Genomic DNA, 371,990 nt, shown 5'->3' with positions numbered 1-371,990 from the left:
TTCTTCCGCACCCATTGGCAGAAGGTCGATCCTTTCACCGTCCAACTCGTATCCCACGCATAGCGACAGTTCTCTCAACCCGTCCAGAACATCCAGCTTGGTGATGCAGAGCCCTGAAAGACCATTGACCTGCGCGCTACGCTTGAGGAGTGCGGCATCAAACCAACCGCAGCGACGGCTGCGCCCTGTCGTCACCCCTTTTTCGGCGCCCACTGTACTCATGTGATAACCCGGTGTTCCAGGCGTTTCCCAGTCCAGCTCGGTCGGGAAAGGCCCCCCCCCCACACGCGTGCAATATGCCTTGGTGATCCCCAAGATGTAGTGCAGATGCCCCGGGCCAACACCTGACCCCGCTGCCGCATTACCCGCCACACAGTTACTGGACGTGACATAGGGATAGGTGCCATGGTCCACATCGAGCAACGTGCCCTGGGCCCCCTCAAACAGCAGATTTGCGCCCGCGGCATGCGCTTCGTTCAGTTCACGCGAGACATCTGCCATCATGGGCTTGAGCATCTCGGCATGCCGCATGGCCTCATCAAAGACCGGTTCAAATTGCACTTGCCCGCCCGTGATGTAGGGCTTGAGTGCATCGCCAAACTGAAAATTGGCCGAACCCAAGAAGGTGCTGAGGACATGGTTGTGCAACGCCAGCAATTCGCGCAGCTTGGCGGCAAAGCGTTCTGGATACTTGAGGTCTTGTACGCGCAGGGCACGGCGAGCGATCTTGTCCTCGTAGGCCGGTCCGATACCACGGCCAGTGGTACCAATCTTCTCGGCGCCACCGTGTTCACGCGCCGCTTCACGCGCCACATCAAGCGCCGCATGGAACGGCAGGATCAATGGACAAGCTTCGCTGACACGCAGACGCGAGCGCACTTCGACGCCCGCTTTTTCGAGTCCCTCGATCTCCTCAAACAATTTGCCCGCCGAGAGAACGACGCCGTTGCCGATGTAGCACTTGACACCCGGGCGCATGATCCCGCTAGGGATCAAGTGCAGCGCCGTCTTGACGCCGTTGATGACCAACGTGTGACCAGCGTTGTGCCCGCCCTGAAAACGCACCACCCCCTGGGCGCTCTCAGTCAGCCAATCAACCAGTTTGCCTTTGCCTTCATCGCCCCACTGGGTGCCAACCACGACAACGTTACGACCCTTGCTTGCTTTCATGTCAAACCCGATTCAAATGCTGAAGAAACTCAAATCGCCTTTACGACCCAGTTGCCATCCACCAGGACAAGCTCCCGATCGCAGTGGAATTCGTCCACTTCGCTGCCGTGCCCCGGCAGCACACACACCACGGTTTCGCCCTGACGACGCAACGTAGCAATGGCAGCACTGAGCGCACCACCATCGCCCCAGGGCGCCCGGATGGCCGCACGCAAGGACGGAGCCGACACCACACCCACCAGTTGCTTCACGTCCAAGCTAAAGCCTGCGGCTGGCCTGTTACGGCCGAAGACCGCGCCGACCTCGTCATAGCGGCCGCCTCGCACCAGCGCATCACTGGCGCCCTGCGCATAAATCGCAAAACGCGCTCCGCTGTAATAGGCATAACCCCGCAGATCTGCCAGATCAAATGTGACCCGCACACCGTCCATTCGTGCCGCAATCGCCCTCAAATCCGATAGCGCCTCGCGCGCACCAGGAAAGGGTTTCAACAAGTTTTCGGCCTCATTCAGCACTGTTGCATCGCCATACAGCTGCAACAGTGCCAACAACCCTTCCCGCGATGCAGACGGGAAATCGCGTGTCAACGACGCCAGTTCGCTGGCATCTTTGGCAGCAAGCGCTCCGTGGACTTGGGCGAGCTGATGCATACCGACAGGAAGTCCTGCAAGGAGACTGCGCACGATACGGACGTCGGCCAGATCTACGCTCACCTCCTGTGCGTGGGCACTGCGCAAGCACTCCAACGACAGCAACACTGCTTCGATATCCGCCTCGATACCTGGATGACCGTAGATCTCGGCTCCAAACTGCAAGGGCTCCCGTGTGGCGTGCGGACGATCGGGACGCGTGTGCAGTACTGGGCCGCAATAGCATAGACGCGCCACCCCCTGCCGGTTGAGCAGGTGCGCATCAATGCGTGCGACCTGTTGGGTCGTATCGGCCCTCAAGCCGAGAGATCGACCCGAGAGTTGGTCCACCAATTTGAACGTTTGGAGGTCCAGCGCCTCGCCAGTGCCCGTCAACAGTGATTCCAGATGCTCCAGCAAAGGAGGCATCACCAACTCATAACCGTAACTGCGTGCCGTATCGAGCAGTCCGCGACGAAGTTCTTCAATGTGCCGCGCCTCGGAAGGCAAGACATCGGCAATATGATCCGGCAGGACCCAGGCAGACATGGGATGGGGCAGGCTGTTAAAACGTTGATTCTACCGGCATGGATAAGCCCCACCCCGGGACCGAAATCGGCCAGGCTACGTGAGCAGCAGAATGGCGCCGCCAGCGATCAGCCCCAGCAGCGCGCAAAAGCGAATCTGGCCGTCACGCAATTGCAAAAGCTGCGTGAACATGCGGCGCCAAGCACCAGGTGACACGAAGGGCAGCAGCCCTTCGATGACCAGCACCCAACCCAACGCGATCCAGAACCCGTTCATGGAGGCCGATCACCGCCATCAGTCGCTCATCAGCGACGGGGGCCTGCAGATGCATTGCCCGTCCCGCCTCTGAATACCTTGAAAAATTCAGAGTTCGCCGGATCCAGCACCATGACATCGCCCTTGCGGTTGAAGCTCGCCTTGTAAGCTTCGAGGCTCCGGTAGAACTGTGCAAATTGAGGATCACGGCCGAATGCCTCCGCATACAGACGCGCAGCTTCCGCATCACCCTCGCCCTTGATCTTCTGGGCGTCGCGGTAGGCATTGGCAATGGTGATCTCGCGCTGCCGGTCTGCGTCTGCGCGAATCTTCTCCCCCTCCGCCGCGCCCGTGGAGCGCAGTTCATTCGCAACGCGCTTGCGTTCCGCTTCCATGCGTCGATAGACGGACTCCGTGATCGCTTCTACGTAGTCGACCCGCGTGATGCGCACGTCCACGACATCGACACCCCAAGGCTTGGAGCCACGCACAGCTTCCAGCACTTCACGTTTCACGTCGGACATCAGCGCATCGCGCTTGAGCGACAGCAGCTCCTTGACGGTGCGACGGTTGACTTCTTCCTGAAATGCATTGCGGACCACCCGATTGAGCTGCAGTGCACCTGCGTTCTCGTCCAGTCCCACATTGCGGATGTACTCGGATGGGTCGGTAATGCGCCAGCGCACATACCAATCGATCACCACGCGCTGCTTCTCGGCTGTCAGCATCGACTCGGTGTCTGAACTGTCCAGCGTGAGCAGACGCTTGTCGATGTAGCGAACGTTTTGGAAAGGTGGAGGTAGCTTGAAATTCAAGCCTGGTTCCGTGATGACTTCCTTGATCTGCCCCAACGCGTACACCACGCCAAACTGGCGTTGGTCGACGACGAACACCATCGAGCTGAGCAATGCCAGCAACAGCAGAACTGTCGATGCGATAAATCCGATTCTGTTCACACGGCTCTCCTATCGGGACTCACGTTCGCGCGAACGGTTGGCATCACGCAACCGAGAATCGCCGGGAAATTGAGAGGTCGCGGCAGGAGGGACTGTCGCTGGCGGCGTATCGGTCGCCGCAGCCGCCGAAGTCTGCTGTGAAACGCTCTGCATGATCTTGTCCAACGGCAGGTACAGCAAGTTGGATCCTTGCCGCGACTCCACCAGTACCTTGGTCACATTGCCGTAAATCTGCTGCATGCTCTCCAGATACATGCGGTCTCGCGTCACCTGCGGCGCCTTCTGGTATTCAGCAAGGACGGCGCTGAAGCGCTGTGTGTCACCCTGCGCCTGCGCCACGATGCGCGCCTTGTAGGCTGCCGCCTCCTCGATCAAGCGGGACGCCGTACCCGTGGCACGCGGAACCACATCATTGGCATAAGCCTGGGCTTCGTTCTTAGCGCGCTCCCGCTCCTGGCCCGCCTTGAGCACGTCATCAAAAGCCGCCTGTACTTGCTCAGGAGGGCGCACCCCCCCTTGCTGCAGGTTGATGCCAACGACTTCCACGCCGACCTTGTATCGGTCCAAGATGGTCTGCATCAGGTTGCGCACGCGCGGAGCAATCTGGTCCCGCTCTTCCGCCAAGGCGGTATCCATGCGCATTTTGCCCACGACTTCGCGCACCGCCGTCTCTGCCGCCTGAACCACGGCTTCGGCCGGGTTGCGGCTCTCGAACAGCCACGCACGCGCGTCATTCAAACGATATTGCACTGCGAACTTGATTTCGACGATGTTCTCGTCTTCGGTCAGCATGGCGGACTCACGCAGTCCCGTGCTCTTGATGACGCTATCCCGCCCCACATCAGCGGACCGGATCTGGGTCACGAACACCAGTTCATGGCGCTGAATGGGGTAAGGCAGACGCCAATTGAAGCCGGCGTTGACCGTGCTCTTGTACTTGCCGAACTGGGTGATCACCGCTTGCTGGCCTTCTTGCACGATGAAAAAGCCAGTGCCCAGCCAGATCAGCACCGCTATGGCGGCGATCAATCCCACGCCAACTCCCGCGTTCTTCATGTCTGGCTGGAAACCACCATTGCCGCCACCAGAAGCGGGGCCACGCGACCCGCCGCCGCCAAACAACCCACCCAGCTTGCGGTTCAGATCACGCCACAACTCATCCAGGTCCGGTGGCTGTCCCGAAGGATTCTGGTCACGTCCACGTGGACGCTGTGAGTTATCCGGAGAAGGGCGCTCCGAATCAGGGCGCTGTCCACCCTCGCCCTTATCGTCCCCACGGCCCCAACGAGGATCGTTGAGATTGAACATTCCCCGAATACGCTCAGGCAGCACGGCCCAGCGAGAGGCCCGGTTAAGAAGGTTCATGCGCGAATTCTCGTACTCTCAATAGCAATAGAACACCAGCATTGTGCCCAATCAGTCCCACTCGCCCTTCAATTCAGCCGCCGTCTCAGGGGGCATGCCTGACGAAAGTGACTTCTGAACCATGTCTGCCAATAGCTGCCGCAAGTCAGCCACCCCTTCGCCAAGGCCGGCACTGACAAAAATCCGCGGTACAGGCCGCCCATCCAGTTCATAGGTATCTTGCCGCACGTTAGGACGCACTTCGGGCGTGAGGGCATCCAATTTGTTGAATACCAAGAGTTGTGGAATATCGGCGGCGCCAATCTCACCAAGAACCAGTTGCACCTGTGCAATCTGCTCGGGAAAGGCGGGGTTGGCGGCATCGACCACATGCAGGAGCAGATCCGCGTCCACGGCCTCCTGCAACGTGGCCTGAAACGCATCCACCAGCCCGTGCGGCAGATCACGAATGAAGCCCACGGTATCGGACAGGGACACCGAACCCGCGGCTTCGCCCAAATAAAGATGACGCGTGGTGGTGTCCAGCGTGGCGAACAACTGGTCCGCTGCGTAGGCTCGCGCCTTCACCAGTGCATTGAACAGCGTGGATTTGCCCGCGTTCGTGTAGCCCACCAGCGAGATATTGAATGTATCGCGCCGCTGCCGCTGCCGCCGCTGGGTCGCCCGTTGGCGCTTGACCTTGCCCAGGCGCTCCCGCGTGCGCTTAATGGCTTCGCTGATCATGCGACGGTCGAGCTCAATTTGTGTTTCGCCCGGTCCGCCCCGTGTGCCAATCCCCCCGCGTTGACGCTCCAAGTGCGACCAGCGCCGCACAAGTCGAGTGCTCAAGTACTGCAAACGCGCCAACTCCACCTGCAGCTTGCCCTCGTGGCTGCGGGCGCGCTGGGCAAAGATCTCCAGAATGAGCAGCGTGCGATCATTGACGGGCAACTCCAGGCTTCGCTCCAGATTCCGCTGCTGCGCCGGACTCAGCGCCTGGTCGAACAGCACCTCCTTCGCGCCATGCATCTGCGCCAGAGTGCGGATCTCATCGGCTTTGCCGCTACCCACGAACAGCGCCGCATCAGGCGTCTTTCGCTTGCACGTCAGCCGCGCGACAGGATTCAAGCCTGCAGTCTGGGCCAATAAGCTAAGCTCTTCGAGTTCGGCATCGAAATGGGGCAAACCAAAATCCACGCCTACCAATAGAACAGGCGTGGATTTCGTGTCAGGAGAAGAATGGGAACTCAAGGCTGCGTGCCCTGGGATGCGCAATGCTTGCGCCGTGGCGCAGCCTTGAACTGCCGCAGGGGCTTATTGGTTGTCCCCGTCGGCGGCGGGTTCCGCAGTCGAGAAGTTGACGGCACGACCAGGCACAATCGTGGAAATGGCGTGCTTGTACACCATCTGCGTCACGGTATTGCGCAGCAGCACGACGTATTGATCGAAGGATTCGATTTGACCCTGCAGTTTGATGCCGTTCACCAAATAAATCGAAACCGGCACATGCTCCCGACGCAAGGCGTTCAGGAAGGGGTCTTGAAGAAGCTGACCTTTATTGCTCACGATATTCTCCGTGTTCAAAAATGTTGTTGTAAACCAGCACCTTACCACAGCCAGACGGCCATACGCCGTCCAGGGGCTCAGGAGTTCTGCTTGTCCGTATAAGGATTGCTGGAGGTTTTCATTTCGATACGCAGCGGCGTACCGACGAGGTCAAATTCTTTGCGAAAACGCGCCTCAAGAAAGCGCTTGTAGGCGTCCGTTACATGCTCCAGCGAATTCCCGTGGATCACGATCACCGGCGGATTCATGCCGCCCTGGTGCGCATAGCGCATCTTGGGCCGGAACATACCCGAGCGCTTGGGGCTTTGGAACTGCACCGCCTCCTGCAGCAGGCGCGTCAACACCGGCGTAGGCATCTTGCGGTTGGCAGACTTGTACGCCTGGATGATGGATGACCACAGCGGCCCAATGCCCTGCCGTTTCTTCGCGGAGATGAAGTGCAACGGCGCGAACTTTAGAAACGACAGACGCGTTTCGATGGAACGCTCCAGCTGCTGCCGGCCATAGTCGTCCACCGCATCCCATTTGTTCACTGCGATCACCACGGCGCGACCACTCTCCAGGATGTAGCCGGCAATATGTGCGTCCTGGTCCGTCACTCCCTGCGTGGCGTCCAGCAGCAGCAGCACGACATTGGCTGACTCGATGGCCTGCAGGGTCTTCACGACCGAGAATTTCTCGATCGCTTCAAACACCTTGCCTTTGCGTCGCAGGCCCGCCGTGTCGATCAATTCGAACTTCTGGCCGTTGCGCTCGAAAGGCACCGATATGGCATCGCGCGTGGTGCCGGGCATGTCGAAAGCCACCAAACGCTCTTCACCCAGCCATGTATTGATCAGTGTCGACTTGCCCACGTTGGGGCGCCCTGCCACTGCAAGACGGATGACATTCTTCTCGGCCGCCGCATCCTCCTCCTCAATCTCGGGCAACGCGAGCGGCTTCAGCGCGAGATCCACCAGGCTGCGCACACCCTGGCCGTGCGCCGCCGATACGGGGTGCACCTCTCCCAGGCCCAACTCATAGAACTCGGCCAGATGCATGCTGTCCTGCATGCCTTCGGCCTTGTTGCCTGCCAACACGCAGGGTTTGCCCAGGCGGCGAAGGTAGTTGGCAATGTCGTGGTCCTGGGCGGACAGTCCGCCGCGTACGTCCACGACAAAAACCACGACATCGGCCTCCGCCACGGCCTGCTGGGTCTGCCTGGCCATCTCGCGGTAGATGCCGCTGGAGGCGTCGGGCTCGAACCCCCCGGTATCGATGACGATGTACTCGTGCTTGCCCTGTCTCCCATTGCCATAGTGGCGATCACGTGTGAGGCCGGCAAAGTCGGCCACGATCGCATCGCGCGACTTGGTCAAACGGTTGAACAAGGTGGACTTGCCCACATTGGGCCGCCCCACCAAAGCGATGACAGGCTTCATCCTGTGTCCTATATCCCTATCAGTCCGGACGGAAGCCGTAGACGCCGCCCTTGCGCGTCACCACCACCAAGGTGTCGCCCGCCACCGCCGGGGCCGCCGCAATGGCCGAGCCATCGGTCGTCAGGCGGTTGAGCGGTGCGGCGTCCTCACGGGACAGCAGGTGCACCAGCCCTGTATCGTCACCCACTACCACTGAACGCCCCAGCACCAAGGGCGCTGTGAGCTTGCGGAACTGCAACCTGTCCGATGTCCAGGCGCGGGACCCATCAGTGCGTCGCCATGCAATCACTGTTCCGTTGCTTTCCGTTCCGAACAGCATGGTGTCATCCCCGTGGATGCCCACGCCGCCGCTGGCGGGCTGCGTCCACGAAACCGCCCCCCGGGATGCATCGATACAGCCCACCGAGGCCTGAAAAGCCCGCGCGCACAGGCTGTCGCCCACACGGCTCGTACGGCCAACGATCTCCACCAGCCGCTCGACGTCATTGGTGCCGCGCGGGCTGGCCAAGGGCGCCTCCCAGCGCACCACGCCGTTGTCGGGATTGAAGCCGACCAGACGGCCGGACAGCCCCGCGACCAGGGTGTCACCCACGGCCATCAGCACACCGCCCTGGCGCAGGACCAGGGGCTCACCCGGCCGCTGCTGGCTCCAGAGCCGGTAGCCAGTCGCCGCGTCGAAGGCGGAAATGGAGCGATCCGCCGCCAGCACGAAGATGCGCTTGCCCGCGACCAACGGCGCCGTATAAGCCTGGGCGGGCAACGGCTTGCGCCAGATCTCCCGACCGCCGTCCAGTGCGATAACTTGGTTGCCCTTCGACACCACCGCCGTCCAGCGCCCATCACTTCCCACGCCCGAGGCAAGCGGCTGGTTGAGGCGCGTGCGCCATACGTCGCCCCCCGTGCGTGCATCGATGGCCGCCACATCGCCATTGGCAGAGGCCACCGTCACCACGCTGCCCTCCACGTGCATGTCGAGCTCAAGGCCTTCTTGCGTCCCAATCTGGGACACCCACGCCTGACGCACTCCCAGCACAGGGACGTTGGGGCCGAGCTCCGCCGGCTTCGGCTTCGGCGTGCCGCCCCACAACGAGCACCCTCCCATCACCAGCAGGCTCACCAGCAAAGAGGCGCCGGTCAGCGCCCTCATGGCATGACTACGTGCCTGTCTCATTGCACGCCCCCCGATGTAGCGGAGGCTACCGTCTCCACCTGTGCACCCAAAGCGTTGAGCTTGGCTTCCACCAGGCGGCGGTATTCCACACGCTCGTCAAAAGCCTGGTAGGCGCGGCGGTACTCGGCGATGGCTTCCGGCTTCTTGTCCTGCAACGCGAACACATCACCCTTGCGATCCGCGACCGTAGCGGCAAACTCTGCGGGGAATTTCCCCGACAACTGCGCCGAGGCCTCGTCGTAGGCCTTTTGCTCGATCAGGACGCTGGCCAGGCGCAGCCGGGCCAAGGCCTGGTAACCCTCATCAGACGCTTTCTCGGCCACCCAAGCCAACGTACTTTTGGCGGCGTCCCACTTGCCAGCGTCGGCCAGCGCTTTGGCGGCCAGAAGGCCTGCCTGCCCCGCCTGCGCGGTGCCGCCGTAACTCGACTTCAGGTCGCCCACGGCTTGCTCCACGCGCGCAAGGTCACCCGCCTGCACGGCCATTTCCACGGCCTCGGCCAGTGCCGTCGCCTGCTGGGCCTGCCGGCCCTGCCACAGCCGGTAGCCGTTCCAGGCGGCAAGCCCCCCCATGATGACAATCAACACCCAGGTGATGGGCGTGCCCCACGTGTTCCAGAAGTGCTTGATCTGCTCAAGCTGTTCTTGTTCTTGAAGGTCGAAGTTGTTGGCCATGTTGTGGTTCCGTTCAGCGCGAGGATTGTAGGGTGGCCGCCCATTCGGCCAGCGCCGCCAGCGGGCGCTCCGCCTGCTCGCCGCTATCCCGCAGCGGCTTGACGGTCACGGCCCCGCGGGCCAATTCGTCGGCGCCGAAGACCAGTGCATAGCGTGCGCCGCTGGCGTCCGCCTTCTTGAACTGGGATTTCATGCTGCCCATGCCCTCGCCTGCGGCGGTGGGGCTGTGCATCTGCACCGACACCCCCTGCGCACGCAGCCGCTGCAAGGCAGCCATGACCACCGGCAGGGCAGACGCGTCGGGCACTACGGCATAGGCATCGGCAGCTGGTCGGGCCACTTGCGTCTCCTGCTCCTTGAGCAACTCCAGCACGCGCTCCACCCCCAGCGCCCAGCCCACGGCCGGAGCGAACTTGCCGCCGATCTGCTCGATCAGGTAGTCGTAACGGCCACCACCACAGATCGTGCCCTGCGAACCCAGTTGGTCCGTCACGAACTCGAATACCGTGAGGTTGTAATAGTCCATCCCGCGGACCAGGCGGGGGTTGAGGCTCCAGGCCACGCCGTTGGCATCCAGGATCGCCTTGACGGTCTCGAAATGCTGCAGCGACGCCTCGCCTAGAAAGTCGATGAGCCGCGGGGCGCCTTCCACCAGCGCCTGCATCGCGGGGTTCTTGGTGTCGAGAATGCGCAGCGGATTGCTGTGCAGGCGGCGGCGCGCATCCTCGTCGAGCACATCCATGTGCTGCTCCAGGTATGCGATCAGCGCCGCGCGGTGGGCGCGGCGCTCGTCGGGCTGCCCCAGGCTGTTCAATTCCAGCCGCACGTTCTCCAGCCCCAGTTCCGCCCACAGCGCATGCGCCAGCAGAATGATCTCGGCATCGGCTTCCGCGCCGGGAAAGCCCAGCGCCTCGGCACCGATCTGGTGGAACTGGCGGTAGCGGCCGCGCTGTGGCCGTTCATGCCGGAACATGGGCCCCATGTAGTACAGGCGCTTGCCGCCGTCGTAGAGCATGGAATGCTCTACCACCGCACGCACCACCCCCGCCGTTGCCTCGGGGCGCAGCGTCAGCTGTTCACCGTTGAGCCGGTCCTCGAAGGAGTACATCTCCTTCTCGACGATGTCGGTGACTTCGCCCAGACCGCGCACGAACAGCGGCGTAGGCTCGACGATGGGCGTGCGGATGTTGCGATAAGCGTAGCGCGCCATGAGGGTGCGCACCTTGTCCTCCAGCCATTCCCAGCGCGCCGAATCGGGCGGAAGAATGTCGTTCATGCCCTTGATGGCAACCAGCTTCTGCATCTTGTTCTATTGTTTGTGATTTTGAATCAAATCAGCCTCTAGCGCTTATCCATCAAGCGCTATAAGCTATAATATTTATAGCAAACTTGCGCACACTTCACTGTGTGCCTGCGCCGTTGCCGAAACGCCGGGCAATGTAGCCTTCAACGATATCCTGGAACTCTCGCGCGATGCCCTCGCCCCGCAGGGTCATGGCCTTTTCGCCGTCGATGAACACCGGGGCGGCGGGCGCCTCGCCCGTGCCGGGAAGGCTGATGCCGATGTCGGCATGTTTGCTCTCGCCCGGGCCGTTGACGATGCAGCCCATCACGGCCACCTTGAGTTTTTCCACGCCGGGATAGCGCAGCCGCCATACGGGCATCTGCGCACGCAGGTAATCGTCGATCTGCTTGGCCAGCTCCTGGAATGTGGTGCTGGTGGTACGGCCGCAGCCCGGGCAAGCAGTCACGCTGGGCACGAACGCGCGCAGCCCCAGCGATTGGAGGATCTCGGAGGCCACCACCACCTCCTGGGTGCGCGCCTCGCCGGGCTGCGGAGTCAGCGACACACGGATAGTGTCGCCAATGCCTTCCTGCAGCAGGATCGAAAGCGCGGTGGTCGACGCCACGATACCCTTGGTACCCATGCCCGCCTCGGTCAGACCCAGGTGCAGCGCATAGTCGCAGCGGCGCGCGAGTTCGCGGTACACCGAGATCAGATCCTGCACACCGCTGACCTTGCACGAAAGGATGATCTGGTCGCCGCTCAGGCCCAATTCCTCGGCACGTTTCGCCGATTCGATGGCGGAGGTGATCAGCGCCTCGTACATGACCTGGCGCGCATCCCACGGCTGGGCGCGGCGGCTGTTCGCATCCATCAGCTCGGCCAGCAACTCCTGGTCCAGGCTGCCCCAGTTCACGCCGATGCGCACGGCCTTGTCCCAGCGCACCGCGGCCTCGATCATCTGGCCGAACTGCTTGTCCTTCTTGTCGCCCTTGCCCACGTTGCCCGGGTTGATGCGGTACTTGGACAATGCCTGTGCGCAGTCGGGAAATTCCGTCAGCAGGCGGTGGCCGTTGTAGTGAAAGTCGCCCACCAGCGGCACCGTCTCGCCCATGCGGTCCAGCTGCTCACGGATGTAGGGCACGGCCGCTGCGGCCTCCGGCGTGTTCACCGTGATGCGAACGAACTCAGAGCCCGCTTGCGCCAGTTCCTTGATCTGGATGGCCGTGCCGATCGCATCCACCGTGTCGGTGTTGGTCATGGACTGCACCCGCACCGGTGCGCCGCCACCCACCGTGACCACCCGGCTGCCCCAGACGATGCGTGCCTGCCGCGAGCGGCGTGCCTGGGGCTGTGCCATAGCGATCGGTGCGGCTGTGCCGGAGATATTCATTTACTTCACCTCGAAACGCGCAACGTTCTCGCGCGCAATCGCATTCAGATCCATGGGCTGGCCGCGCACAACCACCTCCGTGGCATCCGCCTTGCCAATGACGACCGACCAGGGAGGGCTGCCCGCCGCGGAAACACTCTCGCCCGCAGCCAGGATCTTCTGCAGCACTACGCCGCCCGCGGCGTTGCGCACCTGGATCCAGGATTCTCCCCGGGCGCGAATGACCAGCACGCCCGAAGCCTCGGTGCCCTTGGCGTCAACTCCGGCCTCGTTGGTCCCGCCTTGGGATGGGGCCGGCTCCACCGCCGCAGCGGGGGCCGATGCGGCGAGGGCCGCTGAGGCCACCGCAGCAGAAGATGGCTCTGCCCGCACAGTGGCCTGTCCCCCTGAGGCAACGGACTCTGAGGGCACCGCAGCAGTCACCGGGTCCAGTTGCGTGGCTTCGAGCGCGCGCTGTGGCGGTGTTACCGCCTCCGGACTGCTGGCGACCGGCAAACTGTCGTTGCCCTTCGGGAGAAAGGCGATGGCCACCGCGGCGGCCAACAGCGCGGCAACCGTCACGCCCATCATGCGCGATCTGGGTCGCTCCAGCGTTCCCCCCTTGATGAACCGGTGACCAGGGTCTTTGAACGACGCGTTGAGTCCCTTGTCCACCACAAGCTGCACGGGGCCGCTCTGGGGCAGCAATGCGAGCACCGGCGCAGCATCGGCCTTCAAGGTCCGGCAGACGCCCGACGCCAACGCCCGCATGAAGACGGCGTCGGGAAATGCGTCGTATTGGTCCGCTTCCAGCGCATGCAGTTTGTTCGCGGGCACCTTCAGCGTTCCGGCCAGCACATCAACATGGACCCCTGCAGATTCGCGCAGTTGCCTCAGCAACTGCCCCGCGGTAACGCCGCCCGCCGGTTCAGTTCCGTGATCCTGCATCCGATGATCAATCCCCCCAGCGGCGCCCATGGGCTCACTCATCGAAGGCCCCTCGTTCGAATGCCAGGGTTTCTTTTGCGTTGGGGAAGCGCTTGCGCAATTGATCACCCAACTGGCGCATGGCCACGAACTCCTTGAGCACGCGTTCGATCTTCACGCCCAACCACAGAGACTCGGCATTGGCATACTCGCCATTGTTCACGCGACGGACATAAAACTGCGCCCGCTTGGCCTCGCCCCGCGCAAACAGCACGGCCGCCAAGTGGTACCCCACCGCCGGGTTGCCCGCATCAATCTCATAGGCCTGCTTCAGCGCTTGTTCGGCCTCTGCAAGACGCCCCGCCCGCTGGTAGCACAGGCCCTGGGACATCAGCGTCTTGCTGCGTGCCTTGTAACTCGGCACGGCAAGCGCCCGCTCGAACATCTGATTGGCGACGTCGTACTGCTGGCGCTGGCACTGCAGCCAGCCATAGTTGTGCATGATGTCTGGATCGGAAGGCTTCATGCCTTGGGCGCGCTTGAGGCTGTCTTCCGCGAGCGCCAGGTCGCCCATATTCATGTATATCAAGCCGCGAAGGTGGTAGGCGTCGGCATACGTGGGATCGGTCGTGATCGCCTGCCGCACCTCCTCCATGGCCACGGTGGTCTGCCCCATTTGCAGGTAGTTCGCAGCCAGCTCCAGCCGGATACGTGCACGGCGACGCACGTCGGCTTCGCCGCCGCCGGACGCGGATTCCGCCACGGCACCATTGGCATCGGACGCCCCTTGGTGGGCACAACCGGCAAGGCCCGAGACGACAACGGCAATGCCGATCGCCGCCATCGCCTGCCACCCGCCATGATTGATCCGCCACTTCGCCATGAAAGCCTCCCGTAATTGTTGCGCCACGCCGTCAGATGACCGGCTTGATCTCGATGGTCCTGAGCTTGGCCATGCGTTCATTGACCCGTGTTCGGTCCTTCACATCGCCAGCCAGTTGTCCGCATGCCGCATCAATATCGTCACCGCGCGTCTTGCGAACGGTCGTGACGATACCCGCGTCACTCAACAATTGTGCGAAAGCCGTCACAGCCGCCGGGGGAGATCGGCGCAGACCGGAAGCCGGGAACGGGTTGAAGGGGATGAGATTGAACTTGCACGACACCCCGCCGTCGGCCGCCTTGCGGCCCACCAGGTCAATCAACTGTCGCGCATGCTCTGGCTGATCGTTCACGCCTTCCAGCATGCAGTATTCAAAAGTGATGAAGTCCCGCGGTGCGTGGTCCAAGTAACGCCGACACGCCGCCAGGAGTTCATGCAGCGGGTACTTGCGGTTCAGGGGAACGAGGTTGTCGCGCAACACGTCATTGGGAGCATGCAGCGAAACAGCGAGCGCCACAGGACAATCCTGCGCCAGGCGGTCCATCATGGGCACGACGCCTGAGGTAGACACGGTTACGCGACGCCGCGACAAGCCGTAACCATGGTCATCGAGCATGACACGCAGCGCAGGCACCAGTGCAGCATAGTTCTGCAGCGGCTCGCCCATTCCCATCATCACCACGTTGGAAATCACGCGTTCGCCGTCACCGCGGCGCTGCCGTAGTGCGTGCTCGGCATACCAGAGCTGGGCCAGGATTTCGCCAGTAGTGAGATTACGGCTGAACCCCTGGTGACCGGTGGAGCAAAAACGGCAGCCTACGGCGCATCCAGCCTGCGAGGAGATGCACAAGGTGCCGCGATCGTCCTCAGGAATAAAGACTGTCTCCACGGCGTTGCCGTCACCCACGTCGAACAGCCACTTCACCGTGCCGTCCGCAGAGACATGTTCGCTGATGGCTTGCAGCCCTGCCACATGGGCGCAGCCCCTGAGCTTCTCGCGCAACGATTTCGCCAGGTCGCTCATCTGGTCAAAATCGCTGGCACCGCGCTGGTGGATCCAGCGAAACAGTTGCGTGGCCCGAAAACGTTTTTCTCCCAGCCGCTCGCAAAAAGCAGCCAGGCCGTCCAGGTCAAAATCCAGAAGGTTCGTGGTCATAACGTTCACGGATGTCCACGCCCACATAGCGCATCCGCGCGGGGGCGGCCAAACCAGGACCGCCCGGCACGCGGAGCCACTGCATTAGCGCGAGTAGATGTTCAGGCCAGGGAAGAAGAAGGCCACTTCCACCTGGGCGGTTTCGGCAGCGTCGGAGCCGTGCACCGCATTGGCGTCGATGCTGTCCGCGAAGTCGGCGCGGATCGTGCCGGGCGCCGCCTTCTTGGGGTCGGTCGCGCCCATGAGTTCGCGGTTCTTCAGGACGGCGTTCTCACCCTCCAGGGCCTGCACCATCACGGGGCCGGAAATCATGAAGTCCACCAGATCCTTGAAGAAGGGGCGCTCCTTGTGCACTGCGTAGAACTGCTCGGCTTCGGCGCGCGACAGGTGGATCATGCGCGCAGCGACAATCTTCAGGCCCGCGGCTTCAAAGCGCGCATAGATCTGACCGATCACGTTCTTGGCAACTGCGTCCGGCTTGATGATGGAAAGGGTGCGTTCGATAGCCATGTTGATTTTCCTAGTGAGGTGTTGCGGTATTTTTGCCCTGAAGGCAAACCATCAATTTTAGCTTTACGCCAATCCCCTAACGGCCGCCGCGGCGCGGCCCGTTGTTGCGTTGCTGTTGGCGATGGCGCGAGAAACTGTCGGCCCCGATATAGCCAAGCGACGTCTTCATCGGGTCCGGCTGGGCATTCGGTGAGGGCGATCGCCCCGCACGCCCCCCTGTCTTGTCACGCCCACTGCCAGATGCCTTGCCGGGCCCCGCGGATCGACGATCGCCTTTGCGGCCGCCCCTGCCCTGGCCACTAGTGGGGCGCGCACCACCACCATCCAGCGTTGCCCCTGCCGCCTGCATCAGGGCACGAATGTCGCGCTCATCAAGCTCCAGCCACGCCCCGCGCTTGAGCCCGCGCGGCAGCATCATGGCCCCATAGCGAATCCGAATCAGCCGGCTCACCGCATGTCCTACCGCCTCGAACATACGGCGGACCTCGCGGTTACGGCCTTCAGAGATGGTGACCCGGTACCAACAGTTGGCGCCCTCGCCGCCGCCGTCTTCCACGGAGCCAAAGGAAGCCATGCCATCCTCCAGCGGCACGCCTTCCAGCAAGCGCTGCTTTTCCTCGGTGCTCAACGCACCCAGCACGCGGGCCGCATATTCACGCTCCAGCCCGAAGCGGGGGTGCATCAACTTGTTCGCAAGCTCCCCCGAACTGGTAAATAGCAACAAACCTTCGGTATTCAGGTCCAGACGCCCGACGGATTGCCATTTGCCCTGCTGCAGCCGGGGTAGTTTGCGAAACACCGTGGGGCGGTTTTGCGGATCGTCATGCGTAACCACTTCGCCCACCGGCTTGTGGTATGCAATCACGCGTACCGGCGGTGGTGCAATACGGAAGCGGATGGGTTTGCCGTTGACCTTTATCTGGTCCCCAAACTGCACGCGCTGTCCGATATGGGCCGGCTCGTTGTTGACGGAAATACGCCCTTCCAGGATGAGCTGCTCCATTTCCAGCCGAGACCCCATGCCCGCCTGGGCAAGCACCTTGTGAAGTTTGGGGGTTTCTGGCTGGGGAAGCAGCACCCGCTTGGCGGGGGCGAGCTCGGCGTTGGCTTCATCCTCGTCGAACTGACCCGACACCACGTCGGCAAACTGATAGCCATCGCCCTTCGGCGCGCGCTTGGCGGCATGGCCGCTGGGCTGTCGTGGCACCTCAACAGCTGCGCCTTGCTCATGCACTTCTTGCATCTTCACGTCCGATTGGGCACCGTCAGCGCTCAGTTGCGGCACTGCCACATTCTCCTGAAGCGCGCCTTCCGCAGACTTGCGCTTGCGGGGCCCGCGCGGCGCAGCAGCCTCCGATGCGGGCAAAGGCGAGTGACCCGCCATGGAGTCCGGATCCTTGTGAGATTCATCATTCATATGTCAATGTCCCGTGGCCCCTCTTCGGCACCACTGTGTGTCGCGCCCACTACCAGATCAGGGGCATCTTCAATATCTACTTCGTCTACGGCCGGCACCTGCACGCCGTCCTCAGGTACCCCTGCAGTGTCTTCGCTCTGCGGTGCCCCCTGAATGGCGCCCAGCGCTTCAAACATGCTGACCTGCACGCCGGGGTCTTCGAGCGTAGGCAGTTGATCCAGTGATTGCAGTCCTAAATCGTCCAGGAACTGCCGTGTGGTAGCAAACAACGCAGGCCGGCCCACTGTCTCGCGGTGGCCAATGACCTCCACCCAGCCGCGGTCCTCCAGTTGTTTGATGATGAGGCTGTTGACCGTCACCCCACGGATGTCTTCGATGTCCCCGCGGGTCACGGGCTGCCGGTACGCAATGATGGCCAGCGTCTCCAGCGTCGCTCGCGTGTAGCGGGGCGGCTTTTCAGGATGCAGCCGGTCCAGAAATTCACGCATCTCGGGCCGGCTCTGGAAACGCCAACCTGTGGCCACTTGTACCAACTCCACCCCTCGCAAGGCCCAGTCCTGCTGCAGTTCCAGCAGCAGCATCTTTACTGTATCGGAACCCAGCGCGTCATCGAACAATGTCCGCAAGTCACGGATCGATACAGGCTGCGGGGCACAGATCAACGCGGTTTCAAGAACCCGTTTGGCGTCCACCGAATTCATGGTCCAACAGTCCCTGGAAAGGCAGCCTCGCATCAAACGGGAGGCTGCGCCTTGGGTTGGAGATATTGCGGCGCAGAAAGCAGAGCGTGGCAATGCGCCTTCACGGGGCCGGTAGCTCGTGCTGACCGGCGGTTCACGGCAGAACAGCCGTCAGGGGCGATTGTAGCGCAGCCCCCAAAAATCCAGCGCCTGCGTCATGTCTTCCGGCAGCGGCGCGTGGAACTCCAGGGGAGCGCCAGTGACCGGGTGTACAAACGCCAGCCGGAATGCATGCAGCGCCTGTCGATGCATGGGCCCGGCCATCGCGCCGCCGTACAGTACATCTGCCACCAAGGGATGACGTATGGATGCCATATGCACGCGGATCTGGTGCGTTCGCCCCGTGTGCAGCGTGCAACGCACGAGGCACACCTCCTCGTTGGCATCTATCAGGTCGAAATCGGTGCGGGCTTCCTTGCCTGGATGCTGTGCTAAATCGACCACCGCCATCCGCAGGCGATTGCGCGGGTCACGACCGATCGGGGCATGCACCGATCGATGTGCGGCCCCCGTCCAGCCACCCCACCCCAGCGCCACATACTGGCGGCTGACCTCGCGCGCAGCGATCATGCGGACGAGTGCATCCATGGCCGACCGGCTGCGCGCAACGACCATGAGGCCACTGGTGTCCTTGTCCAGTCGATGGACGATGCCCGCACGCGGCACCTGCATCGCCTGCGCATCCCGGCCAAGCAAGGCGTTCAGCAACGTGCCGCTCCAATTGCCGGGCGCGGGATGCACCACCAGCCCCGCAGGCTTGTGAATCACGAGGATGTGCTCATCCTCATACACCACATCCAATGGCCATTGCTCGGGCCGAAAAGCCTGGCTCTGCTGCGTAGGGCGCATCTCGACCGCTATGCGGTCCCCGGCCTTGACCCTCGACGCGGGCTTCTGTACCTCCCGCCCATTCAGGCGTACGCAGCCCTGGAGCAGCAACTGCTGCAGATAACTGCGGGAAAACTCTGGGACCAGTTCCGCGAGTGCCTTGTCCAGCCGCTGAGCATGCTGCTCGGCGCCCACGACGACCTCCCGCAGTTCCGCCTCAAACTCGTCCGCCTGACTCCCACCTGTCTCTGCTGGATCAGCATCCTCCAGCCAGGACGCCTCTCCCATGGAAGCCGGCGCGCTCAACGGGAGGGGAGGTACCGGGCGGGGTCCACGGGCTTGCCCTGGCGCCGGATTTCGAAATGCAGTTTCACACGATCCGCGTCGGTGCTTCCCATCTCGGCAATCTTCTGGCCGCGGCGCACGTTCTGGTCTTCCTTCACCAGCAGCGTCTGGTTGTGCGCATAGGCCGTGAGATAAGTGTTGTTGTGTTTCAAGATCACCAGGTTGCCATAGCCGCGAAGCCCAGCACCGGCGTACACCACACGCCCATCGGCAGCGGCGAGCACCGGATCGCCTGCCTTGCCGCCGATGTCGTAGCCCTTGTTACGCACCTCGTCGAATCCCGCCAACAGGCTGCCCGACGAGGGCCAGATGAAGTTGACGTCATCCGTTGCAGCGGTAGCGGCCGGCGCGGTAGCCACCGCCGGCGCGCTGGGTGCCGCTGCCGGCGCCACCGCGGCCGGTGTAGACGCCGCCGATGCCGACGGCTTGGGTGCACTCGCAGCCGATGCTGCAGCCAAGGGCGAAGACGTGACGGGGCGGGTGACCACACCGGTGTCAGATGCCACCGCAGTCGCCGCAGCCGCAGCCGGGGGCACCACACGCAGCACCTGGCCCACCTCGATCAGGTTGGCGTTTTCCAGATTGTTCCAGCGCGCGATGTCTTTCCAACTTTGCCCGTTTTCCAGGCCAATGCGAATCAGCGTGTCGCCTGGCTTCACGGTGTAGTAGCCAGGCTTGCCCGCGTTTTCAGCACCAGGCAAGGGCTTGACCTCAGGCACGGCCCCGGCGGGCCCCGTCGTGCCGCTGCTCGCGGCAAAGGTGCCGCGATCTTCCACGGGAGCCCTGTTGATCGGGGTGCTGCACCCCGCCAGCAAACCGCCAGCCAGCACGGCAACTCCCCAAACCACAAGACTACGCGATACCAACATAAGCAAATCCTTCAGGCGATCCCCGATTTTAGGGGGACGAAATGCACGGCTTCCAGAATGCCCTGCTTCAAGCCTTGCGCAGTTTTATCAACGACCAGCAGCATCTGCTGGCCGTCGGCGCCCGCCAGTGGGGCGACCAGCCGGCCACCCACGGCAAGTTGCTCGCACCACGCGGCGGGAAGGCTATCGCCCCCCGCCGCGGCAATGATGCCCGCATAGGGCGCGCCGCTGGGGTAACCCAACATTCCGTCGCCCAGGATCAGGTGCACATTGGCCAGGCGCAGCGGGCGCAAGTGGTCTCGCGCCTTTTCATGCAACGCGCGCAAGCGTTCAACGGTATACACCTCGCGCGAGACGCGCGACAGCACCGCTGCCTGATAGCCGCAGCCAGTGCCGATCTCCAGCACCCGGCCCATTCCATTTCCGCGCGCGCACTCGGCCCCTAGCAACAATTCGATCATGCGTGCTACCACGCTGGGTTTGGAAATGGTCTGACCCAGTCCGATGGGCAGACTGGTGTCCTCATAGGCTTGGTTGGCCAAGGCGGTGTCGACAAAACGATGCCGCTCAATCATTCCCATGGCCTGAAGAACCGCCCCCGCCGAGATACCCGAGGCTGCGAGTCGCTGCACCATGCGTGCGCGCACGGCAGCGGAGTCCAGCCCTACGCCGTGCGGCGTGGGCGGCTGCACCTCGCGGCGCGCGCCTACCGGTGGCGCCGCGGTGGGTGCACCGGGTTGGCGCCAGTCGATCCGCGCAGGAAAACCTGGACGCCGCTGCATCAAGCCACCTCGCCGGACGCCTGCGCTGGTACGAGACGGGCCACCGTCTGCGCCCAATACCCCAGTCCGTCGTAATCGGTCAGGTCCACCTTCAATGGCGTGACGGATACATGGCCGTGCGCCGTGGCATGAAAATCGGTGCCCTCCGCCGCGTCCTTGGCGGCGCCAGCGCCACCGATCCAGTACATCAGTTCCCCACGCGGGCTCTGCTGCTCAATGACACGCTCTGCCGCATGGCGCCGGCCCAGGCGGCACATGCGCAAGGGCCGCAATGCGTCATACGGCATATTGGGAATGTTGACATTCAACAGCCAGGGGGCTTCGCCGACCAGGTTTTGGCGATCCATCTGCTGAACGATCTCGCGCGCCTTGCGCGCAGCCGACTCGATCTCGCCCCACCCCTTGTCCACCTGCGAAAAGGCGATGGACGGGATCCCAAAAAGATAGCCTTCCATCGCAGCACCCACCGTGCCGGAATAAATTGTGTCGTCGCCCATGTTGGCACCGTTGTTGATGCCGGAGACCACCAGATCGGGCCGGTAACCCAGCAGGCCCGTCAGCGCAATGTGCACACAATCGGCGGGCGTGCCATTGACATAGCGAAAGCCGTTGTGCGCGGTTTGCACATACAACGGCGAATGCAGCGTCAGGGCGTTCGACTTCGCGCTATTGTTGTGTTCGGGAGCCACCACTTCCACATCAGCAATGGTCTTAAGGGCGTCATGCAGCGCCACGATGCCAGGCGCCTGGTAGCCGTCGTCGTTGGAGATGAGGATTTTCATGGTCTGGAAGGCAGAACGGCTGGCATTGTAGGAGCGCGCACACACGCTGTCGCTGGTCACGCAAGGGACAACCCAGCCTCCGAGGCGGCCCCTATGATGCCCGCCCAACAGATTCGTAGCGACCAAGGAGACATTCATGCACGCCTGGCTCTGCACCAACCCCACCGGCGTCGAGGCCCTGGCCTGGACAGAACTGCCCGACCCGGCTCCCAAGGCGGGCGAGGTCCTCGTCGAGATCCGCGCGGCAAGCCTGAATTTTCCCGACCTGCTGATAGTGCAGAACAAGTACCAGATCAAACCACCCCTGCCTTTCGTGCCCGGCTCGGAGTTCGCGGGCGTCGTGCAGGCCGTGGGCGACGGCGTCACCCATCTGCAGGTGGGTCAAAACGTGGCCTGCCTCAGCGGCACGGGTGGCTTCGCCACGCACACCATCGCCCCGGCCGCACGCTGTATACCCCTGCCGGACGGCTTTGGCCATGTGGATGCGGCGGCATTCATCATGACCTATGCAACCTCCTACCACGCCCTGCTGGACCGGGGCCAGCTCCAGGCAGGCGAAACCGTGCTGGTGCTGGGCGCGGCCGGCGGCGTGGGCACTGCCGCGATTCAGATCGCCAAGGCCAAGGGAGCGCGCGTGATCGCAGCCGCCTCCACGGACGAAAAATGCGACGTGTGCCTGAAGCTGGGCGCCGATGCCGTGATCAATTACAGCGTGGAGGACCTGCGCGACGCCGCCAAGTCACTGACCGACGGGCGGGGACCGGACGTCATCTACGACCCGGTGGGCGGCGCACTGGCAGAGCCCGCATTTCGCTCCATCGCCTGGCGAGGCCGCTATCTGGTGGTCGGCTTCGCATCGGGCCCCATCCCTTCATTGCCGTTGAATCTGCCACTGCTCAAGGGTGCTTCTGTCGTCGGCGTGTTCTGGGGCGAATTCGCCAAGCGCGAGCCCCAGGCCAATGCTTCGATGATGGGCACCCTGCTCCAGTGGTATGCGCAGGGCAAGATCAGGCCCGCCATCGACCGAACCATGCCCATGTCACAGCTACCCGCCGCGTTTGCCCACATGGGCGCACGTGCGGTGATCGGCAAACTGGTTCTGGTCAACTGACACGATTTACACATGGCTTGACCCGGCCTGCTATCCAAGCGGGCTGCACTCTGTCACACTTTTGGCTGTTTGCATCTTCCTGCGTCCCTGCAGATGGCCTCCGCCAAATCCCCTTCTGAAATTGCCCGCGAGACGCTCAAGCTACTCGCCACGCGCCGGCTTCCTCCCACGCCCGACCACTACCAGGCCCTCTATGACGAAGTGGCCGGCACCACCAGCGCGCCGGCGTTTCCCAGCGCCCAGCTGCGGCAGATCTCGCGGGTGATCCCCGGCCAGACCCCGGCGCAGAAGCGGTTGCTGGGCCTGTTGGAAACCGCCATCACCCAGCAGGACTGGGGCGTTTTGCAAAACGTGTTGGTGGGATACGCCAACCTGGGACTCTCGCCCGTGGCTGCGCCCGAGCCCGCGAGCACCCGGATTGACCACCTGCCGCTGACACTGGCGCAGAATCTGGCGCGGCTGGTGGACAACACCCTGCCGGCGCTGGGCGAGGACGATGCCCGCGTGCATGAGCTGGCTGCGCAATTGAGCACCTTCCTGCGCGAGCCCGACCCACCCGTCTCCACCGCCGAGCTGATGCTCGGCAACTTCAGCTACCGCCTGTCTTTCGCGGCGGAAGACCAGGCCGCCATCCGGCTGAGCTTGCTCAGCCTGCTGCGCCTGGTGTTCGAGAACATTGCCGCCCTGAGCATGGACGACGAGTGGCTGCACGGCCAGGCCGAGGCGCTGCTTGCGGCCTCCACCCCGCCGCTCACGCTGCGCCGGCTGGACGACGTGCAGCGACGCCTCAAGGACGTCATCTTCAAGCAGACTGAGGCCAAGGAACGCACCGTTCACGCCCAGATGCAGATGCGCGAACTGCTGGCCACATTCATCGAGCGCCTGGCGCAGATGGATGAATCCAGCAGCGCCTACAACACCAAGATGGAGGATTGCGCCGAGCGCATCAGCCAGGCCACGCAACTGCAGGACATCATGCCGCTGCTGGAAGAAGTCATGGCCGCCACGCGCGCCATGGCGCTGAGCAGCCGGGTGACGCGCGGCGAACTGCAGGAACTACGCGAGCGCACCGAGGCCAAGCACGCCGAAATCGACCACCTGCGCCAGGAGCTGGACCGCGCGAGCGCCCAGGCGCGCCACGACCCGTTGACGGGCTCGCTCAACCGCAAGGGCTTTGCCGAGGCCATGGAGCGCGAGATCGCGCGTGCGCGCCGCCAGGACGCGCCGCTGTGCGTGGCGCTGCTGGACGTGGACAACTTCAAGTCCATCAATGACCGCCTGGGCCACACCGCCGGCGACGCGGCACTGGTGCATCTGGCGCAGGTCACCCGCGAGGTGATGCGACCGCAGGACCAGTTGGCGCGCTATGGCGGCGAGGAATTCGTCATCATCCTGCCCGACACCGAACTGGCGGAAGGCGTGAAGGCCATGGAGCGCCTGCAACGCGAGCTGACCACGCGCTACTTCCTCAAAGACCAGGAGCGGGTGCTCATCACCTTCAGCGCCGGTGTGGCCCAAGTGGAGGGCGAACAAGGCAGCGCCGACGCAATCCGCCGCGCCGACCAGGGCATGTACCTGGCCAAGCGCACCGGCAAAAACCGCGTGGTTGCTGCCTGACGCCTGGCCCCCTTGTGCGATGTCCCGTGCACCCGCCTTCGCTTGACATCTCGCGCCGCACACTGCTGCGTCAGGCCGCCTGGGCCGGCATGGCCACGCAACTGCCCCGCTGGGCCTGGGCCCAGGCCGCCGTGCGGCACGACCCCTTTGGCCTGGGTGTGGCCAGTGGCGACCCAGTACACGACGGCGTGGTCCTCTGGACCCGCGTGCTTCCGCCCGCGGACCTGGCCGGCGCCCACGCACCCTGGGCCGGCACCCTGACCGTACGCTGGGAACTGGCCGACGACGCGCAGTTTCGCCACATCGTGCAGCAAGGCACGGCGATGGCGCTGCCTGAACTGGGCCACAGCGTGCATGTGGAGGTGGCCGGCCTGCGCCCCGACCGCTGGTACCACTACCGCTTCATGCTGGGTGACGCCACCAGCCCCGTCGGCCGCACCCGCACCGCACCCGCACCGGATGCGCTGCCCGGGCGCCTGCGGCTGGTGTTCGCGTCCTGCCAGCGGTGGGAGCATGGCCATTACGCGGCCTGGCGGCATGCCTGCGCGGACCAGCCCGACCTGGTGCTGTTCCTGGGCGACTACATCTACGAATATCCCAGCCCGCAGGACGCCACGGGCCTGGCCCGCGTGCACGCGCTGCGCCTGCCTCGCAACCTGCAGGACTACCGTGACCGCTACGCCCTGCACAAGAGCGACCCCGCGCTGCAGGCTGCGCACGCCTGCGCCCCGTGGGCGGTGACCTGGGACGACCACGAGGTACAGAACGATTACGCCGCTGGCCAGGGCCGGGGCGAGCGCGCCGAATGGCTGCCGCTGCGCAGCGCCGCGTGGCAAGCCTTCTATGAACACATGCCGCTGCGCGCATCCACGCTGGCCGGCTCCGGCTTCCATCAATTGCAGATCCACCGCCGCCTGCACTGGGGGCGCCTGGCGCGGCTGCACATGCTGGACACACGCCAGTACCGCGACCTGCAGGCCTGCCGCACGCCGGGCAAGGGCGCGACCGGCGCGGTGCGGCCCGACGCCTGCCCCGAAATCCTGGACAGCCACCGCAGCTTCCTCGGCTGGGAACAGGAGCAGTGGCTACACGCGGGCCTGGCAGCCGATGCGCGCAACCAAGCTACGCGCTGGAGCGTACTGGCGCAGCAGACCCTGTTCTCGCCACGCCGCTATCCCTCGGGCCTACAGTCCACCGACAGCTGGGACGGCTACCCCGCCGCACGCGACCGCCTGCTGCAGGCGCTGGCACAGCACCCGCCTCGCAACACGGTGCTGCTGGGCGGAGACATCCACCAGAACTATGTTTGCAACGTGATGGCGCCACACGGGCCGCATGCCCACGGTGCGCCGCGCATCCTGGCCAGCGAGTTCTGCGGCACCTCGATCTCCTCGCGCGCCGGCACCACGCAGGAGAAGGTGGATGCCATCGCCCGCCACAACCCCCATGTACTGCTGGCCCGCTGTGAGGAGCGCGGCTACGGCCTGTGCGACATCACGCCCACGCGCTGGACCACCACGCTGCGCGCCCTGCGCGACCCGCTGGATGCCGGCAGCGCCGCGTACACTCTGGCCCGATTCGTGGTGGAAGACGGCCGCCCCGGCCCGCAGCCGGCCTAGGGCCCGCACCAATCCTGGCGCGTCGCGCGCCTTGCCACTTTCGTTCGCACCCAAGGAACACGCACGCAGATGACCGGGAAACCCGCGCCCACCCCGCGCCCCGACGAGGCCGACTTCTCGAACCACACGCCGATGATGGCGCAGTACCTGGCCCTGAAGGCGCAGCACCCCGACACGCTGCTGCTGTACCGCATGGGCGACTTCTACGAGCTTTTCTACGCCGATGCCGAGAAGGCCGCTCGCCTGCTGGACATCACACTCACCCAACGCGGCCAGTCGGCCGGCCAGCCGGTGACCATGGCGGGCGTGCCCTTCCATGCGCTGGAGAACTACCTGGGCCGCCTCATCAAGATGGGCGAGTCGGTCGCCATTGCCGAGCAGGTGGGCGAAGTGGGCGCCGCCAAGGGCCCCGTGGAGCGCAAGGTGGTGCGTGTGGTCACCCCCGGCACGCTCACCGATAGCGAACTGTTGTCCGACAAGAGCGAGTCCATGCTGCTGGCCGTGCACCAGGGCGCGCGTGCGCGCTGCGGCCTGGCGTGGCTCTCCGTCACCCAGGGTGTGGTGCAGCTGGCCGAATGTGCACAGGCCGACGTGGGCACCTGGCTCGCACGCATTGCCCCCAGCGAGGTGATCTACAGCGCGGGCATCACCCAGCGCTTTGAAGAACAACTGACCCAGTTGCGCCAGGGCGGCGTGTTCACCTGCCCCATGAGCCTGCGGCCCGACTGGCAGTTCGATGGTGCCCTGGGCGAGCGCAAGCTGCTGGAACACCTCGGCGCGGCCAGCCTGCAGGCCTGGAATGCCGAGGCCCTGCCCCACGCCCATGCCGCCGCCGCCGCGCTGCTGCAGTACGCCGAGCACACGCAAGGCCGCGCACTCACCCATGTGCACGGCGTGCGCGTACAGCAAAGCGACGAGCTGATCCACCTGCCCCTGGCCACGCGGCGCAACCTGGAGCTGGTGAAGACCCTGCGCGGCGAGGACGCGCCCACGCTGTTCTCGCTGCTGGACACCTGCATGACCGGCATGGGCAGCCGCCTGCTCAAGACCTGGCTGCTGGAGCCGCGCCGCGACCGCAGCGACGCGCGCCAGCGCCTGGCGGCCACGGCCGCGCTGCGCGGCGCCGGCAGCGGCCAGGGCCCGTGGCAGCTCCTGCGCAGCGAACTGCGCGGCGTGAGCGACGTGGAGCGCATCACCGCGCGCATCGCGCTGCGCCAGGTGCGCCCGCGCGAGCTGGTGGCGCTGTGCAAGACGCTACAAAAAGCAGAGCTGCTCGCGCTCAACAGTCAAGCGCCAGAGCCGTTTTTGGCCCAAATCTTCAGCCACCTGCAGCCCCCCGTCGACTGCGCGGCGCTGCTGCGTGCCGCCATCCTGGAGGAACCCGCCGCCCTGGTGCGCGACGGCGGCGTGATCGCGCCGGGCTTCGATGCCGAGCTGGACGAGCTGCGCGGCATCCAGAACAACTGCGACGACTTCCTGCTCGATCTGGAGACGCGCGAGAAGGCACGCACCGGCATCCCCAACCTGCGTGTGCAGTTCAACAAGGTGCATGGCTTCTACATCGAGGTCACCAGCAGCCACGCTGACAAGGTGCCCGAGGACTACCGCCGCCGCCAGACACTGAAGAACGCCGAGCGCTTCATCACGCCCGAGCTGAAGACCTTCGAGGACAAGGCACTGTCGGCCCAGGAACGCGGCCTCGCACGCGAGAAGTGGCTGTACGAGCAGGTGCTGGACCAGCTGCAGCCGCATGTGCCCCAGCTCACGCGGCTGGCGCAGGCGCTGGCCACGCTGGACGTGCTGTGCACGCTGGCCGAGCGCTCGCTCACGCTCAACTGGTGCGCACCGCAATTCGTCAACGAGCCCTGCATCGACATCGAGGCGGGCCGCCACCCCGTGGTGGAGGCCCGGCTGGCCGAAACATCAAGCGGCGCCTTCATCCCCAACCACACGCGCCTGCACGCCAACGCGCGCATGCAGATCATCACCGGCCCCAACATGGGCGGTAAGTCCACCTACATGCGGCAGGTCGCCCTGATCGTGCTGCTGGCGAGCATGGGCAGCCACGTGCCGGCCGCGGCCTGCCGGCTGGGTCCCATCGACGCGATCCACACCCGCATCGGCGCGGCCGACGATCTGGCCAATGCCCAGTCCACCTTCATGTTGGAGATGACCGAGGCGGCGCAGATCCTGCACGCCGCCACGCCGCACAGCCTGGTGCTGATGGACGAGATCGGCCGCGGCACCAGCACCTTCGACGGGTTGGCGCTGGCCAGCGGCATCGCCACCCATCTGCATGACAAGACCCGCGCGTTCACGCTGTTCGCCACGCATTACTTCGAGCTGACCGAACTGGCGGCGCGCCACCCGCACGCGGTGAACGTGCACGTGGGCGCCACCGAGTCCGGCCACGATATCGTCTTCCTGCACGAGATCCAGCCTGGCCCCGCCAGCCGCAGCTACGGCATCCAGGTGGCGAAGCTGGCGGGGGTGCCCGCCGCCGTGCTGCACCACGCGCGCCACACGCTCGCCGCACTGGAAGAACGCGCGGGCGAGGATGAGCTGCAGGTGGACCTGTTCGCTCCGCCGCCCGCGCCCGAGGTGGCGACCGTGAGCCCCGTGGAGTCCGCCCTGGCGCAGATCCACCCGGACCAGCTGTCGCCCCGCGAGGCGCTGGACGCGCTCTACCAGCTCAAGCGGCTGAGCACGCCCGGTTTTGAATAAAATAAGGCTCTATCGCTTACCAGTAAAGCGCTAGCAGCTATGTTTATGGTAGCAAACAAAACCTCATGAGCATGCCCGCCCTGCGCCCGCCGCAGCGCCGCAGCCGCGACACGGCCGCCCGGCAAAGCGCCCTACACTCGCCCTCTTCGCCTTCACTGCCCATCCCATGACGTACTGCGTCGCCATCAAGCTCAACGCCGGCCTGGTGTTCCTGTCCGACTCGCGCACCAACGCCGGGCTGGACCAGATCAGTTCCTTTCGCAAGATGATGGTCTACGAGCAGGCTGGTGACCGCTTCATGGTGCTGCTGTCGGCCGGCAACCTGAGCATCTCGCAGTCGGTGCGCGAAATCCTGCAGGTCGAGCAGATCCAGGAGCCCGGCGACAGCACGCCCATCACGCTGTGGAACGCCACCAGCATGTTCGACGTGGCGCGCGTGCTGGGCGCGGCGGTGCGTCGCGTGTACGAGCGCGACGGCGCCGCACTGCAGCGCGCGGGGGTGGACTTCAACGTCTCCCTGCTGCTGGGCGGCCAAATCAAGGGCGAGGGCATGCGCCTGTTCCAGGTGTATTCGGCAGGCAACTTCATCGAGGCCACGGCCGAGACGCCGTACTTCCAGGTGGGCGAGTCCAAGTACGGCAAGCCCGTGCTGGACCGCGTGATCACGCCCCACACGCCGCTGAGCGAGGCGGCCAAGTGCGCGCTGGTGTCCATGGACAGCACGCTCAAGTCCAACCTCTCGGTCGGCCTGCCGCTGGACCTCGTGGTGTACGAGGAGGGGCGCCTCGCCACCGACAAGATCGTGTGCATCGACGAGCACAACCCCTACTTCCGCATGCTGCACGACAGCTGGGGCGAGAAGCTGCGCCAGGTGTTCGACAGCATCGAGGACCCGGCATGGAACGGCGGCGTGACCGAAGTGCCCATCCGCGTGGAGCCCCTGCGCAGCCGGCCCATCAAGAAGATCACCACACCGCGCGACAAGCTCGTGTGAACCGTTCCATGGCCTGCATCGTTTTCTCCCACGCCAACAGTTTCCCCGCCGGCACCTACCGCGTGCTGTTCGATGAACTGCGCGAGCGCGGCTTTCGCGTCAGCGCCATCGAACGCTATGGCCATGACGAGAAATACCCCGTCAGCAACAACTGGCCCCACCTGGTGCAGCACCTGGCGGACTTTGCCGCCGAGCAGCAGCAACGCAGCGGCGAACAGGCCTTCCTGGTGGGCCATTCGCTCGGGGGCTTCCTGAGCGTGATGGCTGCAGCGCGCCACCCCGAGCTGGCACGGGGCGTGGTGCTGATCGACTCGCCCCTCATCGGCGGCTGGCGCGCCAGTGCCCTGGGGGTGGCCAAGCAGACGCAAGTGGTGGGCGCCGTCTCGCCCGGACGCGTGAGCCGCGCGCGGCGCAACAGCTGGGCCAGCACTGAAGAGGCGCTGGAGCACTTTCGCCGCAAGAAGGCCTTCGCCCACTGGGACCCGCGCGTGCTGCGGGACTACGTGACACACGGCCTGCAGGACCAGGACGGCAAGCGCGTGCTGGCCTTTGACCGCGCGGTGGAAACCCAGATCTACAACACCCTGCCCCACAACCTGGCCCGGCTGCTGCACGCGCATCCGCTGCGCTGCCCGGCCGCCTTCATCGGCGGGCGCGATTCCGCCGAGATGCGCCAGGTGGGCATGGCGATGACCCAGCGCATCACCCAGGGCCGCGTGACGATGCTGGACGGCAGTCACCTCTTTCCCATGGAGCAGCCCCGCGCCACGGCCGCGGCGATCGAAGCCGCGCTGCTGAACCTGGCCCACATCGCGGATTCCTGACACGCGCAGTCCGCAACAGCCCGCGGCAGCCCGCGGCGACTTGCCCTCTATCCGCTCACACCGCAGTCGTTACGCGGTGATACATTTGAACCTCCTGCGGAGGGTGCGATGCGGCTTTTGCTGTTGCTCTGGTGCGGAATCTTGCCTGGCGGCGTGCGGCTGCGCGCGGTGCTGGGCGGAATGCTGTGCCTGCTCGGCGCGCTGCACCCCGGCCCGGCACAGGCCTGCAGAGCCACGGTGCTGGAGCCGGGCAGAGGCCCGGTGGATCTGTGGGCCCACCTGTGCATGCGCTCTGACCCCACGCTGGCACGCACGGTGCAGGAGATGCTGGCCACGCCCACGGCGTTCGCGGCACCTGCGACGCGCGGCGGTTCACTGGGCGTGCGCCCGGATGCCGTGTGGCTGAAGGCGACACTGGTCCCCCAGGCGCGCGCAGGGCCCTGGGTTATCAATGTGGACTTCCCGCTGCTGAACGAACTCGACGTCTATCTGGTGGCGGACGGCGAGGTGCTGCAGCATCACGCCCTGGGCAACCTGCAGCAGCCCAGCCCCCACGCGCTGGATTGGCGCACCCCCGCGGTGGTTCTGGCGCTGGAGCACGAACGCACTTACGAGCTGCTGGTGCGCGTGCGCACGCTGGGCGGAATGATTGTCCCGCTGCGCATCGGCACCTGGCGAGACATGGCTGCGCCCATGCTGCGCGAGCAGATGCTGCAGGGCCTGTTCGTGGGCCTGGCGCTGTGCCTGTTCATCTACGGTCTGCTGCAGGCCGTTGCGCTACGAGAAAAGGTGTTCGCCTACTACGCGCTGCTGGTGCTGGGCAGCGCGGGGTTTTCCATCCACTTCTTTGGCATCGGCAGCCTGTTCATCTGGGGGCACCACCCCTGGATGCAGCAGCACGCCGGCCCGCTGTTCGTCTGCATTGCGGTGATCGGCGCCTTCCTGTTCATGGGGCACTCGCTGGCGCGCGACAACCGGCCCGGTCGATTTCTGCGCACCATGCAGGGAGGAGCCGCGCTGTCCGTCCTGCTCTGCGCCGCGTTCCTGTCAAACGTTTTGAACACGCCCGCGACCCTCGCCACGCTGGCACTTCTGGGGCCGCTGCCGGCGTTGGTCAGCCTGCCCGTGGCCGCGCGGCGCATGCACGAGAACGACCCCGTGGGGCACACGCTGCTGCTCGCATGGCCGGCCTATATCGGCACTGCCGTCGCGCTCGCTCTGCTGGTGCATGGGGTGCTCCCCGCCCGGTTCTGGCCCATGCACCTCTTCCAGATCGCAGCCGTGGTCAACATGCTGCTGTTCATGCGCATGCTGGGCCTGCGCCACGCACGCCTGCGTGACGCAGTGCAAGACGCCAGCCGGGAGCGCGACGCGCTCATGTCGCTGGCCCGCACCGACCCCCTCACCGGCCTGCCCAACCGGCGCGGCCTGGACGCAGCCCTGGGCGCCGCGCTGCCCCACGCACAAGCCGACCGGCTGCTGGCCGTATTTATGCTGGACCTGGACGGCTTCAAACCCGTCAACGATCAGCATGGGCACGCCGTGGGCGACCGGCTGCTGGTGGCCGTGGCGCAGCGGCTGCGCGCCCAGTTGCGCCACGCCGACCTGATCGCACGGGTGGGCGGGGACGAATTCGTCGTCATGGCGCAGCAGCTGCCCAGCGTGATGCAGGCGCACGATCTCGGGATCGCACTGCTGGAATCCTTCCTGAAGCCGTTTTACGTGCAGGGCGTCGAGATCCGCGTGGGGTTGACGATCGGCTACGCACTCGCGCCCGACGACGCCTGCGACGCCTGCACCCTCATCCGCCTGGCGGACGCCGCCATGTACAGCGGCAAGCAGCAGGGCAAGTTCTGCGTGCGCCGCAACAAGGGCGACCTGGCGCTGGCGTCGTCCTGACGCGGCTATTCGGCCCAGGTCACCAGGCCGCTCCATGCCGTGACCAGCACCACCAGGCCAAACGCGATGCGATACCAGGCGAACGGCACGAAGCTGTGCGAGCTGATGTAGCGCAGCAGCCAGCGCACGCACAGCCAGGCGCTGATGAACGAAAACACCAGTCCCACGGCAAACAGCGGAATGTCGGCCGCCGACAGCAGCGCGCGCTCCTTGTAGAGGCTGTAGACGCCTGCGCCGATCAGCGTGGGGATGGCGAGAAAGAACGAATAGTCGGTGGCCGCCTTGCGCGACAGCCCCAGCAGCATGCCGCCGATGATGGTGGCACCGCTGCGGCTGGTGCCGGGCACCATGGCCAGGCACTGCACCAGGCCAACCTTCAGCGCGTCCAGCGGCGTCATGTCGTCCACGGCATGGATGCGCACGGCGGCCTGCTGGCGCCGCTCGGCCCAGAGGATGACGAAGCCGCCCAGGATGAAGGTGCTAGCCACCACCACCGGCGTGAACAGATGCGCCTTGATGGCCTTGCCCAGCAACAGACCCAGCAGCACGGCCGGAAGAAAGCCGATCAGCACGTTTAAGGCGAAACGACGCGCCTGCCGCTCGGTGGGCAGCGCCACCAGCGTCGCGCGGATGCGCTGCCAATAGACCAGAATGACCGCGAAAATGGCGCCGGTCTGGATGGCGATGTCGAAGACCTTGGCCTTGGCATCGTCAAACCCGAGCAGCGACCCGGCCAGGATCAGGTGGCCGGTGGAAGAGATGGGGAGGAATTCGGTCAGCCCTTCGACCACGCCCATGATGGCGGCCTTGAGCAGCAAGAGAGTGTCCACGCAAGCGTCCTGACAGCGAAAAAGCAAAGCGCGGATTATCAGCCCCGTGCGGCGTGACACGGGTGTCACGCCCTGTGTCCTGCCGGGCCATACGCCAGAACGGCTCCGCTCGCGCCCGCCAGGCAACCGCCCGCGCCACGCGGCTGCCGTTCGTCGCAATGCACTGTTTGGTGGGCCCCCTCTCCTTGCACAGTACGGCAACGGGGTGCAGTACCCCGTCTGGAGACGCGCCATGCATCACTCTCTTCATTCCCCGAACCACCCGGATACCCTCGACCGCCTGGCCCGGCGGCGCGCGGGTGCCAAGCTGGGCTGGCTGTTGCACGCGGGCGTCTACCTCACCGTTCAGCTGGCGCTGGCGGGCCTGGCGCTGATGCAGGGGCGGACTTGGACGCCCTACCCCGCTCTCGGTTGGGGTCTGGGCCTGCTGCTGCATGGGGCGGTCGTGTGGCTGGCCCTGCCCGGAGCCCACTGGCGCGAAGCGCTTGTCGCACGCGAGCGGGCGGCGCTGGCACGCGAGCGCAGCGGCCACAACGACTCGGCACCGCAATGACGGGCCGGCCCTGCAGCACAATGGCTCGTACCCCGCCTGTTCCATGAGCGTCAACCACCCCATCGCCTTCCTCTGCCGGCTGCTGACCACGGCGGCGTTCTGCTGCCTGGTGGCGCTGGGCGTCACACTGGCGAGATCCACGCCCTGGGATGCGAACCTGGTGTATTCGCTCACCATCGGCCTGGTGAGCTGGTTCACGGTGGACCTGGGGCGCATGGCGCTCACACGCCACAGCGCCATTCCGTGGCCGCGGCGGCCATGGGGAGCGGTACTCATCTTTGCGGGCACGGCCATGGGCTTTGTCTCCGGCTCGGTGGTGGGACACCTGTACAACGGCGGCGCACTGGGCGACCTGGCCTGGCTGCGCGGGCACGAGGCCGTGTCCACCCTGGTCGTCACCATCGCTGCCAGCGCATCCATCTCGTTTTTCTTCCACAGCCGTGGCAAGGCGCGCTTTCTGCAGGCGCGCGTGGCCCAGGTACAGCGTGACGCGGCCGAGGCACGCCTGAAGCTGCTGGAAACGCAGCTGGAGCCGCACATGATGTTCAACACCCTGGCCAACCTGCGCGTGCTGGTGGCCACGGATCCGCCGCGCGCCGAGGAGATGCTGGACCACTTCATCGCCTACCTGCGCGCCACCCTGGGCGCATCGCGCGCCGCGCTGCACCCACTGGCCGACGAGTTCGCGCGGCTGCAGGACTACCTGGCCCTCATGGCCGTGCGCATGGGCCCGCGCCTGGACTACACCCTGGAACTGCCCGAGGCTTTGCGCAACGTGCCCGTCCCGCCCCTGCTGCTGCAGCCGCTGGTAGAGAACGCCATCCGCCACGGCCTGGAGCCACAGGTGCAGGGTGGGCACATCCACGTACAGGCCGCGCTGCTGCAGGGCGGCACCCCGGCGGCGCGCGTGCAGCTGGCCGTGCGTGACACCGGCGCGGGCCTGCACGACACACCACCCACGGGCACCGCGGGCACGACCACCGCGCGCTTTGGCCTGCAGCAGGTGCGCGAGCGCCTCGCCACTCTGTACGGCGACGCTGGCACTCTCGAATTGATAGCTGCTAGCGCACAGGGCACGGCCTGCATCATCACTTTTCCCTTGAAGCACCATGCACTCGACGTTCCCCCGAGCCCTGATTGCCGAGGATGAGCCGCTGCTGGCCGCGGCCCTGCGCCATGAGCTGCAGCAAGCCTGGCCCGCGCTGGAGGTCGCTGCGAGCGTGGGCGACGGTCTGAGCGCCGTGCGTGAGGCGCTGGCGCTGCGCCCCGACGTACTGCTGCTGGACATCCGCATGCCCGGCCAGAGCGGCCTGGAGGCGGCAGCAGAGCTGGCCGATGCCTGGCCCGATTCCGCAGCCTTTCCCGCGCTGGTCTTCGTCACCGCCTACGACCAATACGCCGTACAGGCCTTTGAAGCCCAGGCGGTGGGCTACCTCCTCAAACCCGTGCAGCCCGCGCGGCTGCGCCAGACGGTGCAGCGGCTGCAGCAACTGCTGGCACAGCGCGGCGCCCCTGGCGCGCTGCCGGCGCTGGAGCAAGCGCTGACCCAGTTGCGCGCTTTGGCGCAGGCCCCAGGGCTGGGCGGATCGGTGCGGCCCCCAGCGGGCGGCGGCGCGCCACTGCGCATGATCCAGGCCAGCAGCGGCACGCAGATCCACCTCGTGCCTGTGCAGGAGGTCGTGTACTTTGAGGCGGCCGACAAGTACGTGCGTGTGCTCACCGCCGAGCGTGAATACCTGATCCGCACGCCACTCAAGGAACTGGCCGGGCAGCTCGATCCGGCCGACTTCTGGCAGGTGCACCGGGGCACGCTGGTGCGTGCCGCCGCCATCGCCAGTGCCGTGCGCGACGAAGCGGGCCGGATGCATCTGCAGCTGCGGGGCCGGCCTGAGCGGCTGGCGGTGAGCCGGCTGTATGCGCCGCTGTTCAAGGCCATGTAAGCGCGGGCCGGTGCGCACGCGCCTGCACGCGCGCCGCGTCCGGTGTAGCCTCGGGCCCCATGCCCAACGCCCCCTCCGCCGCGCCGCTTCCACCCGCCCCCATCGCCATGGCGCCGCGCGCCGCCCTGCTGATGCTGGTGGCGCTGACCTCGGGCTTCGCGTTGAGCTCGGCCTTTCGCACCGTGGCCGCCATCATGGCCGCGCCGCTGCAGGCGGACTTCGGGCTGTCGCCGCAAGCGCTGGGGGTGTTCGCGGGCACCTTCCATTTCGCCTTTGGCGCCATGCAACTCTTCATGGGCATCGGCATCGACCTGTATGGCGTGCGCCGCACGATCCTGGCGGCGTTTCCGCTGTGTATCGCGGGGGCGCTGCTGTCGGCGCTGGCGCCGGGCTACGGCGCGCTGCTGCTGGGCCAGGCGCTGATCGGCGTGGGCTGCGCGCCGGCCTTCCTGGTGTGCACGGTGTTCATTGCACGGCATTTCGCGCCGCAGCGCTTCGCGGCGATGTCGGGCATGGCGATGGCGCTGGGTACGCTGGGCATGCTGTTCACCGGCACGCCGCTGGCCTGGCTGGTGCAGCAGTGGTCCTGGCGCGCGGGCTTCGTGGTGCTGGCGGCGCTGGCGCTGGCGGCTTGGCTGTGGATCTGGCGCAGCGTGCATGAGCCCGTCGCCGCGCCGGCGCAGCAGGAGGCCCCGCGCGAGTCCGTGCGCGAGGCGGTGCTGCGCTTCGCCGCGCTGTTCACCGTGCCGCACACCTGGGGCATCGTGGTGCTGGGCGCGGTGACCTATGCGGCGCTCATCTCCCTGCGCGGCCTGTGGCTGGGGCCCATGCTGATCGAGCGCCACGGTTTCTCGCTGGTGCAAAGCGGCAACGTGGCGCTGGCCCTGTCGGTGGTGGCGCTGTGCGGGCCGATGCTGTTCGGCCGCATCGACCCCGGCCCCGCCCGGCGCCGCCGCTGGATCGTGACCTGCACCCTGGCCATGGCGGTCCTGTTCGCGGCCATGGTGCTGCCGCACTCCGCCCTGCTGGACGTGGCCTGCATGCTGGCCGTGGGGCTGCTGTCGGGCTTCATCGTGCTGCAGTACGCAGACGTGCGCGCGGCCTACCCGGCGGCGCTCACCGGGCGGGCCATGGCGGTGTTCACCATGGCCATGTTCCTGGGTGTGGCGGCCATGCAGTGGCTCACGGGGCTGGTGGCGTCCCTTGCCAAGCGCGGGGGGACGGACCCTTACCTGGCAGTGATGGCCAGCATCGCCGTGCTGCTCGCGTTGGCGGCGCTGGCGTTTCGGCTGCTGCCGCATCCGCCGCAGGGTGAAAGATAGCAGTCAAATCTGCCGCTATCGCTTACGGTACAAGCGCAAACAGCTATTAATTAAATAGCATCAGGTGCGAACTGCCCCAGCGCACGTTCATAGCGAGCTGGCGCTGGAGCCGTCGCCCCGGTAGAGCCAGGGCACGTCCAGCAGCCGCTCTCCCAGCAGCCGCAACGCCGTGTCGCGCCCCCAGCGCACGAGGCCCGTGGCATGGAAGATGCGCCCGTTGCGCCGCGAGCGCTCCTGCACGCGCGCGTTGCGCTGCCAGCGGTTGAGCGCGTAACGGCGCAGGCGCAGCGGTACTTCCAGGTCGTGCATGGCCAGGGCGCGCTGCAGCTCGGCCGCGTCCTCGATGGCCATGCCGGCGCCTTGCGCCAGGTAGGGCCGCATGGGGTGCGCCGCGTCGCCCAGCAACGCCACCAAGCCCTGCGCCATCTCTTGCGGGCCGGCGACGGGCGGGCGGTCCAGCAGCGGCCACAGGCGCCAGCCGCTGCCCGCCTGCGGCACGGCGCGAATCAAGTCCTGCAGCGGCGTGCAGGTGTGGGCCAGCGCGGCCTCCAGATCGGCCGCGTTGGCGCCATGGTCCCAGGAATCGAGGTCGGCCGGCGGCTGCCCGTGGCGGATGGCCACCACGTTCAGCAATTCGCCACGGCGCAGCGGGTACTGCACCACGTGCAGGCGCGGCCCCAGCCAGGCGGTCACCTGCTGGCTGCGCAGCGCCTGGGGCAGCGCGTCCTGGCGCACCACGGCGCGGTAGGCCAGGTGGCCGGAGACTCGCGTGGGCGTCTCACCCAGCAAACGCATGCGCGTGCCGCTGCGCAGGCCGTCGGCGCCGATGAGCGCATCGCCTTCGATCAGCAGATCTTGCGCACCGCCCTCGCTGTCGCTTCCCGGGCCGTGGCGCGTTACGCGCACGGTGACCACGCCACCGTCTTGCGCATGGTGCACGATGGAATGGCCCAGGTTCAGGTGCACACCAGTGCGCTCGCGCAATGCATCGAGCAGCAGGCCGTGCAGGTCCGCACGGTGGATGGTGGCGTAGGCGGCGCCGTAGCGCTCGATGGCGGTGTTGCCCAGGCGCAGCGCCGCCAACTCAGCGCCGGTGAGCGCACTGCGCACCTGCAGACGCTCGGGGAAGGCGGCCACGGCCTGCAGCGCGCTCTGCAGGCCCCAGGCCTGCAGCCGGCGCACCACGTTCGGGCCGATCTGCACGCCGGCGCCCAACTCGGTGAACTCCGCGGCACGCTCGAAGAGGCGCACTTCCCACCCGGCACGCGAGCTACCCAGGGCGGCAGCCAATCCTCCGATGCCACCGCCTGCGATTAAGACTTGTTTCTGCATGGACCGATTGTCCGCCCACCGGCAGCCACCCTGCTATCAGCGGTGCACCAGGCATGGCGCAATCCCACGGCGCGCAGACCAGATCGCACCGCCTGGGGCCGCAGCATCGCGTCCTAAGAGATGGAATCACGCACTCAGCAACTGTCGCAGTACATACGGCAGGATGCCGCCCGCACGGTAATAGTCCACCTCGATGGGTGTATCGATGCGCAGGGTGACGGCCACTTCCTGGCAGGAACCATCCGCACGGCGGATGACCAGGCGCGCCTCGCTTTGCGGTGTGAGCGCGGGGTCTGGAATCACGTCGATCACCTCGTCGCCTTGCAGGCCCAGGCTCTGCCACGAGTCGTTGCCGCGCAGCTGCAGCGGCAGCACCCCCATGCCCACGAGGTTGGAGCGGTGGATGCGCTCGAAGCTGCGCGCCACCACCGCCTTGATGCCCAGCAACTGGGTGCCCTTGGCCGCCCAGTCCCGGCTGGAGCCGGTACCGTATTCCTCCCCCGCGAAGATCACCGTGGGCGTCTTGTTGGCGATGTAGTGCATCGCGGCGTCGAAGATGAACATCTTCTGGCCCTGCATCGGTCCCTCGCCCTGAAAGATGGTGACGCCCCCCTCCTCGCGCGAGCCGTCGGCCAGCGGCGGGATCATGAGGTTCTTGATGCGCACGTTGGCAAAGGTGCCGCGCATCATCACTTCGTGGTTGCCGCGGCGCGCGCCGTAGCTGTTGAAGTCGGGCTTGGCCACCCCGTGCTGCAGCAGCCACTGGCCGGCGGGAGAGGTTTCCTTGATGGAGCCTGCGGGAGAGATGTGGTCCGTGGTGATGGAGTCACCGAACAGCGCCATGATGCGGGCACCCATCACGGATTCCGAGGTTTTTTGGCCTGCAGCGCCCTGTTTACCATCGCTGGCAGCTACTGAATCGAGAGCAAAATCCGCAAAGAATGGCGGCTCCGCGATGTAGGTGCTGCTGGGCCACACATAGACGTCTCCGTCCACCCCGCGGATCTTGTTCCACAGGGCTCCGGGGTCGGTCTTGACCTTGGCGTAGTTCTCCTTGAAGGCCTTGCCGTTCATGGCGTACTTCATGAGCGCATGGATCTCGTCGCTGCTGGGCCAGATGTCGCCCAAGTACACGTCGCGCCCGCCCTTGCCCTTGCCGACCGGTTCGGTCATGAGGTCCTTGAGCACCGTGCCCGCGATCGCATAGGCCACCACCAGCGGCGGGCTGGCCAGGAAGTTGGCTTTGAGGTTGGGGTGGATGCGCGCCTCGAAATTGCGGTTGCCCGACAACACCGCGGCACACACCAGGTCATTGCTGGTGATGACCTCATTGAGCTCGGGCGCCAAATCGCCCGCATTGCCGATGCAGGTCGTGCAGCCATATCCCACCAGGGCAAAGCCCAGCTTTTCCAGATAGGGCAGCAGCCCGGTCTGCGTGAGGTATTCGGTCACGATGCGCGAGCCCGGCGCCAGCGAGGTCTTGATGTGCGGCGCGACCCGCAACCCTGCCTCCACCGCTTTCTTGGCCAGCAGGCCCGCAGCCAGCAGTACGCTGGGGTTGGAGGTGTTGGTACAGCTGGTGATCGCCGCGATCAGCACGTCGCCGTTGCCGATGGTCGGGTCCGCCCCCTTGGCGGGCAAATGGATCGCCGCGTCTTCGTGCTGCACCTCCAGGCGCGGCTTGTTCTGCTCCATCTCGACCAGGAAACGCGGCGCCCCTTCGGGTACGGGTTTTTCGCTGGGGGCCCCCTCGGTCACGGGCGCCATGCGCCGGTGGATATGGTGGCGCGTGTGCAGCAGCTCAGCGGGCTGGTTGAAACCCGACTCGGCCACCGGTTTGCTGAACAGCTCGGCAAACTGGCGGCACACGTTGCCCAGTTCGATGCGGTCCTGCGGGCGCTTGGGGCCGGCCAGGCTGGGGGTGACATCCCCCAGATCCAGGCGCACCACCTGCGAGTAGTCGATCTCCCCCGCGCGCGGCACACCGAACAAGCCCTGTGCGCGAAAGTACGCTTCGAACGCATCGATCTCCGCCTTGGTGCGCCCCGTGCCGCGGAAGTAGTCGATGGTCTTCTCGTCCACCGGGAAGAAACCCATGGTGGCCCCATATTCCGGTGCCATGTTGCCGATGGTGGCGCGGTCGGGCAGCGCCAGGGTCCGCGTGCCTTCTCCAAAGAACTCCACGAACTTGCCCACCACTTTCTCGCGGCGCAGGATCTCGGTCACGGTGAGCACGAGGTCGGTGGCGGTGACACCCTCGCGCAATTGGCCCGAGAGTTCGAAGCCCACCACGTCGGGCGTGAGAAAGTACACCGGCTGGCCCAGCATGGCGGCCTCGGCCTCGATGCCGCCCACGCCCCAGCCCACGACGCCAATGCCGTTGATCATGGTGGTGTGGCTGTCGGTGCCCACCAGCGTGTCGGGGTAGTACACGCCGTCGTTGCCCTTGTGCACGCCGGGTGCGAGGTATTCCAGGTTCACCTGGTGCACGATGCCAAAGCCCGGAGGCACCACACCAAAAGTGCTGAAGGCCTGCATGCCCCACTTCATGAACTCATAGCGCTCGCGGTTACGCTGGAATTCCAGCTTCATGTTCAGGTCGAGGGCCTTCTTCGTGCCGTAGTAGTCCACCATGATGGAGTGGTCCACTACCAGGTCCACAGGCACCAGCGGTTCGATCTTGCGGGGGTTGTGGCCCAGGCGCTGGGCCACGCTGCGCATCGCGGCCAAATCGACCAGCAGCGGCACGCCCGTGAAATCCTGCAGCACGACGCGCGACACCACGAACGGAATCTCGTCCTTGCGCGGCGCATTGGGCGCCCAGCGCGCCAACTGCTCCACATGCTCTGCAGTGATGCGGCGGCCATCGCAATTGCGCAGTACGGATTCCAGCACGATGCGCAGGGACACGGGCAGCCGGTTCACCCCCGGAAACTGGCGCGCCAGCGCAGGCAGCGAATAGAACTTGCCGCTCTTTCCCGCTGCCGTGGCAAACGTAGCGAGCGTGGAAGCAAAAGCGTGAGCGGGGTTGCGGGAGGCTGCCATACAAGAACTCCTGTGGGTAACGACAGCGCCCATTTTGGCAGCGCCGCACTGCAGAGCCAACGCATCGCGAAATACCTTGACCCCACGCTGGGGCAATCGGGTTTAAATGAATACGCGTCCTGCGGTCGCCGCGCGGCCAGAAAGCACCGGTACACCGCTCCTGCACCGTATCCGTTAATCGGTGCGTGGGCCACTTTGCCGAGTGTCTGACATCAGCGGGGGCCTTTGACGCGCCCACCATATTGCCGCGTTGCCGCGCACCGCACCACGAATACTGCACCCCTCATAAGCGACAAAACCCGCCAAGGCCACGCCCCAGCGGGTTCTTCAAATCATACGCAAAACAGCGGTTAGGTCGGCCCGGAGAATTGCGCCGAGCCGCGCCGCCACGTGGTGTTCAAATAGCGAACTTCTCGCGGTCTTCGTTTTGAATCCATTTCGGTGCCTTGCCGCGGCCCGTCCAGGTCTGGCCCGTGGCGGGGTCGCGGTATTTGGGCGCGACCTTGGTTCCACTGGTTGCAGAAACGCGGCCCGTGCGGCCTGCAGGGAACACGTCCTGCTGCGTCAGGCCATATTCCGCCACCAGTTCACGCACCTGCGAGATAGCAGCCGTCAATTCACGGCGTCGCGCCTCGGTGATTTGCTGCTCAAGGGCTTCACGCTGTTTCAACAGTTCTTTGTAGCTGACGGTCATGGAGGTATGGAGCGTTAAGGATTAATGGGCACGCGGATTATAAAGTCCCAAACCCAATCCCGTTAAAAGTTCATGGCAATTGGCCGCATAAAAAAGCAACGAACAACCCCAGCCCGGATCACTACCTCCCATCGACACCCTCAAGGAACCTTTTCTCGCGCAGGTGCACAAATGCATCCGTATCATTGCTTGCACCAAAATGGTGATTTGATTCAACTAGTTACTAACGCCTCTTGTTTGTGCAGCACTTTGCCAGCGTCGCATAGCCCTGCAAATAACCACTGATTCCACCCAGTTGGCGCGCACAATCGCCGCTTCTCCTGACTCTTTTCTAAGAATATGGCTCTATATTGTGTGGGCGACATCCAGGGTTGCGACGACGCCTTTGAACGCCTGCTCGCCACCATTGGTTTCTCGCCCAGCCGGGACACGTTGTACGTGCTGGGTGATCTGGTGAACCGCGGCCCGCACTCCGCCGCGGTGCTGCGCCGATGCATCACCCTCGGGGACAGCGTGCGGCCCCTACTGGGCAACCATGATTTGCACCTGCTCGCTGCCGCCTACGGCACGCGCCGACCGTCGCGGCGCGACACGCTGCAGGACATCCTGCTGGCGCCGGATCGGGACGAGATGCTCGAATGGCTGAGGCACCAGCCGCTGGCGCGGCGTGTGCACCATGGCGGCGGCGACCTGCTGATGGTGCATGCCGGCGTGTTGCCACAATGGACGGCAGAGGAGACGTTGGCATATGCCGGCGAAGTCGAAGCCGTCCTGCAAAGCCGGGAGTTCGCCGGTTTTCTGCAGCAGATGTACGGGAATTCTCCCGACCTGTGGAGCCCGGAACTTCAGGGAACGGACCGCCTGCGCGTGATCGTGAATGCGCTCACGCGCATGCGCTTTTGCTCACCCGAGGGCCGTATGGATTTCGAGAGCACCGAAAGCGCCTCCGAGGCGCCTCCAGGGCTGGTGCCGTGGTTTGACGCACCCGGACGTCGCACGCTGAACACACTGATCGCCTTTGGCCACTGGTCCACGTTGGGCTGGCTGGACCGGGCGGACGTCCTCGGGCTGGACACCGGGTGCGTGTGGGGCGGCTGTCTGAGCGCGGTGCGTTTCGGCACGACACTGGCCGACCGCGAGCGCTGCCACGTGGAATGCCCGCAGGCGCAAATGCCCGGCGCCTAGGCACGCTATCAACAATATAGCTTGGAGCGCTTGCTGTTCCGTCAGTTGAGCCGCAAATCGCCAAAAGCTTTCTTCGCGGCGCCGCTGGCCCGCGAAGAAAGCGTTTTCATCCTGCGCGCGCCGGCACTGGCCGCAGCGCGGCGAGCATTCCAGGGGAACTCCAGGGCGTGCCATCAGCGCTCGCCACGAGGGCTTCGACATGTGCGTGGTCCGCATGCCATGCAGGTGCGGCCGCAGCCCCTTGCACCATCAGCGCCGTGCCCCAGCCGTTGACGTCTTCAACACGCTCGGCCATGAGCGCCACGCCAGACACACCTTCCGTAGGCCAACCCGTGCGGGGGTTGAGCACATGGTGCAGGCGGCGTCCTGCACGCAGGAAGCCCCGCTCGTAGTCGCCGGACGATGCCACCACGCCGCGCCCTTGCAGTTCCAGTACGCCCAGCAGCTGCGCCGGAGCGGAGGGATTGCGCACGCCCACACGCCAGGGACGGTCGTGCTGCCGGCCCATGACCAGGACATCGCCACCGCCGTTGGCCAGCGCATCCGTGACGCCAGCGCGCTCCAGCACTTGCAAGCCCGCCTGCAAAATAGGTAGCTTCGCCACGCCGCCCAGATCCAACCCCATGCCCGGCCGCGCAAGGTAGGCCGTTCCTGCGCGCTCGTCCAGCACGAGGTGGCGCGCGTTCACCAAACGCAGCGCCTGAGCGATCTCCTCAGGTGCCGGCGCGGCTTCGTGGCCGGGCTCAAAATGCCAGCCCCGCAGTGCACCGACGGTGGGATCAAAGGCGCCAGCACTTTCTTGGTGCAGGCGACGCGCCGTGCGCAGCACCTGCATCACTTCCGGGGCCACGTGCACGGCATGCCGGCCGGCGGCCGCGCCGAGCCGCGCCACGTCGCTGCCCTCCCGGTAACGGCTCATGAGCGCCTCCAGGCGCTCCATTTCCGCGAATGCGTGCAGCATCGCCTGCTGCACAGCGCCGGCATCGCGGCCATTGCCAACGGCAGCCGCGATGTCCACGCGTGTGCCCATGAGGGTACGGCTCGCGCGCACCAGGGGCTGCGCGCCCTCCACCATGCCAGCCAAAGCCTGGCGCGGGTGGAGGTACGCCAGCGCGCCCAGCAACGGCAGCGCAAGGGCGAAGCGCCGCCGCGTCCACCGGTTGCCTACCGCCGGCATGCACCGATCTGAATTCATCGCGAGCCCCTCCGGTCCTTACATCGACTGGTCAGCCATGAAATCCACGGCGGCCTTCACTTCATCGTCGCTCAGCGAAGCCGCGCCGCCGCGCGCGGGCATCATGCCCTTGCTGCCGGTGAAGCCTTCGATGGCGTGCTTGTAGAGCGTGTCCTTGCCCTGGGCAATACGCGGCGCCCAATCGGCCTTATCGCCAGGCTTGGGAGCCCCTGCAACGCCGGCCGCATGGCACATCGCGCAGGTTTTGCCGTACACGCTCTTACCGACGGTGTTCTCCGCCGTCGCGGGGGCGGCGGCAGGTGCTTGAGCGGCTGGCGCGGGAGCAGGGGTAGGCGCGGGAGCCGGTGCTTGCGCAGCGGGTGCAGGAGCAGGCGCGGGCGCCGGAGCGTCGTTTTTGCCACAGGCGGCGAGCAGCAGGGTTGCGGCGGCCAGCGCCATCGTGAGAGATGTCTTTTTCATGAAAGCCTTTCTTGTTGACGTCCAAAACCAAAAGGGCATCTTAGCCTGCGCCCCATGCAACGAGCCTGCCCTTCAATGGGTCGTCAGTTTGGTAGTTTCCAGAATCATTCATTTGATGTAAATCAACATCGAAAGAAACATTCAAAGTGAACATTTAGGCACTGTCACCACAGAGGTGGCTTCCAACACGCGCCGTTAGAGCCCATACTTCCGCCATGGATAAACTCCGCTCCCTGAACCTCCTACGCTGGTGGGCAGTGGCGTGGTTCGTCCTTGGTTTTGGGGCGGCACTGGCCTCCCCCCTCATTCAGCCGCGCACCATGGAACTCGTCTGTTCCAGTGCCAGCGGCGCCACCTTGGTGGTTCACCATGCCGGTAGCAATGCCGTGCTCGACACCCTGGGCATGGACTGCTCGCTGTGCCTGCCCAGCATGGAACCGCCGCAGCCCGCCGTACTGACCGTGCCGGGCTGGCCCATCACCCATTCCGTACCCCTGCCACCGCCTCGTGTGGTGGCCGTTGCCCCCACGGCCGCGCCACCACCTGCGCGCGCGCCCCCATTTTCCGCTTGCACTACCTGAAAGAGGACATCATGAGCGACAAGAGAGAGAGCCTGAACCCTGAAACCGTCGGCATGGGACGCCGCCGGTTCATCAATACCGCTGCTTTGGCGGGACTGACCGTGGGCGTTGCCGCGTGCAACGACAAGCCCGCGGCCGCCCCTGCAGCATCCGGCACCCCTGCGCCGGCACCCGCCCCCGCTGCCGCCCACGCCGGCGCCAACGTGCACCTCAAGCCCGGTGAGCTCGATACCTACTACGGTCTTTGGAGCGGCGGCCACAACGGCGACGTTCGCGTGCTGGGCCTGCCCTCCGGTCGTGAACTTCTGCGCATTCCCTGCTTCGTGCCTGACGCACTCGTGGGCTGGGGCATCACCAACGAATCCAAGGCCGTGATGGGCACCAAGCCCGACGGCAGCCTGCGTTACACCGTGGCGGACACCCACCACTTGCACGGCTCGTACAAGGACGGCAACTACGACGGCCGTTACGCCTGGGTCAACGATAAGATCAACAGCCGCATCGCCCGCATCCGTCTGGACTACTTCATCTGCGACAAGATCACCGAGCTGCCCAACGTGCAGGGCTTCCACGGCATCTTCCCCGACAAGCGCGATCCGGTCGATCCCAACATCAACTACACCACGCGCGTGTTCTGCGGCGCTGAATTCGGCATTCCCCTGCCCAACGACGGCAAGGATGTGAACGCCACCGAGAAGTACCGCTCGATGTTCACCTGCGTGGACGCCGAGACCATGGAAGTGCGCTGGCAGGTCCTGATCGACGGCAACTGCGACCTGACGGCCACGTCGTTCGACGGCAAGCTGGCAGCGACCAACCAGTACAACACCGAGAACGGCGTGCACTACGAAGACATGATGTCGGCCGAGCGCGACGCCTGCCTGTTCTTCAACATTGCCCGCATCGAAGAAGCCGTGAAGGCCGGCAAGTTCAAGACCTACGGTTCGTCCAAGGTGCCCGTGGTGGACGGCACCCGCGAAGCCAACAAAGATGCCAAGACCGCTCTCACCGCCTATGTGAGCGTGCCCAAGAACCCCCACGGCGTGAACGCCAGCCCCGACCAGAAGTACTTCATCTGCGCCGGCAAGCTCTCGCCGACCGTCACCGTGATCGAGCTGGCCAAGGTGCTCGACTGGTTCGACGGCAAGAGCGAGAAGCTCGACGACGCCATCGTTGCCGAGGTCGAAGTGGGTCTGGGCCCGCTGCACACCGCCTTCGACGGCCGCGGCAACGCCTACACCACGCTGTTCCTGGACAGCCAGATCGTCAAGTGGAACATCGACAAGGCCATCGCCTTCCACAAGGGTGACAAGAACGCCACCTACGTCGTGGACCGCCTGGACGTGCACTACCAGCCTGGGCACGTCAATGCCACGCACTCCGAGACCGTGGCCGCGGACGGCAAGTTCCTCTCCGTGGGTTGCAAGTTCTCCAAGGACCGTTTCCTGCCTGTGGGCCCCTTCCACTCCGAGAACGAGCAGCTGATCGACATCTCGGGCGACAAGATGGTGCTGCTGGCCGACCACCCGGTGCGCGGCGAGCCCCACGACTTCATCATCTTCAAGCGTGACATCGTGAAGCCCAAGCAGGTCTACGACCTGGACGAGTTCCCGCTGGCCGTCAAGGACGCCAAGGAATCCGGCGTCTTCCGCAACGGCAAGAAGGTCACGGTGAAGCTCACGTCGCAGGCCCCTGCCTTCAGCCTGCGTGAATTCACCGTCAAGAAGGGCGATGAAGTCACGCTGATCCTCACGAACCTCGACAAGATCGAAGATTTGACGCACGGCTTCGCGGTGCCCAAGTACAACATCCAGTTCGTGATCAACCCGTTGGAGACGAAGTCGGTGACCTTTATCGCCGACAAGCCCGGTGTGTTCTGGGCTTACTGCTCCACGTTCTGCCATGCGCTGCACCTGGAAATGCGCACGCGCATGATCGTCGAAGCCTGATGACGCGCAACCCTCCTGGGCCTGGCCTGGGAGGGTTGTAAGTCAAATTGGCTTCTTTCGCAGACGCAGCAAGCGGCGCCTGCTATTAGTTGGATAGTGCAATGTTTTCCCTAGGTTCACGGTTAGCCGCTTTCTGTCTTGCTCTGGTCCTCGCCGCCCCGCTTTGGGTGCCGCGGGCGCACGCAGGAGCCTACGAGGCGGAACTGCCTGCGAACCTGGCCACCACGCCCGACATGTGCGCGCTGCTGCCGTGCACCGAAGTATTTCCGGGCGCTACGCATTTTTCGCCGCGCAAGGGCCAGCCGCCCTATGTCGAGGCGTATGACAACGACTCGGCCCAGAAGAAGCTTCTGGGCTACGTCATGCTGTCGACCGACATCACCGACACGCCCGCCTACTCGGGCAAGCCGGTGGTCACACTCATCGGTATGGACACGCAGGGCCGCTTCGTCGGCATGAAGGTGCTCAAGCACTCCGAGCCCATCCTGCTGCTGGGCATCCCGGAGTCGGCACTCATCAATTTCAACAACCAGTACATCGGCAAGTCGGTCACCGACACCATCGAAGTCGGCCCTTCCCGCCCCGATGAGAACGTCATCGGCGTCGACGCCATCTCCGGCGCCACCGTCACCGTGGTGGCTCAGAACCAGGTGGTCATGGCCTCGGGCTCGGCCGTGGCACGCCAGACCGGCATCATTGCTCCCACGGTGCGCGAGCAGCCGCGCTTTGTCACCACCGGACAAACCTACGATTGGGCCCAACTCGTCAAGATGGGCGCGGTGCAGCAATTGCTGGTCAAGCCCGAACAGGTGGGCCTGCCGCGCGGCCCCGAGCCCTTCATCGAAATGTGGTTCGGTGACCTGAACCAGCCCGACGTAGGCCGCAGCCTGCTGGGCAAGAACAGCTTCGAAAGCCTGCGTTCACGCCTCAAGGAAGGCGAGAGCGCCATTTTCGTCATCAAGACCGGCGGGCAGGAGTCCTTCAAGGGATCAGGTTTCGTACGCGGCGGCATTTTTGACCGTGTGCAGGTCAAGCAAGGTGCCGACTCCTTCACCTTCCGCGACCTGGACTCCCTTAATCTGTACGGCCTGGAGGCCGCCGGCGCACCCCGCTACACCGAGTCGTCCATCTTCATCATCCGCTCGCAGGCCTTTTCTGCGGCCTATCCGTGGAAATTCGCCTTCCTGGGTAACCGGGTCGATCGGGCCACAGGCCATCGCAGCTTTGCCGTCTTCGAGTCCAAGTACTGGTTGCCGGCAGATCTGCTCGAAGGCGGCCGCCCCAAGGTGCAAGAACCCGATGCCCCCTGGGTACGCATCTGGAAATCGCAGGCCCTGCCCATCAGCCTGTTCGCCCTGCTGCTGATTGCAGTCACCGTGGTGTACGCCTTCCGCGAAAGGCTCACCCGCCTGTCCACGCACAAGAACAAGTGGCCGGTCAATGGCTTCAAGTACACCTTCTGGGCCATCAGCATCTTCTGGATCGGCTTTGGCTACATGGCCCAGCCGTCCATCACCCAGGTGCTGACCTGGTTCCACTCCGTCCTGTTCCAGTGGACCTGGTCGCTGTTCCTGTCCGATCCGTTCATCTTCCTGTTCTGGATCTTCATCATCGTGACCGTCTTCCTGTTCGGGCGCGGGCTGTTCTGCGGCTGGATGTGTCCGTTCGGCTCGCTGCAGGAGGCGATCTTCAAGATCGCCAAGGCCCTCGGGCTGAAGCGCTTCCAGACCAAGCTGCCGCAAAAGTGGCACGACCGTCTCAAGTGGCTCAAGTACGCTGTCTTCTTTGTCTTGCTCGCGGTGTCGATGTTCTCCATGGGCCTGGCCGAAAAGCTGGCCGAGGTCGAACCCTTCAAGACCACGTTCCTGGTCGGCGTGATGAACCGGGCATGGCCCTATGGCCTGTTCGTCGCCGCCATCCTTGGCGTGTCGATCTTCATCGAGCGCCCCTACTGCAAGTACATCTGCCCGCTGGGCGCCTCGCTGGCCATGCCCAGCACCTTCCGCTGGTTCGGGTTGAAGCGCAAGCAGGACTGCAACAGCTGCAAGGCCTGCGCGGTGGGTTGCGGCGCACAGGCCATCGACGCCGACGGGCGCATCGACCACCGGGAATGCCTGCATTGCCTGGATTGCATGATCCTGTACACCGACACCAAGGGCTGCCCGCCTCTGGCCAAGGAGCGCAAGCGCCGCGAGAAGGACGGCTTGGAGATGACGCCTATCGGCAAGAATGGCTACTTCATCCCCATCTACCCCGCCACCGTGCAGGACCAGATATCGGCCAAGGCCGCCCAGGGCCCCGATCCGCGCATGCCCACCGAACCCACGCTGCCCGCGCACAAGCGCAACGTAGGCTTCATGAGCTGGCTGTTGCTGGAACTGCGCGACCATCTCTGGCCCTGGAGCGCCGAAGGCTGGCGCAGCCAGCGCGCGCTGCAGATCGCCGGGCTGTCGCTGGCGGTGGCGGCCACCATCGCCTGGATCATGGCGGCCATGGGCCACCTCTCGTCGGGCGCCATCATCGGCTGGTGGTTCGGCTGGAGCGTGTACGAAGTGCTGATTCGCCTGTCGGGCCGCCGTTACGTCAAGGACGGCCCGTGGTGGCGCGACAATTACCGCGTTGCAGGTGTAATGGACATGATGAGCTACGTAGGATTCAAGAACCTGATGATCGGTGCTGCGCTGTTCCTGGTGCTGCAGGCGCTGGGACTGTTCACCCCATGAAGGGCGGTGTCACTCACTTAATGCTGGCCTTGGCGATGACCCTCGCCGGGGCCTGCCAGGCAGCCACCCTCCATGTGCGAGCGGGCGACGATCTGACCGCCGCCGTGCGCAAAGCCAAGGCAGGCGATGTGCTGGAGATTGCACGGGGCACGTACCGCGCCAATCTGGTGATCGACAAGCCCCTCACGTTGCGCGGCGTGGACCGCCCCACCATCAGCGGCGGCAACCAGGGCGACACCATCCGCGTCACCGCACCGGACGTGGTGATCGAGGGCCTGATCGTGCGCGACTCGGGTGACGACCTCAAGGATCAGAACGCCGGCATCTACCTCTACCCTGGCGCCCACCGTGCCGTCGTACGCCGCTGCGACCTCACCTACAACCTTTTCGGCCTGTGGATCGAGAAGGCCAATGACGTGCTCATCGAGCACAACGTCATCACCGGCAAGCGTGAATACTCCTCACCGCAGCGTGGCAACGGCGTGCAGCTGTACAACACCAAAGGCGCAAAGATCCTGAACAACAACATCAGCTTCGTGCGCGACGCGCTCTACGTGGACGTCTCGCACCATGCGCTGTTCAAGGGCAATCAGCTGCATCACAGCCGCTACGGCACGCACTACATGAACTCCTACTACAACCTGTGGGAGGACAACGACACCTACTACAACCGTGGCGGCTTGGCCCTGATGGAAGTGCGCGAGCAGACCGTGCGCAACAACCGCGCCTGGGGCAACTCCGACCACGGCATCATGCTGCGCACGCTGCAGGATTCGGTGATCGAAGGCAACGTCGTGGCCGGCAACAGCCGGGGCTTCTTCATCTACGACGTGGAGTACATCAAGCTCAACAACAACCTGGTGGTGGACAACACCGTCGGCGTGCACCTGGCCGCGGGCTCGAAGAACAACGAAGTCGAAGGCAACGACTTCATCTCCAACCGCGAGCAGGTACGCTACGTGGGTGCGCGCGACGAGCGCTGGGGCGCCAAGAGCGGCAACCACTGGAGCAACTACCTGGGCTGGGACCGCGATGGCGACGGTGTCGGCGATGTGCCCTACGAGGCCAACGACATGGTGGACCGCCTGACCTGGCGCCACCCTAGCGTCAAGCTGCTGCTGGCCAGCCCGGCCGTGCAGGCCCTGCGCCTGGTGGGCCGGCAGTTCCCTGTGCTGCGCGTGCCATCGGTCGTGGACCCGAAGCCGCGCATGCAGCCCAGCAATCAACAATGGAGTGAATGGCGTGGCAAGCATTTCCCCGGCCAGTGACAACGTGGCCATCTCGCTGCGCGGCGTCAGCAAGCACTACGGCGCGCTGCACGCCGTGGACGGCGTGGACCTGGACATCCCCAAGGGCGAGATCTTCGGCCTGATCGGACACAACGGCGCAGGCAAGAGCACGCTGTTCAAGATGATGCTGGGGCTGGTGAAGCCCACGCAGGGCACGCTTTTGATCGCGGGCGCCCAGGTGGGTGGGCGGGGATTCCGCGCCGCCCGCCGCCAACTGGGCTACCTGCCCGAGAACGTGGTGCTCTACGACAACCTGGACGGGTTGGAGACGCTGCGCTTTTTCGCGCGGCTGAAATCCGCCCCGCTGGCGCAGTGCGCGGACATTCTGGAGCGCGTGGGCCTGGCACACGCCGGCAAGCGCCCGGTGCGCGAGTATTCCAAGGGCATGCGCCAGCGCCTGGGCTTCGCGCAGGCATTGCTGGGCAGCCCGCGCGTGTTGTTCCTGGACGAACCCACCAACGGCCTGGACCCGCAGGCGATCCGCGACTTCTACGCCACGCTGCGGGGCCTGCAGGCCGAGGGCGTGACCATGGTCATCACCTCGCACATCCTCGCCGAACTGCAAGAACGCGTGGACCGGCTCGCCATTCTCTCGGCGGGCCGCATCCAGGCGCTGGGCAGCGTGCAGCAGCTGCGCGAGCAAACCCGCATGCCGCTGTCGTTCGAACTGGACATCGCACCCGCCGACCGGCCCGCCGCCGCACAGGCGCTGGAGCAAGCGACGGGCATCGTCCCCGAGCACACGCCCGAAGGCTTGCGCCTGCACTGCCCGCGCGAGCAGAAGATGGCCGTGCTGGCCGCCCTCGCGCCACTGGGTGCGCGCGTGCGCGACCTCAAGCTGCTGGAGCCCTCGCTCGAAGACGTGTTCTTCGGCTTCGCCGACTGACACCCTGCCCACGACGCCCCATGGAACTGACCCAGATCTTCACCATCGCCGCCAAAGAATTCCGCGATCGCATGCGCAATCGCTGGGTGCTTGCGGTGGCCCTCGTCTTCACCGTGTTCTCACTCGTCATCGCCTACTTCGGCGGCGCGCAGCAGGGCACGGTGGGCTTTCGCTCCATCGAGTTCACCATCGCCAGCCTCGTCAGCCTGGTCATCTACCTCATCCCGCTGATTGCGCTGTTGCTGGGGTTCGATGCCATCGTGGGCGAGCGCGAGCGCGGCTCACTCGATCTGCTGCTGGCCCTGCCCATCACCCGGCTGGAATTGCTGCTGGGCAAGTACCTGGGCTTGGCGGCTGCGCTGGCGCTCTCCACCCTGGCGGGCTTCGGGCTGGTGGCGGTGCTGCTGTGGCGTCACATGAGCGCCAATGCCCTGTTCCACTACGGCGGCTTCATGATCAGCTCGGTATTGCTGGGCCTCGCATTCCTGAGCCTGGCAGTGATGCTATCGGTGCTGGCACGCGACCGCACGCGCGCCTCGGGTCTGGCCATTGCTACCTGGTTCTTCTTCGTGCTGGTGTTCGATTTGCTGCTGCTGGGCCTGCTGGTAGCCACGGGCGGGCAGTTCGCGGGCGATGCGTTCGCCTGGCTGCTGCTGCTGAACCCGGCCGACGTGTTCCGCATCCTCAACGTGTTCTCGCTCGAAGACGTGCGCACGCTCTACGGGCTCGCCAGCGTCGTTCCCTCGTCGCTGGGTAGCCCCGCAATCATGGGTGGCGTGATGCTGGCGTGGATCGCCCTGCCGCTCGCCATCGCCAACTGGAGATTCAAGCCATGACCTGTTCCTGCATCACCCGTCGCCGTGCACTGGGCATGGCCGCCTTCACGGCGCTGGCCACCAGCAGCCTGCTGGCTGGCTGCGGCGACAAGGCAGCCGAACAGCAGTCCCTTGCGCCCGTGGAGATCGACCGTTCCACAAGTTGCGAGCTCGACGGCATGCTGCTTGCAGATTACCCCGGCCCCAAGGCGCAGATCCACTACGCCGGCCAGGAAAAGCCCTCCTTCTTCTGCGACACCATCGAGCTGTTCAACACCCTGCTTGCCGGCGAACAAGTGCGTGCAGTGCGCGCCGTGTACGTGCAGGACATGGGCAAGGCCGACTGGAACGAACCCAAAGGCCACTGGATCGACGCCAAGACCGCCGTCTACGTGCTGGGCAGCAAGCGGCATGGCTCCATGGGCCCCACCATCGCCAGCTTCGCGCAGGAGGCCGATGCAGCCAAGTTCGCCGGTGAACATGGCGGCAAGGTGCTGCGCTTTGCGGACATAAAGCTCGACATGGTGGACCTGAGCGGCGGTGCGCTGCACGACACCCGCATGTAACAGCCCTTGCACCATGTCTGCATCCACCCTGAGTCCTCCGCCGCACCAGCCACGCCGCAGGCGCATGCTGGTTGCGGGCACGCTGGCGTTTGCAGCCGCGGCGGGCGGGCTCTGGGGCGTGCCGAGCCTGCGCAGCGCGCTGCGGCCCCAGCCGGCTCCCGCCCTGGAGCCGGACGTCTGCATCGTCGCACCCCCGACGCCGTACGACCCCGCGTCAGGCCTGCCGCCCACGGCAGCGCGCCCCATTCCGGTGGATGCGCGTTGCCCCGTGTGCGGCATGTTCCCCGCCCGTTCGCCCGACTGGGCGGCGCAGGTCATCTTTCGCAATGGCGACGCACAGTTTTTCGACTCGCCCCTGTCGTTGTTCATGTACCTGCAGGACGTGGTCCGCTACAGCCCCGGCCGCAATGCACGGGACATCATGGCGCACTACGTCACCGACACCGCGCGCCCTGCGGCCGCGGGCGGCGCCCGCTGGACGGACGCGCTGTCTGCCTATTACGTGCACGGCTCGTCGGCGCGGGGGCCGATGCGCGCCGGCAATCTGCCCGCGTTCTCGACACGGGAGGCCGCACAGGCCTTTGCCGCACAGCGCGGCGGCACAGTGCTCGCCTTTGGCGCCGTAGATGCCCCCTTGATCGCGCAGTTGGCGGGCCCTGGCGGGCACAATCACCCCTAGCATTCGCTATTAAAAACATAGCTATCAGCGCTTATCCCGCAAGCGCTAGAGGCATTTTTTATTGAAAAGGCCGCTGAACGGCGGCCTGTGTTTTCAGTGGGTTGATGGCTCGGCCGTAGAGGCCTGCGGTGCCTTGAACAAGGCGGGTAATTTGCGCTTGGGCTTGATGTTGGCGGAGATGCCGCCACGCGCGGGCGATGCCTTGGGGGCCACCTCCCAGCTCGCAGACGCACCGGCCGAGGTGCTGGCCTCGTAGGGCTTGTCGAAGAACGGATCGCGAGACGCCGCAGGCGCGGAGCGGTACGCGCTGCGCTCGCGGCTGCGGGGGGCGGCTGGAGCGCCCTCGCCCGAATCGTCGCCGCCCCAGGCGCGGCGGCCGTCGTTGTAGCGGCCCCGCGGACGATCTTCCTGCAATTCCAGCGGTTCCAGCTCGATCTTCTTCTTGATGAGCTTCTCGATATCCGCCACCAGGCGGGTATCGCTGCTGGCCGCCAGCGTGACGGCCAGACCCGATGCGCCGGCGCGGCCCGTACGGCCGATGCGGTGCACATAGTCCTCTGCATTGAAGGGCACGTCGTAGTTGAACACCGCGGGCACGTCCTTGATGTCCAAGCCCCGCGCCGCCACGTCGGTGCAGACCAGCAGGTCCACCTCGCCGCTCTTGAAGGCATCCAGCGCCTTCAGTCGCTCGTCCTGGCTCTTGTCGCCATGCAACGCGGCGGTCTTGAGACCGTCGCGCTCCAGGCTGCGGGCCAGGCGCGCGCAGCCCAGCTTGCTGTTCACGAAGATGAAGGCCTGCTTGAGGCCGCGCTCGTTCAGCACATGGCGGATGGCGCGGCGCTTGTCGTCGCCGTCTACCGCGAAGAAGCGCTGCTCCACGGTGGAGGCGGTCTCGTTGGGGCGCGCGACCTCGATGGTGATCGGGTCCTGCAGATAGCTGCCGGCCAGGCGCTTGATCTCGGGCGAGAAGGTGGCGGAGAACAGCAGCGTGGTGCGCTGCTTGGGCAGGTAGGAAAGGATGCGCTGCAGGTCGGGCAGGAAGCCAATGTCCAGCATGCGGTCGGCCTCGTCCAGCACCACGTACTCGACCTGATTGAGTACCGCGTTCTTGGCCTCGATATGGTCCAGCAGACGGCCGGGCGTGGCCACCAGCACCTCGACGCCCTTTTTCAGCTCGATGGTCTGCGGCTTCATGTCCATGCCGCCAAACACCACCGTGCTGCGTAGCTTGGTGTACTTGGCGTACAGCGCGATCTGCTGCGCCACCTGGTCCGCCAGCTCGCGCGTGGGCAGCAACACGAGCGCGCGCACAGGGTGGCGCGCGGGAGAGGCTGAACTGTTCTCGTGCTTGAGCAGGCGCTGCAGCAACGGCAGCGAAAAAGCCGCCGTCTTGCCGGTGCCGGTTTGCGCCGCACCCATCACGTCCTTGCCGGTCAGCACGACAGGGATCGCCTGCGCCTGGATCGGCGTCATGTTCTCGTAGCCCATCTCGGCTACGGCGCGCTTGAGCGGCTCGGCCAGCGCAAGAGTGGAATAGGGTTGTGTCATGAAGCCGCTATTGTCGCATTGCAGCAGCGGCGAAGGCCAACCAGGCCGTCGACGGCCTGTACCGGGGCGTCTCCTGCTTGGCGCGAAAACGACGGCTTAGCGCGCGTTCACGGTGTCAAAGCGACTGTGCGTTGAAAGTGTTGCAGCCTTGCACACTGCCGGTCTTGAACCCCTGCGTGAACCACCGCACGCGCTGCGCGCTGGAGCCGTGGGTGAATGCATCGGGCCGCACGGTGCCGGTCTGCTGGCGCTGCAGCGCGTCGTCACCGATCTGCTCGGCGGCGTTCACCGCGGACTCGATGTCGCCTTGCTCCAGCCAGTTCTTGGCCTGTTGCGAATGGTGGGCCCAAATGCCGGCGTAACAGTCGGCCTGCAGTTCCAGCCGAACCGACAGCGCGTTCTGTTCGCGCTGGCTCACGCGCCCGCGCATGCCGTCCACCTTGCCGGTGGTGCCCAGCAGGGTCTGCACATGGTGGCCGACCTCGTGCGCGATCACGTAGGCGCGGGCAAATTCGCCTGGCGCACCCAGCTGGCGGCTCATGGTGTCGAAGAAATCCATGTCCAGGTACACCTTTTGGTCCCCGGGGCAGTAAAACGGTCCCATCGCGCTCTGCCCCGTGCCACAGGCCGTGGGCGTGGCGCCGCGGTAGAGCACCAACTTGGGCTGGCGGTACTGCGCCCCACCCTGCTGGAACACCTGCGCCCACACATCCTCCGTGGACGCCAGGACGGTGGAGACGAAGGCGGCCTCACGGTCGCCCTGCGGCGGACGCTGGGCCGGCCCCTGTTGGACCTGCGGCGCGCCCCCGCCCGACAGTACGCCGATGGTGGTCAGCGGGTTGATGCCAAACACACCCCAGCCGATGAGCGCCACAACGATGGTGCCAATGCCGATCGAGCGTCCGCCGATGAAGCCGCCCCCGCCGCCGCTGCGCCGGTCTTCCACGTTGTCCGATTCGCGATTGCCTTCCCATCTCATGGGTGATCTCCTGCGTGCACGACGCACCAGCCGCCGATGTTACGCCCGCGGCGGCACCCTCGGGATTTCGCGCCGCGCACTACTGCGCTGCCAGCAACATGTCCTGCGACGGGCGCGGCTGCAGCGTGTGGTTGACGTACTTCGCCATCCGTTCGTGGGCTTGGTGCGTGTGGCGTTCCACCACCGCCTGCAGCACCCACAACTGCGCAAGGATGACGATGGCGGCACCCAGCCACATCCAGAGGCTGGGCATCGACGCAGACTTCACGGGCGGATCCCATGGCCGGGGCGCAGCGGGGGAGGCGGGATCATGGATGGGGCGGGACATGCAGTACTCCTGAAACACTGCAGCCATCCTAGGCAGCGCCACGCAGCCGTACCACCGGCGCAGGGCCAGCCTGCGTGTAGGACGGCGGCAAGCGCCGGCGCAGGCGCCGGCGCGCACCCCACGGTCCAGGCCGCGGTCCTTCTGGCAGGTCCTTCAGGCCTTGGGCAGCGTCACCCCGTGCTGGCCCTGGTATTTGCCGTTGCGGTCCTTGTAGCTCACGGCACATTCCTCGTCACCCTGGAAGAAAAGCACCTGCGCGCAGCCCTCGCCCGCGTAGATCTTGGCGGGCAGCGGCGTAGTGTTGGAGAACTCCAGCGTCACGTAGCCTTCCCACTCGGGCTCGAACGGCGTGACGTTGACGATGATGCCGCAGCGCGCATAGGTGCTCTTGCCCAGGCAGACGGTGAGCACGTCGCGCGGGATGCGGAAGTACTCCACGGTGCGCGCGAGCGCGAAGCTGTTGGGCGGGATGATGCAGTAGTCGCCCTCGAAGTCCACGAAGCTCTTTTCGTCGAAGTTCTTCGGGTCCACCACGGTGCTGTGGATGTTGGTAAAGACCTTGAATTCACGCGCGCAGCGGATGTCGTAGCCGTAGCTGCTGGTGCCGTAGCTGATGATCTTGCGCCCGTCTTGCTGCCGGATCTGGCCGGGCTCGAACGGCTCGATCATGCCGTGCTGCTCGGCCATGCGGCGGATCCATTTGTCGCTCTTGATGCTCATGGGGTACTCCTGGCGCGTATTCTAGGCGAATGAAAGCTACTTAAATGATAGCTGCTGACGCTTGATACATAAGCGTCAGAGGCAAATATTTCATGCAATGACAGTGCGCTCGATCAAACGGTCGTCGCCGAGCACGATCATCGCGAACAGCAGTTCGTCCAGGTGGGCGGCGCCCGCCGTGCGCCGCGCCAGCAGCGGGGTCGCCGCAGGATTCAGTACCACGAAGTCGGCTTCGCAACCCGGCTGCAGGTTGCCCACCACGCCATCCAACCCCAACGCCCGCGCGGCGCCGGCGGTATGCAGCCACCACAGCCGTTGCGGCGCCAGGCTCAGTCCCGTCTTGGTCTGCCCCTCCCGGCCTACGTAGTACGCGGCCAGCATCGTGTGGAAAGGGCTGAAGCTGGTGCCGCCGCCCACGTCGCTGGCCAAGCCGTAGCCGAAGCCCATGCGGTCCGCGCCCGCAAAGTCAAACTGGCCACTGCCCAGGAACAGGTTGCTCGTGGGGCACACGGCAGCCACCGCGCCGCTCTCGCGCATGGCGGCGCGGTCCTCGTCGTCGAAATGGATGCAATGCGCGTACACCGCGCGCACACGCAGCAGGCCGACACGGGCATACACATCCAGGTAGCTCCGCGTGCCGGGGAACAGCTCCTGCGCCCAGCGGATCTCCTGCTGGTTCTCCGCCACATGGGACTGCACCCATACGTCGGGGTAGCGCGCGGCCAGAGCACCCGCGCCGCTCAGCTGCTGCGGCGTGCTGGTGGGGGCAAAACGCGGCGTGATCGCATAGCCCAGCCGCCCCTTGCCGTGCCAGCGCTGGATGAGCGCTTCGGTGTCGATGAGGGATTGCTCGGTCGCGTCGCGCACGCCGTCGGGCGAGTGGCGGTCTTGCAGCACCTTGCCGGCAATCAGGCGCAGCCGCCGCGCCTGTGCCTGCGCCATCAGCGCATCCACCGAGCCCGGATGCGAGGTGGCGAAGGTGAGCGCCGTGGTCACGCCGTTGCGCTGCAGCTCATCCAGGAAAAAGCCCGCCACCCCCGCGGCGTAGCCGGCATCGGCGAATCGCGACTCGTGCGGGAAGGTGTAGTTCTCCAGCCAGGGCAGCAGGCCTTCGGCGGGCGAGCCGATCACGTCTAGCTGCGGGTAGTGCACATGCATGTCCACGAAGCCCGGTGCAATGATGCGGCCGGGCCAGTGGGTCACCGGCTGCGAGGCCTGAGGAAGATAGAGGGGCGCCAGCGCGCGCCACGCGCCGGCGGCGTGCACGCGCTGCACGCCCTGGTCATCGGGCGCGGTGGCCAACAGGCCGTCTTCTTCGTACAGGGCCGTGCCGTCATCGGCAAAGCGCAGGAGCGCAGATCGGTAAAGGTGCATGGCCCCGGATGATGCCCGCAATACCGGGGGGCGTCAGGGCGCGATGCTGGCGCCGTTTTCGTACCAGCGTTTGAAGGTTTCGCGCTCTTCGTCGGACAGTGCGCCCGGGTTGCCAAATGGCATCTTGCGCAGCTGCACCACCTGTTGGTAGATCTGCTGCGCGTGGCTCTTCACGTCCTGCGGGGTGTCGAACTTCACGTTCTTCTGCGCGATGGTGTTGGCGCTGTGGCACACCACGCAGTGTTTTTGTATGACGGCGTGCAGTTGTTCGTAGCCTGCGGCGGCCGGCGCGGCGGCGGACACGGCCGGCGCAGCCGGCTTGAGCCATACCACCACGCCCACCAGCACCACCACGCCCACGGCCGCATAGGGCCAGGGATGGCCGTTGCGGCCCAGCTTGTAGCCGTGGCGCATCACGAAAAACTGGCGAATGGCCGCGCCCGCGAACATCATGAGGATCAGTACCAGCCAGTTCTGCCCATGGTTGTAGAGCCAGCCGTAGTGGTTGGAGAGCATGGCGAACAGCACCGGCAGCGTGAAGTACGTGTTGTGCACGCTGCGCTGCTTGCCGCGCTTGCCATGCACCGGGTCCACCGGCTGGCCGGCCTTCAGTGCCGCCACCACCTTGCGCTGGCCGGGAATGATCCAGAAGAACACGTTGGCGCTCATCGAAGTGGCGAGCATCGCGCCCATCAGCAGGAAAGCCGCCTGGCCGGGGAAGATGCGGCAGGCCAGCCACGCGGCGATGCACACCAGGACCAGCACCAGCGTCCCCACGATGGCATCGCCGTTGGCCTTTTGGCCGAACACGCGGCAGATGCCGTCGTACAGCAGCCAGAACACCACCAGAAAGGCCAGTGCCGCCGCGATGGCCATGGCGGGCGACATGAGCGGGTCGGCCGGATGCACCAGGTAGATGCCCGCGTTCCACAGATACGAAACCGTGAGCAGCGCAAAGCCGCTGAGCCAGGTGGTGTAGCTCTCCCAGAAGAACCAGTGCAGATGGTCCGGCAGCTTCGGGGGCGCCACGTTGAACTTGACCGGGTGGTAGAAGCCCCCGCCGTGCACAGCCCAAAGCTCGCCGTTCACGCCCTGGCGCTTCAGGTCCTCGTCGACCGGCGGCGTGAGGCTGCTGTCCAGAAAGACGAAGTAGAACGAGGAGCCCACCCAGGCGATGGCAGTGATGACGTGCAGCCAGCGCAGCAGCAGATTGGCCCAGTCGAGGAAGTAGCTTTCCATCGTGTTTCAACCTTGGCGGCCCGGCGGGCCGCCTGCAAGCTGCTCACCACTGCGGGCGCTCTGAGCAGAAAAAGAGGGGCCGCGCACCGTGGCAGGAAGCTGCCGGGGCACCGCTGCGACCCGTTTTGTGAACAGGAAGTGTATGCACTTTTCTGGCAACGGCCGCTGAAATGGCTCAGGGATTGTCCCTAACCCTGCAGGATGTAATCCGGATGCTGGGCGCATACGTTGTCCACCGCGCTGAGCGTGCCCGACAGGTGCTCGCGCAACGCCTCCTGGGCCGCGGGAGCGTTCTGCCGGTCAATGGCGTCGAGGATGGCCCGATGCTGGCGCATGATGACGCCCGTCTTGCCTGCGGTGGGCAGGTGCAGGCGGCGCAAGCGATCCACATGGCCGGAGTAGCGGCGCACCAGCGCCCACAGGCCCATGACGCCGGCCGCCTCATACATCAGGCGGTGAAAGCCATGGTCCGCTCCCAGAAAGTCGTCATAGCGCTGCGCGGCGGCCAGCGATTCCTGCAGTGCGCACTGCGCCTGCAGTTGCACCACCAGGCCGGGGGGCGGCTGCAGCGCCAGCGTGCGCACGATCTCCAGCTCGATGGAGCGGCGCAGGAAGTGCGCTTCGCGCGCGGCCGCCACGTCGATGCGGCTGACCAGCGTGGCGTGCTGGGGAAAGACTTCCACCAGGCCCTCCTCTTCCAGGCGCAGCAGCGCCTCGCGGATGGGCGTCTGGCTCACGCCGAATTGCCCGGCCAGGTCGCTGCGCACCAGCATCGCGCCGGGCACCAGCTCCAGCGTCAGAATGGCCTCGCGCAGGCTTTCGAAGACCTGCGGGGCGGCCAGGCGCGAACGGTCAAGGCGGAACTTGGTCAGTATGGGCATACGTGGATTCTCGCATTCGTGCACTAATATATTAGTGTTCCAATATTTCAAATGGCGCGCCTTCACGGCCGTGCCCGCCTCTCCCTCTGTCCACACACTTCCCAAGGATTCCCATGTCTGCTTCCTCCCCCCACGGCCTGCTCATCAACGGCGAATGGGTTTCCACGTCCCAGGCCGCACCCAACACCAATCCCAGCAACCTGGCCGATGTGGTGGGCGAATACGCCCAGGGCGACGCCTCGCACGTGGACGCCGCCGTGGCGGCCGCCACCGCTGCCTTCCCCGCATGGAGCACGTCGGGCATCCAGGCGCGCCACGATGCGCTGGACAAGATCGGCAATGAAATCCTCGCGCGGCGCGAGGAGCTGGGCGCACTGCTGGCGCGCGAGGAAGGCAAGACCCGCGCAGAAGGCATCGGCGAAGTCGCCCGCGCCGGGCAGATCTTCAAGTTTTTCGCCGGCGAATGCCTGCGCCTGGCGGGCGAGACCGTGCCCTCGGTGCGCCCCGGCATCGGCGTGGAGGTCACGCGCGAGCCCATCGGCGTCGTGGGTCTGATCACGCCGTGGAACTTCCCCATTGCCATCCCCGCCTGGAAGATCGCGCCGGCCCTGGCGTTCGGCAACTGCGTGGTGTTGAAGCCCGCCGACCTGGTGCCCGGCAGTGCGTGGGCGCTGGCCGAGATCATCCACCGCTCGGGCATCCCCGCCGGCGTGTTCAACCTGGTGATGGGCCGCGGGCGCGTGATCGGCGAGGCGCTGGTGCAGCACCCCGGCGTGGCCGCCATCAGCTTCACCGGATCGGTCGGCGTGGGCCGCGGCATCGCCCAGGCGTGCGTGCAGAACGGCAAGAAGGTGCAGCTGGAGATGGGCGGCAAGAATCCGCAGGTGGTGCTGGACGATGCCGACCTCGCGCAGGCAGTGGAGCTGTCCGCACAGAGCGCGTTCTATTCCACGGGCCAGCGCTGCACGGCGTCCAGCCGCCTGATCGTCACCCAGGGCATCTACCCGAAGTTCATCGAGGCGCTGCAGGCACGCATGGCGAAAATCAAAGTGGGCGATGCGCTGGCCACGGGCACTGACGTGGGCCCTGTGGTGAGCCAGGCGCAGCTGGAGCAAGACCTGTCGTACGTAGAGATCGCCAAGGCCGAGGGCGGCGTGCTGGCGGCCGGCGGCCTGCGCGTGGCCTGCCACACGGGCAGCGGCAACGAAGGCTTCTTCATGGCGCCCGCGCTGTTCGTGGACACGGCGCCGGCGATGCGCATCAACCGCGAAGAGGTGTTCGGCCCCGTGGCCAGCGTGATCCGCGTGCGCGACTACGACGAAGCCCTGGCCGTGGCGAATGACACCGAATTCGGCCTGTCCGCCGGCATTGCCACCACCAGCCTGAAATACGCCACGCACTTCAAACGCCATGCACAGGCGGGCATGGTGATGGTGAACCTGCCCACGGCCGGGGTGGACTACCACGTGCCCTTCGGCGGGCGCAAGGGCTCCAGCTACGGCCCGCGGGAACAAGGCCGTTATGCGCAGGAGTTCTTCACGACGGTGAAGACGGCCTATACGCTGGCGTGACCCACGCAACTCCTGTATTAATAGCTGCTGGCGCTCGCTCCATAAGCGCCAGCAGCCATTTTTATACGCAATCTCAGGCCAGCCGCTGCAGCAACTGCGCGGCCACGGCCACGGCGATCACCTCGGGCTGCTTGCCGGCGATTCCGGGCACGCCGATCGGGCAGGTCACCTGCGCCAGCTCGGTATCCGAGAACCCCCGCGCCGCCAGCCGGTGCCGGAAGGTGGCCCACTTGGTGCGGCTGCCGATCAGGCCGATGAACGGCAGATCGCCGCGCGCCCGCTGCCGTGCGAGGCACGCCGCCACGATGTCCAGATCCTCCGCGTGGCTGAAGCTCATGATGAGCACGAAGGACTGCGGTGCCACACCCGGCACGGCCGCCTGTACCGGGTCGGACTGCTCACAGACCACGGACGCGCCGTCCCCCTGCGGCGGGAACACGCCATCGCGGCTGTCGATCCAGTGCAGCGCAAACGGCAGCGGCGCCAGCACCCGCGCCAGCGCATGCCCCACATGGCCGCCGCCGAAAAGCGCCACCGGCTGCAGCCGCGGCGCCAGACGTTGGCGCAAGGCCGGCGCGTCAGCAGCCCCCACGCATTCAAACCGCAGCTGCACCACGCCGCCGCAGCACTGCCCCAGGCTGGGGCCCAGCGCATGTCGCACGCGCGGCATGCGCGAAGGGTTGCCAGCCAGGTGCTCCGCCAGGCGTTCACGCGCTTCGCGCAGCGCCTGCAGTTCCAGATGGCCGCCACCGATGGTGCCGACGAAGTCGTCGCCCACCGCGAACACCGCCAGCCATGCCCCGGCTTCCCGCGGCGCCGAGCCTTGGGTAGACTCCACCGTCACCAGGCAGGCGGGTGCGGTCTTGATACGCTCCAGCAGGCAGTCCAATGCCTTCACTCGCTGATTCCTCCAGCTTGATTCATGCGCGCCACCGCCTCGGTCGTGGCCGCGGTACAGCATAGCGACAAACACCATGCCACAGCTGCCTTCTGCCCCGTCCTCTTCGGCCCAGCGTGCATCCCGTGCGCGCCGAACGTGGTGGCTGCCCGCCGGGGTGATGGCATTGGTCGCGGCGATCGTCTCGGCCTGCAAGTCGGGGCCCGAGGCGCCCTCCGCCCAGGACTCGCGCCTACCGGGCAGCGACGCGCGCGTCACCGGTCCGGTGCCGGCCGCCCAGGGCTCGGCACGCGCGTCCTCCGCGGCCACCCCGCGCGCCTACCGGCAGGATGCCGCCAGCCACATTTATGGCCTGAATGCAGCGCGCATCTACAAGGGCAAGCTACCGCCGCTGCTGCACGCCATTGGCGTGCTGGAGGTGGACATCGACCGCGCGGGCCGCGTGACTTCGCTGCGCTGGATGCGTGCGCCCCGCCATGCGCCCGACGTGGTGGCCGAGATCGAACGCACGGTGCGCGCGGCAGCGCCCTTCCCCGTGCCCACGCGCATGGCGCGCGTGACCTACACCGACACCTGGCTGTGGGACAAGTCCGGGAATTTTCAGCTCGACACGCTGACCGAGGGCCAGCTCTAAGACGCCGCCGCACAGGCCTCTGCGATGGCGCGCGCCCTGGTTTGCAAGGCGCGAAGCGCAGCAATAGCCGTAGCGACTGCGGGCATCTGCACCGCCGCAGCCCGCCCAAAGCAGGCATGCGCGACTCGCAAGGAATTAGCTCCGCCTTGCCCTGCGCCGCGCGGCACACAGCGCGGGCTTGCAGCATCAGGACCCGCGGTAGGTGGAATAGCTCCAGGGGCTGACCAGCAGCGGCACGTGGTAATGCTGGTCGGCGTGGGCGATGCCGAAGTCCAGGCTCACGCGGTCCAGGAATGAGGGCTCGGGCAGCATCACGCCTTTCGCCTTGAAATACGCCCCCACATCAAACGTCAGCCGGTAGGTGCCGGTGCGCAGGCTGGCGTTGTCGAACAGCGGCGCATCGGTGCGCCCATCGGGGTTGAGCACCAGGCGCTTGACCAGCGTGGCCTGGTCACCCTGCGTGGCATACAGCGCCACCACCATGCCCGCCGCGGGGCAACCGTGCATGGTGTCAAGAACGTGGGTGCTGAGGCCCATGGTGAAGTCTCCTGCAATGGCAAGCCGCGGCCCGCCGATGGTGATGAGGAATCCGCTGGCGAATGGGCAGGCAAGTGATACGCTCCCCGTCCCTACGAACAAAGTGTATACAACTTTTGTACGCGATAAACGCCACGTCCTTTGGTGCGCCATCCAGGACAGTTCCCGCGCGGATCGCCTGATGGGGAACAGCCGGCAGGCCGCGCGCACTCAGACAGGGCGCGCCCGCGCCAGCAGATCAAAAAAGTGAGCTGCCAGCGCCTGATAGAAGCCGCATTCAGATGCATTCGTATCTGAAATCCAGCAACAGCAGGCGCGGCAAGCTACAAAACAAGTAGCGCGCGGAAGTCGTTCACATTGGTGTGCGTGGGCCCCGTGACGACCAGATCGCCCAGCCGCTCGAAGTAGCCGTAGGCGTCGTTGCGGTCTAGATGGTCGCCGATGCGTGCGCCCTGCGCCGCCGCGCGCGCCAGCGTGTCGGGTGCCACGCGTGCGCCGGCGTTGTCTTCCACGCCGTCGATGCCGTCGGTATCGGCCGCCAGCGCCCACACCCCTTCCTGCCCCTGCAGCGCCTGCGCCAGGCCCATGCAGAACTCGCCCGCGCGGCCGCCGCGCCCCTTCGGCGCGCCCGGGGCGCGCGGGCGCACGGTGACGGTGGTCTCGCCGCCCGAAAGAATCACGCACGGCCGCGAAAACGGCTGGCCGTGGCGCGCCACCGCACGCGCCAGCGCGGCGTGCACCTTGCCCACCTCGCGCGACTCGCCCTCCATCTCGTCGGACAGGATGTACGCCGCCACCCCCGCCGCGCGCGCCGCATCCGCCGCTGCCTGCAGCGACTGCTGGGGCGTCGCGATCATGTGCACCGCATGGCCGGCAAAGCGGACATCGCCGAGCTTGGGGGTTTCCAGTGCACCGGCCTGCAGCGCTGTGTGCACGGCGGCGGGAATGTCGATGCGGTAGCGCGCCAGGATGTCCAGCGCGTCAGCGCAGGTGCTGGCGTCGGGGACCGTGGGGCCGCTGGCGATCACGGAAGGGTCGTCCCCCGGCACATCGCTGATGGTCAGCGTGACGACGCGCGCCGGCGCGCAGGCTGCCGCCAGGCGACCGCCCTTGATGCGCGAGAGGTGCTTGCGCACGCAGTTCATCTCGCCGATGGCCGCGCCGCTTTCCAGCAGTGCGCGGTTGATGCGTTGCTTCTCCTCCAGCGTGATGCCTTCGGCCGGCAGCGTGAGCAGCGCCGAGCCACCGCCCGAGATGAGACACAGCACCAGGTCGTCTTCGGTCAGCCCTCGGGTCAGCGCCAGGATGCGCTCGGCCGCGGCCAGGCCCGCCGCGTCGGGCACGGGGTGCGCGGCCTCGACGACTTCCAGGCGCTGCGCCAACCCCTCGGGCCGCGGCGGTATGTGGCCGTAGCGCGTGACCACCAGCCCCGACAGCGGTGCATCCTGCGGCCACAGCGCCTCCAGCGCCTGCGCCATGGAGGCACCCGCCTTGCCCGCGCCCAGCACCACGGTGCGCCCCTTGGGTGGCGGCGGCAGATGCTGCGCCATGCTGTGCAAGGGCTGGGCGCGCTGCACCGCCACGCGGTAGAGGTGCAGCAGGAAGGCTTGAGGGTCTCGCAAGGGGTCTGGGGCTGTCATGGTCATGGGTCGTTGTCTCCGCCGCGCATTATCCAAAGCACGCGGCCGGCACAAGCCCTACCGTCCATCCAGCGAAACCTTGGCTTCCTTGACCAGTCGCGCAAAGCGCGCCGTATCGTCCTTGATCTGACGCGCCATCTGCTCGGGCGTGTTGGCGATGGGATCTGCGCCGATGTCGTCCATCTTCTTACGGAACTCGGGCGACTGGATGATCTTCACCATGTCGGCGTTCAGCCGCGCCACGATGTCCTTGGGCGTGCCCGCTGGCGCCAGCATGCCGAACCACGTCCCCATGTCGAAGCCCGGGAGGCCCGCCTCCTCCAGCGTGGGCACGTCGGGCAGTGCCACCGAGCGCTTGGCCGTGGTCACGGCCAGCGCGCGCAGCTTGCCGGCCTTGATGTGCGGCAGCACCGGCGTGACGGTGTCGAACGACATGCTGATCTGCCCGCCCAGCAGGTCGGTGGTCAGCGGGCCGCTGCCCTTGTAGGGCACGTGCAGCAGCTGCACGCCGCCCATGCCTTCGAATTGCGCGCCGATCAGGTGTTGTCCCGTGCCCGTGCCGTTAGAGCCGTAGGTGAGCTTGCCGGGCTGCGCCTTGGCCTGTGCCAGCAGTTCCTGCACCGTCTTGGCAGGTACCTGCGGATTCACCACCAGCACATTGGGCACCAGGGCCACGGTAGTGATGGGAGCGAAGTCCTTTTCAAAGTCGTAGCCCAGCTTGCGGTACACGCTGGTGGCGATGGTGTGGTGCACAGCACCCATGAGCAGCGTGTAGCCGTCCGCCTTGGCCTTGGCCACATAGTCAGCGCCCAGCGTGGCGCCGGCGCCGGGCTTGTTCTCCACCACCACGGGCTGGCCTAGGGTTTTGGAGAGCTCCTGCCCCAGCGCCCGTGCCAGCACGTCGGTAGTTCCGCCCGCGGGGAACGGCACGATGATGCTCACGCTGCGGCTGGGCCAGGTCTGGGCCCAGGCGCCGGGCAACGCGAGCGCCGCGGCGGCGGCCAAAGCACCCAGCAGGGCGCGTTTGCGAAGGTTCCTCATCTCTTGTCTCCTGTGTTGTCGTGATGAAAACGCATGGGCGGTGCGTGCCGCCCACCGGCTCAGGCCAGCGCTGCCTGCTGTCCCACCGGCTGCGCCAGTTGGGCGCACACCGCATCGGTGACCTGCTGCGTGGTGGCCTGGCCGCCCAGGTCGCCCGTGTGCAGCGCAGGGTTGGCGGTGACATGCTCCACGGCACGCATCAGGCGCTGCGCGGCGGCGTGTTCGCCCAGGTGCTCCAGCAGCATCACGCAGCTCCAGAACGTGCCCACCGGGTTGGCCAGGCCCTTGCCCATGATGTCGAAGGCCGAGCCGTGGATGGGCTCAAACATACTGGGGTAGCGGCGCTCGGGATCGATGTTGCCGGTGGGCGCTATCCCCAGGCTGCCCGCCAGCGCGGCGGCCAGGTCGCTCAGGATGTCGGCATGCAGGTTGGTGGCGACGATGGTGTCCAGCGATGCGGGGCGGTTCACCATGCGCGCGGTCGCCGCGTCCACCAGTTCCTTGTCCCACCGCACATCGGGAAATTCGCGGCTGATCTGCACCGCGATTTCGTCCCACATCACCATGGCGTGGCGCTGGGCGTTGCTCTTGGTGACCACCGTGAGCAGCTTACGCGGACGCGACTGCGCCAGTTTGAACGCAAAGCGCATGATGCGCTCCACACCGGCGCGGGTCATCATGCTCACGTCGGTCGCGGCCTCCAGCGGATGGCCCTGGTGCACACGGCCGCCCACGCCGGCGTATTCGCCTTCGGAGTTTTCACGCACGATGACCCAGTCCAGGTCCTGGGGCGCGCAACGCTTGAGCGGCGCATCGATGCCCGGCAGGATGCGCGTGGGGCGCACGTTGGCGTACTGGTCGAACCCCTGGCAGATCTTCAGGCGTAAGCCCCACAGCGTGATGTGATCGGGGATATGCGGGTCGCCGGCCGAGCCGAACAGGATGGCGTCCTTGTCCCTGAGCGCCTGCAGGCCGTCGGCCGGCATCATCTCGCCGTGCGCGCGATGCCAGTCTCCGCCCCAGCCATAGCTGGTGAACGCAAAGCCCAGGCCCGGCTGGGATGCCGCTAATGCCTCCAGCACGGCCTGGCCGGCGGGGATTACCTCCTTGCCGATGCCGTCGCCGGGGATGCAGGCAATGCGATAGGTCTTGCTCATGGAAATGCTCGCTCCTCAAATCAGAAGGCCGCGCAACATGCGTGGCATGGCCCTGAATCTAGCGATGCCATGCCCACATATCACCGCGTTAAAGTGATGCCATTGTTTACTTTCATTCAACAATGAGCACCCCCTCCACCGCCCCGTCAGAGATGGCTTTCTTCAGCCTGCTGGCGCGCTGGGCCAGCCTGTCGGCCACCGCGCGAGAGCTGGGCATCAGCACGGCGGCGGCCAGCAAGCGCCTGGCGCAGATGGAATCGCGCCTGGGCGTGCAGCTGGTCAGCCGCACCACGCGGCGACTGCACCTGACGGCCGAGGGCAATACCTACCTGCGGCACGCGCGCCGCATCCTGGCGGAGATCGACGCCATGGAGCAACTGGTGAGCGACATGCAGGCCGAGCCCCAGGGCCTGCTGCGTGTGAACGCCACCCTGGGCTTCGGGCGCAGCCACATCGCGCCACTGGTGCCTGCCTTCGTGCGCCGCCATCCGCAGATCCAACTGCAGCTGCAGTTGTCGGTGCAGCCACCGCCGCTGGCGGACGATGGGTTCGACGTGTGCATCCGCTTCGGCGAGCCGCCCGATGCGCGCGTGATTGCGCGGCGCCTCGCCCCAAATCGGCGGCTGCTGTGCGCCGCACCCGCCTACCTGGCGCGCCGCGGAACGCCCACGCGGCCGGCTGAGCTGCCGCAACACGACTGCATCGACATCCGCCAGGGCGACGACGCCCACGGCGTGTGGCGCTTCAACGGCCACCGCAAGCAGGAGACGGTGCGGCTGCGCAACCACCTGAGCACCAACGACGGCGAGATTGCTGTGAACTGGGCACTGGCGGGCATGGGGATCGTCATGCGCGCGGAATGGGACATCGCTCGCTACCTGCGCAGCGGGAGGCTGGTGCAGGTGCTGCGGGACTACGACACGCCGCCGGCGGACATCCACGCCGTGTACCCGCAGCGGCATGCAGCCACCGCGCGGGTCAAGGCCTTCGTTGATTTCGTGGCCCAGCACTTCAACGGCAGCGCACCAGGCATTTAACAGTCCACAGAAACTGTATACAAAAATTGTCTTTCACGACTATGATGGCCGCATGGAAACCTCCACCACCGGCTTCATCGTCGAAAGCCTCACGCGCGCCATCGTCGAGCACCGCCTGTTGCCCGGCACCAAGCTGGCCGAGCAGAAGCTCGCCGACCATTTCGGCGTGTCGCGCACGCTGGTGCGCCAGGCGCTGTTCCAGCTGTCGCAGAACCGCCTGATCCGTCTGGAGCCCGCGCGCGGCGCCTTCGTGGCCGCGCCCTCGGTCCAGGAAGCGCGCCAGGTGTTCGCCGTGCGCCGCATGCTGGAGGCCGAGATGGTGCGTGCCTTCCTGGCGCAGAGCACGCCCGCGAAAATCCGCGCGCTGAAGGCCCATGTGGCGGCCGAGAAGAAGGCCATGGAGGGCAACGACGTGGGCCAGCGCACCGAGCTGCTGGGCGACTTCCACGTGCGCATGGCCGAACTCATGGGCAACGACGTGCTGGCCCAGTTGCTGGGCGAGCTGATCTCGCGCTGCGCCCTCATCACGCTGATGTACCAGTCCACCACCGCCGCCGAGCATTCGCACGAGGAGCACGCCGCCATCGTCGCGGCACTGGCCGCGGGCGACGCGGCGCAGGCCGTGCAGCTGATGCAGCAGCACCTGGACAACGTGGAGGCGGGCCTGACCTTCGACCGCGACCTGCCGACCAACGACCTTTCGATGGCCCTTTCCTCCGTATCGCCATGACCTACGACACGACGGCGCCCTACCCCCGCGACCTGATCGGCTACGGCCGCACACCCCCGCACCCGCACTGGCCTGGCAACGCCCGCGTGGCCGTGCAGTTCGTGCTGAACTACGAGGAGGGCGGCGAGAACTGCGTGCTCCACGGCGACCCCGCCAGCGAGCAGTTCCTGTCCGAGATGTTCAACCCGGCCGCCTACCCCGAGCGCCACATGAGCATGGAAGGCATCTACGAATACGGCGCGCGCGCCGGCGTGTGGCGCATCCTGCGCGAGTTCGAAAGGCGCGGCCTGCCGCTCACGGTGTTCGGCGTGGCCACCGCGCTGCAGCGCCACCGCGAGGTGGCCCAGGCCTTCGCCGAGCTGGGGCACGAGGTGGCCTGCCACGGCCTGAAGTGGATCCACTACCAGAACGTGCCCGAGGAGGTGGAGCGCGCCCACATGGCGCAGTGCCTGGAGATCTTCGACACGCTCTACGGCCACGGCGGCGACCACGGCCTGGGCTGGTACACCGGGCGCGACAGCCCCCGCACCCACCGCCTGGTGGCCGATGACGGGCGCTTTGCCTATGACAGCGACTACTACGGCGACGACCTGCCGTTCTGGATGAAGGTGGCCAAGAGCGACGGCAGCGCGCACCACCAGCTCGTCGTGCCCTATACGCTGGACGTGAACGACATGCGCTTTGCGCTGCCGCAGGGCTACTCGCACGCCGACCCATTCTTTCAGTACCTGAAGGACACGTTCGATGCGCTCTACGCCGAGGGCGACCCGGCCGGCGACAACGCGCCCAAGATGATGAGCATCGGCATGCACTGCCGCCTGCTCGGCCGTCCCGGCCGCATCACGGCGCTGCAGCGCTTCCTGGACCACATCCAACACCACGACCACGTCTGGGTGTGCCGCCGCATCGACCTCGCGCGCCACTGGGCGCAGCGCTTTCCCGCACCCGCCATTTAAGCCAAATCGGGCTGTAACGCTTATCCAACAAGCGCGAGCAGCTATTTTTTCGATAGTAGTAGGAGCCACGATGGCCTGGACCCTGGAACAACTCAACGCCGCCTCCCCCGCCGAGGCCCTGCAGATGCTCGACGGCCTGTACGAGCATTCGCCCTGGATCGCCGAGGCGGCGCTGCAGCAGCGCCCCTTCCGCTCGCTGGCGCAGCTCAAGTACGCCATGGTGCAGGTGCTGAACGGCGCCGGCCTGGAAAGGCTGTTGGAGCTGATCCGCGCCCACCCCGAGCTGGCGGGCAAGGCCATGGTGGCGCAGGCGCTGACGACCGAGTCCACGAACGAGCAAAGCCAGGCGGGCCTGACCCACTGCACGCCCGAGGAGTTCGCGCGCATCCAGCAACTGAATGCCGACTACAACGCCCGCTTCGGCTTTCCCTTCATCCTGGCGGTGCGCGGGCCGCGCGGCACGGGACTGTCGAGGCAGGAGATCATCGCCACGTTCGCACGTCGCCTGTCCAACCACCCCGACTTCGAGCGCGCCGAGGCACTGCGCAACATCCACCGCATTGCCGAGATCCGCCTGAACGACAAGTTCGGCGCCGAGCCGGTGCTGGGCAACGACGTCTGGGACTGGCACGAGCGCCTGGCCCAGCACAGCGACCCGGGCTATGCCGAGAAAGGCCAGCTCACCGTCACCTACCTCACCGATGCGCACCGCGCCTGCGCCCAGCGCATCAGCCACTGGATGCGCGACTGCGGCTTTGACGAGGTCGAGATCGACGCCGTGGGGAACGTGGTCGGCCGCTACAAGCCGGCCACACCCGACGGCAAGTATTTGATGACCGGCAGCCACTACGACACCGTGCGCAACGGCGGCAAGTACGACGGGCGTCTGGGCATCTTCGTGCCCATGGCCTGCGTGCGCGAGCTGCACCGCCAGGCCAGGCGCCTGCCGTTCGGCATCGAAGTGGTGGCGTTTGCCGAAGAGGAAGGCCAGCGCTACAAGGCCACCTTCCTGGGCTCGGGCGCGCTCATCGGCGACTTCCGCAACGAATGGCTGGACCAGAAGGACGCCGACGGCATCACCATGCGCGAGGCCATGCAGCACGCCGGTCTGTGCATTGGCGACATCCCGAAGCTGCGGCGCGATGCTGCCCGCTACCTGGGCTTCATCGAGGTGCACATCGAGCAGGGCCCGGTGCTCAACGAGCTGGACATCCCGCTGGGCGTGGTCACATCCATCAACGGCGGCGTGCGCTACGTCTGCGAGATGCTGGGCATGGCCAGCCACGCGGGCACCACGCCCATGGACCGCCGCCGCGACGCCGCCCTGGGCGTGGCCGAGCTCGCGCTGTACATGGAGCAGCGCGCCGCGCGCGATGGCGACAGCGTGGCCACCATCGGCATGCTGCAGGTGCCAGGCGGCTCCATCAACGTGGTGCCGGGCAAGTGCAGTTTCAGCCTGGACATGCGCGCGCCCACCGATGCGCAGCGCGATGCCATGGTGGCCGACGTGCTGGCCCAGCTGGAGGAAATCGCCCAACGCCGCGGCCTGCAGTACCGGGCCGAGCTGGCCATGAAGGTCGCCGCAGCCCCCAGCGCCCCCGCCTGGCAGCACCGCTGGGAGAAGGCCGTCGACGCCCTGGGCGTCCCCGTCTACCGCATGCCCAGCGGCGCCGGCCATGACGCCATGAAACTGCACGAAATCATGGCGCAGGCCATGCTGTTCGTGCGCGGCCTGCACGGCGGCATCAGCCACAACCCGCTGGAATCCAGCACCGCCGATGACATCCAGTTGGCGGTGGATGCCTTCAGCCATGTGCTGGAGCAGTTGGCCGCCGAATAACCCATCCATGGAACGCTCCGCCATGAACCAAGACCGCCAAGCCACCTACGCCGCACTGGATGCGTGGATCGACCAGCACTTCGACGAGCAGGTGCGCTTTCTGCAAGCACTGGTGCAGGTGCCCACCGACACGCCGCCCGGCAACAATGCACCGCATGCCGAGCGCACCGCTGAACTGATCCAGGCCTTCGGCTTCGAGGCCGAGAAGCACGCCGTTCCCGCGCAGGAGGTCAAGGATTACGGCATGGAGTCCATCACCAACCTGATCGTGCGCCGACCCTACGGACCCACAGGTTCGGGCCGCACCATCGCCCTCAACGCCCACGGCGACGTGGTGCCGCCCGGCGAAGGCTGGACCAGGGACCCGTACGGCGCCCAGATCGAAGACGGCGCCATGTATGGCCGCGCCACCGCGGTGAGCAAGAGCGACTTCTCCACCTTCACCTTCGCCGTGCGCGCGCTGGAGGCGGTGGCCAAGCCCACGCAGGGCGCGATCGAGCTGCACTTCACCTACGACGAGGAGTTCGGCGGCCTGCTCGGCCCCGGCTGGCTGCTGGCGCAGGGGCTGACCCGGCCCGATCTGATGATCGCCGCGGGCTTCAGCTACGAGGTGGTCACCGCGCACAACGGCTGCCTGCAGATGGAGGTCACCGTGCAGGGCAAGATGGCCCATGCCGCGGTGCCGCACACGGGCGTGGACGCACTGCAGGGCGCGGTGGCCATCATGAACGCGCTGTATGTCGAGAATGTGCAGTACCGGCAGGTGACGTCGAAGGTGCCGGGCATCCAGCACCCGTACCTGAACATCGGCCGCATCGAGGGTGGCACCAACACCAACGTGGTGCCCGGCAAGGTGGTGCTGAAGCTCGACCGCCGCATGATCCCGGAGGAGAACCCCGCCGAGGTCGAGGCGCGCATCCGCGCCGTGATCACCCAGGCGGTGGAAGGCTTCAATACCGAGCGCGGCTACGGGAGCGCAGACGCCCTACGCGTGGACATCAAACGCCTGCTGCTGGCCAACGCCATGACGCCGCTGCCCGGCAATCAGCCGCTGGTGGAGGCCATCCAGCAACACGGCGAGGCAGTCTTTGGCGAGAAGCCTCCCGCCGTGGGCACGCCGCTGTACACCGATGTGCGCCTTTATGTGGAGCGCGGCATCCCCGGCGTGATTTACGGCGCGGGCCCGCGCACGGTGCTTGAATCGCACGCCAAACGCGCCGACGAGCGCGTCGTGCTGCAAGACCTGCGCCGCGCCACCAAGGTCATAGCGCGCAGCCTGGCAGACCTGATGGCCTGACGCACAGCCGCACCAATGCTCCAGCCCGGCCCATGCCGGGCTTTTTTACGCCCTGCGCCGATCCCATCGCGCCGATTGGGGGCGAGCACCCGCCGGGCGTAGCTGCGCCGTTGTCTGCCGACACCGCCGCGGCAATCAGCAAGGGCAAACCCCTAGCAATTCGACCTTGATCGGGGTCGCCTTACGACAGGCAATTCCCCATACTTTGTATACAATTTTTGTATGGATTGCCGTGCGCAATGGCAGCCCTGTCCGGCACGGCAGAAGCCCCTTGAACAGCAAGCCAGGATTCCAAGGAACACCCATGTCCACGAACGTTCATCCGGTTGACGAAAAACTGCCCTGGGGCCGCGCAGCCACGCTGGGTCTGCAACATGTGCTGGTGATGTACGCAGGCGCGGTGGCGGTGCCGCTCATCGTGGGGCGCGCGCTCAACCTGCCGCCCGAGCAGGTAGCGCACCTGATCTCTGCCGACCTCTTCGTCTGCGGGCTGGTCACGCTCATCCAGGCCTGGGGTGCCACGCAGTGGTTCGGCATCAAGCTGCCGGTGATGATGGGCGTGACCTTCGCGGCCGTGGCGCCCATGGTGTCCATGGCGCAAGCCACGGGCGGTCAGGCGGGCGCGGGGCTGATCTTTGGCGCGGTGATCGGGGCGGGCGTGGTCTCGATGCTCATCGCGCCGGTGATCAGCGGCCTGCTGCGGTTCTTTCCGCCGGTGGTCACGGGCACCATCATCGCGGTGATCGGCATCAGCCTGATGCGCGTGGGCATCAACTGGATCTTCGGCAACCCCGTGGGGCCCACGGCCCCGGCCGTTCCCAACCCGGAGCACCTCAAATGGCTGGCCGAGGCCCAGGCCGCCGCCGGCGCGCCCGGCTCCTCGCTGCCGCCAGTGCCCAAGGGCTTCGCCGTGGTGCCCACGCTGCCCAACCCGCGCTATGCCGACCTGACAGGCGTGGGCATCTCGGGCGTCGTCCTGCTCACCATCTTGCTGGTGGCGCGCTTTGGCAAGGGCTTCTGGGCCAACATTTCGGTGCTGCTGGGCATCATCGTGGGCGGGGTGGTCACTGCGTCCATGGGGCTGATGGACTTTCACAAGGTGGCCCAGGCACAGTGGTTCGACATGGTGCTGCCATTCGAGATCGCGCTGCCGGTGTTCGACCCCATCCTGATCCTGACCATGACGCTGGTGATGATCGTCGTGATGATCGAGTCCACCGGCATGTTCCTGGCCCTGGGCGAGATGACGGGGCGCGAGATCTCGCGCGACGATCTCACGCGCGGCCTGCGCACCGACGGCCTGGGCACGCTGATCGGCGGCCTCTTCAACACCTTCCCCTACACCAGCTTCTCGCAGAACGTGGGGCTGGTGGCCGTCACCGGCGTCAAGAGCCGCTGGGTGTGCGTGGCCGGCGGCATGATCCTGATCGTGCTGGGCGTGCTGCCCAAGATGGCGGCGCTGATCGAGTCGCTGCCCACCGTGGTGCTGGGCGGCGCGGGGCTGGTGATGTTCGGCATGGTGGCGGCCACGGGCATCCGCATCCTGTCGAACGTGGACTTTCAGAAGAACCGTAACAACGCGATGATCGTTGCGGTGTCCATCGGGGTGGGCATGATCCCGCTGATCGCACCCAACTTCCGCCAGTGGATGCCCCATGCCATCCATCCGCTGATCGAATCCGGTATTCTGCTGGCCTCGATCACTGCCGTGGTCCTGAACATCTTCTTCAATGGAGCCAGCCGCGACACCTCTGCGGCCGTGCTCGCCGCCCGGCAGGCCGACGCCCACTGAACGTCGCCCTGCCCCGCGCCTTCCACCCGAAGGATCGCGCCCCGCGTGCCGTATGGCGCACGGGGCGCGGAAGGTTTGTTGTCGTCCACGCAGGCTGCCGTGCAGGCCCTCTGTTTGCGTCAGCATGCAGTAAGCTTGTCCGGCCCGTGTTGGCCTGTTTTTTCGTGCACCGCACCATTCGTATTTCGTATGACCCAGCCCCTGTCTGCCGCTGAAGCGGCACTGCGCGAAGCCGCGCTCGAATACCACCGCAACATGACGCGCGGCAAGATCGCCGTCACGCCCACCAAGCCCCTGTCCAACCAGCGCGACCTGTCGCTGGCCTACTCGCCTGGCGTGGCCTATCCCTGCCTGGACATCCAGGCCGACCCGACCAAGGCGTTCGACTACACCTCGCGCGGCAACCTGGTCGGTGTGATCACCAACGGCACGGCCGTGCTGGGCCTGGGTGACATTGGCCCGCTGGCCGGCAAGCCGGTGATGGAGGGCAAGGGGTGCCTGTTCAAGAAGTTCGCCGGCGTGGACGTGTTCGACATCGAACTGGACGCACGCGACCCCGACAAGATCATCGAGATCGTGGCAGCACTCGAGCCCACCTTGGGCGGCATCAACCTCGAAGACATCAAGGCGCCCGAGTGCTTCTACATCGAGCGCGAGCTGTCCAAGCGCATGAACATTCCGGTGTTCCACGACGATCAGCATGGCACGGCCATCATCTCCAGCGCCGCGCTGCTCAATGGCCTGGAACTGGTGGGCAAGCAGATCGACCAGGTCAAGGTCGCCGTCTCGGGCGCGGGTGCCGCCGCCATTGCCTGCGTGGGCGTGATGGTGGGCCTGGGCGTGAAGGTGGAGAACATCTTCATGTGCGACTCCAAGGGCGTGATCTACGAAGGTCGCCCCGGCGGCTTCGATGAATCCAAGGCACGCTACGCACAGAAGACCGATGCACGCACGCTGGCCGACGCAGTCAACGGCGCCGACGTATTCCTGGGCTGCTCGGCCCCCGGCGTGCTCACGGCCGAGATGGTCAAGACCATGGCGGACAAGCCCATCATCCTGGCGCTGGCCAACCCCGAGCCCGAGATCCGCCCCGAACTGGCCAAGGCCGTGCGCCCGGACTGCATCATCGCCACCGGCCGCTCGGACTACCCCAACCAGGTCAACAACGTCCTGTGCTTCCCCTACATCTTCCGCGGCGCGCTGGACTGCGGCGCCACCAAGATCACCGAGGCCATGAAGCTCGCCTGCGTGCGCCAGATCGCCGCGCTGGCCAAGGAAAACATCAGCGAGGAAGTGGCTGCCGCCTATGCCGGCCAGGAGCTGACCTTCGGCCCCGATTACCTGATCCCCACGCCGTTCGATTCGCGCCTGATCCTCAAGATCGCCCCCGCCGTGGCGCAGGCAGCGCTGGAGTCGGGCGTGGCCAGCCGTCCCATCGAGGACATGGAGGCGTACAAGGAGAGCCTGTCGCGCTTCGTGTACCAGACCGGCATCCTGATGCGCCCGGTGATCAACGCCGCCAAGACGCTGCCCAACGCGCAAAAACGCGTGGCCTATGCGGACGGCGAGGACGAGCGTGCGCTGCGCGCCGCGCAGTTTGCGATCGACGACCGTATCGCCCACCCGATTCTCATCGGACGCCCGGCGGTGATCGCCGCACGCATCGCCAAGGCCGGCCTGCGCATGCAGCCGGGCAAGGACGTGGAGATCTGCGACCCCTCGGACGACCCGCGTTTCCGCCAGTACTGGGAGGCCTACCACCAGCTCATGAAGCGTGACGGCGCCACGCCCGAGGTGGCCAAGGCGGCCGTGCGCCGCTCCAACACCATCATCGCCGCGCTGATGGTGAAGCTGGGCGATGCCGACGCAATGATCTGCGGCCTGGTGGGTACCTACGAGACGCACCTGGAACGCATCCACAGCATCCTGGGCCATGCACCCGGCGTGCAGCAATACGCGGCGCTGAACGCGCTGATGACGACCAACAACGGCACGCTGTTCATCGCCGACACCTACGTCAACGAAGACCCTACGGCAGAGCAGCTGGCCGACATCGCCTGGTCCTCGGTGCAGGAAGTGCAGCGCTTTGGCATTCCGCCGAAGGTGGCGTTCCTGTCGCACTCCAGCTTCGGCTCGTCCAAGCGCGCCTCGGCACGCAAGATGCGCGCAGCGCGCGACCTGTTCGTGGCCCGCCATCCCGAGATCGAATGCGATGGCGAGCTGCATGGCGACGCCGCGCTGGAGCCCAAGATCCGCAACAACTACCTGCCGGACTCCACGCTCACCGGCTCGGCCAACCTGCTGATCTGCCCGAACATCGACTCGGCCAACATCCTCTACAACGTGCTCAAGACCACCACCAGCGGCGGTGTCACCGTGGGCCCGATTCTCATGGGAACCTCGGCCACGGCGTACATCCTCACGCCCGCAGCCACCGTACGCCGTGTGTTGAACATGACCGCACTGGCCGTCGCCAGCAGCGCCGCGCGCCGCAAGTAAGCGCAGCGCACAGCAGGGCCGCCCCCCAGACCATGGTGCGCGGCCCTTATTTTTCAACAAATCATTTGAATTCAAATGATTTGCTAGAATAACAAAATGACTGCTGCCTCACCGTCCGATGCCGCCCGCCCCGCCAACCCCAAGCGCCTGCTGGGCGTGCGGCTCGTGGGCCTGGGCCGGCGTTGGCGCAAGACACTGGACGCACAACTGGCCGCCGAAGGCCTGAGCGACGCCGTCTGGACGCCGCTGGTGCACCTGCACCGCCTGGGCGACGGCATCTCGCAGACCGAGCTGGCAGCCGCCGTGGGGCTGGATGGCTCCAGCCTGGTACGGCTGCTGGACGCATTGGCTGCCCAGGGACTGGTCGAGCGCCAGGCGCACGCGAGCGACCGCCGCATCAAGCTCGTGCGCCTCACTGCCGCTGGCAAGCGCACGGCCAACGGCATCCGCAAGCGCCTTGCCGCCATCGAGGATGAGTTGCTGGCCGATCTGGACGAGGCCACCGCCCGCACCCTGCTGCAGGCCTTCGAGCAGATCGAAGCGCGCATTGCCAGCGCCCAGCACGAGGACTGATGCCATGGCGTTGCCAACCCGCCCTCTCCTTCCCAGCTCCCACGGCCACGCTCTGCGCCAGGCGTTGGCATCCGCGCGGCTGCGGGAGAGCCTGTCGCTGCAGCGCCCCGCCTCGTTGCGCAACGCCACGATTGCCGGCGCGCAGGTGGCGTTGGCGGTGATCCTGGTTGCCGGGCTGCTGCATGCCTCGCCCTGGGCCCAGGTGGCGGGCTTCGGCGGCCTGGGCGCTCTGGCGGCACTGTTCGGGCGCTTCGCGCCGCTGGCCCGCCGCCGCGGCGTCGTCCTCAAGGCCGGGGCGCTGCTGGTCATGCCCGTGGCGCTGCTGTCGCTGCTGGCCTGGTCGGGGCTGGGACCGGTAGCCATGCTGCTGGCCCTGTCGGGCATGGCAGGGCTGCTGGCATCGCTGGCCCACCGCATGCAGATGGGCGCCGGGAGCGGTGATTTTCATTTTCGCGGCCAGCGCCGCGATCAGTCCGGTTGACAGCGCGCTGGCACTGGCCGGGCGCACCGGCGCCACCGCCCTGGGCGTGGCCGCCGCCTGGCTGTTGTGCCTGCTGACCGACCGCCTGCGCGACCTGGAAGTAGCACCGCCGGCCGCAACACCCGTCCAGGCAACGGCGGGGGCACGTGCCCCGAAGCCCCTCACGCCGGGTTACGCACCCGTGCAGTCGGCACGCGTGGCGCTGTGCGCCGCGCTGGCCGCCCTGCTGGCACACGCCGCGGGCTGGGCGCACCCGGCCTGGGCGTCGATTGGCGCGGTGGCCGTGCTGCAAGGTGCGCACCTGCCGGGCACGGTGCACCGCGGCTGGCAGCGCACGCTGGGCACCGTGGTGGGCGCTGGCATCGCCTGGGCGATCCTCTCGTCCGAGCCATCGTTCTGGACGCTGCTGCTGGCCGTGGCCGTGCTGCAGGTGCTGACCGAGGCGGTGATCGGGTTCAACTACGCACTGGGCCAGATTTTCGTGACGCCGATGGCTCTGCTGATGACGAACATGGCGCACCATGGCGAAGCGGCGGAAATGGCACTGTCACGCATCTTCGATACCACCCTGGGCGCGGCGGTAGGGATTGTGTTGGCGCTGGTGCTGTCGTCGCTGGACGAGAGGGTGTACCTTGCGCGCCACCATGGCCGCGCGCAGTGACTTAAGGTAAAAAAGGCCCCTAGCGCCCGTCAAACAAGCGCCAGCAGCTTCTTTTTTGATAGCAAAACAACAGATCAGCGAGCCCGTGTCCGCCGCTCGCAGGCCAGCGCCGCTGTGAACACAGCCAGGCCGCCCAGGCCCAGCAGCGCCCCCACCCAGCCGGTGGAAGTCCAGCCGCCGCCCGCTGCGATGGCCACACCGCCCAGCCAGGCCCCCAGCGCATTCGCAGCGTTGAAGGCCGAATGGTTGAGCGCGGCCGCCAGGGTCTGCGCATCGCCCGCCACGTCCATCAGACGGATCTGCAGCGCGGGACCGATGGCCACCACCGTACCCAGCAGGAAGACGGACAGCGCCGCCGTCAGCGGGTGGTGCGCCGCCGCGACGAACACCACCATCACCGCCACCGACCACCAAAGCAGCTTGCCCACGGTGGGCATCAGTGCGCGGTCCGCCATGCGCGAGCCCACCAGGTTGCCCGCCACCATGCCCAGGCCAAACAGCGACAGCGTGAACGGCACCAGCGCCGCCGGCATGCCGGCCACTTCCAGCAGCGTGGGCTTGATGTAGCTGAACACCGCGAACATGCCGCCGAAGCCGATGGCGCCGATGCCCAGCGTGAACCACACCTGGCCCCGCGCCAGCGCGCCCAGTTCGCGCCAGGGGCTGGCGCCCTGCGGCGCGGGCATGTCGGGCACCCAGCGCCGCACCATGAACACCGCCGCCAGCGCGATGGCCCCCACAAACACGAAGGCCGCACGCCAGCCCAGCAGACTGCCCAGCGCCGCCGCGATGGGCACGCCCACCAGCGTCGCGCTGGTCAGCCCCAGCATCACCCAGCCCACGGCCCGGGCGCGCTGGCCCGGCCGTGACAGTGCCGCGGCCACCAGCGCCGCGACGCCGAAGTAGGTGCCGTGCGGCAGGCCGCTGACCAGCCGCAGCAGCCCCAGCGACGCATAACCTGGCGCCAGCGCCGACGCAAAGTTGCCCAGGGCGTAGACCGCCATCAGCGCCATGAGCAGCGCCCGCCGGCCCCAGTGCGCCGCCAGCACGGCCAGCACCGGCGCGCCCACCACCACGCCCAGCGCGTAGGCGCTGATCACGTGCCCGGCCTGCGGAATGCTCACCCCCAGGTCGAGCGCCACCTCGGGCAGCAGGCCCATGATGACGAATTCGCCGGTGCCGATGGCAAAGCCCCCCACGCCCATGGCCAGCACGGCGCGCACCAGCGTGCGCTCGTCCGCGGGGCTGGCGGCATCGGCATCGGCGGCGGGTGTGACAGTGCTGGAAGTGGGCGTGGCAGAAACAGTCATGGAAAGATCGAAAACCAGGGTTAACCCCAGGGCGCGCGACCATAGCACGCACGACCCTTCCCCGCCGGCGCACGGGCTTGGGGCGGCTGCACGTACGCGATACAGGTGCTACGCTGCGGCGCAATGCCATCACAGGGCCGACCATGAACGCTGATTCCGCTTTTCAGGAGATCGCCCGCACCGTACAGGTGCTGGCCTTTGACACCTTTGGCACGGTGGTGGACTGGCACGGCAGCATCGTGCGCGAAATGCAGCAGCACCACCCCCGCGTGGACGCAGACGCCTTCGCCCGCGCCTGGCGCGCGGGCTACCAGCCAGCGATGGCGCGGGTGATGAGCGGCGCGCAGGGCTGGACGCTGATCGACGCCCTGCACCGCCAGATCCTCGACGAAATCCTGCCGCGCTTTGGCCTGGCGCACCTGGGCGAGGAAGAGCGCGTGCACCTGAACCGCGTGTGGCACCGGCTCTCCCCGTGGCCCGACTGCGTGGCGGGGCTGACGCGGCTCAAACGCCGCTACACCATCACCACCCTGTCCAACGGCAACATCGGGTTGCTCACCCACATGGCCAAGCGCGCCGGCCTGCCCTGGGACTGCATCCTGAGCGCCGAGGTCTTTCGCGCCTACAAGCCCGATCCCGCCACCTACCTGGGCGTGGCCCGCGTGTTCGAGCTGCCACCGCAGCAGGTGATGCTGGTGGCCGCCCACCACGACGATCTGGCGGGCGCGCGCGCCTGCGGCCTGCGCACGGCTTATATCGAGCGACCGCTGGAGTTCGGTGCGGGCCACGCCAAGGACGTCTCACCACGCCCAGGCAACGACCTGCACGCCCGCGACCTGCTGGACTTGGCGGACCAGTTGGGGGCGTAAAGGCCGTTTTGCGTGCGCAATGAAAAAAGGGCTGGCACCTGACGGCACCAGCCCTTGAGGCAGGAGGACGGACCTGGACAGCCGGGCCCGTGTTTTTGCCGGCTTACTGCTTGACGGCTTCGATCTGCGCCACGATGCGCACGTTCTTGGGGAAGCCGTACTGCACGCCGTAATCCACGCCGAAGGCCGTGCGGTCGATCGTGGTCTCGAAGTCGCCGCCGCACACTTCACGCTTGAGCATCGGGCTGTCGTAGCAGGCGAACTGGTTGGCCTTCAGGGTGACGGGCTGCGTCTTGCCCTTGATGGTCAGGTTGCCCGACACGGCCGTGAGCTTGTCGCCCTCGAAGGTGAACTTGTCGCCCACGAACTTGGCGGTGGGGAATTTGGCGGCGTCAAAGATGTCCGCACTCTGCAGGTGCTTGTCGAACGACGCGGTACCGGTATTGACGGAGTCGATGTGCAGCGTCAGCTCCACCTTGCCGGTCTTGCCGGCCTTGTCGAACTGCACGGTGCCTTCCTTCTTGTCGAAGCGGCCGCGGTTCACGCTGGCGCCAAAGTGGCTGATCTCGAACGTGGCGAAAGTGTGCGTGGGGTCCACGGCGTACGTGGCGGGCTGGGCGTGCACGGCACCCGCGGTCAGGGCAGCGGCGGCAGCGATGGTCAGGAAGGTGGAACGCATGTCGGTTTCTCCGTAGTAGAGGTTGGTGATTAAAAAGGGGAAGCGTTAAAGCTTGGGCACGCCGGTCAGGGCCAGCTTGAACTTGACCTGCACCTCGTCGGCCACCATGGACGTGTCGGCCCATTCGTTCTCGCCGATCTTGAACGCCAGGCGCTTGATGGCGAAGCTGCCCGCCGCGGTGGTGATGGCGCCGCTTTGGGTCAGGGTGACGGGCACCACGACGTCATGCGCCGCGCCCTTGATGCTGAGCTTGCCGGCCACTTCGTATTTGCCTGCGCCCACGGCCTTGATGGCGCTGGACTGGAACGTGGCCTGCGGGAACTTGGGCACGTTGAACCACACGGGCTTGGGCAACTCGGCATCGGTTTCCTTCACGCCCAGCGTGGCACTGCCGGTATCCACCGTGAACGCCACCTTGCTGGTGGCGGGCTTGGCGGGGTCGAAAGCGACCTGGGCATCAAACTTCTTGAAGCGACCCTCGACGGGCACGCCCATCTGCTTGCTCACGAAGACGATCTCGCTCTGCTCGGGCACGAGCTTTTGCTGCGCGAAGGCGCTGCCTGCGGCCAGCAGCGCGGCGCCGGCCAGTGCCATGCCAGCAAGACGGGGAAGGGACGACTGCATCATGGTGAATGCTCCATTCATGGATCAGGACAGGAAGAGAAACGGGCTCAGCCACGCGCCGGCAGCATGCGGCCTACCAGGCCGTCACGGTCGATAAGCTGGTGCTTGACTGCTGCCGCCACGTGCAGCACGACCAGGGCGGTCAAGGCGTAGGCGCTGATGGCGTGCAGGGGCTTGATGGCCTCCGCCAGGGCAGGACTGACCGGCACAAAGTCAGGCAGCGGCACCAGGCCGAGAAAAACGATGGGAAAGCCCGCGGCCGAGCTGTAGGCCCAACCCACCAGCGGCACGATGAGGAACAGCGCATACATCAGGTAATGCACGCCATGATGCGCGGCCTGCTGCCAGCGCGGCATGGCTGCCAGCACCGCCGCAGGCAATGCGGGCGGACGGTGGGTCAGGCGCCACAGCAGCCGCAGCACCGACAGCGCCAGGATGGCCACGCCCGCCCACTTGTGCCAGTTGTAGAGCTTCAGGCGCTGGGGCGAAAACGGCAGCCCCGTCATGTACCAGCCGACACAAATCACGGCCACGATGGACAGGCCCATGATCCAGTGCAGGGCGATGGCGGTGGCGCCGTAGCGCGCGGGCCGTGGTGCGGAAGCGGTGGTCATACGGAATGGTGGCGGTAGAGGAACAGTGCGCGGCGATTGCGCGGATGCAACCCGCGGCAGAGACGGCGCTCTGGTGAAGTGACGCAGTCTAGAGTGCGCTCCGTGCGGTAAGTTTCAACCGTATTGATGTTTCGATTCAAAATTTATGAACGACAGCGGTTAACCACGTTGGACAGGGGCCCTCGCGCACCCGCGTGCGCAGCAGGGCATGTCATGATTCGCGCATTGGCCTTCGCCACCTTTGCGTTCGCCGTCGCCGCACTTTCACCGCATCCCCATGACTCCTCCCTCCACTTCCGTCGTCTACGGCACCGAAGACGTGCTGGTCTCGCTGTGCAACTCCGTGACCCGTGTGCTGACGGTCGCCACCCAGGGCCCCGTGCACTACTCAGGCATGGTGCAGCGCATCACCAAGACCTGCCTGAAGCCGGACATTGGCTGCTTCGTGCTGTTCGACGGCGGCTTCTCGGGGCTGGTGATCATCAATTTCTCGGCCGCCGCAGCCATGGAAATCTACGAGCGCTACATGCTCAGCATGGGCATGTCGGCGCAGGAACTGGCCAGTTCTTTCACCTCTGACGAAGTCAGCAACGTCATGGGCGAACTGATGAACCAGGTGGTGGGTGACTTCACCGGCAAGGTGCGCCGCGAACTGCAGACCCACATCACGCAGAACCAGCCCAAGATGCTGGTGCTGAACCAACAGGTGGTGCTGAGCGTGGACGCCAACCTCGACCAGCCCGAGGCCCGCCGCGTGACCTTCTACACGGGCAGCAACAACATCTTCTATCTGGAACTGGCGATCGACCGCACACAGTTCATCAAGCTCTACGACTTCGAACCCCAGGACGCGCCCGACCCCGACGCACTCATGGCGCAGGCGGCAGCACCCGCGCCAGCGGCAGCCCCTGCCAGCGCAGCGGATGCCGACACCGAGGCGCTGCTCCGGTCACTCGGCATGTAGCATCATTTTGCTATTGAAAATATAGCTGTTAGCGCTTATCCGTAAAGCGCTAACAGCCAATTTCATTCATAGTCCGCCCGCGTCCTACGACAAAGGAGGCCTGGTGCCGACGGCGCGCCTGCACACGCCTTCTAGGCTGGAAGCCATTTCCACAGCGGAGTGCCGCCATGCCCCAACGCACCTGGAGCGCCAAACGCGAGCGCCAATACGAGCACATCAAGGACAGCCTGCTGGAGCGCGGCGAAAAGCGGGACACCGCCGAAGAAATCGCCGCACGCACCGTAAACAAGGAACGTGCCCAGCACGGCGAGGCCAAGCAGGCCGATCCCCACACACTGCAGGACACGCCTGCCCCGGTACGCGGAGGCCAGCGGTCGCACCAGGGCCCGCAAGGCCGCACGCGCGAGCAACTCTACGAGGACGCCCGCCGAAGGGGCATCCCCGGGCGTTCCAAGATGAACAAAGCCCAGTTGGCGGCTGCGCTAAAGCGCTGACTACGAGCCCCTACAGGGCCACACCACAAGCACCGCGCCACCCCGCCACCCGCTTACAATAGGCGGCTTCGCGGAGACTTGGGTGAGTGGTTTAAACCAGCAGTCTTGAAAACTGCCGACGGGCAACCGTCCGTGAGTTCGAATCTCACAGTCTCCGCCACCGCCAGAAAAATCAGCGCCTCGCGAGGGCGCTTTTTTTTATGTCCATTCGGGGGCGGATGAAGCGGGTTTTCCAGGTTCACATACCAACCCGTGATGGGACAACTGCCTGTAGCCCTGCATTCACAACATGGTGCGCAATGACTCGCCGGTAGCGCCTCCAGCAGCTTCAGGGGCGCGTGTGCCGAGTGACATGGTTCGCGTGCGCCTGGAACCACTTCTTTCATAGCCGGTGCGTGGTGCCCCTCCCGAAACACAACGGCCCCAAGACCGTTGCGCACCACATCTATGCCGCTGCAAAAAGCAACGCCAATGCGAGTACGGTACCGCCAACATAGGTGCCCAGCGCCCCCACGGCACGGAAAGGGTTGGGACGCGCCAACGTGGCAGAAGCCAACACGCCCATCACCAACAGATAGCGCGACGCGGTCACGCCCACCATCACCCAGCTGACCCATTCCGCCGAACTCCGCTGACCCAGCAGGTAGATCAGAAGCGCCAGCATGGCTGCATATTCGTAAGCGTCCGGCAAACCCAGGCCTACCGAGGCCGGTGATCAGGCGTCGGCGGGTTTCCAGCGGTGTGGCAGGAGCTCGACGATGCGGCTGGCCTTGTGCGTGGGCAGTCGCGTGAGCACGTCCTTGAGGTAGGCATACGGGTCGTGCCCGTTCATACGGGCCGACTGGATCAGGCTCATGACGGCGGCCGCTCGCTGGCCCGCACGCAGGCTGCCGGCAAACAGCCAGTTGTTACGACCGATGGCAATGGGCCGGATCTGGTTCTCGATCCAGTTGTTGTCGACCGGCAGTTGTCCGTCATCCACGAATCGGGTCAGCGCATCCCAGCGCCGCAGGCTGTAGTCCAGCGCCTTGGCGGTTGCTGATCCGTCGGGCACCTGGCGCCGTTGCAGCGTCATCCACTCGTTAAGAGCGTCCAGGATCGGCCGGGTCTGCTGCTGCCGAACGGCTTGCCGTTGCTCGGTGTCCAGCTCTTTGACGTCCCGCTCGATCTCATAGACCCGGGCGAACTGCTGCAGGGCGAACTCGGCGATCTGGCTCTGGTTGGCCGCGTGCAGGTCGAAGAACTTGCGCCGGGCATGGGCCAGACAGCCCACCTCGGTCACGCCGCTGGCGATCAAGGCCTTGTAGCCGCTGAAGTCGTCGCAGGTCAGGCAGCCCTTCCAGGCCTTGTCGGTGCCGTGGCCCAGGAAGCGCCGGGCGTGTTCGCCCGAGCGGGATTCGCAGAAGTCGTAGACCACAGCCTTGATGCTCTCGAAGGCCCCCGGCGCATAGGCCCAGAGGTAGGCGCGGTGCGTCTTGCCATCGCCGGGCTTGAGCATGGCCACCGGCGTCTCATCGGCGTGTAGCACCCGGTGGCTGAGGATCTCGGTCTTCAGGGCATCGACCAGCGGCTGCAGCCGCACCCCGCAGGTGCCCACCCACTGCGCCAGGGTCGAGCGAGGGATGGCCAGGCCAGCGCGGCCGAAGATCGCCTCCTGCCGGTACAGCGGCAGGTGATCGGCGTACTTGCCCACCAGCACCTGGGCCAGCAGGCCGGTGGTGGGGATACCTTTGTCGATGACGTGCGCCTCGACCGGCGCTTGTTGAATGGTCTCGCACCGGGCGCAGGCCCACTTGCCGCGGATGTGGCGCTCGACACTGAAGACGCCGGGCACATAGTCCAGCTTCTCGGCCACGTCCTCGCCCACGCGTTTCATCTGGCAGCCACACGCGCACGTGGTGGACGTGGGTTCGTGGCGGATCTCGCGGCGTGGCAGGTGCGCCGGCAAGGGCATCCGCTTGGCCTGTCTCTTCTCGGGGGTGGCCGGTGCTTGCGTCTGCGCCAGCGCGTCGATCTCGCTGGCCACGGCCGCCAGGTCCGCTTCGATCTCGTCGTCGAGCAGGCTCTTCTGCTCAGGGCTGAAGCGCTCTGATTGGGCGGCGAACTTCATGCGCTTCAAGAGCGCGTTCTCGTGCGTGAGCTTGTCGATGAGGGTCTGCTTGAAGGCAAGCTCCTGGTCCTTGGCAGCAGCGGCTTGCAGCATGGACAGCAGCGCCGAGCGCAATTGCTCGGGACTCAGACTATCCAGGGATTGCGGCTCTACGACCATGGGCATGACTGTGCCAGCGCCGGTAACGCCACGCCATTGGCACATGCACCGATTGGCAGGCCGCATGTCAGCGATCAGATTCAGAGCACGGTGATGAGGCCACCATCGCCCAGGCGCTGCCAAGGCAACCCGAGCACCAGAGCGTCGAACTGCGAGCGGCTGAGCGTGGTGGTCAACGCACCGTCACGCGGCCAGACGAACTTGCCGCTGTTCAGGCGCCGCGCCGCCAGCCACACCCCAATGCCGTCGTGCACCAACACCTTCATGCGGCTGGCTCTCCGGTTGGCAAACAGGTAGGCGTGATGCGGACGCGCAGCACCGAAGACGGCCACCACACGGGCCAGCGCGGTGTCTGTGCCGGCACGCATGTCCAGCGGCTCGGTAGCCAGCCACAGGGCGTCGATGCGGATCACTTGAGCAGGTCCCGCATCCAGGCCGCGCAGTGCTCGGCCGCGCAGACCGGCCAGGTCAGCGAGATGCTGGTAGCGCCACGGCGCAACTCGATGCGGATGTCTGGGGCCGGCGCACAGCTGGGCGCAGGCAGCGTCACCGGCACGAAGGTGGGAACTTGCATATCTGTGCTGGGGGCATGGGCCAGTCGGCGCCATTTGTGCACGACGTTGGCGTTGATGCCGTGCGAGAGCGCCACGCTGGCCACCGATGCACCGGGCTGGGCGCACTCGGCCAGGATCTGCTGCTTGAGCTCGGCGCTGTGGCGCCGACGGGTCTTGTTCTGGGCTTCGGTCATGGTGTCCACCTATCTGGTTTGGTGGACACCATCGTTGCCGCTTACGCCGCCGCCCTCAAGGGTGGGATGACCGTGCGCTTACGCATATTCGGCAGTGTTGCCGTGGGCACGCACCGCCATCAACGCCACCGGTCGCCGGGCACCCCCAGTCGCCGTCATAGACCACCGGTGCCAGCGGCACGCGGCCGCGCTCGCGCTGCAGACAGAGGTTCTGGACGGCGCTGGCGGTGCGCGCCAACGGCGCGATAAAAGGCCGCGCGTTCGGCGGCGGTGTGGGCGAGGGGGCCGTTATGGCGTCTCGTTCAACCAATCGCGCTGCGCGGAAGTATCTTCCAACGCCAGCAGCGCACGCTTGCGCGGCAGGCCGCCGCCAAAGCCGGTCAAGCTGCCGTTGCTGCCGATCACCCGGTGGCAGGGCACGACGATGGAGACCTTGTTCTGCCCGTTGGCCGCAGCGACGGCGCGCGTGGCCGTGGGCTGGTCGATGGTCCGCGCCTGCTGTGCATAGCTGCGCGTCTCGCCGTAAGGGATGGCCAGCAGCGCCTGCCACGCGGCGATCTGGAATGGCGTGCCCACCAGGTCCAGCGGCACACCGAACACGCGGCGGCGGCGCCCGAAGTATTCCGCCAACTCACTGGCCAGCAGCACGGTGACCGCATTGCCCTTCTCCCGCAGGACCTCACCGCGAGCAGCCTGCACCTGGGCCAACTCACGCTCCACACCCGGCTGCCCCACGAACTCCAGCAGACACAGCCCCCGGTCTGAAGCCACGGCCAGCATCTCGCCCAAGGGAGTAGGCACGGTCTGCGCATACAGCATGGCGCGGCGCCCCCTCAGTCCTCGATGCCGCGCTGCGCGGGAATGCCCGCCTGGAACGCATGCTTGATGAGCTTCATCTCCGTCACCGTGTCGGCGATGGCGATGATTTCCTCGGGGCAGCGGCGGCCCGTCAGGCACACGTGCACATCCTTGGGCCGCGCCGCCAGGGTGTCCAGCACCTCCTGCAGTGGCAGCCAGCCATAGATCAGGGGATAGGTGATTTCGTCGAGCACAACGAGGAAGTTCTCGCCCGACAGGATGGCCGCACGGGCCTTGGCCCAGCCGTCGCGCGCCAGTTGGGCGGAGTGGTCCAAGTCCTTGCTCTTCCAGCTGAAGCCGTCCCCCAGGCCTTCGATGGACAAGCCGATCTGCTCGAACATGCGGTGCTCGCCAAAGCGGGCGCTGGGCACCTTCATGAACTGGAAGACCTTCACGGCCTTGCCCCGGCCATGCGCGCGCAGCGCCAGGCCGAAGGCCGCCGTGCTCTTGCCCTTACCGTCGCCGGTGTTGACGATGACCAGGCCCCGGCGCTCGCCTTCGGCCTTGTCGTAGCGTTTCTCGGTGGGGGGAGTTTCAATCTGCATGCAATGCCTCAAGAAGAAGTTTTGGGAAATCAAGCCGTCACGTGAAACGATGGAGCACGCCGCGCCTGGAAGGCCGCATGTGGCGCACCAACTGCAGCGCCAGCTCCTCCATCGAGAGGCCGGGTGGCACGCGCAGAACGGTAATGCGGCAGGCGCCAGCGCTGCCAAGCTTGCATGCGCATGGCGCCGCGCATCCACAGGGCACGGAGAAAGGCCAGCGCCACCCGCACGGGTACAGGCCACAGCAGCACCTGCGCGACCTGGGCAAAACCGGCGTCCAAATTCATGCGTTCACACTCCATGCCCTCTGCGGCCGGCCGCCGGCCGCAAGGGGTTCAAGGGGAAAGGGGCGCAGCGCGTTCACCGCTCCATGCGGGGCAGCGCCATCCACAGGCCGTCGATCTCGCGCACCTGGATGCGCCGCTCGAACACCTGCTCCAGCGCGGCGTGCGTGGCCGTGCTCTGGCATGGCCCGTGGTGCACCACGCCGCCGGCAGCCATGATGAGCATGTCGTCGGCCTGCAGCGCGATGGATACCTCGTGCAGCACGCTGACCACGGTACCGCCCTGCCCCACCAGGTCGCGCACGGTGTGCAGCCAATCGGTCTGGTGCGGCGGGTCCAGGTTGGCCAGGGGTTCGTCCATGAGCAGCACGGGTGCCTGCACGGCCAGCGCGCGCGCCAGCAGCACGCGCTGGCGCTCGCCTCCCGACAGTTCCGACAGCGGACGGTCGCGCCAGTCCCACGCCTGAGTGGTGTGCAGCGCCTGCTGCACGGCGGCATGGTCGGCATCGCTGGCCGGCGCCATCCAGGCACGGTGCGGCAGGCGGCCGAGCATGGCCACGTCGTAGGCGGGCAGGTCTTCGGCGGCGGACTCGTTCTGGCCCAGCCAGGCCAGTTGGCGGGCGCGCTCGCGCGGGGGAATGTCGGCCAGCGCGCGGCCCAGCAACTGCACCCGCCCTTGCACACGCGCATGGCGCAGCAGGCCTGCCAGCACCTTGAGCAGCGTGGACTTGCCCGCACCATTGGGGCCGACCACGCTGGTCCAGCGGCCAGCGGGCAGGTCCAGGTCAATGCCGCGCAAGATAGAGGCATTTGCGATGCTGGCGCTTATCTGGCGTGCGCTAACAGCTATGTTCTTCATAGCGAGCTTCCCAACACCCGGCGGTGCATGAGCCACAGCAGGTAGCTGCCGCCCAGCGCGGCGGTGAGCACGCCCACGGGCAGTTCCTGCGGCGCCACCACCCAACGCGCCAGGATGTCGGCGGCCAGCAGCAGCACCGCGCCCATCAGGCTGGACAGCCACACATGCCACTGGTGGGTGACGCGCGCGATCGAGCGCACGAGGTGCGGCGCCGCCAGCCCGACGAAGGCAATCAGCCCAGTGTGCGCCACGGCCGTGCCGGTGGCCAGGGCCAGCGCCAGCACCAGCCCCGCGCGCATGGGCACGATGGGCAGGCCCAGGCTGGCGGCCGTGGCTTCGCCCAGCATCAGCCCGTCCAGCAGGCGCGACAACGCCCAGGCCGTGGCGGCGCACAGCAGCCAGCCGCCAGCCATGATGGCGCAGGCCTGCCAGCCCACGAAGGCCGAGCTGCCCATGGTGAAGACCTGCATCGGCTCCAGAATGGCGGGCTGCGCCACCTGGATCAGGTCGCGCGCAGCGCCAAGCACCACGCCCACGATTACGCCCGCCAGCAGCAGGCGCAGCGTGTGTTGCACACCACGGGCCAACACCAGCGTCAGCAGCACGGCGCCCGCAGCACCCGCGAAGGCCAAGCCCGTCACGCCCAGTCGCGCCAGCCAGCTCGCCGTGCTGGGCGACACACCCAGAACGGCCATGGCCACGGCGCCGCCCAGCGCCGCGCCCGACGCACTGCCCAGCAGGTACGGGTCGGCCAGCGGGTTGCGAAAGAGCCCCTGGGCAATGGCGCCCGCCAGTCCCAGCAGCGCGCCGGCCAGCCATGCGCCCAGCGTGCGCGGCAGGCGGATGTCCCACACGATCTGCTGCGCCAGCGGGTCGCCGCGCAGGTTCAGCAGGCTGCCAAAGCCCGTGCTGCCGACGCTGGCGCCGAGCAGCAGCAGCGCCACGCTGGCGGCCAGCAGCCACAGGCCCAGCCAGCGCGCGCGGCGGCCGCTGGCGTCGGGGTGCAAGGAGGTGGCATAGGTTGCTGGCATGGCGGTGGTCGCCACCATGGTAGAGGGCTGCGGGAGGCGCGCGCTCATTCGTACTTCTCCGCCAGGCAGCGGGCCATGATGCGCGCGGCCTCGGCCATGCGCGGGCCGGGGCGCACCACCACGTCTGACAGTTCGGGCCCGAAGTCGCACACGCGGCCCGCCTTGACCGCGGCCAGGTGGTTCCACCCCGGGTATTGGGTCATGGGTTGCATGCTGCGGTTGGCCACCATCAGTACGTCGGGCTGTGCGCGCAGGACGAACTCGGGATTGAGACGCGGAAAGGGCCCCAGCTCGGGCGGGACCACGTTGCGCGCGCCCAGGCGCACCAGCGTCTCGCTGATGAACGAACTGGCCCCCGCCGCATAGGGGCCGCGGCTGACCTCGAAGAACACCCGCGCCCCGCGCGCGCGCTGCGGCAGCGACTGCGCGGCGGCTTGCACGGCGGCATCGATCACGCGCCACACGCGCTCCGCGCCGTGCTCCGGCGGAACGGCCAGCAGTTCACCCAGCACCCCCAGCACGCGGCGCACGTCCGCATGGGTCTTGTGGTCCAGCGCCAGCACCTTCACGCCCAGCGCCTCCAGCCGGTCGCTGACGCGGCTGCTGACGGACAGCAGTACCACGTCCGGGCGCAGCGCGACGATGGCCTCGATGTTCGGGTCCAGTCCGCCGCCCACCTGGGGCAGGCGCCGCACGGACGCGGGCCAGTTGGAGTAGCGGTCCACCCCCACCAGGCGCTCACAGCGCTGCAGCTCGCACACGCTCTCGGTCAGCGACGGCAGCAGGCTCACGATGCGCTGGGGCGGCTGGTCGAACCGCAGCGCGCGGCCCCGGTCGTCGGTGATGGTTACCGCGTGGGCGCTGGGCAAGGCCAGCAGCAGACCCAGCATCCAGCCGGCGGCAGCAAGCTGGCGGCGCCAGCGAAGAGGCATCATGGTACGTCCTTCAGGGTAAGCGGCAGGCCCGCCGCCATCAGCGTGACGCGCTGGCAGGCTGCCGCCGCGCGCTGGTTCAGGGCGCCCAGCGCGTCCACGAAGGCGCGCACTTCGCGCCCCAGGGGGATCACGCCCAGGCCGATCTCGTTGCCCACCAGCACCACGGGGCCGGGCGCGTGCGTCAACGCTTCAAAAAAGTGAGCTGCCTGCGCTTGCCAGTCGGGCGCTAGAGGCTGTTTTTGCTCTACATCTTGGGGGTCGGCCGGCATGAGCCAGTTGGTGAGCCACAGGGTGAGGCAGTCCACGACGATCAGGGTCTGTGGGGTGCTGTGGCACGCCAGGGCGTGGGCCAGATCGCGCGGCTCTTCCACGGTCTGCAGGCCGGGCACACGCTCGGCACGCTCGCGCTGGTGGCGGGCAATGCGCGCACGCATCTCGTCGTCCCACGGCTGGCCGGTGGCCAGCAGCAACGCGCGGTGTGCCGGCGCGGCCTGCAGCCACTGGCGCGCCAGCAGTTCGGCGCGGCGCGACTTGCCGCTCTTTTGTCCACCCAGGATGAGTTCACTGCGGGCGATGGTCTGCGGCGCCGCGTTCATGGCCCCGCCTCCGCGCCCAGCAAGGCTGCGGTCGCCTGCGGGCTGGATGCAAACCATGCGTGAAAGTAACTCGCGTGGATGCTGCCGTGGCGGTACACGGCTTCACCGCCGTCCGGTGCCCCTGCGTGATCGGGACGCTGGGCGCGTGCGCACACGGCGGCCGGGCTGTCGGTGATCGAGTAGTGAAAGGTGTGGCCGCGCAACTCATGCGTACCCATGCGCAGCGCGCGCGGCCCCAGCGCGGCCAGGCGCCGCTGCATGGTGGCTTGACCCGGCAGCAGCCCCCACAGGGGCACGCGGCGCCCGTCGGCCAGGGTGATGGACTCCAGCAGCGCCATCATGCCGCCGCACTCCGCCCACACGGGCCGACCCGCCGTCACGTGCGCCTGCAGGCTATCGCGCATGGCCGTATTGGCGGCCAGCGCATCGGCGTGCAGCTCGGGGTAGCCGCCGGGCAGCCACAGCGCGTCGCAGGCCGGCAGCGCAGCATCGCGCAGCGGCGAAAAGCGCACCACGCGCGCGCCCAGCTGCTGCAGGGTGTCGATATTGGCTTCGTAGATGAAGCAGAAAGCCTCATCCGCCGCCACGGCCACAGTGCGGCCCGCCAGCAGCGGCGTGATGGTGGCACGGCCCACGGGCGTGCCGCCGAAGTCCACCGCCCAGCGCTGCAGGTCCGCGGCGGACATGCGGCCCAGGGGCGTGCCGGCCAGCGCATCGGCCACGGCGTCCAGCCGCTGCAGGGCATCGGGCAGTTCGTGCGCTGCCACCAGTCCCAAGTGCCGCTCGGGCAGAAGGCCACCAGGCTCCCTCCCGCCCGCAGCGTCACCCACGACCCGTGGCAGCGCACCCAGCCAGTCCGCAGCGTCGGCCAAGCCGTCCCGCAGCATCTGCGCATGGCGGTCGCCCGCCACGCGGTTGGCCAAGACACCGGCCCATGGCAGGCCCGCACGGTAGTACCGCAGCCCATGCACGATGGCGCCCAGCGTGCCCCCCATGGCAGAGGCATCCACCACCGCAAGCACCGGTATGCCAAAGCGCTGCGCCAGGTCGCCCACGCTGTGTTCGCCGTCGAACAACCCCATCACCCCTTCGATGAGCAGCAGGTCTGCTTCGGCCGCCGCGGCGCGCAGGCGCTGCGCGCAATCTGCCGCACCGGTCATCCACAGATCGAGCTGGTGCACGGGGGCGCCGCTGGCCAATTGGTGCCAGTGCGGGTCCAGGAAGTCGGGCCCACACTTGAACACCCGCACGCGCCGGCCTTGGCGTGTATGCAGGCGCGCCAAAGCGGCTGTGACGGTGGTCTTGCCCTGCCCAGAGGCGGGCGCGGCGATGACCAGGGCGGGACAGCGGCTCATGGTGTGGCAGTCGGTGATGGCGTTACTGCGGCGCCCACTTCAGGCCCACGTAGAACGTGCGGCCGCCGGTGGCGTAGGTGCGCGCCAACTGGTAGTCCTTGTCGGCCAGGTTGTCGACGCGGGCCAGCAGCGTCACGTCGCGCGCCACGCGCTTGCTGGTGTAGAGGTTGAGCGTGGTGTAGCCGCCCAGTACGTTGGTGTTGGCCGCGTTGTCGTACCGGCGCGCGGATGCGTAGAGTTCTGCCCCCAGCGTCCAGCCTGCCACCAGGGTGTCGGCAGCCAGCGTGGCGTAGCGCTTGGCACGGCGCGCCAGCAGTTTGCCGCTGTCCAGGTCACGCGGGTTCTGCCAGTCGATGGAGCCATGCAGCGACACGCCCGCGATGCGGTGTGCGGCCGACAGCGTCACGCCCTTGTACTCGGCGCGGCCCACGTTCTCGTAGCAGCCGAAGCTGGAATCACAGCGGCCCGCGGCGCCGAAATTGATGAGGTTGCTGACGCGGTTGCGGTACGCCACGACACCCACGCTGCTCTCTCCTTGCGTCCACCGCGCGCCCAGCTCCACGTTGCGCCCCTTCTCGGGCTGCAGGTCGGGCGCGCCGTATTCGCTGAAGCGGTGGTAGAGCGTGGGTGCACGGAAGGACGTGCCGGCCGCTGCGGTGACGCGCCACTGCGGCGTAATGGCGTAGCCATAGGACAGGCTGCCCGTGCTTTTGCCGCCGAACTCGCTGTCGTCGTCATAGCGCAGGTTGGCCTGCAGCGTATGGGCGCCCTGGTTCAGGCCATAGCCCAGCGCGAGCGCGTTCTGTGAGCGGTCACGCTGGAGGTCGCCCACGAACTCGGTGGCGGGGTTGTGCAACTCGTCCTCGCGGCGCTCCAGCGCGGCTGTGAACAGATGCGCGCCCAGGCGCCACTCGTTTTGCAGCAGGTAATTGTGCAGCGTGGTCTCGGTCATGTAGAAGTTGGGCCGGGTGCTGTATTCACTCTGCCCCTGCGTGACCTGCAAGCGCGTGCTGTACACGTCGCTCCACTTGGCCAGCCATGCCAGGCTGGCCGTGCGCAATTGGTGGTGATTGCGGTCGTCGGCCGTTTTGCTGCCGTCGTACTGCGAGTTGAGGTTGCTGGCCAGCAGCGTGCCCTCCAGGCGATGGGTCGTGTCCAACTGCACGCCCAGTCGGGCATTGGCAGAGGTGCGGCGGTAGCCGTCTTCGTCCGGGTTGTAGGCGGAGCCTACGCGGGCACTGAAGCCATCGGCGCGCTCATGCGACAGCCCCAGCGCATAGTCCACCTGCTCGGTGCCACCACTCACGCCGGCCTGCACCGTCCGCGTGCCCTGGTTGCCCAGGCCCACGCCCACGTAGGGCGCCGGCGCACCCTCGCCCTTTTTGGTGAAGAGCTGGATCACGCCTCCCATGGCATCCGAGCCGTATACAGCAGCCGCTGGCCCGCGCACGACCTCGATGCGGTCGATCTGCGACAACGGGATTTGCTCCCACACCACGCCGCCGGTGGATTGCGAGTCCAGGCGCACGCCGTCCAGGTACACGGCGGTAAAGCGCGACTCCGCGCCGCGCAGGTAGACGCTGCCATTGCTGCCCTGGCCGCCATTGCGCGTGATCTGCACGCCTGGCAGGCGCGAGATCACGTCAATGACGCCTACCGCGCCGCTGGCTTCGATAGTTTCACGGTCGATGACGGACACATCGGACACGATGTCGGCCAGCGGCCGGGCCACGCGGGTTGCCGTGATGACGGTTTCACGCAGTTGGGGTTCTGTGGCTGCCTGGGCCAGCAGGGTCTGGGACACGGCGGGGAAAGCGGCGGCCAGCGCCAGCGGCAGCACGGCGACGCGCGCGTGCACGGAAAGCGCACTCAAGCGCACATTGAACGGACGGGTGTTTGTCATGTGGGGCAAACAGAGAGATCGCCACGGCCGACCTCCCCGTCGGCACCTGGGCATAACGGCCCAGGTTTCACAAAAGGAAACGCGGAGCCACCTCGTTGGCCGGTATCCGGGCTGGCGGAACGCTCTGCATCGCCTTCCCAAACGCTTGTTCAAGGCGCTCAGTGGCTTGTCAATGAAGAGGGAGCCGAGGTACGGCTCATCCGCTGACCGTTGCGGGGGCAGCGCAGGCACAGGACGCACTCCATGGCGGAGGGCCCCTCCCTGCTTCCCGTTGAACTGCGGCATGTGAACCACGCCGCTAGCACCAACTGCGCAATTTTACGATGGTTCGCACGCCGATCCCTACAATCGGCAGCGTATGGCCTCCCCCTCTTCCATCGACCAGATCGCCGAGCGCGTTGAGCGGCTGCTGCTGCGCCATGCCGAGTTGCAGCGCACCAATGCCCTGTTGGCGCAACAGGTCGCGGCGCTCACCCAGGAGCGCGATTCCCTCCAATCCCGCCTGCAGGCGGCCCGTGCCCGCGTGAACGCATTGCTGGACCGCCTGCCTGCCGAGCCCGAACTCCCCGGCACTGCCGAGACGAAAGACGCGCCATGAAGCAGATCGAGGTACAGATCCTCCAGCAAAGCTATCTCCTGGCCTGCCCGGACGGCCAGGAGTCGCGCCTGCTGGAGGCGGTCGAGCGCGTGGATACCGCCATGACGCGCATCCGTGACGCGGGCAAAGTACGCGCGCGTGAGCGCATCGCCGTGCTGGCGGCCCTCAACCTGGCTTTCGAGATCGCCGACCGCGAAGCCGCCGATTTGGCAGCCGCCTCAGCCCCTGCGCGCATCGCCCCCACCCCGGTCGCGCCGCACGTGCACGACAGCGATGAGCGCGTGCAGCAGTTGCTCCTGCGCCTGGACGAGGCGCTGGGCGAGGATGGGCGCCTCCTATAACCATTACGGTAAAAGCCTGGCCCCTGGCTGCACACGGGCGGCCCACTACAATGAACATGTCTGCGGTGCTGCCGGGCTTTATATTTCCTTGAACCAATGCTCATTGAGCACGGGCTTGGTACATCGCCCGGTGAGCGTGATCATCTCGCGTCAGATGAACCCAACGCCTGGCTGCCCTCGCCCACCTGAACCCCCGGTTCAGGATGCCGGTCCGGTGGCATTCGCAGACACCTTTTCTCCGGTAATCTCTTGCGCCCTCGCTCCGGGTGAGTGCCAGCGACCTCAATACCTGCTCAGAAAATCCGGCGCTCCGCGGCCAGCGCGCGCAACCCACCCATCTGCAAGGCACAGAGCAGACCTTGGTAGTCGTCGCACCGATGGTAAATATCCTGGCGTGGTTCGGGCGTTTCCCAGTCCTTCGGCAATCACGCCGACACGCAGCGCGCCCTCATACGCACGATGGCGCATCCAGTAAGGCAGCGATGCGTAGCTGGATTTCTCCACGTCGATGAGAACAGACTCGTCACTTCCGCTGGTATAGATCTGACAGCGATACGTCACGCCTGAGCGCCTCGGTTTGCGCCATTCGCTTGCCACGGCATGCTTCGCGGAGTCGCTGTGGTTCCACAAAACGCTGTTTTCAGGGCACGCACCACGGCGCCGGCTGCCCATGGACAACCTCCATCCACAGCGCCCATGCACCCAGGGAAAAAAGCACACCACCTGCCAGCCGAGACCCCCACGCCCCACCCTTCACGCCGATCCAAGCGCGAATGCGGCCAAATGTCCACGGCCCCAACACCAGCCATACACCACTTCCCACGCCAAACAGGACCATGCACAAGGCTCCGCGGAGCACGCTTCCGCTGAGAGCGGCAGTCAACAGTGCGGTGTACAGAAGGCCGCATGGCAGGAGCGCCCAGGCCACACCCGCGGTCAGCAGCCCGCCAGGCCGAGAGACCAAGGGCTTGACCTTCGCCCAGGCAGCACGCCCCGCCCGCTCAACCCACAGGGGCTGCTGCGCTTGCACCACCATCATCCCTCCCCACGCGAGGATGAGCACGTGCATCAGCGTCCAAAGGGGGCGCAATGCCGAGGTGCTTTGCCCCAGCCACGCGAGTTGCTCCATGGCCAGCGCAACCACCGCCCCTGCGGCGCCGTAGCCAATCAGGCGCCCCACGTGAAACTGCGCTACCCGTTGGAGGATTCCGCGGCGGGACGCCCATTGAATGGTGTGGGTGGCGTCCGGCGTGCCACCCAGCCCCGTAAGCGCCGCGCAGGGAACAGAACACATCGCCAAACAGTGTGCCCCTCCCATCAGCCCCATCAGGAAGGCCGTCGTGGCCATCGCCCACAGCATGGGTCAAATAATCCGGGAAAAGCGAGCGCGGTTGCGGTCAGCCTGTAGATACTTGTCGAACACCATGGCCACGCCCCGCACGAAATACCACCCCATGGGCGTGACTTCAACGCCCTCATCACTGATTTTCACCAAGCCCTGAGCCGCCATTTCTTGCAGTTGCTGTAATTCCGCATCGAAATAACTGCGGAAATCAATCAGCCAGGACTGTTCCAACGGCTCAAACAGCAATTCACCTTGGCACATCAACGCCATGATGACTGCGCGGCGCACCAAGTCGTCCTTGGTCAACGCCAGCCCGCGCACCACAGGCAAATGCCCCTGGTTAATGCAGTCGTAATACTCGTCCAGCGTTTTCACATTTTGGCTGTAAGTAGCGCCCACGCGCCCGATGGCAGAAACGCCCAGACCAATCAGGTCGCAATCGGGCTGCGTGCTATAGCCTTGGAAATTGCGGTGCAGCCTGCCTTGCCGCTTGGCCACCGCCAGCGCATCGTCAGGCAGCGCAAAATGGTCCATGCCCACGTAGACGTAGCCGGCTTCCTGGAACACATCAAGTGACCGGGCCAGCATGGACACCTTGGCCGAAGCCATGGGCAACTCGGCCGTGATGATGCGTCGCTGCGACTTGAAGCGTTCTGGCAAGTGAGCGTACGCATACAGCGCGATCCGGTCTGGCCGCAGCTCGGCTACCTGCTCCAAGGTGCGATCAAACGACTCCGGTGTCTGGCGCGGCAGCCCGTAGATCAAATCCACGTTCACCGATTCAAACCCGAGCTTCCGAGCCGCATCGACCAACGCGAACACCTTTTCGGCAGGCTGAATGCGGTGCACGGCCTTTTGTACTTCAGGGTCGAAATCCTGCACGCCAAAGCTCAGGCGATTGAAACCCAGCTCCGCCAACAATCCCAGCCGCGCTTCATCCACGGTCCGGGGGTCCACTTCTATGGAGTACTCCCCCCCCGGAACGAGGACGAAACTACGCCTCAGCATGCCCATCAGTTCGCGCAAACCGTCATCCGTCAGAAAAGTAGGCGTGCCTCCGCCGAAATGCAGCTGGCTCACATGCTGACCCACACCGCAGTGCGCCGTATGCAGGTCGATCTCACGACTGAGGTAACGCAAGTAGACCTCTGCCCGCTCTGGATGCCGGGTAATGATCTTGTTACACGCGCAGTAATAGCACAGCGATTCACAAAATGGGATGTGGACATAAAGCGACAAAGGCATCGCCTTGGCTACCGACCCCACGCGACGCTGCTGCAGCGCAAGGATGTATTCCCGCTCGCCAAAGGCCTCGACAAAACGATCAGCAGTCGGATAAGAGGTGTAGCGCGGCCCTGGAACGTCAAAGCGACGCAGGAGCTCTGTTGTAACAACGGTCATGACGGGATTCCTTGCACTTTCATATCACTGTGCCGTAGAGTCCCCCATGAGTCCTTGACGTTGATCAAGCGCCCATAAGGTCCTTGTGGCGACAATTTGACTTCGGCTCAAAGTCGTCCAACGGCCTACGGCATTCCATGTCTCCCAGCCGTTCAGAGGTAAGCTCAAGCCATGAACAGGGTTCCCATGCATACGAATCTCCAGACCATCAAAGTTGCCTGCTCAAACTGCAATCTGCGTGAGCTGTGCATGCCCGTGGGTCTGGACGACCAGCAACTCAAGCGCATCGATGACATTGTTGCTGTACGACGCAAGATCAAGCGTGGCGGCACGCTTTTCCGGAACGGTGAACCCTTCACATCCCTTTTTGCCATCCGCACCGGATTCTTCAAGACCTGTGTCGCCACCGAAGACGGTCGCGACCAAGTGACGGGTTTTCAAATGGCGGGCGAGATCATCGGCCTGGATGGCATCGTGAGCGACCGTCACACTTGCGATGCGGTAGCGCTTGAAGACGCCGAAGTATGCGTCATGCCTTTCGATCGTATTGAAGAGTTGTCGCGCGAAGTAACGGCACTACAGCACCATGTGCACAAGATCATGAGCCGCGAGATTGTTCGCGAGCATGGGGTCATGCTGTTGCTGGGGAGTATGCGTGCCGAGGAACGCCTTGCCGCATTCCTGTTGAATCTCGTACAACGCTTGCATGCCCGGGGTTTCTCACAATCCGAATTGGTGCTGCGCATGACACGCGAAGAGATCGGCAGCTACCTGGGATTGAAACTGGAAACCGTCAGCCGCACGTTTTCCAAGTTCGTGGAAGAAGGTATTGTGGAAGTAAAACAGCGCCATGTGCGCATCGTCGATACCGATGCGCTGAAGCGCATTGTCAACAGCCAGCAAGCCTGCCATTAAGCCTCGGTTTTTTGTTCATTCATAACTGATCGGCGGAAAGATCAGGAAACGTATTTGGCGCAATCAGCCGGCCGCGCCCCTTTGGGCACGGGGCAGCGATTCAACTCAAAGGGCGAGAGTGACAACAGCGTAGTCAATGCGCTGGAAGCCATGAGTACGAACCAGAACGTGAAGAAGGCGATGGTATACACACCTTCGCGCGAGAGATGCAGGGGTTGATCAAACCACTGCAGCGCTTCTGGATCCACGAAGGCGAACACCACCATTTCCATGACGCCCGCCATCAAAAAGGCCGGCCACGCGATCCACATCAATCGTTGCATCCACATTCGCCCATCTCCTAGCAGGTGTAGTTGACAGCCTAGCATCTGTTCTCCGGCATGCAAAGAGGACTCGCCCTGCCGGTCAACGCGGTTGATCCTCCAGCGGCGTAGCTGCATGGTTGCGCCCCTTCATGGCAGGCGTCATGTCGCCTCCAGACTCCTTCAGGGTCTCGTTGATGTTCAATCCCCGTTGGTAATAGTCTTCCGCGATGACGGGGTCGGGTTGGCTCACGGCCAGCCACAGGGTCACGAAGCCCGCAATGATGACAATCACCGGCCCCGCGATGACAAGCCAGACATGGCCAAACGTCCACCAAGGCTTTCCTGCGTCTTCCAGATTCATGGGGGAATTACTCGACATCTATACCAACTCCTCGCTCATTTATGAGCACAGCTTGTTCATTTGCATTCCACGACCGCCTTCAGCGAGGTACAAGGAACACGGATTTCTCTGCCACTTGGGCTTTATCACCCTGCGCTTGAATATCGAAATACACCGTATGCGATCCAGGAGATGCTGAGCCATACGGAATTTGAAGACGGACAACCACCCATCGCGATTCCGCCGGTCCAATGTCAATTGCGGTCTCGGACGCCACTTCCAGCCCTTCCATACCGTGGGCGCTGATGGTGTAGCGCTGCGCCCCCTCCGTGGCGTTCATGATCTGCAGCCGGTAGATATTTTCCAGCTTGCCTCCCGCCACGATGCGCGAGAGCGCAGCGCGGTCGCGCACGATGTCCACCTTCAACGGGGTGCGTACCACCAAGCTGGCCAGCATGCCGATGCACAACACCACCAGCACCGCTGAATAGAACAACACCCGGGGTCGCAGCACGCGTTTGAGCATTTGCGATTGGGTCCAGTGGTTCTTGACGCCGTTCTGCGTTGAAAAGCGAATAAGCCCGCGCGGATACTTCATCTTATCCATCACGGTATTGCAAGCGTCCACGCAGAGACCGCAACCAATGCATTCATATTGCAGTCCGTTGCGAATATCGATACCCGTTGGGCAGACCTGGACACACAGCGTGCAATCGATGCAGTCACCCAGTCCCGCAGCTTTGTGGTCTACCGTCTTGTTACGGGGCCCGCGAGGCTCGCCGCGCTCAGGATCGTAAGAGACGACCAGCGTGTCCCTGTCGAACATTGCGCTTTGGAAACGCGCATAAGGGCACATGTATTTGCATACCTGCTCGCGCAGGAATCCTGCGTTGCCGTACGTGGCCAACCCATAGAAGATCACCCAGAATATCTGCCACCCTCCTTGCAGGGCCAGCAGCTCTCCCCCCAGCTCGCGAATCGGAACGAAATAGCCCACGAAGGTGAAGCCGGTCCAGAACGCGACCGCAATCCAAATGGCTTGCTTGACAGTTTTTTTCCAGATCTTCTCAAATGTCCACGGACCATTGTCCAGGCGCATACGGGCACTGCGGTCGCCTTCGACTTTGTGCTCGATCCACATGAACATTTCCGTGTATACGGTCTGGGGACAGGAGAAGCCGCACCACAGGCGTCCCGCCACTGCGGTAAACAGAAAAAGCGACAGCGCGGAAATAATCAGCAAACCCGTCAGATAAATGAAGTCCTGCGGGTAAAGCACCAAACCAAAAATATAGAAACGGCGTGTTCCGAGGTCAAAGAGCACCATTTGGCGCTGGCCCCACTCCAGCCATGGCAGGCCATAGAAAACCAGCTGTGTCAGAAACACCATCGCCCAACGCCAACGTGCGAACACTCCACTTATCGAGCGTGGATAGATTTTCTTTTGCGCCTCATAGAGCGAAATGACCTCGGTCTGCGAACTTTCGGCCCCCACTGGCGTGATAGGAATCACCTTACGGGGCTGACCTTCGGCTGGCTTCATGGTGGAATCTCAAAAAGGAAGTGCAACTTCCAAAACGCAAAACGGCCGGCGCCCCTCGACGGGGAGCCGGCCGCACAGGGAGCATCAGCGCGGGGCGCCGGCCTTATTGGACAAACCCCAGACGTATGCCGTCAACACCTTGATCTGTGCATCGGTCAACTTGCCCGTTTGGGCAGGCATCTCGTTGGTCTTGCCATTGTTGATCATAGCGGTGATGGCAGCTTCGCCCCAGCCATGCAGCCAGATGTCATCCGTCAGATTAGGGGCACCCAGGGCCACATTGCCCTTGCCGTCCATCCCGTGGCATGCAGCGCACGCAGTGAACTTCGACTTGCCCAGAGACGCCTTCAGGGAGTCATGCGGGCTTCCCGACAGGCTCAGGACATAGTGGGCGAGGTTGCGCACATCTTCCGGCGAGCCCACGGCGGCCGCCATGGGAGGCATGACGCCAATGCGCCCATCGTGGATGGTCTTCTGGATCTGATCAGGCGCACCGCCGTGCAGCCAGTCACCGTCGGCCAGGTTGGGGAAGCCCTTGCTGCCGCGGGCATCGGAACCATGACACTGCGCGCAGTTGTTCATGAACAGACGCTCACCAATTGCCATGGCCGCTGTGTCGGCCGCCATCTCTTGGGGCTGCATGGCCTCGAACCGCGCATACAGGGGCTGCAACTCTGCGTTAGCCTTGTCCACTTCGGCTTGGTACTCGCCCAGCTGCGTCCAGCCCAACTTACCCTTAAAGGTCCCCAATCCGGGATAGGCAGCCAGATAGCCAGCACCGAATACCAGCGTGATGATGAACAGCCACATCCACCAACGGGGCATGGGGTTGTTCATTTCCGTCAGGTCTTCGTCCCAGACGTGACCGGTGGTGTTGTCGGCCGTAGCCTCGACCTTCTTGCGGGACGTGATCCACAGCAGCAAGCCGCAGGCCACGATACCGATGATGGTGATTCCGGCCACGTAGAAGGACCAGAAGTTACTCGTGAAATCGCTCATGGGTTATCTCTTTTCTTGTGGAGACTTCTTCAGTCCTCGGCGAAGGGCAACTGTGCTGCCTCCTCGAACCGGGCCCGGTTGCGGCGCATGAAGGCCCAGAACCAGATGCCCACGAAACACGCCAGCGACGCCAGCGTGGCCACGATACGCATGGTGGTGATGTCCATGACCAGCTCCTCGATTACTTGAGCGCACGGCCCAAAACCTGGAGATAGGCCACCACGGCATCCATCTCTGTCTTGCCCTTGACCTGCTCGGCGGCGCTGGCGATCTCCTCATCCGTATACGGGACGCCGACTGTGCGCAATGCCTTCATGCGAGGAGCGACAACGGAAGGATCGATCTGGTTCTTTTCCAGCCAGGGGTAGGCGGGCATATTGGATTCGGGCACCACGTCGCGCGGATTGTTCAGGTGAATGCGATGCCATTCATCGCTGTACTTTCCACCCACGCGATGCAGGTCGGGCCCAGTGCGCTTGCTACCCCATTGGAAGGGATGGTCGTAGACGAACTCGCCAGCCACCGAGTAGTGGCCATAACGCAGGGTTTCCGCACGGAACGGACGGATCATCTGCGAGTGGCAGTTGTAGCAACCCTCGCGCAGGTAGATATCGCGTCCGATCAGTTGCACTGCCGTGTAAGGCTTCACGCCTTGAACGGCCTCAGTCGTCGATTTTTGAAAGAACAGAGGAACGATTTCCACCAGGCCGCCGACGGCCACAACCAGCAAGATCAGCACGATCATCAGGAAGTTGCTGGTTTCGACCTTCTCGTGCGTGAAGCCGGTGGATGCTTTGTTATGCGTATTGGACATGTAGTTGACCCTCCGAACTTCAGGCGTGAGCGGGTTTCACGGCGGGAATGGCTACCTTGACGGAGCGTCCGGAGATCGCCGTCACCCAGACGTTCCATGCCATCACCAACATACCGCCGAGGTACAGCAGACCGCCAAAGAAGCGGATCGCGTAGAACGGATAGGTCGCCTTGACGCCTTCCACGAAGGTATAGGTCAGCGTGCCGTCGGGGTTCACTGCGCGCCACATCAGACCTTGCATCACGCCAGCAATCCACATGGCGGCGATGTACAGCACGATGCCGATGGTGGCCATCCAGAAGTGCAGTTCAATTGCCTTGATGGAGTGCATCTTCTCCTTGCCGAACAGGCGAGGCACCAGGTAATACAGCGAACCCATGGTGATCAGACCCACCCAGCCCAGCGCGCCTGCGTGCACGTGCCCCACAGTCCAGTCGGTGTAGTGCGAGAGCGCGTTGACGGTCTTGATGGACATCATCGGTCCTTCGAACGTGGACATGCCGTAGAACGACAGCGACACGATCAGGAAGCGCAGGATGGGATCGTCACGCAGCTTGTGCCAGGCACCGGACAGCGTCATGATCCCGTTGATCATGCCGCCCCAGCTGGGCGCCAGCAAGATCAGCGAGAACACCATGCCCACGGATTGCGTCCAGTCAGGCAGCGCGGTGTAGTGCAGGTGGTGCGGACCCGCCCACATGTACGTGAAGATCAGCGCCCAGAAGTGGACGATGGAGAGGCGGTAGCTGTACACCGGACGGCCAGCCTGCTTCGGGATGAAGTAATACATCATGCCCAGGAAGCCGGTCGTGAGGTAGAAGCCCACGGCGTTGTGGCCGTACCACCACTGCACCATGGCGTCCTGCACGCCTGCGTAGGCGGAGTAGCTCTTCATGAAGCCCGCCGGAATGGCCGCACTGTTGACGATGTGCAGCAGCGCCACGGCGATGATGAACGCACCGAAGAACCAGTTGGCCACGTAAATGTGCTTCACCTTGCGCTGGCCGATCGTTCCGAAGAACACCACCGCATAAGAGACCCACACGGCAGCGATCAGGATGTCGATCGGCCATTCCAGCTCGGCATATTCCTTGCCGGAGGTATAGCCCAGCGGCAGGCTGATGGCCGCCGCTACGATGACCAGTTGCCAGCCCCAAAAAGTGAACGCCGCCAACTTGGGCAGAAACAGCCCCGCCTGGCAAGTGCGCTGCACCACGTAATAGCTGGTGGCGAACAGGCCGCAGCCGCCGAATGCGAAGATCACGGCATTGGTGTGCAGCGGACGCAGCCGGCCATAGCTCAGCCATGGAATGCCGAAGTTGAGTTCAGGCCAGGTCAGCTGGGCGGCGATGAACACGCCTACCAGCATGCCGACCACCCCCCATACGACAGCCATGATAGAAAACTGGCGTACTACGGTGTCGTCGTAGTGCGCAACTCTTGTTTGTGAAGAATCCATCGGGCACCTCTAGTATTTGCAGTAAAAAGTTTTAACCAGGCTCGCAGTAGGCCTATTGACGAACATCAACCGTCCCTCAGAATGCGCTCCCCCTCCTGATCGACGTTCTCAAATTGGCCACGGTAGACGGCCCACCACAGTCCCGCCAGTACAAACAGCACCAGTACGACGGAGAGCGGAATCAACAAATACAGGATGTCCATATCAGACGACCTCCAAGGGCGTGCTCACGGCACGTGGGGCACCAGCGCAGTCGTCGGAACTCTCGTGGCTGATCGGGTCCGGCAGGCGCGCCAGGCGGGCCGCGTTGAGCACGACGAGCAGTGAACTCAGCGCCATGCCCAGGCCCGCGAGCCAAGCCGGCATGTAGCCCGCAATCGCCAGGGGCACACACAGCGCGTTGTATGCAGCCGCCCACCACAGGTTCTGGCGGACGATGCGCAATGTGCGCCGCGCCAGCCAGAGCGCCTGCGCAACAAGGGCGAGATTTTCGCCCATAACCACGAAGTCGGACCGAGACTGGGCCAGGGGCACGGCGCGGCCGAACGCAAACGAGACATGCGCACCGGCCAACACGGGGCCGTCGTTGAGCCCGTCGCCCACCATCGCCACGTGGTGTCCTTGCGCCTGCAACGTCTGCAGATGCGCGAGCTTGTCCTGCGGGGTGCAGTCTCCCCGGGCCTGGCCGATGCCCGCCTGGGCAGCCACCCGTTGCACGGACTCGGCCCGGTCGCCGGACAGCAGCTCGACCGCCACGCCTTCGGCGCGTAGCCCGCGCACGGCCGTCGCGACCTCGGGGCGCAGTTGTTCGCTCAGCACGAACCGCGCGATTTCCACCGCCGCGCCTTCGCATTCCATCGACAGCACGACCTGCGGCCCCGCATCGCCGCCCACGGCAGGCACGCGGGCATGGGCCGCAGAGCCCAGGCGCAGAATCGTTTCCTGTGCGTGCGATGGTGACGATGCACGGGCCACCAGGCCTGCTCCCGGCAGCTCCTGCACGGCATGGACCGTCCAGCCCGCGGGCGCCGCCGCGGCAGACTGCGCGGCCGATGCCAGCGCGCGCGAGGCGGGATGCAGTGAATGCGCCGCCAGCGCCGAAGCCAGCGCCAGCGCCTCGCCCTCGCCCCAGCCGGCCCCTGGCGCCACATGTACGGCATGCAGCGCAAGCCCATCGCGGGTCAGCGTGCCCGTCTTGTCGAAGACCACCGTATCCACCGCGGCCAGCGCCTCCAGCCCTTGCAGGTTGCGCACCAGCACGCCCCTCCGCGCCAAGGTACCCGCAGCCGTCAGCATGGCCACCGGCGTGGCCAGAGACAGCGCGCAGGGGCACGTAACGATGAGCACCGCCACCGCCACCATCAGGGCGTGGCTGGGGTCGCTCGGCCACCACCACACTGCCGCCAGACCCGCGGCCAACAACACCGCCACCAGGAAAGGCCGGGCCACCCGGTCCGCCAGCTGCGCCAGGCGGGGCTTTTGCAAAGACGCGCTCTCCATCAATGCCACGATCTGCCCAAAGCGCGTCTCACTGCCCAGTGCCAAAACCTCCACCGTGACCGGTGCGCGCAGGTTGTAGCTGCCCGCCGTCACGCGGCTGCCTTCGGGTCGGTCCACGGGCGTGGATTCACCGGTGAGCAGCGCCTCGTCGGCCTGGGTACCGCCTGAAAGGATGCGGCCATCCGCGGGAAAGGCCTCCCCCGGCAACACGCGCACCACGTCGCCGGCCTGCAGACGGCGCGTGGCCACGCGCGTGAAGCTACCGTCTTCCGCCCGCCGCTCCACGCTGTCGGGCAACCGGTTCATCACGGCTTCCAGCGCCCCTGCCGTGCGATCGCGCAGGCGCAACTCCAGCCAGCGGCCCGTGAGCAGGAAAAAGACGAACATGGTCAGCGAGTCGTAGTAGACCTCGCGGCCAAAGGGGCCGGTCGGATCGAACGTGCCCGCCATGCTGACCACGAAGGTGATGAGCATGCCCAGCGCCACGGGCAGATCCATGCTGACCCGCCGCTGCCGGATATCGCGCAGCGCGCTGGAGAAGAAAGGCCCGCAGGCGAACAGCACCACCGGCAGGCTGATGACCCAGGAGGCCCAGCGCAGCAGTTGTTCCATTTCCATGGTCAGGTCGCCGGGCATGGCTTGGTAGGCAGGCCATGCGTACATCATGACCTGCATCATGCAAAAACCCGCCACCAGCCAGCGCCACAGCGCCTTGCGGTTCTCGCGCTGGCGCTGCTCCCGCGCCAGCGCATCCAGGGCAGGCAGCGCGCGGTAACCGGCCTTCTGGACCGCGCCCATCCACTGCGACGGGCGCACTCGTCGCGGGTCCCATACCACGCGTGCGCGGCGGGTGGCGGCGCTCACGTCCGCTTCCGCCACGCCGGGCACACGCCGCAGGGCTTCCTCGATGGTCAGGGCGCAGGCGGCGCAGTGCATTCCGTCGAGCACCACATGCGACTCCCACGGACCCGCCTGGGCATCCGCACCTGCGGGGGTAGATGTGCAGGGCTTGCCAAAGGCCGACCATTCCTGGGGGTCATCAAGCAGCGCGACCTCATCCGGTGCAGCCGTGGAGAGGGGCGACGCCCACGGGTCGGCATCAGGATTTGACATAGCCTCAAGACTATTCGGATTGCGCGAAGGACTCATTGACTTGAATCAAGACATGGACCACGAACTATCCTATGCTTTTACCGTTCTTAACGAAATGAGGAGCTGCACATGTACAAACGCATCCTGATCGCCACCGACGGTTCCCCCCTGTCGCAAAAGGCCGTGGAAAGCGGGCTCTCGCTGGCGGGGCTCACAGGTGCGTCGGTGGTCGCCCTGAAGGTCGTCCCCCGGTATCCGCGCAGCTATTTCGAAGGTGGCCTGCCCGTGGACGCCGCGGACATCAAGCGCATCGAGAAGCAGTGGGCGGATGCGGCCCAGGAACTGGTGGACAAGGTCAAGGTGCAGGGCACCGACGAAGGCGTGACCGTGAAGACCGTGGTCGCCAAGTCCGACCTGATCGCCGAAGCCGTGATCGCCGCCGCCAAGAAGCACAAGTGCGACCTGATCGTGATGGCCTCGCACGGCCGCAAGGGCATCAAGCGCCTGCTGCTGGGCAGCGAGACGCAGCACGTGCTGACGCACTCGCACATTCCGGTGCTGGTGCTGCGCTAAGCATCAAATCAGGCTCTAGCGCCCTACCATCAAGCGCTAGCAGCTATCATCTAAATAGCAAAGGGCGGCCCAGGCCGCCTTTTTGTATTGCAATGCCGCGCCGGCTCAGGCGAACAGCCCCTTGTACTGGTCGCGCAGCAGGTTCTTTTGCACCTTGCCCATGGTGTTGCGCGGCAATTCGGTGGTGACGAAGCAGCGCTTGGGAATCTTGAAGTTGGCCAGTTGGCTCTTGAGCGATGCGATGACCGCATCGCCATCCACCTTTGCACCGGGCTTGGGGATGACCACCACCACACCCACTTCGCCGAAGTCCGGGTGCGGCACGCCGACCACGGCGCTCTCGGCCACGCCGGGCATCTCGTTGATGTAGCCCTCGATCTCGGCCGGGTAGACGTTGTAGCCACCGCTGATGATCAGGTCCTTGCTGCGGCCCACGATGCTGACATAGCCACGCTCATCCACCTTGCCGACGTCGCCGGTCTTGAACCAGCCGTCGGCGCTGAACTCTTCCTTGGTCTTCTCGGGCATGCGCCAGTAGCCCTTGAACACGTTGGGGCCCTTGACCTGGATGTTGCCGATCTCGCCCACGGGCACCGGCTTGCCGGCATCGTCCACCACGCGCAGGCCCACGCCAGGCAACGGAAAGCCCACGGTGGAGCCGCGGCGCTCCGCCTGCCCGCCATGGCGCGCGTCGGCCGCGTAGGGATTGCTGGTGAGCATGATGGTCTCACTCATGCCGTAGCGCTCCAGGATGGTGTGGCCCGTGCGGTCCTGCCATTCCTTGAAAGTCTCGATGAGCAGCGGCGCCGAGCCCGCGATGAACAGCCGCATGTGGCTGGCCGCGGCCTGGGTCAGCGCCGGCTCGGCCAGCATGCGCACGTAGAGCGTGGGCACGCCCATGAACACCGTGGCGCGCGGCATGGCGGCGATCACCGCCTTGGGGTCGAACTTCGCCATCCAGATCATCTTGCTGCCATTGATCAGCGCACCATGGATGGCCACGAACAGGCCGTGCACGTGGAAGATGGGCAGCGCGTGGATCAGCACGTCGCCGGGCTTCCAGCCCCAGTAGTCCTTGAGCACCTGGGCATTGGACAGCAGGTTGCCATGCGTGAGCATCGCGCCCTTGCTGCGTCCCGTGGTGCCGCTGGTGTAGAGGATGGCAGCCAGGTCGTCAGCCTTGCGCGGGACGGCGCGGTGCTCGTCGCCGAAGTGCGCGGCGCGCTCCAGCAGGCTGCCGGTGCGGTCGTCGCCCAGCGTGAACACATGTTGCGTGCCGGCGGTAAAGGCGATCTTCGACACCCAGCCGAAGTTGCCCGGCGTGCAGACCACCACGGCCGGCTCGGCATTGCCGATGAAGTACTCGATCTCTGCGCTCTGGTAGGCGGTGTTCAGCGGCAGGAACACGTAGCCGGCGCGCAGCGTGGCCAGGTACAGCAGCATGGCCTCGACCGACTTTTCCACCTGCACGGCGATGCGGCTCCCCTCGGGCAGCTTCAGCGATGCCAGCAGGTTGGCGATGCGGGCGCTGGCGCGGTCCAGGTCGCGCCAGGTGTAGAGCAGCGGCGCACCCGCGGCCGAGGCGGCCTCGACGGCGGTCTGGTCCAGGTCAGCAGGAAAGGCGGCGCGCAGCGCGGAAAACAGGTTCTGGGAGGAGGAGCTCATGGTGGTGCACACACAAAGGATTCAGAAAACGGGAGCGCGCTTGGCCAGGAAGGCGTTGATACCCTCGCGGTGTTCGGCGCTGTCGGCATAGGCGTAGGGGTCGGCCAGTGCGTTATTTGCTATCAAATCAGAAGCTGCTTGCGCTTGCTGGTCGGGCGCTAGCGGCACATTCTTCCGTATAGCGCGCAAGGTCTGCTTGTTGAGCCGGGCCGCACCGGGCGCCAAGGCTGCGATGCGCAGCGCCGTGCCCAGGGCTTGCGCATCCAGCTGCTCGGTGTCGACCACGCGGCTCAGAAAGCCCCGCTGCGCCATCTCGGCGGCGCTGAAGGTGGCCGCCTCCAACAGCATCTGGCGCGCCGTCACGTCGCCCACGGCGCCCGCCACCAAGGCAGCCTCGCGCGGCGCCATCGGAAAGCCCAGCTTGGCGATGGGCGCGCCGAAACGCGCGCCGGCAGCGGCAATGCGGATGTCGCAGCAGCTGGCGATCTCCACGCCCGCGCCCATGCAGGCGCCTGCGATGCGCGCGACGATGGGTACGTCGCAGTCCAGCATGGCCGCCAGCCCGCCCCAGACATCGCTCTCGTGGAAGTCGCGCAGCTGCGCGGGGTCGAAGCGAAAGGCGGGGTACTCGGAAATATCCCCCCCCGCACAGAACGCCTCCCCTGCCCCCTCGATGAGCACGCAGCGCACGCCATCGCTGCGCTGGATGTCCTGGAACACCGTGCGCAACTGGCGCCACATGGCGCGCGACATGGCGTTGAGCCGGCCCTCGTGGCGCAGCGTCACGCGCACCACGCCGCGGCCGGCGGCCTCTCCTGCGGCCATGGCCGCGACAACTTCACCTGGCATGCGATCGGACTCTCTTCGTGGGGGTGGAGGCGGCGCCACTGGAGGGGCGCCGCAGTGGGGGGCTACATCACTCCAGCTTGGCGCCCGAGGCCTTCACCACCTGCGCCCAGCGCTTGATCTCGCTGCTGACCATCTTGGCGAAGTCCGCCTGCGACAGCGTGCCGAACTCCGCGCCGTTGCCGGCCCAGATGGCCTTGAGCTCCTCGGCCTGGCCGAGCTTGCGGATCTCCTCGACGATGCGCGCCTGCAGATCGGCCGGCGTGCCCTTGGGCGCCCACAGGCCATACCAGGTGGACACGGTGTAGTCCGGCAGGCCCACCTCTGCCGCGCAGGGCACGTCGGGGAAGGCCGGGTTGCGCTTGGAGCCCGACACCATCAGCGCCTTGATGCGCCCGCCCTTGATGTGCGAGGCCGACGAGCCCAGGCCGTCGAACAGCATGTCCACGTTGCCGCCGATCAGGTCCTGCAGCGCAGGGCCCGCGCCGCGATAGGGGATGTGGGTGATGAAAGTCCCCGTCTGCAGCTTGAACAGCTCGCCCGCCAGGTGGTGCGAGGTGCCCGAGCCGGCCGACGCATAGTTCAGCTTGGCGGGGTTGGCCTTCACGAAGTCCATGAACTGCTTCATGTTGGTGGCCGTCACGTTGCGCGGGTTCACCACCAGCACCTGCGGCACGTTGGCCACCAAGGCCAGCGGCACGAAGTCCTTTTCCAGGTCGTAGTCCAGCTTGGGGTACATGGACGGTGCAATCACATGGTGCACGCCACCCATGAACAGGTTGTAGCCATCGGCTGGCGCCTTGGCCGCCACGCTGGCACCCACGGTGCCGCCCGCGCCGCCGCGGTTGTCGATCACCAGCGTCTTGCCCGTGGATTTGGCAAACTGCGCAGCCAATGGGCGCGCAAAGGCATCCGTGCCGCCGCCCGCGGGGAACGGCACCACCATGTTGACCGGCTTGGTCGGCCAGCCGCTGGCGCCTTGCGCCCAGGCACCGCCCGTGGCCAGCGCCAGGCCCGCAGCGCCGGCTGCGCGCAGCATGTCACGGCGTTGCAGCGTGGCGGTGGCGATCTGGCTCAAGTTCTCTCTCTCTCGCATGGCGTTGTCTCCTGTCTTTCTGTTGTGAAAAGGGTGGGTTGGCAGGTGCTCAGGCGCGGCGCGCCCGCTCGGCCAAGGCCGCCGAGGGCAGCTGGGCGCGAGCATACAAGGCCCGCCGCGCCCGCTGGCGCCGAGGCAGCGCGCCGTCAGTCACGGCACAGGCTGTCGATATCGCCCGACACGGGCACGCGCCCCTGCGCAAGCAGGCCGTGGTGCTTGTCGATGCGCTTGAGGTCATACAGGTAGTTGACCATCAGCCCGAAGGACTGCTTGAGCCCCTTGGCCGACGGGTCACCCGCCCAGTTCAACCGCTCCACGCGCGCGCCATTGCCCAGGTGAAAGCGCGCCACCGGGTCCACCGGCTTGCCGTCGTGCAGCTCGCGTCCCAGGTAGCGCGCCGCGCACTGCATGAGCAGCTGGCGCACGGGTGACTTGGGCGGCAGCTCCAGCGCCTTGTCGGCCGCGGCCAGCACATGCGCGGCCTGCGGCGGCTCGAAGCCCACGGCGCGGCCCAGTTCGGCCAGGCGCTTCTCGTCGAGCTGCTCCAGCTGCGCGGCGCAGTTCTTGGACAGCCAGGAACGAAAGCCCGGGATCGGCGAGAGCGTGGCGAAGGTGCGCAGGCGCGGGAATTCCTGCGTGAGCGTCTCGGCCACGTGCTTGATGAGCGAATCGCCGAAGCTCACGCCGCGCAGCCCCGTCTGCGTGCTGCTGATCGAGTAGAAGATCGCCGTGGTGGCACGCTGGATGTCGGCGGCCTCGGCGGCCTCGTCCAGCAGCGGGGTGATGCTGGACGAAATCTCGTTGACCAGCGCCACCTCCACGAAGATCAGCGGCTCATTGGGCAGGCGGGGGTGAAAGAACCCGTAGCAGCGGCGGTCGCTGTCCAGTCGGTTCTTCAGGTCCGCCCAGCTGCGGATGTCGTGCACCGCCTCGTACTTGATGAGCTTTTCGATCAGTGAGGCGGGCGAATCCCACGACAGGCGCCTCAGTTCGAGGAACGCCACATCGAACCAGGTGGAGAACAATTGCTCCAGCTCCGCGTCCAGCGGCAGCAGGCGCTTGTCGCTCTTGAGCAGGGGCAGCAGCTCGGCGCGCAAGTCCACGAGGAAGCGCATGCCTGCCGGAAACACCGCAAAGCGCTGCAGCAGCCGTGTACGCGGCGACACCATGGCGCGGCGCAGGTGGGCTTCGGCCTGGGGCGCATCGTCGGTGCCGGCGGCGGCCTCGTAGCGCTGCTGGGCCGATTTGAAACGCGTGGCATCGGGCGCGAACTGCTCGCACATCAGCAACCACAGGTCGCGCCGCTCTTCGGGCGTGGCCTCGGCGTACCACGCGGCAATGGCCTGCGCGCGGCGCCCGCCTTCGATCTCGCTCACGCGCGGGGCCACCACTTCCTGCAGGTCGGTCAGCAACCGGCGCAGCACGCGGGGCGACAGCGCCTCGCCGCTCCTGCGCAGCGTGGCCTGCAGGCGCTCGTGCGTGGAGCGTTCGGCCGCAGGCTTGGGCGACGCGGCGCTTGCGCCGTCCTTGTCCTTGTTCTTGCTGGCGGCTTTGCTGTCTGCGGACCGCAGGCGGTCCACGTTGCGCGAGATCCAGGTGGAGGCGGCGTTCATGGTGTGATCCGTGAGGGGTGGTTGCGTGCAAGCTCGCGCAGCGCGTCGCGCTGCGCCAGAAGGTGGTTGCGCATGGCCTGCTCGGCCGCGGCGGCGTCGCCCTTTTGGAGTGCGGCGAACACCTGCCGGTGCTCCGACAGGCTCTGCTGCAGCCGGCCGGGCACCTGCAACGTCTGGTGCCGCGCCAGGCGCAGGATCTTGCGCAGGTCGCCGATCACCTGGGCCAGCCAGCGGTTGTCCGCCAGGGTGATGAAGGCCTCGTGGATGGCGTAGTTGGCTTCGTAGTATTCGGTGATGCGCCCCGCCTCGGCATGGTCCTGCAGGCGCTGGTGCAGCACCTGCAGCGCGTCGATGTCGGCGGGGCCTGCGTGCTCGGTGGCCTCATAGGCCGCACGGCCCTCCAGCAGCGCGATCACGGGGAAGATCTCCTGCAGATCGCGCTCCGTGATCTCGGCCACGAAGCAGCCGCGGCGCGGCTCATGGCGCAGCAGCCCTTCCGCCACCAGCACCTTGAGCGCCTCGCGCAGCGGCGTACGCGACACGGCCAGCCGCTCGCACAGCGCGGCCTCGTCCACGAAGCTGCCCGGCGCCAGTTCGCCCGCAAAGATCTGCTGACGCAGCATCTCGGCGGCCTGGTGGTGCAGGGAATTGGCAGGCGGACGGCGCATGGTGAATGGGCGGCAGGCGTTATGACGTCACGAATGGCACACAAGTGGTCGCGAAACTGCATCATTTCGCGTAATTTTCAATAATTATGAAAGCATGCCAAGCCGCCGGGATGGGGACTATCCCTAGCGGAGCATATTGACGCAACGCGGCAACACTCCGCCACCGCGCCGCCCGCAAGGAACAATCAAAAATGAGAGCTGCCAGCGCTTGCTGGACAAGCGCTGGCGCCTTCTTTTATGCAAATCCCTCAGGAGCGTCCTGCCGCTGCGCCCAGACCCACATCGCCACCCCGGCCGCCACCATCGGGATGCACAGCCACTGCCCCATGCTCATGCCCAGCGACAGCAGGCCCAGGAAGCTGTCGGGCTCGCGGAAATACTCGGCCGTGAAACGCAGCACGCCATAGCCCACGAGGAACGCCGCCGCTACCTCGCCACGCTTGCGTGGCTGACGGGCGTACAGCCACAGCAGCACGAACAGCAGCAGGCCTTCGAGCAGGAACTGGTAGATCTGCGACGGATGGCGCGGCAGCATGGAGCCGCTTTGCGGGAACACCATGCCCCAGGGCAGATCCTGCGGCGCGAAGCGCCCCCACAGTTCGCCGTTGATGAAGTTGCCGATGCGCCCGGCCGCCAACCCCGTGGGCACGCAGGGCGCTACGAAATCGGCCACCTGCAGCCAGGGCCTGCGGCGCGAATGCGCAAACCACAGCATGGAACCGATCACGCCCAGCAACCCGCCGTGAAAGCTCATGCCGCCCTGCCACACGTAGAAGATCTCCAGCGGGTGGCTCAGGTAGTAGCCCGGCTTGTAGAACAGGCAGTACCCCAGCCGCCCGCCCACCACCACGCCCAGCACGCCCAGGAACAGGATGTCCTCCACGTCCTTGCGCGACCACGCCTGGTCGCCACGCAGGGATGCGTAGGGCTGGTGGCTCAGGCGGCGCATGCCCAGGAACATGAACAGCGCAAAACCGGCCAGATAGGTCAGGCCGTACCAGTGGATGGACAAAGGCCCGACCTGCAGGGCCACGGGGTCGATTTGGGGGTACATCAGCATGGCGGGCATTGTGCCGCAGGGCCGTGACACGCCCGCGCCCGTCCAACGCTGCCAGGATGAGAATGCGCCTGCGTACGGCCCGCATCCAGGGCGCCCGCGCCCGGGAATTGACGGCCGCCATTGAACCGGCGCGCAAGGCGCCGGATACTCACGCCATCACCACCCCCACGAGAACAACAACATGCAAGGCCACCCGGAAGTCATCGACTGCCTCAAGGATCTGCTGCGCGGCGAGCTGGCCGCGCGTGACCAGTACTTCATCCACTCCCGCCAGTACGAGGACCAGGGCCTCACCCGCCTGTACGAGCGCATGGGTCACGAGATGGAGGAGGAAACCCAGCATGCCGACGCCATCCTGCGCCGCATCCTGATGCTGGGCGGGCGCCCCGATATGCGCCCGCACGACTTCACGCCCGGCGAGTCCGCGCAGGAGATGCTGCGCAAGGACCTGGACACCGAATACACCGTGCAGGCCCGCTTGAAGGCCGCGATGGCCCTGTGCGAATCCCACCGCGACTACGTGAGCCGCGACATGCTGCTGGCCCAGTTGCGCGACACCGAGGAAGACCACGCCTACTGGCTGGAAAAGCAGCTCGGCCTGATCGAGAAGATCGGCCTGCCCAACTACCTGCAGACCCAGGCGGGCGGCCCTTCGGGCTCGTGAGGCTGCGGCGCTCTCAGGCGCCGGCCGGCACGTTGACCATGGTGGCCTGCATCAACGCCACCACCTTGTAGTCGGGCCCGTCGCCCGTGTACGCGCGCACTTCGCCGGTGCACACGGTGAGCATGCGCCCGGCGTTTTGCACCTTGCCCACGGCCAGGAAGCGCGTCCCCATGGCGGGCCGCATGAAGTTGGTCTTGAATTCGGCCGTGACGATCTCGCAGCCGGGGGGCGAGCGGGTCAGCGCCGCGTAGCCGCAGGCGCTGTCCACGATGCTGGTGATGGCCCCGGCGTGCACGAAGCCCTGCTGCTGCGACAGGTGGGTGGAAAACGGCATCTCGATATGCACCTCACCCTCCACCACCAGCGCCAGCCGGGCGCCGAGGGTGGCCATCAAACCTTGTGCCGCGAAGCTGGCTGCGATGCGTTGCTGGAACTCGTTCATGGGCGATGGCATTCCGTTGCTACAACAAAAAGAGCTGTTGGCGCTGGCCGTACGGACATTTGAAGCTCAAATGCCCCTCTAAATTGCTTCCATCCAGCGCGAGCAGCTCATAAATCAGGAGCGCACGCCCGGCATGGGCGTGCACCGCACCACGTCAGTCCAGCAGCGACACGTCGCGCACCGCGCCCTTGTCGGCCGACGTCACGAGCTTGGCATAGGCCTTGAGCGCGGCCGAGACCTTGCGCGGACGTGGCTGGGCGGGCTTCCAGCCCTTGGCGTCCTGCTCGGCGCGGCGCTGGGCCAACTCCTCGTCGCTCACCAGTACGTTGATGGTGCGGTTGGGAATGTCGATGCGGATGCGGTCGCCGTCGCGCACCAGGCCGATCGCGCCGCCGGCTGCCGCCTCGGGCGAGCAGTGGCCGATGGACAGGCCCGAGGTGCCGCCCGAGAAGCGCCCGTCGGTCAGCAGCGCGCAGGCCTTGCCCAGGCCCTTGGATTTGATGTAGCTCGTGGGGTAGAGCATTTCCTGCATGCCGGGGCCGCCCTTGGGGCCCTCGTAGCGCACCACCACCACGTCGCCGGCCTTCACTTTGTCGGCCAGGATGTTCTCCACCGCCTCGTCCTGGCTTTCGACCACATGCGCCGGGCCTTCGAAGACCAGGATGGATTCATGAACGCCCGCGGTCTTGACCACGCAGCCGTCCTTGGCGATGTTGCCGGTGAGCACCGCCAGGCCGCCTTCCTTGCTGAAGGCGTGCTCCGCGGAGCGGATACAGCCCGCGGCGCGGTCCAGGTCCAGGCTGGGCCAGCGCACGCTCTGGCTGAAGGCGACCTGCGTGGGCACGCCGCCGGGGCCGGCCTTGTAGAACGTCTGGACGGCTTCGTCCTGCGTGCGCGTCACATCCCACTGCGCCAGCGCCTCGCCCAGTGTGGGTGCGTGGATGGTGGGCACGTCGGTGTGCAGCTTGCCCGCACGCTCCAGCTCGCCCAGGATGGCGAAGATGCCGCCGGCGCGGTGCACGTCCTCGATGTGGTACTTGTCGGTGTTGGGTGCCACCTTGCACAGCTGCGGCACGCTGCGCGACAGGCGGTCGATGTCGGCCATGCTGAAGTCGATGCCGGCCTCCTGCGCGATCGCCAGCAGGTGCAGGATGGTATTGGTGGAGCCGCCCATGGCGATGTCCAGCGTCATCGCGTTCTCGAAGGCCTTGAAGCCGACCGAGCGCGGCAGGATGCGCTCGTCGCCCTGTTCGTAGTGCTGGCGCGCCAGCTCCACGATGCGCCGGCCCGCGCGCTTGAACAGCTGCTCGCGGTCGGCGTGCGTGGCCACCACGGTGCCGTTGCCGGGCAGGGACAGGCCCAGCGCCTCGGTCAGGCAGTTCATGGAGTTGGCGGTGAACATGCCCGAGCAGGAGCCGCAGGTGGGGCAGGCATTGCGCTCGGCCTCGGCCAGGTCGGCGTCGCTCACCTTGTCGTCGGCGGCCATCACCATGGCGTCGATCAGGTCCAGCTTCTTGATCTGGATGGTGCTGGTGCCGGGCACGGTCTGCTGCACCTTGCCGGCCTCCATGGGGCCGCCGGAGACGAAGATCACCGGAATGTTCAGCCGCATGGCGGCCATGAGCATGCCGGGGGTGATCTTGTCGCAGTTGCTGATGCAGACCATGGCGTCGGCACAGTGCGCGTTCACCATGTATTCCACGCTGTCGGCAATGATGTCGCGGCTGGGCAGCGAATACAGCATGCCGTCGTGGCCCATGGCGATGCCGTCATCCACGGCGATGGTGTTGAATTCCTTGGCCACGCCGCCGGCGGCCTCGATCTCGCGCGCCACGAGCTGGCCCAGGTCTTTCAGATGCACATGGCCGGGCACGAACTGGGTGAACGAGTTGACCACCGCGATGATGGGCTTGGAGAAATCGGCGTCTTTCATGCCGGTGGCGCGCCACAGGGAGCGGGCCCCTGCCATGTTGCGGCCGGCGGTGGAGGTCTTGGAACGGTATGCGGGCATCGTGGTTGCGGGAGATGAGTGGCTCAGGAAAGTCGATGGGCCCGTGCGCTTGGGGGCCTGCGCGCGCCGCAGCGGAAACCTCTTGAGCCCCGCCCTAGGCAAAACCGTTTGATTATGTCGTAGCCCCGGTACCCACGTTGGCGCCCTGGCCCCGCATTCACCCGCATGGACAGCCGCTGCGGCGGCGTCCACACTCGGCCGTCTCGCCACCGCAGAAGCAGGACCCGCCATGACCGACCCGCTGCCGCTGAACCGCCGCTCCGCCCACATCACGCAGGGCAAGGCGCGCGCGCCCAACCGCTCCATGTTCTACGGCATGGGCTACCAGGAGGGCGACTTCGCCAAGCCCATGGTGGGCGTGGCCAACGGGCACAGCACCATCACGCCCTGCAACAGCGGCCTGCAACGCCTGGCCGACGCGGCCATCGCAGGCATCGAGGAAGCGGGCGGCAACGCCCAGGTCTTCGGCACGCCCACCATCAGCGACGGCATGGCCATGGGTACCGAGGGCATGAAGTACAGCCTGGTGAGCCGCGAGGTGATTGCCGACTGCGTCGAGACCTGCGTGCAGGGCCAGTGGATGGACGGCGTGGTCGTGATCGGCGGCTGCGACAAGAACATGCCCGGCGGCCTGATGGGCATGCTGCGCGCCAACGTGCCGGCCATCTACGTGTATGGCGGCACCATCCTGCCGGGCCGCTGGCAGGGGCAAGACCTGAACATCGTGAGTGTGTTCGAGGCCGTGGGCCAGAACGCGGCAGGCAGGATGACCGACCAGGAACTCAAGGACATCGAGCAGCACGCCATCCCGGGCACGGGCTCGTGCGGCGGCATGTACACGGCCAACACCATGTCCTCGGCCTTCGAGGCGCTGGGCATGAGCCTGCCCTACTCCTCCACCATGGCCAATCCGCACGACGAGAAAATGAACTCGGCCCGCGAATCCGCCCGGGTGCTGATCGAGGCCATCCGCAAGGACTTGAAGCCACGCGACATCGTCACGCGCAAAGCCATCGAGAACGCCGTGGCCGTGATCATGGCCACGGGCGGCTCCACCAACGCGGTGCTGCACTTCCTGGCGATCGCGCACGCGGCGGGTGTGGAGTGGTCCATCGACGACTTCGAGCGCATGCGCAAGAAGGTCCCCGTGATCTGCGACCTCAAGCCCAGCGGCCGGTACCTTGCCGTCGACCTGCACCGCGCGGGCGGCATTCCCCAGGTGATGAAGGTGCTGCTGAATGCCGGCCTGTTGCACGGCGACTGCATGACCATCACCGGCAAAACCATCGCCGAAACCCTGGCCGACGTACCCGACGCTCCACGGCCGGACCAGGACGTGATTCGCCCGATCGACAAGGCGCTGTACCGCGAGGGGCACCTCGCCATCCTCAAGGGCAACCTGAGTCCCGAAGGCGCCGTGGCCAAGATCACCGGGCTGAAGAACCCCGTCATCACCGGGCCCGCGCGTGTGTTCGACGACGAGCAGTCGGCGCTGCAGGCCATCCTGGACGGCAGGATCGTCGCGGGCGACGTGATGGTGTTGCGCTACCTCGGCCCCAAGGGTGGCCCGGGCATGCCGGAGATGCTGGCCCCCACGGGCGCGCTGATCGGTGCGGGCCTGGGCGAGAGCGTGGGCTTGATCACCGACGGGCGCTTCTCGGGCGGCACCTGGGGCATGGTGGTGGGCCACGTCGCGCCCGAGGCGGCTGCGGGGGGCACTATTGCGCTGGTGCATGAGGGCGACACGATCACCATCGACGCCCACCAACTGCTGCTGCAGCTGCACGTGGACGACGCCACGCTGGCACAGCGCCGCGCCGCCTGGCAGCCACCCACGCCGCGCTACATGCGGGGCGTGCAGGCCAAGTTTGCCTTCAACGCCTCCAGCGCCAGCAAGGGTGCGGTGCTGGATGACTTTTCATGAAAAATGCCGCAAACGCTTATCCAATAAGCGCCAGCAGCTATCAAAACAGGATCATTGCTGCGCCATCACCGCCCAAGAAAAACCCGCAGGGCGCGTGCACCGCTGCGGGTTGTCTGGACAGGGAAGAAGCCCTCAGCGCGGTCGGCGCGGACCCATGCCCATGGATTCCTTCTGTTTGTTGATGCGGTCCTTGCGGCGCTGGTCCATCTTTTCCATGGCCTTGCGCTTGGTGTAGCCGGTGGCATCCGCCCAGGCCCACCAGGCCGCAGCTACCGCAAAAGGAGACAACACCCACCACCATGACCAATTCGCCACAGGGCCGATCTCCAGATATTTGAGAAGTATCAACAAGATGCCTAAAAGCAGCGCATACATGGTCACATCCTTTGGTGCCGCGCGAGCTTTGGCCTGGAGCCCGTCAACGGCGAACACTACAATCCCATTGAAGGCTAAATGTACCCCAACCCTAGAGGAAACCCCGCGATGAAGCGCACACTGATCACCCTCGCCATGACGCTGTCGGTTGCAGCCCCTGCATTCGCCGACCAGGCCCTGGCAACCTCCAAGAACTGCATGGCTTGCCACGCCGTGGACAAGAAGCTGGTGGGCCCGTCCTACAAGGACGTTGCCGCCAAATACGCGGGCCAAGCAGGCGCCGCAGACAAGCTGGCCGAGAAGATCATGAAGGGAAGTTCCGGCGTGTGGGGCCCCGTGCCCATGCCCGCCAACGCCCAGGTGAACGCCGCCGACGCCAAGAAGCTGGCGACATGGGTCCTGTCGCTCAAGTAATCCAGAGGGGAAAGCGCCTTCGCGGCGCGCCCTGCAAAAAGGCCGCAGCGCTCACGCCCTGCGGCCTTTTTTATGGCGCAAGGGCCGTCAGAGCCTGAGTTCCGGCTCCGTGCGCACCGGCGGCACGGGCTGCACGGCTTTCGGCTCGCCCCGGCGGTGCAATTGGTCTTCCAACTGTCCCACGTAGGCGGCAGTGATGTTGTCCGATTCCTGCGCCCGCGCGCTCAGGCGCGCCTCCAGCGCGTCCAGGCGCGCCATCAGGGCGTCGTAGCCCGTGCGGTGCTGGGTTTCCAGGAACTGGCGCAGCTCCGTGAAACGCGATGCCTCCGCCCGGTCGGCCAGTTCGCGCTGCGCCGCCATCTCCTTGCCATGGCGGCGCGTCTCCATGAGCACGGAGCCCTGCAGCGTCAGCACATAGGCCAAGAAAAAGGCCCCCAGCAGGACGGTCAGCCCCAGCATGATGAGCCCCAGGGGCGCCTGCACCGTGGCCACGCCCAATGAAACGACGGTAGGCACCGAGAGCGTCGCCCAATTGAGTGCTGCCAACGCACCGATGGCCACGACGATCAATAAAAGGATGAGGGTTTTGAGCTTCATGCAAGGGACTCCTGATGGCCAGCTGGACCGCTATCTGTTTTCAACCCACGGGATGTGCGGCCAATGCGCGGGTTGTACCCCATGGCGGCATGCCCGTCATGGCCCAACCCGGTATTTGCGCCCTGCTCCTACAACGCCAGGGTTCAAAGCTGCTTCGCCCGAAATGAAAAAGCCGCCTGGCAAGAAGCGGCTTGGGTCTGCAAAGTCTGGACGCCGACGCCTCGCGGCACCCCTTCACCCGCTGGGCTGGGCCCACGGATGCGGGTTTTGCCGGCACTCCACATCTGCTGCGCAGATAGGAGTGCGTCCAACCCCGCAAGCGCTGCGCGCCGGCGCCTTGCGGCGCCTCCTGCATCAGTTGGACTGCGCCAACTGATCCAATGTTTTTGCCAGCACATCACATCTGCTGCGCAGATATGAGTGCCGTCCAACCCCGCAAGCGCTGCGCGCCGACGCCTTGCGGCGCCTCCTGCATCAGTTGGACTGCGCCAACTGATCCAATGTTTTTGCCAGCACATCACATCTGCTGCGCAGATATGAGTGCCGTCCAACCCCGCAAGCGCTGCGCGCCGGCGCCTTGCGGCGCCTCCTGCATCAGTTGGACTGCGCCAACTGATCCAGGATTGCGGGGTTTTCCAGGGTGCTGGTGTCCTGGGTGATGGGTTCGCCCTTGGCGATCGAGCGCAGCAGGCGGCGCATGATCTTGCCGCTGCGGGTCTTGGGCAGGTTGTCACCGAAGCGGATGTCCTTGGGCTTGGCGATGGGGCCGATCTCCTTGGCGACCCAGTTGCGCAGTTCGGTGGCGATCTGCTTGGCCTCCTCGCCCGTGGGGCGCGAGCGCTTGAGCACCACGAAGGCGCAAATCGCCTCGCCCGTCAGGTCGTCGGGACGGCCCACCACGGCGGCCTCAGCCACGAGGTCCGTCTTGGCGACCAGGGCGGACTCGATCTCCATCGTGCCCATGCGGTGGCCCGACACGTTCAGCACGTCGTCGATGCGGCCCGTGATGCGGAAGTAGCCACGGTCGGCACTGCGCACGGCGCCGTCGCCGGCCAGGTAGGTGGTGCCCCCCAGCTCTTCGGGGAAGTAGCTTTTCTTGAAGCGCTCGGGGTCGCCCCAGATGGTGCGGATCATCGAGGGCCAGGGCCGCTTGATCACGAGCATGCCGCCCGCGCCGTTGGGCAGGTCTTTGCCGGTTTCATCGACGATGGCAGCCTGGATGCCCGGCAGCGGCAAGGTGCACGAACCCGGCACGAGCGGTGTAGCACCCGGCAGCGGGGTGATGACGTGGCCGCCGTTTTCGGTCTGCCAGAACGTGTCCACGATGGGGCAGCGCTCGCCGCCCACATGGCGGTAGTACCACATCCAGGCCTCGGGGTTGATGGGCTCGCCCACGCTGCCCAGGATGCGCAGGCTCGACAGATCCCAGTTCTTGGGGTGCACGCTCTCGTCGGAGTCGGCCGCCTTGATGAGCGAGCGGATGGCGGTGGGCGCCGTGTAGAACACCGTGACCTTGTGGCGCTCGATCATCTGCCAGAAGCGCCCGGCGTTGGGGTACGTGGGCACGCCCTCGAACACCACCTGCGTGGCACCCGCAGCCAGCGGGCCGTAGGCCACGTAGGTGTGGCCCGTGATCCAGCCGATATCGGCCGTGCACCAGAACACGTCGTCGGGGCGAATGTCGAAGGTCCACTCCATCGTCACCTTGGCCCACAGCAGGTAGCCGCCGGTGCTGTGCTGCACGCCCTTGGGCTTGCCCGTGGAGCCGCTGGTGTAGAGGATGAACAGCGGATGCTCCGCGCCCACGGGCGTGGGTGGGCATTCGGTGCTCTGCCCGGCCAGGATCTCGGAGAAGGTCTTGTCACGCCCCGCCACCATGTCGCAGGCCGTGGCCGTGCGCTGGTATACGAAGACATTCTTGATGCTGTCGCAGCCGCCCATGGACAGACCCTCGTCCACGATGGCCTTCAGGGGCAGTTCCTTGCCGCCGCGCAATTGGTAGTTGGCCGTGATCACCGCCACGGCACCCGCATCGATGATGCGCTCGTTCAGCGCCTTGGCAGAGAAACCGCCGAACACCACGCTGTGCGTGGCGCCGATGCGCGCGCAGGCCTGCATGGCCACCACGCCTTCCACGCCCATCGGCATGTAGATGAGCACGCGGTCGCCCTGCTGCACGCCGTGCGCCTTCAGGGCATTGGCGAACTGGCTCACGCGCTCCAGCAGTTGCCGGTAAGTGACCTGGGTGACGGTGCCGTCGTCGGCCTCGAAGAGGATGGCGGCCTTGTTCTCGACCGGCGTGCCCATGTGCTTGTCCAGGCAGTTGGCACTGGCGTTGAGCTCGCCGTCGGCAAACCACTGGTAGAACGGCGCCTTGGACTCGTCCAGCGTCTGCGTGAACGGCTTGGTCCATTGCAGGTGCTCGCGCGCCAGGCGCGCCCAGAAGCCCTCGGGATCCTTGTTGGCTTCGGCGCACAGGGCCTCGTAGCCGGCCATGCCCGACACGCGGGCCGCCTTCACCACGCTATCGGCAGGCGGGAAGACGCGGTTCTCCACCAATACGGATTCGATGGCATTGGACGATGCACTCATGGGTTTGTCTCCTGAAGCTAAGAATTTTGGGTGGTACTTTCAGCCCTGGTACTTACAGGCCACTGACGGAGCGCCACAGCATACGGCAGCGCTCCAGCGCCATGCCCTGGCATGCGTGAAATGCCTGACGGTGGCATGTCTTCGGGGCGAAACGGGCTGCCCCTAAAATCGCGCGCCTCACCTTCCCGACGCATTTCCCGTCACCATGACTTCCCCTTCCCCCCATTCCGCCCACATGGCAAACGCCCCGCTGCGCCCCCTGCCTGCCCTGATCTTTGCCAGCCGCTGGCTGCAACTGCCGCTGTACCTGGGCCTGATCGCCGCCCAGGGCGTCTATGTCTGGCATTTCCTGCTGGAACTGTGGCACCTGGTGGAAGCGGCTTTCGGCCACGAGGCCGCGCTGCAGGCGCTCATCACCAGCATCGGCTACAAGCCGGACACGCCCGTCACCTCGCTCAACGAGACGGTGATCATGCTGGTGGTGCTGGCGCTGATCGATGTGGTGATGATCTCCAACCTGCTCATCATGGTGATCGTCGGGGGCTACGAGACCTTCGTGAGCCGCCTTGGCCTGGACCGCCACCCCGACCAGCCCGAGTGGCTGGGCCATGTGAACGCCTCGGTGCTCAAGGTGAAGCTAGGCCTGTCGATCATCGGCATCAGTTCGATCCACCTGCTCAAGACCTTCATCAACGCCGCCAACTACAGCGAGAAGGTGCTGATGTGGCAGACCATCATCCACGTCACTTTCCTGTTCAGCGCGCTGGCCATCGCACTCACCGACCGGCTGCTGCACACTTCCGAGGACAAGCACTGAGGCATGCGGCCGGGCACCCGGCCAATCGCCCGCAAACCCATGGAACGCCCGCGCTCCATGGGTTTTTTGCTTGAAAAGCCCTCTAGCGCCCATGCAGCAAGCGCGAGCAGCTATTAATTTTGCAGCAACCGGCGAGCCCGCCGTCCGTCCACGCGCGAAATAGCACAAATCAAAAAACCCGTTTTTTGACTAAAAAACACCGAATAACTATACTTTCACGGTGTTTTACAACCTGCCACGCAGGTAATTCGCTCTTTGTGGCTGCGTTGCCCGAGAGCGCCCCGTGCCAACGCGCCTCCCACTGCTGGCGGCCCTGGCACACAGGCCGAAGTATTCGCCCCTGATGCCCCAGGGTGCCCTGCCGCCAATGCGCGGCGCACGGCATCCGCGTGACTGCGCAAGTCCTCAGCCAGACCTCTTGCGCCGCGCACCCAGGCCCTTGCGCACCGTTCGCGTGCCATTCGGGCCGATCTGGTCACTTTTCGTGTCCGCCCTCTTCCCGGCCCTGCAGGCCGCGCCCGTCGATTGGCGACGCGCGTGCCCTCGCGGGGACGCCGCATCGGGGTCGTGTGTCGCTTTGGCCTTTGCGTTCCTGCCGCCATTGGTGCGGCAGGGGCCCGTTCAACCCGTCACAACCGAGGAAGGACCCACACGGTGGCCAAGCAAATCATCATCGACCATGTCTTCAAGGTCTTCGGCGACACGCCGCAGGAAGCGCTGCGCCTGGTGCAGCAGGGCCTGAGCAAGCAGCAGATCCTGGAGCGCACGGGCCATTCCATCGGCGTGTTCGATGCCAGCTTCACCATCGAGGCCGGCGAAATCTTCGTCGTCATGGGCCTATCGGGCTCGGGCAAGTCCACGCTGGTGCGCATGCTCAACCGCCTGATCGAGCCCACCAGCGGCCGCATCCTGGTGGACGGCCAAGACATCAACCGTCTGGGCGACCGCGAGTTGCGCGCGCTGCGGCGCAAGGACATCAGCATGGTGTTCCAGTCGTTCGCCCTGATGCCGCACATGACGGTGCTGGACAACGCCGCCTTCGGGCTGGAACTCGCCGGAGTGGACCGTGCCGAGCGCCAGCAGGCAGCGCAGGAGGCCCTGCAGCAGGTGGGCCTGGGCGCCTGGGGCGCCAGCTACCCCGACGAACTCTCGGGCGGCATGCAGCAACGCGTGGGGCTGGCGCGCGCGCTGGCCGCGGACCCATCCATCCTGCTCATGGACGAGGCGTTCTCCGCGCTGGACCCCATCATCCGCACCGAGATGCAAAGCGAGCTGCTGCGCCTGCAGCAGATCAAGCGCCGCACCATCGTCTTCATCTCGCACGACCTGGACGAGGCCATGCGCATCGGCGACCGCATCGCCATCATGAAGGACGGCCACGTGGTGCAGGTGGGCACGCCCGACGAGATCCTGCGCGCGCCTGCCAACGACTACGTGCGCAGCTTCGTGCGCGGCGTGGACGCTGCGGCGGTGTTCAAGGCGGCCGACATCGCGCGCCAGGCGCTCACCGTGGTGTCCGAGCACGACGACCGCGGCTGCCGCGCGGCACTGCGCCTGCTGGAGGACTCGGACCGCGACCACGCCTACGTGCTCAACAGCCGCAAGCGCCTGCTGGGCGTGGTGTCGTCGCAGTCGCTGCGCGAAGCGCTGCACGGCCGCCAGGGCGCGCTGGGCCTGCACCACGCCTTCTTACCCAATGCCCAGCCGCTGGATGCCTCCACGCCGGTGGCGGACCTGTTCGGCCCCATGAGCAGTGCGCCCTGCCCGCTGCCGGTGGTGGACGAGGACGGCATCTACCAGGGCGTGATCAGCCGCACCACACTGATGAAGTTCCTGGACCGCGACACGCCGCCCGTGCCGCCGCCGCAGGCGGAGGTGCCACCCATCCAGCTCAACCCCCACTTCCCGGCGCAAGCCAGCACGCCGGTGGCAGCGCCCCGCTAAGAACAACCCAAGGAGAGGACACGCATGAACGACACAACGCAAGAGACCGCCGCCATCGACGATCCCTGGGCACCCGCGGACGCCGCGCCCGCTCAGGCGCAAGCACAAGCCAGCGACCCCTGGGCCGGCGACACGGCGCTGCAACCGGCGGATGCCGACCCGTGGGGCGCCGGCGGCGCAGCCGGCACCGATGCCGCGGCCGGCGCGGACTGGCTTGACGCCGCGGCGGCGCCGATGCCCGAGCCCGACGCCGGCCTGGCCGGCCTGTGGCAGCAGATCGCCACGGACGGCCTGCCCGTGCAGGGCTGGATCAACGAGGGCCTGCATTGGGTGGTGGAGAACTTCCGCCCGTTCTTCCAGGCGGTGCGCGCGCCCATCGACGCCACGCTCACCGGCGTGACCGACCTGCTGCTGGCCGTGCCCGCGCCCGCGCTCATCGCGCTGGTCACGCTGCTGGCCTGGCAGTTCGCCGGCCGCGGCCTGGCCGTGGGCGCGGCGCTGTCGCTGGGGCTGGTGGCGCTCTTGGGCATCTGGCCCGACGCCATGGTGACGCTGGCGCTGGTGCTCACATCGCTGTTGTTCTGCGTCGTCATCGGCCTGCCCATGGGCATCGTGCTGGCGGCCAGCGAACGCGCACAGCGCTGGACGCGCCCGCTGCTGGACGCCATGCAGACCACGCCCGCCTTCGTGTACCTGGTGCCGGTGGTGATGCTGTTCGGCATCGGCAACGTGCCGGGCGTGATCGTGACCATCGTGTTCGCGCTGCCGCCGTTGGTCCGCCTGACCAACCTGGGCCTGCGCCAGGTGCGCCCTGATCTGATCGAGGCCAGCCGCGCCTATGGCGCTTCGCCCCTGCAATTGCTGTGGAAGGTGCAGCTGCCGCTGGCCATGCCCTCGATCATGGCCGGCATCAACCAGGCGCTGATGCTGTCGCTGTCGATGGTGGTCATCGCCTCGATGATCGCCGTGGGCGGCCTGGGCCAGATGGTGCTGCGCGGCATCGGCCGGCTGGACATGGGCCTGGCCACCGTGGGCGGCCTGGGGATCGTGCTGCTGGCCATCGTGCTGGACCGCCTCACCCAGGCCATGGGCCAGCCGCGGCGCGCCAGTGCGCGCTGGTGGCACACCGGCCCCGCGGGCCTGGTGCTGCGCGCCGTGCGCGGCAAGCCCGCAGCGCCCGCGTCGCAAGCCGCCCCGCTTGCCACCCCCCGCAACTCCGCGGCCTGACACCACTCCCGTTCACCACCAGAAAGGAAACCCCGGATGACTCTTCTGTCGCTGACCTCTCCCACACACACTGCACGTTTCGGCGCATGCGCCGCCCTCGCCCGCCGCCTGCGCGCGCCGTTGGCCGCGGTTGCCGCGGGTCTGGGCCTGGCGCTGGGCGCCACCGCTGCGCTGGCCCAGCCCACCGCCCTGCCCGGCAAGGGCGTGAAGGTGCTGCCTCTCAAGAGCTCGATCGCCGAGGAGACCTTCCAGACACTGCTGGTCATGAAGGGCCTGGAAAAACTCGGCTACGACGTGCAGCCCATCCAGGAGGTGGAGTACCCCACGGCCCACATCGCCATCGGCAATGGCGACGCCACGTTCATGGCCGACCACTGGAACCCGCTGCATGCCGACTATTACAAGAACGCCGGCGGCGACGCGAAGCTCTACCGGCGCGGCACCTACTCGGGCAACGCGGCGCAGGGTTACCTGATCGACAAGAAGACCGCCGACGCGCATGGCATCACCAACGTCGAGCAGCTCAAGGACCCGAAAATTGCCCAGCTGTTCGACACCAACGGCGACGGCAAGGCCGACCTGACGGGCTGCACGCCCGGCTGGGGCTGCGAGGCCATGATCGAGCACCACCTGGACGCCTACGGCCTGCGCAACACCGTCACGCACCAGCAGGGCACCTACTCCGCGCTGATCGCCGACACCATCACGCGCTACCGCGCGGGCAAGCCCGTCCTGTACTACACCTGGACGCCCTATTGGGTGAGCAACGAGCTCAAGCCCGGCAAGGACGTGGTCTGGCTGGAAGTGCCCTTTTCCTCCCTGCCCGGTGAGCAAAAAGGCCTGGACACGCGCCTGCCCAACGGCAAGAACTACGGCTTCGTGGTGAACCAGCAGCAGATCGTGGCCAACAAGGCCTGGGCCGAGGCCAACCCCGCCGCCGCCAAGCTGTTCGAAGTGATGCAGCTGCCCGTGGCCGACATCAACGCCCAGAACCACCTGATGAGCCGGGGCCAGAACAAGGCCGCCGACATCGAACGCCATGTGAACGGCTGGATCAAGGCACACCAGAAGACCTTTGACGGCTGGGTGCAGCAGGCGCTGGCCGCGGCCCGCTGACGGGTGCTTTTGCAACAATTTGCATAAAAACAGGAGACAACGCCCGTCCCTCATGCGCGAACAGCTATCTTTTAAGTAGCACCAGAATCGGGCGGGGCGGGCTTTCGCCCCGCCCATGCCTGCGGGCGAGGCGTTGCCATTGGTTGCATTTGGCGCGCTTCGTGCCACCGCGGCCAGGCCCCGGGGGTGGCCCGGCCATGCCATCCTCGGCGGTTCACCACGGTCAAGCGGCTCCCCACTTCATGCAACTTCCGCGTCTCACCCTCCAAGGCAAGGCCTTTGCGGCCCTGTCGGCGCTGCTGGTCGTGATGCTGGTGCTGTTCGTGGGCTTCTCGCTGCTGGGGCTGCAGCGGGGGCTGGGCCCCTACGTGGCCGAGGTGGAGTTGGCGCGCATGGACTGGCTGGTGTTCCGCCTGCAGGCCGCGTATGAACAGCAGGGCGGCTGGCAGACACTGCGCGAGCAGCCCGGCCTGTGGCGCGAGCTGCGCCGCCCGCGCAACGTCCAGATGCCGACCTTCGGACCCGCTCCCGTGCCTGCGCCCGAGCCCCTGTTGCTACCCCAGGTCACGTCCGGCACGGCCCCGCCACCGGTGGATGCGCTGTCGCGCCGCCTGGGCGTGGTGGATGGGCAGGGCCGCGTGGTGGCCGGCGCCGCACCCGTGCCCGGCGGTGCGCGGACCGCGCTGCGCGACGGCGAGGGGCGCCTGATCGGCCACCTGGTGCTGGCGCCGCTTGACGGGCTGGAGCGCGATGCGGACCGCGCATTTCTGTCCAAGCAGCTCGGTTTCGTGGTGTGGAGCGGCGTGACGGGCCTGGCGCTGGCACTGCTGCTGTCCTGGTGGCTGGCGCGGCGCTGGCTGCGCCCCATCGACACGCTGGTGACCGGCGCGCAGGCCATTGCGGCAGGCGAGCTGCACACCCGCGTGCCCGAACAGGCCGACAGCGAGGAATTCACCCGCCTGATCCACACCTTCAACGCCATGGCGGAGCAGCTTGCGAGCGTCGAGGCCTCGCGCCGCCAGTGGATCGGGGACACCGCGCATGAACTGCGCACGCCGCTGGCCGCGATGCGCGCCGAGATCGAGGCCGTGCAGGACGGCGTGCGCCCGTTCGACGAGAAGACCGCGCGCCGCCTGCACCGCCAGGTGATGCGGTTGATCCAGCTCGTGGGCGATCTGCGCGCCAGCGTGGACATGGCAGGCGACCAGCCCCCGCCCGTCATGAGCGCCGTGCAGCCGCTCGCGCTGCTGCGCGAGGCCATGGCCGGCATGCAGTCGCGCTTCGACCAGACGGGTGTCGCCCTGCAGGCCGCGCCAGACCTGGCCACGCTCGCCAAGCAGCCGCTGCAGGTACACGGCAACGCACAGCAGTTGCACCGCGTGTTCCTGAACCTGCTGGAAAACAGCCTGCGCTACACCGACCCCGGCGGGCAGCTGCAGGTGTCGGCCTGCGTGCTGCGCAATGGCGGCTCGCCGCGCCTCACGCTGCGCCTGGACGACACGGCGCCCGGCGTGGCGCCGCACGAGCTGCCGCACCTGTTTGAGCGCCTGTACCGTGCCGAGGCCTCGCGCCGCCGCGCCTCGGGCGACCTGGGCGGCTCGGGCCTGGGCCTGGCCATCTGCCGCACCATCGTGCAGGCGCACGGCGGCCAGATCGAAGCCAGCGCCTCGCCTCTGGGCGGCCTGCGCATCACCCTCACGCTGCCTCTACTGGAGAACCCCTCGCCATGACCACGCCCGCACGCATCCTCGTCGTGGAGGACGAGCAGGACATTGCCGACGTGCTGCTGGACTACCTGCGCCACGCGGGCTACGCCCCGGAGCACGCGGCTGACGGCCGCACGGCCCTGCAGGCCCTGACCGCCCCCCAGCCGCCGGACCTGACGCTGCTGGACGTCATGCTGCCCGGCATCGACGGGCTGGAGGTGCTGCGCCAGGCGCGCCGCCACACCGACAACCCCATCGTGGTGATCACTGCCCGCGTGGAAGAGGTGGACCGCCTCATCGGCCTGGAACTGGGCGCGGACGACTACATCTGCAAGCCCTTCTCGCCGCGCGAGGTGGTGGCGCGCGTGAAGGCCGTGCTGCGCCGGCGCGCACCGCTGGCCCAGGCCGCCGCGCAGGCGGAGCTGGCCTACGGCGCGCTGGTGCTGGACGAGGCCCAGCTGCAAGCCACGCTGCACGGTACCCTCGTGGCGCTGACACCGCGCGAATGGCATCTGCTGCGCACCCTGCTGGCACACCCGCGCAGCGTGCTGTCGCGCGCCCAGTTGCTGCAGCACGCCTACCCGGACTCGCCGCAGGAGCCCAACGAGCGCGCCGTGGACAGCCACATCAAGAATCTGCGCCGCAAGCTGCGCAGCGCCGACCCCGCCGGGCACGACTGGATACGCTCGGTCTATGGCGTGGGCTTTGCCTTCGACCCACCCGCGGCGCCTCAGGACGCTCAGGACTGAGCTAGCTCCTTTTTTAATAGCTGTTTGCGCTTACCACAAGCGCCTTTAGGGCACTTTTTGCTTTAAACGCACCCGGGCAGCCACAGCGGCCTACGCCGGGTGGGGACAAGGGTTTGTTACCGAGCGTGACGGCGCCTAGAATGCCGCAGCCTCTGTTCCCGCGCCCGGCGCCCTCACCGACGAACCACCATGCCCGCTCCCCTGCGCTTTTGTGCCGACGTGTCGCTGCAACGTCCCCTGTTGTCGGCGCGCGAGCGCGAGGCCCTGGACCGCAGCCCCTGGTTCTCCACCCTCTCGCCCTCGCTGCGGCACGACATCTTCCGCCTGGGCCATGTGACGCGCCACGCACACGGCGACCTGATCGTCGAGCAGGGCCGTCCCATCCGCGAATGGTTCACCTGCGCCAGTGGCGCGCTGCGCTTTCAACGCACCACGCCCTCCGGCAAGCTGGTCACGCTGGCCTATGTGGAGCCCGGAATCTGGGTGGGTGAGGCCGAGGTGCTCTACGGCCGTCCCTGCACCTACGACGCGCATGCCCATGGCCCCACCACGCTGTTGAGCGTGCCCGAACCCACCTTCCGCACGCTGCTGCAGGAGCATCCCTCGTTCGGCGAGGCGCTGCTCACGCTGCAGGCATGGAGCATGCGGTCGCTGTACTGCATGATGGAAGACATGGCCACGCTGCCGCTGCGCGCGCGCCTGGCCAAGCAATTGCTACAGCTGCTGCAGCGCTTCGGCCCGCAGCGCACCGAGCCGGGCGAGAGCGTGCCGCTGGGCCTGTCGCTGGCGCAAGACGAGCTGGCCTGCCTGCTCGGCGGCTCGCGCCAGCGCGTGAACGTGGAATTGAAATGGCTGGAACGCGAGGGCCTGATCAGCGTGCGCCCCCGCGGCATCGAGATCCTGGACGCCACCGGCCTGCAGACGCTGGTGGACCAGGCCGCCGCGGATGGCCGAGGCGACGAGTAAGGCGCTCCCCTCTCGCGGCGCACGCCCCCGCGCTCGCCGAATCTCTAGCGTCCCACCATCCGGGCGGGCACCACCCACTCATCGAACTGCGCGGGCGTCACGTGGCCCAGCGCCAGCGCGGCCTCGCGCAGCGTGCTGCCTTCCTTGTGCGCCTTCTTGGCAATCGCCGCGGCCTTGTCGTAGCCGATGTGCGGGTTGAGCGCCGTCACTAGCATCAGCGAGCGCTCCACCAGCTCCGCGATGCGCGCGCGGTTGGGCTCTATCCCCACGGCGCAGTGCTCGTTGAAGCTCACCATGCCATCGGCCAGCAACCGCACGCTCTGCAGGAAGTTGTGCGCCACCAGCGGGCGGAACACGTTCAGCTCGAAGTTGCCACTGGCCCCGCCGATGTTGATGGCCACATCGTTGCCCAGCACCTGGGCGCACAGCATGGTCAGCGCCTCGCACTGCGTGGGGTTCACTTTGCCGGGCATGATGGACGAGCCGGGCTCGTTCTCAGGGATGGTGATCTCGCCGATGCCGCTGCGCGGGCCGCTGGCCAGCCACCGCACGTCGTTGGCGATCTTCGTGAGGCTGGCCGCCAGCGTCTTCAGCGCGCCGTGGGCATGCACCAGCGCGTCCTGCGATGCGAGCGATTCGAACTTGTTGGGCGAGGTCACGAAGGGCTGGCCGGTGAACTGGGCCAGCTCCTGCGCCACACGTTCGGCGTAGCCCTCGGGCGCATTCAGGCCCGTGCCCACGGCCGTCCCGCCCAGGGCCAGTTCATGCAGGTGCGGCAGCGCCGCGCGCACGTGGCGCTCCCCATGGGCAAGCTGCGCCACCCAGCCCGAGATTTCCTGCCCCAGCGTGAGCGGCGTCGCATCCTGCAGATGGGTGCGGCCGATCTTCACGATGTCGTCGAACGCCTCGGCCTTGGCCTGCAGGGTGGCGCGCAGCTCCTCCATGGCGGGCAACAGCCGGTGCACCAGCGCCTGCACCGCGGCCACATGCGTGGCGGTGGGGAACACGTCGTTGCTGGACTGGCTCTTGTTCACGTCATCGTTGGGATGTACGAGCCGTGCCTCGCCGCGCTCGCCGCCCAACAGCTCGCTGGCGCGGTTGGCCAGCACCTCGTTGACGTTCATGTTGGTCTGGGTGCCCGAGCCGGTCTGCCAGACCACCAGCGGGAACTCGTCGTCGTGCTCGCCCAGCAGCACCTCGTCGGCCGCGGCGACGATGGCGCGCGTCTTGTCCGCGCCCAGCAGCCCCAGCGCGTGGTTGACCCGGGCCGACGCGCGCTTGACCTGCGCCAGCGCGCGGATGAGTTCCTGCGGCTGTCGTTCACCCGAGATGGCGAAGTTCTGCAGCGAGCGCTGCGTCTGCGCGCCCCAGAGCCTGTCGGCCGGCACCTCGATGGGGCCGAAGGTGTCGCGTTCGATACGGGTGCTGGAAGTCATGCAAAGGCCTTTCTGATCCGGGAAGGAGCAACGGGTGCGATTTCACCGCAAATGGCCGCACGGCCACTGAAAGCCCCTGCCGCCACGCCGGGCGGATGGGCGGGCGGGACTTTTACCCTTGCTTTTGCCCTTGCATCAGGCTCGTGCAAGGTGCAGGGCGATAATCGCGGGCGTCCGTTTCACAAGAATCCTCCCCCACATGACCACGACCATCCGGTACAACGACCTTGTGGAGTCCGTAGCTGCCGCGCTGCAGTACATCTCCTACTACCACCCCGCCGACTATATCCAGCACCTGGCCCGCGCCTACGAGCGCGAGCAGAGCCCCGCGGCCAAGGATGCGATGGCGCAGATCCTCACCAACAGCAAGATGAGCGCCACGGGCCACCGCCCGATCTGCCAGGACACGGGCATCGTGAACGTGTTCCTGAAGGTGGGCATGGGCGTGCGCTTCGAGGGCTTCGCCGCCGACCAGAGCCTGGAGGACGCCATCAACGAAGGCGTGCGCCGCGGCTACAACCACCCCGACAACACGCTGCGCGCCTCGGTCGTCGCCGACCCGCAGTTCGCTCGCAAGAACACCAAGGACAACACACCCGCCGTCATCAGCGTGCAGATCGTGCCCGGCGACACGCTGGACGTGACCGTGGCCGCCAAGGGCGGCGGCAGCGAGAACAAGTCCAAGATGGTCATGATGAACCCCAGCGACAACCTGGTGGACTGGGTGCTCAAGACCGTGCCCACCATGGGCGCCGGCTGGTGCCCGCCGGGCATGCTGGGCATCGGCATCGGTGGCACGGCGGAAAAGGCCGTGCTGCTGGCCAAGGAAAGCCTGATGGAAGACTTGGACATGTACGAGCTGCTGGCCAAGAGCCAGCGCGGCGAGAAGCTGGACCAGGTCGAAGAGCTGCGCCTGGAGCTGTACGAGAAGGTCAACGCCCTCGGCATCGGCGCTCAGGGCCTGGGCGGCCTGGCCACCGTGCTGGACGTGAAGATCAAGATGTACCCCACGCACGCGGCCAGCAAACCCGTGGCCATGATCCCCAACTGCGCGGCCACGCGCCACGCGCACTTCGTGATGGACGGCTCCGGCCCCGTCTACATGGACCCGCCGAGCCTGGACCTGTGGCCCAAAGTGGACTGGGCGCCCAACACCGAGACCAGCAAGCGCGTGGACCTCAACACCCTTACCAAGGAAGAGGTCGCGAGCTGGAAGCCTGGCCAGACGCTGCTGCTGAACGGCAAGATGCTCACCGGCCGCGACGCCGCGCACAAACGCATCCAGGACATGCTGGCCAAGGGTGAGAAGCTGCCCGTGGACTTCACCAACCGCGTGATCTACTACGTGGGCCCCGTGGACCCGGTGAAGGACGAGGCCGTGGGCCCCGCCGGCCCCACCACCGCCACGCGCATGGACAAGTTCACCGACATGATGCTGGAGCAGACCGGCCTGATCGCCATGATCGGCAAGGCCGAGCGCGGCCCGGTCGCCATCGAGTCCATCAAGAACCACAAAAGCGCCTACCTGATGGCCGTGGGCGGCGCCGCCTACCTGGTCAGCAAGGCCATCAAGAACGCCAAGGTGGTGGGCTTTGCGGACCTGGGCATGGAAGCGATCTATGAGTTCGACGTGGTGGACATGCCCGTCACCGTGGCCGTGGACGCGGGCGGCACCAGCGCCCACATCACCGGCCCGGCCGAGTGGCAAAAGAAAATCGCCGCGGGCGAATACAAGGTCGTGCCCATGGTCGCCGCCTGACGGCCTCGCGATGTGAACCGTCCGTGAAAAAAACCGCCCTCGGGCGGTTTTTGTTTTTCCAACGGATAAAGGGCCAGCGCGGCAGGGAACCCCGCTGCCGCCTTGCACTCCCATCTGCATCTCTTCACCGCCTCAGGAGCACCATGACCGCAGAAGAAATCCGCGCCACCCTCACCTTATGCCTGATGGCCTCGTACGCCGACGGCGAGAAGCACGACCGCGAGCGTGAGCAGATCCGCGAGGTCGCGCAAGGCCTTGCGGGCGACGCGCAAATCAACCTGCCCGGCCTGTACCAGGACGTGCTGCTGCGCCGCGTGCAGCTACCAGAAGTGTTGGGCCGCCTGGCCTCTCCCGAGTCGCGCCAGCTGGCCTATGAGATGGCCGTGTGCGTGTGCGAAGCCGACGGCCACACCAGCGCCAAGGAAGACGCCTTCCTGGCCCAGGTGCGCCAGGCCTGGGGTCTGGGGGGCGCGCATACCACAGGGGGATTCGATGCCCAGGCCCAGGCCGTGGCCGACGCCCCTTTGCAAGCGCCTCTGCAAACGCCATTGGACGCATCCACTGCGCCTGCGACACCGGCCCCCCACCCCGCCGCTGCGGACGCGCTGCCCACCACCGCCGCGCAGCGCCGCCCCGGCAGCCTGCCGCCCGCCGAGATGGACCGCAAGATCCTGCAGGCGTCGATCATGAACGGCGCCATCGAACTGCTGCCCGAGAACCTGTCCACCCTGGCGATCATCCCGTTGCAAATGCGGCTGGTCTACCAGATCGGCCAGAGCTACGGCTATGAGCTGGACCGCGGGCACATCAAGGACTTCCTCGCGACGCTGGGCGTGGGGCTCACCTCGCAGTACCTGGAGCAGGCAGGCCGCAAGCTGCTCAGCGGCCTGCTGGGCAAGGCCGGCAAGGGCCTGCTGGGCGGCCTGGGGCGCCAGGCGGTGAGCAGCGGCATGAGCTTTGCGGCCACCTATGCGCTGGGGCATGTGGCCAACCAGTACTATGCGGGCGGGCGCACCCTGTCCACCGATATGCTCAAGGACGCCTACCAGCACGTGATGCAGGACGGCCAGCAATTGCAGGCGCGCTACCTGCCGCAGATGCAGGCGACCGCGCGCCAGCTCGACACGGCCAAGATCCTCTCCATGGTGCGCGGCGGCTGAGAGGCAAGTTGCCGCGCCGAACGCGTGTTTTGCTACCTTTTCAGGAGCATCTAGCGCTTGACTGGCAAGCGCTAGAGCCAATTTCTATATAGATGCAGCCCCGCGGCGGCGCTTGGCCCACAGCCCGCCGAACTGGTTGATCACCATGCCCGCCAGCACGCCCATCGTGCCCATCCATTGCCAGGCCGTGGGGCGCTCGCCCAGCAGCAGCATGGCCGACAGCAGTCCCACCACCGGCACCAGCAGCGACAGCGGCGCCACGGTGCTGGCGGCGTAGCGCTGCAGCAGGCGCGTCCACAGGCCATAGCCCAGCAGGGTGGACAACAGCGCCAGATAGGCCACCACGCCCAACTCGCGCCCGCCCAGGCCACGCAACTGCTGCACCACGGCCTCCATGCCGTCCACCACGCAGGCCAACAGCAACAGCGGCACGATGGGGAACACGCTGCTCCAGACGATGAAGGACACGGGCTCGTACGGCCCCTGGCGCGCCGCCACGCGCGTGAGCAGGTTGGAGCCGGCCCACATGGCCGCGGCCCCCACGGTGAGCAGGAAGCCCGCCAGGGTCATGCCGGAGGCGCCGTCGCCGTGCGCCGCGCCGATGAACACCAGCCCGCCGATGGCGATGCACAGGCCCAGCCACTGCCAGCGGTGCGGCGTCTCGCCCAACAAGGCTGCCGCCATGAGCATGGTGATGAATGCCTGCGTCTGCAGCACCACCGAGGACATGCCCGCCGGCATGCCCAGCTGCATGCCGGTGAACAGCAGGCCGAACTGTCCCACACCCTGCACCAAGCCATAGGCCGCCATCACGCCCCAGGACAGGTGCCGCGGCGGGCGCACGAATAGCAGGAACGGCAGCGACGCCGCCAGGAAGCGCAGCGCGCACAGCACCAGCGGCGACAGCGTGGCCAGGCCCCACTTCATGACGACGAAGTTCAGCCCCCAGACCACAACCACCACCAGCGCCTTGGCCCAGTCGGCCCGCGACAGCGACGTGCTCATGCGCGGACTGCCAGCGTGGCGCGGCTCAACTGCCCGCCACCTTCATGCGGTTGATGAGGATGGAGCCCACCGTCTTGGCGCCATAGGTGTAGGCGTCGGCACCCACGGCCTCGATGCCGCGCAGCATGTCTTTGAGGTTGCCGGCGATGGTGATCTCGTGCACCGGATAAGCGATGCGGCCGTTCTCCACCCAGAAGCCGCTGGCGCCGCGCGAGTAGTCGCCCGTCACGTAGTTCACGCCCTGGCCCATGAGCTCGATCACGAACAGGCCCGTGCCCAGCTTTTGCAGCATGGCGTCCAGGTCGTCGCCGGGCTTCGTAAGGCGCGAAGACAGCACCAGGTTGTGCGAGCCGCCGGCGTTACCCGTGGTCGGCATGCCGAGCTTGCGCGCCGAATAGGTGCTGAGGAAATAGCCCTGCACGCGGCCCGCCTCCACCACCTGGCGCGGCGCCACGCGCACGCCCTCATCGTCGAACGGCGAGCTGCCCTTGCCGCCCAGGATGAACGGGTCCTCGGCCACGTCGATGTGCTTGGCGAACACCTGCTTGCCCAGCGAATCGACGAGGAAGCTGCTCTTGCGGTACAGCGCGCCGCCGCTCACGGCCTGCACGAAGCCGCCCAGCAGGCCGGCGGCCAGGGGCGATTCGAACAGCACCGGGCATTCGGTGGTGGGGATCTTGCGGCTGCCCAGGCGGCTCAACGCGCGCTGGGCGGCGTAGCGGCCCACGGCCTCGGGCGCGGCCAGTTCGCGCGCGTCGCGCATGGAGCTGTACCAGGCGTCGCGCTGCATCTCGGCATTGCGCCCCGGCAGCGAGGCGATGGGCGCCACCGAGATGCTGTGGCGCGAACTGGCGTAGCCGCCGCGAAAGCCGCGTGTGTGGGCGCTGAAGAAATGGCTCTGCTGCGCCGACACGCCCGCGCCTTCGCTGTTGGTGATGCGTTTGTGGGTCTTGAAGGCGGCGGCCTCGCACTCCAGCGCGAGAAGCGCGGCCTCTTCGCTGGTGATGGCCCAGGGGTGGAACAGTTGCAGGTCGCGGTGCGTTTCCTGTGGCGCGATGTCGGCCGCGTCGGGCAGGCCGGCCACCGGGTCCTCGGCGGTGAAGCGGGCGATGTCGTAGGCCGCCTGCACCGTGCGCTCCACGGCGGCCAGTGAGAAGTCGGACGTACTCGCATTGCCACGGCGGTGGCCCACGTACACCGTCACGCCCAGCGACTTGTCGCGGTTGCGCTCCACCGTCTCCAGCTCGCCCTTGCGTACGTTCACCGACAGGCCGCAGCCTTCCGAGGCGTCCGCCCCCGCGTCGGTAGCACCCAACTTCTTGGCATGGGCCAGGGCATGGTCCACCAGGCCTTCAAAGAACTCTCGGGTATAGCTGAAGCCGCTGTCGGGCTGGGAAGAAGTGCCGCTGGCGGCGCGGTTGCTGGATGTATTCATAGCGGCGGCTATGATACTTGCCGACCCGCGCCGCCGCGCGGCAGGCGCCATTGCCGCTGCGCCGCGCAGGGCCTGTTTCCGCCCCCAGCACACCCATGTCACGCAAACCCAAAAAAGGCTATTTTGTGAAGGGCCATTTCGTTGCCGAAGGCAGCGAGATGGACCTGCAGCTCAAGGCCGAACTCAAAGGCACCGACGGTGCCACCAAGACCGACCTCAAGCGCGAGATGGAGGCGCTGCAGGACCTGGGCTCCGAGCTGCTCACGCTGCGCAGCGACCTGTTCGCGCGCCTGGACCTGCCCGAAAAGCTCCAGGATGCATTGGCCGAGGCCCGCCGCATCACCAACTTCGAGGGCAAGCGCCGGCAGATGCAGTTCGTGGGCAAGCTCATGCGCAAGCTGGAAGAAGACACCGTAGCGGCCATCCACGCCGCGCTGGACGAGCAGCGCAACGGCTCCGCCGCCGAGAAGCTGGCCCTGCACCAGGCCGAGCACTGGCGCGACCGCCTCATTGCGGACGACAATGCGCTGGCAGCATGGCTGGAGCAGTTTCCGCGCACGGACACGCAACAGATCCGCGCGCTGATTCGCCAGGCGCGCAAGGATGCGCCGTCCGACCATGAGGCCCGGGTGGCCCAGTCGCAGGGCGAGGCCCCGCGCAAGGGGCGTGCCTACCGCGAACTGTTCCAACTGGTGCGCCACCAGATGACCGAAGCGGCCGCCCTGGCCGTGCATGAGGAGCGCGAAGACGATGCCTGACACCCACAAAGCCCCGTCCTACGAGCCGGTCAAGATCGGCATCGTCTCCATCAGCGACCGCGCCAGCAGCGGCACGTACGAAGACAAGGGCCTGCCCGCCCTGCACGACTGGCTCAAGCGCGCGCTGCACAACCCGATTGCTTTCGAGCCGCGCCTGATTCCCGACGAGAAAGAGCGCATCAGCGCCACGCTGGTCGAACTGGTGGACGCTGGTTGCAGCCTGGTGCTGACCACCGGCGGCACCGGCCCCGCGCTGCGCGACGTGACGCCCGAGGCCACGCTGGCCGTGGCCGACAAGGAGATGCCGGGCTTTGGCGAGCAGATGCGCCAGATCTCGCTGACGTTCGTGCCCACGGCCATCCTGTCGCGCCAGGTGGCGGTGATTCGCGGCCAGAGCCTCATCATCAACCTGCCGGGCCAGCCCAAGGCGATTGCCGAGACGCTGGAGGGCCTCAAGGACGACAGCGGCGCACAGCGCGTGACGGGCATCTTCGCCGCCGTGCCCTACTGCATCGACCTGATCGGCGGTCCCTACCTGGAGACACGCCCCGAGGTCTGCAAGGCCTTCCGCCCCAAGACCGCCGTGCGCCCCCAGCGCTGAGCGCGCCGCCCCGCCACGGGGCCGTGCCATGCTGCCCACCGATCGTCCTGCCGCGCCTTCGCGCCCCCGCGGAGGCAACACGTTCCTGGCCGGCCTGGCCATCGCCGGCCTGCTGGTTCCCGAGGCGCTGGCGTACGCCGCCATCGCCGGCGTACCGCCGGCCCATGCGCTGGTGGCGGCGCTCGTCGGGCTGCTCGTCTATCCGTTCATCGGCACCAGCCGCTTCGCCACGCTCTCGGCCACGTCGTCGGCCGCGGCGATCTTCGCGTCCGTCGTGGCGGCGGAAGGCACGGGCGGCGCGTTCGCGCTGGTCGGTGTCACCGGCGGACTGTTCATCGTGGCGGCGCTCGCGCGCGCCGACTTCCTGGCGGCGTTCGTCTCGCGCCCCGTGCTGCGCGGCTTTGCGTGGGCGCTCGCGGTCACCATCGTCGTCAAGCAACTGCCCGGCCTCACGGGCGTTCCGGCCCAGGGCACGCACACGCCCGGCCTGCTGTGGGACTGGCTGGGCAGGCTCGGCAACGCACAGGGTCTGACGGCGGCGCTGGGCTGCGGCGCGCTGGCTCTGTGGCTGGCGCTACAGCGCGCCCAGGCGCGGCATGCCTGGGTGCAGCCCTCGGTGCTGGTGCTGGCGCTGGGCATCGCGCTGTCCGCGGCGCTGCCTTTGGCGGCACACGGCGTGGTGCTAGTGGGGCCTGTCACGCTGCAGGGGCTGCAGTGGGGCTGGCCGCGGCTGGACTGGGACCACTGGGTGCGCGCCGCCCAGGTGGCGCCAGCGCTGATGATGATCCTGTTCGCCGAGTCGTGGGGGTCGGCCCGCTCCCTGGCCCTGCAAGCGGGCGACCGCGTGCACGCGCGGCGCGAGATGCTGGCCCTGGGCGCCGCCAACATCGGCAGCAGCCTGCTGCAGGGCCTGCCCGTGGGCGCAGGCTTCTCGGCTTCGTCGGCCAACTACGAGGCTGGGGGGCACAGCCGCTGGACGGGCCTCGTCGCCGCAGCGGCGATTGCGTTGGCGCTGGGATTGGCGCAAGGCGCACTGGCGCTTGTGCCGCTGCCGGTGCTGTGTGCGGTGGTGATCGGCATCCTGTCGCACAAACTGGGCCCGCGCCCCTTGTGGGCCACGCTGCGCTGGAATGGCGACGCCTGGATGGCATTGGCCGCCGCGGCAGGGGTGTTGGTGCTGGGCGTGCTGTTCGGCATGCTGCTCGCGGTGGGGCTTTCGCTGCTGCTGGCGCTGCGCCGCTTTGCGCAGCCGGCCGCCAGCGAGCTGGGCCGCCTGCCGGGCACGCATGATTTCGTCGCGCTCAAGCTGCACCCGCAGGCGCAGCGCACGTCGGGCGTGCTGGTGCTGCGGCCGGACGAACCGCTGTTCTTTGCCAATGCCGAGGCCATGGCGCACATCGTGGCCACGCACGCAGGAGCCCAGGGCGTGCGCGCCGTGGTGCTGAGCGTGGAGTCCAGCGACGACATGGACGTGACCACGCTGGAGGCCCTGCAGGAGTTGCAGGCCCATCTGGCGCGCCGGGGACTGGCGCTGCTGCTCGCGCGCATCAAGGACCACCCGCGTGCCGCGCTTCAGCGCGCCGGGCTCACGCATATTCCGCTTTTCTGGAGCGTGGACGACGCCGTGGGCGCGGCACAGGGCATGGCCATACCCGAGCAGTCCACTCAACCGTAGCCCCGCCGCCGCGTACCCGGCGTAATGTGGCGGCTTCACCCCGCAAAGGAGCCCCGCATGACCGCCATGATGAAAGCCGCTGTCTTCGTCGAAAAAGGCCGCATCGAACTGGCCGACAAGCCCATTCCCGACGTGGGGCCCAACGACGCGCTGGTGCGCATCACCACCACCACCATCTGCGGCACTGACGTGCACATCCTCAAGGGTGAATATCCGGTGGCCAAGGGCCTGACCGTGGGCCATGAGCCCGTGGGTGTGATCGAGAAACTGGGCAGCGCCGTGCAGGGCTACCAGGAAGGCCAGCGCGTGATCGCCGGCGCCATCTGCCCCAACTTCAACAGCTACGCGGCGCAGGACGGTTATCCCAGCCAGGACGGCAGCTACCTGGTGCCGCGTGGTCTGTGCGGCTGCCACGGCTACAAGGCCACGGCCGGCTGGCGCTTTGGCAATCTGATCGACGGCACCCAGGCCGAGTACGTGCTGGTGCCCGATGCCCAGGCCAACCTGGCGCCCATTCCCGACGGGCTGACCGACGAGCAGGTGCTGATGTGCCCGGACATCATGTCCACCGGCTTCAAGGGCGCGGAGAACGCCAACATCAAGATCGGCGACACCGTGGTGGTGTTCGCACAAGGCCCCATCGGCCTGTGCGCCACCGCCGGCGCACGGCTGCTGGGTGCCACCACCATCATCGCCGTGGACGGCAACGACGACCGCCTGGCGGTTGCGAAGAAGATGGGCGCCGACGTGACGCTGAACTTCCGCAACGTGGATGTGGTGGAGGAGGTGATGAAGCTCACCGGCGGCAAGGGCGCCGACGGCTCCATCGAGGCCCTGGGCACGCAGGCCACGTTCGCCCAGGCCATGAAGGTGCTCAAGCCCGGCGGCACGCTGTCCAGCCTGGGGGTGTACTCGGAAGATCTGTCGATCCCGCTGGCGCAGTTCGCTGCGGGCCTGGGCGACCATACCATCCGCACCGCGCTGTGCCCCGGCGGCAAGGAGCGCATGCGCCGCCTGATGAACGTGATCGCCGCCAACCGCCTGGACCTGGGGCTGCTGGTGACGCACCAGCGCAAGCTGGACGACATCGTGGAGGCCTACGACCTGTTTGCGCACCAGCGCGACGGGGTGCTCAAGATCGCCATCAAGCCTCACTGAGGCGAGCCAACGCCCATCAAGGGAAAATAGGCCGCTAGCGCTTATATATCAAGCGCTGGTAGCTATTGAATTAGGAGCGTTCATCCAACAAAAGGCCCCGGCAGCCCTTCCTCGGGCTCAGAAACCGCGCATCTCGCCCCACTCGCCCCAGGGAGCGCGCGAGGAGCGCAGGGTATTGATGGGCGCCGCCGCATCCTCATAGCCCAGCGCCACGCCAAAGGCCACGCGGTACGGCTCGGGCAGTCCCAGCTGCTGCTGCAGCGTGCCGGCATAGCGGCGCCAGAAGCCCTGGGCGCAGGTGGCCAGCCCATGCTGCACCGCCAGCAGCATCAGCGACTGCAGGTAGATCCCCAGATCAGCCCATTGCGGCTGACCCATGCGCTCGTCCACGCACACAAAAATGCCCACGGGCGCGCCAAACAGCTCGGCATTCTTGGCCAGCTGCTGCAGGCGCCCGGCCTTGTCCTCGCGCGGAATGCCGATGCTGCGGTACAGGTCTTCGCCGTTGGCGAAGCGGCGTGTGCGGTAGGGCTCCCATAGGCCCGGCGGGTAGGACTGGTTGTCCGGTCCTTCCTCGGGTTGCGCCTGGGCGACGACCCCCAACAACTCCTGCAGCGGCGCGCCCGTGAGGGCCACCACGCGCCAGGGCTGCAGATTGCCGCCGGAGGCCGCCTGTGCGGCTTCTTGAAGAATCGTCTGCACCGTCGCCGCGGGGGGCGCGTCGGGCAGGAAGGCGCGCACCGAGCGGCGCGCACGCAGGGCCTGGGTGACTTCCATGGATTATTTACTTGCCAATGATGTCGTTGAGCTTGGCCGCCTGGAATTGCTCGCAGCGCACGGCCTCGTCGGGTACGCAGCCGCCGCTTTGCGGGGTGGACCTGGAGAGCTTTTCAATGGCCTGCCACAGCAGTGCGATCTGGTGCTCCTGCGTGGCGGCAGAATTGATCAGGCCGCGCATGGCCTGGGTCAGCGGGTCGTCCTGCAGGGAGGTCACGCCGTAGGCGCTGAACTTGGCCTCCTCGGGCTTGTGCGGCTCGGTCACATCGGCGCTCTGGCCTTCCTTGGACGGAATGATGCGCGCGGGGATGCCCACGGCCGTCGCACCCGCCGGCACCGGCTTGATGACCACGGCGTTGCTGCCGATCTTGGCCCCATCGCCCACCTCGAAGCCGCCCAGCACCTTGGCGCCCGCGCTCACCACCACGTTCTTGCCCAGCGTGGGATGGCGCTTGGTGCCCTTGTAGAGCGAGGTTCCGCCCAGCGTCACGCCCTGGTAGATGGTGCAGCCGTCGCCGATCTCGGCGGTCTCACCCACCACCACCCCCATGGCGTGGTCGAAGAAAACCCGCTCGCCGATCTTGGCGCCCGGGTGGATCTCGATGCCCGTGAACCAGCGCGCAAAGTGCGAGATGAAGCGCCCCAGCCACTTGAAGCCGTTCGTCCAGCACCAGTGAGCCGGCCGGTGCAGCCAGATGGCGTGCAGGCCGGGATAGCAGGTAATGACCTCCCAGGTGCTGCGCGCAGCCGGGTCGCGTTCGAGGATGCACTGGACGTCAGATCGCAGGCGGGCAAGCATGAAGGGCAATGGTGTAACGAGAAGCTTGGCAGTCTAGCGGTTTGCCTGCGTGGCCTGCAGCATGGATTTGGCGACACCGCGCAGGATGTGGATTTCCTCCTGCGTGAGTTGCGCGCGGTTGAAAAGCTGGTTCAAGCGCGGCATGAGCTTCTTGGGCGCGGCCGGGTCCAGAAAGCCGATGCCCGTGAGCGCCTGCTCCCAGTGCGCCAGCATGCCGGCCACCTGCGCGGCGTCCGCGCGCTCGCCCTGAGGGGCGGACTCCTGCACCGCAAAGCCCTCCCCACGGGTGGCAAGGGCCTGCCGCCATTCATAGGCGATGACCTGTACCGCCGCGCCCAGGTTGAGCGAGCCGAACTGCGGATTGGTGGGAATGCTCAGCGCCACATGGCAGCGGTACACATCCTCATTGGCCATGCCAAAACGCTCGGAGCCGAACAGGAATGCCACGCCGGATTCCGGCGACGGTTTTCTAGCCAAATCAGCCCCTGGCGCTTTGCCATCAAGCGCTGACAGCTCATTATTCAATAGCATCTCGAAATGCTGGCGCGGCGTGCGCGTGGGCGGGCCGAAGTCGCGCGGCGTCATCGCCGTGGCACACAGGTGGCTCACGCCCTCCAGCGCCTCGTCCAGCGTGGCGACGATGCGGGCATGGGCCAGCACGTCCAGCGCGCCGCTGGCCCGCTGGATGGTCTCCTCCTTGCGCAGCACGTTGGGCCAGCGCGGTGCGACCAGCACCAGGTCATCGAAACCCATGGTCTTCATGGCGCGGGCCGTGGCGCCCACGTTGCCGGCGTGGCTGGTCTGGATCAGGATGAAGCGGGTTCTCATGGCGCGAAGTGACTCGGGAGCAAGCCTGCCATTGTCGCCGCTGCTGCAAAGCGCCCGAAGGCCCGCGCGTGCAAGCCCGGAGGGTGATGGGTAAAATGCCCGTTTTGCGCCCGCATCGCCGGCTGCGCGCCCCGCGGCCACCAGCCGCCCCGCTCCTTCGTCACAATCCAATGTCGTCCAATCTGCACCCCATGCTCAACGTGGCCATCAAGGCCGCTCGCGCCGCCGGCGCCATCATCAACCGCGCGGCCCTTGACGTGGAGGCCGTGCGTATTTCGCAAAAGCAGATCAACGACTTCGTGACCGAGGTGGACCATGCCGCCGAGCAGGCCATCATCGAGACGCTGCTCACCGCCTACCCCGGCCACGGCATCCTGGCCGAGGAATCGGGTTCGGAGCACGGCTCCAAGCATTCCGAGTACGTCTGGATCATCGACCCGCTGGACGGCACCACCAATTTCATCCACGGCTTTCCCGTGTACTGCGTGAGCATCGCCCTGGCCGTGCGCGGCAAGGTCGAGCAGGCCGTGGTGTACGACCCCTCGCGCAACGACCTTTTCACCGCCACGCGCGGGCGCGGCGCCTTCCTGAACGAGCGCCGCATCCGCGTGAGCAAGCGCACGCGCCTGGGCGAATGCCTGATCTCCACGGGCTTCCCTTTCCGCCCCGGCGACAACTTCAAGCAATACCTGAACATGATGGCCGAGGTGATGCCCCGCACCGCGGGCCTGCGCCGCCCCGGCGCTGCCGCGCTGGACCTGGCCTATGTGGCCGCCGGCTACACGGACGGCTTCTTCGAGAGCGGCCTGTCGATCTGGGACGTGGCCGCGGGCGGTCTGCTGGTGACCGAGGCCGGCGGTTTGGTGGGCAACTTCACGGGCGAGGCCGACTACATGGAGCAGCGCGAATGCCTGGCCGGCGCGCCACGCATCTATGGCCAGCTGGTGACTCTGCTGGGCAAATACAGCAAGTTCGCCAGCGCGGGCGACAAGGCCGCAGTGCGCCAGGCCGCCGAGGTCACGGAAGTCGCTGGCGTGGCCGACGACGAGGCGGCCGCGCAGTCGCCAGACGACGCCACGCCCACCGCACCGGACAGCGCCGCGGAGGACACCCAGACCCGGCCCACGGCAGCGCCGTAATCCTCACACTCATAAAACAATAGCTGCCCGCGCTTGCTGCAAGCGCCATGGCAGCTATTTTTATTTGAACTGCTGCAGCACTTCAATGGGGATCGGGGTAGCGCTGTGCGATGCCGCGGAAGTCGTCGGCCAGTTCCACGAACGCATCCACCATGTCCGGGTCGAAGTGCGTGCCCCGCCCCTTGAGGATGATGGTGCAGGCCTGTTCGTGGGAGAACGCCGGCTTGTACACGCGCTTGCTGATGAGTGCGTCATACACGTCGGCCACGGCCATCAGGCGCGCAGACACGGGAATGGCGTCGCCCTTGAGGCCTTCGGGGTAGCCCGATCCGTCCCACTTCTCCTGGTGGCTGTACGCGATCTCCTTGGACACGCTGAGGAAGGCCACGCGCATGCCCAGGCGCTGCTCGGCATCCTCGATGGCCTTGCGCCCCAGCGTGGTGTGGGTCTTCATGATCTCGAACTCCTCCACCGTGAGCTTGCCCGGCTTGAGCAGGATGCTGTCGGGGATGCCGATCTTGCCGATGTCGTGCAGCGGCGCCGACTTGTACAGCAGGTCGATCATGCGGTCGTTCAAGGCCGCCTCGAAGCGCGGGTGGTGGCGCAGACGCTCAGCCAGGGCCTTGACGTACAGCTGCGTGCGGCGGATGTGGTTGCCGGTTTCGTTGTCGCGCGTCTCGGCCAGAGAAGTCATCGCCATGATGGTCACGTCCTGGATCGCCTGCACCTCCAGCGTGCGCATCGCCACCTCGCGCTCCAGGTAGGCGCTCTTGTCGCGCAGGAAGTCGGCCGTGGCCTTGAGCGCCAGGTGCGTGGCCACGCGCGCCAGCAGGATGGAGGGGCTGATGGGCTTGGTGATGTAGTCCACCGCCCCCAGCGCCAGGCCTTCGCGCTCGTCGTCGGGATCGGAGCGCGCGGTGAGAAAGATCACCGGAATGTGACGCGTGGCCTCGTTGGCCTTGAGGCGCCGGCAGACCTCGTAGCCGTCGATGCCGGGCATCATGATGTCCAGCAGCAGCAGGTCGGGCGGAGCGTCGGACTGCGCGATTACCAGGGCCTTCTCACCGCTGGCCGCCACCTTGACGCGGTAATGCCCCTGCAGCAGTCCGGCCATGAGCGTCAGGTTGTCGGGCGTGTCGTCCACTACCAGCACGGTGGCGATGGGCTTGTCGACCAGGCGGTCCGGGGCGGCGTTCACGTAGCGTTGCTGATCCATGGGAAGTCCTGCCAAAGAGTTGGTGGGATGGGGCGTCATTCCGCCGGGGCCGCCGGGCATGCCTCCAGCCGCCGCAGCGCGTCGTCATAGGCGAAGCTGCGCACGCTGCGCTCCAGCGCATCGAAGTCCGCACCCAGCAAGGCGGCCAGCCCAGCCGCGTTGCGCTGGAGGTAGTCGCCTGCGGCCGGGTCGTCCGCGCGCAGCAGCGTACGCAGCCCGCGCAGCAGCTGGGCGGGCGTCTGCGGCGGCACGGTGGCCTCGCGAGCGCCCGCGCCCGGGGCCTGCCGGGTCCAGGCACCCAACGCCTGCAGCAAAGGCGCCATATGCTCTGCCAGGGCCGCCAGCAGGGGCTGGAGCGTTTCTGCCGGCGCCTGAGAGCGCAGCGCCTGCTCCAGTGCCTGCGCATGCCGCGACACCGGCTGCGCACCGAGGTTGGCGGCCACCGAGCGCAGCGTGTGCGCGGTGCGCTCGGCCAGTGCCCAGTCCTCCGCCTGTATGGCCGCCTGCAGGTTCTGGACGACGTCACTCTGGCTCAGCGCGAAGCGCTGCAACAGTTCGGCGTACAGCCCCGGCTTACCCGAAGCCCGCTTCAGGCCCAGCGCGGTATCCAGGCCCGGCACGCCCTGTGGCAGGGCAGGCGCGAATGCAGATGCCAGCGGCGCGTTCGCCGGGGGTGCGGGCGAGTGCGATGCCGCCTCGGGGCGCGGCGACAGCCAGCGCACCAGCGTGGCCCACAGCACGTCGGGGTCGATGGGCTTGGGCACGTGGTCGTTCATGCCCGCGGCAAAGCAGCGCTCCCGGTCGGCCTGCATGGCATTGGCAGTCATGGCGATGATCGGCAGGCCGGCATGGCGCGGGTCGGCACGCAGTTGCCGCGTGGCCGTTTCGCCATCCATCACGGGCATCTGCATGTCCATAAGCACCACGTCGTACCGGCGCCGGTCGATGCATGCGATGGCCTCCTGGCCGTTGGACGCCACATCCACGTGCATGCCGGCATCGCGCAGCAGCTCCTGCGCCACGATCTGGTTGAGCTCGTTGTCTTCCACCAGCAGCACCACCGCGCCGCGCAGCACGGCGGGTGCGGCGCCGGACGCAGACCGCGGCAGCGGATGCACGTCCCACGCCTGGGCCAGCGGCTGCATGAGCGTGTCGAACAGCACCGACGCGCTCACCGGCTTGACGAGCACGTTGTCGATCCCCGCGCTGCGCGCTGCGTCCATCACCTCGTCGCGCCCGTGCGCCGTAACCATCAGCATCTGCGGGATATGCGCAAGGCCCAGCCCGCGAATGCGGCGCGCCAACTCGATCCCGTCCATCCCCGGCATGTGCCAATCCAGCAGCAGCAGGCCGTAGGGGCGCTGCTCGGCCACCGCGTCGCGCAGTGCCTGCAGCGCCTGCACGCCCGAGTGCACCTGCGTGGCCTGCAGGCCCATGGTCTGCAGCATGTCCACCAGCACCTGGGCGGCGGTGTGGTTGTCGTCCACCACCAGCACCCGGCAGCCGCGCCAATCGCTGCGCAGCAGCGCGCGGGGCAGGGGCTCGCCACGCTCCAGCGGCACGGTCACCCAAAAGGCCGAGCCATGCCCCAGCTCGCTGCGCACGCCTACCTCACCGCCCATCAACTCGGCCAGGCTCTTGCTAATGGCCAGGCCCAAGCCGGTGCCACCGTATCGGCGCGTGGTAGACGTGTCCGCCTGTTCAAAGCTCTGGAACAAGCGCTGCATCTGCTGCGGCGCGATGCCGATGCCCGTGTCGCGCACCTCGAAGCGCAGCCATACGCGCGCGCCCTCGTTGCGCTCCAGCCGCACCAGCAGATGGATTTCTCCTTGCTCGGTGAACTTAACGGCGTTATTGGCAAAGTTGATGAGGATCTGCCCCAGGCGCAACGCGTCGCCCACCAAGTGCTGCGGCACGTCGGGGGCCACGTCCAGCACCAGCTCCAGCCCCTTGGCCGCCGCCTTGAAGCCCACCACGTCGGCCACGCCTTCCAGCATACGGTCCAGCGCGAAGGGGCTGCGCTCCACCACGAGCTTGCCGGCCTCGATCTTGGAGAAGTCCAGGATGTCGTTGATCACGCCCAGCAGATGTTGGCCCGCCTGCTGCATGCGCACCACGTAGCCGCTTTGGCGCGCATCCAGCCCCGACTTCAGGGCCAGGTGCGACATGCCGATGATCGCGTTAAGCGGCGTGCGGATCTCATGGCTCATGTTGGCCAGGAAACGCGACTTGAGCGCCGCCGTCTCCTCGGCCAGTTCCTTGGCGCGGCGCAGTTCCACTTCGGCGCGCTGGCGGTCGGAGACGTCCACGAAGGTGCCGATGACTCCGCCCGCCGAGCCGTCCGGGCGGTTGAACCCATGCAGCCAGAACATCGTGTGGTGCACCAGTCCATCGGCATACGGCATGGCCACCTCGCGGTGCACGGACTGCGCGCCCCGCAGCGCGGCCTCGGTATCCGCGTGCAGGCGTTCGCGCTCCAGCATGGGCAGGAACTCCAGGTCCAGCACCGTCTTGCCGATGAAGTCTTCCGTATGGATGTCGAAGGCCTGGACATAGGCCCGGTTGAAACCCAGGTAGCGCCCCTGCGCGTCTTTGTAGAAGAGCGGTACCGGAATGGCATCGATCAGCGCCTGCTGGAAGGCGAGCTGCTCGGCCACGCGCGCCTCCAACATCTTCTGGTCATGCACATCCACCTGCACGCCGATGATGCGCGCGGCCTGTCCTGCTTCGTCGCGCACCACGCGCGCGGTACACAGGATCCAGCGCGTACTGCCATCGGCGCGCACGATGCGCCAGGAATCGCGCAGACGGCCGCCGCCCTGGCCGGCCTGTGCCTGCGCCAGCAGGCCTTGCACGCGCGCACGGTCTTCGGGATGGATCACATCCACCCACGCCTGGAACGGCCTCTCTGCGGCATGCCCGTCCTTTTGCGCCGGCAGCGACGCCGCGCCATACAGCTGCTCCAGCTGGGGCGACCACACCATGCGCTGCGTCAGCAGGTTGTAGTCGAACACGCCGATGTGCCCCGCCTCCTGCGCCAGCTCCAGCCGCGCGTTGGCTTCGCGCGTGGCAGCCTCGGCGCGCTGCGCCTCGGTCACGTCCTCGATCACCCACAGCGATGCGATCTGCACGCCCTCCATCTTCAGCCCGCGGCCCGCCATGCGCGCCGTGAACGACGTGCCGTCCGGACGCCGCAGCACGGCCTGCTCGCGCACCGAGCCACCGGCCAGAAGCATGGGAACGGTCCGTGCGGTGAAGGCGCCGTAGCCGGCCTCGCCTCCGAACAGCTCCTGTACCGGGGTTCCCGCCAGGGCCTCGTCCGAGGAGCGCAGCAGTTCCGCCAGGGCGCGGTTGAACTGCCGTATCTGCCCGTCGCAGACGAGCACGATGGGCGGCGCGTTGTCAAAAAGCGCTGTCTGTTGTTCCAGCAGTTCGCTCAGGTGGCGCTCACGCCGCTCCAGCTCTTGCGCGGCCTCGATGCGTGCGGTCACGTCCTGCAGCAGCCCCACGATCGCGATGCGCCGGCCCTTGGCGTCGAACACCGGCGACAGCGTAGCTTCCTCGTGGTACAGGGTGCCGTCCCGGCGCCGGTTCACGAAGCGTCCGCGCCAGGAATGGCCGGCCAGCAACCGGCTCCACATGTCCCGGTAAGTACCGGCGGGCGTGTGTTCGCTGGCGGCTATCGATGGCTTGCGCCCGCGCACTTCACCCAGCGTGTAGCCGGTGTTGCGTTCGTACTGGGGATTGACCCACGCGATCACCCCTTCCGCATCGGTGATGACGATGGAAATGGGGCTGTTCTCCAGTGCCGCGCCCAGCACGGAAAAGCGCTGCATGCTCTCCGCCAGGCGGCGCCGGTTGCGCAGCGCGTCCAGCGCCATGGCACCCACGAGCGCGAAGAGCGCGAACGCGCCCCCTCCCACCATCCAGCGCAACCCCATGGGCATGATGGCACTCATGTCGTCCAGCAACACCAGCTGCCAGGGGCCCGCAGGGTCCTCCCAGTCCACGGCGCGGCGGCCCACGGCATAGCGCACGCCGTCGATCAGCGCTTCGCGGGAGTCGATGGAAAACGGCAGGGCCGACACCAGCCCGTTGTCGAAACGGCTGCCAAACTGGCGCGTGCTGCGCACCGCGTCGATGCGTTCCTGCGTCAGGGGCGCGGTCATCGCGTAGAGCCACTCCGGACGGGTGGAAGAGAACACCACGCCCTGCGGCGACATCAGCAGCACGGGATGCCCCGCCCGCGTGAGCAGGCGGTCGAAATGGGAGAACCCCACCTTGACGGCAACCACACCGATGATGGGACTGGACGGGGTATCGCTCTCATACAGCGGCGCTGCGTAATAGAGGCCGCGCTCCTGCGACGTGCCGCCCAGGGCGGCATATACGGACGCATTGCCCTGCAAGGCCTGCTGAAAATAGGGCCGATGTCCCAGCTGCGCACCGGTCGTGCGGTTACCAGCGGTGTCATGCGCTACCACCGTGCCGTCGCGCGCGATCACGTAGGCGCCATCCACCATGAAGCGGCCGCGGATGACGCCCAGGCGCGCCAGCACCGGCGGCGCATCGTAGGGCAGAAAGCCCTGCGCGGCAGCCTTGAGTGACGGCTCGCTCAAGCCAAGCAAGGTAACCATCCCCAGCAGCGGGCCGTTGCTGCTCTCGCCCAGCAGCGTCTGCTCCATGCCTTCCAGCAGCTGATTGCGTTCGTGTTGGCGCTGTTCCGAGCGCACCAGCGCGACCGCTTCCACTGCCAGCCAGGCACCCAGCGCCGCCAGCACGAGCACCCATAGGGCGCCCCGCAACCACCGGCCCTGTGGGTCGCGCAGCGAATCGCGCAGAACAGCCAGCCGTTCCTTGCGCTCAGGCATGGCCGTCATGCCTGCCAAGGGGCCGAGCGACCAGCCACACGTCGGGGGAGCTTTTCAAGGAAACCTTCATCAGCCCCGTGCTTCGGGGGTCGGTGCAAGATGCGTCACAGACGCGTGGCGCGCCGTGATCCAGTGGGTGCGCGGAGTATGTCAAAACGTAACCATTTTCGCCATCCTGCATGACACTTATCCACCACCTGCCAACAGCAGCGTACCAGCATGTAACAGCGGGAGCGTGTAACCTTCCTGCCCAGTACGATGGCCCGGATCACGCCACCACCAAGGAGACCCCGATGCGACCGTACCTGCGCGCCCAACGTATGACCGCCTCTGTCGTCGCTGCCCTCGCGGTGGTGACGCTGGCGGCCTGCTCAAGCCCCCCCGCCGCATTCCACTACCAGGTGCCGCAACAGCCCGAGGGCTCTTCCGGCTACACGGAGAAGCCCGGCTGGGCTACCGAGCGCTTCGCGGTGGCAGCCGCCAATCCGCTGGCCACCGACGCCGGCTACCAGGTGCTGAAGGCAGGCGGCTCGGCGCTGGATGCGGCCATCGCGGTACAGATGGTGCTTACCCTCGTGGAACCGCAGTCCAGTGGCATCGGCGGCGGCGCGTTCCTGCTGCACGCGGCTGGCAGCAAGGTCGAGGCCTACGACGGGCGCGAGACCGCCCCCGCGGCCGCCACGGAGAACCTGTTCATTGGCGCCAATGGCAAGCCCATGGCCTTCCATGACGCTGTGGTGGGCGGGCGCTCGGTCGGCGTGCCGGGTACGGTGCGCATGCTGGAGCAGGCCCACAAGGAACACGGCAAGCTTGCCTGGGCCACACTGTTCGAGCCCGCCATCCAGTTGGCGGAACAGGGCTTCAAGGTCAGTGCGCGCCTGCACACCTTGCTGGCCAATGAGAAGTTCCTCGCGCAGGACCCGGTGGCGCGCGCCTATTTCTTCGATGCCGCCGGCCAACCCTGGCCCGTGGGGCACACGCTCAAGAATCCTGAGCTGGCGAGCGTGCTGCGTGCCATTGCCAGGAACGGCTCCAAGGCGCTGCTTGAAGGGGAAGTGGCCCAGGCCATCGTGGCCAAGGTTCAGGGCCACGCAGGCAATCCCGGCGGGCTCAGCCTGGCCGACTTGGCAGGCTACCAGCCCAAGAAACGGGAGGCCCTGTGCTCCGACTATCAGATTGGCGCAAAGGCGTATCGCGTCTGCGGCTTTCCGCCGCCCAGTTCCGGCGCCATTGCCGTGGCGCAGATCCTGGGCATCCTGAAGAACACCGATGCCACGACCATGCCGTTGCAGGAGGGCCCCCAAGGTTCCGCCGACCCGCTGGGCCCGCTGCCCACGGCCGACTGGCTCTATCTGTACAACGAAGCCGCCCGCCTGGCCTTCGCCGACCGCGCGCAATACGTGGCCGACCCCGATTTCGTGCGCCCCCCTGCCGGCAGCTGGATGAGCCTGCTGGACCCGGCCTACCTCGCCAGCCGCGCACGCCTCATCCAGCCGCAGAGCATGAAGGTGGCCCAGCCCGGAACCCCCGGCGGGGCGCAGACCAGCATGGCGCCCATGCCCGACCAGCCAGAGTACGGCACCAGCCACATCAGCGTCGTCGATGCCCGGGGCAATGCCGTCGCCATGACCACCACCATCGAAGACCAGTTCGGCTCCCGCCAGATGGTCAGCACCAGCAGCGCGCGCAGCGGGGGCTTCCTACTCAACAACGAACTGACCGACTTCAGCTTTGCGCCGAGCGACGCCCAGGGCCGCCCCATCGCCAACCGCGTCGAGCCGGGCAAGCGCCCCCGCTCGTCCATGGCGCCCACACTGGTGTTTGACAAGGCGTCCGGGCGCTTGCTGATGAGCGGAGGCAGCCCGGGCGGCGCGCTCATCATCCACTACACCGCCAAGACGATCTACGGGATCTTCAACTGGGGCCTGACGCCGCAGCAGGCGATCAATCTGCCCAACTTCGGCAACCTCAACGGCCCCACCCTGCTGGAGGAAAAGCGCTTCACCTCCACCACGATCGACAACCTGCGCGCACGCGGCGCGGAAGTGCGCGAGATGAACATGACCAGCGGCCTGCAGGCCATTACGCGCAGCGAAGTGCATGGCAAACCCATGTGGCTCGGCGGAGCGGACCCGCGGCGCGAAGGCGTGGTCATGGGCGACTGAAAGCCCCGATCCCCTCCTGGCGACGCACGGGCGATGCGTCGCCCTTCGTGCGGCAGCGCGTGGACCGCCTGCGCTATTGCGTGCGCCGTTTTCTCCCATTTTCATAGCAGCGCAACGCCCCTCCCCCTGCGGGGGCAGGCTAAACCCTTTACCTGGCGAGGCTGCGTGACTTCGTAGAATGTCACCTTTGTAAGAACGTGTGCGCGGCGCCGCCGACCGTGCCCTGCCTACCGACGGCAGCGTCAGCGTTCTGCAAATCGATCTGGCCCATGCCCCACCCCGCGTGCGGACAGACACGCGCACCCAGCCATCTTCTTGGAGACACCATGCAGGCTTTACTTTCACTGTCGCGGGCCATCGACAGGCTCAACGCGTTCGTGGGCAAGTATTCAATCTGGCTCATCTTCGCATCCACTTTCATCAGTGCCGCCAACGCCATCGTGCGCAAGGCGTTCGACACGAGTTCCAACGCCTTTCTGGAAGTGCAGTGGTACCTGTTCGCATGGTCTTTCCTGATCGCCGCCGGCTGGACGCTGCTCAACCGCGAGCACGTGCGCATCGACGTGGTCAACAGCCGCTTGCCCAAGAAGGTGCAGGTGTGGATCGACATCGTGGGCTTTGCGCTCTTTCTCACCCCGCTGTGCATCACCATCCTGTACCTGAGCGTGCCGGTCGTGATCCAGATGTACCAGTCGGGTGAAGTGTCCGGCAATCCTGGCGGCCTGATCCGCTGGCCCGTATGGGTGGCGATTCCCGTCGGTATCACGCTGCTGATGCTGCAGGGCTGGTCCGAACTCATCAAGCGCATCGCTTTCCTGCGTGGCCAGGGGCCCGATCCCATGGGCAAGCTCAGCGACAAGAGCGCTGAAGAAGAACTGGCCGAGGCGCTGCGCGCCGAAGCTGAGAGAAAGCAGGAGCAGGCCCTGTCCGCCGCTCCCGCCGCGCAACGCTGATCTGCCCCAGGAAAGCATTTCATGGAATTCATCACAAGCAATTACGCCCCCGTCATGTTCGGGGGCCTGATCATCTTCCTGCTGCTGGGCTTCCCCGTGGCGTTCAGCCTGGGCGCCTGCGGCCTGCTGTTCGGCTTCCTGGGGATCGAGTTGGGGGTCTTTCCTTCGTCCGTGATGGCCTGGCTGCCGCAGCGCCTGATCGGCATCATGGCCAACGACACGCTGCTGGCGGTGCCCTTCTTCACGCTCATGGGCCTGATCATGGAGCGCAGTGGTATGGCTGAGGACCTGCTCGACACGGTGGGCCAGGTGTTCGGCCCTTTGCGCGGCGGCCTGGCGCTGGCGGTGGTTTTCGTGGGCGCGCTGCTGGCGGCCACCACCGGTGTGGTGGCGGCCTCGGTGATCTCCATGGGCCTGATCTCGCTGCCCATCATGCTGCGCTACGGCTACGACCGGCGGCTCGCCAGCGGTGTGATTGCCGCATCCGGCACCCTGGCCCAGATCATTCCCCCATCACTGGTGCTGATCCTGATGGCCGACCAGCTCGGCCGCAGCGTGGGCGAGATGTACAAGGGCGCATTCGTGCCCGCCTTCATCCTCGTCGGCCTCTACGTGCTGTGGGTGGTCATCCTGGCCATCTTCAAGCCCCAGTCCGTACCCGCCCTGCCACCCGAGGCGCGCATCTACCGTGAAGACAATGGCAGCTCCGGCTATGCCTCGCTGGCCGTCGTGATGGGCATCTCCACGGCAGCATCGATCTTCCTGGCCGCTCACATGGCCGACGTGCATACGTGGTGGACAGGCACCGAGGTGCTGGACGTGCCGACCGATGAGAAGGTCGTCACCGCCATGTGCGGCGGCACCTTCATCGCGTTCGTCATCGCGAGCATCAACCGCGTGCTCAAGCTGGGCATGCTCTCCCGTCTGGCCGAGCGCGTGACCTTCGTGCTGATTCCGCCACTGCTGCTGATCTTCCTGGTGCTGGGCACCATCTTCCTGGGCATTGCCACACCGACCGAAGGCGGCGCCATGGGTGCCATGGCGGCGCTGGTCATGGGCTTCGCGCGCCGGCGCCTGGACATGCCCCTGCTCAAGCAGGCGCTGGGCGCCACTACGCGCCTGGCCAGCTTTGTGATGTTCATCATGATCGGCGCCACCACGTTCAGCCTGGTGTTCCAGGCGGCAGACGGCCCGAAGTGGGTGGAGCACCTGCTGGCCAGCCTGCCCGGCGGACAGGTGGGCTTCCTGATCGTGGTGAACCTCATGATCTTCTTTCTGGCTTTCTTCCTGGACTACTTCGAGCTGTCCTTCATCGTGGTGCCGCTGCTGGGACCCGTCGCCGACAAGATGGGCATCGATCTGATCTGGTTCGGCGTGCTGCTGGCGATGAACATGCAGACCTCGTTCATGCACCCGCCTTTCGGCTTCGCGCTGTTCTTCCTGCGCTCGGTGGCCCCGGACAAGCCCTACATCGACCGGGTAACGCACAAGGCCATCCAGCCCGTGACCACCATGCAGATCTACAAGGGCGCCATTCCCTTCGTTCTGATCCAGCTGATCATGGTGAGCCTGCTCATCGCCTTCCCGTCCCTCGTGACGGGCAGCCTGGACAAAAAGGTGGAAGTGAACATGGAAGCGGTGGGCGCGCAAATGATGGATGCGCTCCAGGATGCGGAGAGCTACGGTGCGCCAGGCAACGACCCGTTCGCATCGCAGCCCGCTCCAGACGCCGAGCAGGCACCGGCACCGGCACCGGAGGGCGAGTTGGCGCCCCCTGCCGACGGCGGCTACGGCTCGGACGACCCAGCCAAGGCGCTGCAGGACGCCATGGGCTCGGGCAGCAAGTAAGCCGTCTCACCCCCACTAAAAGCCCCGGTACGCCGGGGCTTTTTTTATTTTGCGCGGGCAACAAAAAAGCCGCAGGGAACTGCGGCCTCGTTGGATTGGTCGCAAGCCGCCGCCGCAAGGGCAGCAGCCCGCCACGCGATCAGATCTTCACGCTGTTCATGTACTGGTTGAACGGGAACTCCGAGAAGCGGTTCCACAGGATCTGGTCACGCTGGAAGGCGCGCATGTCCTGGTGGATCTTCTTGAACTCGGGCGACTTGGCCTCGTGCTCGGCAAACACTTCCATCGACGCCTTGAAGCCGGCGTCCATGATCGCCTTGGGGAACGCCTTGAGCTGCGTCTTGTTGGCCACCAGGTTCTTGATGGCGCGCGGATTGAACACCTGGTACTTGGCGGTCATGTCGGCAGCGGCCACGCGGGTGGCTGCGTCCAGGATCGCCTTGTGCTCGGGCGACAGGGCGTTGTACTTCTTGATGTTGATGAAGAACTCCAGGTCAGCGGAGCCTTCCCACCAGCCGGGATAGTAGTAGTACGGCGCCACCTTGTTGAAGCCCAGCTTTTCATCGTCGTACGGGCCAACGAACTCCACGGCGTCCAGCGTGCCCTTCTCGAGCGCCTGGTACACGTCACCGGCGGGCATGTTCTGCGCCACCACGCCCAGCTTGGCCATGGCCTCGCCGAACACGCCGCCGCCCAGGCGCATCTTCAGGCCCTTGAGGTCAGCGACGGTCTTGATTTCCTTGCGGTACCAGCCGCCCATCTGGGTGGTGGTGTTGCCGGCGCTGGCGGTCTTGAAGTTGTACTTCTCGAAGAAGGCATCCAGGTACTTGCGGCCGTTGCCGTGGTCCTTCCAGGCTGCCATCTGCAGCGTGGTCAGACCGAAGGGCACGGCGCAGCTGAAGGCGAACACGGGGTCCTTGCCGGTGAAGTAGTAGGCGGCCGTCTGGGCCATATCGATGGTGTCGCCCTGCAGCGCATCCACCACGCCAAACGCGGGCATCAGCTCGCCGGCGGGGTGCACGGAGATCTCGAACTTGCCGCCCGACATCGCCTTGACGGCCTGGGACAATTTTTCTGCACTGCCAAAGATCGTGTCCAGCGACTTGGGGAAGCTGGAGGCAAGGCGCCAGCGAACGGCGGCCTGGGCATGCACTGCGGGTGCAACCCCGGCTGCGAGTACGCCAGCCAAACCGGCCTGCTTGATGATTGAGCGACGATCCATGGACAAATTCTCCGAAATGATGAAGCAAACAAACAGTAACGCGGTTGAGTGTACGCGCCGCTGAATCCCGCCGATGAGCGGAGGTAAATTGTAAAAACGTGGGTTGCCGGCCCCGTTGCGGGTTTCCCCTGAAAAATCCGCGAATGGCGCGTATTACTCGGCCGGGCAAGGAGCAGCGCAGGCCTCCGCGATGGGCTGCACAGGCGCCGCGACGCATCCCAGCGGCACGCTGCCGCGGGGTGACTGCATTGTTGTGAAGGGAAGGAAAGCGCGTCAGGCCGCTGCCAGCGCCTGCTCGCCCGGCAATGCGCCGAAGCGCTCGGTGATGGAGCGCTGCATGCCAGCGGCGTCCAGCCCCTGCAGGGCCAGCAGCTTGGCCGGGTCGCCATGCTCGATGAACGCGTCGGGCAGGCCCAGTTGCAGCAAGGGGCGCTGCACGCCTGCGGCGGCCAGCGCCTCGGCCACGGCACTGCCGGCGCCGCCCATGATGCAGCCCTCCTCGACGGTGACCAGCGCATCGTGCTCCGCTGCCACCTGAAGCAGCAGCTGCGTATCCAGCGGCTTGGCCCAGCGCATGTTGACCACCGTGGCGTCCAGCGCCTCGGCCGCCTGCAGCGCCGGGTACAGCAGCGTGCCGAAAGCCAGGATGGCCATGCGCCGGCCCTTGCGGCGCACCTCGCCCTTGCCGAAGGGCAGCCCCTCCAGATCGGGCAGCGGCGCCACGCCCACGCCCGCGCCGCGCGGGTAGCGCACGGCCACAGGGTGGTCTTGCTCGTAGGCGGTGGTGAGCAGTTGGCGGCATTCGCGCTCGTCGGCCGGGCAGGCCATGCTCATGTTGGGAATGCAGCGCACGAAGGCGATGTCATACGCTCCGGCGTGCGTGGCGCCGTCCGCACCCACCAGGCCCGCACGGTCCAGGGCAAACACCACGGGCAGGTTCTGCAGCGCCACGTCGTGGATAAGCTGGTCATAGGCGCGCTGCAGGAAGGTCGAGTAGATCGCAACCACCGGCTTCGCCCCCTCGCACGCCATACCGGCGGCAAAGGTCACGGCGTGCTGCTCGGCGATGCCCACGTCGTAGTAGCGCTCGGGAAAGCGCTGGTGGAACTCCACCATGCCCGACCCCTCGCGCATGGCGGGCGTGATGCCCACCAGGCGCTCGTCCTTCTCGGCCATGTCGCACAGCCACTGGCCAAAGACCTGCGTGAAGGTCTGCTTGGGCGGCGTGGCCGGTTTCACCAGGCCCACACGCGGGTCGAACTTGCCCGGGCCGTGGTAGGCCACCGGGTCGGCCTCGGCCAGCTTGTAGCCCTGGCCCTTCTTGGTGACTACGTGCAGGAACTGCGGGCCCTTGAGACCGCGGATGTTTTCCAGCGTAGGAATCAGCGAGTCCAGGTCGTGCCCATCAATGGGGCCGATGTAGTTGAAGCCGAACTTCTCGAACAGGGTGGCCGGCACCACCATGCCCTTGGCTTGCTGCTCCAGGCGCTTGGCCAGCTCCAGCAGCGGTGGCGCGTTCTTGAGCACGCTCTTGCCCACGTCGCGTGCCTTGGCGTAGAACTGTCCGCTCATGAGCTGCGCCAGGTAGCGGTTCAGTGCACCCACGGGCGGGCTGATGCTCATGTCGTTGTCGTTCAGGATGACCAGCAGGTTGGCGTCGGCCACGCCGGCGTTATTCAGCGCCTCGAAGGCCATGCCGGCGGTCATGGCGCCGTCGCCGATGATGGCTACACAGCGGCGTTCGTCGCCGCGCTGCTTGGCCGCCAGCGCCATGCCCAGCGCCGCGGAGATGCTGGTGGACGAGTGCGCGGTGCCAAAGGTGTCGTATTCGCTCTCGGCGCGCTGCGGAAAGCCCGACAGGCCGCCCAGCTGGCGCAGCGAGGGCATGCGGTCGCGCCGCCCGGTCAGGATTTTGTGCGGGTAAGTCTGGTGGCCCACGTCCCACACCAGCCGGTCGCGCGGCGTGTCGAACACGGCGTGCAGCGCCACGGTCAGCTCCACCGTGCCCAGGTTGGACGACAGATGCCCGCCGGTCTTGGACACGCTCTCCAGCACGAAGGCGCGCAGCTCCGTAGCCAGCGCCTTGAGCTCGGCACGGGGCAGCCGGCGCAGGTCGGCGGGATCGTTCACGCGCTCAAGCAGCGGATAGTTCGTCGTGGACATATGCTATGTTTTTAGTAGCTGTTAGCGCTTGATGAACAAGCGCTAGAGGCCAATTTGATTCATAAAAAGACACCAGCCCCGCCATGCGCAGCCTTGCCCATCATCAATGCGAACGGCGCACCACCATGTCGGCCAACGCCGCCAACGCCCGCGTGTCGGTCAGGCCGCTGGCGGCCAACGCCGCCAGTGCCTGCGCGCGCAGGGCTTCGGCATGCGCGCGCGCGGCCTCCAGCCCCATCAGCGAGACATAGGTCGGCTTGTCGCACGCGGCGTCCTTGCCGGCGGTCTTGCCCAGTGTGGCGGAGTCCTGGGTCACGTCCAGCACGTCGTCCACCACCTGGAAGGCCAGCCCCATGGCTGCGCCGTAGTCGCTCAGCGCGCGCAGCGTGCCCTCCGGGGTCTGGCCGCAGACCGCGCCCATCACCACGCTGGCCTGCAGCAGCGCGCCCGTCTTCAGGCGGTGCATCTGACGCAACTGGTCTTCAGACAACTGCAGGCCCACGCTGGCCAGGTCGATGGCCTGCCCGCCGGCCATGCCGTCGGCGCCTGCGGCGCGGGCCAGCTCACGGCACAGCCGCGCCTGCATGGCCGGCGGTACCCCATCCTCGGGCGTGAGCAGCTCAAATGCCAGCGCCTGCAGTGCGTCGCCCGCCAGCAGTGCACGCGCTTCGCCAAAGGGCACATGCACCGTGGGCTTGCCGCGGCGCATCACATCGTTGTCCATGCAGGGCATGTCGTCATGCACCAGCGAATAGGCGTGGATCAGCTCCACCGCGCAGGCGGCGCGCAGGGCGGCCTGCGCGTTTCCACCGACGGCCTCGCAAGCGGCCAGCACCAGCAGCGGGCGCAGGCGCTTGCCGCCATCCAGCACGGCATAGCGCATGGCCTCGCCCAGGCCTGCGGGCGCATCGGGGCACACCCAGTGGGACAGGGCGTCCTCGACCCGCGCAAGCTGCGCGCGCATCCAGCCATCGAAATCGAACACAGGTACGGCGGACATGGCGGGCGTCACTCCTGCGTCCATGGCTGCAGCGTGCCTTCGTCCAGCACCTTGATCTGGTCCTGCACCGCGTCCAGGCGCGCGCGGCAGAAGTTCAGCAACACCGCGCCCCGCTGGTAGCCCGCCAGCATCTGGTCCAGCGGCAGCTGGCCCGACTCGATGCGGCCCACGAGCTGCTCAAGCTCTTCCAGTGCGGCTTCGTAGCTGACGGGATCGGGCTGGGTGGATGAAGGGGCGGCGGGGGCCTTGGCCATGGAGACGCAGCGCCAAGGGCGCAAGTGGAAACGGCCAATTTTAGGCGCAGGGCCCCGCGCCTGCCCGGCGAAGGCCGCGGGGATGCCCCCGCGGCCGGCGGGAGATCGCCGCCCCGGACGCCGCACGCGGCTTGCTAGGCGCGCGCAATACACGTACACCCGCCGCGGAAATAACCCCACCACCTATAATCCCATTCCTTCACCACGAACCGGCTAAGGAGTACTTCCCTGGGCCGGTTTCGTTTTTTCTATAGCCCCGTGCGCACGCGCACCCTCCCTGTGGGGAGTCTTTAGGTCAGGTCACCCATGTCTGATTTAAGTCTTCAACTGCAGCAGGCCGCAAGCCAACTACCAGTTTCCAGCTATTTCGACGAAGCGCTGCTGCAGCGCGAACTGGAGACGATCTTCCAGCGAGGGCCCCGCTACGTGGGGCACCAACTCGCCGTCCCCGAGGTGGGCGACTACTTCGCGCTGCCCCAGGAAAAGGAGGGCCGCGCCCTCGTGCGCAATGCCCAGGGGCAGGTGGAGCTGATCTCCAACGTCTGCCGGCACCGCCAGGCAGTGATGCTCAAGGGCCGCGGCAACCTGCAGGCCCAAGGCAAGGGCCATGCGGGCGGCAACATCGTCTGCCCGATTCACCGCTGGACGTATTCCACCAGCGGCGAGCTGTTGGGCGCGCCGCATTTCGCGCACGACCCCTGCCTGAATCTCAACAACTACAAGCTGCGCGAATGGAACGGCCTGCTGTTCGAGGACAACGGTCGCGACATCGCCGCCGACCTGGCCGGCATGGGCACGCAGCGTGAGCTGTCGTTCGAGGGCTATGCGCTCGACCATGTGGAACTGCACGAGTGCAACTACAACTGGAAGACCTTCATCGAGGTCTACCTGGAGGACTACCACGTGGGTCCGTTCCATCCGGGCCTGGGCAACTTCGTCACCTGTGACGACCTGAAGTGGGAGTTCCAGAAGGAATACTCCGTGCAAACCGTGGGGGTGGCCTCCACGTTCGGCAAGCCGGGCTCCGACGTGTACAAGAAGTGGCACGAGGTGCTGCTGAAGTACCGCGAGGGCAAGATGCCCGAGCGCGGCGCGATCTGGCTTACCTACTACCCGCACATCATGGTGGAGTGGTATCCGCACGTACTTACCGTCAGTACGCTGCACCCGATCGGTGTGGACAAGACGCTGAACATGGTGGAGTTCTACTATCCCGAGGAAATCGTCGCCTTCGAGCGCGAGTTCGTCGAGGCGCAGCGTGCGGCCTACATGGAAACCTGCATCGAGGACGACGAGATCGCCGAGCGCATGGACGCGGGCCGCAAGGCCCTGATGGAACGCGGCGACAACGAGGTCGGCCCCTACCAGAGCCCCATGGAGGACGGCATGCAGCACTTCCACGAGTGGTACCGCGGTCGCATGGGTGCCGCCGTGTCCCGCGGCTAAGGCCCCACACCGCCGCCCCACGCTACCATTACAATAGCTGCCAGCGCTTGATACACAAGCGCTGGCAGCTATTTTTATTCATACCCATAGGTTTTCCATGCAAGCGCTCTGGATGGTGTTGGCGGCGTTCCTGTTCGCAAGCATGGGGGTCTGCGTGAAGATGGCCTCGGCCTACTTCAACGCGGCCGAGCTGGTCTGCTACCGCGGCTTCATCGGCATGGCCATCCTCTGGGCGCTGGCACGCTCGCAAAAGGTGGCGCTGGCCACACGCTACCCCGGCATGCACGCCTGGCGCAGCCTGATCGGCGTGACTTCGCTGGGCGCGTGGTTCTACGCCATCGCCTACCTGCCCCTGCCCACGGCGATGACGCTCAACTACATGAGCAGCGTGTGGATCGCCGCCTTCCTGATCGGCGGCGCGCTGCTCGCCTGGCGCCCCTCCAGCGCGCAGCCGCGCCCGCCGTTGCAAGTGACCCTGGTGCTGACCGTGCTGGTCGGGTTCGCGGGCGTGGTCATGATGCTGCGCCCCAGCATCGACGACAACCAGGCCTTCGCGGGCCTGGTGGGCCTGTGCTCGGGCCTGACCGCCGCGTTCGCCTACATGCAGGTGGTGGCGCTGTCGCGCCTGGGCGAGCCCGAGACGCGCACCGTGTTCTATTTCGCCGTGGGCTCGGCCGTAGCCGGCGGCGCGGCCATGCTGGTCACGGGCATGTCCGACTGGCCCGGGTGGCCCGCGCTGTGGCTGCTGCCGCTGGGCCTGCTGGCCGCGGGCGGGCAGTTGTGCATGACACGTGCCTACTCGCGCGCCCTCACCGCCCGCGGCACGCTGGTGGTGGCCAACCTGCAGTACTCGGGCATCGTGTTCGCCAGCATCTACGGCGTGGCGCTGTTCGGCGACCAGTTGCCACTCATCGGCTGGGCGGGCATGGCGCTCATCGTGGGCAGCGGCATCACGGCCACCGTACTGCGTGCCCGGGCCGCGCCGGACACGCCTGCCGAAGAACACTGACGCGCTGGCGCGCCCAACGCCACGACAATGGGGCCTGATCGATACGCACAGAGCCCGACCATGCACTACACCACGCTGATCTCCGTTCCTGAACTGCAGTCCCTCCTGCACAGCGGCCAGCCGCTGATGGTGTTCGACTGCAGCTTCGACCTCACCCAACCCACCCTGGGCGCCAGCCAATACCGCGAGGCGCACATCCCCGGCGCCTTCCACGCCGACCTGGACAAGCACCTGAGCGCCCGCCATGGTGCCCCCGGCGCGGGCGGCACGGTCGTGGCCTCGGCGGCGGACGAGCCCGCATCGGGCGGGCGCCACCCGCTGCCCAACCGCGAGCGATTTGCGACCTGGCTCTCGGACATCGGCTTTGCCAATGACATGCAGGCCGTGGTGTACGACCGCAACGGCGCCAACTACTGCGGCCGCCTGTGGTGGATGCTCAAGTGGGCGGGGCATGATGCCGTGGCCGTGCTCGACGGCGGGCTGCAGGCCTGGCAGGCCGCCGGCGGCGCGGTGGCCAGCGGCGACGAGCCGGCGCGTTTCCAGTCGCACTTTCGGCTGCAGGCGCCGCTGCGCCGGCTGGTGAGCGCGCAGGAGGTGCTGGCGCAACTGGGTCAGCCCGGCCAGACGGTGGTCGACGCGCGCGCCACACCGCGCTACCGGGGCGAGGTGGAGCCGCTGGATCCCGTGGCGGGCCACATCCCCGGCGCACTCAACCGCCCCTTCGGCCTGAACCTGGGAACGGACGGCCACTTCAAGAGCCCGGAGCAGCTGCGTGCCGAGTTCACCAACCTGCTGGATGGCCGCGACCCCGCCACCGTCGTCCATCAATGCGGCAGCGGCGTGAGTGCCCTGCCCAACCTGCTGGCCATGGAAATCGCGGGCCTGGGTCCCACGGCCCTGTTTGCCGGCAGCTGGAGCGAGTGGTGCAGCGACCCCGGCCGGCCGGTTGAGCGCGGCTGACGCTCACGCGGACGCTTCCGCAACGTTACAGCCCGTTTTGCGGTGCACGGCCAAGCCGGCGCCGTGCATGGGCCTGCCTGTGGTGCCCGCGCAGCGGCACCTGTCGCGCGCACGCATCGCAACGGCGGACGGCCTTCACGTGCGCAGGCATTTCTCACCTATACTTAAATGCGAATCGTTCTCATGACATATCTTAAGTAACCCGTGATCCGCACCTGCTCCGCCTTGACGTTGCGCCTCGACGCCGCCCCGCCCCTGTTCAACGGCGAGGCCTCGGCCGCCGTGCGGCCGTCCCGCTCCCTCGCGGCACAGGAGGGAGTCCGATGAGGCCCACGCAACCGTTGTGGCGCTACCGGCTCGCCGTGGCCTCGCGCACACTGGCCGCGGTGGCGGGAGGCTACGCGCTCACGGCGGCCTTCACGGCTGCGGCCGCGCTGGCCCTGGCACAACGCAGCACCCGCGTGGACGCCGTGCTGGCCGCCACCTTGCTGGCGTGGCTGGTCTATGCGTTGGCCATCGCCTGGGTTTTCTTTGCGCGCACGGCCTGGCAGGCCTGGGGCGGCGTGCTGGGCCCTGCGATGCTGCTGGGGCTGGCCGCCCAGGTGCCGCAATGGCTGGCGGGTGCCGCATGAGCCCGCCCGCCGATGCATCCCGCGCCCCCGCACGCGAGGGCTTTCGCCAGGCCATGGCCTGGCTGCACACCTGGGCGGGGCTGCTGCTGGGCTGGCTGCTGTTTGCCATCTTCGTGACGGGCACGCTGTCGTATTTCAAGCCCGAGTTCAACCACTGGATGCGCCCCGAACTCCAGGCCTTGCCGCCCGCCAGGGCAGATGACGCGGCAGCCGTCGCCGAGCGCGCCCTGGCCGCCCTGCGGCAGCACGCACCGCAGGCCACCCAGTGGATCATGCGCCTGCCCGACGAGCGCCAGCCCGAGGTGTCGCTGCTGTGGCACGCGTGGCCGCGCGAGCGCTTCCAGACCCTGCTGGTGCACCCCGCCACCGGCGACATCCTCACGCCACGGGCCACGGCGGGGGGAGACTTCTTCTACCGCTTCCATTTCGAGTTGCGCACTGCGCACCAGGGCCGATGGGTGCAGCAAGGGCGCTGGATCGTGGGCGTGGCCACGCTGCTGATGTTCGTGGCGCTGCTCACCGGCGTGGTCACGCACCGGCGCATCTTCAAGGACTTCTTCACCTTTCGCCCCGCCAAGGGCGGCCAGCGTGCATGGCTGGATGCGCACAACGTCAGCGGCGTGCTGGCGCTGCCGTTCTACCTGGTGATCACCTTCAGCGGACTCATGATCTTTCACTCGCTGTACCTGCCGGCGGGCATTGCCGCCGTGTATCCCGGCGCACGCGGCACCGACACGGCCAGCTACTTCGCAGAACTGCAGGGGGACGCCCCGCGCAGCGCGGGCACCGCCCAGGCAGGTCCGCCCGCGCCCCTGCCACCGCTGGCCGTGGCCGCTGCCATGCAGCAGGCCCAGACCCACTGGCAGGGAGGGCGCGTGCAGCGCCTGCGCGCGCAGCGCGACCCCGGCGGCGATGTGCGCCTGGAGGTCACGCGCCATGACGGCGACCGCCTGCAGTACGGTCCCGAACGCCTGTGGTTCGATGGCGCCAGTGGCCAGTTGCTGCACGAAGCCGCCCCCGCCGGCGCGGCACGGCAGACCTATGGCGTGCTCTACGGCCTGCACCTTGCACGGTTCGCAGGTCCCGGCCTGCGCTGGGCCCTGTTCGGCTTCGGCGTGCTGGGCAGCCTGATGATCGCCACCGGCCTGGTGCTGTGGACTGTCAAACGCCAAGCGCAGGCACGGCGTCCCCATGCCGGGCAGCCCCAGCGCCTGCCCTTCGGCGAGCGGCTGGTGTCCACCCTCAACCTGGCGGCGCTGGCCGGCCTGCCGCTGGCTTTGGCGGTCTACCTCGCTGCCAACCGGCTGCTGCCCCTGCACTGGGCGGCGCGGGCCGATGCGGAGCTGGCCTGTTTCTTCAGCGCATGGGCGCTAGCGCTGCTGCTCGCGGCCGTCTCGCCGGGCCGGCGCGGCTGGTGCGCCCTGCTGGCACTGGCCGGGTCGCTCTGGGTGCTGCTGCCGCTGTTGAACGCAGCCACCACGCACGCGCACCTGGGCGTCAGCCTGCCAGCCCGCGACTGGGTTTTGGCAGGCATGGACCTGGCATTCCTCGCCACCGGCGCGTTGCTGCTGGCGCTGGCCTACCGGCTGCGGCCGCTGCGAGCGCCCGCCAGCGCAAGGCCCCCAGCGGCCGTGCCGGCACACCTAACGGCCGCGCGCGGCCACCGCGTGGGAGCCTGAGATGACGGAACTGTTGTTGTGCCTGGCCGGCTGGTGCGCCATGGCCCTGGGCATGGATCGGCACCACGAGGACGCGCTGCGCCGATCCGCCACCGCGCCCACGCTGCAGCGCCTGCGCGGCGCGGGCTGGGTACTGCTGGCAGCGGCCCTGGCCCATGCCGTGGGACGGCCGGCCCCGACCGTGCCCATGGGCCTGGTGTGGTGGAGCGTAGCCCTCTCGCTGGCAGCGCTGGCCGCCACGGCGCTGGCCACCTGGCGGCCACGCTGGCTGCCCACCGCCGGCGTGGCGGCCTTGCTGGCCGCGCTGTTCGTAGGGGCCGCGGCCACGGGCTGCGCCGGCGCCGGGCCGGGCTGAGCCCGCATGGCCCGCATCGCGGGCCGGTGTGCCGACGCACACGCACTTCTTTCAGAGCCACCCACGCCAGCCGCCCCGGCTGGCGCAGGCAGCCAGCGTTATCCACAAGGCGCCCCGGGGCGCACTTGCGAGAGCCTTCATGCGCCCGCCTGTATTTCACATAAAAACCTGCCACAGCGCTTACCCGTAAAGCGCTGGCAGCTATTCATTCAATAGCAAACGCCATTCCGCGCATACATCCATCCATTCACAGGAGAACACGCCCATGTCCCTCATCCCTCGACACCCCCTCGCGCGGCTGGCCGGTGCGCTGCTGCTGGCCGGCGGCGCTGCGCAGGCCCACCAGGTCTGGCTGGAGCAGGCACCGAACGAGACGCGCCTGCACTTCGGTGAATACGCCGATAACCTGCGCGAGACCTCGCCGGGCCTGTTGGATAAATTCACCGCAGTGCCTGTGCTACGCCAGGCCGGAGCGCGGTCGACCGAAGGCCGCCGCACGCCCACGGCCTTCGTCTATGCGCCGCAAAGCGCTGCGGACACGCTCTGGGCGGAAGCCCCGTACCCGCTCATCGACCGCAGCAAGACGCAGCGTCCGCCGCTGCTGTGGCGCCCCGCGGCGCGCTGGGTGTCCAGCCTGGCGCAGCCGGTGGACGCCGCCGCGCCCCTGGACCTCGTGCCCACGGGGCAGGACGGCACGCTGCGCGTGGTGTTCCAGGGCGCCCCGCTGCCCAAGGCCAAGGTGACGCTGGTGGCGCCCTCCGGCTGGTCGCGCGAGGCCACCACCGGCGAAGACGGCACGGTGCGCTTTGCCCTGCCATGGCAGGGCCAGTACGTGGCCGAGGTCCAGCACACCGACAAGACCCCCGGCGAGCACCTGGGCCAGCCCTATGGCGAAGCGAGCTACGTGACCACGCTGAGCTTCGTGCAGACGCACGGCGCCATATCGCCCGCCCTGCCCGCCCTGCCCGCACCGACCGCCAAGGCGCGCTGAGCGGTGTCCCGCCCCTTGCATCCCCTACCGCCATGAAACCTCCCCTTGTTCCCCGCCCGCGGCGCACGGCCGTGGCCCTGGCCGCGCAGGCCGCGCTGTGGCTGCTGTGCGGCAGCGCGATCGCGCAGACCGCCGAGGCCCCGCCGGGCGCGCCGGCGGCAACCGCCACCCCCACCCTGCGCCAGGTAGACGTGGTCGACTCCACGGCGGGCGCCGCCGCCACGCCCGCGCGCCGCGCGCAAAGCAGCTCGCGCCTGGGCCTGCCAGTGCTGGAGACGCCGCGCGCCGTGAGCGTGATCGACAGCGCGCTGCTGGAGCAGCAGTTGGCCACCACGGAGCGCGACGTGCTGCGCAACGCGGCCGGCGTGTCCTCGCGCAGCGAGTACGCAGGCTCGTACTCGCAGTTCGCGATCCGCGGGTTGTGGGCCAACAACACCTACAACTACCTGCGCGACGGTGCCAAGTTCGTGCACCTGCTCGACCCACCGCTGTTCAACATCGAACGCGTCGAGGTCATCAAGGGCCCGGCCGCGCTGGAGTTCGGCCAGGTGGCGCCGGGCGGCCTCGTCAACTACGTGAGCAAGCGGCCCCAGGCCGATCCGCTGCGCAGCGTGAAGATCGGCGCAGGCAGCCACGGCTGGCGCAATGCCGAATTCGACCTCACCGGCCCCCTGAATGCCGACGGCACGCTGCGCTACCGGCTGGACGGCAGCGCGAGCCGCGGCGGCAGCTTCGTGGACGGCAACACACCGCGCAAGCAGGGTCTGGCCGGCAGCCTGGAATGGCAGCTCACGCCGGACACGCGCTGGCGCGCACAGGCCGAGTACCAAAGCCTGGAAGGCGTATCCACCGTGGGGCTGGCGGTGCCCGACCCGCAGAACCCGCGCAGCGCGGACGTGCTCCCGGTGGGCACCTTCTATGGCGAGCCCTGGCTGCGCACCGACGGGCACCTGCGCTTTTATTCCACGGAGCTGCAGCACCGCTTCACCGACAGCCTTGAAGGGCGGGTGCACCTGTCGCGCAACGAGACCTTTCGCAACGTGAACATGGTCTACCCCATCGGCCCGGTGACGGGCGGCCAGGTGGCGCGCAGCTACTGGCTGGCACCGGGGCAGAACTACACGTCGGACACCGCGCTGGCCGAACTGCGCGCACAAGTGCGGACGGGTCCCGTGCGCCACACGCTGCTCGCCGGGCTGGATTGGCGTGCCATCGAGGGCGTGTACGGTGCGCGTGGCACGGGCAACCTGGGTGCAGTGGACCTGTACCAGCCCGTGACGGGCCTGGTGCCGCCCGCGGCTTCCGGCGGCAGCGCCGCCGTGGCCTCGGACACGCGCAACACGGGCCTGTTCGTGCAGGACCGGCTCGCCCTGGGCGACTTCAGCCTGCTGCTGGGCCTGCGCCACGACCGGCTCAAGGACGCTTACACCAAGCCCGCCACGGATCTGAGCAAGACCCAGCCCAGCGCCGCGCTGAGCTGGCAGCCCCTGCCCGCCAGCATGTTCTATGTGAGCCATGCGCGCTCGTTCCAGGCGAACTCGGGCACGCTGCTGTGGGGCGACCGCGCGGCACCGCCTTCCGAGGGCAAGCAGTTGGAGGTGGGCTGGAAGCAGGAATGGCTGGGCCAGCGCCTGCTCACCACCGTGTCGGCCTTCGCGCTGGAACTGACCAACGCACCGGCCAACGACCCCGAGCACCCCGGCTACTCGGTGCTGACAGGCCGCCAGCGCATCAAGGGGCTGGAAGTGGAGGCCCAAGGCCGCATCACCCCGGGCTGGAGCGTCACCGCGCAGGCCACCTTCCTCGACCCCAAGGTGCTGGCCGACACCGTGCCCGGCGCCAACGTGGGCCACCGCGTCGCCCTCGCCCCGCGGCGCACCGCCTCGCTGTGGACCCAGTACCGCCTGCCCCGGGTGCCCGGCCTGTGGGTCGGCGGCGGGCTGGTCCACCAGGGCGACAAGTTCACCGCCAACGACAACCGGTGGCGCCTGCCCGGCTACACCGTGGTGGACCTCGCGCTGGGCTACCAGTTCGGCGGCGGCGTGCGACTGCAAGCCAACCTGAAGAACGCCGCCAACCGGCGCTACTACGTGGACGCATCCACCACGGCCGCGGGCTTTGCGGCCGTCACACCGGGCGAGCCGCGCTCGCTCTACGTCACGCTGGACTACACGTTCTGAACCCCTCAATTTCTATCAAAACACGCTGCAGCGTCCGTCCATCCTGCGCAACCAGCTTCACTATTCATAGCACCATGATCTTTCGCACTTCCCCCGCCACGCGCACTGCCGCCGCACAGGCCGCCGTGGCGCTGCTGTGCGGCGCCGCCGCGCATGCCCAGACCACCGAAGCCGCCCTGCCCGCGGTCACCATCAGCGCCGACCCGGCGCAGCAAAGCGCCACCGAACCGGTACGGGGCTTCGTGGCCCGCCGCGCGCTGTCGGCCACCAAGACCGACACTCCGCTCATCGAGACACCCCAGGCCATCAGCGTGGTCACGCGCGACCAAATGGAAGCCCAGGGGGTACAGACGCTGCGCGAGACCACGCGCTACAGCGCGGGCATCGTATCGAGCTACTTCGACAGCCGCGTGGACAGTTTCAAGGCGCGCGGCGGCGATGTGACGCAGTACCTGGACGGCCTGCTGCGCACCTATGGCACGTACAACAATGTCAAGGCAGAGCCCTACACGCTGGAGCGCGTGGAATTCCTGCGCGGCCCCTCTTCGGTGCTCTACGGCCAGGGCAGCGTGGGCGGCGTACTCAACCTCACGTCCAAGCGTCCGCTGGCCGAGCGCCAGCGCGAGGTGCAGGTGCAGGTAGGCAGCCATGCGCGCAAGCAGATCGCCGCCGACCTGACCGGCCCGCTGGATGCCGAGGGCCGGTGGCTCTATCGCCTGGTGGCCGTGGGCCGCGACAGCGGCACGCAGGTGGACCACGTGGACGATGACCGCGTGGTGTTCGCGCCATCGCTCACCTGGCGGCCGAGCGCGGACACCTCGCTCACGCTGCAGGCGCACTACCAGAAGGACCAAAGCGGCTCGCTGATCGGCTTCTTCCCCTGGCAGGGCACGCGGCTGCCGAGTGCCTACGGGCGTATTCCCACCAACACCTTCATCAGCGAACCGGGCTGGGACGCCTACGACACCGAGAACGCCTCCTGGGGCTACCTCTTCAGCCACCGCCTGAACGGCGACTGGACGCTGCGCCAGAACCTGCGCCGCACCGTGAGCGACGTGGACTACCGCACGCTCTACACCAGCTTCGCCGCCAATGCCGCCAGCGGCCGACCCGCGCGTCCGGTGTTCGACGCCAATGGTCGCACCGTGCTGCGCGACGCCGCCTGGCAACGCAACGCCAGCCGCCTGCTGCTCATCGACACGCAGCTGGAAGGCCACCTGCGCGCGGGCGCGGTAGAGCACACGCTGCTGGTCGGCGTGGACGGTCAGCGCAACCACACCAGCCAGTCCAGTTGGCGCGCCGTGGCGCCCGCCATCGACGTATATGCACCGGTGTACGGCAACTTCACCCCGCCCAGCAGCGCCGCCCTGACGGCCCTGCCCGACGTGACGCAGCGCCAGCTGGGCCTGTACCTGCAGGACCAGATGCGCTGGGGTGCGTGGACCGCCACGCTGGGCCTGCGCCATGACCGCGCCAAGACCGACACCGAAGGCCGCCCCGCCGCGGCGGTGGACGACAAGGCCTGGACCAAGCGCCTGGGCCTGACCTACCAGGCAGGCGGGGGCTGGGCACCGTATGTGGGCTATTCAGAGTCGTTCCAACCGCTGGGAGGCGTCAACGTGTACGGCACGCCCTACAAACCCCAGCGCGGCCAGCAGTGGGAAGCCGGCGTGAAGTGGATGCCCGAAGGGCGCGGCATCTCGGCCTTTGCGGCGCTCTACCACCTGCGCGAGAAGAACCGCAAGACCACCGATCCGAGCAACCCGCTCAACAGCCTGCAGATCGGCGAGGTCACCATCAAGGGTCTCGAAGCCGAGATGACCGCCAGCCTGGCGCGCCATTGGGACTGGACGCTGGGCTATGCCTATGCCGACGCCACCATCAGCCGCAGCAACGCGGGCGACCAGGGCCAGCGCGTGGCGGGCGTGCCGCGGCATACGGCGTCCAGCTGGCTCATGCACCGCTTCGCGGCCCAGGGCCGCGGCGGCTGGACGGTGGGCGCCGGCGTGCGCTACACCGGATCGCAGTGGACCGGCACCCCGGCCATCGACACCCCGTCGGTGCTGCTGGCCGATGCCATGGTGGCCTACGACGCGGGCGATTGGCGCCTGGCGCTGAACATCAACAACCTGACGGACAAGGTCAACATCACCCAGTGCCTGGCGCGCGGCGACTGCTTCTACGGCGAGCGCCGCAACGTGCTGCTGACGGGCACCTACCGCTTCTGAGCGCGGTGTAAAAAAAGCCCCGGCAGGCCGGGGCTGGTGGTGCTGAAGGGCGGCGTCAGACGTGGGTGATGGAGATCGCGCGCGTGTTCAGGCAGGCCTCCAGCGCCTCAGGGCCGCCCTCGGAACCGTAGCCCGAATCCTTGATGCCGCCAAACGGCAGCTCGGCCGAGGGCGTCGCGGGCTGGTTGATCCACAGCATGCCCACCTCGACGCGCTGGCTCAGCAGGTGGGCATTCTTGAGCGAGCGCGTGAACGCGTAGCCCGCCAGGCCGTAGGCGAGGCGGTTGGCCTCGGCGATGGCCGCTTCGAGCTGCGTGAAACCCTGCACGGCCGCGACGGGTCCGAAGGGTTCCTCGTTGAAGATGCGTGCATGGGTGGGTACGTTGTCGAGCACCGTGGGCGCAAAGAAGTTGCCCACCTCGCCCAGCCGCTCGCCACCCGTGCGCACCGTGGCGCCCTGCTGCACGGCATCGCCCAGCAGGTCGGCCATGGCCGCCACGCGGCGCGGGTTGGCCAGCGGGCCCATCTGCGTGCCCTCGGCCAGGCCGTCACCCACCTTCAGGCCTTGGGCATGGCGCGTGAGCGCGGCCACGAAGTCGGCGCGCACGCTCTCGTGCACCAAAAAGCGCGTGGGCGAGATGCAGACCTGCCCCGCGTTGCGGAACTTGGCGCCGCCCGAGGCCTTGACCGCCAGTTCGATGTCCGCGTCCTCGCAGACGATCACAGGGGCGTGGCCGCCCAACTCCATGGTCACACGCTTCATGTGCTGTCCCGCCAGCCCCGCCAGTTGCTTGCCCACGGGGGTGGAGCCGGTGAACGTGACTTTGCGCACGATGGGGTGCGGGATCAGGTAGTTGGAGATCTCGGCCGGGTTGCCGTACACCAGGCCCACCGCACCGGCAGGCACGCCGGCATCGGCAAACGCACGAATCAACTCGGCCGGGCTGGCGGGCGTCTCCTCGGGCGCCTTGACCAGCACCGCGCAGCCCGCGGCCAGCGCCGCGCCCAGTTTGCGCACCACCTGGTTGATGGGGAAGTTCCAGGGCGTGAACGCGGCCACCACCCCCACCGGGTCCTTCACCACCATCTGGCGCACGGCCAGGTTGCGCGACGGCACGATGCGGCCGTACACGCGCATGCCCTCATCGGCAAACCACTCGATGATGTCGGCAGCGGCCATGGCCTCGACACGCGCCTCGGCCCGCGGCTTGCCCTGCTCCTGCGTGAGGATGGCGGCAATGGCGTCGGCGCGCTCGCGCATCAGCGCCGCCGCCCGGCGCATGGTCTTGGCGCGCTCGATGGCGGGCGTGTCGCGCCACGCCTCGAAGCCTTTTTGCGCAGCCGCCAGCGCGCGGTCCAGGTCGGCAATGCCCGCATGCGCCACCCGCCCGATTTCCTGGCCCGTGGCCGGGTTGTGCACGGCGATGGTCTTGCCGCTCTCGGCGTCCTGCCATTGGCCGGCGATGAAAAGGCGCGTGTCGGGATAGGTCATGCAGTGGGCTCCTGGTGTCATGTCAAGAAAAAACGGGCGCCAGGCGCAGGGGCAAGACCCGCGCCGGCCGCAACCGGTCACTATAGAGTGCAACGCCCCGCGGCGCAGTCGCGTGGGCGCGAATCCCTACGCGCTCAGCTGGTGGTATCCCAACCCCCGCCCAGCGCGCGTACCAAGCCCACCGTGGCCACGTACTGCGCTGTGCGCACCTGCAGCGCCTGCCGGCGGTTGCGCAGCTCGCTGCGGCGCGCATCCAGCAACTCCAATTGGCTCACCAGACCGTTGCGGTAGCGCGAATCGGACAGCTGCGTAGCGCGCGCGGCGGACTGCACGGCGCGGTCCTGTGCCTGCGCCTGGTCGGCCAGCAGGCGCAGCGCGCTGAGCTGGTCTTCCACCTCGCGAAAGGCCGTGAGCACCTGGCCGCGGTGGGCGGCGAGCGCCCCTTCCAGCCGGGCGCGCGCACCCTCCTCCTGGGCGGCGCGCTGGCCGCCATCGAAGAGCGGCAGCGACAGCAGCATGCCAATGCCCCAGGAACGCGCCGACCACTTGAACAGATCGCCCAGCTCGGGCGATGCAAAGCCCGCACTGCCCGTGAGTGCCAGCGCGGGAAACCACGCCGCCTGCGCCACGCCCACGCGTGCCTGCGCCGCCAGCACCGCGGCCTGGGCCGCAGACACGTCGGGCCTGCGCGCCAGGACCGTGCTGGGCACGCCGGGCGGAATCACCGGCAGCGCGGCCTCGACCGCCGCCGGTGGCAGCGAGAAGCCCGTGGCCACGTCGCCCACCAGCACGGCCAATGCATGCCGCAGCTGCGCCTGCTGGCGCTCCAGCGCCAGTGCCTCGGATTCGGTGGCCGCCACCTCCGTCTGCACGCGCGCCACGTCCAGCTCCGCCACGTCGCCCGCCTGGTAGCGGCGCTGCGTGAGGTACAGAGTGCCGCGGTAGGCTTCCAGACTCTCATCCACCAGCGCGCGCTCCGCCTGCAGCGCACGCAATTGCAAATAGGTCTGCGCTACGTCGGCCTGCACCATCAGCCGCGTGCTCTGCAGCAGCGCGGCGCGGGCCTGGGCGTCCAGCCGCGCCGCATCGCTGGCGCGCGCCAGCCGGCCGAACAGATCCAGCTCGTAGGACACGCCCAGCCCCGCCGTTGCGAGCGTGGCAGGCTGCGTGCCATTGGTGGTGGTCACACCGGCCTGGCGTGAGACGCCAGCGTTGGCGCGCACCTGGGGTGCGCGCTCTGCATCTGCCGAGCGCAGCAGCGCGCGCGCCTCGGCCAGGCGGGCCGCAGCCTCCTGCACGCTGGTATTGGCCTGACCAGCGCGTTCGACCAGATCGCTCAGCACCGGATCCTGAAAACCCAGCCACCAGGCGCCGCGGGGCTGTGCCTCCGCCGGCGGCGCGGTCGTCCAGGCCGGTGCACCCTCCGTCGCCGCTGCGCTGAAGGCGGCGGGCACGGCAACGCCCGCGTGTTCCGGCTGCGGCGCCAGCGGCGCGCCCATGCAGCCTGCCAGCACCAGGGCCGCGGCCAGCGGCGCCAGTCGCGCGGGGAAAGCAAGGGAAAGCATCGTCATGGGGAATTCCTTTTTCATTCGTGCTGCCCGCGCGGCGCGGCCGGCAGGGGACGCGCCGCGCCGCCGGCGCCGGTCTCTTCGATCAATGGCGCGGTATGGCTACCGTGCTGCTGCAGCGGGCGGTTACCGGCCATGCGGCGCAGCGCCACGTAGAACACGGGGGTGAGGAAGAGACCGAAGGCCGTCACCCCGATCATTCCGGCGAACACCGCCACGCCCATCGCGCTGCGCATCTCGGAACCCGCACCGGTGGACAGCACCAGGGGCAACACCCCCATCACGAAGGCCAGCGAGGTCATCAGGATGGGCCGCAGCCGCAGGCGGCTGGCCTCGATGGCGGCCTGCACCGGCGTGCGGCCGGAAAACTCCAGCTCGCGCGCAAACTCCACGATCAGGATGGCGTTCTTGGCCGACAGTCCCACCAGCACGATGAGCCCGATCTGCGTGAACACGTTGTTGTCCCCGCCGCTGAGCCAAACGCCCGTCATGGCGGCCAACAGGCCCATGGGCACGATCAGGATGATGGCGATCGGCAGCGTGAGGCTCTCGTACTGCGCGGCCAGCACCAGGAACACCAGCAGGATGGCGATGGGGAACACCAACACCGCGGAGTTGCCGGCCAGGATCTCCTGGTAGGTCAGTTCGGTCCATTCGAAGGAGATGCCCTGGGGCAGCGTCTCGGCGGCGATGCGCTCCACCGCCGCCCGCGCCTGGCCCGACGAGTAGCCGGGCGCCGGCCCGCCGTTCACGTCGGCCGACAAGAAGCCGTTGTAGCGCATGGCACGCTCGGGGCCGAAGCTGGGCTCGATCCTCATCAGCGCCGACAGCGGCACCATCTCGCCCGTCGTGGAGCGTACCTTCAGCAGCGCCACGTCTTCTGCGCGGGCACGGAAGGCCGCGTCGGCCTGCACGCGCACGCTGTAGGTGCGGCCGAACTGGTTGAAGTCATTGGCATACAGGCTGCCCAGGTAGATCTGCAGCGTATCGAAGATGTCCGTGACCGGCACGCCCAGCTGGCGTGCCTTGGTGCGGTCGATGGCGGCATAGAGCTGCGGCACGTTGACCTGCCAGCTCGTGAACAGGCCCGTCAGCTCGGGCGTCTGGTATGCCTTGGCCATGAAGGCTTTCACGGCCGCGTCCATGGCCTCGTAGCCCAGCGACGCACGGTCCTCGATCTGCAGCTTGAACCCGCCCGTGGTGCCCAGCCCCGCCACCGGCGGCGGCGGGAACATGGCGATGAACGCATCCTGGATGCCGCCGAATGCCTGGTTCAGCTGCCCGGCCACCGCCCCACCGCTCTGGTCGGCGCGCGTGCGCTCGGCGAAGGGCTTGAGCGTGGCGAACACGATGCCCGCGTTGGAGCTGTTGGTGAAGCCGTTGATCGACAGGCCCGGAAACGCGATGGCGTCTTCCACGTTGGGGTTCTTCTTCATGATTTCACCCATGCGGCGAATCACGTCGTCGGTACGGTCCAGCGTGGCGCCGTCGGGCAGCTGCGCAAAGCCGATCAGGTACTGTTTGTCCTGCGCCGGCACAAAGCCGCCCGGTACGGCCTTGAACAGGCCCCAGGTGACGCCCACCAGGGCCAGGTAAATGGCCAGCATCAGCGCCTTGCGCCCCACCACGCGGCGCACGCCGCCGCTGTAGGCCTGCGAGCCCCGGTGGAACACGTGGTTGAAGCGGCGGAAGAAACCGCCGAACGCACGGTCCATGCCGCGCGTGAGCGCATCCTTGGGCTCGTGGTGGCCCTTGAGCAGCAGCGCGCTCAACGCTGGCGACAGGGTGAGCGAATTGATCGCCGAGATCACCGTGGAGATGGCGATGGTCACCGCGAACTGGCGGTAGAACTGCCCGGTCAGGCCGCTGATGAACGCCAGCGGCACGAACACCGCCACCAGCACCAGCGCGATGGCGATGATGGGCCCGCTCACTTCGCGCATGGCGCGGTAGGTGGCCTCGCGCGGCGTCAGGCCCGCCTCGATGTTGCGCTCCACGTTCTCCACCACCACGATGGCGTCGTCCACCACGATGCCGATGGCCAACACCAGTCCGAACAGGCTCAAGGCGTTGATCGAGACGCCCAGCAGGTGCAGCACGGCGAACGTCCCCACTACCGACACCGGCACGGCCAGCAGCGGAATGATGGAGGCGCGCCAGGTCTGCAAGAACAGGATCACCACGATCACCACCAGCGCCACGGCTTCCAGCAGCGTCTGGATGACGGATTTGATCGACGCCCGCACGAACTGCGTGGGGTCGTAGGCGATGCGGAACTCCACGCCCTCGGGCATGTTCTTTTGCAGCTCTGCCATGGTGGCGCGCACGTTGGTGGAAATGTCCAGCGCGTTGGACCCCGGCGCCTGGAACACGCCCATGCCCACGGCCGGGTCGTTGTTGAGCAGCGAGCGCAGCGCGTAGTCGGCCGCGCCCAGCTCCAGCCGGGCCACGTCGCGCAGACGGGTCACCGCGCCATCCTCGCCGGTCTTGACGATGATGTCGCCGAACTCTTCCTCGGTCGTGAGGCGCCCCTGCGCGTTGATGGACAGCTGCAGGTCCACGCCCGGCAGGCCCGGCGATGCGCCCACCACGCCGGCCGCGGCCTGCACGTTCTGACCGCGGATGGCGGCCACCACATCACTGGCCGAGAGGCCGCGCTGCGCGACCTTCTGCGGGTCGAGCCACACGCGCATGGAGTAGTCGCCGCCGCCAAAGATCTGCACCTGCCCCACGCCCTGGATGCGCGCGAGGCGGTCCTTCACATTGAGCACGGCGTAGTTGCGCAGATAGTCGATGTCGTAGCGGCCGTTGGGCGAGACCATGTGCACGACCATCGTCAGGTCGGGTGCGCTCTTGACCGTGGTCAGCCCCAAGCGGCGCACCTCCTCCGGCAGCCGCGGCTCGGCCTGCGAGACGCGGTTCTGCACCAGTTGCTGCGCCTTATCCGGGTCGGTGCCCAGGGCAAAGGTCACGGTGAGCGTCATCACGCCGTCGGTCGTGGCCTGGCTGCCCATGTAGAGCATGCCCTCCACGCCGTTGATGGATTCCTCCAGCGGCATGGCCACGGTCTCGGCGATCACCTTGGGGTTGGCGCCAGGGTAGGTGGCGCGCACCACCACGGAGGGCGGCGCGACCTCGGGGTATTCCGAGATCGGCAGCGCGCGCAGCGCGATCAGCCCGGCAAGAAAGATGAGCACCGACAGTACGCCCGCGAAGATCGGGCGGTCGATGAAGAAGCGGGACAGGTTCATGGTGAAGGTCCTTCGTTGCGCCGCCCCCTCAGGCAGCGGGCTGCTTGGGCGTGGCGCGCGCCTGCGCGCCGTTGCCGTCCAGTTCGGCCTTGGCGGCCATGGGCACCTCCTGCGGCGCCACCTGCACGCCGGGGCGCACGCGCTGCAGGCCATTCACGACAATGCGCTCGCCAGCCTTGAGGCCCGAGGTGACGACGCGCAGCCCATCCACGTGCACCCCCAGGTGCACTTCGCGGTATTCGGCCTTGTCGCCCTCGCCCGCCACCATCACGAACTTCTTGTTCTGGTCCGTGCCCACGGCGCGCTCGTTGATGAGCACGGCCGAGGAGCGGTGCGCCTGGCCCATGCGGATGCGTGCGAACTGGCCCGGCATGAGCGTGCCGTCGGCGTTGTCGAACACCGCGCGCACGCGCACCGTGCCGCTGCGGGCGTCCACCTGGTTGTCGATGAGTTGCAGGTGCCCCACGTGCGGCGTGCCACCCGTGGTGCCCGTGCCCATCTGCACCGGTATGCGGTCCACCGCGGCACGTGCGTTGCCACTGGAGCGCGTGCTGGTGCGCAGGTCTTCCAGCGCACGCGCAACCACCTGCTCGTCAGTGTCGAAGCTCGCATAGATCGGGCTCACCGAGACCAGCGTGGTAAGCACCGGCGCGCCGGCCCCCGCCGCCACCAAGTTGCCCACCGTGACCTCGATGCGGCCCACCCGCCCCGCGACGGGCGCGCGCACCTGCGTGTAGCCCAAGTTCAGCCGCGCGGTCTGCAGCGCCGCCTGGGCCGCGCGCAGGTTGGCCTCGGCCTCGCGCTGGGCGTTGGCACGCTCGTCGTGCTCGCGCTGGGCAATGGCGCGCTCTTCCCACAGGCGCGTGGCGCGCTCCATCTCGCTGCGGGTGTAGGACACGCGGGCCTGCGCGGCGACGACCTGTGCCTCCGCACGGTCCACCTCGGCCGCGTAGGGCGCAGGGTCCACGGTGAAGAGCAGGTCGCCCTGCTTCACCAGTGCGCCCTCGCGGAAATGCACCGCCTGCACGGCGCCCGCCACACGGGGGCGAATGTCCACGCGCTGCACGGCTTCCAGCCGGCCGGAGAACTCGTCCCACAGCGCAATGTCCTGCTGCAGCACGGCCGCCACAGAGACCGGCATGGCCTGCGGGGCCGTGCCAGCGGCGGGCGCCTCGGCATGCGAACTTTGCAGGCCCAGCACGGTTCCCCCGGCTACGGCCACGGCAAGGGACACGCCGGCGGCGGTCCACCAGCGGCGACGGGACGACGAGAAAAATGGTGAATTCATGGTGATTCCTCCAGGCCTTTCGGCAATCAACGACAGGCCGCTCGCAGTGCGCGGCGGCAGATTCAGGCAAGGCTTTCTCCTCCGGCACGCAAAGCCGGAACAGCAGGGGCAGCGGGAACGCCGGGTTGGCGCTGGAGCGGGCTCGGCGCGCGAAAACTCACCGCGGGTGAGGATCAGGCGCCTCGCCCCTCCCTAAAGCCCGTACAGGGGCTGGATCCCAAGGCTCAGCTCGATGCCGGACATCGCGTGGCCTCAAAGAAAAGCCGGAACTGCTCCTGCACCTGCACCGCGCAGGGGCAGGGATTCGTTCCGGGTTGCAGCAGGGCGTCGGGCCACTGCGCCGCCTGGGTGAAGACATGCCGCTTGACCGCAAGCCCCGCCGCTTCCAGGCGCGCGGCGTAGGCCAGCGCCTCGTCGCGCAGGGGGTCGGTGTCGCCCACCAGCACCAGCGTGGGCGGGAGCCCCGCCAGCCGCTGCGCGGTACCGGGCACGGCGTAGGGATGCTCGGCATCGCGCGCGCAGCGGAAAAACTTCAGCCAGCCATCGGCCCACTTGCACGCCGTGGCTTCGCCCGTGGCGGCGCGCAGCGACGGAGTACCCACGCAGGGGTCCAGCATGGGCGACAGCAGGATCTGGCCGGCCAGCGGTGGGTGCGACTGGTCGCGCGCCATCATGCTGATGCCCGCCGCCAGGTTGCCACCCGCCTCCTCGCCCGCCAGATACACGAGCGCACCCGGCCCCGCCAGGCGCGAGCGGTGCTTGAACGCCCACTTGAGCACGGCGTAGCCGGTCTCCAGCGGCTGGGGAAACGGATGCGCCGGTGCCAGCGGGTACGCCACCGACACCACCCGCGCGCCCGCGGCCTCCAGCAGCCCACCCACCGTGCAACCGTTGTCGAGGTCACCCGACACGAATGCGCCACCATGGAAATGCACCACCAGCGGCGACGTCTCGCCAGCTTTCTTGCGTCCGTACATGCGCACGGCCACCTGCTGCTCCGTGGCCACCTCAATGGTGGTGTCGGTGCAGAGGGAGGGCGATGAAGGACGGGTGCTCTGGATCATGGTTGGGTTGGCCGGCAAGTCCGGTTGATGGGAAATGTAGCGAGGCGGGCAGTGCCGATAAATGGTGCATCTTTCACCGCACTGTTTCCCAATGCCGAACAATCGGCGCGCACGGTGCGTGTGAAAATCCGTCGGCCTCACAAGGGACAAGAGAAGGAGAAGCACATGGACCAGATACAGGCCATGCGCATATTCGCGCGGGTGGTCGAAGCTGGCACCTTCACGCGCGCCGCCGATTCACTGCAGCTGCCCAAGGGCACCGTGACCAAGCACGTCCAGGCGCTGGAGGAGCGCCTGCGCGTGAAGCTGCTCAACCGCACCACGCGCCGCGTCACCGTGACGGCCGACGGCGCCGCGTTCTACGACCGCACCGTGCGCCTGTTGGCCGACTTCGACGACATCGAAGCCAGCATGAGCCAGGCGCGCGCCAACCCGCGCGGACGTCTGCGCGTGGACGTGGGATCGTCGGTGGCGCGGCTGCTCATCGTGCCAAACCTGGCGCAGTTCCAGGAGCGCTACCCCGACATCCAGATCGACCTGGGCGTCAGCGACCGCACCGTGGACCTCATCGGCGACAACGTCGACTGTGTGATCCGCGGCGGCGAGCTGGCCGACCAGTCCCTGGTGGCGCGGCGCATCGGCAACCTGGAATTCATCACCGTGGCCGCGCCCGCCTACCTGGAGCGCTTTGGCGTGCCCGCGCACCCTCTGGACCTGGAGCGCAGCCACCGCACCGTGATCTACTTCTCGCCCGTCTCGGCGCGCCGCTATCCGCTGGAGTTTCACAAGGACGGCGAGGTGATCGAAACCTCGGGCCCCTCTCACCTGGCCGTGAACGAGAGCAACGCCTATCTGAACGCCCTCGTCGCCGGCCAGGGCGTGGGGCAGATCACCACCTTCCAGGCCCAGCAGCACTTCGAGCGCGGCGAGCTCGTGCGCGTGCTGCCCGACTGGTCCCACCCCGTGCTGCCCGTGTACGTGGTGTATCCGCCCAACCGCCATCTGAGCGCCAAGGTACGCGCCTTCGTCGACTGGGCTGCGGAGCTGTTTGCCAACGAGCCGCTGCTGCAACACCAGTAGAGGCAATTGCTATATTTTTAATAGCTGTTGGCGCTTACCAAATAAGCGCTATAGGGCAATTTCTTTCAAACCAACGTTCGTGAGCGGCAAGCGCGTATGCTCGCCGTCCATGACCGACCAACCTGGAGCGCCCGCCCCACAACCACCCGCACAGCCCCGCAATCCGCTGCACGGCATCACGCTGGAGGCGATGGTCGTGGCGCTGCAGCAGTATTTCGGCTGGGAGGGTCTGGCCAGCCGCATTCCCGTGCGCTGCTTCCAGAGCGACCCCAGCGTCGCCTCCAGCCTCAAGTTCCTGCGCAAGACGCCATGGGCGCGCGAAAAGGTCGAGGGCCTGTACCTGTTCATGCTGCGCGAGCAGCGGCGCAACGCATCGCGTTGACCGCGGCGACGGCCGCACTGGCGAACGTGCACGGCAGCTGGCGCACGCCGGCGCGCGGCTCGTCGCAATGCGCTGGAACGCCGACGGGCGGGCCGGCACAGTGGCTCCACGGACGGCATGGTGCCGCCGGCAGTGTCCCCACAGGAGCCCTCATGAACGCCTTGCATACGCTGACCTCGCAGGTCCCTTCCACGCGCCGCCCCTTGCTGCGCGGCGCCATCGCCAGTGCCGTACTGGCGCTGGCCGGCACCGCCACCACGGGCGCGCTGGCCCAGGTGCCGCAGCACGCCCCCGCGCCCTCGGCGGCACAGACGCAGGTGGCCGCCATGCCCCATTCCACCCACGACCGTACCAACGCTGTCGGCCGCACACGCGCTGAAGTGATTGCCGAACTGCAATGCGCGCGCGAGTCGGGCGAGCTGGAGGCCAGCGTGCTGGCCCAGTACGGCCTGGTGCCCCCTGCCCGCCAAGGCGCGCGCGCGAACTGCGCGCACGATGCCCAGAGCCGCCAGATGGCACAGGGCCAATAAACCCCCCCCGGAGCCCGGGCCCGGAAGTGCCGGTCAGTCCGCCGCGGGCGCGAGAAAGTCCCTGCTGATGCAGCCGCCGAGTTCGTTCACGCGGTCCAGGAACTGCGTGAGGTAGGCATGCAGGCCGGTGGCCAGGATCTCGTCGATGCGGCCGTAACGCAGATCGGACAGCAGACGCCCGGCCCTCCGCTCGGTCTCCCCCGAATGCTCATGCGCGACGGCGGCCAGGTTGTCCACCACCTCGTGCATGCTGGCATGCAGCGAACGCGGCATGTCCCGCCGCAGCATGAGCAGGTCGGCCACGCGCTCGGGCGTGATCACGTCGCGGTACACCTTGCGGTAGACCTCAAACGCCGAAACGCTGCGCAGGATGGCGCTCCAGTGGTAGAAGTCGGCCTCGGGCGTGGAACGGCGGGCATCACCCGCCAACCCATGGAAATCGCTCTGCACCGCATGGAACTTCACGTCCAGCAGCCGCGCCGTGTTGTCGGCGCGCTCCAGGAAGGTGCCCAGGCGCAGGAAGTGAAACGCCTCGTCCTGCAGCATGGTGCCCAGCGTGACCCCACGCGACAGGTGCGAGCGGTACTTCACCCATTCGAAGAACTGCCCGGGGTCGCGCTCGAAGGCCCCCTCGCGCAGCTGGCGTGACAGCTCCAGCCAGGTCTGGTTCAGCGTCTCCCACACCTCGGTGGTGAGGGCACCGCGCACGGCGCGCGCGTTCTCGCGCGCCGCGCGCAGGCACGCGGCGATGGACGACGGGTTGCCCTCGTCGCACACCATGAACCGCAACACACCCGTGGCCGTGATCGCACCCTGCCGCGCGGTGTAGGCGGGAATCAGCTCACTGATTGACAGCAGCCCGCGCCAGCCCTCCTGCGCCTGGGCATCGGACTGCGGCAGCAGGGAGGTCTCGTAGCTGACGTTGAGCATGCGGGCGGTGTTTTCTGCCCGCTCGGTGTAACGGGACATCCAGAACAGGTGATCGGCAGTGCGGCTCAGCATGTGGCCTCCTCGGCTTGGGCGGGCAGCAAACCCCGCACGCGCTGCGCGCGCCCGCCGTGTTGTGGCGCAAGCCCGCCTGCGGCGGACCTGTCTGCCCGCTCGGTGTAGCGGGACATCCAGAACAGATGGTCGGCAGTGCGGCTCAGCATCTCATTGACCTCCATCCTCATCTCCCAGCACCCAGGTGTCCTTGGTGCCGCCACCCTGCGACGAGTTGACGACGAGCGAGCCCTCCTTGAGCGCCACGCGCGTGAGCCCGCCGGCCACCATCTGCACTTTCTGTCCACTGAGCACGAAGGGCCGCAGATCGATGTGGCGCGGCGCGATGCCCGCATCCACGTAGGTAGGACAGGTCGAGAGCGAGAGCGTGGGCTGGGCGATGTAGCCCGCGGGATTAGCGAGGAGCGCGGCGCGGAAGTCCTCGATCTCGGCGCGCGTGGCCGCGGGTCCGATGAGCATGCCGTAGCCGCCCGCGCCGTGCACTTCCTTGACCACCAGCTCCGGCAGATGCCCCAGCACGTACTGCAGGTCTTCAGGGCGGCGGCACATCCAGGTGGGCACGTTGGCCAGGATGGGCTGCTCGCCCAGGTAAAAGCGGATCATCTCGGGCACGTACGGGTACACCGACTTGTCGTCCGCAATGCCTGTACCCACGGCGTTGCAAATGGCCACGTTGCCCGCGCGGTAGGCCTGCATGAGCCCCGCGCAGCCCAGTGTGGAGGTGGGCCGGAACACCTGTGGGTCGAGGAAGTCGTCATCCACGCGCCGGTAGATGACATGCACGCGCTGCAGGCCGCGCGTGGTGCGCATGTAGACGACGTTGTCCTTGACGACCAGGTCCTGGCCTTCGACCAGCTCCACGCCCATCTGCTGCGCGAGGAAGGCGTGCTCGAAATAGGCGCTGTTGTGCATGCCGGGCGTGAGCACCACCACGGTGGGGTCGGCGCTGCTCCAGGCCGGCGCGCTGGCACGCAGCGTGTCCAGCAGCAGGTCGGGATAGTGCGCCACGGGGGCCACCTTGTGCAGCGCAAACAGCTCGGGAAACAGCCGCATCATCATCTTGCGGTTTTCCAGCATGTATGACACGCCGGACGGCACGCGCAGGTTGTCCTCCAGCACGTAGTGGATGCCCTCGCCATCCGCGCCCGGCGCGCGCACGAGGTCGATGCCCGCGATGTGCGCGTACACGTCCTGCGGGACGTCCAGGCCCACCATCTCGGGACGGAACTGCGCATTGGCCAGGATCAGGTCGGCAGGCACGATGCCTGCGCGCAGGATGTCCTGGCCGTGGTAGATGTCGTGGATGAAGCGGTTGAGCGCCGTGACGCGCTGCACCAGGCCGCGCCGCATGCGGCGCCATTCCTGCGCGGGGATGATGCGCGGAATCAGGTCGAAGGGGATCAGCCGCTCGGTCCCGGCGCCCTCCTCGTCCTTGTCGCCATACACGGCGAAGGTGATGCCCACGCGGCGGAAGATCACCTCGGCCTGCGCGCGGCGGGCCTGCATGGCATCGGCCGGCTGCTGCGCCAGCCACTGGCCGTAATGCCGGTAGTGCGCCCGCACGTCGCTGCCCCCGAAGGGCAGCACGGTGTACATCTCGTCGAACTGCTGCATGCGGCGTGCCTCCTGCACCCAGGATAGCAAGTTGCAGGCCCGGCAACGCTACGGCTGCGGCAAAAGTGACGCCTCGGACACGCGGTGGTGCCAGTAGCGCCGCGTGGCCTCTCGTTCACAGTGCACGGCCAGCGGCGCATCGGATACCCAACGCGCCGCACCGCAGGGCGGCGACTGCACGAGCAAGACGCCGCGCTGCCGGTAGCGCGCCACCACGTCGGGCGCGGGGTGGCCGAAGCGGTTGCGGTAGCCGGCCTGCACCAGCGCGGTGCGCGGCTGCACGGCATCCAGGAATGGCGCGCTGGACGAGCTCTTGCTGCCATGGTGCGGCACCAGCAGCAGGTCTGCCGCCAGCGCTGCACCGCCATCTACCAGCGCCTGTTCCTGCGCGCGCTCGATGTCGCCCACCAGCAGGGCCACCGCACCGCCGGTCTTGTCACTGGTCCCCGCGGCTGCGATGCGCAGCACACAGCTCGTGGCATTGGACGTCGGCGCACGGGCGCCCGGCCCATCGCCCGCATCGCGCGGCGGGTGCAGCACTTCGAAAAGCACGCCGTCCCAGTTCCAGTGCTGGCCTGCCAGGCAAGGCTCGGCGGGCCGCAGGGCCTGCAGTGCATGGTCGGCCTCAATCGACCCCAGCAGGCGTGCCTGCGGCTGTTGCGCCAGCACTGCCGCGGCGCCGCCGGTGTGGTCGGTATCGCGGTGGCTCAACACCAGCAGGTCCAGCCGTTCGCCCAGCGCGCGCAGCAGGGGCACCAGCACGCGCTCGCCCGCGTCGCTGTCCTGGTGGTAGCGCGGGCCGGCGTCGTACAGCAGCGCATGGCGCGCCGTGCGCACCAGCACGGCCTGGCCCTGGCCCACGTCGGCGGCCAGCAGCTCGAACTGCCCCGGCTGCGGGCGCGCGGGCTGCCACCACAGCGCCGGCAGCAGCAGCGCAAGGCCCAGGGCACGTACGCCCCACGGCAGGCGCAGCGCCAGCAATACGCCGCCGGTCACGGCTGCCGCGCCGGCCCACTGCGGGGCCATGGGCAGAGCGACCTGCGCCCAGGGCCAGGCTGCCAGCCACTGCAGCAACACCGACAACGCCTGCACGCACCACGCCGCCGCCTGCCACAGCGGCGCCCACAGCACCCCCAGCAGCGCCAGCGGCGTGACCACCAGCGTGGTCCACGGAATCGCCACCAAATTGGCCAGCAGCCCCACCAGCGCAACCTGCCCGAACAGCAATAGCGTGAGGGGCGTGAGCGCCAGCGTCACCACCCACTGTTCTCGAAGCAATGCATAAAAACGGCCTGTAATACCCACTGGATAAGCGCTAGCAGCTCCCAAATCGGTAGCAAACAGCACGGCCACGGCCACAAAGCTCAGCCAGAAGCCCGGCTGCAGTAGCGCCCACGGATCGACCGCCAGCACCACCGCGCAGGCCAGCAGCCACACCTGCGGCCAGGGCCAGCGCCGCCCCGACAGGCGCAGCAGCGCCACCGTGGCCAACATGCACACCGTGCGCTGCGCGGGCACGCCCCATCCACTGAAGAGCGCATAGGCAGCGGCCAGCAGCACACCGCCCACCAACGCCGCCGTGGGCGCGGGCACGGCCAGGCACAGGCGTTGCGAGCGGCGCCAGGCCCGGTCCAGCAGTGCGGCCGCAAGCCAGGCAAACAGCGTGATGTGCAGCCCCGAGATGCTCATGAGGTGGGCCACGCCCGTGGCGCGGAACACATCCCAGTCTGCCCGCTCGATGGCGCGCTGGTCGCCCGTGACCAGCGCCGCCACCACCCCGGCCGCACGCTGGCGGGCTGCATCCTGCGCAGGGTCCACCAGCGTGCGCACGATGGCGTCGCGCACCCGCTGGCGCAGTTGCTCCACGGGGTGGCGCCAGGTGGCGCCCAGCCGCTCAGGCGGGCCGTGCAGCGCATCCAGCCGCGCGCTGGTACGCACGTAGCCCGTGGCCTGCACCCCTTGCTCCCACAGCCACAGCTCGTAATCGAAGCCGTGCGGATTGCGCCCGCCGTGCGGCGCCTTCAGGCGCACGGTCAGGCGCCAGCGTTCACCGGCGCGCACAGCGGGCGGAGGACTGTCCGCGCCTGCCTCATCACCCAGCCCGCCGGCATACCAGGTCAGGTCGATGAGCGGCGGCACGCGCACGGGCGCACCGTCCAGTTGCGCCGCCTCCACCTCCAGCCGCAGGCGCAATCCGGTCTCGCGCGGCTGCGGCATGGCGGCAACCACGCCCGTCACGCGCAGATCACGCCCCTCCAGCGCCGGCGCCAGAGACTGCTCCAGGAAGACCGCAGCGCGCATGCCGCACAGCCCGTACATCAGCACCGCGGCCAGAATCGCCACGCCGCTGCCGTGCCAGCGGCGCGTGCCGCGCACACCGGCCCACCAGGCGAGCGCCCCGGCCGCCAGCAGCGCGCCAACCATCAACCCCGCATAGGACGGCCAGGGCCACAGCGAAGGCTGCTGCAGTTGCAGCGCCACGCCCAGCACCCCCGCAGCCAGCGCCATGGGCAGATGCCAGGACCGCACCACAGGCACGCAAGCGATCGGCACGCGAGCGGACGCCGTCGCCACCCGCGCGGCGGTGCTCCCTCCCTGCTGGTGCTGTGGCCCTTCGGGCGCCCACTGGTCCATGGCCGCATGCTATGCGAACGCACGCGATGGGCGCTCCGCCGGCGTGGCGATGTGCAACACTCGCCCGGTCCCACGCCGCATCAGCGGCCGTGGGCGCGTTTCCCGGGCCGTGCCGCGCCCGCCCTCGTTTTCAAGGATTGCCATGAGCGTTTACGACAAGCTGAAGGAACTCAACATCACCCTGCCCCCCGTGGCCGTGCCCGCCGCCGCCTACGTGCCCTATGTGCAGACCGGCAACCTGGTGTTCCTGAGCGGCCACATTGCCCGCAAGGACGGCAAGCCCTGGGCCGCGCAGTTCGGCCGCGACATCACCACCGAGGAAGGCAAGGCCGCCGCGCGCGCCGTGGCCGTCGACCTGCTGGGCACGCTGCATGCGGCCACCGGCGGCGACCTGAACCGCGTGCAGCGCATCGTGAAGGTGATGAGCCTGGTGAACTCCACGGGCGACTACACCGAGCAGCACCTGGTGACCAACGGCGCCAGCGAACTGCTGGGCGAAGTGTTCGGCGACAAGGGCAAGCACGCGCGCAGCGCCTTTGGGGTGGCACAGATCCCCATGGGTGCCTGCGTGGAGATCGAGTTGATCGCCGAGCTGGCCTAAGCCGCGCACCGCGTTCTTTCCCAGCCTCCCGCGTGCGCTCGTCGCGGCATGCGGGAGGTGAAGGAGCCAGCCCCGCGCGCCCGCGTGGCAAGCAAGGCGCCCCGTCAGCGCAAGGCGTGCGACCGCACGCGGATCAGAAGGACTCCCAATCGTCCTCACCACCTTGGGCCAGTGCCGCAGGCCGTGCGGCGGCGGCAGGTGCAGCAGCCGCACGCAGGGGGGCCGCCACACGCTGCGCCGGCGCCCGTGCCGGCGCTGCCGCCGCGCGGGGCGCGGCGGGTGCCTTGCCCACAGGTGCCACCGGCATGGGACGTGCCTGTGGAGCGGCCGGCACGGGGCGTGCGGCTGACGGCACAGCAGCTACCGCGCCATCGATGCGGAATGCTGCCACCACGCGCGTGAGGTGATCGGCCTGCTCGCGCAGGCTTTGCGCCGCGGCGGCGCTCTCCTCCACCAGCGCCGCGTTCTGTTGCGTCATCTGGTCCAGTTGACCCACGGCCTGGTTCACCTGCGAGATGCCCGCGCTTTGCTCGGTGGCGGCGGCGGTGATCTCGCCCATCATGTCGGCCACGCGCTGCACCGACTGCACCACCTCCTGCATGGTGGAGCCGGCGCTGTGCACCAGGCGCGAGCCGCTTTCCACGCGGCCCACCGAGTCGCTGATCAGGTCCTTGATCTCCTTGGCGGCCGACGCCGAACGCTGCGCCAGGTTGCGCACTTCGCCCGCCACCACGGCAAAGCCCCGACCTTGCTCACCGGCGCGCGCGGCCTCCACGGCCGCATTCAGCGCCAGGATGTTGGTCTGGAAGGCGATCCCGTCGATGACGCCGATGATGTCGGCGATCTTGCGGCTGCTGTGCTGGATGTCGTCCATGGTGGACACCACCTCCCCCACCACGCTGCCGCCGCGGCGCGCCACGTCGCTCGCGCCGCCGGCCAGCTGGCTGGCCTGGCCCGCCGTCGCCGCGCTGTGCTGGACGGTGCTGGTGAACTCCTCCATGGCCGCGGCGGTTTGCTGCAGGTTGCTGGAGGTGGATTCGGTGCGCGCGGACAGGTCCTGGTTGCCGGTGGCGATCTGCGCGCTGGCCACGGCAATGCTGTCGGTGGTGTGGCGCACCTCCTGCACCATGCGCGCCAGCGAGTCGCGCATGCCCGCCAGCGAACGCAGCAGCTCGCCAAATTCATCGCCGCGCTGCACATCCACCGCCTGCTCGCGCAGGTCGCCGTCCGCCACGCGCGCCGCGAGCGCGTTGGCCTCGGCCAGTGGGCGCTGGATGCTGCGGATCAGGAAATACGCCCCTAGCACGATGGCCGCGAGCATCATGGCTGCGGCCGCGGCCGCCAGCTTCACCGTGAGCATGCGCGTGGCGGCCATCTCTGCCTGGCGCGCCTGGGCGGTCTGCTCCTGCATGCGCACGAATTCCTGCAGCGTGCCCAGGTAGGCGGTCACTGCGGGCACGTAGGACCGCTGCGCTAGGCGCACCGCCTCATCATGGCTGCCGGCGTCCTTGAGCTGGCGGGCCTGGTTGCGCAGATCGATCATGGCCTTGCGCGCGGTGGCGATGCGCCCCATCTGCTCGCGGTCGGCGGGCGTGAGGGCCATGGCTTCCAGCCCCTTTTGCAGTTCGCTGATGCGCGCCGAGGTGGCGGCAATGTCGCCCTTGAACGCCTGCTCCACCACGGCGTCGGTGCTGAGCACCAGCGCCAGCGTGCGGGCCGCATTGGTCTCGGTCAGGCCGGCCCAGCGTGTGGCCGTCTGCACGCGCTGCGTCATCTCGCGGCTCAAGGCGTCGGATTCGGCCTGCGCCCTGGCAGAGCGCACACCAGCCACGCCCACGACGGTCAGTTGGGCCAGCACGATGCAGCCCACGGCGAGCCAGAGTTTGTGGGAAATGCGCAGCGATCTCATGGGGTGGGCTCCTGGAATTCGTTATGGCGGGGTTGCGAGAATGCTACCAAACGCAACAAAGAAGCCCCGCCGCCCACGCGACATACTATCGCTATCAAAAAAATAGCTTCTCGCGCTTTCTACACCGGAACTTCAACGGCTTTTATCCGTAAAAGCTTGTACCAGCAAGCGCGACCAGCTATTGTTTTTGAATCACTCCACGCGCAGCACGTCGGACGGCTTGAAACCCAAGTCGGCCGCCTTGCCCTTGCGCCCGCGCGCCGCGCGCGCGTTGTTGAGCGAGCGGATCTCCAGTTGCTCCTCGCGCGGCTTGCCGCCACGGCCCACGCCCACGAAGCGCACGCTGCGCGTGTAGGCCGCCGCGCCGGCCAGTTGGTCCTTGGGCTCCAGGTCGATGAGCATCAGCCCGCGGCCGCCCTTTTCCATGAGCTTGAGTTCGGCGATCTCAAACGTGAGCACTCGCCCACCCACGGATGCGCAGCACACATGGGTGGCGGGCGCCAGCGGCTGGCTGCCGCTGGTGAACGCCGCATGCGAGGGGCGGCACAGGCGTTCGCCCTCACCCAGGTTCACAAAGGCCTTGCCGCCACGGTTGCGTGCGGTCATGTGCTCCACGGTGGACAGGAAACCATAGCCGCCCGAGCCTGCAAGCAGCAGCGCTGCGTTGGCCGGTCCGGCGAAGTAGTGCACCGGCTGCGTGCCGGCCTCCAGCTCGATCAGCGTGGTGATGGGCTGGCCGTCGCCACGCCCGCCCGGCAGGCTGGACACGGCCACCGAGTACACCCGCCCGTTGCTGCCGAAGACGATGAGCGTGTCCACCGTGCGGCACTCAAAGGTGCCGTACAGGCCGTCGCCCGACTTGAAGGCGAAGCTGCCCGCCTCGTGCCCGTGGCCCTGGCGCGCACGCACCCAGCCCTTTTCGGACACCACCACGGTGACGGGTTCGTCCAGCACCTTGACCTCGGCCACGGCCTTCTTTTCGGCCTGGATCAGCGTGCGGCGCGCGTCGCCGAACAGCTTGGCGTCTGCCTCGATCTCCTTGGCCATCAGGCGGCGCAGCGAGGCGGGGTTGGCGAGGATGTCCTCCAGCTTGCCCTGCTCGTCGCGCAGCTCTTTCAGCTCCTGCTCGATCTTGATGGCTTCCAGCCGCGCCAGTTGGCGCAGGCGGATTTCCAGAATGTCCTCGGCCTGGCGGTCCGACAGGTGAAAGCGCGCGATCAGCGCCGCCTTCGGCTCGTCGGCCTGGCGGATGATGGCGATCACCTCGTCGATGTTCAGCAGCACCAGCTGCCGCCCCTCCAGGATGTGGATGCGGTCCAGCACCTTGTCCAGCCGGTGCTGGCTGCGCCGCGTGATGGTGGTCTGGCGGAAGTCGATCCACTCCTGCAGCATCTCGCGCAGCGACTTCTGCACGGGCCTGCCGTCCAGCCCCACCATGGTCAGGTTGATGGGCGCGGAAGTCTCCAGGCTGGTGTGCGCCAGCAGCGCGGTGATGAGGTCCTGCTGCGGCACCTTGCCGGTCTTGGGTTCGATGACCAGGCGCACCGGCGCGTCCTTGCTGGACTCGTCGCGCACGCCGTCCAGCAGCGCCAGCAAGGCAGCCTTGAGCTGCGTCTGCTCCTGCGTGAGCGCCTTCTTGCCGGTCTTGACCTTGGGGTTGGTGAGCTCCTCGATCTCCTCCAGCACCTTCTGCGCGGAGACGCCGGGCGGCAGCTCGGTCACCACCATCTGCCACTGGCCGCGCGCCAGGTCCTCGATCTTCCAGCGCGCGCGCACCTTGAGGCTGCCGCGGCCCGTGCGGTAGGCGTCCTGGATGTCCGCATCAGTGCTGATGATCTGGCCGCCGCCCGGGTAGTCAGGGCCGGGGACCAGCGCGAACAGCTCCTCGTCGCTCAGCTGCGGCTTCTTGACCAGGGCCACGCAGGCGTCGGCCACCTCGCGCAGGTTGTGGCTGGGGATCTCCGTGGCCAGACCCACGGCGATGCCGCTGGCGCCGTTGAGCAGCGCGAATGGCAACCGCGCGGGCAGCTGGCGCGGCTCCTGCGTGCTGCCGTCGTAGTTGGGCACGAAATCCACCGTGCCCATGTCGATCTCGTCCAGCAGCAGGCCAGCGATGCGGGTCAAACGCGCCTCGGTGTAGCGCATGGCCGCCGCGCCGTCGCCATCGCGGCTGCCGAAGTTGCCCTGGCCGTCGATCAGCGGGTAGCGCTGGTTGAAGTCCTGCGCCAAGCGCACCAGTGCGTCGTAGGCCGACTGGTCGCCGTGCGGGTGAAAGCGGCCCAGCACGTCGCCCACCACGCGGGCGCTTTTGACGGGCTTGGCCGCCACGTTGCGGTTTGGCCCGCTGTAGCCCAGGCCCATGCGGTCCATGGCGTAGAGGATGCGCCGCTGCACGGGCTTGAGGCCGTCGCACACGTCGGGCAGCGCGCGGCCCTTGACGACCGAGAGGGCGTATTCCAGATAGGCGCGCTGGGCGTAGCCGGCCAGTTCTAGGCTGTCGCCGTGGTCGGCGGGCGCGGAGAAGTCGAGAGTGGGTTGGTCGCTCATTCAGTGAAGACAGACTCGGTCGATGACTGCCGGGCCAGGCGCGTGGGCGCAGGCGTGGACATGCGCTGCGTGTCGGCGCGCTCACCGGCATCGGATAGTGAATGGGGCGTGGCGGGCAGTTCCATGCGCACGCGCCCCGGGTTCGCGCGCTGATTGCGCGTCGGTAGCGGCGGCTTGAGCAGCGCATACAGGCCCATCACGCTCTGTACGTAGTTGCGCGTCTCGCGGTAGGCGGGCACGCGGTTGCCGGCGCGCTGCACGGCACCCTCGCCCGCGTTGTAGGCTGCCAGCGCCAAGTCCAGGCGGCCCTCGAAAAGATCCATGAGGTAGCGCAGGTAGCGCGTGCCCGCGGCCACGTTGGTGGCGGGGTCCACCAGCTTTTGCTCCACCGAGCGCCTGGTGTCGCCGCTCACGCCGAAGCGGCTGGCGGTGGCGGGCATGAGCTGCATCAGCCCCACGGCGCCGCGCGGTGAAACCGCACGGGTGTTGAAACCCGACTCGGTGGCGATCACCGCCTGCAGCAGCGCGTAGTCCACGCCATGGCGCGCCGACGCCGAGCGCAGGTGCTGGCGCACGAGCTTGTAGTCGTGCGACACCTCGAAGAAGGCCAGCAGCCGCGCCCCCGAGGGACTGGCCGGCCCGGTGGAGACATCGGCCGCACCCTGACGTCCGGTGTTGGAGCCGTCGCGCTCGGAGTCGAAGTCGTTGCCGCGAAAGAACAGCGCGTAACGCTCGTCCAGCTGCTGCGCGGCGAAATGCGTCACGCCGCGCTCGTCCACGAAGGCCCACAGGTCCGCATGCGCGGTTTGCTGCAAAAAAAGGAGCGCGCAGCACATGCCAGCCGTGCGCAAAAGCCCCAAAAGGCTGTTACGCATACGGTATCCCAGGCGCGCAGTCATGGCGAGTGCCTTCGTCAGATGTCCACATCCACCAGGTCGCCGTGCAGCTCCATGAGCTCGCGGCGCGCGGCGGCCTCGCCCTTGCCCATGAGCTTGGTGATCAGGCCCTCGGTGGCGGAGAAGTCGAACGTGCCCAACTGCACCGGCAGCAGGCGGCGCGTGTCGGGGTTGAGCGTGGTCTCCCACAGCTGCTCGGCGTTCATTTCGCCCAGGCCCTTGAAGCGGCTGATCTGGCACTTCTCGCGCGGCACGCCGTCCTTGGCGCACTTGTCGAGGATGCTTTCCAGCTCGGATTCATCCAGCGCATACACCTTGGCCGCTGGCTTCTTGCCGCGCGCCGGCACGTCCACGCGGAACAGCGGTGGCCGGGCGACAAAGATATGGCCGGCCTCGATGAGCTTGGGGAAGTGGCGGAAGAACAGCGTGAGCAGCAGCACCTGGATGTGCGAGCCGTCCACGTCCGCGTCGGAGAGGATGCAGATCTTGCCGTAGCGCAGGCCGGACAGGTCGGGGGTGTCGCTCGGGCCGTGCGGGTCCACGCCGATGGCTACCGAGATGTCATGCACCTCGGTGTTGGCAAACAGGCGGTCGCGGTCGACCTCCCAGGTGTTGAGCACCTTGCCGCGCAGCGGCAGGATGGCCTGGCTTTCCTTGTCGCGGCCCATCTTGGCGCTGCCGCCGGCCGAGTCGCCCTCGACCAGGAAGACCTCGTTGTAGGCCAGGTCACGGCTTTCGCAGTCGGTGAGCTTGCCGGGCAGCACGGCCACGCCCGAGCCCTTGCGCTTTTCGACCTTCTGGCCGGCCTTTTGCCGTGTCTGCGCGGCCTTGATGGCCAGTTCGGCCAGCTTCTTGCCGTATTCCACGTGCTGGTTCAGCCACAGCTCCAGCGCCGGGCGCACGAAGCTGGACACCAGCCGCACGGCGTCGCGCGAGTTCAGCCGCTCCTTGATCTGCCCCTGGAACTGTGGGTCCAGCACCTTGGCCGCCAGCACATAGCTGGCGCGCGCAAACACGTCCTCGGGCAGCAGCTTCACCCCCTTGGGCAGGAGCGAGTGCAGCTCGATGAAACTCTTGACCGCGTTGAACAGGCCGTCGCGCAGGCCGCTTTCATGGGTGCCGCCGGCGCTGGTGGGGATCAGGTTCACGTAGCTCTCGCGCACCGGCTGGCCTTCCTCGGTGAAGGCCACACACCATGCGGCGCCCTCGCCCTCGGCAAAGCTCTCGTTGTGGCGGTCGGCGAAGCCCTCGCCCTCGAACAGCGGGATCACCGGGTCAGCGCTCAGCGTCTGCGCCAGGTAGTCGCGCAGACCGCCCTTGTACTGCCAGGTCTGGGTGTCGCGCGTCTTTTCATTGACCAGTTGCACCGTAACGCCGGGCATGAGCACCGCCTTGCTGCGCAGCAAGTGCGTCAGCTCGCCCATCGGAAGGTTGCTGGACTCAAAGTATTTGGCGTCGGGCCAGACGCGCACGGTGGTGCCCTGCTTGCGCTCGCCCGCCTGCAGCGGGCGCGCCGCCAGCGGCTCGGTCACATCGCCGCCCGCAAACACCAGGCGCGCCACCTGGCCCTCGCGGTGGGTGGCCACCTCCAGCCGGGTGGCCAGGGCGTTGGTGACGCTTACGCCCACACCATGCAGGCCGCCCGAGAAGCTGTAGGCCCCGCCCTTGCCCTTGTCGAACTTGCCGCCCGCGTGCAGGCGGGTGAACACCAGTTCCACCACCGGTGCGTTCTCCTCGGGATGCAGGCCGAACGGAATACCCCGGCCGTCGTCCTCCACGCTCACCGAGCCGTCGGTGTGCAAGGTCACCTTGATCTTCTTGCCAAAGCCCGCCAGTGCCTCGTCGGCCGCGTTGTCCAGCACCTCCTGGATGATGTGCAGGGGGTTGTCGGTGCGGGTGTACATGCCCGGCCGCTGCTTGACGGGCTCCAGTCCCTTGAGGACGCGGATCGAGCCTTCGGAGTAGTCGCTGGCGGAGGTGGATGCGGGTTTGACTGCCATGGCGGCGGATTGTAGTGCTGGATATAAAACCAGGATGGTGACGCTTTCTTGCCCCGCCAGCGTGCTGCACAGGGGGCGCCAAGCAGGCGAAACGGGTTTTCGCTACATTCGCCGGATGCACGACGCAACCCGAAAACTGTCCATGGCCCAGGTGCTGATCTGCGGCGCCGCCATCGTTACTCTGTCCATGGGCATCCGGCACGGCTTCGGCCTGTGGCTGCAGCCCATCACCCAGGACATGGGCTGGACACGCCAGACCTTTGCCCTGGCCATGGCCATTCAGAACCTGTCCTGGGGTCTGTTCGGCATCTTTGGCGGCATGCTGGCCGACCGCCTGGGCGCCTTCCGCGTGCTGATCGGCGGCGCAGCGCTCTACGCCATGGGCCTGGCCGGCATGGCGCTGTCTCCCACGCCGCTGCTGTTTTCGCTGACCACGGGCGTACTGATCGGCGCTGCACAGGCGGGCACCACCTACGCCATCATCTACGGGGTGCTGGGCCGGCAGATCCCGGCCGACAAGCGCTCCTGGGCCATGGGCGTGGCCGCTGCGGCGGGCTCGTTCGGCCAGTTCCTCATGGTGCCGCTGGAGGGGCAACTGATCCTGCGCCTGGGCTGGCAAGAGGCCCTGCTGGTGCTCTCGGCCATGGTGATCCTGATCGTTCCGCTGGCCTTCGGCCTGCGCGAGCCGGGCTTTCATGGCAGCGCCCCCATCAAACGTACCCAGTCCGTGGGCGAGGCCTTTGCCGAGGCGCTGCGCTACCGCAGCTTCCTGCTGCTCACCGCCGGCTACTTCGTGTGCGGCTTCCAGGTGGTGTTCATCGGTGTGCACATGCCTAGCTATCTGCGCGACCAGGGCCTCACGCCCCAGGTGGCCAGCTATGCGCTGGCGCTGATCGGGCTGTTCAACGTGTTCGGCACCTATATCGCGGGCTCGCTGGGCCAACGGATCCCGAAGCGCCACATCCTGGCGTTCATCTATTTCGCCCGTGCCGTGGCCATCACCATCTTCCTGCTGGTGCCGCTGTCGCCGCTGTCGGTCTACGTGTTCTCGGCCGTGATCGGCGCACTGTGGCTGTCCACGGTGCCCCCCACCAATGCCACCGTTGCGCAGATCTTCGGGGTGCAGCACCTGTCCATGCTCAGCGGCTTCGTGTTCTTCAGCCACCAGATCGGCAGTTTCCTGGGCGTGTGGCTGGGCGGCTATCTGTATGACCGCACGGGCAGCTACGACATCGTGTGGTACCTGGCGATTGTGTTGGGCATCCTCGCCGGCTTGGTGAACCTGCCCGTACGCGAGGGCGCCATCGTGCGCGCCACCCCTCAGGCGGCCTGACCATGCGCACCCTGTACAAGCGGTCGATCGTCGCAGCAGCGCTGCTCGCGGTGCTGCTGGGGGTGTTCGTGCTGTACCTGCAGCCCGACTTCATGCTGACGCTGGCGGACCAGATCTGGGCCTGCTTCTGACGATGGCCCCGCACGGCACCGCCCATGCGCCGCTGCCCGCGGCCTCGGAATGGATACAGCGCTGGTCCCACCTGGTGCCTGCGGGCGGCAGTGTGCTGGACGTGGCTTGCGGTCACGGCCGTCACATGCGCTGGTTTTATGAAAGAAAACACCCGGTAACGGGCATAGATAAAGCGCCAGAAGCTATCGAAAGAATAGCACCATGGGGCGCAACGATCGTTGCGGATATCGAGGCTGGCCCCTGGCCCCTGCCCGGGCAGCGCTTTGCCGGCGTGGTGGTCACCAATTACCTGTGGCGTCCTTTGCTGCCCACCATCGTGGACAGCGTGGCGCCCGGTGGCGTGCTGCTCTATGAGACCTTCGCCGTGGGCAACGAAACTGTCGGCCGGCCTGCGCGGGCCGAATTCCTTCTGAGGCCGGGCGAACTGCTGCAGGCCTGCCGGGACCTGCGCATCGTGGCTTACGAGGAAGGCTTCCTCGACGCGCCCGCGCGCTTCGTGCAGCGCATCGCCGCCGTGCGGCCTGCGCCGTCCATGGACGAGCCTCTGCGCGCGCCGCTGCAGGGCCCCGTCTAGTTAGAATGTCTTTTTACCGTTTTTGAACGCGGACATGACTTCTCCCAGCGCCCCCCTGACCGGCAGCATCGTCGCCCTCGTCACGCCCATGCATGACGACGGCAGTGTGGACTACCCCGCGCTGCGCAAACTCATCGACTGGCACATCGCAGAAGGCACCGACTGCATCGGCGTGGTGGGCACGACCGGCGAATCGCCCACGGTGAACGTGGAGGAGCACTGCGAAATCATTCGCGTGTCCGTGGAACAGGCCGCCAAGCGCGTACCCATCATGGCGGGCTGCGGCGCCAATTCCACGGCCGAGGCCATCGAGCTGGCCAGGTTCGCCAAGAAGGTCGGCGCCGACAGCCAGTTGCAGGTCGTGCCCTATTACAACAAGCCCACGCAGGAAGGCCAGTACCGCCACTTCAAGGCGATCGCCGAGGCCGTGGGCGACCTGCCGATGGTGCTGTACAACGTGCCCGGCCGGTCGGTGGCGGACATGCAGCACGAAACCGTTCTGCGCCTCACGCAGGTGCCCGGTATCGTGGGCATCAAGGAAGCCACAGGCAACATCGAACGCGCGCAATGGCTCATCCGCGACGTGCCCAAGGGCTTTGCCGTGTATTCCGGCGATGACCCCACGGCCGTGGCGCTCATGCTGTGCGGCGGCCAGGGCAACATCAGCGTGACGGCCAACGTGGCGCCCCGCCTGATGCACGAGCTATGCGTAGCCGCGCTGGCCGGCGACACCCGCCGCGCCATGGAGATCCAGTTCCGCCTGATGCCCGTGCACAAGCAACTGTTCGTCGAGGCCAACCCCATCCCCGTGAAGTGGGCTGTGCAGCGCATGGGCCTGTGCGGCGGCGCTCTGCGCCTGCCCATGACGCCCCTGAGCCAGGGCAACGAAGCCGTGGTCGAGGCCGCCCTGCGCGCCGCGGGGCTGCTCTAAGCTCTAATTTCACCCAGCCTGTTGCCAGCTTGCAGCGTATTTGGAACGCTCCCGGCCGAATCTGGATCAATGAGGATTTTCGCGTGAACGCTACCACCCGTTTGGGCCTGCTGGGCCTTGCCGTGACCCTGTCCGCTTGCTCCGTGCTGGAGAACGACAAGATCGATTACAAAAGCGCCACCAAGGGGGCAACGCTGGAGGTGCCTCCGGACCTGACGCAGCTCTCGCGCGACACACGCTACACGGTGCCTGGCGGGGTCGTGTCTGCTGCCGCTTTCGAAGCCGGCCAGGCGCAACAGCCCCGCGGCGCGGCGAGCGCAGCCCCGAAGTCCATTGGAGACGTACGCATCGAGCGCGACGGCAACCAACGATGGCTGGTGGTGGACCGCCCTGCCGACCAACTGTGGGACCCGGTGCGTGACTTCTGGATCGAAAACGGCTTCGTGTACGTGCTGGAACAACCCAAGCTCGGCCTGCTGGAGACCGACTGGGCCGAAAACCGCGCCAAGCTGCCGCAGGACATCATCCGCTCCACGATTGGCAAGGTCTTCGATTCGCTGTATTCCACGGGCGAACGCGACAAGTTCCGGACCCGCCTGGAGCGCAACGCCAGCGGCGGCACGGAGATCTACATCAGCCACCGCGGCATGGTGGAGGTCTACACCAACACCCAGAAGGACAACACCGTCTGGCAGCCCCGCCCGGCCGATCCGGAACTGGAAACCGAATTCCTGCGCCGGCTGATGGTCAAGCTGGGCGTGAGCGAGGAGCAATCCAAGGCCGCCGCAGCAGCGCCCGTACCCTCCGCCCCGTCCGCGCGCATGGCCACGGTCGACAACGTGCCGGTGGTGCAGCTTGATGAAGGCTTTGACCGCGCGTGGCGCCGCGTGGGCGTGTCGCTGGACCGCACCGGCTTCACCGTGGAGGACCGAGACCGCAGCCAGGGCGTGTACTTCGTACGCTACGTCGCCCCGACCGAGAAGAAGGAGCAAGGCTTCTTCAGCAAGCTGTTCAGCCGCTCGCCCGACGCGGTGCCGCCGCTGAAGTACCGCATCGTGGTGCGCAGCGAGGGCAACCGAAGCACCGTGTCTGTGCTCAACGCCGCAGGCGCGCCCGAGACCTCCGCCAATGCACAGCGCATCGTGCGCGTGCTCGCGGATGATCTGAAGTAAAAGGGCCGGCGCCGCGCCGCTTGCGCCTACACGATGCTGCGCTTTCGCAATCTGGCCAGCGGCAGCACCGGCAACGCCACGCTGGTTGAAGGGCGTAGCGGCGCGCATACCCGGCGCCTGCTCGTGGATTGCGGGCTGGGCATCCGGCAACTGCAATGGCGCCTGGAGGCTGCCGGCACGGCCCCGGCGCAGTTAGATGCCGTCTTCATCACGCATGAGCATTCCGATCATGTGGGCTGCGTGCTGAAGCTCGCCCTGCGCGAACGCATCCCCGTTTGGATGAGCGAGGGCACCTACGACGCCCTAGGGGCACCCGACCTTGACGGCCTGCTGCATGTGGCGTGCGATGGCGTACCCGTCGATATGGGCAGCTTTTGCGCACATCCTTTCAGCGTGCCCCATGACGCACGTGAACCATTGCACTTGCGCTGCAGCGATGGCGCGACGCACATCGGCCTACTGACCGACCTGGGCCATGCGGCAGAAACGGTGGTGGAACGGCTGCAGGGTTGTCACGCGCTGCTGCTCGAAGCCAACCACGACGCCGACCTTCTGGCGTCGGGCGACTATCCCGTGTTCCTGAAACGGCGCATCGCAGGTCCGCGTGGGCACCTTCCCAACCATGTCAGCGCGGACATCCTGCACGCCGTACATCACCCGAATCTGCGACACGTGGTGGCTGCACACCTGAGCGCACGCAACAACCGACCGGATCTCGCGCAATCCGCTCTGGCGCAAGCTGTGGGGTGGCATGCAAGTGACATCGTAGTGGCCGATCCGCGCGAGGGCACTCCCTGGATCGAGGCCAGCTACTGAGCCATTGCCCAAAAAAAGAAAACCCCGACCTTGCGGTACGGGGTTTGCAGAAAGCCCGGCCCTTGGAGGGGCCCGGCATCAGAGTGTTCTTACTTGGCTTCGGAAGCGGCAGCGCCGGTAGCGGCGGCAGCAGCAGCATCAGCAGCCGCCTTGGCGGCATCGGAAGCTGCGTCGGTAGCGGCAGCAGCAGGTGCCTCGACAGACGCTGCGGGCGCGGGAGCAGGTGCGGGCTCAACAGCCGGTGCGGGAGCGGGAGCTTCCACAGGAGCGGGAGCAGGTGCGGGCTCTTCCTTCTTGCCGCAAGCGGCGAGAGCGGCAGCAGCGATCAAAGCAGCCAGAACAACGGAGTTCTTCATTTGGTGTCCTATCAAGGGGAACGATTGTTATCAAACAGCCCAACGCCGCCATCCACGCGGCTAGTCAGGCAGTGGCGCTACGCTTTGCGAAGCAAACGCCGGGGGCAAAACCAGTTCGAAATTATAGAAAGATTTCGTCAATAGTGGATAACACGAATAACTGGCTACCCTTGTTACAAAGAGGGTGAATCCGTCACAGGCCAAGTACGGATGCAGGGAATCCAGGAGTGCTCTTGCGGTCTACCCACTCCTGCAGCGATTCGCGCAGGATGATGCGGCGCTCCGGCTCGGCGCCTGCGACGCCGTTGCACCGCACCGGGTCGTGCCGCTGCAGCGCCCACAGTGGCGACCACAGCGCACTGGGCACATCCTGCGGATCTGCGACGGACGCCTTGCGGCAGACAATGATGTGGTCCCAGCGCACGCGCCACTGCACAAAGCGCGCGTGCCGCCGCACGATTTCATCGAACCCCGCCGCCACCAGCACGAAGCGCCGCCCCGCCCGCGCCCAGTCCTGCAGGGAATCGGCCACGGAGCGCTCCCCCAACGGCCAATCGTGGAAGCTGGCGTCCGATAGGATGAGCTCGGGCCAACCTTCGCGCGCAGCGCATGCCAGGGCATCGCGCACCAGTTGCTGAAATGCCACCCGCCCTTCAAACCGGCCAGCGGGCAGCGATGACTGTGCGTGCGAGATGGCGTCTTCCATGGTTTGTCTCCGGCGGCGACGCGTCAGGCCTGCGCGCCCGCATGGGCCCAGCCTGCCTCGCACCATGCGGACAGCAGCTCCAATGCTTCATCGCTCGCCCGCGCGAGGTCCCGCGAGTCCAGGAGACGCTCGTCGGCCAAGCGACGCATCAGTACCGCATCGCGACCGGCCGCGCGATAGCTTTCGCCGTTGATGAACACATGCCTGTCGTCATACATCATGCGCGTGCGCCGGTCCAGCACCACGCTCTCCAGCATGCCCGCCGGAGACGGCTCGAACCACACGTTGGGCTTGGGTTCGGTCAGAGCCTCGCCCAGTGCGCACTCCAGCGCCTGAGGCTGCTGCAACGCGCGCTGCACCGCCTTGCGTGCGAAGTCTTGCAACGCGGCCGGGATGGCTCCCGGGTTCGCAACAGCGGACTGCTGTGCGTCACGGTAGATGGCCCCCTCCTCGTCGGCCGCCGCCTCCGCCATACGCTGCAGCACCTCATGCGCCAACTGGGCACCATTGGGCGAGCGAAAGCCGATGGAATAGGTCATGCATTCCCCCTCGGCAATGCCATCGTGGGCCCAGCCCGGCGGTAGGTAGAGCATGTCGCCGGGCTCGAGCACATGCTCTTCTTCGGGCTCGAAAGCCGCGAGGATCTTCAGCGGCAACCCGGGGCGCAGCGTCTTGTCCTTTTGCCGGCCGATGCGCCAGCGCCGCCGCCCATGGGCCTGCAGCAGGAAGACGTCGTAGTTGTCGAAATGCGGCCCCACGCCTCCGCCGTCGGTGGCATAGCTGATCATCAGGTCATCAAGCCGCGCCTCCGGCACGAAACGGAACTGCTGTAGCAGCGCGTGCACGGCATCGTTGTGCAGATCCACGCCTTGCACCAGCGCTGTCCAGCGCGGCGTGGCCAGGGACGGCAGGGAGCGGCGTGCCAACGGCCCGTGGCGCAGCACCCATTGGCCGGCCTTATCCTGGATGAAGCGCGACTCCACACCGTCCTGCCCGGCCAGCTCCAGCAGTTCGGCGCGGCTCAGCAGCGGCTTGAAGCCGGGGATGGCCTGGCGCACCAGCAGCGGCTTCTTGTGCCAGTGGCGGCGCATGAACTGCGCCGGGCTCAGGCCCCCGAGCAGGGCCAGCGGTTGTTGAACGTCCATGGAATCAAAATGGCCGCGCGCGCGGCAGGGCAGTGAACTGCGACAATTCTCCTATGGAAATTACCGAACAATGTGTGGTCGCCTTGACCTGGGTCTTGAAAGACACGCTGGGCGAGGAACTGGATGTGCTCGACGATCCCGTGGAATTCCTCGTGGGGGGCGACGACCTGCTGGGCCGCATCGACCAGGCCCTGCAGGGCCATGGCGTCGGCGCCGAACTCTCGCTGCACCTGGAGCCCGAGGAAGCCTTCGGGGACTACCAGGACAAGCTGCTTTTCCTGGAGCCCCGCCAACTGTTTCCCGCGGATATCGAAGAAGGCATGACGTTCGAGGGAACGGCTTTGCCCCAAGGCGTCAACCCCGATGCACCGCGCGACGCGCTGTACACCGTGGCGCAGATCTACCCTGAGCACGTGGTGCTGGACGGCAACCATCCGCTGGCAGGCATCGCACTGCGGCTGCAGCTCAAGGTGCACGCGGTGCGCGAAGCCACGGAGGAAGAAATCGGCCGTGGCACAGCGGGTACGGGGTTCTTCCGCATTCAGCCGCAGGCGCCGGGCAGCGACCTGATCCACTGAACCACGCACTTCTCGACACACAGCCCCAAAAGACGGGCTCCCCTCGGGAGCCCGTTGTGTGTGTGCGGCGCCACCATCGGCGCGTCAATAGTCTTACATGCGCGATATCTGTCCGCCATACAGCCGCACGCGGTCGCCGGTGCGCAAATCGCCTGGCGACGGCACTTCGTACACCCGCTGGCCGCCCCGGTCCAGATTCACCGTGATGCGATAGGCCTCGTAATCGCCGGTGTTATTGCGGCCTTCGATGGCGTTGCCCGCCACCGCGCCACCCACGGCCCCGATGGCGGTGGCCGCCGTGCGGCCGGAGCCCGAGCCAATTTGATTGCCCAGCACGCCGCCCACGACGGCACCCAGGATCGCGCCAGCGCCGGAGGTGCGGTTGCGCGCCTGCAGTCCCTCGATGTAGGCCACGGTGCCGTACTCGGTACCTTGCTGGTTGGGGTAGGTGGTGTATCCCGGCGCCGGTTGGCTGGTGTAGCCGGGCGTCGGATGGTAGTCAGAATAGCGCGGCTGTTCGGCGCAGGCGACCAGTGCGCCAGCCACCAGCGCGGAGCCGGCCAAGGCGATGAAGCGGGAATGAGGACGCATGGAAATCTCCTTGGTTCAACAATGCAAGCATGGCTACATGAAAGCGGCCACCCATTGGGAGATTGAAGCACCGCGGCATCCTCCACGCTGCCGGCCATGCCCGGCGGGCCTCGTAGTGAAGTGCGCTCCGGCCATGTAGGCAGGGGCCGACAGCGGCGCTGGCGCTCAGTGCTTGCCCGTGGAGCCGTAGCCGCCCTCACCGCGCTCGCTGGCCGGAAACTCCTGCACCACGTTGAACTGGGCTTGCACCACCGGCACGATGACCAACTGCGCCAGACGCTCCATGGGTTGCAGGGTGAAGGCCTGGGGGCTGCGGTTCCACGCGCTGACCATGAGTTGCCCCTGGTAGTCGCTGTCGATCAGGCCCACCAGGTTGCCCAGCACGATGCCGTGCTTGTGGCCCAGCCCCGAGCGCGGCAGGATCAGCGCGGCATAGCCCGGGTCCTGAAGGTAGATGGCGATGCCCGTGGGCACCAATTGCCAGGCGTTGGGCTCCAGCGTGAGCGGCGCGTCCAGGCACGCGCGCAGGTCCAGCCCCGCGCTGCCGGGCGTGGCATACGTTGGCAATTGATCCGCCATGCGGGGGTCGAGAATCTTGACGTCGATTTTCATGGGAGCAGAGGTTCAAAGGAATGGTCGCGCGGTGTCACGCCGGCAGCACCGCGGGCCGAACCCGCGATCATCGCCCAACCGGTGCGCCCCTACCCGCTCAAACGGCGGCAAGGCGCCGCGCGATCTCCGCCACGAGCTGATGGCCCAGCGCCTCCTTGGAAGCACGGGGCAGTTCACGATGGCCCTGCGCGTCGACCAGCAGCAGCGCATTGTCGTCCTGCCCGAACGTGGCCGGGCCGATATTGCCCACCAGCAACGGCACGCCCTTGCGCTCGCGCTTGGCGCTGGCATGCTCCAGCAGGTTCTCGCTCTCGGCGGCAAACCCCACACAGTACAGACGGCCAGCGCGCGCGCGCTCGGTGCGCGCCACCGTGGCCAGGATGTCGGGGTTCTCCACAAACTCCAGCGCCGGCACGTCGCCCGTGCCGTCCTTCTTGATCTTGTGCAGCGCAGCAGTGGCGGGACGCCAGTCCGCCACCGCGGCCGTAGCGATGAAAATAGTAGCTTCTCGCGCTTGCTCCTCAACGATTGCAAGCATATTTTGTGCTGAACGCACGTCGATGCGCCGCACGCCCCGCGGGGTGGGCAGATGCACCGGCCCGGCGACCAATGTGACCTGTGCGCCAGCGGCACGCGCCGCGCGGGCAATCGCAAAGCCCATCTTGCCGCTGGACAGGTTGGTGATGCCGCGCACCGGGTCAATGGCCTCGAAGGTGGGGCCTGCGGTAATCAGCACGTGCTGGCCCGTGAGCAACTGGGGGGTAAAGAAGGCCTCCAGTTCCTCCAGAATCTCCGCGGCCTCCAGCATGCGGCCGTCGCCCGTCTCGCCACAGGCCTGGTCGCCAAAGCCCACGCCCAGCACCGTTGCGCCGTCGCGCGCCACCTGGGCCAGGTTGCGCTGTGTGGCCGGGTGGCCCCACATCTCGCGGTTCATAGCGGGCGCCAGTAGCAACGGCACCCGATCCCGGGGCCGTGCCAGACACAGCAGGCTCAATAACTCGTCGGCCCGCCCCTGCACCAGCCGCGCAATGAAGTCCGCGCTGCACGGAGCAATGAGGATCGCGTCCGCCTCGCGGCTCAGGTTGATATGGGGCATGTTGTTCGCCTCGCGCGTATCCCACTGCGAGGTGTACACGCTGCGGCCCGACAGCGCCTGCATGGTCACGGGCGTGATGAACTGCGCGGCCGCTTCGGTCATCACCACCTGTACCGTAGCGCCTGCCTTCACCAGCAGCCGGCACAGTTCCGCCGATTTGTAGCAGGCCACGCCGCCGCTCAAGCCCAGGACAATGTGTTTGCCAGCCAACTGTTCGTTCATGGGGGCGCAATTTAGCAGAGGGCATGGCCCCTGCCACTGCATCCCTGCAGTGGGCTGATTACAATCCCAATTTCCCACCACCATCAAAGACATGACCAAATTCGTCTTCGTCACCGGCGGTGTGGTGTCTTCCCTGGGCAAGGGAATCGCCTCAGCCTCCCTTGCCGCGATCCTCGAATCGCGGGGTCTCAAAGTCACCCTCATCAAGCTCGACCCGTACATCAACGTGGACCCGGGCACCATGTCGCCCTTCCAGCATGGTGAGGTCTTCGTGACCGACGACGGCGCCGAAACCGACCTGGACCTCGGCCACTACGAGCGCTTCATCGAAACGCGCATGAAGCAGGCCAACAATTTCACCACCGGCCGCATCTACCAGAGCGTGCTGGAGAAGGAGCGCCGCGGCGACTACCTTGGCAAGACCGTGCAGGTGATCCCGCACGTGACCAACGAAATCCAGGAGTTCATCAAGCGCGGCGCCGGCATCGGCACGCCAGACGCCGTGGACGTGGCCATCTGCGAGGTGGGCGGCACGGTGGGCGACATCGAGTCGCTGCCCTTCCTGGAGGCGGTGCGCCAGCTCTCGCTGAAGCTGGGCCCGAACAATTCGGCCTTCGTGCACCTGACCTACCTGCCGTGGATCGCCGCGGCCGGCGAACTCAAGACCAAGCCCACGCAGCACACCGTGCAGAAGCTGCGCGAGATCGGCATCCAGCCCGACGCACTGCTGTGCCGCGCGCTGCACGCCGTGCCCGAGGAAGAGAAAGAGAAGATCTCCCTCTTCACCAACGTGGCCGAATGGGGCGTGATCTCCATGTGGGACGTGGACACCATCTACAAGGTGCCGCGCATGCTGCACGAGCAGGGCCTGGACGGACTGATCTGCGACAAGCTGCGCCTGAACACACCGCCCGCCAACCTCAAGCGCTGGGACGACCTGGTGTATGAGACCGAGCACCCGCGCGGCGAGGTGCAGATCGCCATGGTGGGCAAGTACGTGGAACTGTCGGACGCCTACAAGTCCGTCAACGAAGCGCTCAAGCATGCAGGCATGCAAAGCCATGTGCGCGTGAAGATCACCCACCTGGATTCCGAGACCATCACCGACGACAACGCCGCGCAACAGCTGGCGCAGTACGACGCGATCCTGGTGCCCGGCGGCTTCGGCAGCCGCGGTGTGGAGGGCAAGATCTCCACCGCCCGCTATGCCCGCGAGCACAAGGTGCCCTACCTGGGCATCTGTCTGGGCATGCAGGTGGCCACCATCGAATATGCGCGCCATGTGGCGGGCCTGGCGGGCGCCAACTCCACCGAGTTCGACGCACACTGCAAGCACCCCGTGATCGCCCTCATCACCGAGTGGAAGGACGAGGACGGCACCATCAAGACGCGCGATGCCAACTCCGACCTGGGCGGCACCATGCGCCTGGGCGCGCAGTCCTCCGACGTGCAGCCGGGAACGCTGGCCCACAGCATCTACGGCGACGTGGTGACCGAGCGCCACCGCCACCGCTACGAGGCCAACGTGCAGTACCTGGACAAGCTGCGCACCGCCGGCTTGGTGATCTCGGCGCTCACGCAGCGTGAGCACCTGACCGAGATCGTCGAGCTGCCCAAGAGCGTTCACCCCTGGTACATCGGCGTGCAGTTCCACCCCGAGTTCAAGTCCACGCCCTGGAGCGGCCACCCGCTGTTCAACGCCTTCATCAAGGCGGCCGTGGAACACCAGAAGCCAGCGGCGAAAGCCTGATTGGAAGGAAAGCCCATGCAGCTGTGCGGATTCAACGTCGGCCTGGACCAACGCTTCTTCCTGATCGCAGGCACCTGCTCCATTGAGGGCCTGGAGATGTCGCTCGACGTGGCCGGCCAACTCAAGGAGGCCTGCGCGCCGCTAGGCATCCCGCTGATCTACAAGGGCTCGTTCGACAAGGCCAACCGCTCGTCCGGCACCAGCAAGCGCGGTGTCGGCCTGGATGCCGGTTTGAAGATCCTGGACGAAGTGCGCCGCCAGCTGCAGTTGCCCATCCTGACCGATGTGCACGACACCTCGCACGTGGCCGAAGTGGCCAGCGTGGTCGACGTGCTGCAGACCCCGGCCTTCCTGTGCCGCCAGACGGATTTCATCCGTGCCGTGGCGCAAAGCGGCAAGCCGGTGAACATCAAGAAGGGCCAGTTCCTTGCGCCCTGGGACATGAAGAACGTCATCGACAAGGCCCGCGCCGCCGCGCGCGAGGTGGGCCTGTCGGAAGACCGCTTCCTGGCCTGCGAGCGCGGCGTGAGCTTTGGCTACAACAACCTCGTGGCCGACATGACCAGCCTGGCCGAGATGCGCAATTCCGGCGCGCCCGTGGTGTTCGACGTGACCCACTCGGTACAGAAGCCCGGCGGCCTGGGCGCCGTGAGCGGAGGCGCGCGCGACATGGTGCCCGTGCTGGCGCGTGCCGGCGTGGCCGTCGGCGTGGCGGGCCTGTTCATGGAAACGCACCCCAAGCCCGCCGAGGCATGGTCGGACGGCCCCAACGCCGTGCCGCTCAAGCACATGCGCGCGTTGCTTGAAACGCTGGTGGCGCTCGACGACGTGACCAAGAAGAACGGTTTTCTCGAAAACAACTTTGGAGCCTGACACCATGCCCAGCGGCTACATCATCGCCAACGTCCGCGTGACCAACCCCGCGCAGTACGAGGAATACAAGAAGTGGTCCACCGCCGCCTTCGCGGCGCACAACGCCGAGATCTGCGTGCGTGGCGGCCAGGTGGAGGTGATGGAGGGCGACTGGCAGCCCGAGCGTGTGGTGATCGCCAAGTTCCCCAACTTCGAGGCGGCCAAGGCGTTCTACCATTCGCCCGAATACGGCAAGGCCCGTGCGGCGCGCGAGGGCGCGGCCATCATGCGGCTGGTGTGCGTCGAAGGCCTCTGATGCTACACATTTGATAGCTGCCAGCGCTTGATGGAAAAGCGCTAGCGGCCAATTTGATTAAAAACTCCCGCAAAAGGAAACCCATGAGTGCCATCGTTGACATCGTAGGCCGCGAAGTGCTGGACAGCCGCGGCAATCCCACCGTCGAATGCGACGTGCTGCTGGAATCGGGCGTGATGGGCCGCGCGGCCGTGCCCTCGGGCGCGTCCACCGGCTCGCGCGAAGCCATCGAGCTGCGCGACGGCGACAAGGCCCGCTACCTGGGCAAGGGCGTGCTCAAGGCCGTGGAGCACATCAACACCGAGATCAGCGAGGCCGTACTGGGCCTGGACGCCTCCGAGCAGGCCTTCCTGGACAAGACCCTGATCGACCTGGACGGCACCGACAACAAGAGCCGCCTGGGCGCCAACGCCATGCTGGCCGTCTCCATGGCCGTGGCCCGCGCCGCCGCCGAAGAGTCCGGCCTGCCCCTGTACCGCTACCTCGGCGGCATGGGCGGCATGCAGCTGCCCGTGCCGATGATGAACGTCATCAACGGCGGCGCGCACGCCAACAACAGCCTGGACCTGCAGGAGTTCATGATCATCCCCGTGGGCGCGCCGAGCTTCCGCGAGGCCGTGCGCTGGGGCGCCGAGGTGTTCCACGCGCTCAAGAAGATCATCCACGACAAGGGCATGAGCACCGCCGTGGGCGACGAAGGTGGTTTTGCGCCTTCCGTGGAAAACCACGAAGCCGCCATCCAGCTGATCCTGCAGGCGATTGAAGCCGCCGGCTACACCGCGGGCGAGCAGATCGCCCTGGGCCTGGACTGCGCCGCCAGCGAGTTCTACAAGGACGGCCAGTATGTGCTGGAAGGCGAAGGCGGCCTGCGCCTGACCGCCCAGCAGTGGACCGACATGCTCGCCACCTGGTGCGACAAGTACCCCATCATCTCTATCGAAGATGGCATGGCCGAAGGCGACTGGGACGGCTGGAAGACCCTGACCGAGCGCCTGGGCCAGAACGTGCAGTTGGTGGGCGACGACCTGTTCGTGACCAACACCAAGATCCTGAAGGAAGGCATCGACAAGCGCATCGCCAACTCGATCCTCATCAAGATCAACCAGATCGGCACGTTGACCGAGACCTTCGCCGCCATCGAGATGGCCAAGCGCGCCGGCTACACCGCCGTGATCAGCCACCGCTCGGGCGAGACCGAGGACTCGACGATCGCCGACATCGCCGTGGGCACCAACGCCGGCCAGATCAAGACCGGTTCGCTCTCGCGCTCCGACCGCATCGCCAAGTACAACCAGCTGCTGCGCATCGAAGAAGACCTGGGCGACATCGCCTTCTATCCCGGCCGCGCCGCGTTCTACAACCTGCGCTAAGCCCACCCGCACCGCTGCGCCCCGCCATGGGCACACGCATCGTTCCGCTCGCCCTGCTGCTGCTCCTCGTGGGGATCCACGCGCAGCTGTGGACCGGGCGCGGCAGTGTCGGCCATGTAGAGGACATGCGCCGGCAGATCGCCGCCCAGCAGGCGGCGAATGCGCAGGCGCGCCAGGCCAATGAGCGCCTGGCCGCCGAAGTGCAGGACCTGAAGGACGGCCTGGAGATGGTCGAGGAAAAGGCGCGCAGCGAACTGGGCATGGTCAAACCCGGCGAGATCTACGTGCACGTCACGCCGGCCCGCAAGTGAGCCCCTCGCCCGGCCCCGTGCCCGGCGCTGCAATGGCGCGCATCGCCATCCTGGGCGCGCACACGCCCGCCTGCACCGCCTTACGCGACGGCATCGCTCAGCACTGTCCCGCGCTCGCAGTCGCGGCGGCCGGCCCCGATCTGCCAGCCCTGCCAGCGGACCTCACGCTGCTGTGCGCACTGGACCTTCCCGATGCACATGAACTGCAGTTGCGCGCCGCGCTGGCCCAAGCCGGCACGGCCTACCAGGTGCTGTACGGGCCGCCAGCGGCGCAACTTCGCAACGCACTAAACGCTATCGATTTAATAGCTACTCACGCTTATCCATCAAACGTTGAGGCCGAATTGGAGTCGGAACCCAGCCGTCCTCGGCTGCGCGCTTGGGGTTGCGAAGAATGCGTGGAGCCCCAGTGCGAGCACCGGCTGTTCACCGCGCTGCGCGGCCTGGGTGCAGGGGCGTGAGGCGGACGCTTCACGCTCGTTGAAGCGCGACCGCCTGCAGCGCCGCGGCGCGCAGGCTGGCTCGCGAAAGCCGCCCAGAGCGGCCGCCTGGATCACTGCATGCGCGACGGCGCGGGCGGCTGCTTGTGCGGATCGGTGAACAGCTGCGCGGCATCCACCGGGTCGAAGTGGTACTGCTGGCCGCAGTATTCGCAGCCGACCTCAATGTTGCCACGCTCCTCCAGGATGCTCTCGACCTCTTCCGTGCCCAGGCTGCGCAGCATGTTGCCCACACGCTCGCGGCTGCAGGAGCACGCGAAGCGCGGGCCGCTATCGCCCTGCTGAGGCGCAAAGCGCAGCAGTTTTTCCTCCCAGAACAAGCGGCGCAGGATGGTGTCCACGTCCAGCGTGAGCAGCTCCTCGCGCGTGAGGCTGCTCGCCAGCGTGGCGATACGGTTGTAGTCCTCGTTGCGGCCGATCTGGTCCTCGTCCTCGCGCCCATGGCCGCCGGCCAGGTTGGCCTCGCCCTTCAGGGGCATGCGCTGGATCAGCACGCCCGCGGCCACCTGGTCGTTGGCAGCCAGCACCAGGGTGGTATCAAGCTGCTCGGACTGCAGCATGTAGTGCTGCAGCACGTCGCTGAGCTTGTGCAGCTTTTCCTGGTGGTCGCCATACAGCGGCACCACACCCTGGTAGGGCTGCTGGCCGGGCAGACGGTCCTTGGGGTCCAGCGTGATGGCGCAGCGCCCGCCGCCGCCCACGTTCACCATGTCCGGCAGGCCCGCGTTCGCGGGCAGTTCGCCCGACACCGACGCGGTGGCGCGCAGGCTCAGGTCGGACTGCACCTCGGCCACGGCCAGCTTGACCGGGCCGTCACCAAAGACCTGCAGCACCAGCGCGCCGTTGAACTTGATGTTCGACTGCATCAGCACGCCGGCGGCGGCCATCTCACCCAGCAGCTCGCTCACGGGCGCGGGGTATGGCCCCGTTTCGGTGTTGGCCGCGCGGCGGCGCAGCAGCTCTGTCCAGGCCTCGGTCAGGCGCACGATCATGCCGCGCACGGGCAGGCCATCAAACAAAAACTTGTGCAGTTCGGACACGCTGTATTTCCAGTCAATCAACGGCCGGGCTATTACCCCAGCTTGCGCAGACCCGCCTTGAAGCGGCGCGCGTTTTCCATGTAATGCCGCGCACTCTGGCGCAGCCCTTCGATCTGCTCGGGCGTGAGCTGGCGCACCACCTTGGCCGGACTGCCCAGGATCATCGATCCGTCGGGAAATTCCTTGCCTTCGGTGACCAGCGAGCCGGCGCCCACCAGGCAGTTGCGGCCGATCTTCGCGCCGTTGAGCACGATGGCGCCAATGCCGATCAGTGATTCATCCCCGACGGTGCAGCCATGCAGCATGACCTGGTGGCCCACGGTGACGCGCTCACCGATCACCAGCGGCTGGCCGATGTCGGCGTGCAGCACGCTCGCGTCCTGCACGTTGGTGCCCGCGCCGATGGTGATGCACGCCGTGTCGCCACGCACCACGGTGCCGAACCACACGCTGGCGTCCCCGCCCAGCACCACGTCGCCCATCACCTGGCCACTGTCGGCCACCCAGGCCGATGCGGCCACCTGCGGCGCCACGCCGTCGAGTTCATAGATCGCCATCGCTTGTTTGTCTCCGTTGTTTGTGTAGGGGGAACCTAGAATTGTAGGGATGGAGCTTCGCCAACGTGCCCTGGAGGTCTTGCGCCTCTGCGACCCTGAAGAAAAATCGGCCGCAGCGCTGGATATGTATGCGCAAGCAGCTCGCATTTCAATAGCGACAGAAACGCGTCTCACCGCCCCGCCCGCCGACACCCTGCCCGGCCGCCCCGCGCGGCCGCAGCTGCTGCACCACACCGCCGTGGCACGCCGCTCGCCCGCCACGCCCGAGGGGCGCGCGGTGCTGATCCACGCCATCGCCCATATCGAGTTCAACGCCATCAACCTCGCGCTGGACGCCATCTGGCGCTTTGCGGGCATGCCCGAGACGTTCTACCGCGACTGGCTGCGCGTGGCGGCCGAGGAGGCGAAGCACTTTCGCCTGCTGCGTGACCACCTGCGCCGGCAACTGCACCATGACTATGGCGACTTTCCCGCGCACCAGGGCCTGTGGAGCATGTGCGAGAAGACGGCCGACGACATCGTGGCGCGCATAGCCCTGGTGCCGCGCACCCTGGAGGCGCGCGGACTGGACGCCACGCCGCTGATCCAGCACAAGCTGCGCCAGGTCGGTACACCGGACGCGCTGGCCGCCGTGGCGATCCTGGACACCATCCTGCGCGAGGAAGTGGGCCACGTGGCCATCGGCAACCACTGGTACGGCTGGCTGTGCACGCGTGACGGACTGGACCCCGTGGCGCACTACGCCGCGCTGGTCCAGCGTTACGAAGCCCCCCGCCCGAAGCCGCCGCTGAACGAGGCGGCACGCCGCGCCGCCGGTTTCAGCGAGGCGGAGATGCGCTGGCTGCAGCACGGCTGAATCGCCTCCATCCGCACTGCCATCCCCGAGCCAGCGGGGGTTCTTCCCTACAATGCCAGCAGCGATACGCCACGCCGCTGCCGCCAGCCCTCGCGCCTGCGGCGGCATCCGCATCGCCCGGTATCCCGCACACGCCCAGGCATTCCATGACGAACCCCACACCTCCCGCTTCTCCGCCGGCGGCCGGCGCCTCCCAGGCTGGCAGCACCGGCTCCATGATCGCCCGGCAGGCCATCATGAACGGCCAGCAGGCGGTCGTCGGCTACGAACTCTTCAACCGCTCGCGCTCCACCGTCGGCCACACGGCCGCCAGCGATGTGATCCTGGTCTTCACCGCGCTGTCGCATGCGGGCACCGAAGAGCTGGTGGGCAAGATGCTGATTTTCGTGAACTGCACCCACGAAAGCCTGACGGGCGGGCACCTGGAACTGGTGAACCCCGACAAGGTGGTGCTGGAGATCCCTCCGCTGGGCCACGTGGCCGCGGCCGAAGTGCATGCGCGGCTTCCCATCCTGCAGGCGCTGCGCAGCCGCGGCTTTCACCTCGCCTTCAACCACACGGTGCTGGAATCCACCTACGCGCCCTGGCTGCCGCTGGCCGACTACATCAAACTCGACATGTCGGTGCTTGCGCGCGACCAGCTCGCGGTGCTGATCAACTACGCGGGGCGCCATTCCCAGGCCGAACTGATCGCGGAAAAGCTCGAAACCGCGCAACAGTACGACATGGTGTCGTCCATGGGCGTGGAAATGTTCCAGGGCTACTGGTTCTCGCGTCCCACGCTGGTGGAGGCCAAACTGCTCACCCCCGGCCAGGCGAGCATCGTGCAGCTGCTCAACCTGGTGCGCAGCCAGGCCAGCACCGACGAGATCGAAGAGGTTCTCAAAAAGGATGCTGGGCTGGCCTTCAACCTGATGCGCCTGATCAACTCCGCGGGGCTGGGCATGACGCGCGAGATCACCTCCTTTCGCCAGGCGGTGCTGCTGCTGGGACTCAAGAAGCTGTTCCGCTGGGCCGCCCTGCTGCTCACGGCGGTGCGCAGCGGCGGTACGCCCCCGGCCGTGGGACAGACGGCCGTGGTGCGCGGCCGCCTCATGGAACTGCTGGCCCAGGAATTTCTGCCCGCCGAAGAAGCCGACCAGGCGTTCGTGATCGGCATCTTCTCCATGCTGGACCAGATGCTCGGCATGCCGCTGGCCTCCGCCGTGGGGCTGCTCAACCTGCCCGAAGAGCTATCCACCGCCCTGCTACAACGCAGCAACGTGTACGGCCAGCTGCTGACACTGGCCGAAGCCTGCGAGACCAGCGACGACCACACCTTCGACCAGATCGCCCAATCGCTCCACCTGACGAACCAGCAGATCAACTGGGCCCACTTGCAAGCCCTGGCCTGGGCGGACCAGATGGCGCCCGCCTGAGCCACTGCCGCGCCGACCTCCTAGAATCCAACGAACTTCCCACGCCATCCATGTCGAGCCATTCAGACACCGCCGCACAGCTCCCCGCCGATTCCGCCCAGCCGTCACCCGAGGCCACTGAGGCGCAGAACCAGGTCGTCATCGCACGACAGGCCATCCTCGACGAACAGCGCACCGTCTTTGGCTACGAACTGTTCGACCGGTCCACCGCCGCGGACGCGCACACCGCCGCCAGCGATGCGGCGCTGCTGTTCAACGCGCTGTCGTATGCGGGCTCCGAGGCGCTGGTGGGCAAGAAAACCGTCTTCATCAATTGCACGCACGACAGCCTGGCCGGCGGACACCTGGAGCTGATCCACCCTGAAAAAGTGGTGCTGGAAGTACCCACGCTCGGCGCCCAGGCCACGGCCGAGCAGATCGAGCAGTACATCCCCACGCTGCAAGCGGTGCGCACGCGCGGCTTTCGGCTGGCCTTCAGCCAGGACGTGCTGCGGCGCGCCTACAGCAGCTGGGTGCCTCTGGCCTCGTTCATCAAGCTGGACATGCAGGCCTTCAAGCCGGAGCTCGCCGAGCCGCTCGTGAAGTTCGCCCAAGCCCACTCGCAGGCCACCCTGGTGGCCGAGAAGGTAGAAACGGCCGAACAGTACCAGCGCATGGCTTCGCTGGGCGTGAAGCTGTTCCAGGGCTACTGGTTCGCACAGCCCTCGCTGGTCAAGGCGCAAACCATCCGTCCCTCGCAGGCGACCATCATCCAGCTCATCAACCTGGTGCGCCAGCAGGCCAGCACCGGAGAAATCGAGGAGCTGCTCAAGAAGGACCCCACGCTGTCCTTCAACCTGCTGCGTTTCATCAATTCCTCGGGCTTCGGCCTGTCGTGCGAGGTGACCTCGTTCCGTCACGCGGTGATGATCCTGGGCCTGAAGAAGCTGTTCCGCTGGGCGGCGCTGTTGATGACGACCTCGCGCGCCAGCGGCTCGCCGCCCGCCGTGGGCCAGACGGCCGTGGTGCGCGGCCGCCTCATGGAACTGCTGGCCGCCGAGCTGCTGCCCCCCGAGGAATGCGACAACGCCTTCGTGGTGGGGGTCTTCTCGCTGCTGGATGCGATGCTGGGCGTGCCGCTGGAGCGCGCCCTGGAAACGGTGGCCCTGCCCCAGCCGGTGCTTGACGCACTGCTGCACAACAAGGGCGTGTTCGCCCCCTTCCTGGAGCTCACCAAGGCCTGCGAAAGCGGTGACGACGAGGCTTTCGCGCGCACGGCCGAAGCGCTGCACCTGTCCAACCGCCAGGTCAACTGGGCCCACCTGCAGGCACTGGCCTGGGCCGAGAGCCTGACGGCCGACGAATAAACCCGATGTCCCCTGTGCGCGGGCCGGCCGGCGCGCGCACGGGGCAGCCGTCAGTTCAGGCGGATGTTGGCGGCGCGGATGATGCGCGCGTTGCTCTGCGACTCCGCCGCGATCTGCCGGCGAAATGCCTCGGCGCTGCCGCCCGTGGGCACGTTGTCCGAAGCCTCCAGGCGCGCCTGGATGTCAGGCAGCGCCAGCGCACGGTTGATCTCGGCATTCAAGCGCTCCAGCACCGCGGCCGGCACGCCCGCTGGCGCGAACATGCCGAACACCGAATTCAGGTTGGCCGCGGGCAGGCCCAGTTCGCCCAGCGTGGGCACGTTCGGCAGGGTGGTCAGCCGCGCGGGCGCACCCACGGCCAGCGGGTGCAGCTTGCCCGCCTTGATCTGCTGCATCACGGCCGGGCCGGCGTTGGTGGACAGCACCTCGAACTGACCCGAAAGCGCATCGTTCAGTTGTTGCCCGCCGCCCTTGTAGGGCACGTGCGTGATCTGCACGCCGCTGCCCTGCATGATGTGTTCCAGCATGATGTGGCCCAGCGATGCCAGCCCCGATGTGGCCCATCGCACCTGGCCCGGCTGCGCCTTGGCGGTCGCCAGCAGGCTGCGGAAGTCACGCTCCTTGGCGGCCTGCGTGCCCAACAACAGCACGGGCGAGTACATCACGCTGGCCACGGGCACGATGTCGCGCGTTGCGTCGTACGGCGGCGTGCCCAGGTGCGGGTTGAGCACCAGCGGGCTGATCGCCGAGAAGCCCAGCGTGTAGCCATCGGGCGCCGCCTTAGCCACCGCGTCCATGCCGATGGTGCCGCCCGCGCCGGCCTTGTTCTCCACCACCACGGGCGTGACCAGGCGTTCGGACAGTTTGTCGCCCAACGCGCGGGCGACCACGTCGCTGACGCCGCCCGCGGGATAGGCCACGACGATGCGGATGGGCTTGGCGGGCCAAGTCTGGGCCTGCGCGCCCAGGGGCAGCGCGGCAGCCAGCGCGAGGGAGGCCAGCACGCGACGGCGCACGGAATCTGTCATTGCAACTCCAGAGTTTCAAGAAAGAGCGCGATTTTTCACCCGTTTGCCGCTGTCCGCCGGCACTCCGCGCCATGCCCCTTCAACCGCGCGGATGGTGCTGCGCATGCAGCGCCTTCAGCCGCTCGCGCGCCACGTGGGTGTAGATGGTGGTGGTGGAAATGTCGGCGTGGCCCAGCAGCAGTTGCACCACGCGCAGGTCCGCACCGTGGTTCAACAGGTGCGTGGCAAAGGCATGGCGCAGCGTGTGGGGCGACAGCGGCGCGGTGATGCCTGCAGCCTGCGCGCATTTCTTGACGATGACCCAGAACATCACGCGCGACATGGCCGCGCCGCGCTGCGTGACGAACAGGTCATCCGTTTGCTGCCCGCCCAGGATGGCGCCACGCCCCTCGGCCAGGTAGCGCTGCAGCCAGCGGTGCGCCTCTTCGCCAAAGGGCACCAGCCGCTCCTTGCCGCCCTTGCCCATGACGCGCAGCACGCCTTCAGCCAGCCCCAGGTGGAAGGTTTTCAGCGTGACCAGCTCGCTCACGCGCAGGCCGCTCGCGTACATCAGCTCCAACATGGTGCGGTCGCGCAGGCCCAGCGGCGTGGCATCGTCCGGCGCATGCAACAGGGCCTCCACCTGCGCCTGCGTCAGCGTCTTGGGCACGCGCAGCGGCTGGCGCGCGGCTTGCAGGCGCACTGTGGGGTCGGCTGCGATGCGCCGCTCGCGCAATGCCCAGTGGAAGTAGCGCCGCAGCACGGTGAGGCGGCGGTTGGCCGACGTGGCGCGCGTTTGCGCGTGGCGGGCAGCGAAGTAGCCCTGCAGGTGGTGCTCGGCCGTGGCATCCAGCGCCAGCGGAGGGTTCTGCTGCGCCAGCCATTGGGCATACAGCGTGAGGTCCCGGCGGTAGGCGGCCAGCGTGTTGCGCGACAGGCCGTCCTCCAGCCACAGGGCGTCGATGAAGGGGTCTATGGCGTTCTGGCTGTCGGGCAACATGGCGAAAACCATAGCATCAAAAAAACGCCCGCGGCAGGCGGGCGTTTTTCAGAGGGCTGGGGGCGCGCTTATTCCAGCGTGAGCTTCTGCTTTTGCACCACCTGCTTGTACACGCCGAACTCGGCCTTGATCTGCTCGGCGAACTGCTCGGGCGTGTTGGCGACGATGATCGAGTCGGTGTCCTCGATGCGCTTGCGCACGGCGGCATCTTCCAGCGCCTTCTTCACGCCGCCGTTGATCTTGTCCACCACGTCCTTGGGCAGGTTCTTGGGGCCCAGGATGCCGTAGTAGGCCATGCGGTTCACCGGCTCCAGGCCCACTTCCTTGAACGTGGGCACATTGGGCAGTGCCGCCACGCGCTGCGGCGCGGACACCACGATGGGCACGAGCTTGCCGCTCTTGATGAAGGGCAGCGCCGAGGGCAGGTTGTCGAAGATGATGGGCACCTGACCCGCCACGGTGTCGTTGAGGGCCGGACCCGCGCCGCGGTAGGGAATGTGCGTGACGAAGCTGTTGGTGAGGCTCTTGTACAACTCCATCAGCAGGTGGCCGATGCCGCCTGTGCCCGAGGACGCGTACGAGTACTTGCCGGGGTTCTTCTGGATCTCCGCCAGGAAGGACTTGTAGTCCTTGGCCGGAAAGCTGGGGTGCACCGCGATGATGTTGGGCGTGGCCGCGATGTTGATGATGGGCGTGAAGTCCGTGATCGGGTTGTACGGGATCTTGGAGTTGATGGCCGGATTGGCCGCCGTGGTGGACACGGTGGCCACGCCCAGGTTGTACCCATCGGGTGCTGCGCGCGCCGTTTCCTGCGCGCCAATCACGCCGCCGCCGCCGCCCCGGTTCTCCACCACCACCGACTGGCCGAGCGCGCGCGACAGTGGGTCGGCGATCACGCGGGCGATGATGTCGGTGGTGCCGCCGGGCGCGAAGGGCACCAGCAGCTTGACGGGCTTGTTGGGGTAGCCCTGGGCGAAGGCGGTGCCCGCGGTGGCCGCCAGCGCCAAAGCCAGCAGGTTGCGACGTTGCATGCGAAATCTCCTCATCAAATTGTGTTTGGTGGAAAAAACAGGGGGTAGGCGGCGATCCTACGGTGCCATGCCGCTTTGACCACCGCGGGCGCCGCGCTGATTTGTTGGGAGTTTCCCCAATCATTCGCGCCGCCGGCCTACAGCGCCACGGTATGCTGCGCGCCGTGAGTTACGTGCAGCTTCTTCTCCCGGATTTCTCGCTGATCCTGTTCGGCTACCTGCTGTGCCGCTACACGCCCCTCAACCGCTCCGTCTGGCAGCCGGTGGAAAGCCTGGTGTATTACCTGCTGTTCCCGGTGTTGCTGTTCCAGTCCATCGTCAAGAGCCCCATCAACGTGGGCGAGGCCACCGGCCTGGTGGTGGCTGGCGTGGGCACGGGCCTGTGCGGCGTGCTGCTGGCCTACAGCCTGCCGCACCTGCCCTGGCTGGGCAGGCACATCGACCGGCGCGACCACGCGGCGGCGGCGCAGGTGGCTTTCCGCTTCAACTCCTTCATCGTGCTGGCCCTGGCCGAGCGCCTGGCGGGTGCGCAAGGCCTGCTCATGGTGGCGGTGCTGATTGGCGTGTGCGTACCGCTGCTGAACGTGGCCGCCGTGTGGCCCATGGCGCGCGGCGGCCAGCAGGGCTTCGTGCGCGAACTGCTGCGCAACCCGCTGATCATCGCCACGGCGACGGGGCTGGCGGCCAACCTGCTGGGCTTTCGCATCCCGCCGTGGCTGGAGCCCACGGTGGGTCGCATCAGCGCCGCGTCGCTGGCGCTGGGGCTCATGGCTGCAGGCGCGGGCATGCAGTTCGGGTTGCTCACACGCAGCAAGCTGCTGTCTGCGTCGGTGCTGACCATTCGCCACCTGGCACAGCCGCTGATCGCCTGGGGGTTCGCGCATCTGCTGGGGCTGGACGCCACGCAGACCTCGGTGCTGATGGCGTTCTGCGCCGTGTCCACCGCATCCACCTGCTATGTACTCGCCGCACGCATGGGCTACAACGGCGCGTATGTCGCAGGCCTGGTCACGCTGTCCACCGTGCTGGGGGTGGTGAGCCTGCCCTTCGCTCTGGGCTTGTTGCGTTGACGCTATTTAATTAATAGCTACTTGCGCTTGCCCTGCAAGCGTTGCAGGCCATTTTTATTCAGTTTTCCTGCGCCAGCGCCCAGGCCACATGCTCGCGCACCAGCGGGCTCGGGTCATCGGCGCGTGCGGCCAGCGCCGCACGAACGACAGGGTCGCGGGTCGTGCGCAACGCGTTGCCCAGCGCCACGGCGATGTTGCGCAGCCAGCGCTCATGGCCGATGCGACGGATCGGGCCGCCCTCGGTCATGCGCAGGAAGGTCTCCTCGTCCCACGTAAACAGATGCACGAGCTGCTGCCCCACCAGCCCCGCGCGCACATCGAAATCGGGCAGGCTGCTGGTCTGCGCGAACTTGTTCCACGGGCAGATGAGCTGGCAGTCGTCGCAGCCGTAGATGCGGTTGCCCATGAGCGGGCGCAACTCCAGCGGAATGGGCCCGGCGTGCTCGATGGTGAGGTAGGAGATGCAGCGGCGCGCATCCAAGCGGTACGGCGCGATGATGGCTTGCGTTGGGCAGACGTCGATACATGCCTGGCAACTGCCGCAGTGGTGGGTGACGGGCTCGGTGGGTTCGAGGGGCATGTCCACATAGATCTCGCCCAGAAAGAACATCGAGCCGGCCTCGCGGCTCAGCACCAGTGTGTGCTTGCCGCGCCAACCCTGGCCGCTGCGGCGCGCAAGCTCGGCCTCCAGTACCGGCGCCGAGTCGGTGAACACGCGGTGGCCAAACGGCCCTACTGCCTCAGCAACGCGGTCGCTGAGCTTTTGCAGCCGCGCGCGCAGCACCTTGTGGTAGTCGCGCCCCCGGGCGTAGACGGAAACCACCGCCTCGGTGGGTCGCGCCAGCCGGCCAAGTTCAATGGCCTGCCAGCCTTCGGGGGCATCCAGCGCCATCGCGCGCGGCAGGTAGTCCATGCGCGCGGTGATCACGCTCACGGTGCCGGGCACCAGTTCCGCCGGGCGGGCACGCTTCAGGCCATGCGCCGCCATGTAATGCATCTCGCCATGGAACCCTTGGGCCAGCCATTGCATCAATCCGGGCTCGGCGGAGGACAAGTCCACGCCGGCCACCTTGATTTGGGAAAATCCCAGCTCGCGGGCCCAGCCTTGTATTTGAGGAACGAGTTGACTGCTGCACACCATCAACACCCGATTGTAGAAACGCCACACTGCCTGTCGCTGCAATGGCACGACGAGGACGACACGGCGCGCTTCGCCGTGCGCCTGGCCGCGCAGCCCGGCCTGCGCAATGCCTTCATCGCCCTGCATGGCGACCTGGGCGCAGGCAAGACCACGCTCGTGCGCCACCTGCTGCGCGCCCTGGGCGTGCAGGGGCGCGTCAAGAGCCCCACCTACGCCGTGGTCGAGCCGCACCAGGCACCAGGAATGAACATCTGGCACTTCGACTTCTACCGCTTCAGCGACCCGCGCGAGTGGGAAGACGCAGGCTTTCGCGACATCTTCGCCAGCCCCGGCCTGAAGCTGGCCGAGTGGCCTGGCCATGCAGGAACCCTCATCCCGCCTGCGGATATTGCTATTCACATTGAAGCGGAGGATGATTCAGTCCGGCACGTGACGCTGCGAGCCCACACGCCCCATGGCAGCGCCATACTGCAAGGACTGGACACCCCATGAGCGATGCCCGCCGCCCTTCCCCCCTTCACAGCCGCCGCACCCTGCTGCGCGCGGGTAGCCTGGTACTGCTGCTGGGCACGCAGCAGATCGCACGCGGCGCCACCATCGTCGCGGTGCGTGTCTGGCCCGCGCCCGACTATTCACGGGTGACCATCGAATCGGACCGCGCGCTCACGGCCCGCCAGACCTTCGTGGACACGCCGCCGCGCCTGGCGGTGGACATCGAGGGCATCGACCTCAACCCCTCGCTGCGCGAACTGGTCGCCAAGGTGCGCGCAGACGACCCCAACATCGCCGGCATCCGCGTGGGCCAGAACGCGCCCGGCGTGGTGCGCCTGGTGGTGGACCTGAAGCAGGCGGCGCGGCCGCAGGTCTTCACGCTGCAGCCCGTGGCCGCGTACCAGCACCGGCTGGTGTTCGACCTGTATCCCGCGCAGCCGCCCGACCCGCTGGAGGCACTGATCGCCGAGCGGCTGCGCGACGCCACCGCGCCGCTGCCCGGCAGCGCAATAGGTACAGGGCGCGCCATGGCGGCTCCCCCATTGACGGACCCGCTGGGTGACCTGATTGCACGGCATTCCGCACCGCAGGCCATGCCCCCTGCCCTGCCCGTGCCGGGCACGGCGGTGGCAACCGCACCCGTGGCGCCGGCACCCGCCGCCCCGGCGCGCCCTGCCGCACCCGCCACCCCGCCTACGACGGCCCGCGCGGCGTATTCCACCGACCGCCTCATCATCATCGCGCTGGACCCCGGCCACGGCGGCGAAGACCCGGGCGCCATCGGCCCGCGCGGCACGCGCGAAAAGGACGTGGTGCTGAAAGTGGCGCACCTGCTGCGCGACCGCATCAATGCCACGCAGGTGGGCGGCAATCCCATGCGCGCCTTTCTCACGCGCGACGGTGACTTCTTCGTCCCGCTAGCGGCGCGCGTCGACAAGGCGCGGCGCGTGCAGGCAGACCTGTTCGTGTCCATCCACGCCGACGCCTTCACCACCCCGTCGGCACGCGGCGCCAGCGTGTTCGCGCTGAGCCAGGGCGGCGCGTCCAGCTCGGCCGCGCGCTGGCTGGCCAACAAGGAGAACGAGGCCGACCTGATCGGCGGCGTGAACCTGGGCGCCCAGCAGGACCGCCATGTGCAGCGCGCGCTGCTGGACATGAGCACCACGGCGCAGATCAACGACAGCCTGAAGCTCGGCAGCGTGCTGCTGGGCGAGATCGGCAGCATGGCCAAACTGCACAAGCCGCGCGTGGAGCAGGCGGGCTTTGCCGTGCTCAAGGCGCCCGACATTCCCAGCGTGCTGGTGGAGACGGCCTTCATCAGCAACCCCGAGGAAGAGTCCAAGCTGCGGTCCGCCGCGTATCAAGAGCAATTGGCCGACGCGCTGATGCGCGGCATCGTCCGATACTTCGCGAAAAACCCGCCGCTGGCGCGCAGCCGCACCGTCTGAGCAGCGCGGCCGTGACCGCCATGGCACTGCCCCACGCCCAGTCCTGCGAAGTCGTCAGCCTCCGGCCCCTGGCGCCACGCCTGCACGACACCCCCACCTGCGCCCTCATCAAGGCCGGCCAGCTGGAAGTGATCCGCGTGGTGCTGCCCGCCGGTAAAGAGCAGCACCAGCACGACGCACCGGGTGAGGTCACGCTGCTGTGCCTGGAGGGCGAGGTGCTTTTCCAGGCCGGCGCGCAGTCGCATACCCTGCGCGAGGGCGACTTCCTGCACCTGGTGCCGCGCATTCCGCATGTGCTGCGGGCGCTGCAGGACGCCTCGCTGCTGGTGACGATCTGTCTCGTGCCGGGTTAGGGCCGAGGGCCGCCGCGTCCTACACGCGCCGGCAAGACGGGCCTACACCGGCGCGGGGCCGACGGAGTGACAGTTGAGTCACGGCCCCACACCGGGGTCTGTTGACCATAAGGAGCCACCATGCAATACCGCCACCTTCTCTCCGCCGCCGCCTGCGCAGCCGCCCTGGGCCTGGTGGGCTGCTCGTCCAATCCCACCAACGCCCAGATCGGCACCGGTGTCGGCGCCGTGGCTGGCGGCGCCCTCGGTAGCGCCGTGGGCGGCACGGCCGCCACCATTGGCGGCGCCGCTGCCGGCGCGCTGATCGGCCACGAACTGGGTGAAGACCGGGACCGCGATCGCCGCCGTTGACGGCCCGCCTGAGAGCCTCACCATGCAGAACGCCACCCCTCTCGCGAGGCGGTGGCGTTTTATATGGAATATGGCCCTAACGCGCTTCTAGCAAGCGCGAATAGCTATCTATTCAATAGCAACCGCAGTTCCCTGTGCCTTGCGCCCGGCGCGCCATGCGCCAAAGATGGCAATCAGGCCGGGGATGAAGATCATGGCCCAGATGATCTTGTCCAGATGCCGCTGCACCCAGGCCATGTTCCCAAAGAAGTACCCCGCCGTGCAGATGCCCACGACCCACAGTACCGCACCACCGACGTTGTAGGCCGTGAACTTGCCCCGCCCCATGGCCGCCACGCCGCCCACGAAGGGAGCGAACGTGCGGATGAAGGGCATGAAGCGCGCCAGCACGATGGTGATGCCGCCATAGCGCTCATAGAACGCATGGGCCTGGTCGAAGGCCTTCTTGTTGAACCAGCGCGAGCTTTCCCACTGGAATACCTTGGGTCCGAAATAGCGCCCGATGCTGTAGTTGCACTGGTCGCCCAGGATCGCCGCAGCCAGCAGAACCGCGCAGGCCAGCGGGAAGTTCATCAACCCTGCACCGCTGAGCGCCCCCACCACGAACAGCAGCGAGTCACCCGGCAGAAAGGGCATGACCACCACGCCCGTCTCCACGAACACGATGATGAACAGCAGCGCGTACACCCAGGGGCCATAGCTGGCCACGAAGGCGGCGAGATGCTTGTCCACATGCAGGATGAAATCGATCAGGAACGCAAAGACTTCCAAAACACAAACCTCCCGTTGGCGAAGTGCGCCGTAATGTACCCGCGCCCCCAATGCCCCTGGTTGCACCACACCACCATTGGCAATTGCTCACACTTGTTGGCAATTGGCAAACAAACCGCGGGGCACACTTCACACGGCCGCGCCATAGTGCACCCACGGCGTGCGCACCGCGCCCCACCTCATTACAAGACCATTTCCCCGAAAGGAACCGCCATGACCGTCCTCCGCCACAGCCGCCTGATCGCCACTGCCGCACTGCTCACGGGCGCCCTTGCACTGGGCGGCTGCGCCCACCGGCCCAGCAACGCACAGATCGGCACGGGCGTCGGCGCCGTGGCCGGCGGCCTGGTGGGCAGCGCGGTGTTCGGCTCCACGCTGGGTACCGTGGGCGGCGCCGCCGCCGGCGCGCTGATCGGCAACGAGGTCGGCCGCAACAACGACCGCGGCTACCGCCACCGCCACTGACCCTCACAGCACCCGCGGTCGCATCGCCACCTAAAATCCCCGCGTGACCGCACAGCCTTCCGACACCGCCCTCGCCCCCGCGCCCCGGCGCCCCATTCGCGACCTGCCCGACGAGCTCATCAGCCAGATCGCCGCGGGCGAAGTGGTGGAGCGCCCCGCCTCTGCCGTGCGCGAGCTGGTGGACAACGCCCTGGATGCGGGCGCCACCCAGATCACCGTGCGCCTGCTGGCGGGCGGCGTGCGCCTGATCGCCGTGGAGGACGACGGCAGCGGCATCCCGCAGGATGAGCTGCCGGTGGCCCTGCGCAGCCACGCCACGAGCAAGATCACCAACCTGCACGACCTGGAATCGGTCGCCACCATGGGTTTTCGCGGCGAGGCGCTGGCCGCCATCGCGTCGGTGTCCGAGATGGCGCTGCTGTCGCGCACCGCGCAGCAGGCCAGCGCCTTTCTGCTGGATGCGCGCAGCGGCGAACTGCGCCCCGCGGCACGCAGCCGTGGCACGACCGTGGAGGTCAAGGAGTTGTTCTTCTCCACGCCCGCGCGGCGCAAATTCCTCAAGACCGACGCGACCGAGCTCGCCCACTGCATCGAGGCCGTACGCCGCCATGCGCTGGCGCGGCCCGATGTGGGCTTTGCCATCTGGCACGAAGGCAAGCTGGTGGAGCAGTGGCGCGCCACACTGGCTCCCGCTGCCACTGCGGACGAGGGCGAACGCCAGCAGGCCCTGCAGCAGCGCCTGAGCGACGTGCTGGGCGAGGACTTCATTCGCGACTCCGTACCTGTGCACCTGCGCCTGGGCGCGGTCACGGTGACGGGCCGCGCCGGGCTGCCCGACGCGGCCCGTTCGCGTGCAGACCAGCAGTTCTGCTACGTGAACGGCCGCTTCGTGCGCGACAAGGTGCTCACGCATGCTGCGCGCAGCGCCTACGAGGACGTGCTGCACGGCCACAAGCAGCCGGTGTACGCACTGTACATACAGATCGACCCGCAGCGTGTGGACGTGAACGTGCACCCGACCAAGATCGAGGTGCGCTTTCGCGACAGCCGCGAGGTGCACCAGGCCGTGCGCCACGCGGTGGAGAACGCTCTGGCGGCGCCGCGCGCGCAGGCGCTGGCGGCTGCCGCCGCTTCAACTTCTGTAGCGCCTGCCGCTCCATCCGTGGGCGATTCAGATAGAAACCCGGCTCATCCCCCCTATTGGCAAGCGCAATCAGCTATCAAATTTGAAGAGCGCGCAGGCCACAAGGTCTCTGACCTGCAAGCTCTATGGGGCACATCCACGGCTGCGCCACCGCCCGGTATGCCGGCAACCACCGCCATGGCACCGGTCGCTCCAGGCGCGCCCACGGCGCCGTCCTTCTCGCCCGCCAGCGCGGCTCCATTGGCTGCCGTCGACATGGCGACTGCGCACGTCGAGGATGGACACACCTGGCCGCTGGGCCGCGCCTTGGCGCAGGTCCATGGCGTGTATATCCTGGCCGAAAGCGCGCAGGGCTTGGTGGTGGTGGACATGCATGCGGCGCACGAACGCATCGTGTACGAGCGGCTCAAGGCCCAGGTGGACCAAGGTGCACGCATCGCCAGCCAGCCACTGCTCATCCCCGCCACCTTTGCCGCCACCCCCGAAGAGGTGGCGACCGCCGAGGCGCATGCCGACACGTTGGCCCGGCTGGGACTGGAGGTCGTGCCGTTCTCGCCGCGCACCCTGGCCGTGCGCGCCGTGCCCACCACGCTGGCCCAGGGCAACCCCGTGGAGCTGGCGCGCAGCGTGCTGGCTGAGCTGGCCACCCATGACGCCAGCACCGTGGTGCAGCGCGCGCAGAGCGAGATCCTTGCCACCATGGCCTGCCATGGCGCCGTGCGGGCCAATCGCCGGCTGACGCTGGACGAGATGAACGCCCTGCTGCGCCAGATGGAAGTCACCGATCGCTCCGACCAGTGCAACCACGGCCGCCCCACCTGGCGCCAGCTCAGCATGAAAGAGCTGGACGCGCTGTTCCTGCGCGGGCGCTGAGCGCATCCACACACCCTCTCACGCCGCTACCACCCAGCGGCATTCCCTTCTCCCCCGACTGCCTTGCACTGCCAGCGCTGCTTTGGCGGTGCCCAGGGCGGCGCAGCCGTGCCCCAGGTCAAACCGTTGCGCAATCCCGCGCAACAGGGCATTCGCCACTGACTTCGCACCAAAAGCGCGCAAGAAAACGCACCAGCAACGCGCGACAACCCCGAAAACCTGTCCCATTGCGAGGCATCAAATCCAAAATGGTGCATAACCACATGTCTTTTTGACATAATTCGATGCTGCATTGCCGCATCGCTAAATTTCCCTTGAGCAGAAAGTCCTTATGAAGCACCAATCCGTGGGCCATTTCCTTGAACAGGTTGCACAGCGCAACCCCGGCCAGCCTGAATACCTGCAAGCCGTGACCGAGGTCATGGAAAGCCTGTGGCCGTTCATCGAAAAGAACCCGCGCTATGCCGAGCAAGGCCTGCTGGAGCGCCTGGTGGAGCCCGAGCGGGTGGTGATGTTCCGCGTGTCCTGGTTCGACGATCACGGCAATGTGCATATCAACCGCGGCTATCGCATCCAGCACAGCATGGCGATCGGCCCTTACAAGGGCGGCCTGCGCTTTCACCCCTCGGTCAACCTGTCGGTGCTGAAGTTCCTGGCCTTCGAGCAGACCTTCAAGAACGCGCTGACCACGCTGCCCATGGGCGGCGGCAAGGGTGGCTCGGACTTCGACCCCAAGGGCAAGAGCCCGGCCGAAGTCATGCGCTTTTGCCAGGCCTTCGTGACGGAGCTGTTCCGCCACGTGGGTCCCGACACCGACGTGCCCGCGGGTGATATCGGGGTGGGCGGCCGTGAGGTCGGTTTCATGGCGGGCATGTACAAGAAGCTGGCCAACAACGCCGCCAGCGTGTTCACGGGCAAGGGCCTGGCCTTCGGCGGCTCGCTGATCCGCCCCGAGGCCACCGGCTACGGCACGGTGTACTTCGCCGACGAGATGCTCAAGACCCGCGGCCGCAGCTTCGACGGCCTGCGCGTGTCCGTGTCCGGCTCGGGCAACGTGGCCCAGTACGCCGTGGAAAAGGCCATGCAACTCGGCGCCAAGGTCATCACCGTGTCGGACTCCAGCGGCACCATCATCGACGAAGACGGCTTCACCCCCGAGAAGCTGGCCATCCTGATGGACGTAAAGAACCACCATTACGGCCGCGTGAGCGACTACGCCGCCCGCACCGGTGTGAAGTTCGAAGCCGGCGTGCGTCCCTGGCATGTCAAGGTGGACGTGGCTCTGCCCTGCGCTACGCAGAACGAACTGGACGAGAACGACGCCAACACCCTCATCAAGAACGGCGTGCTGTGCGTGGCTGAAGGCGCCAACATGCCTTCGACCAACGAGGCAGCCAAGCTGTTCGAGCAGGCGGGCGTGCTGTACGCACCGGGCAAGGCCAGCAACGCCGGTGGCGTGGCCACCTCGGGCCTGGAAATGAGCCAGAACGCGATGCGTCTGTCGTGGACCCGCGACGAAGTGGATGCGCGCCTGCTCCAGATCATGCAGGGCATCCACGCCGCCTGCCTGCAATACGGCAAGCGCGCCGATGGCAGCGTGAGCTACATCAACGGTGCCAACGTGGCTGGCTTCGTGAAGGTGGCCGACGCCATGCTGGCGCAAGGCGTGGTCTGATACTCCTGCGCAGGCCCCGCGCCTGCGGCACACCGCGCAAGCCGGCCCCTGGGCCGGCTTTTTTTTAGCGCTTGGCCGTCAGCAACAAGCCGCCTGCTCCCATGAAGAAGCCACCTGTGGCACGGTTCAGCCGCACCACGCCGCGCTGCGTGCGAATCACGCGGCGGATCTGCCGCCCGCACGTGGCATACACCGCTGTGGCCACGAATTCCGCCATCAGGTAGATGCTGCCCAGCACCAAGAACTGCCGCGCCGCGGGCTGTGCCGGATCGATGAACTGCGGGAAGATGGCCGCAAAGAGGATGATGGCCTTGGGGTTGGTGATGCCCAGCAGGAACTCCTGTGCCATCAGGGCGCGCACCGAGGCGCGCGCGGGTGCGGGTGCCTCATCTCCTTCGACCAGCGCCGCGCCACCGAACTCCCGGCTGCGCCATGCGCGCCAGCCAATCCAGAACAGATAAACGGCGCCGGCCCATTTGACGGCCGTGAATGCGGCCTCCGAAGCCAGCAGCATGGCCCCCAATCCCACGGCCGAGACACTGAGGAAAATGGCGAATGCGGCCACCCGCCCCACGGTCGCGATCAGCGCGGCCGCGACACCGGCGCGGATGCCGTTGTTGAGCCCGCAGAAATTGTTGGGGCCGGGCGTGAGCGCAATGGCAACGGCGGCGGGGGCAAACAGCAGGGCTTCCACGACAACTCCTTGCGCCAGCAGGCGCGGAAAAAGGTGCGCCAGTTTATTCCGGCAGTACCACCCGGTGGCGCCAGGGCAGATCGCCCAACGCATCGTAATGCGCCACCACCAACACGCGCCCAGCGGTGCGGGGTGCACTTGCCTCCCGCTGCAGCGCCTGCAGCAGGTAGGCAATGGACGCCTTGTCCAGGCCGGCCAGCGGCTCATCCAGCAATGTCAGTGGGGCGCCGCTGGCCAGTTCACCGGCCATCAGCACCTTGCGCTGGCTGCCTGCGGAAAGCTGGTGCATGGCCTTGTGCAAATGCCCGGCAATGCCCCAGCCCACGACGTGGGCGTGCCAGTCCTCCTCGGACCAGCGCGCATGGACCGTGCGCAGCCCGGCGGCCCAGTCCCGCGCCGTCATCGCCTGCGGCCACGGCGCGCGCGGGTCGCGCCAAAAGACCTGTGCCCGGTATTGCGCAGGATTCTGCGTCGCGCTCGTGCCATGCAGCAGCATCCGCCCGGCCTGCGGCGCCCACTCTCCGGCCATCAGGCGCAACAGGCTGGTCTTGCCCGCCCCGTCCCCACCCTGCACCAGCACCAGGCCTGCGGGAAAATCCGCGCTCCAATGCTGGAACAAGGGCCGTTGCGCAAAGCCGAAGCAGATCCCGTCGGCCCGCAACGCGGGCGGGGATGCAATAGGCTCGGGGCACTTCAGCATGATTTCTCCTGAAGAAACAGCGCCCGCATCACAGGGCTGGGTTGTCGCATGACTTTGCATTTTCTGGATTTTGACTACAGCGAGGATGAGGAAGGCACGGCCACCTGGGATGCCGTGGCCAGCGTGCCCACGGATCGCCTGCCCGAGCTGCTAGCGGAGATTACAGCGCTGCTGGACTGGGCGCACACCGAGTTCGGCGCTCTGCGCGGCCCGGTCGAGACGGGAGGACTGTGGGACTACGACCTGCATTGCGAGCGCGACGGGTTGCCCTTGCTGGCGCTGGGGTTCGACATCCACGAACGGCAAATTCATCCACGACCACAATCCCAGCCCCAGGCGTGGGTGACCTTGACGCTGACCCTCAGTGGTGGCCCGGCCTTTGCAGCGGCGTTCGTGGACCGCTTCGGCGCCGCGTAACCCAGCGACTCTTCCGCCCTACACTGGCGCATGGCAAGGTCCACCAACGCTCAGAAAAAACCCCAGGACATGCGCCACCTGATGAGGGAACTGGCGCCGTTCCTGCGTCCCTATCGGATACACCTCGCTGGCGCGATGGCGTTTCTGCTGCTCGCCGCCTTGGCAACGCTGGCCTTTCCCACGGCCCTGCGTCAATTGATCGATGGTGCGATTAGCGCTGCCACCCCGGGGGGAAAGGGCGTCGGCGCACCGGCCTTGCGCACGCACTTTGCAGTGCTGTTCGCGGTCGCCGTGGCACTTGGATTGGCGTCGGCCGCACGCTACTACCTCATGAGCTGGCTGGGCGAACGCGTCACGGCAGATCTGCGCAACGCCGTCTACGCACACGTGCTGCGGCAGAGCCCGGAGTTCTTTGAAACCACGCAAACGGGGGAAGTGCTGTCGCGCCTCACGGCCGACACGACACTGGTGCAGACCGTCGTGGGCTCATCGCTGTCCATGGGGCTGCGCAATGCCGTGCTGGGCGCCGGGGCGCTGGGCATGCTGATCTGGAGCACACCCTACGTGATGGCGCTCGCCTTCGGGGCCATCGTCGCCATCGTGCTGCCGTCGATGTGGATCGGACGGCGTGTACGGCGTCTGTCACGCGCAAGCCAGGACCGCGTGGCAGATGCCAGCGCCATCGCCGCAGAGGTGTTGGGCGCCATTCCCGTGGTGCAAAGCTACACGGCTGAAGCACGCGAAGCCGCCCGCTTCGCGGCGGCTACGGAGAGTGCGCTGCGTGCAGCCCTGCGCCGCAGCGGCGCCCGTGCAGCGCTGATGGCCTTCATCATCATTGCCAGCGCCGCGCTGTTGCTGTGGGGGTTGTATCTCGGAGCCCAGGCGGTCCTTGCAGGGACGCTCTCGGCCGGGCAACTGGGGCAGACCATTCTCTATGCGATGTTTCTCGCGGGTGCCGTAGCCGTGCTGGGCGAGGTCTATGGCGACCTGTTGCGCGCCGCGGGTGCGATGGAGCGGCTGATGGAACTGCTCGCAACACGCCCCACGCTTGCCGCACCATCCCGGCCCGCCATGCCGCGGGCCACAGACCTTTCGATCGAGTTCACGGGCGTAGGCTTCTCCTATCCCTCGCGCCCCGTGCCACCCGCGCTGCGCCACTTCGACCTGCGCCTGCTGCCAGGAGAAACCGTTGCGTTGGTGGGCAGCAGCGGCGCCGGCAAGTCCACCGTCTTTCAATTGCTGCAACGCTTCTACGACGTGAGCGAGGGCCGCATCACGTTGGGTGGCGTGGATTTGCGCGACATGGACCCGCAGGTGCTGCGAAGCCACATTGGCGTGGTTCCGCAAGACGCCGAGATTTTTTCCGCATCGGCCCTGGACAATATCCGCTATGGCGATCCGCAGGCGAGCCGGCACGCGGTGGAAGCAGCGGCACGCGCCGCATTTGCCCATGAATTCATCGACGCGCTGCCGCAGGGGTACGACACCTTTCTCGGCGAGCATGGCGTGCGCCTCTCAGGAGGCCAACGCCAGCGCATTGCCATAGCCCGCGCGCTGCTGAAGAACGCCCCCGTACTGCTCCTGGACGAGGCCACAAGCGCCCTGGACGCGCACAGCGAGCGTGCCGTGCAGCTTGCGCTGGACACCGCGCTTCGCCAGCATTCCCGCCAACGTATTACCCTGGTCATCGCCCACCGGCTGGCCACCGTCCAGCATGCGGACCGCATTGTGGTCATGGACCATGGAAGCATGGTCGAGCAGGGGCGGCACGAGGACTTGCTGCATCAGGGCGGCGTCTATGCCCGCTTGGCAGCGCTGCAGTTCTCGCGTTGAAGGGTCATTGGGGGCGGCGCCGACGCGCTAGAGCCAGCCAAAGCCAGAACCCTAGTGCAGAGGCTCTTTCGCTGCCTGCGGCAACGCCAGCGGCAGCACTGCAATGCCCTCATCCAGCAGCTCGGCGGTTTCCTGGGGCGTCGCTTGGCCGCGTATGCCGCGCTCTTCCGTCTCGCCGTAGTGCATGCGGCGTGCCTCGGATGCGAAGCGGTCTCCCACGTCCTCGGTCTGCGCCATGACCCGGCGCGCCATGGCAAGCCATGCGGCCTGAAAGGCAGCGGATACCCCCTCTGGCGGAACGGGAGCGGGAGCCGTCGCAGCGGCTTCCCGCGATGTGGAGGCCCCGGTGCTCAGGTTCAACCGGGGAGCGCTCACCCCCTTGCGCACCTGCGAGTCTCCGCACATCGGACACTGCACCAGGCCACGGGCCTGCTGGCTGTGAAAGTCCCCCTCACTCGCAAACCAGCCTTCAAACGTGTGGTCGAGCGAACACAGCAGGTCGAGTACCTTCAAGGCCAACCCTCATCAGTCCTCGGCCGCGCTGCGGTCGCGGCGACGCATCAGGTAGCGGTAGACGAACCCCGGAAATGCCAGCGTCACGAACAACGCCCCGGTGACCGCGTAGAACTCCCAGCCCTGGGGCGCAATCTGCCCCGCCCGTTTTTCGAGCGCCAACGCCAGACCACCGACCAGGAAGTACAGCAACACCAATTCCAGCGCGCGGACGAAGAAGGGTTTGCCTTCCCGGGCGCGCGCGCCGACGACCAGCCACCGGTCATTGATGAAAGGGAGATTGGCCGCCACAAGGGCGGCCAAAATTACCAGCCAGATGGCCCCCGTCTGGGTCATGGCAGCCGCGGCGCCCGGTCAGGTGGCGAGGGCGCGCACGATGGCATCGGCGCACAGGGCCATCAGCCCACCCGGCAGCAATCCCAGGACCAGGACCAGAGCGCCATTGATGGTCAGCACCACACGCACGTCCAACGGTGCGGACACGCTGGTAGCAGTCAATGGTGCGTCGAAGTACATCACCTTCACCACGCGCAGGTAGTAAAACGCGCCGATCAACGACATCATGACGGCGAATACCGCCAAGGCGATGTGCAGTACCTGCCCGGACGCGACCAGCGCTTGCAGCACGGCCAGCTTGGCATAGAAACCGACCAGCGGCGGAATGCCGGCCATCGAGAACAGACACACGGCCATCACGCCTGCGTACAGCGGGCTGCGCTGGTTCAGACCGGCCAGGTCGGAAATTTCTTCGCTTTCAAAACCTTCGCGCGCCAACAGCAGGATCACACCGAAGGCCGCCAACGTGGTGAGCACATAGGTCACCACGTAGAACATGGCGGAGCTGTAGGCGTTCTCCACAGCGGTGGCGTCCACGTTGCCATGCACCACACCCGACATCAGGCCCAGTAGCACGAATGCCATCTGCGAGATCGTCGAGTACGCCAGCATGCGCTTGAGATTGGTCTGCATGATCGCAGCCAGGTTACCCACCAGCAGCGACCCGATGGCCAGTACCGCAAGCATCTGCTGCCAGTCGATGGCCAGCGGCAACAGGCCGTCCACCAGCAGGCGGATGGTCATGGCGAACGCGGCCAGCTTGGGTGCGCTGCCGATGAACAGCGTCACGGCCGTGGGCGCGCCCTGGTAGACGTCTGGCACCCACATATGGAACGGAACCACGCCCATCTTGAAAGCCAGCCCGGCGACCACGAACACCAGGCCGAACACCAGTACTTGGTGACGGATCTGCCCCGCGTTGATGGCCTTGAATACCTGGCCGATGTCCAGCGAACCGGTGGCGCCGTAGAGCATGGACAGGCCATACAGCAGGAAGCCGCTGGCCATGGCGCCCAGTACGAAATACTTCATCGCGGCCTCGGTGGCCGTGGTGTTGTCGCGCCGCAGGGCCACCAGGGCATAGCTGGAGAGCGTGAGCAGTTCCAGGCCCAGATAGATCAGCAGGAAGTTGTTGGCCGAGATCAGCACAAACATCCCCAGCAGAGCGAGCATGGTCAGCGTGAACAACTCACCACCACGCAGCATGTCGCGGTCCGCGGCATAGGGACGGCCATAGACGAGCAAAACCATCACGGCCACGGTCGCGAAGCACTTGAGCCAATTGCCCATGGCATCGCTGACCACCATGTTGCCCCAGGCATAGAAGGTGTTGCCACTGCTCGCGTACATGGCCTGGAGCGCGGCAACCACCGCCAGGGTGAGCATGGTGAGCACGTAGGTTCCCGTGCGGCGCGCGCTGCTGACGCCCAGATCCACCAGGGCAATCACGCAAGCCATGACCAGCAGCACGATCTCGGGATAAATCGCCAGCCAGCTGATGTTGTCAATCATCTCGTATCTCTCGGTTCAGTCTGGTCAGTTGAGCTTGGATTGCGCCACATGCTTGAGCAACTCTGCCACGGACACATCCATCACGTCCGTGAAGGGCTTGGGATAGACGCCCATGTACAGCACGGCAATCGCCAGCAATCCCAGCACAAGGAATTCCCGTCCGCCAATATCCGTCAGGCCGCGCACGTTGTCGTTCGTGACGGGGCCCAGATAGACGCGCTTGTACATCCACAGCGAATAGCTGGCGCCCAGGATCAACGCCAACGCCGCGCCAAGGCCGACCCAAAAGTCGAACTTCACGGCGGCGATGATGACCATCCATTCACCGACGAAGCCCGCCGTAGCCGGCAGCCCGCAATTGGCCATGGTGAACAGCAGCGCAAAGGCCGCGAACTTGGGCATGGTGTTGACCACGCCGCCATAGGAAGCGATCTCGCGCGAATGCACGCGGTCGTACAGCACGCCAATGCACAGGAACATGGCGCCGGACACGAAGCCGTGCGCAATCATCTGGACCAGGCCACCCGAGACACCCATGTCATTGAAGACGAAGAAGCCCAGCGTGACAAAGCCCATGTGCGCAACCGACGAGTAGGCCACGAGTTTCTTCATGTCCTTTTGCACCATGGCCACCAGCCCCACGTAGATCACAGCCACCAGCGACAGGGTGATCATCAGCCACGCCCATTCGCGCGAAGCGTCTGGTGCGATCGGCAGCGAGAAGCGCAGGAAACCATACGCGCCCAGCTTCAGCATGATGGCGGCCAGCACTGCGGAGCCGCCCGTGGGCGCTTCCACGTGCACATCGGGCAGCCAGGTATGCACCGGCCACATAGGCACCTTCACGGCAAACGCCGCGAAGAAGGCAAAGAACAGCAGGGTTTGCGCGGTCGCCGACAGGGGCAGCTTGTGCCACGTAGCGATGTCAAAGCTGCCGCCCGACTGGTTGTACAGGTAGATGAACGCAATCAGCGTGAGCAGCGAGCCCAGCAGCGTGTACAGGAAAAACTTGAAAGCCGCGTAAATCTTGTTCGGCCCGCCCCAGATACCGATGATCAGGTACATCGGGATCAGCGTGGCCTCGAAGAACACGTAGAACAACATGCCGTCCATGGCGCTGAAGACGCCGACCATCAGACCCGAAAGGATCAGGAACGCGCCCATGTACTGATTCACCCGCTCGGTGATCGATTCCCAGGAGGCAATCACGACGATGACGGTGATGAACGCCGTCAGCGGCACGAACCAGAAAGCGATGCCGTCCACACCCAGGTGGTAGTAGACGTTGAAGCGCTCGATCCACATGGACTTTTCGACAAACTGCGCAGCCGCGCTGCCGTTGTCGAAGCCGCCCATGAGCGGGAGCGTGACAGCCAAACCCAGCAGCGCGCCGATGAGCGCCAGCCAGCGGACCATGCGTGCATGCTCGTCGCGCCCCAAGGCCAGCAGGAGGGTGCCGAAGGCAATGGGCACCCAGATGGCAAGACTCAACAAACCCATTTTCTTTTTTCTCCTACTTGTTGAGCCAGACGAAATAAGTCATGAGCGCGAACACACCCAGGATCATCACCAGCGCATAGTGGTAGACATAGCCCGACTGGAGCCAGCGCACCAGGCCTGCGATACGTCCCACGAGCTTCCACGAGCCGTTCACGAGGGCCCCGTCGATCACGCCTTGGTCGCCGCCCTTCCACAGGGCAATGCCCAAGCCGCGGGCACCACGCGCGATGATGTTCTCGTTGATCCAGTCGAGGTAGTACTTGTTTTCGAACAAGGTATAGATCGGCTGGAACATACGCTTGATGGCCGCGGGCAGCGCCGGGTTGACCATGTACATGTAGTACGCCATCGCGACGCCAGCCAGTGCCAGCCAGAACGGTGCCGTCTGCAGGCCGTGCAGAGCCATGGCCAACGGACCGTGGAAGATCTCCGCCAGTTCCGCCATCGCGGGGTGCTTGGCGGCGTCCACGAAGATCACGTCCTTGAAGAAATCGCCAAACAGCATCGGCTGGATGGTCATGAAGCCGATCAGTACGGAGGGAATGGCCAACAGAATCAGCGGCACGGTCACCACCCACGGGGACTCATGCGGCTCATGATGGTCATCGTGGCCATGGTGGTCGCCGTGGTGCGCATCGGGATTCTGGTCGTAGCGTTCCTTGCCGTGGAACACAAGGAAATACATACGGAAGGAGTAGAACGCCGTCACGAACACGCCGGCCAGTACGGCGAAATGGGCGAAGCCCGCAGCCGGCAGCGTGCTGGCATGCACCGCCTCGATGATGCTGTCCTTGGAATAGAAGCCTGAGAACAGCGGCGTGCCGATCAGGGCCAGAGATCCCAACAGCGAGGTAATCCAAGTGATAGGCATGTATTTGCGCACGCCTCCCATCCAGCGGATGTCCTGGTTGTGGTGCATGCCCATGATCACCGAGCCGGCGCCCAGGAACAGCAAGGCCTTGAAGAACGCATGCGTCATCAGGTGGAAGACGGCCACCGAATAGGCCGATGCGCCCAGGGCGACGGTCATGTAACCCAGCTGCGACAGCGTGGAATACGCCACCACCCGCTTGATGTCGTTCTGGATGATGCCCAGGAAACCCATGAACAGTGCGGTGATCGCGCCGATCACCAGAATGAAGTTCAGCGCGGTATCCGACAACTCAAACAGCGGCGACATGCGCGACACCATGAAAATGCCGGCCGTCACCATGGTGGCCGCGTGAATCAGCGCCGAAATCGGTGTCGGGCCTTCCATCGAGTCGGGCAGCCACACGTGCAGCGGGAACTGAGCAGACTTGCCCATCGCGCCGATGAACAGGCAGATGCAGATCACGGTGATCAGCATCCAGTCGGTGCCGGGGAAGCCAATCGCGCCCAGTTCGCCCGACTTGGCGAAGATCTCGCTGTAGTTGAAGGTGCCCGCGTAGGCAGCGATCAAGCCAATGCCAAGGATGAAGCCGAAGTCGCCGACGCGGTTGACCAGAAAGGCCTTCATGTTGGCGAAGATCGCCGACTGTTTGTTGAACCAGAAGCCGATCAGCAGGTAGGACACCAAGCCCACCGCCTCCCAGCCAAAAAACAGTTGCAGCAGGTTGTTGCTCATGACAAGCATGAGCATGGAGAACGTGAACAGCGAGATGTAGGCAAAGAAACGGTTATAGCCTTCGTCCTCCTCCATGTAGCCGATGGTGTAGATGTGCACCATCAAGGAGACGAAGGTCACCACGCACATCATCATGGCGGTAAGGCTGTCGATGAGGAAGCCCACCTCCATCTTCAGACCGCCCACCACCATCCACGTATAGATGGTCTCGTTGAAACGGGCGCCATCCACAGCCACGCTCTTGAGCGTCATCGCCGAGAGCACGAAGGCGACCAACACCCCCAGGATGGTGAGCGAATGGGAAGCACGGCGACCGAACCAGTTGCCGCCGAAGGCCGTGCCAAAGATGCCCGCAAGCACGGAGCCGACGAGCGGCGCCAGGGGCACCGCCAGCAGCGTCGAAGCAGAAAGGGTTTGACTCATTCTTGAGAACCTTGCAAGTACCGGGGCGACCCATCAACCCTTGAGGGTGTTGAGATCTTCCGCATCAATGCTGGTCTTGTTACGGAACAGCAGCACCAGGATGGCCAGGCCAATGGCGGACTCAGCAGCCGCCACCGTGAGGATGAAGAACACGAATACCTGACCGTGCATATCGCCCAGGTAATGAGAAAACGCCACGAAGTTGATGTTGACCGCGAGCAGCATCAGCTCGATCGCCATGAGCAGGACGATGAGGTTCTTACGGTTCAGGAAGATGCCAATCACCGCCAGGGCGAACAGCATGGCGCCTAGCGAGAGAAAGTGACCCAGAGTCAATGTCATTGCTTCTTCTCCTCTGCAGACTCGGGGACTGCTGGCGCAGCGGCCTGCTGCGTGACGGGCAACTGGACCATGACAAGGCGATCACGGGCACGCACGCGCACCTGCTCCGAAGGGTCAATGGCCTTGGAGTCCTTGCGCTGGCGCAAGGTCAGGGCGATGGCTGCAATCATGGCCACCAGCAGGATCACCGCAGCCACTTCAACGGGGTACAGGTACTCTGTGTAGAGCAGTTTGCCCAAGGCTTTGGTGTTCGAGTAAGGCACCACCTGCCCCGCAGCATTCACCAGCACTTCAACGGCCTTGGGCTCTTCGATGCCGCGAAAACCAGTCATGAGCACAGCGGCCATCTCGAATGCCACCAGGGCACCGATGAATGCCGCCAAAGGAAAGTGCTTCCAGAAACCGCGTCGCACGGTATCGATGCGGATGTCCAGCATCATCACGACAAAGAGGAACAGCACCATCACGGCGCCCAGGTAGACGAGCACCAGCGTGATGGCGAGGAATTCCGCCTTCAGCAGAAACCACACGCCGGCGGCCTGCGAGAAGGCAAGAATCAGATGCAGCACGGCATGCACGGGGTTGCGCGCCGTGATGACCCGGAAGGCCGCGTACAGCAGCACTACCGAGAACAAGTAGAAGAAACCGGTTTTGGCGTCCATGAATCGGGTCTTTTCAAAAAGTCAGGTGCGGTGAGGCAACCCGATCAACGGTACTTGGCGTCCGCCGCCTTGGCGGCTGCGATCTCGGGCTCGTAGCGGTCGCCCACGGCCAGCAGCATGTCCTTGGTGAAGTACAGATCACCGCGCTTCTCGCCGTGGTATTCGAAGATCTGCGTTTCCACAATGGAATCCACCGGGCAGCTCTCTTCGCAAAAGCCACAAAAAATGCACTTGGTCAGGTCGATGTCATAACGGGTGGTACGGCGCGAACCGTCCTCACGCACGTCGGACTCGATGGTGATCGCCAGCGCCGGGCACACCGCTTCGCACAGCTTGCAGGCAATGCAGCGCTCTTCGCCGTTGTCATAACGGCGCAGCGCGTGCAGGCCGCGAAAGCGCGGCGACAACGGTGTCTTCTCCTCGGGGAACTGCACAGTGACCTTGCGACGGAAGGTATAGCGACCGGTCAGGGCCATGCCCTTCGCCAGTTCCCAGAGCATGAAGCTCTTGAAGAAATCCTTGATTGAAAAGGATGCAGGAGCAGCAACAGCAGCCATGGATGTCCCCGCTTATTTCCAGATGTTCCAGGGCGACAGCAACCAGGCGCCCACGATCAACAGCCATACCAGCGTGACCGGAATAAAGATCTTCCAACCCAGACGCATGATCTGGTCATAGCGGAAGCGCGGGAACGTGGCGCGAATCCAGATGAACATGGATACCACCAGGAACGTCTTGATGCCCAGCCAGATCCAGCCCGGAACGAAGCCCAGGGCTTCGATCGGCGGCAGCCAGCCGCCCAGGAACATCACCACCGCCAGGATGGAAACCAGCCACATGCTGGCGTATTCGGCCAGGAAGAAGATGGCGAAACCCATGCCTGAATACTCGACCATGTGACCGGCGACGATTTCCGCCTCACCTTCCACCACGTCAAACGGGTGGCGGTTCACTTCGGCCACGCCCGAGATCAGGTAGACCAAGAAGATGGGCAGCAGGGGCAGCCAATTCCACGACAGGAAGTTCAGGCCCATGGCCGCCATCGTGCCCTGCCCTTGGCCCAGCACGATCTCGGTCAGGTTCATGCTGCCCGATACCATGATGACGACCAGGAAGCAGAAACCCATGGCAATTTCGTAGCTCACCATCTGCGCAGACGCACGCAGCGCGCCCAGAAAGGCGTACTTGGAGTTGGACGCCCACCCCGCAATGATCACGCCGTAGACCTCGATGGAGGTGATGGCCATGATCAGCAACAGACCCGCATTGACGTTGGCCAGCGCTACATCGGGTCCGAAGGGAATCGCCACCCAGGCCGCCAGGGCAGGCATGATGGCCATGACCGGGCCGAGGTAGAACAAGCCCTTGGCCGCGGCCGTGGGCTGGATCAACTCCTTCGAGAGCAATTTCAGACCGTCAGCCAGAGGTTGCAGCAAACCGAAGGGGCCCACGCGGTTGGGCCCCATGCGCACCTGCATGAAGCCCAGCAGCTTGCGCTCCCACAGCGTCAGGTAGGCCACGGCACCCATCAGGGGACCCACGATGCAGACGATCTTGACCAGGATCCAGAGTACGGGCCAAGCCACCCCGGTCCACCATCCGGCCGCAACCAGATTGAGGCCGCCGTTGTAGATTGCATCGATCATGCGGCGACTCCTTCACGTGCCGCGCGCGCGTCGGCAGTCAGTTGCAGCGACGGTGCGCGGCGCACCAGGCTGTCGAGCTGATAGATGGCTGCCACGACGGGTTCAGCACACTCGCCGCCCAGCTTCGGCTCGGCCGATGTGGCGTTGCTCAGGCGCTCCGCCGGCAGCTGCGTGCACTCACCTGCGGGCTTGCCGGTCGCACGGACCAGCACGTCCTGGGACGTCTCGTAGTCCATGCCTTCCAGGCCGAGCAGATTGCCCAGCACGCGCAATACCTTCCACGCAGGACGCGCCTCACCGGCCGGCTTGACCACGGCATGGAAGCTCTGCAGGCGCCCTTCGGCGTTGACGAAACTGCCCGAGGTCTCGGAGAACGGAGCGATCGGCAGCAGCACGTCGCTGAACTCGAGGTTGGTCTTGAACGGGCTCAGCGTGACGACCATGTCGGTCTGCGCCAAAGCCTGAGCCGCTGCAGCACCCAGGGCGGAGTCGTGCTCAGGCTCCACATTCAGCAGCAGGGCTGCCTTCAGGCGGCCATCCAGCATTTGTGCAGCGTTCAGCCCGCCCTCTTGGGGTTGCGCACCCACGAACTGCGCACCGACCGTATTGGCGGCCTCCGTCAGGTAACCCACCGTCGCTCCGGTCTGGGCACCGATCCACTGCGCCAGCGCCAGCAGGCTCGACGCTTGGGCATGATGGGCAGCACCATTGCCCAGCAGAATGGCTTTGCGCTCCCCCGTCAGCAATGCAGCAGCAATGGCCCGGGCTTCTTCGCTGGTGGCAGCCCCTTGCACGGGGGCAGCCACGCCCTTCTCTGCAGCGATGGCGGCTGCGACTTCCGCCAGCGCCGTGCTCCAGCCGGCCGCTGGGGCCAGCTTGGTGCGGACATTCGGAATAGCCCAATCATTTGCTACTGAATTAATAGCGCTTACCGCACACCCATGGCGCGCTGCCTGCCGAATTCGCTGTGCAAACAAGGGATGGTCCTTGCGCAGATTCGAGCCAACGACCAACACGGACTGCAGCGTGCTCAGGGATGCGATGGACGTCCCCAGCCAGCGCACACCTTCGGCCTTGCCGAACTCCGCATGGCGCAGACGGTGGTCGATGTTGTCGCTACCCAACCCGCGCATCAGCGCGCCGGCCAGGAACAACTCTTCTACTGTGCTGTGCGGGCTTACCAGCGCTCCGATGCTCTGGGCGCCGTGCTCGGTTTTGACGCACCGCAGACCGTTGGCCACATATTCCAGAGCCGTCTGCCAATCGACTTCCTTCCACTCCCCGCCCTGTTTGAGCATCGGACGTGTCAGGCGGTCGGGGGAATTCAATGCCTCATAGGAAAAACGGTCGCGATCAGCAATCCAGCACTCGTTGACATCCTCGTTCTCGAACGGGACGACGCGCATGACCTTGTGGTTCTTGACCTGCACAATGAGATTGGCGCCCGTGGAGTCGTGCGGACTCACGGATTTGCGGCGAGACAGTTCCCACGTGCGGGCGCTGTAGCGGAAGGGCTTGCTGGTCAGCGCCCCCACCGGGCACAGGTCGATCATGTTGCCCGACAGTTCCGAGTCGACGGTATCGCCGATCACGGTCGTGATCTCCGAATGCTCGCCGCGGTTCACCATGCCGAGTTCCATCACGCCTGCGATTTCCTGGCCGAAACGAACGCAACGCGTGCAATGGATGCAGCGGGTCATCTCTTCCATGGAGATCAGTGGGCCCACGTCCTTGTGCGCCACCACGCGCTTTTCCTCGCCGTAGCGCGAGGAATCGCCGCCATAACCTACGGCCAGATCCTGCAACTGGCATTCGCCGCCCTGGTCACAGATGGGGCAGTCCAGCGGGTGATTGATGAGCAGGAACTCCATCACCGACTGCTGGGCCTTGATCGCCTTGTCGCTCTTGGTGCGCACGATCATGCCCTGCGTCACGGGTGTGGCGCATGCGGGTAGGGGCTTGGGGGCCTTCTCCACCTCCACCAGGCACATGCGGCAATTGGCGGCAATGGAAAGCTTCTTGTGGTAGCAGAAATGGGGAATGTAGGTACCCACCTTCTCGGCCGCATGCATCACCATGCAGCCTTCGGTGACTTCTACCTTCTTCCCGTCCAGTTCGATTTCAACCATATGCTGTACTCGCGTTCAGGCGCTGGCGGGGGTGGAACCCGATGGGTGGGCGTTTCGGATCAGCGCTTCAAACTCCGGACGGAAATGCTTGAGCATGGCGCGCACCGGCATGGCTGCCGCATCGCCCAGCGCGCAGATGGTCCGGCCCTGAATGTTGTCCGCGACGGAATTGAGCAGGTCCAGATCGCTCTCCCGCCCGGCTTCGTGCTGGATACGATTGATCACGCGCCACATCCAGCCCGTGCCTTCGCGGCAGGGTGTGCACTGACCGCAGGATTCATGCGCGTAGAAATACGACAGACGCAGCAGGCTCTCCACCATGTTGCGGGAATCGTCCATCACGATCACGGCGCCCGAGCCCAGCATGGAGCCGGCCTTGGCGATGGAGTCGTAGTCCATCGTGCATTCCATGATGATGGACGCCGGCAACACGGGAGCGGAAGAACCACCCGGAATCACCGCCTTGAGCTGGCGACCCTTGCGCACGCCACCCGCCAGTTCCAGCAGCTTGGCAAATGGCGTGCCCAAGGGCACTTCATAGTTGCCTGGACGCTCTACGTCGCCGGACACCGAGAAGATCTTGGTGCCGCCGTTGTTGGGCTTGCCGCACTCAAGGTAAGCCTGACCGCCATTGCGGATGATCCACGGCACCGCGGCGAACGTCTCGGTGTTGTTGATCGTGGTGGGTTTGCCGTACAGGCCAAAGCTGGCCGGGAATGGCGGCTTGAAGCGCGGCTGGCCCTTCTTGCCTTCCAGCGATTCCAGCAACGCGGTTTCCTCACCGCAGATATACGCCCCAAAGCCATGGTGCGCATGCAGTTGGAAGCTGAAGCTGCTGCCCAGGATGTTGTCACCCAGATAGCCTGCAGCGCGCGCCTCTTCCAACGCCGCTTCAAAGCGCTCGTAGACCTGGAAGATCTCGCCGTGGATGTAGTTGTAGCCCACAGAGATGCCCATCGCGTAGGCCGCGATGATCATGCCCTCGATCACGATGTGCGGGTTGTACATCAGGATGTCGCGATCCTTGCACGTGCCCGGCTCCCCCTCGTCGGAATTGCAGACCAAGTATTTCTGGCCAGGGAACTGACGCGGCATGAAGCTCCACTTCAGGCCAGTCGGGAAGCCCGCACCACCACGGCCGCGCAGACCGGATTCCTTCATGGTGGCGATCACCTGGTCCTGGGTCAGGCCTTCACCACCATCCTTGCCCAGCAGCTTGCGCAGGGCCTGGTAGCCTCCCCGGGCCTCGTAATCCTTGAGGCTCCAGTTGCTGCCGTTCAAGCCCGCATAGATCTGCGGATTGATATGGCGGTCATGGAAGCAGGTCTGTACGCCCGTCGCCTGAAACTGCGACAGCACTTGTGCAGCCGTGGTCATTGTTTGCCCTCCGCAGCGCGCAGGCCATCCACCATCTGGTCGAGCTTGTCGTCGTCCATGAAACTGCACATGTTGCGGTCATTGACCAGCATCACGGGCGCGTCGGCGCAGGCCCCCAGGCATTCGCATTGCTGCAAGGTGAAAAGGCCATCGGCGGTGGTTTCGCCCATGGAAATGCCCAGCTTCTTCTCAAGGTGGTGCAGCGCATCCTGCCCACGGCGCAGCTGACACGGCAAATTGGTGCAGACGGCCAGCTTGTACTTGCCCACCGGCTGCTGGTTGTACATGTTGTAGAACGTGGTGACCTCATGCACGGCGATCTGGGGCATGCCCAGGTACTCGGCGATCACGGCCTCGCTCTCGGCGCTGACCCAGCCCTGTTCCTGCTGGACGATGGACAGGCACGCCATCACCGCCGACTGTTTCTGGTCTGCGGGGTATTTCGCCACTTCGCGGGCAAAACGTTGCTTGGTCGCTTCGGTAATCATCGGTCAATCTCTCCGAACACGATATCCATGGTGCCGATGATGGCCACGGCGTCGGCCAGCATGTGGCCCCGCGCCATTTCGTCGAGTGTGGCCAGATGCGCGAACCCGGGTGCGCGGATCTTCAGGCGGTAGGGCTTGTTCGCACCGTCGCTCACCATGTAGATACCGAACTCCCCCTTGGGGTGCTCAACGGCCGCGTAAGCCTCGCCCGCCGGCACGCGGAAGCCTTCCGTGAAGAGCTTGAAATGGTGGATCAGCTCTTCCATGTTGGACTTCATGGCCTCGCGCGAGGGCGGCGCGATCTTGTGGTTGTCCGTGATGACGGGGCCGGGGTTGGCCCTGAGCCAATCGACGCACTGCTTGATGATGCGATTGGACTCGCGCATCTCTTGCACGCGAACGAGATAGCGGTCATAGCTATCGCCCGTGACCCCGACCGGCACATCGAAGTCCACGCGGTCATAGGCGTCGTAGGGTTGCTTCTTGCGCAGGTCCCATGCAATGCCCGAGCCGCGCAGCATCGGGCCGGTCATGCCCAGGTTCAACGCGCGCTCAGCCGGCACCACGCCGATACCCACCGTACGCTGCTTCCAGATCCGGTTGTCTGTCAGCAGGGTCTCATACTCGTCTACGCACTTGGGGAAGCGCTGCGTGAAATCGTCGATGAAATCCAGCAGCGAACCCTGGCGGTTACGGTTGAGCTCCTCGATAGCCTTGGCGTTCTTGATCTTGCTGACCTTGTACTGGGCCATGCTGTCCGGCAGGTCCCGGTACACGCCTCCCGGACGGAAGTAGGCCGCGTGCATGCGAGCGCCAGAAACGGCCTCGTACATGTCGAACAAGTCCTCCCGCTCACGGAAGGTATAGATGAGGATCGTGGAGCTGCCGCAGTCGTTACCGTGCGAACCCAGCCACATCAGGTGGTTCAGCAGGCGCGTGATTTCGCCGAACATCGTTCGGATGTACTTCGCGCGCAGTGGCACCTCGATGCCCAGCATCTTCTCGATGGCCAAGCAGTAGGCCTGCTCGTTGCACATCATGGACACGTAATCGAGACGGTCCATGTAGGGCAAGGACTGGATGTAGGTCTTGTGCTCTGCCAGCTTTTCGGTGGCACGGTGCAACAGCCCGATGTGCGGGTCGGCCCGTTGTACGACCTCGCCATCCAGTTCCAGCACCAAGCGCAGCACGCCGTGTGCTGCCGGGTGCTGCGGTCCGAAGTTCAGGGAGTAGTTCTTGATTTCAGCCATGGTCGATCACCAAGCGGCATGCCGCCTCAGTGCAGGCCTCCGTACTTGTCTTCGCGGATGATGCGCGGCGTCACTTCGCGCGGCTCGATGGTCACGGGCTCATAGATCACGCGACGCTGGTCGGCGTCATAGCGCATCTCGACATGGCCGGACAAGGGGAAGTCCTTGCGGAACGGGTGGCCGATGAATCCGTAATCGGTCAGGATGCGGCGCAGATCGTTGTGCCCGTCAAACACGATGCCGAACAGATCGAATGCCTCGCGCTCAAACCAGTTGGCCGAGTTCCAGATGTCGGTAACCGAGGCGACGATGGGAAAGTCGTCGTCGGAGCAGAACACCTTCACGCGCAACCGCTGGTTGAGGGAAACGGAGAGCAAATGGGAAACCACGGCGTAGCGCGGTCCTTCCGAGCCCGTGGCGCCATAGGCAGAATAGTCGACGCCGCACAGATCAATCAATTGCTCGAACTTGCAATCGGGCGCATCGCGCAGGATTTGCATGGCTTCGAGATAGCGCGCAGCGGACACCACCACGGTCACCTCATCCAGCGCCACCGAGATCTGGCGCACGCGGTCACCCAGAGCGGAGGCAACCACGTCCCGCAGGCTCTCAGGGTGAATGGCAATAGCAGTCATCTTCGTCCCTTCAGGCGCGCGCAATGGTGTGGGTGCGGCGGATCTTCTGTTGCAGCTGAATGATCCCGTAGATCAGCGCCTCGGCCGTCGGAGGACAACCGGGAACGTACACATCCACAGGGACGATGCGATCACAGCCACGCACCACCGAATAGCTGTAGTGGTAGTAGCCCCCGCCGTTGGCACAAGAGCCCATGGAGATGACCCAGCGCGGCTCGGCCATTTGGTCGTACACCTTGCGCAGAGCGGGCGCCATCTTGTTGCACAGCGTGCCGGCCACGATCATCAGGTCCGACTGTCGCGGGCTCGCCCGGAACACTTCCGCGCCAAAACGCCCCAGGTCATAACGTGCGGCGGCAGCATGCATCATCTCGACAGCGCAGCAGGCCAGTCCGAAGGTCATGGGCCAAAGGGATCCGGTCTTGGCCCAGTTCACCACGGAGTCATAACTCGTGGTGATGAAGCCTTCCTTCATCACACCTTCAATCATTGCGTCATTCCTTTGAGCGGCGGCTCATTCCCAGTTGAGGGCGCCTTTTTTCCATTCGTAGGCAAAGCCCACCACGAGGATGGCCAGGAAAACCAGCACAGCGACAAACCCCGTCACCCCCACCTCTTGCAGAGTCACCGCCCAAGGGAAGAGGAAGGCAATTTCCAGGTCGAACAGAATGAAGAGGATGGCCACCAGGTAGTAGCGCACGTCAAACTTCATACGCGCGTCTTCAAATGCCTCGAAGCCGCACTCATAGGGGGAGTTTTTCGCCGCGTCCGGGCGATTGGGGCCAAGCACATAGCCCAGAAGAAGCGGCACCACACCGACACCGATGCCGACCAGAATGAACAATAGGACAGGGAGGTATTGATCGAGGTTCATCTGGCAGATGTGCTCACCGCTGAAAAACCGCCTCGCATGCCCCGCAACGCGGACCAGGGAGGCGGCTTCTTGTGATTGGTGCCGTCGGCGAGACTCGAACTCGCACAGCTTTCGCCACTACCCCCTCAAGATAGCGTGTCTACCAATTTCACCACGACGGCTGCTGTATGCATCTGGATGGCATGAGGACCGGAAATAACGGTTTTGGCTTTCCAGACAATCTGGGATTCTACCCCGGAAAAACCCTGTCACAAACGGATGAGGCGTTTTTTTGCGACGCCTCAAACGTTCACTTGGTCGGGATCTGAGCGGCGCCGGAGGCAGGCTCCACCGCCGGCGCTGGAGCTGCCGCAGAGGCATCGACCGCAGGCGCCGTCGAGGCGGGGACAGCGGCTGCGGGCGTCTCCAGAACACTACCAGTGCTCACCGGACGCTGGTTGCCAAAGTATGCCAATGCCAGGGTTGCCACGAAGAACACCGTCGCCAGGACCGCCGTGGTGCGCGAAAGGAAGTTGGCGCTGCCGCTGGCCCCAAACAAGCTGCCGGAACTGCCACTACCGAAGGCTGCCCCCATGTCCGCACCCTTACCGTGCTGGATCAGGATCAACCCAATCATCCCGAGGGCGGTCAGCATCTGCACCGCCAGAATCACGTTCACAACCAGTCCCATAATCCCATCACTCCTAATTTAATAGCTACCAGCGCTTGTCAGCTATGCGCTGCAGCGATAATTTTCAAGAAATCCGCGGCCTTGAGCGACGCACCGCCCACCAGGCCCCCATCGATATCCGGCTGCGCCAGCAGTTCGGCTGCGTTGGCAGCATTCATGCTGCCGCCATACAGGATGAGCACGCGGTCCGCGCTCTCGGTCGCGGCGGCGAGCTGAGCGCGCAGCACCGCATGCACCTGCTGCGCCTGCTCTGGCGTTGCCGTGCGGCCGGTGCCGATGGCCCAGACAGGCTCGTAGGCCACCACGATCTCGCTCACGCAGTGCCCCACGGCATGGATTACAGCCGCCAGTTGGCGCTTGACGACGGTCTCGGTCTGGCCCGCCTCGCGCTCGGCCAGAGTTTCTCCCACGCATACGATCGGCGTGACGCCGCCCGAGAGCGCCCGCTGGGCCTTGGCCGCGACCACGGCATCGGTTTCGCCATGGTATTGGCGACGCTCGGAGTGCCCCACAAGCGCGTAGCGTGCACCAAAGTCGCGCAACATACTCACAGAGACCTCGCCGGTGAACGCGCCCGTTTCATGTTGCGATACATCCTGGGCAGCCAGAGCGATTTCGCTGCCCGCGACCAAGGCCTGCACCTGCGCCAGGTAGGGCGCTGGCACGGCCACCGCCACGCCACAGCCGGGCGCGCCCAAGCCATCGCGCAATGCCTGCAGCAGCACCGCATTCGCCTGCAGGCTACCGTTCATCTTCCAGTTGCCGGCAATGAGTTTCTTTTTCTGTGTCATGTCGTCCATGTCAAAACAATCTTGCCCACGTGCTGGTTGGATTCCATGAGCGCATGCGCCTGCGCGGCCTGCGCGGCCGGGAAGGTGCTGTGGATGACCGGCTTCACCGCGCCCGACGCCAGCAGCGGCCAAACATGCTCACGCAATGCCTGCGCAATGGCGCCCTTGAACGCCACGGGACGCGGCCTCAGCGTGGAGCCCGTGATGGTCAGCCGCCTGCGCAGCACCAGCCCCGCATTGAACTGCGCATCCAGCCCGCCCTGCACCGCGATGATGACCACGCGGCCGTCCTCGGCCAGACACTCAACCTCGCGCGCCACGTAGGAGCCGGCCACCATGTCCAGCACTACGTCCACGCCGCGCCCATCGGTAAGGCGCCGCGCCTCGGCCACGAAGTCCTGTGTCTTGTAGTTGATCGCGTGGTGCGCACCCAGCGCCAGGCAGGCTGCGCACTTTTCGTCCGAACCCGCCGTGACGATGACCGTGGCGCCGCGTGCACGCGCCAACTGAATAGCCGTAACGCCAATGCCGCTACTGCCGCCCTGCACCAGCAGGACCTCTCCCGCCTGCAGGCGGCCGCGGTCGAACACATTGCTCCAGACGGTAAAGAAGGTTTCCGGCAGCGAGGCCGCCTCCACGTCGCTCAAGCCCTGCGGCACCGGCAGGCATTGCGCAACAGGCGCGACGCACCACTGCGCATAACCGCCGCCCGCAACCAAAGCGCACACCCGGTCGCCCACGCGAAGGCCCGCCTGCGCCATGGCGGCGGCATCGCCGGACTCGACAACGCCCGCCACTTCCAGCCCCGGCAGATCGGAGACGCCCGCGGGTGGCGCGTAGTTGCCCTTGCGCTGCAGCACGTCGGGGCGGTTCACCCCGCTGGCCGCCACGCGGATCAACAACTCGCCGTCTCCCGGCTGCGGCACCGGGCGCTCGGCGAGACGCAGCCCCTCAGGCGGGCCAAACGCCGCAATCTCTACGGCCTGCATCACGTCATTCATGGCAGTTTTGAATCATTTGAGCCGCTAGCGCCCGTCCATCGGGCGTTAGCAGCTCTCATTTCAATAGCAAACAGGTATTCCCGAAGGAACACCCCCGGCTTACTGCTGCTGTTGCTCGGAAGCACCGCCATCACGGCGCTCACGACGCTCGCCCCGCTCCGCAGGGGCGGGACGGCCGCTGTCGCCAGCGGGGCGGTCAGCCAGCGCCTTCATGGACAGCTTGACGCGGCCCTTGTCGTCGGTCTCCAGCACCTTGACCTTCACGACCTGACCTTCCTGCAGGTAGTCGCCCACCTTTTCCACACGCTCGTGGGCGATCTGGCTGATGTGCAGCAGGCCGTCCTTGCCGGGCAGCAGGTTGATCAACGCGCCGAAGTCCAGGATCTTGGTGACCGGGCCTTCGTAGACCTTGCCCACTTCAACCTCGGCCGTGATCTCTTCGATGCGGCGCTTGGCTTCATCAGCCTTGGCAGCCTCGGTGGCTGCGATGGTGATGGTGCCGTCTTCCTCGATGTTGATCTGGCAGCCGGTCTCGTCCGTCAGGGCACGGATCGTGGCGCCGCCCTTGCCGATCACGTCGCGGATCTTCTCGGGGTTGATCTTCATCGTGTAGAGCTTGGGCGCGAAGGATGAGATCTCGGTCTTGGCTTCACCCATGGCTTCCTGCATCTTGCCCAGGATGTGCATACGTGCTTCCTTGGCCTGCGCCAGGGCGACCTGCATGATTTCCTTGGTGATGCCCTGGATCTTGATGTCCATCTGCAGGGCGGTGATGCCGTTGGTCGTACCGGCCACCTTGAAGTCCATGTCGCCCAGGTGGTCCTCATCGCCCAGGATGTCGGTCAGCACGGCGAAGCGGTTGTCTTCCTTGATCAAGCCCATGGCGATACCGGCCACGTGCGCCTTCATGGGCACGCCGGCATCCATCAGCGACAGGCAGCCGCCGCAGACCGATGCCATGGACGAGGAGCCGTTGGATTCGGTGATCTCCGACACCACGCGGATGGTGTAGGGGAACTCGTCCTTGCTCGGCAGGCAGGCCACCAGGGCGCGCTTGGCCAGACGGCCGTGGCCGATTTCGCGGCGCTTGGTCGAGCCCATGCGGCCCACTTCACCCGTGGCGAAGGGAGGCATGTTGTAGTGGAAGATGAAACGGTCTTCGAACTCGCCGGCCAGTGCGTCGATGCGCTGCGCATCGCGCTCGGTGCCCAGCGTGGACACCACCAGCGCCTGGGTCTCGCCACGCGTGAACAGGGCGGAGCCGTGGGTGCGGGGCAGCACGGAGTTGCGGATCTCGATGGGGCGCACGGTGCGCGTGTCGCGGCCGTCGATGCGGGGCTCGCCGGCCAGGATCTGGCTGCGCACGATCTTGGCTTCGATGTCGAACAGCAGGGCCTCGACCTTCACGGCGTCGAACTCCACGCCCTCGCCCTTCAGCGATTCCAGCACCGAGGCCGATGCCTCGCGCAAGGCCTGGGTGCGGGCCTGCTTGCTGCGGATCTGGTAAGCCGCGCGCAGCTTGTCCTCTGCCAGGGCCGTGACCTTGGCGATGAAAGTCTCGTCCTTGGCAGGCGGCTGCCAGTCCCACACGGGCTTGCCAGCGTCGCGCACCAGCTCATGGATGGCGTTGATCGCCACCTTGCCCTGCTCGTGGCCGAACACCACGGCGCCCAGCATGATCTCTTCGGACAACTGCTGCGCTTCGGACTCCACCATCAGCACAGCGGCCTCGGTGCCCGCCACCACCAGGTCCAGCTGCGAGCTCTTGCGCGCGGTCTGCCCGGGGTTCAGCACGTATTCGCCATTGACGTAGCCCACGCGTGCGGCGCCGATGGGGCCATTGAACGGAATACCGGAAACGGACAGCGCTGCGCTCACGGCGATCATGGCGGCGATGTCAGCGTCCACTTCGGGGTTCAGCGAGATGGTGTGGATGACCACATGCACCTCGTTGTAGAAGCCCTCGGGGAACAGCGGGCGGATGGGGCGATCGATCAGGCGGCTGGTCAGCGTCTCCAACTCGCTGGGCTTGGCCTCGCGCTTGAAGAAGCTGCCGGGGATCTTGCCGGCGGCGTAGGTCTTCTCGATGTAGTCCACCGTCAGCGGGAAGAAGTCCTGGCCAGGCTTGGCCTGCTTGGACCCCACCACGGTAGCGAGCACCACGGTGTCGTCAATGTTCACCAGCACGGCGCCTGAGGCCTGCCGGGCGATCTCACCCGTTTCCATGACAACGGTCTTGTCACCCCACTGGAACGACTTGGTAACCTTGTTAAAAATGCTCATAGTGACTCCTTGCTCTCAAAATAATAGCTGGCAGCACAGTGCCAGCAAGGCTTGGAGCGCAATTCAGAACACGATGCCATTCCAGCGACCCTGCCCTGCCCATCGGAAGGCAAGGCCCCTGGAATGACACAGCTTCGCTCTGCAGTTGCGTCTCCGAAGTAAAAAACGCCTGAGCTAGACAGAGCTAACCCAGGCGTCTCGGCATGCCGGCGCGCTTACTTGCGCAGGCCCAGCTTGGCGATCAGTGCCGTGTAACGGTCGGCGTCCTTGGCCTTGAGGTAGTCCAGCAGCTTGCGACGACGGCTCACCATGCGCAGCAGACCACGGCGGCCATGATGGTCCTTGGCATGCTGCTTGAAGTGAGGAGTCAGCTCGTTGATGCGGGCGGTGAGCAGTGCCACCTGGACTTCCGGGCTGCCCGTATCGTTGGCGGAACGGGCATTGGCCTTGACGACTTCGGCCTTGACGGATGATGCGATCATGTTTTTCCTTGATAGAAGAGCCCAAGCAGGCAGCCGCATTGCTGCACCAACTGCCTATGGCTCTGGTTGTACTTGCGCCGCGACTGGAAGGGTCGACAGCGTGCGTCTTGCACCATGCAAAACCTTGCGATTATACCGCTGCGCTTTTCCTCCACTTCTTCGCCGCCGCCCAACCCCTGTGCAACGGGCTTTCGGGCATGATGCAAACCGTACTGCAAAACGTTGCAACCCCTTTTTGAAAGACCACTATGCGCTTCATGGATACGTTTGTCCGCCGGTCTCTTTCCCTGCCAGTGGGTGTCGGCGTTGCCGCGCTCTTGTTGTCCTTTGCGTCACTTCACAGCCATGCCGCAGCCACACCCGAGAAGGCAGCCAGCGCTTCGAAGAGGTCCAAAGCCATCCGGATCAAGCACACGCAGAACCATTCCGGCGAAAGCCAGGCAGAACGCGACCGGCGCCTCTACCGGGAGTGCAAGGGCATGCCCAACGCAGGCGCCTGCCTGGGCTACACACGCAAGTGAGCAACATCGAGCGATTTCGCAAAACCGGGCGAAAACTCCGCTACAATCACGCCATCGTCACAATGCGCTGATCGACTGAGTTAGTTAGTTAGCCAGTGACGATTTTTGATATAGCTTGAAAACTTCGTGCTATAATTCAAAACTTAGCGGCTGTAGCTCAGCTGGATAGAGTACTTGGCTACGAACCAAGGGGTCGTGGGTTCGATTCCTGCCAGCCGCACCAAACGGTAAGCCCTGGAACTGCAAGGTTCCAGGGCTTTTTCGTTTTTGGCATTTGCTCCCTTTCAGGCACGATAAGCATATGAGCAAGGCATTCACCAAGGAAACAGATACCGACGACGAACCGTCCCTCCCCCCGCAAGCGCCCGTGGGGGCCAGCAAGAACTACATCACACCCCAGGGATATGCGCGCCTTCGCCGCGAGTTGCTGGACCTTATCGATGATGAGCGCCCCAAGGTGGTAGAAATTGTCCATTGGGCCGCCAGCAACGGAGACCGCTCGGAGAACGGCGACTACCTGTACGGCAAGAAAAGGCTGCGTGAGATCGACAGGCGCATCCGTTTCCTGACGAAACGGTTGGAAATCGCGGATGTCGTGGACCCATCGGTACACACGGGTAGTGACCAAGTCTTCTTCGGCGCCACGGTCACCTACGCCGAGGAGGACGGTGTGGAGCGCACGGTGACGATTCTGGGCATTGACGAAGCCGACAACAGCCTGCAGCAGATCAGCTGGATTTCTCCCGTGGCACGCGCGCTGCTCAAAGCCCGGGAGGGAGACGAAGTGACCCTGCAGACTCCCGCCGGCCTACGTACCCTGGAAATCCTGCGTGTCGAATACCCTGTCGCGGCGCCTCGGTGACGAACCCAGGCCCTCAAGCGGGCTGGGGAAGCACGCGGAACGCTCGCAATACGGAATGCGTGCGGCGCAGATTGCGCAACACGGCCTCTACATGGTGTTGATCACGCACCGCTGCCACAAAACGCAGATCAGTGGTGTCCATCGCATCGTCCATGTCCACACGGACGATATCTGCCTCTGAGTTGGCAAATTCGGATGCGATGCGAGCCAGTACCCCCTTGCCATTGGTCACGGTCACGGTGATACCGGTCTCGAATTGGCGGGTAGGCTCATCGGACCAGTCGACGGCAATGAAGCGCTCGCCATCTTTGTGCTGCAGTTTCTTGGCTACCCCGCATTGCGCGTGATGGACCACCAGGCCCTCGCCGCGGCCCAGGTATCCCACGATGGGGTCACCCGGCACCGGGCGGCAACACGCTGCATATTGAACAGATGCATTCTCGCTGCCGTCGAGGGTGATGCTCCCTTGCGAGACTGTTTCATGGGAGCTGTAGCGCTCGCGGGTCAGCAGCAATGCATCCGGCCGCTGGCCATCTTCCGATAGCAACACGACCAGGCGCTTGGCCACGATGCCGGCAATGCGCTTGCCCAGTCCCACATCGGTCATGAGTTCCGCGCGGCTGCGATTGCCCGTAAAGCGCAGCAGTTTTTCCCAAATGGGCGCTTGGGTCTGCACGTCAGGCAGTTGTTCGATGCCCTCGGCGCGCAGCGCCTGGGTCAGCAGTTTCTCGCCCAGGCCCGCCGACTCGTTCTGCGCCAGCGTCTTGAGATAGTGGCGAATCTTGGAACGCGCACGCCCTGTGCGCACGAACCCCAGCCAAGCCGGGTTGGGCCGGGCGCCCTGTGTGGTAATGATTTCCACCACATCCCCGTTCTTGAGTTCGGTGCGCAGGGGCACCTGTTCGTTGTTGATGCGCGCCGCCGTGGTGCGGTCGCCCACGTCGCTGTGGATCGCATAGGCAAAGTCCACCGCAGTGGCTCCGCGGGGCAAGGCCATGATCTGGCTCTTGGGCGTGAAGACATAGACGGCATCTGGGAACAGGTCCACCTTGACGTGGTCCCAGAATTCGGCCGCGTCGCGCGTTTCATTCTGGATGTCGAGCAAGGACTGCAGCCATTTGGTGCCCAGGCGTTCTGCCACCGCGCCATCCGCATCTTTCGCCTTGTAGAGCCAGTGCGCCGCCACACCCGCTTCCGCCACGATGTGCATTTCCTCGGTGCGAACCTGAAACTCGATGTTCAGGCCAGCAGGTCCCACCAGCGTCGTATGCAGCGACTGATAGCCATTGAGCTTGCCAATGGCGATATGGTCCTTGAACTTGCCGGGCACCGGTTTGTACATCTGGTGCAACACACCCAAGGCGGTATAGCAGTCCGTCACCGAATGCACGATGACACGGAAGCCATAGAGATCCGTCACCTGCGCAAAGCTCAGGTGCTTGGTGATCATCTTCTGGTAGATCGCAAAGAGTGTCTTCTCACGTCCCGCCAGCCGCACGTGCATGCCCAGCCGCGCAAATGCGGCATCCACTTCCGTCTGCACCTTCTGCACGATGTCGCGGCGTCGGTTGCGCGACTTCGTGACCGCTTTGGACAGCGTGGCATAGCGCCATGGATGCAGGTGGCGAAAGGCGAGGTCCTGCAGTTCGCGGTAGGTCTGGTTCAGCCCCAATCGATGCGCGATGGGCGCATAGATCTCCAGCGTCTCCGACGAAATGCGGCCCCACTTGCTGCGCGGCATGTCGGAGAGCGTGCGCATATTGTGCGTGCGGTCCGCCAGCTTGATGAGGATGACGCGCACGTCGCGCGCCATGGCCAGCAGCATCTTGCGAAACGACTCGGCCTGGTTCTCCTCACGGGTATTGAACTGCAGCTTATCGAGTTTGGTGAGACCATCCACCAGTTCCGCCACAGGCGCACCAAACCGGTCGATGAGATCGGACTTGGTGATGCCGCAATCTTCCATGGCGTCGTGCAGCAAGGCTGCCATGAGGGCCTGGACATCCAACTTCCAGCTCGCGCACAGCGCCGCCACGGCAATCGGGTGCGTGATGTAGGGCTCGCCACTGCTGCGCAACTGCCCCAAGTGCGCTTCATCGGCGTAACGGTACGCCTGGCGCACCTGCTCGATGCTGGCTTCGTCAAGGTAGTCGAGTTTTTCCAGCAGCGCAGCAAAGCTCGCCGCCGCGGCGTTGGCGGCCGCAGCAGAAGAACTGTCAACCGCCACAGGGACGACCTGCGGATTGTCAACAGCTGCCTTGTTCAACACGACGTTCATGGCTTAAATGTAGCGCGCCCCGCCCGAGCGGCAAGCGCAGGCAAAAAAAAGCACCGCCACGCGGTGCTCTTTTACCGGGATCACCGGAGGCTGACGATCGCTCAGCCCGGAACCTTCTTGAGCATTTCCAGGCCGACCTTGCCAGCGGCGATTTCGCGCAGTGCCGTCACGGCTGGCTTGTTGCGGCTCTCGATCTTGGGGGCGTGGCCCTGGCTGAGCATGCGGGCACGGTAGGTGGCGGCGAGCACCAGTTGAAAACGGTTGGGAATCTGCTCGAGGCAGTCTTCCACGGTAATGCGGGCCATGGTGTTCTCCAGGGATCAGGGAATATTGAGCGACTCGAAGGTTTCGGCCCGGGCGCGGCGCTGGGCGGCGTACTTGAGACGCTGGGCATGAACGATGGTTTTCAGGTCGAAAAGCGCTCGCTCAAAGACCTCATTGATTATAACGAAGTCGAATTTGCTGGCCTGCGCCATTTCCTCTGCCGCGTTCTCCAGGCGTAGGTCAATCACGTCGGGCGCATCTTCGCCCCGGCGTTCCAGCCGGGCGCGCAACTCGTCCCAGCTGGGCGGCAGCACAAAGACCAGCACGGCGTTCGCGAAGGCCTGCTTGATCTGCAGCGCGCCCTGAAAGTCGATTTCCAAGACCACGTCCGCCCCCTGGGCCACGCGCTCCTCGATCACCTTGCGGGAGGTTCCATAACGGCGTCCATGGACGTTCGCCCACTCGACGAAGCCGTTAGCCGCCACCATCGCGTCGAACTCCTGCTCGGAAGCGAAGAAGTACTCGCGGCCGTGCTTTTCCTGCCCGCGCGGCGCGCGGGTCGTGTGCGACACGGAGGGCTGCACATGCGAGTCCAGCTCCAGCAGGGCCTTGACCAAGCTGGATTTACCCGCCCCGCTGGGGGCAGAGACTACAAACAAATTTCCGGGATAGTCCATATGGAGTGTGCGTGAGCCGCTATCAAAACAGGATTATCACTCGATGTTCTGCACTTGCTCGCGCATCTGCTCGATCAGCACCTTCATGTCCACGCTGATGCGCGTGAGGTCCATGGCAGCCGACTTGGAGCCCAGCGTGTTGGCTTCACGGTGCAGTTCCTGGATCAGAAAATCCAGCCGCTTGCCGACCTCGCCGCCTTTTTTGAGCAGGCGGGCAATCTCGTCCAGGTGCGACTGCAGCCGCGTGACTTCTTCCGCGACGTCGATGCGGATGGCAAAGGCCGTGGCCTCGGTCAGGGCGCGGTCCTGGGCCGCTTCGGGCACCACCGCGCCTTCGGCCAGCGACATGGCCTCCTTCCAGCGCTCCATGAAGCGCTGGCGCTGCTGCTCCACGAGCTGCGGAACCAGCGGCACCGCCTGGCGGGCCAGCTCGCGCAACTGCGCGATGCGCTCCTGCAGCATGGCGGCCAGGCGTTCGCCCTCGCGTTGGCGCGCGGCAACCAGGTCGTCCAGCGCCTGCTCGGCCGCGCGCGCTGCCGTTTCGCTCCAGTCCAGCGCAGGAGCACCGGCATTGGCGCACAAGCGCAGCGCGTCGGCCACCGACAGCGGCCTGGCGTCGGGCAGCCACGAACGCACTGCATCCTGCACCGCGCCTACCCGTTGCAAGATGCGCGGGGATGGCTCGGCGAGCGCGGCGGAGTCGTCGTTGTCCACGAAAGCGCGCACCTCGACCTTGCCGCGCTTGAGGCGCTGCGTGAGCAGGGCTCGCAGCGCCGGCTCCTGGGCGCGCAGTTCATCGGACAGGCGGAAAGACAGGTCCAGAAAGCGGCTGTTGACCGCACGTATTTCCAGGCCCAGGCGCCGTACGGGCCCGTCCTTGTCGTCCCCTGCAGTAGCCACGCCGCGCTGCGCGCTGGCGTATCCGGTCATGCTGTAAACTGCCATTGGACTTTTCGGTGGTTGGTTGCTTGCGATCCAGCGATTATCCGGGTTCCCCACCCGCGCCCACGACTGCCTTCGCTTCCTATGTCAAAAATCAAGCCGGCCCCCCTGCCCCCCGATACCGCCATTGGCGGCTACCGCGTGGTGCGACGGCTGTCCTCCGGTGGTTTTGGCGTGGTGTACCTCGCCATTGACGCCGAAGGCCAGCAAGTGGCCATCAAGGAATACCTCCCCGCTTCTCTGGCTACGCGTGCACCGGGCGAACTGCTGCCCAAGGTGCCGCCCGAGAAGCTCTCGCTCTACCGTCTGGGCCTCAAGAGCTTCTTCGAGGAAGGCCGTGCGCTCGCGCAGATCTCGCACGCCTCCGTGGTGAGCGTGCTCAACTTCTTCCGCGAGAACGAGACCGTCTACATGGTGATGAACTACCTGGAGGGCGCGACCCTGCAGGACTTCATCATCACCGCACGCGACCTCAAGACGCAGAAGGTGTTCCGCGAGTCCACCATCCGCTCGCTGTTCGATGAGGTGCTGCGCGGCCTGCGCATCGTGCACCAGCACAAGATGCTGCACCTGGACATCAAGCCCGCCAACATCTTCATCACCGACGACAACCGCGCGGTGATGATCGACTTCGGCGCCGCGCGCGAGGTACTCTCCAAAGAGGGCAACTTCATCCGCCCGATGTACACCCCCGGCTTTGCTGCGCCCGAGATGTACCGCCGCGACTCGCAGATGGGCCCCTGGACGGACATCTACGCCGTTGGCGCCTGCATCTATGCGTGCATGCAGGGATTTCCGCCCAACGAGGCGCCGCAGCGCCAGGAGAAGGACCGCCTGTCGCTGGCGCTGAACAAGCTGCGCGGCGTGTATTCGGACAACCTGATCGAGGTGGTCGAATGGTGCATGGCGCTCGATCCGCTGTCGCGCCCGCAATCGGTGTTCGCGCTGCAAAAGGAGCTCAGCCGCGAGGGCGAGCGCCGCTATACCAAGCTGTCGGTGGCCGAGAAGATGCGCATGCAGCTCGACACCCTGGTGTCGGACACCAAGAAAAACGTGCAAAAGGTGGGCGAAGCCACCGGTCTGGGAGCGCGGCCTAAATGAAGTTCTCTGTCTTTCAGATCAGCCGCCGCGGCGGGCGCGAGAAGAACGAAGACCGCATGGGGTACTGCTACACGCGCGAGTCGGTGCTGTTCGTGCTGGCTGACGGCATGGGCGGCCACCCGGAGGGCGAGGTCGCCGCGCAGATCGCCATCCAGACGGTCTCCGCGATGTTCCAGCGCCAAGCCAAGCCCACGCTGAAGGATGTGCAGGAGTTCCTCTCCACCGCACTGCTGGGCGCGCACCATCAGATCCTGCGCTATGGCACCACCAAGGACATGCTCGACACGCCGCGCACCACGCTGGTGATCGCCGTGGTGCAAGACGGGCGCGCCAGCTGGATCCACTGCGGCGATTCGCGCCTGTACCTCGTGCGCGGGGGCGAGCTGCTCATGCGCACGCGTGACCACTCCTACCTGGAGTTGCGCAACGCCGCCATCGCCGGGCTGGAGCGCGTGAACCGCAACGTGCTGTTCACCTGCCTGGGCTCTCCCACCAAGCCGCTGTACGACGTGGCCGGCCCCGTGCTGCTGGAGCAGGGTGACCGCATCCTGCTGTGCTCCGACGGCCTGTGGGGCGCGCTGGACGATGAGACCATCGCACGCCAGCTGGGCCGCCAGACCGTCTCCAACGCCGTGCCCGACCTGGTCGAGGACGCCCTGCGCAAGGCCGGGGACAGCAGCGACAACGTGACCGTGGTGGCCATGGAGTGGGAAACACCCGACACGTTCGAGTCCACCCAGGGCATTTCCACCGACAGCATCAGTGACGACGTGTTCGCCTCCACCATTCAGGCTGGCCCGCTGGAGAGCTTTGCGGACGACCTGGACGACGAGACCATCGAACGCTCGATCGCCGAAATCAACGAAGCCATCCGGCGCTCTGCCGCGCGCAAGCTGTAGGCCGCGGCCCGGGCGCACCGCCTCCTCCGCTCTCCGCCAGGAGCGCGGGGAGCCCCTTCTTTGACCTGGACCTGCCATGAACACCACCCCCTTTGCCCGCAGCGGCGGCCGCGCCCTGGACCAGCTGCGCCCCATCCGCATCACGCGCCACTACACCATGCATGCCGAGGGCGCGGTACTCATCGAGTTCGGCAACACGCGCGTGCTGTGCACCGCGTCGGTCGAGGAGAAGGTGCCGCCGCACAAGCGCGGCAGCGGCGAAGGCTGGGTGACGGCCGAGTACGGCATGCTGCCCCGCTCCACCCACACCCGCAGCGACCGCGAGGCCGCGCGCGGCAAGCAAAGCGGACGCACGCAGGAGATCCAGCGCCTCATCGGCCGCAGCCTGCGGGCAGTCTTTGATCTCAAAGCCTTGGGTGAGCGCACGATCCAGATCGACTGCGACGTGATCCAGGCCGACGGCGGCACACGCACCGCCGCGATCACGGGCGCCTGGGTGGCGGCGCAGGACGCGGTCAACACCCTGCTGGCTGCGGGCAAGATCAGCGCATCGCCGCTCACCGGTGCGGTGGCCGCCGTGTCCGTGGGCATCGTGCAGGGCCAACCGCTGCTGGACTTGGAATATGTGGAGGACGTGGCCTGCGACACCGACATGAACGTGGTGATGACCGGCACCGGCCACTATGTGGAGGTACAAGGCACGGCCGAGGGCGCGGCCTTCTCGCGCCAGGAAATGGACCAACTGCTGGCGCTGGCCGAGAAGGGCATCGCCGAGCTGGTCGCCCTGCAACGGCAGTCGCTACGCAATTGATAGCTGTTTGCGCTTGATTGATATGCGCTAAAGACCTTTTTGACCATGAAACTCGTACTCGCCTCCAACAACCGCGGCAAGCTCGCCGAACTGCAGGCCATGCTGGCCCCGCTGGGCGTGCAGCTCATTCCCCAGGCCGAACTGGGCGTGGGCGAGGCCGAGGAGCCGTTCCACACCTTCGTCGAGAACGCACTGGCCAAGGCCCGCTTTGCCAGCGCCCACACCGGCCTGCCCGCGCTGGCGGACGACGCCGGCCTGTGCGTGCAGGCCTTTGGCGGTCAGCCCGGCGTGCAGACGGCCTACTACGCCACGCAGTTCGGCTACGACAAGGGCGACGCCAACAACGTGCGCGCGCTGCTGGAGCAGATGCAGGGCATCGACGACCGCCGCGCCGCGATGGTCAGCACGCTGGTGGCCGTGCGCAGCCCGCAGGACCCCGAGCCACTGATCGCCGTGGGCCGCGTGGCCGGCGAGATTGCACGCGCGCCGCGCGGCACGGGCGGCTTCGGCTTTGACCCGGTGATGGTGCTGCCCGCCTTCGGCAAGACCTTTGCCGAGCTGCCGCCCGAGGTGAAGAACGCCCACAGCCACCGCGGCCGCTCATCGCGCCAGATGCTGGAACTGATGCGCGAGCATTGGTTTGCCGGAACCTCAGAAAGGTGAGCGGTTAGCGCTTGCCAGATAAGGGTTTCAATGTCTTTTGATACTGAAATGGTTGTCAGGCAAGCGCCAGCAGCTATGGTTTTTAGACTCGTATGACCATCCCCATCCTCCCTGCCGCGCAGTCCGGCGCGCCGCTGCGCGACGTGCAGCACTACATGCGCCCCGGCCTGCTGCAGCTGCCCAGCCTGCCGCCGCTGTCGCTGTACGTGCACCTGCCGTGGTGCCTGCGCAAATGCCCGTACTGCGACTTCAACTCGCACGAGGCGCGCGGCGGCATGGGTGGCGATGGCGGCGTGCCCGAAGCGCGCTACATCGACGCCCTGCTGGCCGACCTGGAGGCCGCCCTGCCGCTGATCTGGGGCCGCACGGTGCACAGCATCTTCATTGGCGGCGGCACGCCCAGCCTGTTTGCACCCGAGTCCATCGACCGGCTGCTGGGCGACATCCGTGCGCGCCTGCGGTTGGACGCGGGCTGCGAAATCACGCTGGAGGCCAACCCCGGCACGTTCGAGAAGGAGCGCTTTCGCGCCTACCGCGGCGCGGGGGTCACGCGGCTGTCCATCGGCGTGCAAAGCTTCAACGACCGGCACCTGCAGGCGCTGGGCCGCGTGCACAACCGCGCACAGGCGCTGGCCGCGGTGGAAGAGGCCGCACAGGCCTTCGACACCTTCAACCTCGACATCATGTACGCCCTGCCCGGCCAGACGCCGGCCGAGCTGGACGAGGACATGCGCACCGCGCTCGCGCTGCAGCCGCCGCACATCTCCATCTACCACCTGACCATCGAGCCCAACACCTACTTCGCCAAGTACCCCCCACCGCTGCCCGAGGACGACGCAGCCTATGCCATGCTCGACCGCATCACCGAACTGACGGGCGCGGCAGGCCTTGCACGCTACGAGGTATCGGCCTATGCACGCGAGGGCCACCAATGCGTGCACAACCGCAACTATTGGCAGTTTGGCGACTATCTGGGCATTGGCGCGGGCGCGCACAGCAAGCTCAGCTTTGCGCACCGGGTGGTGCGCCAGGTGCGCCTGCGCGATCCGCAGCTCTACATGGCCGGAGCACTCGCAGGGCGCGCCATCGCGCAAGACGACGACGTGCGCCGCGCGGACCTGCCGTTCGAGTTCATGCTCAATGCGCTAAGGCTGCAGGAGGGTTTTGCGCTGCAGGACTTCACCGCCCGTACGGGCCTGGCGATCACGGCCATAGCCGCTGGCCTGCAGCAGGCCGAGGCGCAGGGCCTGATCACGCGCGACATGGAGCGCGTGCGTCCCACGCAGCGGGGCTTTGACTTTCTGAGCGACCTGCAGGCGCTCTTCCTGGCGGACTGAGCGGGCGCCGAAAGCACACCGACGAAGCGTGCCCGGCCACAGCCGCGCACACTTCGTCGGCGCCACATTCCTGCGGCTGATCAGCCGCAGCGCACGGCAATGATCTTGCCGCTGGCGTCCACCTCCAGGTTGAGGCGTTGGCCATCGAACTCCTTGGTGATCATCTGGCCCGGGCGCAGCACGCGCGCCAATCGCGCGCCGGAGCGCACACGCGCGTCCTCCACCACCTTGGCCGTGGCATTTTTACCCACGGCCGCCTGCGCGCTCTGGGCGTTGCATTCACCGCCCACCGGGGCCGTGCTGGCGCCAATGGGCGCGGGCGCCGGGCTGCTGCCCGGTCCGATCGACGAACAACCTGCCATCATCAGCCCTACCACGGCCACGGCGCCGCCTGCCTTCATGAAATAACGCATGCCTGTTGCCTCCTGCTCCGAAAAATGCAGCACCATACCGCAGCCGCGGTGCACGGGCCGTCACCATCGGTAACCCGGCGGCGACGCGGCTAATCCTCCCGGTGCTTTTGCACGCTCAAGCTGCCGTCGGCTTCCAGGAAGAGGTAGCGCATTTCCTCTTTCTCGCAGTCGGCCTCGCGCAACGCCCGCTCCACGTCGTTCTCCGATACGCGATGCCGCTTGCGCACCGTGTCAAAGACATGCCCATTGCGCCCCAGCAGGATCGCCTCGCCCTCCAGCAGTTTCTCGGCCATGCGAAAGCGGGCCGTGAGTATCCCCACCAGGATGTTCAATCCGATCAGCACGAGGCAAACGATGAGACCACCCCACAGCGACTGGTCCTTGCCCGTCATGGACGGACCCGCGGCCTCGCTGACCAGCATCACCACCAGCAGGTCGAACGGCGTGAATTGCCCGACGGTGCGCTTGCCGCTGACGCGCATGAGCGCCAGCAGCAGGCCGTAGACCATGGCGGCGCGCAGCACCAGCTCTGCGGCGGGTAAGTCCAGGTTGAACATAGCGGTCGCTCCGGTCAGTCAGGGTGCAGCCGCCCGTACCGCAGGCCGTACGGCGCACTTGAACACCTCATGCAATTGCCGCAGGGCCTCCGTCTTGCGGTGTTCCGATTCCGCGGCGGTGCAATCCGACGGCACCCACACCTTGTAGCCCAGCATGCGCGCATCGGTGGCCGTCAGCATCACGCACATGTCGGCGGCCAGGCCCACGATGATCAGCTGCTCGGTCTGCATCTTGTCCAGCAAATGCTGCAAGGGAGTCGAATGGAACGCCGAATGCTGTGGCTTGAGGATCACCAGATCCTGCGGCGCGGGCGCAAGCAGGCAGGCCATCTCGCCGCGCGCCCCCGGCAGCGCGCGGCAGGCCGTGAGAATGTCACGGAAGTCGCTGTGCCACGTGCCGTAGTTGTCGTTGGCATAGATCGCCGTGACCCCGCGCCGCGCCAGGCGTGCCTTCAGCCGCGCAATGGCGTTCGCGGCGCGTACCGCTCCGGGCAGCAGGTCTGCCGCTGTAGGGAAATTCAGCGGATTGATCACATCCACCAACAGCAGCACGTGTTTGCTGCGCGGCAGCGGCGTGCGGCGCAATGCAGCGGGGCGCGCCACGCAGCCTCCTCAAAGCATCGCGTCGCGTTGCTGCTCCGCGCGCGACGCGCCAATGGCCGTCTCTACCTGTTTGACCTCTTCCGGCGGAGGCAGCACCGCCGGCATGCCCAGGCTTGCAATCCACAGCTCGCGGCACCAGCCCTTGGTGTGGTACAGGTGGTGGTCCTCGTCTTTCTCCACGCGCTCATGGGCATCTTTCAGGGCGCGACCGACATCCCCGGTCGCCACCTCCGCCACCTTGCCCAGCAGCTCCCAGTTGGCGTGGTCCTTGGTCTCGGCATACACCACGCATTCGCAGGCAACCAATTGGGCCTGCGCAGGATTGCCGGCCTGCCGGGCCAACTCGATCGCCTTAACCAGCGAATCGCCGATGTGCTTGACCACCAGGCGCGAAGGCACCACCTCGTCGGGGTCGATTCCCAGCTTTTCGCAGGTCGTGCGTACCACGTTTTGGTGCGATAGCGTCTCGTCGAGGTAGCCCTCCCATTCCTTCTTGAGGTCTTCATTGGTCGCGCAGTCGATTGCCGCGCGGTACACCTGCTCACCACCCAGCTCGGTTTCCATCATCTGCAACAGCAGATCCTTGAGTTGGGCTTCGTCATAACGTGGCTTGGGCATGGGTCTTCTCCAGGTTGTGGGGTTGGAATGCAAGAGAAGCCCATGGTGTGAGGCGGACCGGTCCCGCGCCGTAGGCAACGGCCTATTTGCGCGTAATGCAATTTCCGAACAAAGCAGCCGCGCAGCCGACCGCTGTCGCGTTGATCGCAGACGAAAAGACAAAACCCCGCTATCAACGCGATAGCGGGGTGTGACATTGGGGTCAGGTAGTGCTTGAAGGACTGGTGCCGACAGCAAGCCGTCGCGCCATGCGCGTGGCATTCACTGTCCGGCGCGAGAACGAGCTTTGAAAAGGTGGATGGTTTCGCCGCGTGCGAGCATATCAACCAACTGGGCGATTCGTCTGGCGCGCGTTTCTGCTTTCACGGCTGTCTGGATGCGCCACAGTACTGCGTAACGATTGGCCGCATTGATCGTTGCAAAGAAGGCTTTGGCCTTTGCGTCAATTTCCAACGCGGCCAACAGATCCTCGGGTACGGTAGACGTACGAGCGCTGTCATAAGCCCGTGCCCAGCGCCCATCGGCCTTGGCCGCTTCGATCTGGGCGTAGCCAGGCGCCTGCATGCGGCCCGCCACTATGAGTGCCTCGACCTTGTCGACGTTGACTTTCGACCAGATGCTGCGCGCGCGCCGCGGCGTGAAACGCTGGAGGTAGTGCTGATCGTCGAGAGCTTTTTTCTGACCGTCGATCCAGCCCCAACAGAGTGCGATTTCCAACGCCTGGGGGTAGGTAACGCTGGGTTCTTGAGCGCCCTTTTTCGCGATCTTGAGCCAGAGGCCGCCCGAAGCGGCATGGTTCTTCCTCAACCATGCATCGAAAGCTTTGGCGCTCTTGAACGAGGCCGGGGCAGATTCAAGTTGAATGCTGGAGCTGGCGACAGTCATCAATCAGAGTGTGCCCCAAGAGCGCCGCTTGTCGTTATGGCCAGAGAAGCTGTGAGCTGCAGGCCGTGCCGCCGCACCCGTTGGCTGCCAGGTGGCGCAATCCCCTGGCGCAGTCCAACGCCCCTCCTCTCAGCGCCGATGCGGATACGCCCCGGACAGCGGAGCATGCGTCTTCATCAGTTCAACCATCCAATCCATGAACACCCGCAGCCGAGCGCCCACATGACGGTTGGGAGGAAACGCGATATACAGCGGCATCGGCGCAATGGCCCAGTCCTCAAACAGCGGCGCCAGTTCGCCCCGCGCCAGATGCGGCGCTGCCATGTACTGAGGCAACCAGAGCGCCCCCAGACCGGCAACGCCTGCCGCCAGGTAGGCATTGCCATCGTCGGTGGCAATCGCGTAACGGCCCATCACGCGCACTTGTTCGTCACCGCGGTGCAATACGCAGGACAAGACGCGTCCGGTGCTTGATCCCAGAAAGCCCACGATGTGGTGCGGTGCGGCCTCCAGGTTCTTGGGGTGCAAGGGCATTCCGGCATTCGCCAAGTATGTAGGTGCCGCATACAGCCCCATGGAAAGATCGCCTACATGCCTTGCCACAAGCGAGGCGTCGCCCGGCTCACCTCCCCGCACCACGCAATCGACGTTTTCATCGATCAGATCGACCACTCGGTCACTCACACCCATGTGCAGCTGGATGTCCGGATAGCGCGCATGGAATGCAGCAAAAGCCGGAACAAGGACCATGCGTGCCAGAGGGCTGGGCACGTCCACCCGCAGGCGGCCTCGAGGCGCGCTTGAGGCACTGGTCAGACTGGTCTCCGCATCATCCAGGTCGCCCAACAGACGCACGACACGCTCGTAATAGGCGGCACCTTCGGCTGTCACGTTCACTTTGCGGGTGGTGCGGTTCAAAAGCCTGACCCGTAAACGCGCTTCCAACTGCTGCACAAGCTGAGTTACCGTAGTTTTGCTCATGTGCAGCGTTTGAGCGGCCTGGGTAAAGCTGCGTGTCTCTACCACGCGAGCAAAGGCCACCATAGCGTCGAAACGATCCATCGAGGTCAGGAGATTGTCCGGATTTTGCAAACACTGTTGATGATACTTTCCTGTTTATCCGAACAGATCCCGTGTCTACAGTGGATTCTTTTAACCAATGAAAGATATCCCCATGCCTCCACGCGACGTTGTCTTCCCGCCAGGCCGCCAAGCTCTTTACAAGAAGAACCGCTACTCACCAGCGGTCCGGTCCAACGGCTTTCTATTCGTCTCGGGCCAAGTGGGCAGCCGTGCAGATGGCACGCCAGAGCCCGATCTGGAATCTCAAGTCCGCCTCGCCTTCACTCACCTGAACGCTGTGCTGGAGGCAGCCGGGTGCAGCTTTGACGACGTAGTCGACGTGACGGTGTTCGTAGTGGATCCCGAGAAGAATTTCGAGCGCATTTGGCAGATCGTGCCGGACTATTGGGGCAATGCCCCCTATCCCACGCTGACCGGTATCGGCGTAACCTGGCTTTACGGCTTCCAGTTCGAAATCAAGGTAATCGCAAAGCTTCCAAGCTAAACACTGAGTCCTTGGGGAAAGGCTTGCCCTTGGAGTCCTTGCGATCCAGGCCAGAGAGTCGGTCGTCGCGGTACTTGGCGATCAGTTCCGGTGTCAGCGCAGCCAGCGAATACTCGCCAGCATCGAGCTTCGGGGAAAAACCCAGCGACCAGAGGTCGATCGACAGCGATGGGTGAACTGACGGCAAGCCACCCAAAACCATTGCCTGATGGCTACATGGACCCTCAAAGAAAAAATTCTGCTATCATATTGATAGCAGAATTTCTTTTATCTACTTGGTAGGGCGTGTTGGACTTGAACCAACGACCAAAGGATTATGAGTCCTCTGCTCTAACCAACTGAGCTAACGCCCCAAGGGGTGCGCTGCCCTGCCTCGTAGGCGGCGCAGCGGCGCGTATTGTAGGGGCTACTTTCGGTGGCTCAGGGCGTTGGAGACCAGCTTGGAGGTGATGTCCACGATCTGGATCATGCGGTCATAGGGCATGCGCGTGGGGCCGATCACGCCCAGGGTGCCCACCACCTGACCGTCGACCTCATAGGGTGCACTCACCACGGACAGCTCTTCAAATGGCACCACCTGGCTCTCTCCGCCAATGAAGATGCGCACCCCTTCTGCCCGGCTGGAAATGTCCAGCAGGCGCAGGATCTGCGTCTTTTGTTCGAACAGGTCGAACGCACGGCGCAAGTGGCTCATGTCGCTGGAAAAATCGCTCACAGACAGCAGGTTGCGCTCGCCCGAGAACACCACCTCGTCCTGCGACCCCGACATGGCCTCCGAGTCCACGCTCACCGCGGCCTGCATCAGCGCCGCGATTTCTCCGCGCAGCTTGTCCACCTCCAGCTTCAGGCGCTCGCGCACCTGCTCCATGGTGAGGCCCGCGTAGTTGGCGTTGAGGAAGTTGGCGGCCTCCACCAGTTGCGACTGGGAGTAATCGGCCTCGGTAAAGATCACGCGGTTCTGCACATCACCGTCGGGCGAGACGATGATCACCAAAAAACGCTTCTCGGACAGCCGCAGGAATTCGATGTGGCGAAACACCGAGGCGCGCCGCGGCGCCATCACCACCCCCACGAACTGCGACAGGCTCGACAACAGGTGGGCGGCGTTGGCGATCACCTTCTGCGGCTGCTCGGGCATGAGCTGGACTGTCGGCAACTGCTCCTGCTGCACGGTGAGCATGGTGTCGACGAACAGGCGATAGCCCTTGGCGGTGGGCACACGGCCCGCGGAGGTGTGGGGGCTGGCAATAAGCCCCAGGTCCTCCAGGTCTGCCATCACATTGCGTATGGTGGCGGGCGACAATTCAAGCCCTGATGCCCGCGACAAGGTTCTGGAGCCGACCGGCTGCCCCTCGGCTATGTAGCGTTCCACCAAGGCCTTGAGTAACAACTTGGAGCGGTCATCAAGCATTGAATCATTTTACGTTGGTAACCCCGCCCACCGGCCCCGACGCTCATGCCGGTGGATGCAGTCTCGCAGGCAAGCAACGGTGACGCCCAGCATGTCCGCCAATACGGCCTGGGTGTACCAACCACTGCGCCACGCATTTGCCGCTTGAGCCGCGTCGTCGTCCGACAGAACCCGCTTTCTCCCCCACGTCTTCCCCGCCGCACGCGCGGCACGTTGCCCAGCCAGGCACCGCTCCCGGATCAACTCCCTCTCGAACTCGGCGAACGCCGTCAACAGGTGCAGGAACATGCGTCCTTGCGGCGTGTCGGTCTCTATGGCTTCGGTCAACGAACGAAAGCCCACGCCCTTCGCCTTGAGCTGGTCGAACACCTTCACGAAGTGCGACACGGACCGCGCCAAACGGTCCAGCTTGTAGACGACCAGGACGTCACCGGCCTGCAGCTGGAGTAGCAGCTTCTCGAGCTCGGGGCGGTCCTTCACGCCCGAGCGCTTTTCTTCAACGACCTGCTCAATGCCTGCACGCCGGAACGCCGCGAGCTGAGCTGCAGTGTTCTGTTCCAGCGTCGACACGCGCGCATATCCCCATACGGTCACGCCCTGCCCTCCCTTTTGGGCAATGCTATCCCGCTACAGGCTCCAGACTCCTGCCGGAGATCTCCGATCTCCTCTGGAGTCCAGACCCTTCCGCTGCAGGCGTTGGAGCGCTTCGCGCAATACCGTGTTTCTCAAGCACGAGTAGGCCTCCCAGTGGCTTCACCCGTGCGCTTCGCGGCGAGCTGCTGCAGGGGCGCGACTGCCGCGACACCTTCGGGTTGCCTTCGGCCTGGTGGGCATGGTTGCTGCGGGCGCGGATTAACCTGGTGCCACGTGCCGTGGGGCCACGGGCGCGGCCAGGCGGGACCATGGGGCGTTGCCCCATACCCCGGGGGGTTCCTTTTCCCCGAGTTGGGGCGTTTCGCTGCACACCTCTGCCGGGAAACTGCGTTTCCCTCTGAGGTGCTTCGCTGGTGTCGTGGGGGCTGTGGCACTGCCTGTCGGCGGCGATGCTGCAGGCTCCAGACTCCTGCCAGAGATCTCCGATCTCCTCTGGAGTCCAGACCCTTCCGCTGCAGGCGTTGGAGCGCTTCGCGCAATACCGTGTTTCTCAAGCACGAGTAGGCCTCCCAGTGGCTTCACCCGTGCGCTTCGCGGCGAGCTGCTGCAGGGGCGCGACTGCCGCGACACCTTCGGGTTGCCTTCGGCCTGGTGGGCATGGTTGCTGCGGGCGCGGATTGACCTGGTGCCACGTGCCGTGGGGCCACGGGCGCGGCCAGGCGAGACCATGGGGCGTTGCCCCATACCCCGGGGGGATCCTTTTTCCCTGAGTTGGGGAAGATAGACTCCCGCCCATGAACTACCAGCAGCTTGAACAAGTGGCGATGCGAGCCATGATCTTTGAAGCCGTCGTGGGCTTGATCATCCTGATCCTGCTGTTTTGGGCTACCTACTGGGTGATCAAAGCCGGGGTGCGCGATGGCATCCGTGAAGCCGGAGGCAACCGCCGCACCCACGAAAGACCGCCGGCCCCTGCCGGCTATCGCTGGGCACTTGTCAAGGAAACCGTAGACGCCCAGGACCTGCGCGCCGACTAGCGCACCATGGAGCGCACTTCAGCATTCCGCGCCGCGAGCCCTTGTGACCATTCAGACACTGGCTGGACCTGCTGGGCCTGGGCAGGCATGTTGATGACCACGGGCGACTGCACTGGCGCAGCCTGGCGCACTGGTTCGTCGCGCCGCGGCTGTCGGACTGCCTCCGTCGTAGGACGTTTCCAATCCATGAAATAGCCGCGCTGGACGATCTGCATGCACACGTCGTGAGCCACCTGCAGCAGCGTCGCTTGCTGGGTATAGCAGTCGCAACGCTGGCCCATCTTGACACAGGCTGCAGGGTACGGAGCCTCGACGGGTTGCGTGACCTGGTCATACACCGGGGCCGTGTTGGGGAACCCAGGCAGGCGCGGCTTGCGCTGCTCGACGTACTCAGCCACCGTCAGCGGCTGCCGCTCCGAGCTACCGACACCAGACGCTGCAGCAGGGGTCAGCATCTTTGACAGCGCGGACGCCTCCGGGGCAGCTGCCGGCTTAGCAGCCGCTGGCGCCCCGGTGTAGCCGAGGAAGTGCCACACGGCGAAACCGACCATGCCGAACGCCGCAATGACGCCCGCGATGGCGCCCCAGACCTTCAGCGGGATCCGCTTGCGCGCCGTGTGCAGGCTGGACGAGGCGTACCAGTCATACACCTCCCGAGGGAACGCGCGGGATGTCACCTCGCCCATGGCCGAGCTATTGGCCACCTGCGGGTTGTCCTTAACCGAGGACCATTTCAGCTCATTGGAGCTGTCACCCATGGAGCTCGCCTTGAAGTGCCGGTGCCAACCAGGCGCGGCCACCAGACGACGGACGAACGAATCGAAATTAAGCGGGTGTTGCGTGATCAGGAAGAAGTCAAAGCCGCGTTTGCGATGCACCTCGGCGATAGCCGCAATCCACTCCGGCGGCTTGCCGGTGCCGCGCACAGGCATGACTTTCTGACACTCGTCCACCAAGCAGATCGACCCGTCAGGCAGATCCTGCCAGCACTCCGGCTCAAAGGGTTGCCACCCAAAATCCAGCAGCGGCTGCTTGGCCTCAAAGCCAGAAAAGTACACCGGGCGACCAGTCTCCAGCTGGAGCTTGCGCACGTCATAGAGCGTAAACAGCGTCTTGCCGGTGCCGTTGCCGCCAGTAGTAAGGTACAAAAAGCCGCGCTGGCGGCGCAGAGAGCGCAAGGGCCTCATTTCATCACCCACTTCTTGATGCTGCCATCGGTCAGGCCGTTGAGCAGCAGGCGCGCGGCCAGGCCGGAGGCCACGATGCTGACGAACTCGCCCACGCCCGCGTAGGCCAGCAGTTGGACCATCTCCGCAGGCAGGCCCTGCAGCGCGGATATGGCCTGGTTCTTCACCCATGTGAGCGTGACCGACAGGCCCGAGAACGTGATGACGCTGATGCCCAAGCCGATCAACACGCGGCCGGCGATGGTGCCCGCCACGTTGATCAGACCACCCAGCAGCATTGCGAGAAACGCCGGCATGCTTACCCCTTGAACACGATGACCATCCACAACAAAGCGCCGATGGCCAGCAGGATGATGCGCAGCCATTGGACATAGGGACAGACGTTGCTGACCGGCAGGGAGACCACGTTCCCGAACACTTCCACACTGAGGTCCGACACGCACGAGCCGCCGCCGAGCAGCGCAGTGGAGTCGTAGTGTTCGGCGCCGAAGCTCAGCGACGAGTTACCCGGCAGATCTGCCGTGACGTTGCCGTCCTTACCCTTGCTGCTGGCGTACAGCTGCGCCTCTTGGCTGGTGTGATCGTCAATGAGCTTGCAGGCACGCTGATGCTGCTCTTTGGCTATCGCGCAATGGATCGCATCGCCTTCGCATGTCCAGGCGCCGCAGGAGCCGCCAAAGCTGGACGCTTTCTCGTCACCATCACCAGTACCCCCGCCACCGGTAGCCGACCCCGTGCACACGGGGTCCGTCGGGTTCTTGCGGCAGAACTCATTGCGCGTGGTCGTAGTGCTGGTGGTCGTCGTAGACGGCGTGCCGCCACCGGTTGTCGTCGTCGTGGTGGTTGTGGTGGTGCACGAAGCACCAGTGCACGAAGTCTGCCCCTGCGTCGTTGTCGTGGTGGTGCTGCCATCGGGGTTCGTTGTCGTCGTCGTGCCACCGGAAACGCCCACACCGTTCTGACCGGAATACGGAACGCAGGTTTCAATGCCGTTCACCGTGCCAGGGAAGCCATTGGGACACTTGCGATCATCAGCAGGCGGGGCAGCGTCCGTGGGCGTGGTGCCGTCCGGGTTCTCTCCAGTGGCGCCTTCTACGAGGTTGCAGGTACCACCCGTCAGCGTGAGAGTGCCGTAGTGATACCACTTTCCGTCGTGCTGCGCGCTGAACTCCCGCTGAAACGTTCCGCCACACCCCCGCGTTGTCTGATCGACATACATCGTCGGCGTGCAGCCCACAGAGGGCGGCGCACTGCTACCCGTCACCACCTCCTGATTGGAATGCTGCGCTCCGGGTAGAGAAGCGCAGTACTCAGCAACCGGATCCGATGGCGCGACGCATGCGCCGTCCTTCTCAACCAGGGGCGCCGTGCAATCGCACGTGCCCTGTGCGTTCGGGGTAGAGCCGGAAGGGCAGAGGCTAACCGTGTTCCAGTGAAGGTTACTCACGAAACCGACCTCATTACAGATCGCGCCACCCTTGCACCGCGTAGTCGTAGCGTTGCTCGTATCGAGCCGAATAACAAACGTGGTTTCCGCAGGGCCATAGCCACCACAGATGTTATGCGGGCTACCCTCAGCCTTTGGGGCACTGGAAACGCAATCCCCCGGCCCTTTAGGGACAGCCGCAGATGCCGGAACCACGCACACAAAGAAGGAAAAGACGATCAAGCGGAGAAGATGAGCCACGCCGCCCCCAAGATCGCGATGATGACGTACAGGCCCATGAAACCTCCCCTTGACGAAGCACCCAACGTGGACGCTTTGGCAAAGGCCCCTGCCGGCCGGTCAGGGGCGCGCCGATCAAACGATCAGCGAATGGCCGAGCGCACCCAGTTGTAGACACGCAGCGAAACACGCACGATCAAGCTGGCGTTGCCGATCAGCGCAATGGTGGCTGTAGACGCCAGGATGTACGCGACCACCTCAGTCACATCAGGTTGCGCCTGAGCGGTCTGCGCAAACACGGGGGATGTAACGACCAGGGCCGCAGCTGCGCCGGCGTGGGTTTTGCTGGACTTCACGAAGTTCAGACCGGCCTGCTTGGCTTTAAGGAAAAGAGACATGGGTTACTCGCTTTCAGAGGTTGAGTGCCATCGGGAATAAATGAACTGCGCGACCATGCGAAACACATAGGCCGCAGCCCACACCGCCGTGATGGCTCCGGCGATCGCTGCGCCCTCCTCAATGGAGAGCGTGAAAGGGGGGATGCGGATTTCGTGGACAACCGTGACCACGCATTCCGCCGCGCACTGGATGACCTGAGGGTCAGCCATGGCCGTGAGTGCTGCTGTCGAGGTCAGCGCCCGCAGAGCGTGCACCGACCTCGACAGGGCGCGCAGCGCGCGCGCGGGCCGCGCCTATACGCGCTTCGCGCTCTTCCCAAGCCGTGAGCCTGGCTGCCAATACATTTGCGCAAGCCGTGAACGCACTCCACAGCACGCCCCCAGCCAAGCCGCCAACAATGGCGAGGATGAGCATCTGTTGCGCGGTCATTCGACGGCGTCCAGGGTCAAGTCCACCGGGGTGACCATGGTCACTTCGCCCGTTTCCTTGTCGGTGCTGCGAAACGGCTTGCGCGTGTAGCCGCCGAGCTGGGCCTGCACGGTGATTTCGTCGCCAGCCTGGCCCAGGCGCTGGCGGCTACGCACTTCAACGGTCTGGGGACGGCTGTACGGATCGGGCGCAGGCGTGACGATGCGCGTGTACGTGGTCTTGTCGTGGCGGCGCGCGGCGTCGATGCGGCCCTTGATCACCACTTGCATGGGAGCAGGTGCGCGGGTTCCCTGGGATGGGGATGCGGTGGCGGGTGCGTTCATGGTTCAACTTTCAAGCGGCAAGCCGCAACAGGTCCCGGCTGACGTGGTACTCAGGCCGATTCCGCGCCGGGAGGTGGCAGAAGCGGCGATCCGCGCGCAACGGCGCGAAATCGTGGATAGGACAGTCGTTGGCGACGATGAAAACGTCCGAGCCGCGCCAGCTCACGCCGGACTCTTCCAGCAGCTTGCGGTTGCGGTAGAAAGTGGGCTTGGTGTAGCGCTCGCGGGCCTTGTCATCGCCACGTGTGGCCATGACCTGCCAGAAGGCGTGCAGAACGTGAGCGAGCTTGGCTGGATGGCATTCCTGCAGGCGCTGCCATACAGCCTCTTCGGTGCGGACGGTTTCCATGCCTTGCTTCCCTTCTCGGAGTACTCGCTCGATTTCGCTGTCGTGAATGCGCTGCAGGTAGTCGTCGCGGACTTCGGACACCAGGGGGCACCTGCCAAAGTCGTACTGCAGCTTGTCTGCGTGGATTTCCACTTCAACGCGCAGGCGCTTGTCCGCCAGGCGTTGAAGGGCCTGCACTTTCCGTTCGGCTCGCTCATGGTTCTTGCCGTCGTCGTCGCCGTGCAGGTGGCTGAAAAGGATGCGGAAAAAGCGCTTCAAGCGTCCCGCGTCGTGGAGCCTGAACTCCGGCCCCTTGTGATAGAACTTGACCGTGGTTGTCTTGCCGGGGAAGTACAGCGACTGGGCAGTCTTCATGGCCTTCTTGCCGCGCCTGGGGAAGCTCAGCAACTGCATGGACTCGAAGAAGCGCTTCACCTGGGCTTGTGGCAGGTCGAAGACGTTCGCCACGTCCACGCGGTGGACGGTCCACCAGTCCGCTCCTGGCAAGTCGGTGTCCAAAAGCTTTTCGACGAGGGCGATCAGATCGCAGCACGCTTGCCGGAAGTCGCTGGGGCCTCCGTACACGTTGTGGCCCAACATGACCTTGTGCACGCTGGCCTCGACCAGTAGGTACGGCTCGCAAGGGTGCATCGCCACGCGGCCGTTCTTGTCCGCGACATGCTCTTCGTGCATCGGCTTGATCGCAATGCGGCTGTCCCATGAGCCCAGCAGTTCGCCCGCGTGGAGCTCGTACAGCACTTCGCCGGTCCCCAGGTGCAGGCCCGAACGCAGGATGCATTGCTGCTCGATGCGGGCCATCAGCGAGGCGTCCATGAACGGAGAACGGAGCTTGACGGTGTCGTAGGCCATCAGCGCCGCCCCGTGGATGCGTTTGTCTCGCACATGAGACTGTCAGGCGGTGCTACCACGCCCGCCTGACAAAAACCGCCCCGTGGCAGAGCGCGCGAAAAACGCCGTCCTGCAGCCGCTTCGCGACTCAGGAAGGCGTGAAAGTCCAGGTCCGTCGTGGCCTGGGTGATGTAGTCCGTGGCATAGCCGCGAAGCAGCGTGTCCACCTCAAAAACATGGTGGTCGAACCATGCGGAGCGCTCGGGGCTCTGCAGGCACATGCGCAGGTGCGATGCCACGCGAACGATGCGCAAAGCGTCGGCGCTCATGCGCGGCTCTTGGACCGCGTAGCCCATGTGGATCAAGGCCGACTGGCCGCCGTTGATGGGCTTCATGCGCGACGCTCCCTAGCTTGGGGAACAACGCGACCGCGGGAGATCGCGTGCGTACGACCGTCGAAGCCCGCCAGGGACTGGCGAGCTCGCTGGGTCTGTTCCTTCATTGCCTGCACTACATCGCGCAGATCTGCGGCCTGGTGCTCCAGCAGATTGCGCTGGCGGGCCAAGAATGCGAGCTCGGCCTCGCCGGCCTTGCGCTGGAGCTTGTGGCTGTTGCAGATGCCGCCGCTGGTGACTTCGAGGTCGTGCAGCGTGCAGGCCGTGCGCGGGGCGATGACCGGGCTGTCATGGCGCGTGACTTCAAAGTGCGCGCAGTTGCGGCAGCCGGGGCGCTCGCCGGGGGTCTGGTAGCCGACCTGGGCGTGTTTGGAGACGAGCCTCATACGTTGCCCCAAGGGTCCAGCAACAGGGCAAAGGAGGCACCGATCAACACCTCAGATCGAGAGCCGCAGTGCCGCTCCCAACGCGGCAGAGGATCAGGTCCATCGACACATTCCCATGCGAGGAACGCAGAAGGGGTGCCCGCCCCCTGCCCGGCGACTGGAGCCGGCAAGCTGGCCGCCGTTTGGGTGGCAGGGGGTGGGCAAACGAGGACGCTGGAGGCGTGCACCAGGCGGAAGAAATCGCCCGTGTGGTAAGCCAGCTCGAGAACGTTGCCGTCTACGGCGCGGACCGTGTAGACGCCTTCCTGGTAGACGACTTTGGTTCCTGCGGTGATGGGGGAATGGGGCATTGCCGGCTCCTAGATGCGTTACACAAGTCGCGTAACGAACGGAGCCTATCGTTATTCACAAGGAATAACAAGAGCCTAGTATGATTTATTCAACTCGTGTAACTTTTATACAACACGAGTAAAGGAGTGAAGATGCACAGCACTATGAATTTGCTAGCAGATGCAGAGCAAGTTAAAGACCTCAGCGCCTGGGCTGAATCGCTTGGACTCACAAAGCGCGCCCTGTACACAGCGAAGTACAGAGGAAGCCTCAGCCCCGCCATTGCCGGAGCCCTCGCGGAAGAGCTTGGCAAGGACCCCAAGGACTGGATCGTCGTGGCCGCGCTGGAATCGGAGCGTGACAGCGCGTGCAAAGAACGCATGCTCAAGCGCGTCCGCAAAATGACATCACTTTAATGATGTAATTTCTGCATGAAGCCCATCTTCCGCCGCGTTGCAGTCATAGGCAAATACCCGGGGCCTGGCGCCGTTTCAGCGTCCGACAGCGCACGGCAGATCATCGAGAGCATTGCCCAGTTCGTCACCCAGCAGGACTGCGAGTTGACGCTGGAGGCCGAAACCGCCGCCCACACGGGCCTCACGCAATACCACACGCTGGATGTGGAGGGGATCGGCCGGCAATGCGACCTGTGCCTGGTCGTAGGCGGCGACGGCACCATGCTGGGCGTGGGCCGGCGGCTGGCCGGCTACGGCACGCCGCTGGTGGGCATCAACCAGGGGCGGCTGGGCTTCATTACCGACATTCCGCTGGAGGGCTACCAGGACGCGCTCACGCCCATCCTGCACGGAGACTACGAAGAAGACGTGCGCCCGTTGATGCAGGCCTGCGTGATGCGCGGTGGCGAGTGCGTGTTCGAGGCGCTGGCCCTCAACGACGTGGTGGTCAACCGCGGCTCCACCTCCGGCATGGTGGAGCTGCGCGTGGAGGTAGACGGCGTATTCGTTTCCAACCAGCGCGCCGACGGCCTGATCGTCGCGTCGCCCACCGGCTCCACGGCGTATGCCCTGTCTGCAGGCGGCCCGATGCTGCACCCATCGATCCCCGGCTGGGTGCTAGTGCCGATCGCGCCGCACACCCTGTCCAACCGGCCGATCGTGCTTTCCGACGCGACTGAAGTGGCCATTGAGGTGGCCGGCGGGCGCGACATCAGCGCCAACTTCGACATGCAGTCGCTCGCATCGCTGCAACATGGCGACCGCATACTGGTGCGCCGTTCCGCGCACCGGGTGTGCTTTCTGCACCCGCGCGGCTGGAGTTACTTTGCCACCCTGCGCAAGAAGCTGGGCTGGTACGAGGGAGGTTCTTGACCATGGCCCTGAGGCGGATCGCCCTGAGCGATTTCGTGATCGTGCGATCGCTCGAACTGGACCTGCATGCCGGCTTCACCGTGCTCACCGGTGAAACCGGAGCCGGCAAGTCCATCCTGATCGACGCGTTGCAACTGGTGCTGGGCGCGCGTGCCGACTCCGGTGTGATCCGCGAAGGCGCGCAGCGCACCGACGTCTGCGCCGAATTCGACGGTGGCACCATCGCGCTGGCAGCCTGGCTGGACGAGGCGGGCTTTCCGCGCGACGACACGCTGCTGCTGCGCCGCACCGTCGATGTGCAAGGCAAGAGCCGCGCCTGGATCAACGGCATCCCCGCCACGGCAGCGCAGATGCGTGCCGTGGGCGAGCATCTGCTGGACATTCATGGGCAGCACGCCTGGCAGAGCCTGACGCGGCCCGACGCCGTGCGCGGCCTGCTGGACGCCTATGCCGGCGTGCAGGTGCAACCCTTGGCCGCGCTGTGGACGAGTTGGCGCGACGCGCAGCAGGCGCTGACCCACGCCCGCGCTGCTCAGGACACGCTGCAACAGGAACGCGAGCGCCTGCAGTGGCAGATCGGCGAAGTGGACAAGCTGGCGCCGCGCGATGGCGAATGGGAGGAACTCAATGTCGAGCATGCGCGACTGTCCAACGCCCAGTCGCTGCTGGACAACGCCCAGGCCGCCCTGAGTGTGCTGGAGGACGAAGACGCGGGCGGCGCGCTGCGGGCCCTGGCGCAGGCACAGCACCTGCTGCAGGACTACGAGCATGTGGACGCGTCGTTTCGCACCATGAATGAGGTGCTGACCTCCTGCATCGCCCAGGCGGGCGATGTGGCGCACTCTCTGCAAAGCTACCTGCGCCACGCCGAGCCCGACCCGGATCGGCTGCAGCAGCTGGACGCCCGCGTATCGCAGTGGATGCAGCTAGCGCGCCGCTACAAGCGCACCCCACCCGAACTACCCGCGCTGCTGCAAGACTGGAAGGACACGCTGCACCGTTTGGACAACGCCACTGACCTGGCCGCATTGCAGGCCGCCGAGCAAACCCATGGCGCCGCTTACCAGAAGGCCGCACGCGCCCTGTCGCAAAAGCGCGCCAAGGCTGCGCCGCAACTGGCGCAGGCCATCACCCGCGCCATGCAGGGCCTGGGCATGGCGGGCGGGCGCTTCGAGGTGCAACTGGACAAGGCCGAGCCTGGGCCGCACGGCATCGACCAGGTGGCTTTCCTGGTCAGCAGCCACCCGGGCATGACGCCGCGGCCCATCGGCAAGGTGGCATCGGGGGGCGAGCTGTCGCGCATGGCGCTGGCGATCTCGGTCACCACCAGCGAGCTGGGCGAGGCGCCCACGCTGATCTTTGACGAGGTGGACTCGGGCGTGGGCGGCGCCGTGGCGGAGACCGTCGGCCGTCTGATGCAGCAGCTCGGGACGGCCCGGCAGGTACTGGCCGTCACCCACCTGCCCCAGGTGGCCGCGTGCGCGGACCATCACCTTGTGGTGGCCAAACACAAGCACGCCGAGGGCACCACCAGCAGCGTGGCCGCCGCCAACGAGGAGGCGCGTGTGGCCGAGATTGCGCGCATGCTGGGCGGCGAGCGTCTGTCCCCTACCACCCTGGCGCATGCACGCGAGATGCTGCAGGGCGCCGCCAAACCCACACCCTGAGCCATGGATCTGGAAGTCGTCGTCATCACCGGTATGTCCGGCTCGGGCAAGTCCGTCGCGCTGCATGCACTCGAAGACGCGGGCTACTACTGCGTGGACAACCTGCCGCCGGAACTTTTGACCTCCTTCGTGGAGCTGGAGCACGCGCACCACGGCCACCGCGTTGCCGTGGCCATGGACGTGCGCAGCGCCACCGCCCTGCCCCTGGTGCCGCAGCAGTTGGCCGGCCTGCGCGAGCAGGGCGTGCAGGTGCGCCAACTGTTCCTGGACGCCACCAACGACGTGCTGGTGCGGCGTTTTTCAGAAACCCGGCGCCGCCACCCTCTGTCCCAGGCCGAGATGCGCGAAGGTCCGCGCCCGCTTTTGCACACCATGCGGTTGGAGCGCGAGCTACTGGCCCCGCTGCGCGAGCAGGCACACGTCATCGACACCAGCACCCTGCGGTCCTCGCAATTGCTGAGCTATGTGAAGGACCTGCTGTCGGTGCCGCCGAGTCGGCTGACCCTGGTGTTCCAGTCGTTTGCGTTCAAGCGCGGCATCTCCATGGACGCCGACTATGTGTTCGACGTGCGCATGCTGCCCAATCCCCACTACGAGCCGCTCTTGCGCGCCCTCACGGGCAAGGACGCGCCGGTCATCGACTACCTGCGTCAGCAGCCCGAAGTAGCGCTGATGCTGGCGCACATTGGCGACTTCCTGGACCACTGGCTGGACGCGCTGGCCCACAACCACCGCAGCTACGTGACCGTGGCCATCGGTTGCACGGGAGGACAGCACCGCTCCGTCTACCTGGTGGAGCAGCTGGCGGCGCGCTTCGAGGGCCGCTGGAATACGCTGCGCCGCCACCGCGAGCTCGACGGCATCTAGCATGCACCGCTAGGTGACAGCTATTGTTTTAGTAGCTGCTAGCGCTTGCTATTGAACGATTTGCAATAGTTTTCTACCGGAAGTCGCCTATCTACGGGCGCTACCAGCTCTCATTTTTGACAGTCGTCCCCAAGGGAGGCGAGCAGCTTGCGCACGGGCGCGGGCAGCCCCAGCGCCGGCCATTGCACCGGAGCGAACCACCCCGACTGCTGCTCAGCGCAATGCGCATCCGGCTGCGGCGTTGCATCGCGCGCCAGCACCGGATGCAGGTGCAGGTCGCGGTGCGTCAGCACGTGGGTGAAGGCCGGCAGATCCCGCGCATCGCAGCTGGCGTGCAGCTGCAGCGCCTCGTCCAGCGCCGCGCGGCTGTCATAGACCGGCGGACAGTACAGCCCCGCCCAGATGCCGGTGGGCGGACGCCGCTCCAGCCACAGCCGGCCAGCACCATCCTGGCGCAGCAGCAGCCACCAGGCCTGCGCGCTGCGCTTGAGCTTGCGCGTGCGCACCGGGTAGTCCTGCGGGTTGCCGTCGCGGCGCGCCACGCAGGCCTCTTGCAAGGGGCACAGCAGGCAATTGGGGTTGCGGGGCAGGCAGATGCCGGCGCCCAGGTCCATCAGGCCCTGCGTGTAGCGCGGCATGGCATGGGACAGGTCCTGCCGTGGCAGCAGCGCCTCGGCCTGCTGCCATAGCGCGCGCTCGTTCTTCGCCTCGGCCAGGTCGGCGCCGAACCCCAGCACCCGCGTGAGCACGCGCCGCACGTTGGCATCCAGGATCGGCGCCCGTACGCCGAAGCAGAAAGCGGCTATCGCCCCTGCCGTGGAGCGGCCGATGCCCGGCAAGGCCGCCAGCTCATCCACCGTGCGGGGGAATTCCCCCCCGTGCTGGTGCACGACGATCTGCGCGCAGCGGTGCAGGTTGCGCGCGCGGCTGTAGTAACCCAGGCCGCTCCACAGCGCCAGTACCTCGTCTTGCGGCGCAGCAGCCAGTTGGCGCACGTCGGGAAAGCGCGCCAGAAAGCGCGTGTAGTACTCCAGCACCGTGGCCACCTGGGTCTGCTGCAGCATGATCTCCGACAGCCACACGCGGTATGCATCGCGCGTGTTCTGCCAAGGCAGGTGGTTGCGCCCATGCGCTGCCTGCCAGCGCACCACCTGGGTCGCCAGCTCTGCGGACGGACCGCTCATGACGCCGCGAGCGGCTGGGGTTCGGTAAGGGGTATGTCGATGTCCACGCCCTCAGGCGCTTGCGGCTGCCGCACGAGGTCGGAGGTCAGCTCGGTCAGCCGCTGCTCCAGTTCGGCGAGGTGCTGCTCGGCCTCTTCGATCTCGGCGATGCGGTCCACCAGCCCGTTGGCGGCCTGCTGGATGCGGTTCACCGCCTCGATGCGCCGCGAGAAGCTGCGCTTGCGCTCACGCAGTTGCGCGTCCAACTGCGCCGTGGCCGTCTTGCTCCACAGCTCCAGCTCGTTGGCCGCGGACTCGAACACGGTGCGCAGGCGCAGGCCCATGGCCCGCAACAGGCGCTGCGCGAACTCCGGCTGCGCCAGGCGCAGCGTGTTGCCCATGCCCACGTATTGCAGGTGCCGCTGCTCGATTGCCACGATCTCCTGCACATAGTTACCCAATTGGGGCGCCGCAGGTACTTGCAACGAGAAGCCGAACTCCGTGTTGAGCTGGCGGAAGGTGCCGCCCAGCATGGCCTGGATCTCGATGCCCGTGGACTGCGCGGCCTCCATGATGGTGCGCACCTTGGCGAAGGTGTCGCCATATACCTTGCGCACGCCCAGCTTGAGCCCTTTGGGCTGCAGCGCCTCGGTGAGCTCCACCAGTTGCGCCTTGAGCGAACGCGGCCCAAGCTGGTGGAACACCTCGCGCAGCATCTTCAGGTGCACTGCCCGCACGGCCTGAATCTTGGCCGTGCTGGCTTCAAACTCCTGCTGCTCCTGCTCGATGCGCCCGCGCATGGCGTCGATCACCGAGGCATTCTTGCCGCGCAGGCTGCGCAACTCCAGCATCTGATCATCCAGATCGCGCCGGCGGATGTTGATCACCCGCCGCGTCTCGGACTGCAGGCTTGCCACGCCGCTGGCCACCGTGGCCCGCAGGATGGCCTGGCGCCGGCCCATGATGCCCTCGGCCAGCGCTTCCTCCAGCAGCGGCAGCCCACTGGACTCCAGCAGGATGTCATCACAGTTGATCTTGGCCACCAGGCCCTTCTGGGCCGACACGGGCACGACATGGCTGAGCGGCACGCCCAGCAATTCGGCCGATGTCTGGCGCTGGCGCTCCAGCTGTGCTTGCACTTGCGACGGGGAACTGAGCGTGTCCCACAGCGTGTCGATCTTGTTGAGTACCACCAGCCGCGCATCGGTCGCGTCTTCAGCCGTGCCCAGGTGGTCGCGCCAGATGGTCAGGTCCGAGCGCGTCACGCCCGTGTCCGCGCCCAGGATGAACACCACGGCGTGGGCCTGCGGGATGAGGTTGATGGTGAGCTCGGGCTCCGCGCCCACTGCGTTCAGGCCCGGCGTATCCAGAATCACGAGCCCCTGCTTGAGCAGCGGATGCGGAATGTTGATGACCGCGTGCCGCCACATTGGCACCTCGACCATGCCGGCAGCGTCCAGCACGGGGTTCTCGTCGGCGGCCTCATCGCTCCAGAAACCCAGCGCACGCGCCTCGTCCACGGACACGCGGCGCACTTCCGATACTTTTTCAAGCGCCTGGGCGAGTTGGGCCGGGTCGTCCATGTCCAGCGGCACCTTCACCCAGCGGTCTGCCTTCAGGCGCCACTCGGCCAGCCCCAGGGACTGCATGCGCGTGTCGATAGGCAGCAGGCGCAGGCTGGGGGCGGTGCCGTTTTCATAGCCCAGCTCGGTCGGACACATGGTGGTGCGCCCCGCACTGGCCGGCATGATGCGCCGGCCATAGCCGGCGAAGAAGATCGCATTGATGAGCTCGGACTTGCCGCGCGAAAACTCCGCCACAAAAGCCACGGTCACCTTGTCGCTGCGCACCTGCTCTTCCAGCCGCTGCAGACGCTCCTCCACAGCCGCGTCCATGAGGTCGTGCGAACCCATCCATTGCCCCAGGCGCTTGAGCTGCTGGGCGAAAGCACGCCTCCATGCGCCGTGCTGGTCAAACTGTTCGTTGAATGAAGGTCCCACTTTGCTCCCGGATATCAATGCAAGCGCCCGCGTGGGCGGGAGATGGCGCAATATAGCATCGCCATTGCGCCGGTCCGCCGCCAGGCAGCCCGGTCAGGCGCGCTGGCAGTGCGGACAGAAATAGGTGCTGCGCTGCCCCTGGCGCGACAGACGCACGGGCGTACCGCACTGGCGACACTGCAGGCCCGCGCGGCCATAGACATTGGCCTCCAATTGGAAATGCCCGGCGCTGCCGTCGGCGCTAGAGAAATCACGCAGCGTGCTGCCGCCCCGCTCCACCGCGCGCGCCAGCACCTCGCGGATTGCGCCGTGCAGGCGCCGGGCACGCTGGGGTCCGATCGCGCAAGCGCGGGTGGTTGGCCGGATGCCCGCGAGGAACAGCACCTCGCAGGCATAGATATTGCCCACACCCACGACCACCGTGCCAGCGAGCAGCAGTTGCTTGATGGGCGTGCGTTTGGCGCGCAGCCCCGCGTGGAAGGCCTCGAAGGCGAAGTCCTCGCCCAGCGGCTCCAATCCCCACCCATCGAGCAGCTTGCGCGCACGGGGATCGGACTCACCCGCCGCCCAGACCACGGCGCCGAAGCGCCGCGGGTCGTGCAGCCGCAGCGTGCCGTGGTCCGTTATCAGTTCGAAATGATCGTGGGCGCCGCGCGCGGGCAGATCGCGTGCAAAGCGCAAGCTGCCCGACATGCCCAGGTGAATGAGCAGCAGCCCTTCATCCAGATCCAGCAACAGGTATTTGCCGCGCCGGCGCACACCGCACACCCGCCGCCCGACCAATACTGCGGGCTCCGTGCCCAGCGGCCAGCGCAAGGGCTTGCCCACCGTAATGCCGCGGACAGTTGCGCCCTCGATCGCGCCAGCGAAGCTGCGCCGCGTGACTTCCACCTCCGGCAGCTCAGGCATCGCAATACTCGTCAAGAAGTTCAAGAGCCATGGATTATTATGGGCCGATGGTGCAATCTCTTCGTTTCAGGGCCGTCGCACTGGCATGTTGGGCTGCGGCGAGCATGCTGCCGGCCATGGCCCAGACGCCTGCCCAGTCCACCGTCCCCGCCCCCCCAGCCGAGCTGGAAGATACCGATGCGGCTGCCAGCGACGATGCAGCCGCCTTGAATGCCGAGCTGTTCTACGAATTGCTGCTGGGCGAGATGACCACCAGCCGGGGCGACCCCGGCACCGGTTATGCCCTGATGCTGGACGCTGCACGTCGCAGCGGCGACCCACAGTTGTACCGCCGCGCCACCGAGATCGCCCTGCAGTCGCGCTCGGGCGAATACGCCTTGATGGCCGCGCGTGCGTGGAAGGAGGCCCTGCCGCAGTCGCGCGATGCCAATCGCTACATGTTGCGCATCCTGGTCGCCCTCAATCGCATCGGCGATAGCGCCGAACCCTTGAAGCAGGAACTGAGCACCGCGCCGACGCGCGACAAGATATCCACCATCCGCGCGCTGCCTCAGCTCTATGGCCGTGCCAGCGACAAGGCACTGGCCGCGCAGGTGGTGCGCCAGGCCCTGCAGGCAGAACTGAACCACCCGGCCATCGGCCCCATTGCCTGGACCACCGTGGGGCGCATGGACCTGGCAGCCAGCGACAAGGCGGGCGCCCTGGAGGCGGCGAGCCAGGCCCATGCACAAGACCCTGCCGACGATGGCGCCGCCATGCTGGCGCTCGAGCTGCTCGCAGAGGGCGTCACGCAGGCGGAGCCGCTGCTCGCGGGTTACCTGGCCGGCAAGCCCCTACCCGAAGTCCGCATGGCCTACGCACGCCTGCTGCTGGAGTCTCAGCGCCTGGCCGACGCACAGTTCCAACTGGATGCAGTCAATCGCGAACAGGCCGACATGCCCGAAGCCTGGTTGTTGCAGGCGTCGCTACACCTGCAAGGCGGACGGCTGGAGCAGGCGGAGGAAGCACTGCGGCGTTTTACTGGCTTGCTCGAAGACCTGCCCGCCACGCCCCAACGCAAGCGCGCGCTCACCCAGGCATATCTGATGCACGCGCAAGTAGCGGAGAAGCGTGGCGACTACGCCGGGGCCGAAGGTTGGCTTTCGCGCATTGAAGATGCCGCCGAACTGCTCACGGCTCAAAGCCGCCGCGCTGCACTGCTCGTACGCCAGGGCAAATTGGAAGAGGCGCGCGCACTGATCCGCGCCGTGCCCGCAAGCACCCCGGATCAGGAACGCCTCAAGTTGCAGGCCGAAGCCCAGTTGCTGCGCGAAGCAAAACAATATGCACAGGCCTACACGGTCCTCGGCAAGGCCGTAGCGCTGGCGCCCGCGGACAACGACCTCGCCTACGACCAAGCCATGCTGGCGGAAAAGGCGGGCCGCCTCGACGACATGGAACGCCTCTTGCGCGCCATCATCGCCCGCCAACCCGACTACCACCACGCACTCAATGCCCTGGGTTTTTCCCTCGCAGAGCGGGGCGTACGGCTGGAGGAAGCTAAGGCGCTCATCGTCAAAGCGCTTGAGTTTGCACCGAACGATCCGTTCATCACCGACAGTCTGGGCTGGGTGGAATTCCGCCTGGGCAACCGCCAGGAAGCGCTGACCATCCTGAAACGCGCCTACGAAACACAACCGGACGCAGAGATAGCGGCCCACATCGGCGAAGTTCTGTGGTCTCTGGGAGAACATGACCGCGCGCGTGACATCTGGCGCGAGGGCCTGCGTATCAACAAAGACAACGACACACTCAAGGGCACGCTCGACCGGCTGGGAGTGCGTCTGTGAGCCAGCCGCAACTGGCGGCTGACCACCGCCCTCTGCGCGGCCGGCTGGTGCTCGGGATCGTTGCAGCGGCAACCCTGGTCGCCTGCGCGCAGCCGCCACGCCCTGCGGATGCCAGCCCGGACCACTGGTCGGGCCGGCTGGCCGTTCAGGTGGAAGACGATGCAGGCCAATCCTTCAGTGCCGGTTTTGAATTGAAGGGCCACCCCTCTGCGGGAGAGCTCACTCTGATCAACCCGCTGGGCAACATCATCGCGCGTGTGGAATGGACTCCGCATCGCGCCGTGCTGGTCCAGGGGCAGGAACGCAGGGAGGCTGCCTCGCTGCAGACCCTGGTACATGACCTGACCGGCAGCGACCTACCCATTTACGCGCTTTTCAGCTGGCTGAAGGGCGAATCCCTCCAGGTCGCCGGCTGGCGCACCAACCTCGATGCCCTGCAGCAGGGGCGCTTGTCGGCCACGCGCGAGCAGCCGCTGCCTCGCACTACGCTGCGCATTGTCTTGAGCCTCTGACCGCTTTCCATGCAAGCCCTGTACGACGTGCCGGCGCCGGCCAAACTGAACCTGTTTCTGCATGTCACGGGTCGCAGGCCCGATGGCTATCACCTGCTCCAGTCGGTCTTCATGTTGATCGATTGGTGCGATGTTCTGCATTTCGAGGTGCGCGGCAATGGGACCGTCACACGTGAAGACCTTACCAGCGCCCTGCCTGCGGACGATCTGGTCGTGCGCGCCGCACGTGCGCTGCAAAAGGCCACCGGTTGCCCGCAAGGGGTACATATCGGCGTCTCTAAACACATACCCGCACAAGCCGGCTTGGGTGGCGGATCTTCGGACGCGGCCAGCACGTTGCTGGCGCTCAACCGCTTGTGGAAGTTGAAACTGTCTCGGCAGCAGTTGCACTCGATCGCCCTGACGCTGGGCGCCGATGTTCCGTTTTTTTTGTGCGGCGCAAGCGCCTGGGTCGAGGGAATTGGTGACATAATTCGCCGTCTTGAGTTGGAGCACCAACTTCCGCCTGCGGCTTTCGCGGTGGTCAAGCCCGAAGCGGGGCTGGATACGAGAATGATTTTTTCGCATCCCTCTCTTAAACGTGATTCGAGTTGTGCTACAATCTCAGGCTTTGCTGCAACACACTACCAATTTGGAAGTAATGACCTGCAGCCAGTCGCACAGGCCTTGTGCCCCGAGATTACGCAAGCCATCAATTGGCTTGAATCAAAAGGGTTGCAAGGACGCATGACAGGCTCTGGAAGTGCGGTGTTTGCACAAATCACACACGCTGTCGATCTGCACGATGCACCCGCTGCATGGCATGTCAAAGTGTGTGAAAATCTAAAGTCTCATCCGCTAGCGGATTGGGTTTTTGGATGAAAAGATACTGGGTGAGCTGACGCAAGACAGCTGACCTGCGTAGGGGAGTCGCCAAGTTGGTTAAGGCACCGGATTTTGATTCCGGCATGCGAGGGTTCGAGTCCTTCCTCCCCTGCCAAAGATTATTTCCCACACGGGATTTAAATTCAGACGGCTGAGTCGCTCATGCAAACCAACCCCCCCGACTTCGTGGTTTTCACGGGCAATGCCAACCCTGGATTGGCTGCCGAGATCGCTCAAAATCTTGGCACCACTCTCGGCGCCATTGATGTGGGCCGGTTCTCCGACGGCGAAGTCACCGTCGAAATCAAGCAAAACGTCCGCGCCCGCGATGTATTCGTGGTGCAGTCGACCTGCGCGCCGACGAACGAGAACCTGATGGAACTGCTGATCATGGTCGACGCGCTCAAGCGCGCCTCGGCCGAACGCATCAGCGCCGTGATTCCCTACTTTGGTTACGCTCGCCAGGACCGCCGTCCGCGTTCCACACGCGTTCCGATCTCCGCCAAGGTGGTGGCTAACATGCTGCAGGCAGTAGGCGTCGCCCGCGTGCTGACCATGGACCTGCATGCCGATCAGATCCAAGGTTTCTTCGACATTCCGGTGGACAACATCTACGCGTCGCCGGTGCTGCTGGGTGACCTGAACCAGAAGAAGTACGAGAACCTGATCGTGGTGAGCCCGGACGTGGGCGGCGTGGTGCGTGCACGCGCCCTGGCCAAGCAGCTCGGCACCGATCTGGCCATCATCGACAAGCGCCGCCCCAAGGCGAACGTGTCGGAAGTCATGCACGTGATCGGCGACATCGAAGGCCGCAACTGCGTGATCATGGACGACATGATCGACACCGCCGGCACGCTGGTGAAGGCCGCCGAAGTGCTCAAGGAACGCGGCGCCAAGAACGTTTACGCCTATTGCACGCATCCCATTTTCTCGGGCCCGGCCATTGAGCGCATCGCGCAAGGCACGGCCCTCGATGAAGTGGTGGTGACCAACACGATCCCCCTGAGCGATGCCGCCAAGGGGTGTTCCAAGATTCGCCAGCTCTCCGTGGCGCCGCTGATCGCCGAAACGATCCAGCGCATTGCCAAGGGTGAGTCGGTGATGAGCCTGTTCTCCGACCAGGCTTGATGATCGCTCCGCCGCTGGCGGAGGTGTCACAGCCCCAAGCCTCCTTCGGGAGGCTTGCTTGTTCGGAGACAGCACGGGCCCATGCCATGGTGGCGTGCGGTCTTTATCAACAGGGCCAGGCTGGTCGCGGCCGGCCCCTTCAGGAGTTCAAACATGCAATTCGTCGCTTTTGAGCGCGCCAAGCAAGGTACGGGTGCGAGCCGCCGTCTGCGCATTTCGGGCAAGGCCCCCGGCATCGTCTATGGCGGCTCCGCCGAGCCCCAGCTGATCGAGATCGATCACAACGCCCTGTGGCACGCCCTCAAGAAGGAAGCGTTCCACTCCAGCATCCTGGACATGGAGCTGAACGGCCAAGTCACCAAGGTGCTGCTGCGTGACGTGCAGTACCACCCCTTCAAGCAGCAAGTGCTGCACGTGGACTTCCAACGCGTGGACGAGAAGACCCGCGTGCACCTGAAGGTGCCGCTGCACTTCGAAGGCGTCGAAGGCTCGCAGGCCGTAAAGGTGGAAGGTTGCACGGTGACCCCGCTGATCCATGAACTGGACGTGATGTGCATGCCCGCGCAACTGCCCGAGTTCATCAAGGTGGACCTGAGCGGCCTGACCTCCAAGTCCACCATGGGCCTGCAGTCCGTGAAGCTGCCCCACGGCGTGAAGGCCGTGGTGCGTGGTTCCAACAAGAACCCCGCCCTGGTGTCGATCAAGCTGCCCGAAGTGGTGGCCGACGCGACCGCAGCCGCAGCACCCGCAGCCGCACCCGCCAAGAAGGGCAAGAAGTAAGCACTTCTGCCGGGCCGTGCCCCCCACGGGGCGGCCTCTTGCGTCTCAACGGCCCACCTCGCGTGGGCCGTTGGCGTTTTGTGGCCCCCTGCAAGCGCACGTCGCGCCGCTTCAGGCGCGCCGGATAATCGCAACATGATCAAACTGTTTGTGGGCCTGGGCAACCCCGGCCCGGAGTACGAGGCCACACGCCACAACGCGGGTTTCTGGTGGATCGACGCGCTGGCGCGCGAACTCAAGGTCACCCTGGTCCCCGAGCGCAGCTACCACGGCCTGGTCGCGCGCGCCAGCGTTGCCGGCCACAGCGTCTGGCTGCTGCAGCCGCAGACCTTCATGAACCTCTCAGGCAAGTCGGTGGCGGCCCTTGCGCGCTTCTTCAAGATCCCGCCGGAGGAAATCCTCGTCGCACACGACGAATTGGACATTCCGCCCGGACAGGCCAAGCTCAAGCGCGGCGGCAGCCACGCAGGCCACAACGGGCTGCGTGACATCCACGCGCAACTGGGCACCAGCGACTACTGGCGGCTGCGCATCGGCATCGGCCACCCCGGCGTGAAGGCGGAGGTGGTGAACTGGGTGCTGAAGAAGCCCGCGCCCGACCAGCGCACGCTGATCGAGGACAGCATTCTTCATTCGCTCAAGGCCTACCCCGCCCTGCTGGCCGGTGACATGGACAAGGCCACGCTCCTCGTGCACACCACCAAGCCGCCCCGCCCCAAGGCCACACGCCCCGCCCAGGCGCAGGCCGCACCACAAGCGGGCGCAGATTAACTATTGTTTTGATAGCTGGTAGCGCTTACCAGATAAGCGCTAGCGGCCCAAAAACCTCTACATTCAAGCCACTTTCGGTGGCTTCAGGCGCTGGAACTTCTGCCACAGCGTCTCGCGGCTTTCCTGGTGGGCCGGGTTGACCGGAATGCAGGCCACAGGACAGATGGCCACGCACTGGGGCTCATCGAAATGGCCCACGCATTCGGTGCACTTGGAGGGCTCGATCTCGTAATGCTCCTGGCCCAGGAAGATGGCCTCGTTGGGGCATTCGGGCTCGCACACGTCGCAGTTGATGCACTCGTCCGTGATCATCAACGCCATGGCGCAACTCCCTTGCGGCACATGGCGCAATGCGGTGACAGGCGGGCGGTGAACAGCATCCTGCAATTATCCGCCCACCCCTGTGCCCCCGTGGGGATGGCCGCCATGCGCCCGCGGTTTTTGTCCTATGCTCGGCCCACCACCGCCCCGGCCGCGCGCCGCGGCCTTCACTCCCATGGCCCTGTTCTTCCTCCAACGCCTCGCCACTTTGATCGCCACGCTGCTGGGCGCGTCGGCCGTGGTGTTCGTGGTGCTGGAGGTTCTGCCGGGCAACGCGGCCGAAGTGCTGCTGGGGCCTGACGCCGCACCCGAGGCCGTGGCCGAGCTCGCCGCCCGGCTGGGCCTGGACCAACCCGCGCTCGTGCGTTATGGGCAGTGGCTGGGTGGACTGCTCACGGGCCAGTTGGGGGACAGCCATGCCTACAGCGCGCCCGTGGCCGACCTGATCGGCGAGCGCTTGGCGCTGACCATTCCGCTGGCCCTGCTGGCCATGCTGCTGACCACCGCGCTGGCGCTGGCCGCTGGCGTGTATGCGGCATCGCGCCACAACCGCCTGGGCGACTGGGGAGTGATGGGGCTGGCGCAACTGGGCATTGCCATTCCCAACTTCTGGTTTGCCATCCTGCTGATCCTGCTGTTTTCGGTGCAGCTGCAATGGTTCTCGGCCGGGGGCTTTCCCGGCTGGAGCGCCGAAGCCGGCGGCGGCGTGCTGCCCGCGCTGCAGGCCCTGCTGCTGCCCGCGGTGGCGCTGGCCGTGGTGCAGGCCGCCATCCTGGCGCGCATCACGCGCTCCGCCGTGCTGGACGTGCTGCGCGAGGACTTCGTGCGCACGGCGCGCGCCAAGGGGCTCTCGCAACGCGCGGCGCTGTGGGGCCATGTGCTGCGCAACGCCATGATCCCCGTGGTGACGGTGATGGGCCTGCAGTTCGCCAACCTGCTGGCCGGCACCATCGTGGTGGAGAACGTGTTCTACCTGCCCGGGCTGGGCCGGCTGATCTTCCAGTCCATCGCCAACCGCGACCTGGTGGTGGTGCGCAACTGCGTGATGCTGCTGGCGGCCATGGTGGTGGTGGTGAACTTCGTGGTGGACCTGCTGTACGCGGCCATCGACCCGCGCGTAAAGGCCCGCGGTCTATGAGCGCGCTGCCGACCTTCCCCGCGCCCAGCCCCCACACGCCGGCGTTCTGGCGCCGTGCGCTGCGCCACCCCAGCTGCGCGATCGGTGCCGTGCTCACGCTGGCGCTGGTGCTCTCCGCCCTGCTCTCCTTCGTCTGGACGCCATGGCCGCCTTATGAGATGGCGATGGATGCCGCCCTGCAGCCCCCCGGCGCGCAGCACTGGCTGGGCACCGACGCCTACGGGCGCGACGTGGCCTCGCAACTGCTCGTGGGCGCGCGCGCGTCCATCGCGGTGGGCGTGATCGCCGTGGGCATCGGCCTGGCGCTGGGCGCCGCGCTGGGGCTGCTGGCAGCGGCGCGCGGCGGCTGGGTGGAGGAAGCCGTCATGCGCCTGGCGGACTTCACCTTCGCGTTCCCCGCGCTGCTGCTGGCCATCATGCTCACGGCCGTGTTCGGCCCCGGCATGGTGAACGCCATCATCGCCATCGGCATCTTCTACATACCGACCTTTGCCCGCGTCACGCGCGCATCGGCCAAGGCGGTGTGGGCGCGTGAATACATCCTGGCAGCGCGCGCCTGCGGCAAGGGCCCATGGCGCATCACCTTCGAGCATGTGCTGCCCAACATCGCTTCCGTGCTCATCGTGCAGGCCACGATCCAGTTCGCGCTGGCGATCCTCGCCGAGGCCGCGCTTTCGTACCTGGGCCTGGGCACGCAGCCCCCGCAACCGTCGTGGGGACGCATGCTGGCCGAGGCCCAGACCCTCATGTTCCAGGCGCCGCTGCTGGCCGTGTGGCCGGGCGTGGCGATTGCGCTGGCGGTGCTGGGCCTGAACCTGCTGGGCGACGGGCTGCGCGATCTGCTGGACCCCCGACTGTCCCGCCAGCGATGACACCAGCGCATGCACCTCCCTCCCCTGCGCCATTGCTGGACGTACAGCAACTGGCCATCACGCTGCGCACGCCGCGCGGCCCGGTGCGCGCCGTGCATGACGTGGACTTCGCCCTGCAGCCCGGCGCAACGCTGGGGCTGATCGGCGAATCGGGCTGCGGCAAGTCCCTTACCGCGCTCGCGCTCATGGGCCTGCTGCCTGAAGGCGCGCGCGTGCAGGGCAGCATCCGCCTGGACGGGCAGGAACTGCTGCCGATGACCGAGCCCCAGTGGTGCCGGCTGCGCGGCGACCGCATCGGCATGGTGTTCCAGGAACCCATGACCGCGCTCAACCCCGTGCACACCATCGGGCGGCAGGTGGCCGAGCCGCTGCGCCTGCACCGCGGCCTGTCCGCCCGGCAGGCGCGCGCCGAGGCCGTTGCGTTGCTGGAACGTGTGGGCATCGCGCAGGCCGCGCAGCGGCTGGACGCCTACCCGCACCATTTCTCGGGCGGGCAGCGCCAGCGCATCACCATCGCCATGGCGCTGGCCTGCGGGCCGCAGCTCCTGATTGCCGACGAGCCCACCACGGCGCTGGACGTGACGCTGCAACGCCAGATCCTGGAGTTGATCCAGGGTCTGGTGGCCGAGCGCGGCATGGCGCTGATCCTCATCTCGCACGACCTGGGCGTGATCGCGCAGAACGTGCAGCGCACGCTGGTGATGTATGGCGGCACGGTGGTCGAGGCCGGCCCCACGCGCGAAGTCTTCCGCACGCAGGCCCATCCCTACACCCGCGGCCTGTTCGCCGCACGCCCGCAGTGGGGCTCCGCACGCGTGCCCGGTGCACGCCTGCCCACGATCGCTGGCACCGTGCCCGACCTGGCCGATCTGCCGCCGGGTTGCCCCTTCGCCGGACGCTGCCCGCTCACCGTGCCCGACTGCCACGCCGCCTTGCCGCCCGCCACGGCGCTGGGCACCGGCCACATGGCGCGCTGCATACAGCTGGGGGAGAGCGCGTGAACACTATCAATTCAATAGCTGCCAGCGCTTTCCCTACAAGCGCTACAGGCCATTTCGACCCGAATGCACCCCTTTTGCGCGTACGCGGCCTGCAGCGGGACTATCCGCTGCCCCGCACACGGCCGTGGGGGCCTCGCGCACAGGTGCAGGCGCTGCGGGGTGTGGACCTGGACATCACCACCGGCCGCAGCCTGGGCGTGGTGGGTGAATCGGGCTCGGGCAAGTCCACGCTGGCGCGCCTGGTGATGGCGCTGGACACGCCCAGCGCCGGCAGCGTGCACCTGCTGGGGCGCGACCTGCACCGGTTGCCCGCGCACGCGCTGCGCGCCGCACGGCGCGACTTCCAGATGGTGTTCCAGGACCCCTACGGCTCGCTGGACCCGCGCCAGACGGTGGAGCGCATCGTCACCGAGCCGCTGCAGGCCCTGGGAAGCGCCACACGCGCCGAACTGCGCGAGCAGGCAGCCGCCGTGCTGCAGCAGGTGGGCCTGCGGGCGGGCGATGCGCACAAGTACCCGCACGAATTCTCGGGCGGCCAGCGCCAGCGCATCGCCATCGCGCGCGCGCTCATCACGCGGCCGCGCCTCATCGTGGCCGACGAGCCCGTGAGCGCGCTGGACGTGTCCGTGCAGGCCCAGGTGCTGAACCTGCTGCAGGACCTGCAGGAGCGCCTGGGCGTCACCTACCTGCTCATCAGCCACGACCTGGCCGTGGTGCAGCACCTGTGCGACGAGGTGCTGGTGCTGCACGAGGGGCGCGTGGTGGAGCGCGGCGCGCCGCACACGCTGTTCAGCACGCCGCAACACCCCTACACGCAGGCGCTGGTGGCCGCGGTACCGCGCATCGCGCTCTAGCCGCACGGCGCCCGCGCGCCACGCCCGGCCGCGCCCTGTAGTAAAAAGCAGAGCACAGCCCGCCGCACGCATTCCACCCGTCCAAGGAGATCCCGCCCATGTTCACCCGCCGCACCGCCCTCGCCTCCGGCGCCCTGGCCACCGCCGCGCTGGCCACGCCGCTGCACGCGCTGGCACAGGGCAAGAAGGACGCCGTGACCCTGGCCCTCGCCCTAGAGCCGCCGGGGCTGGACCCCACGGCCGGCGCGGCGTCCTCGATTGCCGAGGTCACGCTCTACAACATTTACGAGACGCTCACCAAGATCAACCCGGACGGCAGCGTCTCGCCGCTGCTGGCCGAGAGCTGGGAGGTCTCGCCCGACCTCAAGACCTACACCTTCCGCCTGCGCAAGGGCGTCACGTTTCACAACGGCGAGCCGCTCAATGCCGCAGCCGTGAAGTTCTCCTTCGACCGCGCGGGCGGCGACAAGAGCACCAACAAGGACAAGCGCAGCTTTGCCAACCTGAGCACGCAGGCGGTGGACGAGTACACCGTGGTGGTGCTCAACAAGGACATCGACCCCGACCTGCTGTTCGTGCTGGGCCAGGCCACGGCCATCATCGTGGAACCCAAGAGCGCCGCCACCAACGCCACCAAGCCTGTGGGCACGGGGCCCTACAAGCTCGCCGGCTGGAGCCGCGGCGCCTCCATCACGCTGGCCGCATGGCCGGGGTGGCGCCAGCCGTCCAGCATCCGCATCCGCCGCGCCACGTTCCGCTTCATTCCCGATGCGGCGGCGCAGGTGGCCGCGCTGCTGGCGGGCGACGTGGACGCCTTCCCGCGCGTCACGCCGCGCAGCATGGCGCAGTTCAAGAACAACCCGCGCTTTCAGGTGGTGGTGAGCGGCTCGCGCGCCAAGACCATCCTCGCGATCAACAACGCGCGCAAGCCCTTGAACGACGTGCGCGTGCGCCGCGCCATCGCCGCAGCGATCGACCGCAAGGCCATCATCCAGGGCGCGGCCGACGGCCTGGGCGTGCCCATCGGCAGCCACTACGTGCCCGGCGCCTTCGGCTACGTGGACACCACGGGCATCAATCCGCATGACGTGGAGAAGGCCAAGCGCCTGCTGGCCGAGGCCGGCGTGAAGACACCCCTCACCCTCACCATGACGCTGCCGCCGGCGCCCTACGCACGCCAGGGCGGCGAGCTGATTGCCTCACAGCTCGCCAAGGTGGGCATCGTTGCCAAGCTGCAGAACGTAGAGTGGGCCCAATGGCTCAGCGGCACCTACGGCAACAAGAACTACGACCTGACGCTGATCTCGCACGTGGAGCCTTTCGACCTGGGCAATTTCGCCAAGCCGGACTACTACTGGGGCTACCACTCGGAAAAATTCGACCAGCTGTACGAGCAGATCAAGACCGCCACCCGCCCGGCCGACCGCGCCCGCCTTCTGGGCGACGCGCAGCGCCTGCTGGCCGAGGACGCGGTGCACGCCTTCCTGTACCAGCCGCAATGGGTCACCGTGGCCCACAAGCAATTGCGCGGTCTGTGGAAGGACATGCCGGTGTTCGTCAACGACCTGTCGGCATTGCACTGGGCATAAGGAGCTGGCGCGTGGTAGCGCCAGCCCCCTCGGCACGGCCACTTCCGCCCGGGTGGAACAGCCGTTCTCTCCACACCGCCTCCGCGATGACACAAGGATCGCCATGACGCAATTGCACGAGCTGTCCGCCAGCGAACTGCTCGCCGGCTACCGCAGCCGCCAGATCTCTCCGGTGGACGCGTTGCTCGACGTGCTCAGCCATGTCGCGCGGTGGGAGCCCCACCTGCAGGCCACCTACCTGCTGCGCCCCGAGGCTGCGCTGGCCCAGGCCCGCCAGAGCGAGGCCCGCTGGCTGCGCGGCGCCCCCTGCGGCCCGCTGGACGGCGTGCCGGTCACCCTCAAGGACAACATCGCCACGCAGGGCGATCCCACACCGCTGGGCACCGCGGCGCTCCCCCTGGTGCCCGCCGCGGCCGACGCACCGCCTGCGGCCCGTCTGCGCGAGGCGGGCGCCGTACTGCTGGCCAAGACCACCATGCCCGATTACGGCATGCTGTCCTCGGGGCTGTCGAGCTTTCATCCGCTGGCGCGCAACCCCTGGGACCTGTCCAAGGGCCCGGGCGGCTCCAGCGCCGGCGCGGGCGCGGCGGCGGCGGCCGGCTACGGGCCGCTGCACGTGGGCACGGACATCGGCGGCTCGCTGCGCCTGCCGGCCAGTTGGTGCGGCATCTTCACGCTCAAGCCCAGCCTGGGCCGCATTCCCATCGATCCGCCCTACACCGGCCGCGCGGCCGGCCCCATGACGCGCGGCGTGGAGGACGCCGCGCTGATGATGCAGGTGCTGTCGCAGCCCGACGCGCGCGACAGCATGAGCCTGCCAGCACAGCCCATCGACTGGCTGCGGCTCGCGCCCGGCACGCAGCGCCTGCGCGGCCTGCGCCTGGGGCTGCTGCTGGACGCGGGCTGCGGCTTGGCTACCGATCCCGAGGTGCGCGCCGCCGTGCAGGCCGCCGCGCAGCGCCTGGCCGATGCGGGCGCCATCGTCGAGCCCATGGAGCCGTTCCTCACGCGCGCCATGCTGGACGGCATGGACCACTTCTGGCGCATGCGCTCGCACATGGACATGCGCACGCTCACCGTCGAGCAGCGGGGCAAGGTGTTGCCCTACATCCGCGCCTGGGCGGATAGCGCCGCCACGCTCAACGCGGCCCAGGTGTACGAGGCCAGCCAGCAGTTCCACGCCACGCGCGTAGCCACGGTGCGCGCCTGCGCGGGGTACGACTACGTGCTTTCGCCCGTGGCGCCCATCACCGCCTTCGCGGCCGAGCTGCCCTCGCCCACCGACGACCCGCTGCGGCCGCTGGAGCACATTGCCTTCACCGTGCCGTTCAACATGTCGGAGCAGCCGGCCGCGTCGGTCAACTGCGGCTACAACGCCAGCGGCCTGCCCATCGGGCTGCAGATTGCCGGACAGCGCTTTGACGACCTGGGCGTACTGCAACTGGCCCACGCCTTCGAGCAGTTGCGCGGCGCGCAGCGGCCCTGGCCCGCGCCGCCCGCGCCTTGAAGGCACGAGCCAAAATGACCTCCAGCGCTTGATAGACAAGCGCTAGCAGCTATAAAAAGTGGAGTATCAGCGCTCGGCTGTGGCCAGCCGCACGGCCAGGCCCAGGAACACCAGGCCCGCCACGCGGTTGAGCATGCGCTGCGCGCGCGCCGAGCGCTGCAGCAGCGCGCCGAACGCCCCGCTGAAGCATGCGATGGCGCCGAACACCAGGAACGTGGCCAGCATGAACACCACCCCCAGCACCAGGATCTGCCGCGCCATGCCGCCGCGCGCGGGGTCGGCAAACTGCGGCAGGAAGGCCAGGAAGAAGATCAGCACCTTGGGGTTGGTCAGGTTCATCACCACACCGCGCCCCACCATGCGCAGTGCACCACCGGGCACACGGGCGCCCGGCGCCATCGCCGCGCCCGTAGCGGGGCGCCTCCTCGGGCACGCTGGCCGGCGCCCGCAACGCCCCCCAGGCCAGATAGGCCAAATAGGCGGCGCCGCAGAACTTGAGCACCGTGAACGCCACGGCCGACGCGGCAAACACGGCCGCCAGTCCCAGCGCCACGGCCGTGGTGTGCCCCACCAGCCCCAGGCACAGCCCCAGCACCACGCACATGCCCGCGCGCCAGCCGCGCTGGGCCGACTGCAGCAGCACGAACAGGTTGTCGGGCCCCGGCGTGAGCGCCAGCAGCACGGAAACACCAAAGAACGCGACAAGGGTTTCGATCGAAGGCATGGGACGGTCTGAGGGTGGGACAGAGAACCGCCGGAGCGGCGGCGCACCATTCTGCACCGCGCACACGGCGCCCGCGTGCGCAGGCACGACAATCGACGGTTTCGCCCGCTTTTCACGGACTTGTCTGCCATGGACCTTTTATTCGTGGTGGCCCTCGCGGCCACCGGCGCCTACATGCTCAACACCCAGCAGCAGCGCCGGCGCATCGTGCTGCTGGCGCAGCATCTGCAGCCCTACCAGATCGAACGGCTCATGGAGACACTGACCCAGGGCTACCTGCGCGCCATGGGCGAACAGGACCCCGAGCGCCGCCAGCAGGTGCTGAACCTGCTGGCCAGCAGCGAGGCACAGTTGAGCGAACAGTTTGAGCGCTTTGCGGCGGACTTCCGCCGCGTGCCCGCACCGCTGGCGCGCGCGAGCCGCCTGGCGCTGGGCCTGCCGTTTGCCACGCAGTTGCTGCCCGGCGCCACCTTCGACATGCGCGAGGCCATTGACGTGCACGCGCGCGGCATCGCCCGTGTGGCGCGCAACGACGCCGGGCTGTCGCCGCGCGACAAGGCCTTCACCATGACGGCCGAGCTGCTGCTGATGCAGCACACCTGCCACTGGTTCTGCAAGTCCAAGACCGTGGCATCGGCCCGCACGCTGGCGCGCCACCAGACGCCGCACGCCCAGCTGGTGGCTGCGGTTTCGCCGGAAACGCGCGCCGCCTACCTCGCCCTGACCGGCCCAGCGCGCTGAAGCGCGACGGGCGCGGCAACTCGCGCCCCCGTCCTACCCTGCCGGCGCCGGCGCCCGGTTCCAATCAGCCAGCCCATGAATACCCTCCCCACCGACAACGATCCCGTCCAGGCCTGGATGGCGCTGGGCGTGCAAAGCGCCATCCTTGCGCGCACCATGCCCGCCGTGCGGCACGACCTGGCGGGGCCGCTGTCGGCCATGCGCATGGCGGCCACCGTACTCAAGCGCCGGCTCGGCACGGGCGAGTTGCCGCCCGCACAGGCAGTGGAGCGGGTGGAGCAGTTCGAAGGCCACCTGACCCGCCTGGCCGACAGTGCCAAGCGCCTGCGCCATTGGGACCTGCCCGCGCAGGACAGCGCTCAGCCCCTGGCGGCCGTGGCCGCCCAGGCGGTTCAGCTGGCCCGGCCGCTGCTGGCCATGCGCGGCACCGACCTGCAAGCGCCCGGCCCGTTGCCCGAGACGCACGTCGCGGCACACACCACCCTGTGCCTGCTGCTGGGCGCCCTCTATCACCTGGCGGAAACGGGCTCCCCGCCTCCCGCACGCATCACGCTGCAGGCCGTGCAAGGCCGCAGCGGCCTGCGGGTGCAGGCGGACGGACAGGCGGACGCCGGCCTGGCGGCATTCGCGTCCCAGCCAGCCCCGCCACTGGATGCCGCTGCGCTGCTCTGCCTGGCGCGGCATGGCGGCGCACATGTGCAATGCGGCGCAGGCTGGGTGGAGCTGGACGCGGCACCTGCACGACCAGACGTTACGCCGTGACGATCCAGCCCTCCAGCGGGTCCATGTCGGGCGGCAGGCCGTAGCGCAGGTCGCCCTGCTGCCGGCAGCGCCATGCCCATGCGGCCTGCAGCAGGCACAGCACCGCATCCAGGCGGTCGCCGCTGCCGTCGTCCAGCAGTGCCGTGCGCTGCGCGGCATCCACTGTCAGGCGCAGGCCCAGGCGGGTGTCGCCGCACTCCAGGCGGCCCAGCAGCTCCGTGCGCGCCGCGTGCCGGTCGGCCGTCTGGCGCGCACGCGCGTCGCTCTTGTAGCTGCGCCGCCCGATCAGCTCGCGCGCCAGCAGGCCGGGGTAGGCCTCCAGCGCCACGCGCCGCGGGTCCCCGGCATGCAGGCCAGGCAGGTGCACACCCGCCTCCAGCAGCAGCGGCACGCCCGCGTGCAGCATGTAGGCCACGGGTGGGTTCACCCATTTCATCGACGGGCTGGAGCCCGCGGGACGGTCCGTGGCGCGGTGGGCCAGCTTGGCGCCGGCAGGGCGCGCGGCGCAGAACGCGGCAAAGGTTTCACGCACTTGCGCGCGCGTGAGGCCGCGGTAGTGCGCGATGCTGCTCGCCCATTCGAGCGGCCAGCCGAGTCCAGTGAGGAGTTCGCGGGGCAGGCCGAAGGGCAGATCGAAGCCGCCCACCCACGCGCGCGGCGCGGCCAGCCATCGGCCGAAGGCGGCGAGCGTATCCAGCGGCTGCAGGTCTTGCAGCACCACGCTGCCGCCTTGCAGCGCGCCCAGCGCCAGCACGATGGGCTTGCGCCGACTGGGACTGCTGGAAAAATCGCACCCTACCAGCAGCATTGCAGCCAGGGCCTGTTCACACTGTTTTTGCCAGTGTGAAGGGCGTGAAAACCGCGCCAATCTAGGCGCGTGACGACGCCAAGGCCGGGGCCTTGGCTAGGAGGGCAAGGACGCGTGGCGCGGTTCTCACTCCGGTCCCTTCGGGTTGCGATCAAAAAGGGACATTCGCGGCGTGACCAAGCCGCGCTGGGGTCGCACCCCAGCTTCGTTTGGCGCCTTGCGCCTGGCCCCTTTTGATCGCAACGCATCTGGCAAAAATAGTGTGAACAGTCCCTAGCCCAGCGCCAGCGCCACCACGCCGGCGGCAATCAGCAGCGCCCCCGCCAAGCGCGCGGCGCGGTCGCCCTCGTCCAGCAGGTGCCCGCCGATGAGCGCCGCGAACAGCATGGAGACCTCGCGCGCCGGCGCCACGTGGGCCATGGGCGCCTCCTGCATGGCAAACAGCACCAGCACGTAGGCGATCGGGCTCACCACGGCCACCAGCAGCGCAAAGCGCCACTGCCCGGCCCACAGGCGCGCCGTCTCGGCGCGGTTGCGCAGGGCCACGGGGGCGAGCACTGCCACGCGCACGAAGTTGCCCATGTAGTCCACCAGCACGGGCGACAGCAGCATGGCCTTGACGGCGTAGCCATCCACCACGGTATAGCTGGCGATGAAGATGCCGGTCAGCACGCCGTAGCGCAGGCCCGCGCGCACACGCAGGCGCGCCTGGGGGTCGTGCGCCGCGCGCAACAGCCCGGGGCCGCCCGCAATCAGGAAGACGCCGCCCACCACCGCCACGATGCCCAGCACGCCCCAGGCGGACAGCCGCTCGCCCAGCAGCGTGACGGCCACCAGCGCGGTCAGCAGCGGCCCCGTGCCCCGCGCGAGGGGGTAGACCACGGTGAGGTCGGCCTTGCGGTAGCCGCGCAGCAGGATCACGTAGTACAGCACGTGCAGCACGCCGCTCAGGGCCACGATGGCCCACTCGCGCGCGCCCCACAGCGGCACGGCGTCACGCCCGAGCCACCAGCCCAACGGTGCCCACACCAGCATCATGAGCACCGAGGTGAAGAAGGCGAAACGCGCATCGCCGCCGGCCTTCTTGGCGGCGATGTTCCAGCCGGCGTGGATCAGGCCGGCGAGGAGGATGAGTGCGAAGGCGTTGAGCGACATGAAGGGCCCGCCGCCGCAGCGCCTCGCGGCCGGCTGCGGCGTTCAGGAGGTGGTCGGCGGCATCAGTGCGCCACGGCGGCACCGGCATGCGCCAGACGTGCGCCGCCCGGCAAGCGCCTGGACCGGCAGCACCGCCCCGCCATACTGACGGCGCCCCCGTCCCGCACGTCGCGCGGGAGTCGGGGACAGCGGCGCAAGCCGCTCAGGGGGCTGTCCACCCTCAGGCCCGGCCGATGATGCTGGCCGTGGCCATGAGTTCTTCGAGCAGCGCGAACGACACTTTGCCCGAGGCTGCATAGGGGTCGAACTCGGGCCGCTCGGAATACTTGAGCACGATGGAGTGGTTGAGCTTGGTCAGGTTGACCTGGCCCATGGTCCAGCCGCCAAAGCGGCGCTCGGTGATTTCCTCGAAGGCCAGCAATTCCACGTCCTTGTGACGCGGGTCGCGCTGGATGTGGCCGTATAGGTCGCTGACGGCCGAGCGGCCGCCTTCGATGGCCTGCAGGAAGATGCCGCCGCCGTAGCACAGCACGCCCGTGATGCCACTGGCGGGGTTGTGCTGGCGCGACTGGGTGAGGATGGCCTCGATGGCCTCGGGCGAGGTATCGACGGCGCGGCTGACGTAGAGAAGACGGACCAGCATGGGTCAGCTCCTTCGGGGAATGAGGGCCAGGAATTCGCGGCGCAGCGTGGGGTTGGTGAGGAACACCCCGCGCATCACCGAGTTGATCATCTTGCTGTCCATCTCGCGCACACCGCGCCAGGACATACAGAAGTGGCTGGCCTCCATGACGATGGCCAGCCCGTCGGGCTGGGTCTTTTCCATGATGAGGTCGGCCAGCTGCACCACGGCCTCCTCCTGGATCTGGGGACGCCCCATGACCCAGTCCACGAGGCGCGCGTACTTGGACAGACCGATCACGTTGGTGTGCTCGTTGGGCAGCACGCCGATCCAGATCTTGCCGATCACCGGGCAGAAGTGGTGGCTGCAGGCGCTGCGCACGGTGACGGGGCCGACGATCATCAGCTCGTTCAGGTGCTCGGCGTTGGGAAACTCGGTGATCGCCGGCGGCTGCACGTAGCGGCCCTTGAAGACCTCGTTGAGGTACATCTTGGCCACCCGGCGCGCCGTGGCCTGCGTGTTGTGGTCGCCCGCTGTGTCGATCACCATGCTGTCGAGGACGCCCTGCATCTTGGCCTCGACCTCGTCCAGCAGGCGCTCCAGCTCGCCGGGCTGGATGAACTCCGCAATGTTGTCGTTGGCATGGAAGCGCCGGCGCGCCGCGTTCAGCCGTTCGCGAATCTTGACGGAGACGGGCGTACCCTCGTCGGGCGCGGCGCCGCTCAGGGGTGCTGGGGGTTCTGAAGACATGGCGGCATGGTACCAGCGAATGCCGATCCAGGCTTTATAAGCCTTTTATGCCTCTAGCGCTTATGGGGCAAGCGCCAGCAGCTATCCAAACAATAGCAATATTATCCCACCGGCAGGGCGCGGCATTCAGTAGCGGTTGCCCGTCACCCACAGGGCCGCGCGCATGATGCCGAAGGCGATGCGGTCCAGCGCGCGCTCGCGCCAGGGGCGTTCGGCGTAGCGCTGCGGGTCAAGCTGGCGGCCCTCGTGGGCCATGGCGTGGCGCAGCCGCTTGCGCAGGTCCTGGGCAAAGGGGGCGTCGCGCACGATCACATTGGCCTCGCGCGCCAGCAGCAGCGACAGCGGGTCCAGGTTGGACGAGCCCACCGTGGCCCAGGCGCGGCGGCTGTCCGCGTCGATCACCGCCACCTTGGCGTGCAGGAAGCTGGGCGCGTATTCATGAATCTCCACGCCCGCCGCCAGCAGCGTGCCGTACACCGGCCGCGCTGCGTGGTATTGCATGAAGTATTCGTACCGCCCCTGCAGCAGCAGCTGTACGCGCACGCCGCGCCGCGCCGCCAGCACCAGCGCGCGGCGCAGCTTGCCACCGGGCACGAAGTAGGCGTTGGCGATGATGACCTCATGCCGCGCGCGGGCAATGGCGCGCAGGTAGGCGCGCTCGATGCGTGCACGGTTGCGCACGTTGTCGCGCAGCACCAGCTCGGCGCGCATGCCCCGCGCACGGCTCTCGGCGCGCCGCGCCGCCAGGCGTGCGGCGCTGGCGGCGCGCAGGTCGGCCAGGGCCAGCGACAGGCGGCGCTGGCGTACGTCGCGCACCGCGCGCATGCGCCACCACAGTTGCTCCATGGTCTCGCTGGCCTGCTGCACCAGGCTGCCCTCGGCGCGCACGGCAAAGTCAAAGCGCGGCGCGGTGAGCGCGCCGTGGTTGGGGTCGTGGAAGTCGTCCAGCACGTTGATGCCGCCGCAGTACAGCACGCAGCCATCCACCACGCACAGCTTGCGGTGCAGCCGGCGCCAGCGCATCGGCAGCAGCAGGCCCAGCGGGCCGAGCGGCGAATACACCTGCACGTGCACGCCGGCCTGCACCATGCGGGTGCGCCAAGGCTCGGGCAGCCGCCCCGTGCCCACGCCGTCCAGCGCCAGGTGCACGCGCACGCCGCGCCGGGCTGCGCGCATCAGCGCCTCGGCCACGTCGGCGCCCGCGCCAGTGCAGTCAAAGATGTAGGTCTCGAACTGGATATCGGACAGCGCCGCATCCATCTCGGCGATCAGCGCCGGGAACAACTCCTGCGTGCCCTGCAGCAGCTGGATCTGGTGGTCTCGGCCGGTAGCGTGCGCGCGCGTGGGGGCGACCATGGAGTCAGAGCTTGAACTCTGCGATCAGCGGCAAATGGTCCGACATGCGCCACCAGATCCGCCCACGCGGCACCTGCAGCCCCAGCGGGGTGAGGCCCCGCACGTACACATGGTCCAGCTGCACCATGGGCAGGCGGGCGGGGTAGGTGAAGGCCTGGGGCGCATCGTCGTACTCGAAGAGCCCGAAGCCCGCAAGCATGCGCTTGATCTGCAGCCCCCAGTCGTTGAAGTCGCCCGCGACGACCAGCGGGGCATCCTCGGGCACCTCGCGCGCGATGAAGCGCTGCAGCTGCGCCACCTGGCGGATGCGGCTGCCGGGCACCAGGCCCAGGTGCACCACGATGGCATGCACCCGGCGGCCCTGTATCTCCACCTCCACATGCAGCAGGCCGCGCTGCTCGAAGCGATGGTCGGAGATGTCCTCGTGCTGGTGGCCGATCACCGGCCAGCGCGTGAGCAGCGCGTTGCCGTGCTCTCCGTGGCGCGTGAAGGCATTGGTGCGGTAGATGGCTTCGTAACCTTCGGGGGCCAGGTACTCGGCCTGCGGCACATGGGGCCAACGCTCGAAGTAGCTGGCCTCCTTGCGGTTCATCCTGCGCACCTCCTGCAGGCAGACGATGTCTGCATCGAGCTGCTCGACCGCCAGGCCCAGATTGTGGATCTCCAGCCGGCGCGCGGGGCCCAGCCCCTGCACACCCTTGTGGATGTTGTAGGTCGCTACGCGCAGGATGCCGGAATGCTCGGCAGGCAGTTCGATCGGTGTTGCGGTCATCGTCCAACGAATCGTGGCAGCCAGAGTATGGCCTCGGCATTGGAAGGCGAGTAGCAGCGGTCCGCGGCTTCGCGCCAGCCCATCCAAGCATATGCCGTGTGTTCGCGCGGATTCAAGGCCACTGGCGTCTGCGCCGGCACGCACAGGCCGAAGACACGCTCGGTATTCAGGCAGACATCCGGCGCGTAGCGGTGCCGCCATTGCGGGTAGATGCTGTAGATGTTCTCCATGCCCCAGTCGCGCAGCGCGCAGCCCGCAGCGGCGGCCTGGATGCCGGTTTCCTCCGCCACCTCGCGCGCGGCGGTGACGGCCCAGTCCTCGCCCGCAAAATCCTTGCTGCCGGTGACCGATTGCCAGAAATCTTCGGCCGAGTCGGCACGGCGCAGCAGCAGCACGTCCAGCGCAGGCGTGTGCACCACCACCAGCACGGATTCGGGAATTTTGTACATGGCGCCGTCCCTGTGCATGCGCGCTGCGCTAGCGGCTCGGCACCGGCGGCGGCAGGGGCTTGGCTTGCAGCGCCCGCACCTGCTCCACCAGGGCGTTGTGCGTATCCAGGAAGGCGGCGGCAACCACCTTGGCTTCGTTGGTGTTGCTCCAACCTGCTCCGGATGCGCCCCCCAGTCGCCCGATCATGATGCCGCCGATGCCCAGATCGGTGGTGCGGGCCGCGCCCGTGGCGGCAGCCACCTGTTCGGTGGTTTCGTTGTCCGACAGCAGTAGCGCCGTCTGCGCCTCCTTGAACTTCACCTGCTCGGCCAGGCCGATCAGGCCGGCCAGATCGCGCAGCACCGGAATCATGCCCATGATGCCCGCCAGGCCGCGCCCGGCATCGCTTTCGCTGAAGGTCAGGCTGGGAGTGAGCGTGTACTGCGCCTCATAGCCGCGCCCCTTGACCACGGTCGAGTTGGGGCGCAGCACGCCGGATTCACGCAATTCGCTCTCCTGTACCGTACCACGCAGCCCCGCGCCACGATCCATCACGCGAAAGCAGCCGCTTTGTTGCACCATGAGCTTGATCAGGGGCACGGGCGAGGTGGGAAGGTTGTAACCACCCGTGGCATAGCCGTGGGGACTCTCGGCCAGCGCCACGGTGGCCACGGGGCTGTCGCAGCGCAGCAGCTCGCGCGCGGCGTTGCGCGGGCCCTGGGGCCCGGCCGAGCCAGTGACCACCGAACCGCCTTCGCCCAGCTCGGTTTTCTTCTCGCCGCAAGCCGATACCCCCAGCGCCACGCACAGCAGCAAACCGGTATGGGACAGCCGTCGGAACAGCATGCGCATGGTCTCCCTCCAAGAGCTTGTGGACACGTTATGGCAAACAAAAACGGCAGGCACGTGAACGCGCCTGCCGCTTAGGTGTCGGAGCCCGCGCGCCCCTCAGTGGGCTGCAGGCAGCGGGTTGCGCAGGCGGATGTGCAGTTCGCGCAGCTGCTTTTCGTCCACAGGCGAAGGGGCCTGGGTCAGCAGATCCTGGGCGCGCTGGGTCTTGGGGAAGGCGATCACGTCGCGGATGGACTCGGCTCCCGTCATCAGCGTGATCAGGCGGTCCAGGCCGAAGGCCAGGCCGCCGTGTGGAGGCGCGCCGTACTGCAACGCGTCCAGCAGGTAGCCGAACTTCGCGCGCTGGTCTTCCGGGCCGATATTGAGCGCCGCAAACACCTTGGCCTGCACATCAGCGCGGTGGATACGCACCGAGCCGCCGCCCAGTTCCCAGCCGTTCAGCACCATGTCGTAGGCCTTGGCAATGCACTTGCCGGGATCGGTGTCCATGAGGTTCTCATGGCCGTCCTTCGGCGACGTGAAGGGGTGGTGCACGGCCACCCAGCGGTCTTCTTCCTCGTCATGCTCGAACATGGGAAAGTCCACCACCCACAGCGGCGCCCAGCGGTTCTCGAACAGACCATTCTTCTTGCCGAATTCGCTGTGGCCGACCTTCAGGCGCAGTGCGCCGATGGCGTCGTTGACGATCTTTTCCTTGTCGGCGCCAAAGAACAGCAGGTCGCCGTCCTGTGCGCCCGTGCGCTGGAGCACTTCGGCCAGTGCGGCGTCATGGATGTTCTTGACGATGGGCGACTGCAGGCCGTCACGGCCCTTGGCCTTGTCGTTGACCTTGATGTAAGCCAGACCCTTGGCGCCGTAGATCTTCACGAACTCGGTATAGCCGTCGATCTCGCCGCGCGACAGGCCGCCCTCTTCACGGGCGCCACCGGGCACGCGCAGGGCCACCACACGGCCGCCCTTCATGTTGGCGGCGCCGGAGAAGACCTTGAAGTCCACGTCCTTCATGACATCGGTCAGCTCGGTGAATTCGAGCTTCACGCGCAGGTCAGGCTTGTCGGAGCCGAAGCGGTGCGCTGCTTCCTGGTAGGTCATGGTGGGGAATTCACCCAGGTCCACGCCCAGTTGCTGCTGGAACACTTCCTTGATCATGCGCTGGAAGATGGCGCGGATCTCTTCCTCGTTCAGGAACGAGGTCTCGCAGTCGATCTGCGTGAACTCGGGCTGGCGGTCGGCGCGCAGATCCTCGTCGCGGAAGCACTTGGTGATCTGGTAGTAGCGGTCGTAGCCGGCCACCATCAGCATCTGCTTGTAGAGCTGGGGCGACTGCGGCAGCGCGAAGAACTGGCCGTCGTGCACGCGGCTGGGCACGAGGTAGTCGCGCGCCCCCTCGGGCGTGCTCTTGCCCAGCATGGGCGTTTCGATGTCGATGAAGCCTTCCTTGTCCAGGAAGTTGCGCACCTGGATGGCCGTCTTGTAGCGCAGCATCATGTTGCGCTGCATGTACGGGCGGCGCAGGTCCATCACGCGGTGCGTGAGGCGCGTGGTTTCCGACAGGTTGTCGTCGTCCATCTGGAAGGGCGGCGTCACGGACGGGTTCAGGACGTTGAGCTCCTGGCACAGCACCTCGATCTTGCCGCTCTTGAGGCTGTCGTTGGTCGTGCCTTCGGGGCGCGCGCGCACCAAACCCTTGACCTGCACGCAGAACTCGTTACGGACGTCCTCGGCCACCTTGAACATCTCGGGACGGTCAGGGTCGCAAACCACCTGCACATAGCCTTCGCGGTCGCGCAGGTCGATGAAGATCACGCCGCCATGGTCGCGGCGACGGTTCACCCAGCCCGACAGGGTGACGGTTTGGCCCAGGAGGGCTTCGGTCACAAGACCGCAGTAGTGGGAGCGCATGGCCATGGATCAGTCTTCCTGCGTCCTCGTGGGACGCGACGATGGTTGTTCTTTCCACCCACTCGGCGCACAGGCACGGGCGGGCGACGACGGTTTTCTTATGGAGCGGGTTCCGTGGCAACGGGGTCGGGTGGCGACACCACCCCCATCGACACAATGTACTTGAGGGCCGCATCGATGCTCATGTCCAGCTCGATGCAGTCGCTCCTGCGCATGAGCACGAAGTACCCGCCCGTGGGATTGGGCGTGGTGGGCACGTAGACGCTCACATACTCGTCACGCAGGTAAGCCGCCACCTCGCCGCTGGGCGCGCCGGTGATGAAGGCCACCGTCCACACCCCCTCGCGCGGCCACTGCACCAGCACGGCGGTGCGAAAGGCGTTGCCGCTTTCAGAGAACAGCGTGTCGGAAACCTGCTTGACACTGGAGTAGATCGAACGCACCACGGGAATGCGGCTGACCAGGCGGTCGCCCCACTCCACCAGCTTGCGCCCCGCGAAGTTGCTCGCCAAGGCCCCCACCACCAGCAGGATGCTGAGCGTGAGCAGCACCCCGAAGCCCGGGATGTGAAAGCCCAGCAGTTTGTCTGGCTGCCAGGAGCCCGGCAGGATGGCGAGGGTCTGATCCAGGGTACTCACGATCCAGCTCAACACCCATGCGGTGATGACGCCGGGCACGATGACCAGCAGACCCGTGAACAGCCACTTGCGCAAGGCAGCCATGCGAGTTATCCGAGGTTAGGAGTCAGAAGTGGCCGTAGCGCTTGCTGGAGCAGCGCTGGCAGCTTCTGTTTTAGGAGCATCCGATGCCGCAGCAGGCGCACTGGCACGGCCGCTGAAATCGGTGGCATACCAACCCGTGCCCTTGAGTTGAAAGCCCGCGGCCGTCAGCTGCTTGGAAAAAGCCGGCGCACCACAGGACGGGCAGACGGTGAGCGGCGCGTCGGAGATTTTTTGCAGCACGTCCTTGGCATGGCCGCAGGAACCGCATCGATAGGCGTAAATAGGCATTACGAAGAAGTGCGAAGAATGTGCAAAACCTTCAATTATAGGCATGCACCCCAGGCCGCACCGCGCGCCCGTGCGTCACTCCACCCCCACCACCCGGTGGTGCGGCGCATGGGAATTGCGCACCACCTGCGGCGCAAGCGAACCGGCCACCATGCCGACCATGGCGGCCAGCAAGCCGGCGAGTTGCTGGGGGAACGCCTCATGCAGCGCGGGGGTGACCATGAACACCAGCCACACGCCAATGCCCAGCGCCACCGCGCACAGCGCGCCTTGCGTGTTGGCACGCTTCCAGTACAGGCCGAATACCAGCGGCACAAACGCCCCCACCAGCGGCACTTGGTAGGCGCTGGACACCAGCTCGTAAATGGGCGTGCCTTCCATCTTGATGGAATAGGCCAGCACACCCACCGCGAACACCAGCACACTGATGCGCATGGCCAGCAGGTTCTCGCGGTCGCTGATCTTCTCAGGGCGGAACTGCCGCCAGATGTTCTCGGTGAAGGTGACGCTGGGCGCCAGCAGTGTGGCCGAGGCGCAGGACTTGATGGCCGACAGTAGCGCACCGAAGAACAGCACCTGCATGACGAGCGGCATCTTGTCCATCACCAGAGTGGGCAGCACCTTCTGCGGGTCATCCTTGAGCAGTTCAGCCGTCTCCTGCGGCATGATCAGCAGCGCGCTTGCCACGAGGAACATGGGCACGAAGGCGAAGAAGATGTAGGCCGTACCGCCGATCACCGTGCCATGCGTGGCGGCGCGTTCGGTATTGGCCGACATGACGCGCTGGAACACATCCTGCTGCGGGATGGAGCCCAGCATCATGGTGATGGCGGCACCGAAGAAGAAGATGATTTCGTGCCAGGTGGGTTCGGGCCAGAACTGAAACAGGTCGCGGCTGGTGGCCAGCTCGATCACCTTGCCCGCGCCCCCCGCCATGTCGCTGGCGAACCAGGCCAGCACCACCAGGCCGACCACCAGAATGATCATCTGGATGAAATCGGTCACCGCCACCGACCACATGCCACCCCACAGCGTGTAGACCAGGATGGACAGCACGCCGATGGCCATGCCCATGGGGATGCTCACCGCACCGCCGGACAGCAGATTGAACACCAGCCCCAGCGCCGTGACCTGCGCCGACACCCAGCCCAGGTAGCTGAGCATGATGATGAGCGAGCAGATCACCTCCACTGCGCGGCCGTAGCGCTCGCGGTAGTAGTCGCTGATGGTCAGCAGCGTCATGCGGTAGAGCTTGGCCGCGAAGAACAATCCCACCAGAATCAAGCACATGCCGGCGCCAAACGGGTCTTCCACCACGGCCTTGAGCCCCCCTTCAATGAACTTGGCGGGCACGCCCAGCACGATCTCGGAGCCGAACCACGTGGCGAATGTGGTGGTGATGATCATGTACATGGGCAGGTGGCGTCCGGCAATCGCGAAATCAGCCGTGTTCTTCACCCGTTGGGCAGCCCACAAGCCAATGCCGATGGTGACAAACAGGTAGGCAATCACCATGAAGAGCAACACGCTGGTACTCCTGAGGAATGAGAGAGGGAAGGAAGTTAGAAGATGCGCACGCGCACGAAGAGCTGCATGACCAGCAGCCCCAGCACGAAGCCCAGGCCGCCATAGATGATGCTTTGCAGCAGCCGGTTGGTGCGCTTCTGGGTGGCCAGCAGTTCCTGCAGATCGCCCCGGTTGTCATGGGGCCGCTGGCGCAGGAAGTCGTGGAGCAGGCGTGGCAGGTCGGGCAGGATCTTGGCGTAGTGCGGCGCCTCGGCACGCAGCTCGCGCCACAGGCGTTGGGGACCCAGCTGATCGAGCATCCACTTCTCCAGGAAGGGCTTGGCCGTGCTCCACAGGTCCAGGTCGGGGTCCAACTGCCGGCCCAGCCCTTCGATGTTGAGCAAGGTTTTTTGCAGCAGCACCAGCTGCGGCTGGATCTCCACCTGGAAGCGCCGCGAGGTCTGGAACAGCCGCAGCAGCACCATGCCCAAAGAGATTTCCTTGAGCGGCCGGTCGAAATACGGCTCGCACACGGTGCGGATAGCGGCTTCCAGTTCGTTCACGCGGGTATGGGCGGGAACCCAGCCGCTTTCGATGTGCAGTTCGGCCACGCGCTTGTAGTCGCGCCTGAAAAAAGCCGTGAAGTTCTGCGCAAGGTATTCCTTGTCGAACTCGGTCAGCGTCCCGACGATGCCAAAGTCCAGCGAGATGTAGCGGCCGAAGGTCTCGGGCGCCAGGCTCACCTGGATGTTGCCGGGATGCATGTCGGCATGAAAGAACCCGTCGCGGAACACCTGGGTGAAGAAGATGGTCACGCCGTCGCGGGCCAGCTTGGGAATGTCCACGCCCGCGCTGCGCAGGCGCTCCACCTGGTTGATGGGCACGCCCTTCATGCGCTCCATCACCAACACTTCGGCATGGCAGAAATCCCAGAACACCTCCGGGATGAGCACCAAGTCCAGCCCCTGCATGTTGCGGCGCAGCTGCGCCGCGTTGGCCGCCTCGCGCACCAGGTCGAGTTCGTCGTGCAGGTAGTTGTCGAACTCGGCCACGACCTCGCGGGGCTTGAGGCGCTTGCCGTCGGCGGACAGGCTTTCCACCCACCCGGCCATCATGCGCATGAGCGCCAAATCCTTGTCGATCACCGGCAGCATGCCGGGGCGCAGCACCTTCACGGCGACTTCACGCGCGTGCCCTTGGCGGTCACGGATCACCGCGAAGTGCACCTGTGCGATGGACGCGCTGGCCACGGGCTGTCGGTCGAACGAGACGAACACCTCGCCGATCGGGCGGCGAAATGCGCGCTCGATGGTGGCGATCGCCACATCGGGGTCGAACGGCGGCACGCGATCCTGCAGCAGCGCCAGCTCGTCCGCAATGTCCGGCGGCATGAGGTCGCGGCGCGTGGACAGGACCTGCCCGAACTTCACGAAAATCGGACCCAGGCTCTCCAAGGCCTCGCGCAGCCGCTGGCCGCGCGGCGCGTCCAGCTTGCGACCGAAGGTGATGACCCGCGTGACGGCGCGCAGCCACGGCTGCCGGAAGGTCGACAGCACCAGTTCGTCGAGTCCATAGCGCAGCACCACCCAGACGATGGTGATGCCGCGGGCAAAGCGGCTCATGGCGGGGAGCGGTCCGGCAACTCGCCCGCTGCGGGCGCGGGCGCCTGGCCGCCGGGCACGCGTGCGCCCACGAAGCTGCGCAACGCCTGCACGGCGCGTCCCACGACGGATGCCACGGCGCGGGCCGGGGCATCGCCGATCACGCGCGCCATGTCTTCCTCGACATCCCAGCGCACATGGTCCACCAGCCAATTGATCTCGGCCGCGAACTGCACGTCGCCTTCGATGCGGATGGTGGGCTTGTCGCCGCGCAGCGCACTGCCGGCCAGCGACAGCGGAGAGGTCTCGGACACTTCCAGCCGGAGGTCGGCCACGGCCTCTGCAGGCGCGAGATCGAACAGCCCGGCGGGCGTTACCTGCAGCGCCATCGAGAAGATGCGCCACTGCACGCGCGCAACGCGGCCGCGCTGGCGTGCCAGACGGTCCATGGCTTCCCGCTCCTGCATCAGCACATGGTTGAGGAACAGCACCGTGCGGTGCTGCACCTCATGCACCAGCCACGCGGGCGGCAGGGGGCCAGACATGACGCGTTCGAAGAGCCCGTCCAGGAAAGAAAAAGGGGACCGTGTTGCCATAGTCCCCGATTATTCCCCGAACTGGGCGCAGCGCAGCAGGCTTTTTCGCCGTGCGCCGCCCGGTTCCAGCGGCGCCATGCTTACTGCAGCGCCTGCACGCCCGCGACCAGCCAGCCGCTGGCGCCGTTCTTGGGCTTGGTCATGTTCCATACCTCGCGGAACGGGCTCGGGCCGGCGGAAGGCTCCTCGCGGATCATGCCGGAGAACTCCACGCTGGCCATGTAGCCGTCGCCCAGGTCCTCGATGCCCAGCAGTTGCGCCTCAAGCATGATCACATCGGTCTGGTTGGGCTGCTGGTCGCCGCGGTGCGATTCGCGCTCGTTGAGCTGCGTGCGAATCTCGTCAACCATGCTGTCGGTCATCATGGAGCGCAGCGTGGCGACGTCGGAGCGGTCCCAGGCGGCCTGCAGCGTGGTGAAGTTGCGCTTGGCGGCCGACAGGAAGCCTTCGGTGTCGAAGCCGGCCGGCACGCCCCAGTTCTGCGAACCCGACAACGCCGAGCCGATGATCCCGCCGGTAGCGGCAGCGGCCGGCGCCTGGAAGGCCATGCCGCCGCGCTCCCACGGGCGGGCGGACGCGTCGTTACCCACCTTGTCCGGGCTGTACTGGCGCGGCATGCGCGCATCTGCGGCGGGCGCGGAACCCGCGCCCTGGAAGGCGAAGGGCGATGCGTTCACCGGTGCGCCCGCGGATTTGCGCGCACGCATGACCATGCCGACCACCACCATGACCACCAGCGCCAGCAGGGCGATCAGCAGGAACTGGCCGAACTCTGCGCCCAGGCCCAGCGAGCTGGCCAGCCAGGCCAGGCCCAGGCCCGCGGCCAGGCCGCCCAGCATGGCGCCCCAGGGCTTCCTGGGGGCGGCTGCGGCGGTATTGGGCGCCGCGGCGGGCTTGGCCGCAGCGGTACTCGTCGTCGCATTCTGCGTAGGTGCGGCAGGAGCGGCGGGGGGCGTCGCAGCGTCGCGCTGGGTCACGTTGCTGGACTGCTTGCCGATGGATTTGCCGCCCCCGAGACGGCGCGCATCCGCATCCAGATGCACGACCGCCAACATGGCGACCAAGACCACTGACCACAGTTTCATCATGGCTTCTCCGAAATATCGATAGTTTTCAATGAACTCTTTCAGCACTTGATTCCAACATGCAAGGCGACGATGCCGCCAGTCATGTTGTGATAGTCCACATGCCCAAAGCCACTTTGCTGCATGAGGGATTTGAGCTCTTCCTGGCCCGGGTGCATGCGGATGGACTCGGCCAGGTAGCGGTAGCTCGAATCGTCGCCCGCCACCAGCTTGCCCAGCCGCGGCAACACCTGGAACGAATACCAGTCATAGGCCTTTTCCAGCGGCTTGGCCACGCGGGAAAACTCCAGCACCAGCAGCCGGCCGCGCGGCTTGAGCACGCGGCACATCTCGCGCAGCGCAGCGTCCTTGTGCGTCATGTTGCGCAGGCCGAAGGCCACGCTCACCAGGTCGAAGTGGTTGTCAGGAAACGGCAGGTGCTCGGCATCGCACACCGTCGTGGGCAGCACCACGCCTTCGTTGATCAGCCGGTCGCGTCCCACGCGCAGCATGGCCTCATTGATGTCGGTATGCACGACGCGGCCCGTGGCGCCCACTTTCTTGGAAAAGGCCAGCGACAGGTCGCCCGTGCCGCCAGCGATGTCCAGCACCTGGTCGCCCTCGCGCAGGTTGGCCACCATGACGGTGTAGGCCTTCCAGGCACGGTGCAGCCCCGCCGACATCAGGTCGTTCATCAGGTCGTACTTGGGCGCGACAGAATCGAACACGCCGCGCACGTGGCGCGCCTTGTCCTCTTCCTGAACCGACTGGAATCCGAAATGCGTGGTACTCATACCACGATGCTAAGCGCCCACTGACCATGCGTACAGCGGCAACCCCGCATGCGCCTAGGTCATCTGTCGCTATTTAGGCTAAAGCGTGGCGCGGCGCGGCCACGCGGGCGGGCCGTGCTGCGCTTCAATGCCCGCCGCAGCCGTGGCCGCCGGCCTTGGGCGCCATGGGTGCATCACGGTCCACGCCGGCGGCGGCCAGCCGCTCGGCATAGTCTGCCCACAGCGCCTGCTCGTCGCGGCCCAGCTCGTACAGGTAGTCCCACGAGAAGATGCCGCTGTCGTGCCCGTCGGAGAAGGTAGGCTGCACGGCGTAGTTGCCTACCGGCTCCAGCCGCGTCAACGTGACGTCGCGTTTGCCGGTCTGCAGCACCTGCTGGCCCGGCCCATGGCCCTGCACTTCGGCCGAGGGGGAATACACGCGCATCAGCTCGAACGGGATGCGAAAGTGTGCGCCGTCGGAAAACGTCACCTCCAGCACGCGCGACTGCTCGTGCACCGTGATGGATTGGGGCATGGGCGCGCCCGCCGTCAGACCTGCCATGGCTTTCACCTGCGCAATGAAAAGGAATGAACACCGGCGGCGGAGACCGCGCACCGCCGCCCTGCCGCTATTGTCCGCCGCCGGAGCCAAGGCGGCGCGATGCGAGCCAAATCAGCCCCCAGCGCCCAAGGGGAAAGCGCTGGCAGCTATCAATTGATGAGCATCACTGCTCACCCAGGTCGGCCCAGCGCTCCAGGCGCTCGCGCATCAGCGCGTGCAGGGCGGGCAAGCGCTCGGCCACCAGCGTCTCACGCGCGGTGTCGCACTCGCGCTGCGGGTGCGCCCAGACGGGTGCGGGGAAGTGGCTGTCCCACTCGTAGCGCGCGATCACGTGCCAGTGCAGGTGCGGCACCACGTTGCCCAGGCTGGCCAGGTTGATCTTGGCCGGCGCCAGTTGCTCGCGCAGCGCCTGCTCCACCAGCGTCACGGCCTCCATGCAGTGCTGGCGGTCGGCGGGGGAGAGGTCCGAGAATTCCGCCACATGGTCCACCCAGATCACGCGGTAGAAGGCCGGAAAGCCGGCCTCCTGCGCATGGATCACGCGCAGCTTGGCGCCGCGCCAGACCAACGCACCCGCGTCGGAGTCACACAGGGGGCACGCGCCAGCGCCACCCGTGGTAGGCGCGGACATGCCGGGCATGGCGGCCTGGCTCATACCAGCACCCGCTCGATGCCGCCGGCGTTGGCGCGTTGCACGTACTCGGGCAGCCAGTTCTCGCCCAGGATCTGCTTGGCCATCTCGATGACGATGTAATCGGCTTCCAGCAGGCCGGTGGACAGGTCGTCCTGGTAGCGCGAGATGCCCTGCAGGCAGCTGGGGCAGCTGGTCAGGATCTTGATGTTGTCCTGCGCGCCCACCGCGCCGCTGGAACGCAAGGCCGCCTCGCCCTTGCGGATTTCCTCGGTCTTGCGAAAGCGCACTTGCGTGGAAACATCGGGGCGCGTCACGCCCAGCGTGCCCGACTCGCCGCAGCAGCGGTCGCTCTTGAGCACCTTGTCGCCCACCAGGGCGCGCACGGTCTTCATCGAGTCGCCCTGCTTCATCGGGTTGTGGCAGGGCTCGTGGTACAGGTAGCCGCCCTGCCCCGCGGGCAGGGTGATGCCCTTTTCCAGCAGGTATTCGTGGATGTCGATGATGCGGCTGCCCGGGAAGATCTTGTCGAACTGGTAACCCTGCAGCTGGTCGTAGCAGGTGCCGCACGACACCACCACCGTCTTGATGTCCAGGTAGTTCAGCGTGGTGGCCACGCGGTGGAACAGCACCCGGTTGTCGGTGATCATCTTCTCGGCCTTGTCGAACTGGCCGCTGCCGCGCTGCGGATAGCCGCAGCACAGGTAGCCCGGCGGGAGCACGGTCTGCACGCCGGCATGCCAGAGCATGGCCTGCGTGGCCAGCCCCACCTGGCTGAACAGGCGCTCCGACCCGCAGCCGGGGAAGTAGAACACCGCCTCCGTGTCGGCCGAGGTGGCGGCCGGGTTGCGGATGATGGGCACGTAGTCCTTGTCCTCGATGTCCAGCAGCGCGCGCGCCGTCTTGGTGGGCAGGCCACCGGGCAGCTTCTTGTTCACGAAGTGGATCACCTGCTCCTTGACCGGCGCCGTGCCCACGGTGGCAGGTGGGTGCGCGGTCTGCTTGCGGCTCACGCTGCGCAGCACGTCCACGGCCATGCGCTGGGCCTTGAAGCCTACGTTGACCATGCCCGCGCGCAGCAGCTTGATGGTGTCGGGGTTGGTGGCGTTGAGCATCGCCATGGCCATCTTGTTGCCGGGGCGGAAGCTTTTCTTGCCCATCTTGCGCAGCAGGTTGCGCATGTTCATGGTCACGTCGCCGAAGTCGATCTTGACCGGGCACGGCGAGTAGCACTTGTGGCACACGGTGCAGTGGTCGGCCACGTCCTCGAATTCCTGCCAGTGGCGGATGGACACGCCGCGGCGCGTCTGCTCTTCGTACAGGAACGCCTCGGCCAGCAGCGAGGTGGCCAGGATCTTGTTGCGCGGGCTGTACAGCAGGTTGGCACGCGGCACGTGCGTGGAGCACACGGGCTTGCACTTGCCGCAGCGCAGGCAGTCCTTCACGCTGGCAACGATGTCGCCGATGTCGCTCTGCTGCATGATCAGCGACTCGTGCCCCATCAGCCCGAAGCTGGGCGTGTAGGCATTGGTCAGGTCCGCGAACATCAGCGAGGTGCGCGAGCCTTTGTGCGCCAAATGGGCCTGCAGTGCTTGCCCGTCCTGCGCGAGCAGCTCCTGATTGCGTAGCAGCTTGCCGCGGTTGAAGCGGCCTTGCGGGTCCACCTTGCGCTTGTACTCGGCGAACGGCGCCAGTTCCTCGTCGGTCAAAAACTCCAGCTTGGTGATGCCGATGCCGTGCTCGCCCGAGATCACGCCACCCAGGCTGCGCGCCAGCACCATGATGCGCGCCACCGCTTCGTGCGCGGTCTGCAGCATGGCGTAGTTGTCGCTGTGCACGGGGATGTTGGTGTGCACGTTGCCGTCGCCGGCGTGCATGTGCAGCGCCACCCACACCCGGCCCTTGAGCACGCGCTTTTGCACGTCGCCCAGCGCCTGCATCAGCGGCTCGAAGTCGCTGCCGGTGAAGATGTTGCGCAGCGGGTCGCGGATCTGCGTCTTCCAGCTGGCGCGCAGGCGGTGGTCCTGCAGCTGGGGGAACAGTTCTTCCACGCGCTGCAGCCAGTCCTGCCAGAGCGCGCGCGTCTCGCGCACCAGGGCCAGGGCCAGGGCCAGTTTTTCCTCCAGCAGCTCGGGCGAAGGCGGCTCGCCGCCCGCCTCGGGCTTGCCCAGCGGCAGGTTGCCGCGCGCGAGGAACTCCTCCAGCGCGTCGGCCAGCTCGATCTTGTTGCGCAGGCTGAGTTCGATGTTGATGCGCTCGATGCCGTCGGTGTACTCGGCCATGCGCGGCAGCGGGATCACCACGTCTTCGTTGATCTTGAAGGCGTTGGTGTGGCGGCTGATGGCGGCCGTCTTCTTGCGGTCGGCCCAGAACTTCTTGCGGGCCTCGGCGCTCACCGCCGTGAAGCCCTCGCCGCTGCGGCTGTTGGCGATGCGCACCACCTCGGCGGTGGCGCGGGCCACGGCATCAGGGTCGTCGCCCACGATGTCGCCCACCAGCAGCATCTTGGGCAGTCCGCCGCGCTTGGACTTGGTGGTGTAGCCCACGGCGCGCAGGTAGCGGTCGTCCAGGTGCTCCAGGCCCGCCAGCAGCACGCCGCTGCGCTTTTGCTCAGCGAACATGAAGTCCTTGATCTCCACGATGCTGGGCACGGCGTCCTTGGCGTTGCCAAAGAACTCCAGGCACACGGTGCGCGTGTGCTCGGGCATACGGTGCACGATCCAGCGCGCGCTGGTGATCAGGCCGTCGGTGCCTTCCTTTTGCACACCGGGCAGGCCGCTGAGGAACTTGTCTGTCACGTCCTTGCCCAGGCCCTCCTTGCGGAAGGTCTTGCCCGGGATGTCCAGGCGCTCGGTGCGGATCGGCGTATTGCCGTCGGCCTGGAAGTACGCCAGTTCGAAACTGGCGACGTCGGCGTCGTGGATCTTGCCCAGGTTGTGTCCCACGCGCGTGACCTCCAGCCACTGCCCTTCAGGCGTCACCATGCGCCAGCTGGCCAGGTTGTCCAGCGCCGTGCCCCACAGCACGGCCTTCTTGCCGCCCGCGTTCATGGCGATGTTGCCGCCGACGCACGAAGCCTCGGCGCTGGTCGGGTCCACGGCGAACACGAAACCGGCGGCCTCGGCCGCATCGGCCACGCGCTGGGTGACCACGCCGGCCTCGGTCCAGATGGTGGCCACCTCGGCGTCCAGGCCCGGCAGGCGGCGCATCTGCACCTCGGTCATGGCCTCGAGCTTTTCGGTGTTGATGACGGCGCTGCGCCAGGTGAGCGGAATGGCGCCGCCCGTGTAGCCGGTGCCGCCCCCACGCGGGATGATGGTCAGTTCCAGCTCGATGCAGGCCTTGACCAGCGCGGCCATCTCGGCCTCGGTGTCGGGCGTGAGCACCACGAACGGGTATTCCACGCGCCAGTCGGTCGCATCGGTCACGTGCGACACGCGCGACAGGCCGTCGAACTTGATGTTGTCCTTGGCGGTGTGGCGGCCCAGGCGGCGCGCTACCTTCTTGCGCAGGTCGCTGGCCTCGACCAGCGTGGCGTCGAACTCGTCGATGGCCCGGCGCGCTGCGTCCACCAGCACGCCCACGCGGCGGTCGCGCTCGGCGTCTTCCTGCGGCAGGCGGCGCTTTTCGATCTCGGCCATGCGGTGCTGCAGCGCATCCACCAGCAGCTTGCGCCGGGCGGGGTTGTGCAGCAGGTCGTCTTGCAGGTAGGGGTTGCGCTGCACGGCCCAGATGTCGCCCAGCACTTCGTACAGCATGCGGGCAGATCGGCCCGTGCGGCGCTCGCGGCGCAACTGGTCCAGCACATCCCAGGCGGAGGCGCCCAGCAGGCGGATCACGATTTCCCGGTCGGAAAACGAGGTGTAGTTGTACGGAATTTCGCGCAAACGGGCAGGCTCGGCGCCTTGCGTCTGCAGGGCGGCCAGCGCAATCGGAACATTCATGGGATCAACCTGGGTTGGGCGTGCAGGGCGCCCTCGTGCCTCGGGGTCGGGATTTTAAGCCAGTGCCCGTTACCGCACTGTCCTGCCCGTAGAGCCCCGCCGCTGGCGCGGGACAGCCAAGAACGGGCAAGAGCAAAATCAGGCCCCAGCGCCCGCCCATTCAGCGCAAGCAGCTATTAAAACAATAGCTATTTAATACAGCACGCGGCTACGGATGGTGCCGGGCACCTGGGCCAGCTTCTCCAGCGCCAGGTCGGACGAGCGCGCGTCGAGGTCGATCACCACATAGCCGATCTTCTCGTTGGTCTGCAGGTACTGCGCCGCGATGTTGATGTGGTTGTCCGACAGGATGCTGTTGATCTGCGAGAGCACGCCCGGCACGTTGTGGTGCACGTGCAGCAGGCGGTGCTTGCCGGCATGCTCGGGCAGCGCCACCTCGGGGAAGTTGACCGAAGAGGTGCTGGTGCCGTTGTCGCTGTACCTGACGAGCTTTTCCGCCACCTCCAGGCCGATGTTGGCCTGCGCCTCCATGGTGGAGCCGCCGATGTGGGGCGTGAGGAGGGCGTTGTCCAGCCCGCGCAGCGGCGAGACGAACTCGTCCTTGTTGCTCTTGGGCTCCACCGGGAACACGTCCACGGCCGCGCCCAGCAAGTTGCCGCCCTTCAGCGCCTGGGCCAGGGGGTCGATCTCCACCACCGTGCCGCGCGAGGCGTTGATGAGGATGCCGCCCGGCTTCATGGCCGCGATCTCGGCGGCGCCAATCATCCACTGGGTGGAAGGCAGCTCAGGCACGTGCAGGGTCACGATGTCGGCCTGGCCCAGCAGCTCGTGCAGCGAACCGACCTGGCGCGCATTGCCCAGCGGCAGCTTGTGCACCACGTCGTGGAAGATCACGTGCATGCCCAGCGCCTCGGCCAGCACCGACAGCTGGGTGCCGATGGAGCCATAGCCCACGATGCCCAGCGTCTTGCCGCGGATCTCGTAGGCGTTCGTGGCGCTCTTGAGCCAGCCGCCGCGGTGGGCCGCGGCATTCTTCTCGGGCACGCCGCGCAGCAGCAGGATGGCCTCGGCCAGCACCAGCTCGGCCACGGAGCGGGTGTTGGAATACGGCGCGTTGAACACGGCGATGCCGCGCTCGCGCGCAGCGTTCAGGTCTACCTGGTTGGTGCCGATGCAAAAGCACCCCACGGCCACGAGCTTGTGCGCATGCGCGAACACGTCCGCCGTGAGCTGCGTGCGCGAGCGGATGCCAATGAAGTGCACGTCGGCGATCTTGCGGCGCAGTTCCTCGCCCTCCAGCGCCCCGGCCAGCACCTCGACCTGCGTATACCCCGCGGACCGCAACACTTCCACCGCAGAGGCATGGATGCCCTCCAGCAACAGGAACTTGATCTTGCTTTTATCCAGGGAAGTCTTGGCCATGGCGTGCAAATTGAGAGGAAATGAAAACACCCAAGCGGCGCGCGCCGCTGGACAGGAGAGGGGATCATTGTGCAATGCACAAATCCCTGTCGGCATCCATGCGATTGCCCGCGGCGGCCCATGCATACCCCCGCCGCGGCCGGATGTTTGTCACAACACCGTCATGCCAGTGACACAATTCGTCACCCAAGCGCCGCGGGGTTTACCCCGTTGCTGCGCTTTTTGCAGTGTGCGAGAACGACACATTCCTGTCACGGAACGCGACCACCATCGCCGCTTTCCTGCCTATCGTCTATCAACGAGGAGTATTCATGCAGATCAAACACTTGGCGCTGGCCGCCGCAGTGGCCGCCACCAGCCTGGCCGCACAAGCTCAAACAGAGATCCAGTGGTGGCACTCCATGACGGCTGTCAACAACGAGTGGGTCAATGACCTGGCCAAGCAGTTCAACGAGAGCCAGAAGGAGTACAAGGTCATCCCTACCTTCAAGGGGACGTATGACGAAAGCATGACGGCCGCGATCGCCGCGTTCCGCTCGGGCAATGCGCCGCACGTCCTGCAGGTGTTCGAGGTGGGTACGGCCACGATGATGGCCAGCAAGGGCGCCACGGTACCCGTGGGCAAGGTGATGAAGGACGCGGGCGCTGCCTTCGACCCCAGCGCGTACATCCCCGCCGTGGCTGCGTACTACACCGACCCCAACGGCCAGATGCTGAGCTTCCCGTTCAACAGCTCCACAACCATCTTTTATTACAACAAGGACGCCTTCAAGAAGGCCGGCCTGAACCCCGACAAGGCTCCCGCCACCTGGCCCGAAGTGTTCGAGGCTGCCAAGAAGCTCAAGGCCAGCGGCCACAGCTGCCCCATGACGCTGGCCTGGATGGGCTGGACGCAGCTCGAATCGTTCTCCGCCTGGCACAACGTGGAGTTCGCCACCGAGAAGAACGGCCTGTCGCCCAACGGCTACAAGGCCCGCATGAAGATCAATTCGCCGCTGCACGTGCGCCACATCGACAACCTGTCGCAGGCCGCCAAGGTGGGCGAGTTCGTCTACAAGGGCCGCGGCTCGGCGGCCCAGGCGTCGTTCACCTCGGGTGAGTGCGCCATGATCCAGACATCGTCGGGCTTCTACGGCGACGTGGCCAAGAACGCCAAGTTCGCCTACGGCCTGGCGCCCCTGCCCTACTACCCCGACGTGAAGGGCGCACCGCAGAACACCGTGATCGGCGGTGCATCGCTGTGGGTCATGGCCGGCAAGAAGCCCGCCGAATACAAGGGCGTGGCCAAGTTCTTCGAGTTCCTGTCCGACACCAAGGTGCAGGCCGCCAGCCACCAGCGCACGGGCTACCTGCCCATCACCATGGGCGCGTATGAGCTGACCGACAAGTCCGGTTTCTACGCCAAGCACCCCGGCACCGACACGGCCGTGAACCAGATGGTGCGCAAGGTGACCGACAACTCGCGCGGCATCCGCCTGGGCAACTATGTGCAGATCCGCACCATTGAGGACGAAGAACTCGAGCAGGTCTGGGCCGGCAAAAAGACGGCCAAGGAAGCCCTGGACTCCATCGTGAGCCGCGGCAACGAACTGCTGGCGCGCTTCGAGCGCTCGTACAAGAAGTAAGCCCTGTCATCCGTGACGGGCGAGGCGTTCCCATGAACGCCCCTTCGGTCAGCGGCCCCTGCCTGGGGGCCGCTTTTCCTTTTCCCGCTGGTGCAGCCTTGCGCCAGCGGTTTTCTCGTTTGTGAACGTCATGGAAAAACGCGTACTTTTCCGCTCGGCGTGGCTGCCCTGGGTGTTGATCGCCCCGCAGTTGCTCATCATCGGCATCTTCTTCTTCCTGCCCGCGGGCCAGGCCATCCTGCAGTCCTTCCAGATGGAAGACGCGTTTGGCATGAGCACCGAGTGGGTGGGGCTGGACAATTTCAAGCAGCTTTTCGACGATCCGTCCTATCTGGAATCCTTCCAGCGCACGGCGTTGTTCTCGGTGCTGGTGGCGGGCATCGGCATCGTGGTGTCGCTGGCGCTGGCCATCTTCGCGGACCGCATTGTGCGCTTTGCCATGGTCTACAAGACCCTGCTCATCGTGCCCTATGCCGTGGCCCCGGTGATCGCGGGCGTGCTGTGGGTGTTCCTGTTCTCGCCCTCCATCGGCGTGGTGACCTACTACCTGGGTGAGCTGGGCTACGGCTGGAACCACATGATGAACGACAACCAGGCCATGACGCTGATCGTCATCGCCTCGGTGTGGAAGCAGATCTCCTACAACTTCCTGTTCTTCCTGGCGGGCCTGCAGTCGATTCCGAAGGCGCTGATCGAGGCGGCCTCCATCGACGGCGCGGGTGCATGGCGGCGTTTCTGGAACATCCAGCTGCCGCTCTTGTCGCCCACCACGTTCTTCCTGCTGGTGATCAACATCGTGTACGCCTTCTTTGACACCTTCGGCATCATCGACGCGGCCACGCAGGGCGGGCCGGGGCAGTCCACGTCCATCCTCGTCTACAAGGTGTACCAGGACGGCTTCAAGGCGCTGGACCTCGGCGGCTCGGCGGCGCAGTCCGTGATCCTGATGCTGATCGTCATCGCGCTCACCGTGGTGCAGTTCCGCTACGTCGAGAAGAAAGTGCAGTACTGACCATGATCGACCGTAACCCCTGGCTCAATTTCATTTCGCACGCCGTGCTGGTCCTCGGCGTGGCCATCGTGGCCTTCCCGCTGTACCTGGCGCTGGTGGCCTCCACCCACACGGCGGATGCCATCGTGCAGTCGCCCATGCCGCTGCTGCCGGGCAGCCACCTGTGGGAGAACTACCAGGCCGCGCTGTTCGGCTCGGGCAAGCTGGGCTCCAACACCAACGTGGTGCACATGATGTGGGTGAGCTTCGTGGTGGCCATGGTCATCACCGTGGGCAAGATCGCCATCTCGCTGCTGTCGGCGTTCGCCATCGTGTACTTCCGTTTCCCGTTCAAGATGCTGTGCTTCTGGGCCATCTTCGTGACGCTGATGCTGCCGGTGGAAGTGCGCATCCTGCCCACCTACAAGGTGGTGGCAGACCTGGGCCTGCTCAACAGCTACGCCGGCCTCACGCTGCCGCTGATCGCCTCGGCCACGGCCACGTTCCTGTTCCGCCAGTTCTTCCTGACGGTGCCCGACGAGCTGGTGGAGGCCGCGCGCATCGACGGCGCCGGGCCCATGCGCTTTTTCAAGGACGTGCTGGTGCCGCTGTCGCGCACCTCGATCGCGGCGCTGTTCGTGATCCAGTTCATCTACGGCTGGAACCAGTACCTGTGGCCGCTGCTGATGACCACCTCCGAAGACATGTACCCGGTGGTGATCGGCATCAAGCGCATGCTGGCCGGCGGCGAGGCCGCCGTGGACTGGAACATCGTGATGGCCACCGCCATCGTTGCCATGCTGCCGCCCACGGCCGTGGTGATCCTGATGCAGAAGTGGTTCGTCAAGGGCCTGGTCGACACCGAGAAATAAACATCAAAACCGGCTGTAGCGTCCACCCTTCAAGCGCAAACAGCTATTGATTAAATAGCACATATGGCATCCCTTACCCTCACCAACGTCGTCAAGCACTACGGCAGCGGCAAGCAGATCGTGCCCGTGATCCACGGCGTCAACGCCGAGATCCGGGACGGCGAGTTCATCGTCATCGTCGGCCCCTCGGGCTGCGGCAAATCCACCCTGCTGCGCATGGTGGCCGGCCTGGAGGAAATCACCGGCGGCACCATCGCCATCGGCGAGCGCGTGGTCAACAACCTGGAGCCCGCCAGGCGCGACATCGCCATGGTGTTCCAGAACTACGCCCTGTACCCGCACATGAGCGTGTTCGACAACATGGCCTACGGCCTGAAGATCGCCAAGGTGGCCAAGGACGAGATCAAGGCGCGCGTGGACAAGGCCGCCAAGATCCTGGAGCTGGGCCACCTGCTGGAGCGCAAGCCGCGCCAGCTCTCGGGCGGCCAGCGCCAGCGCGTGGCCATGGGCCGCGCCATCGTGCGCCAGCCCCAGGTGTTCCTGTTCGACGAGCCGCTGTCCAACCTGGACGCCAAGCTGCGCGCGCAGACCCGTATCGAAATCCAGAAGCTGCACCGCGAACTGGGCATCACCAGCCTGTTCGTGACCCATGACCAGGTGGAGGCCATGACGCTCGCGCAGCGCATGATCGTCATGAACGCCGGCAACATGGAGCAGTTCGGCACGCCCGAGGAGGTCTACCACACACCGGCCTCCACCTTCGTGGCCAGCTTCATCGGCTCGCCGCCGATGAACCTGCTCAACCACGCGCCGGGCGCCCAGCCCGGCACCACGCTGGGCATCCGCCCCGAGCACCTGGACATCACCGCCGACGGCGGCTGGGCCGTGCAGGTAGAGACGGTGGAGCTGCTGGGCGCCGAGCGCCTGGTGTATGGCCGCGTGGGCGACGAACAGCTCATCGTGCGCATCGAGGAAGGCGCCCCCGCGCCACAGCCGGGCGACACCATCCACGTCACGCCGCGCGCCCACCGCCTGCACACCTTCGATGCCGGCACCGGCAAGCGCCTGTAGCACCCGACCGCCTGGAGCACCGCGCATGACGACACCTTCCGCCTGGCCCTACCCCCGCTGGATCGCCCACCGCGGCGCCGGCAAGCTGGCGCCCGAGAACACGCTGGCCGCCTTCCGCCTGGGCGCGCAGCACGGCTACCGCATGTTCGAGTGCGACGCCAAGCTGAGCAGCGACGGCGTGGCGTTCCTGCTGCACGACGCCACGCTGGAGCGCACCACCAACGGCCACGGCACCGCTGGCGATCAGCCCTGGGGCACGCTGGCCCAGCTGGACGCCGGTGCCTGGCATTCGCGCACGTACGCGGGCGAGCCGCTGCCCACGCTGGAGCACCTGGCGCGCTGGTGCATCGCCAACGGCCACTTCCTCAACATCGAGATCAAGCCCACGCCCGGTACCGAAGCCGAAACCGGCCGCGCCGTGGCCGCGCTGGCGGCACGCCTGTGGCACGGCCAGAGCGTGCCACCGCTGCTCACCTCGTTCAAACCGCAGGCGCTGGCCGGCGCGCGCGAGACCGCGCCGCATCTGCCACGCGGCCTGCTGCTGGACCAACTGCATGACGGCTGGCTGGACACCGCGCGCCAGTGGGGCTGCGTGGCCGTGGTCTGCAACCATGCGCTGTGGAGCGCCGCCACCGTGGCCGAAGTGCACCTGGCCGGCATGCGCGCCCTGAGCTACACCGTGAACGACGACTGGGCCGCCCAGCGGCTGCTGGCGCTGCACACCGACGGCATCATCACCGACCGCGTGGACCTGTTCAGCCCCGCCGGGGCCTGACGCGGCGCCACCCGTCCACGCCGGCGGGCGGTGCCGGGCACGCCGCTCGCGCTGCCGTCTGGCAAGGCCGGGGCCGCTCGGCAGCGGACAATGCGCGCATGCATCGCCTTTCCCGCACCGGCGCGCGCCCGCTGCGCCGCCGTCTCCCCCCGCAGAGCGCACGCCACCTTTGGCAGTGGTTGGTACTGGCCTGCTGCCTGTGGCTGGGCGGCACGCCCGCCCTTGCCCAGACCCGGCCCGCTGCGGCCCCCGCCTCCGCCGCGGCCAGCGCGGTGGACACGCTGGGTGAGGACAACGCCCCCCTGCCCTCGGTGGACGAACTGCGCAAGCAGCTCGACGCCATTCCCGCAAAGCTCGGCGAGGAGGACGACGGCCGCAAGCTGCTGACCGAGGTGGCCGCCATCGGCACGGCGGCCGAGCGCGTGGTGGCCCAGCGCACCAGCGACCTGGCGGACCTGGACCGCCGCCTGGAAGGCCTGGGCCCCACGCCCGAAAAAGGCGCACCCGCGGATGCGCCCGACGTGGCCGAGCAGCGCACCGCGCTGAACAAGCAGCGCGGCGTGATCGATGCGGAACTCAAGCTCGCCCGCCTGGTGGCAGTGGATGCCGAGCAGCGCAGCGCGGAGATCGGGCGCCAGCGGCGCGCGCTGTTCCAGGCGGCCCTCACAACGCGCGTCGATTCGCCACTGGCCCCCGCCTTCTGGCGCAGCCTGCGCTACGCTGCGCCCGGCGACAGTGCGCGGCTGCAGGCGCTGGGCGCCAACCTGCGCCGCGCCGTGCAGGCCACGCTGGACTCGCCGCGCCGCGGCACCTTCCTGGGTTACCTGGCCCTGGCCGTCGCCCTGGCCGTGGGGGGCACCTGGCTGGCGGAGCGTGTGCTGGTGCGCGCGCTGCCCGCGCGGCTGCCGGCCACCCGGCTGCGGCGCACGCTGCTGGCGGCGGCGGCGGTGGTGGCAAACGTGCTGATCGTCAGCGCTGCGCTGCAACTCGCGTGGAGCGGGGTCAAGCTCGGCGGCGTGCTGGACGAGGACGTGCGCGCCGTGCAGCAGGCCAGCCTGCGTGCCGCGGCCTACGCCACCTTCGTCATCACGCTGGGGCACGCACTGCTATCGCGCCGGCGCAGTTCCTGGCGGCTGCTGCCCATCTCCGACGCGCTCGCCCGCCGGCTCAGCCCCTTCCCGTGGTGGATCGCGGCACTGTCGGCGCTGGGCGGGCTGGTCACACAGGTCAACGCCATCGTGGGCGCCAGCCTGGCGGCCGAAGTGCTGGTGCACGCCGTGTCCGCGGTGTTGCTGTCGGTGACGGTGGCCGTCGCGCTGGGCCGGCTGCGGGCAACGCCCCAGGCAGCGGACGCGGCCGATGGCGCCACCGACGCGGCACCCGCGGAGAAGGCGGGCCGCCCCCTCTGGGTGGGGTTGATCCTGGCCAGCGCGGGCCTTGCCGCGGCCGCGGCCGCGCTGGCCGTGGTGCTGGGCTTCGTGGCGCTGGGCGGCACGCTGGCGCGGCAGATGGTGTGGTCGGGCGTGGTGTTTGCCACCACCTATCTGCTGATGCAGTTGGTGGACGACCTGTGCGACGCGTTGCTCTCCTCCCACGGCGGCCTGGGCGCGCGCATCCACGCCGCGTTGGCCATCGACGCCCAGTTGCTGGACCAGGCCGCGGTGCTGCTGGCCGGCGTGCTGCGTGTGGCGCTGTTCTTCTACATGGCGATCGCGCTGATGGCGCCGCTGGGCACCAACCCGGACGAGCTGTTCCGCCGCGGCAGCAAGCTGGACCACAACCTGCAGATCGGCGACTTCACGCTGGCGCCCCAGGCACTGCTCACGGCGCTGGCGGTGATCTGTGCGGGCTTCCTGGCGATACGCATCGTCAAGCGCTGGCTCAGCGACCGCTATTTCCCCCACACATCGCTGGAGCCGGGCATGCGCAGCTCCATCGTCACGCTGCTGGGCTACGTGGGCGGCGTGGTAGTGATCGCCGTGGCGCTGGCGGGCCTGGGGATCAGCGTGGAGCGCATCGCCTGGGTGGCGAGCGCGCTGTCGGTGGGCATCGGCTTCGGCCTGCAGGCCATCGTGCAGAACTTCATCTCGGGCCTGATCCTGCTGGCCGAGCGGCCGGTGAAGGTGGGCGACTGGGTGGTGCTGGGCGACACCGAGGGCGACGTGCGCCGCGTGAACGTGCGCGCCACCGAGATCCAGCTGGGCGACCGCTCCACGGTGATCGTGCCCAACTCGGAATTCATCACCAAGACCGTGCGCAACATGACGCTGGGCAGCGCCCAGGGCCGGGTGCTGCTGCGCCTGCCCGCACCGCTGGACACCGACGCGCGGCGCATGCGCGAGCTGATCCTGCAGGCCTTTCATGCGCACGAGGACATCCTGGAGAGCCCCGCGCCATCGGTGACGCTGGAAGGCATCCAGAGCGGCACGCTCACCTTCCTGGCGATCGGCTACGTGAGCAGCCCGCGCAACGCGGGAGGCGTGCGCAGCGACGTGCTGTTCGCCATTTTGGAGGCGCTGCGCGATGCGGGCCTGTCGCTGTCGCCTCCAGCCACCACCTCGGTGGCGCAGGCGCCGCGCGACGCCGCCCAGGAAGCGCCGCCGCTGTCGGAGCGCGTCTGAACGGAGCCCGATTCGCTCCTGTTTCAATAGCTGCTAGCGCTTATCAGACAAGCGCTACAGGCCAATTTTGCTTCAAACCGGCAGCTGCGACCGCACATAACCCGCCACCACTCCCAGCAACTGGTCCAGGTGCTGCTGCAGCGGCGCAAAGCCGGCGTTGGGCGCACGCGTGTCCTCGTCCATGTACACCGGGCGGCGGATCTCGATCTGCAGGCTGTGGCGCCCCAGCTGCGGCTGGCCGATACGGCCGATCAGCTCCACGCCCTTGTAGGGCTCGTTCAGCGCCACGCTGTAGCCAAAGCCGCGCAGCTGCTCGGCGATCAGGTGCACGAACTCGGGCGCGCAGGTGGTGCCGTCGCGGTCGCCCAGCACGAAGTCGGCCAGCGGCGGCGCGTCCGTGCGGCCCAGGCGCCGGTACACGTCATTGGGCATCGAATGCAAATTCAGGTGCCACACGCGGCCAAAGCGCTGCACGCTCGCGTCGATCGCCTGCTGCAGCTGCGCATGGTAGGGGCGCCAGTAGCCCTCGATGCGCCGCTGCACCTCGGCCACCGTGCGCGCACGCGCATACAGCGGCGTGGCCACCCCGTCCTTGCTGATCTGCTGCCAGACCAGGCCCAGGCCCTGGCGCGTCTTGGGGCCGGGGGCGAGCGGCACGGGCCACGCGCCGTCGATCTGCGCGGGGTCCAGGTCGTTGTCTGCCCGGTTCACGTCGATGTAAGTGCGCGGGAAGGTCGCGGCGATCAGCGTGGCACCGTGCGCGGGCGCGGTATGCCAGAGGCGGTGCACGTGCGTGTCCTCGCCGCGGCGCAGCAGCGCCAGCGGCACGGCGTGGCCGAAATCGTCGGGGTAGGCCGTGCCGCTGTGGGGCGAGTCGCACACCAGCGGCAGCGGCTGCCCCGTGGGTTGCCAGACCTCGACCGGAGTGTCCGGCCGGGGGCTCAGGTCGTCATGCAACGCAGTCAAAGGCGCACCATCAGTCCAGCTTGATGTTGGCGCGCTTGGCCACGGCCGTGTAGCGCGCGATGGCGGCGTCGATCTGCTTGGCAAACTGCGCGGGCGTGTTGGCCATGGATTCGCCGGAGATGCTCTTTTGCTTCTCCAGGTAGTCGGGCATGGCCATGGCCTTGTGCGCGGCGGCGTTCAGCTTGGCGATGATCTCCTTAGGCGTGCCCGCGGGCGCCACCAGGCCGAACCACCCGCCGTCACCCATGCCGGCGTAGCCCAGCTCGGTGTAGGTGGGCACGTCGGGCAGCACGGGGCTGCGCTTCAAGGCCAGCACGGCCAGCGGGCGCAGCTTGCCCGACTGGATGTTGGCCAGCGTGGAGGGCAGGTTGTCCGTCATCGCGTTGACCTGGCCCGCCAGCGCATCGGTCGCGGCCTGGCCCGCGCCCTTGTAGGGGATGTGCAGCAGGTCGATGCCCGCCAGGTTCATGAAGTTCTCGATGTTGGCATGCCCCAGCGAGCCCGTGCCTGGCGAGGCAAAGGTGTACTTGCCGGGGTTGGCCTTGGCCAGCGCCACGAACTCCTGCATGGTCTTGGCGGGCACGCTGGGGTGCACCACGAAGACGCTGGGCACGCTCATCACGTTGGTGATGGGGGCGAAGTCCTTCACCGCGTCATACGGCAGCTTGGCGTAGATGGCGGGGTTGGCGCCGTGGGTGCTCACCGTGGCCATGCCGATGGTGTAGCCGTCCGGTGCCGCCTTGGCGATGGCGTCTGCGCCGATGGAGCCGCCGGCTCCGCCCTTGTTGTCCACCACCACGGCCTTGCCCAGGATGGGCCCCATCTTGTCGGCCAGCAGGCGGGCCACCATGTCGGTGGAGCCGCCGGGCGCGAACGGCACGATCAGCTTGATGGGGCGGTTGGGGTAGTCGCCCGCCTGGGCGTGCGCCAGGGGTGCGAAGGCCGCAGCGGCGGCGCAGGCGGCCAGGGTGGACAGCAGGGTGCGGCGCAGTGCCATGGGGATCTCCTCGGTATTTGAATGAATGGGGGCAGCCCCATTCTTGAGCGCCCCCGCGTTTACGAAAAGCGACAAAATGGCGGCAATCCATTACCAACACTCATCAATCGACCGCCCATGCGCATCCACTCGCCGTCGCTGCCCGAACTGCACGCCTTTGCCGTCGCGGCGCGGCTGGGTAGCTTCTCGCAGGCGGCCGATGAACTCAGCGTGACCCAGGGCGCCATCAGCCGCGCCATCGCCCGGCTGGAGGAGCACCTGGGCGTGGCGCTGTTCGCGCGCGAGGGCCGGCGCAGCGTGCTCACGCGCGCGGGGGCCGACTACCTGCAGGCCGTGGGCCCGTCGATCGCCACCATCGAATCCGCCACGCTGGCCGTGCGCACGCGGCGCAACCCGCGCCAGTTGCGCCTGTCGGTGGCGCCCACGCTGTTCAGCCACTGGCTGATCCCGCGCCTGCCCGATTTCCACGCGCGCCACCCCGGCATCGCACTGTCGTTCGCACCCTACCGGCGCGACGACCCTCTGAGCGCACCTGAGATCGATGCCTGGATCCGCGTGGGCCGCACCGACTGGCCCGCGGGCATCGCGGCCGACTACCTGGTGGGGCGCGAGCTGGTACCCATCTGCCGCCCAGCCGACCTGCAGGGGCCCCAGGCCATCCGCGCACCGGCCGACCTGCTCGCGCGGCCGCTGCTGTTCCACACGAATTACCCGGACAACTGGGCGCACTGGTTCGCCGGTGTGGGCTGTGTCCACGGGCCGCTCACGCCGGCGGCGGACTTCGAGTTGGTGTCGCTGCTGGTGCAGGCGGTGATCGCCGGGCTGGGCGTGGCGGTGGTGCAGCGCGCGCTGGTGGAGCCGGAGCTGGCCGCCGGGCGCATCGCCATCGCCATCGACCACCCCGTGCTGCTGGACCGCGGCTACCACCTGTGCATTCCGACGGGGCGCGCGCCCAATCCGGCCCTGGACGACCTGCGCGGCTGGCTGCTGGCGCAGGCGTGCGGACAGGGCGGGAGTTGAATCAGCCGCGCCAGGCGCGCAGCAGCAACCACTGACTGGTGGCGCAGGCCGCCGCCAAGCCGGCGTAGGTGGCCATGCGGCCGTCGCGCCCCAGCAGCACCAACCCCGCCACGAGGACGCAACACCCCACTACAAAGTTGATAGCTATTGGCGCAATCCAGCCGTGCGCTCTGGCCAGTTTTCGCATAAAGACATGGCTGCATGCCACCAGCAGCACGGCGACCGCCAGCGCGGGTGCGGTGAAGTTCAGCAGATGGTTGAGGGCGAGCAGCAGGTCCATGGAGTCATGATGCAGATCAAGCCATTGGCGCGGTGGCCTGCCTGAGTGCGCGGCGGATTTTATAATCCCACCCCATGGCAGTCTGGGCCCTCGGCATCAACCACCACACCGCTCCGCTCGATCTGCGGGGCCGGTTCGCGTTCGCCCTGGACCAGATCGCACCCACGCTGCACGGGCTGCGCGATTCGCTGTCCAGCGCCTCGGGCCGCCACCCGGGCGTGGAGACGGCCATCATCTCCACCTGCAACCGCACCGAGATCTACTGCGCAGCCGAGGCCCCGGCGCTGGACCACACGCTGGACTGGCTGGCCCACAGCGGCGGCGTGAGCCCCGCGCTGCTGCGTTCGCACTCCTACAGCCTGGAAAACGGCCTCGTCGCCCGCCACGCCTTCCGCGTGGCCAGCGGGCTTGATTCCATGGTCCTGGGCGAGGCCCAGATCCTCGGCCAGATGAAGGACGCCGTGCGCGCCGCTGAAGGCGCAGGGGCGCTCGGCACCACGCTCAACCAGCTCTTTCAGCGCAGCTTTGCCGTGGCCAAGGAGGTGCGCACCAGCACCGACATCGGCGCGCACAGCATCAGCATGGCCGCCGCGGCCGTGCGACTGGCCGGCCAGTTGTTCGAAGACCTGACGAAGATCCGCGTGCTGTTCGTGGGCGCGGGCGAGATGATCGAGCTGTGCACCACGCACTTCGCGGCCAAGACGCCCCAGCAGATCACGATCGCCAACCGCACGCTGGAGCGCGGCGAAAAGCTCGCCACGCGCTTTGGCGGCGAGGTCATGCGCCTGGCCGACCTGCCCGACCACCTGCACGAGTTCGACGCGGTCATCAGCTGCACCGCGAGCACGCTGCCCATCATTGGCCTGGGCGCCGTGGAGCGCGCGCTGAAAAAGCGCCGCCACCGCCCCATCTTCATGGTGGACCTGGCCGTGCCGCGCGACATCGAGCCCGAGGTCAAGCAGCTCGAAGACGTGTACCTGTACACCGTGGACGACCTGGCCAGCGTGGTACAGACGGCACAGGCGCATCGCCAGGCCGCCGTGGCGCAGGCCGAGGCCATCATCGACGCGGGCGTGCAGAGCTTCGTGCACTGGATGGAGCTGCGCAGCCCCGCCGCGCAGAACGGCGGCGTGGTGCCGCTGATCCAGCAACTCAACTCCCAGGCCGACGAATGGCGCGCCCTGGAGATCGCCCGCGCCAAGAAGCGCCTGGCCAAGGGCGAGGACATCGAGACCGTGCTTGAGGCGCTGTCGCGCGGCCTCACGCAAAAGATGCTGCACGGCACCATGGCCGAGCTGCGCGCGGGCGATGCCGAAGCACGCGCCCAGACCGCACAGGCCGTCTCGCGCCTGTTCCTGCGCTCGCACAGCAAAAACGGTCTGTAGCGGCGCCCGCTCGCGCACCCCTGACTTCATAAGCCCCATCGGCCTACCGCGCTTACCAGACAAGCGCAAGCAGCTACCAGACTGGTAGCAAAACCCTTCTTTCACACCCCTGATGAAACCCTTTCTCCGCAGCCAGCTGGAACGCTACGCGCAACGCCTGCAGGAACTCGACTTCCTGCTCTCGCGCGAAGACATCATGGCGGACATGCAGCAGTACCGCAGCATCTCGCGCGAGCACGCCGAGGTCACCCAGGTCGCGGGCCGCTACGCCCGCTACCAGCAGCGCGAGGCCGACCTGGCCGGCGCGCGGGAGATGCTGGAAGACCCCGACATGGCCGAGATGGCGCAGGAGGAAATCCACGCCGCAGAGACCGAACTCGTGCAGTTGGAGGACGAGCTGCAGCGCCTGCTGCTGCCCAAAGACCCCGACGACGAGCGCAACGCCTTCATCGAAATCCGCGCCGGCACGGGCGGCGACGAATCCGCCCTGTTCGCGGGCGACCTGGCGCGCATGTACACGCGCTACGCCGCCACCGTGGGCTGGAAGGTCGAGGTCATGAGTGCCAACGAGAGCGAAATCGGCGGCTACAAGGAAGTGGTGCTGCGCATCGAGGGCCAGCCCGGTACGGGCCCCTCCGGTAGCGGTGTGTACGGCGCACTCAAGTTCGAATCCGGCGGCCACCGCGTGCAGCGCGTGCCCGCCACCGAAACCCAAGGCCGCATCCACACCAGCGCCTGCACCGTGGCGGTGATGCCCGAGCCCGACGAGCACCAAGCCATCACGCTGAACCCGGCGGACCTGCGCATCGACACCTTCCGCGCCAGCGGCGCGGGCGGCCAGCACATCAACAAGACCGACTCGGCCGTGCGCGTGGTGCACCTCCCCACCGGCATCGTGGCCGAGTGCCAGGACGGGCGCAGCCAGCACAGCAACAAGGCCAAGGCGCTGCAGGTGCTGCAGGCGCGCATCCAGGAAAAGGAACGCAGCGAGCGCGCCGCCAAGGAGGCCGCGCTGCGCAAGGGGCTGATCGGCAGCGGCGACCGCAGCGACCGCATCCGTACCTACAACTTTCCGCAGGGGCGCCTCACCGACCACCGCATCAACCTCACGCTGTACAAGCTGCTGGCCATCATGGAAGGTGACCTGGGCGAGGTGCTGCAGGCCCTGCAGCATGCGCGCGAGGCCGAGCTGCTGGCCGAACTGGGTTTGGAGTGATTTTGGCCTCTAGCGCCCACACAGCAAGCGCCAACAGCTATCCATAGAGAAGCACCCATGCCTTCAATCACGCTGGCCCAGGCGTTGACCCAGGCCCAAGCCGAAGGGCTGGGGCGCATCGACGCGCAGATGCTGCTGCTGCATGTGCTGGGGCGCGCGCCGACCGACCGCGCCTGGCTGCTGGCGCACGACGGCGACACGCTGCCCGCGGCGGCCATGGAACAGTACGCCGCGCTGTGCGCGCGCCGGGCCAAGGGAGAACCCGTGGCCTACCTTCTTGGGCGCAAAGAGTTCTGGGGCTTGCCACTGTCCGTGGACGCACGCGTGCTGGACCCGCGCCCGGACACCGAGACACTGGTGGCGTGGGCGCTGGAGGTGCTGGCCACCCGCGCCGCGCCGCGCGTGGCCGATCTGGGCACGGGCAGCGGGGCCATCGCCCTGGCGCTGCAGCATGAGCGCCCCGACGCCCAGGTGCTGGCCGTGGACGCCAGCGCCGACGCGCTGGCCGTGGCCCGCGCCAATGCCGGGCAGTTGGGCCTGCCCGTGCGCTTCATCCAAGGCAACTGGCTGCATGGGGTGGACGGTTCGTTCGATGCCATCGTCAGCAACCCGCCCTACATCGCCGCGCAGGACCCGCACCTGGCCGCGCTCACCCATGAGCCGCTGTCCGCGCTGGCCAGCGGCGCCGACGGCCTGGAGGACATCCGCACCATCGTGGCGCAGGCGCCTGCGCGGCTGGCGCCCGGCGGCTGGCTGCTGCTGGAGCATGGGTGGGACCAGGCCGAGGCCGTGCAAGCACTGCTGCGCGACGCAGGCTTTGACCAGGTGCAAAGCCGCCACGATCTGGCCGGCATAGCCCGATGCTCCGGCGGGTCAATGCCCGGCGGCGCCCCGCAGTGAAATAATCCCCCCATCGCCGCCCTGCCCCAGGGCGCCCCCCTTCAGGAGAACCCCATGAGCGACGTCCAGCAACGCATCGACCAACTGGTCAAGACCAACGACATTCTGCTGTTCATGAAAGGCAACGCCAGCTTTCCGATGTGCGGCTTCTCGGGCCGCGCCGTGCAGATCCTCAAGGCCTGCGGCGTGGACCCCAAGAACATCGCCACCGTGAACGTGCTGGACGACCAGGAAATCCGCCAGGGCATCAAGGACTACAGCCACTGGCCCACCATCCCCCAGCTCTACGTGAAGGGTGAGTTCATCGGTGGCTCGGACATCATGATGGAGATGTACGAGTCCGGTGAACTGCAGCAGGTGCTGGGCACCGGCGACGCCGCCTGAAGCGCCGCGTCCTGCCGCCAATGGACCAACCGCCCACACCGGGCGGTTTTTTTATGTCCGCCGGCGCGCGCAGCGCCCCGCCACGCGGGCCCGCTACACTTGGCGGCACCTGGCCCCGTGCCTGCGTGCTTGGCACACCCCGCTGCACGACAGGCGCGCGGCATTGCATCCTCGCTCCATGCCTTTGTCCGAAAGCCTGATCGTCATCACCGCCCTCATCGGGGCCAGTGCCTTCTTCTCGCTGGCCGAGATTTCCCTTGCGGCATCGCGCCGCCTGCGGCTGCGCCAGCTGGCCGACGAGGGAGACCACCGCGCCGACCGCGTGCTGCGGCTGCAGGAAAACCCGGGCGACTATTTCACCGCCGTACAGATCGGCCAGAACGCCGTGGCCGTGCTGGGCGGCATCGTGGGCGAAGGCACCTTGAGCCCGCACTTCTCCGGCTTCTTCGGTATGTGGCTGGGCGCCTCGCATGCGCAGACGGCGGGTTTCCTGCTGTCATTCACCGTCATCACGTCGCTGTTCATCCTGTTTGCCGACCTGTTCCCCAAACGCATGGGCATGGCGGAGCCCGAGCGCCTGGCGCTGCGCGTGGTGGCGCCCATGCAGGCCACCATGGCGCTGTTGCGGCCCGTGGTATGGCTGTACAGCCGCTGCGCGGACCTGCTGTTCCGCGTGCTGGGCATGAACGCGCTGCGCGACGACCGCGTCACCTCCGATGACATCCTGGCCATGATGGAAGCCGGCGCGCGCGCCGGCGTGCTGGCCGCGCGCGAGCAGCAGGTGATCGAGAACGTGTTCGAGCTGGACACGCGCAGCGTGGCGAGCAGCATGTCGCCGCGCGACCGCGTGGCTTATTTCCTGCGCGACGATCCCGACACGGTGATCCGCGCACGCATTGCGGCCGAGCCGTTTTCCACCTACCCCGTGTGCGAAGGCGACATCGACCACGTGGTCGGCTACGTGGACGCCAAGGACCTGTTCCAGCGCGTGCTGAACAACCAACCCATCTCGCTGGCCGACGAGGGCCTGGTACGCAAGGTGCTCATCGTGCCGGACCGGCTGTCGCTGGCCGAAGTGCTGGAGCAGTTCCGCCAGGTGCATGAGGACTTCGCCGTCATCGTCAACGAATACAGCCTGGTCGTGGGCGTGGTCACACTCAACGATGTGATGAGCACGGTGATGGGTGACCTGGTGGGCCCGGCGGATGAGGAGCAGATCGTGCGTCGCGACGAGAATTCCTGGCTCATCGACGGCACCACGCCCGTGTCCGACGTGCTGCACGCCCTGGGCCTGGACGAGCTGCCGCACGCCGATGAGTACGAGACCCTGGCGGGCTTTCTGATGGTGATGCTGCGCCGGGTGCCGCGCCGCACCGACAGCGTGACCTTCGGGGGCTACAAGTTCGAAGTGCTGGACGTGGACAGCTATCGCATCGACCAGGTGATGGTGTCAAGGCTGGAAGGCGCACCCAAACCAGTGCTGCCCGTTGAATAAGGGGCGGCGCTGCTGACAAGGGCCGCACCAGCCGGCGTGTGTGGCCATCCGCAAGACGCGGTATGGCCCGCTGGCCGACGGTAGATCAGGCGTCCGAAGTACGCTCCTGGAAGAACCAGTTGCGCTGCGCTGCGAACACGGCGCTCGGATACGGCGCCTTGCCCCGGCTGCCGTTGTAGCGGCCCAGCGCCATGTACAGGTCGCCCCGCTCGCGGTCGAGGTAGTGGCGCAGGATCACGCAGCCAAAGCGCAGGTTGGTCTGCATGTGGAACAGCTTGCCCGGGTCGCCGTCACCGATCACGCGGGTCCAGAATGGCATCACCTGCATATAGCCGCGCGCACCCACCGGAGAGACGGCGAACTTGCGGAATGCGCTCTCCACCTGGATCAGGCCCATGACCAGCGACACATCCAGCCCCGAGCGCTTGGACTCGTACCACACCGTCTGCAGGAAGTCGCGGCGCACTTCCCATTCGGGCTTGCGTCGGCGCAGGCGGTCGCTCATGGTGCCAAGCCAGCGCAGATACAGCAGGCGTGCCTCGGTGGAGGCAAATAGCGGCTCGGGCGGTGCCAGGTCTGCCACGGCGGAGCTGAGCGCGGTGCGCACGGAATCGATCAACGGCTCCTCCAGCTGGCTCCCCGCATGCGCAGGTGCAGCCACGCCCAGCCATGCAGCCGGCCCCGCCGCCAGCGAAGCCAGGCAGGTGCGGCGCGACAGCCGGCCCTGCCGTTCGTCGGTCATTGGACCACCTCCCGCCGCGTTCATGCTGCCAGCCGTTCCTTCACATGCGCCAGGATGTCCGCCACGCCCACTTTGGTGGCAGATGCATCGCGGCGGTGCTGGTATTCGACCTGCCCTTCCTTGAGGCTCTTGTCGCCAATGGTCACGCGATGGGGCACGCCGATCAGTTCCCAATCGGCAAACATGGCGCCCGGGCGCTCGCCGCGGTCGTCCAGGATCACGTCCACACCGGCGGCTAGCAGGTCGGCGTACAGCGACTCGGCCTGTGCCTTGACGGCTTCGCTGCGGTCCATGCCCACGGGGCAGATGACCACGGTGAACGGGGCGATGGCGTCGGGCCAGATGATGCCGCGCTCGTCATGGTTCTGCTCAATGGCCGCTGCCGGCAGGCGCGTGACGCCAATGCCGTAGCAGCCCATCTCGAAGAAGGCGGGCTTGCCGTCTTCGCCGAGGAAGGTGGCATTCATGGCTTTGGAATACTTGGTGCCGAGGTAGAACACATGGCCGACTTCGATGCCGCGCTCGATGGCAAGTTCCCCCTGGCCGTCCGGCGACAGGTCGCCAGCCACCACATTGCGCAGGTCGGCCACCATGTCGGGCTCCGGCAGGTCGCGGCCCCAGTTCACGCCGGTGATGTGGTGACCTTCCTGGTTGGCTCCGCAGATCCAGTCGGCCATCACGGCCACGTCGCGGTCCACCACCAGCTTCACTGGCTTCTGTAGGTTCAGCGGGCCCAGGTAGCCCGGCTTGCAGCCAAAGTGGTCCGCGATCTCGGCCACGGTGGCAAAGCGGAAACCCGCGTCCAGGCCCGGCACCTTGGCCACCTTGATCTCGTTCATGTCGTGGTCACCGCGCAGCAGCAGCAGCCAGACCTGGCTGCGGATGATCTCGCCCGCCGCGTCGGTTTCGTCCGTGGCCAGCACCAGCGATTTCACCGTAGTGCTCAGCGGCACGCTCAGCAGTTCGGCCACGTCCGCGCAGGTGCTCTTGCCAGGCGTGGGTGTCACCGTCAGCGGCTGCTTGGCCGCGGGACGCGCGCCCGCGGGGGCCAGCGCTTCGGCCTTTTCCATGTTGGCCGCGTAATCGCTGGCGGGGCAGTAGACGATCGCGTCCTCACCCGTGGCGGCGATCACCTGGAACTCTTCGCTCAAGTCGCCACCGATGGCGCCTGAATCCGCCGCCACGGCGCGGTAGCGCAGGCCAAAGCGGTCGAAGATGCGGCGATAGGCCTGCGCCATCACCTGGTAGCTCGCCTTGGCGCCGGCCTGGTCACGGTCGAAGCTGTAGGCGTCCTTCATGATGAATTCGCGCCCGCGCATCAGTCCGAAGCGCGGGCGGCGTTCATCGCGGAACTTGGTCTGGATCTGGTAGAGGTTCTTGGGCAGCTGCTTGTAGCTGCGCAGTTCCTGGCGTGCGATGTCAGTGACCACTTCCTCGCTGGTGGGCTGGATCACGAAGTCACGCCCATGGCGGTCGTGGATACGCAGCAACTCGGGGCCCATCTTGTCGAAGCGCCCAGTCTCCTGCCACAGCTCGGCGGGCTGCACCACGGGCATGGTGCATTCCACGGCACCTGCGCGGTTCATCTCCTCGCGCACGATGGCTTCCACCTTGCGGATCACGCGCAGGCCCATGGGCATGTAGTTGTAAATCCCGGCACCCAACTTCTTGATGAGGCCTGCGCGCATCATGAGTTGGTGACTGACAACCTCGGCGTCGGCAGGCGCCTCTTTCAAGGTGGAAATGAAAAATTGGGAAGCTTTCATCGAACGGGCTTGACAACTGGGGCGGGTGCGCTTGCCGCACGCGAGGTAGCGTGCATAATGACCGCAGTTTTAAAAATTTGGGGTTAGATTATGCTCGACCGGGACGGATTCCGCCCAAATGTCGGCATCATCCTGCTCAACCAGAGAAACCAGGTATTCTGGGGCAAGCGCATACGCACCCATAGCTGGCAGTTCCCTCAAGGCGGCATCGACCGCGGAGAAACCCCCGAGCAGGCCATGTTCCGGGAACTGCACGAAGAGGTAGGACTGCTGCCGCCCCAGGTGCGTGTGATTGCCCGTACGCGGGACTGGTTGCGCTACGAGGTGCCAGACCGGTTCATCCGCCGCGATGCACGCGGACACTACAAGGGTCAGAAACAGATTTGGTACCTGCTGCAATTGCTGGGGCACGACTGGGACCTGAACCTGCGCGCCACCAACCATCCAGAGTTCGACGCCTGGCGCTGGAACGATTATTGGGTTCCGCTGGACGTGGTGGTCGAGTTCAAGCGAGGCGTATATGAGATGGCGCTGACTGAACTGGCGCGTTTTCTGCCGCGCCACGAACAGCGCAACCGCTATTTGCGCAGCGGCATGCGTACGCGCGAGCACGAGAGCAGCGGCCAAGCCTCCCTGGCCCGTACCAGTTCACTGTTGGTCAAGCCCGGGATGGAACTGCCTCCGGGCGCCAGCTTCGACCCTGACCCGCAAAACAGCGTGCCAGCGCCGTTGGAGGCGCTGCCTACCCTGCCCGTCCCCAAGAAACCACTGGACGCCTAGCGTGTGTAAGAAGGCACGCGTCCGCAAGACGCACCCTTCTTAAGCGTCATCGCGCGCCGAGCACCACCATGTTGTCGCGGTGAACCATCTCCGGCTCGGCCGCGTACCCCAGCAGGCGCTCGAACTCTGCGGAAGGCTTGCGGCACAGCAGGCGCGCCTCGGCGCTCGCATAGTTGGCGAGACCACGGGCGATCTCTGTGCCGCCGGCGTCGCGCACCGCGATCACATCGCCGCGCACGAAGTCGCCCTCCACCGCCACCATGCCGATCGGCAGCAGGCTCTTACCGTCCTCGCGCAGCTTGGCCGCCGCGCCGGCATCCACCGTCACGGAGCCGCGCAGTTGAAGGTGGTCCACCATCCACTGCTTGCGCGCTTGGTTCTTCTGCGTCTGCGCCACGAGCAACGTGCCGATCGATTCGCCCCGGGCCAGCCGCAGCAGCACGTCCGGCTCCCGCCCCCATGCGATGACGGTGGAGGCACCCGAGCCCGCCGCACGTTTGGCCGCGAGGATCTTGGTGATCATCCCGCCCTTGCCGATGCTGGAGCCCGCACCGCCGGCCATCGCCTCCAGCGCCGCATCGCCAGCCTGTGCCTCGTGGACGAACTGCGCCTGCGGGTCGCGCCGCGGATCGGCGGTGTACAGCCCCTTCTGGTCGGTCAGGATCACCAGCGCGTCGGCTTCGACGAGGTTGGCGACGAGAGCCCCCAGAGTATCGTTGTCACCAAACTTGATCTCATCGGTGACTACGGTGTCGTTCTCATTGATCACCGGCACCACGCCCAGGCGCAGCAGCGTCAGCAGGGTGGAGCGGGCATTCAGGTAACGCTCGCGGTCCGCCAAGTCGGCATGGGTCAGCAGCACCTGCGCACTGCCCATGGATTGCTCGCGCAGCTTGGTCTCGTACATCTGCGCCAGCCCCATCTGTCCCACGGCGGCAGCGGCCTGCAGTTCGTGGATCTCGCCGGGGCGGCTGCTCCAGCCCAGGCGCTTCATGCCTTCGGCGATCGCTCCGCTGGAGACCATGATGACCTCGCGCGGCTCGCCCCCCTGCCCCCGCACCAGCGCTGCCAGTTGGCGGCACCACTCCCCAATGGCCACCTCGTCCAGCCCCCGTCCCTCATTCGTGACGAGACTGGACCCTACCTTGACCACGATGCGACGCGCGTCGCGCAATACACTGGACACCATTTTTATAAGAAATTAGGCCCTAGCGCTTGTCAGGCAAGCGCCAACAGCTATAAATTAAATAGCAATCCTCGCATCACCCACGCGGTGGCTCACCAGCGAAGCGCGGGTCCACCTCAGCCGGCGCATTCTGCGCCAACTGCTGGGCGTGCACGTGCTGGAAGATGGACTGCACCAGGGGCTCGCAGCCTTCGCGCGTCAGCGCGGAGATTTCGAACACGGGGCCCTTCCATTTGAAGCGTTTCACGAAGTCCTTCACCCGCGCAGCGCGCTCTTCGGATGGCACCATGTCCAGCTTGTTGAGGACCAGCCAGCGGGGCTTTTCATACAGTCCGGCATCGTATTTCTTCAGTTCACCCACGATGGCCTTGGCCTGGGCCACCGGGTCTACCGCTTCGTCGAAGGGCGCGAGGTCCACCACGTGCAGCAGCAGCCGTGTGCGCTGCAGGTGGCGCAGGAACTGGTGCCCCAGGCCAGCGCCCTCGGAGGCCCCTTCGATCAGGCCGGGAATGTCGGCGACGACGAAGCTCTGCTCCGGCCCCACGCGTACTACGCCCAGGTTGGGGTGCAACGTCGTGAAAGGGTAGTCGGCAATCTTGGGCCGCGCGTTCGACACCGCCGCAATGAAAGTGGACTTACCGGCGTTCGGCATGCCCAGCAGGCCCACATCGGCCAGCACCTTCAGCTCCAGCTTGAGGTTGCGACGCTCGCCGGGCCAGCCGGGCGTCTTTTGCCGCGGCGCACGGTTGATCGCGCTCTTGAAACGCATGTTGCCAAAACCACCGTCGCCGCCCTTGGCGATGGTGATGACCTCGCCCGGCGTCAACAGTTCGAACAGCACCTCGCCCGTGTCGGCATCGCTGATGATGGTGCCCACGGGCATCTTGAGCGTGATATCGGAACCCGCGGCACCGAACATATCGGAGCCCTTGCCGTGCTCGCCACGCTTGGCCTCGTGCCGGCGTGAATAACGGAAGTCCACCAACGTATTGAGATTGGGATCCGCCACGGCGAACACATGCCCCCCACGCCCGCCGTCTCCACCGTCGGGCCCCCCGAACTCCTTGTATTTCTCGTGCCGGAAGGAGACACAGCCGTTGCCACCGTCACCGGCGGCTACGTCAATAAAGGCTTCGTCGACGAACTTCATGGGTATCCAGTTTACAAAAAGCGCACCTGGGCGCCGGAGGGTGCGCAAAAGGGCGCCATCACGCATGCGCGCGGCTGCGCCAGGCGCTGAAAACAACAAAGCCCCGACGGGTCGGGGCTTTGTTGTCGCTTCAGCGGCGAAGGGCCTTAAGCAGGCGTCACGCTGACCGTGTGCTTGGACAGAGCGCCCTTCGTGCCGAACGACACGTGGCCATCCACCAGGGCGAACAGCGTGTGGTCCTTGCCCACGCCGACGTTCACGCCGGGATGGATGCGCGTGCCACGCTGGCGCACGATGATGGAACCCGCGCTGATCAGCTCACCACCGTAAGCCTTCACGCCGAGCATTTTGGGCTTGGAGTCGCGCCCGTTTCGCGTAGAGCCGCCGCCTTTTTTCTGTGCCATGAGATCAGCTCCCTGATTTAAGCAGCAATCGCCTGGATCTGCAGTTCGGTGAACTGCTGGCGATGGCCTTGACGTTTCTGATAGTGCTTGCGACGACGCATCTTGAAAATGCGCACTTTGTCGTGCTTGCCATGAGCCACGACCGTGGCCTTCACCGTTGCGCCGGACACCAGGGGCGTGCCAACCTTCAGTTCAGCGCCGTTGCCGACAGCCAGAACTTGGTCAATCACGATCTCCTGGCCTACTTCCGCAGCAATCTGTTCTACTTTGATTTTTTCGCCGGCAGCAACGCGATACTGCTTGCCACCGGTTTTTATGACCGCGTACATGTAAACCTCATCTGAGTTGGAGTTCTACGGACGGACTTCCGCAGAGCCGGCGATTCTAGCATGAGTCGTCAACCCCGCCTAGAGGCAGCAGCCTCCTGTGCTTCCCGCAGGCAGACAGCCCCGCCACCCTTCCTATAATCCTTCTTTCTTCTCCGCACCCGCACTCACCTTGGCCGCCAACTCCCCCAGCACCGCCGCCACCCTCGCCTTGATAGCCGACGACATGCAAGAGGTGGACAAGGTCATCGCATCCCGCCTGCAATCCGCCGTCCCGCTTGTCGGCGAAGTCGCCCGTTACATCATCTCCGCCGGCGGCAAGCGCCTGAGGCCGGCACTGCTTCTGCTGATGAGCGGCGCCCTCGGATATACAGGTTCGCAACGGTTCAATCTGGCGGCGGTAGTGGAATTCATTCACACGGCCACCTTGCTGCATGACGACGTGGTCGATGAATCTACGCTGCGACGCGGGCGACCGACAGCCAATGAAAATTTTGGCAATCCCGCCAGCGTACTTGTGGGTGACTTCCTGTACACGCGCGCCTTCCAAATGATGGTGGAGACCAGTAGCCTGCGCGTGATGGAAATCCTGGCAGAGGCAACCAATGTCATTGCCGAGGGCGAAGTACAGCAACTCATGAACACGCATGACGCGTCCCTGAGTGAATCAGGATATCTGAACGTCATACGTTCAAAAACGGCCAAGCTGTTCGAGGCCAGCGCGCGTCTCGCGGCCGTTCTGGCAGCCAGTCCGCCAGAAATAGAACACGCCTGCGCGAGCTACGGCCAAGCTCTGGGCACCGCGTTCCAGGTGATCGACGATGTGCTGGACTACGATGGAAATGCCCACGAAATGGGCAAGAATCTGGGCGATGATCTTCGGGAAGGAAAAGTCACCCTGCCGCTGATCATCGCTATGCAGCGAGGCAATACCCAAGAGCAAGCCTTGCTGCGCAGCATCATCGAGACAGGAAGCACCGACGAACTATCTTCCGTCATTTCCATTATCAAAAAGACTGGCGCCTTGGATGCTACGCGCCAGGCTGCCGCCACACAGGCACAACTCGCGATGGATGCAGCGGCTCAATTACCAATCAATCCGCACTCCAAAGGTTTGCTACAATTGGCGGCTCAGCTGTTAGAGCGTCGAACTTAGCATCGGCGATCGCGGAAGAATCGGGGTGTAGCTTAGCCTGGTAGAGCGCTACGTTCGGGACGTAGAGGCCGGAGGTTCGAATCCTCTCACCCCGACCAGTTATTTTCATGCCCAAGCCCTGCATCGCGGGGCTTTTTTGCATCTGGACGCCGTCCGGGTGCCAAGGAACCGCAAATCTTTAATGCGGTTGCCCTCGCAGAGCCCATGCTGCCCTTGAGCCGCCGGCTGGGGCAAATGTCACTCACACAACGCTTGCGCCATTAAGCCTGTACACACCTTGGGCGATCGGCGATGATTGAAGAGTTTCCCTTCCTTCCATAAGAATCCGCTAGTTACATGGCTGCTATCGACACACAGAAAGAAGCTCAACCCATTGCCTTACCCGGACTGGCGCGCGCGTTGATGTCGGTGGGCAAATTGGATCAAAAAGCGGCGGAAGAGATTTACAAAAAGTCACAAAATAGCCGCAGTAGCTTTATTGCAGAGCTCACGGAATCGAAAATCATCACGCCAAGTGATCTGGCCCATACGGTATCCACCGTATTTGGTGCCCCCTTGCTAGATGTCGATGCGATCGACCGGCAGCGCATCCCCAAAGACCTGTTGGACGTCAAACTGTGCCAGTCCTACAAAGTCATCGCTCTCAGTAAGCGCAATAACCGGCTCATCGTCGCCACCGCGGATCCGACATTTCAAGAGGCCGCAGAAAAGATCAAGTTCACCACACAAATGGGGGTGGACTGGATCATCGCGGAATATGACAAGCTGCTCCGCTTGATTGAGGCGAGCACGAAGAGCGGTACAGAAACGCTCGACGGCATTAACAGTAGTAATGATTTTGAGTTCGGCGACATTCCCGTTGATGAAGCTCCGGACGAGGATGCCGACAATCCCGCGGAAGTCGAGGATGCTCCCGTTGTCAAATTTCTGCACAAGATGCTGTTGGATGCTTTCAATATGCGTGCATCCGATCTGCATTTTGAGCCCTACGAGCACCATTACCGTGTCCGCTTCCGCATAGATGGCGAATTGCGCGAAATCGCATCGCCGCCTATTGCCATCAAGGAGAAGCTGGCCTCGCGCATCAAGGTGATCTCCCGCCTGGATATTTCGGAAAAACGCGTGCCCCAGGATGGCCGCATGAAGCTCAAGGTTGGGCCGGACCGGGTTATCGATTTCCGCGTCAGCACCCTGCCTACGCTCTTTGGCGAGAAGATCGTGATCCGTATTCTCGATCCGAGCAGCGCCAAGCTGGGTATTGACGCACTGGGATATGAGCCCGAGGAAAAGGAGCGTTTGCTGCAGGCCATCAACCGCCCTTATGGAATGATCTTGGTGACCGGACCCACGGGCTCCGGGAAGACCGTATCGCTCTACACATGTCTCAATCTGTTGAACAAGCCCGGCGTCAATATTGCGACCGCTGAGGACCCTTCGGAAATCAACCTCCCGGGTGTGAACCAAGTCAACGTCAACGAGAAAGCCGGCCTCACGTTTGCCGTCGCGCTTAAGTCATTCCTTCGCCAAGATCCGGACATCATCATGGTGGGTGAAATCCGGGATCTGGAAACGGCAGACATTTCAATCAAGGCCGCGCAGACGGGTCACTTGGTGCTCTCTACCCTGCACACCAATGACGCTCCCACGACATTGACGCGCATGCGCAATATGGGCATCGCGCCCTTCAATATCGCATCCAGCGTGATTCTTATTACGGCGCAGCGACTGGCGCGTCGCTTGTGCCCCAATTGCAAGGCGCCCGTGGACATTCCGCATGAGACGCTGCTGGAGGCCGGCTACCGGGACGAGGAGATCGACGGCTCATGGGTTACCTACCGACCGGTGGGCTGCTCCGCCTGCAATAACGGATACAAGGGGCGCGTGGGCATTTACCAGGTCATGCCGGTGTCCGAAGAAATCCAGCGCATCATCCTGCGCGATGGAAGCGCACTGGAAATTGCCGAACAGGCACGCCTGGAAGGCGTCCGTTCTCTGCGTGAATCCGGGCTTCACAAGGCAAAAATGGGGTTGACCTCGTTGGAAGAGGTCTTGGCTGTCACCAACGAATAAACAAATCGAGAGAGAAAACAATGGCGACCGTTGCATCGAGGGGCATCAAGGACTTTGTCTTCGAGTGGGAGGGCAAGGATCGTAGCGGCAAGATCGTGCGCGGCGAAGTACGCGCTGCGGGAGAGAACCAGGTCAAGGCGACGCTGCGGCGGCAGGGCGTTCTGCCAACCAAGATCAAGAAGCGCCGGATGAGCGCGGGCAAAAAGATCAAGCCCAAAGACATCGCGCTGTTCACGCGCCAGATGGCCACGATGATGAAGGCCGGTGTTCCACTGCTTCAGGCATTTGATATCGTGGGCCGGGGTAATACCAATCCCAGTGTGACCAAGCTGCTCAACGATATCCGCGGAGATGTGGAGACAGGAACGTCCCTGAATGCCGCATTCCGTAAATATCCGATGTACTTCGACAGCCTTTACTGCAACCTCGTAGAGGCCGGCGAAGCCGCCGGTATTCTGGAAGCGTTGCTCGACCGGCTGGCCCTGTACATGGAGAAGACCGAGGCCATCAAATCCAAGATCCGGTCGGCGCTGATGTATCCGATCTCGGTGATCATCGTTGCGTTTGTCGTGGTGACGATCATCATGATTTTCGTGATTCCCGCGTTCAAAGAGGTTTTCACTTCCTTCGGCGCCGACCTGCCCGCTCCTACCCTGTTCGTGATGGCCATCAGCGAGTTCTTCGTGGCTTACTGGTGGCTGATATTCGGCGTCATCGGCGGGGGGTTCTACTTCTTCATGCAGGCCTGGAAGCGCAGCGAAAAAATGCAGCGTTTCATGGACCGTTTCCTGTTGAAAATGCCCATCTTCGGTGCATTGATCGACAAGTCCTGCGTTGCCCGTTGGACCCGCACCCTGTCGACCATGTTCGCTGCCGGTGTGCCATTGGTGGAGGCACTGGACTCGGTGGCCGGTGCATCGGGCAACTCGGTCTACGCCATCGCGACGGAGAAGATTCAGCAGGAAGTCTCCACAGGTACCAGCCTGACGGCCGCCATGGGGAATGCCAACGTATTCCCCTCCATGGTGCTGCAGATGTGTGCGATCGGCGAGGAATCCGGCTCCATCGACCACATGCTGGGTAAGGCCGCCGACTTCTATGAAGCCGAAGTGGATGAAATGGTGGCCGGCCTGTCCAGCCTGATGGAGCCCATCATCATCGTGTTCCTGGGCACGCTGATCGGTGGCATCGTGGTGTCGATGTACCTTCCGATCTTCAAGCTCGGGCAAGTGGTTTGATGACAGGCTCGCTAGCAGTGGACGCCGTGCTGGTGGGCGTCCTGGGGATGCTGATCGGAAGCTTTCTCAACGTCGTGATCCATCGCCTTCCGCGCATGATGGAACGGCAATGGGCCGAAGAATGCCGGCAGTACGGGCAGGATGTAGGGCTGCTTTCCTCGGCGGCGCTTCCTGAGGCCGACAACGAGCCCCTCAGCCTGTCCAAGCCGCGTTCACGCTGCCCCTCCTGCGGCCACGCGATCCGCTGGTACGAGAACATTCCGGTCCTGAGCTATTTAGCCCTGCGAGGCCGGTGCGCGGGTTGCGGCACGCGCATCAGCCCCCGGTATCCGCTGGTAGAGCTGGCGACGGGTGCCTTGTTCTATGCATGCGCGCTCCGCTGGGGCTGGAGCCTCACGACCGCCGCGTGGTGCGGTTTCTCGGCCGCGCTGGTCACGCTGGCATGCATCGACTGGGACACCACGCTTCTACCCGACGACATCACGTTGCCGTTGCTGTGGGCGGGCCTGCTTGCGGCCGTCTTGCGCTGGATTGAAGTGCAGCCCGTGGATGCCGTCATCGGCGCCGCGGCCGGCTACCTGTCCCTCTGGTCCGTGTACTGGGGGTTCAAGCTGGCCACAGGCAAGGAAGGCATGGGCTATGGCGACTTCAAACTGTTTGCCGCGCTGGGCGCCTGGTTTGGCTGGCAGGCGCTCGTGCCGATCATCCTGCTGGCCTCGGTCATCGGCGCCATCGTCGGCATCGCCATGAAGCTGGCCAGCACCCTGCGCGAAGGCAAGTACGTCCCCTTCGGCCCGTTCCTGGTGGGAGGAGGCATGGCCGCCATGCTGTGGGGCCCCGGGCGCATCATGCAGGCCGTCTTTTCCGTGCTGGGGCTTTAAGGTGGGCTCTCGGCAGGCCGGTCCCCGCTCGGTGAAACTGGGCGTGACGGGCGGCATCGGCAGCGGCAAAAGCACGGTGGCCGGCATGTTGCGACAGAACGGCGCGGCACTGATCGACGCCGATGCCATCGCCCGCTCGGTGACCGAGGCGGAAGGCGCCGCCATCGCGGCCCTGCGCGACGAGTTCGGCCCCGACTACATCACCGACGGCGCGCTGGACCGGGCACGCATGCGCACCCTCGTTTTCAGCGATCCCACGGCGAAGCAGCGCCTGGAAGCCATCGTTCACCCCTTCGTGGGACGCGAGATCGCACACGCTGCGGCACAGGCGCACCGCGCGGGCCACGCACTCATCGTGTTCGACATTCCGCTGCTGACGGAGTCGCCCCGTTGGGCCCGGCAGCTGGACACCGTCCTGGTCGTGGACTGCCGGGAGGAGACGCAGATCCAGCGTGTGCAGATGCGCAGCGGTCTGACCGCCGATGCCGTGCGCGCCATCATGGCCACACAGAGCCCACGCGCCACGCGCCGCGCGGCCGCCGACCTGGTGGTCTACAACGACGGGTTGGCGCTGTCAGATTTGCAAACAAAGGCACGCGAGATCGCCGTATTCTTCGGGCTATGATGTGTTCGCACCGGCGTGGTGTGCAATGGCCTGCCGCAGCGCAGCGCTCGCACCCCGCCCCACACCGTGCGCACTCAGGAACCCCGTAGCGTGATCCTTTACGAATACCCTTTCAACGAACGCCTGAGAACCTATCTGCGGCTTGAGCAGCTGTTTCGCCGGCTGGGCGAGCTCATCGCGCGCCCGCATCCCCTGGACCATCACTATGCCCTCGTGACCATGTTCGAGGTCATGGACGTGGCGGCCCGCGCCGATCTCAAAGCCGACGTGCTCAAGGATCTGGAAAAGCACAAGCACCAGCTGGATGCCTATCGCGGCAACCCCTCCATCTCCGAGGAAGCCCTGGACGGCGTGATCGCCCAGCTCGACCAGTGCTTTGCCGCACTCAACGCGCAAACCGGCAAGGCCGGCCAGGCGTTGACCGAGAACGATTGGCTCATGAGCATTCGCAGCCGCGTGGGCATTCCCGGGGGCACCTGCGGCTTCGATCTGCCCGCCTACTACGCGTGGCAGCACCGTCCGCCCCAGGACCGCCAGCACGACCTGCACCACTGGGCCGCCACGCTGGGGCCGTTGGCAGAGTCCGTCTACGTGCTGCTGCGCCTGCTGCGTGATTCGGGGCTGCCGCAGAAAGTGGCGGCCGAGCGCGGGCAGTTCCAGCAGAACCTGCCCCAGGGCCGCACCTTCCAGCTGCTGCGCTTGGCGATCGACCCTGCACTGCAACTCATCCCGGAGATCAGCGGCAACCGCCTCATCGTTTCGGTGCGGCTGATGCGCCAGGAAGAAGGCGGCCGCCTGGTTCCCAGCACCGAGGACGCAGCATTTGAACTGACCCTGTGCGCCTGACACGACATGACCGGCACACCCTCCCGCTCCGACACACCTGCGCCCCAAGGCAAGCGAGTGCCTTGCCCGACCTGCGGCGGCCCGAGCCTGTACAGCCCGGCCAACCGCTTCCGCCCGTTTTGCAGCGAACGCTGCAAGCAGATCGATCTGGGGGCCTGGGCAGCCGAAGATTTCCGCATGCCGGCCGAGGCGCCGCCGGAGGATGCGGAGTTCGGCGATCCCAAGCGCCAGCCGTGATATTTGAAGAAAAGGCTTGCTAGCGCTTATCCAGCAAGCGCAAGCAGCTATGTATTTTGAAGCAACATCTCACGCCAGCAGCGAAGCGTCGAAGACCTCGCCACGCTCCTCGGCCAGCCACTGCAGCACGGGATAGGCGCCCGGCAGCACCGGCTTGACCTGCAGCGGCCAGTGCTGCCAGGCCATGGTCTGGCCCTCGCGCATTTCGAACGCACCGCTCCATTCGCGCACCTTGCACCAGTGCAGGCGCACGAGGGCATGCGGATAGTCGTGCTCGGTCACCTTCCAGGCCTCCACCGGGCCGATGGTCACGCCCAGTTCCTCGATGAGTTCGCGGCGCAGCGCCTGCTCCACGGTTTCCCCGGCTTCGATCTTGCCGCCCGGGAACTCCCAGTAGCCCGCGTAGGGCTTGCCCGTGGGGCGGGTGGACAACAGCATCGCACCGTCCTCTCGCAGCAGAATGCCCACGGCGACCTCGGTGTGCTTGCGCTGTGGCGTGCTGGTCGATTCGCTCATGCGCCCTCGCCCTGCCGCCCTGCGAAATCCCGGGCAAATTGATAGGCCACGCGGCCGCTGCGCGAGCCGCGCTCCAGCGCCCACACCAGCGCCTGCGGGCGCGCGGCCTCGATGGCTTGGGCGGGTACGCCCAGCGCAGCCAGCCACTGCGCCACGATGGCCAGGTACTCGTCCTGGCTGAACGGGTAGAAGCTCACCCACAGGCCGAAGCGCTCGGACAGGGAGATTTTTTCCTCCACCGCCTCGCCCGGATGGACCTCGCCATCGTCGGTGTGGGTGTAGCCCAGGTTCTCCTTCATGTATTCCGGGAGCAGATGGCGCCGGTTGCTGGTGGCATACACCAGCACATTGGGCGTGGCCGCGGCGACCGAGCCGTCCAGGATCGACTTCAGGGCCTTGTACCCGGCCTCTCCATCCTCAAAGCTCAGGTCATCGCAGTAAACGATGAACTTCTCGGGCCGGCCGGAGACCACGTCCACAATGTCGGGCAGATCCGTCAGGTCCGCCTTGTCCACCTCGATCAGACGCAGGCCCTGGGGTGCATAGCTGTTCAGGCATGCCTTGATGAGCGAGGACTTGCCCGTGCCGCGCGCACCGGTCAGCAGCACGTTGTTGGCGGGCTTGCCTTCGACGAACTGCTGGGTGTTGCGCTGGATCTTTTCTTTCTGCGCATCGATCTCCTTGAGATCGGACAGCTGCATGGCGGCCACATGGCGCACCGGCTCCAGCACACCATGGCCGCCGCTGCGTTTGCGGTAACGCCAGGCGATGGACGCCGCCCAGTCCGGCGCCGACAATGGCTGCGGCAAGACCGCCTCGATACGGGAGATGAGCTGCTCCGCACGTGCGATCAGCTGGTCGAATTTATCAGTCATTTCCGGCTCTAGCGCTTATCTAACAAGCGCTGACAGCTATCAAAAGGGAAGCATTCAAGAGCGGTAATCCGCGTTGATGGTCACGTAGTCGTGGCTCAGGTCGCAGGTCCACACCGTGTCCACCGCCGTACCGCGGCCCAGCACCACGCGCACGGTGATCTCGCTTTGCTTCATCACGCGCTGGCCGTCTTCCTCGCGGTAGGCCGGATTGCGCCCGCCCTGCACGGCCACATGCACGTCGTCCAGGAACAGGTCGATCTTGGTCTGGTCCAGGTCTGCAATGCCTGCGTAGCCCACGGCCGCCAGGATGCGGCCCAGGTTCGGGTCGCTGGCAAAGAAGGCCGTCTTGACCAGCGGCGAATGCGCGATGGCATAGGCCACCTGCCGGCACTCTTCGCCCGTCTGGCCGCCCTCCACGCGCACCGTGATGAACTTGGTCGCACCCTCTCCATCGCGCACGATGGCCTGTGCCAGCTTTTGCGCCACTTCCAGCAACGCGGCCTTGAGCACACGGCCCTCGGCGCTGTCGAGCGAGGTGATGGGTGCGTGTCGCGCCTTGTGCGTGGCCATCAGCACGAACGAGTCGTTGGTGCTGGTGTCGCCGTCGATGGTCACGCGGTTGAAGGACTGGTCCGCCAGCTCGCGCACGAGCGGGCGCAGCAACTCGGGCGCGATGCAGGCATCCGTGGCCAGGAAGCCCAACATGGTCGCCATGTTGGGGCGGATCATGCCCGCGCCCTTGGAGATGCCGGTAATGGTCACTGTTGCACCGCCCAACTGCACCTGCGTGCTGAACGCCTTGGGCAGCGTGTCGGTGGTCATGATGCCTTCGGCCGCGCGCGCCCAGTGGCCGGGCTGTGCATCGGCCAGCGCGGCGGGCAGCGCGGCTGCAATGCGCTCGTGCGGCAGCGGCTCCATGATGACGCCGGTGGAAAACGGCAGCACCTGGCTGGCCGCCAGACCCAGGTGGCCGGCCAGTGCCTCGCAGGTGGCGCGCGCACGCGCGAGGCCGTCCGCGCCCGTACCGGCGTTGGCGTTGCCCGTGTTCACCACCATGGCGCGAATCGCCTGGCCGCCGTCCAGGTGCTCACGGCACACCTGTACCGGCGCGGCGCAGAAACGGTTCTGCGTGAACACGCCCGCGACGGTGGTGCCTTCGTCCAGCAGGAACACGGTCAGGTCTTTGCGCTGCGCCTTGCGCACACCGGCTTCGGTCACGCCGATGCGCACACCGGCCACGGGGTGCAAATCCGATGCAAGAGGAGCGGAGAGATTCACGGGCATGCGTCGTATTCCTTCAGAAAGAGACGTCGGGGAAACAGGAGAAAAGGCACTGCCAAAGTGCGAACACGGGCCGCAGCCCGTGTTCTTCATTGTGCCGGCATCACGCCAGTTTGCCGTGGCACTGCTTGTACTTTTTACCGCTGCCGCAGGGGCAGGGGTCGTTGCGGCCCACGCGCACGCCGGCGGCGGCAGGCTGCGCGGCGGTGGCGGCATCGGCCACCGTCTCCACTTCGCCGGTCTCGGTGGGCGAGCTGTAGGTAACGTTGCTGATGCCCTCACCCCGGTCTTCCATGGCCTGCGTGGCCTCGTCCAGTTGGGCGCTGGATTGCACCTGCACGGTCATCATGAGGCGCGTGACTTCGTTCTTGACCTGGTCGATCAGCTGGCGGAAGAGCTCGAACGCCTCGCGCTTGTATTCCTGCTTGGGCTGCTTCTGCGCATAGCCGCGCAGGTGGATGCCCTGGCGCAAATAATCCAGCGCGGAGAGGTGATCGCGCCAGTTGGTGTCGAAGCTCTGCAGCAGCACCATGCGCTCGAACTGCGTGAAGTTCTCCGCGCCCACCTGCCCCACCTTGGCCAGGAAGGCCTCGCGGGCGGCCTGCTGCACCTTCTCCAGAATCTCTTCGTCGGTGATGGCGTCCGAGCCTTCCACCTCTTTCTGCAGCGCCAACGACACTTGCCAGTCGTTGGCCAGCGCCTTTTCCAGGCCTGCGAGGTCCCACTGTTCTTCCACGGACTCGGCAGGCACGTACTGGCGCACCACGTCGGCCAGGCAATCGTCGCGCATGGCGTCGATCAACACGCCCAGGTCGGGGGCGTCCAGGATTTCATTGCGCTGCTGGTAGATCACCTTGCGCTGGTCGTTGGCGACGTCGTCGTACTCCAGCAGCTGTTTGCGGATGTCGAAGTTGCGCGCCTCAACCTTGCGCTGCGCCGACTCGATGCTGCGCGTGACAATACCCGCCTCGATCGCTTCGCCGTCGGGCATCTTCAACCGGTCCATGATGGCCTTGACGCGGTCGCCCGCGAAGATGCGCATCAATTGGTCATCCAGACTCAGATAGAAGCGCGAAGAGCCCGGGTCGCCCTGACGGCCCGAGCGGCCGCGCAGCTGGTTGTCGATACGGCGGGATTCATGGCGCTCAGTCGCGATGATGCGCAGGCCGCCGAGTGCCGTCACCTTCTCGTGGTCGAGCTTCCACTGCGCGCGCAGTTCCTGCACACGCGCGGCTCGCTCGGCTTCTGACAGCGACTCATCGGCCTCCAGCGCGGCGATCGCCTTTTCCACGTTGCCGCCCAGAACGATGTCGGTACCGCGGCCCGCCATATTGGTGGCGATGGTGATCATGCCGGGGCGTCCCGCCTGGGCCACGATATCGGCCTCGCGCGCGTGCTGCTTGGCGTTGAGTACCTGGTGCGGTAGGCCTGCCTTGTTCAGCAACTCGTCGATGATTTCCGAGTTCTCGATGGAAGTGGTACCCACCAGCACCGGCTGGCCACGCTCGTGGCATTCTCGGATGTCGGCAATCGCAGCCTCGTACTTCTCGCGCGTCGTCTTGTACACGCGGTCGAGCTGGTCGTCGCGCTTGCTGGGCCGGTTGGGCGGGATCACCACGGTTTCCAGGCCGTAGATTTCCTGGAACTCATAGGCCTCGGTATCGGCCGTACCGGTCATGCCCGAGAGCTTGTTATAGAGGCGGAAGTAGTTCTGGAAGGTGATGGAGGCCAGCGTCTGGTTCTCGGCCTGGATGTTCACGCCTTCCTTGGCTTCGACGGCCTGGTGCAGGCCTTCGCTCCAGCGGCGGCCGGCCATCAGGCGGCCCGTGAACTCGTCCACGATCACGATCTCGCCGTTCTGCACGACGTAGTGCTGGTCGCGGTGGTAGAGATGGTTGGCGCGCAGCGCCGCGTACAAGTGATGCACCAGCGTGATGTTGGCCGGATCGTAGAGCGACGCCCCTTCCGGAATCAGCCCCTGGCTGGCCAGGATGCGCTCTGCATTCTCGTGGCCCTGCTCCGTCAGGAACACCTGGTGCGTCTTTTCGTCGAGGGTGAAATCCCCCGGTTTGGTCACGCCCTCGCCCGTACGCGGGTCGGCCTCACCCTCCTGGCGCACCAGCAGGGGCACCACCTTGTTCATGGCCACATACAGCGCCGTGTGGTCCTCTGCCTGGCCGCTGATGATCAGGGGGGTACGCGCCTCATCGATCAGGATGGAGTCCACCTCATCGACGATGGCGTAGTTGAGGCCGCGCTGCACGCGCTCGCGCGCGTCGTACACCATGTTGTCACGCAGGTAGTCGAACCCGTACTCGTTGTTCGTTCCGTAGGTGATGTCCGCCTGGTAGGCAGCCTGCTTTTCTTCGCGGGGCATTTGAGGCAGGTTGATACCCACCGTGAGGCCCAGGAAGTTGTACAGCCGCCCCATCCATTGCGCGTCACGGCCCGCAAGATAGTCGTTCACTGTCACCACGTGCACGCCCTGGCCCGATAGGGCGTTCAGGTAAACGGGCAGCGTCGCCGTCAGCGTCTTGCCCTCGCCCGTGCGCATCTCGGCGATCTTGCCGTAATGCAGCGCCATGCCACCCACCAGCTGCACGTCGAAGTGGCGCATTTTCATGATGCGCTTGGAACCCTCGCGCACCACGGCAAAGGCTTCGGGTAGCAGAGCGTCCAACGATTCGCCCTGTGCAATGCGATCCTTGAATTCCTGCGTCTTGCCCCGCAGCGCCTCGTCACTCAGCTTTTCATAGTCGGGCTCCATCGCATTGATGCGAGCAACCGTCTTGCGATACTGCTTGAGCAGGCGGTCATTGCGACTGCCGAATATTTTGGTGAGGAAGTTGGTGGCCATGCGAACGCGACCGCACTACACGCCAACGAGCGGCAGAGCGACCGGAATCCCTGTGATGATGTGAATCCAGATGGAGACCCCCGTCCACCATTGCAAGTACCTGCAATCCGAGGTGGCGGGCCTGATCGAAAGATTCTACCTGTGCGCCAGGTGCCCAATGGCAGCGCGCCCTGTGAGGGCGTGTGGCATCGGTGCGGGCTCTCCCGCGAAGAGGAATTTCTGCGGATCCTGCGGCACGCCTTGCACCCATACTTCGAAATGCAAATGCGGCCCCGTGGAGCGGCCCGTACTTCCCACTTCCGCGATTTTCTGTCCCCGGCGCACGATGTCCCCCGCCTTCACCAGGGTTTTGGAGGCGTGGGCGTAGCGGGTGACGAGTTGGCTTCCGTGGTCTATCTCCACCATGTTGCCATAGGCGGGGTGGTACTCCTGAGCGATCACCACGCCGCCGGCCGCGGCCACGATGGGCGTGCCGGTTCCGGCCGAGAAGTCCAGCCCGGTATGCAACGCGGACTGGCCAGTAAAAGGATCAATGCGCCAGCCGAACGGCGAACCAACAGCCGTGTCGCGCACGGGAACCTGGGTCGGGATCAAGTGCTTGCGGATGTGCTGGTCAAAGAGGCGTGACTCTGCCACCGTCATCAAATCCGTCCGCCGGCCGGTGATGGCGACCAGGTCGTCCAAGGCCGCATTCAGTTCGTCGAGCCCCAGCGGGCGCCCAGCCACCAGCATGCCTCCACGGCCCGGCAGGCTCTGCACCTCGGACGCAGGCAGACCGGCCAGGCCTCGGACACGCTCACCCAGCGATTCCAGTTGGAGCACACGGGCTTGCATATCTCCCAGCTTGCGCGCCATCGCATCGATATTGGCGCGCATGAACCGCTCGCGCTGGGCTTGCTCATCCTGCACAGCCAGTCGTGCCATGGAGCCCACTACGGGCCAGCCCTCGCGCGCGCCATGCATCAGCACCCAGTGGTATGCCATCACGGTCATGAACAGCAGTGCCATGAAAATCCCAGCTAGAGCGCAGATCAGTTGCACACCGCTGAGGTGTATGGCGCGGCTTCGCGCGAGCCACGCATCCGTAATAATCACCTGCACGTTTTTCCCTCGTCGCTGGTTGGACCAGTCTCTGTATGAATCGTCGTCACCACGCCATCTCACTCCAGCAAGCCACGCAGGAGTCGCCGACGTTGGCGAAGCTGACCGCGCTCACCCAGGAGTCCAGTGCCCGGCTAAAAGCCATCGAGGGCTTGATACCCCCGCTGCTGCGCCCCGCCATTCAGGCAGGGCCGATTGAAGGCGCTTGTTGGTGCCTGCTGGTCCGCAGTAATGCCGCCGCCGCAAAAGTCCGGCAATTGCTGCCCGCATTCGAGGCACATCTGCGCAGTCGGGGATGGGAGGTTAACTCCATACGCCTGAAAGTTCAAACCTGAGCACTCAGGCGAAAGACGCCAGCTGCGCCGCAGGCATGGCGTCGCAAAAGAAAAGGCCGCACGCAAAAGAAAAGCCGCATGTCCCTGCGAACATGCGGCCTGTGCAATGGTGCCGATTGTCGGATTCGAACTGACGACCTACCGCTTACAAGGCGGGTGCTCTACCAACTGAGCTAAATCGGCGAATTTCAGATTCTAGCGTTCAAAACGCACGGCTCAAATTGATGCACCTTGAAAGATGTCTCATTTGATGCGCTTGAGCGAAGGACGCCCAGCGCCTCCTGTGGGCGGAGGCGGTCGCGGCGCCTCCTCGTGCGCATCGCTGACAGAGCCGTCCACCGATTGCAACTGAACAGGACCACGCTCGGAAACCGTGGAGCCCGGGACACCCGGTCCAGCGCCCGAGTCCGCGGATGACACTACAGCAGCGGCCGGCGGCACGGACACTTCCTCCTCCAACGGGAAGGCCATACCCTGTCCGTTTTCACGGGCGTAGATGGCGACGACCCGGCGCACCGGGACCATGATGTCGTGCGGCCTGCCGCCGAAGCGTGCCTTGAACTCGATGAAATCGTTGCCCAGTTGCAGCCCGCTCGTCGCGTCGTAGCTTGCGTTCAGGACAATCTCGCCGTTGTTGACGTACTCACGCGGTACCTGAACGGATTCGTTCACACGCACCACCAGATAGGGCGTGAAGCCGTTGTCCGTGCACCACTCATACAGAGCACGAATGAGATAGGGGCGCGTGGAGGGAAATTCCTGGGGCTTCATCGTACGCAAGCAAAAGAAAAAGGCGCAGCAGCTTACTTGCGCATGACTTTCTCGGAAGGCGTCAGCGCCTCGATATATGCCGGGCGGGAGAAAATGCGCTCGGCATATTTGAGCAATGGTGCAGCGTTCTTGCTCAACTCGATGCCGTAATAGTCCAGGCGCCACAACAAGGGGGCAATGGCCACATCAAGCATGGAAAAACCCTCGCCCAACATGTATTTGTTCTTCAAGAACACCGGAGCGAGCTGCGTCAGCCGGTCGCGGATGTGCGTGCGCGCCTTCTCCAATGCCTTTTCATTCCCCTTCGTGGCGCGCGACTCCAGCGCGTTCACGTGAACGAACAATTCCTTCTCGAAGTTCAGCAGGAACAGGCGCACGCGCGCGCGGTCCACCGGATCACCCGGCATCAGTTGCGGGTGGGGGAAGCGCTCATCAATGTACTCGTTGATGATGTTGGACTCGTACAGGATCAAGTCGCGCTCGACCAGGATGGGAACCTGACCATAGGGATTCATCACGCTGATGTCTTCGGGCTTGTTGTACAGGTCCACATCGCGGATCTCGAAATCCATGCCTTTTTCGAAGAGGACGAAACGGCAGCGATGGGAAAAGGGGCAGGTCGTACCCGAATAAAGCACCATCATGGTGAGCAGCTCCTAAAAATCAAAAGAGTGGGTGCCAGGGCACCCACTCTGTACATGCTCGGCAGCGCAGAAATGCGCGGCAAAGAACCTAGCGTTTACTTAACGTCTTTCCAGAAGGCGGCGTTGAGCCTCCATGCGATGAGCGTGAACACGCCGAGGAAGATCAACACCCATACGCCAATGCGAACACGTGTATTTTGCGCTGGCTCGCCCATCCACTGCAGATAATTCACGAGATCACCTAAAGCTTGGTCGTATTGCAACGGCGTCATGCTGCCTGCAGTAACCTGCTCCCAGCCCTTGAGCACATGCTCGGTCTTGCCGTGGCTTTCACGCTCTTCGAAGATCGGGCGGCGCTCGCCTTGCAGTTGCCACAAGGCATGGGGCATGCCCACATTGGGGAACGCCAGATTATTCCAGCCCGTGGCCTTGGTGTCGTCCCGATAGAAGGTGCGCAGGAAGGTGTAGAGATAGTCGGCGCCCGTTCCGCCAGCGCCTGCACGCGAACGTGCAATCACCGTGAGATCGGGCGGGTTGGCGCCGAACCACACCTTGGCCTGCTTGGGATCGATGGCGGACTTCATGGTCTCGCCCACCTTATCGGTCGTGAACAGCAGGTTGTCCTTGATCTGCTGGTCCGTGAGACCGATGTCCTTCAAGCGATTGAAACGCATGAAGGCAGCCGAGTGGCAGTTGAGGCAATAGTTGACGAAGAGCTTCGCACCGTTCTGCAAGGACGCCGTGTCGCTGGTGTTGACAGGCGCCTTGTCCCAGGCCATGCCACCACCGGCGGCATGCGCCCCAGCCACCAGACCCAGAGCTGCAACCAACGTGAGGATGAGTTTTTTCATTGTTGTCGTCTCCAGCTCAGTGCGCAGCAAAAGTCACGCGGTCCGGCACAGGCTTGGGTGTACCCAAGCGGCTCCACCAGGGCATGAGCAGGAAGAAACCAAAGTAGAACAGCGTACCCACTTGCGAAACCCGCTCGCCGATGGGCGATGGCGGTTGCACACCCAGGTAGGCCAGGATGACGAACACAACCACGAATACTGCGTACAGGTACTTGTGCCAGGTCGGGCGATAGCGGATCGAGCGTGCCGGGCTCTGGTCCAGCCAGGGCAGGAAGAACAGAATGATCACGGCACCACCCATCACCACCACGCCCCAAAACTTGGCGTCAATAGCCAGCATGAGGGCGATGGCCACGGCGGCTGCCAGCGCTACGCCACCCTTGATGAGCGCAGGCAAACGGGCCTTGAATACACCGAAGCCCGCACCCAGCACCACACATGCGATCAACACGTACATCATCTCGGTGGTGATGGCGCGCAGCATGGAATAGAAGGGCGTGAAGTACCACACCGGGGCGATGTGGGCAGGCGTCTGCAGCGGATCGGCCGGGATGAAGTTGTTGTACTCCAGGAAGTAGCCACCCAGTTCGGGAGCGAAGAACACCACCGCCGAGAAGATGAACAGGAACACACACACGCCCAGGATGTCGTGCACCGTGTAGTAGGGGTGGAAAGGTACGCCGTCCAGCGGGTGACCATGCTCATCCACCGGCTTGCCGGGGCCCTTGATTTCGATGCCATCAGGGTTGTTGGAGCCTACGTCATGCAGCGCCAGCAAGTGCGCCACCACCAGGCCCAGCAGCACCAGCGGCACAGCGATCACGTGGAAGCTGAAGAAGCGGTTCAGCGTCGCATCGCCCACCACATAGTCGCCACGGATCAGCAGCGCCAGATCGGGGCCGATGAAGGGAATGGCGGAGAACAGGTTCACGATCACCTGTGCGCCCCAGTAGGACATCTGACCCCAGGGCAGCAGATAGCCCATGAACGCCTCGGCCATCAGCGCCAGGAAGATGGCGCAGCCGAAGATCCACACCAGTTCGCGTGGCTTGCGGTAGGAGCCGTACAGCAGGCCGCGGAACATATGCAGGTACACGACCACGAAGAAAGCCGACGCACCGGTCGAGTGCATGTAGCGGATCAGCCAGCCCCACGGCACATCGCGCATGATGTACTCGACAGACTCGAACGCCTTGGCAGCGTCGGGCTTGTAGTGCATCACGAGGAAGATGCCGGTGACGATCTGGATCACCAGTACCAGCAGGGCCAGCGAGCCGAAGATGTACCAGAAGTTGAAGTTCTTCGGAGCGTAGTACTCCGACATGTGCACCTTGTAGGCATCGAAAGCCGTGGGGAAACGGTTTTCCAGCCAGTTGGTGACTTTCACGCCCGCGGACGCGTTGGGCGAGACTTCCTTGAATTCGCGATAAGCAGCCATTTGTCAGTGCCTCCCTCAGGCCTTCTTGTCTTCACCGATCAGGAGCTTGGTCTCCGACAGGTACATGTGCGGCGGCACTTCGAGATTGTCAGGCGCAGGCTTGTTCTTGAACACACGGCCCGCCATGTCGAATGTGGAGCCATGGCAAGGGCACAGGAAACCGCCCTTCCAGTCGTCAGGCAGGGAAGGCTGCGGGCCCGACGCGAACTTCTCCGTGGGAGAGCAGCCAAGGTGGGAGCAGATACCCACGGCCACGAGCACCTCGGGTTTGATGGAGCGCCATTCGTTACGCGCATATTCCGGCGTGAGCTCCGCAGGGTTGCGCGCCGATTTGGGATCGGCAAGCTGCGCATCCAGCTTGGGCAGCTCGGCAAGCTGCTCGGGCGTGCGCTTGACAATCCAAACAGGCTTTCCACGCCATTCCACGGTGATTTTTTCGCCGGGCTTGAGACCCGAGATATCCACCTCGACGGCAGCACCTGCTGCCTTGGCCTTTTCAGACGGTTGGAAAGTGCTCACAAAAGGAACGGCAGTCGCCACGCCGCCCACCGCACCAGCGCAGCCGGACGCAATCAGCCACGTCCGCTTGCTGGAGTCGATCGGAGTTTCACTCATGGGGATCCTCGGTATGCTTCGCTAAGGGGTCAACCGCAAATTGTAGCGGAGTGAAAATGGTTATTCCAACGCAGCTATTGGCCTTAAGCTAGGCAATAGTTCAGTGTTTTCATCTATATCAAAGGAAAAACGAAATGGGCATTGCCAAAGAGTTTCGGGAGTTTGCCGTTAAGGGCAACGTCATTGACCTCGCGGTCGGCGTGATCATCGGTGGTGCCTTCGGCAAGATCGTCGACTCCGTCGTCAGCGACCTCATCATGCCAGTCGTGGGCTTGGTGTTCGGCAAGCTGGACTTCTCCAACCTGTTCATCGTGCTGGGCAGCGTGCCGGAGGGCACGCCCTATACGCTGGAGGCGATTCGCAAAGCGGGCGTGCCGGTACTGGCTTACGGCAATTTCATCACCGTCGCGGTCAATTTCGTGATCCTCGCGTTCATCATCTTCGTGATGGTCAAACAGATCAACCGGCTCAAGCGTGAGACACCCGTCGAGCCGCCCGCCCCGCCCGCCACTCCCGAGGACATTCAGCTGCTGCGCGAGATCCGCGACAGCCTCAAGCGCTGACAGCACGCCAGAGGGCGCGTAAAAAGGCCCACCGCCCTCCCCGGGCGGCGGGCCTTTGCATTTCAGGGAGACGTTCAGGGCCGCGCCAACTGCCGCGCCATGCGCACGGCTTCGATCAGGCTCTCCGCATCCGCCGTCCCCTGCCCCGCGATGTCGAAGGCCGTGCCGTGGTCAGGGCTGGTGCGCACAAGCGGCAACCCGAGCGTAACGTTCACCCCCTTGTCCACGCCCAAATACTTCACCGGGATCAGGCCCTGGTCGTGGTACATGGCCAGCACCACGTCAAACTCGCCGGCGCGCTGCGGCGTGGAGCGGGCGCGCATGAAAATGGTGTCGGGTGCAAACGGGCCGTGGGCATCGATCCCCTCACTGCGCGCCCGCGTCACGGCCGGCGCGATGATTTCGAGCTCCTCGCGGCCGAACAAGCCCCCCTCGCCCGCATGCGGATTGAGCCCCGCCACGCCGATGCGCGGAGCGCGCCCCAGGCTGCGCGAGAGCGCGGCATGGGTGATCCGCAGCGTCTGCAGCACGCTGTCCTGCGTCACCGCGGTAATGGCATCGCGCAGCGCGACGTGGATACTGACGAGCACGGTGCGCAGCTCGTCATTCGCGAGCATCATGCGCACGGGCATCTGCTGCAAGGACACGCCCGCATGGAGCGCTGCCTCGGCTTGCAGCAGTTCCGTGTGACCGGGATGGTGCACGCCCGCGGCCGCGAGCGCCTCCTTGTGCAAAGGCGCCGTCACCAGCGCAGCAACCTCGCCACGCAATGCAGCACGCGCAGCCCACACCACGCACGCCGCCGCGGCACGCCCGGCTTCGGCGCTCACCCGCCCCCAGGGCGCAGGGGCCACCCCCTCCAATTCCGGCAGTTGCCATACGGGCAGGCAGCGCGGCGGAATGTCGGCCAGGTCGACCGGCGCACGGTGCGCATCCAGGCGCGCCACGGGCAAACTGGGCTGGCCCGGCCGCATGATGCAGGACGCCGCACGGCGCATGGTCGGCAGGTCTCCCACGACGAAGCAGCCGCGCAGCACCTGTGGCGCATCGCGAAACGCCTTGGCCACGATTTCCGGACCGATGCCTGCGGGATCCCCCTGGGTGATGGCAAGCGCGGGAAGTGCATTCATGAACAAGCCTATAGATCAAATAGGGCCCTAGCGCTCTACCATAAAGCGCAAGCAGCTATACTTTCAGTAGCAAAAAATCAAGCAGGATTGTCGATATCGATGAAGCGGTGCTCCAACCCCAACCGCTGCGCGACATGGGCCGCGAGCGCCGGCGCACCGTAGCGTTCGGTGGCATGGTGGCCGGCTGCGATAAAGGCCACGCCCGTCTCGCGCGCGAGGTGGGTCTGCTGTTCGGAGATCTCGCCGGTGATGAAGGCATCCGCCCCCGCGGCGATGGCGGACTCGAAGAACCCTTGCGCGCCGCCCGTGCACCAGGCCACGCGGCGGATGGGGCGCACCTGCTCCGGCGCCACCACCGTAGCCGCACGGCCCAGCGCCGCTTGCACGTGCGCGGCCAGCGCACCCACATCTGCGAAGTCCGCCGGCGCAGCAAAGCCCAGGTCCTGCTCGCCAAAACGCTGGTCGGGCTGCCAGCCCAGCACGCGCCCCAGTTGTGCGTTGTTACCCCACTGCGCATGCGCGTCCAGTGGCAAGTGGTAGGCAAACAGATTGATGTCGTGTGCCAGCAGGCGCTGCAGGCGCTGCTTCATCCAGCCGGTCACGCGGCCGTCCATGCCCCGCCAGAACAAGCCGTGGTGCACGAAGATGGCGTCGGCCCGCGCGGCAATGGCGGCATCGATCAGCGCCCGGCTGGCCGTGACTCCGCTGACGATGCGCGCGATCTCGCGCCTGCCTTCCACCTGCAGCCCGTTGGGCCCGTAATCCTTGAAGCGTTCGGGCTGCAGTTCGGCATCAAAGGCCGCCAGCAGCGCGTCCCGGTCGGTATGCGAAGGATGAGACATGTGGCAATTGTCCGCGATGTGCCCCTGCGCTGACCCACATCAAACGTGTTTACCCATGCTTCACACTGCTTAAAAAATCCCGCGCAAACGCGCTCCTAGACTGCCTGGCAAACCACCAT

354 protein-coding genes, 7 tRNA genes, 1 other RNA gene, 2 pseudogenes and 1 riboswitch (1 of these 365 only partly in view) are annotated in these 371,990 nt (G+C 66.2%); of the genes and pseudogenes, 152 read left to right on the top strand and 212 right to left on the bottom strand.

Annotated features, from left to right (window positions below; all coding sequences use genetic code 11):
- The 22 genes from DTPSY_RS05480 to surE all read right to left on the bottom strand — a co-directional run.
- Nucleotides 1–1,170: the 5' portion of an adenylosuccinate synthase gene (locus tag DTPSY_RS05480; protein ID WP_015912799.1), read on the bottom strand. 207 nt of this gene lie to the left of the window's left edge; only the first 1,170 of its 1,377 coding nucleotides appear in the window; its start codon is at nucleotides 1,168–1,170; its stop codon lies beyond the left edge, outside the window.
- Nucleotides 1,171–1,199: 29 nt separating this feature from the next.
- Nucleotides 1,200–2,348 (bottom strand): ATP phosphoribosyltransferase regulatory subunit, encoded by a 1,149-nt coding sequence (locus DTPSY_RS05475; protein ID WP_015912798.1) that lies wholly within the window; start codon nucleotides 2,346–2,348, stop codon nucleotides 1,200–1,202.
- A 75-nt stretch (nucleotides 2,349–2,423) separates the two neighbouring features.
- Nucleotides 2,424–2,603, bottom strand: coding sequence for a DUF2065 domain-containing protein (locus DTPSY_RS05470; RefSeq protein ID WP_015912797.1), 180 nt, complete (start codon nucleotides 2,601–2,603; stop codon nucleotides 2,424–2,426).
- Nucleotides 2,604–2,632: 29 nt separating this feature from the next.
- Nucleotides 2,633–3,538: a protease modulator HflC gene (hflC, locus tag DTPSY_RS05465; protein WP_015912796.1), complete on the bottom strand. Its 906-nt coding sequence runs from the start codon at nucleotides 3,536–3,538 to the stop codon at nucleotides 2,633–2,635.
- A gap of 9 nt (nucleotides 3,539–3,547) precedes the next feature.
- Nucleotides 3,548–4,903, bottom strand: a complete 1,356-nt coding sequence (gene hflK / locus DTPSY_RS05460; RefSeq protein ID WP_011804609.1) for an FtsH protease activity modulator HflK — start codon at nucleotides 4,901–4,903, stop codon at nucleotides 3,548–3,550.
- 51 nt (nucleotides 4,904–4,954) lie between these two features.
- On the bottom strand, nucleotides 4,955–6,133 hold the full coding sequence (gene hflX, locus DTPSY_RS05455) for a GTPase HflX (RefSeq protein WP_015912795.1): 1,179 nt from the start codon (nucleotides 6,131–6,133) through the stop codon (nucleotides 4,955–4,957).
- Between the two features lie 63 nt (nucleotides 6,134–6,196).
- Entirely contained in the window at nucleotides 6,197–6,448 is a 252-nt protein-coding gene (gene hfq, locus DTPSY_RS05450) for an RNA chaperone Hfq (protein ID WP_011804607.1), read from the bottom strand.
- A gap of 77 nt (nucleotides 6,449–6,525) precedes the next feature.
- The gene (der, locus tag DTPSY_RS05445; protein ID WP_015912794.1) at nucleotides 6,526–7,869 is read right to left on the bottom strand and encodes a ribosome biogenesis GTPase Der; all 1,344 of its coding nucleotides are present in this window, start codon (nucleotides 7,867–7,869) and stop codon (nucleotides 6,526–6,528) included.
- 19 nt (nucleotides 7,870–7,888) lie between these two features.
- Nucleotides 7,889–9,016: an outer membrane protein assembly factor BamB gene (bamB, locus tag DTPSY_RS05440; protein ID WP_015912793.1), complete on the bottom strand. Its 1,128-nt coding sequence runs from the start codon at nucleotides 9,014–9,016 to the stop codon at nucleotides 7,889–7,891.
- A gap of 20 nt (nucleotides 9,017–9,036) precedes the next feature.
- Nucleotides 9,037–9,714 carry a YfgM family protein gene (locus DTPSY_RS05435; RefSeq protein WP_015912792.1) on the bottom strand — a complete coding sequence of 226 codons (678 nt, stop codon included), beginning with the start codon at nucleotides 9,712–9,714 and terminating at the stop codon, nucleotides 9,037–9,039.
- A 13-nt stretch (nucleotides 9,715–9,727) separates the two neighbouring features.
- Nucleotides 9,728–11,017, bottom strand: coding sequence for a histidine--tRNA ligase (hisS, locus tag DTPSY_RS05430; RefSeq protein WP_015912791.1), 1,290 nt, complete (start codon nucleotides 11,015–11,017; stop codon nucleotides 9,728–9,730).
- Between the two features lie 97 nt (nucleotides 11,018–11,114).
- Nucleotides 11,115–12,392 carry a flavodoxin-dependent (E)-4-hydroxy-3-methylbut-2-enyl-diphosphate synthase gene (gene ispG, locus DTPSY_RS05425; RefSeq protein ID WP_015912790.1) on the bottom strand — a complete coding sequence of 426 codons (1,278 nt, stop codon included), beginning with the start codon at nucleotides 12,390–12,392 and terminating at the stop codon, nucleotides 11,115–11,117.
- On the bottom strand, nucleotides 12,393–13,361 hold the full coding sequence (locus tag DTPSY_RS05420; protein WP_015912789.1) for a helix-turn-helix domain-containing protein: 969 nt from the start codon (nucleotides 13,359–13,361) through the stop codon (nucleotides 12,393–12,395).
- Complete coding sequence (gene pilW, locus DTPSY_RS05415; RefSeq protein ID WP_015912788.1) at nucleotides 13,354–14,181, bottom strand: type IV pilus biogenesis/stability protein PilW; 828 nt, start codon at nucleotides 14,179–14,181, stop codon at nucleotides 13,354–13,356. The genes DTPSY_RS05420 and pilW overlap by 8 nt, the downstream gene beginning before the upstream one ends.
- Before the next feature lie 31 nt (nucleotides 14,182–14,212).
- On the bottom strand, nucleotides 14,213–15,337 hold the full coding sequence (gene rlmN / locus DTPSY_RS05410; RefSeq protein WP_011804599.1) for a dual-specificity RNA methyltransferase RlmN: 1,125 nt from the start codon (nucleotides 15,335–15,337) through the stop codon (nucleotides 14,213–14,215).
- Between the two features lie 84 nt (nucleotides 15,338–15,421).
- On the bottom strand, nucleotides 15,422–15,847 hold the full coding sequence (gene ndk, locus DTPSY_RS05405) for a nucleoside-diphosphate kinase (protein ID WP_015912786.1): 426 nt from the start codon (nucleotides 15,845–15,847) through the stop codon (nucleotides 15,422–15,424).
- 76 nt (nucleotides 15,848–15,923) lie between these two features.
- Nucleotides 15,924–17,264 carry a pseudouridine synthase gene (locus tag DTPSY_RS05400; RefSeq protein WP_049760598.1) on the bottom strand — a complete coding sequence of 447 codons (1,341 nt, stop codon included), beginning with the start codon at nucleotides 17,262–17,264 and terminating at the stop codon, nucleotides 15,924–15,926.
- Nucleotides 17,261–17,965, bottom strand: coding sequence for an SMC-Scp complex subunit ScpB (gene scpB, locus DTPSY_RS05395; protein ID WP_015912784.1), 705 nt, complete (start codon nucleotides 17,963–17,965; stop codon nucleotides 17,261–17,263). The genes DTPSY_RS05400 and scpB overlap by 4 nt, the downstream gene beginning before the upstream one ends.
- A 150-nt stretch (nucleotides 17,966–18,115) precedes the next feature.
- Nucleotides 18,116–19,120 (bottom strand): RluA family pseudouridine synthase, encoded by a 1,005-nt coding sequence (locus tag DTPSY_RS05390; protein WP_015912783.1) that lies wholly within the window; start codon nucleotides 19,118–19,120, stop codon nucleotides 18,116–18,118.
- A 14-nt stretch (nucleotides 19,121–19,134) separates the two neighbouring features.
- Nucleotides 19,135–20,046 carry a peptidoglycan DD-metalloendopeptidase family protein gene (locus DTPSY_RS05385; protein ID WP_015912782.1) on the bottom strand — a complete coding sequence of 304 codons (912 nt, stop codon included), beginning with the start codon at nucleotides 20,044–20,046 and terminating at the stop codon, nucleotides 19,135–19,137.
- An 11-nt stretch (nucleotides 20,047–20,057) separates the two neighbouring features.
- On the bottom strand, nucleotides 20,058–20,828 hold the full coding sequence (locus DTPSY_RS05380) for a protein-L-isoaspartate(D-aspartate) O-methyltransferase (RefSeq protein ID WP_015912781.1): 771 nt from the start codon (nucleotides 20,826–20,828) through the stop codon (nucleotides 20,058–20,060).
- Complete coding sequence (surE, locus tag DTPSY_RS05375; protein WP_015912780.1) at nucleotides 20,828–21,610, bottom strand: 5'/3'-nucleotidase SurE; 783 nt, start codon at nucleotides 21,608–21,610, stop codon at nucleotides 20,828–20,830. The genes DTPSY_RS05380 and surE overlap by 1 nt, the downstream gene beginning before the upstream one ends.
- A 136-nt stretch (nucleotides 21,611–21,746) precedes the next feature.
- On the opposite strand from surE, the gene DTPSY_RS05370 reads away from it, so the two are divergent.
- The 7 genes from DTPSY_RS05370 to DTPSY_RS05340 all read left to right on the top strand — a co-directional run bounded on the left by DTPSY_RS05370 (nucleotide 21,747) and on the right by DTPSY_RS05340 (nucleotide 32,398).
- Complete coding sequence (locus DTPSY_RS05370; RefSeq protein WP_015912779.1) at nucleotides 21,747–22,721, top strand: NADPH:quinone oxidoreductase family protein; 975 nt, start codon at nucleotides 21,747–21,749, stop codon at nucleotides 22,719–22,721.
- 93 nt (nucleotides 22,722–22,814) lie between these two features.
- The gene (locus tag DTPSY_RS05365; RefSeq protein WP_015912778.1) at nucleotides 22,815–24,338 is read left to right on the top strand and encodes a GGDEF domain-containing protein; all 1,524 of its coding nucleotides are present in this window, start codon (nucleotides 22,815–22,817) and stop codon (nucleotides 24,336–24,338) included.
- Nucleotides 24,339–24,352: 14 nt separating this feature from the next.
- Entirely contained in the window at nucleotides 24,353–25,957 is a 1,605-nt protein-coding gene (locus tag DTPSY_RS05360; RefSeq protein ID WP_015912777.1) for an alkaline phosphatase D family protein, read from the top strand.
- 69 nt (nucleotides 25,958–26,026) lie between these two features.
- Nucleotides 26,027–28,681, top strand: a complete 2,655-nt coding sequence (mutS, locus tag DTPSY_RS05355; RefSeq protein ID WP_015912776.1) for a DNA mismatch repair protein MutS — start codon at nucleotides 26,027–26,029, stop codon at nucleotides 28,679–28,681.
- A gap of 166 nt (nucleotides 28,682–28,847) precedes the next feature.
- A complete protein-coding gene (locus DTPSY_RS05350) occupies nucleotides 28,848–29,675 on the top strand; it encodes a proteasome-type protease (RefSeq protein WP_015912775.1) in 828 nt (275 codons plus the stop codon).
- An 8-nt stretch (nucleotides 29,676–29,683) separates the two neighbouring features.
- Nucleotides 29,684–30,499 (top strand): alpha/beta fold hydrolase, encoded by an 816-nt coding sequence (locus DTPSY_RS05345; protein WP_015912774.1) that lies wholly within the window; start codon nucleotides 29,684–29,686, stop codon nucleotides 30,497–30,499.
- 108 nt (nucleotides 30,500–30,607) lie between these two features.
- Nucleotides 30,608–32,398: a diguanylate cyclase gene (locus DTPSY_RS05340; RefSeq protein WP_015912773.1), complete on the top strand. Its 1,791-nt coding sequence runs from the start codon at nucleotides 30,608–30,610 to the stop codon at nucleotides 32,396–32,398.
- A 5-nt stretch (nucleotides 32,399–32,403) separates the two neighbouring features.
- On the opposite strand, the gene DTPSY_RS05335 is transcribed toward DTPSY_RS05340, so the two are convergent.
- The gene (locus DTPSY_RS05335) at nucleotides 32,404–33,228 is read right to left on the bottom strand and encodes an undecaprenyl-diphosphate phosphatase (RefSeq protein ID WP_015912772.1); all 825 of its coding nucleotides are present in this window, start codon (nucleotides 33,226–33,228) and stop codon (nucleotides 32,404–32,406) included.
- A gap of 232 nt (nucleotides 33,229–33,460) precedes the next feature.
- On the opposite strand from DTPSY_RS05335, the gene DTPSY_RS05330 reads away from it, so the two are divergent.
- Genes DTPSY_RS05330 through DTPSY_RS05315 form a run of 4 tightly spaced genes read left to right on the top strand, consistent with a single transcriptional unit; the run spans nucleotide 33,461 to nucleotide 37,043 of the window.
- Entirely contained in the window at nucleotides 33,461–33,781 is a 321-nt protein-coding gene (locus tag DTPSY_RS05330) for a 2TM domain-containing protein (protein WP_015912771.1), read from the top strand.
- A gap of 43 nt (nucleotides 33,782–33,824) precedes the next feature.
- Nucleotides 33,825–34,931 (top strand): sensor histidine kinase, encoded by a 1,107-nt coding sequence (locus tag DTPSY_RS05325; RefSeq protein WP_015912770.1) that lies wholly within the window; start codon nucleotides 33,825–33,827, stop codon nucleotides 34,929–34,931.
- A complete protein-coding gene (locus tag DTPSY_RS05320; RefSeq protein ID WP_015912769.1) occupies nucleotides 34,891–35,721 on the top strand; it encodes a LytR/AlgR family response regulator transcription factor in 831 nt (276 codons plus the stop codon). The genes DTPSY_RS05325 and DTPSY_RS05320 overlap by 41 nt, the downstream gene beginning before the upstream one ends.
- Nucleotides 35,722–35,780: 59 nt before the next feature.
- Entirely contained in the window at nucleotides 35,781–37,043 is a 1,263-nt protein-coding gene (locus tag DTPSY_RS05315) for an MFS transporter (protein WP_015912768.1), read from the top strand.
- Nucleotides 37,044–37,130: 87 nt separating this feature from the next.
- On the opposite strand, the gene DTPSY_RS05310 is transcribed toward DTPSY_RS05315, so the two are convergent.
- The 3 genes from DTPSY_RS05310 to DTPSY_RS05300 form a co-directional block, all read right to left on the bottom strand.
- Entirely contained in the window at nucleotides 37,131–38,375 is a 1,245-nt protein-coding gene (locus DTPSY_RS05310; protein ID WP_015912767.1) for an FAD-dependent monooxygenase, read from the bottom strand.
- Nucleotides 38,376–38,501: 126 nt separating this feature from the next.
- Nucleotides 38,502–41,420, bottom strand: a complete 2,919-nt coding sequence (locus DTPSY_RS05305; protein ID WP_015912766.1) for an aconitate hydratase — start codon at nucleotides 41,418–41,420, stop codon at nucleotides 38,502–38,504.
- A gap of 397 nt (nucleotides 41,421–41,817) precedes the next feature.
- The gene (locus DTPSY_RS05300) at nucleotides 41,818–42,114 is read right to left on the bottom strand and encodes an H-NS histone family protein (RefSeq protein WP_011804577.1); all 297 of its coding nucleotides are present in this window, start codon (nucleotides 42,112–42,114) and stop codon (nucleotides 41,818–41,820) included.
- A gap of 339 nt (nucleotides 42,115–42,453) precedes the next feature.
- Here DTPSY_RS05300 and DTPSY_RS05295 point away from each other — a divergent pair, with 339 nt between their 5' ends.
- Nucleotides 42,454–43,299, top strand: coding sequence for a symmetrical bis(5'-nucleosyl)-tetraphosphatase (locus DTPSY_RS05295; protein ID WP_015912765.1), 846 nt, complete (start codon nucleotides 42,454–42,456; stop codon nucleotides 43,297–43,299).
- A gap of 106 nt (nucleotides 43,300–43,405) precedes the next feature.
- Here the strand turns inward: DTPSY_RS05295 and DTPSY_RS05290 are convergent, their stop codons facing one another.
- Both DTPSY_RS05290 and DTPSY_RS05285 read right to left on the bottom strand, forming a co-directional pair.
- Entirely contained in the window at nucleotides 43,406–44,494 is a 1,089-nt protein-coding gene (locus DTPSY_RS05290; protein WP_015912764.1) for an FAD:protein FMN transferase, read from the bottom strand.
- Nucleotides 44,495–44,512: 18 nt separating this feature from the next.
- Complete coding sequence (locus DTPSY_RS05285; RefSeq protein ID WP_041835930.1) at nucleotides 44,513–44,953, bottom strand: c-type cytochrome; 441 nt, start codon at nucleotides 44,951–44,953, stop codon at nucleotides 44,513–44,515.
- A 320-nt stretch (nucleotides 44,954–45,273) separates the two neighbouring features.
- Here DTPSY_RS05285 and DTPSY_RS05280 point away from each other — a divergent pair, with 320 nt between their 5' ends.
- The 8 genes from DTPSY_RS05280 (at nucleotide 45,274) to DTPSY_RS05245 (ending at nucleotide 54,441) form a co-directional block, all read left to right on the top strand.
- On the top strand, nucleotides 45,274–45,534 hold the full coding sequence (locus DTPSY_RS05280; protein WP_234305558.1) for a hypothetical protein: 261 nt from the start codon (nucleotides 45,274–45,276) through the stop codon (nucleotides 45,532–45,534).
- 11 nt (nucleotides 45,535–45,545) lie between these two features.
- On the top strand, nucleotides 45,546–47,483 hold the full coding sequence (gene nosZ / locus DTPSY_RS05275) for a TAT-dependent nitrous-oxide reductase (RefSeq protein ID WP_015912762.1): 1,938 nt from the start codon (nucleotides 45,546–45,548) through the stop codon (nucleotides 47,481–47,483).
- Nucleotides 47,484–47,584: 101 nt separating this feature from the next.
- Nucleotides 47,585–50,206, top strand: coding sequence for a NosR/NirI family protein (locus DTPSY_RS05270; protein WP_015912761.1), 2,622 nt, complete (start codon nucleotides 47,585–47,587; stop codon nucleotides 50,204–50,206).
- 20 nt (nucleotides 50,207–50,226) lie between these two features.
- A complete protein-coding gene (locus DTPSY_RS05265; protein WP_238526572.1) occupies nucleotides 50,227–51,474 on the top strand; it encodes a nitrous oxide reductase family maturation protein NosD in 1,248 nt (415 codons plus the stop codon).
- The gene (locus tag DTPSY_RS05260) at nucleotides 51,449–52,381 is read left to right on the top strand and encodes an ABC transporter ATP-binding protein (protein ID WP_011804569.1); all 933 of its coding nucleotides are present in this window, start codon (nucleotides 51,449–51,451) and stop codon (nucleotides 52,379–52,381) included. The genes DTPSY_RS05265 and DTPSY_RS05260 overlap by 26 nt, the downstream gene beginning before the upstream one ends.
- A gap of 20 nt (nucleotides 52,382–52,401) precedes the next feature.
- The gene (locus DTPSY_RS05255; RefSeq protein WP_011804568.1) at nucleotides 52,402–53,217 is read left to right on the top strand and encodes an ABC transporter permease; all 816 of its coding nucleotides are present in this window, start codon (nucleotides 52,402–52,404) and stop codon (nucleotides 53,215–53,217) included.
- Nucleotides 53,214–53,762 carry a nitrous oxide reductase accessory protein NosL gene (locus tag DTPSY_RS05250; RefSeq protein WP_011804567.1) on the top strand — a complete coding sequence of 183 codons (549 nt, stop codon included), beginning with the start codon at nucleotides 53,214–53,216 and terminating at the stop codon, nucleotides 53,760–53,762. The genes DTPSY_RS05255 and DTPSY_RS05250 overlap by 4 nt, the downstream gene beginning before the upstream one ends.
- A 64-nt stretch (nucleotides 53,763–53,826) precedes the next feature.
- Nucleotides 53,827–54,441 (top strand): nitrous oxide reductase accessory protein NosL, encoded by a 615-nt coding sequence (locus tag DTPSY_RS05245; RefSeq protein ID WP_015912760.1) that lies wholly within the window; start codon nucleotides 53,827–53,829, stop codon nucleotides 54,439–54,441.
- A gap of 93 nt (nucleotides 54,442–54,534) precedes the next feature.
- Here DTPSY_RS05245 and DTPSY_RS05240 read toward each other — a convergent pair whose 3' ends face one another.
- The 7 genes from DTPSY_RS05240 to DTPSY_RS05215 form a co-directional block, all read right to left on the bottom strand.
- Complete coding sequence (locus DTPSY_RS05240; protein ID WP_015912759.1) at nucleotides 54,535–55,989, bottom strand: DEAD/DEAH box helicase; 1,455 nt, start codon at nucleotides 55,987–55,989, stop codon at nucleotides 54,535–54,537.
- A 115-nt stretch (nucleotides 55,990–56,104) separates the two neighbouring features.
- The gene (ypfJ, locus tag DTPSY_RS05235) at nucleotides 56,105–56,968 is read right to left on the bottom strand and encodes a KPN_02809 family neutral zinc metallopeptidase (RefSeq protein WP_011804564.1); all 864 of its coding nucleotides are present in this window, start codon (nucleotides 56,966–56,968) and stop codon (nucleotides 56,105–56,107) included.
- A 79-nt stretch (nucleotides 56,969–57,047) separates the two neighbouring features.
- Nucleotides 57,048–57,296: a hypothetical protein gene (locus DTPSY_RS18360; RefSeq protein ID WP_015912758.1), complete on the bottom strand. Its 249-nt coding sequence runs from the start codon at nucleotides 57,294–57,296 to the stop codon at nucleotides 57,048–57,050.
- 153 nt (nucleotides 57,297–57,449) lie between these two features.
- Nucleotides 57,450–58,016 carry a dCTP deaminase gene (gene dcd, locus DTPSY_RS05230; RefSeq protein ID WP_011804563.1) on the bottom strand — a complete coding sequence of 189 codons (567 nt, stop codon included), beginning with the start codon at nucleotides 58,014–58,016 and terminating at the stop codon, nucleotides 57,450–57,452.
- A gap of 90 nt (nucleotides 58,017–58,106) precedes the next feature.
- Entirely contained in the window at nucleotides 58,107–59,390 is a 1,284-nt protein-coding gene (gene guaD / locus DTPSY_RS05225) for a guanine deaminase (protein ID WP_015912757.1), read from the bottom strand.
- A gap of 33 nt (nucleotides 59,391–59,423) precedes the next feature.
- Nucleotides 59,424–60,629: a urate hydroxylase PuuD gene (locus tag DTPSY_RS05220; protein ID WP_015912756.1), complete on the bottom strand. Its 1,206-nt coding sequence runs from the start codon at nucleotides 60,627–60,629 to the stop codon at nucleotides 59,424–59,426.
- Between the two features lie 188 nt (nucleotides 60,630–60,817).
- Nucleotides 60,818–61,510 (bottom strand): GntR family transcriptional regulator, encoded by a 693-nt coding sequence (locus tag DTPSY_RS05215; RefSeq protein WP_015912755.1) that lies wholly within the window; start codon nucleotides 61,508–61,510, stop codon nucleotides 60,818–60,820.
- 113 nt (nucleotides 61,511–61,623) lie between these two features.
- Between DTPSY_RS05215 and DTPSY_RS05210 the strand changes: the two genes are divergently transcribed.
- Nucleotides 61,624–63,081: an aldehyde dehydrogenase family protein gene (locus DTPSY_RS05210; RefSeq protein WP_015912754.1), complete on the top strand. Its 1,458-nt coding sequence runs from the start codon at nucleotides 61,624–61,626 to the stop codon at nucleotides 63,079–63,081.
- Nucleotides 63,082–63,154: 73 nt separating this feature from the next.
- On the opposite strand, the gene xdhC is transcribed toward DTPSY_RS05210, so the two are convergent.
- Nucleotides 63,155–63,979, bottom strand: coding sequence for a xanthine dehydrogenase accessory protein XdhC (gene xdhC, locus DTPSY_RS05205; protein WP_015912753.1), 825 nt, complete (start codon nucleotides 63,977–63,979; stop codon nucleotides 63,155–63,157).
- 160 nt (nucleotides 63,980–64,139) lie between these two features.
- On the opposite strand from xdhC, the gene DTPSY_RS05200 reads away from it, so the two are divergent.
- The gene (locus tag DTPSY_RS05200) at nucleotides 64,140–64,613 is read left to right on the top strand and encodes a hypothetical protein (RefSeq protein ID WP_015912752.1); all 474 of its coding nucleotides are present in this window, start codon (nucleotides 64,140–64,142) and stop codon (nucleotides 64,611–64,613) included.
- A gap of 186 nt (nucleotides 64,614–64,799) precedes the next feature.
- Here DTPSY_RS05200 and uraH read toward each other — a convergent pair whose 3' ends face one another.
- From uraH to DTPSY_RS05180, 4 genes are all read right to left on the bottom strand, one after another.
- Nucleotides 64,800–65,150, bottom strand: coding sequence for a hydroxyisourate hydrolase (gene uraH, locus DTPSY_RS05195; RefSeq protein WP_011804556.1), 351 nt, complete (start codon nucleotides 65,148–65,150; stop codon nucleotides 64,800–64,802).
- 323 nt (nucleotides 65,151–65,473) lie between these two features.
- A complete protein-coding gene (locus DTPSY_RS05190) occupies nucleotides 65,474–66,796 on the bottom strand; it encodes a glycerate kinase type-2 family protein (protein WP_015912751.1) in 1,323 nt (440 codons plus the stop codon).
- 51 nt (nucleotides 66,797–66,847) lie between these two features.
- Entirely contained in the window at nucleotides 66,848–67,831 is a 984-nt protein-coding gene (locus DTPSY_RS05185) for a tripartite tricarboxylate transporter substrate binding protein (protein WP_015912750.1), read from the bottom strand.
- Between the two features lie 59 nt (nucleotides 67,832–67,890).
- Nucleotides 67,891–68,988, bottom strand: a complete 1,098-nt coding sequence (locus DTPSY_RS05180) for a tartrate dehydrogenase (RefSeq protein ID WP_015912749.1) — start codon at nucleotides 68,986–68,988, stop codon at nucleotides 67,891–67,893.
- A 122-nt stretch (nucleotides 68,989–69,110) separates the two neighbouring features.
- Between DTPSY_RS05180 and DTPSY_RS05175 the strand changes: the two genes are divergently transcribed.
- The 10 genes from DTPSY_RS05175 to DTPSY_RS18635 all read left to right on the top strand — a co-directional run bounded on the left by DTPSY_RS05175 (nucleotide 69,111) and on the right by DTPSY_RS18635 (nucleotide 80,854).
- Entirely contained in the window at nucleotides 69,111–70,025 is a 915-nt protein-coding gene (locus DTPSY_RS05175; RefSeq protein ID WP_015912748.1) for a LysR family transcriptional regulator, read from the top strand.
- 52 nt (nucleotides 70,026–70,077) lie between these two features.
- Nucleotides 70,078–70,755 carry a GntR family transcriptional regulator gene (locus DTPSY_RS05170; RefSeq protein WP_011804551.1) on the top strand — a complete coding sequence of 226 codons (678 nt, stop codon included), beginning with the start codon at nucleotides 70,078–70,080 and terminating at the stop codon, nucleotides 70,753–70,755.
- Nucleotides 70,752–71,711, top strand: coding sequence for an allantoinase PuuE (puuE, locus tag DTPSY_RS05165; RefSeq protein ID WP_015912747.1), 960 nt, complete (start codon nucleotides 70,752–70,754; stop codon nucleotides 71,709–71,711). Before DTPSY_RS05170 ends, puuE begins: the two co-directional genes overlap by 4 nt.
- Nucleotides 71,712–71,781: 70 nt before the next feature.
- A complete protein-coding gene (gene uraD, locus DTPSY_RS05160) occupies nucleotides 71,782–73,551 on the top strand; it encodes a 2-oxo-4-hydroxy-4-carboxy-5-ureidoimidazoline decarboxylase (protein WP_015912746.1) in 1,770 nt (589 codons plus the stop codon).
- Between the two features lie 7 nt (nucleotides 73,552–73,558).
- On the top strand, nucleotides 73,559–74,848 hold the full coding sequence (locus DTPSY_RS05155) for a M20 family metallopeptidase (RefSeq protein WP_041838801.1): 1,290 nt from the start codon (nucleotides 73,559–73,561) through the stop codon (nucleotides 74,846–74,848).
- 304 nt (nucleotides 74,849–75,152) lie between these two features.
- Nucleotides 75,153–76,640 carry a nucleobase:cation symporter-2 family protein gene (locus tag DTPSY_RS05150; protein ID WP_015912744.1) on the top strand — a complete coding sequence of 496 codons (1,488 nt, stop codon included), beginning with the start codon at nucleotides 75,153–75,155 and terminating at the stop codon, nucleotides 76,638–76,640.
- A 189-nt stretch (nucleotides 76,641–76,829) separates the two neighbouring features.
- A complete protein-coding gene (locus DTPSY_RS05145; protein ID WP_015912743.1) occupies nucleotides 76,830–79,139 on the top strand; it encodes an NADP-dependent malic enzyme in 2,310 nt (769 codons plus the stop codon).
- A gap of 96 nt (nucleotides 79,140–79,235) precedes the next feature.
- Entirely contained in the window at nucleotides 79,236–79,712 is a 477-nt protein-coding gene (locus DTPSY_RS05140) for a MarR family winged helix-turn-helix transcriptional regulator (protein ID WP_015912742.1), read from the top strand.
- Nucleotides 79,713–79,716: 4 nt separating this feature from the next.
- On the top strand, nucleotides 79,717–80,193 hold the full coding sequence (locus DTPSY_RS18640; RefSeq protein WP_238526571.1) for an intracellular growth attenuator family protein: 477 nt from the start codon (nucleotides 79,717–79,719) through the stop codon (nucleotides 80,191–80,193).
- The gene (locus DTPSY_RS18635) at nucleotides 80,150–80,854 is read left to right on the top strand and encodes an FUSC family protein (RefSeq protein ID WP_049760595.1); all 705 of its coding nucleotides are present in this window, start codon (nucleotides 80,150–80,152) and stop codon (nucleotides 80,852–80,854) included. Before DTPSY_RS18640 ends, DTPSY_RS18635 begins: the two co-directional genes overlap by 44 nt.
- A gap of 74 nt (nucleotides 80,855–80,928) precedes the next feature.
- Here the strand turns inward: DTPSY_RS18635 and DTPSY_RS05130 are convergent, their stop codons facing one another.
- Nucleotides 80,929–82,164: an MFS transporter gene (locus DTPSY_RS05130; protein ID WP_015912741.1), complete on the bottom strand. Its 1,236-nt coding sequence runs from the start codon at nucleotides 82,162–82,164 to the stop codon at nucleotides 80,929–80,931.
- Between the two features lie 143 nt (nucleotides 82,165–82,307).
- Here DTPSY_RS05130 and DTPSY_RS05125 point away from each other — a divergent pair, with 143 nt between their 5' ends.
- The gene (locus DTPSY_RS05125; protein WP_015912740.1) at nucleotides 82,308–83,033 is read left to right on the top strand and encodes a haloacid dehalogenase type II; all 726 of its coding nucleotides are present in this window, start codon (nucleotides 82,308–82,310) and stop codon (nucleotides 83,031–83,033) included.
- 103 nt (nucleotides 83,034–83,136) lie between these two features.
- Here DTPSY_RS05125 and DTPSY_RS05120 read toward each other — a convergent pair whose 3' ends face one another.
- Genes DTPSY_RS05120 through DTPSY_RS05110 form a run of 3 tightly spaced genes read right to left on the bottom strand, consistent with a single transcriptional unit; the run spans nucleotide 83,137 to nucleotide 84,950 of the window.
- Nucleotides 83,137–83,712, bottom strand: a complete 576-nt coding sequence (locus DTPSY_RS05120) for a YceI family protein (protein WP_015912739.1) — start codon at nucleotides 83,710–83,712, stop codon at nucleotides 83,137–83,139.
- A gap of 45 nt (nucleotides 83,713–83,757) precedes the next feature.
- Nucleotides 83,758–84,336: a YceI family protein gene (locus DTPSY_RS05115; RefSeq protein ID WP_041838970.1), complete on the bottom strand. Its 579-nt coding sequence runs from the start codon at nucleotides 84,334–84,336 to the stop codon at nucleotides 83,758–83,760.
- A 47-nt stretch (nucleotides 84,337–84,383) separates the two neighbouring features.
- Nucleotides 84,384–84,950 (bottom strand): cytochrome b, encoded by a 567-nt coding sequence (locus DTPSY_RS05110; protein ID WP_015912737.1) that lies wholly within the window; start codon nucleotides 84,948–84,950, stop codon nucleotides 84,384–84,386.
- 277 nt (nucleotides 84,951–85,227) lie between these two features.
- Here DTPSY_RS05110 and DTPSY_RS05105 point away from each other — a divergent pair, with 277 nt between their 5' ends.
- From DTPSY_RS05105 to DTPSY_RS05095, 3 genes are all read left to right on the top strand, one after another.
- Nucleotides 85,228–85,914, top strand: coding sequence for a DUF3334 family protein (locus DTPSY_RS05105; protein WP_015912736.1), 687 nt, complete (start codon nucleotides 85,228–85,230; stop codon nucleotides 85,912–85,914).
- A gap of 167 nt (nucleotides 85,915–86,081) precedes the next feature.
- On the top strand, nucleotides 86,082–86,408 hold the full coding sequence (locus DTPSY_RS05100; RefSeq protein ID WP_015912735.1) for a hypothetical protein: 327 nt from the start codon (nucleotides 86,082–86,084) through the stop codon (nucleotides 86,406–86,408).
- A gap of 72 nt (nucleotides 86,409–86,480) precedes the next feature.
- Nucleotides 86,481–86,568: transfer RNA gene (locus DTPSY_RS05095), tRNA-Ser, on the top strand.
- Nucleotides 86,569–86,853: 285 nt separating this feature from the next.
- Here the strand turns inward: DTPSY_RS05095 and DTPSY_RS05090 are convergent.
- From DTPSY_RS05090 to DTPSY_RS05030, 13 genes are all read right to left on the bottom strand, one after another.
- A complete protein-coding gene (locus DTPSY_RS05090; RefSeq protein ID WP_015912734.1) occupies nucleotides 86,854–87,072 on the bottom strand; it encodes a hypothetical protein in 219 nt (72 codons plus the stop codon).
- A gap of 51 nt (nucleotides 87,073–87,123) precedes the next feature.
- A complete protein-coding gene (tnpC, locus tag DTPSY_RS05085) occupies nucleotides 87,124–88,683 on the bottom strand; it encodes an IS66 family transposase (protein ID WP_015912733.1) in 1,560 nt (519 codons plus the stop codon).
- Nucleotides 88,684–88,757: 74 nt separating this feature from the next.
- Entirely contained in the window at nucleotides 88,758–89,090 is a 333-nt protein-coding gene (gene tnpB, locus DTPSY_RS05080; protein WP_015912732.1) for an IS66 family insertion sequence element accessory protein TnpB, read from the bottom strand.
- The gene (gene tnpA / locus DTPSY_RS05075) at nucleotides 89,087–89,425 is read right to left on the bottom strand and encodes an IS66-like element accessory protein TnpA (RefSeq protein WP_015912731.1); all 339 of its coding nucleotides are present in this window, start codon (nucleotides 89,423–89,425) and stop codon (nucleotides 89,087–89,089) included. Before tnpA ends, tnpB begins: the two co-directional genes overlap by 4 nt.
- 288 nt (nucleotides 89,426–89,713) lie before the next feature.
- Nucleotides 89,714–90,244: a methylated-DNA--[protein]-cysteine S-methyltransferase gene (locus tag DTPSY_RS05070; protein WP_015912730.1), complete on the bottom strand. Its 531-nt coding sequence runs from the start codon at nucleotides 90,242–90,244 to the stop codon at nucleotides 89,714–89,716.
- A 14-nt stretch (nucleotides 90,245–90,258) separates the two neighbouring features.
- Nucleotides 90,259–90,828, bottom strand: a complete 570-nt coding sequence (gene cobO, locus DTPSY_RS05065; protein WP_011804537.1) for a cob(I)yrinic acid a,c-diamide adenosyltransferase — start codon at nucleotides 90,826–90,828, stop codon at nucleotides 90,259–90,261.
- 29 nt (nucleotides 90,829–90,857) lie between these two features.
- Nucleotides 90,858–91,115 (bottom strand): hypothetical protein, encoded by a 258-nt coding sequence (locus DTPSY_RS05060; RefSeq protein ID WP_148215360.1) that lies wholly within the window; start codon nucleotides 91,113–91,115, stop codon nucleotides 90,858–90,860.
- A 73-nt stretch (nucleotides 91,116–91,188) separates the two neighbouring features.
- A complete protein-coding gene (locus DTPSY_RS05055) occupies nucleotides 91,189–91,971 on the bottom strand; it encodes an ABC transporter ATP-binding protein (RefSeq protein ID WP_015912729.1) in 783 nt (260 codons plus the stop codon).
- Nucleotides 91,968–93,002 carry a FecCD family ABC transporter permease gene (locus tag DTPSY_RS05050; protein WP_187148609.1) on the bottom strand — a complete coding sequence of 345 codons (1,035 nt, stop codon included), beginning with the start codon at nucleotides 93,000–93,002 and terminating at the stop codon, nucleotides 91,968–91,970. Before DTPSY_RS05050 ends, DTPSY_RS05055 begins: the two co-directional genes overlap by 4 nt.
- A 44-nt stretch (nucleotides 93,003–93,046) precedes the next feature.
- Nucleotides 93,047–93,937 carry an ABC transporter substrate-binding protein gene (locus DTPSY_RS05045; protein WP_015912728.1) on the bottom strand — a complete coding sequence of 297 codons (891 nt, stop codon included), beginning with the start codon at nucleotides 93,935–93,937 and terminating at the stop codon, nucleotides 93,047–93,049.
- Nucleotides 93,934–94,533 (bottom strand): bifunctional adenosylcobinamide kinase/adenosylcobinamide-phosphate guanylyltransferase, encoded by a 600-nt coding sequence (locus DTPSY_RS05040; protein WP_015912727.1) that lies wholly within the window; start codon nucleotides 94,531–94,533, stop codon nucleotides 93,934–93,936. The genes DTPSY_RS05045 and DTPSY_RS05040 overlap by 4 nt, the downstream gene beginning before the upstream one ends.
- The gene (locus tag DTPSY_RS05035) at nucleotides 94,530–95,888 is read right to left on the bottom strand and encodes a cobyrinic acid a,c-diamide synthase CobB (protein WP_015912726.1); all 1,359 of its coding nucleotides are present in this window, start codon (nucleotides 95,886–95,888) and stop codon (nucleotides 94,530–94,532) included. The genes DTPSY_RS05040 and DTPSY_RS05035 overlap by 4 nt, the downstream gene beginning before the upstream one ends.
- 22 nt (nucleotides 95,889–95,910) lie before the next feature.
- Nucleotides 95,911–97,791 carry a TonB-dependent receptor domain-containing protein gene (locus tag DTPSY_RS05030; RefSeq protein ID WP_015912725.1) on the bottom strand — a complete coding sequence of 627 codons (1,881 nt, stop codon included), beginning with the start codon at nucleotides 97,789–97,791 and terminating at the stop codon, nucleotides 95,911–95,913.
- 80 nt (nucleotides 97,792–97,871) lie between these two features.
- A riboswitch (cobalamin riboswitch) is annotated at nucleotides 97,872–98,115 on the bottom strand.
- A gap of 34 nt (nucleotides 98,116–98,149) precedes the next feature.
- Here DTPSY_RS05030 and DTPSY_RS05025 point away from each other — a divergent pair.
- The 3 genes from DTPSY_RS05025 to ssrS all read left to right on the top strand — a co-directional run bounded on the left by DTPSY_RS05025 (nucleotide 98,150) and on the right by ssrS (nucleotide 98,964).
- Nucleotides 98,150–98,389, top strand: coding sequence for a hypothetical protein (locus DTPSY_RS05025; RefSeq protein ID WP_015912724.1), 240 nt, complete (start codon nucleotides 98,150–98,152; stop codon nucleotides 98,387–98,389).
- Nucleotides 98,386–98,730 (top strand): cell division protein ZapA, encoded by a 345-nt coding sequence (locus tag DTPSY_RS05020; protein WP_011804529.1) that lies wholly within the window; start codon nucleotides 98,386–98,388, stop codon nucleotides 98,728–98,730. The genes DTPSY_RS05025 and DTPSY_RS05020 overlap by 4 nt, the downstream gene beginning before the upstream one ends.
- Nucleotides 98,731–98,784: 54 nt before the next feature.
- Nucleotides 98,785–98,964, top strand: a non-coding RNA gene (gene ssrS / locus DTPSY_RS18790) — 6S RNA.
- A 406-nt stretch (nucleotides 98,965–99,370) separates the two neighbouring features.
- Here the strand turns inward: ssrS and DTPSY_RS05015 are convergent.
- Nucleotides 99,371–100,090: a sulfite exporter TauE/SafE family protein gene (locus DTPSY_RS05015; RefSeq protein WP_015912723.1), complete on the bottom strand. Its 720-nt coding sequence runs from the start codon at nucleotides 100,088–100,090 to the stop codon at nucleotides 99,371–99,373.
- 3 nt (nucleotides 100,091–100,093) lie between these two features.
- Complete coding sequence (gene hemN, locus DTPSY_RS05010) at nucleotides 100,094–101,476, bottom strand: oxygen-independent coproporphyrinogen III oxidase (RefSeq protein WP_011804527.1); 1,383 nt, start codon at nucleotides 101,474–101,476, stop codon at nucleotides 100,094–100,096.
- Nucleotides 101,477–101,647: 171 nt separating this feature from the next.
- Between hemN and fnr the strand changes: the two genes are divergently transcribed.
- Nucleotides 101,648–102,391 carry a fumarate/nitrate reduction transcriptional regulator Fnr gene (gene fnr, locus DTPSY_RS05005; RefSeq protein WP_011804526.1) on the top strand — a complete coding sequence of 248 codons (744 nt, stop codon included), beginning with the start codon at nucleotides 101,648–101,650 and terminating at the stop codon, nucleotides 102,389–102,391.
- Nucleotides 102,392–102,432: 41 nt separating this feature from the next.
- Here the strand turns inward: fnr and DTPSY_RS05000 are convergent, their stop codons facing one another.
- The 9 genes from DTPSY_RS05000 to DTPSY_RS04960 all read right to left on the bottom strand — a co-directional run bounded on the left by DTPSY_RS05000 (nucleotide 102,433) and on the right by DTPSY_RS04960 (nucleotide 110,464).
- Entirely contained in the window at nucleotides 102,433–102,720 is a 288-nt protein-coding gene (locus tag DTPSY_RS05000) for a hypothetical protein (protein WP_015912721.1), read from the bottom strand.
- Nucleotides 102,721–102,796: 76 nt separating this feature from the next.
- Nucleotides 102,797–103,075 carry a FixH family protein gene (locus tag DTPSY_RS04995; RefSeq protein ID WP_015912720.1) on the bottom strand — a complete coding sequence of 93 codons (279 nt, stop codon included), beginning with the start codon at nucleotides 103,073–103,075 and terminating at the stop codon, nucleotides 102,797–102,799.
- 61 nt (nucleotides 103,076–103,136) lie between these two features.
- Nucleotides 103,137–104,579 (bottom strand): cytochrome c oxidase accessory protein CcoG, encoded by a 1,443-nt coding sequence (gene ccoG, locus DTPSY_RS04990; RefSeq protein WP_015912719.1) that lies wholly within the window; start codon nucleotides 104,577–104,579, stop codon nucleotides 103,137–103,139.
- An 84-nt stretch (nucleotides 104,580–104,663) separates the two neighbouring features.
- Entirely contained in the window at nucleotides 104,664–105,578 is a 915-nt protein-coding gene (gene ccoP / locus DTPSY_RS04985) for a cytochrome-c oxidase, cbb3-type subunit III (protein ID WP_015912718.1), read from the bottom strand.
- A 29-nt stretch (nucleotides 105,579–105,607) separates the two neighbouring features.
- Entirely contained in the window at nucleotides 105,608–105,745 is a 138-nt protein-coding gene (locus DTPSY_RS04980; RefSeq protein ID WP_011804521.1) for a cbb3-type cytochrome oxidase subunit 3, read from the bottom strand.
- A 14-nt stretch (nucleotides 105,746–105,759) separates the two neighbouring features.
- Nucleotides 105,760–106,392: a cytochrome-c oxidase, cbb3-type subunit II gene (gene ccoO, locus DTPSY_RS04975; RefSeq protein WP_011804520.1), complete on the bottom strand. Its 633-nt coding sequence runs from the start codon at nucleotides 106,390–106,392 to the stop codon at nucleotides 105,760–105,762.
- A 19-nt stretch (nucleotides 106,393–106,411) separates the two neighbouring features.
- Nucleotides 106,412–107,851 carry a cytochrome-c oxidase, cbb3-type subunit I gene (gene ccoN, locus DTPSY_RS04970; RefSeq protein ID WP_011804519.1) on the bottom strand — a complete coding sequence of 480 codons (1,440 nt, stop codon included), beginning with the start codon at nucleotides 107,849–107,851 and terminating at the stop codon, nucleotides 106,412–106,414.
- A gap of 65 nt (nucleotides 107,852–107,916) precedes the next feature.
- A complete protein-coding gene (gene ccoS / locus DTPSY_RS04965) occupies nucleotides 107,917–108,054 on the bottom strand; it encodes a cbb3-type cytochrome oxidase assembly protein CcoS (RefSeq protein ID WP_011804518.1) in 138 nt (45 codons plus the stop codon).
- Between the two features lies 1 nt (nucleotide 108,055).
- Complete coding sequence (locus tag DTPSY_RS04960; RefSeq protein ID WP_015912717.1) at nucleotides 108,056–110,464, bottom strand: heavy metal translocating P-type ATPase; 2,409 nt, start codon at nucleotides 110,462–110,464, stop codon at nucleotides 108,056–108,058.
- Nucleotides 110,465–110,572: 108 nt separating this feature from the next.
- On the opposite strand from DTPSY_RS04960, the gene DTPSY_RS04955 reads away from it, so the two are divergent.
- Nucleotides 110,573–111,016 carry a universal stress protein gene (locus DTPSY_RS04955; RefSeq protein WP_011804516.1) on the top strand — a complete coding sequence of 148 codons (444 nt, stop codon included), beginning with the start codon at nucleotides 110,573–110,575 and terminating at the stop codon, nucleotides 111,014–111,016.
- Between the two features lie 105 nt (nucleotides 111,017–111,121).
- Here DTPSY_RS04955 and DTPSY_RS04950 read toward each other — a convergent pair whose 3' ends face one another.
- The 6 genes from DTPSY_RS04950 to lgt all read right to left on the bottom strand — a co-directional run bounded on the left by DTPSY_RS04950 (nucleotide 111,122) and on the right by lgt (nucleotide 117,964).
- Nucleotides 111,122–112,681: a malonate--CoA ligase gene (locus DTPSY_RS04950; protein ID WP_015912716.1), complete on the bottom strand. Its 1,560-nt coding sequence runs from the start codon at nucleotides 112,679–112,681 to the stop codon at nucleotides 111,122–111,124.
- Nucleotides 112,682–112,702: 21 nt separating this feature from the next.
- Entirely contained in the window at nucleotides 112,703–113,530 is an 828-nt protein-coding gene (locus DTPSY_RS04945) for an enoyl-CoA hydratase/isomerase family protein (RefSeq protein WP_041838800.1), read from the bottom strand.
- 67 nt (nucleotides 113,531–113,597) lie between these two features.
- The gene (locus DTPSY_RS04940; RefSeq protein ID WP_015912714.1) at nucleotides 113,598–114,623 is read right to left on the bottom strand and encodes a Bug family tripartite tricarboxylate transporter substrate binding protein; all 1,026 of its coding nucleotides are present in this window, start codon (nucleotides 114,621–114,623) and stop codon (nucleotides 113,598–113,600) included.
- 146 nt (nucleotides 114,624–114,769) lie between these two features.
- A complete protein-coding gene (locus tag DTPSY_RS04935; protein ID WP_015912713.1) occupies nucleotides 114,770–116,236 on the bottom strand; it encodes a malonyl-CoA decarboxylase in 1,467 nt (488 codons plus the stop codon).
- The gene (locus DTPSY_RS04930) at nucleotides 116,233–116,904 is read right to left on the bottom strand and encodes a GntR family transcriptional regulator (protein WP_011804511.1); all 672 of its coding nucleotides are present in this window, start codon (nucleotides 116,902–116,904) and stop codon (nucleotides 116,233–116,235) included. Before DTPSY_RS04930 ends, DTPSY_RS04935 begins: the two co-directional genes overlap by 4 nt.
- A gap of 235 nt (nucleotides 116,905–117,139) precedes the next feature.
- Nucleotides 117,140–117,964: a prolipoprotein diacylglyceryl transferase gene (gene lgt / locus DTPSY_RS04925; protein WP_172206531.1), complete on the bottom strand. Its 825-nt coding sequence runs from the start codon at nucleotides 117,962–117,964 to the stop codon at nucleotides 117,140–117,142.
- A 181-nt stretch (nucleotides 117,965–118,145) separates the two neighbouring features.
- On the opposite strand from lgt, the gene bfr reads away from it, so the two are divergent.
- The gene (gene bfr / locus DTPSY_RS04920) at nucleotides 118,146–118,628 is read left to right on the top strand and encodes a bacterioferritin (RefSeq protein ID WP_011804509.1); all 483 of its coding nucleotides are present in this window, start codon (nucleotides 118,146–118,148) and stop codon (nucleotides 118,626–118,628) included.
- A gap of 13 nt (nucleotides 118,629–118,641) precedes the next feature.
- Here the strand turns inward: bfr and DTPSY_RS04915 are convergent, their stop codons facing one another.
- Both DTPSY_RS04915 and ilvD (DTPSY_RS04910) read right to left on the bottom strand, forming a co-directional pair.
- Nucleotides 118,642–119,070 (bottom strand): PaaI family thioesterase, encoded by a 429-nt coding sequence (locus DTPSY_RS04915; RefSeq protein WP_015912712.1) that lies wholly within the window; start codon nucleotides 119,068–119,070, stop codon nucleotides 118,642–118,644.
- Between the two features lie 154 nt (nucleotides 119,071–119,224).
- Complete coding sequence (gene ilvD, locus DTPSY_RS04910; RefSeq protein ID WP_015912711.1) at nucleotides 119,225–121,081, bottom strand: dihydroxy-acid dehydratase; 1,857 nt, start codon at nucleotides 121,079–121,081, stop codon at nucleotides 119,225–119,227.
- A gap of 229 nt (nucleotides 121,082–121,310) precedes the next feature.
- On the opposite strand from ilvD (DTPSY_RS04910), the gene ilvD (DTPSY_RS04905) reads away from it, so the two are divergent.
- Complete coding sequence (gene ilvD, locus DTPSY_RS04905; protein WP_011804506.1) at nucleotides 121,311–123,005, top strand: dihydroxy-acid dehydratase; 1,695 nt, start codon at nucleotides 121,311–121,313, stop codon at nucleotides 123,003–123,005.
- 132 nt (nucleotides 123,006–123,137) lie between these two features.
- On the opposite strand, the gene DTPSY_RS04900 is transcribed toward ilvD (DTPSY_RS04905), so the two are convergent.
- The gene (locus DTPSY_RS04900; RefSeq protein ID WP_011804505.1) at nucleotides 123,138–123,380 is read right to left on the bottom strand and encodes a TIGR04438 family Trp-rich protein; all 243 of its coding nucleotides are present in this window, start codon (nucleotides 123,378–123,380) and stop codon (nucleotides 123,138–123,140) included.
- 108 nt (nucleotides 123,381–123,488) lie between these two features.
- Between DTPSY_RS04900 and DTPSY_RS04895 the strand changes: the two genes are divergently transcribed.
- Nucleotides 123,489–123,794, top strand: coding sequence for a c-type cytochrome (locus tag DTPSY_RS04895; RefSeq protein WP_011804504.1), 306 nt, complete (start codon nucleotides 123,489–123,491; stop codon nucleotides 123,792–123,794).
- A gap of 87 nt (nucleotides 123,795–123,881) precedes the next feature.
- Here DTPSY_RS04895 and DTPSY_RS04890 read toward each other — a convergent pair whose 3' ends face one another.
- Both DTPSY_RS04890 and acs read right to left on the bottom strand, forming a co-directional pair.
- Nucleotides 123,882–124,391 carry a hypothetical protein gene (locus DTPSY_RS04890; protein WP_015912710.1) on the bottom strand — a complete coding sequence of 170 codons (510 nt, stop codon included), beginning with the start codon at nucleotides 124,389–124,391 and terminating at the stop codon, nucleotides 123,882–123,884.
- 594 nt (nucleotides 124,392–124,985) lie between these two features.
- Nucleotides 124,986–126,983 (bottom strand): acetate--CoA ligase, encoded by a 1,998-nt coding sequence (gene acs, locus DTPSY_RS04885; protein WP_015912709.1) that lies wholly within the window; start codon nucleotides 126,981–126,983, stop codon nucleotides 124,986–124,988.
- Nucleotides 126,984–127,188: 205 nt separating this feature from the next.
- Between acs and DTPSY_RS04880 the strand changes: the two genes are divergently transcribed.
- From DTPSY_RS04880 to DTPSY_RS04850, 7 genes are all read left to right on the top strand, one after another.
- A complete protein-coding gene (locus DTPSY_RS04880; RefSeq protein WP_049760593.1) occupies nucleotides 127,189–127,800 on the top strand; it encodes a TIGR00645 family protein in 612 nt (203 codons plus the stop codon).
- A gap of 654 nt (nucleotides 127,801–128,454) precedes the next feature.
- Nucleotides 128,455–129,744, top strand: coding sequence for a glycine betaine/L-proline ABC transporter ATP-binding protein ProV (gene proV, locus DTPSY_RS04875; protein ID WP_015912707.1), 1,290 nt, complete (start codon nucleotides 128,455–128,457; stop codon nucleotides 129,742–129,744).
- Nucleotides 129,745–129,768: 24 nt separating this feature from the next.
- The gene (proW, locus tag DTPSY_RS04870; protein ID WP_015912706.1) at nucleotides 129,769–130,971 is read left to right on the top strand and encodes a glycine betaine/L-proline ABC transporter permease ProW; all 1,203 of its coding nucleotides are present in this window, start codon (nucleotides 129,769–129,771) and stop codon (nucleotides 130,969–130,971) included.
- A 36-nt stretch (nucleotides 130,972–131,007) separates the two neighbouring features.
- A complete protein-coding gene (gene proX, locus DTPSY_RS04865; RefSeq protein WP_015912705.1) occupies nucleotides 131,008–132,087 on the top strand; it encodes a glycine betaine/L-proline ABC transporter substrate-binding protein ProX in 1,080 nt (359 codons plus the stop codon).
- 242 nt (nucleotides 132,088–132,329) lie between these two features.
- Nucleotides 132,330–133,817 (top strand): ATP-binding protein, encoded by a 1,488-nt coding sequence (locus tag DTPSY_RS04860; protein ID WP_015912704.1) that lies wholly within the window; start codon nucleotides 132,330–132,332, stop codon nucleotides 133,815–133,817.
- Nucleotides 133,814–134,542 (top strand): response regulator, encoded by a 729-nt coding sequence (locus DTPSY_RS04855; RefSeq protein ID WP_015912703.1) that lies wholly within the window; start codon nucleotides 133,814–133,816, stop codon nucleotides 134,540–134,542. The genes DTPSY_RS04860 and DTPSY_RS04855 overlap by 4 nt, the downstream gene beginning before the upstream one ends.
- 189 nt (nucleotides 134,543–134,731) lie before the next feature.
- Nucleotides 134,732–135,508: a Crp/Fnr family transcriptional regulator gene (locus DTPSY_RS04850; RefSeq protein ID WP_011804494.1), complete on the top strand. Its 777-nt coding sequence runs from the start codon at nucleotides 134,732–134,734 to the stop codon at nucleotides 135,506–135,508.
- A 44-nt stretch (nucleotides 135,509–135,552) separates the two neighbouring features.
- On the opposite strand, the gene fumC is transcribed toward DTPSY_RS04850, so the two are convergent.
- A complete protein-coding gene (gene fumC, locus DTPSY_RS04845) occupies nucleotides 135,553–136,944 on the bottom strand; it encodes a class II fumarate hydratase (protein ID WP_015912702.1) in 1,392 nt (463 codons plus the stop codon).
- A gap of 199 nt (nucleotides 136,945–137,143) precedes the next feature.
- On the opposite strand from fumC, the gene DTPSY_RS04840 reads away from it, so the two are divergent.
- Nucleotides 137,144–138,703: a fumarate hydratase gene (locus tag DTPSY_RS04840; protein WP_015912701.1), complete on the top strand. Its 1,560-nt coding sequence runs from the start codon at nucleotides 137,144–137,146 to the stop codon at nucleotides 138,701–138,703.
- A 143-nt stretch (nucleotides 138,704–138,846) separates the two neighbouring features.
- Nucleotides 138,847–139,863: a YcjF family protein gene (locus DTPSY_RS04835; protein WP_015912700.1), complete on the top strand. Its 1,017-nt coding sequence runs from the start codon at nucleotides 138,847–138,849 to the stop codon at nucleotides 139,861–139,863.
- A gap of 84 nt (nucleotides 139,864–139,947) precedes the next feature.
- Here DTPSY_RS04835 and DTPSY_RS04830 read toward each other — a convergent pair whose 3' ends face one another.
- Nucleotides 139,948–140,868: an O-acetylserine/cysteine exporter gene (locus DTPSY_RS04830; RefSeq protein WP_015912699.1), complete on the bottom strand. Its 921-nt coding sequence runs from the start codon at nucleotides 140,866–140,868 to the stop codon at nucleotides 139,948–139,950.
- Between the two features lie 25 nt (nucleotides 140,869–140,893).
- Nucleotides 140,894–142,303 (bottom strand): metalloprotease PmbA, encoded by a 1,410-nt coding sequence (gene pmbA, locus DTPSY_RS04825; RefSeq protein ID WP_015912698.1) that lies wholly within the window; start codon nucleotides 142,301–142,303, stop codon nucleotides 140,894–140,896.
- 95 nt (nucleotides 142,304–142,398) lie between these two features.
- Between pmbA and yjgA the strand changes: the two genes are divergently transcribed.
- From yjgA to DTPSY_RS04805, 4 genes are read left to right on the top strand one after another with little or no spacing between them, the layout of a single operon-like run.
- The gene (gene yjgA, locus DTPSY_RS04820) at nucleotides 142,399–143,061 is read left to right on the top strand and encodes a ribosome biogenesis factor YjgA (RefSeq protein ID WP_015912697.1); all 663 of its coding nucleotides are present in this window, start codon (nucleotides 142,399–142,401) and stop codon (nucleotides 143,059–143,061) included.
- The gene (gene mog / locus DTPSY_RS04815) at nucleotides 143,054–143,662 is read left to right on the top strand and encodes a molybdopterin adenylyltransferase (RefSeq protein ID WP_015912696.1); all 609 of its coding nucleotides are present in this window, start codon (nucleotides 143,054–143,056) and stop codon (nucleotides 143,660–143,662) included. The genes yjgA and mog overlap by 8 nt, the downstream gene beginning before the upstream one ends.
- A gap of 28 nt (nucleotides 143,663–143,690) precedes the next feature.
- A complete protein-coding gene (locus DTPSY_RS04810; protein ID WP_015912695.1) occupies nucleotides 143,691–145,337 on the top strand; it encodes a SulP family inorganic anion transporter in 1,647 nt (548 codons plus the stop codon).
- Nucleotides 145,338–145,394: 57 nt separating this feature from the next.
- Nucleotides 145,395–146,495, top strand: coding sequence for an NAD(P)-dependent alcohol dehydrogenase (locus tag DTPSY_RS04805; protein WP_011804485.1), 1,101 nt, complete (start codon nucleotides 145,395–145,397; stop codon nucleotides 146,493–146,495).
- A gap of 117 nt (nucleotides 146,496–146,612) precedes the next feature.
- Here the strand turns inward: DTPSY_RS04805 and DTPSY_RS04800 are convergent, their stop codons facing one another.
- The 3 genes from DTPSY_RS04800 to DTPSY_RS04790 are packed head-to-tail and all read right to left on the bottom strand — an operon-like array spanning nucleotide 146,613 to nucleotide 148,899.
- On the bottom strand, nucleotides 146,613–147,272 hold the full coding sequence (locus tag DTPSY_RS04800) for a nitroreductase (RefSeq protein ID WP_015912694.1): 660 nt from the start codon (nucleotides 147,270–147,272) through the stop codon (nucleotides 146,613–146,615).
- 7 nt (nucleotides 147,273–147,279) lie between these two features.
- Nucleotides 147,280–148,071 (bottom strand): serine O-acetyltransferase, encoded by a 792-nt coding sequence (gene cysE, locus DTPSY_RS04795; RefSeq protein ID WP_015912693.1) that lies wholly within the window; start codon nucleotides 148,069–148,071, stop codon nucleotides 147,280–147,282.
- Between the two features lie 33 nt (nucleotides 148,072–148,104).
- The gene (locus tag DTPSY_RS04790; protein ID WP_015912692.1) at nucleotides 148,105–148,899 is read right to left on the bottom strand and encodes an RNA methyltransferase; all 795 of its coding nucleotides are present in this window, start codon (nucleotides 148,897–148,899) and stop codon (nucleotides 148,105–148,107) included.
- Nucleotides 148,900–149,069: 170 nt separating this feature from the next.
- Between DTPSY_RS04790 and DTPSY_RS04785 the strand changes: the two genes are divergently transcribed.
- The gene (locus tag DTPSY_RS04785; protein ID WP_015912691.1) at nucleotides 149,070–150,038 is read left to right on the top strand and encodes an inositol monophosphatase family protein; all 969 of its coding nucleotides are present in this window, start codon (nucleotides 149,070–149,072) and stop codon (nucleotides 150,036–150,038) included.
- Nucleotides 150,039–150,120: 82 nt separating this feature from the next.
- Here DTPSY_RS04785 and DTPSY_RS04780 read toward each other — a convergent pair whose 3' ends face one another.
- Together DTPSY_RS04780 and DTPSY_RS04775 are read right to left on the bottom strand one after the other, a co-directional pair.
- Nucleotides 150,121–151,254, bottom strand: coding sequence for a response regulator (locus DTPSY_RS04780; protein ID WP_015912690.1), 1,134 nt, complete (start codon nucleotides 151,252–151,254; stop codon nucleotides 150,121–150,123).
- Between the two features lie 35 nt (nucleotides 151,255–151,289).
- Nucleotides 151,290–156,125 carry a response regulator gene (locus DTPSY_RS04775; RefSeq protein ID WP_015912689.1) on the bottom strand — a complete coding sequence of 1,612 codons (4,836 nt, stop codon included), beginning with the start codon at nucleotides 156,123–156,125 and terminating at the stop codon, nucleotides 151,290–151,292.
- A 293-nt stretch (nucleotides 156,126–156,418) separates the two neighbouring features.
- On the opposite strand from DTPSY_RS04775, the gene ggt reads away from it, so the two are divergent.
- The 3 genes from ggt to DTPSY_RS04760 all read left to right on the top strand — a co-directional run bounded on the left by ggt (nucleotide 156,419) and on the right by DTPSY_RS04760 (nucleotide 161,091).
- Entirely contained in the window at nucleotides 156,419–158,290 is a 1,872-nt protein-coding gene (ggt, locus tag DTPSY_RS04770) for a gamma-glutamyltransferase (protein ID WP_015912688.1), read from the top strand.
- Nucleotides 158,291–158,616: 326 nt separating this feature from the next.
- On the top strand, nucleotides 158,617–159,243 hold the full coding sequence (locus DTPSY_RS04765; RefSeq protein ID WP_015912687.1) for a TRAP transporter small permease subunit: 627 nt from the start codon (nucleotides 158,617–158,619) through the stop codon (nucleotides 159,241–159,243).
- A gap of 21 nt (nucleotides 159,244–159,264) precedes the next feature.
- Nucleotides 159,265–161,091, top strand: coding sequence for a TRAP transporter large permease (locus tag DTPSY_RS04760; protein ID WP_015912686.1), 1,827 nt, complete (start codon nucleotides 159,265–159,267; stop codon nucleotides 161,089–161,091).
- Between the two features lie 139 nt (nucleotides 161,092–161,230).
- Here the strand turns inward: DTPSY_RS04760 and DTPSY_RS04755 are convergent, their stop codons facing one another.
- The 4 genes from DTPSY_RS04755 to xseB all read right to left on the bottom strand — a co-directional run bounded on the left by DTPSY_RS04755 (nucleotide 161,231) and on the right by xseB (nucleotide 165,730).
- On the bottom strand, nucleotides 161,231–162,313 hold the full coding sequence (locus tag DTPSY_RS04755; protein ID WP_011804476.1) for a TRAP transporter substrate-binding protein: 1,083 nt from the start codon (nucleotides 162,311–162,313) through the stop codon (nucleotides 161,231–161,233).
- Nucleotides 162,314–162,586: 273 nt separating this feature from the next.
- Entirely contained in the window at nucleotides 162,587–164,476 is a 1,890-nt protein-coding gene (gene dxs, locus DTPSY_RS04750; protein ID WP_015912685.1) for a 1-deoxy-D-xylulose-5-phosphate synthase, read from the bottom strand.
- 103 nt (nucleotides 164,477–164,579) lie between these two features.
- On the bottom strand, nucleotides 164,580–165,476 hold the full coding sequence (locus DTPSY_RS04745) for a polyprenyl synthetase family protein (RefSeq protein WP_049760592.1): 897 nt from the start codon (nucleotides 165,474–165,476) through the stop codon (nucleotides 164,580–164,582).
- Nucleotides 165,477–165,484: 8 nt separating this feature from the next.
- Nucleotides 165,485–165,730: an exodeoxyribonuclease VII small subunit gene (xseB, locus tag DTPSY_RS04740; protein WP_015912683.1), complete on the bottom strand. Its 246-nt coding sequence runs from the start codon at nucleotides 165,728–165,730 to the stop codon at nucleotides 165,485–165,487.
- Nucleotides 165,731–166,036: 306 nt separating this feature from the next.
- On the opposite strand from xseB, the gene DTPSY_RS04735 reads away from it, so the two are divergent.
- From DTPSY_RS04735 to DTPSY_RS04695, 9 genes are all read left to right on the top strand, one after another.
- Nucleotides 166,037–167,176: an aromatic ring-hydroxylating oxygenase subunit alpha gene (locus DTPSY_RS04735; protein ID WP_015912682.1), complete on the top strand. Its 1,140-nt coding sequence runs from the start codon at nucleotides 166,037–166,039 to the stop codon at nucleotides 167,174–167,176.
- 97 nt (nucleotides 167,177–167,273) lie between these two features.
- Nucleotides 167,274–168,185, top strand: coding sequence for a DMT family transporter (locus tag DTPSY_RS04730; protein ID WP_015912681.1), 912 nt, complete (start codon nucleotides 167,274–167,276; stop codon nucleotides 168,183–168,185).
- Nucleotides 168,186–168,245: 60 nt separating this feature from the next.
- Complete coding sequence (locus DTPSY_RS04725; protein WP_015912680.1) at nucleotides 168,246–169,145, top strand: sulfurtransferase; 900 nt, start codon at nucleotides 168,246–168,248, stop codon at nucleotides 169,143–169,145.
- 323 nt (nucleotides 169,146–169,468) lie between these two features.
- The gene (locus DTPSY_RS04720) at nucleotides 169,469–169,777 is read left to right on the top strand and encodes a DUF3649 domain-containing protein (RefSeq protein ID WP_015912679.1); all 309 of its coding nucleotides are present in this window, start codon (nucleotides 169,469–169,471) and stop codon (nucleotides 169,775–169,777) included.
- The gene (locus tag DTPSY_RS04715; protein ID WP_015912678.1) at nucleotides 169,774–171,456 is read left to right on the top strand and encodes a PepSY-associated TM helix domain-containing protein; all 1,683 of its coding nucleotides are present in this window, start codon (nucleotides 169,774–169,776) and stop codon (nucleotides 171,454–171,456) included. The genes DTPSY_RS04720 and DTPSY_RS04715 overlap by 4 nt, the downstream gene beginning before the upstream one ends.
- A 1-nt stretch (nucleotide 171,457) precedes the next feature.
- Nucleotides 171,458–171,811: a DUF3325 domain-containing protein gene (locus DTPSY_RS04710; protein ID WP_015912677.1), complete on the top strand. Its 354-nt coding sequence runs from the start codon at nucleotides 171,458–171,460 to the stop codon at nucleotides 171,809–171,811.
- Between the two features lie 265 nt (nucleotides 171,812–172,076).
- Complete coding sequence (locus DTPSY_RS04705) at nucleotides 172,077–172,802, top strand: DUF4198 domain-containing protein (RefSeq protein WP_015912676.1); 726 nt, start codon at nucleotides 172,077–172,079, stop codon at nucleotides 172,800–172,802.
- Between the two features lie 32 nt (nucleotides 172,803–172,834).
- A complete protein-coding gene (locus tag DTPSY_RS04700; protein WP_015912675.1) occupies nucleotides 172,835–174,982 on the top strand; it encodes a TonB-dependent siderophore receptor in 2,148 nt (715 codons plus the stop codon).
- Between the two features lie 74 nt (nucleotides 174,983–175,056).
- Nucleotides 175,057–177,210, top strand: coding sequence for a TonB-dependent siderophore receptor (locus tag DTPSY_RS04695; protein WP_015912674.1), 2,154 nt, complete (start codon nucleotides 175,057–175,059; stop codon nucleotides 177,208–177,210).
- Nucleotides 177,211–177,265: 55 nt separating this feature from the next.
- Here DTPSY_RS04695 and DTPSY_RS04690 read toward each other — a convergent pair whose 3' ends face one another.
- The 5 genes from DTPSY_RS04690 to DTPSY_RS04670 all read right to left on the bottom strand — a co-directional run bounded on the left by DTPSY_RS04690 (nucleotide 177,266) and on the right by DTPSY_RS04670 (nucleotide 185,873).
- The gene (locus DTPSY_RS04690; RefSeq protein WP_015912673.1) at nucleotides 177,266–178,702 is read right to left on the bottom strand and encodes an NAD-dependent succinate-semialdehyde dehydrogenase; all 1,437 of its coding nucleotides are present in this window, start codon (nucleotides 178,700–178,702) and stop codon (nucleotides 177,266–177,268) included.
- A 134-nt stretch (nucleotides 178,703–178,836) separates the two neighbouring features.
- Nucleotides 178,837–180,273, bottom strand: a complete 1,437-nt coding sequence (locus DTPSY_RS04685) for an efflux transporter outer membrane subunit (protein ID WP_041838799.1) — start codon at nucleotides 180,271–180,273, stop codon at nucleotides 178,837–178,839.
- A gap of 14 nt (nucleotides 180,274–180,287) precedes the next feature.
- The gene (locus tag DTPSY_RS04680) at nucleotides 180,288–183,521 is read right to left on the bottom strand and encodes an efflux RND transporter permease subunit (RefSeq protein WP_015912671.1); all 3,234 of its coding nucleotides are present in this window, start codon (nucleotides 183,519–183,521) and stop codon (nucleotides 180,288–180,290) included.
- Nucleotides 183,522–183,549: 28 nt separating this feature from the next.
- Nucleotides 183,550–184,809 carry an efflux RND transporter periplasmic adaptor subunit gene (locus tag DTPSY_RS04675; RefSeq protein WP_015912670.1) on the bottom strand — a complete coding sequence of 420 codons (1,260 nt, stop codon included), beginning with the start codon at nucleotides 184,807–184,809 and terminating at the stop codon, nucleotides 183,550–183,552.
- 224 nt (nucleotides 184,810–185,033) lie between these two features.
- On the bottom strand, nucleotides 185,034–185,873 hold the full coding sequence (locus DTPSY_RS04670; protein ID WP_015912669.1) for an alpha/beta hydrolase: 840 nt from the start codon (nucleotides 185,871–185,873) through the stop codon (nucleotides 185,034–185,036).
- Between the two features lie 165 nt (nucleotides 185,874–186,038).
- On the opposite strand from DTPSY_RS04670, the gene DTPSY_RS04665 reads away from it, so the two are divergent.
- The 3 genes from DTPSY_RS04665 to DTPSY_RS04655 all read left to right on the top strand — a co-directional run bounded on the left by DTPSY_RS04665 (nucleotide 186,039) and on the right by DTPSY_RS04655 (nucleotide 187,865).
- The gene (locus tag DTPSY_RS04665; RefSeq protein ID WP_015912668.1) at nucleotides 186,039–186,953 is read left to right on the top strand and encodes a LysR family transcriptional regulator; all 915 of its coding nucleotides are present in this window, start codon (nucleotides 186,039–186,041) and stop codon (nucleotides 186,951–186,953) included.
- Nucleotides 186,954–187,062: 109 nt separating this feature from the next.
- A complete protein-coding gene (locus DTPSY_RS04660; RefSeq protein ID WP_015912667.1) occupies nucleotides 187,063–187,335 on the top strand; it encodes a VF530 family protein in 273 nt (90 codons plus the stop codon).
- Between the two features lie 152 nt (nucleotides 187,336–187,487).
- Nucleotides 187,488–187,865, top strand: a complete 378-nt coding sequence (locus tag DTPSY_RS04655; protein ID WP_015912666.1) for a hypothetical protein — start codon at nucleotides 187,488–187,490, stop codon at nucleotides 187,863–187,865.
- A 33-nt stretch (nucleotides 187,866–187,898) separates the two neighbouring features.
- Here DTPSY_RS04655 and DTPSY_RS04650 read toward each other — a convergent pair whose 3' ends face one another.
- From DTPSY_RS04650 to DTPSY_RS04640, 4 genes and pseudogenes are all read right to left on the bottom strand, one after another.
- On the bottom strand, nucleotides 187,899–188,867 hold the full coding sequence (locus tag DTPSY_RS04650) for an alpha-E domain-containing protein (RefSeq protein WP_011804459.1): 969 nt from the start codon (nucleotides 188,865–188,867) through the stop codon (nucleotides 187,899–187,901).
- 80 nt (nucleotides 188,868–188,947) lie between these two features.
- Nucleotides 188,948–189,016: pseudogene (locus DTPSY_RS18785) on the bottom strand (alpha-E domain-containing protein); the annotation flags it as partial.
- A gap of 1 nt (nucleotide 189,017) precedes the next feature.
- A complete protein-coding gene (locus DTPSY_RS04645; RefSeq protein ID WP_015912664.1) occupies nucleotides 189,018–190,481 on the bottom strand; it encodes a circularly permuted type 2 ATP-grasp protein in 1,464 nt (487 codons plus the stop codon).
- A gap of 48 nt (nucleotides 190,482–190,529) precedes the next feature.
- Complete coding sequence (locus DTPSY_RS04640; RefSeq protein WP_015912663.1) at nucleotides 190,530–193,115, bottom strand: DNA internalization-related competence protein ComEC/Rec2; 2,586 nt, start codon at nucleotides 193,113–193,115, stop codon at nucleotides 190,530–190,532.
- 142 nt (nucleotides 193,116–193,257) lie between these two features.
- Here DTPSY_RS04640 and DTPSY_RS04635 point away from each other — a divergent pair, with 142 nt between their 5' ends.
- A complete protein-coding gene (locus DTPSY_RS04635; protein WP_015912662.1) occupies nucleotides 193,258–193,716 on the top strand; it encodes a RidA family protein in 459 nt (152 codons plus the stop codon).
- 133 nt (nucleotides 193,717–193,849) lie between these two features.
- Here DTPSY_RS04635 and DTPSY_RS04630 read toward each other — a convergent pair whose 3' ends face one another.
- From DTPSY_RS04630 to DTPSY_RS04615, 4 genes are all read right to left on the bottom strand, one after another.
- Nucleotides 193,850–195,625 carry a methyl-accepting chemotaxis protein gene (locus DTPSY_RS04630; RefSeq protein WP_015912661.1) on the bottom strand — a complete coding sequence of 592 codons (1,776 nt, stop codon included), beginning with the start codon at nucleotides 195,623–195,625 and terminating at the stop codon, nucleotides 193,850–193,852.
- A 192-nt stretch (nucleotides 195,626–195,817) separates the two neighbouring features.
- Nucleotides 195,818–198,172, bottom strand: coding sequence for a DNA topoisomerase IV subunit A (gene parC / locus DTPSY_RS04625; RefSeq protein WP_015912660.1), 2,355 nt, complete (start codon nucleotides 198,170–198,172; stop codon nucleotides 195,818–195,820).
- Nucleotides 198,169–199,047, bottom strand: coding sequence for a lytic transglycosylase domain-containing protein (locus DTPSY_RS04620; protein ID WP_041838797.1), 879 nt, complete (start codon nucleotides 199,045–199,047; stop codon nucleotides 198,169–198,171). The genes parC and DTPSY_RS04620 overlap by 4 nt, the downstream gene beginning before the upstream one ends.
- A gap of 38 nt (nucleotides 199,048–199,085) precedes the next feature.
- Nucleotides 199,086–201,068: a DNA topoisomerase IV subunit B gene (locus DTPSY_RS04615; protein ID WP_015912658.1), complete on the bottom strand. Its 1,983-nt coding sequence runs from the start codon at nucleotides 201,066–201,068 to the stop codon at nucleotides 199,086–199,088.
- Between the two features lie 115 nt (nucleotides 201,069–201,183).
- Between DTPSY_RS04615 and DTPSY_RS04610 the strand changes: the two genes are divergently transcribed.
- The 6 genes from DTPSY_RS04610 to DTPSY_RS04590 all read left to right on the top strand — a co-directional run bounded on the left by DTPSY_RS04610 (nucleotide 201,184) and on the right by DTPSY_RS04590 (nucleotide 206,026).
- Nucleotides 201,184–202,401 carry an MFS transporter gene (locus tag DTPSY_RS04610; RefSeq protein WP_015912657.1) on the top strand — a complete coding sequence of 406 codons (1,218 nt, stop codon included), beginning with the start codon at nucleotides 201,184–201,186 and terminating at the stop codon, nucleotides 202,399–202,401.
- Nucleotides 202,402–202,403: 2 nt separating this feature from the next.
- A complete protein-coding gene (locus DTPSY_RS18740) occupies nucleotides 202,404–202,532 on the top strand; it encodes a hypothetical protein (protein ID WP_015912656.1) in 129 nt (42 codons plus the stop codon).
- A 2-nt stretch (nucleotides 202,533–202,534) separates the two neighbouring features.
- Nucleotides 202,535–203,107: a class I SAM-dependent methyltransferase gene (locus DTPSY_RS04605; protein WP_015912655.1), complete on the top strand. Its 573-nt coding sequence runs from the start codon at nucleotides 202,535–202,537 to the stop codon at nucleotides 203,105–203,107.
- A gap of 34 nt (nucleotides 203,108–203,141) precedes the next feature.
- Nucleotides 203,142–204,038 (top strand): 4-hydroxy-tetrahydrodipicolinate synthase, encoded by an 897-nt coding sequence (gene dapA, locus DTPSY_RS04600; RefSeq protein ID WP_011804449.1) that lies wholly within the window; start codon nucleotides 203,142–203,144, stop codon nucleotides 204,036–204,038.
- Nucleotides 204,039–204,121: 83 nt separating this feature from the next.
- A complete protein-coding gene (bamC, locus tag DTPSY_RS04595) occupies nucleotides 204,122–205,210 on the top strand; it encodes an NlpB/DapX family lipoprotein (protein WP_015912654.1) in 1,089 nt (362 codons plus the stop codon).
- Between the two features lie 33 nt (nucleotides 205,211–205,243).
- Nucleotides 205,244–206,026: an MBL fold metallo-hydrolase gene (locus tag DTPSY_RS04590; RefSeq protein WP_015912653.1), complete on the top strand. Its 783-nt coding sequence runs from the start codon at nucleotides 205,244–205,246 to the stop codon at nucleotides 206,024–206,026.
- 89 nt (nucleotides 206,027–206,115) lie between these two features.
- Here DTPSY_RS04590 and DTPSY_RS17875 read toward each other — a convergent pair whose 3' ends face one another.
- From DTPSY_RS17875 to DTPSY_RS04575, 3 genes are all read right to left on the bottom strand, one after another.
- Nucleotides 206,116–206,382, bottom strand: a complete 267-nt coding sequence (locus DTPSY_RS17875; RefSeq protein WP_041835919.1) for a hypothetical protein — start codon at nucleotides 206,380–206,382, stop codon at nucleotides 206,116–206,118.
- A gap of 193 nt (nucleotides 206,383–206,575) precedes the next feature.
- Nucleotides 206,576–207,088 (bottom strand): hypothetical protein, encoded by a 513-nt coding sequence (locus tag DTPSY_RS04580; protein WP_015912652.1) that lies wholly within the window; start codon nucleotides 207,086–207,088, stop codon nucleotides 206,576–206,578.
- Between the two features lie 23 nt (nucleotides 207,089–207,111).
- Nucleotides 207,112–208,233, bottom strand: a complete 1,122-nt coding sequence (locus DTPSY_RS04575; protein WP_015912651.1) for a cupin domain-containing protein — start codon at nucleotides 208,231–208,233, stop codon at nucleotides 207,112–207,114.
- A 53-nt stretch (nucleotides 208,234–208,286) separates the two neighbouring features.
- Between DTPSY_RS04575 and DTPSY_RS04570 the strand changes: the two genes are divergently transcribed.
- The gene (locus tag DTPSY_RS04570) at nucleotides 208,287–208,811 is read left to right on the top strand and encodes an FKBP-type peptidyl-prolyl cis-trans isomerase (RefSeq protein WP_015912650.1); all 525 of its coding nucleotides are present in this window, start codon (nucleotides 208,287–208,289) and stop codon (nucleotides 208,809–208,811) included.
- Nucleotides 208,812–208,904: 93 nt separating this feature from the next.
- Here the strand turns inward: DTPSY_RS04570 and DTPSY_RS04565 are convergent, their stop codons facing one another.
- From DTPSY_RS04565 to coaBC, 3 genes are all read right to left on the bottom strand, one after another.
- A complete protein-coding gene (locus tag DTPSY_RS04565) occupies nucleotides 208,905–209,402 on the bottom strand; it encodes an outer membrane lipoprotein (RefSeq protein ID WP_015912649.1) in 498 nt (165 codons plus the stop codon).
- A gap of 165 nt (nucleotides 209,403–209,567) precedes the next feature.
- A complete protein-coding gene (dut, locus tag DTPSY_RS04560) occupies nucleotides 209,568–210,014 on the bottom strand; it encodes a dUTP diphosphatase (RefSeq protein WP_015912648.1) in 447 nt (148 codons plus the stop codon).
- 97 nt (nucleotides 210,015–210,111) lie between these two features.
- The gene (coaBC, locus tag DTPSY_RS04555) at nucleotides 210,112–211,332 is read right to left on the bottom strand and encodes a bifunctional phosphopantothenoylcysteine decarboxylase/phosphopantothenate--cysteine ligase CoaBC (protein WP_015912647.1); all 1,221 of its coding nucleotides are present in this window, start codon (nucleotides 211,330–211,332) and stop codon (nucleotides 210,112–210,114) included.
- A 91-nt stretch (nucleotides 211,333–211,423) separates the two neighbouring features.
- Here coaBC and pyrG point away from each other — a divergent pair, with 91 nt between their 5' ends.
- The 6 genes from pyrG (at nucleotide 211,424) to DTPSY_RS17870 (ending at nucleotide 216,392) form a co-directional block, all read left to right on the top strand.
- Nucleotides 211,424–213,082: a CTP synthase gene (pyrG, locus tag DTPSY_RS04550; protein WP_015912646.1), complete on the top strand. Its 1,659-nt coding sequence runs from the start codon at nucleotides 211,424–211,426 to the stop codon at nucleotides 213,080–213,082.
- Nucleotides 213,083–213,097: 15 nt separating this feature from the next.
- On the top strand, nucleotides 213,098–213,955 hold the full coding sequence (gene kdsA / locus DTPSY_RS04545) for a 3-deoxy-8-phosphooctulonate synthase (protein ID WP_015912645.1): 858 nt from the start codon (nucleotides 213,098–213,100) through the stop codon (nucleotides 213,953–213,955).
- 4 nt (nucleotides 213,956–213,959) lie between these two features.
- The gene (locus DTPSY_RS04540) at nucleotides 213,960–214,250 is read left to right on the top strand and encodes a DUF1330 domain-containing protein (protein WP_015912644.1); all 291 of its coding nucleotides are present in this window, start codon (nucleotides 213,960–213,962) and stop codon (nucleotides 214,248–214,250) included.
- An 83-nt stretch (nucleotides 214,251–214,333) separates the two neighbouring features.
- Nucleotides 214,334–215,620 (top strand): phosphopyruvate hydratase, encoded by a 1,287-nt coding sequence (gene eno / locus DTPSY_RS04535; protein WP_015912643.1) that lies wholly within the window; start codon nucleotides 214,334–214,336, stop codon nucleotides 215,618–215,620.
- Nucleotides 215,621–215,646: 26 nt separating this feature from the next.
- Nucleotides 215,647–215,931: a septum formation initiator family protein gene (locus DTPSY_RS04530; protein ID WP_011804436.1), complete on the top strand. Its 285-nt coding sequence runs from the start codon at nucleotides 215,647–215,649 to the stop codon at nucleotides 215,929–215,931.
- Nucleotides 215,928–216,392 (top strand): hypothetical protein, encoded by a 465-nt coding sequence (locus DTPSY_RS17870; protein ID WP_148215358.1) that lies wholly within the window; start codon nucleotides 215,928–215,930, stop codon nucleotides 216,390–216,392. Before DTPSY_RS04530 ends, DTPSY_RS17870 begins: the two co-directional genes overlap by 4 nt.
- Before the next feature lie 92 nt (nucleotides 216,393–216,484).
- On the opposite strand, the gene hslO is transcribed toward DTPSY_RS17870, so the two are convergent.
- Both hslO and DTPSY_RS04515 read right to left on the bottom strand, forming a co-directional pair.
- A complete protein-coding gene (gene hslO / locus DTPSY_RS04520; protein WP_041838962.1) occupies nucleotides 216,485–217,471 on the bottom strand; it encodes an Hsp33 family molecular chaperone HslO in 987 nt (328 codons plus the stop codon).
- A 32-nt stretch (nucleotides 217,472–217,503) separates the two neighbouring features.
- Nucleotides 217,504–218,028: a gamma carbonic anhydrase family protein gene (locus DTPSY_RS04515; protein WP_015912640.1), complete on the bottom strand. Its 525-nt coding sequence runs from the start codon at nucleotides 218,026–218,028 to the stop codon at nucleotides 217,504–217,506.
- 49 nt (nucleotides 218,029–218,077) lie between these two features.
- On the opposite strand from DTPSY_RS04515, the gene DTPSY_RS04510 reads away from it, so the two are divergent.
- From DTPSY_RS04510 to DTPSY_RS04500, 3 genes are all read left to right on the top strand, one after another.
- Complete coding sequence (locus DTPSY_RS04510; protein WP_015912639.1) at nucleotides 218,078–218,884, top strand: ferritin-like domain-containing protein; 807 nt, start codon at nucleotides 218,078–218,080, stop codon at nucleotides 218,882–218,884.
- Nucleotides 218,885–219,030: 146 nt separating this feature from the next.
- Complete coding sequence (locus tag DTPSY_RS04505; RefSeq protein ID WP_015912638.1) at nucleotides 219,031–220,302, top strand: EAL and HDOD domain-containing protein; 1,272 nt, start codon at nucleotides 219,031–219,033, stop codon at nucleotides 220,300–220,302.
- Between the two features lie 50 nt (nucleotides 220,303–220,352).
- On the top strand, nucleotides 220,353–221,648 hold the full coding sequence (locus DTPSY_RS04500) for an EAL and HDOD domain-containing protein (RefSeq protein WP_015912637.1): 1,296 nt from the start codon (nucleotides 220,353–220,355) through the stop codon (nucleotides 221,646–221,648).
- A 50-nt stretch (nucleotides 221,649–221,698) separates the two neighbouring features.
- Here the strand turns inward: DTPSY_RS04500 and DTPSY_RS04495 are convergent, their stop codons facing one another.
- The 3 genes from DTPSY_RS04495 to DTPSY_RS04485 all read right to left on the bottom strand — a co-directional run bounded on the left by DTPSY_RS04495 (nucleotide 221,699) and on the right by DTPSY_RS04485 (nucleotide 224,686).
- Complete coding sequence (locus DTPSY_RS04495) at nucleotides 221,699–222,676, bottom strand: Bug family tripartite tricarboxylate transporter substrate binding protein (protein ID WP_015912636.1); 978 nt, start codon at nucleotides 222,674–222,676, stop codon at nucleotides 221,699–221,701.
- A gap of 79 nt (nucleotides 222,677–222,755) precedes the next feature.
- Nucleotides 222,756–223,655, bottom strand: coding sequence for a site-specific tyrosine recombinase XerD (xerD, locus tag DTPSY_RS04490; RefSeq protein WP_041836206.1), 900 nt, complete (start codon nucleotides 223,653–223,655; stop codon nucleotides 222,756–222,758).
- A 68-nt stretch (nucleotides 223,656–223,723) separates the two neighbouring features.
- Nucleotides 223,724–224,686 (bottom strand): tripartite tricarboxylate transporter substrate binding protein BugE, encoded by a 963-nt coding sequence (locus DTPSY_RS04485; protein WP_011804427.1) that lies wholly within the window; start codon nucleotides 224,684–224,686, stop codon nucleotides 223,724–223,726.
- Between the two features lie 152 nt (nucleotides 224,687–224,838).
- Between DTPSY_RS04485 and DTPSY_RS04480 the strand changes: the two genes are divergently transcribed.
- On the top strand, nucleotides 224,839–225,756 hold the full coding sequence (locus DTPSY_RS04480) for an AEC family transporter (RefSeq protein ID WP_015912635.1): 918 nt from the start codon (nucleotides 224,839–224,841) through the stop codon (nucleotides 225,754–225,756).
- Nucleotides 225,757–225,814: 58 nt separating this feature from the next.
- Here DTPSY_RS04480 and queG read toward each other — a convergent pair whose 3' ends face one another.
- Nucleotides 225,815–226,867, bottom strand: a complete 1,053-nt coding sequence (gene queG / locus DTPSY_RS04475; protein ID WP_148215404.1) for a tRNA epoxyqueuosine(34) reductase QueG — start codon at nucleotides 226,865–226,867, stop codon at nucleotides 225,815–225,817.
- Nucleotides 226,868–226,879: 12 nt separating this feature from the next.
- On the opposite strand from queG, the gene tsaE reads away from it, so the two are divergent.
- From tsaE to DTPSY_RS04455, 4 genes are all read left to right on the top strand, one after another.
- The gene (tsaE, locus tag DTPSY_RS04470) at nucleotides 226,880–227,389 is read left to right on the top strand and encodes a tRNA (adenosine(37)-N6)-threonylcarbamoyltransferase complex ATPase subunit type 1 TsaE (RefSeq protein WP_015912633.1); all 510 of its coding nucleotides are present in this window, start codon (nucleotides 226,880–226,882) and stop codon (nucleotides 227,387–227,389) included.
- Nucleotides 227,386–228,837: an N-acetylmuramoyl-L-alanine amidase gene (locus DTPSY_RS04465; RefSeq protein ID WP_015912632.1), complete on the top strand. Its 1,452-nt coding sequence runs from the start codon at nucleotides 227,386–227,388 to the stop codon at nucleotides 228,835–228,837. Before tsaE ends, DTPSY_RS04465 begins: the two co-directional genes overlap by 4 nt.
- 20 nt (nucleotides 228,838–228,857) lie before the next feature.
- Nucleotides 228,858–229,190 (top strand): cupin domain-containing protein, encoded by a 333-nt coding sequence (locus tag DTPSY_RS04460; protein ID WP_015912631.1) that lies wholly within the window; start codon nucleotides 228,858–228,860, stop codon nucleotides 229,188–229,190.
- 120 nt (nucleotides 229,191–229,310) lie between these two features.
- Nucleotides 229,311–229,541, top strand: a complete 231-nt coding sequence (locus DTPSY_RS04455; RefSeq protein WP_015912630.1) for a YMGG-like glycine zipper-containing protein — start codon at nucleotides 229,311–229,313, stop codon at nucleotides 229,539–229,541.
- A gap of 108 nt (nucleotides 229,542–229,649) precedes the next feature.
- Here DTPSY_RS04455 and DTPSY_RS04450 read toward each other — a convergent pair whose 3' ends face one another.
- Nucleotides 229,650–230,312: a DedA family protein gene (locus DTPSY_RS04450; RefSeq protein ID WP_015912629.1), complete on the bottom strand. Its 663-nt coding sequence runs from the start codon at nucleotides 230,310–230,312 to the stop codon at nucleotides 229,650–229,652.
- A gap of 213 nt (nucleotides 230,313–230,525) precedes the next feature.
- Here DTPSY_RS04450 and DTPSY_RS04445 point away from each other — a divergent pair, with 213 nt between their 5' ends.
- The 3 genes from DTPSY_RS04445 (at nucleotide 230,526) to gdhA (ending at nucleotide 234,469) form a co-directional block, all read left to right on the top strand.
- Complete coding sequence (locus DTPSY_RS04445; RefSeq protein WP_011804420.1) at nucleotides 230,526–230,777, top strand: YMGG-like glycine zipper-containing protein; 252 nt, start codon at nucleotides 230,526–230,528, stop codon at nucleotides 230,775–230,777.
- Nucleotides 230,778–230,820: 43 nt separating this feature from the next.
- Nucleotides 230,821–232,794, top strand: a complete 1,974-nt coding sequence (mutL, locus tag DTPSY_RS04440; protein ID WP_015912628.1) for a DNA mismatch repair endonuclease MutL — start codon at nucleotides 230,821–230,823, stop codon at nucleotides 232,792–232,794.
- A gap of 331 nt (nucleotides 232,795–233,125) precedes the next feature.
- Nucleotides 233,126–234,469, top strand: coding sequence for an NADP-specific glutamate dehydrogenase (gdhA, locus tag DTPSY_RS04435; protein ID WP_015912627.1), 1,344 nt, complete (start codon nucleotides 233,126–233,128; stop codon nucleotides 234,467–234,469).
- 64 nt (nucleotides 234,470–234,533) lie between these two features.
- Here the strand turns inward: gdhA and DTPSY_RS04430 are convergent, their stop codons facing one another.
- The gene (locus tag DTPSY_RS04430; protein ID WP_015912626.1) at nucleotides 234,534–235,163 is read right to left on the bottom strand and encodes a LysE family translocator; all 630 of its coding nucleotides are present in this window, start codon (nucleotides 235,161–235,163) and stop codon (nucleotides 234,534–234,536) included.
- Between the two features lie 43 nt (nucleotides 235,164–235,206).
- A complete protein-coding gene (locus DTPSY_RS04425) occupies nucleotides 235,207–235,863 on the bottom strand; it encodes an ABC transporter ATP-binding protein (protein WP_015912625.1) in 657 nt (218 codons plus the stop codon).
- Nucleotides 235,864–235,911: 48 nt separating this feature from the next.
- Here DTPSY_RS04425 and DTPSY_RS04420 point away from each other — a divergent pair, with 48 nt between their 5' ends.
- Together DTPSY_RS04420 and DTPSY_RS04415 are read left to right on the top strand one after the other, a co-directional pair.
- Nucleotides 235,912–236,280, top strand: coding sequence for a hypothetical protein (locus DTPSY_RS04420; protein ID WP_015912624.1), 369 nt, complete (start codon nucleotides 235,912–235,914; stop codon nucleotides 236,278–236,280).
- A gap of 30 nt (nucleotides 236,281–236,310) precedes the next feature.
- Nucleotides 236,311–238,113 carry an ABC transporter transmembrane domain-containing protein gene (locus DTPSY_RS04415; protein ID WP_015912623.1) on the top strand — a complete coding sequence of 601 codons (1,803 nt, stop codon included), beginning with the start codon at nucleotides 236,311–236,313 and terminating at the stop codon, nucleotides 238,111–238,113.
- A gap of 51 nt (nucleotides 238,114–238,164) precedes the next feature.
- On the opposite strand, the gene DTPSY_RS04410 is transcribed toward DTPSY_RS04415, so the two are convergent.
- From DTPSY_RS04410 to rpsO, 22 genes are all read right to left on the bottom strand, one after another.
- Nucleotides 238,165–238,626, bottom strand: coding sequence for a DUF1178 family protein (locus DTPSY_RS04410; RefSeq protein WP_041838795.1), 462 nt, complete (start codon nucleotides 238,624–238,626; stop codon nucleotides 238,165–238,167).
- A 12-nt stretch (nucleotides 238,627–238,638) separates the two neighbouring features.
- Nucleotides 238,639–238,962, bottom strand: a complete 324-nt coding sequence (locus DTPSY_RS04405; RefSeq protein ID WP_015912621.1) for a DUF2818 family protein — start codon at nucleotides 238,960–238,962, stop codon at nucleotides 238,639–238,641.
- Nucleotides 238,963–238,980: 18 nt separating this feature from the next.
- Nucleotides 238,981–240,474: an NADH-quinone oxidoreductase subunit NuoN gene (nuoN, locus tag DTPSY_RS04400; protein ID WP_015912620.1), complete on the bottom strand. Its 1,494-nt coding sequence runs from the start codon at nucleotides 240,472–240,474 to the stop codon at nucleotides 238,981–238,983.
- A gap of 24 nt (nucleotides 240,475–240,498) precedes the next feature.
- Nucleotides 240,499–241,974, bottom strand: a complete 1,476-nt coding sequence (locus tag DTPSY_RS04395; protein ID WP_015912619.1) for an NADH-quinone oxidoreductase subunit M — start codon at nucleotides 241,972–241,974, stop codon at nucleotides 240,499–240,501.
- A 13-nt stretch (nucleotides 241,975–241,987) separates the two neighbouring features.
- Nucleotides 241,988–244,003, bottom strand: a complete 2,016-nt coding sequence (gene nuoL, locus DTPSY_RS04390) for an NADH-quinone oxidoreductase subunit L (RefSeq protein WP_015912618.1) — start codon at nucleotides 244,001–244,003, stop codon at nucleotides 241,988–241,990.
- A gap of 33 nt (nucleotides 244,004–244,036) precedes the next feature.
- Nucleotides 244,037–244,345 (bottom strand): NADH-quinone oxidoreductase subunit NuoK, encoded by a 309-nt coding sequence (nuoK, locus tag DTPSY_RS04385; protein ID WP_015912617.1) that lies wholly within the window; start codon nucleotides 244,343–244,345, stop codon nucleotides 244,037–244,039.
- Nucleotides 244,342–245,007 (bottom strand): NADH-quinone oxidoreductase subunit J, encoded by a 666-nt coding sequence (locus DTPSY_RS04380; RefSeq protein WP_015912616.1) that lies wholly within the window; start codon nucleotides 245,005–245,007, stop codon nucleotides 244,342–244,344. The genes nuoK and DTPSY_RS04380 overlap by 4 nt, the downstream gene beginning before the upstream one ends.
- Nucleotides 245,008–245,051: 44 nt before the next feature.
- Nucleotides 245,052–245,564: an NADH-quinone oxidoreductase subunit NuoI gene (nuoI, locus tag DTPSY_RS04375; protein WP_015912615.1), complete on the bottom strand. Its 513-nt coding sequence runs from the start codon at nucleotides 245,562–245,564 to the stop codon at nucleotides 245,052–245,054.
- A 12-nt stretch (nucleotides 245,565–245,576) separates the two neighbouring features.
- Nucleotides 245,577–246,653 (bottom strand): NADH-quinone oxidoreductase subunit NuoH, encoded by a 1,077-nt coding sequence (nuoH, locus tag DTPSY_RS04370; RefSeq protein ID WP_015912614.1) that lies wholly within the window; start codon nucleotides 246,651–246,653, stop codon nucleotides 245,577–245,579.
- Complete coding sequence (gene nuoG, locus DTPSY_RS04365; RefSeq protein ID WP_015912613.1) at nucleotides 246,650–248,782, bottom strand: NADH-quinone oxidoreductase subunit NuoG; 2,133 nt, start codon at nucleotides 248,780–248,782, stop codon at nucleotides 246,650–246,652. The genes nuoH and nuoG overlap by 4 nt, the downstream gene beginning before the upstream one ends.
- Nucleotides 248,783–248,797: 15 nt before the next feature.
- Nucleotides 248,798–250,159, bottom strand: a complete 1,362-nt coding sequence (gene nuoF / locus DTPSY_RS04360; RefSeq protein WP_015912612.1) for an NADH-quinone oxidoreductase subunit NuoF — start codon at nucleotides 250,157–250,159, stop codon at nucleotides 248,798–248,800.
- Nucleotides 250,156–250,647 (bottom strand): NADH-quinone oxidoreductase subunit NuoE, encoded by a 492-nt coding sequence (gene nuoE, locus DTPSY_RS04355; protein WP_011804402.1) that lies wholly within the window; start codon nucleotides 250,645–250,647, stop codon nucleotides 250,156–250,158. The genes nuoF and nuoE overlap by 4 nt, the downstream gene beginning before the upstream one ends.
- Nucleotides 250,644–251,897, bottom strand: coding sequence for an NADH-quinone oxidoreductase subunit D (locus tag DTPSY_RS04350; RefSeq protein ID WP_011804401.1), 1,254 nt, complete (start codon nucleotides 251,895–251,897; stop codon nucleotides 250,644–250,646). The genes nuoE and DTPSY_RS04350 overlap by 4 nt, the downstream gene beginning before the upstream one ends.
- A gap of 26 nt (nucleotides 251,898–251,923) precedes the next feature.
- Nucleotides 251,924–252,532, bottom strand: a complete 609-nt coding sequence (locus DTPSY_RS04345; RefSeq protein ID WP_015912611.1) for an NADH-quinone oxidoreductase subunit C — start codon at nucleotides 252,530–252,532, stop codon at nucleotides 251,924–251,926.
- A 10-nt stretch (nucleotides 252,533–252,542) separates the two neighbouring features.
- The gene (locus tag DTPSY_RS04340; protein ID WP_011804399.1) at nucleotides 252,543–253,022 is read right to left on the bottom strand and encodes a NuoB/complex I 20 kDa subunit family protein; all 480 of its coding nucleotides are present in this window, start codon (nucleotides 253,020–253,022) and stop codon (nucleotides 252,543–252,545) included.
- Nucleotides 253,023–253,046: 24 nt separating this feature from the next.
- Nucleotides 253,047–253,406, bottom strand: a complete 360-nt coding sequence (locus DTPSY_RS04335) for an NADH-quinone oxidoreductase subunit A (RefSeq protein ID WP_015912610.1) — start codon at nucleotides 253,404–253,406, stop codon at nucleotides 253,047–253,049.
- Nucleotides 253,407–253,482: 76 nt separating this feature from the next.
- Nucleotides 253,483–253,567: transfer RNA gene (locus tag DTPSY_RS04330), tRNA-Leu, on the bottom strand.
- 128 nt (nucleotides 253,568–253,695) lie between these two features.
- Nucleotides 253,696–254,076: a preprotein translocase subunit SecG gene (secG, locus tag DTPSY_RS04325; protein ID WP_015912609.1), complete on the bottom strand. Its 381-nt coding sequence runs from the start codon at nucleotides 254,074–254,076 to the stop codon at nucleotides 253,696–253,698.
- A gap of 38 nt (nucleotides 254,077–254,114) precedes the next feature.
- A complete protein-coding gene (tpiA, locus tag DTPSY_RS04320) occupies nucleotides 254,115–254,876 on the bottom strand; it encodes a triose-phosphate isomerase (protein ID WP_238526569.1) in 762 nt (253 codons plus the stop codon).
- Complete coding sequence (locus tag DTPSY_RS04315) at nucleotides 254,864–255,868, bottom strand: NAD(P)H-quinone oxidoreductase (RefSeq protein ID WP_015912607.1); 1,005 nt, start codon at nucleotides 255,866–255,868, stop codon at nucleotides 254,864–254,866. The genes tpiA and DTPSY_RS04315 overlap by 13 nt, the downstream gene beginning before the upstream one ends.
- A 99-nt stretch (nucleotides 255,869–255,967) precedes the next feature.
- Nucleotides 255,968–258,151 carry a polyribonucleotide nucleotidyltransferase gene (gene pnp / locus DTPSY_RS04310; protein WP_015912606.1) on the bottom strand — a complete coding sequence of 728 codons (2,184 nt, stop codon included), beginning with the start codon at nucleotides 258,149–258,151 and terminating at the stop codon, nucleotides 255,968–255,970.
- 215 nt (nucleotides 258,152–258,366) lie between these two features.
- Entirely contained in the window at nucleotides 258,367–258,633 is a 267-nt protein-coding gene (gene rpsO / locus DTPSY_RS04305; protein WP_011804393.1) for a 30S ribosomal protein S15, read from the bottom strand.
- A 248-nt stretch (nucleotides 258,634–258,881) separates the two neighbouring features.
- Between rpsO and DTPSY_RS04300 the strand changes: the two genes are divergently transcribed.
- The 3 genes from DTPSY_RS04300 to greB all read left to right on the top strand — a co-directional run bounded on the left by DTPSY_RS04300 (nucleotide 258,882) and on the right by greB (nucleotide 260,016).
- A complete protein-coding gene (locus DTPSY_RS04300) occupies nucleotides 258,882–259,154 on the top strand; it encodes a hypothetical protein (RefSeq protein ID WP_015912605.1) in 273 nt (90 codons plus the stop codon).
- Nucleotides 259,155–259,300: 146 nt separating this feature from the next.
- Nucleotides 259,301–259,377 (top strand) — tRNA-Arg (locus DTPSY_RS04295).
- Nucleotides 259,378–259,455: 78 nt separating this feature from the next.
- The gene (gene greB, locus DTPSY_RS04290; RefSeq protein ID WP_015912604.1) at nucleotides 259,456–260,016 is read left to right on the top strand and encodes a transcription elongation factor GreB; all 561 of its coding nucleotides are present in this window, start codon (nucleotides 259,456–259,458) and stop codon (nucleotides 260,014–260,016) included.
- Between the two features lie 13 nt (nucleotides 260,017–260,029).
- Here the strand turns inward: greB and DTPSY_RS04285 are convergent, their stop codons facing one another.
- From DTPSY_RS04285 to DTPSY_RS04270, 4 genes are all read right to left on the bottom strand, one after another.
- Nucleotides 260,030–262,294 carry a RelA/SpoT family protein gene (locus DTPSY_RS04285; RefSeq protein ID WP_015912603.1) on the bottom strand — a complete coding sequence of 755 codons (2,265 nt, stop codon included), beginning with the start codon at nucleotides 262,292–262,294 and terminating at the stop codon, nucleotides 260,030–260,032.
- A 101-nt stretch (nucleotides 262,295–262,395) separates the two neighbouring features.
- Nucleotides 262,396–262,599, bottom strand: coding sequence for a DNA-directed RNA polymerase subunit omega (gene rpoZ / locus DTPSY_RS04280; protein ID WP_011804389.1), 204 nt, complete (start codon nucleotides 262,597–262,599; stop codon nucleotides 262,396–262,398).
- Between the two features lie 15 nt (nucleotides 262,600–262,614).
- A complete protein-coding gene (gmk, locus tag DTPSY_RS04275; RefSeq protein ID WP_011804388.1) occupies nucleotides 262,615–263,235 on the bottom strand; it encodes a guanylate kinase in 621 nt (206 codons plus the stop codon).
- A 36-nt stretch (nucleotides 263,236–263,271) separates the two neighbouring features.
- Nucleotides 263,272–264,165: a YicC/YloC family endoribonuclease gene (locus tag DTPSY_RS04270; protein WP_041838961.1), complete on the bottom strand. Its 894-nt coding sequence runs from the start codon at nucleotides 264,163–264,165 to the stop codon at nucleotides 263,272–263,274.
- Nucleotides 264,166–264,261: 96 nt separating this feature from the next.
- Between DTPSY_RS04270 and DTPSY_RS04265 the strand changes: the two genes are divergently transcribed.
- The 5 genes from DTPSY_RS04265 (at nucleotide 264,262) to hemW (ending at nucleotide 268,988) form a co-directional block, all read left to right on the top strand.
- A complete protein-coding gene (locus tag DTPSY_RS04265) occupies nucleotides 264,262–265,278 on the top strand; it encodes a serine/threonine protein kinase (RefSeq protein ID WP_015912601.1) in 1,017 nt (338 codons plus the stop codon).
- On the top strand, nucleotides 265,275–266,177 hold the full coding sequence (locus tag DTPSY_RS04260; protein WP_015912600.1) for a PP2C family protein-serine/threonine phosphatase: 903 nt from the start codon (nucleotides 265,275–265,277) through the stop codon (nucleotides 266,175–266,177). Before DTPSY_RS04265 ends, DTPSY_RS04260 begins: the two co-directional genes overlap by 4 nt.
- A 76-nt stretch (nucleotides 266,178–266,253) precedes the next feature.
- Nucleotides 266,254–266,988, top strand: a complete 735-nt coding sequence (rph, locus tag DTPSY_RS04255) for a ribonuclease PH (RefSeq protein WP_015912599.1) — start codon at nucleotides 266,254–266,256, stop codon at nucleotides 266,986–266,988.
- 45 nt (nucleotides 266,989–267,033) lie between these two features.
- On the top strand, nucleotides 267,034–267,651 hold the full coding sequence (gene rdgB / locus DTPSY_RS04250; RefSeq protein WP_011804363.1) for an RdgB/HAM1 family non-canonical purine NTP pyrophosphatase: 618 nt from the start codon (nucleotides 267,034–267,036) through the stop codon (nucleotides 267,649–267,651).
- A gap of 92 nt (nucleotides 267,652–267,743) precedes the next feature.
- Entirely contained in the window at nucleotides 267,744–268,988 is a 1,245-nt protein-coding gene (hemW, locus tag DTPSY_RS04245; protein ID WP_011804362.1) for a radical SAM family heme chaperone HemW, read from the top strand.
- A gap of 80 nt (nucleotides 268,989–269,068) precedes the next feature.
- Here the strand turns inward: hemW and DTPSY_RS04240 are convergent, their stop codons facing one another.
- The 6 genes from DTPSY_RS04240 to DTPSY_RS04215 all read right to left on the bottom strand — a co-directional run bounded on the left by DTPSY_RS04240 (nucleotide 269,069) and on the right by DTPSY_RS04215 (nucleotide 273,126).
- Nucleotides 269,069–269,401: an I78 family peptidase inhibitor gene (locus tag DTPSY_RS04240; protein WP_015912598.1), complete on the bottom strand. Its 333-nt coding sequence runs from the start codon at nucleotides 269,399–269,401 to the stop codon at nucleotides 269,069–269,071.
- Between the two features lie 89 nt (nucleotides 269,402–269,490).
- On the bottom strand, nucleotides 269,491–269,958 hold the full coding sequence (locus DTPSY_RS04235) for a DUF421 domain-containing protein (protein ID WP_015912597.1): 468 nt from the start codon (nucleotides 269,956–269,958) through the stop codon (nucleotides 269,491–269,493).
- Between the two features lie 18 nt (nucleotides 269,959–269,976).
- Nucleotides 269,977–270,561, bottom strand: coding sequence for a cysteine hydrolase family protein (locus tag DTPSY_RS04230; RefSeq protein WP_012655823.1), 585 nt, complete (start codon nucleotides 270,559–270,561; stop codon nucleotides 269,977–269,979).
- 9 nt (nucleotides 270,562–270,570) lie between these two features.
- Nucleotides 270,571–271,179 (bottom strand): hypothetical protein, encoded by a 609-nt coding sequence (locus DTPSY_RS04225; protein WP_012655822.1) that lies wholly within the window; start codon nucleotides 271,177–271,179, stop codon nucleotides 270,571–270,573.
- A 261-nt stretch (nucleotides 271,180–271,440) separates the two neighbouring features.
- Nucleotides 271,441–272,064, bottom strand: a complete 624-nt coding sequence (locus tag DTPSY_RS04220; RefSeq protein WP_012655821.1) for a YdeI/OmpD-associated family protein — start codon at nucleotides 272,062–272,064, stop codon at nucleotides 271,441–271,443.
- Nucleotides 272,065–272,193: 129 nt separating this feature from the next.
- Nucleotides 272,194–273,126, bottom strand: a complete 933-nt coding sequence (locus tag DTPSY_RS04215; RefSeq protein ID WP_012655820.1) for a LysR family transcriptional regulator — start codon at nucleotides 273,124–273,126, stop codon at nucleotides 272,194–272,196.
- A gap of 112 nt (nucleotides 273,127–273,238) precedes the next feature.
- On the opposite strand from DTPSY_RS04215, the gene DTPSY_RS04210 reads away from it, so the two are divergent.
- Nucleotides 273,239–273,631, top strand: a complete 393-nt coding sequence (locus tag DTPSY_RS04210; protein WP_041838960.1) for a Rid family hydrolase — start codon at nucleotides 273,239–273,241, stop codon at nucleotides 273,629–273,631.
- Here the strand turns inward: DTPSY_RS04210 and DTPSY_RS17865 are convergent.
- The 4 genes from DTPSY_RS17865 to DTPSY_RS04195 form a co-directional block, all read right to left on the bottom strand.
- Entirely contained in the window at nucleotides 273,603–273,833 is a 231-nt protein-coding gene (locus DTPSY_RS17865) for a hypothetical protein (RefSeq protein ID WP_012655818.1), read from the bottom strand. The two genes, DTPSY_RS04210 and DTPSY_RS17865, sit on opposite strands and share 29 nt — an antisense overlap.
- Before the next feature lie 74 nt (nucleotides 273,834–273,907).
- Nucleotides 273,908–273,984, bottom strand: a tRNA-Ile gene (locus DTPSY_RS04205).
- Nucleotides 273,985–274,037: 53 nt separating this feature from the next.
- Nucleotides 274,038–275,042, bottom strand: coding sequence for a heat-inducible transcriptional repressor HrcA (hrcA, locus tag DTPSY_RS04200; RefSeq protein WP_012655817.1), 1,005 nt, complete (start codon nucleotides 275,040–275,042; stop codon nucleotides 274,038–274,040).
- Nucleotides 275,043–275,051: 9 nt separating this feature from the next.
- Nucleotides 275,052–275,636: a recombinase family protein gene (locus tag DTPSY_RS04195; protein ID WP_012655816.1), complete on the bottom strand. Its 585-nt coding sequence runs from the start codon at nucleotides 275,634–275,636 to the stop codon at nucleotides 275,052–275,054.
- Nucleotides 275,637–276,430: 794 nt separating this feature from the next.
- Here DTPSY_RS04195 and DTPSY_RS04190 point away from each other — a divergent pair.
- The gene (locus DTPSY_RS04190) at nucleotides 276,431–276,673 is read left to right on the top strand and encodes a hypothetical protein (protein ID WP_012655815.1); all 243 of its coding nucleotides are present in this window, start codon (nucleotides 276,431–276,433) and stop codon (nucleotides 276,671–276,673) included.
- On the opposite strand, the gene DTPSY_RS04185 is transcribed toward DTPSY_RS04190, so the two are convergent.
- The 10 genes from DTPSY_RS04185 to DTPSY_RS18350 form a co-directional block, all read right to left on the bottom strand.
- Nucleotides 276,670–277,851: a zonular occludens toxin domain-containing protein gene (locus tag DTPSY_RS04185; protein ID WP_187148599.1), complete on the bottom strand. Its 1,182-nt coding sequence runs from the start codon at nucleotides 277,849–277,851 to the stop codon at nucleotides 276,670–276,672. The two genes, DTPSY_RS04190 and DTPSY_RS04185, sit on opposite strands and share 4 nt — an antisense overlap.
- A 5-nt stretch (nucleotides 277,852–277,856) precedes the next feature.
- Complete coding sequence (locus DTPSY_RS04180) at nucleotides 277,857–278,156, bottom strand: DUF2523 family protein (RefSeq protein ID WP_012655813.1); 300 nt, start codon at nucleotides 278,154–278,156, stop codon at nucleotides 277,857–277,859.
- Between the two features lie 2 nt (nucleotides 278,157–278,158).
- Nucleotides 278,159–279,079 carry a hypothetical protein gene (locus DTPSY_RS18355; protein WP_012655812.1) on the bottom strand — a complete coding sequence of 307 codons (921 nt, stop codon included), beginning with the start codon at nucleotides 279,077–279,079 and terminating at the stop codon, nucleotides 278,159–278,161.
- Nucleotides 279,080–279,669: 590 nt separating this feature from the next.
- Nucleotides 279,670–279,924 (bottom strand): major capsid protein, encoded by a 255-nt coding sequence (locus DTPSY_RS04170; protein ID WP_012655811.1) that lies wholly within the window; start codon nucleotides 279,922–279,924, stop codon nucleotides 279,670–279,672.
- 3 nt (nucleotides 279,925–279,927) lie between these two features.
- Nucleotides 279,928–280,134 (bottom strand): hypothetical protein, encoded by a 207-nt coding sequence (locus tag DTPSY_RS04165; RefSeq protein WP_012655810.1) that lies wholly within the window; start codon nucleotides 280,132–280,134, stop codon nucleotides 279,928–279,930.
- Nucleotides 280,135–280,350: 216 nt separating this feature from the next.
- Nucleotides 280,351–280,677, bottom strand: coding sequence for a hypothetical protein (locus DTPSY_RS04155; RefSeq protein ID WP_012655809.1), 327 nt, complete (start codon nucleotides 280,675–280,677; stop codon nucleotides 280,351–280,353).
- Between the two features lie 10 nt (nucleotides 280,678–280,687).
- Nucleotides 280,688–281,875: a phage/plasmid replication protein, II/X family gene (locus DTPSY_RS04150; RefSeq protein WP_012655808.1), complete on the bottom strand. Its 1,188-nt coding sequence runs from the start codon at nucleotides 281,873–281,875 to the stop codon at nucleotides 280,688–280,690.
- Nucleotides 281,875–282,249: a hypothetical protein gene (locus DTPSY_RS04145; RefSeq protein WP_012655807.1), complete on the bottom strand. Its 375-nt coding sequence runs from the start codon at nucleotides 282,247–282,249 to the stop codon at nucleotides 281,875–281,877. Before DTPSY_RS04145 ends, DTPSY_RS04150 begins: the two co-directional genes overlap by 1 nt.
- A complete protein-coding gene (locus tag DTPSY_RS04140) occupies nucleotides 282,246–282,635 on the bottom strand; it encodes a hypothetical protein (RefSeq protein WP_012655806.1) in 390 nt (129 codons plus the stop codon). Before DTPSY_RS04140 ends, DTPSY_RS04145 begins: the two co-directional genes overlap by 4 nt.
- Nucleotides 282,632–282,985, bottom strand: coding sequence for a hypothetical protein (locus DTPSY_RS18350; protein ID WP_012655805.1), 354 nt, complete (start codon nucleotides 282,983–282,985; stop codon nucleotides 282,632–282,634). Before DTPSY_RS18350 ends, DTPSY_RS04140 begins: the two co-directional genes overlap by 4 nt.
- 132 nt (nucleotides 282,986–283,117) lie before the next feature.
- Between DTPSY_RS18350 and DTPSY_RS04135 the strand changes: the two genes are divergently transcribed.
- Genes DTPSY_RS04135 through rapZ form a run of 4 tightly spaced genes read left to right on the top strand, consistent with a single transcriptional unit; the run spans nucleotide 283,118 to nucleotide 286,827 of the window.
- Nucleotides 283,118–283,381: a hypothetical protein gene (locus DTPSY_RS04135; RefSeq protein ID WP_012655804.1), complete on the top strand. Its 264-nt coding sequence runs from the start codon at nucleotides 283,118–283,120 to the stop codon at nucleotides 283,379–283,381.
- A gap of 15 nt (nucleotides 283,382–283,396) precedes the next feature.
- Nucleotides 283,397–284,293: an NAD kinase gene (locus DTPSY_RS04130; protein WP_012655803.1), complete on the top strand. Its 897-nt coding sequence runs from the start codon at nucleotides 283,397–283,399 to the stop codon at nucleotides 284,291–284,293.
- 2 nt (nucleotides 284,294–284,295) lie between these two features.
- On the top strand, nucleotides 284,296–285,960 hold the full coding sequence (gene recN, locus DTPSY_RS04125; RefSeq protein WP_012655802.1) for a DNA repair protein RecN: 1,665 nt from the start codon (nucleotides 284,296–284,298) through the stop codon (nucleotides 285,958–285,960).
- A 3-nt stretch (nucleotides 285,961–285,963) separates the two neighbouring features.
- Nucleotides 285,964–286,827, top strand: a complete 864-nt coding sequence (gene rapZ / locus DTPSY_RS04120) for an RNase adapter RapZ (protein WP_012655801.1) — start codon at nucleotides 285,964–285,966, stop codon at nucleotides 286,825–286,827.
- Between the two features lie 110 nt (nucleotides 286,828–286,937).
- On the opposite strand, the gene mutY is transcribed toward rapZ, so the two are convergent.
- The 3 genes from mutY to mutM all read right to left on the bottom strand — a co-directional run bounded on the left by mutY (nucleotide 286,938) and on the right by mutM (nucleotide 290,899).
- Nucleotides 286,938–288,011, bottom strand: a complete 1,074-nt coding sequence (gene mutY / locus DTPSY_RS04115) for an A/G-specific adenine glycosylase (RefSeq protein WP_012655800.1) — start codon at nucleotides 288,009–288,011, stop codon at nucleotides 286,938–286,940.
- On the bottom strand, nucleotides 288,008–289,990 hold the full coding sequence (locus tag DTPSY_RS04110) for a dynamin family protein (protein WP_012655799.1): 1,983 nt from the start codon (nucleotides 289,988–289,990) through the stop codon (nucleotides 288,008–288,010). The genes mutY and DTPSY_RS04110 overlap by 4 nt, the downstream gene beginning before the upstream one ends.
- Nucleotides 289,991–290,083: 93 nt before the next feature.
- Nucleotides 290,084–290,899, bottom strand: a complete 816-nt coding sequence (gene mutM / locus DTPSY_RS04105; protein WP_012655798.1) for a bifunctional DNA-formamidopyrimidine glycosylase/DNA-(apurinic or apyrimidinic site) lyase — start codon at nucleotides 290,897–290,899, stop codon at nucleotides 290,084–290,086.
- Between the two features lie 29 nt (nucleotides 290,900–290,928).
- Between mutM and DTPSY_RS04100 the strand changes: the two genes are divergently transcribed.
- The 7 genes from DTPSY_RS04100 to pth all read left to right on the top strand — a co-directional run bounded on the left by DTPSY_RS04100 (nucleotide 290,929) and on the right by pth (nucleotide 296,783).
- A complete protein-coding gene (locus DTPSY_RS04100; protein ID WP_041838791.1) occupies nucleotides 290,929–292,728 on the top strand; it encodes a tetratricopeptide repeat protein in 1,800 nt (599 codons plus the stop codon).
- A complete protein-coding gene (locus DTPSY_RS04095; protein ID WP_012655796.1) occupies nucleotides 292,725–293,240 on the top strand; it encodes a lipoprotein insertase outer membrane protein LolB in 516 nt (171 codons plus the stop codon). Before DTPSY_RS04100 ends, DTPSY_RS04095 begins: the two co-directional genes overlap by 4 nt.
- 9 nt (nucleotides 293,241–293,249) lie before the next feature.
- Complete coding sequence (gene ispE, locus DTPSY_RS17860) at nucleotides 293,250–294,101, top strand: 4-(cytidine 5'-diphospho)-2-C-methyl-D-erythritol kinase (RefSeq protein WP_012655795.1); 852 nt, start codon at nucleotides 293,250–293,252, stop codon at nucleotides 294,099–294,101.
- Nucleotides 294,102–294,142: 41 nt separating this feature from the next.
- Nucleotides 294,143–294,219 (top strand) — tRNA-Gln (locus DTPSY_RS04090).
- A 47-nt stretch (nucleotides 294,220–294,266) separates the two neighbouring features.
- The gene (locus DTPSY_RS04085) at nucleotides 294,267–295,232 is read left to right on the top strand and encodes a ribose-phosphate pyrophosphokinase (RefSeq protein WP_011804339.1); all 966 of its coding nucleotides are present in this window, start codon (nucleotides 294,267–294,269) and stop codon (nucleotides 295,230–295,232) included.
- 153 nt (nucleotides 295,233–295,385) lie between these two features.
- Nucleotides 295,386–296,012 carry a 50S ribosomal protein L25/general stress protein Ctc gene (locus DTPSY_RS04080; protein WP_011804338.1) on the top strand — a complete coding sequence of 209 codons (627 nt, stop codon included), beginning with the start codon at nucleotides 295,386–295,388 and terminating at the stop codon, nucleotides 296,010–296,012.
- A gap of 135 nt (nucleotides 296,013–296,147) precedes the next feature.
- Nucleotides 296,148–296,783, top strand: a complete 636-nt coding sequence (pth, locus tag DTPSY_RS04075) for an aminoacyl-tRNA hydrolase (protein WP_012655794.1) — start codon at nucleotides 296,148–296,150, stop codon at nucleotides 296,781–296,783.
- 63 nt (nucleotides 296,784–296,846) lie between these two features.
- On the opposite strand, the gene DTPSY_RS04070 is transcribed toward pth, so the two are convergent.
- Entirely contained in the window at nucleotides 296,847–297,104 is a 258-nt protein-coding gene (locus tag DTPSY_RS04070; protein WP_012655793.1) for a YfhL family 4Fe-4S dicluster ferredoxin, read from the bottom strand.
- A 175-nt stretch (nucleotides 297,105–297,279) separates the two neighbouring features.
- Here DTPSY_RS04070 and DTPSY_RS04065 point away from each other — a divergent pair, with 175 nt between their 5' ends.
- The 6 genes from DTPSY_RS04065 to DTPSY_RS04040 all read left to right on the top strand — a co-directional run bounded on the left by DTPSY_RS04065 (nucleotide 297,280) and on the right by DTPSY_RS04040 (nucleotide 304,065).
- Entirely contained in the window at nucleotides 297,280–298,242 is a 963-nt protein-coding gene (locus DTPSY_RS04065; protein ID WP_012655792.1) for an ABC transporter permease, read from the top strand.
- Nucleotides 298,239–299,114: an ABC transporter permease gene (locus tag DTPSY_RS04060; protein ID WP_011804334.1), complete on the top strand. Its 876-nt coding sequence runs from the start codon at nucleotides 298,239–298,241 to the stop codon at nucleotides 299,112–299,114. Before DTPSY_RS04065 ends, DTPSY_RS04060 begins: the two co-directional genes overlap by 4 nt.
- On the top strand, nucleotides 299,111–300,115 hold the full coding sequence (locus tag DTPSY_RS04055) for an ABC transporter ATP-binding protein (protein WP_012655791.1): 1,005 nt from the start codon (nucleotides 299,111–299,113) through the stop codon (nucleotides 300,113–300,115). The genes DTPSY_RS04060 and DTPSY_RS04055 overlap by 4 nt, the downstream gene beginning before the upstream one ends.
- Nucleotides 300,112–300,969 (top strand): ATP-binding cassette domain-containing protein, encoded by an 858-nt coding sequence (locus DTPSY_RS04050; RefSeq protein ID WP_012655790.1) that lies wholly within the window; start codon nucleotides 300,112–300,114, stop codon nucleotides 300,967–300,969. Before DTPSY_RS04055 ends, DTPSY_RS04050 begins: the two co-directional genes overlap by 4 nt.
- Nucleotides 300,970–301,067: 98 nt before the next feature.
- Entirely contained in the window at nucleotides 301,068–302,558 is a 1,491-nt protein-coding gene (locus tag DTPSY_RS04045; RefSeq protein WP_011804331.1) for an ABC transporter substrate-binding protein, read from the top strand.
- Between the two features lie 103 nt (nucleotides 302,559–302,661).
- Nucleotides 302,662–304,065: an amidase gene (locus DTPSY_RS04040; protein ID WP_012655789.1), complete on the top strand. Its 1,404-nt coding sequence runs from the start codon at nucleotides 302,662–302,664 to the stop codon at nucleotides 304,063–304,065.
- A 66-nt stretch (nucleotides 304,066–304,131) separates the two neighbouring features.
- Here the strand turns inward: DTPSY_RS04040 and DTPSY_RS04035 are convergent.
- Nucleotides 304,132–304,789: pseudogene (locus DTPSY_RS04035) on the bottom strand (LysE family translocator).
- Between the two features lie 129 nt (nucleotides 304,790–304,918).
- Between DTPSY_RS04035 and DTPSY_RS04030 the strand changes: the two are divergent.
- Nucleotides 304,919–305,530 carry a hypothetical protein gene (locus DTPSY_RS04030; RefSeq protein ID WP_012655788.1) on the top strand — a complete coding sequence of 204 codons (612 nt, stop codon included), beginning with the start codon at nucleotides 304,919–304,921 and terminating at the stop codon, nucleotides 305,528–305,530.
- A 75-nt stretch (nucleotides 305,531–305,605) separates the two neighbouring features.
- Nucleotides 305,606–306,292, top strand: a complete 687-nt coding sequence (locus tag DTPSY_RS04025; RefSeq protein WP_012655787.1) for a hypothetical protein — start codon at nucleotides 305,606–305,608, stop codon at nucleotides 306,290–306,292.
- On the opposite strand, the gene DTPSY_RS04020 is transcribed toward DTPSY_RS04025, so the two are convergent.
- From DTPSY_RS04020 to serA, 20 genes are all read right to left on the bottom strand, one after another.
- Nucleotides 306,282–307,100 (bottom strand): DUF429 domain-containing protein, encoded by an 819-nt coding sequence (locus DTPSY_RS04020; RefSeq protein ID WP_012655786.1) that lies wholly within the window; start codon nucleotides 307,098–307,100, stop codon nucleotides 306,282–306,284. The genes DTPSY_RS04025 and DTPSY_RS04020 overlap by 11 nt on opposite strands.
- Before the next feature lie 273 nt (nucleotides 307,101–307,373).
- The gene (locus DTPSY_RS04015) at nucleotides 307,374–308,255 is read right to left on the bottom strand and encodes an EamA family transporter (RefSeq protein WP_012655785.1); all 882 of its coding nucleotides are present in this window, start codon (nucleotides 308,253–308,255) and stop codon (nucleotides 307,374–307,376) included.
- A 220-nt stretch (nucleotides 308,256–308,475) separates the two neighbouring features.
- Nucleotides 308,476–308,898 carry a BLUF domain-containing protein gene (locus DTPSY_RS04005; RefSeq protein ID WP_012655784.1) on the bottom strand — a complete coding sequence of 141 codons (423 nt, stop codon included), beginning with the start codon at nucleotides 308,896–308,898 and terminating at the stop codon, nucleotides 308,476–308,478.
- Nucleotides 308,899–308,901: 3 nt separating this feature from the next.
- The gene (folE, locus tag DTPSY_RS04000) at nucleotides 308,902–309,627 is read right to left on the bottom strand and encodes a GTP cyclohydrolase I (protein WP_011804323.1); all 726 of its coding nucleotides are present in this window, start codon (nucleotides 309,625–309,627) and stop codon (nucleotides 308,902–308,904) included.
- 126 nt (nucleotides 309,628–309,753) lie between these two features.
- The gene (gene clsB / locus DTPSY_RS03995; protein ID WP_012655783.1) at nucleotides 309,754–310,983 is read right to left on the bottom strand and encodes a cardiolipin synthase ClsB; all 1,230 of its coding nucleotides are present in this window, start codon (nucleotides 310,981–310,983) and stop codon (nucleotides 309,754–309,756) included.
- A gap of 4 nt (nucleotides 310,984–310,987) precedes the next feature.
- The gene (locus DTPSY_RS03990) at nucleotides 310,988–311,755 is read right to left on the bottom strand and encodes an endonuclease/exonuclease/phosphatase family protein (protein WP_011804321.1); all 768 of its coding nucleotides are present in this window, start codon (nucleotides 311,753–311,755) and stop codon (nucleotides 310,988–310,990) included.
- The gene (gene nudB, locus DTPSY_RS03985) at nucleotides 311,752–312,204 is read right to left on the bottom strand and encodes a dihydroneopterin triphosphate diphosphatase (RefSeq protein WP_238526567.1); all 453 of its coding nucleotides are present in this window, start codon (nucleotides 312,202–312,204) and stop codon (nucleotides 311,752–311,754) included. The genes DTPSY_RS03990 and nudB overlap by 4 nt, the downstream gene beginning before the upstream one ends.
- Nucleotides 312,205–312,232: 28 nt before the next feature.
- Nucleotides 312,233–313,036, bottom strand: coding sequence for a hypothetical protein (locus tag DTPSY_RS03980; RefSeq protein WP_012655781.1), 804 nt, complete (start codon nucleotides 313,034–313,036; stop codon nucleotides 312,233–312,235).
- A 96-nt stretch (nucleotides 313,037–313,132) separates the two neighbouring features.
- Nucleotides 313,133–314,944, bottom strand: a complete 1,812-nt coding sequence (aspS, locus tag DTPSY_RS03975) for an aspartate--tRNA ligase (protein ID WP_011804318.1) — start codon at nucleotides 314,942–314,944, stop codon at nucleotides 313,133–313,135.
- A gap of 92 nt (nucleotides 314,945–315,036) precedes the next feature.
- Entirely contained in the window at nucleotides 315,037–315,660 is a 624-nt protein-coding gene (locus tag DTPSY_RS03970) for a DUF502 domain-containing protein (RefSeq protein ID WP_011804317.1), read from the bottom strand.
- 15 nt (nucleotides 315,661–315,675) lie between these two features.
- Nucleotides 315,676–315,948: an FmdB family zinc ribbon protein gene (locus tag DTPSY_RS17855; protein WP_012655780.1), complete on the bottom strand. Its 273-nt coding sequence runs from the start codon at nucleotides 315,946–315,948 to the stop codon at nucleotides 315,676–315,678.
- Between the two features lie 75 nt (nucleotides 315,949–316,023).
- A complete protein-coding gene (locus tag DTPSY_RS03960) occupies nucleotides 316,024–317,475 on the bottom strand; it encodes a high affinity choline transporter 1 (RefSeq protein ID WP_012655779.1) in 1,452 nt (483 codons plus the stop codon).
- A gap of 35 nt (nucleotides 317,476–317,510) precedes the next feature.
- Complete coding sequence (gene ubiB / locus DTPSY_RS03955; RefSeq protein ID WP_012655778.1) at nucleotides 317,511–319,076, bottom strand: ubiquinone biosynthesis regulatory protein kinase UbiB; 1,566 nt, start codon at nucleotides 319,074–319,076, stop codon at nucleotides 317,511–317,513.
- Entirely contained in the window at nucleotides 319,073–319,651 is a 579-nt protein-coding gene (locus DTPSY_RS03950; protein ID WP_012655777.1) for a hypothetical protein, read from the bottom strand. Before DTPSY_RS03950 ends, ubiB begins: the two co-directional genes overlap by 4 nt.
- 80 nt (nucleotides 319,652–319,731) lie before the next feature.
- Entirely contained in the window at nucleotides 319,732–320,739 is a 1,008-nt protein-coding gene (locus DTPSY_RS03945) for a Tim44 domain-containing protein (protein WP_012655776.1), read from the bottom strand.
- 38 nt (nucleotides 320,740–320,777) lie between these two features.
- A complete protein-coding gene (gene ubiE, locus DTPSY_RS03940) occupies nucleotides 320,778–321,509 on the bottom strand; it encodes a bifunctional demethylmenaquinone methyltransferase/2-methoxy-6-polyprenyl-1,4-benzoquinol methylase UbiE (protein ID WP_012655775.1) in 732 nt (243 codons plus the stop codon).
- Between the two features lie 124 nt (nucleotides 321,510–321,633).
- Nucleotides 321,634–322,050: a gamma-butyrobetaine hydroxylase family protein gene (locus tag DTPSY_RS03935; RefSeq protein WP_012655774.1), complete on the bottom strand. Its 417-nt coding sequence runs from the start codon at nucleotides 322,048–322,050 to the stop codon at nucleotides 321,634–321,636.
- Nucleotides 322,051–322,213: 163 nt separating this feature from the next.
- Nucleotides 322,214–322,705, bottom strand: a complete 492-nt coding sequence (locus DTPSY_RS03930) for an HIT family protein (RefSeq protein WP_238526566.1) — start codon at nucleotides 322,703–322,705, stop codon at nucleotides 322,214–322,216.
- A complete protein-coding gene (locus DTPSY_RS03925) occupies nucleotides 322,702–326,625 on the bottom strand; it encodes a DUF3683 domain-containing protein (protein WP_012655772.1) in 3,924 nt (1,307 codons plus the stop codon). The genes DTPSY_RS03930 and DTPSY_RS03925 overlap by 4 nt, the downstream gene beginning before the upstream one ends.
- Nucleotides 326,626–326,817: 192 nt before the next feature.
- A complete protein-coding gene (gene serA / locus DTPSY_RS03920; RefSeq protein ID WP_012655771.1) occupies nucleotides 326,818–328,047 on the bottom strand; it encodes a phosphoglycerate dehydrogenase in 1,230 nt (409 codons plus the stop codon).
- Nucleotides 328,048–328,358: 311 nt separating this feature from the next.
- Between serA and ugpB the strand changes: the two genes are divergently transcribed.
- From ugpB to DTPSY_RS03890, 6 genes are all read left to right on the top strand, one after another.
- Nucleotides 328,359–329,672 carry a sn-glycerol-3-phosphate ABC transporter substrate-binding protein UgpB gene (gene ugpB, locus DTPSY_RS03915; RefSeq protein WP_012655770.1) on the top strand — a complete coding sequence of 438 codons (1,314 nt, stop codon included), beginning with the start codon at nucleotides 328,359–328,361 and terminating at the stop codon, nucleotides 329,670–329,672.
- A 130-nt stretch (nucleotides 329,673–329,802) separates the two neighbouring features.
- Nucleotides 329,803–330,684 (top strand): sn-glycerol-3-phosphate ABC transporter permease UgpA, encoded by an 882-nt coding sequence (gene ugpA / locus DTPSY_RS03910; protein ID WP_012655769.1) that lies wholly within the window; start codon nucleotides 329,803–329,805, stop codon nucleotides 330,682–330,684.
- A 2-nt stretch (nucleotides 330,685–330,686) separates the two neighbouring features.
- Nucleotides 330,687–331,535, top strand: a complete 849-nt coding sequence (ugpE, locus tag DTPSY_RS03905; protein ID WP_011804304.1) for a sn-glycerol-3-phosphate ABC transporter permease UgpE — start codon at nucleotides 330,687–330,689, stop codon at nucleotides 331,533–331,535.
- 63 nt (nucleotides 331,536–331,598) lie between these two features.
- Nucleotides 331,599–332,606, top strand: a complete 1,008-nt coding sequence (locus DTPSY_RS03900; RefSeq protein ID WP_012655768.1) for a sn-glycerol-3-phosphate import ATP-binding protein UgpC — start codon at nucleotides 331,599–331,601, stop codon at nucleotides 332,604–332,606.
- Between the two features lie 25 nt (nucleotides 332,607–332,631).
- Complete coding sequence (ugpQ, locus tag DTPSY_RS03895; RefSeq protein WP_012655767.1) at nucleotides 332,632–333,381, top strand: glycerophosphodiester phosphodiesterase; 750 nt, start codon at nucleotides 332,632–332,634, stop codon at nucleotides 333,379–333,381.
- A 98-nt stretch (nucleotides 333,382–333,479) separates the two neighbouring features.
- Entirely contained in the window at nucleotides 333,480–336,002 is a 2,523-nt protein-coding gene (locus tag DTPSY_RS03890; RefSeq protein ID WP_012655766.1) for a DUF3772 domain-containing protein, read from the top strand.
- A gap of 72 nt (nucleotides 336,003–336,074) precedes the next feature.
- Here DTPSY_RS03890 and DTPSY_RS03885 read toward each other — a convergent pair whose 3' ends face one another.
- Together DTPSY_RS03885 and DTPSY_RS03880 are read right to left on the bottom strand one after the other, a co-directional pair.
- The gene (locus tag DTPSY_RS03885; protein ID WP_012655765.1) at nucleotides 336,075–336,968 is read right to left on the bottom strand and encodes an N-formylglutamate amidohydrolase; all 894 of its coding nucleotides are present in this window, start codon (nucleotides 336,966–336,968) and stop codon (nucleotides 336,075–336,077) included.
- A gap of 10 nt (nucleotides 336,969–336,978) precedes the next feature.
- Nucleotides 336,979–337,965 carry a tripartite tricarboxylate transporter substrate binding protein BugE gene (locus DTPSY_RS03880; protein ID WP_012655764.1) on the bottom strand — a complete coding sequence of 329 codons (987 nt, stop codon included), beginning with the start codon at nucleotides 337,963–337,965 and terminating at the stop codon, nucleotides 336,979–336,981.
- 117 nt (nucleotides 337,966–338,082) lie between these two features.
- Between DTPSY_RS03880 and DTPSY_RS03875 the strand changes: the two genes are divergently transcribed.
- Nucleotides 338,083–338,985, top strand: coding sequence for a LysR substrate-binding domain-containing protein (locus tag DTPSY_RS03875; RefSeq protein ID WP_012655763.1), 903 nt, complete (start codon nucleotides 338,083–338,085; stop codon nucleotides 338,983–338,985).
- Between the two features lies 1 nt (nucleotide 338,986).
- On the opposite strand, the gene DTPSY_RS03870 is transcribed toward DTPSY_RS03875, so the two are convergent.
- Nucleotides 338,987–339,265, bottom strand: coding sequence for a hypothetical protein (locus DTPSY_RS03870; RefSeq protein WP_012655762.1), 279 nt, complete (start codon nucleotides 339,263–339,265; stop codon nucleotides 338,987–338,989).
- 74 nt (nucleotides 339,266–339,339) lie between these two features.
- Here DTPSY_RS03870 and hemA point away from each other — a divergent pair, with 74 nt between their 5' ends.
- The 5 genes from hemA (at nucleotide 339,340) to paeA (ending at nucleotide 344,645) form a co-directional block, all read left to right on the top strand.
- On the top strand, nucleotides 339,340–340,650 hold the full coding sequence (gene hemA, locus DTPSY_RS03865; protein ID WP_012655761.1) for a glutamyl-tRNA reductase: 1,311 nt from the start codon (nucleotides 339,340–339,342) through the stop codon (nucleotides 340,648–340,650).
- 112 nt (nucleotides 340,651–340,762) lie between these two features.
- Entirely contained in the window at nucleotides 340,763–341,866 is a 1,104-nt protein-coding gene (prfA, locus tag DTPSY_RS03860) for a peptide chain release factor 1 (RefSeq protein ID WP_012655760.1), read from the top strand.
- A gap of 57 nt (nucleotides 341,867–341,923) precedes the next feature.
- Nucleotides 341,924–342,766, top strand: a complete 843-nt coding sequence (gene prmC, locus DTPSY_RS03855; RefSeq protein WP_012655759.1) for a peptide chain release factor N(5)-glutamine methyltransferase — start codon at nucleotides 341,924–341,926, stop codon at nucleotides 342,764–342,766.
- 54 nt (nucleotides 342,767–342,820) lie between these two features.
- The gene (gene grxD, locus DTPSY_RS03850; RefSeq protein WP_011804293.1) at nucleotides 342,821–343,150 is read left to right on the top strand and encodes a Grx4 family monothiol glutaredoxin; all 330 of its coding nucleotides are present in this window, start codon (nucleotides 342,821–342,823) and stop codon (nucleotides 343,148–343,150) included.
- A 178-nt stretch (nucleotides 343,151–343,328) separates the two neighbouring features.
- Nucleotides 343,329–344,645: a polyamine export protein PaeA gene (paeA, locus tag DTPSY_RS03845; protein WP_012655758.1), complete on the top strand. Its 1,317-nt coding sequence runs from the start codon at nucleotides 343,329–343,331 to the stop codon at nucleotides 344,643–344,645.
- Between the two features lie 85 nt (nucleotides 344,646–344,730).
- Here paeA and DTPSY_RS03840 read toward each other — a convergent pair whose 3' ends face one another.
- Together DTPSY_RS03840 and DTPSY_RS03835 are read right to left on the bottom strand one after the other, a co-directional pair.
- Complete coding sequence (locus tag DTPSY_RS03840; RefSeq protein WP_041838789.1) at nucleotides 344,731–345,411, bottom strand: lytic transglycosylase domain-containing protein; 681 nt, start codon at nucleotides 345,409–345,411, stop codon at nucleotides 344,731–344,733.
- Nucleotides 345,408–347,153 (bottom strand): proline--tRNA ligase, encoded by a 1,746-nt coding sequence (locus tag DTPSY_RS03835; protein ID WP_011804290.1) that lies wholly within the window; start codon nucleotides 347,151–347,153, stop codon nucleotides 345,408–345,410. Before DTPSY_RS03835 ends, DTPSY_RS03840 begins: the two co-directional genes overlap by 4 nt.
- A 90-nt stretch (nucleotides 347,154–347,243) precedes the next feature.
- Here DTPSY_RS03835 and DTPSY_RS03830 point away from each other — a divergent pair, with 90 nt between their 5' ends.
- Nucleotides 347,244–347,933, top strand: a complete 690-nt coding sequence (locus tag DTPSY_RS03830) for an RNA pyrophosphohydrolase (protein WP_012655756.1) — start codon at nucleotides 347,244–347,246, stop codon at nucleotides 347,931–347,933.
- Nucleotides 347,934–347,979: 46 nt separating this feature from the next.
- On the opposite strand, the gene proB is transcribed toward DTPSY_RS03830, so the two are convergent.
- From proB to rplU, 4 genes are all read right to left on the bottom strand, one after another.
- Entirely contained in the window at nucleotides 347,980–349,122 is a 1,143-nt protein-coding gene (proB, locus tag DTPSY_RS03825) for a glutamate 5-kinase (protein WP_012655755.1), read from the bottom strand.
- A gap of 73 nt (nucleotides 349,123–349,195) precedes the next feature.
- Nucleotides 349,196–350,269 carry an Obg family GTPase CgtA gene (gene cgtA, locus DTPSY_RS03820; RefSeq protein WP_012655754.1) on the bottom strand — a complete coding sequence of 358 codons (1,074 nt, stop codon included), beginning with the start codon at nucleotides 350,267–350,269 and terminating at the stop codon, nucleotides 349,196–349,198.
- Between the two features lie 146 nt (nucleotides 350,270–350,415).
- Nucleotides 350,416–350,673: a 50S ribosomal protein L27 gene (rpmA, locus tag DTPSY_RS03815; protein ID WP_011804286.1), complete on the bottom strand. Its 258-nt coding sequence runs from the start codon at nucleotides 350,671–350,673 to the stop codon at nucleotides 350,416–350,418.
- A gap of 17 nt (nucleotides 350,674–350,690) precedes the next feature.
- A complete protein-coding gene (gene rplU / locus DTPSY_RS03810) occupies nucleotides 350,691–351,002 on the bottom strand; it encodes a 50S ribosomal protein L21 (RefSeq protein WP_012655753.1) in 312 nt (103 codons plus the stop codon).
- Between the two features lie 169 nt (nucleotides 351,003–351,171).
- Between rplU and DTPSY_RS03805 the strand changes: the two genes are divergently transcribed.
- From DTPSY_RS03805 to DTPSY_RS03770, 8 genes are all read left to right on the top strand, one after another.
- The gene (locus DTPSY_RS03805) at nucleotides 351,172–352,155 is read left to right on the top strand and encodes a polyprenyl synthetase family protein (protein ID WP_012655752.1); all 984 of its coding nucleotides are present in this window, start codon (nucleotides 351,172–351,174) and stop codon (nucleotides 352,153–352,155) included.
- Between the two features lie 21 nt (nucleotides 352,156–352,176).
- Nucleotides 352,177–352,253 (top strand) — tRNA-Pro (locus DTPSY_RS03800).
- Nucleotides 352,254–352,491: 238 nt separating this feature from the next.
- On the top strand, nucleotides 352,492–354,225 hold the full coding sequence (pilB, locus tag DTPSY_RS03795; RefSeq protein WP_012655751.1) for a type IV-A pilus assembly ATPase PilB: 1,734 nt from the start codon (nucleotides 352,492–352,494) through the stop codon (nucleotides 354,223–354,225).
- Between the two features lie 20 nt (nucleotides 354,226–354,245).
- Nucleotides 354,246–355,463, top strand: a complete 1,218-nt coding sequence (locus DTPSY_RS03790) for a type II secretion system F family protein (protein WP_012655750.1) — start codon at nucleotides 354,246–354,248, stop codon at nucleotides 355,461–355,463.
- Nucleotides 355,463–356,344 carry a prepilin peptidase gene (locus tag DTPSY_RS03785; RefSeq protein ID WP_012655749.1) on the top strand — a complete coding sequence of 294 codons (882 nt, stop codon included), beginning with the start codon at nucleotides 355,463–355,465 and terminating at the stop codon, nucleotides 356,342–356,344. Before DTPSY_RS03790 ends, DTPSY_RS03785 begins: the two co-directional genes overlap by 1 nt.
- Before the next feature lie 31 nt (nucleotides 356,345–356,375).
- Entirely contained in the window at nucleotides 356,376–356,969 is a 594-nt protein-coding gene (gene coaE, locus DTPSY_RS03780) for a dephospho-CoA kinase (RefSeq protein ID WP_012655748.1), read from the top strand.
- Nucleotides 356,970–357,059: 90 nt separating this feature from the next.
- The gene (gene zapD / locus DTPSY_RS03775; RefSeq protein WP_012655747.1) at nucleotides 357,060–357,815 is read left to right on the top strand and encodes a cell division protein ZapD; all 756 of its coding nucleotides are present in this window, start codon (nucleotides 357,060–357,062) and stop codon (nucleotides 357,813–357,815) included.
- 6 nt (nucleotides 357,816–357,821) lie between these two features.
- Complete coding sequence (locus DTPSY_RS03770) at nucleotides 357,822–358,052, top strand: DNA gyrase inhibitor YacG (RefSeq protein ID WP_011804249.1); 231 nt, start codon at nucleotides 357,822–357,824, stop codon at nucleotides 358,050–358,052.
- Between the two features lie 69 nt (nucleotides 358,053–358,121).
- On the opposite strand, the gene DTPSY_RS03765 is transcribed toward DTPSY_RS03770, so the two are convergent.
- The 5 genes from DTPSY_RS03765 to DTPSY_RS03745 all read right to left on the bottom strand — a co-directional run bounded on the left by DTPSY_RS03765 (nucleotide 358,122) and on the right by DTPSY_RS03745 (nucleotide 364,682).
- Nucleotides 358,122–358,568: an NUDIX domain-containing protein gene (locus tag DTPSY_RS03765; RefSeq protein WP_012655746.1), complete on the bottom strand. Its 447-nt coding sequence runs from the start codon at nucleotides 358,566–358,568 to the stop codon at nucleotides 358,122–358,124.
- The gene (locus DTPSY_RS03760; RefSeq protein ID WP_012655745.1) at nucleotides 358,565–359,443 is read right to left on the bottom strand and encodes an ATP-binding protein; all 879 of its coding nucleotides are present in this window, start codon (nucleotides 359,441–359,443) and stop codon (nucleotides 358,565–358,567) included. The genes DTPSY_RS03765 and DTPSY_RS03760 overlap by 4 nt, the downstream gene beginning before the upstream one ends.
- Before the next feature lie 54 nt (nucleotides 359,444–359,497).
- Nucleotides 359,498–360,727 carry a bifunctional glutamate N-acetyltransferase/amino-acid acetyltransferase ArgJ gene (gene argJ / locus DTPSY_RS03755; RefSeq protein WP_012655744.1) on the bottom strand — a complete coding sequence of 410 codons (1,230 nt, stop codon included), beginning with the start codon at nucleotides 360,725–360,727 and terminating at the stop codon, nucleotides 359,498–359,500.
- Between the two features lie 100 nt (nucleotides 360,728–360,827).
- A complete protein-coding gene (gene secA, locus DTPSY_RS03750; RefSeq protein ID WP_012655743.1) occupies nucleotides 360,828–363,581 on the bottom strand; it encodes a preprotein translocase subunit SecA in 2,754 nt (917 codons plus the stop codon).
- 135 nt (nucleotides 363,582–363,716) lie between these two features.
- Nucleotides 363,717–364,682, bottom strand: a complete 966-nt coding sequence (locus DTPSY_RS03745; protein WP_041838787.1) for a M23 family metallopeptidase — start codon at nucleotides 364,680–364,682, stop codon at nucleotides 363,717–363,719.
- Nucleotides 364,683–364,717: 35 nt separating this feature from the next.
- Here DTPSY_RS03745 and DTPSY_RS17850 point away from each other — a divergent pair, with 35 nt between their 5' ends.
- On the top strand, nucleotides 364,718–365,017 hold the full coding sequence (locus DTPSY_RS17850) for a hypothetical protein (RefSeq protein WP_012655741.1): 300 nt from the start codon (nucleotides 364,718–364,720) through the stop codon (nucleotides 365,015–365,017).
- A 107-nt stretch (nucleotides 365,018–365,124) separates the two neighbouring features.
- On the opposite strand, the gene DTPSY_RS03740 is transcribed toward DTPSY_RS17850, so the two are convergent.
- From DTPSY_RS03740 to petA, 6 genes are all read right to left on the bottom strand, one after another.
- Nucleotides 365,125–365,200 (bottom strand) — tRNA-Thr (locus tag DTPSY_RS03740).
- Nucleotides 365,201–365,260: 60 nt separating this feature from the next.
- Nucleotides 365,261–365,788 (bottom strand): ClpXP protease specificity-enhancing factor, encoded by a 528-nt coding sequence (locus tag DTPSY_RS03735; protein WP_012655740.1) that lies wholly within the window; start codon nucleotides 365,786–365,788, stop codon nucleotides 365,261–365,263.
- Nucleotides 365,789–365,820: 32 nt separating this feature from the next.
- The gene (locus tag DTPSY_RS03730; RefSeq protein WP_011804241.1) at nucleotides 365,821–366,432 is read right to left on the bottom strand and encodes a glutathione S-transferase N-terminal domain-containing protein; all 612 of its coding nucleotides are present in this window, start codon (nucleotides 366,430–366,432) and stop codon (nucleotides 365,821–365,823) included.
- Nucleotides 366,433–366,527: 95 nt separating this feature from the next.
- A complete protein-coding gene (locus DTPSY_RS03725) occupies nucleotides 366,528–367,283 on the bottom strand; it encodes a cytochrome c1 (RefSeq protein WP_012655739.1) in 756 nt (251 codons plus the stop codon).
- Nucleotides 367,284–367,299: 16 nt separating this feature from the next.
- A complete protein-coding gene (locus DTPSY_RS03720; protein ID WP_012655738.1) occupies nucleotides 367,300–368,721 on the bottom strand; it encodes a cytochrome b in 1,422 nt (473 codons plus the stop codon).
- A 15-nt stretch (nucleotides 368,722–368,736) separates the two neighbouring features.
- The gene (gene petA / locus DTPSY_RS03715; protein WP_012655737.1) at nucleotides 368,737–369,336 is read right to left on the bottom strand and encodes a ubiquinol-cytochrome c reductase iron-sulfur subunit; all 600 of its coding nucleotides are present in this window, start codon (nucleotides 369,334–369,336) and stop codon (nucleotides 368,737–368,739) included.
- A gap of 134 nt (nucleotides 369,337–369,470) precedes the next feature.
- Here petA and mscL point away from each other — a divergent pair, with 134 nt between their 5' ends.
- Complete coding sequence (gene mscL, locus DTPSY_RS03710) at nucleotides 369,471–369,899, top strand: large conductance mechanosensitive channel protein MscL (protein WP_011804237.1); 429 nt, start codon at nucleotides 369,471–369,473, stop codon at nucleotides 369,897–369,899.
- Nucleotides 369,900–369,973: 74 nt separating this feature from the next.
- Here mscL and pdxA read toward each other — a convergent pair whose 3' ends face one another.
- Nucleotides 369,974–371,029: a 4-hydroxythreonine-4-phosphate dehydrogenase PdxA gene (pdxA, locus tag DTPSY_RS03705; RefSeq protein WP_012655736.1), complete on the bottom strand. Its 1,056-nt coding sequence runs from the start codon at nucleotides 371,027–371,029 to the stop codon at nucleotides 369,974–369,976.
- 77 nt (nucleotides 371,030–371,106) lie between these two features.
- Nucleotides 371,107–371,871, bottom strand: a complete 765-nt coding sequence (locus DTPSY_RS03700) for a Nif3-like dinuclear metal center hexameric protein (RefSeq protein WP_012655735.1) — start codon at nucleotides 371,869–371,871, stop codon at nucleotides 371,107–371,109.
- Nucleotides 371,872–371,990 lie beyond the last annotated feature (119 nt).

The organism is [Acidovorax] ebreus TPSY, assembly GCF_000022305.1.
GTDB classification, from domain to species: domain Bacteria; phylum Pseudomonadota; class Gammaproteobacteria; order Burkholderiales; family Burkholderiaceae_C; genus Diaphorobacter; species Diaphorobacter nitroreducens.
The sequence above is the reverse complement of the archived record's forward strand: the minus strand, read 5'-3'. Positions and strand labels throughout refer to the sequence as shown.

Coding starts and splice junctions, on each gene's coding strand:
- DTPSY_RS05175 (WP_015912748.1), top strand. CDS start 69,111: ATGAGCACCCCCTCCACCGCCCCGTCAGAGATGGCTTTCTTCAGCCTG.
- rpmA (WP_011804286.1), bottom strand. CDS start 350,673: ATGGCACAGAAAAAAGGCGGCGGCTCTACGCGAAACGGGCGCGACTCC.
- DTPSY_RS03735 (WP_012655740.1), bottom strand. CDS start 365,788: ATGAAGCCCCAGGAATTTCCCTCCACGCGCCCCTATCTCATTCGTGCT.
- DTPSY_RS04995 (WP_015912720.1), bottom strand. CDS start 103,075: ATGTCGAGTAATTCCCCCATGAATCTGGAAGACGCAGGAAAGCCTTGG.
- DTPSY_RS04180 (WP_012655813.1), bottom strand. CDS start 278,156: ATGCCGGCGTTTCTCGCAATGCTGCTGGGTGGTCTGATCAACGTGGCG.
- DTPSY_RS04780 (WP_015912690.1), bottom strand. CDS start 151,254: ATGGATCAGCAACGCTACGTGAACGCCGCCCCGGACCGCCTGGTCGAC.
- ccoS (WP_011804518.1), bottom strand. CDS start 108,054: ATGGACATCCTGTATTTGTTGATTCCGCTCTCCGTCGTACTGGTGCTG.
- ugpA (WP_012655769.1), top strand. CDS start 329,803: ATGGAAAAACGCGTACTTTTCCGCTCGGCGTGGCTGCCCTGGGTGTTG.
- mog (WP_015912696.1), top strand. CDS start 143,054: ATGCCTGACACCCACAAAGCCCCGTCCTACGAGCCGGTCAAGATCGGC.
- DTPSY_RS04425 (WP_015912625.1), bottom strand. CDS start 235,863: ATGCTGAAGTGCCCCGAGCCTATTGCATCCCCGCCCGCGTTGCGGGCC.
- DTPSY_RS04540 (WP_015912644.1), top strand. CDS start 213,960: ATGCCCAGCGGCTACATCATCGCCAACGTCCGCGTGACCAACCCCGCG.
- DTPSY_RS04810 (WP_015912695.1), top strand. CDS start 143,691: ATGCTGCCCACCGATCGTCCTGCCGCGCCTTCGCGCCCCCGCGGAGGC.
- rapZ (WP_012655801.1), top strand. CDS start 285,964: ATGGATCTGGAAGTCGTCGTCATCACCGGTATGTCCGGCTCGGGCAAG.
- DTPSY_RS05185 (WP_015912750.1), bottom strand. CDS start 67,831: ATGAGGAACCTTCGCAAACGCGCCCTGCTGGGTGCTTTGGCCGCCGCC.
- DTPSY_RS04685 (WP_041838799.1), bottom strand. CDS start 180,273: ATGACGATGCTTTCCCTTGCTTTCCCCGCGCGACTGGCGCCGCTGGCC.
- DTPSY_RS05320 (WP_015912769.1), top strand. CDS start 34,891: ATGCACTCGACGTTCCCCCGAGCCCTGATTGCCGAGGATGAGCCGCTG.
- DTPSY_RS04270 (WP_041838961.1), bottom strand. CDS start 264,165: ATGACCGGATACGCCAGCGCGCAGCGCGGCGTGGCTACTGCAGGGGAC.
- DTPSY_RS05270 (WP_015912761.1), top strand. CDS start 47,585: ATGTTTTCCCTAGGTTCACGGTTAGCCGCTTTCTGTCTTGCTCTGGTC.
- rpsO (WP_011804393.1), bottom strand. CDS start 258,633: ATGATCGCATCATCCGTCAAGGCCGAAGTCGTCAAGGCCAATGCCCGT.
- DTPSY_RS05435 (WP_015912792.1), bottom strand. CDS start 9,714: ATGGCCAACAACTTCGACCTTCAAGAACAAGAACAGCTTGAGCAGATC.
- bamB (WP_015912793.1), bottom strand. CDS start 9,016: ATGAGGGCGCTGACCGGCGCCTCTTTGCTGGTGAGCCTGCTGGTGATG.
- DTPSY_RS03950 (WP_012655777.1), bottom strand. CDS start 319,651: ATGGCAACACGGTCCCCTTTTTCTTTCCTGGACGGGCTCTTCGAACGC.
- DTPSY_RS05350 (WP_015912775.1), top strand. CDS start 28,848: ATGACGTACTGCGTCGCCATCAAGCTCAACGCCGGCCTGGTGTTCCTG.
- DTPSY_RS05000 (WP_015912721.1), bottom strand. CDS start 102,720: ATGTGGATGCAACGATTGATGTGGATCGCGTGGCCGGCCTTTTTGATG.
- DTPSY_RS17865 (WP_012655818.1), bottom strand. CDS start 273,833: ATGGTTTTGGGTGGCTTGCCGTCAGTTCACCCATCGCTGTCGATCGAC.
- hisS (WP_015912791.1), bottom strand. CDS start 11,017: ATGCAGAAGCTGGTTGCCATCAAGGGCATGAACGACATTCTTCCGCCC.
- DTPSY_RS05365 (WP_015912778.1), top strand. CDS start 22,815: ATGGCCTCCGCCAAATCCCCTTCTGAAATTGCCCGCGAGACGCTCAAG.
- DTPSY_RS03890 (WP_012655766.1), top strand. CDS start 333,480: ATGCATCGCCTTTCCCGCACCGGCGCGCGCCCGCTGCGCCGCCGTCTC.
- DTPSY_RS05040 (WP_015912727.1), bottom strand. CDS start 94,533: ATGAACGCGGCGCCGCAGACCATCGCCCGCAGTGAACTCATCCTGGGT.
- DTPSY_RS04260 (WP_015912600.1), top strand. CDS start 265,275: ATGAAGTTCTCTGTCTTTCAGATCAGCCGCCGCGGCGGGCGCGAGAAG.
- pmbA (WP_015912698.1), bottom strand. CDS start 142,303: ATGAATACATCCAGCAACCGCGCCGCCAGCGGCACTTCTTCCCAGCCC.
- DTPSY_RS04300 (WP_015912605.1), top strand. CDS start 258,882: ATGCGCTTCATGGATACGTTTGTCCGCCGGTCTCTTTCCCTGCCAGTG.
- DTPSY_RS03790 (WP_012655750.1), top strand. CDS start 354,246: ATGGCGACCGTTGCATCGAGGGGCATCAAGGACTTTGTCTTCGAGTGG.
- DTPSY_RS05385 (WP_015912782.1), bottom strand. CDS start 20,046: ATGTTGGTATCGCGTAGTCTTGTGGTTTGGGGAGTTGCCGTGCTGGCT.
- DTPSY_RS04240 (WP_015912598.1), bottom strand. CDS start 269,401: ATGCGTTATTTCATGAAGGCAGGCGGCGCCGTGGCCGTGGTAGGGCTG.
- DTPSY_RS04790 (WP_015912692.1), bottom strand. CDS start 148,899: ATGAGAACCCGCTTCATCCTGATCCAGACCAGCCACGCCGGCAACGTG.
- DTPSY_RS05295 (WP_015912765.1), top strand. CDS start 42,454: ATGGCTCTATATTGTGTGGGCGACATCCAGGGTTGCGACGACGCCTTT.
- DTPSY_RS04755 (WP_011804476.1), bottom strand. CDS start 162,313: ATGGATCGTCGCTCAATCATCAAGCAGGCCGGTTTGGCTGGCGTACTC.
- lgt (WP_172206531.1), bottom strand. CDS start 117,964: ATGCTGATGTACCCCCAAATCGACCCCGTGGCCCTGCAGGTCGGGCCT.
- DTPSY_RS04130 (WP_012655803.1), top strand. CDS start 283,397: ATGAAGCCCATCTTCCGCCGCGTTGCAGTCATAGGCAAATACCCGGGG.
- DTPSY_RS05030 (WP_015912725.1), bottom strand. CDS start 97,791: ATGACAAACACCCGTCCGTTCAATGTGCGCTTGAGTGCGCTTTCCGTG.
- DTPSY_RS04630 (WP_015912661.1), bottom strand. CDS start 195,625: ATGAGATCGCTGCGCATTTCCCACAAACTCTGGCTCGCCGTGGGCTGC.
- DTPSY_RS03830 (WP_012655756.1), top strand. CDS start 347,244: ATGCTCGACCGGGACGGATTCCGCCCAAATGTCGGCATCATCCTGCTC.
- DTPSY_RS04070 (WP_012655793.1), bottom strand. CDS start 297,104: ATGGCGTTGATGATCACGGACGAGTGCATCAACTGCGACGTGTGCGAG.
- serA (WP_012655771.1), bottom strand. CDS start 328,047: ATGGCCAAGACTTCCCTGGATAAAAGCAAGATCAAGTTCCTGTTGCTG.
- DTPSY_RS04725 (WP_015912680.1), top strand. CDS start 168,246: ATGCACTACACCACGCTGATCTCCGTTCCTGAACTGCAGTCCCTCCTG.
- DTPSY_RS04655 (WP_015912666.1), top strand. CDS start 187,488: ATGAACGCCTTGCATACGCTGACCTCGCAGGTCCCTTCCACGCGCCGC.
- dut (WP_015912648.1), bottom strand. CDS start 210,014: ATGAAAATCGACGTCAAGATTCTCGACCCCCGCATGGCGGATCAATTG.
- DTPSY_RS03765 (WP_012655746.1), bottom strand. CDS start 358,568: ATGAGCGAATCGACCAGCACGCCACAGCGCAAGCACACCGAGGTCGCC.
- DTPSY_RS04170 (WP_012655811.1), bottom strand. CDS start 279,924: ATGTCTCTTTTCCTTAAAGCCAAGCAGGCCGGTCTGAACTTCGTGAAG.
- rplU (WP_012655753.1), bottom strand. CDS start 351,002: ATGTACGCGGTCATAAAAACCGGTGGCAAGCAGTATCGCGTTGCTGCC.
- DTPSY_RS18740 (WP_015912656.1), top strand. CDS start 202,404: ATGCGCACCCTGTACAAGCGGTCGATCGTCGCAGCAGCGCTGCTCGCG.
- ilvD (WP_015912711.1), bottom strand. CDS start 121,081: ATGCCCGCATACCGTTCCAAGACCTCCACCGCCGGCCGCAACATGGCA.
- DTPSY_RS05220 (WP_015912756.1), bottom strand. CDS start 60,629: ATGGAAAGCTACTTCCTCGACTGGGCCAATCTGCTGCTGCGCTGGCTG.
- DTPSY_RS05265 (WP_238526572.1), top strand. CDS start 50,227: ATGCTGGCCTTGGCGATGACCCTCGCCGGGGCCTGCCAGGCAGCCACC.
- DTPSY_RS05200 (WP_015912752.1), top strand. CDS start 64,140: ATGGCATTGGTCGCGGCGATCGTCTCGGCCTGCAAGTCGGGGCCCGAG.
- DTPSY_RS04420 (WP_015912624.1), top strand. CDS start 235,912: ATGACTTTGCATTTTCTGGATTTTGACTACAGCGAGGATGAGGAAGGC.
- DTPSY_RS05045 (WP_015912728.1), bottom strand. CDS start 93,937: ATGATGCCTCTTCGCTGGCGCCGCCAGCTTGCTGCCGCCGGCTGGATG.
- ugpE (WP_011804304.1), top strand. CDS start 330,687: ATGATCGACCGTAACCCCTGGCTCAATTTCATTTCGCACGCCGTGCTG.
- DTPSY_RS04840 (WP_015912701.1), top strand. CDS start 137,144: ATGACCACGACCATCCGGTACAACGACCTTGTGGAGTCCGTAGCTGCC.
- DTPSY_RS04895 (WP_011804504.1), top strand. CDS start 123,489: ATGAAGCGCACACTGATCACCCTCGCCATGACGCTGTCGGTTGCAGCC.
- pilW (WP_015912788.1), bottom strand. CDS start 14,181: ATGGCGAAGTGGCGGATCAATCATGGCGGGTGGCAGGCGATGGCGGCG.
- DTPSY_RS05180 (WP_015912749.1), bottom strand. CDS start 68,988: ATGAGCAAGACCTATCGCATTGCCTGCATCCCCGGCGACGGCATCGGC.
- proB (WP_012655755.1), bottom strand. CDS start 349,122: ATGGTGTCCAGTGTATTGCGCGACGCGCGTCGCATCGTGGTCAAGGTA.
- DTPSY_RS05105 (WP_015912736.1), top strand. CDS start 85,228: ATGACTCCTCCCTCCACTTCCGTCGTCTACGGCACCGAAGACGTGCTG.
- cysE (WP_015912693.1), bottom strand. CDS start 148,071: ATGCTTGCCCGCCTGCGATCTGACGTCCAGTGCATCCTCGAACGCGAC.
- tnpA (WP_015912731.1), bottom strand. CDS start 89,425: ATGACCGAAGCCCAGAACAAGACCCGTCGGCGCCACAGCGCCGAGCTC.
- DTPSY_RS04650 (WP_011804459.1), bottom strand. CDS start 188,867: ATGCTGAGCCGCACTGCCGATCACCTGTTCTGGATGTCCCGTTACACC.
- DTPSY_RS17875 (WP_041835919.1), bottom strand. CDS start 206,382: ATGAAGAACTCCGTTGTTCTGGCTGCTTTGATCGCTGCTGCCGCTCTC.
- DTPSY_RS04350 (WP_011804401.1), bottom strand. CDS start 251,897: ATGGCTGAAATCAAGAACTACTCCCTGAACTTCGGACCGCAGCACCCG.
- DTPSY_RS04645 (WP_015912664.1), bottom strand. CDS start 190,481: ATGCAGCAGTTCGACGAGATGTACACCGTGCTGCCCTTCGGGGGCAGC.
- secA (WP_012655743.1), bottom strand. CDS start 363,581: ATGGCCACCAACTTCCTCACCAAAATATTCGGCAGTCGCAATGACCGC.
- DTPSY_RS05050 (WP_187148609.1), bottom strand. CDS start 93,002: ATGCCAGCAACCTATGCCACCTCCTTGCACCCCGACGCCAGCGGCCGC.
- DTPSY_RS04285 (WP_015912603.1), bottom strand. CDS start 262,294: ATGAACGTCGTGTTGAACAAGGCAGCTGTTGACAATCCGCAGGTCGTC.
- greB (WP_015912604.1), top strand. CDS start 259,456: ATGAGCAAGGCATTCACCAAGGAAACAGATACCGACGACGAACCGTCC.
- DTPSY_RS04340 (WP_011804399.1), bottom strand. CDS start 253,022: ATGATTGAAGGTGTGATGAAGGAAGGCTTCATCACCACGAGTTATGAC.
- nuoH (WP_015912614.1), bottom strand. CDS start 246,653: ATGATCGATGCAATCTACAACGGCGGCCTCAATCTGGTTGCGGCCGGA.
- DTPSY_RS05470 (WP_015912797.1), bottom strand. CDS start 2,603: ATGAACGGGTTCTGGATCGCGTTGGGTTGGGTGCTGGTCATCGAAGGG.
- mutY (WP_012655800.1), bottom strand. CDS start 288,011: ATGAGCGGTCCGTCCGCAGAGCTGGCGACCCAGGTGGTGCGCTGGCAG.
- DTPSY_RS05300 (WP_011804577.1), bottom strand. CDS start 42,114: ATGACCGTCAGCTACAAAGAACTGTTGAAACAGCGTGAAGCCCTTGAG.
- nuoN (WP_015912620.1), bottom strand. CDS start 240,474: ATGATTGACAACATCAGCTGGCTGGCGATTTATCCCGAGATCGTGCTG.
- fumC (WP_015912702.1), bottom strand. CDS start 136,944: ATGACTTCCAGCACCCGTATCGAACGCGACACCTTCGGCCCCATCGAG.
- DTPSY_RS05370 (WP_015912779.1), top strand. CDS start 21,747: ATGCACGCCTGGCTCTGCACCAACCCCACCGGCGTCGAGGCCCTGGCC.
- DTPSY_RS04140 (WP_012655806.1), bottom strand. CDS start 282,635: ATGAGGCTCGTCTCCAAACACGCCCAGGTCGGCTACCAGACCCCCGGC.
- rpoZ (WP_011804389.1), bottom strand. CDS start 262,599: ATGGCCCGCATTACCGTGGAAGACTGCCTCGAGCAGATTCCCAACCGT.
- hemN (WP_011804527.1), bottom strand. CDS start 101,476: ATGACCGTTGTTACAACAGAGCTCCTGCGTCGCTTTGACGTTCCAGGG.
- DTPSY_RS04800 (WP_015912694.1), bottom strand. CDS start 147,272: ATGGAAGTCACCCAGGCCCTGCGTGCGCGCCGCTCGGTGCGCGCCTTC.
- DTPSY_RS04080 (WP_011804338.1), top strand. CDS start 295,386: ATGCAATTCGTCGCTTTTGAGCGCGCCAAGCAAGGTACGGGTGCGAGC.
- DTPSY_RS04980 (WP_011804521.1), bottom strand. CDS start 105,745: ATGGACATCACCACCATGCGTATCGTGGCCACGCTGGCGTCGCTGGCG.
- DTPSY_RS04565 (WP_015912649.1), bottom strand. CDS start 209,402: ATGCGTCCTCATTCCCGCTTCATCGCCTTGGCCGGCTCCGCGCTGGTG.
- DTPSY_RS04850 (WP_011804494.1), top strand. CDS start 134,732: ATGCCCGCTCCCCTGCGCTTTTGTGCCGACGTGTCGCTGCAACGTCCC.
- ypfJ (WP_011804564.1), bottom strand. CDS start 56,968: ATGAGATGGGAAGGCAATCGCGAATCGGACAACGTGGAAGACCGGCGC.
- DTPSY_RS05240 (WP_015912759.1), bottom strand. CDS start 55,989: ATGACACAACCCTATTCCACTCTTGCGCTGGCCGAGCCGCTCAAGCGC.
- mutS (WP_015912776.1), top strand. CDS start 26,027: ATGACCGGGAAACCCGCGCCCACCCCGCGCCCCGACGAGGCCGACTTC.
- DTPSY_RS04945 (WP_041838800.1), bottom strand. CDS start 113,530: ATGCCAGGTGAAGTTGTCGCGGCCATGGCCGCAGGAGAGGCCGCCGGC.
- DTPSY_RS05015 (WP_015912723.1), bottom strand. CDS start 100,090: ATGCTGTGGGCGATGGCCACGACGGCCTTCCTGATGGGGCTGATGGGA.
- DTPSY_RS04155 (WP_012655809.1), bottom strand. CDS start 280,677: ATGAACGCACCCGCCACCGCATCCCCATCCCAGGGAACCCGCGCACCT.
- xerD (WP_041836206.1), bottom strand. CDS start 223,655: ATGTTGCCCGACAGCCAGAACGCCATAGACCCCTTCATCGACGCCCTG.
- DTPSY_RS05380 (WP_015912781.1), bottom strand. CDS start 20,828: ATGCAGCGGCGTCCAGGTTTTCCTGCGCGGATCGACTGGCGCCAACCC.
- DTPSY_RS03760 (WP_012655745.1), bottom strand. CDS start 359,443: ATGACTGATAAATTCGACCAGCTGATCGCACGTGCGGAGCAGCTCATC.
- secG (WP_015912609.1), bottom strand. CDS start 254,076: ATGGGACTGGTTGTGAACGTGATTCTGGCGGTGCAGATGCTGACCGCC.
- DTPSY_RS04640 (WP_015912663.1), bottom strand. CDS start 193,115: ATGGACCAGTGGGCGCCCGAAGGGCCACAGCACCAGCAGGGAGGGAGC.
- DTPSY_RS04915 (WP_015912712.1), bottom strand. CDS start 119,070: ATGAACGAGTTCCAGCAACGCATCGCAGCCAGCTTCGCGGCACAAGGT.
- DTPSY_RS17850 (WP_012655741.1), top strand. CDS start 364,718: ATGAATCGTCGTCACCACGCCATCTCACTCCAGCAAGCCACGCAGGAG.
- yjgA (WP_015912697.1), top strand. CDS start 142,399: ATGTCACGCAAACCCAAAAAAGGCTATTTTGTGAAGGGCCATTTCGTT.
- DTPSY_RS04065 (WP_012655792.1), top strand. CDS start 297,280: ATGGCCCTGTTCTTCCTCCAACGCCTCGCCACTTTGATCGCCACGCTG.
- prmC (WP_012655759.1), top strand. CDS start 341,924: ATGCCTTCAATCACGCTGGCCCAGGCGTTGACCCAGGCCCAAGCCGAA.
- DTPSY_RS05100 (WP_015912735.1), top strand. CDS start 86,082: ATGCCCCAACGCACCTGGAGCGCCAAACGCGAGCGCCAATACGAGCAC.
- DTPSY_RS04570 (WP_015912650.1), top strand. CDS start 208,287: ATGGAAATTACCGAACAATGTGTGGTCGCCTTGACCTGGGTCTTGAAA.
- DTPSY_RS04515 (WP_015912640.1), bottom strand. CDS start 218,028: ATGGCGATCTATGAACTCGACGGCGTGGCGCCGCAGGTGGCCGCATCG.
- DTPSY_RS04460 (WP_015912631.1), top strand. CDS start 228,858: ATGGCACTGCCCCACGCCCAGTCCTGCGAAGTCGTCAGCCTCCGGCCC.
- hrcA (WP_012655817.1), bottom strand. CDS start 275,042: ATGCTTGATGACCGCTCCAAGTTGTTACTCAAGGCCTTGGTGGAACGC.
- fnr (WP_011804526.1), top strand. CDS start 101,648: ATGAACAGGGTTCCCATGCATACGAATCTCCAGACCATCAAAGTTGCC.
- DTPSY_RS04505 (WP_015912638.1), top strand. CDS start 219,031: ATGACGAACCCCACACCTCCCGCTTCTCCGCCGGCGGCCGGCGCCTCC.
- ccoO (WP_011804520.1), bottom strand. CDS start 106,392: ATGTCCAATACGCATAACAAAGCATCCACCGGCTTCACGCACGAGAAG.
- clsB (WP_012655783.1), bottom strand. CDS start 310,983: ATGGTCGCCCCCACGCGCGCGCACGCTACCGGCCGAGACCACCAGATC.
- DTPSY_RS04135 (WP_012655804.1), top strand. CDS start 283,118: ATGCACAGCACTATGAATTTGCTAGCAGATGCAGAGCAAGTTAAAGAC.
- guaD (WP_015912757.1), bottom strand. CDS start 59,390: ATGCACCTTTACCGATCTGCGCTCCTGCGCTTTGCCGATGACGGCACG.
- DTPSY_RS05025 (WP_015912724.1), top strand. CDS start 98,150: ATGGCCTCCCCCTCTTCCATCGACCAGATCGCCGAGCGCGTTGAGCGG.
- DTPSY_RS04405 (WP_015912621.1), bottom strand. CDS start 238,962: ATGACCCAGACGGGGGCCATCTGGCTGGTAATTTTGGCCGCCCTTGTG.
- DTPSY_RS05155 (WP_041838801.1), top strand. CDS start 73,559: ATGGAACGCTCCGCCATGAACCAAGACCGCCAAGCCACCTACGCCGCA.
- DTPSY_RS04055 (WP_012655791.1), top strand. CDS start 299,111: ATGACACCAGCGCATGCACCTCCCTCCCCTGCGCCATTGCTGGACGTA.
- nosZ (WP_015912762.1), top strand. CDS start 45,546: ATGAGCGACAAGAGAGAGAGCCTGAACCCTGAAACCGTCGGCATGGGA.
- DTPSY_RS04265 (WP_015912601.1), top strand. CDS start 264,262: ATGTCAAAAATCAAGCCGGCCCCCCTGCCCCCCGATACCGCCATTGGC.
- proX (WP_015912705.1), top strand. CDS start 131,008: ATGACTCTTCTGTCGCTGACCTCTCCCACACACACTGCACGTTTCGGC.
- rph (WP_015912599.1), top strand. CDS start 266,254: ATGAACACCACCCCCTTTGCCCGCAGCGGCGGCCGCGCCCTGGACCAG.
- DTPSY_RS03770 (WP_011804249.1), top strand. CDS start 357,822: ATGACCGGCACACCCTCCCGCTCCGACACACCTGCGCCCCAAGGCAAG.
- hemW (WP_011804362.1), top strand. CDS start 267,744: ATGACCATCCCCATCCTCCCTGCCGCGCAGTCCGGCGCGCCGCTGCGC.
- kdsA (WP_015912645.1), top strand. CDS start 213,098: ATGCAGCTGTGCGGATTCAACGTCGGCCTGGACCAACGCTTCTTCCTG.
- DTPSY_RS17855 (WP_012655780.1), bottom strand. CDS start 315,948: ATGCCTATTTACGCCTATCGATGCGGTTCCTGCGGCCATGCCAAGGAC.
- DTPSY_RS04165 (WP_012655810.1), bottom strand. CDS start 280,134: ATGGCTGACCCTCAGGTCATCCAGTGCGCGGCGGAATGCGTGGTCACG.
- DTPSY_RS04730 (WP_015912681.1), top strand. CDS start 167,274: ATGCAAGCGCTCTGGATGGTGTTGGCGGCGTTCCTGTTCGCAAGCATG.
- DTPSY_RS05120 (WP_015912739.1), bottom strand. CDS start 83,712: ATGCGTTCCACCTTCCTGACCATCGCTGCCGCCGCTGCCCTGACCGCG.
- uraD (WP_015912746.1), top strand. CDS start 71,782: ATGGCCTGGACCCTGGAACAACTCAACGCCGCCTCCCCCGCCGAGGCC.
- DTPSY_RS04835 (WP_015912700.1), top strand. CDS start 138,847: ATGACCGCAGAAGAAATCCGCGCCACCCTCACCTTATGCCTGATGGCC.
- DTPSY_RS04665 (WP_015912668.1), top strand. CDS start 186,039: ATGGACCAGATACAGGCCATGCGCATATTCGCGCGGGTGGTCGAAGCT.
- DTPSY_RS05035 (WP_015912726.1), bottom strand. CDS start 95,888: ATGAGCCGCTGTCCCGCCCTGGTCATCGCCGCGCCCGCCTCTGGGCAG.
- DTPSY_RS05475 (WP_015912798.1), bottom strand. CDS start 2,348: ATGTCTGCCTGGGTCCTGCCGGATCATATTGCCGATGTCTTGCCTTCC.
- DTPSY_RS04890 (WP_015912710.1), bottom strand. CDS start 124,391: ATGAAGCTCAAAACCCTCATCCTTTTATTGATCGTCGTGGCCATCGGT.
- DTPSY_RS18640 (WP_238526571.1), top strand. CDS start 79,717: ATGGCGTTGCCAACCCGCCCTCTCCTTCCCAGCTCCCACGGCCACGCT.
- DTPSY_RS04775 (WP_015912689.1), bottom strand. CDS start 156,125: ATGCCTGAGCGCAAGGAACGGCTGGCTGTTCTGCGCGATTCGCTGCGC.
- DTPSY_RS05215 (WP_015912755.1), bottom strand. CDS start 61,510: ATGCCCATACTGACCAAGTTCCGCCTTGACCGTTCGCGCCTGGCCGCC.
- DTPSY_RS05110 (WP_015912737.1), bottom strand. CDS start 84,950: ATGACCACCGCTTCCGCACCACGGCCCGCGCGCTACGGCGCCACCGCC.
- DTPSY_RS04690 (WP_015912673.1), bottom strand. CDS start 178,702: ATGACCTATCCCGACACGCGCCTTTTCATCGCCGGCCAATGGCAGGAC.
- DTPSY_RS05190 (WP_015912751.1), bottom strand. CDS start 66,796: ATGACCATGACAGCCCCAGACCCCTTGCGAGACCCTCAAGCCTTCCTG.
- DTPSY_RS05060 (WP_148215360.1), bottom strand. CDS start 91,115: ATGAATTTGGACGCCGGTTTTGCCCAGGTCGCGCAGGTGCTGCTGTGG.
- DTPSY_RS04465 (WP_015912632.1), top strand. CDS start 227,386: ATGAGCGATGCCCGCCGCCCTTCCCCCCTTCACAGCCGCCGCACCCTG.
- gmk (WP_011804388.1), bottom strand. CDS start 263,235: ATGGACTATCCCGGAAATTTGTTTGTAGTCTCTGCCCCCAGCGGGGCG.
- tpiA (WP_238526569.1), bottom strand. CDS start 254,876: ATGGACGACATGACACAGAAAAAGAAACTCATTGCCGGCAACTGGAAG.
- DTPSY_RS04500 (WP_015912637.1), top strand. CDS start 220,353: ATGTCGAGCCATTCAGACACCGCCGCACAGCTCCCCGCCGATTCCGCC.
- hflK (WP_011804609.1), bottom strand. CDS start 4,903: ATGAACCTTCTTAACCGGGCCTCTCGCTGGGCCGTGCTGCCTGAGCGT.
- DTPSY_RS03700 (WP_012655735.1), bottom strand. CDS start 371,871: ATGTCTCATCCTTCGCATACCGACCGGGACGCGCTGCTGGCGGCCTTT.
- DTPSY_RS03720 (WP_012655738.1), bottom strand. CDS start 368,721: ATGGCTGCTTATCGCGAATTCAAGGAAGTCTCGCCCAACGCGTCCGCG.
- DTPSY_RS04100 (WP_041838791.1), top strand. CDS start 290,929: ATGGATTATTATGGGCCGATGGTGCAATCTCTTCGTTTCAGGGCCGTC.
- DTPSY_RS04575 (WP_015912651.1), bottom strand. CDS start 208,233: ATGGACGTTCAACAACCGCTGGCCCTGCTCGGGGGCCTGAGCCCGGCG.
- DTPSY_RS03835 (WP_011804290.1), bottom strand. CDS start 347,153: ATGAAAGCTTCCCAATTTTTCATTTCCACCTTGAAAGAGGCGCCTGCC.
- aspS (WP_011804318.1), bottom strand. CDS start 314,944: ATGGCCATGCGCTCCCACTACTGCGGTCTTGTGACCGAAGCCCTCCTG.
- cgtA (WP_012655754.1), bottom strand. CDS start 350,269: ATGAAGTTCGTCGACGAAGCCTTTATTGACGTAGCCGCCGGTGACGGT.
- ggt (WP_015912688.1), top strand. CDS start 156,419: ATGCGACCGTACCTGCGCGCCCAACGTATGACCGCCTCTGTCGTCGCT.
- DTPSY_RS04950 (WP_015912716.1), bottom strand. CDS start 112,681: ATGAGCTCCTCCTCCCAGAACCTGTTTTCCGCGCTGCGCGCCGCCTTT.
- DTPSY_RS04620 (WP_041838797.1), bottom strand. CDS start 199,047: ATGCGTAACAGCCTTTTGGGGCTTTTGCGCACGGCTGGCATGTGCTGC.
- ispE (WP_012655795.1), top strand. CDS start 293,250: ATGCAAGCCCTGTACGACGTGCCGGCGCCGGCCAAACTGAACCTGTTT.
- uraH (WP_011804556.1), bottom strand. CDS start 65,150: ATGGGCCTCAGCACCCACGTTCTTGACACCATGCACGGTTGCCCCGCG.
- DTPSY_RS04670 (WP_015912669.1), bottom strand. CDS start 185,873: ATGATCCAGAGCACCCGTCCTTCATCGCCCTCCCTCTGCACCGACACC.
- DTPSY_RS04315 (WP_015912607.1), bottom strand. CDS start 255,868: ATGAATGACGTGATGCAGGCCGTAGAGATTGCGGCGTTTGGCCCGCCT.
- DTPSY_RS04695 (WP_015912674.1), top strand. CDS start 175,057: ATGATCTTTCGCACTTCCCCCGCCACGCGCACTGCCGCCGCACAGGCC.
- DTPSY_RS18360 (WP_015912758.1), bottom strand. CDS start 57,296: ATGTCCCGCCCCATCCATGATCCCGCCTCCCCCGCTGCGCCCCGGCCA.
- nudB (WP_238526567.1), bottom strand. CDS start 312,204: ATGTACAAAATTCCCGAATCCGTGCTGGTGGTGGTGCACACGCCTGCG.
- DTPSY_RS03990 (WP_011804321.1), bottom strand. CDS start 311,755: ATGACCGCAACACCGATCGAACTGCCTGCCGAGCATTCCGGCATCCTG.
- mutM (WP_012655798.1), bottom strand. CDS start 290,899: ATGCCTGAGCTGCCGGAGGTGGAAGTCACGCGGCGCAGCTTCGCTGGC.
- DTPSY_RS04060 (WP_011804334.1), top strand. CDS start 298,239: ATGAGCGCGCTGCCGACCTTCCCCGCGCCCAGCCCCCACACGCCGGCG.
- DTPSY_RS05310 (WP_015912767.1), bottom strand. CDS start 38,375: ATGCAGAAACAAGTCTTAATCGCAGGCGGTGGCATCGGAGGATTGGCT.
- DTPSY_RS05145 (WP_015912743.1), top strand. CDS start 76,830: ATGACCCAGCCCCTGTCTGCCGCTGAAGCGGCACTGCGCGAAGCCGCG.
- DTPSY_RS04005 (WP_012655784.1), bottom strand. CDS start 308,898: ATGCTGGTCCGTCTTCTCTACGTCAGCCGCGCCGTCGATACCTCGCCC.
- ccoP (WP_015912718.1), bottom strand. CDS start 105,578: ATGAGCGATTTCACGAGTAACTTCTGGTCCTTCTACGTGGCCGGAATC.
- xseB (WP_015912683.1), bottom strand. CDS start 165,730: ATGGCCAAGGCCCCCGCCGCCCCTTCATCCACCCAGCCCGATCCCGTC.
- bfr (WP_011804509.1), top strand. CDS start 118,146: ATGCAAGGCCACCCGGAAGTCATCGACTGCCTCAAGGATCTGCTGCGC.
- DTPSY_RS04705 (WP_015912676.1), top strand. CDS start 172,077: ATGTCCCTCATCCCTCGACACCCCCTCGCGCGGCTGGCCGGTGCGCTG.
- dxs (WP_015912685.1), bottom strand. CDS start 164,476: ATGTCCACGACGAACTATCCGCTGCTTGAGCGCGTGAACGATCCCGCC.
- DTPSY_RS03785 (WP_012655749.1), top strand. CDS start 355,463: ATGACAGGCTCGCTAGCAGTGGACGCCGTGCTGGTGGGCGTCCTGGGG.
- DTPSY_RS05390 (WP_015912783.1), bottom strand. CDS start 19,120: ATGGGAGAGGCGTCCTGGCTGGAGGATGCTGATCCAGCAGAGACAGGT.
- dcd (WP_011804563.1), bottom strand. CDS start 58,016: ATGAGCATCAAGAGCGACAAATGGATCCGCCGCATGGCCGAGCAGCAC.
- DTPSY_RS04715 (WP_015912678.1), top strand. CDS start 169,774: ATGAGCCCGCCCGCCGATGCATCCCGCGCCCCCGCACGCGAGGGCTTT.
- DTPSY_RS04235 (WP_015912597.1), bottom strand. CDS start 269,958: ATGTTCAACCTGGACTTACCCGCCGCAGAGCTGGTGCTGCGCGCCGCC.
- DTPSY_RS05170 (WP_011804551.1), top strand. CDS start 70,078: ATGGAAACCTCCACCACCGGCTTCATCGTCGAAAGCCTCACGCGCGCC.
- DTPSY_RS04040 (WP_012655789.1), top strand. CDS start 302,662: ATGACGCAATTGCACGAGCTGTCCGCCAGCGAACTGCTCGCCGGCTAC.
- ubiB (WP_012655778.1), bottom strand. CDS start 319,076: ATGAGCCGCTTTGCCCGCGGCATCACCATCGTCTGGGTGGTGCTGCGC.
- recN (WP_012655802.1), top strand. CDS start 284,296: ATGGCCCTGAGGCGGATCGCCCTGAGCGATTTCGTGATCGTGCGATCG.
- DTPSY_RS05070 (WP_015912730.1), bottom strand. CDS start 90,244: ATGCTGTATGCGCAGACCGTGCCTACTCCCTTGGGCGAGATGCTGGCC.
- nuoE (WP_011804402.1), bottom strand. CDS start 250,647: ATGATTACCGAAGCGACCAAGCAACGTTTTGCCCGCGAAGTGGCGAAA.
- DTPSY_RS04485 (WP_011804427.1), bottom strand. CDS start 224,686: ATGCAACGTCGCAACCTGCTGGCTTTGGCGCTGGCGGCCACCGCGGGC.
- DTPSY_RS04745 (WP_049760592.1), bottom strand. CDS start 165,476: ATGTCCGCCGTACCTGTGTTCGATTTCGATGGCTGGATGCGCGCGCAG.
- DTPSY_RS05125 (WP_015912740.1), top strand. CDS start 82,308: ATGAACGCTGATTCCGCTTTTCAGGAGATCGCCCGCACCGTACAGGTG.
- DTPSY_RS05130 (WP_015912741.1), bottom strand. CDS start 82,164: ATGACTGTTTCTGCCACGCCCACTTCCAGCACTGTCACACCCGCCGCC.
- DTPSY_RS04445 (WP_011804420.1), top strand. CDS start 230,526: ATGACCGTCCTCCGCCACAGCCGCCTGATCGCCACTGCCGCACTGCTC.
- DTPSY_RS04855 (WP_015912703.1), top strand. CDS start 133,814: ATGACCACGCCCGCACGCATCCTCGTCGTGGAGGACGAGCAGGACATT.
- DTPSY_RS05290 (WP_015912764.1), bottom strand. CDS start 44,494: ATGAATTCAGATCGGTGCATGCCGGCGGTAGGCAACCGGTGGACGCGG.
- folE (WP_011804323.1), bottom strand. CDS start 309,627: ATGTCTTCAGAACCCCCAGCACCCCTGAGCGGCGCCGCGCCCGACGAG.
- prfA (WP_012655760.1), top strand. CDS start 340,763: ATGAAACCCTTTCTCCGCAGCCAGCTGGAACGCTACGCGCAACGCCTG.
- DTPSY_RS03935 (WP_012655774.1), bottom strand. CDS start 322,050: ATGGCAGGTCTGACGGCGGGCGCGCCCATGCCCCAATCCATCACGGTG.
- argJ (WP_012655744.1), bottom strand. CDS start 360,727: ATGCCCGTGAATCTCTCCGCTCCTCTTGCATCGGATTTGCACCCCGTG.
- nuoI (WP_015912615.1), bottom strand. CDS start 245,564: ATGGCTGCTGTTGCTGCTCCTGCATCCTTTTCAATCAAGGATTTCTTC.
- ndk (WP_015912786.1), bottom strand. CDS start 15,847: ATGGCTATCGAACGCACCCTTTCCATCATCAAGCCGGACGCAGTTGCC.
- ugpB (WP_012655770.1), top strand. CDS start 328,359: ATGCAGATCAAACACTTGGCGCTGGCCGCCGCAGTGGCCGCCACCAGC.
- DTPSY_RS04590 (WP_015912653.1), top strand. CDS start 205,244: ATGCTGCGCTTTCGCAATCTGGCCAGCGGCAGCACCGGCAACGCCACG.
- hemA (WP_012655761.1), top strand. CDS start 339,340: ATGGCAGTCTGGGCCCTCGGCATCAACCACCACACCGCTCCGCTCGAT.
- DTPSY_RS05280 (WP_234305558.1), top strand. CDS start 45,274: ATGGAACTCGTCTGTTCCAGTGCCAGCGGCGCCACCTTGGTGGTTCAC.
- DTPSY_RS05245 (WP_015912760.1), top strand. CDS start 53,827: ATGCTGGTTGCGGGCACGCTGGCGTTTGCAGCCGCGGCGGGCGGGCTC.
- DTPSY_RS05055 (WP_015912729.1), bottom strand. CDS start 91,971: ATGAAGAACATAGCTGTTAGCGCACGCCAGATAAGCGCCAGCATCGCA.
- DTPSY_RS04455 (WP_015912630.1), top strand. CDS start 229,311: ATGCAATACCGCCACCTTCTCTCCGCCGCCGCCTGCGCAGCCGCCCTG.
- pdxA (WP_012655736.1), bottom strand. CDS start 371,029: ATGAATGCACTTCCCGCGCTTGCCATCACCCAGGGGGATCCCGCAGGC.
- DTPSY_RS04580 (WP_015912652.1), bottom strand. CDS start 207,088: ATGGAAGACGCCATCTCGCACGCACAGTCATCGCTGCCCGCTGGCCGG.
- DTPSY_RS04335 (WP_015912610.1), bottom strand. CDS start 253,406: ATGAACCTCGATCAATACCTCCCTGTCCTATTGTTCATTCTGGTCGGC.
- DTPSY_RS05315 (WP_015912768.1), top strand. CDS start 35,781: ATGCCCAACGCCCCCTCCGCCGCGCCGCTTCCACCCGCCCCCATCGCC.
- DTPSY_RS03900 (WP_012655768.1), top strand. CDS start 331,599: ATGGCATCCCTTACCCTCACCAACGTCGTCAAGCACTACGGCAGCGGC.
- DTPSY_RS05285 (WP_041835930.1), bottom strand. CDS start 44,953: ATGAAAAAGACATCTCTCACGATGGCGCTGGCCGCCGCAACCCTGCTG.
- DTPSY_RS05210 (WP_015912754.1), top strand. CDS start 61,624: ATGTCTGCTTCCTCCCCCCACGGCCTGCTCATCAACGGCGAATGGGTT.
- DTPSY_RS04220 (WP_012655821.1), bottom strand. CDS start 272,064: ATGACTGTCGCCAGCTCCAGCATTCAACTTGAATCTGCCCCGGCCTCG.
- coaBC (WP_015912647.1), bottom strand. CDS start 211,332: ATGAACGAACAGTTGGCTGGCAAACACATTGTCCTGGGCTTGAGCGGC.
- DTPSY_RS04680 (WP_015912671.1), bottom strand. CDS start 183,521: ATGAACCTGTCCCGCTTCTTCATCGACCGCCCGATCTTCGCGGGCGTA.
- rdgB (WP_011804363.1), top strand. CDS start 267,034: ATGAAACTCGTACTCGCCTCCAACAACCGCGGCAAGCTCGCCGAACTG.
- DTPSY_RS04615 (WP_015912658.1), bottom strand. CDS start 201,068: ATGGCAGTCAAACCCGCATCCACCTCCGCCAGCGACTACTCCGAAGGC.
- nuoG (WP_015912613.1), bottom strand. CDS start 248,782: ATGGTTGAAATCGAACTGGACGGGAAGAAGGTAGAAGTCACCGAAGGC.
- ccoG (WP_015912719.1), bottom strand. CDS start 104,579: ATGAAGCCAGCCGAAGGTCAGCCCCGTAAGGTGATTCCTATCACGCCA.
- paeA (WP_012655758.1), top strand. CDS start 343,329: ATGCCTTTGTCCGAAAGCCTGATCGTCATCACCGCCCTCATCGGGGCC.
- DTPSY_RS04960 (WP_015912717.1), bottom strand. CDS start 110,464: ATGTCAAATCCTGATGCCGACCCGTGGGCGTCGCCCCTCTCCACGGCT.
- DTPSY_RS18355 (WP_012655812.1), bottom strand. CDS start 279,079: ATGTATGTCGATCAGACAACGCGGGGGTGTGGCGGAACGTTTCAGCGG.
- cobO (WP_011804537.1), bottom strand. CDS start 90,828: ATGCAGATTGAAACTCCCCCCACCGAGAAACGCTACGACAAGGCCGAA.
- DTPSY_RS03840 (WP_041838789.1), bottom strand. CDS start 345,411: ATGAACGCGGCGGGAGGTGGTCCAATGACCGACGAACGGCAGGGCCGG.
- DTPSY_RS04635 (WP_015912662.1), top strand. CDS start 193,258: ATGAGCGTTTACGACAAGCTGAAGGAACTCAACATCACCCTGCCCCCC.
- DTPSY_RS04900 (WP_011804505.1), bottom strand. CDS start 123,380: ATGTATGCGCTGCTTTTAGGCATCTTGTTGATACTTCTCAAATATCTG.
- DTPSY_RS03870 (WP_012655762.1), bottom strand. CDS start 339,265: ATGGACCTGCTGCTCGCCCTCAACCATCTGCTGAACTTCACCGCACCC.
- DTPSY_RS03970 (WP_011804317.1), bottom strand. CDS start 315,660: ATGGCTGCCTTGCGCAAGTGGCTGTTCACGGGTCTGCTGGTCATCGTG.
- scpB (WP_015912784.1), bottom strand. CDS start 17,965: ATGAATTCGGTGGACGCCAAACGGGTTCTTGAAACCGCGTTGATCTGT.
- DTPSY_RS04145 (WP_012655807.1), bottom strand. CDS start 282,249: ATGAAGCCCATCAACGGCGGCCAGTCGGCCTTGATCCACATGGGCTAC.
- DTPSY_RS03945 (WP_012655776.1), bottom strand. CDS start 320,739: ATGATGAAACTGTGGTCAGTGGTCTTGGTCGCCATGTTGGCGGTCGTG.
- puuE (WP_015912747.1), top strand. CDS start 70,752: ATGACCTACGACACGACGGCGCCCTACCCCCGCGACCTGATCGGCTAC.
- DTPSY_RS05340 (WP_015912773.1), top strand. CDS start 30,608: ATGCGGCTTTTGCTGTTGCTCTGGTGCGGAATCTTGCCTGGCGGCGTG.
- DTPSY_RS04395 (WP_015912619.1), bottom strand. CDS start 241,974: ATGGGTTTGTTGAGTCTTGCCATCTGGGTGCCCATTGCCTTCGGCACC.
- ugpQ (WP_012655767.1), top strand. CDS start 332,632: ATGACGACACCTTCCGCCTGGCCCTACCCCCGCTGGATCGCCCACCGC.
- DTPSY_RS05330 (WP_015912771.1), top strand. CDS start 33,461: ATGCATCACTCTCTTCATTCCCCGAACCACCCGGATACCCTCGACCGC.
- DTPSY_RS03875 (WP_012655763.1), top strand. CDS start 338,083: ATGCGCATCCACTCGCCGTCGCTGCCCGAACTGCACGCCTTTGCCGTC.
- DTPSY_RS05305 (WP_015912766.1), bottom strand. CDS start 41,420: ATGGCAGCCTCCCGCAACCCCGCTCACGCTTTTGCTTCCACGCTCGCT.
- petA (WP_012655737.1), bottom strand. CDS start 369,336: ATGAGTGAAACTCCGATCGACTCCAGCAAGCGGACGTGGCTGATTGCG.
- eno (WP_015912643.1), top strand. CDS start 214,334: ATGAGTGCCATCGTTGACATCGTAGGCCGCGAAGTGCTGGACAGCCGC.
- dapA (WP_011804449.1), top strand. CDS start 203,142: ATGACTTCTCCCAGCGCCCCCCTGACCGGCAGCATCGTCGCCCTCGTC.
- DTPSY_RS04045 (WP_011804331.1), top strand. CDS start 301,068: ATGTTCACCCGCCGCACCGCCCTCGCCTCCGGCGCCCTGGCCACCGCC.
- DTPSY_RS04805 (WP_011804485.1), top strand. CDS start 145,395: ATGACCGCCATGATGAAAGCCGCTGTCTTCGTCGAAAAAGGCCGCATC.
- DTPSY_RS05325 (WP_015912770.1), top strand. CDS start 33,825: ATGAGCGTCAACCACCCCATCGCCTTCCTCTGCCGGCTGCTGACCACG.
- DTPSY_RS04190 (WP_012655815.1), top strand. CDS start 276,431: ATGAACTACCAGCAGCTTGAACAAGTGGCGATGCGAGCCATGATCTTT.
- nuoL (WP_015912618.1), bottom strand. CDS start 244,003: ATGAGTCAAACCCTTTCTGCTTCGACGCTGCTGGCGGTGCCCCTGGCG.
- DTPSY_RS05115 (WP_041838970.1), bottom strand. CDS start 84,336: ATGCAGTCGTCCCTTCCCCGTCTTGCTGGCATGGCACTGGCCGGCGCC.
- DTPSY_RS05150 (WP_015912744.1), top strand. CDS start 75,153: ATGTCCACGAACGTTCATCCGGTTGACGAAAAACTGCCCTGGGGCCGC.
- DTPSY_RS03730 (WP_011804241.1), bottom strand. CDS start 366,432: ATGATGGTGCTTTATTCGGGTACGACCTGCCCCTTTTCCCATCGCTGC.
- DTPSY_RS05345 (WP_015912774.1), top strand. CDS start 29,684: ATGGCCTGCATCGTTTTCTCCCACGCCAACAGTTTCCCCGCCGGCACC.
- DTPSY_RS04415 (WP_015912623.1), top strand. CDS start 236,311: ATGGCAAGGTCCACCAACGCTCAGAAAAAACCCCAGGACATGCGCCAC.
- pth (WP_012655794.1), top strand. CDS start 296,148: ATGATCAAACTGTTTGTGGGCCTGGGCAACCCCGGCCCGGAGTACGAG.
- DTPSY_RS05420 (WP_015912789.1), bottom strand. CDS start 13,361: ATGAGTGAGCCCATGGGCGCCGCTGGGGGGATTGATCATCGGATGCAG.
- DTPSY_RS04020 (WP_012655786.1), bottom strand. CDS start 307,100: ATGCTGCTGGTAGGGTGCGATTTTTCCAGCAGTCCCAGTCGGCGCAAG.
- DTPSY_RS03980 (WP_012655781.1), bottom strand. CDS start 313,036: ATGCGCATGCTGTTCCGACGGCTGTCCCATACCGGTTTGCTGCTGTGC.
- DTPSY_RS05020 (WP_011804529.1), top strand. CDS start 98,386: ATGAAGCAGATCGAGGTACAGATCCTCCAGCAAAGCTATCTCCTGGCC.
- pnp (WP_015912606.1), bottom strand. CDS start 258,151: ATGAGCATTTTTAACAAGGTTACCAAGTCGTTCCAGTGGGGTGACAAG.
- DTPSY_RS18350 (WP_012655805.1), bottom strand. CDS start 282,985: ATGCCCCATTCCCCCATCACCGCAGGAACCAAAGTCGTCTACCAGGAA.
- DTPSY_RS05090 (WP_015912734.1), bottom strand. CDS start 87,072: ATGCTGGCGCTTCTGATCTACCTGCTGGGTCAGCGGAGTTCGGCGGAA.
- surE (WP_015912780.1), bottom strand. CDS start 21,610: ATGAAAATCCTCATCTCCAACGACGACGGCTACCAGGCGCCTGGCATC.
- DTPSY_RS04710 (WP_015912677.1), top strand. CDS start 171,458: ATGACGGAACTGTTGTTGTGCCTGGCCGGCTGGTGCGCCATGGCCCTG.
- DTPSY_RS04605 (WP_015912655.1), top strand. CDS start 202,535: ATGGCCCCGCACGGCACCGCCCATGCGCCGCTGCCCGCGGCCTCGGAA.
- DTPSY_RS04150 (WP_012655808.1), bottom strand. CDS start 281,875: ATGGCCTACGACACCGTCAAGCTCCGTTCTCCGTTCATGGACGCCTCG.
- grxD (WP_011804293.1), top strand. CDS start 342,821: ATGAGCGACGTCCAGCAACGCATCGACCAACTGGTCAAGACCAACGAC.
- parC (WP_015912660.1), bottom strand. CDS start 198,172: ATGAGCGACCAACCCACTCTCGACTTCTCCGCGCCCGCCGACCACGGC.
- DTPSY_RS05255 (WP_011804568.1), top strand. CDS start 52,402: ATGGAACTGACCCAGATCTTCACCATCGCCGCCAAAGAATTCCGCGAT.
- DTPSY_RS04720 (WP_015912679.1), top strand. CDS start 169,469: ATGAGGCCCACGCAACCGTTGTGGCGCTACCGGCTCGCCGTGGCCTCG.
- DTPSY_RS05250 (WP_011804567.1), top strand. CDS start 53,214: ATGACCTGTTCCTGCATCACCCGTCGCCGTGCACTGGGCATGGCCGCC.
- DTPSY_RS04345 (WP_015912611.1), bottom strand. CDS start 252,532: ATGACTGCTATTGCCATTCACCCTGAGAGCCTGCGGGACGTGGTTGCC.
- DTPSY_RS04530 (WP_011804436.1), top strand. CDS start 215,647: ATGGGCACACGCATCGTTCCGCTCGCCCTGCTGCTGCTCCTCGTGGGG.
- pyrG (WP_015912646.1), top strand. CDS start 211,424: ATGACCAAATTCGTCTTCGTCACCGGCGGTGTGGTGTCTTCCCTGGGC.
- DTPSY_RS04735 (WP_015912682.1), top strand. CDS start 166,037: ATGTCTGATTTAAGTCTTCAACTGCAGCAGGCCGCAAGCCAACTACCA.
- DTPSY_RS04860 (WP_015912704.1), top strand. CDS start 132,330: ATGCAACTTCCGCGTCTCACCCTCCAAGGCAAGGCCTTTGCGGCCCTG.
- DTPSY_RS04675 (WP_015912670.1), bottom strand. CDS start 184,809: ATGAATTCACCATTTTTCTCGTCGTCCCGTCGCCGCTGGTGGACCGCC.
- DTPSY_RS03930 (WP_238526566.1), bottom strand. CDS start 322,705: ATGAGCCAGGCCGCCATGCCCGGCATGTCCGCGCCTACCACGGGTGGC.
- proW (WP_015912706.1), top strand. CDS start 129,769: ATGAACGACACAACGCAAGAGACCGCCGCCATCGACGATCCCTGGGCA.
- DTPSY_RS04830 (WP_015912699.1), bottom strand. CDS start 140,868: ATGAGCACGTCGCTGTCGCGGGCCGACTGGGCCAAGGCGCTGGTGGTG.
- DTPSY_RS05140 (WP_015912742.1), top strand. CDS start 79,236: ATGACTGCTGCCTCACCGTCCGATGCCGCCCGCCCCGCCAACCCCAAG.
- DTPSY_RS04785 (WP_015912691.1), top strand. CDS start 149,070: ATGTCGTCCAATCTGCACCCCATGCTCAACGTGGCCATCAAGGCCGCT.
- DTPSY_RS04765 (WP_015912687.1), top strand. CDS start 158,617: ATGCAGGCTTTACTTTCACTGTCGCGGGCCATCGACAGGCTCAACGCG.
- DTPSY_RS03725 (WP_012655739.1), bottom strand. CDS start 367,283: ATGAAAAAACTCATCCTCACGTTGGTTGCAGCTCTGGGTCTGGTGGCT.
- DTPSY_RS04495 (WP_015912636.1), bottom strand. CDS start 222,676: ATGACAGATTCCGTGCGCCGTCGCGTGCTGGCCTCCCTCGCGCTGGCT.
- DTPSY_RS04025 (WP_012655787.1), top strand. CDS start 305,606: ATGAATACCCTCCCCACCGACAACGATCCCGTCCAGGCCTGGATGGCG.
- DTPSY_RS03880 (WP_012655764.1), bottom strand. CDS start 337,965: ATGGCACTGCGCCGCACCCTGCTGTCCACCCTGGCCGCCTGCGCCGCC.
- DTPSY_RS04935 (WP_015912713.1), bottom strand. CDS start 116,236: ATGAACGCCGCCTCCACCTGGATCTCGCGCAACGTGGACCGCCTGCGG.
- DTPSY_RS04225 (WP_012655822.1), bottom strand. CDS start 271,179: ATGCCCAAGCCACGTTATGACGAAGCCCAACTCAAGGATCTGCTGTTG.
- DTPSY_RS05400 (WP_049760598.1), bottom strand. CDS start 17,264: ATGAATGATGAATCTCACAAGGATCCGGACTCCATGGCGGGTCACTCG.
- DTPSY_RS04610 (WP_015912657.1), top strand. CDS start 201,184: ATGCACGACGCAACCCGAAAACTGTCCATGGCCCAGGTGCTGATCTGC.
- rlmN (WP_011804599.1), bottom strand. CDS start 15,337: ATGACCACGAACCTTCTGGATTTTGACCTGGACGGCCTGGCTGCTTTT.
- der (WP_015912794.1), bottom strand. CDS start 7,869: ATGAAGCCTGTCATCGCTTTGGTGGGGCGGCCCAATGTGGGCAAGTCC.
- ubiE (WP_012655775.1), bottom strand. CDS start 321,509: ATGAGTACCACGCATTTCGGATTCCAGTCGGTTCAGGAAGAGGACAAG.
- DTPSY_RS04215 (WP_012655820.1), bottom strand. CDS start 273,126: ATGGATCGTTTCGACGCTATGGTGGCCTTTGCTCGCGTGGTAGAGACA.
- nuoK (WP_015912617.1), bottom strand. CDS start 244,345: ATGACATTGACTCTGGGTCACTTTCTCTCGCTAGGCGCCATGCTGTTC.
- ccoN (WP_011804519.1), bottom strand. CDS start 107,851: ATGGATTCTTCACAAACAAGAGTTGCGCACTACGACGACACCGTAGTA.
- DTPSY_RS04480 (WP_015912635.1), top strand. CDS start 224,839: ATGCTGCGCGCCGTGAGTTACGTGCAGCTTCTTCTCCCGGATTTCTCG.
- DTPSY_RS04510 (WP_015912639.1), top strand. CDS start 218,078: ATGGAGCTTCGCCAACGTGCCCTGGAGGTCTTGCGCCTCTGCGACCCT.
- DTPSY_RS04085 (WP_011804339.1), top strand. CDS start 294,267: ATGCAAACCAACCCCCCCGACTTCGTGGTTTTCACGGGCAATGCCAAC.
- DTPSY_RS04880 (WP_049760593.1), top strand. CDS start 127,189: ATGACTTCCCCTTCCCCCCATTCCGCCCACATGGCAAACGCCCCGCTG.
- ilvD (WP_011804506.1), top strand. CDS start 121,311: ATGACCGACCCGCTGCCGCTGAACCGCCGCTCCGCCCACATCACGCAG.
- DTPSY_RS04660 (WP_015912667.1), top strand. CDS start 187,063: ATGACCGACCAACCTGGAGCGCCCGCCCCACAACCACCCGCACAGCCC.
- DTPSY_RS04940 (WP_015912714.1), bottom strand. CDS start 114,623: ATGCGAGAGAGAGAGAACTTGAGCCAGATCGCCACCGCCACGCTGCAA.
- acs (WP_015912709.1), bottom strand. CDS start 126,983: ATGAGTGCATCGTCCAATGCCATCGAATCCGTATTGGTGGAGAACCGC.
- tnpC (WP_015912733.1), bottom strand. CDS start 88,683: ATGCCCATGGTCGTAGAGCCGCAATCCCTGGATAGTCTGAGTCCCGAG.
- gdhA (WP_015912627.1), top strand. CDS start 233,126: ATGAAGCACCAATCCGTGGGCCATTTCCTTGAACAGGTTGCACAGCGC.
- mscL (WP_011804237.1), top strand. CDS start 369,471: ATGGGCATTGCCAAAGAGTTTCGGGAGTTTGCCGTTAAGGGCAACGTC.
- DTPSY_RS04030 (WP_012655788.1), top strand. CDS start 304,919: ATGGACCTTTTATTCGTGGTGGCCCTCGCGGCCACCGGCGCCTACATG.
- nuoF (WP_015912612.1), bottom strand. CDS start 250,159: ATGACCACGGCTGCACAAGTGCTGTCGCAGTTTCAGGCGACGGGCGTA.
- ispG (WP_015912790.1), bottom strand. CDS start 12,392: ATGAATATCTCCGGCACAGCCGCACCGATCGCTATGGCACAGCCCCAG.
- DTPSY_RS04210 (WP_041838960.1), top strand. CDS start 273,239: ATGCCTCCACGCGACGTTGTCTTCCCGCCAGGCCGCCAAGCTCTTTAC.
- DTPSY_RS04955 (WP_011804516.1), top strand. CDS start 110,573: ATGTACAAACGCATCCTGATCGCCACCGACGGTTCCCCCCTGTCGCAA.
- pilB (WP_012655751.1), top strand. CDS start 352,492: ATGGCTGCTATCGACACACAGAAAGAAGCTCAACCCATTGCCTTACCC.
- DTPSY_RS04015 (WP_012655785.1), bottom strand. CDS start 308,255: ATGTCGCTCAACGCCTTCGCACTCATCCTCCTCGCCGGCCTGATCCAC.
- DTPSY_RS04700 (WP_015912675.1), top strand. CDS start 172,835: ATGAAACCTCCCCTTGTTCCCCGCCCGCGGCGCACGGCCGTGGCCCTG.
- DTPSY_RS04380 (WP_015912616.1), bottom strand. CDS start 245,007: ATGGACGCCAAAACCGGTTTCTTCTACTTGTTCTCGGTAGTGCTGCTG.
- DTPSY_RS03925 (WP_012655772.1), bottom strand. CDS start 326,625: ATGAATGTTCCGATTGCGCTGGCCGCCCTGCAGACGCAAGGCGCCGAG.
- DTPSY_RS04760 (WP_015912686.1), top strand. CDS start 159,265: ATGGAATTCATCACAAGCAATTACGCCCCCGTCATGTTCGGGGGCCTG.
- DTPSY_RS04930 (WP_011804511.1), bottom strand. CDS start 116,904: ATGCGCCGTCCGCCTGCCAATTCCCTGCACCACCAGGCCGCCGAGATG.